Raw genomic sequence first — 461,373 nt, 5'->3', positions numbered from 1 at the left:
CGCGATCCTCGCGCTCATCCAGGATCCACGCTTTTGCGCCTATGCCGTCTGTTCGACCTTCACGGTGGGCGCCTTCTACATTTTTCTGGCAGGCGCGCCGCTGGTTGCGACCACCTCCTTTGGAGTGACCACTGCAGAACTCGGGTTTCTGATCGGCAGCATCACGGTCGGGTTTTCGGCGGGCGGTTTTCTTGCGGGCAAGTTTTCGTCGCGGATTTCGTTGCCGGCAATGATGCTGATCGGCCGGCTGACCGCGTGCACCGGACTCTCGATCGGATTATTGGTCTTTCTTGTCGGCGGATCGTCCCCGTTCGCTTTTTTCGCAGGCACGATTTTCGTCGGCATCGGCAACGGCATCACCATGCCGGGCAGCAACACCGGGGCAATGTCGGTCAGGCCGGATCTTGCCGGGAGCGCCGCCGGGCTCGTCGGCGCTTTGGCGCTGGCCGGCGGTGCAGCGCTGACGAGCCTTGCGGGCATTGCCGTCGGCACCGGCGATCAGCCGGTTACCGTGCTTGCACTAATGCTGGCGAGTTCCGCTGTCGGGCTGGCGGCGGCCTTCGCAGCCCTGCTCCTGGAGCGAAGCGCCGGGACCGGGCCTCAGGCATCGCACTAGTGCAATGCCCGGGCAAGGCGGCTTACCGCCTTGCCCCTTTCTTCTTTTTCCAGAACGGCTCGATATCGCCGGCCATGATGCAGCCGAACGGATCGATGTAGTCCTCGATTTCGGCCAGACCGTATTTCTTGATCTGAGCGACGACCGCGTCCGCCTTTTTGTAGCCGGACGGCAGTTCGGAGACGTCGATCTTCTCCTCGAAGAAGCGGATGTCGAGACCTTCCGTTTCTTCCCTCAGCATCGCTTCCGGCGTCTTGCCGAGCGAACGGCGCTTGTGCTCGGAGCGCGAGAAGTTGCGCCCCGCACCATGCGGGGAGAACCCAAGCGCATGACCGGCATCCTTGCCGCGCACGACCAGAACCGGTTCCGCCATGTTCAGCGGGATCAGCGTCAGGCCGGTCGCGTCGGACGCATATCCGTCCCAGGCGGGCGTTGCCCCCTTGCCGTGGTAGAACAAGCCATCGCGTTCAAACACGAAGTTATGCTCGTTCCAGAAACGGTCCGAGTGGCTCGCACCGCTCGCCTCGACCGTTGCCTGGTGCAGCGCGTTGTGGTTGGCCTTGGTCCACTTGCGGATCAACTGCAGCGCGTCCCAATAGGCCTTCCCTTCCTCGCTCTCCGACGGGATCCAGGCATTCTGCTTCAGCGTCTTCGGCGACAGCTTCCTGCGGTATTTTTCCGCAATGCTCATGCCGATCCTGTAAAGCAGTGCGCCCGGTCCGCGAGATCCGTGATGGGTCACCATCGCGGTCTTGCCGGTCTTCCTGGAGACGCCGACAAACAGGAAATGGTTGCCGTCGCCTTGGGTTCCCAGGTGCTCCTGCGCCGAACGCAGGATCTTCGGGTTATTCAGGAACCGGTTCTCACGGAACTGGTCATAAACGCTCATCGACATGGTGAAACGCTTGCCGTTGGCACGCCCGCCGCCGCCGAAATGGGTCACCGAATGCGCCGCATCCAGAACCGCCTTCGGGTCGGCATCCTCGAACTCGGTCATCATCACCGAGCAGCAGATATCGGCACTGTGCATCCCCGGATGGATCGCACCGCGCGCTGCCACCACACCGCCAACCGGAATGGTTCCAAGCGGACCGGCCGGACAGGCATCCGGCATGATCGCACCCGCTTCAACCGTCGGTGTGCGCATCAGCTCGGTCATGTGATGCTTGACCGCCTTCAGGTTCTCCTCTTCGTCTTCGCCTTCCGCGTCCAGGTTGACGTGAAACGGCTTTGCTCCCGAGGCAGCCAGCGGCAGGACCGGATCCGGCTTGTAGCTTTCCAGCATCTGCCGCACGGTCTCCAGCGACGTGCCTTCGTCAAGCGCGGCCTGGCCGTCCCTGAGGGCGGCACCGAAGGCCTTGCCTTCTTCGTGACCCCATGCACTCAGCATCGCGCTGGTCAGGGTCGTTGTTTCCGTTTCAATCGTCATCGTCTTCTTCCTTCATACCCGCCTGGCGGCAAGCGGCGGCAGGACGCGTTGCATTGAACAACACTTCTGCCGGCATCCGCCAGGCTGTGCGGGGCAAGGTCAGGCAAGATCTTCATTCCGCCACCGGACTGCTCCGGGCCAGACTTGAACTGGCACGGGAAACGCTATCGCGCCTCCCCTCCCGGCCGTGCCGGAAGGCGTCTACCTGTATTCCTGCCGGCATCCCCGATATCGCGGCAGCACCGCGTTCAGTTGCCAATTTTAAATCAGTTGCCGGTTAGGGCGACAACAAGGTGCAAAACGTTCCTGCTCTACCAATTGAGCTACGCTGCCTCACTTGGTTGCAGCGGCGGGACTCGAACCCGCAACCCGGCGATTATGAGTCGATGTAGTTCTGCGGGCATTCGCCCTGACCGTATTTTCCGGTGCGGCGGCGAGAGATGACAGGACACTCATGGTCAAGAATGTAGTCCTGCCGGCATCCGCCGCGATTGATCGTCAATTCGTCCTCTCGTTTTTGCGCCGGTCCGTGTCCGGCTGAAAAAGTCGGCCCGGTCAGGGCGACAAGGTGGGTGCAAAACACTCCTGCTCTATCCGTTGAGCTACGCTGCATCAGTTGGTTGCAGCGGCGGGATTCGAACCCGCAACCTGGCGATTCATAGTCGATGTAGTTCTGCAGGCATTCGCCCTGACCGGTTCAATTCCTTGGTGAGATGCGGCGGCAAGAATGAAGAAACCCCGGGAGTCCCGCTCAAGCCCGAGAGCGCGTGCATCGATCATCCTGCGCTCGAAGGAGCCCAGGCAAACTGATCGTCCCCTTGAGACCGATCAGCTTGCGGAGATTCCATCGGTGCCGATTGAATCTCCGCTGATCCGGAGGGGAGTCGAACCCGCTCGGACGTGTTCCCTTTGTGGAGCAATGTAGTTCCTTCGGCATCCGCCAAGTCTCTTTGCGAGCGCGGCAGACGGTCCGTCCGCCGCGCATCCTGGTGTCAATCGAGATCGATCGCTTCGATCTCGCCAACCCACTGGTCGGCATTCATGGTGCCCTTGGCAAAGGCCGCGATCTGGTCGAACACCGCATCGGAGAAGCCCCCGATGTTGAGGATATCCGGCCGCGACTTGGCCTGGGTCGTCCCGTAAGGCGCGATATCGATGCACACCATCTTTGCGTCCGGGTTACGCCTTTTCAGCGTTTCCCATTCACGCATCACGCCGGTCTGATGGCCCGCCTGGATCCCGGCCCAGGACTGGTTATCCGAAACCAGGATGACCAGATCCGGGGCACGGCACTTGGCGTTCAGGCACGCCAGAGGTGCTGCACAGTTCGTTCCGCCGCCCCACTGCTCGGTGAGCTTTCGGGCGTTGGTCATCACAGTGTCTCGCCCGGTCAGCTTGACCGGCCGCACCTTGACTTCGAACGGCAGGACCGTGGCCCCGCGGTTTCGGCGCAGCACCGCCGCAGCGACCAGGGCAGCGACATCAACGCAGCGCGTTGCGGTCGTCGCACCCTTTCGGTAACCGGTCACCGGCGACGCCATGGAACCGGAGACATCCGGGCACACGACCACTTGGCCCTTCAGGGCCGGGACATTGGCGACCGAGATCTCCATGGCTTCATGCATTGCCTCGCGGATCTCGGCAGGCATTTCGTCCGACAGGGCCTGAAAACCCGTCAACAGCTGATACGGGAAGGCACGTGCCTTCCTGATCCGCTTCGGATCCTTCAGGATATCCGCCACCAGACGCACAGCCGGCGTCTTTTCGAACCGCGCACCGTCAAAGACACCGTGGCGCAGGAAGGTGTTCAGGTTCATCCGCACCATGTTCCAGGTCCCGCGCTCCGCCATCTGCGTCCAGTCTTCCCTGGAAAGAGGCAGATGCGTCAGCATCTGGAACGGGACATCCGGCAGTGCCTGGCCTTTCGGGTTCTCCTTGAACGCCACATAGGCACGGACCTGTTCCGGCAGCCTTTCGACGTCACACGGCTTTCCGATCAGCCATGCGAACAGCGCATCTCGCTCTGCATCACGCGGCTTCGGGTGCACCATCTTGATGACGTCAGCCAGCGACGGATCGTTGCCGATCGAGGCCTGCAGCAGCTGATATACTGTTGCCGCATTCAGCCATCCGCGAACGAGCGCCTTCGGCCGTGTGCCGAGCGACTTTCGTCCGGTCTGCCCGGAACGCATGATCTGAACGAAGTTTCGCAGCATCCTGCCGTCGGTGACCACATGCGGAAACGCCTTGGCAAGCAGGCCCACATCGCGCGATGCCAGCATCGCCAGCAACAGGGCCGGCAGATCTTTCATCCTGCCTTTCTGACGGGCATAGACGGCCGTCCTTGCCAGGAAGTCATCCGGAACCTTATCGGCTGTTTTCAGAACCGCCTCCAGTTCGAGATCGGCGGACTGATAAAACGTATTGCCGATGGATCCTGTCGCTGCCAGTTGAGCCAGCTTGTGACGGTCCTCGTAAGTATAGGCCTTGCCACCCGCCAGGTTCCTGGCGTCGGCTTTGCCGGAAAAGCGCCCGCGCCGAGATGCAAACAGGGATTTGTTCGCCATTTTCTCTCTCCTCAAATCCGCGCCTTTCAAGGCGTTTGGGTTGATGTCTGTGTCGAGACAGAGAATGACCGCACCCGGCGCATCGCAAAACAAAAAAAAAATAGTCATAAGTATCTGAAAAATATAAGTTTTCAAAGATATTGACATTTCTAGGCAGAAATAATCTTATATGAGAGAATAGTGCTTTATACAATTGGATAGGCAAGTTGAAAAAGAACGTCGTTATCGGCTTTCTGGGTACCCAACTGGACGCAGGCAAGAAGCGCCGGTGGCGGCCATCGATCGCCGTGACGCAGCATGGCCGCTTTCCGGTGCATCGCCTGGAGTTGCTGTATGACAGGGCCCATCATCGCCTGGCTCAAAACGTCAAACGCGAGATCGAGGACGCCAGCCCTGCAACCGAAGTGCTGCTGCAACAGGTGGACATGCGCGACCCCTGGGATTTTCAGGAGGTCTATGGTGCCCTGTTCGACTTCGCGCGGGACTACGGTTTCGACGAGGACCGCGAGGACTATTTCGTCCACCTGACGACGGGCACGCACGTTGCCCAGATCTGCTGGTTCCTTCTGACCGAGTCCCGCCACGTTCCGGCCAAGCTGGTGCAGACCTCTCCACCGCGCGGCGAGGACAGCGACATCGCCGGCCAGTACAACATCGTTGATCTGGATCTTTCCCGCTACGACGCCCTTCAGCAGCGCTTTGATCTCGTTGCCGAGGAATACAACGCGCTTTTGAAGGCGGGCATAGAAACACGGAACGCGGCCTTCAACGGCCTGATCGAACGGATCGAACTGGTCGCCACCAACACCGACGCCCCACTTCTGCTGCTCGGCGATACAGGCACGGGCAAAAGCGAACTGGCCGAACGCATTTACGAACTGAAGCTCCAGCGGCGCAGGGTCAAGGGCCGGCTCGTTCACGTGAATTGCGCCACCCTGAAAGGCGAGCGGGCCATGTCCAGTCTCTTTGGTCATCGCCGCGGGTCGATGGGCACCGGCAGCCCGGACCGGCGCGGGCTGCTGCGCGAAGCGGACGGCGGGGTCCTGTTTCTGGACGAAATCAACGAACTTGGCCTCGACGAGCAGGCGATGATCCTGCACGCCGTCGAGACCGGCCGCTTTCTGCCGGTCGGCTCCGATCACGAGATTACCAGCCGCTTCCAGCTGATCGCGGGAACCAACCGCAATCTCGGGCAACTCGTCTCGGAAGGAAGGTTCCGGCCGGATCTATACGCAAGACTGAATCTCTGGACTTTCCGGCTGCCGTCACTGACCGAAAGGCGCGAGGACATCGAACCAAACATAGAGTTTGAACTCGACAGGTCCGAGAAACTGCTCGGCAACCGGGTCGGCTTCAATGCTGACGCACGCTCCCGGTACCTGGATTTTGCCGCGTCCCCGGCAACGCCATGGCCCGGCAATTTCCGCGACCTCGGCGCTTCGGTCCAGCGCTTGTGCACACTGGCACCGCGCGGGCGTATCACGCTGTCGCTTGTGCAGCAGGAGGTCGAGGCGCTGGAGCGCCAGTGGGCAAGCGCCGAAGTGAACCCCGACGACGTTCTGCTGCAGGATCTCGTCGGCGACAGGATCACGGAAATCGACGCCTTCGACAAGGTGCAACTGGCCTACGTCATCCGTGTGTGTCGCAAGAGCCCGACCTTGAGTGCGGCAGGCCGAACGCTGTTCGCGGCCTCGCGCGCAACACGAACCAGCCGCAACGACGCCGACCGCCTCAAGAAATATCTCGACCGGTTCGGCCTGACCTGGGCCGATGTAACAGCACAAGAAAGTTAGAGCCTCAATCATCGCAGAGTGCGTAACGGCGAGATCGCGTCCGCGTGAAAACGCGCGAGCGGACGTTGAAATAAACGTCAGAACGGGGAACACGCAGTTGAATGCAAGTTACCGACGGCCTTCCTAAATCAAGGGCGCAACAAGATCTGTAACCTGGAAGGCTAATGAACATGATGACACTTACTTCTGAAAACAGGTTGGTCGGCGCATTGCCAACCATCAACTTCGCAACGCTCGGACTGATGTTTGTCTCGGGTTTCTTCGCCACGGTCGCATTCGACCTCTGGGGTCAGGTGATCAGCCCGGCACTCGGTTTTGCCAAGCTCTCCCCGCATGGCCTGGCACAGAGCCTGCTCGGCAGCCTCGGGCTCCCCAACAATGCATTCGCCGGATACTTCGTTCACTTCTATGTCGTCGGACTGATCGGCTACCCGATCGGCTGGATGTTCATCTTCGCGCCGCTGTGGCAGCGCGCCGTCGGCAACACCCACTGGTTCATCCCGTCCGCGATCTACGGCTTCGGTCTCTGGGTCTTCGCCATCGGCGGCATCACCTCTCTCGCAGGTCTGCCGTTCTTCCTGAACTTCTCCGGCATCGTCTGGGTTGCCCTGATCGGTCACGTTCTCTACGGCATCGTCATGGTCGCCATGCTGCACCTGATCGAAAAACAACAGAACGCCTGAATAACAAGAAGAGGAAGTCCAACTATAAGGGCGGCCTACGCCCACCTGAAAAGAACGCGCCACCTGGTGGCGCGCTTTTTCGTTTAGGGGCCTGGTTCGAAGTGCCCGTGAAATGCGCGGAAAACGAAGCGATGGGCAACAACTGTTGTTGCAAGGGCTGCGAGGTAAATTCTGGACCTTTCAGGAACCAACGCCTGATCTTTTTCTTGTCATCCCTGCGAAGGCAGGGATCCAGTAACCTCCAGCCTCACCAACGATGTCATTTGCCTGCCACATGGAATACTGGATCCCGGTCTTACCGCTTATGCGGCAAACCGGGACGACAAACTCGGATTACTCGCTGAACTGAACCTCACACTTACAAAATATTCTTATCCCGCAGAGAGCGCCGGTCTCGAAGGATGAAGACTGCACGCCAACAAAACGAGAGATCACCAAAGATCATCCGTTTCTCCACGTCCGCCGTACCCCTCACTCAGGCCAGTCGTTCTGGATCAGTTCCACGCCCCTCTGCCCCGCATCGAGCAAGGCTTGCGCGTTGCTGTCCTCGTCCGCCAGCCGCGCGAGCGTAACGGTTCCCAGCATCAGGGCCAGCGTTGCAACTCCCTGGGCCGGGTCGTCCCCGGGCGTGAGTTGCGTCGCTGTTCTCCGGAGGGCGTCATGTCCTTCGCGGCGGGCGTCAGGAGCCCCTCTGTTCAGGTCCCCTGCCAGCGCTGCCAGGGGACACCCGTCCTTCCTGCTGCCGACGTGGCATAGCGACAGGTAGGTGGCGATGTAGTCGCGCCGGGCGGCCGCCTTCTGCTCCTCACTGTCAGCTGCCTCCATCCCGTTCAAGACATCATCCACCGCCGTCTTGAACGCTGCTGCCACAAGTTCGTCCTTCGACTTGAAATGCCGATAGAACCCGCCATGCGTCAGTCCTGCGGCCTGCATGACGTCGGACACGCTGGTCGTCTCGACACCGCGCTGACGGAAAATCTCGCCAGCCTTCTCCAATATCCTTTTGTGTGACTTACGCTTTTCGGCTTCCGACATTCTCGGCATAGGCGCGGTTCTCCACGGGACTTGACAATATAGATTTCATCTATCATCTATATTTTTAGATTACAATCATCATCTATAAAGGAAGTCTCCTCGTGAAACCGAAGATCCTTGTTACCAGCGCAGCCGGCAAGACCGGGCTCCCAACCGCTCTGCAACTCCGCGAAAAGGGTTATCCGGTCAGGGCATTTGTGAGGAGGCGTGACAGCCGCTCGGCCTTGCTGGAGCGCGCGGGCGCGGATATCTTCGTCGGCAATCAATATTCCCTGTCGGATATGCGCGAGGCGATGGACGGGGTGCAGCGTGCTTACCAGTGTGCACCGACGGCTCCCAACGGATTGCATTTCAATGCAGTTTTCACGGTTGCCGCAAACGAGGCGGGGCTCGAGCATGTGGTCACGCTCGGTCAATGGCTCACCTCCTCCGACCACCCGTCGCTGTTTACACGAGAGGTGTATCTCTCCAACGCCTTGATCCGCCTGTCTCCGCGCATGAGTGTCACCTCGGTCGATCCGGGATGGTTTGCCGACAACTATCTGATGGTCATCGACATGGCGGCCCATCTGGGGCTGTTCACAATGCCGCTCGGACCGGGCAATGAAAAGAAAAACGCACCGCCATCGAACGAGGACATCGCCGCTGTCGCCGTGGCGGCGCTGACCGATCCGGAGGCGCATGCGGGCAGGAGCTATCGCCCGACCGGCCCGGAGCTGCTGTCTCCGAATGACATTGCCGCTGCAATGGGACGCGCACTCGGGCGGCGCGTCAGGTACATGGACATATCAGAGAAGATGATGACCAAAGCGCTGCGCGCCCTGCCGCCGTCAAACTATTCTGAAGCCGCTGTATCGCAACTCGCGATCTATGCGGAGGAATACCGGCGCGGCACTTTCGCAGTCAACGCGCCGACCGGCGACGTCCTGAAGCTGACAGGCGAGGCTCCGGAAAGTTTCGAGAATATCGTGCGCCGGACAGTCGCAACCCGCCCGGACCTCAGGAAAAGTGTCCCGGCCACGGTGCGTGCCTTCACCGGTTTTCTCAAGATCCTTCTGACGCCGGCGCTCGACCTCGAACGCATTCAGTCACAGCGGGACCATGTCCGGCTCATGAACCCGACGTTCAGCCAGGACACGCCTGAGTGGACGGCAACCCATGTGCCGGCGATGCCCGTTTCAGCACCTGCAAAAGTCGCCTGATTTTAGGAAACCGGAGGAACACGGAACCATGACCGACAACACAGCCATACTGGAGCGAAACAACCGCTTCGCGGATCGTTTTGAAGCCGCAGATCTCCCCATCTTGCCGAAGCTCGGCACTTTGATCCTCACCTGTATCGACGCCAGGGTTGACCCGGCCCATGTTCTGGGTCTCGAACTGGGGGACGCCGTTGTCCTGCGCAACAATGGCGGTCGGGTCACACCGGCAGTGATCGATGAAATCGCAACCCTCGCCTTCATGGTTGGCAAAATGACCGGGAACCCGGACCCGGAATTCAATGTTGTGCTGATGCAGCACACCCAATGCGGCGCCCAGAATTTTGCCAATCCGGAGTTCCGCCATGCGCTTCAGGGCAAGCTCGGGATCGACGTATCGAATTCCGCGATCTTCGACCAGGAGACGGACCTTGAACGTGACATCGACAGGCTGGCAGATGCGCCGGGGATCCCCGACGGGCTCAAGGTCTCCGCACTGCTCTATGACGTCGAGACGGGCCGCGCGCGCGAGATTGTTTCACCCCGGAAGCTGGCTGCTTTGCGTACGCGCTGAGAGGGTCGGCAATCAGGGTGGCTTTCATCCGGACGATCTGCGCAAGGCCCGCCAGGCGTCCTACTGGCATCCGCCTTCGGCCCAGATCCGAAGCAACTGCTTGAAGACACCGCCGAACGGATGTTCCTTCGTCAGGGCCCGCGTCTGGTCGTTCATGTAGGTCTGGGCCTGGGTGCACAGGTTCGCCTGCTCCCACTGGTGACAGGATGCACATGTCTTGTCTTTCCAGGCGGCCTCGGGCAACCCCTCGATCGGAGGAAAGCGGGGGCTCGCGGAAATCAGATCGGAAATGCTCCGCGTCGCGAGATCCGGATCACCCGTCCCGAGCGGGGTGTTGAAGGCGACGACGTCCGGGAGCGCGCCGGAAGCATCTCCCGCCGTCACCTCGGGTTCCGGAGCGACCGGAACGACCGGCTCCGATATAGGATCTGTCCGTGGCTCGTTCTGCTCGATCGTCTGAAGTTCCAGGCGCGCGAGTTCGGAAAAATGGCCGTCCGGAAAGGTGTCCAGGTAGTCCTTGTAGGCCTCGGCTGTGCCCGCCTGCCGGGCAGCCTCGATCAGCTCACGTTCCGTATCGCTGGGATCAACGGAAACCGGTGCCTGCGCCGGGACTTCGGGTTCACTGGTTGACGCGGTTTCCTGCATTTCGCTGGAGACGAGATCCTGCAGCAGCGAGCGCGCCTCGCCGGCAAAACGGCTTTCAGGATTGGCGCGCAGGTATAGCATCACCTGGATAGGGTCCTTGCTCAGTTTGACCGTTTCCCAGAGCTGGCGCTCCTGGATTTCCGCGGGCGACGGCATGACGGCCGGCACGAACTGGAAGTTCGCGGTCATCGAGGACGTGTCCCAAGGGGTCTGGACCCCATTGGTTGCTTCCAGGACATCGCGGCGCACATTCTTGAACAGGGTCTCGATAGGAACGCCGGGGGCCGACATCCGGCGCGCAAGCGAACCGGTGAAGGGACTGTTGGCACCCACGCCGTCAAGGGCGACTTCGCCCGGTCCCGTCGAATAGGCCAGGAAGGTGCCGCGCGGCGCTTTCATTTCCGCAAGACCGTTCTCGTTGAGGTCCGGAATGGCTTCGAATGGATTGTCGCGGCAGGCATCGAGGATCACGATGTTGGTCTGGTTCCTTGCCGAGAACATCTGCCGAAGCAACGCCTGTGCCGGCACGGCGACCAGGCTGAGATCGGCAGCGTCGGACAGATTGACATCAACCGGAAGCAGGAAGTTCGCGCCGAAGGACTGCACGCCGTGCCCTGCGTAGTAGAAGAGACCTGTCGCGTCGTCGTCCGCATCGCGCAGTTTTCGTCCGAAGTCGGCAATGGCCCGCGTGAGTTCATCCCGCGAAGCATCCGTTACAAGCATGACGTCGAACCCGACCGCCTCGAGCGATTCAGCCATGAGCACAGCATCGTTCTTCGGATTATCGAGCGGTGTCACATGCGTGTAAGCCGAGTTGCCGACGACCAGCGCCAGACGAGGATCATCGCTGTCGTCGTCGTCCGCCTGCGCCTGGGAAAACAGGAACAGCAGAGGAAGAAGAAAAAGCAGGGCCCAGCGAATTTTGGTCTTATTCGACAACGTTAAACTCGATACGGCGGTTGCGGCGCTTGCCGTCAGGTGTGTCGTTGGAGGCAACCGGTCTGGTTTCGCCATATCCGACGCTGGAAATGCGCAGCGCGGAAACGTTCTTCGCGGAGATATAGTCTTCAACTGCCGCGGCGCGGCGTTCGGACAAACGCTGGTTACCCGCAGAACTGCCGTCGCTATCCGTATGACCGCCGACCTCGATCCTGAGATCAGGGCAACGCTGAATGATATCGACCAGGCTGTCGAGAAGCGGCGCGCTCCTGGCATCAAGCCGGGCACTGCCGCTGGCAAAATAGATATTGTCCGTGCGCGACAGGATCTCGAAACGCCCTTTGCAGGCTTCCTCGTTCAGGTTGCCTTCCGGTTCGATGGCCGTGGCTGCGGCCTCCGTCACCTCAGGTTTCGCTTCTGCCACGACCTGCGCGCCTGCATTCTTGGAGAACAGGAAGTCGAAGGTCACCGTCGCGGACGGGACAATGGCGACATTCGCCGCTTCTTCGAGCTTCTTGATGCCGCCATCCAGATTGAAGTCGGTGGTTGCGATTGAAATGGGCGCAGTCGAAGAAACCGCCACAATGTCCTCGCCCACCAATGTCACCGCCACTTCTGTTTCAAGCGACTTGGTCACGCCATGCAGCTGGAGATCGAAGGTGAGCGGAATGATCTTCCGCCTGAGTTTGGAAAGATCGGCCAGCGCAGCCGGATCGATTGTGGTGGAAATCACAGCTTCCGGAAACTCGAAGGTTTCGAAAAACAGGAAACGCATCCGCACGTTCCTGAGGTCGATCTTGGTATCGACGGAATCCAGGAAGATCCGGATTTCGGCGGCGCCATCCGGATCAATCTTTCCCTGAAACTGAACGAACCCGCTACTCTCGACTTTGGTGAGGTTCTTCACGGACTGAAAGCGAACGGTCGAAGCGTCAGGCTGGAGCGTCCAGCCCGGTTCGAAAATGCTGCCCTGCGCGGTCGCTGTCTGTACAGAGAACGCAAGACAGGCCACACACAGGAATGACAAAACAACCCGCGCAACCGTCATGATCAGGTCCCCTCACTTCAATCTGGCGTCGGCGCTACCCTAAGGGCGTATTCGTTACGTTAGTCTTACAACGCCAAAGGCTCAATGCAATGTTCCGCACAAGTGACCGGCGATCTTATGTGCGGAATTGCGCGAAGAAAGGGGACTTTTCCACGCGCTCTTAGTAAGCGGTCAGACCGTGCCTAGCTGTGCCTTGTCAAAGATCCCGAGTGCACCGTCTTTCGTAAGTTGGACCGGATTGCCACCCGCCGTCGGATCGACGATGGCCATCTCGGCGATCAGGTCGCGCTTGCCGTCGTCGACATTCAGACCAGAAAGCGTGTGCGGCACATCGAGATCATCACGCAGTTTCAGCACGGCATCGAGCACGCCCTGATAACCGCCCGCGATCCCCAGGAATCCGGCAAGCCGTTCGAATTTCTGCTCGATCGCCGGCCTGTTGAACTGCAGCACGTAAGGCATGAAAACCGCGTTGGTCATGCCGTGGTGGGTGTCGTAGAGCGCACCGACCGGATGGGACAGCGAATGGATCGCGCCGAGCCCCTTCTGGAACGCGACGGCGCCCATGGCGGCAGCGCTCATCAGGTGGCCGCGCGCTTCAAGGTCGGAACCGTCTGCGGCAACTTTCGGCAGGTTTTCAAACACGAGCCGCATGCCCTCCAGGGCAATGCCTTCCGACATCGGATGGTACATGGGCGCCGAATAGGCTTCCAGGCAATGCGCCAGCGCATCCATGCCGGTTCCGATGGTGATGAAGCGGGGCATCCCGACGGTAAGTTCCGGATCACAGATGACGATTTCCGGCAACATCTTCGGATGGAAAATCACCTTCTTGGTGTGGGTCGCCTCGTTCGTCACAACGCCCGCCCGGCCGACTTCGGATCCGGTTCCGGCGGTTGTCGGTACCGCGATGATCGGGGCAATCCCGTTGGAATCCGCCCGGGTCCACCAGTCGCCGATATCCTCGAAGTCCCATATCGGTCGCGTCTGGCCGGACATGAACGCGATCAGCTTGCCTGCATCGAGCCCCGAACCGCCGCCGAAGGCAATGACCCCGTCATGCCCACCGGCCTTGAAGGCCGTGACACCGGCGGAGATGTTGCTGTCGACCGGGTTCGGCTTGACGTCGGAGAAGACGGCTGCCGACAGACCCGCGGCCTCAAGACCCGCAATGGCATCGGCGACCATCGGCAGTCTCGCGAGGCCAGGGTCTGTCACAAGCAGGGGATTGGTCATGCCGACAGCCTTTACGGCATCCGGCAACTCCTTGATGCGTCCGACGCCGAAACGGACGGACGTTGGATAGGACCAGTTGACGTTGGGAAGTGTACTCATGGGGATCTCGTGTTTGCGAATTGAATGACGTTCATCAAACCGGCTGTTCGCGCGGTTGCACGGAGCGGTTCCCTTTCCTCCGGTTTGTCATCCCTGCGCAGGCAGGGATCCAGCGTGCTTCGGTCTAAGCCATCGTCGTTGCATGAGCCGTTTCCGGCCACTGGATCCCGGCCGTCCACTGTGGCACGACCGGGAGGGCATTTCGGAGAATTTAAATGTGACTGTATCTTTGCTCTTGCCTCAATGCTCCACGCGGAAATGGAACGACTTCGGCCGTGTCAGATTGTGGAAGCCGATCTCCGAAAGCGCGGCGCCCTTGCCGGTTTCCTTGACGCCGGTCCAGACCAGGGCCGGGTCAAGATAGTCGCAGCGGTTCATGAAAACCGTGCCGGTCTCGATCCTGTCGCCGATCTGCGCGGCAGCGGCAACATCCTCGGTCCAGATCGACGCGGTCAGGCCGTAAGGGCTGTCGTTCATGAACTGCAGCGCTTCCTCGTCGTCCTTCACCTTCATGATGCCGACGACAGGCCCGAAGCTCTCTTCGCGCATGACCGACATCTGGTGGTTCACATCGGTCAGCACCTGCGGTGCCAGATAGGGCGTGCCGTCCTTGTTTTCCGAAAACGCGGTCACGTCGATGTGTGCCTTTGCGCCCTTGCGCAGCGCTTCATCGGTCTGCTCGCGCACCCAGGCCGCGAACCGGGCCTGCGCCATCGGGCCCAGCGTCGTCGCCTCATCCAGCGGGTTGCCGAGCTGATACTGCTTCGTCAGATCGACAAACCCGTCCACGAACCTGTCGAACTGGCTCTCGTGCACGTAAACGCGTTCGATACCGCAGCAGCACTGCCCGGCATTGTAGAATGCGCCGTCGACGAGATTTCCGATGGCATAATCCAGATCGGCGTCGGCGCGCACATAGGCCGGGTCCTTGCCGCCAAGCTCAAGACCAAGCGTTGCGAACGTCCCCGCCAGCGCCTTTTCGATTGCCCGGCCACCGGCAACGGAACCGGTGAAATTGACATGATCGATCAGACCGGACCCGAGCAGTTTTTCGGTGCCTGAATGCGTCAGCACGATATTCTGAAAAACCCCCTTGGGCAGACCCGCCGTTTCAAAGGCCTGTGCAAGGCGCTCACCGACCAGCAGCGTCTGTGCGGCATGCTTGAGCACCACGGCATTTCCTGCCATCAGGGCGGGCATGATCGTGTTGATGGCCGTCATGAACGGATAGTTCCAGGGCGCGATCACCATGACGATGCCGAGCGGCACCCGCCGCAGGTAACGCTTGAAGCCCGGTTTGTCGGTCCGCTCGATATCAGCCAGCGCATCCGCTGCGATGGAGGCGCAATATTCGGTGCGCTCGATCGTGCCGCCGAGTTCACCGCCATAGCGGACGGGCCGGCCCATTTGCCGGGCAAGTTCCGGAACGACCTCGTCGTTCATCGCCTTCAGCGCATCGAGTGCCTTCAAGCACAGGGCAACGCGTTCGGCAATCGGGGTTGCCGCCCAACCGGCCTGAGCGCTTCGGGCAGCCGACACGACCTTTTCAACGGCGACCTCGTCCAGCGCAGGACGCTCTGCATAAACCGACCCGTCAACGGGCGAGACCAGCTTGATCACATCTGACATTGTTGCCTCACTACATCCTCTTTGCGAGGTTTCTCCGATTACGTTGCTTTTGAAAGCGCCCTCATCCCGAGGCGAACCTGCAGGTTCGTCTCGAAGGACGGGTCTCTTGTCCGGACCCTGCCTCCCATCCTTCGAGACAGCGCTTGCGCGCTTCCTCAGGATGAAGGGTGGTAGCGCAGGGCACCCTCCGTATTCCTAGGCCCGTTCGAAACCCCGGGCGATTTCGTAGTCCGTGACGGCCCGGTCGAACTCCTCGATTTCCCATTCCGCCGCGCGCGCATAGTGGTCGATCACTCCATCGGAAAAAGCCTCGCGCAGGAACTTCGACTTGCGCAGCGTTTCGCGCGCATCCCGCAGGGTATGCGGGATCTCCTTGGCCCTGCGGTTCTCGTAGACGTCGCCTGTGGTCGGCGGATCGAGCGGGAGTTTTTCTTCCAGTCCCTTGATACCCGCTGCGATCAGTGCGGCGAGCGCGAGATGGGGATTGAGGTCCGATCCGCCGATCCGGCACTCGACCCGGAGCGCCTTTGTGCCTTCACCGCATAAACGGAAACCGGCCGTCCGGTTGTCCACCGACCAGACTGTCTTGGTCGGCGCGAACGTACCCTTCTGGAACCGCTTGTAACTGTTGATGTAGGGCGCGAGGAAATAGGTGTAATCCGGAGCGTATTTGATCAGGCCTGCAAGATAGTGGCGCATCATGTCCGACATGCCGAGTTCCGCCTTGTCGTCGCAGAAGACATTGTTGCCTTTCTTGTCGAACAGCGAGTGGTGCACGTGAGATGACGAGCCGACCTTGTCGCTGCGCCACTTGGCAAGGAAGGACACGGACCGTCCCTTCGCCCAGGCTATCTCCTTGACCGCATGTTTGGCGATGGTGTGATACTCGGCCGTGTCGAGCGCCGGTGCATATTTGATGTTGAGCTCTTCCTGCCCGGTTTCAGCTTCTCCCTTGGTGTTCTCCACCGGGATTCCCGCGCCGAAGAGACCGTTGCGAACCGGACGCAACACGTCCTCCTCCTTGGTTGTCTGCAGGATGTGATAGTCCTCATTGTAGCCGGAAATCGGCTCGAGATCGCGGAAGCCTTCCTTGCGGATCTCATCGAAACTCTTCTCGAACAGAAAGAATTCCAGCTCGGTTGCCATGATCGGCGTCAGCCCCATGTCGGCAAGCCGGGCAACCTGGGCCTTCAGCATCGCGCGCGGCGAATGCGGCACGTCCTCGTGCGTGTGATGATCCTGGACATCGCACATCACCATGGCGGTGGCTTCGAGCCAGGGAACCCTGCGGATGCTCGACAGGTCCGGCTTCATCACGTAGTCGCCATAGCCGCCCGACCAGCTCGTCGACGCATAGCCCTCGACCGTGTACATCTCGATATCGGTTGCCAGCAGGTAGTTGCAGCAATGTGTCTCGTCATAGGCGGTGTCGACGAAATGCTGGGCGTGGAAGCGCTTGCCCATCAACCGTCCCTGCATGTCGACAATACACGCAAGCACCGTGTCGATCTCGCCGGATGAGACCAGCGTCTTCAGTGCGTCAAAGGTCAGGTTGCCAGGCATGTTTGGTGTTCCGCAAGTTCATGTTTTCAGGTCATCGGCAATGAATTTGACAGTCCCGGGGAACCTATCCCCGGGACTGATCGTTTGGGACCTCAACCGAAGTTGTAAGGAGGTCCAGCCTGGTTGATCACGGAGTTGTATTCCTCAAAGATCGAGATGATCTTGGCCTGCAACTCGCCTTCTGCTGCGATCTCTTTCCAGAAATCCTTCGCGGCGTTTTCAACCTCGGCCCATTCGGCCGCCGGAACGGTGCGAAGTTGCAGCTTGTCACCTGTTGCACGAAGACGGGCTTCACCACCCCAGTACCACTGGTTCCGGTATGTGTGACCGGCTTCGGTGGCTGCCAGCACCAGCTGCTTCAAGTGGTCCGGCAGGTCAGCCCAGCGCTTCTGGTTGACGAACCAGGAACCGATCCAGGCACCGGAAATGTTGTTGGTCAGGAAGTAGTCCGTCACGTCTGCCCAACCGACCGTGTAGTCTTCCGTGATACCGGACCATGCCATCCCGTCGAGTTCGCCGGTCTGGACTGCAACCTCGGCATCCTCATAGGGGATGGAAACCGGCACAACGCCGAACTTGGACAGGAAGCGGCCAGCCGTCGGGAAGGTATAGAGCTTGAGCCCCTCGAGATCCGCGACCGACTTGATTTCCTTCTTGGTGTTGAAGTTGCAGGGATCCTGACCCGCAGCGGAAATCCACGAAACGCCAACCTTTTCGTATTCCGACCGCCAGATGTCGGCGAGACCGTACTGGTTGAACAGCACAGGCACGTCCAGGATGTGCTTCGTCGCGAACGGGAAGTACCCGCCGAATTGACGCAACGGGGTGGGCGATGCCATGGAATCGTCATCGGAGTGAACGGCATCGATGGTGCCGCGCTGGAGGGCCTGGAACAATTCGCCCGTCGGAACGATCTGGTCAGCATAGAACAGTTCGATCTGCAACTCGCCATTGGAGGCGTTGTTGACGTAGTCGACCATTGGCTTCGTCACGTGCTCACCAAGCGCACCGCCCGCATAGGTCTGCAGACGCCACTTGATCGGCTCCTGCGCCAGCACCGCAGGCGCAGCCAGCGTCGTGGCTCCCGCAGCAGCTGCTGTTCCCAAACCTGCATTCTTCAGAAAATTACGTCTGTTAGTCATCTCATGTTCCCCTTTTTGAGTTTACAATCCATGCGGCCGGACCTTTCAGATCCGCTTGATACCGCTGCCAACAATCCGTTTCCTCCGGATCTTATCCTTATTGTCCAGTTTCCCGTTTTCATTTTCCGTAGACCAGGTTTGGCAACCAAAGCGCGATCTGCGGGAAAAGCATGACCAGTGCCAGCGCCAGAACCATCACCAGGACGAATGGAGTGATCGAGCCGTAAATGTCCCGCAGAGTGATATCCTTTGGCGCCATTGCCCGCATCAGGAAGAGATTGTAACCGAACGGCGGTGTCATGTAGGCGATCTGGGTCGTGATCGTGTAGAGCACGCCATACCAGATCAGAATGTCTCCGCGCGGCATGCCGAGATCCAGAGAGCCCACAAGCGGCACATAGAGCGGGGCCACGATGACCAGCATTGCCGTATCGTCCAGGAATGTACCCATGACCAGGAACGACAGCTGCATCAGGATCAGAATCATCCAGGGTGACAGGCCAAGCTGTTCGGTGAACAGGTTCTCGATGGCTTTCACCGCACCGAGCCCGTCGAAGACAGCACCGAACCCGAGCGCTGCCAGGATGATCCACATGAACATGCAGGATATCCCGAGCGTATTCCTCAGGCACAGGATCAGGATATCCCACGTCATCCGCCGTTTGATGATCGACGCGAGCAACGCGGTGAGAGCACCGACCGCCGAAGCTTCAACAAGGCTGGTCTTTCCCATCACGAAGGGCACCATCATGACGGCAAAGATGAAGAGCGGCAAAAGACCGGCAAGCAGAAGGACGTATTTGTTTTCCCCGGACGCGTCGCGTTCTTCTTCCGATATTGCCGGACCGAGCTCCGGCTGGATGCGGCATCTGATCGCGATGTAGATAACAAACAGAGCTGCCATCATCAGTCCGGGCACGGCGCCCGCAAGCCAAAGCTGCCCGACGGGCGCCCTCGCGATCATGGCGTAAAGCACGAGCACGACCGAGGGCGGCACAAGGATCCCCAGCGACGACCCGGCCTGGATCACCCCCGTGACCATGCGCTTGTCGTATTTTCGTTTGAGCAGTTCCGGCAGCGCGATGGTCGCCCCGATAGCCATCCCGGCAACGGACAGACCGTTCATGGCCGAGATCAGCACCATCAGCAAGATCGTCCCGATCGCGAGGCCACCGTTGACCGGTCCCATCCAGACATGGAACATCTTGTAGAGATCGTCGGCGATCTTGGTTTCCGACAGCACGTAGCCCATGAATATGAACATCGGCAGGGTCAGCAGCGGATACCATTTCATCAGCTTCATCGCCGCCGAAAAAGGTATGTCGCCGCCGCCGGTCCCCCACAGGAGGATCGCAGCGATGGAAGCGATTCCACCAATCGCGCCGAACACCCGCTGACCTGTCAGCAGCATCAGCATCATCGACGAGAACATGAGAAGAGCGATCATCTCATACGACATCAGATCGTCTCTCCCTTGATGCGGGCGATATCCTTGAGGAACTCGGCAAACACCTGAAGAAGCATCAGGAAGAACCCGATGATCATGATCAGTTTGACAGGCCAGATATAAGGCCGCCACGCGGTCGGGCTCCGTTCAACGAACCCGAGCACCTCGTTTGCAGCACCGGGGCCGCCCGTCAGGAAAGCCAGGATCAGGTCCTTGTAGAAAGTGAACGGTTCCTGCGTGAAGTGGCCCAGTGAATAGGCAAAGGAATTCAACGCGCCGTAAAGAAGTACACCGAGATAGAACAGCAGAAGCAAAACGGTGAAGGCATCGAACCAGGCTTTTTTCTTGTCGCTCCACTCCGCATACAGGAGATCCATCCGGACATTCGATCCCAGCTGGATCGAATAGGGCCCGCCCAGGACGTAGTAAGCGACCATTGCGAACTGAGCGACTTCCAGGGTCCACAGAGACGGCGAGAAGAAGGTCTTGGACATGGAGGACCAGAGCAGAATTGCGGCCATCACGAAGACGCCCCACATGATGACCTTGCCCAGGCCGCGATTGAACCCGTCGACGATACGGACATAGACGCGCGCCGCCTTAAGCATCGGCGCCTCCCGTTGCAACGCATGCGTCTGCAGGCGCGCCGGCGTGCACCGCCTCGGCCAGCAGAGGCGCCAGGAGATCCGCCCAATGCGTTTCCTCGTCCGGTGTCGTGATCTCATCGTTCCGGATCTCGATCATCAGACAGGGCAGTTGCCGGTCTTCACCATGCCGGTGGATCGTGTAATAGACACCGTCAGAAGGCGCATAGGGCTCGTTGTCACCGACCGTCAGGTCGCCGTGCGTTTCCAGACCGGCCAGAACCGGCTCTGCAAGACTTCTGTCCTTGTCTGAAATCAGCCCGATCTCCCAGGGCCGGGCCTGCCCCTTGTAGACGGGTGTGAAAGAATGGACGGACACCACGGCGGTGGCGAGTCCGCGCTCTCGCCGCGCCCCTATCACCTCGTCGATCGCCTTGTGAAACGGGCGGTGGACAAGATCAAGACGGAAGGACCTTTCGGTTTCCGGCAAATTCCGGTTCCCGGAAATCTCCGTGGTCTCGCTCAAGCTTGGAATGAGGTCATCCCGGTCCTCGTCGCGATTGCAATCAATGATCAGACGCGAAATCGTGGTGTGCACCAGTGGTGAGTCGAGCCTGTCAGACAGCCCTTTCGCAACACCCAGCGCACCCGGATCCCAGGAGATATGTGCGGACTTTTCCGTTTCCGAAACTCCAAGGCACCGGTCGTAGGGAGGTGGGAAATAATTCGAGGCATGGTCGCAAACGAAGACGAACGCGCCTTCGCCTTCGGCGTTTTCAATTGCCACGGCCCCCATATTCACGCCGTTGTCAGGGCTTGCACCCATTCCCCGTTCCCCTTGAAAACCTGCTGATCAGGTTTGTAATGTTTATTACAGGATTGCCGCCTAAACTAATTTCTGTAATATTTGATACGAAGATTGGTGCCGCTGTCAAATGAAAATAACCATAAGCGGACAAAAGCAGGCCAGACCCATGGAACGCCCACTCCTGGAAGACATTCGAGACCGTCTCGACGAATTCACGGCTACCGAAAAAAAGGCGGCGCACGCGCTGATGGCAAACTATCCCGTCCAGGGTCTGGGGACCGTTGCGCAGTTTGCGGAAGCCGCAGGCGTCAGCTCACCGACCATTCTCCGTTTCATCGGCCGTCTCGGATTTCCAGGCTTTTCGGAATTCCAGAAAAAGCTTCGCAGCGAACTGGAAAGCCAGTTGAACTCACCGCTTGCCCGCAGTGCGACGCTTGAAGCTGCGCAAGACGGCGACCCCCATGTTTCTCAGCTCCTTGAGAACGTTCGGGAAACCTTCGAAAATCTCCCCAAGGGTGAACTGGATGGGCTGATCAGGCTTCTGTCGGACGAGAAGCGAACGATCCATCTGATCGGTGGCCGCTTCACCGACGGGCTCGCCCGCTACACGGCTGCACATCTCAGGATCGTGCGCTCAGGCGTCAATCACATTGCCGGCCAACAGGGAAACTGGCTGGATCAGCTGCTGGGTATGGGACCGCGCGACGTGGTCCTGATTTTCGACATTCGCCGCTACCAGACCGGGATCATCCAGTTTGCCGAGGCCGCCGCCAGGCAGGGGGCAACCGTGGCGCTGGTGACCGACAGCTGGATGTCGCCCGTTGGCCGCATCGCCAGCTTCGTACTGCCTGCACGGGTTGCGGTGCCCTCCCCCTGGGACTCCTCGCTTGCGCTGATGGCGATCTCCGAAATCCTGATCGCCGGTGTCACCCGCGAGAACCAACAGCGCGCCCAGGAACGGATGCGCGCACTGGAAACGTTGAGAAACGAGGTCGACCCGACAACGGAGAGCCGGTCGTCGGGGCCCGATATCTGACGCCCGGCGTGGACCGCGGCTTCAGCAAAAGTTGTCACCCGGGAGCGGTTTTTCACAACATTCGATGGGCTGACGCGACCCTTCAGGCGCGATTCACATATACTCGGCCTGCACGCTCGGCGATCAGCGCCGATTGCGGCATCGAACCGCCGCTTCGACGCTCCCGGAACCTCGATGCGGCAAGAGGGGGATGGAGCGATAGCTGCTCAAGACAACCCGAATCACCCCGTTTTCAGACCAGGTATCCGGTCTACGCCGCGGGCCTTTATCCTGAGCGGGCAAAATTTATTGGTTCAGGAAAAACAACACCCTGTGAAAGGAAGGTACTTTACCCTGCCAGGTGGAAAGCAGGAGCCGGGCGAGGATCTCGTCACGGCCCTGAAACGGGAGTGCAGGGAAGAGATCGGGGCGGATGTCTCTGTGTTGAAACTGCTGCATATCGCTGAAATATATCGGGAAAAGTCGGCCGGTGCGGAGCGCCAGCACCAGCTCGACTTCGTGTTCGAATGCAGTGTTCCGGAAGCATATGTTCCCGCACTTGGACCCGCGCCTGATCCGCACCAGATAGCGACGCGCTGGATAACCGATGAGGACGCGCGGCATCTGCGTCCGGTATATGTCACAAAACTGTTTTCACTTGGCTGTACGCGGGACGCCGAAGTCTATCTCGGACCATTCAATGACTAACGTGCCCAAAACCATCCGGGAAAATCTCCATTTTCTGTGCGCGGAGATTGACGGCCAACTGCTACAGCTTGAAGCGTTCTTCAAGACGCCGACCCTCACGCATGCCAGGCGCATTATGGACCGCGCGGGCTATGCGCATAATCTCAAGTCTCGCATCCACGCCGCCTGCATCCAGCATCTGTCGAATACAAAGACGGGCAATCGGAAGCACCTGACGCTTCGCAGCATGGAATTCATAGCGACCGATCTCCAACGCATTGCTAATCTCGCGCGTCTGTCGCTGAGCCACGTGGAACAGATCGATACGTTCGAGACGCTGGTGCCGGAACGTTATCCGGCCATGATCCGGCTTGTCCGCAAGGGTGTCGGCAAGATTGAAGCGGCACTTCTTGGCAATGACAGTGAACAGGCGATCGAGATCGGCGAACTGCAGAAGAAGATCGAGGGCGAATACCGGAAACTGTTCAAGATTTATACGCGGAACATGCGTGATCCCAAGCTCCGGCCTGCGGACATTGCGAACAGCCTTCTGGTCGCCAATGAATTTCAGAGAATGGGCGAGTCATTGAAGTCGATCGGCGAAGCCGTGATTTCCGCCAATATCGGCCAGGCCGTCAATCTTGAACGGTACTTTGCGCTGCAGAGCCTGACGTCTGATCTGAACACCAACGGCAGCGGACTAAAGATCGAAACGATGGCCGAAACCCGGTCGGGCAGCTCCATTTCCGCGATCAAGGACAGGAAAACGGAAGAAGTTGCCGCAGTGTTCAAGGACGGCGAAAAGAGCAAGGTGAAGGAAGAACGCGAAGGCGTCAAAAGCTGGCATGCAATTTACCCGGGGCTGGCGCCGAAGATCCTGTCCTATGAGAAGCGCGACCAATCGGCCGCCTTGTTGATCGAACATCTGCCGGGCATGACCTTTGAGCACATCTTCCTGAACGAGCCGGCCGAACACTGCGAAAGGGCGCTCGCCTGTCTCTCCCGGACATTGAAGGATGTCTGGAAACAGACGAAAACGAACAAGCCGGCCGAACTCGGCAGCATGCAGCAGCTCGGCAAGCGTCTGCCGGCGGTCCACCGGGTACATCCGGAATTCAAGGACACGCCGATCCGGTTTGCCGGGCAGAAACTTCTTTCGCTGGACAGTATCGTCGAAGAAGCCGCTCGGCGGGAAGTTGCGGTTTCCGCGCCCTTTTCCGTCTATATCCACGGCGATTTCAACGTCGACAACATCATCTACGACCAGGGCGAGAACCGTGTCCACTTCATCGACCTGCACCGGTCGCGCTACATGGACTACGTCCAGGACGTCTCGGTGTTCATGGTGTCGAATTACAGGTTGAAGGTCGTCGACCGCGAAACCCGTCATCGGATCATGCAGGCATCGTTGGCATTGTACAAATCGGCGAAGGCCTTTGCCCGCAAGCAGGGTGACGACACGTTCGAGTTTCGCCTTTCGCTCGGGCTGGCACGATCCTTCGCCAGTTCCACCCGTTTCATCTTTGACAAGCAGCACGCGCGGCGCATGTGGCTCAGGGCGCGCTATCTGATCGAACGAACCATCGCATGTCCGCCGGGTGAAGAAGCCAGGTTCCGGCTTCCCGTGAAGGAGATCTTCATTGACTGACCTGAAAATCGGCGTCATCGGGATCCCCGGAAAGTGGTCGACCGAAGTGCTCGCAGATGCACTGGAGGAAAGAACCGGCTTTCGGGCCGTGATCGACATGGGGGATGTTTCGCTCGATCTGGAGACGCGGACCCTGAAGGCTGCAGACCGGAACCTTTGCGATCTCGATGGACTGGTGATCAAGAAGATCAGCCAGGAGTATAGTCCGGCCACCCTCGACCGGATTGAAATGTTGCGCATTGCCGAAAGCGCGGGTGTCAGGGTGTTTTCCAGAACCACTTCGATCCTGAGGCTGGTCAACCGCCTGAGCTGCACCGTCACCCTGGCCAATGCGGGCATCCGGATGCCGGCCACCTGCGTGACGGAAAGCGAAACGGAGGCCTTCGCGGCGGTTCAGCGTTTTGGCAGTGCCGTGTTCAAGCCGCTGTTCTCGACAAAGGCACGCGGCATGACGCTGATGGACGCCGCTTCGGGAGAAGACGCGCTCAAGAGCAGCATCTCGGCTTTCAGGGCCGAAAACCCGGTGATGTATCTCCAGGAAAAGGTCAACCTTTCCGGGCGGGACCTGGGCATGGTGTTCCTGGGCGGGAAATACCTCGGCACCTACGCCCGGGTCGCCCAGACGGATAGCTGGAACACGACAATCCTTCACGGCGGAAAATACGAACCCTTCCACGCGGATGAAGATCTGATCGGCCTCGCCAGGCGTGCCCAGGCTCCTTTCGGGCTCGACTTCACCACAGTCGATATCGGTCTGACGGACAACGGCCCCATCGTCTTCGAGGTCTCCGCGTTCGGCGGCTTCAGGGGCGCGCTTGAAGGTGCATCGATTGATGCAGCAAGCCTTTACGCCGAACACGTGATTGCGAAGGTGCTCCGATGAGCGGGATCTCGGTGCAAGATGTCGTTGATGCGCTCAAGCCCGAGCTTGCGACAAGGGCGTCAGATCCCGTCTGCCTCAGTGTCGGTGGGTTTGTGATCGAAGTCCGGTGTACCTCACCGGCACTTCTGGCTGAACTCCTCAGGTACTTTCAGCACGTCATCACCGAGCCGGCGGATCCGGACCTTACGATCCATGTCCTGAGTGAGGCGGAGCTTCCTTTTGACGTCGAGTTTGCCGACTGGGCGCGCGAGCCCGGCAAGACGGGGCGCAAGGACGCGATTGCCGATCTCGCCGATGGACGCCTGGTCCTCAAAATCCGCACCGGCGTGCAGTTCCTTCAATCGCTCGCCTGGGCGGTCGCTTTCGGGCCGACCGGGGATTATCCCAACCAGGTCATCAACTTCATCAACACCCAGATCCTCAACAGGTTTCAGCGCGAGGACTGGGTTGCCTGTCACGCTGCCGCTGTCCGGACAGCCGGCAAAGGTTTGGCGATTTCGGGCCTGTCCGGCGGCGGCAAGTCGACGACAATGCTGCGGCTGATGGAAGTGGCAGGCACCCAATACGTGACCAATGACCGGCTGCTCGTTCGCAGAGCGGAAACCGGCACCCAGGCGCTCGGCATCCCGAAGCTACCGCGCATCAATCCGGGCACGATCGTCACCAATTCCCGCCTCGCAGGGCTCATCGACGAGGAGCGCGAAGAAGAACTCAGGAACATGGAGCGGGACGAACTCTGGCATCTGGAGGAAAAATACGACCTCTTCATCGATGACATATACGGGCCGGGCCGCATTTCACACGATGCGCGGATCACCGATTTCTGGGTCCTGAACTGGTCGCGCGACAGCCACAAACCGACCGCGGTTGACAAGGTCGACCTCCCGGAGAGAAGGGACCTTCTTTCCGCCATCATGAAGAGCCCGGGACCGTTTTATCAAACGAAGGAAGGCCCGTTCTGGACCGACAAAACGCCTCTGGACGCGAGCGCATACATCGCGGCACTGGACGGTGTCCAGACCTGGGAGATCACCGGACAGATCGATTTCGACGTGCTGTTTGACGCCGGCACAGAGCTTCTGGGCGGTCATAAATGAGCGAACGCTTTGCCATCCTGCTGCGCCACGGCGCCTATCATCAAAAGCCCGGTGCGCCGAGCGCCCTCCAGCCCTATGGCCTGACGGAAACGGGATTGAGGCAGGCAGCGGCAACTGCAAAGGAGCTCGCCGGTTTGGCTGAAGCCGAAGGTTGGCGCTTTGATCCGGTGATTGTTTGCTCGCGCCAGCAACGGGCCTGGCAGACGGCGGCAACTCTGGCGGCCGAACTGGCTGCTGCCGCCGGCCATCCCTTCCAAACTCTTGAAGATGAAACGCTCGCAGAGCGCAGTGTCGGTGCCTTTGCCAACCTGACGGCTTCCGAGATCGAGGACATCCTGGCGCAGGACCCCAGATATGGAAGGCCGCCGGAAAACTGGAAATCCGACAGCCACTACACTCTACCGGCGCAAGGTGCGGAAAGCCTGATGGAGGCTGGGGCTCGCGTTGCCGATTGCCTGTCGTTGCACATGGACAGGTTATCCGAAGCGTCCGGACCGAATGCCCGGATCTTTGTCGGGCACGGTGCATCCCTGCGGCACGCTGCACATCATCTCGGCGTTCTGGAATTTGAGGATATTCGCCGCCTCAGCATGCATCACGCCAGACCCGTTGTGCTGAAACGCACCCAAGAGGGAACCTGGCATCACCACTGCGGCAGCTGGAAACAACGCCAGCTGCTTGATACCGCTCTCGACTGACGTGAACGCTGGACACCAGATATGACCAACAGTCCTCCGATACCGCTCCTCCCGCCGATCGCGCCTGGCACGGCCGTAGATCTCGGCATCCCGGAAAGCTGCATTCCCTGGCCCCTGGATGCCAATCCGGGCCGCGTGGTTGCAGACGGCCGCAATCCTGATCTTGCCAACAGCCTCACGAAGGTGAACGCGCTTGGTCCCTGGGACTGGCCGGACAAGCCGGTCGTGTTCATATCGGACCTGCACGCCGACGCGGAAAGCCTGCTCAGATCCCTTGTCGCCGCGCGCGTGATTTTGCGCAGCGGCCCGAACCTGAATGACTTCAAATTGACGACTTTCGGCAGAAGCTGTCAGATCATCATCGGTGGTGACTGTCTCGACAAGGGGCCGAGCAATCTTGAACTGCTGGACTGCCTTGCAGCGCTGATAAAAGCCGGGCCGGACGTCGTGCTGCTGGCCGGCAATCACGATCTCCGCCTTTACCTCGGGCTGCAATCCCTCACGGTCAAACGGGGTTCGCTCAACGCCCACATGTTCGTGCGCATGGGCAAGAAGGTTCTGCCGCTGTTGCGGGAGGTCTTTGACAGGCATGTCGACTGGGAGAGGCTGGAACCCGGGTTGCCGGACGAGAGGACGTGCCTTCGGCTCATGATCCCGGGCAAGAAGTGGACGAAGAACTTTCCCGCGATGGCCGGTCGCTATCTGAACGAGGCAGCAGTCCGCAAGGAAATGCGCCGCTTGAAGAAAAAGACCGAGAAATTCGCCGACCACGCCGGGGAAGCCGGCCTCTCAATCCGCCAGCTCTACGCTGCCGCCCTGACATGCCGCGATCTTTTCATTGATCCGGCCGGTCCTTACGCCTGGTTTTTTCAGAGCATGAAAGCGGTCCATCAAAGCGGGTCCCTGCTCTTCGTGCACGCCGGGATAGACGACAGCATGGCGGCCCTGATTTCCGGGAAAGGCATCGCGCATGTGAACCGGCGCTTTCGCAGGGAAAGCAGGAAGGATCCGTTTGTTTTCTATTCCGGAACGGTCGCCAACCTGATGCGCACCAAGTACCGGGACATCGATCATCCGCTGACGGAACGGGGTGTTGAGAACCTTCACCTTGCCGGGGTGAAGATGCTGGTCCACGGACACGTCAACCGTCACCGGGGTCAGGAACTCAAGACAAAGCAAGGCCTGCTGCATCTGGAAGCCGACGTTACCCTTGACCGGCATTCAAGAAGGTCAGAAGGTCTGCACGGTATTGGAACGGGAGCAACGATCATTCATCCGGATGGCAACATCATCGGCATCAGCTGTGATTACCCGCATGCCAAGCTTTTCGACCCGCACCGGTTCCTCAAGCAACACGGACTGACCTGATGATGGAACGAAAGGGCCGTTTCCGGCATCAATCCCTGCAGGACAAAAAGTCCATCCTGAAAATGCTGGACGCGCTGAAACGCGGCATTTCCAAGGGCGAGATCGAGTTTGGCGACGATACGGGCGACATCACCCTGGAACCGCACGGCCTGATGAACCTGCGCGTCACCGCCACGAACGAGGACGGTCAGTCCCGGCTGGACATGCGTATAAGCTGGACGAACGACATCCAGGAGAAGAAAGACGGCGGCAAACTCAAGGTGAAGGGCGGGTAGTTGCACCCGCCCGACAATTCTTACCTCAAGGGGCGTTGCCCGAATGAGGGCGTCGAGCGGTCCATACGGTCCAGATTGATGATCGTCGACAGCATGATCCGGTCCTGGCTCCAGTCCGCGGGCTTCTGGATGGATAACGCGGACAGGAACACGATCGCGACCATCGGCAGGACGGCCAGGCAGACCAAACTCCAATGCGGTTGCATCCGGTCCTTTTCCAACAAGGCCTCGACCCGGCGCCGGAGTTTCTGCGCGGGCGATCTGCGCAGGAACCGGTCCTGCACCTCGATCAGCGCAACAGCGGCGACGTTGCCGACCTTGTCCTTGGCCGCAAGGCTCTGACGGCGTCTCAGCCCGGCCTGTGCCGCGCGCAGCAGGCACATGCAGTAGGATCTCAGATCGACACCCGCCGCGTCGGTCACCTTCTGGTCGCAGGCAAGCTCGCGAAGGCGCTCGACCTCCGACTTCCAGATATAGAAGAACGGGTTCCAGAAGAAGAACGGCCTGAGGAATTCCAGTCCGATTTCCCAGGTGACGTCGCCCTGGCGCAGATGCTGAAACTCGTGCTTGAGAACGAATTTCAGGTCATCCGGCTTCGCAAGAAGCTCCGACGGGATCACCACGTAGTGACGTGTCAGACCTCTTGCGGAAAACGGCACGAGCGCATGATCGGACAAGAGCAAGTGCAGGCGGCCGGACCGGCGCCACGAGTGGCACCCGGACAGCATCCGCTTGAGACGCACGACGCTGATGCCCAGACGCGCGCCGAAAAACGCAAAACCCGCCAACAGGAACATACCGACCGCCAACCCGGCACCAGGTGCGAGGGAAACGATGTTTTCCGTTACGCGACTTCGAAGACCGAGCAGCGATTGAAAGTCTTCCGCCGGGATTGCAATGCCGCCGCGCAGGTATTGCGATACGGCATAGTCCGCCAGGTTGAGCGTCCCGGCGACCGGGACGACCTTTGCTACCTGCATGTGTTGATAGACCGCCACCACGAGCGGTGACAGCACCATGACCGCAAACAGGCCATTCAGAATTGCCAGCTGATAGTTGAAGGCCAGTTTTCTGCCGAACCGGTTCAATGCCAACTTTGCGGCGAGCCAGATGATGGCCGTAAGGGCCAGCGTTATGTTCAGATCGACATAAATATCGAATATCTGGTTAAGTAGCGTCATCTGTCCTCCTCCTGTCCAGTAACGCTCTCATTTCCTCCAGATCGTCGTCCGAGAGTTCGTATTCGTCGACCAGCCGGGCCACGAGTGACGCAGGCGTGCCGTCGAACAGTTTTTCAGAAAGATTTCTCAGGGAACGGGACTGGTAGGTGTCCTTGGTCAGCCGGGGGGTATAGATGAATGTTTTGCCTTCTTTCCGGCTGTCCACGAAGCCTTTTTCATCCAGGATCCGCATGATGGTTGCACAGGACGTATAGGCAAGTTGTCTGTCCGAAGGCAGCGACGCGAGAATATCCCGCACGGAGCCTTCGCCGAGCTTCCAGAGTTCGGTCATGAACTCCAGTTCAACTTCGGTCAGAAACTCGTTGCTTTTACGCTTTCTCATTACAGCCCTGTGCCGATTGAGGATTGGATGTGGCTCAGGCCATGCCCCAAAAGATCTTTATGATGATTTGATTGCATGCCCCTGCGCCTATTCATGCACGATTGCTTCGAAATTACTATCGCTTTGGCCGGTCCCGTCCGTTTTCTTCTGCTGGCAGGGGCCGCGCATCCGCTCGCCCGTCAGACTTTCCAGAAACAGAACACCCCCCAGCCAATGCTCAGCGCGAGCGGCCACCACAGTGGGTTGCCCATCAGCCCGAGCCAGGCCAGGAAGATGTAGGCCGTGCCGAGCAGGGTGATGAAGAGACGATCGCCCCGCGTCGTCGTCAGGCCCAGGACACCACGGCGGGCAGCGCCGCCGGGATACTTTATTTCGAGCACGGTCAACAAACCGATTGCGGAAAATATGCCGACGAATAGCAGCGCCGTCGGCCAGGTCCAGGCCATCCAGCCGAGCATCAGACCCTCCCCAGGGCAAAGCCCTTGGCTATGTAGTTGCGAACGAAATAGATGACGATGGCGCCGGGAATGATAGTCAGGGTCCCGGCGGCCGCCAGCAGCCCGAGTTCGTAGCCCGCGGAGGAAGCGGTCCGGGTCATCACGGCGGCAATGGGTTTGGCCTCGACAGCGGTCAGCGTCTTGGACAGCAGCATTTCCACCCACGAGAACATGAAGCAGAAGAAGGCGGCCACACCGACGCCCGACTTGATGGCGGGCAGGAAGATGGTGACGAAGAAACGCGGGAACGAATATCCGTCCACATAGGCTGTCTCGTCCAGTTCCTTCGGCACGCCGCTCATGAAACCCTCGAGGATCCAGACGGCGAGCGGGATATTGAAAAGGCAGTGCGCGAGCGCGACGGCAAGGTGCGTGTCGAACAGACCGACCGCCGAATACAGCTGGAAGAACGGCAACGCGAACACGGCGGCAGGCGCCATCCTGTTCGTCAGCAGCCAGAAGAACAGCTGCTTGTCGCCGACGAACGAATACCGGGAAAAGGCGTAAGCCGCCGGCAGCGCGACCATGACCGAGATCACGGTGTTCAGGGTCACGTAAATGATCGAATTGATGTACCCCCAGTACCATGTCGGATCGGTCAGGATCTCGATGTAGTTGGCAAATGTCCAAGTTTGCGGGAACAGGGAGAACCCGGCAAGGATCTCGTTTGTGGTCTTGAAACTCATCGCGACGAGCCAGTAGATCGGCAGCATCAGGAAGAGAATGTAGAGCGCGGGAACCAGGCTTTTCAGACGCATGATCGGTCTCCTCAGTTCTTGTTATCGTTCAATGTCATCAGCGTGTAGAACAGCCAGGAGACAAACAGCGTGATGGCAAAGTAGATGAGCGACATGGCGGCTGCCGGTCCGAGGTCGAACTGACCGAGAGCAATCTTCACCAGATCGATGGAAAGCAGCGTGGTGGAATTGCCCGGTCCGCCACCGGTCAGGACGAACGGCTCGGTGTAGATGTTGAAGCTGTCCATGAACCGCAAGAGAATCGCGATGGTCAGAACCGTCTTCATCTTTGGCAGCTGAATGAACCGGAACACGGCCCAGTTCGACGCCCCGTCGATTTCCGCGGCCTGATAATAGGCGTTCGGGATCGACACCAGCCCCGCATAGGCGAGCAGCACCACGAGCGACGTCCAGTGCCAGACATCCATGACGATGATGGTGACCCAGGCAGCAAACGGGTCCTGCGTCATGTCGTAGGAAAGACCCAGCGTGTGGTTCATGAAGTAGCCGAGCAGGCCGATATCGGGCAGCGTAAAGATGTTCCACATCGCGCCGACAACGTTCCACGGGATCAGCATGGGCAGAGCCATTGTCACGAGACAGAACGGTACCCATGGCCCTTTTTTCGGCATGGAAAGCGCGATCGCGATGCCGAGTGGAACCTCGATGATCAGGATCAGGAACGTGAACAGGAATTGCCGCCCGAGCGCATTGTGAAAGCGTTCCGAAGTCAGGACCTGTTCAAACCAGTCCAGTCCCTGCCAGAAGAACAGGTTGTCGCCAAAGGTCTCCTGGACGGAATAATTCACCACCGTCATCATCGGAATGAGCGCATTGAACGCGACCAGCAGGAGGACCGGTGTCACGAACCACCATGCGCGTTGATTCTGGGTTTTCACTGGACACCCTCCCCAGGCGTGCTTGCCAGCCATCCGTCTTTGTAAAGCCGGGTCTGGGATTGCTTGAACGCGAGCTTGATCGTATCGCCGGCATTCGGCGCGTCGCCTTCCAGGATCGCGTGAACGCGGCTGTCGCCGGCCATGGCTTCGACCACCTTGTGCCGTCCGATATCGGCGACCTTGCGCACCTTGGCCTCAAGGCCCGTTCCGTTTCCGGATACCGAAACGAATTCCGGACGAATGCCGATTTCGGCCGCGCCCTCGGCGGGTCCTTCCAAAGGACCTTCGAGACTGATCAGCTCATCGCCGAAGAACGCCCCTCCGTCCCGTACGTCGCACGGCAGCACATTCATGCCCGGCGAACCGATGAAATGGCCGACAAATGTGTGTGCGGGGCGCTCGAACAGTTCGACCGGTGTTCCGATCTGCACGATCTCGCCGTCCTGCATGACGACGACCTGATCGGCAAAGGTCAGGGCTTCCGTCTGGTCGTGGGTGACGTAGATCATGGTCGCCTTGACCCGCTGGTGCAGTTCCTTGAGTTTGGACCGCAGCTTCCACTTCAGATGCGGATCAATCACGGTGAGAGGTTCATCGAACATCACGACATTGACGTCCTGGCGCACCAGGCCGCGGCCCATGGAAATCTTCTGCTTGTTGTCGGGAGACAGGTTCGCGGCACGCGTCTTCAGCATGTCGGTGACCTCGAGCATTTCCGCGATCGCGGTCACGCGTTCCTTGACGGTCGCCTCGTCCCGGCCGCGGTTGCGCAGCGGGAATGCCAGATTGTCGTAAACCGTCATCGTGTCGTAGATGACCGGGAACTGGAACACCTGCGCGATGTTGCGCTGTGCCGGCGGCAACGACGTCACGTCCCGATCGTCGAACAGGATCTTGCCTTCGGAAGGCACCAGCAGTCCGGAGATGATGTTGAGGAGCGTGGACTTGCCGCAACCGGATGGTCCGAGCAGTGCGTAGGCTCCGCCGTCATCCCAGGTCAGATCGATTTTTTTCAAGGCATAGTCGGCATCGCCCGATGGATTTGGGTGGTAACTGTGCCGCAGGTTGGAGAGCGTTATTTGTGCCATGACATTCTCTCCTCAGGCGACCAGCGCGCCGTCGGGCGCAAAGAAGAAACAGTGGCTTGGATCCAGGTAGAACGCGTGGATCTCGCCAACGAAGTAGGGATGCACGCCCGGCGACAGCGAGACCCACGACTGGCCTTGAAGATCGAAGTGGGCGCTGCTTTCCGAGCCGCTCAGTTCCGTGACCTGGATGTGTCCTTCAAGGCGGACGGAATGATTGGCGGTTTCCACCGGCATCACGTGGTTCGGCCTGATCGCGAGGGTGTAGGGACCGTCCTGGAGAGCGGCGACATTTGCCGACGCCTGCCAGCGGATGTCTTCCGTCAGGACAACCATGTCGCCCCGCTTGGTGACGGAAGCGGTGTTGATCGGCGGATTAGAAAATACCTTGGCGGCGTCGAGATCTTTGGGCTTGCGGTAGATTTCTGACGTCGGTCCGAACTGGACGACGTTTCCGTCCGTCATCAGGGCCGTCTTGCCGCCGAGCAGCAGGGCTTCTTCGGGCTCGGAGGTCGCATAGACCACGACCGCGCCGCGGCCGGCAAACAGATCAGGCAGTTGGTCGCGTAGTTCCTCGCGCAGCTTGTAATCGAGATTGGCGAGCGGTTCGTCGAGAAACACTGCGTCGCTTGTCTTGACGATGGCGCGCGCAAGCGCCGTGCGCTGTTGCTGACCACCGGAAAGCTCGTGCGGCTTGCGGTTCAGATAGGGTTTCAGCCGGAGCAGATCCGCAGCTTCTTCCACCCTGCCCTGGATCTCCGACTTGGCAACACCGGCCACTTTCAGCGGCGAGGCGATGTTGTCGTAGACCGACATGTGCGGGTAGTTGACGAAGAACTGGTGCACAAGGCTGATATTGCGCTTTTGGGCCGACAGCTTCGAAACGTCCTTGCCGTTCAGAATGATCTGACCGGATGCAAGGCTGTCCAGTCCGGCCATGAGCTTGATGAGCGATGTTTTGCCGGCTCCGGTCTCACCGAGGAGAACGTTGAATTGGCCGGGCTGAAGCGTCAGGCTCGTGTCCTTGATATGGGTGATACCCTGGACCTGCTTGATGACGTTTTTGAGTTCAAGAGACATGTAATCTAGCCCGCGTCCGGACAGGGCAATCCTTGGAAGCGTTGCGCTTCGTGCCCGTCACAGTCGGATCGGTGATGGACCGGGGACGAGCCCCGGCCCAGACGAGTCAAGTGTTACACTTTTGCTTATTGACCCCAGCGGGCAACAAGCTCGTCGTAGTTGACGGTGACACCCTGCGGCTTCTCGTTTTCGAGCTTGGCTTTCGGGGCACCCGGCTTGGACAGCCAGACCTGCGGGTCCTGCGGCTCGTTGAGACGCGGTCCGCAACCGCCGTAGACGTTGGCGCGTTCGTCAGCCTGCTGCATGCGGGCCATAACGATGTCCATTTCCTCGGCGAGACGATCCATCGCTTCCTGCGGCGTGAAGGCGCCGGAGTTCACGTCACCGATCTGCTGCCACCAGATCTGCGCCAGTTTCGGATAGTCCGGAACGTTGACGCCGGTCGGCGACCAGGCCACACGGTCGGGCGAACGGTAGAATTCGACCAGACCACCCAGCTTAGGTGCACGCTCGGTGAAGGATTCGTGGTTGATGGTGCTGTCGCGGATGAACGTCAGACCCACTTGGCTCTTCTTGGTATCGACGGTCTTGGACACGACGAACTGTGCGTAGAGCCAGGCTGCCTTTGCACGATCTTCCGGGGTGGACTTCAGGATGGTCCAGGAACCCACGTCCTGATAACCGACCTTCTGGCCTTCTTCCCAATAGGGACCATGCGGGCTCGGCGCCATGCGCCACAGCGGCGTGCCTTCATCGTCGACCGTGTTGTTGCCTTCCGACTTCGGCTTCACCATGTCGGCTGTGAACGCCGTGTACCAGAAGATCTGCTGGGCAACGTTGCCCTGGCTGAGCGCCGGCAGGGACTGGTAGAAGTCGAAGCTGGCAGCACCTGGAGGCGCGTAGTTGCGCAGCCACTCGTCCCACTTGCGGATCGCGTAGACGGCCGCAGGACCGTTGGCTGCACCACCGCGCGACACGGACGCACCGACCGGATTACAGGTCCCCGCTTCCATGCGGATGCCCCATTCATCGACCGGGATACCGTTCGGCTCACCCTTGTCACCCGCGCCGGCCATGGATAGCCAGGCATCGGTCATGCGCCAGCCGAGGTCGGGAGCACGCTTGCCGTAGTCCATGTGACCATAGATCGTGACGCCGTCGATTTCCTTCACATCCTTGGAGAAGAACTCCGCGATGTCTTCATAGGCCGACCAGTTGACCGGCACACCGAGATCGTAGCCGTACTTGTCCTTGAAGGCCGTCTTGAGGTCTTCGCGGTCGAACCAGTCCTTCCGGAACCAGTAAAGGTTCGCGAACTGCTGGTCGGGCAACTGGTAGAGGTCGCCGTCGGGGCCCGTCGTGAACTGGGTGCCCATGAAGTCCTCGAGGTCGAGGCCCGGGTTGGTCACGTCCTTGCCGTTGCCTGCCATCCAGTCGGTCAGGTTGTAGGCAAGCTGCAGACGGGAGTGCGTTCCGATCAGGTCGGAGTCGTTGACATAGGCGTCATAAAGGTTCCGGCCGGTTTGCATCTGGGTCTGGACGGCCTGGACGACCTCGCCCTCACCAAGGATCTGGTGATTGACCTTGATGCCGGTGATTTCCTCGAATGCCTTTGCGAGAACTTCCGACTCGTACGAGTGTGTCGGAATGCCTTCGGACAGGACGTTGATTTCCATGCCGTCGAACGGTTCAGCCGCCTTGATGAACCACTGCATCTCGGCAAGCTGCTCGTCCTTGGTCAGAACGGACGGCTGGAATTCCTGGTCGATCCACTTCTGTGCCGCTGCTTCATCGGCATAAGCAGATCCTGCTCCCGCAAGTACAGCACCGGCTGCAACTGCGGAGAGTAGATACTTGCGCATCTTCATCTCCTCCCATGTGAGTATGAAAGCCGTTTTAACCGGCTCGTGATACTTGGTCACACCGTTGCCATGATGTCAAACTAAATATTTAGTAGGTATTTTTTTCGGGGATGTAAAAAAATAAGACATTGAATTTAATAATTTATTTTGGGCGGCATTTAGTTCAGAGAGCCAGTTTATGCAGCCATTTCTTGGCGCTCACAAACGTAGTGTGGCACAATTTTGACATTTCACATAGCGCAATTTTCGATTTCGCTTCTTTCGCTTCATCATCGAATTGGCTTCATTCGAGCTTCATTTTGCAGTGCAAACGAAAAAAGGAAACTGAATATCGCAACGCGGCATTCCATTTGAAACAGTGTTTGGCAAAAATGTCCGACGAGATCCCACGGGTCCGTCCCGGTGATCGGCAAGACGAAAACCAGTGCGGCGACACACCGGCCTGCTGACCTGTCAGAGCACGGTCCTGACATGCCAGAGCTCGGGAAAGAGTTCGACCTCGAGCATGCGCTTGAGATAGGAGACGCCGCCAGTCCCCCCGGTTCCGCGTTTGAAGCCGATGACCCGTTCGACGGTTGTCACGTGGTTGAAGCGCCAGCGCCGGAAATAGTCCTCCAGATCAACCAGTTTCTCACCGACCTCATAAAGTCCCCAATACCGGGAGGGATCCCGATAAACCGTTTGCCAAAGGTCCCTGACCGCATCCACAGGGGCATGAGGCGCGGACGAAGACACGCGGATGCATTCCTCCGGCAGCGCGAATCCCTGACGGCAGGCAAACTTCAGAACGACCTGGTAGAGGGTTGGGTTCTCCAGTTCGCTTTCGAGCAGTGCAGTTCCGTCCGGATCGTGGGCATGCGGCCTGGTCATCGCGATGTTGCGATTGCCCAGCACATATTCGATCAGCCTGTACTGGAGCGACTGGAATCCGGATGACTGGCCGAGGGCGTCGCGGAACCGGGTGTAGTCGCTCGGCGTCATGGTGCGCAGCACATCCCAGGCCGAGTTGAGCTGTTCCATGATCCGGCTGACCCTGGCGAGCAGTTTCATCGCTTCCGGCATCCGGTCATTGTCGATCGCATCGCGCGCCGCGTGGAGCTCATGCAGCATGAGCTTCATCCAGAGCTCCGAAGTCTGGTGCTGAATGATGAACAGCAGTTCGTCCGGCGCATCGGAAAGCGCCTTTTGGGCGGTCAGGATTTTCGAAAGGCCGAGATAGTCGCCATAGGACATCTTGTCGGCGAAGGCCATCTCCGCGCCGTCATCCGCCGGATTGTAGGCCTCGTTCGGGTCGGTTTTGTCGGTCATCGGGAGGTCTCACTCAAGACAGCGAAGGGATTTGCGCACCAGCGGGCCGGGCGTTTCCGTTCAAACGCAATTCCGACTCGGATGGAAAACTCATAACGGCAAGAGACCCGTCACGAAAGGGTGCCGGGAACTTCTGACCACGGACATGCCACCGCAACCATATGTCTGAATTGGCAAAGAAACACGTGGTGCGGTGCGTCAAAGTGTGAAACGCTACACCCCGTTTTTCCAGCCAAGGTGATCAGGGTCATCTGATGTCCATAAGAGCAAGTATCTATCATCTCACGCATTACCGATACGACCGGCCGGTTACGCTCGGGCCGCAGATCATCAGGTTGAGACCGGCTCCACACAGCCGGACGCGTGTCCTGTCGCACTCGCTCAAGGTCGCTCCGGGCGGCCATTTCGTCAATCATCAGCAAGATCCCTACGGCAACTGGCTGGCCCGGTTCGTCTTTCCCGAACCGGTACGTGAATTCAAGATCGAGGTCGACCTCACAGCGGACATGTCCGTCTACAATCCCTTCGACTTTTTCGTGGAAGAAACCGCCGAATATTGGCCGTTCGACTACCCGGAAGAGCTCCGCGACGATCTCCGCATCTACCAGGGCGTCGAAACACCGGGACCGCACCTCAAGCGTTTCCTGGATGCCGTTCCGAGGGAAAGACAGAAGACCATCGATTTCATCGTCGCCCTGAACGCGCGCGTTTCCGGCGAAGTCGATTACGTCATCCGCATGGAACCGGGTGTGCAGACACCTGAAGAAACCTTTGAGCGCGGAACCGGTTCCTGCCGCGACTCAAGCTGGCTGCTCGTTCAGGCGTTGCGGCATCTCGGCTTCGCCGCACGTTTCGTGTCGGGCTACCTGATCCAGCTGAAACCGGACCTGGAAGCTCTCGACGGACCTTCGGGCACGGACCACGATTTCACCGATCTGCACGCATGGGCAGAAGTCTATCTTCCCGGTGCGGGCTGGATCGGGCTCGACCCGACCTCGGGGCTCCTGACCGGTGAGAGCCATATTCCGCTGGCAGCGACCCCGCACTACAGCAACGCAGCGCCCATCGTGGGCATGGCCAGTGCGGCCGATATCGACTTCTCCTTCGACATGCAGGTCTCCCGGATTGCGGAGCACCCGCGCATCACCAAGCCGTTTTCCGAAGAGGCCTGGACGGATCTCAACCGTCTCGGAGAGGAGGTCGACCGGATCCTGAAGCAGGAAGACGTCCGGTTGACCATGGGCGGCGAACCCACATTCGTCTCCATTGACGACTTCGAAGCTGACGAATGGAACACCGACGCCGTGGGCCCGACGAAGCGCGATTTTGCCGACAAGCTGATCCGCCGCCTCAGGACGCGTTTCGCGCCAGGCGGCTTCCTGCACTACGGGCAGGGCAAATGGTATCCTGGCGAAACCCTGCCGCGCTGGACCTTTTCGCTCTACTGGCGGCAGGATGAAAAACCGATATGGCGTGATCCGGAGCTGATCGCCGCCGAAGGCTCGGATACGGGTGCAGACGCCGGGCAGGCCGAAGCGCTTCTGCAGAAAATCGCCGACCGTCTGGAACTCGACGCAGACTACGTCGTGCCGGCTTTCGAGGATCCTTCGGTCTGGCTGATCAAGGAAGCCAACCTTCCGGAAAACGTGACACCCGACAATTCGGAACTGGAAGACGCCGAAGCACGGCACCGGATCGCGCGCGTCTTCGATCGTGGCCTGACGAAACCGGCAGGCTACATTTTGCCCGTGCAGCGCTGGCAATCGAAATCAACCGAACAAAGATGGCGGTCGGAGCAATGGAAGGTGCGGCGCGACGCCCTGTTCCTTGTTCCGGGCGACAGCCCGGTCGGGTATCGTCTGCCGCTTGAAGCCCTGCCCCATGTTCCACCTGCGCAGTATCCCTATACCAATATCGCCGACCCGACCGTCCCGCGCGAGCCGCTGCCGGAGTTTTCAGCCGAACCGCGTGCGGAAAGACAGCAGGCCGTTGCCAGCTTCACGGCCGGCGGACCAACACAGGACAGGCGCGAGCAGGGTCAAGGGGAAGGTGAACTCGGCGACGCCACCGTCAGGACGGCCCTGTCCGTCGAACCCCGCGACGGGCGGCTATGCGTGTTCATGCCGCCGGTAGAACGCCTCGAAGACTATCTGGAACTGATTGCCGTTGCCGAGGCGGCTGCAGCGGATTTGAGCCTGCCCATCCATATCGAAGGCTACCCGCCCCCCACCGATCCGCGCATGAACGTCATCCGGGTTGCACCGGACCCCGGTGTCATCGAGGTCAATATTCATCCGGCCGGCAGCTGGAAAGACTGCGCTGAGATCACCGAAGGCGTTTATGAAGAAGCAAGGCAGAGCCGCCTTGGGGCCGACAAGTTCATGATTGACGGCAAGCACACCGGAACCGGTGGCGGCAACCACGTGGTTATCGGCGGCGCGACACCACTCGACAGCCCGTTCCTGAGGCGCCCGGACCTGCTCAGAAGCCTCGTGCTGCACTGGCAGCGCCATCCGAGCCTGTCCTATCTCTTTTCCGGCCTCTTCATCGGGCCGACCTCCCAGGCTCCGCGCGTGGACGAGGCACGGCATGACGGGCTATACGAGCTCGAAGTCGCCCTATCCCAGATCCACCGCCCCGGCGAAGGCGAAGCTCCGTTCCCGTGGATACTTGACCGGCTGTTACGGAACCTCTTGGTCGACGTCACCGGCAACACGCACCGCGCCGAAATCTGCATTGACAAGCTTTACTCCCCGGATGGCCCGACGGGCCGCCTCGGTCTCGTCGAGTTCAGAGGGTTTGAAATGCCCCCGGATCCGCGCATGAGCCTGGCGCAGCAACTGCTCTTGCGCGCGCTTGTCGCCCGGCTCTGGCAACATCCGCTTTCGGGCAACCTCACACGCTGGGGCACCACGCTGCACGACCGGTTCATGCTGCCGCATTTCGTGTGGGCGGATTTCATGGATGTGCTCCGTGATCTTGAGCACCACGGTTTTGCGATGCGTCCGGAATGGTATGAGGCCCAATGCGAATTCCGCTTTCCCTTCTGCGGGGAAATCGAGGTCGAAGGCGTCCAGCTGGAACTTCGTCAGGCCCTCGAGCCCTGGCACGTTCTTGGCGAAACCGGCGCGATCGGGGGCACCGTTCGCTATACGGACAGCTCCACGGAGCGGCTTCAGGTTAAGCTGTCTGCGGGCGATCAGGAACGCTATGCGGTGACCTGCAATCAGAGACTGATCCCCCTGAAGAAAACGGAAACCAACGGCGTTTCTGTTGCCGGTGTCCGCTACAAGGCGTGGCAACCGGCCATGGCGCTCCATCCCGTTCATCCGGTCGATGCGCCGCTGACCTTCGATATTTTCGATCGCTGGAGCGGGCGCGCCATCGGCGGCTGCGTCTATCACGTAGCGCATCCGGGTGGCCGCAGCTACGACACCTTCCCTGTCAACGGCAACGAAGCGGAGGCCCGCCGGCTGTCGCGCTTCGAGCCGCATGGCCACACGCCCGGACTCTACACGCCCCAGACCGAGCACCCGCACCCGGAGTTTCCATTGACCTTGGACCTCAGGCGCCCTGTGGGTGTATAAGGCTCTTTCGGCTTTGAAGGGCCCGGCACGGGAATCATGGAATGAGTTTGGACGAAACGGCAGAAAGCAGCGGTCGGGGATACGGTTTGTTGAAATCCTACCGGCCGTTTCCGGGCGTGTCGGACGAGCTTCTTGATCCAGCCGGCAATGTCCGCCCCGTCTGGCAGCCCTTCCTTGATCACCTCTCGTCGCTGAGCACGGAAGACATCAACGACCGGTTCGCGCGCGGCAACCAGTATCTCAACGACGCCGGCGTCTATTTCCGCCAGTATGGCCAGGACGGCGCGCTTGAGCGGGAATGGCCGCTCAGCCACATTCCCGTCGTCATCGGCGAAAGCGACTGGCAGGCGATCGCGGACGGGTTGGTTCAAAGGGCTGAACTCCTGGAAAAGGTGGTCGGTGACATCTATGGCGAGAACCGCCTCGTGTCCGACGGCTATCTGCCGGCCAGTCTGATTGCGGAAAGCCCCGAATGGCAGCGCCCTCTGGTTGGCGTCACACCGCGGTCTGGCTATTTCCTGCATTTCCTTGCCTTTGAAATCGGCCGTGGGCCCGACGGAACCTGGTGGGTGCTGTCGGACCGCGCGCAGGCGCCTTCAGGTGCAGGCTTCGCCCTTGAGAACCGGGTGGCGACAGGGCGCATCTTCAACGAATTCTTCGCCAAGGCGAACGTGCACAGGCTTGCCGGCTTTTTCCGCCGGTTTCGCGATCACCTGCTTGACCTTCGCGGCGAACAGGACAGCCGCGTCTCAATCCTGACCCCGGGTCCTCTCAACGATACCTATTTCGAGCATGCCTATATCGCCCGCTATCTGGGCTTCATGTTGCTCGAAGGAGAGGATCTGACGGTTGAAAACGGTCGGCTGATGGTCCGGACCGTTGCCGGTCTGAAGCCGATCAGCGTCTTGTGGCGGCGGCTCGATTCAGCCTGGATCGATCCTGTGGAGCTGAACGAGGAATCGCATATCGGCACACCGGGCATGGTGGAAGCGGTTCGCGAGAACACCGTCACCATGATCAACGCGCTCGGCACCGGCATCCTTGAAACCCGGGCTCTGCTCGCCTTCCTGCCGCGCATTTGCGAGCATTTCCTGGGAACCTCCCTGAAACTGCCCAACGTCGCCACCTGGTGGTGCGGCGAGGAGGCGACCCGTTCCTATGTCAAGGACAACGCCGCGGCGATGATGTTCAGTCCGGCCTTGTCGACCGCCCTGCCCTTCACGTCCGGACATACCGATTTCATCGGCAAGGACTCCGAGAAGTTCCACAAAGGCATCCTGGAAAACTGGATCGATACGGAAAAGGGCAAACTGGTTGCGCAGGAAGCCGTCACCCTGTCCACCACGCCGGCCTACCATGAAGGCTCGCTCGTTCCGCGTCCGATGAGCCTGCGTGTCTTTCTCGCGCGCACGCATAATGGCTGGGAAGTCATGTCCGGCGGATTCGCAAGGATCGGCAAGGAACCGAGCGCAAGTGCCATCGCCATGCAGTCGGGCGGCTCGGCGGCTGATGTCTGGATCGTCGGCACGCGCAAGCTGAAGATGGACACCTTGCTGCACCAGAGCGAGTCGCCCTTCTTCAAGTCGCAATCCGGAGCCCTGCCCTCGCGCGCAGCGGACAATCTGTTCTGGCTCGGCCGCTACGTCGAGCGCGCCGAAGGCGCCGTGCGCCTCCTGCGCGCATACCACGCACGGCTTCTCGAAACAGCGGACCCCGAAGCGCCGCTGGTCGCGCGAACTGCGGAATATCTCGACGACATCGGCGTCGCTCCGGAAAGTCCGATTCCCGAGGGGCTCTGTTCCATGCTGCAGTCGGCCGTGAACAGCGCCGGCAAGGTCCGGGACCGGTTTTCCGTAGACGGCTGGCTGGCGCTCAATGACCTTGCGCAGACGGCCAACGGTGCGCGACGTGTCATGAAGGACGATGCGGACGTGCCGCAGGCAATGAGCCTCCTTTTGCGCAAGATCACCGGCTTTTCCGGACTGGTCCACGAAAACATGTACCGCTTCACCGGCTGGCGGTTCCTGAGCATCGGCCGCGCGCTTGAGCGCGCCAACAGGATGGCAGATCTCCTTTCCGTCTTCACCGGCCCGGATGCACCCGACGGTGCCCTGGAACTCCTGCTGGAGGTTGGGGACAGCGCCATGTCCATGAGCCGGCGCTATGCGGTGTCGCTGAGCCACGCAACAGTGCTTGATCTGCTTGCCATGGATCCGAAAAACCCGCGTTCGGTGATGTACCAACTCTCGGACATGAAGGAACATATCGACGTCTTGCCCGGCGCCTCGGAAAACGGCTATCTCTCCGACCTCGCCCGCGCGGTCTTGCAGGTTCACACAAGCCTTGCCGTGGCGACGCCCGAGACCTTGACGCAGGAAGCCCTGGGGGAACTCAGGGACCAGATAGCATTCCTGTCGGTAGAGCTGTCAGATGCCTATATCCGCTAGGACGTGGAACAGCGGGCCAAAACGCAGATGTGAGTATGCACCGTGCTTTACGACGTGAACCTCGAAATCACCTATGACTATGCCAGCCCCGCGAATTCGGGCCGGCATTCACTGCGTCTCGTTCCGGCGTCGATCCACGGCGAGCAAAAGCTTCTGTCGTCAAGCGTCCGGCTGTCTCCGGGACCGACGGAACGGCGCAACAGAACCGACTTTTTCGGCAATGCCGTGACCGATGTGGTTTTCCGCCGCGCTCATAGCGAGCTTGCCTTCAGGCTGACCGCCCGGATCGATCGCACGTCGGTACCGCATGAACTCGACATCTCTCCGCCACTATCTCTCCTGAGAAGGGAACTGGCCGGCATCCAGTCCATGGGACCCGACGAACCTGTTCATTTTCTGACCGCTTCGCCGCGCCTGCCTTTGGCGCCGGCCTTTGCTGTCTACGCACAGGAACACACCACCCCGCAGATGAGCGCGGTGGCAGCCGTCGAGGCAATTGGCAGCGCCTTGCATCAGGACATGGATTTCGATGCGGACGCCACCACTGTCGACACGCCCGCCATCGACGCGTTTGAACGCCGCCACGGCGTCTGCCAGGACTTCTCGCATATCATGATCGCCTGCCTCCGAAGCATCGGTATCCCGGCCGGATATGTCAGCGGTTTCCTGAGGACAATCCCGCCGGAAGGTCAGCAACGCCTCGAAGGGGCGGATGCCATGCACGCATGGGTCCGCGCCTGGTGCGGCATCGAAAGCGGCTGGATCGAATACGATCCCACCAACGCACTGCGCGTCGGCCAGGATCACATCGTCGTCGCCCGCGGCCGGGACTACGGCGACACGGCGCCCGTCAAAGGTGTTCTGCGCACCGCCGGTACCCAGACCACGGACCACAAGGTCGACGTCATTCCAAGATAGGATCGCTTAACAGATCGCGACGCCAGGATCCGGAGTTTTGTCCCGGATTTATTATCCCGGTTTGCCGTGAGGCCAGCGAACAAAGGAAGACGGTGAAACAGAGTTATCTCTGATCAATTTTTCTGGTCATGCCATGGCTTGACCATGGCATCCATGCCGTTGCACCTCCAATTGCACGGCCTTGCATCGCTGAGAAGCAAGGGTATGGATTGCCAGATCAAGTCTGGCAATGACCGCCGATGTAACTCTACGTAGTCGCGAACTCGTTTCCGATCCGGCCTCTTCGTGAGGGAAATCGCCATCTGCCCTAAGTCCCTCGCTGCGCTTCAGCCGGAGTGACAAGTCCATGGACAGGAACGCGCCTCACAAAATCCATTCCGGGTCAGAACCGGACAGCAAGGAGCAAGGCTGGTCACCGGATCGCCTTGTCTTCGCCATCGAAGAAATGCATCCGCGTCTCGTCGAACTTCAGGCCGATCCGCGCGCCTTCCTCGATTGAATCGCTGCCGCTGATCCTGACGAGAATGGTTTCAAGCCCGTCCAGCGCCACATAGAGGAAGATGTCGGCGCCCAGATATTCGGCGACCTCGACCGTTCCGCTGCAATGGCCTTCGCCTTCGCTCACGATCGTCATGTGCTCGGGCCGGATGCCGAGCTTGCGCGGCTTCTGCGGCTGATCCGCATGCGGATAGTGGCCGCCGCCGTGCCCCTGGAGCGAGAACTGGTCCACCTCGACGGAACAGGGCAGCACGTTCATTTTCGGCGACCCGATGAATTGCGCGACAAACAGATTGTCGGGTCGCTCATAAAGCTCACGCGGTGACCCGACCTGCTCGATCTGTCCGGCCTGCAGCACCACGATCTTGTCGGCAAGCGTCATCGCCTCGACCTGGTCATGGGTCACGTAGATCATGGTCGTCCCGAGGCTCTTGTGCAGACGCGCGACCTCGAACCGCATCTCAACGCGGAGCGCCGCATCGAGGTTCGACAAGGGTTCGTCAAACAGGAACGCGCTCGGTTCGCGCACGATCGCACGGCCGATGGCAACGCGCTGGCGCTGGCCGCCAGAGAGCGCTTTCGGCCTGCGGTCCAGATAATCATCCAGCTTGAGCACTTCCGCCGCCGCGTTCACCTTGCTCTCGATTTCCGGCTTGGGAACACCTGCTGTCTTCAGTCCGAACCCGACATTCTCGCGCACAGACATGTGCGGATAAAGCGCATAGGACTGGAACACCATGGACAGCCCGCGTCCGGACGGCGGCAGAGCCGTCACGTCCTTGGCGTCGATCTCGATCGAGCCGCGGCTCGTTTCCTCCAGCCCCGAGATCAAACGCAGCAGGGTCGATTTTCCGCAGCCGGAAGGTCCGACGAAAATGACGAACTCACCGTCCTGAATATCCAGGTCAATGCCCTTGATTACCTGGAGTTCGCCGAACCATTTTTCGACTTTGTTGAGCTGTATTGCTCCCATGTCCTCAGTCCTCCGGCTTTCTACGCTGCTTGTTTCACGTGTGTTGGGGATGCCCAGGTCAGCCAGATGGCTGCGGTCCAGGAGAAGGTGCCACCGCCTGCACCTGCCGCGGTTTCCGGGCTGAAATATTCGGCAAAGCCGCTCGTTTCGACCAGTTGCGCCGTGTCGCTTCTCAGCTTTTCGGCGCGGAGGGCGTCGCCGGCCTCGGCAAAGCCCCGGGCGATCATGTAATTGACCATCGCCCAGACCGGGCCGCGCCAGTATCTGAGCGGTTCGAAACTGGGGTGTTCGGGATCATAAGACGGCATCGTGTAACGCACCTTTGCAGCAATGCGGTCGAAATGGCCTTGCAGCGAACTCAGCGTCGTCTCGTCGGCCAGCCCGGCATAGGGGGCCAGGAACGACATACTCGATATGCCGTCCGTGTGTTTTCCGGATCTGCGATCGAACGCGACATGCGCCTTCAGGTCGCCGTCCCAGAGAGTCTTCGCGCCTTTTTCCATATGCGCGATCCAGCCCCTGATCTCGGCCGCTTCCGCTGTCTTGCCGAGCCTCTCGGCAAGAACGAGAAGGTCCCGCGACGCCCTCAGGAATATGAATGTGACCCCCGGATCAGCGACGAAGAACGGACAGGTCCGGGCGACCTCCGCAGGATCCCAGCCGACGCTCCGGCACGCAGCCATGATGCTGAGATACCGGTCATAGTCTTCCTTGTGCGGACGCATCGCCGGGTCGACATGCGAGGTATCCTTGCGCTCGTAGGGCTCAATGTCCTTGACTTCGACGGCGCGCAGGGCGTCATCCCAGTCGGGAAGATTGTCCCGTCCCGATTCCCAGGGATGGATGATTGCCAGGACACCGACATTGTCCGGGTCCCTGTAGGCCAGGTACCAGCGGTGCCAGTTCATCAGCTGCGGGAACAGCGCGCCGGCGCGTTCAAGCGCCCTTCCGCTCGTATCGGTGTCGACGAGGTCCCGGATCACCGTCGCCGCCACGGGTGGCTGCGAATGGCCCGAACTCGGGATCGGGCCTCCATCTGTTCCCCAGACCTTCGGACCCGGGAAGTAGCTCGGGTCGTCCTTTCTGAAGAGGATGTGGGGAACCATGCCGTCCCGCCATTGGCCCTCGAACAGCATTTCGATCTCACGCCAGGCGCGATCCTGGTCGAAGGTTGCGAAGCCGAGCGCGACAAAAACCGAGTCCCAGTTCCACTGATAGGGATAGAGCCCCTTTGTCGGCACCGTGTACCCACCCTGATCGTTCTCGATCAGGATGGTCCTCGCTGTTTTATCCAAGTCTGCGTTTGACACAGAAGTCTCCTTGGCCATCACGGCCGTTTCAAGCGTTGCCCTAGCCCTTGACGCTGCCGGCCGTCAGGCCTTGCACAAGGAAGCGTTCGAACCAGAGGAAAATGACGAGGACGGGCACGGTCGCAATCACCGCGCCCGCCATGAGATGCTGACGAGGCACCTCGGAGGAATTCAGGGACACGACACCGCGCGACAGCGTGAAGATGTCCGGATTGTCGAGGAACATGAAGGCGAACAGGAACTCGTTCCAGGCGATCATGAAGACATAGAGCGACACCGACGCCAGTGCCGGCAGCGACAGCGGCAGGGTTATCTTCAGGATAACGCCGATGCGCGTCAGCCCGTCCATCAGGCCGGCTTCTTCCAGCTCAGAGGGGATGCCGCGGAAATAGCCCTGAAGCATGTAGAGGGCGACCGGAATTGTCGTTGCCGGATAAACGATCAGAAGACCCGTCAGCGTGTTGCGTAGCCCGAGCTGCGAGAACACGGCATAGAGCGGGATCACCAGCACGATCGCCGGTACCATGTAGATCAGAAGGACCGAGCGTGACAGGAACGCCTGTCCGGGAAAGCGCAGCCGCGAGACCGCATAGGCACCCGGCACCGAGAACAGCAGCGTCAGGATGACGGTCGCGACACTGACATAGGCCGAGACCAGCAGGTAGCGCCCGAAGTTGAACTGGGTGAACAGCTCAACGTAGGAACGGAACAGCCCGTCTAGCCCTTGCGACAGGTCGATGGACAGATCCAGCGGATTTGCCAGAAGCGTCTGCTGGCTCTTCAGCGACGTCATCACCATGACGTAGAACGGCAGTGCCACGATGATCGTGAAGATGACGAAGCCGACGCCCTTGGCAATGCGGATATAGATCACCTCGCGCTCGTAGCGGCTCATCGCGCCCAGCCGGGCACCGTTGAGGCACACGGTGGTTGCCCAGGTCGCACCGAGGACGGTCACGATGAGGGCCAGCCCCTGCCAGACCGGCACGGTGCCGAGCGACAGGTTGAAGGGCGCTGCGAACGACCCGATCATCAAAAGCACGAACATGATGATCGCGGCGAGCGCCCAGGCGGGCAAGCCGCCTTCGGCCTCCGAGGACTGACGCCATACGAAGACGAGCGCACTGACGAGCCCGGCAATGCCGGCGGCGGTTGCCTGCGGCAGGGCCACTTCGCCCGTGATCAGCGTCAGCGTTACGGCGACGACAACGATAGAGGTCACGCCCCAGATCAGGCCGGTGACGGCTGCAAGCAGGATGCTTCCCGGTCTCATAGCCCTTCCTCCTTCGGTGAGAAGCGGATGAACAGGGTGGCGAACGTAACCAGCACGACGAAGACCACGACCGCGACCGCGGCACCGGCTCCGAGATTGGAAAGCGCAAAACCCTGTTCATAGACATCGACGGTGAGCGTCCGCGTCCCGGCATTGCCGCCGGTCAGCAGGAAGATGTCGTCGAACTTGTTGAACGTCCAGATGAACCTGAGCAGGAACAGCACCGACAGGATGCCCATGAGCTGGGGTAGCGACAGGTACCAGAACTGCTGCAGCGGCGTGGCTCCGTCCATCTCCGCGGCTTCGTACATGTCCGTGTTGATGGACTGCATGCGGGCAAGGATGAACAGGAACGAGAGCGGAAAATACCGCCAGGCCTCGAAGGCGATAACAGTCGTCAGCGCCAACGGAAATTCCATCGGAATCCCGAACAGGGAATATTCGATGGCCCGCTGTCCGAAGAAATTGATCGGATCCGACACCACGCCCATTTTCGTCAGGAGCGCATTCACGGTCCCCGAAAACGGATCGAATAGCACAACCCAGGTGAAAGCGACGGCGATCACCGGGGACACATAGGGAAACAGGAATAGCCCGCGCACGATACCGCGCCCTTTGAAGACCGTGTTGAGCAACTGTGCGGCGAAGAGGCCCAGCACCAGCGCGCCGCCCGTTCCGAAGATCGTGTAGTAGAAGGTGATCCGCAGCACCGACCAGAATTCTTCGGCACTGAAGATCCGCCGGAAGTTGTCCAGGGTGAAGTCAAAACTCGTCAGTATGTTGTTTGCGTCGCCCGCAATCACCGGTTTGCTGGCACGTTCCGGCCTGTTGGCCGCTAGAAAAGCATCCGTGACCGTGCCCTCGATCTTGAGCCGTTCGCGCCAGCCCGGCTCCACCGTGCCGATGGTGCAGGTCAGCGCACTCCCGTTGAGGGCACAAACATCCGGCAGAACCGAAACATTGAAGCCGGCCGGGATGGCATCGGTCAGAACGACATCGCGAACTTCCTCTTCCTGCGAGGAATTGCGCAGCCGGTATTCCAGTTCGGCGCTGTCGCCCGCGGCCTCGGGACCTCCGCGCACACGTTCATTGACCAGCACGGTCGGCGGACGAAGATCCGCGAGTTGCACCGGTTTCACACTGATCCAGAAGTTGGCGAGCAGCGGCCCGGCGACGATCATGAGGATAATTGCGAAAGTCGGCGCCAGCATGAGATAGGCGAGCCACATCTCGCGGCGCTGCATGGGTCCGACCCCTTTGGGCGGACCGAGGGCTTCCGGGTTTTGGTTCTGTGCGCTCATGGTTCCAGCTCTGCGTTTCGGCCCTTGGGCAGCGCCCCGAAGAGAGGTGCTGTAGGACAAGCGGTCCCTACCCTCCCGCGGCAGGCGCGGGAAGAAGCGATTGGTGGGGACCGGGCGCGCGGCGTACCTGCGTCCGGTCCGGATGTTCTGGAGGGGTGGGTTCCACCGGTCAGCCGATGGAACCACGTGCGTCAGTCGTTACTGAACTTTTGCCAGTTCTTCGTTGAGCTTTGCGACCGTTGCCGCCGCATCGCGCTCGTCGTCGATATATTCACGCACCAGACGGTTGATCACCTGGCTGTTGATAATCTTGGACGCCAGCGACAGCTGGCCTTCCGTCACGCCCCAGCGGGCGGCGGTGTCGAGACCGGAGACAATCGTGTTGATCGTATCCGCATCATAGAGATCGGTCAGCGGCGCTTTGCGGTCGACGCCAACCGGCAGTTTCGACCAGCCGTCAACGAATGCGGTCGGGTTGTCGGCGTTGCCGCGGCGGATCGGGAACTTGCCTTCCGGCGCGATCGACAGGGTCGACATGTAACCGTCATCCATGGAGAACTCGACGAACTGCATGGCCGATTCCGTATCGGCGTCGTTGGTGATGCCGAAGTAACGCACGTCACCCCAGGCAGCGCCATCCGGGTTGGACGGACCGCTCAAGGTGGTCACGATACCGGTCTTGGACGCCAGTTCCTTGGAGGTCGGGTCATCGGTGAGTGTCGGCGGGGCGCTGTCGCGCAGACCTGCAAGCTCGTCCAGAATGAACGGTGACCAGATGATCATCGCCGCTTTGCCGGCAAAGTAAAGTTCGCGGGACTGCTTCCAGAAAAGATCTCCCGGAGGAGACGCCTTGGCAATCGCCTTGTAGAAATCAAGTGCCTCGATGGTCTTCTTTTCATCAAGTGCCTTGAAGCCTTCTCCGTCAACCGGGGTCACGCCATTGGCCAGAAGCACGTGCTCCAGCACCTGGCTCATGAAGTTTTCGTCGATCTTGGTCGCAGCGACGAACGCGAACATCTCCGGCGGATTATGCAGCTTTTCAACAGCGGCCAGGATGTTTTCGTAGCTGTCCGGTGCCGCAAGTCCGTTCTCGTCGAACAGGTCTTTGCGGTAGACAACCATCTGCGTCCAGCCATCGACCGGAACGGACGCGACACCGCCGTCAACGGCTGCCATTGCTACTGCGCCCGGTGCGAACGTGTCCTTGCCGAGGTTGTCGACCACCTCGGTTGCCGCTTCCGTATCCAGGATACCGGCTTCTGCCCAGGGCAGCGCGTATTGAAGCGTATGATAGATCACATCCGGCAGGTCGCCGGCGGCGAAAGCGGCGGTTGCGCGCGTGCCGAGATCCGATTCCGAAACGGGGATGACTTCCACTTCGATGCCGGTCTTTTCCTTGAAGGCGGCGGCCATTTCTTCCTGCTTCGCCAGACGCTCAGGCTGCTCTTCCGTTGTCCAGAAACGCAGCGTGTCTGCCTGTGCCGTGGTCAGACCGAGTGCGAGTACGCCCGCAATGGTCGAGGCCAGGAATCTACTCCTCCCAAGCATTTCATTCTCCCTTACTGCCGGAAAGTGGCTGTTCGTTCAGCCGGTCACGGAGCACGCCTGCCAGCGCCTCCGACGTCATGGTCGGCGCGCCGTCGGAGGCACGCCGGATGAGTTTTGCCTTGGCCAGCGCCTGCAACTGGTGCGGCGGCTTGCCGTCGAGAACATCAATCAGCATGCGGGCGACCCGTCCGCCTGCTTCCTGTGCGCTCTGTGTGAATGTGGTCAGCGGCGGGTCCACATATTCGCCCGCCGGCAGGCCGTCATATCCGATCACCGTGACATCGGCGCCCGGTTTCAAACCGAGGGTCCTGCAGAACTGCACGGCGCCGATCGCGAGCGCATCCGTCGCACACAAGATGGCCGTCGGCGGCGCCTTGGTGGCCAAGAGAGCCCTCGCACCTGCAATGCCGCCCTTTTCACCGATCGGCTGCAGGGTTTCCAGTTCGCCGTCATGGGCAACCCCAAGCGCTTCGAGACCCTGCCGGTATCCTTCAAGCCGCTGCCGGGCGAAATTCAGTTCCAGCGGCCCGCCAATGAAACCGATGCGCTCGTGACCGAGGCTGTAGAGGTGCCGTGCACCGGTGGCGAAGGTTTCTTCATTGTCGATGTCGAACCAGGCATAGCCGGACGGATCACGGGTACGCCCATGCGCCACAAACGGAAAATTCTGTTCCAGTAGATAGGCGATCCGAGGGTCTTCGACTTCCGTCCGCGTGACGATGAAACCGTCGACCTTGCGGCGCGCGATCAGGCGCTTGAGCGTTGCAATCACGTGATCGCGCGAGTGCGCGGTCGTGACAAGAAGATCGAGCCCCAACTCGTCGAGAGCACGCGCTATACCGTCGATGAATTCGGCGAGAAACGGATCGGCGCCATTGCCATGACCGACGGGAATGATGATCCCGAGCGTATCCTGCCGCCCGCGTTTGAGGTTCCGCGCCGTCGCCGAGGGCTGATAGCCGAGATCCTGCACCGCCTTCAGGATGCGCTTACGGGTATCTTCGGAAATGTCGGTGTAATTGTTGAGGACGCGCGAAACGGTTCCCTTGGCAACGCCGACATGGCGGGCCACGTCGTCAATGGTCACGGAACCACGGAGTCGCGACATCATTCCTCCCACGGGGCACGTGGCCCCAGACTTTCCGCTGCCAATGGGATTAGGCGCAGTTTATTGACGTAAAGTGTTCCAAAACCGGTTTCGGAAGTCAACAAAATCGGTTTCGGAAACGAAAAAGTTTTATTGCGCAATGCGGGAACACGTTGGTGTTAAAGCAAAACACTGCGCTTGAAGGTTTCGGAGAAGTTGTGGCATGCCACGCGTGAACCCTGGGTGATCAGGTGTTCCGGAGCACAAGACCTCCGATTACTGCTCCCTCATCCCGGACCTGATCCGGGATACGGTCCATGTTGCCACAAGACGAAGCGGTAAGTGCTCGGTTTGGGACACAGCAGCGAGCAAATCCAAACAAGCCTCTGGAACCGAGTGGATCCCGGGTCTCCGCTCAGCTGCTTCCGGAACGGCACTGAAATTAGACGACAGTAATGGCAAAGTGTTTAGAAAAACGGCGCGCTCAACCCTTGCCCCCTATCCTTCGAGAAAAGCCTGCAGACTTTTCCCGGATTTGTCATCCCGGTTTGCTGCACTCGCAGCAAGACCGGGAACCAGTAATCCGTGCGCCTGTAGTTTGATTGAATTCGGAGAAGCAAGGGTTTACTAGGTTCCGGCCTTCCGCTGCGCTTCAGCCGGAATGACAATTCTATTGAGAAGCGCATATCTTTCGAGATCTGTTGCGGACGAAACCGGACAGCAGCGGACCCCGTCTGACACTCAAAGGCCTGACGCCGCCGCGTAGAAATCATGCGCAAAGTGGAAGCGAAACGGCATGGATGCCATGGCTTGACCCACTCCTGTCCGGTTTATGACGAAATGGGTCCCGTAGGGCGCGTTTGCGTATGCAGACTTGTCATCCCTGCTGAAGCGCAGCGGAAGGCAGGGAACCAGTAACCCCTTGTTTCTCCCGCTTCTTCTAACCTGAAGTCACACAGCGTACTAGATCCCGGTCTTGCCGCGCACGCGCCAAACCGGGACGACAAATCCGCAAAACAAGTCCTTGTCCCAACTTGGCGCCGGACGGAGCACTGCCGCTTTCTCAATGATATTAGCTCGATAGCAAATTCTAAACCGGAAAGCAGTGGGTCAGGCCATGGCATGACCGGTTGAATTGCGGCGGTCTCTCGATGCGTCTTCGCGTTGGCGGACACGTCATCAACTCATTGAGCCTATCTGATCTCGTATGCGTGCCTTCACCCGCCGTCATTCCAGACAAGGGAGGCATAGCCGAGCGCCGATCTGGAATCCAGACATAAGCTCGCGCCAAAGGCGCGTCATCTCTCAATCCAAGTGTCAGACCGGACTTATTCTTCAGGCAGCTCACCCTCTGGCGGCTGCCAGAGTTCGACCGCATTGCCCTCCGGGTCCAGGAAGCGGAAGAAGCGGCCATATTCCTCGTCATCGTAGCCGAGTTCGGTCACACCATCGGCGCGGAGGCTTGCCATCATGGCGTCGATGTCGTTGACACGGAGGTTGATCATGAACCGGTTTTCGGCAGGTCCGAAATAGGAGGTATCCTCCTTGAACGCAGCGAAGACCGAAGGCCCTGCATTCTGGTGCAGCCAGGTTCCCATATTGATATCGAAATGTTTCTTGTAGAACGCGGCCTGCCGCTCCGGGTCAGCGCTCTTGAAAAACACACCACCGATGCCGTCGACTTTCGCGGACTGACTCATCTGCGATCCTCCACCTGTCCTCACGCCAGGGAGACCAAAGCCTCGCAGAGTGGCGCCGGGTCGTAAAAGGGTGCCGATGTTTCGCTTACGAGGTCAAGCCTGAGAACCGTAATGCCCCTTGCGCTGACCTCCGCGGTCTCGTTTTCAGGTACGCTTTTGTCGACGATCACGAAATTGAGCAGCCTGTACACCGGACAATCCGGACCGGCGTCGGCTTGAAGATAGGTCAGCATTGCATGGACCTTGTCGGCGAGCGTCAGGTCCGCGGTTTCCGGGTCCCGGCCGAGGCTCGGCACGTAGATCTTCGGGACGGTGCGTGACGCGATCGCTTTGCCGACCCCCTTCGGCAGAAGATTGGCGACCAGGCTCGTGTAAAAACTCCCGGGGGCGAAGCAGATCAGGTCGGCGGAATGCACAAGCGTGCGATTGCGATTGGGAAACCGGCTCTCTGCCGTTGCCTTGCCCGCGAGGCCCTGGTTCAGGAACAGATCCCTGATCGGCGACGTCAGTTCCGGGTGCTCCTTGCCTGTCAGGAGATGCTGGCCGATGACGGTGTTTCCATTCGCCAGTTCAGCACCCAGGTGCAGATTGTCGTCGGTAACCGCGCGCACCGTGCCCTGCACGCCCACAAGCTTGGAAACGAGGAAGATGATCGGCTCGAGCTGCTGGTTCTGGTTGAGGTAACCGCCCGCCAGAATGAGATTGCCGATGCTTGCCCCGCGAAGGTCGAAGGATCCGGGGCAAGCGGCGCGGAACATGCCCAGCTGGTTCTGGATAAGAATGCGCATCGGCTGTTCGATGGCCTGGACCAGCGTGTGCGTTCCGGCAATCATGCTTTCCAGTTCACCCTGCAGGTCCGCGTCTCTGGCCGACTTGGCGAAACGGTGGGTAAACAGCCGGAAGACGTCCGGATGACCGAGAACGGTCTCGTCGGCAAGTGCCATCAAACGGCTTCTGAGGTCGCCGATGGCCGGCATATCGAAGGCAACACGTAGACCTTGCGAACTGCCGCCGGAGTCGAACGGCGTGACCAGGTGTATGGAGTTGTGCGTGTAGCGTTTCAGGCATTGCGCAACACCGTTGAGCGCGGAGCCGCCACTGAAAAACAGAAGACGCGGGCCGAGCTTCGGATTGGACAGAAACCGTTCGATGCGGAACGGGTCCGGCATGCGTACGGCACGTGTGATGGTCACCTCGGACATTCCAACCCCCATCGAAAACCCGCTTGGCAATCCGCTATATGTAACCGGACTTGCCAGCAGTCAGGTCACTCCCCGATCCATATCGCACGGAAATCGTTCACATTTGTCAATGTAGGCCCGGTGACGACCTGGTCTCCGATCTTTTCAAAGAAGCTGTGGGCATCATTGTCAGCCAGTGCGCCGGACGCCGAAACACCGAGCGCGTCGGCTTTGGCAAGGGTTTCAGGACCGGTGACCGCGCCGGCTACCTCGGCGGCTCCGTCAACGCCATCCGTGTCGCAGGCGATCGCGTGAATACCCGAAGCTCCTTGCAGCGCGAGCGCCAGGGCCAGCGCATATTCCGCATTCGGTCCGCCGACACCGTTGCCGTTGCGTGTGACGGTAAGTTCGCCGCCCGACAAAAGCAGCAATGGCCGCCCGGAGCCCGCGCGCTGCCTTTGCCGCTCGAGCGCAAGGTCAGCCTGCGAATGCGCAACGTCCCGCGCCTCCCCTTCAAGCGCGTCCCCGAGAATTTCGACATCGCAGCCGAGGCCTTCGGCGAGGTCCTTCGCCGCCTCAAGCGATTGGGAAGGCGCGGCAAAGATCGTGTTGGTCACACGGGAAAGCGTGTCATGGCCTGAAGGCAGGACGCCGGACGTTTCAGACAGAACGGTCTTGACCGAGGCAGGCACGTCGATCTGCCAGCGCTCAAGGATCGCGGCGGCGTTTTCGGAAGAGCTGTCATCGCCAACGGTCGGCCCGGAACCGATTTCGGCGGGATCGTCGCCGGGCACGTCCGACAGCAGCAGCGCCAGCATCCTTGCCGGATGGGCGGCCGCCGCAAGCTGGCCGCCCTTGACCGCACTCAGGTGCTTGCGCACCGTGTTCATCTGTCCGATCGGCGCGCCGGAACTCAAGAGCGCCTGGTTGACCTGTTGTTTTTCCAAAAGCGTGATGTCGCCTGCCGGCGCGGTCAGCAATGCGGACGCTCCGCCCGAGATCAGCGCCAGCACGAAATCGTCTTCGCCCAGGCTTTCGACAAGGTCGAGCATGCGGCGTGTCGCGGCAAGACCTGCTTCATCCGGAACCGGATGGGCTGCCTCGACGATCTCGATCCCCTGGCACGGGCGTCCATACCCGTACCGGGTGATGACAAGGCCGCTGCATGGACCCCACGCCGCTTCAACCGCCTCGGCCATGCGCGCCGAGGCCTTGCCGGCACCGATCACGGTGACCCGCCCTTCCGGTTTCTCCGGCAGGAAGGCCGCGAGGCTTTTCATCGGATCGGCGACCTCGACAGCCCGCTGAAACAGGTTGCGCAGGATCTCTTCCGGCTGTTCACTCATCTCGAATGCACCTCTCAGGTTTCGCAAGGTTAGAGACCTTTTTTGGCGAAATTTTCAAGGCTGAATTCGCGTGAAGTTGTTCCGGCACCTCCCAAACGGGCGTTATTCGTGCATTTTCGCACCGGCCCGTTTCATGAATCGGGATTGCGAAGCCGGATATCCGACCACACCTTTGACCGGAAAGGAGTGCCCACATGTCAGACACATCCATTGCAGCCCTCAGGGATGCACTCAAAAATCCAAACGACCCGAACCACATGATGGTCATCAAGACCACGCCGCGCCGCATGCGCGTTTATGCGGGGGACACCCTGCTTGCCGACAGCTTGAGCGCGCTCAGGGTGATGGAACTGGGCAAGTCGGTTTATGATCCGGTGATTTACTTCCCGGAAGAAGATGTCGTTGCCACCTTGAACGCGGTTGAAAAATCCACCCATTGCCCGATCAAGGGTGATGCCAGCTACATGGCGTTGGCAAACGAGGAAATCGGCTGGGTCTACAAGGACCCGATCCCGATGACCCGGCAGCTCAAGGGGCATCACGCCTTCTGGCCGTCGAAAACCCGGCTTGTCGAGGGAGAGTAGCAGGGTTCGGACTGCCTAGGTGATGGGCCCATAAATGAGGCCGAAGTGGTTTGAGGCGGCTTGCTTCTCGTCAATTCGCGGAAGCGCAGGAAATGCGCCTCATTTTCAAGCCTTTCGCAACGCGGAGGAGAAGCAAGCCGGTCAAATCCGAAGGACATCGAATTGGCTTCACTCCGTGGCGTCAGCGTGCTTGACCGGGCAGGAAGCCCGCTCCGCACACCCCTTCCTAACGGGATTTCACCATTTCGCATGCCATTTCAGTCTCATTTATGGGTCCATCACCTAGGCTTTTCCCACATCCTCGACATAGACCAGAGCCCGGCCCTGGCAAATCCGGGTTCCGTCCGGCGTCGTGCACACGGTCTCAAGATCAACCAGGTGTTTTTCGGGGCGCAGCCGTGAAACCGTCACGGACGCCGTGAGCGCTTGGCCTATGGGGGCCGGTGCAAGAAACTCCAGGCTCTGTTTCAGATAGTTGGTTCCCCGGCCCGGCAGTTCCACGCCAAGCAGGTAGGAAAACAACCCGCCGAGCAGCGGCCCCGGAACCGCCTCCGGGACATTGGCCGTCTCACCTGCCAGCGCAGCGAAATCCCGCATGTCCTCCAGGGTAAAGGTACGGGTGATCTCTTTGCTTTGCCCGATTTCCAGCGTCAAGACCGACCTCCAAGCCTGCAGGTTCCCGAAAGCGTCACGGCACGGTCGGCGGTCCTGCTGATTTCAACAAGCACCAGATCCGGCTGATCCGGATCCTCGGCAAAGGACAATGAAAGCTCTTCGTCAGCGTAGGAAGGATTTGGAAACATCAGAGTCTGAAGATCATGCTGCCTGCCCGGGTAGAGCTGCTCCAGACAGGCATGAACGCGCGTATAGAGAAGCATGCCGTGCGACACCGTGCGGCCAAACCGCGTGCGCGCGGAGAATACCGGGTCGACATGGATCGGATTGTCATCACCGGACAGTCTGGCAAAGGCGTCGAAGTCCTGTTGAGTTGGCGTCCACGTAAAGACGGTTGCAGATGGTCTATTAAAGGCATGACTCATCGCTCACGCATCCTCCTGAACTGATGTTGCTGACAACGCGTCTTTCAGAACGTTTTTTCTGACCTTGCCAGCGGCGGTGCGCGGCAGGTCATCCGTCACGGTGAAACTTTTCGGAATCTTGTAGGGAGCCAACTGCGCCCGGCACCAGTCGGGCAGCCCGGCGACATCAAGAGTTTCGCCCGGGTGCGGCACCAGAAATGCGGCACCGACCTCCCCCCATTTGTCATCGGGAACGCCGATGACGACCGCTTCAAGGATCGCCGGATGGCCGTCAAGAACCTTCTCCACCTCGGCGGGATAGACGTTTTCGCCACCTGAGATGTACATGTCCTTGATCCGGTCGACGATGAAGTAATAGCCGTCCGCATCGCGCCGCGCGATGTCACCCGATTTCAGCCAGCCGTCCGGAGTGAATGTTTCGGAGGTTGCCCGGCTGTTGTCCATGTATCCGGGTGTGATGTTCGGACCACGGAACTGGACCTCGCCCTCCCCTGCGCCGTCCACGATGTTTCCGGCAGGTCTCGCCAGCCGGACATCGGTCAGGATCTGCGGCTTTCCGACCGAACCGATTTTTTCCGCGGCATGCGCCCTGTCCATCAGGAACACGGTGGGCCCGGTTTCCGTCATGCCCATGCCGTTGCAGATTGTGACGCCCCGCGCCTGAAATTCGACAAGCAGATGTTTGGGAACGGGCGCCCCGCCGCATCCCAGAGACCGGACATTGGAAAAGTCTGTCGTATCGATCTTCGAGGACAGCGCCAGCGCCTGATAGATCGCCGGCACACCGAAGAATGCGGTCACCTCCCCACCGTCGATCAGGTCGAGCACCTCATCCGGATCGAATTTGCGCAGGATTGTCGAGCAGCCGCCATTCAGGAAGATCGGCAGCGTCGGCAGGTTGATGCCCGCGGTATGGAAGAGGGGCAGGAAATTGACACCCTTTTCGCCAACGCCGAGCCCGGTTGCCTGGCAGTAGTTGACCATGTTGGCATAGGCCATGCCCGCCGTTTGAATGACCGCCTTTGGCAGACCCGTCGTGCCGGACGTAAAGAGCAGATACCATGGAGCATTCGCCTCGATCCGCCCATTGCCGGCCGGCGACGGGTCGGCCGCAGCCAGAAGGCCATCCAGTGCACGCGTGCTTCCGGTGGCGGCACCCATCGGCAGCAGGTCGATCTCGCTGTCACCTGCAAGCTCAAGGGCCGTTGTCATCTGAGCATCGTCGGCGAACAACACGCGGGCATTCGACGCTGCAAGGATCGGCTTGAGTTCGGCAACCGGTTGCCGCCAGTTCAGCGGCACCATCAGGATCCCGGTCTTCTGGGCCGCAAACAGCAACACGAAGAAATCGGGATGATTGAGACAGAGCACGGCAAAACGGTCGCCTGTCTTCAGTCCCTTTTCCAGCAGGAGATTGCCGAGCCGATTTGCCCGCTCGTTCATGTCATGAAACGAATAGGACCGGCCGCTATCCCGGTCTGAGAAGGCGACGGCATCGGGTGTCAGTTCGGCCCGCTTCGCGGCCATGTCCGTCAGAAACTCCATGTGTCCTCCTGGCACCTGGTGTTCGGAAAAATTGAAAGTCTCATGCACGCTGTTGCAGGAACGCCTTCATGCCGTCGAGCGTTTCCGGCTGGATCACCAGTTCAAGAAATCTGGATTTTTCCTGATCAAGCCGCGCACGCACGGTTGCAAGGCGTTCCGCGTCCCAGACATTCTTTCGCGTAACGCGGTGCGTTGAATGGAACCCGGCCCCCAGCATGCCCAGCCACTGTGCAACGACGTTGTCGAGCTGCGAGCGCGGGCAAACGTGTGTGGCAAGACCGAGCGCGAGCGCTTCCTCGGCACAGATGCGCTCATTGAGATACTGGATCTGGAGCGTCTTTGCGGTTCCGATGCGTTCTGGCATGAGCGCCGTCCACCCGCCGTCGGGCGCGAACCCGACGGCAGAATAGTAAGGCTGAAGGAATGACTGCTCTGCCATCGCGACCATGTCGGCAGCAAGGACGAGCCCGGTTGCCCCGCCGGTGACCGGCCCGTTCACAGCCGCTAGAACGGGTGCAGGAAACGAGAGCAGCTTCAAGATGGCAGCGTGCAGTCCGCCGACGAGCTTTTCGGCATAGCCCAGAAGCGCGTTGGGCGACCCGGCATGCGCGAGAAAGCCGGCAATGTCGCCGCCGGTCGAAAAGCTCGCACCGTTGCCTGTAAGGACAAGCGCGGCAGGTCCCCTTCCGGCAGCATGATCCAGGGCCGCCTCAAGATCGTCGATCAATTCTGGGACAAGTGCATTGTGACGGGTTGGACGATCCAACCGGATCCAGAGCGCACCATCAGTCTCTTCAGTGACGACCTGTCGGGTCCCGGTTGTCACGGCTTGAGCCCGTTGGCGATCAGGTCATAGGCCGTGTCGACGAGGTCGGGAATGGGCGTCCTGTTTCCGAACACGACAATTTGCTCGCCAAGCGCACGCGCAATCCCCATCAGCGCCCAGGCGCGGGTGTCGGCATCACCTTCCGATATCTGACCGGCCTTTGCTGCCTCGCTCAGCCCGCTCCGGTATCCTTCGGCAAACGCCCCGTAGTATTCGCGGTAGGCAGCCGGGTCGACGAACTGGGCTTCCTGGACGATGCGGTAAAGGTCCGGATGGGCCTGAACGAATTCGAGAAAGGCCTTCAGACCGGCCTGCTCCGCTTCGAGCCTGTTGGAAATGGCCTGCGTCGCGTCTGAGATCGTGTGGCGCACAAGCCGGCCCATTTCCAGAACCAGCTCCGAGAAGACCTCTTCCTTGGTCTTGAAATAAATATAGAAAGTGCCTTGGGCGACCCCGGCTTCGCTGGTAATCTGACCAATGGAGGCATCGTTGTAGCCACGCGCGCCGATGACGCGCTCTGCAGCGGATAGAATCGCCTTCTTGGTCGCCTCTCCACGTGCCGTCTTCGGTTGATTGAAAGGCGTCCGCTGGGACATGGCTGCATTGCCGGCCGGATTGTTCACACCCGCGCTCCTGAAAAATGAAACATGAATCAGTATTCATGTTTCGAACTCGAAAGCAACACTCTTCTTGCAAGGCAAGCGGCATCACCGCTGGATTTTTGCTTGGAACGGCCCTGACCCGGAATCGTCGCGCGACCCGACCTGCGGAAGCGACGTTCTATGACTTTTGGACGCATCGCCACTCTTTGACCTTGATCAAGGCGATTTGTCTAATTATGCAGTTTAGAATATCTTAAAGGTACCCGGGAGCGCGACGCGTTGCGGGACCTGACGCTCAACCACCGTGACGCGAAAAACGGCTGGGGTATTTGTACGAGAGGCGCGCGCTGGCCGAAGCGGGCGGAGCAGAGGACCGGTATTATGGACGTGAACGCCTATCTTGAAGAGCGCCTTGGCAAGCTTCATGACAATGGTAACTATCGGGTCTTCGCAGATCTCGAACGTCAATCCGGAAACTTTCCCCGCGCGACGCGGTACCGTGAGGACGGTTCCGTTCAGGACGTTGCAGTCTGGTGTTCCAACGACTATCTCGGCATGGGCCAGCACGCCAAGGTCGTGGACGCGATGCAGGATGTCATCGCCAAATGCGGCGCCGGCGCCGGCGGAACGCGAAACATTTCCGGCACGAACCATTACCATGTCCTTCTGGAGCGGGAGCTTGCAGACCTGCATGCCAAGGAAGCCGCGCTGATCTTCACATCAGGCTACGTTTCCAACTGGGCAGCGCTCGGAACGCTGGCGTCCCAGGTACCGGGCATGATCGTCTATTCCGACTCGCTGAACCATGCCTCGATGATCGAAGGCATCCGCCACGCGCGCTGCGAAAAACGGATTTTCAAGCACAACGACTATGAGGACCTGGAGCGGCTCATGGCGGCCGACGATCCGGACGCACCCAAGATGGTCGCCTTCGAAAGCGTCTATTCCATGGATGGCGATATCGCGCCGATCAGGGAAATCTGCGACGTCGCGGACAAGTTCGGTGCGATCACCTATCTGGATGAGGTTCACGCCGTCGGCATGTACGGCCCGCGCGGCGGTGGTGTCGCCGAGCGCGAAGGCCTGATGGACCGGCTGACCATCATCGAGGGTACGCTTGGCAAGGCATTTGGTGTCATGGGCGGTTACATCACCGGCAGCAGGACAGTTGTCGATTTTGTCCGCTCGTTTGCATCCGGCTTCATCTTCACCACGGCATTGCCGCCCGCACTTGCTGCAGGCGCGACCGCGTCCATCAAGCACCTGAAGGAAAGCCCGTTCGAGCGCAAGGCACACAAGGACCGGGTCGAACAGCTTCGCGCGGCGCTCGACAAGCGCGGCATTCCGCACATGGAAAACCCGAGCCACATCGTTCCGGTGATGGTGGGTGACGCCAAGAAGTGCAAATGGATCTCCGACATTCTCCTGGAGACCTATGGCGTTTACGTGCAACCGATCAACTACCCGACCGTACCGGTCGGCACCGAACGCCTGCGTTTCACGCCGACGCCCCTTCACACGGCCGCCGATATCGAGCATCTCGCCGATTCCATCAACGACCTGTGGTCGCAATGCGCGCTTGCCCGCGCGGTCGCCTGACCGGTTCCTTCTCCTCCCGAAGGTACATCCTGCCCGCCCTTCAAGGGCGGGTTTCTTTTTGCGCGGAGGCAAGCAGCGTCCGATGAACAACAGGCCTGCCGCCTGTTTGGTGCCGCCAATGGTCTTTTTCTTTTCTTGCCGCTGCCCTAGCTTTTAACCGGAGACCTGTTAGGCGGGGAGCGGAAATATGAGAATCGCGTGCATTGTTGTTGCCTGGCTTTTGCTCCTGGTATCACCGTCGGCTTCCGAAGAACTCGACCTTGAACTTGTTCTCCTCGCAGATGCCACCGGTTCGATCGACGAAGCTGAAATCCGCTTTCAGCGCGCCGGTTACGCGGCAGCGGTCACGGATCCGTCGGTTCTCAACGCGATCGCAGGCAATGCCTACGGCAAGATCGTCGTTACCTATGTCGAATGGGCAGACATGTTCTCGCAGGACGTCGTCGTCGACTGGACTGTGATCGACGGCAAAGCCTCGGCAGACGACTTTGCCGCAAGGCTTATGGAAGCACCGCGGCAGGCCTATGGACGCAACGCGATAGGCGCGGCACTGCTCAAAGGCAAGGAACTGATCGACACAAACGCCTATACCGGCCTGCGCCGCGTAATCGATCTTTCGGCGGATAGCGCCAATAACTGGAATGGCCCGCCGATCCGCGAAGCGAGGGACATTGTCGTCGGCTCGGGCATCGTCATCAACGGCCTCGCCGTCCTGTGCCGGCATTGCTCGGGACGTCCGGTCTCCTACGACCTGGAACAAAGATTTTACGATGAGATCATCGGCGGTCCGGCGGCCTTCGTCGTCACCGCCGACAGCGCGGCAACCTTCGCAGACGCTGTCCGCAAGAAACTCATTCTCGAGATTGCCGCCAAGCCGGAGGACGCGGAGCGCATTCTGCTGCGCCTTGCCCGCGCAGAGTAACGCTTGGCGGCAATCAACAGAGCTGCCCCAAAAACCGGCGCCAATCACAATTCTCTCCCAGGGTAAATTCACGATTGCCACACGGCAGTGTCATCTGCTTATGATTTGAATCAGGGAGCAGTCGTCGGCATTTGTATCGCGTGGGCTTTGGGAGAGAGAACGTAATGGCCACCGGTCTTTTGATGCTGGCGATGTTTACGGTCTGCTACACGTTGCTGGCGAAGACACTGTCGAATGGAATTCTTACCGCACCGATCCTCTTTATCGGCTTCGGTTACCTGATGGCCCAGACAGGCCTGATGCCCTTCACCGAGGCGGAACATCTTCTGCATATCGTCGCCGAGCTCGCGTTGATCATTCTGCTGTTCCTGGACGCTGCCCAGATCAATCTGCGTGCGCTTCGCGAACGCCATCAGTGGCCGCTCCGGATGCTGCTGATCGGCCTGCCGCTTGCGGTGGTGATCGGAACAGCTGCAGCGGCACCGTTCATGACAACCTATCCGCTGATTGTTGCCGCGCTTGCAGCGGCGCTGCTTGCGCCGACAGACGCGGCCCTCGGCCAGGCCGTCGTGACCCATGAAGCCGTACCGGAGAGGGTCCGGCGCGCGCTCACGCTTGAAAGCGGTCTGAATGACGGCCTCGCCCTGCCGGTCATACTGCTCTTCGCCAGCCTGACGGCCGAGGTGATGCATCAGGATGCCACCAACTGGCTGGTCTTCGGCGCGAAACAGCTGGTCTTCGGACCGCTTGTCGGCGGCGTCATGGGGCTTGTCGGCGGCTATCTGTTCCTCGCTGCCAAGCGCCGCAAGATGACCTCCGTGACGATCGAGGGCATCGGTGCCATCGCAATGGCGGGCGCCGCCTATCTTGCAGCCAGCCTGGTGGACGGCAACGGCTTTATCTCTGCTTTCGTCGCGGGCCTAGCTTTCGGCAATGTCATCAAGGGCCAGTGCGCGTTCATCTACGAGTTCACCGAAAACGAAGGCCAGATGCTCGCCTGGGGTGCGTTCTTCCTGATCGGCCTTGCCCTGCTGCCAGGTGCCCTCGCGCACCTTGACGGCAGCATGCTGGCGATCATCCTGATCAGTCTGTTTGTCGTCCGCCCGCTCGCGGTCTGGCTGTCGCTGTCGGGAACGGATGCGGCCCCGCTAACAAAACTGTTTTTCGGATGGTTCGGTCCAAGAGGTCTTGCCACCGCCCTGTTCGCGCTGCTCGTGGTCGACCAGATCGATCATGAAATCGGCGAATACCTTTTGAACCTTGCCGTCAACACTGTCTGGATCAGTGCCGTGCTGCACGGCGTCACCGCCGTTCCATTCGCCAGGTGGTACGGTGCCCGAATGTCGGATCAGCAAGGCGCCGCAGAGATGGCCGCGGTTCCGCCGATGCGCCCGGAAGGGGCAGCGGATCACTAGTGAGCCCAACAAACAACCAGAATTTCAGCCAAGGTTTCCAGATCAGTGAGAAGCCGTTAGCCGGGGGAAGAAATGAAAAAACACGCTGTAGCCGCCTTGAGCACCCTGCCGGACCGCGACCCGCAATACGCCCTGGTCGCGGATGTCGACCTTGTGGTCGTCCGCTTCGACGAGGAGGTCTCCGTCTTTTACGGCAGGTGTCTTCACCGCGGTGCGCTGATGTCCGACGGCTACGTGCAGGGAGACAATCTCATCTGCGGCGTGCACTATTGGGATTACCGCGTCGACAGCGGCGTTTCCGAATACAACAATTCCGAAGCCCTGCCCAAGTTCAAAAGCTGGATCGAAGGCGACGAGGTTCTGGTCGATGAGGACGAGATCGCGGCCTGGGCAGAGGAAAACCCGCAGCCGTTCCAGCGCGATCAGTATCTGGGTCTTTATGCCGACACCAGCCACGGCACGGAGGAGGAACCTTACAACGGCCTGATCCAGCAATATGCGCGTGACGGCCTGAGTAAGACCGGTCACCATGGCCGGGTCGACGCGATGGGTGTGCCCCGCACCCAGTTGCCCGACTGGGACGACATCCAGATCCTCACCGCACAGCTGCAGCGGTTCCCGCTTCTGGACGATGATCCGGTCGGCACCGACGTCGTCATCGGCCCGAACGCACAAAAGCCGCTCCGCCTGCAGATCCCGCTCTTCGTATCCGACATGAGCTTCGGCGCGCTCTCTGAGCCGGCGAAGGTGGCGCTTGCCCGTGGTGCGGAGCTTGCCGGCACCGGCATCTGTTCCGGCGAAGGCGGCATGCTGCCGGAAGAACAGGAAGCCAATTCCCGCTATTTCTACGAACTCGCCTCGGCCCGTTTCGGCTTCGACTGGGCAAAGCTCGACCGGGTTCAGGCGTTCCACTTCAAGGGTGGCCAAGGCGCGAAAACGGGGACCGGAGGGCACCTGCCGGGGTCCAAGGTCAAGGGAAAGATCGCTGAGGTGCGCGGGCTGGAGGAAGGCACCGATGCGATTTCACCGCCCCGCTTTCCGGACTGGACCGATAGCGTGCAGATCAAGGAATTCGCCGATGAAGTGCGCACGCGGACGGGCGGGATTCCGATCGGCTACAAACTGTCGGCGCAGCACATCGAGAAGGACATCAATGCAGCGCTGGAAATCGGTGTCGACTACATCATCCTCGACGGGCGCGGCGGCGGCACCGGAGCGGCCCCCATCATATTCCGCGACAACATCTCCGTTCCGACCATCCCTTCCCTTGCCCGGGCGCGGCGCCATCTGGACGCATCCGGCCGGTCTGATGTCAGCCTGGTGATTACCGGCGGTCTGCGCAAACCGGCCGACTTCGTGAAGGCCATGGCACTCGGCGCGGACGCCATCGCTGTTTCCAACGCAGCCATGCAGGCGATTGGCTGCATCGCCATGCGCGCCTGCCACACCAACAACTGCCCGGTCGGTATCGCGACCCAGAAGCCGCATCTGGTCAGCCGGCTCCAGGTCGAAAAATCCGCCCGCCAGCTGACCAATTTCTTCGAGGCGTCGGTGGAACTGATGCAGGTGATGGCGCGCGCCTGCGGCTATTCGCATCTGAACGAATTCAACCCGGACGACCTGACCACCTGGAAGCGGGAAATGTCCGACTTGTCCGGCGTCGCCTATGGTGGTGTTGCCTGATCCGGTCAGAAAGTTATGAGGGAGACGAACATGAACACGCAATCGCTTGACTGGATCAGGGTCGGCCACACCGACGATCTGCCGGAAGGCCGCGTGAAGACCGTGACCGCGCGCACGACCTCGATCTGCCTGTCTCATTTCGACGGCCAGTGGGCAGCAATGGAAAACCACTGCCCGCACCAGCGCGGCCCGCTCGGGGAAGGGTCGATCGAAAAGGGAACCGACGGCAAGTGCTGGATCCGCTGCCCATGGCACGGCTGGGATTTCGATCCGCTCACCGGCAAGCCTCCCGGCGGACACGAGGACAGCGGCCAGCAGATCTACCCGCTCAAGATCGAAAACAACGAGATCTTCGTCGGCCTCGAGCCGGAACCGGAGCACGAACGCACCGCAACCGATGTCATGGCCGAAACCATGGTCAACTGGGGTGTGAAGCGCGTCTTCGGCATGGTCGGTCATTCCAATCTCGGCCTGGCCGATGCGATCCGGCTGCAGGTCAACAAGGGCAATCTCGGCTATGTCGGCATCCGTCATGAAGGCGCTGCCGCGTTTGCCGCCTCGGCCTACGGCAAGCTTACGGGCAAGCCGGCCGGTTGCCTGACGATCGCCGGTCCGGGTGCGACCAATCTCCTGACCGGCCTCTGGGATGCCAAGGTCGATCGTGCGCCGGTGCTGGCGCTCACGGGCCAGGTTCAGACCCAGGTCTTCGGGCCCGGCGCGTTTCAGGACATCGATCTGAAATCGGCCTTCGAGTCGGTCTCCAGGTTCTCCCAGCCTGTCCTGAGCACGTCCAACCACGCCGAACTCATGTCGCTCGCACTCAAGACAGCTATTGTCGAGCGTGATGTCGCCAATCTGATTTTCCCGGACGATGTCCAGACGATCCCGAGCGAAAAGCCTGCCGGACATCCCGAAGGCCGTCTTGGCGGAACGCAGATCTCGTCTTCACCGGACGATCTCGCCAGGGCTGCGGAAATGATCAACGGCGCCGAACGGCCAACGATCGTGCTCGGCTACGGTGCCAAGGATGTCCGCGACAAGGTCATTGCGCTGGCTGAAAAGATCGGCGCGCCGGTATTGACGACCTTCAAGGGCAAGGGATTGATCCCGGACACGCACCCGCTGGCGGCGGGCGTGCTCGGCCGGTCCGGCACGCCGATCGCCAGCTGGTTCATGAACGAGGCGGATCTGATCATTTCGCTCGGTTCGTCGTTTGCCAATCACACCGGGATCGCGCCCTACAAGCCGATTATCCAGGTGGATTTCGAACGCATGCAGCTCGGCAAGTTCCATCCGGTAACGCTGCCGGTCTGGGGCGAAATCGGCTCCTTCTGCGACGCGGTCGCAGGCTCCGTTTCCAAAGCTGCCGATGCCGCCGACCAAAGGGCGGAACTCGTCGAACGATGGACCATCTGGCGCGAGGAAAAGGAAACGCGCCTGTCGGAAGATCATGGCGGCGGCATTCATTCCGCAGCCGTATTCAAGGCACTGACTGAGCTCTGCCCGGACGATGCCATCATCCCCGTCGATGTCGGCAACAACACCTATTCGTTCGGCCGCTATTTCGAACCGCGCGGCCAGCGTATCCTGATGTCCGGCTATCTCGGGTCCATCGGCTTCAGCCTGCCCGCCGCGCTCGGGGCGTGGTGCGCGACACAGGACTTCGAGGAATACCGGGGCCGCAAGGTCATCTCGATTTCCGGTGACGGCGGCTTCGGTCAATACGCGATGGAATTCACCACCGCTGTCAAATACGGAATGAACATCACCCACATCCTGCTCAACAATTCCGAACTTGGAAAAATCTCCAAGGAACAGCGCTCCGGGGAATGGCCCGTCTGGGAGACCAATCTCACCAATCCGTCCTTCGCCGCCTTCGCCCGTCTCTGCGGAGGTCACGGACACCGGGTGACGGAAGCGTCCGAACTTTCCGACGCGATTGCCAAGGCGATTGCCCATGATGGACCCTCGCTCGTGGAAATCATCACCGATGCGGATCTGGTGTGAAGAAGAACCACAGACCTTGTCATCCCTGCGAAGGCAGGGATCCGGCAGACACCGAAAGTGAAGAGTTGCGAAAATCCTGTGTTGAGGAATACTGGCTCCCGGCCTTGCGCTTCGCTCCAGCCGGCACGACAAATGGAAGACCCCGGAGGATAGCCGTTGCAGACCGCAGAACTACTTCTTGACCTGGGCCGCATCTATCTGATCACCGGCGGCATCGTTGCCGCGCTGTTTCTGGTCATCGGCATTGATCGTGTGGAACCGTCCGCACGCGGGTCCTACGCGTTCCGTCCCTTGCTGATACCGGGCATCTGCCTGATCTGGCCGCTGGTCCTGTATCGCTGGATCACCCTTGAAAAACACGGAGAAGACGCCCGGTGAAACGCGCTCATCGCACAGCCCATGCGCGGATCTGGACGATCCTCGGCATCTTGCTGCCACTCGCCTTCTTCACGGTCCTGGCCCTGCGTCAGACGCCGCCTGCTGACCGGCCCGCCATTCTGATCGAAGCACCGGCAGGCGGTGCAAACGGAACGGAGGCCGGGCAATGAGCGTTCAGTACACACCCGTCATCTGGAACCGGAACAAGATCTTCTATGACGCTGTCCTGCTGATCGCGGTCGCGCTCTATCTCTATGTTTACATGCGCGTTGCTCCAGGCTTCGAGGATGTGACCAAGCCGATTGACGGCGCGACCCTGCGCATGCGCGCCTTTGGAAGTTGCGCCTTCCTGATGCTGACGGTGATTCTTTGTATCGGGCCGCTTGCCCGGCTTGATCGACGTTTCCTGCCGCTGCTCTACAACCGCCGGCATTTCGGTGTCATGACCGCCGGGATCGCCGCCGTGCACGCCAATTACGTCCTCGGGTGGTATTACAACTTCTCGCCGACGGACAAATATGTCGCTCTTCTGTCTTCCAACACCAACTACGGACAGATCCTCGGGTTCCCGTTCGAGACATTCGGCATTGCAGCGCTTCTGATCCTGTTCGTGCTTGCAGCGACCAGCCACGATTTCTGGCTGAGTTTCCTGGGTGCGCCCATCTGGAAAGCGCTGCACATGTTCATCTATGCGGCATACGTCTTTGTCGTGCTGCATGTCGCGCTTGGCGCGCTGCAGGGTGCGGGCGATCCGGTCTTCACCAGTGTCGTTGCCGCCAGTGTCGTTCTGGTCTGTGCCCTTCACTTCACCACCGGGCGCATGGAAGCACGCCGCGACCGCGGAGAAGAGACTGCCAAGGCATCTCTGCAGGAAAAGGGCTGGCTGGTCGCCGGTGACCTCGACGAGATCGACGACGACTGTGCCAAGGTTGTGACGCTTTCGGACGATGAGCGCGTTGCCATCTTCAAGTATGACGGCAAGCTGTCGGCCATCACCAATGCCTGCGCGCACCAGAACGGTCCCCTGGGAGAGGGCAAGGTCCTTTGGGGCTGCATCACCTGCCCCTGGCACGGCTATCAGTACAATCTGAGCGACGGGCGTGCCCCGGCACCCTTCACCGAGAAAATTTCCACGTACCGGCTGCAGCTGATCGGGTCGACGATCCTGCTCGACCCGAAGGCGTTGCCACCCGGCACCCATGTTGACCCCGTCGAGATCGGAGAAGCCGCATGAGCTGGAAACAGACAAAAGACGCGCCCTTTTATGTCGGTTATCTCAACGCCGTGCCGAAACCGCTCGTCACCTTTCTGGCAGTCTTCGCAATCTGCTTCACCGCCGGCCTCGGGCTGGCGGCTCTCGCCCTGTCCTCGACGCAGAATGATCCCGGGAGCGGCGGTTTCCAGTGGGGTAACCGCTTTGAGAATGTCGGCATCCTGGAGCTGCGCCCCTATCCGGTCCTGAGGGTCGCGGCGGACGGAGCGACCGAGGCGCGCACCTACATGCTCGCCGGACAGGGCAAACGCGGTGCCTTCAACCAGGCTGAACAACACGGCAGCACGCCGGTGACTTTGCGCGGCGTTCCGGTCAATCGCGGCGATCTGACCATGATCCAGGTCGGCAGGGTTGAAGCTGCGGAAGATGCTGGGACGCCCTTCACTCCGTCCGAGCCGGTGCCGCTCGGTCGCTGGAAGCTGACCGGCGAAATCTGCGATGGCAAATGCTACGCCGGGGCGATGCGGCCGGGCCGCGGTCTTGCGCACAAGGCTTGCGCCGACCTCTGCCTGACCGGGGGCATCCCGCCCGTCTTCGTTTCATCGGGATCGGTCGAAAACCGCAACTTTTTCCTGATGGCGGACAAGGACGGCAATCTGCTCGGCGATGAAATCAAGCCGCTGCTCGCGCTTTATGTCGAGCTTGAGGGAGACGTTGAGCGCCTTGATGACCTGATGGTCTTCAAGGTCGACCTTGCAAAGGCGAGGATCCTGAAATGAGCGAAGACCAAACCCCGAGACCGGCCTGGCAAACGATTTTGATCTCGCTTGTCCTGACGGCTGCCCTGACGGCGATCGCCTACTATGCCTGGATCTACGCCAATATCGGGGCCCGCCAGTGGGATGTGACCAAGAACAGCGTGGCAACAGACCTCCGGTTCTTTGTCGGGCTGCTGGCGGTCTTCGTTGTGCTGACCTTCCTCGACAAGATCATCGAATTCGTGAAATCGAAACTCGGCGGCGGACACTGAGACGCATTCAGACCTGCCCGATCAGGTCCAGCAGCAACGTGTTGAAACGGGCGGCCTCTTCCAGGTGAGGGGCATGACCCGAGCGGTCGAACAGATGCATCTGAAAATCGGGCACATGCTCTTTATGCCAGCGATGAACATGATGCCCGTAGAGCTGGCTCCTGCGCCCTGCCACCATATGAAACGGTACGGGAAAATCTTCTAACAGAGGCCGGAAGTCCTGGGCGGTCAGTGAAGCCCACATCGGTTTCAGGAGGGTAGGATCCGCTTTCGCGATTTCCTGCGCCGCCCGTTCCTTCTGCTCCTGCCCGACGGGCAGACCGTCTGCAAAAAGCCGGCTTGCAATCCGTCCCGGAAGCTTCGGCCAGTCGGGAACAATCGCATCGAGAAACACCTGGTTGAGCTCCGAATTGAGCCCGTTCAACGTTCCGTTCTGCCAGGTGGATGTGTTGAGAACCTTTGGCGTCATGTCGATTGCGACGAAGGCGGACAGCCGGTCCGCGCCAAACCGCTCGATCATCGAATAGGCAACCAGGGCTCCCATGGACCAGCCGCAGACGATGGCATCGGAAATACCCCGTTGCACCAGCGCACAGTGCACGGCCTCTGCGGCGGCCTCGATTGTCAGCGGCAGGCGATTGCCGGTCTGACCGTGACCGGGAAGATCGGGCACGAGGCACCGCGCGTGGGCCTGCAGGCCGTCAATCTGATTCTGAAAGAACTGTCCGGGACAGGACCAGCCGTGAATGAGCACCACGGCGCGCCCTGCCCCGGTGTCGCGAATATAAAGTCCGTTGTTGCTCAAGCACGCCCCACCCGCAGTCTTCCGACAATCCCGCTCGGAAAGAAGTAAACCGAGAGGATAAATAGGACGCCGAGCCAGAGCAGCCAGCGCTCAGGCGCAACGAGTGTGGAGACAAGGGGCACGGCACTTGTCGCCTCTGCCGCAACGCCCATCAGGTTCTGCAGATAGGTCTGCGCGAGAATGAACAGGGTCGCTCCAAGCACGGCCCCGTAGAGCGTGCCCATGCCCCCGATGACGACCATCAGCAGAATGTCGATCATGATCTCCATGGAGAGCGTCGTCGCCGGCCCGGTATAGCGCAGCCAGATCGCCAGCAGCGACCCGGCCAGCGCCGCCATGACGGCGGAGAGAACCGTTGCCGTGGTGCGGTACCAGACGACCTTGTAGCCGATCGCCTCGGCCCGGAACGCATTGTCGCGGACAGCCTTGAGCGTTCGCCCGAACGGCGAGTTCACGACCCTGAGCATGGCCAGGAACAGCGTCAGCGATGCAAAGAAAACGAGGTAGTACGCCAAGAGCTTGCCGTTGATGCGGACCCCAAAGACCTTCTCCTTGACCAGCTTGAAAGCCGGTGTCAGTTCGCGCGGGATCTTGTAGTTGAGCCCGTCCTCGCCGCCCGTCAGCCAGGACATTTGCGAAACGAAAACCGCAAAGGCGCTCGCAACGGCCAGCGTCACCATGGCGAAGAAGATCGCCTTGACGCGCAGCGAAAACAGTCCGATGGCCAGGGCAAAGACGGCGGCGACGAACGCCCCGGCAAGGGTGCCCCAGGCAAGAGACCAGTAGCTCGGACCCGAGGTGCTGAGCGCAAGGGCCGTCCCGTAAGCGCCAATGCCGAAGAACATGGTGTGCGCGAAAGAGACGATCCCCGAGTAACCGAGCAGGAGATCGTAACTTGCCACCAGCACGATGAAGATGCAGATCCGCGCCGCGGTCTCCAGCGACTTCGTCCCCGGGAACAGGAAGGGTGCGAAGGCGAGCGAGATAAGAACCGCCACGAGAAGGAGAGTCAAAAGACCGCTGCGCGGTGTGTCGCCGGATAGGAGTCGGGTGAGCATGCCGCGTTCCTCACTTCGCCTTGACGACGGGATAAAGACCCTGTGGTCGCCACATCAGGATCACCACCATCAGGGCGATCGTCGAGATCAACGCCACTTTCGGCGCGAGAAAGGCCGTGTAGTTGGCAAGCAGACCGACCAGCAGCGCCCCGATGAAGCAGCCCTCAACGGAACCGAGCCCGCCGATAATCACCACGATGAAGACCAGCACCATGATCTCCGATCCCATATGCGCGGTAATCGTCTCCTGATAGAGCCCCCACATCACACCGCCGAGCCCGGCGAGTGCCGAACCGGTCATGAAGACAATCAGGAACAGCCGGCGGATCCTGTAGCCGAGAGCTTCGACCATCTCACCGTTCTCCACCCCGGCCCTGACGAGCAATCCGACCTTCGTGTTTTTCAGGACATGACGCATCGCAAGAAACAGAGCGAGCCCTATGGCGACCGCGACAAGCCTGTATTTCTCGATGGCCGCCTCTCCGAAAACCACCGATCCCTGAAACGCCTCGGGGCGCGAGAGATGCAGTTCATCCGGCCCCCAGACAACGTAGATCATCTGCTGGGCAACGATCAGACCGCCCATCGTGACGAGGATCTGCTTCAGATGCTCGCCGTAGACGGGCATCACGATAACCCGTTCGAAGGCATATCCCAGCAGCCCCGTTACGACCATTGCCGCAAGGATGGCAATCAGAACAGCGGCAAGATTGAGCAGGACGCTCGGCGAGGCCGTCCAGCCGGCGAGCCAGGCCAGCACCGTGAACCCGACGAAGGCACCCACGGCAACAAAGGCCCCCTGGCCGAAATTGATGACGTCCATCAGTCCGAACACCACCGTCAGCCCGGAGGCCATGATGAAGATCATCATACCCATGGCAAGGCCCGCCACCGTGAGCGTCAGCCAGCTCGCCGGATTGCCGATGGCGACCAGTCCCAGCAGCGCGAGCACCGGCACCAGCAGCACGGGCAGTTTCTGAAGCACCTGTTCCCGGAAAGGGATTTTCTCGATGCGCGGCTTGATAGCGGTTTCGCTCATTGATGCGCCTCCAGGCTCAGCCCCATGAGTCTTTCCTGCAAACTCTCATCCTCGACCAGTTCGCTCATATGCCCGGAATGAATGATCCGGCCGTCGTCCATGACGGCCACGGTGTCTCCGATCGCGGACGCCATCGCGAAGTTCTGTTCCACGAGCAGGATCGTTGTGTCGGTCTGCTTCAGTTCGCGCAGGGCTTCGGTCATCGCATTGATGATCGCCGGCGCAAGCCCCTTGGTCGGCTCGTCGATCAGGATCAGCCGGCGAGGCTCGATAATGGCGCGGGCAACGGAGAGCATCTGTTTCTGGCCACCGGAGAGCGTTCCGGCAGACGCGTCCCAGAAGGTACCTATCGGGGGAAACAGTTCCTTGATCCAGGTGAGACGTTTCCCGTCGATGGGACCGCTTGAGGCCGCAAGTGCCATGTTCTCGGCAACCGTCAGATCCGTGAAGATGCCCATGTCTTCCGGTACATAGGCCACCCCGCGGCGGGATATGTCGGGCGTATCCAGCTTGGTGATCAGGTGATCATCGAAGCGGATCTCACCCTGACTGGCGGTCCAAAGCCCCATGATGGTCCTGAGCGTCGTGGTCTTTCCGGCACCGTTGCGCCCGAGGAGAACGGTCACGCCGCCTTCCGGCACGATCAGGTCGACGCCCTGAAGGATGTGATACGGCCCGATCATCGTGTGCACGCCGGAAAGCGAAAGCAGGGTGCCGGACATCAGGCCGCCTCCGGAGCCTTGCCGAGATACGCCTCCTGCACCACAGGCAGCGCGATGACCTCGGCAGGGTCGCCATCCGCAACAAGTTCGCCGTTATGCAGAACAACGATCCGGTCGGCCAGGGACCGGATAACGTCCATCTTGTGTTCCACCAGCAGTATCGTCCGGTCCATATCGGCCTTCAGTTTCCGGATCAGTTCCAAAACGACCGGAACCTCGTCGACGCTCATGCCGGCGGTTGGTTCGTCAAACATCAGAACCTGTGGACCCAGCGCAATCAAAAGCGCGACTTCGAGCTTGCGCTGGTCGCCATGAGGAAGCGCGGAGACGATCTGGTCGGCCTGATCAATGAGCCGCACTTCCGCCAGAACGTGATCTGCGCGCTCCAGAAGTTCCACGTGGCTTTCCGCGATCGAAAACAGGTCAAACCCCTTGCGCGCTTTCGATTGGGCGACCAGACGCACGTTTTCGCGAACGCTCAGGGTGGGAAACAGGTTCGTCAGCTGAAAGGCCCGGCCGATGCCGCGATCGGTGCGCTGGGGGACGGATTGCCTGGTGATGTCTTCACCGTTCAGCGTCACGATCCCGCTCGTTGCCTTCAATTGCCCCGAAATGAGATTGAAATAGGTTGTCTTGCCGGCCCCGTTCGGCCCGACAATGGCTGTCAGCGTTCCGCGGTCAAACCTGCACGAGACGCGGTCAACGGCAACGTGACCGCCAAAACGGATCGTGAGGTCGCGGGTTTCGAGAACGGGATTTTCAGTCGCCACGGGATTGCATCCTGTGATTTCGAAGGCACTGCCGGCGAGGGCCCGGCCGGTCGGCATCCTCATGCGGCCGGGCAACTCTACAGGTTTTCGGAAATGAGCGCGCGGTCGATGGGGTGATACGCGCCGGCTTCCTTACTGATTGCGAACCGGGATGTTCATATCCTCGATCTTCAATTCGCGGACAAGCTCCGGAATGCCCCATTCGACATCGGGATCCACCCTGATTTTGAAGTGGTACATCGGCTGCAATGCCTGATGATCTTCCGCACGGAACATCATCTTGCCCTTCGGCGTCTCGAATTCCATGCCTTCCATTGCGCTGATCAGCTCTTCCGTTTCGGTTGATCCCGCCTTGCGAATGGCCTCGACAATCGCGATCCCTGCGGACATGCCTCCAGCGGTGAAGAAGTCAGGCGGCGCGTCGAAACGCTTCTGATGTTCGGAGACCAGCCAGTCGTTCACCGGGTTCTTCGGGATTTCGTAATAATAGTAGGTAGCGCCTTCCATTCCGGGAAGTTCCTTGTAGGCCTTCATCGCCGCCAGGATGTTGCCGCCCGTCGCGATCTCCACGCCGAACCTGTCCGGCTCCATTGCCTGGATCTTGCTGATCGGATTGCCGCCGCCGGCCCAGATCACGAACAGGAATTTCCGGCCCGGTTCGTCCTTCAGCGCGTCAAAGATTCGCTGCGCATTCGCCGTGAAGTCCTTGGTATCGGTGGGCGCATATTCCTCGAAGACAAGCTTGGCGCCGGTGCCGGCAAGAGCTTCCTTGAACGCGGCGACGCCGTCGCGTCCGAACGCGTAGTCCTGTGCAAGCGTTGCGATCGAAACACCTTCCTGCCCAAGCGCAACGGCGTTGGCGATCGCGTCCTGCGACGAGTTGCGCGACGTGCGGAACACATAACGGTTCCAGTTGCTGCCCGTGATGGAATCTGCCACCGCCGGCTCCACGATCAGCAGTTTTTCATACTCCTCGGCAACCGGCAGCATCGCGAGCGCAACACCGGAAGAAACCGGCCCGACCGCAATATCGACTTCGTCGTCACCGTAAGCTTCGGCAAGGGCCGCCTTGCCGATATCCGGCTTCAGCTGCGTATCCTTTTCGATCACCACGATCTTGCGACCGTCGATTTCCATCGAGCCGTCGGTTGCGTATTCGAGCCCCATCATCAGCCCGGTATGCGACTGTTTCGCATAGGCCTCGAACGGACCGGTCTTGCCATAGACATGTGCGATCTTGATGTCTTCAGCCAGGGCTCCGGCAGCGCCGGCGGCGAGCAGACCGACACTTGCAGCCAGCGTCAGGGACCAGCGGTGAAGGCGTTTGGTCATCATGTTTCCTCCCAGTGCGCGAACGGGCGTTTGAGAACCTTCGAATGTTTGTCTGACACCCGGATGAAACTGAAACATCGCCCGACGCTTGCGCATATATGAAACCTGAATCAGTATTCATGTCAAGAGCAAGCAAGGGCATCTGCCGCCGTGCTGCCTGTCTGACACCGCCTTGTGTGAGCGCGCGCGCAGATACGGACTAGCACCGGCGGTCCGGGCGCCGTGCAATGGAGAGTGGCAAAGCCCCCACCGTCATTCCAGACAAGTGAGGCAAGGCCGAACGCCGATCTGGAATCCAGAGATCAACTCGCGCCGAAGGCGCGTCATCTTTCAGGAAAGAGTTTTCGAGTTCGCTCCGCTCACGCAGACATCTGGTATCCGGATCGGCGCACAGCTTGCGCAGCACTTGTCCGGAAAGACGGGGCCTTACGGTCGGCTGCCGTCCCAAGCCCCAACCTCATCCTGAGGAGCACGGTCGCGTGCATCTCGAAGAATGGGCGGCAGCTTCGGAGCCGAATTGCCCATCCTTCAAGACAGCGCTTTAGCGCTTCCTCGGGATGAAGGTACTCAAGCCCTGCATCGCCCCGGATTTACCGCAGCCGCTGCTCTGTTTCAGGGTCGAAGAAGAACGCCGACGACGGGTCGAACGAAATCTCGACATGCCCTTCCGCGACAGGAGCCTCCTCGCCCTTGGTTTCCACGATGATGCGTTCACCGGTCGGGCAGATCAGGTAGGAATAGGCAACACCGCCGAGTTGCTCGCAGAGATCGACCGTCGCCCCTTCGGTGCTTTCGGCAATCTTCAGATGCTGCGGACGGACACCGACGAGGACCTTTTTGCCTTTTTCCGGGAGCGCAACCGGTGTCGGTACGCTCACACCGCCGAATGCAGGCACCGAAACGGCGCCTTCCTCGGCCACGCCCTCCACGAAGTTCATGCTCGGAGAGCCGATGAAACCCGCAACGAACTTGTTGTCGGGATCCGAATAGAGCTTCATCGGCGAACCGACCTGTTCGATCCTGCCTGCACGCAGAACAACGATCTTGTCCGCCAAGGTCATCGCCTCGACCTGATCGTGCGTCACGTAGATCATGGTCGCGCCGATATCCTTGTGCAGCCGCGCGATCTCCACACGCATGTCGACACGAAGCTCGGCATCAAGGTTGGAGAGCGGTTCGTCGAACAGAAACACTTCCGGTCCGCGAACGATCGCGCGGCCGATGGCAACACGCTGACGCTGACCGCCCGACAGGGCTTTCGGTTTGCGTTTCAGGTATGGGTCAAGTTTGAGAATGCGGCTCGCCTCGCCGACCTTTTCGGCGATCTCCGCCTTTGGGTGGCCGTTCATCTTCAGGCCGAACCCCATGTTCTCCTCGACCGACATGTGCGGGTAGAGCGCATAAGTCTGGAACACCATCGCAACGCCGCGTTCGGACGGGTCGAGCTTGGTCACGTCACGGCCACCGATTTGGATGGTGCCGTCGCTGGTCTCTTCCAGACCCGCGATCATGCGCAGCAAGGTGGACTTGCCGCAGCCGGACGGGCCGACGAACACACAGAATTCGCCGTGTTCGATCTGAAGATCCACACCGTGGATGACTTGCAACTCGGCATATTTCTTGACTGCTTTGGTCAGCGTGACGCCAGACATTTGCTTTCTTCTCCCTGGGAATTTCTTATGCGGGGAACTGCCAGTCTTCAACGGCTGCAGCGATTTCGGAAGCGGTCTTCAAAAGGACAGGCTGTACTTTCGAGAGCTCTTCCAGACCCTTTCGTGTGGTTGACGTTGTGACGGACAGCGCCCCGATCGGGCGCCCCTTCGACGATAGCACCGGGGCAGCGATGCAAACGATACCGGGTTCGTGCTCCTCCCGGTCGAACGCGACGCCCTGCCGCCTGATCTCTTCCAGATCGGCTTTCAGCTCGGCCTCTGAACTGAGCGTTGCCGGCGTATAGCGGTAAAAGGACTGCTTCTTGATGGCCTCTTCAAGCTCGGAGGGTTCCAGAAACGCCAGAAGCGCCTTACCCACACCGGTGCAATATCCGGGCCCGATCTTTCCGGCTTGCGAGTACATATCGATGGGATTGATGGCGTTTCTCTTGTCGACGTAGAGCACCTGGCCGCCGTCGAGTTGCGCAAGATGGACGGTCTCTCCGACCTCCTCAGACAACTTCCGGACGAACGGACGCGCGATCGGCGCAATCGAGCTCTGCCGCCAGGCGGCATGCGCAAGGCGCACAAGGCGTATGCCGAGAGAATAGGTCTGCTGTCCTTCGTCATAGGCCAGCATGCCCTGGCTCACCAGCGTCTGCAGCAAGCGGTACAGCGTCGCTTTCGGATGAACGCTGTCGGAGAGCAGCTCGGTGAAGCGGACCGGACGTCCGACGGCAGCGACCCTGTCGAGCACATCGAGCGCTTTGCCGACAGTTCCGTCGCCAGTGGCCTGCTTGTTCATGTTTTCCTCCATAGGCCCGTTTCTTTTCGCCGGACCTGTTGACAACTTAACCTGATCGCATCAAAGTATCAATATACAAAACTAAGTTTCACATAATGGAACCTAAAGGGAGGACACCATGCGTTCCATGTTGAAGACGTCCGCGGCTGCTTTTGCCATTCTGGCAGGCACGATGGGCGCTGTTTCTGCTGACGGCCTGACTGGCGACCTGAAGATTTTCCTCGACACATCCAACCCGGCGCCGCGGGCCACGATGGAAACGATGATCGAGCAGTTCCAGGCAAAGAACCCCGACCTCAACATCGAGACAACCGTAATCGATCGTGAGGCCTACAAGACCCAGATCCGCAACTTTCTGACCGCGAATGCGCCTGATGTCGCGACCTGGTACGCAGCCAACCGCATGCGCCCCTATGTCGAGGCTGGCCTTTTCGAAGATGTTTCCGATCTGTGGGCAGAGCCCGCAATCGCCGACAATCTGGCGTCGACCAAGGGCGCGATGACCATCGACGGCAAGCAGTGGGGCGTGCCCTATACCTACTACCAGTGGGGCGTTTACTACCGCAAAGACATCTTCGACGAACTCGGACTGAGCGAGCCGACGACGTGGGAAGAAGAAAAGGCAAACTGCCAGAAGATCATCGATGCCGGCAAGAAATGCTACACCATCGGCACCAAGTTCCTCTGGACCGCAGGCGGCTGGTTCGACTACCTGAACATGCGCACCAACGGCTTCGATTTCCACATGGATCTTCTGACCGGCGAGGCGTCCTGGCAGTCTGACGAAGTCCGCAAGACATTCGCCAACTGGCGCGAACTCATCGACATGGGCGCGTTCATCGACAACCACCAGACCTACAGCTGGCAGGAAGCACTGCCGTTCATGGTCCAGGGCGATGCGGCCGCCTACCTCATGGGCAACTTCGCGGTTGCTCCGCTGCGTGACGCCGGCTTGTCCGACGACCAGCTGGACTTCTACCAGTTCGTCGAAATCACGCCGGGCATCGAAAAGGCGGAAGACGCTCCGACCGACACATTCCACATTCCGGCAAATGCCCAGAACAAGGAAGCAGCGCGCGAGTTCCTGCGCTTCATCGTGTCTCCCGACGTTCAGACCGAGATCAACAACGGCAAGAACCTCGGCCAGTTGCCGGTCAACGCCCAGTCTTCGGTTGACGATGACAAGTTCCTCGTCGAGGGCTTCGAGATGCTCTCCACCAACTCTCCTGGTGGCGTTGCCCAGTTCTTCGACCGTGACGCACCAGCTGAAATGGCGAAGGTCGCCATGGAAGGCCTGCAGGAATTCATGGTCAAGCCGGACAACCTGGACAAGATCCTGGCCCGTCTGGATCGCGCCCGTGAGCGCATCTACAAGTAAGTTCCGCGTCTCGGAACCGGACAGGGTGCCTGTGCACCCTGTCCCCTTTCAAAAGGTCCCGATAGCTACATCCTGAAGAGGCAAACATGGCCCAAGAGTCCGTTGCCCAAGACCACCAGAGCTCGTGGTGGCACAGAAACCAGCAGCAGCTGACACCTTGGCTGTTTCTGGCTCCAGGAATCCTGTTCTTCCTGTTTTACGTGATCTTCCCGATCTTCCAGTCCTTCAACCTGTCGCTCTACGAGTGGGACGGGCTCGGCAAGGCGGAATATGTCGGTCTCTACAACTACGAAGAGCTCTATTGGGACGAGGCGTTTTACACGTCCTTGAAAAACAACGTTATCTGGCTGCTGCTCTATCTTCTCGCGATCCCGGCCGGCCTGTTCATTGCCCTGTTCCTCAACCAGACGGTCACCGGAATACGGCTCTACAAATCGCTGTTCTTTTTTCCGTTCGTCATCTCCCAGGTGGTCGTCGGTCTCGTGTTCACATGGTTCTACGATCCGACATTCGGCATTCTCAATGTCCTGCTTGGCTCCGTCGGCCTGCCCCCGGTGAATGTCCTCGGTGACGAGAACTGGGTGACGGTCGGTATTATCGTTGCGGGTCTCTGGCCGCAGACCGCCTATTGCATGATCCTCTACCTCACGGGTTTGAATGCGGTCGATCCGGAGCAGATCGAAGCCGGTCGTCTCGATGGTGCCAAGGGCTGGAAGATGCTCTGGTACATCATCGTGCCGCAGCTGCGCCCCGCCACCTTCATCGCTTTCGTTGTCACCATCATCGGTGCGCTGCGTTCCTTCGACCTGATCTCGGTCATGACCAATGGTGGCCCGTTCGGTGCAAGCCGCGTTCTCAGCTTCTACATGTTCGAAGTCGCCCTTTCCGAATACGGGTTCCGCATGGGCTACGGCGCCGCCATCGCGGTCGTACTGTTCCTGATCATGCTGGCTTTCATCGCCTACTTCCTGTGGTCGATGTACAAAGAAGAAAAGGCGCGCTGAGATGTTTCCGACACCGATCGAACGCACACCGCGCTCCTGGCAGGTCACGTACCAGGCGTTCCTGCCGCTGGCGCTGATCCTTTGGCTGCTGCCCCTCATCGCAGTCGCCATCTTCTCCGTCAAGCCGGACTCCGATTTCGCCAACGCGAACTATTGGGGTTGGCCTTCCGAGTTCAAGGGCTTCACCAATTACTGGCTTGTGTTCACGGCATCCGACATGCCGCAATATCTCCTGAACTCCTTCAAGATCACGATCCCGACGGTGATCGGCGCCGTGGCGCTGTCCTGCATGACCGGCTTCGCACTCGGGATCTACAAGTTCAAGGCGAATATCTGGATCTTCTTCATGTTCGTCGCCGGCAATTTCGTGCCGTTCCAGATCCTCATGGTACCGGTTCGCGACCTGACGCTTCAACTTGGTCTCTACAACACGATCACCGGCCTCGTCCTGTTCCATGTCGCGTTCCAGACCGGGTTCTGCACCTTGTTCATGCGCAACTTCATCCGCGCGCTCCCGTTCGAGCTTATCGAGGCGGCGCGTGTTGAAGGCATCTCGGAGTGGCGGATTTTCTGGTTCGTTGTCCTGCCGCTGATGAAACCGGCGATCGCGGCACTGGCCGTGCTCATGTTCACCTTCATCTGGAACGACTACTTCTGGGCAATCGTGCTGACACAAGGTGTCGAAAGCCAGCCGGTGACTGCAGGGATCACCTCCTTCAACGCGCAGTACCGTGCCGCCTATCACCTGATGAGCGCCGGTTCCATCGTTGCGGCTCTGCCGCCGGTCGCAATGTTCTTTCTGATGCAACGGCACTTCATCGCCGGTCTGACACTCGGGGCTGTGAAATGATCGGCCTTCGAAAGGCCGGTCTGGACACAAGAGAGAGTGCGGGAGTGTTGGGAATGCAGGTGAAGACCTGGCATCTTGGCGATTGTCATCAGAGCCTGGTTCTCGCCAGCTTCGGTGACACTCTGCCCGAAGCGGTTTACTGGGGCCCGCCGCTTCCCGAAACCGAGGACCTGCAGGCGCTTGCGGCGGCCTCGGCCACGGATGTGACCGGTGGCATGGTGGACAGGAACGCTCCGATCAGCCTCAGCCCGGAAGCCTCGCAGACGTTTCCCGGGCAGGTTGGTCTGACCGGACGCGACGCGGATGGCAGGGCACTGTTGCCCAGGTTCCGTTTCGAAAGCGAAGTCTCGTCGGAGCACGGACTGACCCTTGCCTATGCCGACAAGACGCTCGACCTCAGCCTCATTCTCGACTTGTCACTGACACCGGACACATCGCTCCTGCGGATGCAGACGCGCCTTGAAAGTGCGCAGGAGATAACGGTCGACTGGTTTGCCGCGCCCGTTCTCCAGATACCGGCCCATGTCGGTGACATGATCGAGTTCTCGGGCCGCTGGTGCGCGGAGTTCCAGACCCGCAGACTGCCTTTCGCTCCGGGCGCAAGGATGCGCGACAACCGGAACGGCCGCTCGGACCACGCGCATTTCCCAGGGCTGATTGCCTGTTCCGGAGGCACAAACAACACCACAGGCGAAGCCTACGCCTTTCATTATGGCTGGTCGGGCGGGCACCGGATGGTCGCCGAAGAGCTTGCCGACGGCAGGCGTCATGTTCAGTTCGGGCACGCGTCCGCAAGCTTGAAAAAGGGCCGTTCCTTCAGCACCGCGCCTCTCTATGCCACCTATTCCGGGACGGGCTTCAACGGCGCGGCCGTGCGCTTCCAAAGGCATCTGCGCAAGCATGTCGTGACCGGGGCAAAAGAGCCCCGGCCTGTTCACTACAACTGCTGGGAAGCGGTTTACTTCGATCACGATCTGGAAGAACTGAAAGCAATTGCAACCAGGGCGGCGGGCCTGGGGGCCGAGCGTTTTGTGCTGGATGACGGCTGGTTCGGTTTGAGGGACGATGACACGTCTTCCCTCGGTGACTGGGCTATCGACAAACGGAAATACCCGGACGGACTGACGCCGTTGATCGACCATGTCAAAGCGCTCGGCCTCGAATTCGGGATCTGGTTCGAGCCCGAAATGATCAACGAGGACAGCGAACTGTTCCGGACGCGCCCGGACTGGGTTCTCGGATCACTGGACCAGGTCAGGGGACGCCAGCAGCTCGTTCTCGACATGGCGCGGGAAGACGTGCGCTCGTATCTTTATGACTGCATCGCGGCGGTCCTGGCAGAGAACGATATCGAATACATCAAGTGGGACCACAACAGGGTTCTGCCCGTGGTCGACGCGGCCCAGACCGAAGGCGTTTATGCCCTGATCGACCGGCTGCGCGCCGATTTTCCGCATGTGGAGATCGAAAGCTGCGCGTCCGGTGGCGGCCGGATCGATTTCGGCATCCTGGAACGAACCCAGAGGGTCTGGCTTTCGGACAGCAACGACGCACTCGAACGCCAGCGCATTCAGCATGAGGCCGCGCTGTTCCTGCCGGCATTCGTCACAGGTTCGCATGTGGGACCGCGCGTCAGCCATACGTCCGGGCGCACGCTCAACATGGCGCTGCGCGCATGGACGGCGGCACAACGGCACCTGGGCTTCGAGATGGACCCGCGCGAACTCTCCGACGAGGAAATCGCGACTTTGAAGGAAGTCACAAGCTGGTGGAAGGCGAACCGGAACTGGATGATGCGCGCCGATATTCTAAGGCTTGATGCGTCTGACCCGGCCGTGATCGCGGAACAGCAGCTGGCCCAGGATGGCGAGAGATTTGCGGTCTTCGCCGCGCTTTTGCGCACGTCGGACCCGATCCTCCAGCAACCGCTGCGCCTGACAGGTCTCGACGCGCATGCGCGCTACCGGGTCAGCCTTGTCAATCGCGACGATGCGCCCGGGTTGTCCCGCGGCGCACCGCTCCTGAAAGAAAAGGACCTCGTGGCAAGCGGACAGTACCTGATGTCGCACGGTCTCGTTCTGCCCTGGCGGTTCCCGGAAACGATCTGGGTCATCGAAGGACACCGGCAGTAACACGGAAAGACGTCGCCAGATACCGGGATTGGATCTGCCGCGGCACGAAAAGAGGAAGCGTCTGATGCACGCAAACTATCCGGACCTCAAGGGAAGGTCGGTCTTCATTACCGGTGGCGGATCGGGGATCGGTGCTGCGCTTACGAGCGGTTTCCTGGCGCAAGGTGCCCGGGTCGCCTTCGTCCAGCGCTCGGATGCAAGCGAGTTCTGCGCCGAAATGGAACGCCAGCACAGCAACCGTCCCCTTTATCTGCCATGTGACATATCGAGTATCGGCGAGCTGAAGGGCGCCATGGACAAGGCCGCGGAGGCGCACGGCCCGATCACGGTCCTTGTCAACAACGCGGCCAATGACAAGCGCCACGCCACCGAGGAAGTCGATGAGGAGTTCTGGGACTGGTCCCAGTCGATCAATCTCAAGGCGTATTTCTTCGCCTGCCAGCATGTCATTGCAGGCATGCGCGCGGCCGGCGGCGGATCGATCGTCAATTTCACGTCGATTTCATACATGATGGGAAATGCCGGCTACGCGGCCTACACGACCGCCAATTCCGGCATCAACGGCATGACGCGAAGCCTGGCGCGGGAATTCGGCCCGGACAACATCCGTGTCAACGCGATCGCGCCCGGCTGGGTTCTGACACAAAGACAGAAAGATCTCTGGGTCACGCCCGAAGCGCTCGCGGCCCATATTGACCGTCAGTGCCTCAAATTCGAACTGTCGCCGGAAGATATGGTTGACCCGGTGCTGTTCCTTGCGGCAAAGACCAGCCATGGAATGACCGGGCAGTCGCTCGTTGTTGATGGTGGAGTAGTGGTGACGGGATGAGCCCTCAGGCAAAAGCGGACTGGATCGCAGTGGATTGGGGTACAACCAATCTGCGCATCTGGGCGCTTGATTCTCGCGATCAAATTCTGGCCCACCGCACATCCGGCAAAGGCATGAGCAGTCTTGCCCGCGACGAATTCGAACCGACGCTGCTGACGCTTGTCGATGATGTTCTCGCTCCGGGCATCAGAACACCGGTGATCATCTGCGGTATGGCGGGCTCGCGCCAGGGCTGGGCGGAAGCGCCCTACAAATCCACACCCTGCGCGCCTCCGGAACTCAGGGACGCGACTGTTGTGAAGACCGCTGATCGCCGCTTGGACGTCCGCATACTTCCCGGCATCAAGCAGAGCGATCCTGACGACGTCATGAGGGGGGAAGAAACACAGATCGCCGGGTTCCTGGCGGCAAACCCCGGTCACTCGGGAACCCTCTGCCTTCCAGGCACGCACACCAAATGGGTGTCCTTGAAAGACGGCGTCGTCGAGCGTTTCAGAACCTGCATGAGCGGAGAGCTCTTCGGGCTTCTGACCCGGCAATCCGTTCTGCGCCACAGTGTCGGCTCCTCCGAGATGGACGAAACCGCATTTGAAGACGCCATTCAGGAAATCACACAGCACCCGCATATCTTTGCCGCAAGCCTGTTCGGCATTCGTGCATCAGGGCTCGTCTCGGATATGCCGGCCGATACCGCAAGGGGCCGTCTTTCGGGTTTCTTGATCGGCGCGGAAATCGCAGCGGTCAGGGACGATTTTGACCTGGTGTCCGTGTCTCTTCTCGGCAGCGATCACATCGCAAAGGCCTATCACACAGCCCTGGGCAAACTCGGGCACACCGCATTGATGCTGGACGCGGCATCCACGACCCTGAACGGTCTCGCTCTGGCACATTCAAATTACTCAAAGGTTTCAACATGAGCCGTAGCCTGATTGCCATCCTAAGGGGTGTGACCCCGCAGGAGGCCTTGCCCGTCACCGAGTGCCTCATTGAAGCAGGCATCACCCGGATCGAAGTGCCTCTCAACTCACCCGAGCCGCTGAAGAGCATCGAATCCATGGCGAAAACCTTCGCCGGCCGCGCTGAAATTGGCGCAGGCACGGTTCTGTCTCCGGAGCAGGTGCTTCAGGTGAAGGCTGCCGGAGGCACCCTTGTGGTGTCGCCCGACTGCAACCCGGACGTGATCCTGGCAACAAAGGCGGAAGACATGCAGTCTTTCCCTGGCGTCATGACGCCGAGCGAATGCTTCACGGCGCTGCGCAACGGTGCCGACGGATTGAAATTTTTTCCGGCTTCCCTCATCGGGCCTGACGGTTTGAAAGCCATGCTCGCCGTTCTCCCGAAGGGCACCGCAACCTATGCCGTCGGCGGTGCCGGTCCGGACAATTTCGGCTCCTGGCTTGACGCGGGCGCGACCGGTTTCGGCATCGGAACCGCGCTTTACAAACCGGGTCTCACCGTCCCGGAAATCAGGGACCGCGCCGACCGGATCGTCCAGGCCTACGACGCCGCCAAGGGTGCGGATGGATAGATTGACATGAGCAACGTGTTTGATGAGCGCCGCTGTGTCCTTGGTGAAGGGCCGCTCTGGCACCCCGAGCGGCAGCAACTGTTCTGGTTCGACATCCTGAGCAAACAGCTGATGACCCGCGAAAACGGCAACGCCGGAAGCTGGCAATTCGATGAATGTGTTTCGGCCGCAGGCTGGGTCAGCAAGTCCGAAATGATCATCGCAAGCGCGAGCCGGATCTTTCTGTTCAATCTCGACACCGGGGCAAGGACAAAACTCTGCGACCTTGAAGCCGACGACCCTTCAACGCGATCGAATGACGGACGCGCCGACCCCAAGGGCGGTTTCTGGATCGGCACCATGGGTTTCAACGCCGAACCGGGCAAGGGATCGATCTATCGCTTCCATAAGGGCGAGCTGCGGCGGCTTTACAGCGGCATCACGATCTCCAACGCAATCTGCTTTTCTCCGGACGGACAGACGGCCTATTTCGCCGATACCGTGACCAAGTGCATTCAGCAGGTGCCCCTCGATGCTGAAGGCTGGCCAAGCGGTACACCAACGCTTTTTGTCGACTTCTCGAACGAGGATCTCAATCCCGACGGGGCCGTGGTCGACACCGAAGGCTATCTTTGGAACGCGCAATGGGGTGAACACCGGGTTGCCAGATACGCGCCGAACGGCAGCTTTGTCGAGGAGATCAGCTTTACCGCGCAACAGGTGTCCTGTCCGGCTTTCGGCGGGGCGGATCTTGGCACCCTCTTTGCCACCACGGCGGCCGAGGGGCTGGACGGCGGCTTCGAGGGCAAGACCTATTTCGCGCAGACATCCGCTGTCGGTCAGCCGGAACACCGTGTCATTCTTTGAATACATTTGGATGCCAACCAACCGGACAAACCAATCTGCAGTCCGGGTGCAAATCCCAGGCTCGACACATCGGGCAAGACGAGAACGAACATGAAGCGCACGCTTGGAACCTGCTACTACCCGGAACATTGGCCGGAGGAAATGTGGGAAGCGGACGCCCGGCGCATGGTGGATGCTGGCCTGACCTGGGTCCGGATCGGTGAATTCGCCTGGTCGCGGCTGGAACCCTCCCCCGGAGACCTTCGCTTCGAGTGGCTGGACCGCGCAATTGATGTGCTGGGGAAGGCCGGCCTGAAGGTTGTCCTTGGCACGCCGACGGCAACACCGCCGAGATGGGTCGTTGCAAAACACCCCGACATGCTCGCCCTCGATGCGGACGGCAAGGAACGCGGTTTCGGATCCCGGCGCCACTACTGTTTTTCTCATGAGGGGTACCGCGAAGAGAGCGACCGCATCATCGGGCTGTTCGCCGAGCGTTACGGCAAGAACACCCATGTTGGCGCCTGGCAGACCGACAACGAATTCGGGTGTCACGACACGACGCTTTCCTATTCCGCCGCCGCACTTTCCGCTTTCAGGAACTGGCTTGAAAACCGGTATGGCTCGATCGAGGCGCTCAACCGGGCCTGGGGCAATGTCTTCTGGTCCATGGACTACGGCTCGTTTGAGGACATCGGTCTGCCGAACCTGACCGTGACCGAACCGAACCCCTCCCACATGCTCGCCTTCCGGCGGTTTTCTTCCGATCAGGTGGCAAGTTTCAACAGGCGCCAGGTCGAGATCATCCGGGCACATTCCGACGCACCGGTCAGCCACAATTTCATGGGCCGGATTACCGAATTCGACCACTTCAAGGTCGGTGACGACCTGGATATCGCGACCTGGGACAGCTATCCGCTCGGGTTTCTGGAAGATCGCGTCGGCGCGGATGCCGCGCATCAGCGCGCCTATGCGCGCCAGGGAGATCCCGACTTTCAGGCGTTTCACCACGATCTCTACCGGTCAGTCGGCAAGGGGCGCTGGTGGGTGATGGAGCAGCAGCCGGGCCCGGTCAACTGGGCTCCCTACAATCCCGCGCCCCTGCCCGGCATGATGCGTCTCTGGGCCTGGGAGGCCTATGCCCATGGCGCCGAAGCGGTCTGCTATTTCCGCTGGCGGCAGGCACCCTTCGCACAGGAGCAGATGCATGCCGGCATGCTTCGACCGGACAATGCCGACGCGCCCGCTCTCCTGGAGGCCCGCCAGGTTGCAGATGAACTCCGGGGCGCGAGCGATGTCACGATCAAGAAGGCTCCGGTCGCTCTCATCTTCGACTATGACGCGGACTTCGCCTGGGCAACGCAGCCGCATGGAGCAGGGTTGAACTATTTTCAGGTCGTTTTCGATGCCTACCGGGCACTTCGCAAACTGGGGCTCTCGGTCGATATCCTGCGGGCGCAGACGCGCGATTTTTCCGGGTACGAGATCGTCGCCCTACCCGGCATGATCTACGTGCCGCATGACCTGAAACGCGCGCTTGCCGAGGCAGATGCCGAAATCGTGCTCGGACCGCGCACCGCCGCCCGCAATGCAGACATGGTCATTCCCGTACCGCTGCCGCCGGACATGCCGGAACTCGACGTGACCGTCTCGCGCGTTGAAAGCACGCGCCCCGACATGCCGATGCCTCTCAGGGGCGGTGGTCATTTCATCGGCTACCGGGAAGAGCTGGAAGGCTCTGCCGATGTCATGTTCGAACTGGAAGACGGCCAGGCCGCCGTGATGTCTTCAGAAAATCTGACCTATGTCGGCGGCTCGTGCGATGATGCCGCATGGACACGCCTTTTCAAGGAGCTGTGCCGCAAAGCCCGTGTCCCGACGATGGACCTTGCCGGCGGCGTGCGCTGCCGCGAGGCCGGTGATCTCCGGATCTGGACGAACTACGGCGCTGAACCGGCGAACACCCCGGCCGGGCCGATCGAGGCAGCCGGGGTTCTGTTTGAAGAAGTTTGAAACCTGTGCATCTCAGGCCGCCTCTCCTTTTGTAAGCTGCCTGATGATCGCTGCGTAGTTGTCGACGCCCTGAGCCCCCGAGACGAGATGGCGGCGGTCGAAGATGACGGCGGGCACCCCGTGAATGCCGTTCTGCGTCCAGAAGGTTTCCTCCTGGCGCACCTGATCCGCATAACGGCCATCCGCCAGCACCTTCAGCGCTTCGGTACGGTCGAGACCCACGCTATCGGCAACGTCGGCCAGAATGTCATCCTCGTTGAGGTTCTTTCGCTCCTGAAAATAGGCCTCGAACAGCGCCATCTTCAGCACATGTTCGTTGCCTTCTGACGCCGCCCAATGAAGGAGCTGATGCGCCTTGAACGTGTTCACCATGCGCATGTCGTCCGTGAACAGGAATTCGAAACCGAGGCCGGATCCAATCTCGCTCAGGCGCTCGCGCGCTTCCTGGGACTGCTCCCGGCTCGTGCCGTATTTGCGCATGATGTGCTCGCGCAGGTTCTCGCCTTCGTCCGGCATATCCGGATTGAGTTCGAACGGATGCCATTTGACGGCCGCCGACACGCCCGTTTGCGCAATCGCGGCTTCCAGCTGCTTGAAGCCGACAATGCACCAGGGACAGACAACATCGGACACGATGTCGATCTGCAGAACGTTTTCCATGTCGAGATCGGATAGGTCAGCCACGGGTCTCTTCTCCTTCCGGCGTCAGTCCAAGGGTCGCATCGCTCTTCGGAGGCGGGTTCCAGCCCCGTTCCGTGCGTTCGTGGCGTTCCTCGCCACGGTCGACCTTCATGATGTCGAACAGCGTTTCCGCATGCGCGCGCATGGCATCGATATAGGATTTGTCGACCCCGCCGTCATTGTAGTTCTCACGAAGATCATCGAGCATCGCGAAGTCGTGATTGCGGAATTCCTTCGCTTTGGTCTGCGCCCGGAACGGATGGCTCCCAAGCTCCACAAGCGCCTGCTTTCCAAGCGCCAGCGCCCCTTCGAAGACTTCGCGTTCGGCGACATGCGCACCGACATTTTCAAGCTCGTAGACGTGGTGGCGGTCCCGCGCGCGCGCCAGGATCTTCACCTTGGGATAGGTCTTGGCAACATGTTCGACCACGAGCGTCTGCTTGTCGCGGTCATCGATCGCGGCAATGAAGAGATCCGCCTCCCCGACACCTGCCCCGTGAAGAAGATCCGGCCGTGTGGCATCGCCGTAAAACGTCCGAATACCCACCTTGCTGAGATTTTCAACCGTCTGCGGATCGTGATCCAGAATGACGACGTCATAACCGCTCGTCAGCAGGAGCCGCCCGACGATCTGGCCGAAGCGTCCCATGCCGACAATCACCACCCGGCCCTTGCTGTCGACGACGTCCGGCTCGCGGTCCGACCTGGACGCTGCGCGTGGCGCAATCACTTTCTCATAGAGAATGAACAGGGCCGGTGTCAGCAACATCGATATGGCGACGACAAGCGTCATGGTCTGCAGCAGACTTTGCTCAAGCGCGCCGGAGCTGCTTGCGAAACCGAAGAGCACGAACGCGAATTCACCGGCCTGCGCCAGCCCAAGCGCAAACAGCCATCGGTCCGGCCCGTCCAGGCGGAACAGCGTGCCAAGTGCAAACAACAGGGCAAACTTCACCGCCATCAGTCCGAGCGCCAGCCCGAAGATGGTGATGGGAGCCCCGAACAGGAGATTGAAATCGATGCCTGCCCCGACTGTCAGGAAGAAGAGACCGAGGAGCAGTCCCTTGAACGGCTCGATGTCGCTTTCCAGCTCGTGCCGGTAATCACTGTCGGACAGAACCACGCCGGCAAGGAAGGTTCCGAGCGCCGGGGAGAGACCGACGAAATCCATCAGGAGTGCGATCCCGATCACGAGCAGGAGCGCGGTCGCGGTAAAGATTTCGCGCAGATGCGCTTCGGCAATGAACCGGAACACGGGCCGCAGCAGATGCCGGCCGGCGAAGATGATCGCAATGATGACGGCGATGATCACCAGCGCCTGCGCCCAACCTGGCAGAGCAGCGAGCGCTTCACCGCCATGCGCCCCGCCGCCTTCGTGTCCGCCATGTCCGTCCGAATGCGCCGCGCTCCCGCCGGCAGCGTGACCGACGGCAAGAAGCGGCAGGATCGCCAGCATCGGAATGACGGCAATATCCTGGGTCAGAAGCACGGAGAAGGAACTCTGTCCGCCCTGGGTCTTGAGCCAGCCTTTTTCGTTGAGCGTCTGCAACACGATTGCGGTCGAGGACAGAGCGAGGATCATGCCGAGTGCGAGCGCTGCCTGCCAGGCAAGGCCGAAGGCAAGGGCGATCCCCGCAAAGACGGCGGTGGTGCCGACAACCTGCAGGCCGCCGAGACCGATCAACTGCTTGCGCATCTTCCACAGCACGGCGGGCTGCAACTCGAGACCGACCAGGAACAGCATCATCACCACGCCGAACTCGGCAAAATGCTGTACTTCCGTCGTCTCGGAACCGACGATCCCGAGCACCGGTCCGATGACGACACCGGCAATCAGATATCCCAGGACCGAACCGAGACCGAGCCGGTTGGCAATCGGTACCGCGATCACAGCCGCGCAGAGATAGACAAAAGCGTCGCTGAGAAGCTCCATCAGACAGGCTCCCCTTTGAGAACAAAATCGTAAAGGTCTTCGCTCAGCACGTCGGCCCGCGCCGCCTTTTCAAGATCCAGCCGCTCGGCCACGAGCGCTTTCAGCAAGTCGTCATAGGCGTTGCGATGCACATCGAGACGTCCTTCTTCCAGTGCGCGCCCGGCGCCGAACAGAACGAATGGCGCAAGATATCTCATCCGGCAGAGATCGGCGGTCTTTTCAAACGGAGCCAGCAGGCTGCGCAGGTCGGCATGGTTCATGCCCTCTTCCGAGTAGGCCGCCGATTTTGCACCTGTCGTCACCGCATTGAGGAAAACCTTGTCGTCAAGTGCATGCCCGTGCTGACCGTAGGCGAACCCGTATTCCAGGACGAGATCCTGCCATTCCTTCATGATCGAGGGCGCCGAGTACCAGTAGAGCGGGTGCTGAAAAATGACGGCGTCATGAGCGGCGAGCTGCGCCTGCTCGGCATCGACATCGATGTTGAAATCCGGGTACCGGGCATACAGGTCGACAGCAGTCACGCCCTGAACAGCCTTCGCCGTCTCGAACATCGGGTAATTGACCTCCGACCTGTCCGGTCTCGGGTGCGCAAACAGTACCAGTACCTTGGCCAAGAGTTCCCCCGTCCGCCCAATTAAGACCAGGCGGCACTGCCGCCCGGAACCAAAAAATGATCCTCACCCACCGGAGCACCTTTGTGGCTGCCCCGAAGGATGAGGGTCTGATATCTTGCCCGCTCCATCACCGGCCGTTCGGTTCAGGTTAGTGGAGCCGGTCGCTCTTCGAAAGAGGTTAAGCGTCCTTCACGTCACTGGCAAAACGCGCCGCATTTTCCTTTAGAAATTCGGCCTCGTCCGCCTGCCCCCAGAAAGCCGGCTGCGCCTTGGGTATCGTCAGCGCCTTCTGGACCGCTGGTCGGGCATCTATACGGTCGAACCAGGCCTGAAGATGATCGAGCCCCTCGACCGACACCTTTGCCCAGACATAGGCCCGTGCCCAGGGATAGGTCGCCATGTCCGCGATCGTATACTCATCGCCTGCGAGCCATTCGCGGCCCTCAAGCCGGGTGTTCAGCACTTCCAGCAGGCGGCGCGTCTCGTCGACGTAGCGCTTGATCGAGAAAGGTTCTTCCTGCCCATTCGGTGCAGCTATCCTCTGGAAATACATTGCCTGTCCCATCATCGGGCCGATGCCGCCCATCTGGAACATCAGCCATTGAAGCGTTTCGGATTTTGCCTTTGGGTGGTTCGGCAAGAACCGGCCGTACTTCTCGGCAAGGTACCAGAGGATTGCGCCGCTTTCGAAAACCGCGAAGTCATCGTTGCCGCGATCGACGATCGTCGGGATGCGGCCATTCGGATTGAGCTTCATATAGTCCGGCGCTTTCTGCTCCTTCTTGGCAAAGTCGATGAAGGTCAGGTCATAGGGAACTCCGGCTTCCTCCAGGAAGATCACCGGCTTATAGCCGTTCATGGTGGCGGCGGTGTAAAGGTGGATATCAGGCTGCGGCATTCAACTTTCCTTCCGAGAACGGATGGGCTGCTGCCCGTTTATGATCAGAATATTCGTCATGGTGTGCTCAGCCTCCCGGCTTGCCTGCCGCCGCAGCAGCTTCATGTTGATTTCCGCACACAGATGAGAGACAAGGTAACAAAAATCAACCAGTATACTTTTTGTAACTTACAAAAACATTGGAGATCCGTGATGACGGGACGTCTTGCGACTGTCGGCAGGAACAGAATTGTTCTTCAGGCATGCACCGAACCGTGCCCGATCGAACGCGGTATGCGCATTCTCGGCGGCAAATGGACCGGTTCCCTCTTGTGGCACCTGAAAGACGGCCCTGTCCGCTTCAATGACCTGTCGCGAATGCTGGGCGGTGCCAGCAAGAAAATGATCGCCGAGCGCCTGAAACAGCTGGAGGCGCGCCGTCTGGTGACACGAAACGTGCTCCGGACGGCGCCCATATCGGTGGAGTATGAAATTACCGAATTCGGCAGGTCGGCCCTGAAATTTCTGGACGAACTCAGGATCTGGAGCGAGACACTCCCCGAAGATCAGATGGACCGGACCTGAACCCGGTTGCCGGTCTCTCCGCTCTCCGCGATCGCGTGAATGACGGCCTCGAAATGCAGGGCCTCCCTGAAGGACGGCAGCGCGTCCCGGTCCTCGGTGATCGCCCGCAGGAATTCGTGGACTTCGATAACCTTCAGATCGTTGAACCCGAGCTGGTGCCCGGCGGCCGGTACAAATTGTCCGTAGGGCGGATGGGCAGGTCCCGTCAGCAGTGTCTTGAACCCCTGTTCTGAAAGCGGGCCCCGGTTCTGGTAAAGGCGGAGCTCGTTCATCCGTTCCTGGTCGAAGGTGATCATGCCTTCGGTTCCGTGCACTTCGAAACCGATATAGCTCTTGCGCCCCCACGCGCTGCGCGACGTTGAAACAACGCCATGCACACCGTTTTCAAAGGTCAGCAATGCGGACGCGATGTCCTCATTTTCAACGCTACGGCGCTCGCTCGACCCGTCCCCCAACGGCCGCGTGACATGGACGGTCCTGGTTTCGGCAAACAGGCTTTCGACCGGTCCGACCAGACCGGTTGCCAGTGAGATCAGATGACAGCCGAGATCGCCGAGGGTGCCAAGACCTGCATCGGCTTTCGTTGCCCGCCACGTCCAGGCAAGCTCCGGGTCCGCCTGGTAGTCTTCATCGACCGTTCCGCGAAAATGCACGATCTGCCCGATCGCGCCATCCGCAATGAGTTTCTGCGCGTGCCGGAACGCGGGATTCTGCAGATAATTGTAGCCTACGATCGTCCGGGCACCGGTTTCTTCCGCCATCGCCAGCATCGACTTTGCATCGTCGAGCGTGAGCGCCATCGGCTTTTCCAGATGCACATGCTTGCCGGCGGCAAGTGCGGCCATGGCCATGTCCTTGTGCACCTTGTTTGGCGTCGTGATGCAGACAATGTCGACCTTCGGGTCGGCAACGAGATCCTGCCAGTCATCGGTTCCGCGCGCAAAACCGAACTGGTCTGCAAAACTCGCCGCCTTGTCGGCCGGAACATCGCACAGAACTTCCAGGCGGGTCTCGGGAACGTCACCGAAAACGGCGCGTACCGAGCCATAGGCCAAGGCATGACACTTGCCCATGAAGCCCGTGCCGATCAGTCCAATGCCGAGGCTTTCCATTTGCTGCAATCCTTTTTGCGATCCGGGAGATCTGCACATTCATTCCGGGAACGGTCTCGGGTCCTTTCAAAGGACAGAAGGCACACACCGAGGCTCAGATTTCGTCGGCTCCGACAGAGCGGCGTTCAGCCACCGACTTGAGCGCGGCCTCGGCGAGCAGCAGCGCCTTCAAGCCGTCATCGCCGGACGGGTGCGGCGGCGTGTTGTTGTTGATCGCCTTGACGAAAGCCGCAATCTCGGCTGCGTAGGCGTCGATATATCTTGTCATGAAGAAATCATGCAGCGGCGGGCGCACAAAACCCGCCTCCGTGGCGACTTCAATGCCGACCGGCCGTTGGTTTTCCGCAGCGACAGCCCCTTTCGACCCATGCACCTCGATACGCTGATCGTATCCATAGGTGGCCCGGCGTGAATTCGAGATGGAACACTGCTTGCCGGAGGCGGTCGTCAAAACGACCGTCGCGCTGTCATAGTCTCCGAGCTTGCCGATCTCCGGATCGACAAGGACTGACCCCGTCGCGTAGACCGTCGACACTTCTTCACCGAGCAGAAACCGCGCCATGTCGAAATCGTGAATGGTCATGTCCCGGAAGATGCCGCCGGAAACCTGAATATAGGTTCCGGGAGGCGGACCGGGATCGCGTGACGTGATGTGCACCATCTCCACATCGCCGACAAGGCCGTCGTCTATTGCTTCGCGAACCGCCCGGAAATGCGGATCGAAGCGCCGGTTGAAGCCGATCATCAGCGTTGCACCAAGCTCTTCGACAGTCGCCAGGCAGGCTTTGACCCTCTCCACGGAAAGATCGATCGGCTTTTCGCAGAAGACCGCCTTGCCGACCCTGGCAAACTGTTCGATCAGATCGGCATGCGTGTCGGTTGGCGTGCAGATCACCACAGCGTCAATGTCATCCGCCGCGGCGATCTCATCAATCGTATTCACCCGCGCGCCATGAGCGCCGGCGAGCGCTTCTGCGGCTTCCGCGAAAACATCTGCAACGGACACGAGGACCGCCCCTTCGGTGGCGGACAGCGCCTTGGCATGTGCCTTGCCGATACGCCCGGCTCCGAGCAACCCTGTTCTGACAGTCATGTATCTCTCCCGAAGTTCCGGTGCTCGCGCGGCCTCAACCGTCACCTTGCCATTTTAGAATAAAAATTCCAAAATCACTTTCATCGGAAAGTGTCAAGTAAGAAAAGAAGACGGACATGAGTGAGCCAAGCCCCGACCCGGGATCCGCCAACCCTGCACCGGAGTCGATGGACGCCTTTTTCCGGCGTCTTGGAAGCGCCACGGAAAAGCTCCCCAAGCGGTTGAAGCAATTCGCGGAATACATCGCCGCCAACCCGGACAAGGTCGCCGTTTCGACAATCGCCGAACTGGCCGAAGGGGCAGCGGTCCAGCCGTCCGCCGTCATGCGCTTCTGCCAGGAAATGGGTTTTTCCGGTTTCTCCCATATGCAGAAATTGTTCCGGACCGATTATTCCGACAAATGGCCCGACTATGCAACAAGGTTGGAGCAACTCCGCGAACACGGGTCCGATACGCCGTCGGCGCTCCTGGCGGAATTCGTCGATGTCGGCCGGTCTTCGCTGGAAAATCTGATGAACACGGTGGATCCGCGTGCGCTGCAGCAAGCCGTCGACGTATTGGCGCGGGCGGAAACAATCCACCTTGTCGGCTTCCGGCGCGCCTTTCCTGTCACGTCCTATCTTGCTTATGCCTTCGAAAAAATGGAAGTGCCCGCCATTCTGCATTCCGGGCTCGCCAACATGAACATGGACCACCTGATCCGGCCCAACGATGCCGTAATTGCGGCAACCTTCGCACCTTACACGGAACTGACGCTCGACATTGCTGCGAAGGCCCGCGAGACCGGTGCCGACATCGTCGCGATCACCGACGTGGTGACCAGTCCCCTTGCGCGGCTGAAAGCCATACAGCTGCTTGTCGCCGAGCTGGATGTGGGTGCCTTCCGCGCCTTGTCGGCCAGCCTCTGTCTTGCAATCGCACTGGCCGTTTCGGTGGGGGCGCAGCGAAATGGAAAATGAGTTTTCAGAAAAATTCTGTTGCAAACAGAGAAAAACAGAATATTAATTCCAAAAATGAAAATTCGGAACGTGCCGGCTGATAGAACGCAAGAGCCCGTCTAGGATTTCTGGGAGTGTAAGTTCAGATGACCGAAATGGCCGCAATTCGGCGGCAAAGCGCCTTGGGGTGCGGCCGATGACAGCAAGAATCGGCTGCTGCACCTGGATCTTTGGCGACGCCCCGCTTCCCGATATCGCGCAGCGCGTCAGGCGCAGCGGGCTGGATGGGGTCGAGCTGTTTGGCGATGTTGACGAACTCGATCCCGCCAGTGCCCGCAGGATTCTCGACGGCGAGGGACTGGACGTCTTCTCGATCACCCCGGGAGACGCGGATATCTCTCATCCGGATGCTTCCATCCGCAATGCTGGCATCGACTACTATGACAGGCTCATGGACTGGGCCGCCGGTCTGGGAGAACCGTTGATCTCCTGCCATGGCCAGGTCGGCCGGATCAAACCCGTAACGAGCCAGCAGGAAGAGGACGATCTGCTGATCGCCTCCGTGGACCGGATTTGCGCAATGGCAAGGGCGCGTGGCCTGCAAGTCGTGTTCGAGATCCTCAACCGGTATGAGACCCATCAGGTCCGGACGGTGGCGCAAGGACTGTCGCTGCTTGATGCCGTCCGGGCGGACAATCTCAAGCTGCTGCCGGACGCCTACCACATGAATATCGAGGAGGAAGATCCGGTTGCCGCAATAAAGGCGGGTGCCGGCCGGATCGGCCTTTACCACGCTGCCGACAGCAATCGCTGCGGCATCGGTCAGGGACATACCGACTTCGCCGCACAGCTCCGCGCCTTGCGCGATATCGGCTATGGCGGACCGGTCATCCTGGAGACAAACGCGCCTGGGCCAAATCCCTTCACACCGGAAAAAAGCAGCGGTTTCAGGGAGATCGTCGAGGCTCAGCTGTCGGCATCCGGCACCGAAATCAGGAGACTGGCGGCATAGAATTCGGCCAAAGGCCGATAGTAAACCGCGATCCCGCGGTTGGTTTGTTAAAGAAACGCTCGGGAGGAGTGAGTAAATGAAAAATTTTGTAAAAGGTGTGGTCGTTGCCGGTGCGATGGCTCTGACAACCCCCGCATTTGCGACGGACATCATTGTTGTTTCGCATGGTCAGGCGAATGATGCGTTCTGGTCTGTTGTGAAGAACGGCGTTTCCCTTGCGGCCGAGCACACGGGTGCGAATGTGGATTACCGGGCTCCGGAGACCTTCGACATGGTCGCCATGAGCCAGTTGATCGATGCTGCGGTGAACCAGGAGCCGGACGGGCTGGTTGTGTCCATTCCGGACGGGGATGCGCTCGGGCCGTCGATCCAGCGTGCGGTCGAGGCCGGCATTCCGGTGATCTCGATGAACTCCGGGTCCGATGTCGCCCCGGGTCTTGGCGTGACCCTTCACGTTGGCCAGTCCGAGTATGACGCGGGCGAGGCGGCCGGCAAGAAGCTCGCCGAGATGGGCGGCAAGAAGGCCGTGTGCGTGAACCACGAAGTCGGCAACGTCGCCCTTGACCTGCGCTGCGAAGGCTTCACCAAGGGCTTCGGCGGCGAGGTTTCCGTTCTGCCGACCTCCAACGATCCGGCAGAGATCGAAGCCAAGGTGTCTGCGGCCCTGTCGTCCGATGAAGATGTCGACACGGTCATGGCGCTGGGTGCCAGCACTGCCGGCGAGCCGACCGTTGCCGCTGCCAAGGCTTCGGGCCGTGACCTCAACGTGGCCTCCTTCGACCTGTCCGCGAACTTCCTGCAGTCCATCGTCGACGGCGATGCCGCCTTTGCGATCGACCAGCAGCAGTTCCTGCAGGGTTATCTCCCGGTTGTGTTCCTGGCCAACAATGCCGCCTACGGCCTGATGCCGGGCGGCAACGTTCCCTCCGGTCCGAACCTCGTCACCAAGGACAAGGCGGCCCAGGTGATCGATCTGTCCGCCAAGGGCATCCGCTAGGCGCTTGCCGCACGGCCAATAGCACCACCGAACAAGGGGGCGGCGCGCCCGTGCGCCGTCCCTCCATAACAGGGAGGCAACAATGAGCGACGCCGCTCCGACAGATACAGACGAACGGGTCAAGAAGGAATCGTTCTTCTCCAAACTCATGAAGAAGCCGGAACTCGGCGCGATTGCGGGCGTGATCCTCGTCACCCTGTTTTTCCTGGCAACCGCGGACGAGGCCATGTTCAGCCTGTCCGGCATCATGAACTTCATGACGCCTGCCGCCCAGCTCGGCATTCTGGCCATCGGCGCCGCCATGCTGATGATCGGCGGCGAGTTCGACCTGTCCATCGGCTCCATGGTCGCCTTTGCCGGCCTGTTCTTCGCCGCCTGCGTCGTCACCTGGGGGCTGCCCCTGGTTCTGGCCATTCCCCTCACCTTTGTCTTTTCCGCCTGTGTCGGCGCCATCAACGGCACCATCGTGATCCGCTCGGGCCTGCCCTCCTTCATCGTCACCCTGGCCTTCCTGTTCATCCTGCGCGGGCTGTCTCTCGTCGGCCTGAAGTGGGTCACCGGCGGGGCCACCCAGCTGCGCGGTGTCCGCGATGCGGTCGAGGGCGACTGGCTTGCCCCGTTCTTTTCCGGCGACGCCTTCGGCGGCCTCTTCAACTGGCTCGCCACCAACGGCTTCGTCGACACCTTCAAGAGCGGCGCGCCCAAGGTTCCCGGCATTCCGGTCGAGATCCTCTGGTTCATCCTCATCGCGCTGATCGCGACCTATGTTCTTCTGCGCACGCCTGTCGGCAACTGGATCTTCGCTGCCGGCGGCGACAAGACCGCGGCCTCCAATTCCGGTGTTCCGGTGAACCGGGTCAAGATCTCCCTGTTCATGCTGACCGCCTGCTGCGCCGCCATGGTGGCCATCATCACCGTCATGGACGCCGGTTCCACCGACGCCCGCCGCGGCTTCCAGAAGGAGTTCGAGGCCATCATCGCGGCCGTGATCGGCGGCTGTCTCCTGACCGGGGGCTACGGCTCGGCCATCGGCGCCTTCTTCGGCTCCATCATTTTCGGCATGGTCGTCATCGGCCTGACCTACACCGATTTCGACCAGGACTGGTTCCAGGTCTTCCTCGGCTCCATGCTGCTCATCGCCGTTCTATTCAACAACGCGATCCGCAAGCGCGTCACGGGGGAGCGCTGACATGACCCAGGACAGCAAGTTCCATCACGGCGATGCGCCGGAGTTAGAACCCATCATTCACATGGTCGACATCGAGAAGCACTTCGGCAACATCATCGCCCTGGCCGGCGTCAGCTTCGACGTCAGGCCCGGCGAGTGCCACTGCCTGCTCGGCGACAACGGCGCGGGCAAGTCGACCTTCATCAAGACCATGTCCGGCGTGCACCGGCCCACCAAGGGCGAGATCTACTTCGAGGGCAAGCCGCTCAGCTTCGCCACCCCGCGCGATGCCATGGAGGCCGGCATTGCCACCGTGTTCCAGGATCTGGCCATGATCCCGCTGATGAGCGTGACCCGCAACTTCTTCATGGGGCGCGAGCCGACCAAGGGCCGCGGCCTGGCCAAGCGCTTCGACGTCACCCGTGCCAACGAGGTCACCATGGAGGAGATGCGCAAGATGGGCATCAACCTGCGTGGCCCCGACCAGGCGGTCGGAACCCTGTCGGGCGGCGAGCGCCAGACGGTCGCCATCGCCCGCGCGGTTTATTTCGGGGCAAGGGTCCTCATCCTCGACGAGCCAACCTCCGCCCTCGGCGTGCGCCAGACCTCCAACGTGCTGGCCACCATCGACAAGGTCCGCAAGCAGGGCGTCGGCGTCGTCTTCATCAGCCACAACGTCCGCCATGCCCTGGCCGTCGGCGACCGCTTCACCGTCCTCAACCGCGGAAAGACACTCGGGACCGCAAAACGCGGCGAGATAACACCCGAACAGCTCCAGGAACTCATGGCCGGCGGACAGGAAATGGCGCAACTCGAAGGATCCCTCGGAGGAACCGTATAGGAACGCCTCCCGCATCCGTTTCGACAAGGGGCCGCGGCACCGTCCACGGCCCTCCAAAACTGGAAGAGTGACGTGAAAAAGCTCGATGTCATCACCATCGGCCGGTCTTCGGTCGACCTTTACGGCGCACAGGTGGGCGGCCGGCTCGAGGACATGTCGTCCTTCAACAAATACATCGGCGGCTCGCCGACCAACATGGCGACCGGAACCGCGCGCCTTGGATTGAAATCCGCCGTGATCACCCGTGTCGGCGACGAACACATGGGGCGCTTCATACTCGAGGAGCTGGAACGCCACGGTGTGGAGACACGTGGTGTCGTCACCGACAAGGAGCGGCTTACCGCCCTCGTCCTCCTCGGCATTCGTGACCAGGAACAGTTTCCGCTGATTTTCTACCGTGAGAACTGCGCCGACATGGCGCTCAGTGAAGACGATATCGATCCGGACTTCATTGCCACCGCGAAGGCCGTCGTTGCGACCGGAACGCACCTGAGCCATCCGCAGACGGAAGCAGCCGTGATCAAGGCTCTGAAGCTGGCGCGTGCAAATGGCGACCGCACTGCGCTTGATATCGACTACCGTCCCAACCTCTGGGGACTGTCCGGCCACGGCGACGGCGAAAACCGGTTCATCGCATCGGCAAAGGTTACTGAGAAGCTGCAGTCGACCCTGAACCTGTTCGATCTCATCGTCGGAACGGAAGAGGAATTTCATATAGCGGGCGGGTCGACAGACACCGTCGAAGCACTCAGGAATGTGCGCAAGGTGTCCGGCGCAACGCTGGTCTGCAAACGCGGTCCCATGGGCGCATCCGCATTCGAAGGCGAGATCCCCGGCAGTCTTGATGATGGTATCTCCGGTCCGGGCTTCCCGATCGAGGTCTTCAATGTCCTCGGCGCGGGCGACGGTTTCATGTCCGGCCTGCTCAAGGGCTGGATCACCGGTGAGAACTGGGTGACCAGTCTCACCTACGCAAACGCCTGCGGTGCCTTCGCCGTGTCCCGGCACGGGTGCACGCCGGCCTATCCGAGCTGGGAAGAACTCCAGTTTTTCCTCAAGCGCGGCGTCAGGACAAAGGCTTTGCGCAAGGATCCGGAGCTGGAGCAGATCCACTGGTCGACAAACCGTCACTACATCCACGGCGGCGATTGGTCGACGATGCGGGTGTTTGCCTTCGACCACCGCATCCAGCTCGAACAGATGGCCGATGAGGCCGGCGTCACGCATGAGCACATCGGCTTTTTCAAGAACCTGTGCCTCGATGCTGCGCAGAAGGTGGCCGGCGGCAAGTCCGGATACGGCATCCTCTGCGACAGCCGTCTTGGCCAGGACGCGCTGTTTCGGGCGGCCGGAACCGGGCTCTGGATCGGGCATCCGGTTGAGTGGCCCGCCTCGCGCCCGCTGACCCTGGAACCGGAAATCGGTCCGGATTTCGGCGGCCTCGGTGAATGGCCGGCGGAGCATGTGGTCAAGGTGCTGTGTTTCTGCCACCCCGACGATGACGACCACATGAGAGCGCAACAGGAAGACGTCCTGACGCGGCTATTCGCAGCCTGCCGCCGCAACCGCCTGGAACTGCTGCTCGAGGTCATTCCATCCAAGGTCGGCCCGGTCAATGACGACACCACGACCCGGATCATCCGGCGCATCTACGAGATCGGCATCTACCCGGACTGGTGGAAGCTGGAACCGATGACCTCGCAGGAAGCCTGGTCGAAGGCCTGTGATGCCATTTCGGAAAACGATCCTTACACGCGCGGCATCGTGGTTCTTGGTCTTGACGCGCCGGAAGAGCAACTGGCCGGCAGCTTCGCCCAGGCTGCGCAGTTCCCTCTGGTCAAGGGATTTGCCATCGGCCGGACGATTTTTGGCGACGCGGCGCGTGGCTGGCTGTCCGGAAAAATCGGCAATGAAGAAGCGGTTGAAGACATGTCGAGCCGTTTCGAACGCCTGTGCCGGATCTGGGACAATGCCCGCGCAAACGCGCAACACAACGCCCAGCAGGGAGAACCGGCATGAAGACGATCCGCCTCACGGCCGCTCAGGCGTTGGTCCGCTACATCGCGGCCCAGATGAGCGAAGACGGAGAGCGTTTCATTGACGGAGTGTGGGCGATTTTCGGCCATGGCAATGTTGCCGGTCTCGGCGAGGCGCTGGAACAGGCCGGCAATCAGCTGCCGACGTGGCGCGGCCAGAACGAGCAGACCATGGCCCACACGGCCATCGCCTACGCAAAGGCAAAAAAGCGCCGGCGCGCCATGGCGGTGACATCGTCCATCGGTCCGGGCGCCACCAACATGGTGACGGCCGCGGCGCTTGCCCATGTGAACCGCCTGCCCGTACTCCTGATCCCGGGCGATGTCTTTGCCAACCGCGCCCCCGACCCGGTCTTGCAGCAGGTGGAGGATTTCGACGATGGCACTGTCTCGGCGAACGACTGCATCCGGCCGGTGTCGCGCTACTTCGACCGGATTGCCAGGCCCGAGCAACTGCTGACCGCGCTGCCGCGCGCCTTCCGCGTCCTGACCGACCCGGCCGCCTGCGGTCCCGCGACCCTGTCCTTCTGCCAGGACACCCAGGCCGAGGCCTTCGACTACCCGGAAAGCTTTTTCGATCCGAGGGTCTGGCGTATCCGCCGACCCGAACCCGACAGCCGCGACATCACCGATGTTGCTTCGCTGATCAGGTCCTCTACTGCGCCCGTCCTCGTCTGCGGCGGCGGCGTTGTTTATTCCGGGGCGGAGGAAACGCTTGCCGCTTTCGCCACCCGTCACGGCATCCCGATTATCGAAACGCAGGCGGGCAAGTCCGCCCTTGCCCAGGCGCACTCGATGAATTTCGGCGCGGCCGGTGTCGACGGAGCGGAAAGCGCGAACAAGCTGGCGGAAGCCGCCGATCTCGTGATCGGCATCGGCACGCGCTTTCAGGACTTCACCACCGGATCGTGGGCCCTTTTCAAGAATCCGGACCGGAAGCTGGTCTCCATCAACGTTCAGGGCTACGACGCGGACAAGCACGGCGCGATCGGCGTTGTCGGCGACGCAAAGGTGTGCCTGGAGCAACTGTCAGCTTCACTTGAAGACTACCAAGGCGGCGCTTTCGATCCGCAATCCCGCCTTGACTGGCTTGCCAAGGTCGACGCGCATTGCAGCGTCAGAACGGACGCCCCTGAGGGCTATCTGCCGCTTGACGCAGAGGTGATTGGGGCCGTCCAACGCACCGCGACGGACAAGACAATCGCGATGTGCGCAGCCGGCACCATGCCCGGTGCATTGAAACTTCTGTGGCAGGCGCCGCAGGGCGGCTATCACATGGAATACGGCTATTCCTGCATGGGTTACGAAATCGCCGGCGCCATGGGCATCAAGCTTGCCCAGCCGGATCGGGACGTGGTCTGCTTCGTCGGCGACGGCTCCTACATGATGGCCAATTCCGAGCTGGCAACCGCGGTCATGCGGCGCGTTCCCTTCACGGTGGTCCTGACCGACAACCGCGGCTTCGGCTGCATCAACCGGCTGCAGATGGGCACCGGCGGGGCCGAGTTCAACAATCTCTACCGGAGCAGCAATGTCGAGGTCCAGCCGGACATCGACTTCGTCGCCCACGCTGCGGCGATGGGCGCTCATGCGGTCAAGGCGAAGGACATTGCCGGCCTCGAAGCCGAGATCCTGGCGGCGCGCGACCGCGAAATCCCCTCGGTAATCGTGATCGACACCGACCCGATGCATGGTCCGGGCGAGGCCGGAGGCGGCCATTGGTGGGATGTCGCCGTGCCGGAAGTCTCTGCAAGGGAACAGGTGCAGGTTGCCCGCGAGGATTACGTCGCGGCTTTGAAGAACCAACGGGCGGCGGATTGAACGTTCTTGACCCACGGAATGTCCAGCCCGGCAATGACGGGAACAGACCAGACAAGAAAACCTTACAAGGAACGTGACAGGACGAATGCCATGATCCACTTCGGCGCAAACCCCATAGCCTGGGCCAATGACGACGATCAGACGCTCGGGGCGCACATCCCGACCGGACAGATCCTGTCCGAGGCAGCGGAAATCGGCTTTGACGGCATCGAGAACGGTCACCGCTGGCCGGACGATCCGGAGGACCTTAGGCAGCTTCTTGGAAGTCACGGTCTGAAATTCATTTCCGGCTGGTACTCACTCAATCTGCTGGCGCAGCCGGTCGAGGAGGAGAAGAAGGCGATCCAGCCGCATCTCGACAAGCTGAAGCACAACGGCTGCAAGGTCTGCATTGCCTGCGAAACCTCCAACACCATCCAGGGATCGGATGTCGACATCTCCACCAGCCCGGTACTGAGCGACAAAGAGATGAAGGCCTTTGGTGAAAAGGTCGAGGAACTGGCAGTCTTCTGCGCAGATCAGGGCATTGATCTCGTCTATCACCATCACATGGGCACGGTGGTCGAAACGCTCAAAGAAATCGATGCCTTCATGGCGGCGACCGGGCCAGCGACCAAGCTGCTTTTCGACGCCGGGCATTGTTACTTCGGCACCAAAGGTGAAGACCCGGCACCGGTCTTGAGGAAACACATCGGCAGGGTTGGCCACTTTCATGCCAAGAATGTGCGCCCCACCGTGATGAACGACATTCGCACGAACGGAAAATCCTTCATGGATGGTGTCAGGGCCGGTGTCTTCACCGTTCCGGGTGACGAGGAAGGCGGCATCGACTTTGCGCCCCTGCTTCGGATCCTCAAGGATGCGGACTACAAGGGCTGGATCGTCATTGAGGCCGAACAGGACCCTGAAGTCCACAATCCGTTCAAATATCAGAGCATGGGGCTGAAAACGCTCAAGGCTATCGCAAGCGAGTTGGATTTGAGATGAGCGATCTTCTGCGCAAACCGTCGGGAAGCGCCGGCAAGGTTCACGACATCACCGTTGAGAGCGCCAGGGGCCCCAAGTCCCCTGGCTGGGGATATGCCGGCTTTGGTCTTTACCGGCTGCGCGCCGGTGAAAGCGTTTCGGAAGCAACCGGTGATCTCGAAGTCATCCTGGTGATGGTCGAAGGCAAGGCAACTGTCGCCGCCGGTGGCAAGGATTTCGGTGAGCAGGGCGAGCGCATGAACGTGTTCGAGCAATTGCCACCGCACAGCGTCTATGTCCCGAACGGTACGGACTGGACGGCGACGGCAACGACCGACTGTACGATCGGTGTCTGCACGGCTCCCGGCAGAGGAGGGCATGAAGCGCGTGTCCTGCCCGTTCCGGAGAAGGTCACCCGCGGCAAGGGTGCGAACACCCGTTACATTTTCCCGATCGCCATGGAAGAGACGGACGTTGCCGACAGCCTGCTCGTGACGGAAGTGTTCACGCCGCAGGGAAACTGGTCGTCCTATCCGCCGCACCGGCATGACGAGGACAACTTCCCGGACATGACCTATCTGGAAGAGACCTACTATCACCGGCTCAATCCGGATCAGGGCTACGGTCATCAGCGCGTCTTCACCGAGGACGGTTCACTCGATGAGACCATTTCCATGAACAGCCACGACGTGGTTCTCGTCCCCAGGGGACACCATCCCTGCGGCGCGCCCTATGGTTATGAGATGTACTATCTCAACGTCATGGCCGGCCCCTTGCGCAAATGGCGCTTCAGGAACCACCCGGACCACGACTGGATCGCGCAACGGGATGCGTGAACGATTTCGGGCCGGGTGCTTTCCTGCAACGCGGCCCGTATCCGTCGCATTTCACCGCCTGTTGGCGTCACGTCCAACCGAACGCGACCTTGCCGCGGTTTCTCGAACGATCAGGCGGCATCCTCATGTCGGCTTTCCGCGTTCCGGGTCACGTCGCTCAGGAACTTCTCGACTTCTTCGGTAAGCTTGGCGCTCGCCTCCGAAACGAGATCGGACGCGGAGTTCACCGAACTCGCTTCGGCCGAGGTTTTCTGAACGACGCTGGCAACGGACGTCATGCTGGTTTCCGCTTCGCTGGTGCTGTCGCTGGCGGACTTGGCCGAGCGCGCGATTTCCTCGTTGGCGGACCGCTGTTCCTCGATCGCGCTGGCAACCGAATTGGTGAGATCCATGACGTCGGACACCTTGGTCGAGATGTTGCCGATCGCGTTGGCAGCATCCTTGACGGAGGTTTGAATTCCTGAGACCCGCCCCGAAATCTCGTCCGTTGCCTTGGACGTCTGTTCCGCCAGTTGCTTGACCTCCGAGGCGACAACCGCAAACCCCCTGCCAGCTTCCCCTGCCCGGGCAGCCTCGATGGTCGCGTTGAGTGCGAGCAGGTTGGTCTGCTCGGCGATGTCACGGATCAGGTTGACGACACTGCCAATATGTTCGGCTGTTTCGGACAATGTCTGGACATACTGGTTGGTCACCTCCGCCGCTTCCACGGTCTCGGTGACAATCCGGGTGGTGGCTTCCGTCTGGTTTGCTATTTCCTGTACGGATGCGGTCATTTCTTCCGTTGCCGCGGCAACCGCGGCAACATTTTCAGATGCATTCTTTGATGCGCTGCCTGCCGCATGCGTCTCCGTGGAGGCACTGTTGGCCAATCCATCGAGCGTTGTTGCCGACCGCTGCATCAGGTGCATCTGGTCGGACACGGTTGCCAGCCGCTCCGAAATCGCGACCTTGAAGTCGCTGATCAGGCCGTCCAGCAGCACTTGCCGGTCACGTTCTCTCAGTTGGTCTCCCTGTGCCTGCTCCTCAAGCTCGGACCGCTGGATTGCATTTGTCTTGAAAACGGCGACGGCTCTGCTCATGTCGCCGATCTCATCGCTCCGCTCTGCGCCTTCCACATCCACGTTGACGTCTCCTGCAGCCAGACGGTTCATGGATGAGACAAGGCGTTCAATCGGAGACGTGATCATGCGCGCGGCGAAAAATCCGGCAATGGCCGCAATCGCCAGCAGGACCACACCTACCAGCAGCATCCGGTTACGCATGGCAACCACCGGAGCGTTGGCTTCCGCGTAGGATTGCATGGCCAGGAGAATGAAGTCATTGCCCTGATAGTCGAACTTCAGGGCCTCGACGTCCATCAGTTCACCCCGATGCAGGTCGGCATATCCAAACGCACTTCCGGCAGTCTTGGCTTCTTCGACGACCGGCGCCTCGATCCTGGTCGCCAGAATGTCGTTCACCCCCGGGGTGCTGTCAGTGTCATTGCGCATCAGGCCGTCGTCGCCGATAAGCACAAGTTCACCGGTTTCGCCAAGACCGAGATCGTTCTTCATCAACTGGTTGATCTTGTCGACAGGCATCTGGAACGCAAGAACACCGAGCGTGTTGTTTTCTCCGTCGATGACGGGATGGGCCATGAAACTGGCGGGCGCATCAAAACTCGGTCCGTAGGGGGCAAAATCTTCGAACGCAACTTCGCTGTGCGAGGTTATGGCCATCGCCTTGCGATATACCTCTCCAAGATCGGAAGACGCCCATTCACCTCCGCCCGCGCGAAAATTGGTCGCGTAGTCCAGTTCCTTGAAAACCGAATAGATCAGGTTGCCTTCCGTGTCGAATAGGAACACATCGTAGTAGCCCTCATCCTGCTGCAGCTTGTGAAACCAGGGATGGTACTTGCCGTGGACCGCGTCGTATGCCGTACCGGTCTCGGCATGATAGAGCTTGTCCTTTTCACCGGTCGGGTGCGGATTGTCGGTTATGTAGGCTTTCTGGAGACTTGCCTGCATGTCCGCGCCGTCTTGCGCCATCTCCTGCCAGGCATCCGCAAACTCGGAGACGGCTGAAGCCGTTCCAGGGTTCTCGGCTATCAGAACAAGCTGATGCTCGATTGTCTCGAGATAGGCATGAATCTCGTGAGACCCGATTTCCGCAGCCGCCCGAAGGCGCTGTATGGTCAACTCTTCGATGCTGCTCACCGACGTGAAGTAGCTGGCGACCCCGATGCCAATGCCCACAACGGCGGCAGCCCCAACCAGGAGCGCAGGAATTTTCTTCGAAAGACGCATATGGGAGAGCATAAAAACCTCGCAAGGAAACAGAAGCCCACAATACGGTGCGCGCAGCGGCGGAAACTTACAGGTCTGGAGACTTCTTAATTCAATTACCTGAAACTATTATCCGGTGTCAGTTGGAAGGAATGGTTAATGAATTTTTCCGGACACGGCTCAAGCATGACATTTTGCGACAATTTCTTTACAAACTGACCCAAATGAAGTTGGCCATTATACTAAGGTCGAAAAGGAATAAGCGCCGAATCTGCGAATGCAGACTCTCGCTAATCTCGTGAACAACATCGTATTTTGCTTAAGGGAATTCTGAAGACCGGGGAGACAATACTTGCGGAGCGCCCTGGGATGCGTGGTTTTTTCTCAACCGGCACAAACAGGTCGAACCAGTCCGGAAACCGGACTGGTTCGTGTTTGAAAGCTTCGCGGACAGGTATTCCTATCCGCGAAGTCGTGTAGAAATCAGGTGAACTTCTTGATTTCGTTGCTCTTCAGCCGGGACAGGTAGCTTTCCAGCTCCCGCTTGACGATCGGCATGAGCGCGTAGAGCGCCACGATGTTGACAACCGCCATGGCAAAGATCGCCGCGTCGGAGAAGTCAATCACCGGTCCAAGGCTGGCGGCTGCGCCGATCACGACGAAGATGCAGAAGATGACCTTGAAGATCAGTTCCTTGGTCTTGCCCTCGCCGAACAGGAAGGTCCACGCCTTCAGGCCGTAATAGGACCAGCTGATCATCGTGGAGAAGGCAAACAGCACCACCGCGATGGCCAGCACGTACTGGAACCATCCGAACGCCGACGAGAAGGCCGCGGACGTCAGGGCGACACCTGAATTCCCGTCAACCGTCTGGATCGCGGAACCACCCTCGTTGAGCAGGTAGAGTCCGGTTTCCGGATCTGAAACGAGCTGCCCCGTGATGATGATGACAAGCGCGGTCATGGTGCAGATCACGACTGTGTCGATGAACGGCTCCAGAAGCGACACGAAACCTTCTGTGATCGGTTCCTTCGTCCGCACGGCCGAGTGCGCGATCGCGGCTGAACCGACACCGGCCTCGTTGGAGAATGCCGCCCGCTTGAAGCCCTGGATAAGCGCACCGACAAAACCGCCGGCAACTCCGAGACCGGTGAAGGCGCCTTCGAAGATCTGGCCGAAAGCCCAGCCGATCTTGTCCGCATGCATCAGCAGGATGACGAGAGCTGTCAGGACATAAAGAACACCCATGAACGGAACGACCTTTTCCGTGACCGAAGCGATCGATTTCAGACCACCGACGATCACCGCAAACACGATGGCCGCGAAGATGAGACCGGTGATCCAGCCCGGATAGTCGCCGACCACATTGGCGATCTGCGCATGCGCCTGGTTGGCCTGGAACATGTTACCGCCGCCAAGCGCGCCCAGGATGCAGAATATCGCGAACATCACCGCAAGGATCTTGCCGGCGGGCAGCCCGCGCTCCTCGAACCCCTTGGTCATGTAGTACATCGGACCACCGGAAACCGTGCCGTCCGGATATTCGTTCCGGTATTTCACGCCAAGGGTACACTCGGTAAACTTGGAGGCCATGCCCATGAGCCCGGCAAGGATCATCCAGAAGGTCGCGCCCGGTCCGCCGATGCCCACGGCAACCGCCACGCCGGCAATGTTGCCGAGGCCGACGGTACCCGAAAGGGCTGTTGCAAGTGCCTGAAAATGGCTGACCTCACCGGCGTCTTCCGGATCCGAATAGTCACCGCGAACGAGCGCGATGGAATGCGGAAACGCACGAAACTGGATGAAGCCGAAATAGATCGTGAAGACGGTCGCCGCAACGACCAGCCAGCCGACGATCCATGGAAACGACGTTCCCGGAAACGGGCTGAAGATGAAGCTGACGAACCAGCCTGTTGAATTTGCGAACAGCGTGTTGACCTGTTCGTCGATGGATTGCGCCATTGCCGGCACCGTGCAGGCAAGGACAATGGATGCGGCAAGAGCCGCCGAGAAGGATTTTTTCATTTTTCTGAGCCCCTGGAAATCTTATGGAACGATGGTCACCGGCACCGGTGAAGCCTGCGCAAGGCTGCCCGCGACGGATCCAAAGACCCGGGTGGAAAGCTGCGAATGCCCGGTCCGGCCAATCACGATCTGCTCGACACCGTCCGAGTCGGCAATCTTGATCAGCGTTTCGGCGATGTGCCCGTAACGAAGTTCGGATGTGGCTTCCATGCCGTCCTTGGAAAGCTTTTGCATCACGGGATCGAGCACGGCCTTGTGCGCACGCTCAAGCTCTTCGGTCCTGCGCGCGTGCCGCTCTTCGATTTCGTTGGGCGTCAGGAATGTGTAGGGCGACCATTCAAGTACATGTGCAATCACAAGCCCCGCTTGACTGGCCTTTGCCAAGTTGACAGCGAAATCGACCGCGTTGTCCGATGCGCCGCTGCCGTCGTAACCGACGACTATTTTCTTGTTCATATAGGTTCCCCTTTTCAACGGCCCCATGCCGCAGAGGAAACGTTATCCCACGTTGCAAAGGAAAGGTTCTCATTTTTCAATTGAATTCAGAAATTTTCTCAATAATTATCGAAAAATCATAAATTTTTCGGAATTATTACGATGGATAGGCTTGATCAGAAAATACTTTCGATTTTGCAGAAAAACAGCCGCATTTCGATGGCGCGTCTGTCCGAACAGGTCGGGTTGTCCCTGTCGGCGTGCCACCGGCGGGTCAAACTTCTGGAATCGAGCGGGATTATCGAGGCCTATACGGTTCGCCTGGACCGGGCTTCGCTGAACCTGGAAATGCAGGTCTTCATCGAGGTGAAACTGACCAGTCCGCGAAAGGAGGACGCGCTGGCGTTCGAAGACGAGATCGCGCGCATGCCGGAGGTTCTGGAATGTCACCTGATTTCGGGTGAATTCGACTATCTGATACGGCTGATGACCAAGAACACGGCGGCTTACGAGAAGCTCTACAGGGGCCGGCTGTCACAGATTCCGTCCGTCGCGCAGATGAAAACGCTCCTAAGCCTCAGCACGGTCAAGGAATTCGAAGGCCTCAATCTGGAGGAGGTCTCTGTCACCCCGGCAGACACCCCTGCCCACTGACAAGCGTCAGGCCGGTTCGAAGCAGTCCACCAGTGCGCCGCGATTCTGGATCACCGTTCCGGCGAGCCGGGCGCCCGCATCGACGCTTGTCGCGATGTTGCCGCTGACAAGGTACTCTGCCAGAAACGCGGCATTGAAACTGTCCCCGGCAGCGGTCGTGTCGACGATGTTCGCGACCGGCTTGGGTTGAAACGCCTCCCGGTTTTCCCTGGAGGCGCAGATGACTTCTTCCGGGCCGTTCTTGACCACAACCATGTCCGCACCGGCGGCAAGGTAGCGGCCAGCACTCGCGTCTGCCGTCGGATCCCCGAAATGTGCCAGTTCGTCCTCAAAGGATGGCATGACAAAGTCGCACAGACCGGCAGCCTCGGTAACGCAGGCACGCATCGTGTCTTCCGTTTCCCACAGACGCGGACGCAAATTTGGATCGAACGCTGTTTTCGCACCGCGCGCACGGGCCGCTTTCAGGGCACTGAAGAAGGTGTCCCTGTCCCGTTCGGGCAGAATTGCAAGCGTGATGCCGCTGAAATAGATCAGCGCGGCGTCGGCGACGGCCGTCTGCAAGTGATCGATGTCGGCGGCGAGCTGCCGGGCAGCGGCCTGGGACCGCCAATAGGCAAAGCTGCGCTCCCCGTTCTTCAGCTGGATCATGTAAAGTCCGACGGTCCTGTCGTCCAGGCGCCGCACCGGCCCGACATCGATGCCGGACTGCGTCAGGAAATCCAGCATCTGCTCCGAAACCTGGTCGCGGCCAACCGCCGTGCAGTAGCCGACATTCCAGTCCGACGGCAGGCATTTGCGCGCATACCAGGCCGTATTCAGCGTGTCACCGGCAAAACCCATGGAAAACGTGCCTTGACCGGTCGGCGCCATCTCGACCATGCACTCGCCAGCCGCAAGAAATGTTTTGGACACAGGTTTCCTCCCAGAAAACTGCAGGGGACAGCAATGCCAAAAGCCGCTGTTTTCTGCAATTTAAATCCATTTAAATTCGCTTTTAGTTAATAGCATGAATGCTGCGCCCGTCAATCATCCTATCGATTGAATTCGTCAGCTGGCCGGTGGCACCACCCGCATTCAAAACCCGCCTTCGCGCAAAAATTTCCGAAGATCCGGCCGATTGACGCCAGGAATTTCTATTTGATGCCTGCGCGCATGAAGCTCTGGACAAACTGCCTCTGGAACAAAAGAAACGCGATCAGAAGCGGTCCGGAGGTCATCAGCGTCGCCGCGTTGATCACGGACCACTCAATGCCGCTGTCGATGGCCGAGAAGATGCTCAGGCCAACCGTGACGGGTCGGGTCTCGACCGAATTGGTCACGATCAGTGGCCACAGGAAATTGTTCCAGTGGTGGCTGACAGACACCAGCCCATAGGCGAGATAGGTCGGCTTGGCGAGCGGGATGTACACTTTCCAGAGCACACCCAGGACGGAGGCACCTTCAATGCGGGCCGCCTCATCCAGTTCCTTCGGGATCGTCATGAAGGTTTGCCGCAAGAGGAAGATACCGAAACCCGAGGCGACGTAGGGCAAGGCAATCGCGGGAATGGTGTCAACAAGATCGAGGAGCCGCATGGTCTTGTAGTTCTCGACCATCAGGATGTCCGGCATCACCAGCAGCTGAAGCAGCACCAGTGCGAACAGGACGTTGCGTCCCGGAAACTCGAACCGGGCAAACGCAAAGGCCGCCAATGTGCACAGGAAGAACTGTCCCGCCAGGATCATGGTCACCAGAATGAACGTATTCAGAAAGTAGCGGGCAAAGGGTGCCGCATCCCAGGCCTTTGCAAAATTCTCAAGTGTCAGGGGTGCAAACAGTTCAAAACGCGCCTCATATGCCGCCGGATGAAACGCGGTCCAGACCGCATAGGCGAGCGGCAGGACCCAGAGCAGCGCCAGGGCCCAGGCGGCAACCGTGTTGAGCAGGCGGTCGAACATGTCGGAAGGGCCGTTCATTTGTAGTGCACCTTCCGGTCGAAGAAGAAGAACTGGCCGATCGCAAGCAGAGACAACAGGATCAGGAGGGCGACCGTCAGCGTCGCACCGTAAGCCGTCTCCCAGAAGCGGAACGCGACTTCATAAATGTAGAAGAGCAGCAGCGCCGAGGCATTGTCCGGACCGCCATCCGTCAGGATGAAGATATGATCCACAAGCCGGAACGAGTTGATGACGGCATTCACGCAGACAAACAGCGTCGTCGGCATCAGCAGGGGGAACGTGATGCGCCAGAAAATCGTCCAACGCCCTGCCCCTTCGATCTGCGCCGCCTCCTTCAAGGAGACAGGGATCGCCTGCAGGGCCGCCAGATAGAAAATCATGAAGAAGCCGGCTTCCTTCCAAACGGTCACCACGATGATCGCATTGAGCGCTGTTTCGGGATTGCCCAGATAGTTGCTTGCAGGCCATCCGAACAGGAACCCGGTGATCTGGTCGAACAGCCCGAAACCGGGTGTATAGAAGAACAGCCAGATATTGGCGACGGCGATCAGTGGCAGGACAGTTGGGGTGAAATAGGCCATGCGCACGAAGCTGCGCCCCGCCAGCTTGTCGTTGACCCACAGCGCCATGACGATCGCCAGCGCGACGGAAGCCGGGATCGTGCCGAGCGCGAACCAGAGATTGTTCCACAGCACTTTCCAGAACACAGGGTCGTTGATCATGCGGTCGTAATTGTCGAGGCCGATGAATTTCGCCGACCGGCGACCGCGCGGCGTTGAAAAGAAACTGTTGATCAGGGTCGTGACCGCGGGGATGTGGGTGAAGGCGAACAGAAACACCAGCGCCGGCAGCAGCAGCAGCCAGCCATGGATCCAGTCCCGCTTCAGTTTCATGTCCCGCATCGTCGTCCCAGTCCGAACGTTGAAATCAGTCACTTGCTAGCGGAGCGCCTCAGTGAGGTGGCGCTCCGCCTTGAAAGGTTCCTAGCGATACTCGGCCAGAATCTTGTCCGCCTGTTCCTGCGCTTCCTTCAGCGCGGTGGCAGGGTCCTTCTGTCCGGTGATCGCGGATGCCAGGGCGTCGTTGAAAATGCCGGTAATGCGCTGGTTCTGGAAGGTGGACAGTTCCGCCTTCGCAAATTCCAGCTGGTCGCGGGCAACCAGGGCCGGAGCGAAGTCGGCCGTATAGGCTTTCATCGTTTCCGTGTCCCAGGTCTCTGCACGCGGAGCGACATAGCCGGTCGCGATGGTCCACTTCGCGGCCTGTTCCGGCGCAGTGATCCACTTGACGAATTCAACCGCGGCCTTGGACTGCTCATCGGAAGCACCCTTGAACAGGTAGAAGTTTCCGCCGCCCGTCGGTGCGCCGCGGGTTGCCTTGGCCGGCAGCATGGCGACGCCGAAGTCGAACGGTGCGTTGTTGCGCACATTTGTCAGGTTGCCGGTGGACGTCCACATCATGGCCGTCTGACCTTCGAAGAAGGCTTTCGGCGTCGCGCCCCACTCGATGATACCGGGCGCCATGACTTCGTCTTTCGTGCTCAGATCAACCAGGTACTGAAGCGCTTCGACCACTTTCGGATCGTCAAAGTTGGTCTTGTTTCCATCCGCATTGGCCAGGATCGCACCATTCTGGATGGCCAGGCCCTGGAACAGCCAGTACGGAAAACCGGACGAGGGAATGCGGACGCCCCACTGGGTGACCTTGCCGCTGGCGTCCTTCTTGGTCAGCTTCTTGCCGAATTCGACCATTTCGTCCCATGTTTCAGGAGCGACATCCGGATCGAGACCGGCTTCCTTGAAAGCTTCCTTGTTCCAGTAGAGCACCGGCGTGGAGCGCTGGAACGGAATGCCATAGGTCTTGCCACCGGTCTGGCTGTTCTCCATGAAAGCAGGGTAGAAACCCTCGATCCATGTCTTGCCTTCGTCGCCCGAGAGATAGTCGTCGAACGGCACGATCAGGTCTTCGTCGATCAGCGTGAACATGTCGACAGACAGGATCACGGAAAGCTGGGGCGGGTTGCCGCCGCGCGATGCCGTGATCGCCTTGGCAACCGTGTCCTGGTAGGAGCCGGCGTAGACAGCGTCGATGTTCACATCCGGATTCTGAGCGACATATTCATTCGTCAGCTCCTGGATGGTTTCAGCGGCCGTGCCGCCAACGGCGACCGGGAAATAGAACTGCAGGTCAACAGCCTGAGCGGACGCCCAGGTGCTGAACGTAAGAGCCGTTGCCGCAACGGCTTTCAGGAAAGTGGACTTCAACATCTCAATACTTCCTAAGGTTTGAACATCCGCAACATTGCGGCTGATCTACGCAGGCGCGCGCAGTCGGTCAGGAACGCAGCAGCGTTCCGAATTCGGTCACAAGGTCGTCCCGCCGACGGCCTGTATCGGCGTCGAAAACGTGAAGGGCATCGGGTTCAAATCCGAGCTGTATCGATTGCCCCGGTGCAACCCGCCGGTTTGTCGGCAGCCGCACCTGAAAGGAGGTTTCTGCAACGACACAATCCGCCAGAATGTCGGCACCCAGATACTCCACGGCCCGGATATCGGCCGTGACGGGACCATCTTCTGCGAGATGCATCGCTTCGGGCCGGATGCCGAGCTGGAAATCCGGCGCAGTCGACAGTTTCTTGAAGGCGTTGGCCGGGAAAAGGTTCATCGGCGGCGTTCCGATGAACTTGGCGGCGAAAGGGCTTGCCGGCCTCTCGTAGAGCTCACGCGGCTCCGCGGCCTGTTCCAGCTGGCCCTCGTTCAGAAGCACGACCTGGTCGGCCATGGTGATCGCCTCCACCTGATCATGCGTGACATAGACCATGGTGAAACCGAGCTGTTGCTGAAGTGACCTGATCTCAAGACGCATTTCGTGCCTGAGCTTGGCATCAAGGTTGGAAAGCGGCTCATCCATCAGGCAGATCGGTTTCTCGCCGATGATCGCTCGGCCCAGCGCAACACGCTGCTGCTGTCCGCCCGAGAGCTGCCCCGGCTTGCGCTCAAGCAGCAGTGACAGGCCCAGGAGATCGGCGACCCGCTTCAGGCGTTCATCGCGTTCGCCGCGGCTCACACGGCGCACCTTCAGTCCAAAGATAATGTTTTCGGCAACACTGAGATGTGGAAACAGGGCATAGGACTGAAACACCATCGAAAGATCGCGCTTGGAGGACGGCTTCCCGGTCACGTCATCCCCGCCGATCAGGATCCGGCCTGCGCTGACGATTTCCAGGCCTGCGATCATGCGCAGCGTGGTTGACTTGCCGCAGCCCGACGGACCGAGCAATGCCGTGAACGATCCGGCCGGCACCTCGATCGACAAGTCATCGACGGCGACCGACTCTCCCCAGGACCGCGAGACATGTTCAAGCGTGATCGGTTTGCCGGAGATCTCAAGGGCAGGTTTCGCCATCAGTCCGCGCCCTCCTGATCCGCTACATAGACATCCGTCCCGGAACCCCTGAGACTTTCAAGGAAGGCGCCGGGAACAGGACGATCGCAGAAAACGGCGTCGACATCCTTGAGATGTCCGCCCCGGACATGCGCGGTACGCCCGAATTTGCTGTGATCCAGTACCAGGCATGACGTGCGGCAATTCTTCAAAATGGATTGGCGTGCGGCAACTTCGTCTTCGTGAAAATCGAGCAGGGTCCCGTCCTCGTCGACGCCGGCAACACCGAATACGCCGACATCCACCTTGTAGTTGGAAAAGAAGTCCTGCGCCGCCGACCCCAGGATATCGCGGTCGCCATGCCTGAGGCGACCGCCCGCGATGGTCACCTGGAACGACGGATTGCTGGACGCGGTGAAGGCGACATTCAGGTTGTTCGTGAAAACCGCGAGCCCTTCGTGGCCCGCCAGTGCCTGCATCACGATCTCCGGTGTTGTCCCGATGGAAAATGCCAGCGACTGGTGGTTCTTTATCCGGTCTGAAACCAGCCTCGCAATCTGCTGCTTTTCGCGCAGATTGAGGATTTGCCTTGTCGAATAGTGGATGTTGGAGGCTGGGGCGGGCGGTTCGACGCCGCCATGCGTCCGGCGAAGCATACCGAGTTCGCAAAGGCCGTTGACGTCGCGGCGGATGGTCTGCGTTGTCACGTCGAAACGCTCGGCCAACTCCTCCACGGAGGCAAACCCGGCTTTCTGCACGAGATCGGCAATCTCGGCCTGGCGTTTGGAAATGTCTATTTGCCCCAAGGTGTGCATCTGTGTCCGTGCCCATTGCCCAAACCGGCCGGAACCGGCCAGATTTCGTTAGACGTCACTTGAACGGCGGCGAGGTGAACCGTTCCCGAAACATCATACACCATTTTCATATGAACATAATTCGACGTTCATATGAAAATGATATGACAAGAACGATCAGACGTGAAAATCGCGGAAAACGGCGCTCAATGGCAGGGGACGGAAGCGGCGCGGTACCGCAATCCCGTGAAACCAGCCTTCGGTCAGGTCACAGTGTGCCGGCAACAAGCGTGCTTCGGCAGTCTGCGGATCAAGGAAAGATGAACGGGAAATGGCCGGCAAACGGGATTTCCTTCACTGGCCACCATCCCGTGATGCATGCGTGGACGCGGTGCGCGCGCCGCCTGTGACAGACCGAAGCCGGCGCGACAATTTTAGCGGTACAGGAACGATCTGCCTTCGCTGTCGAAAAGGTGCAGCTTTTCCGGTACTGCCGTAAGTCGGATGGTCGTGCCTTTGTCGATCTTGTGAATGCCGGGAAGCTTGGCGATGAGAGCTTCTTCTCCGTTCTGCGACTTGAAATAGAGCACGGTCGTTTCTCCGAGCGCTTCAACAATCTCGACTTGTGCGGAAACGAGATAGTCGTCGCTTTCAGTCACCGTCAGATCCTCGGGGCGCACGCCGAGCTTGACGGCAGTTGCAATGTCGCCGTCTCGCGATTCAATGGGAACATCCGCGTGACCGCCATCGGCCATCTTGACGGAAGTCACCTTGCCGGTTGCCGTTACCTCAGCCGTGATCAGGTTCATGGCCGGCGACCCGATGAACTGTGCCACGAAGGTGTTGGCGGGACGTTCGTAGAGGTCAAGCGGCGCACCGAACTGTTCGACATCGCCGCCGTGCAGCACCACGATCCGGCTTGCAAGCGTCATCGCTTCCACCTGGTCGTGGGTGACGTAGATCATCGTGCTTTCCGGCATGCTTTCCTTGAGCTGCGCGATCTCGATCCTGGTGGCCACCCGCAGTGCCGCATCAAGATTGGAGAGCGGCTCGTCGAACAGGAATACCTTGGGGTCACGCACAATCGAGCGCCCGATGGCAACCCTCTGCCGCTGCCCGCCCGAAAGCGCTTTCGGCAACCGGTCGAGATACTGCGTCAGCTGAAGCGTTTCGGCTGCGCTCTTGACGGCGGCATCGATCTCTTCCTTCGACTTGTGCGCAAGTCTCAGGGCGAAGGCCATGTTGTCGTAGACCGTCATGTGCGGGTAGAGCGCATAGGACTGGAACACCATCGCGATTCCGCGCTGGGCCGGCGGTACGTCATTCACGATCACATCATCAATCTCGAGCGTACCGCCCGTGATCTTCTCAAGCCCGGCGATCATGCGAAGCAGCGTTGATTTTCCGCAGCCGGAGGGTCCGACGAACACGATCAGTTCGCCTTGCTCGATTTCAAGGTCGATGTTCCGCAGAACCTCGACTTCGCCATAAGACTTGCTGACATCTTTCAAGGACAAGGAGGTCATGCCGGCTGCTCCCCAATATGTTTCTTGTTCATGTTACTTGACCGATCCTGCCAGGAGGCCACGGACCAGATACCGTTGCATCGCGAAGAAGACCGCGAGCGGAACGGCGATCGAGACAAAGGCTGCGGTCGCCAGGATTTCCCAGTTGCCGCCGCGCGTGCCGAGCAATTCGACGATCTGGTTGGTCATGACCGTCGTCGAACCCGTTGCGTCGATCAGGAACACCTTGGCGACCAGAAGGTCGTTCCATGTCCACAGGAACTGGAAGATCGCAAAGGACGCGAGCGCCGGAAAACTGAGCGGAAGGATGATCCGGGTAAAGATCTGGAAATCGGTCGCGCCGTCGACCTTGGCGTTCTCGATGATGTCCCGGGGAAGACCGACCATGTAGTTTCGCAAGAGATAGACGGCCAGCGGCATGCCGAAGGCCGTATGCGCAAGCCAGACACCGAGGTATCCCTTGCCGATCCCGATGCCCAGATGAAGCCGCAATAGCGGTATGAGCGCCAGTTGCAACGGAACGACGAGCAACCCGACGACGGCCGCGATCAGCAATGCTCGGCCCGGAAACTCCATCCAGGCAAGCGCGTAGGCCGCAAAAGCCGCCACCACGATCGGTATGATCGTCGCCGGAATCGTTACGGTCAGCGTGTTGAAAAAGGCCTTGGCCATGTTGTCCTGGCCGGAACCAGAGAACAGGATCGTCCGGTAATTGTCGAAAGTGAACTCCGGCGGAACCGTCGCGGTAATGAAGATGCGCTGCCCGCGCCCGGACAACTGCTTGTCGTTGCCGCGCCAGACATAGTTACCATCTGCGTCGAGCGTAACGCTCTCACCGTCCTTCATCTCCGCGGTTTCGCCGGGTTGAAACGCCGAGACGTCTCTGGATGAAATGCCCCAGGCCCGGATTTCGCGCGGCTCGCCTTCGAAGATATTGCCTCTCACCACGAACACGTCACCGTCCGCAACCCGGTTGTCGTCCGGATCGGCGGCGCGGTAGACCTCGTTCTGTTCGGATTCGAACAGCGCGGCCCACCAGCCGGAACTGGAAATCTGGTCCGCAGTCCGGAACGACGACACGAACAGGCCGATCGTCGGAAACAGCCACAGGAGAACAAGGAAGACGACGGAAAGATGGACTGCCCAAACCAGTCCGGATTTTTTGCCGGCGATCGTGGCCATTATCTCATCTCCTTGCGCGCGTTGTAAACGTTCCAGACGAGGATCGGCGTCACCAGCAGCATGATCACAATCGCGCTTGCCGAACCGACCCCCCAGTCGTTGGCGCGAAACAGCTTGTCGTACATGTAATTCGCCAGGACCTGCGTCTCCCACTGACCGTTGGTCATCGCGAAGACGATATCGAAGACCTTGAGAACCGTGAGTGTGATCGTCGTCCAGACGACTACGATCGTCCCCATGATCTGGGGCACCTTGATTTTGAAGAAAATCTGGAACGGGTTGGCCCCGTCGATAATGGCCGCTTCGACGGTTTCTTCCGGAATGCCGCGCAGGGCGGCGCTCAGGATCACCATTGCGAACCCGGTCTGGATCCAGACCAGCACAATCATGAGGAAGAAGTTGTTCCACAGCGGCAAGGTCAGCCATGTCTGCGCTTCGCCGTAGGGCAATTCACCGATCCAGAGGCCGACGAGCGAGCCGACGGACACCCAGATAAGCCACAGGGCGCCACCGGCAACGAGCAGGCGGAGCGGCAGAAGCCAGACGGATTTGTCCTCGCCCTTGGCGATGATGCCGCGCGCGAAAGACCAGGCCACGGAGGCAACGATGACCACGAAACCGATGAGCAGCATCGAGGGTAGCACCTGCAGCATGAGCACCGATCCGATGCCGCCGTCGAACTTCAGCCAGACGGCATTGAGGATACCGATCTGATTCTGATCCTCGGGCCGTGTGTCATAGATCAGCTTGAAGATGACCGACGCGCCGACGAAGGAAATCGCCATCGGCATGAAGATGAGGGACTTTGCGAGATTGCCCCATCTGATCCGGTCGGTAAGCTGCGCCACCAGCAGACCGAATGCCGTTGAGATGGCCGGAACGACGATCAGCCAGAGCATGTTATTGCGCACGGCTTCCCAGAACTTCGGTTCAGCCATCATCTGGCTGTAATTGGCAAATCCGACGAATGCTCCGCCCTGATCCCGGTCCGTCAGCGACAGACGCAGGGTTTCGAAGACGGGATAGGCCAGGTAGAGCAGCAGTGCAAAAAGAGCCGGAAACAGAAACAGCCATGGCCGCACCATATTGGCCCGGTTGATGTTCCGGCCCGCGTTCGGTCCGGATGCCGGAAAGATAACCTTGTCCAGAACTACGTTCGACAAGAAAAAGTAACCGAGGCAGGCACCGACGCCGATAACGATGGTCGCCAACCCGAGGAGTGCCGGGTTATCCGCAAACATGGCCGTTCCATCCCATATGTCATTATGGAGGTTTTCCGGTCGAGCCGGACAACACTTGTGTGTTCAGGCAGTTGCGCCATGCGGGCGTCCGCTCGCCTGAAACATCCGGCCGTCTGCCACGCGGACAGACGGCCGGCAAGGCGTTACTTCAGAGCGTCCCAGCTTTCCTGGATCTCTTTGGTGACTGCGGCAGCGTCCTTACCACCGGTGTAGTCGACCATGCCCGTCCAGAAAGTGCCGGCACCGACACCGCCCGGCATCAGGTCGGACCCGTCGAAGCGGAAGGTCGTCGCATTGACCAGGATCTCGCCCTGGCCCCGCAGCGTGTCATTCAGATACGCGTCGAGATTGACACCCTTGTGCGGCGTCAGGAAGCCGGTCTGGGCCATCATGATTTCATGAGACAGCGGCAGTTGGAAGAATTTCATCAGCTCCGTGGTCGCATCGGACGCCTTGGTAATCGCCATAAGCGTACCGCCGCCCAGCACCGGGTTGCCGAGGTCTTTTTCCGCGTAGGCGGGGAAGTAGAAGAAGTCCACATCCGCGCCGAACTCGACGCCGTCCGGGAAGAAGGCGGGAACGAAGGAGGCCTGGCGGTGCAGGTAACACTGCGGCGGCGAGGAGAACAGGCCCTTCGGGCTGTCGCGGAAGTCGGTTGACGCAACCGCATCGGCACCGCCGGCAACCTTGTCGTCGTCGCGGGCGAACCATCCGAATTCCTCGATGGCCGCGACAACGCGCTCATCGTCGAACGGAATTTCGTTCGTGACCCACTGGTCGTAGACATCAGCCGGCTGCGTGCGCAGCATCATGTCTTCCACCCAGTCGGTCGCCGGCCACCCGGTCGCAGCGCCCGAACCGAGGCCGATGCACCAGGGCGTTTCGCCGTCAGCAACGATCTGCTCTGTCAGCGCCTTCAGGTCCTCCATGGACTCCGGCACTTCGTAACCGGCATCCTCGAAGTTTTCCGGCACGTACCAGACGAGGCTCTTGACGTTGACATTGTAGAAGAAACCGAAAAGCTGGTCGTTGCCATCGCCGTCCTTGTAGGTGCCGAGGTTCACCCAGCTTTCACCAGCGCCGTAATTGTCGCCAACCCAGCTCGCCATACCCTCGGGCATCGGCTGGAGTAGACCTCGGGACGCCATGTCCGATGCAAGACCCGGCTGCGGAAAGACGGCAATATTCGGAGCGGCACCCGCTTCGGCGTCGATCACGATCTGCTGTTCGAAGGAATCGGAACCTGTATAGATGACCTCGGCACCGGTCGCCTCGGTGAAATAGGCCAGCACGCTCCGGAAATAGCCGTCTTCCGGCTGCAGCCAAGGGCCTGCGATCGTCACAGTCTGACCCGAAAGATCAGGCGCGCTTTCCGCCCAGGCATTGTAGCTGTCCCAGTTGAAAGGTCCCTCGCCCGGAGGGAATTTCAGCTCAGCCGAGGCACTTCCAAGTCCCAGCGAAACGCTCAGCGCCAAACCGGCCGCGCAGGCCATCAAACGTGATTTCATGTCAGTCCTCCCAGATTGTCCCTTTGGCGGGACATTCCATCTAAAGTGGCACACCTTACCCGCCGGCAGCAATACCGAGGCTCCTCCCTCATGCAGCAAACCAACCGGAACTCGGCATCCAAACCGCTTTGGATTTGTCCTAAACATGTCGCCACGCTTCGGACTTGTCAAGCGAACAACTCACGAATTAATGTGGTATTTCAATAACAGCCTGATGGGAGGGCGCTTTCAAAGCGTTTTGGGCAAGAATGAGCAAGGGTGTGAATCTGAAGGAATTGTCGAATCGCCTGCAACTTTCGCAGACGACCGTCAGCCGTGCATTGAACGGTTATCCGGAGGTCAGTGCAGAAACGCGGCGCCGGGTTGCCGAAATGGCGGAGAAGCTCGGATACGCACCCAACAGTCAGGCCAGGCGGCTTGCCACGGGACGGTCGATGGCGATCGGCCATGTCATCCCTCGTTCGATCCACGAGATGATGAACCCGATCTTCCTGGAGTTCATCGCCGGGGCGGGCGAAACCTACTCCAAGCACGGCTATGACATGATCATTTCCGTGGTCGAGGACGATCACGAGGAAGACGCCTACCGCCAGATTGCCTCGCGCAAGAAAGCCGACGGCGTGATCATTCATGGCCCGGCGGCAGATGAAAGCCGGCACAGGCTTTTGCGCGAAATAAACCTTCCCTTCGTCGTTCACGGCCGCATACCCGGAGCCGAACAGGAAACCTCCTGGGTCGACATGAACAATCGCCGCGCGTTCGAGCGGGCAACGAACCTGCTTCTCGATCTCGGCCACAAGCGGATCGCGCTTCTCAATGGCCTTGAACACATGGATTTTGCGCGCCGGCGGCGAAAGGGATTCGAAGACGCCCTGGCTGCCAGGGGCCTTGTTCCCGACACCGGGATCATGCGCAGTTCCGACATGACGGAGCCCTACGGTTGCGACAACGCAATGGAGATGCTCAGGTCCGATAACCCGCCAACCGCTTTTCTGGTGTCCTCGATGATTTCAGCCATCGGCGTCGCGCGCGCCATCGGTCAGTGCGGTCTGGAAACCGGAAAGGACGTATCGATTATCACCCATGACGATGCCCTCTCCTTCCTGCCGAACAGCGGTGAAGTGCCGATTTTCACATGCACGCGCTCGTCCGTCCGGTATGCCGGCCAGCGCGCCGCAGAATTGCTTCTGGACCATATCGCCGATCCGGAGCGCGAAGTCTCGTCGCTGCATCTCGACGCGGAATTGATTGTCGGCCAATCGACCGGGCCTGCGCCTGAGCGCTGATGAACCGCTTCAAACGTGCGACAGGCCGCTGTTTGCCAAAAGGTTGTCCATGGTTTTCAGACCGCTGAGGCGGTGCGCATTGGCAAGTTCCGCAGCTCGCTCGGCCTCGCCGGCAACAATCGCGTCGACGATCTTGTAATGCGTGGTATCGCGTGCCGCGGGCGCATTGTTCAGCCGCAGCAGCACGGAATTCGCCCTGAACACCTGGTCCAGAAGGCCACAGATCTCGGAGTGCAGTCTGTCATTGCCGGACAGGCCCGCTACAAGACGGTGAAACGTGTCATCCAGTTGCGCCCAGGCCGAAATGTCCTTGGCCCGAAGCGCCGTTTCACCTTCTTCCAGAACCTGGCGAATATCATGAAGCGGATCGCTTGGAACATCGACGCGGGCGGCCGCATTTGCAGCAAGGCCTTCAAGCACGGCAAGTATCTCGAAAATTTCGCGAAAGTCCTTTTGCGAGATCGCGACCACGCGCGCGCCCCTGCGAGGGATCAGATCGATCAGGCCTTCCGCCTCAAGCCGGATCAGGGCCTCCCGGACCGGCGTCCTGCTCATGCCGAGACGGCTTGCGATATCAGGTTCCGGCGCTTGATATCCGGGCGGCAGAACACCTTGCAGGATCTCGTCTTTCAGACGGTCATAGGCACTGTCGACTCGCGTGGACTTGACTTTCGCTAACATTGCGGAGGCTTTCAGAACACAATTTCGAATAGCACGGCGTGCCCGGACCGCTCACCGGAAGCGACCTCGCCGGGCGTTGAAGTTCTTGCAAACAAACCCATTCAGCATTGATAATAATAACAATAAAATTTTACTCAAAGTGGATCAAAATCGGAAAAGATGCGGCACAATCGCACCTCAACATCACTCAACATGTTGATTGAGCTGAGTAAAAAGCGATGAGCCTCAGAGCTATATCGTAAAAATTACTGATTTTTTCTGGTGCAAATACGATTTCGAACTGCGGATATGAACGAGTGCGCCTGCTCGGGTCTTAACTGTTTATGCATACTCCGCGCCCTGACCAGACCCCTCGCGTCGCGCCTGACATCACGCCCCGGGGTCTGCAACTGGCGCCGGCAGTAACCAATCGTGCCTGCAAAACGAAGGAACGAACCACCTAATTGACTTGCAACACTTGGTATCCGCACTCCTCCCGGCGCGCTGACTTGCTCTTGTGCCGGGCATTGATCCTGCTCTAGATCTAAGGTCAACACTTTCCTTTTCATGCGCGAGGTTCAAGACGGCGAACCGATGCGTTTTCCGGAGCCGCCACTCATGAAGCCAGTTGTTCCCTTCATCCCAGAAGCCCACTCCCATGAGCGGGACGCCTGGCAACAGGAATTGTCGAGATCGCTCAGCGATCTGGCCGAACTCAAGCCGTTCGAATCGCTGAGTGAAGAAGAGCGTCTCGCTGCAAGGGTTGCCATCGTTGCAAATCCGGATCCGGCCAAGGTCGCAGCCTTGCCGAGCCTCGTCTGGGTCCAGAGCCTTTGGGCAGGGGTCGAGCGGCTGATGTCAGAGTTGCCGGAAGACGGTCCTCTCATTGTCAGGCTTGCCGACCCCCAAATGGCTGAAACCATGTCCGAAGCGGTTCTGGCATGGACGCTCTACCTGCATCGCGACATGCCGCGCTACATGCACCAGCAGCGTCAGGGCGTCTGGCAGGAACACTTTCTGAAAACCCCGGCAGAACGGACGGTGGGTGTCCTTGGACTGGGAAATCTCGGCACTGCCTCGGCGCAACGCCTGCGTGCCAACGGCTTCACGGTGACGGGCTGGAGCCGATCGGAAAAAGCCCTCGACGGTGTTCGCTGTTTCCACGGCGCAGAGGGATTGAAACAGCTCCTCGGCGAGGCCGATGTCGTGGTTGTTCTGGTTCCGTTGACTGACGGGACTCGCGGTCTGCTGGGCAAGGACGAATTCAATGCGTGCAAGGAAAACGCCGCGATCATCAATTTCGCGCGCGGCCCGGTGATCGAGACCGGTGCGCTTATCGGCGCGCTCGACGCAGAACATCTCTCCCACGCTGTCCTCGATGTCTTCGACCAGGAACCCCTGCCGACAGACAGTCCACTCTGGCGCCATAAGAAAATAACGGTGCTTCCGCACATATCCGCACCGACAATCATCAGCACGGCTTCAAGGCTGGTCGCGCGCAACCTTGAGACATTCCTGGAAACGGGCACCGTGCCGGACCATGTCGACCGTAAACGGGGATACTGACCTTTCGGTGCCGGGGCGTCGCAATACTGTCAAGGATTGCACCGTATCAGGCAGCTGGTTTCACATCCGATGAAGGACAATCATGCCGACCCTCCCGATCCTGGGCGCAGCGCTCAATGTCAACAGCCTGGAAACCCACCGCAAGCTCATGCTCGAAAAGCCGAGAGACCTTGAACTTCAGGATTTCTGGCCCGGAGAGGTTCTCAACGGAGACTGGATGCCGTTGGTGGAGCGCGCAAAGGCTTTGCTTGACGGCCACGAAGGCCGTCTCGGCATCCATGGGCCCTTCTGGGGCTTCACCATCGATGCCGTCGATGTGGATGTGCGCGCAGTCGTCAAAAAACGGCTCCTGCAAGGTCTTGAAGTCTGTGAAGCGTTCGGCGCGACCCACATGGTCGTGCACAGCCCCTATTCCACGTGGGATCACAACAATCTCGACAATTACGAGGGCGCCCGCGCACGCAAGATCGAACTTTGTCACCTGACCATGAAGGACGCCGTCAAACGCGCTGAGGATATCGGCTGTGAGCTCGTCATCGAAAACATCGAGGACAAGGATCCGCACCTCAGGAAGACACTTGCCGAGAGTTTCGGGTCTCGGTGGGTGAAGGTCTCGATCGACACCGGGCATGCGCACTATGCCCACGGGTCAACGGGCGCTCCGCCGGTCGACTATTACGTGAAAGCGGCCGGGAACGACCTGCGCCACGTTCACCTTCAGGATGCCGATGGTTATGCCGACCGCCACTGGGCACTTGGCGAGGGAACGATCTGCTGGCCTTCGGTCTTTGCGGCACTGTCGAAATTGCAAAGCGATCCGCGCCTCATTATCGAGGTTCGCGATCACGCCGACATTCCCGTTTCGATCGCGAACATGGCTGAGCTCGGCCTGGCACAATGACGCCGGAAACCGGCCCGCAAGCCCGACCCCACAAATTTGTGAAGAGGCGTTAGAGGACAGACCGGCAGCCTTTCCCTACTTACATTGCGGAATCGAGGTGTGCCGCGTCATTCCTCGACCGGAACGAGCTCTTGCAAAGGTGTGCTGGTAAACATGCTTGAACTGCCGCTTGCGTATATTGCCGGTCTTCTGACCCTGATAAACCCTTGTGTTTTGCCGGTTCTGCCGATCGTGCTCGCATCGGCACTCAACGCGGACAAACGCGCACCGATTGCGCTTGCTGCAGGTATGAGCGTTTCCTTCGTCACCGTCGGAATGCTGGTGTCAACGGTCGGATACGCCATCGGCCTGACCGAGGACGTCATGGCAAGGGTCGGGGCGACGCTGATGATTGTCTTCGGCCTCGTGCTGCTGGTGCCGGCGTTCAGCCAGCGATTCGAACTTGCCACGGCCGGCTTCTCCGGTTCGGCCGGACAAAGGCTTCACAGCACCGACACAAGCGGTCTTCGAGGCCAGTTTCTGGGAGGAGCGCTGCTCGGTGCGGTCTGGTCTCCCTGCATAGGCCCGACGCTCGGCGGAGCGATCGCCCTTGCCTCCCAGGGGCAGAGCCTGCTCTGGGCCGCTGCCATCATGTCTTTCTTCGCGCTTGGCGTATCAACGTTCATCGTCGGTCTCGGGCTCGGCGCGGGAGAAACCATCCGCCGCAGGGCCGACAGATTGCGCGGCCTGGCGGAGAAATCCAAACCCCTGATGGGGGTCGTATTCATCGCAGTCGGCGTGCTGCTGCTGCTCAACGTCCACAAGATGTTTGATGCGTGGGCTCTGAGCGTAATGCCGATCTGGCTGCAGGATCTTTCAGTCCGGTTTTGATCTTGAAGGGAAAGGAACGAACATGAACCGCCGTCGCTTTCTTATGACAACTGCAGGCGCCGCACTCACGGCAACCCTGCTGCCCGCAACCGCGTTTGCAAACGGAATGGTCGACTATTCGCCCGGGCTCATCCAGAAGCATCTGGCCGCCGGCAAGACCGTTTTCGTCGACTACGCCGCCTCCTGGTGCAGCACCTGTGCGCGCCAGGAACGGGTGATATCCGCCCTGCGCCAGGCCAACCCGGCCTATGATCAGACGATGGTCTTCGTGCGCGTCGACTGGGATGCCTACGGCGGTCACGAGGTCACCACGTCGCGCAAGATCCCGCGCCGGTCCACATTGCTCGTGCTAAAAGGCGATCAGGAGCTCGGCCGCATCGTTGCCGGAACCAGCGAACAACAGATCAAAGCCTTGCTGGATACCGGTTTGCAGGCCGGCAGCTGACGGCGCCAACACTGAAGCCTCATCCCGAGGACCGCCGGTAGGGCCGTCTCGAAGCGCAGGCGGCATGTACCGTTGCAGGCGGCCCATTATACGAGACAGCGCTGATGCGCTTTTTCCGAATGCGGCCGAAAGTTGGTCCCGACGTTCTTGGTCGCAATGCGATGTTGAAAAAAACCTCCGCGGATAGCCGCGGAGGTTTTTGTTTGTTGATCAGCCCATCGCCCAGGGCCCGTGGTAACCGCCGCCGTCATTGTCGGTGCGCTCGAAGCCGTGCGCGCCGAAGAAGTCCCGCTGGCCCTGCAGCATGTTTGCCGTCGAGCGGGCCGTGCGCATGATGTCGAAATAGGACAGCGCCGCGGACAGGGCCGGAACCGGCAGTCCGTGAAGAGCCGCCTGCGCCACCACCTGCCGCAACTGGGCCTCGGTTTCCTTCAGCTTGGCCGAAAAGAATGGCGCCAGCATCAGGTTGCGTTCGGCATCCTCGGCAAGCGCGGCCGACATGTCGTTGAGCATGGCAGAGCGAATGATACAGCCGTTGCGCCAGATCTTCGCGATTTTCGGCAGGGGCATCGCCCAGCCATATTGACGGGCCGCCTCCAGGATAAGACCGAAGCCTTGCGCGTAACAGACGATCTTGCCGGCCACGAGCGCGGCTTCCAGCGCGTCGATGGCGATCAGATCCTGTCCCAGGGTGGCCGGCGCAGAGCCGAACTCGGCCTCTCCTACCTTCCGTTCGTCAAGACGCGACGACATGTTGCGCACGGCAACCGCGGCCTCGATTGTGCTGGCAGGTGTGCCCAGCATCAGGGCCTCGATGGCCGTCCAGCGGCCGGTCCCCTTCTGCCCTGCGCGGTCAAGGATGATGTCGAGCATCGGCCGGCCGGTTTCCGGATCCGATGCGGTGGCGACCTTTCCCGAGATCTCGATCAGGTAGGACTGAAGAATGCCCCGGTTCCACGTATCGAAAACGCTTCCGATCTCCGCAGCCGGCATTCCAAAGCCGTCACGCATGACACCGTAAACCTCGGCGATCATCTGCATGTCCGCATATTCGATGCCGTTGTGAACCGTCTTGACCAGATGCCCCGCACCGGCTTCGCCGAGATGGGCCGCGCAGGGTTCGCCTTCGTGTTTTGCTGATATGGCTTCAAGAATGTGGCCGACCTGGTCCCAGGCATCACTTGCACCGCCGCCCATGATGGAGGGTCCGAAGCGCGCCCCTTCTTCACCGCCGGAAACGCCGATGCCCATGAAGCGGGGTCCGTTTTCAAGCGACGCGGCGGCGCGGCGGTTGGTATCATGGTAGTTGGCGTTGCCCGCATCGATGATGAGGTCCTGTGCATCCAGCAAGGGGCGCAGCGCCTCGATCTGTGCATCCACGGCCTCCCCGGCCGGCACCATCAGGATGACGGCGCGCGGCGGTTTGATAGAGGCAACAAACTCTTCGAGCGTTTTGGTGGGAACAAGTCTGCCGGCCAGTTCCCCCGCCTTTGCCATGAACTGGTCGGTCTTTTCCGTGGTCCTGTTGTAGACCGCGATCTGGAATCCGTTCTCGGCAATGTTGAGGGCAAGGTTTCCGCCCATCGTGCCCAGGCCGATCAGGCCGATTTCCGCAACAGCGCCGTTTGAACTCATCAAGAAAGCCTTTCTCAGATCGATTTAAGTTGCCGTTACGAGGTGATAGCCGACCCGCCTCCTCCGGGCAATGGCTGCCACGGCGGATTGAGGCGCACTTACACTTCATATCGCCCCGGATCACGCAAAGCTGAAACCGGAATTCAGAAAGTGACCCGGTTCTGCGATTCTCCCTGGCGATCGAAAAAGACTGTCACATAAGCCTGCTAACCACCTGAGCACCCGCATCCTCTCGCGGCTTTGCTCAAAGGATTAGTCAGATGAAGAACATGTTGATCGCAGCCGGCCTTCTGGCCATGGCATCCACGCCAGCTTTCGCAGACGATGTCTCCGGAAAACTGGTACTCTACACATCGCAGCCGAATGCCGATGCACAGGCGACTGTTGACGCGTTCACGGCAAAGCATCCGGGCGTCGAAGTCGAGTGGGTCCGTGACGGCACCACCAAGATGATGGCAAAGCTGCGCGCGGAGTTCGAGGCCGGCGCACCGAAACCGGATGTCCTCCTGATCGCCGACATGGTCACAATGGAAGGTCTCAAGAAGGAAGGCCGCCTGATGGCGCATGAAGGCGCCGATGTCTCCGCCTACGACCCCGCCATCATGGACGGCGACAAGACCTACTTTTCCACCAAGCTGATCACCAGCGGCATCGTTTACAACACCAACGCGCCCATGAAGCCGGCGTCCTACAAGGATCTCCTGAAGGCCGAGGCAAAAGACAAGCTGGCAATGCCGTCGCCGCTCACATCCGGTGCAGCGACCATCCACATGGCGGCCCTGACGTCGAGTCCGGATCTCGGCTGGGCCTACTATGAGGGCCTTGCCGATCAGGGCGCCAACCCGAAAGGCGGCAATGGCGGCACCTACAAGGCCATTGCAGGCGGTGAGAAACTCTACGGTTTCGTTGTTGACTTCCTGCCGATCCGCGAAAAACTGAAAGGCGCACCCGTTGAGTTCGTTTTCCCGGAGGAAGGCGTTTCCGCGGTTACCGAACCGGTTGCGATCCTGTCCACGGCTCAGAACCCGGATGCTGCAAAGGCTTTTGTCGATTTCCTGATTTCCGAGGAAGGCCAGAAGCTTGCCTCGTCGCAGGGCTACCTGCCGGCGCACCCTGCGGTCGCTGCACCGGAAGGCTTCCCGGCACGCGCGGAAATCAAGCTGATGGACTTCGATCCGTCCGAGGCGTTGGAGCAGGATCAGGCGAACAAGATCAAGTTCACTGAAATCTTCGGCGGTTAATTCTCGCCTGCCCGAAAACGCATGCGTCAGTGCGGCCAGAGCCGCGCTGACGTTCTTTCATTCCACGAGACTTCCAGCCAGTCCTTTTGCAAACGTCATCTCCTTCAGAAAAAGCAACCCTGATTGCGCTCGTCGCCGGCGCGACGGTGATCTGCGGCTTGCCGCTGCTCCTGCTTTTCAGAACCGGTCTGACAGGTGACGCCGGGCTCGACCTGACACCCTTGCTTGACGCGATCCAGAACCGCTCGGTGCAACGCGCCCTCTGGAATTCGATCGAAAGCAGTTTCCTGTCGGCACTTGCCGCAACAGTGCTGGGCACCTTGCTTGCACTTCTCGTCGGCCTCACCGACATCCGCTCAAAGGGACTGCTGGTTTTCCTCCTGCTGCTTCCGATGATGATCCCGCCCCACGTGACGGCGATTGCCTGGATCCAGGCGCTCGGACCGGCGAGCCCTGTTCTGCGCTGGCTCGGCCTCGCGCCCGAACTCGGTTCCACGCATCCGCTATATTCGCGTGAGGGCCTCGTGCTTCTGCTTTCGCTCCAGCACAGCCCGCTCGTCTTCCTGCTGGTCCGGGCAGCGCTCAGATCGTTTCCGCGCGAACTGTCGGACGCGGCCCGCATATCCGGCGCCGGAACCTGGACCCTCCTGCGCCGGATCACGCTGCCTCTCCTTGGCCCGTCACTTCTCGCCGGGTTTGCCCTTGCCTTTGTCGCGGCACTCGGAAATTTCGGCATCAACGCGCTCATCGGCATCCCCGCGCGCTACACGACGTTGCCGGTCCTGGTCTGGCGACGTCTGGCAAGCTTCGGCCCGGACATTCTGCCGAATGTCGCGGTGATATCCGTCATCCTCGCGCTCATCGCCTTGGCCGCCATTGCGGTCCAGAGCCTCTTGCAAAGGCGCATGCGCGCCAGCCTGATCGGACTGCCCCAGGATCCGCTCGCCATTTCTCTTGGGACGAAAAGACCATACGTGGAAGTGCTCTTGTGGAGTTTCGTTGCCCTGGTGCTGCTACTGCCGGCGGCGTCCCTGATCGCGACCGCCCTGGTCAAGACTTATGGAGTGCCGCTTGGGCTAGACACGTTGACGCTGGAGAACGTCGTCGAAGTCATCTGGCGTCAGTCGGTCACCTTGAGGGCCTTTGCAAACTCCACGCTGATTGCCGGGATTGCAGCGCTCGTCATCGCCGCAGCAAGCCTGTTGCTCGGCTACTTTCTGACCCACAGAAACGGGACACACCGCCGATGGGCGGGACTTGCGCTGACCCAGTCCGAAATCGCGTTCGCGGTGCCGGGGCTGGTCATGTCGATTGCCTTCATCCTGGCCTTCATCCGCCCTCTGCCGCTTCTCAACATCTCGCTTTACGGCACCCTGTGGATCATCCTGATCGCCTATGTCTCGGTTTTCCTGGCCGTTGGCCTGAAGCCGGTTCTCGCGGCCTTTCTCCAGATGGACGGATCGCTGGAGGACGCGGCACGTGTGTCCGGCGCAGGTTTCTTCACCCGGGTGAGGCGCATATTTGCACCGCTCGCGGCCCCTTCGGCCGCGTCAGGCGCCATTTTGGTCTTCCTGACGGCCTATAATGAAGTCACGGTCTCCGCGCTTCTATGGTCGACGGGAAACGAAACCATCGGAACGACCATCTTCAATTATGAAGACGGCGGATACACCACGCTGGCCGCAGCCATGTCCGTGGTCGTGGTCGCGGCAACGCTGGTGATCATGCTGGCCATGAACGCGCTTTCAAACCGGGTTCCGGCCGGGACGATCCCCTGGAAAGACTGACGGCAGCGCCGTATCGGCACCGGTGCGATGAATTTGAAGTTCGTTCGAAGCCCGCTGAAAAATAGGCCGAACTTCAGAATCAGGTGACTAGCCGGAAAGAACCCAGCTTCGGCTGATGGCGAGGCGCAGGACTTCGCCCTTCTCTGCCTTGTTGTGCAGCGATACAAGAACGGGATTTTCCAGCCCATCGACAGTCACGAAAACGTCCCAGGCTCCACCCCGGTAAACGGTGCGTGCGACCGTCCCCTCAAGATCGGGCCGTTCGGCTTCAGGAATGAGATGCTCCGGGCGGATGAGAAGGGTTGCAGGTCCGGGGCCGGTTCCCGCGATGCAATCCGATATGATTGAGCTGGTCCCGAGCGAAACCTTCGCCTGATCACCCGTTACCTGATCGATCCGGACAGGCACCAGTGTGCTGCGTCCGATAAACCCGGCGACACGCCGCGAGTTTGGACGGCGATAGATCGCGTCTGGCTCGTCGACCTGCAGGATCTCCCCGTCCCACATCACGGCAACCTTGTCGGCGAGCGCCATTGCCTCGCGCTGGTCATGGGTGATGAACAGGGTCGTGGCACCGCTCGCGGCATGAAAGGCCGCAAGTTCCTCCTCCATGACACTGCGCAGGTGCGGATCCAGGTTGGCGAGCGGTTCATCCATCAAGACGGTTTTTGCGCCCTGGGCGAGACAGCGGGCAAGAGCCACCCGTTGACGCTGACCACCGGAAAGCTCTGCGGGCTTTCTGTCGGCGAACGCCGAAAGCGATACGGTATCGAGACACTCCGAAACCCGGGCAGACACCTCACCTCGTTTTTGTCCCGCCGTTTCCAATGGAAAGGCGACATTTCCAGCAACACTCATGTGCGGCCAGAGTGCGTAGGATTGGAACACGACACCAGCGCGCCGATGCTCGGGCGCCATGTGGAACCCGTCAAATGCGACGTCGCTGCCGCCAAGTGAAATACGGCCTGTATCGATCGGTTCCAACCCTGCAATGGCGCGCAAAAGGGTCGACTTGCCGCAGCCCGACGGCCCCAGGACGACAAAGAACGTCCCGCTCTCGATGGACAGGGAAACGCCGTTGAGTGCTTTGTGCGGGCCGAATGACTTTGAAACGGCAGAAACCGAAATGGACATGCCTTGCGTTAGCTCCTGTCCATGACAGGGAGATTACACGGCAAACCTTTGGAGATGCTATTTGCTTCTGAGCCTGAGCAGCAGATCGACTTCTTCTTCCAGCGCACGGCCATAGGCCCGCGCTGCCGGTGCGTTGGTCTGGCCTAGCGTCTCGTGCCGGAACAGGCAATAGGCCGCGAGCCGCCAGTGATATGCGGCCCGCTCCTCCAGGAACCTTTCGGCGGTCTCCCGGTTCGGATAGTGCTTCAGGAACATCTCTTCCGCATAGGCGACCAGGGGGTGCAAGCCGTAAAGCTTCAAAAGGCCCGGCGAAACGAACCCGGCAATGTCCTCGACCGGGTCACCATACCCGGCGAATTGCCAATCGATCATGCGGGCACCGTCAGCGGTCGACTGGATCGTTCCGAGGCAGAAGCTGCGATGAACCAGCACGCGTTCGATTTTTCGTCGGGGTACCGCCTCGTCGCTTGGCCTCAGCCGTTTGAGGTTCACGGCCTTTCGGCTGTCCGGAATCGCGGCGAGCATCGCGTCACCGTTCTCCAGAACGTCATGATACCCGGCCGGCACTTCCTGATGCCCGGGTACGGGTTCCCTGAGTTCCGCGATCCGGCCGATAAGGTCCGCAGCTTCGCCAACATCGATCTGGTCGGCGACCGGCGGCCCGTAACCATAGACCAGAAGCGGCGTCCCGGACGGACTTTGTGTGTAGCTTTCAAGCGCAGGTGCAAGATCGTATCTGGCCAGAAAACTCAGTGCCTCGGCTTCCTGGTCGGGCAATGTCGGGTAAAGCGGATTGACTTCGGCACCGGGAAAGAACTCTTTCACCACGAAGATCCGCTCCGGCGTGTCGAGACGCCAGAAGCGGCTGGTATAGTTGACCGGCAACGGACGCAGCCGCGCGCTGCCCCAGTCCTTGACCGGCAGCAGGCCTTTCAGGAAGGCCAAAAGATCTGAATCGGTGAGCCGTTCGTTCACGCCAGTTGGATCCACATTCGATTTGACTGATCTCTGATCGCTTCGAAGCTGCAATTCGTCAAGCTGAAGTTTCATGAAAGCCTGTTGATGGGTCTTGCCGCCCGCCCGGCATGTCGGAGTTGAAGCAGAGACCGTCGCTCTGAGACTGCCCGCAAAAACAAGGCTCTCCGCTAAAGTCGTCTCATCCTGCGATCTTGCCGGTCAAGCCTCAAGGCGACGCAAGACCTGCAAATCGCGAAACAATGGCGGATCGGATGACAGAGGACCTTGGCACTGTTGCCTTGAATGAAACAGCACCCGCTCGGCGCGGACGGCGCCGCAGGGGAGGAGGGGAAAAGTCAGGACCGGACCTGTTCCCGCAAAAGCCCTTCAAACAGCCGCGGCACATCTTCAAGCCGATCGAAGCCATTTCGGCAGATGAGCTTGAATCGATCCACGATGCCTCCATGCGGGTCCTGGAAGAGATCGGCATGGACTTCCTCCATGAGGAAGCAAAGGCGATGCTCAAGGCGGCCGGAGCCGACGTCAAACCGGGTGAAGACCGCGTGCGGATGGATCGTGCCATGATCGCGGAACTGGTCGCCAAGGCACCTGCCGAATTCACGCTGCGCGCCCGGAACCGGAACCACGATCTTCAGATCGGCGGCGACGCAATCGTGTTCTCATGCGTTGCCAGCACACCCAATGTCGTCGATCGGGACGGCGGCCGCAGGCCCGGCAACAGGGAAGATTTCCAGAAACTCCTGAAGCTCGGCCAGTTCTTCAACATCATCCACGCGCCGCTCGGATATCCGGTCGAACCCGTGGATCTGCACGCCTCCATTCGCCACCTGGACTGCATCGCCGATGCGATCCGCCTGACCGACAAGGCCCTCCATCTTTATTCGCTCGGCAAGGAACGCAATCACGACGGCATCGAACTTGCCCGCATTGCCAATGGGCTGACGCACGAGGAACTGATCGACACCCCGTGCACGCTGACGGTTATCAACACATCGTCGCCGCTGCGCCTCGATACGCCCATGCTTCAGGGCATCATCGAAATGGCCAAGGCGGGACAGGTATCTGTCGTCACGCCGTTCACCCTTGCCGGCGCGATGGCGCCGGTTACTGTCGCCGGGGCGCTGACACTTCAAAACGCGGAAGCGCTTGCAGGCATTGCTTTCGCGCAGCTGGTTCGTCCGGGCGCGCCGGTGGTTTATGGCGGCTTCACTTCGAATGTTGACATGAAGTCCGGCGCACCCGCCTTCGGCACCCCGGAATACATGAAGGCCGCGCTTGTCAGCGGACAATTGGCGAGACGGTACAAGCTCCCCTTCCGGTCTTCGGGCGTCTGCGCGGCGAACACCGTCGACTATCAGGCCGCACTCGAAACCACGCTCTCCGAATGGGGTGCGATCAACGGCGGCGGCAACCTGATCAAGCACGCCGCCGGCTGGCTTGAAGGCGGTCTCAGCGCCGGCTTCGAGAAATTCATTGCCGATATCGACCTTCTGCAGAAGATCGCCGAATACCTCACCCCCCTGGATGTGTCCGAGGCCTCGCTTGCCATCGATGCGATCAAGGATGTGGGACCTGCGGGGCATTTCTTCGGAACCGAACACACGCAGGCCCGCTACAAGGATGCATTCTACCCGCCGATCGTGTCCGATTGGCGCAATTACGAGACGTGGTCCGAAGCCGGCAGCCCGATCGCCTACGACAAGGCCAACATGCTCTACAAGAAAGCCCTTGAGGCCTATGAGCAGCCGGCGCTTGATCCCGCGATCGACGAGGAGATCAGCGCCTTCGTCGACCGGCGCAAGGCCGAAGGCGGTGTCCCCACCGATTTTTAGATCATTCCCTTGAAGACCCCGCCGCACCCAGGCGGTCAGTCCGGAGCAGACGCATGAAAACTCACACTCAGGTCGTTGTCATAGGTGGCGGCGTTGTCGGCTGCAGTGTTCTCTATCACCTCACCAAGCTTGGCTGGAAGGATGTCGTCCTGGTCGAGCGCGACGAGCTGACGTCGGGATCGTCCTGGCACGCGGCCGGCGGCTTTCACACACTTAACGGCGATCCCAACGTCGCGCAGCTGCAAAGCTACACGGTCGATCTCTACAAGGAACTGGAGGAGATCTCAGGCCAGTCCTGCAGCCTGCACCTGACCGGAGGCGTGATGCTGGCAGACACGCCCGAGCGCATGGACTTTCTGCGCCTCGCCCAGGCCAAGGGCCGGTATCTGGGCATGGAACTGGAGCTGATTTCGGTCCTCGAAGCCAAGGCGATGTTCCCGATGCTCGATGAAAAACACTTCATCGGCGCTCTCTGGGACCCGGTCGAAGGCCACCTCGACCCGTCCGGCACGACCCAAGCCTATGCCAAGGCCGCGCGCGTGAACGGTGCCACCGTCTACCGGCACACCAAGGTAGAGGAACTTGTGCAAACCCCCGACGGAACGTGGGATGTCGTCACGAACAAGGGCACCATCCGGGCGGAACATGTCGTCAATGCGGGCGGCCTGTGGGCGCGAGAATGTGGCCGCATGGTCGGTCTCGAACTGCCCGTGCTCGCCATGGAGCACATGTATCTCCTGACCGACGAAATGCCGGAAGTCGTTGCCCACAACGAAGCGACCGGCAAGGAGCTGATCGGCATCCTTGATTTCGGCGGCGAGATCTACACACGTCAGGAAGGCAAGGGCATGCTGCTCGGAACTTACGAGCAGAACTGCCGTCCGTGGAGCCCGCGCGAAACCCCGTGGGACTTCGGCCACGAACTGCTTGCCCCGGATCTCGACCGTATCGCGCCGGAACTGGAAGTCGGCTTCGAGCATTTCCCGGCGCTGCAGACGGCAGGGATCAAGCAGATCATCAACGGCCCCTTCACCTTCGCACCCGACGGCAACCCGCTTGTCGGACCGGTTCGCGGCCTTCAGAACTACTGGGTCGCCTGCGGCGTGATGGCCGGCTTCAGCCAGGGCGGCGGTGTCGGTCTCACGCTTGCGAACTGGATGATCAACGGCGATCCGGGATACGACATCTGGGGCATGGATGTTGCCCGCTACGGCGACTGGGCGACGCTCTCCTATACCAATGCGAAAGTGCAGGAAAACTACCGCCGCCGGTTCCGCATCCGTTTCCCGAACGAGGAACTCCCGGCCGGCAGGCCGCACCAGACAACGCCGCTTTACGACCGCATGCGCGCGCAGGGGGCTGTCATGGGGGACAGCTGGGCGCTTGAAACACCGCTCTGGTTCGCGCCGGAGGGTGTGGAGGCGAAGGACATCTTCTCCTTCCACCGATCCAACGACTTTGAGCACGTCGGTGCCGAATGCCGCGCAGTGCGCGAAAGCGTCGGCATCACGGAAATCGCCAATTTTGCAAAATACGAAATCAGCGGACCGGGGGCAGAAGACTACCTGTCGCTGCTGATGACCAACACCTTGCCGAAGGTCGGCCGGATCGTGCTGACGCCCATGCTCAACGAAAACGGCAAGCTGATCGGCGACTTCACCATCGCACGCGCGTCCAATGAAACGTTCTACATGTTCGGATCCTCGCAGGCCGAGGTCTATCACATGCGCTGGTTCGAAAAGCACCTGCCTAAAGACGGCTCCGTGACCCTGAAGGCGATCAATCTCGGCTGGGTGGGTCTTTCCATCGCCGGTCCCAACGCCCGCAAGGTTTTGCAGAAAGTCACCGGTGAAGACGTGTCGGGCGAGGCGTTCCGCTTCATGGACTTCCGCGAAATGGACGTCGCCAACGCGCCGTGCAAGGTCAACCGGATCACCTATACCGGCGACCTTGGATACGAGATCTGGATGACGCCGGAATATGAACGCCAGGTCTATGAGGCCCTGATGGAGGCCGGAGGCGAATTCGGTATCCGGAATTTCGGCATGCGCGCACTTCTCTCCCTGCGCCTGGAAAAGAACTTTGGCACCTGGTTCCGCGAGTTCAGGCCAATCTACGGGCCCTTCGAGGCCGATCTGGGCCGGTTCGTCAAACTGTCGAAAAACCGCTTCATCGGTCAGGAAGCGGCCCGCACCGAATTCGAACGAGGCCCCAAGAAACGCCGCGTCAGCTTTGCCGTCAGCGCATCCGATGCAGATGTTATGGGCGATGAACCGGTCTGGCACGGCGGCAAGGTCATCGGCTGGATAACCTCCGGCGGCTACGCCCACTGGGTCGAGAAGTCCCTGGCCCAGGGATACATCCCCGCCGAGCTTGCCGACGACACCGGCGATGGTGCGTTCGAAATCGAAATTCTGGGCGAAATGTGCAAGGCGACCATCCTTCCAGATCCGCCGTTCGATCCGAAGGCAGAGCGTATGCGCATGTAACTCACGACAAGGGCCAGCTACACAGGGAGGAGGTGTCAGCGCCATGAACACGGAACATTTTGGCCGCCACAGGCGGAAGATCATGCCGGCCGAGCTGCCGCTTCATCCAGGCGATGCGGCAGGCTACGAGGCCCTTGCCGCCTATGCCAATGAAAAGGCAACGGCACTCAACAGGCATGTCCTTGGATATGGCGACCTCGCCGAAACGGAATGGGCCGCTCTCGGCATGGAAGCCCCCGACCTCGACGCCATGCGCGCCTATCGCCTTGCGCGCATCCGGCAGCAGTTGGAAAGATACGATCTGAGCGCAGCGATCCTGTGCGACCCGCTGAATGTCCGCTACGCGACGGACGCAACCAACATGCAGGTCTGGTCGACGCACAATGCAGTTCGCTACACCTTTGTCGCGTTGGACGGGCCGGTCGTTGCGTTCGACTTCCATCACTGCGAACACCTGTCCGGACACAACCTGCTGGTCGACGAGGTCCGTCACGGCATTCCCTGGTTCTATTTCGAAGCCGGTTCCCGCTCTGCAGAACTGGCGCTGAAATGGGCGGACGAACTCGCAGACCTTGTGAAGACCTATGGCGGAGGCAACCACCGCATCGCCCTGGACAAGGCCCGCCGTGAAGGGGTCGCCGCGTTGCAGGCACATGGCCTGGAGTTTCACGACGGCGAAGAAGTCATGGAACTGGCACGCTCTGTCAAAAGCACTGACGAGATCAAGGCAATGCGCCGCTCGATTGTATCCTGCGAAGCCGCCATGCGGGAAATGGAAGACGCGCTCGTGCCCGGCATGACGGAATGGGATCTTTGGGCACTGCTTCACGCAGGAAACATCAGAAGGGGCGGCGAGTGGATCGAGACCCAGCTCCTTGCGTCTGGCCCGCGCACCAATCCCTGGTTCCAGGAGGCATCGTCCCGCGTGATCGATGATGGTGATCTGGTTGCCTTCGATACGGACCTCGTCGGGCCGTACGGCATGTGCTGCGATATTTCCAGAACATGGCTCTGCGGCGATGGCATGCCGTCCAACGAGCAGCGGAGCCTCTACCAGATGGCCTATGACCAGATCGAGGCCAATATCGGCATGCTTGCGCCCGGGCGCGGCTTCCGTGAACTGTCACACAATGCTTTGAGCCTGCCCGACGATTACCTTGCGAACCGGTATTCCGTGCTCTTTCACGGTGTCGGCCTGTGCGACGAATATCCGGCCGTTCCCTACCCGTCGGACTGGGAAAGCGGTGGCTATGACGGCAGCCTTGAGCCCGGAATGGTCGTTTGCGTGGAGAGCTATGTCGGCCGTCATGGGGGCCACGAGGGCGTGAAGCTCGAAGAACAGCTTCTGATCACCGAAACGGGATACGAGCGCCTCAGCACCTATCCCTGCGACGAACGATTGCTGGGCCGCTGAGAAAAACAGCCCGGCAATCTGATCCGGTTACTTCAGGCGCAGGACCTTCGATCCCAGCCCGCGGACATAATCGTCGCGGGTGAAGACAACGACATTCGTCTCGCGAACTTCGGTCATCTTCAGGTCAAGCGGTGTTTTCCCTTCCGGGTTGACGATCACCTTGCGGGTCGGCGGCAAACCGCGGAAAACCAGCACACCTGCTTCCTTTGTAACGATCGCTCCGTAAGGTTCGTCGTGCACGATCCGGGTCGTGCCGCTTTCGGCAAATGCAGCGGTTGAAACAACCGCAAGAAGACCTGCCGCAGCAACACCTGATTTGAAAACCATTTTCATGACGCACTCACTGTTAACTATTGAGTTACCGAGAATCGTAACGCCTTGTTAACTTTTGCGCCAGCATTTCAGCCGAATTCACCAGAAAAGTGTGTCACCAAAAAAGAACATCGTTAACGAATGTCTTAAAATGACACACTTCAATACTCAGGCTGCGGCTTTTGGGTGCACCTCATCGCCTCGCTCAACGAACCTGGCATTTGCCGACAGGAGATCCGACAGACCCTTTCTGAACTGCGACTTCATCAGCGGAGCCATCAGCCATCCGACCGGCCCGAACTTCGGCGTGAAGGCAATCCGCATCGTCACGCGGCTCTGCTCGGGTGAGAGCGCCTCGAAATCCAGAGTGACGATGGCCTTCTTGAGCGGCAGGTTGGCGTCGAAGATATCGACGACAATATGCTCTTGCGGCTGATACCCGATGATCCTTTCCTTCAGATAGGTTTTCCCGTCGATGTGCTTGCAGACACGTTCCGCTCCCATCCCGGTCGGCGCGCTCTTGGGAAGGAGCGGCGACTGTTTGATGACCGGGTTGAACCTGTAGATCTCGTCGAATTTGTCCCAGCTGCGCCAGAGATCGGCCAGCGGGGCATTCACGTCTTGGCTGACGACAATTTCCGCCATCTTGTCCTCCTTGATTTGGAATGAGATCAGATCCGCCGCAGCCAGTCGGCAATGCCCTGCCCGATGACATGCGGATGATCTTCCTGGAGGAAATGCGATCCGGCTCCGACAAATCGAGATTCGATATTGGGTACGTTCGCCGTCAGGAAATCCGCGACCGGTTTTGGCATCAAGGCCCCCGGTTCCGCATAGAACATCAGTTTGGGTATCTGACTTGACAGGAGCCATTCACCGTTCAGCCTGACCTCTTCGACCACGTCGGCAGGCTTGCCTTCGATCGGCACTTCCCGCGGCCAGGCAAGAACGGGCTTGCGGCTTTCGGGCGTCGGGAACGGTTTGCGGTAGTGATCCATCTCCGCCTCGGACATGGTGCGCACGACACCCATTTGCGGCAACACGAATTCGACGAAGAAATTCTGGTTGAGCACCATGTCGGCACCCTTGTCGCTGTGCATCAGACGAAAGAAATCGGCGAGCGGTCCCGGCATGTCGTCGAACGATGCGACCGGCAGCACGGGTGGCACGATGGCTTCCAGAAAAACCAGACCGGATATGCGCTCCGGGTTCAAACGCGCATAGCGCATCCCGAGCGCAGATCCCCAGTCGTGGACCACCAGGATCGCATCGCTCAGGTCCAGTTGATCCAGAAACGTGTCCAGATACCGAGCATGATCCGCAAAGCTGTACGCACTGTCCGGCTTTCCGCTGTCACCCATGCCAATCAGGTCCGGCGCAATGGCGCGATACCCGTCCGGTACATGCGGAATGATGTTGCGCCACAGGTAGGACGAGGTCGGATTGCCGTGGAGAAAGATCACCGGGCGGCCCTCGCCTTCATCGACATAAGCAATGTTTGAGTCGAGAACCGGCACGTTTTTCTTCTCGAAAGGAAACGCGGAACCGATCTGTACTCCGTAGGGCGCCGCCGGATCGGACCCGAGTGTTTTTTCCGGTTGCTGTGCGCGTGCCGGAACAGCGGGCAACAGCGCCAGCGCCGCCCCGCCGGTTGCCGCGCCTTTCAACAGCGTCCGCCGTCCAATGCTGGTTTTGGGTCCATTAGTCATGCTCGATCCACCTCTCTCAATTGCCGGAAAGCGCGCCTGCAGCGCGTCCGGGTTTGAATGTGGCGGATTGATTTTTAATTGGAATACACCCAAATTCACCGGAGTGGATCAAAAACGATCCGCGACGCAGCAAGTGGGGACGCCGCATGAAACGCGAACTTGACTGGGATCACGTGCGCACCTTTCTCGTGGCAGTGCGCACCGGCAGCTTCAGACAGGCGGCCGAAAAACTCGGCGTCAATCACGGCACCGTCCACAGGGCCGTTTCCGCGCTGGAAACCAGTCTGGGAACACGTGTCTTCGACCGCACGACAAGCGGCCTTCAACTGACGCAATCGGGCGAGGCTCTGCTCGAACCGGCAGAAGAGATGGAAACCCAGGCCAACACGATCACCCGGAGGCTGTCGGGTCTGGATCTGGAACCGACGGGAACCGTTCGCCTCAGCCTGCCTCCTGCGCTGTCTCACGGACTGCTGGCGGACATGCTGTGCGAGTTTTCCGAGCGCTTTCCTGAAATCTCGGTACGCACGATCTCAACCAACCGCGTCTCCGACTTGCAGAGGCTGGAGACCGACATCTCCTTGAGGGTCGCGCGAAACGTGGACGAGGATGTGCTCGGACGAAAGCTGCTGACATTCGTGCAGGCCGTTTACGCCTCGCCCGAATATCTCAAGACACACAAGGATCTGCTCGCCACCAACGGCAAAGGCGCTCACTGGATTGCCTGGAGCGAATTGCAGGACTGGATTGCCGACAGCCCGTTTCCGGACGCGGCAGTCCGCCATGTGCTTCCCGAAGTCTCCATGCAGATCGAGGCAGCAGCAAAACATCTCGGTCTGATCAAGATCCCGGCTTTCACCGGCGACGCCGATCCACGTATCGTGCGCGTGCCGGGCGTGCCGCTGCAGCCGGGCTACCCCGTCTGGCTGCTGTATCACCGGGACTTGCGCCGCGTCGCAAGGGTGCGCGCATTCGTCGACTTTGCGATCGAGTATTTTGCGAAATACGAGCATCTGTTTACCGAGTGACCGGGTGCATGGTCAGGCCAGCTTGGGATACCCGTGCGCGGCAGCGAAGCGCTCCATCTCCAGGACCGGCGCGTAGTCGGCGTCCAACAGGGTCGAAAACCCGCATATCAGGAGGCGCGACCGGTCTTCTGCGAGCGAGGCATCCTCAAAGACGGACTTTACGGCGCGCGCGATCGTTTCGGCATCGGTTTCCTGGAACGCGAGCGATGTCACGAGCGGAAGCCCCGGGACGGATGCCGTGCGCCCGATCGAACGGAGTTTTGAGACAAGGTCCGGCAATTCCTGACAGGCGAGCGCCCAGCAAACGGCATCGACGCTTGCAATGTCGGCCTCGCCGTCTGCGACGGCGCGAAGGGACGCCAGATGGCCGCCGCTCTCTCTCACACTTGAAAAGAACGGCGCACCGCTTGCGATCTTGGCGACTTCATAGCGGAATGCATTCATGCCGGACTGGCTGTCAGGTCCGTTGTAGATGGCGCGTTTGCCGCGCAAATCGGCCAGGGTCGCATGATTGCTGTCCCTCGCCACAACCAGGTGCGAACAATAGTTTCTGCCTTCGCAGCCGTCGGCAGCGTAGCTCGGAACCCCGATGAGCCGGACTTGGCCTTTGAGCGCGTGCGTCAGCGGATAGCCACAGGTCTGGCTCAGAAGCAAACCGGGCCGTAGCCAGTTGACCTCCAGGCCGCGGTCTTCCGGCCACGGCACGAAATCGGAGGGCTGAAGCCCGAGAGCGTTGACAAGCGCGATCTGCAACGCGTTTTCCAGACGCTCGGTCGCGACCCGGACCTCCGGCCAGTCATACATGGGCAGCCGGACAGAATGATAGTCCCGTCCGCTCAAGTGCCGGCCTCATCCGACTGCCGGTGTCTCAACGGGTGCGCCACCGGTTCCTTGACCTTGAAGAGGAAGGCCGCGGCAAGCTGCTGATAATTTGCGAACACGTAACCCTCGTTGCGCTGCTGCCAGTTCTGTTTGTTGGTGCGGTACATCGCCGGCAGGTCAAACCATGCTGCACGCGGATGAGCGTGATGAACAACGTGAAGATTATTGTTCAGGAAGAGCAGAGAAAACAGCGGGCAGAATTCAACGATGATCGACCGGGCTTCGGCACTCGCATGAGCGCGGTGCTCGGCATAGGTCCTCAGCATCAGGAGGCTCATTGCCGGATAGGAAATGCAGCAGACATAGAGCCAGATCGGCATCTTGCCGACAAGGGTGATGAAAAGCACAACCGGAACAGCTCCCGCAAAATGATGCAGCCAGGCGCGCAGAACGACCGTGTCGCCCGACCGTATCATCCGCAGCTCGGAGCCGAGAAAACCGATGACCGATACCAGAGGTCCGATCAGCAGACGTCCAAGCAGGGTATTGTTGACGGTCAGCACCGCCTGGATGAACGCGGGCAGCTTCTGCCAGTCAGACCACGCCATGTAGAAGGTTTCGGGATCATCATAGGGGTCTGTCAGCCGGTCATTGTTGTGGTGGCGCAGATGCAGCGACTTGAAGCGGCGATACGGAATGAAGAGCCCGAGCGAGCAATAGACCAGCGCTTCGTTCACTGCCGGATTGCGTGTCGGGTGGCCGTGCAGAACCTCATGCTGCAGGGACGATTGCAAGGTGACGACCAGGACTGCAAGCGGACATACGATCCATCCACCCAATGCAGCGTAGTTCCCGATCAGCAGCATCCACGCTGTTGCAGCGCCCAGAATCAAGGCCAGCGTCGGCCATTCGCGAAAGCTTGCCCGCGTCACTTGTTACTCCAAATTGTTGAAAGAACCGGCAAATCCGGAGCCCGAGATCAGCATGCCCAAAGACAAGAGCGGCTTCAATTTGAGAGTTTAGAACAAAATCCGCATGATTTCGCAAAGTCAGCATTATGGTGATTAAAATCTAATTTTGTTATTCAAAATCACAATTTGTGCCGTTTTTCATCACGCTTGCCTGTTTCAAGACACTGAATGGCGGATTTTATTCTGGACAAACCATGCGTCATCGCCTGACCTGAAGACAATATCCACATGGGCATGCCCTACGACCGGCCTGGATTGCAACTGAGGCCGCGCCGCCAATTCACATGGGATCACTCTTCACGGCCTTCCGCAAGCCAGACGACCAATGGAAATCGAAAACATGGCAACTGCTTCGACCGACCCGAACATGACACCGCAGACCTATGACGCAATCATCATCGGGGCGGGCGTGATCGGCTGTGCGATCGCTTACAACATGGCGCGGGAGGGACTGAAGACACTGAACGTCGACACGCTTCCCGCGGCCGGCTATGGGTCAACATCCAGCTCAGCGGCCGTGATCCGCACCTATTACTCCACGCTCGACGGCACGGCGATGGCCTATGACGGCTATCACGACTGGAAACACTGGCCGGAAACCCTTGGCGCATCGTCTGACGAAGGTCTGGCAAGGTTTATTCAGACCGGAACGCTGATCATGAAGACGGCGTCCAACAATCTGAACCATGTTCTCCAGCACTCCGACACGCTCGGGATCACTTACGAGATCTGGTCACCGGAACAGATCATCGACAGCATGCCCGGTTACAATCTGGACTGCTTTTCCCCGGTCAAGATAATGGAGGATGAGTCCTTTGGCATGCCGACGGGTGGACGGATCGAGGGTGGCATCTTCTTTCACGCGGGCGGTTACGTTGACGACCCGCAGATCGCGGCAAGAAACCTGAAAGATGCCGCTTCGGCTCTCGGAGCGGAGTTTCGCTTCAACACCCGGGTCAGCCGGATCCCCATGGAGGACAACCGCGTGACCGGGGTGATCTGTGAAGACGGCAGTCTCTTGCGCGCGCCTGTGGTGATCAATGCGGGCGGCCCCCACTCGGGCAAGGTCAACGGCCTGCTGGACGGCGATCCGGGCGTCAGGATCGGTCACAGACCGCTGCGCCAGGAGGTCGTGCAGATCAAGCCGCCCGAAACGCTTCGATACTCGCGCGAAGGCATGCTGATCGCCGACAATGACATAGGCGTCTACATCAAGCCCGGCAGCGGCGGGCAATTGATGATCGGCAGTCTGAACCCGCCCTGCGATGCCCATCTCGAGGAAGACCCGGATGACTTTCGCAGGGATCTGACAGACCGCGCGCTGACCTACGCCTACCGGTTTTCGCAGCGCCTTCCAGCGCTCGGCGTCTCGCAGCATCCTCTTGGTGTCGCGGACCTCTATGACGCAACCGACGACTGGCTGCCGGTCTATGACCGGAGCGACGTCGACGGCTACTATCTTGCCATTGGCACCAGCGGCAACCAGTTCAAGAATGCCATTGTCGCCGGGCGCCTCATGGCCAGGCTGGTCGCCTATTGCGAAGACGGCAACGATCATGATCGCGAGCCGCTCCGGTTCCGCCTGAAGCACATTGATCACACGCTGAATACCGCGACATTCTCCCGCAAACGCGAACTGACGAAGGAAAGCTCGTTCTCGGTTCTTGGCTAGGTGATGGACCGGCGCGCCACCTGCCGACCGGAATTCACACTTGGCGGAATCGGACAAATCGGGTTAAGCAACCGGGTCCGCAATTCTCGGGAGCACATCCGTGGCCTGGTCCCCGCAACAAGACGACGCACTCAACGAAGCTGCCGCCTGGCTCAAGCGCGGCGACCGGCAGGTTTTCCGGCTGTTCGGATACGCCGGGACTGGCAAGACAACCCTGGCGCGGCACCTTGCCGAGGACATCGACGGGGATGTCTGCTTTGGCGCTTTCACCGGCAAGGCCGCCCACGTGCTGCGTCAAAAGGGCTGTGATGATGCCGGTACGATCCATTCACTCATCTATCGTCCACGCTCTGCAAAGGAAGAAGAGGACGTGGACGACGATGAGGAGGACAGCGGCCCGCAATTCGCCATCAAGAGGGACAGCGCCGCTGCGACCGCGAAACTGATCGTCATCGATGAGTGTTCCATGGTCGATGAAGAACTCGGCAAGGACCTCCTGTCATTCGGCACCCCGGTTCTAGTGCTTGGCGACCCTGCTCAGTTGCCGCCTGTGAAGGGAGGCGGGTTTTTCACCGAAGCCGAGCCGGATGTCATGCTGACCGAGGTCCACAGGCAGGCCCAGGACAATCCGATCGTGCGCATGTCGATGACGATCAGGGACGGCGGCAAGCTGGACTACGGCACCTACGGTGAAAGCAAGGTCATCCACCGCACCGAGATCGACAAGGACCAGATCCTTTCCTCCGATCAGGTCCTGGTCGGCACCAACAAGACACGGCGGCTCTATAATGGCCGTATTCGCGAACTGAAGGATTTCAACACGCCGATGCCCGCGGTCGGCGACAAGCTGGTGTGCCTGCGTAACGACAAGACCAAGGGCCTTCTGAACGGGGGTCTCTGGGCGGTCAAGCGGCTTCGTCAGCCGCGCGGCAACACGCTCCGCTTTGATGTTGTGTCCGAAGAGGACATCGCCAGGACAACGGTAAAGGTCAAGGTCCTGCCAGCCATGTTCGAGGACGGCGCAGAAAGCATCCCCTACGCGATCCGGCGCAAAGCCGACGAATTCGATTACGGCTATGCGCTGACGGTGCACAAGGCGCAGGGCTCACAATGGGACGACGTGATCCTGTTTGATGAAAGCTGGGCATTTCGTGAGCACAAGAGCCGCTGGCTCTACACTGCCGTTACACGGGCGGCCGAGCGCATCACTGTCGTAAAGTAGGCAGACTGAACCTGTCGCTGTTGAAAACGGTCTCCGGATCACGGATCGGCAACGCACGCAATCCTGTCTCGACGAAGGTCTTGAGGTCGGGTTCGCTGATGCCGCTCCGCCCCAGCATCGCGATGGCCGAAAACTGGCCGTCAAGAAACGTCGTCGCGCTGTCGATGTCGGCGTCGGGTGCCATTTCGCCGGCAGCGGCTGCCTTCAGGAGACGCTCCCGAATGGCTGTGTATCGGGATTCCCGCAATCCATTCACGACTTCGCGGTGGCGCTCCGCTCCGTAGGTGCAATCGACAATCGCATTGACGAGAAAGCAACCGGAGGGAGTGTTCCTGTCGAGCGTCAGGTCTGCAATCGCCCCCAGGAAATCCCGGAAGTCGTCGATCACATGTTTCCTGGCTTCCTGAAGCCTTGCGAACACCGGACCTCCATAGGTCTCGAAATAGTGGAGCAGTGCTTTTTCGAACAGGGCTTCCTTGTCACCAAAAGCTGCGTACAGCCCGGGTTTCGCCATGCCAGAGGCGTCCGCGAGATCGTTCATGGACGTGCCTGAGTACCCGTTCTGCCAGAACGCGACCATCACGGATTGCAGCGCATCTTTGGCCAGTATCTTTCTAGGCCGTCCACGTGGCATCGTTCTCTTCCCCTTTTCCCGTCCAGCCAGAGGTCGATTGAAACATCAACCCGAAAGCCGTCCATGTCCCCCAGCACACGTCACTACGTTGCACAATCTAAAGTCAATTACGACATTTAGGCAAAAGAATAACGTCAATGAGATCCTGTGGAATACGCATTTTGTTGCAATTCGTTCGGCAAACATCAAAAACCAATCAGCAAGTGTGCCCGGATTGCGCAACTCTTCTAGATTTGGTTCAGGACTGAATAGTATTGGGGAAGGTCTCGGCGCGGGATGATAATGACCGTTCTACTTGTCACAAAATTGCCGGTGGACGGTGAAACCGGATCTCTTTCCCGCCGCATCAAGGCGGAATATCTTGCACCGTCCGAATTCGACCATGCATGAGACCCAGCAACCATGACCAGTATTTCTTCCAGTGGCAGCGCACAAGTGAACGGCGGACAGACAGCGACCGCGGACGTTGCCCTTCGCATCGCTCACCGCATCGCAGACGAGATCGGGTGCAAGGCGGGCCAGGTGACGTCCACCGTCCAGATGCTCGACGAAGGATCAACCGTTCCCTTTATCGCGCGCTACCGCAAGGAAGCGACAGGGGGTCTGGACGATAGCCAGCTCCGCAAGCTGGAGGAGCGGCTGATCTATCTGCGCGAGCTTGAGGACAGGCGCGTCGCGATCACGCGTTCGATCGAGGAACAGGGCAAGCTCACCGGTGAACTCACCGCCGGAATCCAGGCGGCGGAAACCAAGTCCCAGCTGGAAGACATCTATCTGCCCTTCAAGAAGAAGCGTCGGACGAAAGCTCAGATCGCACGAGAGGCCGGACTGGAACCGCTCGCCGATCTGCTGCTCGGTGATCCGGCAAGAACGCCGGAAACCGAAGCTTCTGCCTTCGTTGATGACGCCAAAGGCATCGCCGACACCAAGGCCGCGCTCGACGGCGCCCGCCAGATCCTCATGGAACGTTTCGCCGAAAACGCCGAACTGGTTGGCCGTCTGCGCCGCCATGTGGAAGACAGGGGCGTCGTGCAATCGAAACTGGTTGACGGCATGGCCGAAAAAGGCGCCAAGTTTGCCGACTATTTCGACTATTTCGAGAAATGGTCGAAGATCCCGAGTCACCGGGCGCTGGCACTCTTCAGGGGCCGGAACGAAGGCATTCTTTCTGTTGACCTGACCGTCGATGCCGACGATGTCTCCCCGGTGCTTCCGGCAGTGAAGATGGTTGCCGACACCTACGCGATTGCGGACAGGGGCCGTCCTGCGGACAAGTGGCTCATGGATGTCGCCCGTTTCGCCTGGAAGGTGAAGCTGGCGCTTCATCTTGAACTCGACCTGATGGGTGTCCTGCGCGAAAAAGCGGAGGAAGAAGCAATCCAGGTCTTTGCCAAGAACCTGAAGGATCTGCTCCTGGCGGCGCCTGCGGGCGCAAAATCGACGCTCGGCCTCGACCCGGGCATTCGCACCGGTGTCAAGGTGGCGGTCGTGGACGATACGGGAAAGCTGGTCGACACGGCGACCATCTATCCGTTCCAGCCGCGCAACGACATCTCCGGCTCCCGCGCCGCCCTGCTGGCACTGATCGCAAAACACAAGGTCGGCCTGATCGCCATCGGCAATGGCACGGCGAGCCGCGAGACCGACAAACTGACCGGTGACGTGCTCGCCGACATTCCCGCCGCGCAGCGCCCCATAAAGGTGATCGTCAACGAGGCCGGGGCATCCGTTTACTCGGCATCCGAACTCGCCGCGAAGGAAATGCCAGACATCGACGTCTCGCTGCGCGGTGCCGCCTCCATTGCGCGACGCCTCCAGGATCCGCTCGCCGAACTGGTCAAGATCGAACCGAAATCCATCGGTGTCGGCCAGTATCAGCATGACGTCAACCAGACGCGGCTTGCCCGCGCATTGGACGCCGTTGTCGAGGATGCGGTGAACGCGGTTGGTGTCGATCTCAACACCGCTTCGCCCGCCCTGCTTTCCAGAATCTCCGGCCTTTCGGACAGTCTGGCAAAAGCCGTTGTCGACCATCGCGACGCCATCGGACGTTTTGACAAGCGATCGCAATTGAAAGACGTTCCGCGACTTGGAGCCAAGGCCTATGAGTTATGCGCCGGTTTCCTGCGCATCACCGGCGGCAAGGAGCCGCTTGACGCCTCCTCGGTGCATCCGGAGGCCTATCCGCTTGCAAAGAGGATCGTGAAAGCCTGTGGCCGGGACGTGCGTCAACTCATGGGCGATGGATCTGTACTGAAGGCACTCGACCCGTCGGATTTCACCGACGAAAAATTCGGCCTGCCCACCGTGCGGGACATTCTCGCCGAACTTGAAAAACCCGGCCGCGACCCCCGCCCCGAGTTCAAGACGGCGGCGCTTCAGGACGGCGTTGAGGAAATCTCCGACCTGAAGCCCGGCATGAAGCTGGAAGGCACGGTTACCAATGTCACCAATTTCGGCGCTTTCGTCGACGTGGGTGTTCATCAGGACGGCCTGGTTCACGTCTCGCAGCTTGCCGACCGATTCGTCGACGATCCGCACCAGGTGGTCAAGGCCGGTGACATCGTCAAGGTGACGATCCTCGACGTGGACGTTCCACGCAAACGGATTTCCATGACCATGAAATCCCAGGCCGACTATCAGGGCCAGCGGGACCGTTCGGACCGGGATCGGTCCGCGCCGGGCAATCGGAACCAGGGTCAGCGCAATCAGAACCATCGCGGCCCGGGCGGACAGGGCCCCGGAGGCGGCGGTGGTGGTCCGCGTGGCGGCGGCGGCAAAGGCGGCACGCAGAAGGATCCTGGTAGCGGCGGCGGCGGCAACAACGCGATGGCTGCTGCTCTGGCAGCCGCGATGAACAAGAAACGGAAGTAAGTCTCAGGCGAAGACGTCCGCTTCTGCGACGGGCGACTCGCCGCGTTCTTCAAGGTCCTTCAGATAGGCCCTGCAGACAATGACTGAGAAAACGGCAAGGCTGTAGCCGGATACCAACTTGGCGAGCAACAATACAACTCCCCCTGGGACGTTTGGTGACCCCTGAGCTGTGATCGCGTTGGAGCCGATGCCGACATTTTCAGAGAAGATCAGGATGAACATGCCGAGGCCAGTCAAGGCTCCCGACCCGAACAGAAGCCTTGGCAGAAGGTATGCGGCTTGGCGGAATGACCTGACAACAGCTGCTCCAATCCCCGTACCGACACGCCTCAAATGCGCGGGAAAAACCGTCCCAAACAAGAACGTGGTCATAAAGGCAACAGCACCGGCAGCCAGAACCGTAACGGCAAGGACGCCCCCCTGACCCTGCGAGTCGGCAGGAGACACGGACATGGCGCTGAAAACAACGAGCAGCGAGATCACGAGAACCGGCAGATAGAGCAGCATTATGTAGCGAAACATGAAACCGCCGTACTTCTTGTTGATTTCCTTGTCCTTCAGATCGAGCCCCATCATGCTCGCGCACAGGTAAAAGACGATGCCGGACTCCACGAGCGCCCGCCCGATTGTCAGCGCAGTTCCGAGATCGTAGAGAATGGCCACGGTTTCAAGCACCCAGATCGCCGCAACAAAGCCGAAAAAATATCTCCAGCTCTCTGTAATTGCCGCAAATGCTTGCATGAAAATATTCAGCTCAGGTTTCAAGACACACCTTTAAATTGTGAAACACGGCTCCTTCAAACCACAGACTGGAAGCAACTTCAACGCTGATAACCGTTGCCATTGTCGCGTCATGTCCAATCTACGGACAGAATCTCAAACACGCTTGTCTTTTCGACAATCAACAGCCTGTCATAAACTGCAACCCCAAATTGGCGCTGCGGATAGAGCCGGCAGGGCTGCACTTCAACAACATCGGTTTCAGCACGCCGCCTTCGCCCGCATCAAGCCACCCGCATGTCAATTTGTTTCAATCCCGGCAATCGAAAATCACTCGGCCTTGGATACATCGAAACCGTCCAGCAGGTCCGCGACTTCGGCCATGAACGCTGGAAGGTCGGAGGGAAAGTCCTCCGGGATGGTGCTCACCATGTAAACGAAGTCCCCGCGCTGCCACTCGCACTTTATGTAAGTCTGGTATCTTGTGCAGGGTTCCGCGGGTGCGTCGCCGCCATTGCCGTCGTTGAAATCCACGGCTTTCCCGATCGTGATCAAACGATCACGGGTCCTGTAGCGAGGCTCAAGGCCCGGAAAGGAAACGCTGACCCAGAACAGCTTGCCGCCCGGCGCGTTGCTGCCGTTGTAAGGTGCGTAGGTCCAGGGAATTTGGTGCCGCGTGTCACCCAGCCAGTAGGTCTCACGATAGGTCCCCTCAACGCGCGGCAAAAACGGCAGAACCGTCGCTAACACCAGCAAGACCAGACCGATGACATAAAACCGGTCGGCGAGCGGCCGGCGCCAAAGCCAAAAAAGAAACATCGAGACCGCGATCGGGATCGGTGCGAGGAGAGCAGTTTCCTTGACCAGCCGCAGCATGTCGCCCTTTGCCGACATGGGGTGGTAAGCCGCGCTCAAGGAAACATTGAAAAACATCCAGCCATTCCAGATGGCGGAGAAAAAGGCGGCAAACCAGAACAGGGTGGAATAGCGCGGCATGGCACTCGCTCCAGTAGACGGGGATCTGCGAGATGCAGCGCCCTCGAAAGGCGGAGTCTGCGCAACTCGGCTCGGCAAGGCGCGTTCGATCCCGCCTCGCGAATTTACACTAAGGCGTCATTCCAGTTAAAACATCCCAGTATTCAGGTTTGTTGTAGCCCTTGTGGTAGGGCAACATGGAACAGAAATGGACGCGGGCCACACCGTAAGCCTTCGTATCGGGCGGCCAGTAGTAGGCAAAAACAAGCGTTGCTTCGCGGTCACGAAATGGCCAGCCGGCACTGCCGCCATCGTCATTGACGTAGACGATTGAGACAGTATCGCTTTCAACGCCCTTAAACGCGCGCAATACCTTGAACTCAAGGACACGATCCATGTCGTCTCGGGCACCGCCCGCACCACGTATCGGATAGCCATAGAAAACCAGATCAGAATCATTGAGGTGCTCGACCGCAGAGCGACGTTCGCAACTGGCGGCTTCTGCGTCGGTCCCATATGGCAAAGCGGCACCCGCAAACAAAATGCTGACCGAGACAAGCAACAGTAGTGTTTTCTTGACCGTTGAAATCATTTGCTACCCACATTCTCGTATCGCCCAAACCCAAGGCGTGTCTGAATTCAGCGCTTCGATAGGTCTGTTATCTCCCGTATTTGATGATTGTTCGCGGTGATACAACCGTGCGCATTCCACAAACGCGCACGCCTTGCCAGCCCTCGACCAGCGAAAACTTTGGGTCTAAGCTTTCCGTCCAAAGCGTGATGCGAGGGTTACGGCATGCCGGGGGAGCCGAAGGAAGATGCCGGGAAGGACTGGCCGAAGCAGGACATTGAGTCCGGCACCATCGGTGCGCTTGCCCATCTTTACCGGGCCGAGGTTTTCCGCAGCACCCATTGGCGCACGCGTCTCGACAACACCACCAACTGGGCCGTCGTCACGACAGGCATTGCCCTCTCCGCGACCTTTGCCAATCGCGAGGCGTCCCCCCTGCCGATGGTTCTCGTCGGCCTGCTGGTGACCGTCTTCCTGATTTTCGAGGCGCGGCGCTATCGCTACTACAACATGTTCCGTGCCCGCGCGCGGCTGATGGAGTCCGACTTCTATGCCCCGATACTTTACGGCCGAAAGGTTCCGTGGAATGGCGAATGGGCAAAGCTTCTCGCAGACGACTACGAAACACCGCACTATCACATCAGCCTTGTCCGCGCCGCCGGCAGACGGCTGCGCAGCAACTACTCCTGGATCCTTGCCATCCAGGCGGTTGCTTATTTCGGCAAGCTCGCAATTCACCCCGTGCCCCTGACCGAGCTTTCCGAAGCCTTCGAGCGCGCCGCCATCGGGCCCCTGCCCGGCTATCTCGTCTTTCTTGCCGGGGTGGTCTTCCACACCAGCTGGATCGTCTTTGCCATCGTCACGCTGCGCCTCGACAAGCGCTACCGCAAGAAGCGCAAGTCGCCCATGCAGGCGATCTGACTGGGCGCGGACATCATATCCAACGATGCTCAGAAGTTGACGCGGCTCGGGTGACCGGTTGAAACTGGAGCGGACCGGTCAGTTTGGTGGCGGACGAATGAGCTACGTCGAAATTGCATTTGCAGACGAAAAGGAAAAATCGGCAATCGCGGCAACTGTCGAAGACCGATTGCTTCACGCACTGGCCGAGGAAAACGAGCAGTCGGACAACGACGCGTTCGTGCTCAAGGCAACCGATGACCAGGGCAAGCTTCTTGGCGGACTGACTGCGAGCACATCCTATCACTGGCTCCTGATCAAGACGCTCTGGGTGGATGAGGGCGTCCGCGGCGCCGGACTGGGCGCCCGTCTCGTGGAGCTTGCCGAACATGAAGCGCGGCGGCTTGGCTGTCATGCCGCCTGGCTTGATACCTCGAACGAAGCCGCACACCGGTTCTATCTGAAGCTCGGCTACGAGGATTTCGGTCTCTTGGGCAACCTGCGCGGTCAGCCACTGCCCGATCACAGGCGCTGGTTCATGAAAAAGGATCTGTGATCCACCGCGGCGTCACGGGCGGACTGTTTCTGCTCCGGTCCTCTTTTCCGGGGTCAACAGCCAGGAAAACAGGGCAAGCGCCAGAGCGGCCCCGACGAACTCTGCAACGATGAATCCCGGAAGATCGATGGGGCGAATTCCTGCGAACGTGTCGGTAAACGCGCGTGAGATCGCGACGGCCGGATTGGCGAAGGAGGTCGACGCGGTAAACCAGTAGGCCGCCGTGATGTAGAGCCCGACAAGCCAGGGCACCGCCGCTTCACGGAAACGGATACCGGCCAAAATGCTGGCGAGCAGCCCGAACGTCGCGACGATTTCAGCCACCCACTGCGCAGGCCCGGTTCGGGCCGTGGTGGAAGCCTGAAGCACCGCTTCTTCGAACATCACGTGGGCGATCAGCGTGCCGCAAATTCCACCGACGATCTGGGCCGCGATGTAACTCAGGCCGGTTGTCAGGCTCAGGTTGCGCTTCAGCCAGAAGACGAAGGTCACGGCCGGATTGAAATGGGCACCCGAAATCGGCCCGAGGATCGTGATCAGCACCACCAGAATAGCGCCCGTGGGAATGGTATTCCCGAGAAGGGAAACAGCAACATCGTCGGAGAGCCGGTCGGCCATGATCCCCGAACCGACAACCGTGCCGACGAGCATCGCGGTGCCAAGCGCCTCGGCGGTCAGGCGCCGGTTCAAACTGAATTCTGACATGAAGGAAACCCCGTTTAGTCGGATATGGCGCCGATTGACGCCAGTCTGCTCTTGCCGTCCTCGGCCTCAAAGACATCGTCGCCGAGGGCAAGCATGTCGTTGATCCGCCGCTCAAGTCTCTCGTAAGCCCGATCGAACGCCGCACCACGCGCATCAGCGTCGCCTTCCACCGAGGCAGGATCGGGGATACCCCAATGAACGACCATCGGATGACCGGGCCAGACCGGACAGGCCTCGCCCGCCGCGTTGTCACAAACGGTGATGATCAGATCCATCTTCGGCGCGTCGGCGCCTGCAAATTCTTCCCAGCTCTTGGATCGGAATCCTTCTGAGGAAAGCCCGTGCCTTTCGAGACAGGTGAGCGCATCGGGATTGACCGTGCCGCGTGGTGTCGAGCCGGCCGAGAAAGTCGCGAACCTGCCCTTCCCGAGATGACGCAGCAAGGCCTCGCCCAGAACCGAGCGGGCGGAGTTCGCCGTACATAAAATCAAAGCATTGCGCATTGTCGGATTGCCCGCCTGGAACTTGGCTTCAGAGACGCTCTGGTTCTGAGCACGAAACGGATGTGAACAGATTGGCGATCGGCGCACATAGATCCGGGTTTCCGCCGCAGCAGTCCTGCAGAAGATACGTCACCAGATGCTGCATGGTTGCCAGGTCCGCACTGTAGTGAATGGAACGCCCTTCGCGTTCAGCCCGCACAAGAGCGGAACGCGACAGGGCGCCGAGATGGGTCGACAGGGTGTTGGGACGAACGTTGAGTGCGTCTGAAATGGCGCCGGCGCTCATGCCGTCTTTTCCCGCCTTCACCAACAGGCGAAAAACGTCGAGGCGTGTTTCCTGACCAAGGGCGGCCAGCGCATTCAGGGCGTCTTCTTTTTCCATAATTCGAGAATACTCGAATTAACGAATTAATCAATTGATTTTTCCCGATAACGCCTGTTACACGCTGCTGTTGTCAGACCTTTCTGTAGGCGAACACCGCGTAGACAAATGCAAGAGCAACCAGCGCCGCAGCAAGTCCCAGCACAGCCTGGTAGCCGCCCAGCGCAAACGCGGCACTGGAGGCAGACAGCCCCACCGTGCCGCCGATCATCTGCGAGGCCATCGCGATACCGCCGCCCTGTCCATGTTTGTATTCCGGGAGCGAGCCCATGATGGCGGCCCGGCTCGGCAGAAAGAGAAACGGAAAGGCGACCCCTGCAACAAGCAGTCCCGGCGCGAACAAAAGCGTGTTCTTCATGGGCTCTGTGAAAAACAGCCAGAGCAGGCAGGCAAGCAGAAGCAGGTGACCGACAAAGGCGAGTTTGCGTGGATGCGTCTTGCCGACGAGCCGGCCGCAATAAGCGGCAACGAATGGCTGCGGGATCGGAGTCAGCATGACAAGCAATCCGGCTGCGAGTGCGCTGAGCTTCAGCTCCGTCTGCGCATAAAGCGCAACGAAAACAAAGATCGGCATCTTGGCGTATTGCGCCATGAACAGGTTCACATTACTCGCCGAAAACACAGGGTTGGTGAAAAGATCCACCTCGATGAGCGGCGCTTCTTGTTGTGTTTCGAACCAGCAGAACACACCCATCATGGCAGCGCCACACAAGAGCAGAAACCAGATCAGCGGGCTTTCCCAACCCAAGTCATCGGCCTCCATGAGTGCGAACACGATGCAGAACATGCCGCCCGCGATCAGCACCAATCCGGTCCAGTCGATGCGCCGTCCGGGCGGCCGGTCCACATCGCGCCAGCTGAGCGTCACGACGATCGCGATCCCGATCACCAGGAACGGATTGATCCAGAAGATCCATCGCCAGCTCAAGAACTCGGTGAACGCGCCACCAACCAGCGGGCCAAGGGAGAGGAAAATGGTCCCGACAGACCCGGTGACCGCCAGGGCCATCCCGTGCTGTTCCTTCGGGAAGGTCATGGTCACCATGGCCATGAACAGCGGGAACATCACCGCGGACCCGAGCCCCTGAAAGGCACGCGCAATGATCAGCACCTCGCCGGACGGCGCGAAGCCGCAGACGATCGAGAAGATGCCGAACATTGCGAGCCCGAGAAGAAACATGCGCAGGATGCCGAACAGATCCCCGAGCTTGCCGCCGACGGCGACGAAACAGGCAAGGGTCAGCAGATAGGCATTGACGATCCAGTGCGCGGCATTGCTGGAGAGCGAAAACGTTTCCTGGATAGACGGCAGCGCGATTCCGACGACGGTCTCGTCCAGCAGCACCAGGCCGAGTACGCAGCTGACGGCCCCGAGCAGCCACCACTTCCGATTCGACTCATCGATCAACTGCATGGCGCCCCACACCACCCCGTTCGCACAGGGGTCGTCCTCCGTGAACAAGGCTGAAGGGTGGCGGAAAAGTCGTGAGGAAACAAGGAAGAAGGTTGGGCGGACCCGTCGGGGCAGTCACCCTCGGAAAAAGGCCCCCGCCTCGACGGGAGCCCTTGTATGATCAATCAGCGCTTGTTCGGGTGCGCGTGACCGCGTCCTGCCACCCGGCCAGAAGCCGGGACCGGTCGGCCTCCGGCAACTTGGGTTCAAAACGCCGCTCAAGCTGCCACTGCGCGGAAAACGCTTCCTCGCCAGGCCAGATACCCGCCTTCGAACCGGCCAGCCAGGCGGACCCGAGCGCCGTCGTTTCGGCGACCGTCGGACGGTCGACTGGCGCACCCAGAATGTCGGCAAGGAACTGCATGGTCCAGTCGGATGCCGTCATGCCGCCATCCACGCGCAGTACCGGCTTTTCCGCATCCGACCAGTCGGCCCGCATGGCATCGACCAGGTCACTGGTCTGGTATCCGACACTTTGCAGGACCGCGCGCGCGATTTCCTTGGGGCCCGTGTTGCGCGTCAGGCCGAACATCGCACCGCGCGCATCCGCATCCCAGTAAGGTGCGCCCAGTCCGACGAATGCCGGCACAAGGAAGACATCATGGTTCGGGTCTGCCTGCTCGGCAAGTGACTGTGTCTGCTCCGCGCTGTTGATCAGACCGAGCCCGTCGCGCAACCATTGCACCGCCGCGCCTGCAACGAAGATCGACCCTTCAAGAGCGTAGGTTGTCTTGCCGTTCAGCCGGTAGGCGATCGTCGTCAGCATCCGGTTGTTGGAACGGACCGCTGTCTCACCCGTGTTCATCAGTGCAAAACAGCCCGTGCCGTAGGTCGATTTCACCATGCCCGGCTTGAAACACGCCTGTCCGACCGTCGCGGCCTGCTGATCGCCGGCGACCCCGAGGATCGGGATCGGTCTGCCGAACAACTCGGCATCGGTCGCACCGAACTCGTCGGCGCTGTCCTTGACTTCGGGCAACAGGCTCATCGGGATGTTGAGCACCTTGCAAAGGTCCTCATCCCAACGGTTCTCGTGAATGTTGTAAATCAGCGTGCGCGCCGCGTTGGTCGCGTCGGTCACATGCACAGTGCCGCCGGTCAACTGCCAGATCAGCCAGGTGTCGACGGTTCCGAAGGCAAGTTCGCCCCGTTCGGCGCGGGCTCGAACCCCATCGACATTGTCGAGCAGCCAGGCGATCTTCGTCCCGGAGAAATAGGGATCCAGCAGCAGGCCGGTCTTGGCGGTAAACGTTTCCTCAAGCCCCTGTTCCCGCAAACTCGCGCAGAATTCTGAGGTCCGGCGGTCCTGCCATACAATGGCATTGTAGACCGGTTCGCCGGTCGACCTGTCCCAGATCAGCGTCGTTTCGCGCTGGTTGGTGATCCCGATCGCCTCGACACCCGCGCCCTGGTCCGGAGCCTTTTCCATGGCTTCCCGGCAGACCCGCAGCGTGCTGGTCCAGATATCGGAGGGAGAGTGTTCCACCCATCCGGACTTCGGAAAATGCTGCGGAAACTCCTGCTGTCCCACACTGATGGGGCTGAAGCCGTCATCGAAGACGATCGCACGGCTTGACGTTGTGCCCTGGTCTATCGCCAAAACACATCCGGTCATGGCGCACCTCCCACTTTTTTGCTTGTTTAAAAGAACTGCCGGCGCGCCCGGCAGCCTGATGTCTTTCCGACTATGCAGCAGCCCCGGTCCGGTCTGCAAGATGGCCGGACATGTAGGCATCAAGCGCGTCCGCTTCCTGCTTGCCGAGGCGCAGCCCGAGTTTCGTTCGCCGCCACAGGACGTCCTCTGCCGTTCGCGCCCACTCCCGTTCCATCAGCCATTTGACTTCCGCCTCATAGAGATTGAAACCGAAGGCCTTGCCCAGATCGTTCAGCGATGCCGCCTCACCTAGGATCCGCCGCCCATCCGTGCCGTAGAGCCGGACCAGCCGTGTCGCAAAACCGGTCTCGAGGAACGGATAGTCACGCTCCAGTGCGGCAACTTCAGCATCAAACGCATCGACCTGGAAATTGCCTCCGGGGAGTGGTTTCTTGTCCGTCCAGACCCCGCTCTTGAACGGAACGAAATCCTCGAGCTTGGCCAGCACTTGCTCGGCCAGTTTCCGATAGGTCGTGATCTTGCCACCAAAGACGGACAGAACAACCGGCCGTTCGCGGTCTCCGTCCACTTCAAGAACGTAGTCGCGGGTCGCTGCTTTCGCGTCCTTGGCACCGTCGTCGTAGAGCGGCCGGACGCCGGAATAGGTGTGCACCACGTCTTCAGGCGTGATCTTCTTGTCCAGATATTCACTCGCAGCGGCGCATAGGTAAGACACTTCGTCCTCCGAGATGCGCACATCGCTGAGATCGTCCTGGTAGTCGACATCCGTTGTCCCGATCAGGGTGAAATCCTGCTCATAGGGAATCGCAAAGACAATCCGACCGTCGCCGTTCTGGAAAATGAAACAGCGGTCGTGATCGAACTGGCGCGGCACGATGATGTGGCTTCCCTTGACCAGACGGATGCCGGAAGTGTCGTTTTCACCGACGACGCCATGAAGAAAATCGGCAACCCAAGGACCGGCAGCATTGACCAGCGTGCCGGCGGTCACCGTTCGCTCGTTTCCGGTTGCAAGGTCCTTTAAGGTGACAGTCCATTTGTCGCCGTCGCGGCGCGCACTGACGCATTTTGTCCGTGTCAGGATCTCCGCGCCCCGATCAGCCGCGTCGCGCGCATTCAGCATGACGAGACGGGCATCGTCGACCCAGCAATCGGAGTATTCAAAACCCTTGTGGAACAGCTTCTTCAGGCCTTGCGAAAAAGGCGCCTGATCCAGCCGCACCGTCTTGGTCGCGGGCAGACGCTTGCGTCCGCCCAGATGGTCATACATGAACAGCCCGAGGCGCAGCAGCCAGGCCGGGCGAAGGTCCTTGTGATGCGGCAGGATGAACCGCAGCGGCCAGGCGATATGCGGCGCGATCCCCCAGAGGACCTCGCGTTCCTTCAGGGCTTTGCGAACCAGGTCGAACTCGTAATACTCCAGGTAGCGCAATCCGCCGTGGATCAGCTTGGTCGATGCCGAAGACGTTGCTCCGGCGAGGTCCCCCATTTCGGCCAGAAGGACGGACGCCCCCCGTCCAACCGCGTCCCGGGCGATCCCGGTTCCGTTAATGCCACCCCCGATAACCAACAGGTCGTAGTCAGCCGTCATAGCCTCGTCTCCGGCTCGAATTGATATGCGCAATCATCCTGAAACGAAAATAAAGCGAAACTTTGCGAAATTCAATCAACAATCAGAATTTCTTCTGCACCGATCCGAACGGGCGTCCGCTAGGCACGGTCTAGGTGATAGATCCATAAATGAAACTGTAATGGGAACATCGACGATCTCGGTCACGCGAGCGCTCGCGCACGCAAACCGTTGCTGACAAAGAGATCAGCGCAGGCCGATCATTCCCGCCGGGATGTCGGATTTAAGAATGCGGCTCCTCAACGCCCATCTTCTTCCGGCGGCGCATCGTCGGTCGGCTCGGGTGTCTTGCCTTTTTTCTTGCCGCTTGCTTTCGGAAGCGCGTCTTCGGCCGCGAAGGGCGGCGTCGCGGCATGATAGGTCACCTGCGGGAACGGGATTTCGATGTTCCGCTCGTCGAACACCTGCTTGATGTATTCGTTGTAGGCCCGCCCTATGCTCCACTGGTCACCCGGTGTTGTCTTGATACGGGCCCGGATATCGATCGAACTTGCGCCGAACATGGTCACGCCATGCATTTCCAGATCGCCGAAGATCTTGGACTTGAAATCGGTCTCCTGCAGGCGCTTGAACGCCTCGACCATCGCCTCCTTGGCATAGGCGATGTCGGTGTCGTAGGACACACCGATAAGCGCGACGTGATAGGAAAAACCGCGCATGAAGTTGGACACCATGTCGACCGAGGAGAACGGAATGATGTGCGTCGTACCGTCCAGATCCCGGATGCGGACCGAGCGGATGGTGATGCCTTCCACCGTACCGGTGATGCCGGCAACGGTCACCACGTCACCCTCATTGATGGCATTTTCGATCTGGATGAAGGCGCCGGTGATGATGTCCTTCACCAGCGTCTGCGCACCGAAGGAAATCGCCAGACCGACCACACCGGCACCGGCGATCAGCGGTCCGATATTAACTCCGATTTCCGACAGCGCCAGAAGCGCGGCCATCACCATGATGATGATCGTGAATGCGTTGCGGAACAGCTGGAACAGGGTCCGTTCGCGCGCGCTGACGATGTAACCTGCCCGCGATTGCAGGCGAAGATCCACCCAGGACATCACCGCAAGCCAGATCAGGAAGGCCACCAGCAGCACCATGATCGCCGCCCCGTAGCTGCTTACGAGCGCGGACCCGGTCTCGCTGTAGAACCAGTCGATGACCGCCAGAAGACCCCAGATGTCGAGCAGCAGCAGGATCGTTCCGAGGAACACCACGAAGCGGATGATCTTCAGCAGGCGCGGCACGAAGGCGTTGAGCCTGTATTGCAGCGCGGGAAGTTTCTGGTGCAGGTCGTCCGGCAGCCGGATGCCGCCCTTGATGGCCCGCGTCATCACCAGCGACAGCAGCATGCCGGCCATGATGGTCACGATGGAAAGCGCGGTGGCGCGCAGGATGATCGTTGTCGCATCGAAGGGGCGTGTGACCCAGACAAGAAACACCGCAATGATGTAGCCGTATGCACCCACGTGCCAGAGGTTGCCCAGATTGGCGAGCGCCCTTTGCGCAAGGGTGGTGTGGATGGTTTCTGCATAGGCTTTCGCGCCTTCGCGGACGCTGACCCGGTTCCGCTTGATCAGAACCATCAGATAGATCATGCCGGTGAGTACGATGATGAACCGGAGCGCGTTGCCTAGGACGAACGAAACGGCGAGATTCGCGGCCGGCACCGCCAGAAAGACACCGAAGTTGTTCCAGTACATGTAGATCCGCAGACGCGAGTACCAGTAATCCGCGCCGACGTCGGAAAACGGCAGCAGGCGCAATTCGGGCCGCTTGGGCGCGAATACGAAGCGCAAGGCGACATTCGACATGCCGGTAATGAAGAAGGCGTTGAGCGCAAGGCTCTCCTGGATCGTCACACCGGTATCAAGTCCGCCGAACCCCGTCAGGGCGACCAGGTAGCCGACGCCGAGCCCGATCGCCACGGTTATGGCATCGATTGTGGTGGTGACCATCAGGATGCCGGCGCGCATCAACCCGCCGCCATAGCGAGCGCGTACCGACATTTTCGGATAGATCAGCCGTGCCACGAACTGTGCAGCCAGGAATGCCGCATAGGCTGCCACCAGCACGATGGCGACCTGCAGAAGAACCTCCTGCACCCGGTCCCACTTGATCGGGATATCGCCTCGCAGAACGAGCAACAACCCTCTGAGGGAATGACGCGATCGATCCAGAACGACACCGATTTCATCGGCAAGGGCGCGCGTATATTCGCCGACGCGAATGACGAAACTCTGCCCGGCCGACACCGCGTCGCCGGCGCTCGCATCCGGGGGCGGTGCCGGACTGCCTTCATCTGTGCCCGTCCCGGACCCGGCCTGTTCGGGTCCTGCGTTCTTCTTGAGAAGCTCGATCAACTCGTCGCGGCTCTTCGGATCGTTGAGGATCTCGATGAGAGCCTCGCTCGCCTGCTTGACATCAGGCGCATCGGTTGAAGCATTCCCTTCGGCGGAGGCCGCACCTTCGCTCTGTCCGGCGACAGGAACCGCCGACAACAGAAAGAACCCGAATAACACAGCAAGGCACAGGCGCATGATTTTCATGTCGAATTCGCTTTGTTGACGCGCAAGGTGCGCATTCTTTCATGTCCGAACAATAGAAAGGAACCCTCCAAAAAGGAAAGCCATTTGCCTTTACATTCAACGGTTTTCGAAGATCAAGAATTTGAAACCGGGGCTTTTCGGCAGATTCTTTTGTCTGTTCAAACAATTGGGGCACTATTCGTTCTTTTCGACGCCTCGTTGAAGACTGCTCATGCAAACTACTGCCGTCTCACTTTTCGGTAACGTAAAAATAACAATATTGACTCATCATTCCCCCTACGGAGGAAAGATGCCCAGATCACTCATCAGGCTTGCTGAAGATGAGACTGCAGAGGCGAGGCAGAAACTGTTTGCCGAGGTCAGCAGGCTTGTCGCGACGGATCTGGAAGACAGGTCCGACTCCGAGCTTGAGCTCTTCGCTGAAGTGATGCTGAAGCTCTATGGCAGCAGCGCGACCGACGACCGGCTGCAACTGGCCCAGAAGCTCGCTCCCAGTACGCAAAGCCCCGCCGACCTGCTCCGCAGGATCGCTCGGGATGAAGTGAAAATCGCAATGCCTGTCTTGGCTGAAAGCCAGACGCTGACAAGACAGGACCTCCTGGATCTTATCGATCAGGTTGGCGAAGAGCACATTCTGGTGCTGGCACGCCGCAAGGATTTGCCGGTCGAGGTTTCCGACGCTCTTGCCGCGAAAGGCAGTGCAGCCGTGCTCCGGATACTGGCTGCCAACAAGAACATAAAGCTGTCGCGCGAGACCATGAGTGGTCTGGTGAAACTTGCCGCAGAAGACAGCACGCTGCGGGACGGACTTGCAATGCGAGACGACCTGACGCCTGCCGCTTGCCAGGAATTGCTTCCTCTTGTCGATGATGAGGCAAAGAAGCGGCTGCGGACTGCCATCGAGGGATCGCTGTCCAAGGAACAGCTAGACCAGATTGCCCGGCTCAAGGTGCTGCGCAAGACATTCGGTGAAGCACTGGGAAACCAGGATACCGGTGGCCTTTGGCGCGAAGCCGAGCGCTCGGCAGTGACGCTGGACGAACTCATGATCCTGCTTTTGCAGGATGGGCGATTTCATCACGCGATCGAACTTTTGGGTGCAAGAGGCAGGATCGCCCAGTCCGCCCTCAAGGACGCCATGTTCAACGGCAAACGCGACGTTGTCATACGAACGGCAGCCAAGGCCGGGCTGGACGTTCCGGCGTTTGCGCTGCTTGCCAAAGCCCGTTGCGCGCACCTCAAGCTCCCGGCGGCGCAGGGCGGCGAGTGGACGACGGCCTACGCCAAGCAGATCGCGGATGCCGCAAAGGCAAGGGAAGGCCGCTGCGACGATTTTCAGGCCCGGCGGCGCGAAAAGACCTGAACTGGCACCTCAACTCCAGCTGACTGATATCCTCTCTTCTATAACCGCTTGCACAGGCTCGCTGCCGCGGCCGTCGTGAGGGTTGCGCCCGCGTAGAACCACAGACCGGGCAAAATTGTCGCCGCAGCCAATCCACTTGTCTTTGCCGCGAACAGAACCAGCGCGACGAGCATCACATCCAGCATCGACCACTTGCCGACCGTGGAAAGCAGCGCAAGGGAACGGGACGACCCCCCGGTAAATGCGGCTACGTGGATAAGCCCGATCTTCACGGCTGGAAAGCCGACCGAGAACAACCCGACAACGGACGCAAGCGCAACGTCTCCTTGCTTCCAAAGTTCCAGGATCAGCTCAATAAGACTGGGGCGCTCTTCAAGAAAATAGAGCTTTTCAAACCGCATGAGCGGCTGGGTCAGCCCGAGAGCAAACGAAAATGTGGACAATGGCAGCAACAGGGCCAGAAACAGTTTCATCGGACAAGCGCACTCCGTGGCATGCGTAAAATCTCAATCACTGACAATTGTCCACGCAGTGCCGGGATTGCAACGCGCAACGCCGCTAAAACCCTGATAAGATGAGATTTGTACGACAAATGGGCGATCGCGAAGCATGCGATCAGCACCTGGGCACGAGTGCCGCCGGGCACGATCGAGACGCCCGGCCTGGGGAGGAAAGACTGCGCGTGTTACCGCAGGCGCGCTCTGGCTGCGACTTCGTCGAGCTGTTCCTGCTCGGCCATTTCCTGGGCCGTGCGCTCGCGCTGATGGTCGCGTTCTTCCAACTGTTCGAACTTCTTCAACTCTTCGATCGCGGCGCTCAACTCGTCCTGCGCACGCTGTAGCTGATCGTCGAGCTCATGCGCGGAGTTGCGCAGATTATCGCGCCGGTCGGCTGCGGCCTTGGCAAAGGTCGGATAGGCAAAATGTGTGACATCCGTGATGCCGACACGTTCCTGCTCGGTCCGGATCTGATCGTCCAGTTCATCTGCCATGCGATTAAACTCGGCAATCATGCTCTCGATCTGAGCGAGTTGGCGCCGTTTTTCATCAACATGAAACCGCTTCAAACGGATCAAACTGTCGCGGGTTTTCATAACTCAATACTCCCCTAACATGGGCAGTCTACCCCGGAGTCATTTCCAAAAGGTTGGCAAGATGCAAATAACCTTCAGAAAGTGACGTCGCCTCATCCTTTCCCTGATTCAGGAAGTCGTCAATCAGCTCGAACCTGTGGATCGCCTCGTCGACCGTGGGGTCGGATCCCTTCCGGTAGGCGCCCAGACGAATGAGCTCTTCCATATCCGTGTAAGTCGATAGCAACTGCCTCGCCTTTCGCAGAACGGGCTGGTGTTCGGGCGGCACGCAACGCGGCATTGTCCGGGAAACGGATTTCAACACGTTAATTGCGGGATAGCGGCCTCGCTCGGCGATCGCGCGCTCCATGACGATATGGCCGTCGAGGATTCCGCGCACCGCATCGGCAACCGGTTCATTGAGGTTGTCGCCTTCCACAAGTACCGTGAAAAGACCCGTGATCGACCCCGTGCCCGCCTTACCCGGACCGGCCCGTTCCAGGAGGCGTGGCAATTCGGTGAACACGGTCGGCGTATACCCCTTGGATGTCGGCGGCTCACCGACGGACAGGCCGATTTCTCGCTGTGCCATGGCGAAGCGGGTGACGGAATCCATCATGCACAGGACGTTTTTGCCTTCGTCGCGAAAATGTTCGCTGACGGTCATGGCAAGGTAGGCTGCCTGACGGCGCATCAGCACGCTTTCATCCGATGTCGCGACGACAACAACGGACCGCGCCAGGCCATCCTCGCCCAGGTCGTCTTCTATGAATTCCTGAACCTCGCGGCCGCGCTCTCCGATCAGACCGATGACGGCAACATCGCAGTCGGTGTTGCGCGCCAGCATCGACATCAGAACCGACTTGCCGACGCCGGAGCCGGCGAAAATGCCCATGCGCTGCCCTTCGCAGCAGGTAACGAAGGTGTTCAATGCCCGGACGCCGAGATCGACGGGTGCGCCCACCCTCTGCCGTTCGGACGCCGGAGGCGGTGCACTTCGCAGCTTTCGGGGCACCGCACCGTTGGAGATCGCGCCCTTGCCGTCAATAGGTTCACCTTGGGCGTTGACGACACGGCCGAGCCAGGCGTCTCCCGGGTGAACGACGCTCTCGCGGGAGTTGATCACCGCCCGGCATCCCATGCGCACACCCTCGAGCCCGGAAAACGGCATGCATAGCGCCTTGTCTTCCCGGAAACCGACAACTTCGGCCGGAACTTTCGGATTGTCCTCACCGTTGTCGATCAGGAGACGCGAACCGACGCTCATTTCGTGGATCGGGCCGGCGATTTCCACCAGCAGGCCCTGAACCGCCGTGACCCGACCGTAAATTTCGGTCGGCAAAAGCGAATCAATCTCGGCAAAAAGCGCCTTCAAACGAAATTCCTTTCACTGTTAACCGTTTTGGTAACCGATCGTTTACGAGTCTGGTTAATCTTAACCTTTGGAAGGCTGACAAGCGATAGCCATTTCGAAGTCAGACCGGCGTTGTCGAAAGGAATCTGAACGGAATCGGTTAGATCTGTTTCTTAATGTTCAACATTAAGCTTTGTGAATTCGTGTTTTTTTTGGGGATTCAACAAGTTGTCCGTTGTTCACAGATTCATTTCTTCGGAGCTTGCCGCTGCGAATCATATTTTGTTAACCATTAACCGGTAGCTTTGAGTCGGGGTTAACAACAGTCCTTCGTAGCGTACCGACAGAGCCGTTGCGACTTGCCCAGGAAAGGCAGAACAAGGGGATTGGCATGCGTGTATTGTTGATTGAGGATGATAGCGCCACAGCGCAGAGCATCGAGTTGATGCTGAAGTCCGAGAACTTCAACGTCTACACGACAGATCTTGGCGAGGAAGGCATCGACCTCGGCAAACTGTACGATTACGACATTATCATGTTGGATTTGAACTTGCCGGACATGTCCGGATATGAAGTTCTCCGGACACTTCGCGTGTCGAAGGTCAAGACACCGATCTTGATCCTGTCCGGAAATGCCGGCATCGAAGACAAGGTTCGCGGTCTGGGCTTCGGCGCTGACGATTATATGACCAAGCCGTTCCACAAGGATGAGCTGGTTGCCCGCATTCATGCGATCGTTCGCCGCTCCAAGGGTCATGCACAGTCGGTCATCGTCACCGGCGACCTGAAGGTGAACCTGGACACGAAGACGGTTGAAGTCGGTGGACAGCGTGTTCACCTGACCGGAAAAGAATACCAGATGCTGGAGCTTCTTTCGCTCCGCAAGGGTACGACGCTCACCAAGGAAATGTTCCTGAACCATCTCTACGGCGGGATGGATGAGCCGGAATTGAAGATCATCGACGTGTTCATCTGTAAGCTGCGCAAGAAGCTCGCGTCGGCAACATCGGGAAAGAACTACATCGAAACGGTCTGGGGCCGCGGATACGTTCTGCGCGAACCGGAAGTCGAAGCGGCGGCGTAACCGTCAACACCGAACTGAATTTCAGCAAGAAGCCCCGGATGGATCATCCGGGGCTTTTTTTGTTCGGGCATGCATCGCACGCCGTTTGAAAAGGCCGGTGGGGCCGGCCCTTCCGTGAAACGCGGCGTCTCAGAGATGCATCTGGTAGGAAGCCGGAACGTAGCGGTAACCGCTGCCGTCCACGGCGACGTAACCAACCGCCGGGAACGGCATGTGGTAGCCGACGAAAGGAATCCGGTCAGCAGCAAGCATGTCCAGAACGGACCTGCGGGTTGCCGCGGCCGCTTCCTTGTCCATGTCGAAGCGCACTTCCCATTCCGGACGCGCAAGCGACCAGACATAGTGGTTGGCAAGGTCAGCTGCCAGGAGGAGCTGGGCTCCGCCGCTTTCAAGCATGTAGACCGTGTGCCCTGGTGTATGGCCATGGGCATCCATGGCGGTGATGCCGGATGCGACGGACCCACCGCCGTTGAGGAACGTCATCTTTTCCGCAAGCGGTTTCACATTCTTTGTCATCAGCTTGGTCACGCCATTGGCTTCCGGGTCCATCGCGGCCCAGAAGTCGTATTCCTTTTGCGCAATCACGTAACGCGCATTTGGGAACGCGGGTGCGCCGCCTTCCATGAGGCCACCGATATGGTCCGGGTGCATGTGGGTGATGACAACCACATCGACCTGCTCAGGCGTGTAGCCGGCGCTTTCCAGTGCCGCGCGCATATTGCCGCGCGCGGGGCGGCCGCCTTCACCGACGCCTGTATCGAACAGAACGAGTTCGCTGCCCGTGTTTACCAGTGTCGGGGTGAAATAGGCCCTGAATGTATCTGAGGGAATGAAGTTGTCGTCGGAATGGGCGACAAACGCATCCGGTTCGACATTCATCCCGAAGGTTTTCTGCGGTTCGCCGACAGTGACCGCTCCATCCAGGAGCGTGTTCACTTCGAAGTCACCGACACTGTATCGGGCAACAGGAGCCGTCATTGCGCCCTGCTTCTCTGCTGCGGCATGTGCAATACCGGTTGTCGTCAGGCTTGCGCCGGCGATCGCTCCGCCGGCTCCCAAAAGAGCGGCGCGGCGCGTCAGTTCAACTTTCAGTCCCATTTCAGTTTCTCCGGCAGCCTCGACAATTTCAACCTGGACGACCGAAAAGACACAACCCGAGGCCAGTTCAAATTCAGGATCGTGTCTTGCGATGCGCGTCGCCCCTGCGGTCAAATTGGCGCAATAAGGCCGAAAGGAAACCCGCTTCTTCTTCAAAGACTTGTTATTTCGCGACTTCTTTAACTGACATGAGATTCTAAATGTTTTATATTTTTCAATGATATATGCGAAACGAAATTCATGCTTCTTGAATGACGCGACGATTTCGCCATACTTCGGCACCCGAAATAAGAAGTCGTTTCATGAACCGAACCTATACAATTCAGGCTTTCTGTCTGGCTCTGGCATCAGCATGGTTGCTGGCGTCGACACAGATCCAGCGTCCGGACAACTGGCCACTCGCAGGGCTTTATCTTTATTGGAGCGTCCGCATATTGCTGGAAGCGGGCCTGTTTGTCGCCTTCCTTGAATTGTTCGCAAGGTTGCCTGGTGCCTGGGGGCAGATCCGGTGGTCGGTGGTTCTGGCTGCCCTGGTCAGCCTTGTGCCGTTTGCGCTCGCGGTGACCGCTCTCGATCTCATCCTTGGACTTCCCGAACTCAACGAACTTGTCAGAACCAGTGCATCCGGAGCGGCGGCGGGAAGCGCGCAACCAGGCGGTCAGACCCATATCGGTTCTTTCCTGCTGGAAATCGTCTATCTCTCCGACAACCATCTTGTCCTCTGCGCCCTGTTGTCGATCCCGCTGTTTTTTCAATCGATGAAACTGGGCGCCAGAGACACGGCCCCGGAGACCGCGCCACTCGTTGATGTCCTGGAACAGGTCGATCCCGTGCCCACTGAAAAGCATGATCGCGAAAGCGGGTATCAACGCCATCTCGAACCGCCTCTGGCCAACCCGGTTCTGCGCGCCGAAGCGCAGGAACACTACGTCCGTCTGACCACAGCCACGGAAAACCGGATGGTTCTCTACCGCTTCAACGACATCGTGGCGGAACTGCCCGGCGATACCGGAATGCAGGTGCACCGAAGTCATTGGGTGGCGTTTGAAACCATGGCCCGCCTGGTCAGGGAAGATGGACGTCTCTGGCTGGAGCTTACGGACGGTGAACGAATCCCGGTCAGCCGGAAATATGCAGAAGACGTGCGTGCGAAGGTCGATACCCTGCCGCAGGAAGGAAAAAGGGCGGCCAACTGACCGCCTCTTGTTCTTTATCTCCGGAAACCGGCACCGCCACCGACCGCCAGTCTTGGCCCGGCCGGGGTTCCGGTCGCTGCCTGAAACGCCTGTTTCTTCTGGAAGAGACCGCGTTTTCCGGGAACCGGCTTGAAGGCGTCCGTAAGTCCGACCACGGTTTCCGCGGCCCCGAGAACGAGATAACCGTCATCCGGAAGCGTCTTGGAAAGCCGGCCGAGGATCTCGGACTTGGTCGTCTGATCGAAATAGATAAGGACGTTGCGGCAGAACACGATGTCGAATTCGCCGAGATGGGTGAAGTTCTCAAGCAGGTTCAACTGTTTCCATTCGATCATCGCGCGCATTGCGGCATTGATCTGCCACATGTCGCCCTTCTGGTCGAAATACTTCAAAAGCATCTGGATCGGCAGGCCGCGCTGGACCTCGAACTGGCTGTACAGACCCGTCTTGGCCTTTTCGAGCACTTCCTGGGAAAGGTCTGTTCCCAGCACACGCGTCCGCCATCCGGGCATCTTTGCTGCCTCTTCCTTGAGGCAGATCCCTAGCGAGTAGGGTTCCTGGCCGGTCGAAGCAGCCGCGCACCAGACCTTGATCTGCCTGCGTGTGCTGCGCGCCTCCAGGAGGGCTGGCAACATCGTCTCCTTGAAGTGGTCAAACGGTGTCTTGTCCCGAAAGAAAAAAGACTCGTTCGTCGTCATCGCTTCGATGACTTCCGTTTCAAGCGCTCTGTTGCCACCGCGCTGCAAGGTCTGAATGACCGCACTCAGTGTCTCAAGCTTCGAACTTCTGGCGATTGGCTGCAACCGGCTTTCGACCAGATACTGCTTGTCGTTGGACAACACCAGGCCGGAACGCGTCTTGAGAAACGTCTTGAGGAAATCGAACTCACCGGGAGTCATCGTGTATTCCCCTTCAATACGCGTGAAACCTTCGGGCCGATCTGGTTCAAAGGCAGAATTTCGCAGCACATTCCTGTCGCGGCGGCAGCGCCCGGCATTCCCCATACGACACTTGTCGCTTCGTCCTGCGTGATGATGCTGCCCCCGCCAGACGCGATGGTTTTCACGCCGTCCGCGCCGTCATGCCCCATCCCTGTCAGGATCACGGCAAGGCTCGCAGATCCGTAAACCTTGGCGACGCTGTCGAAGAGCGGATCAACCGCCGGCTTGCAGAAGTTCACCGGGGGACCGTCCGTCAGGCGGATCTTGACTGCACCTGCATCCTTTTCAAGGATCATGTGTTTGCCGCCCGGGGCGACATAGACGTTGCCCGGCTTGAGGATCTCACCGTCTTCGCCCTCCTTGGACGGGCGAAGAGCGGCTTTGCTGAGATGTTCCGCAAGGATCGAGGTAAAGGTCGGCGGCATGTGCTGGGTGATGACGACGGGAACGTCGTTCATCGCGGTGCCGACTTCCTTCATCATTTCTTGAAGCGCCTGCGGACCGCCGGTCGACGACCCGATCGCCAGAATGCGAGGTCGCGCGGAAGAATAAGGTCTTGTCTTGAACTTCGGCGCAGCAGCGGCGGCAGCCGGTTGCGAAGCTCCGCGGAAGCTGGCCCGTGTGTCGGTAGCGGGACGGGCGGAGACAGGTCTGACCGGCTGAGTGGTCTTCCCGGCGCGTGTTTCAGCCCGCATCGTCCTTGCCGGACCGCGCATGCGGATCGCGCGCGCACCAAGTGCCTTGACCTTCTCGATCAGTTCGCGACGGAAGTCGACCGAAGTGGTGACTTCGGAATTCGATTCAGGCTTGGGAACGTAGTCCGCAGCACCGAGCGACAGGGCCTTCAGGCTGATCTCGGCATTCCGCCTTGTAAGCGTCGAAGCCATGATGACGACGAGGTCGCGCTTCTTCGCCAGCATGAGCGGCAGCGCGGTCATGCCGTCCATCTCCGGCATTTCAATGTCCAGAACGACAACGTCCGGATTGCTTTTTTCAATGTCGTCAACGGCAAGCTTGCCGTTCCGGTGAGAACTGACGACTTTCAGACCCTTGTCGTCACCGAGCCATCGGGTCAGAAGACCGCGAATGACGACAGCATCGTCGACGACCATGACTTTGATAGGGTCACTGCCGGGGTTAGCGCCCACAGGAGCACTTCTCTGCGCTAATGCCATAAAGACTGCCCAAACTCAAAACTAGATAAGACCGACTTCCTGAAACTTGGCTTCGACAATTTCCCTGTCGAACGGCTTCATGATGTACTCGTTTGCCCCTGCGCGAATTGCGCGGGCAATATGTGCGACGTCATTTTCGGTTGTGCAGAAAACGACCACCGGGCTTTCGCCACCCTCTTCGGTCCGAAGACTGGTCAGGAACTCCAGCCCGTCCATGACAGGCATGTTCCAGTCCAGAAGAATGGCGTCCGGCATAGTCTTACGGCAGGCGTCGAGCGCTTGTTGCCCGTCTTCCGCTTCTTCGATTTCGAAGTTCATGTCTTCGAGAATCCGGCGGGCCACTTTACGGATGACACTCGAGTCATCAACGACGAGGCACTGTTTCATCACCTGTTACTCCACTCGTGGGCCGTCGGCCCGTTACGCTGCTGCCATCGGTTCGGTAAACATTGCTCCAAGCAGTCGGTCGACATCCAGAATGACCATCAACTGACCATCGAGACGGTGAACGCCGCCAGAGATTTCCGCCCACCGGCGATCGAGGTTCGACGGGTTCGACTCCGCCGACGCCGCCGGGAGGTTCAGGACTTCTCCGACCGTATCGATCACGAGGCCGTAGCTTTCCTGCTTGTACTCGATGCCGACCGCCATCATCTGCTCGTCTTCAAGCGGGGGCAGATGAAGCCGGCGGCGCATGTTGATTGCGGTGACAATCCGTCCGCGCAGGTTCAGAACGCCCTGCACTTCCGGGGCCGACATGGGAACGCGCGTCACGCTCTCGGGCACGAAGACGTCGTGCACCTGGGAGATCGGCAACCCGAACAGTTGCCCGCCGATAACCACGGTCACATACTGGATCATGTCGCTTGCGGCGTTCGCATCCGTATCCGCATTGAGTTTGTGTTCCAGCACACTCATGCTGCTACTCCCAATTCATTGGAGAAGACATCTTTCAGCGCGGCGATCAGGCCTGGCCGGTCGAATTTCGCGACATAGTCATCGAACCCGGCCTGGCGGCCGCGCTCGATCGAGGCCGGTGTCACCAGCGACGACAGGGCGAGCATCGGGATGTCGCGGAACCGCGGATCACGCCGCAGGGACTCGCAGAACTCGAAGCCGTTGATTTCGGGCATCTCGATATCGCTGACGATCGCGTGGAACTTGTCACCGTTTTCAAGAAGCTCGAACGCCTGCTGTGGCCCGTTGCAGGTTGTCACGTCGTATCCGGCCGCTTTGAGAACCGGTGTGAGCATGTTGCGGAAGAAGGAGCTGTCGTCCACGAAGAGCACTTTCTTCGTCAACGCCTCGATGTCCATCTCCTTGCGCATGAACCAGTCTTCGAAGGCCTGCGGCAGGTAGTAGCCCAGGTCGATGATCTCGGTCGCACGTTCCTTCACGACCGCCGATCCGAGGATACCGGGGCGTTCCGATCCGACCTCGATGTTCATGCGGTCTTCGACGATGTCGACGATCTCGTCGACAACCAGGCCCATGGACCTGCCTGCATCGGAGAACACCAGCATCGGCTGCGTTCCTTCCGTCTTGTGGCAGTCGCCGTCATTGACATAAACCAGCGGCATCAGCGCACCGCGGTACTGCACGAGGTCGCGGCCATTGGAACGCTCGATCTTCGAGACCTCGAACTCTTCCAGCCGCGTGACCAGCGACAGCGGAACCGCCTTGGGCTCCGGAGCCCCCGCACGGAACAGGAGCAGCGAAATCGAATTCTGTCCCGTCATCGCCTTGCTGCGCAGGTCGTCCCGCTCCTCTTCTTCGGACTCGGCAACCGAGCTCGACGCGTGGCTTGCCATCGCACCGGCGATGCCGTTCGGATCGATGATCATGATCACGGATCCATCGCCCAGTATCGTGTTTCCGGAGAACATGTTGAGGTTGCGGAGCATGGTCGACATCGGCTTGACGACGATTTCCTCCGTATGGAAGACCCCGTCCACGACCACGCCGAATGTCTGACTGCCGACCTGCATGACGACGATGAAGCCATTGTCCTCGTCGATCGCCTTGTCGACGTCCTCGCCTTCATAGATGCCGAGAAGCTGAGACAGATGCACCAGCGGCAGCAGCTTGTTGCGCAAGCGAAGGACGGGTGTGTCCTTGATCCGCTCTATCCGGTGCTCCGAATTGGTCTGGACACGCACGAGTTCCACGACCGAGAGCTGCGGGATGGCAAATCGGTCACCGCCCGCCTCGACGATCAGCGTGGAGACGATCGCGAGCGTCAGCGGGATCTTGATGATGAAGCTGGAGCCCTTGCCGGTCGCCGACCGCAGATCGACGGTACCACCGATCAGTTCGATGTTGTTGCGCACCACATCCATGCCGACACCGCGTCCGGAAACGCTGGTGACTTCGGCTGCGGTGGAGAAGCCTGCATGGAAGATGAACTTGTGGATCTGGGAGTCCGTCATCTTTTCGACTTCGGATTCCGAGGCCAGGCCCCGCTCCAGAACCTTGGCTTTCACGCGATCAACGTCGATGCCCTTGCCGTCGTCGCGGACTTCGATGATGATATGCCCGCCTTCATGATAGGCGGCCAGCGTGATGATGCCCTTCTCGGGTTTGCCGGCTGCGCGGCGTTCCTCGGGACGCTCAAGACCGTGGTCAGCCGAGTTGCGAACCATGTGGGTCAGGGGATCCTTGATCATTTCAAGGACCTGACGGTCAAGTTCGGTGTCGGCACCGATCATTTCAAGATCGATCGGTTTTTCCAGTTCCTGGCTCAGATCGCGGACAATGCGCGGCAGTTTCTGCCAGGCGTTGCCGATCGGCTGCATCCGTGTCGCCATGACACCTTCCTGCAGCTCGGCGGTTACGTTGGACAAGCGCTGCAGCGGAACCTTGAATTCACTGTCTTCGTGCCGGCGCACGATTTCAAGAAGCTGGTTACGGGTCAACACGAGTTCCGAGACCATCGTCATCAGATGCTCGAGCGTATCGACCGCAACGCGGATGCTCTGGTTGGAGACCCCGCCGCCGGCAGCTTTTTTCTCGCCGGCTTCGCCACCGGCCTTTTTCGCGGCAGCTGCCTTTTTCGGTTGTTCCTTGGATTCAGCCTTCGCGGCGACAGGGGCAGGAGCAGGCTCTTCTGCCTCTTCCTCGACCTCAACGACTTCCGCATCGGCAACCTCAACCTCGATCTCGGTTTCCTGGAAAGCACGTTCCAGTTCGTCGAGAGAGACTTCACCAGGCCTCAGCGGGCGTTCAAGTGTCTGATCGGAAGAATCTTCTGCAGCCGGCTCCTCAGCTTCTGCTTCCGCCGGCGCCGCTTCGGCTTCCTCTACGGTTTCGCCAGCCATGGCGGTATCCGCCTTGGCCGACATGTCCTCAAGATTGCCGATGAGTTCGCTGTCGTCGCCTTCCGGCTCCTCGCCCTCGGCGGCCTCCAGCTCACCGAGTATGTCCTTGATCTGGTCAATCGAGATCAGGATCAGCGAAACGGCTTCCTGCGTAACCGGCGCGCCGTCGCGAAACTTGCCCATGAGCGTTTCTGCCGCATGCGCAATACCTTCAAGCCGGGGAAGGCCCAGAAATCCGCAAGTGCCCTTGATGGTATGCACCAGACGGAAAATGTTATCCAAAATAGTCGCGTTGTTCGGTTCCTGCTCGAACTTAACGAGCTCTACGTCAACAACATCGAGACTCTCGTTCGTCTCGGTAATAAATTCCCTGAGGAGGTCGTCCATGGCCTGCTCTCACCCGACTTGTTACTGGTTCCGCATCCTTAAACGGATGTCTGGACCGAAAAGTCCATGAGAGTAGGTTGACGGCAAAGAGTTAAGATACGCTGAAACGGGCGGACACTTTTGTCGATGTGGATCAGACCTTTGGCAGGGCCGTGATTTTTACCAATTCTTCTTGTTTATCTATTGTTAATACCATTTTGGATTCACGCGCCAGAAGCAAAGTGTAGATAGGCTGCACCGAATGCGCGTCGATCCGTTCCGGCTCTTCTCCGTCAAGTGTTTCCTTCATTCCCAGCGGAATACGCGGATTGAGTCCACTGGCATGCAACGTGAAGGACGGCGATTGCGGATCGCCCTCCATTTCAACCTTGATCTCACCCCCGCGCGGGACGCACTGATTGGCGATAAGAATAAGGTTAAGCAGAAGCTTGACGTAATTTTTCGGCATCAGGTGCCGGGAAACTTGCCAAACTAGATCGGATTTTTCGTTTTCCATAAAGCCTGTGGCAACGACTTGGGCATCACCCAGGTCGATCTCGGCACCGGCGGAACCGGCCGCGCCGAAAGCAAGGCGCGCGAATTGCAGTTTTGCCGAAGCCTGACGCGCGCTCTTTCGAATGAGATCCATCGCAAAATCGCGCATGTCTTCGGAGCCTTCTTCATCGAGGACTTCGAGACCGTTCGTTATCGCGCCCACCGGGCTGATGATGTCGTGACAGACGCGGCTGGCGACCAAAGCGGCTAGGTCCAGAGAGGAAAGCTCTTTAAGTGCTGACATGACGTTGTAAGGCTCTTCTGAAAGGGTCTAAGCGAAAGTCTGATTCGCGTTGCTTTGCGTAAGCGTTACACATCCGCAAAGCCGCTGCCAAGGCAACGCCGTTGCGCAATCCCGATCATCCAGATGAAAGTTGTTCGTTTCCCGGATTTCGGCGGAAAAACCCGCTCAGAAAGCCCGTCAGCTCCCCTCATTGACCTGGTGCGGTGAGTTTGAAGTTCGCATCCTTGTTTCTGCAGTCTTCGAACGAACTTCAGCTTCAGGTGACTAGGTGATGGACCCATAAATGAGACTGAAATGGCATCCGTATTGGCGAAATCCCGTAAGCAAGGGTGTGCGGAGCGGGCTTTTTGCCCGGTCAAGCACGCTGATGCCACGGGGTGAAGTCATTTCTGCCGCCAAATCCGCTTCATTTATGGGACCGTACCCTAAAGCACGGGCACGCAGCCCGCGCTGCGCGCGTTGGATTGCGCGTCCTTGGCCAACTGGGCACCGTTGATCACAAACAGGAAGCGATTTACGACGGAATGGAAAAAGACGAGACGCCCTTCCACCATTGCGTAAATGAAGGGATTTCCCGCAGTGGCAAAACCCTCGGACAGTGCATAGCCGCCGCAGCCTGCAAACATGGGCGCATAGGTTTCCGGATTGCGTTCAAATGCGGCCATGTTGCCCTCGTTGACGAAGACCCATTCCGCGCCTCCCCAGGCGATTTCGTTGCGCCTGTCACCCTTTCGGGGCCGCCCGTCAACAAAGTAACTGACCGGATCATGGCCTCCGATGGCGTATCCCGAGATCGGATCGGGAACGAAAAGCTGGGGACGCGCGGCAACTTCATACACAAAAGCACCCAGAAGAGCGCTCATCGAAATGGAAAGACATATCCATGTCTTTTTTTCAGGCCAGCTTTTCATCGATTCGGCTATGTAGGGTACCGAGGCTTGCGCGAATCAGTTTGATTCTATTGCGATCCAGCGTACGGGCTGAGGCACGTGAAAACAATGCGCCTCATCCGGCAGATGATGAGGAGTCCCAATTAATGGCAAAAAGATACCGGCAAGTGGCATCCCTGTTGAAGGCTGCGTTTTTGTGCTTTTGCCTGATTGCCGCACCGACCTTCGCCATGGCCCAAACGTCGGGTGCGGAACCGATCGACAGCGCCCAGACCTACGATGAAGACGAGATCCTGAAAACCGGCCACGAGTTCTTCGGTTCCGTTTCGGGTGGCCTTGCTTCCGTCATTGAGCGCGCCTTTTCCAGGTACGGCGAACCGAACGGATACATTCTGGGTGAAGAAGGCTCCGGTGCTTTCGTGGCAGGTGCCCGCTATGGCGAAGGGCACCTCTATACGCGCAACGCCGGCAACCACAAGATCTTCTGGCAGGGTCCCTCCGTCGGCTGGGATTTCGGTGCTGACGGCGCGCGGGTAATGATGCTTGTCTACAAACTGCCAACGGTCAACTCGATTTACGACCGCTTTGCAGGTGTCAACGGGTCGGCCTATCTCGTCGGCGGCGCGGGAATGACCGTGCTCCTGAGAAATGAGACGATCCTTGTTCCGGTGAAAGCTGGGGTCGGCGCACGCCTCGGACTCAATATGGGTTATCTGAAATTTACACCCAAGCCGACCTGGAATCCGTTCTGACCGGCAGGCCCCGTTGGCATACACAGGGCGGGCTTTGGTCTTGCCAACATCCGTCTGCTCTTGGCGAAACGGCTTGTGTCGTCTAATGATTAGATATGAAAACGGGAGAACCACCGGGAACCCGATGTGATTGAAGCGGTTATGTATATTGCACTGGGGTTTTGTGCGGCCGGCCTGATCGGTCTTGCGATACTTCCTGCCTTCTATCGAAGGGCCGCTCGATTGACCGAGGAAGCGCTGCGTGCCGTCAATCCTTCCAGCTACGCGGAAGTCCGGGCAGCACAGGATCAGGCCAGGGCAAGGCATGCCATCGAACTGCGGCGCGTCGAACGCCAGCATGACGATGAACGCACGAAAGCGGCCAAACATCACCTGGAGGTTTCGCGGCTGCGAACGGAAATCGAAGCGCTGAACCGGGGGCACAAGGCCCAGGTGTCCGGGCTGGAAACCAAGCTGGGTGCCCTGCATGGCGACCAGAAGGCCGTTGATCTCCTGTCCTCCGAAGTAACCGCACTCAAGGAGAAACTTGCAGAAGCGGAAACCGCGCTCGCCGAAAGCTGGAAGACACCGGCACAGGGGGATGCGTCGCAAAAACCGGAAGACAATCCGCAAGACAACAGCGACTGGCTGCCGGCGGCTGACACAATGACACTCGCCAAGATCACGGGTCTGGAAGCAGAAGTCGCAACGCTGAAATCACGTTTGTCGAAACATGAGCCGGTCGAGGACATGCCGCCTGTAACAGCACAGAGGGATCCGGCAATCTCGAAGCTCGCGGAGATGGAGGCACAACTCGTCGACACGGAATCAAAATACGTGACTGCGCAGGCGGAAGTGGCGAGGCTGTCGCTGCTTCTGGATGCCGGTACCGGCATTGAGGCACGTGACGAGCAGCAGCATGACGACCGGGCGTCCGAAGCGCTCGACGAGCTGAAACGTGAAAACGTCCAGCAGAAAGCCGAACTCATTGCCAAGAACCGCACCCTGGACAGGATGAACGGTCAGCTGGAAAAACTGCGGAGCGATCTATTGCAGGCGCCCGGCCTGATAGAGCTCAGGCAGGAATTCAAGGCACTCGCTGCGAAACTCGCCGGAACCGGGAAGCCGGCGGCTGCCGGCGCTGTGCAACGGGACATACCGGGCGAAAACGCAGCTGCAACCGACGCTGCGGAGAAACCCAAGACACGACAGGTGGTCGTGCCTGGCGGCAAGTCTGCCAAACCGCAATCGATCAAGGTCAGAGCGACAAAAATTACGCACAAGAAGGAAGAGGCCGAAGCCTCGGCCAAATCCTCCGAGATTGCGACGGCCGCCGAAGCGCTTGTGAGCAGGATCGTTGCGTCCAACCGCAAGAACGGACCGGAAGAAGAGACCGCGGTCGCCGGCGCGCAGGCAGACGCCGACAACAAAGCCGATGCCGCGCCGGAAACCGATCCGGAAGACAAACCTACCAAGCAAAACAAGAAAGACGTTGCCTGACCCTCGCGAGCGCGGGGTTGCGCGGCGCTCCGATCCTTCCTCTGAAAGCCTTCCTTGAATGCTGATTGAACGTCACAATGCAATCCTTGAACTTGCGCGGCAGATGGGGCGCGTGAGTGTTGACGATCTGGCACAACGGTTCGACGTCAGCCCCCAAACCATTCGCAAGGACCTGAACGAACTCTGCGAACGGCGCCTGCTTGCCAGAACGCATGGCGGCGCGCTTCTGTCCTCTGGCATCGAAAATGTCGGCTATGAAGCCAGAAGGATCATTTCCAGCAAGGAAAAGGCGGATATTGGAGAAAGCGTCGCCGCGCTCATCCCGGACAACACGTCCATCTTCATCAATATCGGCACGACCACGGAAGCCGTCGCCCAGGCCCTGCTGCAACACCGCGGGCTGATGGTGATCACGAACAACATCAATGTTGCCAGTCTGATGCGCGGCTATTCCCAGATCGAAGTGGTCATTGCGGGCGGTGTGCTGCGCCATTCGGACGGCGGCATCGTCGGTGAGGCGGCGGTCGACTTCATGCGCCAGTTCAAGGTCGATTTTGCGGTTATCGGCGCATCGGCCGTCGATCCGGACGGATCTCTGCTCGACTACGATTACCGCGAGGTCAAGGTCACCAAGATCATCATGGACAACGCGCGCCACGTGATTCTCGCAGCCGACAGCACAAAATTCGAGCGGACGGCCCCGGTGCGTGTCGGGCATCTTTCTCAGGTCACGACGTTCGTGACCGACTATTGCCCGGATCCGAATTTCGCTAGGATCGCGCGCGACGCCGAAGTCAAGCTGATCGAAACGGGACAACAGCCTCCGCAGACGTGACGCTTGCCGGGCGATTGAAATCGCGGCGCTTCGTGTCGGCTTGAGCGGGCGGCAAAGTAGAAACTGTCGGAGGAAACGCTGACCCAGGAAGACAACCCTTCGGTACATGCAGCCTCGGCTGCCGGCCAAATCGTTTTCCTGCTGTCGCCGGTCGGCATGTCCGGATCCAACTACATTCGCAACCTTATCGTCTCGGCCGGGCTATGTGTTCCCCCGGCGCATCCCGTCCTAAGACGGGAAGACTGGTTTCTTCACGGATCCGACCATCTTCAAAGCTACGTATCATCGCTTGCGCACCACTGGACGAACGCAAGTGACGGTTCCCAATCAGGAGAGATAGATGCAACCAAGGCCGAAATTCTTCGGGGGTTCGGCGAGGCTCTCGCCCGGCTCGTGGCGACCGGGGACGACAAGCCAACCATTCTAAAAACGCCCAGCACGGAGAACCTTGAAAATCTCGAAATCATGTTTCCCGGCGCGAAAGTAATCTTTCTCATCCGCGACGGCAGGGACACGTGTTTTTCAAGGATCAGGGCCGGCTATGACAGGCACCTGGAAGAAAGCGCCCGCCTCTGGGCCGCAAGAACAAGGCATATGCTGCATCACTGCGACCGGCTCCAGAAACGCGGCGGCGCGAGCGAACGCTTCTGGGTCCGCTACGAGGATGCCGTTAAATCACCGGACAGCGAATTGGACCGGATCTCCGCCTATCTGGAAACGCGACGCGACGCCTCCATTGATGTGGATGCATCAAGCCTGCCGGTATTTGGGTCATCCGAGTTCGGACACGGCGAAACCGGTGGCTTCACCAAGGTAACCATTGCGCGTCCGGACAACTTCAATCCCGTCGGCCGCTGGCGCAGGTGGCCGAGGGTGACCCGTGAAATGTTTCATGAAATCGCGGGACGTGAGCTGATCGAACTGGGCTATGAAACCGGCAGTTCCTGGTGCACCGCACCAGACGGATGAAACTGCTCCTGGGGAAGAAAGTGGCACGCCCAACGGGACTCGAACCCGTGTTTCCGCCGTGAAAGGGCGGCGTCCTAGACCGCTAGACGATGGGCGCGCAATGGCTCGAAACGTGTCTGCATCAAACCAAGGTCCGTGCGTATAAGGCGGTGCGTCCAAAGACGCAACCCCTTTTTTCGCTTTGCTGTTGCACGTCCCGGTTTTTCCGGCATTCGCCATGAATGACGATCACCCTGCCTTTGCTTTCGGTTGTTTATCGCGCGACAAAGTCCGTGCGGCCGATCTGTTTGCCGCTCACCGGATCCATGCGAAGCAGCGCCGTTTTGCTTCCCTCGCGGATCAGAACGAAGATGACACCGTCGGAAACCGTTGCCTGAAGCACGTCTGCGTCCGGACCAACAACGATCGTCGACGCGAACGGATCTTGCGAAATATCGGTCTCGTCGGTGTTGATCTTGTAGAGAATTGCTGCAAAGACAGCGAACAAGCCAGCGAACATGATCAGGGACGAACCGAAAAGCAAACGCTTCAGTCTTGCCTGGATGCGTTCAGCAGCCGGATCGAGTGGCGGTTCATTCTGGTCCTCGTCCCGAAAATCAGGGTGTGACATGACAGATGTTTCCCATGAAGATCCGGTCGATCCCGACACGGATTTCAGATTGACAGTAGATGCAGCCGATGCCGGGGGACGGCTGGATGCGGTTCTGGCAGCGCATCTTGACGCGCTAAGCCGCAACAGGATCCAGTCCCTCATCAAATCCGGAGACGTCACCGTCGGCGGCGCGAAAGTAGTGGAACCGAAATTCCGGGTCAATGAAGGAGATGCGCTCGCATTGACGCTCCCCGAACCAGAAGATCCCGAACCGAAGGGCGAGAACATTCCCATTAGTGTCGTCCATGAGGACGAACATCTGATTGTCGTCGACAAACCGGCAGGGCTTGTCGTCCATCCGGGCGCAGGAAACTGGACCGGCACGCTCGTAAACGCCCTGATCCATCATTGCGGCGACAGCCTGTCCGGCATTGGAGGTGTCAGGCGCCCGGGGATCGTGCACCGGATCGACAAGGACACCTCCGGTCTGCTGGTCGTGGCGAAAACCGATCAGGCCCATCAGGGGCTGGCAGCCCAGTTCGCGGATCATGGCCGCAGCGGACCGCTCGAACGTGCCTATTCCGCGATTGTCTGGGGAGCCCCCTCCAGCCTGAAAGGCACGATCGACGCCAATCTCGCCCGCTCTCAGAGTAACCGGCAGAAAATGGCGGTCGTCAAGACCAGCGGCCGGCATGCGGTCACGCACTGGCAGGTCAGGGAACGTTTTGGTCCGGCGGAACAGGCGGATCTGGCGTCGTTGATGGAATGCCGCCTGGAAACCGGCCGAACGCATCAGATCCGCGTTCACATGGCCCATATCGGACATCCCCTTATCGGGGACGAGGATTACGGCTCAGGCTTCAAAACAAAGATAAATCGCCTGCAGGACCCTCTCAAATCCGTCGTATCCGGGTTCGGCAGGCAGGCGCTTCATGCCGGTTTGCTGGCATTCGAGCATCCTGCAAGCGGCGCTACGCTGCGCTTCGAAAGCAAGTATCCTGCTGATTTTGAAAAGCTTTTATCTTCGTTACAAAAATTTTAGGACGCATTTGCGCAAACTTGCCATGCAATCGGCAATTTCCAACCTATATTAGAATCTCTTGTGTGCCTTTAACGGACACGATTCCGCGTCCGCCTTTCCTCTGACATGGAGTGCTTGCGTAAACCGGAGCAGCGGGAGGAGGGGAGGATGCGACATGACGAAAGGGGGTGCATGATATGGCCCAGAACGTACCTACTCTCACAGCCGGGGAAGGTGGCCTCAGCCGCTACCTGGATGAGATTCGTAAGTTTCCCATGCTGCAGCCGCAGGAAGAGTACATGCTCGCCAAGCGCTACAAGGAGCATGAAGACCCCGCAGCTGCAGAACGCCTCGTAAATTCCCACCTTCGACTGGTCGCGAAGATAGCCATGGGCTATCGCGGCTATGGCTTGCCGATCGGCGAAGTCGTGTCGGAAGGCAATGTCGGCCTGATGCAGGCAGTCAAGCGTTTCGAACCCGACAAAGGGTTCCGCCTGGCAACTTACGCCATGTGGTGGATCAAGGCAGCCATCCAGGAATACATCCTGAGATCGTGGTCGCTGGTCAAGATGGGTACGACAGCCAACCAGAAGCGCCTGTTCTTCAACCTGCGCCGGCTGAAAGGCAAGATCCAGGCTCTCGATGAAGGCGATCTGAAGCCGGATCAGGTCAAGGAGATCGCAACCCGCCTTGGTGTATCCGAGGAAGAAGTGGTGTCCATGAACCGCCGACTTGGCGGCGATGCCAGCCTCAACGCGCCTGTTCGCGCTGAAGCAGACGCCGGCGAGTGGCAGGACTGGCTCGTTGACGAAAGCGACAGTCAGGAGACCCTGCTGGCCAACCAGGAAGAACTGGACATGCGCCGCAAGCTTCTGAGCGACGCAATGGACGTGCTCAACGAGCGCGAACGCCGCATCTTCGAAGCCCGCCGCCTGGCGGAAGACCCGATGACGCTGGAAGATCTTTCCGGTGAATTTGGTGTCAGCCGCGAACGCGTGCGCCAGATCGAGGTCCGCGCCTTCGAAAAGGTTCAAAAGGCGGTGCGCAACAACGCGCGGGCGCAGGAACACCAACAGCCCGTCGCCTGACGGAGCGAATAGCTGAACTGACAAAAAACGCCGGGGCAGAGCTCCGGCGTTTTTGCTTTTTACGAGCGGTCCGGTTGGGGACTGAACCGGTCCCGCTTTCTTGCTATCTGATCTCGACGGCGTAAGTCTCGACCGGAACCACCTTGCTGATCAGCCCGGCCTCCGCCATGAATTCCGCAAAGCGCTGATACCGCCCTTCGTCAAGACTTGCAGGACGCTTGGCAAAACGCGGCAGCGTGTCTGCCCAGGCCCGTTTGTTCAGTTCGTCATTCAGCTCCGGATAGGCCTCGATAAAGGCATCCCAGGCATCATCGGGATGATTGGTGAGATAGACGGTGGCCGCCTCGATGGCTGCCAGGAACCTCGCGAAACGCGGATCGCCCGTCTTGTCCTTGTTCACGACATAGATGAGTTCATCAAAAATCGGCACGCCGTTTTCTTCGGGATAGAAGGCAATGCCCTTCTTGCCCTCGATTTCAAGCTGCGTGAGCTCGAAATTGCGGTAGGCGCCGATAACCGCATCCACCTGGCCTGACATGAGCGCGGGTGACAACGAGAAATTCACGTTGATCAACTCGACATCATCAACGCCCAGACCAACGGATTTCAGCATTTGCCCGAGCATGGCGTCCTCGAACCCTGAAACCGAATACCCGATCGTTTTTCCTTTCAGGTCTTCGAGCTTCTTGATCGGCCCGTCCTCCAGCACGATCAGGGAATTGAGGGGTGTTTCCACCAGTGTCCCGATCCAGGCGACCGGGAGGCCTTCCTCGATCTGCGCATGCAGTGTGGGCTGATAGGAAATCGCGATATCGCCCTGCCCGGCCGCAACCAATTTGGGCGGCATGGCCGGGTCTGCCGGTTCGATCAACTCGACCTCAAGGCCTTCTGCTTCAAAAAAGCCCTTCGTTTGCGCGGTGATCACCGGCGCGTGGTCCGGATTGGTGAACCAGTCGAGCAGGACGGTCAATTTGTCCGCGGCCTGGACCGGTGCGCTTGCAAGCAGACCGGCTGCAAGAGCCAATGACAGGACTTTGTTTTTCATTCATTCCTCCATCCAGGAAAAGGCAGTCAATTTTCGACCTGCCATGGGACAATCATTCGGGCAAACGCATCGGCCGCGGCCCGCAGGAGCAAAACCATCACGGCCAGCAGAATGAGGGCTGCGAAGGTTTCATCGGTCTTCACGCGCGCATTGCTGTGCAGCATGACAAACGCCAACCCTCCCTTTGCGCCGACCCATTCGCCGACAATCGCGCCGATCGGCGCGAACACCGCCGCGATGCGAATGCCTGAGGCAAGCGCGGGCAGGGCCGCGGGAAGGCGCAACATCCAAAGCTCGGAAAATCGGGGCAAGCGGTAAAGGCGGGCAAGATCGACCAGGCCCGGATCCATCCTGCGCAGACCGTCATACATGGTTGACGTCACCGCGAAGAAGATGACGAGAACTGCCATCACGATCTTCGAGGCCAGGCCCCATCCAAGCCAAAGCACGAGGATCGGTGCGATCGCGAACACCGGCAGAGACTGCGTCACCAGGATCAGCGGCAGGAGCGCGGGCCGTGTGACGGGAAATGTCCATAAAAGGATCGCACTCGACGCGCCGGCAAGGACACCGAGTACGAGGCCCAGCACCGTCTCATAGGCGGTGATACCGGCGTGGTGCAGAAAGAAACCGGGCTTTGACGCAAAGGCCGTCCAGACCCTTTCCGGGCCGGGCAGCATATAGGGCTCTATGTCCAGCGCCCGGACAAGCATCGCCCATAGCAAGACGCAGACGATCAAGCCGATTGCAGCCTTGCCGCTCTTGAACAGGACAGCCTTCACGCGCATGCTCCTCGTGAGAGAGCTCTTGCGGTGGCGGCAGTATCAACAGCACGGCACTGACAAAAAGCCAGATCTGAACACATCAAAGGATCTCCCGTCTCGGAACCGGCACCTCTCGCAACCCACGTGGCACGAGACGTTCCTGTCCCTGAGCGGTGTCAGGCAGGCAACAGATCTGATGCGATCATGCGTCTGCCGACACAGCCGAAACTGACATTGGAGATCCGGGAATAGGCTAAGGATTCCGTCCCTTCGCCGGCATGACCCGGATCAGGTTCTAAGGGTTCGGCGCTAGACCATCTCAGTTCCGGAAACCGGAACACCCCTCGGACCAAGACGGAACATGCCTTGCCGGATTGGAAAAGGCAAGCCGTCAATACAGCTTTTGTGGAGGCAGACCCTACCCCGCCTGCCAGGCGGCGACGGCCCGTTCAACGGCGTCCGAACCATCTGAGCCCTTTTCAAGGGTCAGAATGCCGCGCTTGCCGTTTTCGTAGAGCATGGGGATATCGATCCAGCCGCGCTCACGCAGCAGGTTCAGATTGCGCAGCTGCTCGTTTGGCAGGTTCGACAAGGCAATCCAGAAAAAGCCCGGCTGAACCTTGACGGATGCACCAATCAGGGCGTCGCCCCGCGCTTCCTCCGTCGGCTTCATGACGAGACCTGGAACATTCACGACGTCACCGGCGGCAAAGCTCTCCGGGAAATCATACTTGATTTCCACGAGATGACTCGCAGGAAGCGACGTGTCTTCATTCGGCTTGATGCGAATGTCGACTTTCACATCCCGCTCGGGAATATCGATCGATGCGGTCAGAACGGATTGCTGCTGTCCGTCGAGATCCGTCTCTTCGGCCACGCCCCAGACCACGGCACCCTGAGAAGCGGTTCCTGCGCCGCCTGCATCTTCGCCTTCTTCGTAGAGGATCGAACGCTGCGCGCCATCGCCGGCCGGAGACGCCTGCTGTTGCGAATCGACCGCCGCAACATCGCTCTGTTGGGCAGCTTGCGGAGCCTCGGTTCCCGGGCTGGCAGGCGCTGCGGCTTCCGGCTGCACGGGAACGGGTTGGACAAGTGCCGGAACCTGCTGGTTACCAGCGGTTATCGCCGGTTCGGCCGGCGCGGGCACGGGTTCGTTGGATTCTGGATTGATTGTCGTCGTCGTTACCGTTCTGGCATCGGGTGCAATAACTTCATCGTCGCCGGCGTCAAACAGTCGATCGGTGTTCTTGGCCGCCGAATCCGCATCTGAATTCGTTGCCGGAGCCGGTTCGGAAGATGCAGCGTCGGTCTGTGACGCGTCGGTTGATTGCGCTTCGCTCGGGCTGGCCTGCTCCCGGTTGGCCGAAATCAGGTTGTCGAGCGGCAGGAAGAAATATGCGCCGGCTCCCAGAAGGACAATCAATGCAACAACCGCGAGCGATATCGGCATAATGCGGCTGGACGACGAACCACCCTTCAAGGCGTCAGATGCACGGGGACGTTCGCGTTTTGCGCGGGCCTTGGGTTCCGGCGCCGCATCCGGCTCATCGGCATAGAGCGGCGGTTCGTCGGAGTTCACAGCGTCAGCGGCGTTTTCGGACGGCACCTTCTCTGCTGGTGGCTCATCCGCAAAAACCGGCTCCTGTCGCGGCTCGGGAGCGGGCGGCGCTGCGCTTGCCTCCGTCGTCTCGACGGCTTCCTTCGCGTTCTGGACAGCCTGATTGGCGGCGGAGCCGAGGGATTCGGCTTCCGACAATGTCTCCTTCAGGGGAGAGGGGATGTCTTCCGCATCAGCCCTGTCTGCCGCGGGCTTGTGATCGCCGGTTTCCGGCTCGGGCCGCATCTCGGCTTCCGCTTCTGCGGGTGCAGGCGGTTCGACTTCCACCGGCGCAGGTTCAGCGGGCGCGTTCTCGGGCGTTTCGACAGGAGGCGGCGGCGGTGTCGCTGGAGTAGCGGCGACGGCCGCGGGCGTCAGGCCGAGGCTTTCCCGTGCGGCTTCCGCTTCAACTTTACGGATCGCTTCTTCCAGCCGGAGTTGTTCGGCCGTGATCTCGGATGGTGACAGGGGTGGTTCGTAGGCTTTAAGCTGATTGACGATAGCATTGCGTGCCCGGCTGTAAACACTCCGGCGCGCGGCACCGTTGCTTTCCGGCAAAGACGCGATCGTTTTCTTCAGTATTGAATAGTAATCAGCCATCTTCCTGCCTACAGGCCACTTGCATGATTCATTTCCGCTGGCCCATTCACTTCAGGCTTATAGCAAGTTTTTGAAGACCAATGCCAATTCTTCATACTTGCACGAACTGAAAACCATGCTCGGCTTTATTCTATCACAGTCTGCAGGACGCATTTTGACGATGCGTCCGGGCACTCATTTGTTGCGAACGGTGATTCGCAGTTTTGTTTCAGCCAATTGATATTGACCGCGTTCAGCCACAGATCTCAATCCTGGAAAGGATTCTGCACAAGAATTGTGTCATCTCTCTCAGGGCTGGTGGACAGCAAGGCGACCGGTGCACCGATCAGTTCCTCGACGTGTCGTACATACTTGATCGCCTGTGCCGGCAACTCACCCCATGTCCTGGCACCTTCCGTGGATTCTTTCCAGCCCGGCAGCGATTCGTAAATCGGAACGACCCTTTCCTGTGCGCCCTGCGAAGCGGGCAGATAGTCGATCCGTTCGCCGTCAAGCTCATAGCCGATGCAGATCTTGATCTCATCAAGTCCGTCAAGAACGTCAAGTTTCGTCAGGGCGATGCCATTGATGCCGGACGTGCACACGGTCTGTCGGACGAGAACCGCGTCGAACCAGCCGCACCGGCGGCGGCGGCCGGTCACGGTCCCGAATTCATGGCCCCGGGTCCCGAGAAACTCGCCGACCTCGTTCTCCTGTTCCGTCGGGAAAGGACCCTCACCAACACGCGTCGTATACGCCTTGGTGATCCCGAGCACAAAGTCGACGGAACCCGGCCCGAGGCCGCAGCCGGTCGCGGCCTGGCCCGCGACGGTGTTTGAAGACGTGACAAAGGGATACGTGCCGTGATCAATGTCCAGCAGCGCTCCCTGCGCTCCTTCAAACAGGATACGCTTCCCTTTGCGGCGCAGGTCGTCAAGCAGATACCAGACCTTGTCCATATAGGGCAGGACCTTGTCTGCCACGCTCGCAAGTTCATCGTATATCGCCTGGGCCGAGACTTCGTCCTGACCAAGCCCGCGGCGCAGCGCGTTGTGATGGGTCAAGAGACGGTCGATTTTCGCCGGCAGCGTCGTCAAATTCTTCAGATCCATCAGCCGGATCGCGCGGCGTCCAACCTTGTCCTCGTAGGCGGGACCGATCCCGCGCTTGGTCGTTCCGATCCGGGTGCCGGTGTTGGAGTTTTCTCGCAGCGCGTCCAGCTCCCTGTGGAGCGACAAAATGAGTGTCGCGTTTTCAGCAACCCGCAGAGTTTCGGGCGTCACGACAACACCCTGACCGGCCAGTCGTTCGACTTCTTCGGCAAGCGCATGCGGATCCAGCACGACACCGTTTCCAATGACGGACAGTTTGTCGGGCCGCGCAACACCTGATGGCAACAGCGACAGCTTGTAGCTCACGCCGTCAATGACGAGCGTGTGCCCGGCATTGTGTCCGCCCTGGAACCTTACGATGACATCAGCCTGCTCCGACAGCCAGTCGACAATCTTGCCTTTGCCTTCATCACCCCATTGCGAACCGACAACAACCACATTCGCCATCTATTTTTTGCTCTCCTGAAAGCAGATTTTTTACCACCGGAGCCTGTCCGGCGTGCCAACACGACAAGCCCCGGCAAACAGACCGGGGCAAACGGCGCGGACTATAGACAGGTTTGTTCGCGCATGCGAGTCCGCGCAGGCAGTTTCTACCGTGCCAACGTGTATTCAAACATCGCTTATAAACGCATCTTTGGCGTTATTTGGGCGCAGACCCGTTTTCGTCGGGCTTTTCGCCCCGTGCAAGCCTGTTCATCATCGGCGACGTTCTGAGCAACCACACGAAACGGCGCCTTTGATCGGCGGGGACTGCATCACGGCTGAACATGCGGACAATGACAAAAAGAACCAGCATGAGATGCAGTGTCGCGGTGTAGACGAAAAAGGATGCCGGACCGAACGCTCCCATGAGCAGGGAGGCTACAAAAGGTCCGATCATCGCCCCTGTGCCGAAGGCGAGCATGATCCCGGCGGCAACATCGATGAACTGACCGGGCTTCGCGTGATCGTTACCGTGCGCAGCCGAAAGCGAGTAGAGCGGCAGCGCAAATCCGCCGAAGAAAAAGACGCCGATGAACAGCTCGGTTTGGGTCATTGACCGCGCGATGAAGAGACAGGCGGCACCTGCACCGATCGTGAAGGCGATCAGAACGAACCTGCGGTCAACCCGGTCCGACACCCAACCGGCCGGATACTGAAAGATTGCGCCCGCAAAGACCCAGATTGCGATGAAGGCCGCGACTGTCTCGAGCCCGAGACCGATACTTTCAGCGTAGATCGGTCCGATCATGCGGAAAGCGCCGTTTGTGAGGCCGATGGTGAAGATGCCGACGATGGCAACCGGCGAGACCCTCCACAGCATCAACGGGTTGACGAGCCTTGCAGGCGGCGCAGGCGGATTGCCGCCGCGCGCAAGCGAAATCGGCACAACAGCAAAACAGAACAGGACGGCGAGCACCATCAGGATGTCCGGACCGGTTGCCCCGAACACAGGAAGTATGAATTGCCCGCCCATGACCGCACCCAGATCCACGATCCTGTAGATTGACAGAATTCGTCCGCGCGACGTATTCGACGCGATCGAGTTGAGCCAGCTTTCCAGCACCATGGCCGTGCCGCAGAAGGCAGCCCCGCTGACGAACCTCGCGATCATCCATGGCCAGCCGGCAGGTGCGAAGGCAAGCGCAAGCACGGCAATTGCGCTGATGGATGCAAGGGCGGCGAAAACCCGGATGTGGCCCGCCCGGGCAATCAGGAACGGGGCAAGAAGAACGCCGGAAATGAGCCCTGCAAAATAGAGCGATCCCAGAAGACCGATGCTTGTGTCCGGAAGCCCTTCGACACGGGCACGTACGGCAATCATCGTCATCGACAGACCGTTGGCCCCCAAAAGGCAGGCTGCCGCGATCAGCAATGGATAAAGCCGCCCGGCTTGGGGCGGGGTATCGGTGGGTGTGTCGGTCTGCGTCATCGGAAAGATCGTTCCTGAGGCTGCCGGATACGGCAGAAGACATCTGCCTACATTGCCGAACTGGAACCGTGGCGCAAGCCACTCAGCTGCGAACCGCTCGTTTTTCGGGTGTTTGTCGGCGCACCGCCGTGATAACCGGTCTGCAATGCAAGAGGGAACGATAGATCAATGTCACTTCGAAACTGGATCATGCTGGCAGTGCTGGGCGCCATCTGGGGCGGATCTTTCCTCTTCGCGAAAGTTGCCGTCGCTGAAATTCCGCCATTTGTTCTTGTTTTCCTGCGCGTTTCCAGCGCGTGTGCCGTGCTGCTCATCGTCCTCTGGCATCAGAAGCTGCTCGGCCAGTTGAAACCGGGACTTGCCCTGCCCTTCCTTGTCATGGGCCTCCTCAACAATGCCGTGCCCTTTTCGCTTCTATTTCTGGGACAGACGGAAATCGGCGCAGGGCTTGCCTCGATCCTGAACGCAACCACCCCCATCTTCACGGTGATCGTCGCCGGGCTCCTCACCGGGCAGGAAAGCCTGCAGATGAACAAGATCGCCGGTGTTCTTCTCGGTGTCGCAGGCGTCGCGATCATGTTGTCCAGCAGCCTGTCCGGTGTTGCGAACGATCCTGTCTGGGCACAGCTCAGCTGTCTCGGCGCTGCCGTGTCCTACGCCTGCGCAGCCACATACGCACGCCGCTTCAAAGGCGTCCGCCCCCAGGTTTCGGCAACCGGACAGTTGCTCGGATCAAGCCTGATCATGTTGCCAATCGCGCTTTACTCTGGAACCGGCTGGAGTGTTTCCGGAACAAGCATGACCGCCTGGGCGAATGTCGCAGCTCTCGGCATCATCGCAACGGCTCTCGCCTACCTGATCTATTTCCAGCTTTTGGCGGATGCCGGCGCTACCAACGCCTCGCTGGTCACCCTGATCGTGCCGGCCAGTGCCCTCCTGTTCGGATGGCTGATCCTGGGGGAAAACCTCAGCGCGCTGCAACTGGCCGGCTTCGCGGTCCTTCTGATTGGCCTCGTCGCACTGGACGGAAGAGTTTTCCGGCGAACGAACCCGGCATCCGCCAAGGGAGAGCGGACCTAGAGTGTCCTCCACGCGTGCCGTCCGTCACTGGCCGGCAACACGCACCGCAAAACCAGAAGCGACAAGGCCCGGACCCGGGCCTTGTCATCGTCTGCAGCGTGTAAACGCAGTCAGTGCTTAGAACCTGAGATCTTTCACCTGCTTGACGTGGGAGACCGCCTCCAGGCGTTTCATCACCCCGGCGTCAACCTTTCCATCCACTTCCACAAGGCAGATGGCGTCAGCGCCCGGGGCCTGTCTGCCGAGATTGAAGGTGGCGATGTTGACGCCGCTGTTTCCGAGTTCCATGCCGAGTTGGCCGATGAAGCCCGGCTTGTCCTCATTGGTGATGTAAAGCATGTGTTCGCCGAGTTCAGCTTCCATGTTGATGCCTTTCACCTGGATAATGCGCGGTTTTCCGTCTGCGAAAACGGTTCCGGCCACCGAGCGTTCCTGCCGTTCGGTGATGACCGTCAGGCGGATATAGGTCTCGTAGGCGCCCTGCTTGTCCCTGCGGATCTCTTCAACCTTGATGCCGCGGTCCTTTGCCAGGATCGGAGCCGAGACCATGTTCACCGTCTGTAGCAGCGGTGTCAGAAGACCGGTGATTGCCGCAGCCGTCAGCGCCTGGACATTCATCTCGCCAACCGCCCCTGCGTACTCGATCTTGACGCCTTCGATACCGGTTTCGGTCAACTGCCCTGCAAAGGAACCGAGCTGTTCGGCAAGGCGCACGAAAGGCGCAAGCTTGGGTGCTTCCTCTGCGCTGATCGAGGGCATGTTGAGCGCGTTGCGCACGGCCCCGTCCACCAGGTAGTCGCACATCTGCTCGGCAACCTGCAGCGCCACGTTTTCCTGTGCTTCTGACGTGGACGCGCCAAGATGCGGGGTCGAAACGAAATTCGGCGCCCCGAACAGGATGTTTTCGCGCGCGGGCTCATCCACGAAAACATCGAAAGCGGCGCCGGCCAGCTTACCTTCGTCCAGTGCCTGTCTGACAGCCGTTTCATCCGCCAGACCGCCGCGGGCGCAGTTGATCAGGTAGGCTCCGGTGCGCATCTTCGAAATCGCACCGGCATCGATGATGTTCCGCGTCTTGTCGGTGAGCGGCGTATGCAGCGTGATGAAGTCGGAACGGGCGAAGAGATCATCCAGCTCCACTTTTTCCACTCCGAGAGAAACGGCCCGTTCCGGCGTCAGGAACGGATCGTAGGCCACGACCTTCATTCTCAGGCCGATCGCCCGGTCCGCAACGATCGAACCGATATTGCCACAGCCGACGAGACCAAGCGTCTTGCCCGTTAGTTCGCGCCCCATGAAGCGCGACTTTTCCCACTTTCCAGCCTGTGTGGATGCATCGGCTGCAGGGATCTGGCGGGCCACGGCCATCATCATCGAGATCGCATGTTCGGCCGTCGTGATCGCGTTGCCGAACGGCGTGTTCATCACGATAATGCCGCGCGCCGTTGCCTTGGGTATGTCGACATTGTCGACGCCGATACCGGCGCGGCCGATGACCTTGAGGTTGTCCGCAGCTGCGATGATCTTTTCGGTCACCTTGGTCGCGGAGCGGATCGCCAGTCCGTCATACTGTCCGATGATCTCGAGCAGCTTTTCCTTGTCCTTACCAACGTCCGGCAGGAAATCGACATCCAGGCCGCGATCCTTGAAGATCTGTACGGCAGCGGGCGAGAGCTTGTCTGAAATAAGTACCTTGGGAGCCATGTTGACGTCTCCTTGAATGCAAGTAACGGCCGGGCAGCTTGCCGCCCGGAGGTGGGTGTCATGTACGGAGACGTGTTCAGGCGGCCTGTGACAGGTTCGCTTTTTCGCTGGCATGGGCCCAGTCGAGCCATGCAGTCAGCGCTTTCAGATCAGTGGCTTCGATCGTCGCGCCAGCCCAGATCCTGAGGCCCGACGGGGCATCGCGATACGCACCGATATCAAACGCGACTCCTTCCCGGTCGAGACAGGCCGCAACCGCCTTTGCAAACGCGGCTTGCCCGGCATCGTCAAGGGCAAGGATGTCGGGATCGGTTATCTTCAGACAGACCGAGGTGTTCGAAAGTGTGGCCGGATCGGAAGCCAGGAAGTCGGCCCAGCCGGACGTTTCCACCCAGTCGGCGATAACCCGAAGATTGGCGTCCGCGCGTGCTTTCAAGCCGGCGAGGCCACCGATCCGTCCGGCCCAGTTCAATGCATCGATGTAATCCTCGACGCAGAGCATGGACGGCGTGTTGATCGTCTCGCCCCTGAATACGCCCTCGATCAGCTTTCCGCCTTTTGTCAGGCGGAAGATTTTCGGCAACGGCCAGGCAGGCGTGTAGGTTTCAAGACGTTCCACGGCCTTCGGGCTCAGGATCAGCACGCCATGCGCCGCTTCCCCGCCGAGTACCTTCTGCCAGGAGAAGGTCACCACATCGAGCTTGTCGAAGGGCAGATCCTGGGCGAAGGCGGCGGAGGTGGCATCACATATTGTCAGGCCTTGCCTGTCGGCAGGGATCCAGTCGCCGCTCGGAACGCGAACGCCCGAGGTCGTCCCGTTCCAGGTGAACACGACATCCTTGGAGAAGTCGACGGTCGCAAGGTCGGGCAGTTCGCCATAGGCAGCCTCCAGAACCCTTGCGTCTTCAAGTCTCAGCTGTTTCACCACATCCGTGACCCAGCCCTTGCCGAAGCTTTCCCAGGCCAGCATCTCGACGCCTCGCGCGCCGAGCATCGACCAGAGCGCCATTTCGACCGCGCCCGTGTCGGATGCAGGCACGATGCCGATCCTGTAGTCTTCTGGAACCTCGAGCACCTTCCTGGTGAGGTCGATCGCCTCGGCCAGTTTTGCCTTGCCGGGCTTCGCACGGTGCGAACGGCCCAGTGGCGCATCAGCAAGACCCTCCAGCGACCAGCCGGGTCGTTTGGAGCAGGGTCCGGATGAAAAATGGGGATTGGCCGGACGCACGTCCGGCTTTGCGGCAAGCTCAGTCATATCTGTCTACCCTCGCAGATAGTTGCCCCTCGTTGGGGAGGGGTGTCCCACCTGCGGGAATAGAACGTTAAGGCGTCCGGGTCAATTCACTTCCCGGTAAAACGCAAAATGGCCGGTCATTGAGACCGGCCATTGGAAGTTCGATGCAACCCTGATCAGAAGTTGCTGCTGATCGGAGCCTTGTCGTAATAGACCGGTGCCGCTGCATGCGTCGAGTTGAAGGTATAGCGCACACCGAGGCGGAGTTCGTGAGCGGTGAGGTCATCCCATTCAATCCGGGTCTCGCCTGTCCCGGCATCATGCAACACGACAGTTTTGGCATCGCCAAGGTCGCGATACTGGTAGCCGGCATCGATGGCCCAGTTGTCGGTGATCGCGTAGGACGCGCCGGCCATCAGCGCCCATGCAAAGTTCCACTCGCTGTTCTGACCGTCATAGTTCGACCGGCCGGTTCCGCCCGGGTTGATGGAATAGGTGCTGTCTGTCCGCACGTATGCCGCACCGATACCCGCGCCAACATATGGCGTGATCCTGTTCCACGTTCCCAGGTCGACATAACCGTTGACCATGAACGTCCAGACATCGATATCGGTGAATTCTTCCGAGAAACCGCCTGTACAGGTGCCGCAGACGGCATAGCCTTTGACGCTTGCCGGTGTCTCGTAGTCGATGGTCAGGTCTGTCCGCAGATACCGGTTCCACTTGTAACCGACACCGGCGCCGATCATCCAGGCATCGTCCATCGACTCGCGCTGGAAGCGCAGGTCGCCAATGACAGGGTCGTTGAAGCTGCCATTCGGAGAATTGTAGAATTTGTAGCCGATATCGCCGCGCAGGTACCAGCCACCGACAGCAGGCACTTCCGGGATATGCTCGATGACCGGGGTCGGCAGATCCGCGGCAAAGCCCGTTGTGGAAAGCGCGACTGCAAAGCCGGTCAAAGACAACCGTTTGAAAAATGATTTCATGTCCTCGTCCTCTTCCAGTGAGCGTCCGCTTTATGATTGCCGGACACATCAAACTTGAAAGCATACTGACGTGAATTCATTAAGGGTGGCTTAACTCTGTTCTTTAACCGTGTTTTTTTACCTTAACAAAGTCTTAACGCCAAAAGACAACACGATTGCACGCTGCGAAGTTCGGGATCGCAATCGTGGATCAACTTGAAAAGACTGGAGTTTTATCTTCAGGCAGCGACGGTCGCGACAACGCCCGCAATGTCATTTACGACCTGTTTCACAAGCTCAGCGTCGTCCCCTTCCGCCATGACACGGATAAGAGGTTCCGTTCCCGAGGCACGGATCACGAGACGGCCCGAGGTGCCGAGCCGTGCTTCGCCATCCTCAATGGCCGTACGGACACGTTCCTGCTCCAGAGGCTTGCCGCTGCTGTAGCGGACGTTTTTGAGGATCTGCGGAACAGGTTCGAAACGGCGGCATACCTGGGAGACGGGTTTGTCCTGATCCTTGACGCAGGCCAGCACCTGAAGCGCAGCAATCAGGCCGTCGCCCGTGGTTGCGAAATCCGAAAGGACAATGTGACCAGACTGTTCGCCGCCGACGTTGAAGCCGTTGGCACGCATGTGTTCGACAACGTATCTGTCACCGACCCTGGTGCGCGCAAGGTCAAGGCCAATGCTTCCCAGGTACCGTTCCAGTCCGAGATTGGACATCACCGTGGCGACGATTCCCGAACCGGACAGCCGCTCATTGGCCTGCCAGGATTGCGCAACGACCGCCATAAGCTGATCGCCATCCACTTCCTGACCGTTTTCATCAACGATGATGACACGGTCCGCGTCACCGTCGAGCGCAATGCCGATATCGGCACGCACCTCGTGAACCTTCTTTGAAAGCGCGTCGGTGGACGTGGAGCCGCACTCCTTGTTGATGTTGAACCCATCCGGTGTCACGCCCATGGAAATGACATCGGCACCAAGTTCCCACAAGGCTTCAGGCGCCACCTTGTAAGCTGCCCCGTTGGCACAGTCGATCACGACCCGAAGACCCTCAAGACTCATTTCCCGAGGCAGGGTTCTCTTGGCAAATTCGATATAGCGCTGCTGCGCGCCGTCGATCCGTCTTGCCCGCCCGAGTTCACCCGGACCGGCGAGGACCGACGTGAGATCGCCTTCGATGAGGTCTTCGATCTTCCGTTCTATCGCGTCACTCAGCTTGAAGCCGTCCGGACCGAAAAACTTGATCCCGTTGTCATGGTAAGCATTGTGCGACGCGGAGATCATCACTCCGAGGTCGGTGCGGAGCGACCGGGTCAGCATTGCAACGGCTGGCGTCGGCATCGGGCCCAGCAGGAAGACATCCATGCCAACCGATGTGAAACCGGCAACCAGGGCGGTTTCGAGCATATATCCGGACAGGCGGGTATCCTTGCCGATGACAACCCGGTGCCGGTGGCGTCCGTTCTTGAACACAAGTCCTGCGGCCATGCCGACCTTGAGAGCCATTTCGGCGGTCATGGGGTAGGAGTTGGCTTGTCCGCGAATGCCGTCGGTACCGAAAAACTTGCGCATCTATCATGCCTATCTGAAATCGTCGTCTGCGCCCTTGTATCGCAATTATACCGGGGCGTTCTTCAAAATATGTGAGCAATTATTACTATTCACTGACGATCCACAAGCGTTCCCGAAACAAAACTGCCCGGCAGAGCCGGGCAGTCTCAGACAATGCTTGTGAAGCCGAACGTCCTCAGGAAGGCTGAGGCTCCATGCCGCCGCTCGGTTCGTCGCCGCCGCGCTTCGCCCCAGCGGTCGGAACCGCCGAGGAGCGGCCGATCGGTTGGTCGTCATCCGTGTCGCGGACCGGCGGCTTTCCGTCGAGAAGATCCTTGATCTCATCGCCGGACAGCGTCTCATATTCCAGGAGGCCCTTGGCGATCGTGTGAAGCTGGTCTTCATGATCCCGCAGGATCTTGTTCGCGGTTTCATAGCCCTGGTTGACGAAGGACTTGATCTCCGCGTCAACGATCTTCTGGGTCTCGTCGGACACGTTCTGGTTCTTGGCGACGGAATGTCCGAGGAAGACTTCTTCCTGGTTTTCGCCGTAGAGCAGCGGCCCGAGCTTGTCCGACATCCCGAACTGGGTAGCCATGGCGCGGGCGAGCTTGGTCGCCATCTGGATATCGCCCGAGGCGCCGGATGTAACCTTTTCGTAGCCGAAGATCATTTCTTCAGCGACGCGTCCGCCCATTGCCACGGCAAGATCGGCCTTGCACTTCGCACGTGTCAGAGAAACCTGATCCTTTTCAGGCAACCGCATCACCATGCCGAGCGCACGTCCGCGCGGAATAATGGTCGCCTTGTGGATCGGGTCCGATGCTTCCTGGTGCAGCGCGACCAGAGCATGGCCTGCCTCGTGGTAGGCTGTCAGCTTCTTCTCTTCCTCCGTCATGACGAGCGTGCGGCGTTCGGCACCCATCATTACCTTGTCCTTGGCATCTTCGAACTCCGCCATGGTCACAAGGCGTTTGGAGCGGCGGGCGGCCAGAAGTGCGGCCTCGTTCACCAGGTTCATGAGATCCGCGCCTGAGAAGCCGGGCGTACCGCGCGCAAGCGTCCTGACGTCAACATCGGGTGCAAGCGGAACCTTGCGCATGTGGACCTTGAGGATCTTCTCGCGGCCCGTGATATCCGGGTTCGGAACGACAATCTGACGGTCGAAGCGGCCCGGGCGCAGCAGGGCCGGGTCGAGAACGTCCGGACGGTTGGTCGCCGCGATGATGATGATGCCTTCGTTCGGCTCGAAGCCGTCCATTTCGACCAGCAACTGGTTGAGCGTCTGTTCGCGCTCATCGTTGCCGCCGCCAAGTCCGGCGCCACGATGGCGTCCGACCGCATCAATTTCGTCGATGAAGATGATGCATGGCGCGTTTTTCTTCGCCTGCTCGAACATGTCGCGCACACGCGATGCACCGACACCGACGAACATTTCGACGAAGTCAGAACCCGAGATCGTGAAGAACGGAACGTTTGCCTCACCTGCCACGGCACGCGCGGTCAGGGTCTTACCGGTTCCCGGAGGACCGACAAGCAGCACACCACGCGGGATACGGCCGCCAAGGCGCTGAAATTTCTGCGGGTCGCGCAGAAACTCGACGATCTCCTGCAGGTCTTCCTTGGCCTCGTCAATGCCCGCAACGTCTTCGAAAGTGACACGCCCGTGCGCTTCGGTCAGGAGCTTGGCCTTGGATTTGCCGAAACCCATCGCCTTGCCGCCGGAGCCCTGCATCTGGCGCATGACAAAAATCCAGATGCCGAGGATGATCAGCATTGGTAGCCACGAGAACAGGGCGCTGAGAAGCGGTGAATTCTCTGAAGGCGGGTTGGCCTTGATCAGAACGCCTTTGCCGCGCAGCTCGTCCACGTACTGCGCGCCGTCAGGCGCATAGGTCTGGAACGCACCACCGCTGTTATACAGTCCGGTGATTTTCTGTTCCTGGATCGTCACCGACCTGACTTCGCCGTTATCGACCTGCCTCATGAAGTCGGAATAAGCGATGTCGTTCGTTGCACCCTGCTGCGCAGGGCTTTGAAACAGCTGGAACAATGCGATCAACAAAAGGGCAATGATGACCCAAAGAGCAAAGTTGCGAAAATGTGCGTTCATTTCGTTCCCTTAACCGCCCAACGCGACTTACTGCACGCGGTTACATTTCTCTTAGAGCGAAGATAGGTCGCCCAAGGCCCGCTGCCAAGGCGGTGCGCCATAATGCGCATATGCGCTGACTAATTTGTTAAGCTCGGACCTCTATCAGAAGTTCGCGAAGAGGAAAACCGCAGAATCCCTTCAAACGTCCCCTTCATCGTCCCTGCCGTCCAATAATTTACCCCGGATCGGGACACGCTCCAAATCCAAGCTGCAGCTATGGTTATTTTCGCCAGTAGCCGTTTTTAGGCAGACCGGGTGTGCCAGGACCTGTCCTTGCGCATTCCATACGGCGGGCGAACACTCGAAGGCGGGTTTAGGCCATCCCTGTGGCCAGATAATGTCTTTTGACGTCACCGGCGCATGCATCAGCGGTCCGAGCCGCAATCCCTTGCCGCGCACATCCAAGAGACAGGGATCAGGCGCGTTGTAGCGATATCGATGATCCCACACCCCGGTACCGTCGACGTCCGACAGCGTTTCCGGCGGGAACCGCCCGGATTCGCGCCAGCACCACACAAACGTGCCGCCTGCCTCAAACACCGCACCGCACAGCGTCTGACGACCCGGCAAAGGCGAACAAAAGAGAGCGTCAAGGGCTTCGATCTGCTTGAGGCGTGGCTCCGGCCGGCGGCCGGTCACGGCCTGAACCATGTGGTTGAGCAGCCGCAGGCGCAGATCTTCCGGTACTTCCCGGTAGGAGCCGCGGTTCATGCGCGACGGGCCCGCAGGATGATTTTCCAGGACTCTGGCGGAAATGTCGTGCACCACGGCATCAAGCGCCTCACGGGACCGGCGCATCCGGCGTGCCGTTTCCGAAAGACGCTCTGCCGTCAGGCCTTCTTCCGCAAGCAGACCCATGATCCGCCGCAGTCTGCTTCTCTTGTATTTGGCGTCGTCGTTGGATGGGTCCTGGTACCAGCGGAGGCCGCGTTCACGTAAACTGGCTTCAAGCCGGTTCTTGCGCACGCCGAGAAACGGCCGCTGCAAACGCAGTCCCTCGGGTCCGCGGGTTTCGTCGGCCGACATGGCGCTCAGTCCGCTCACGCCGCTGCCGCGTGTCAGCCGATCCAGGAAGGTTTCGGCCTGATCGTCCAAGTGATGCGCAAGAACAAGTGCCTGTGCGCCGGTTTCGGCGATCCGCTCCGCCATGAGCCTGTAGCGCGCGCGCCGCGCTTCGTCTTGTATGTTGCTGTCCGGCTTGTTTCCCTCCCAGGACAGCGCCCTTGCGGCGAGGCCATGCTCATGGGCCATGCCGCAGACAAACCTGGCTTCCGCTGCACTTTCAGGACGCAGACCGTGATCGACCACGAGAACTTCCACGCTGCCGTCCCAGCAACTGCGCTGACGCCACTCGCTGAAGAGAACCAGCAGACAAAGGGAATCCGATCCGCCGGAGACAGCCAGCGAGAGATTTGAAAACGAATTCAGTCTTGAAAAAAGCGCATCGACCTCGTCAGCGGAAAGACCGCCGCCGTCACTGCCGATGTCAGGAACATTGTGCACGGACGCGTTCATCCCGTGCCTGAGACAGAACAGCCGGTGCCGCGTTGGGAAACTTGTTCAACAGTTCCGAAAAGGTCGCGCAGGCTGCATCGGACTCGCCAAGACCGCGCAGCGAAACACCGAGCTTCAGCAGGCTGTCCGGGCTTTTGTCATTGCCGGGGTAATCCGTGTAGGTCTTGAGGAAGGCATCGGCAGCGCCGCGATAATCCTGCTGCGCGAGGAGACTTTCGCCAAGCCAGTACTGTGCGTTCGCGACAAGGCCGCTGTCCGGATAGGTCTCGAGAAAAGTCCGAAACCCACGCTCTGCGCCCACATAGTCACCATTGACTGCCATGGAATAGGCTGCGTCATAATCGGAATTCGGATCACCGCTTCCGATAATACTGGCAATCGAGTCGTCTTCCGTTCCGATCGAGGGACCGGGAACGAGCTCTTGTCCGGTTCCCGGGATCGTTTCCAATCCGTTGGCGAGCGCGGACAGATCGATCGGTCCGTCGGTCGGCAGCCCGGGCTCCTCCTGATAACCTCCGCTCTGATCCCACGAGCCGTCGCCGGACCCGTTGGCGGGCAGCGTTGCAACACCGCCATTCGGGGCAACCAGTGTACCGGTCTGCGGTGTTCCGTCGGCTGCCAGACCGGGCGCAGTGCTGCCAGGCGCACCCGTTGGCGAGAACTCGGACCGCTTGCCGGGTGTCCCCCCTTCCAGTTGCTGGAAACGGTACTCGTTGTCTTCCTGCATGCGCCGCATCTGGTCCTGCATCTCGCGCATCTGGAAGGACAATTGTTCAATTTGTCCGGTCAGCGTGCGGATACGCTCTTCCAGTTGGCCGATCCTTACCGAGGAATCGTCCTTCTTCCGTCCGAACAGCTGGGCTTCAGACGGGCTCGCCGAGACAACCAGGGCAAGCATCACGAACATGCCTGCCAGTGCCTTGAATTTCTGCATTCGGTCCTCCGGGTCACAGATGCATCGATAAAGACTTGGCTTTGCCGCAGGTTTCGATCCCACGATCAAGCAACAGTCTCGCACAACCAAGTCTTAGCCATGCCCGGCTCTGCACTCAAGGGACAGAGCGCCCGGACTTCGGCCAAATTTTGACGATATGCGGTCTGAGCCGCAGAAAGCGGCGATTTGCCCACCGGAAAGCAAAGGGGCCGGCTGTGAATGCCGGCCCCCATCATAACTCTTTGCGGTGCGCGTATCAGTTGGTGGCGTTGTTGAGCACCGTGACTGCGCGCCGGTTCTGCGACCAGCAGCTGCTGTCGTTGCACACGGCGACCGGACGTTCCTTGCCGTACGAAATCGTCTTGATGCGCGACGCGCTCACGCCCTGTGCAACGAGATAATCACGTGCCGCCTGTGCGCGGCGCGCACCCAGGGCGATGTTGTACTGGCGGGTTCCGCGCTCGTCCGCGTGCCCTTCGACCGTGATCGTGTACTGCGAGTACTTGTTGAGCCACTTGGCCTGGCCCGAAAGGGTCGACTGGCCCTGGGCATTCAGCACCGACTGGTCTTCTTCAAAGAAAACCCGGTCACCGACATTGACGACGAAGTCCTGGCCCGTACCCGGCTTCACGTTACTGGAAAGCCCATCCGGCTTTGTCTGGGTACATGCTGCCGCAAACAGGAGCGCAAAGCAGACGACAAGCCATCTTGCTCCCTGGCCGGCATATTCTCTATTCAACATTCCCGTCTCCTACATCCCCAGCCCGCCAACCCGACTTCGATTCCATCCGGTTTTAGGTAAACGCTTTCTAGCGAAACCTGGTTAAGGGCGTCTTTTCAAACATGGTTAACAGAACATGACGCACGCTTTTCTGCGCGGATGTCATGGCTTGATTTCAGTTGATCAGCGGCGACCAGGACGGATCCGACGCAAAGGCCGGGGTGTCCACGCGCTGCTCGTTGTATCCCGTGAGGTCGACCGTCCAGACCTGCGGCCCGCCGTTAGCGCCGGGCGTATCGCGGAAAAACACCAGAACCCGGCCATTGGGAGACCAGGCTGGCCCTTCGTTGTGATAGCCCTCGGTCAGGATCCGCTCACCCTTGCCGTCCGGTTTCATCACGCCGATCATGAAGCGCCCCTGATGCTGCTTGGTAAAGGCGATCAAATCTCCGCGAGGCGACCAGACCGGTGTCGAGTAGCGCCCCGGCCCAAAGGAAATGCGCCGTGCTTCGCCGCCGCCCGCATTCATGACGTAGAGCTGCTGGGTCCCGCCACGGTCCGATTCAAACACGATCTGGCGTCCGTCGGGTGAAAAGGACGGACTCGTGTCGATGGCGGCGGTGTTGGTCAGGCGGGTTGTCCTGCGCGACCTGAGGTCCATCATGAAGATGTTTGCATTTCCGCCTTGCTGAAGACTCATCACAACGCTCTGGCCGTCAGGCGAGAAACGGGGTGCGAAGGTCATGCCCGGAAAGTTGCCGACGATTTCCCTTTGCCCGGTTTCGATGTTGAGCAGATAGACACTCGGATCGGCACCCCCATAGGACATGTAGGTGATTTCCTGGCTTGTCGGCGAAAAGCGCGGCGTCAGCACGAGATCATCGCCCCGTGTCAGATAACGCACATTGGCGCCGTCCTGGTCCATGATCGCAAGCCTCTTGACCCGCTTGTCCTTGGTTCCGGTCTCGTCGACAAAGACGATACGCGTGTCGAAGTAGCCCTTTTCACCGGTCAGGCGCTCGTAGATGGCGTCCGATATGATATGTGCCAGACGCCGCCAGTTCTCCGGCGTCGTGTAGAACTGCTGACCAAGCATCTGCTCCTGCGCAAAGACATCCCACAGGCGGAATTCCGCCCGCAGGCGGCCGTCGGGCTGCTTGATCACGGTGCCGGTCACCAGCGCCTGTGCGCTGATCTGACGCCAGTCGCCAAAGCGCGGTGTCGAATTCACGCTCATGTTTTTCTGAATGAAGCTTGCCGGGTCCAGCGGGTTGAAAAGGCCGGAGCGCTTGAGATCCGCGGCAATCACGCCGGTCATGTCGGCCGCCAGTTTGCTGTCGCCGCCTTCTGCGGAAAAATCGGGAAGCGCGATCGGCAGCGGTTCGATGTTCCCGCCGCGGATGTCGATTTCCACGAGTGCATGGGCCGATTGAAGCGCGAGCAGAACGATGCCCAGAGCAATGGCGAGGGTCCTTGATGCCGCAATCATTCTTGCACCAATTCGATCAAAGCTGTTGGTCTTCATAGTCAAGCCTGGCCTCCTGCCAATCAAGCGCGTTCCGTGCCACATGCGCGTCCTATGGTACGATCTCATGAATGAGGCCGTACTCTAGCCATTTGGATACAATGTTGGCTGCATTGTGTTCCAACCGTTCGGTCCGTCGTATTTTTCGCGCGGAAGAATTTCGAAGCCGCCTTCCGCATCGACCCTGTAGACCGCTCTGAGCGCCGCCGATGCAAGCGCCTGGAATCGCGGGTCGGGATGAGAATTTTCGACCGTCGGCGCACCGGACAGCTTTCCTTGCGGCGACAGTTTGAACCGGACGATCACCTTCAGGTCCGACGGATACTGGTCCGGCAGACGGCTCCACTTCTCGCGGATCATCTGTGCAATCACGTCCTTTTCGTTCGCCGACAGCCCGGAATGCTGAACGCCGTTGCGTGTCCCCGCCGATGCCGGTGCCTGGGAAGTGGAGGTGTTCTCAAGCGCCTGGTTGACCTTGTTCAGAAGATCCGGATTGTCGGCGACCTGGATTTCTTCAGGCTTGTCTTCGGTCCGAGTCGGCGGCGCGGGTTTGGATCGCGGAACCGCGCTTGTCACGATCGGCTGTGGCTCGGGTGGTGCCAGCGGCTCTTCCGCGGGCTCGGGTTCGGGTACGGGTTCTGCAACAGGAGCCGGTGCCGGCTCAGGTTCGGGATCGGGCGCGGTGACGGGTTCCGGTGCCGGTGCCGGTGCGGGAGCCGGTGTTGGCGGTGGCGGCGTGGCCGCGACTGGCGCAGGCTCAGGCGCAACGGTTTCAGCAGGTTCGGGTGGCTCGGGCTGCGGATTCTCTACGGGCTTGGGCGCCGGAGCGGCTTCGATATCGCCGTCGGTTTCGCCGATCTGGATTTCCGTCAGTTCGCTGAGCGACACGAGTTCAACCGGCAGGGCATCGACAACCGGTTCCGGAAAGCTCTCCGCGCCCGGCAAGGCCACCAGGCCCCAGACCAAAATAACCGTATGACCGGTTAATGACGCGATGAGACCTGCGCGCATGACGCGTTACGAGTCCCGTTCTTCCAGAGTGACAAGGCCCAAGCGTTTGAAACCGGCCGCATTGATGCGGCCCATGAGTTTCATCACTGTTCCGTAATCGGCATCCTGGTCACCGCGCACATAGATACGCTCCTCGTATCCATTGGCCGCGATGGCCTCGAGTTTCGGCACCACCTCGTCGATGACGATTGGTGTGTCCTGAATGAAAATCTCTCCGGCGGAATTCACGGAGATGGTTATCGGTTCCGTGTCCCCCTCAAGTGCCTTGGCCTGCGTTTCGGGCAGGTCGATCGGCACGCCGACCGTCAGCAGCGGTGCCGCCACCATGAAAATGATCAGAAGCACCAGCATGACGTCCACGAAGGGCGTCACGTTGATTTCTGTCATCAGAACCGCTCGTCTGCGGCGGCGTCCTCGACGCCCGCCTCCAGCCTGCCCGCTACCGACCTGCATGGCCATCCATCAGCCCCTTTCGTCGATTTGTCTGGACAGGATTGCGGAGAACTCGTCCGCGAATCCTTCCATGCGGGCGACGGCCTTGCCGACATCTGAAGCGAACTTATTGTAGGCAATAACGGCAGGGATCGCCGCCAGGAGCCCCAGCGCGGTTGCAAACAGCGCTTCGGCGATGCCCGGGGCGACAACGGCAAGGTTCGTGCTATCCGAAGCAGCGATCGCCTGAAACGCGGTCATGATGCCCCAGACCGTTCCGAACAGGCCGATGAAGGGCGCGGCGGACCCGACGGTTGCGAGGATCAGCAGACGGCTCTCCAGCCGCTCCGCCTCGCGCTGGATGGTCACGTCCATGACCCGGTCGATGCGCTGCTGCAAGGACCCGATCGCCGGCTTGGCGCCCTCGTGACTGCGTTTCCACTCGCGCATCGCAGCAACGAACAGCGCAGCCATGGAGTGGTTTACCCGGTTGTGAAGTGTCCCGTAGAGCTCTTCAAGGGACTGGCCCGACCAGAACACTGTTTCGAACCGCGTCATTTGTCGCCGTGTGCGGCCCATCAGCAGGACCTTGTCGACGATGATCGCCCAGCACCAGACGGATGCCGCCAGGAGGCCGATCATCACGACCTTGACGACGAAATGCGCCTGCCAGAACAGCGAGAAAAAAGAAAGATCGCCTTCCGGCGTTGCCAATGTCGATTGGACAAGTGTTTCCATAAATTCAATGACCCCTTGGCCGTCTGACGTTGTCTTTTCCTAGGTCTCCGGGCTCTGCCGCAACAGGCCGGACTCAAAACGCCAGCATTCGATCGCCAGCCGCCTCTGTGACGTTTGAATTTGTCAAAACTGGGACTTTGCCGCGTAAAGCGCGCCCTTCTTAAAAGGAATCAATTAAGGTTACTGCAAGATTAACGCGGCGATCTGTTTTACAACATTTTACCGAGATCTTTTGACCGGCAGGCCGTAACTCTCGGCGAAATCATTCATTCTTCGGGAAAATCGCTGGGAGCGTGCGCAGCCAGTTTTTCCGACAGCGACACGGGCAAGCGGGTTGGCCGTCCCTCGCCGGTGATCACGGCGACTGTCACCGCGGCGGAAACCAGAAGTTCCTCACCCCGATAGGCCAGCTGATCCAGCTTGATTCTCGCCCCTCTGTACTCCGAGAGGCTGGTGTGGATTTCCAGCATATCGTCGATGCGGGCCGGTTTTTGAAAGTCGAGCGTCATTCCGCGGACGGCAAAGGCAAGCGCGGGACCGTGCTTTCCGTCGGCGAGCGCCTTGTGATGGATCCCGATGAGGCGCAGGAAATCCGAACGCGCTCTCTCGAAAAAGCGGACATAGGCGCCGTGATAGACAATCCCGGTGAAATCGGTGTCTTCGTAATAGACACGAACGGGAAGCACGTGACCGCCGTCTTCAAGGCGTCCAGACAAGTCCGGCCATTGCATTGCGTCGCTGTCCTCTTGTTCAAACAGGCAAAGGCCGCCCGGTCGGAGAACCGGGCGGCCTCACGTTACCTAGGAACTGTTCTATGCCGCTGCAACCTCGGAAAGGAATTTCTCGACCGAGGCGCGCAGGTGCTCCGCCTGCTGCTTCATTTCGATCGTGGCCTGCAGCATATCGCCCACGGCGGCCGAGTTCTCCGCAACGCCCTGGTTGAGGGAGACAACGGTCGTGGCGACGCTGCGCGTTCCGTCTGCCGCCTCTGCGACGTTTCGGGAAATCTCGCCCGTCGCTGAGCCCTGCTGCTGCACGGCATCCGAAATCGTCGTGGTGTAGGAGTTGACCTCCTCGACCGATTCCGAGACACGGGCAATCTCCTCGACCGCTTCCGACGTCGACGCCTGGATCGCGGAGATCTGAGCGGAAATTTCTTCCGTCGCCTTGGCCGTCTGGCCGGCAAGAGACTTCACCTCGGACGCGACAACGGCAAAGCCCTTGCCCGCATCGCCCGCCCGCGCCGCCTCGATGGTCGCATTCAGCGCAAGCAGGTTGGTCTGTTCCGCAATTTCGGAGATGAGCGAAAGCACGTCGCCGATCTTGTTGGCAGCTTCCGCGAGACCGGAAATCTTGGAGTTCGAGCTTTGCGCCGCCATTGTCGTCTGCTCGACGATCGACGCCGTGGTCTCGACTTGCCGTGAGATCTCCGAAATGGAGGCGTTCAGTTCTTCTGTTGCCGAGGCAACCGCCTGAACGTTCGAAGACGCGTTTTCCGACGTTGTGACGGCCGTCTCCCCCTGCTCGGACGCTGAGGCGGAACGTTCATTGAGTGCGGAAGACACGTCCTCGACACGCGCGATGTTGGTTTCCACCAGTTCCAGCACGGACTGCGATTCGGCGCGGAAATCCGCGATCAGGGAATCGATCAGATTCTCGCGCTTCTCCCGGGCGATATGACCCACCTTGCGCTCGGCCGCAAGACGCTCCCGTTCGAGGGAATTGTCCTTGAAGACATCGATACAGCGTGCCATCCGGCCGATCTCGTCCTGCCGTTCCGTCGCCTCGACAGCGACCTCAAGATCGCCGTCGGCAATCTTGCTCGCTGCCACCGCAAGGTTCTCAAGCGGTGCGAACATCCGCCTCGTGACCCACCAGATCAGGCCGACGATCGGCACAAGGCACAGGAAGCCGGAGATCACGGCACCAAAGGTGATCCGGTCTGCCGCGGCCGAAAGCTCCGTTTGCTTGACCGCCTGGACAACGCCGTAAGGCGTGTTTTCAAAGGTGTTGGCGGCTTCGGCGAAGCGGTAATCGCTGCCATCCAGACTGATCAGGCGATCGCCCGAAGAAATATCCCCCATATTGTGAACAATGGCAGCGTTTCCTGCGCCATCGAGCTTGACCAGTTTGCCGAAGGCATCGACCAGGAAAATCTGTTCGCTCTCGCCGATACCGGTCGGTTCGTTCAGGAGCGCGGCCAGCTTTTGCATGTCGGCAGTGAACGCGACAGCGCCGAAGAAACGGTCGAGATAAAAGACCGGCGCGGCAAGGACGAGTGATACCGACCCGTCGGCACCGGCAACAAAGCCCGAAGAATAGATTTGCCCGGCTGCGAGGGTCTCCGCCTTGGCCGCCGCGTAAAGGCTGCCCATTGCCAGTTGGACCGGGCTGTCCTTTATGTCTGCATCATCGACATGGAAGGCGAACTCGGGACCCTTCTTGTAGGTGTAGGTGATAAAGCCGTCCGGGTTGGCGAGCGCCGCATCGGAAAACAGACCCTGGGAGATGACGTCCTGGTACACCGGGTGAACAACCTTGTGGTTGTTCACATAGTAATTGGACTCCGCCGGTTCGGTCAGAAGGTGGCGTTCGTGGGGAGGATGCGGATTGTCTGCCACGAAGATCTTGCGGAGCGTCTCTTTCTGCCCCTCTTTCAGGTTCTTCCAGCCGACCATTGTCTTCATGAGGCTGTCCTTGGCCTCTTCAAGCGAGACAAAGAACTTGGCACTGTAGAGAATCTGGTCGAGCGCCAGTTCGAGAACTTTCTGTTTGGCCTTGGTCGCACTCTGCAGGCTGTTGTCTGCCTGCCCGTTCGCGACATCCCGCGACAAGGTGGATGTCACCGTTACGATCGCCACACACATGGTGAGCGCACCGGCCAAGAACATGAGAGCCAGTTTTGATGAAAGGCGTTTGCGCATCGTGTCCCCCGAATAATTACGAGGATAATTAGAATAAATTCGCCAACAAATGCTTAACCATACTACTTATCCGAGTGACCTAACGGCAGGATAAGGCGATTGGTTTAGGTGGACCGGTCACTCCGGATCAGTGAAGAGACCGAACTGAGAAACCTCGGATCTCTCCGGTGCGGCAAGACCGAGATGCGCAAACGCCATAGGCGTCAGCAGACGCCCCCTTGGAGAGCGTTGAAGGAACCCGTTCTGAATGAGATAGGGTTCAACGATTTCCTCGATCGCGTCCCGCGGTTCTGAGAGCGCGGCCGCGATTGTTTCGATCCCGACCGGGCCTCCGCCAAAATTGACGGCGATTTGTTTGAGGTATCTGCGGTCCAGCCCGTCCAGGCCGGCGCTGTCGACTTCGAGCTGCAGAAGCGCCCGGTCCGCAAGCGCCATGTCGACGCGCTCGATGCCCTCCACGACGGCGAAATCCCGCACCCTGCGCAGCAGCCGCCCCGCAATGCGCGGTGTCCCGCGCGAGCGCTTCGCGATCTCGCGCGCGCCGTCCTCGGCAATGCCGATACCCAGGATCGAAGCCCCCCGCTTGACGATGTGTTCCAGTTCCTCGACGGTGTAGAACTGGAGACGAACCGGTATCCCGAAGCGGTCGCGCAACGGCGTGGTGAGCAGTCCGAGACGTGTGGTCGCCGCGACCAGGGTGAACTTGGCGAGATCAATCTTGACCGAGCGCGCCGCCGGCCCCTCGCCGATAATCAGATCGAGCTGGTAATCCTCCATCGCCGGATAGAGAACCTCCTCGACCGCCGGGTTGAGGCGATGGATTTCATCGATGAAGAGCACGTCCCGTTCTTCCAGGTTGGTCAGCAATGCGGCCAGGTCCCCGGCCTTGGCAATGACGGGACCGGATGTCGCCCGGAAATTGACGCCGAGTTCCCGCGCCATGATCTGGGCGAGCGTCGTTTTGCCAAGACCGGGAGGACCGACAAACAGCACATGGTCGAGCGCCTCGCCCCGCGCCTTGGCCGCCCCGATGAACACCTTGAGATTTGCGCGCGCCTGCGCCTGCCCGACAAAATCATCAAGCACCTGCGGACGCATGGTGCTGTCAATTTCGTCGCCGCGAATTTCGGGCGTGACGATCCGGGTTTCATCCGACATGGCTAACCACAACAAACAGGAGCACGATGAGCAGGATCGACCAAGCGACCCTGAGTGCGTAGAATTTCCGGAACTGGCTGCGCACAAAGGGATCGTCTGTTTCGATGCGCCGCCCCTTGATCGCAAATTGCCGGTCCCCGACCGTCTGGGAAAACTTGTGGTCGAGATACATGATCCCGCCGATGCCGAGAACGACGAAGACAACCGCAATCACGGCATAGGCAAGAGCGATCATCCGGCAAGCTCCTTCAAGCCGAGGCGGATCAGCGTTTCCGTCGGGGCCTCCTCCCCTGCAGATTGCATGGCCTTGGCAACAGCGGCACTCGCCTGCGCCTGAGCGTAGCCAAGGTTGACCAGCGCCGACACGGCTTCGGCCACCGGACGGGCAGCGACGTTGTCTGAAACGCTCTGCGAGACCGCGATCGTGCCCTGGTCGACGCTCGCAAGTGCGGGCGCCTTGTCCTTGAGTTCACTCAAGATACGTTCGGCAACACGTTTGCCGACACCTGGCGCCCGTGAAATGGTCGCCTTGTCGCCAAGCGCGATTGCGTTGGCCACTTCACTTGCCTTTAGGATACCCAGGATACCGAGCGCGACCTTCGCGCCAACGCCCTGCACGGTCATCAGGATACGGAACCATTCCCGCTCCGCCTCGTGACCGAAACCGAAGAGGCGGATCATGTCTTCGCGCACGATCGTCTCGATGAACAGCACGGCTGCTTCACCCGGCCTCGGCAGCCCCTGCAGGATGCGCGAAGGGCAATGGACCTGGTAGCCGACGCCATGAACATCGAGAATGACGTGGTCTTCGCCGTAGCTGTCAATCGTGCCCTTCAGTTTGCCGATCATGCTGCCCCCTGTGCCATCAGGCGCGCCGAACCACTGCCGCGATGCTGTGCATGGCAAATGGCAATGGCCAGCGCATCGGCGGCATCGTCGGAATTGAAGGTTGCCTTGGGCATGAGGATCTTCACCATGGCACGGATCTGTTCCTTTTCCGCGTGGCCCGTGCCGACGACGGTTTTCTTGACAAGGTTCGGTGCATATTCGGCGACCGGCAGGCCTGCGAGTGAAGGCACGAGCAGCGCGATGCCGCGCGCCTGCCCGAGTTTCAGCGTCGCCCCTGCATCCTTGTTGACGAATGTATGTTCCACGGCCGCTTCCATCGGATCGTGCTGGCTGACAATGCACGACAGTCCGTCATGCAGTTCAACGAGGCGCTCTGCCAGACTTTTCCTGTTGTCGGACGTAACCGTTCCGGACGCTATGAAAGACAACCGGTTTCCGGATGTTTCGATCATGCCCCAGCCGGTGCGCCGCAATCCCGGATCAATGCCGAGCAATCGAATCGCATGTGTCATGGAACAAAGCGGTAACAAAACTTGAGCACCGACGCCAGCGAAAGCGGGCGGGACGATCTGAAAGACTGTCCAAAACCGGCCGGGCCGCGACCGATCGGCAGACTTTCTCCGGAATTGGTCGCAATCGTGTGAAAAGCGATCAATGATGGTGTGGTCATCACGTTGATTCCGATCCCCTGTGAGCCTTGATGTCCGCACTGTTCGACGCGTTTCCCCCAGATCTGCTTCTGTTCCTTGCGCTGGTGCTGTTTGTGGCCGGTTGCGTGCGCGGTTTTACCGGGTTCGGTGCCGGCATGATATTCATCCCGCTCGCGACCAGCGTCATACCACCGTCCGTTGCCGCAGCAACCTTTCTGTTCATCGACAGTATCGTCACGCTGCCGCTGCTGGTTCGTGCGGTTAAGAACTGCATCTGGCAGACAGTTCTGCCCGCCGTTCTTGGTGCGATCCTTTTCGTTCATCTCGGTGCATGGCTGCTCGCGACCGCGAATGTTCTGGTCTTGCGCTGGACCATCTTCGCGATCGTGGTGTGCCTTCTCGCGTTGCTCATGTCCGGCTGGCGGTATCAGCATCCGCCTCATCCGGCGGTGTCGTTTGCAACGGGCGGCGTATCAGGCGTTTTGGGGGGCATCTCTCAGGTTTCCGCGCCGCCTGTTGTCGCCATGTGGCTGTCGAGTTCGAGCGATCCGCAGGTTGTCAGGGCCAACCTGATCGTCTTCTTCGCCCTTGCGAGCATCGGAACAATCGCCGCCTATGCGCTGCACGGCTTTTTCACGGCCGACGTGGCGCGTCTGCTTGTCATCGCCGTTCCGGTCTATGGATTGGCGATCTTCCTCGGGGCCAGGGGCTTCGGCAAGGCAAGACCGGGTTTCTATAGAAAGGCTGCCTATGTCCTGATCGCGCTGGCCGCATTGACCAGCATGCCGGCCCTCGACAGCCTGTTACGATGACGCCTTCTGGCTCTCGACCTTTTTGCTCCATTTCGCGCATTTGAGCATCATGAGCCTGTCGAGTTCGGCTTCGAACTCCTCCCGGCTGGCGGAAGCGTGCGCCAGAAGGCTCAGCGAAACGATCGCGGCATCAACGGCTTCCTCGCGCACATCGGCAAGCGAATGCTTCTTGTAGGCACTTCCAGGTGCCTTGGTCACCGACAGGACCGCTTGCGCCAGTTCTCCCGCCTCTTCCGACAGTTTCAGCGCGCGCTCCTGAAGCGATTTCGGGTCGGCCATTGTCAGATCGTAGATGTCGTACATGGACTTACCTTAAGAGTTCTTCCTTGCTGTTGGCAGCACGCAGCCGAAAGTGCCGCGCATGGTCACAAAAAAACCCCGGCGGAGCCGGGGCTTTCAAACCGGAAACAACCGCCCTCAGGAGGCAAGCGCTGCCATGGTTTCCTCGTCGACATCGAAATTCGAATAGACGTTCTGCACGTCGTCATCGTCTTCGAGCATGTCGATCAGCTTCATCAGGGTCTGTGCCTTGTCCGCATCGACCGGTGTCAGGTTCTGCGGCTTCCAGATGATCTTCGTGGAGTCAGCTTCACCGAGTGCTTCTTCAAGCGCCTTGGCGACATCGTTAAGATCTTCAAAAGCGGCATAGATCGTGTGACCGCCTTCGTCGGACTGGACATCTTCCGCACCGGCCTCGATGGCGGCTTCAAGCACGGCTTCAGCCTCTCCCGCCTCGGGCTTGTAGATGACCTCGCCTACGCGGTCGAACATGAAGGAAACGGAACCGGTTTCGCCGAGCGAACCGCCGCACTTGGTGAAATAGGACCGGATATTCGAAGCAGAACGGTTGCGATTGTCGGTCAGCGCTTCCACGACAACGGCAACGCCCGCAGGCCCGTAGCCCTCGTAGCGGATCTCTTCGTAACTGTCTCCGTCGCCGGACTGGGACTTGTTGATCGCCCGCTGAATGTTGTCCTTGGGCATGGACTGTGCCTTGGCGTTCTGTACGGCCAGGCGCAGGCGCGGATTCGAATCCGGGTCCGGATCGCCCATTTTCGCGGCGACTGTGATTTCCTTGGAAAGCTTGGAGAACATCTTGGACCGTGCCGCGTCCTGGCGGCCCTTGCGGTGCATGATGTTCTTGAATTTTGAATGGCCTGCCATGGCTCTTCCCGGCTCTTTGGATCTGATCTTGACGAAAACTGCGCCGCTTATAGGCAAATTGGCGCTGAAAATCCAGCACCCACGCGCTAACCGGATCGTTCAGCTTGCGCCCGTCCAGAAATCTGGCAGCACCGGCTCCAGAAGACCGCCGATGCGCACCGGCGCAATCCGTTCCGCGAGCCCGGTCCGTTCATCGGTCTCGATCGCCACGCCGCAAACCGTGGCAACCCCTGACGCGGGCGCGAAACGCGAGCCCGGGATCTTGCGCTGGAACCGGTTGACCGGCTCTTCCTTTTCCATTCCCAGCACACTGTCATAGGACCCGCACATGCCCGCATCAGACATATAGGCGGTGCCGTGTTCCAGGATCTGGTGATCGGCCGTCGGAACGTGGGTATGAGTGCCGACAACGAGGCTGACACGGCCATCCAGAAAATGCCCCATGGCCTGTTTTTCGCTGGTCGCCTCGGCATGCATGTCAATAATGATCGCATCGGCGACATCGCCAAGCGGACAGTCGTTCACCACCCTGTCAATCGCGGCGAAAGGGTCGTCCATAGCATCCATGAAGACCCGCCCCATGACGTTCGCAACCATCACCTGGGCCCCGTTGCGCGCAGTGAAAAGATGCGCGCCCCGTCCGGGTGTGCCGTTGGGGTAATTGACCGGTCGCAGCAACCTGTCGTGGCGCTCGATATAGACGAGCGTATCGCGCTGGTCCCAGACGTGATTGCCGGTGGTGACGACATCGGCACCCGCATCGAGAACATCCCTCAGGATCGCTTCGGTGATGCCGAACCCCGCAGCCGCGTTTTCACCGTTGACGATCACGAAATCGAGCTGATTGTCTTCGACCAGACCGGGCAGGCAATCGATGGCCGCGGCACGGCCGGTCCGGCCGACCAAATCGCCAAGAAACAAAATACGCATAAAACCTCGCCAGATCAGCCGAACGGCCGGTAGCCCCGCTCGGTCAGAATTCCGTTCAAAGGCTTGTCATGCGCTTCCGCGGGCACGCGGTCAACCTCCTGAATCGAAAACGCGACGCCGATGCACAGCACGGGACCGGATTTCTCAAGCGCAGCAATGGCCGTGTCATAAAACGCCCTGCCGTAGCCGATGCGGTTTCCATGGCCATCGAACCCGGCCAGCGGCATCAGCAGAACGTCCGGCCTCACTTCTTCCGCCGCCTCGCTCGGCTCGCGGCACCCGAAGCCGGCTTCGACCAGCTCCGTCTCCCGTTCCAGGTGTCTGAATATCAGGCCAGGTCCACTCATCACCGGCAAGCTCAGCTTGTGGCCCTTCTGGCGCAGCAGATCCAACAGGGGCCTGGGGTCTATTTCGTCGCGTATGGGCCAGAAACCGGCAACGACGGCGCCTGCAGGCAACGGGAGGGCATGGCCGTGATCGACCAATTGAAGGCTTTTTTCGATCCGCTCCAGCGCATCCATGTTTTTTCGCCGGGACAGAACCTCTTTTCTGAGGCCCGCCTTTGCGGCTTCGGGAATTGAAACGTCGTTCATGCGCCTTACGGGATCCCGGTATTCAAAAGAGTCTGGAGTCAAATTGGATTGAGCGCAGCCGTCCGACCGTTGGAAGTGCGATCCCGGGAAACCTACAATGTAGGTGGGCGCCGTGTGCAACGGACCACGGCCCGGAGCAGGGACAGCTCCCGAGGGAATGCGTAAGGCCCCGGGGAAAATTTCCTGACGTATCGGGCAGCCGCAGTTACCGCATATAGCCCCGCTCCGGTGCAATTACCAGTGCAGCTTCAACTTCAGTAAGAGGAATGTGACTTTGCCGCGAACACTGTCCGCATCAGGAAGGTTCCTGCGGCCGCAGACTGTTGGTCAGGCCTTCAGCAAGGCTTTCGATGCGTGCGGCGGCGGTATTGACCGCGCGGGAAAGCTCTTCTTCGTTCTGGCTCATGTTGTCGAGCGCGGCGACCTGCTGCTGCCGCGCTTCGGCAAGCTGTGTTTCAAGGTCTGCCAGTTTGCGTTCGAGCTCGGACAACTGATCCGTTGCCATGATGCCCGCCATCACCGTCAGCCGCTGATCGCCGATTTCTCCGAAGGCGCCCTTGAGTTCATTGATCCAGCCATCGAAGCGGGCGGCCAGTCCCATCAGCCGGTCTTCCTCGCCGTCGTCGCAAGCCATCCGGAACGACTTGCCGTTGATCGTGACCGTTATCTGCGCCATTCGTTGTCGGTCTCCCGTGGGTCAGCCCCCGTGCGCATCCAGCACGCTGCGGATTGTTTCCATGGCGGATACAAGCCGTCTGGACACATCCTTGTTGGCTTCCTCGAGCCGCGAGGCCCTTGCTTCACTCTCGTCCAGCGACGCGGCCAGCTGGGACCTGTCTTCACCCAGCCTCTGCAGATCGTCCTGAAGCGAATTGAGGGATCTGTCGGCATCCATGCGTCGTTGAACAGCTGTTTCCAAATGTCCAACGGCCGCATCAAGCCGCTTTACCGCATCGGCCAGGCTGGTTTTTTCAACGCAGTCGATTTCCGCCATTATTTTAAGCCGTCCTGATCTTTTTTTTGCGGCGGCCCGCTTAAATTTCCCCGTCCTTTTTTAAGGAGTTTTGATGTTTTCACCTCAGTCAGCGATCACCTGCCCAGACCCGCGCTGCCCGGCGCGTCAGAGCTCGCATGCCATGACGAAAAAGCAAATCCTTGTCAGATTGTCGAGATTAGGCAACCAGACTTGTCCCAGTCAATGGCACCATTGGCAGAATCCTCAACTCAGTATGACCTGACATCCCGTTTTCATAACTGCGTGTGTGTTCCGCGGCTTTATTGACTCGGTGCGCGTTCCTGATATTTGTCTGGCGCCTGAACGGAACTGGCAGCTGCCGTTTCCGTTTGCACGTCAATTTACCGCGCCCGGCGGCAGCCTGGCGCCGGAGGCTTCACAGCAGCAACGGGATAGTGATGACCGATCTTGAAAAACACCATCGCATGGCAAACGCGATCCGCTTTCTTGCAATTGATGCGGTGGAACAGGCGAAATCCGGTCACCCCGGACTGCCCATGGGTGCGGCGGATATCGCGACGGTGCTGTTTACCGAATTCCTGAAGTTCGACCCGACAACCCCGGACTGGATCGATCGTGACCGGTTCGTTCTGTCCGCCGGGCACGGTTCGATGCTGCTATACAGCCTGCTCTATCTCCTCGGATATGAAGATTTCACGCTGGACGAACTGAAGAATTTCCGCCAGCTCGGCTCGCGCACGGCCGGGCACCCTGAATATGGCCACGGCGCCGGCATCGAAACCACCACCGGTCCGCTCGGCCAGGGTTTCGGCAATGCTGTCGGCATGGCGATCGCGGAGCGGCTCCAGGCTGACCGGTTCGGAAAATCGCTTGTCGATCACTACACTTATGTGCTTGCCGGTGACGGCTGCCTGATGGAAGGCATCAGCCAGGAAGCCTTGACGCTTGCCGGTCATCTGAAGCTGAACAAGCTGATCGTCTTCTGGGACGACAACGGCATTTCGATCGACGGCAAGGTCGAAATCACCGACAGCACCAATCAGTTGGAGCGGTTTGAAGCCTCCGGATGGAATACCCTGAGCGTCGACGGTCATGATCCGGAAGCAATCGCGGCCGTCATCCGGCAGGCGCAGGAAAGCGACAGCCCGACCCTGATTGCCGCCAAGACGACGATCGGTTTCGGTGCTCCCAACAAGGCAGGCACCGCAAAAGCGCACGGCGCGCCGCTCGGCGCCGACGAAATCGCACTGACGCGCGAAGCGCTCAACTGGCCGCACGAGCCCTTCGAGGTTCCCAGCGACATTCTGGACGCCTGGCGCATTGCCGGTCTGAGGTCGGCCCATGCGCACAAGGATTGGCAGAAGCGGTTTGCGGAAGCCGACACGGAGGCCCGGGCCGAATTCGAACGCCGCAACCGCGGTGACCTGCCGTCCACGTTCACCCAGACCGTGCTCGACTACAAGAAGCAGCTTGCCGCCGACCAGCCGACCATGGCCACCCGCAAGGCGTCCGAAGCCGTTCTGACCGTCATCAACGAAGTGGTGCCCGAGACGATCGGCGGCTCCGCTGACCTGACAGGCTCCAACAACACCAAGACGCCGCAGACCGAGCCGGTGACGCCCGACGATTTCTCGGGCCGCTATATTCACTACGGCATCCGCGAACACGGCATGGCCGCCGCCATGAATGGCATGGCACTTCACGGCGGGCTTATCCCCTATTCCGGCGGCTTCCTGATTTTCTCCGACTACTGCCGACCGTCCATCCGCCTCGCCGCCCTGATGAAACAGCGCGTCATTCATGTCATGACCCACGATTCCATCGGCCTGGGTGAAGACGGACCGACGCACCAGCCGGTCGAGCATTTCGCGGCGCTGCGCGCGATCCCGGACCTCAAGCTGTACCGGCCCGCAGACATTACAGAAACTTTGGAGTGCTGGCAGCTCGCGCTTGAAGACCGGGACGGACCGTCCGTTCTGGCGCTTACACGCCAGAACCTGCCATCCGTCCGCAAGACCTACGAGGAAAGCAACCTGTGCACAAAGGGCGCCTACGTGCTCGTGGACACGGACGACGACGCCGCAGTGACCCTCTTCGCCTCCGGGTCCGAAGTGGAAATCGCCGTTGACGCACAGAAGGAACTTGCCGAGGCCGGCATCGCGGCGAGGGTTGTTTCCGTACCCTCCTTCGAACTGTTCGAGGCCCAGTCCGACGACTACAAGGCAGACGTGATCGGCAACAGCGCCGTCAAGGTCGCCGTCGAAGCGGGCATCCGCATGGGCTGGGACCGCTTCATCGGCAACGACGGTATCTTCGTCGGCATGACCGGCTTCGGTGCAAGCGGTCCCTACAAGGCCCTATACGAGCACTTCGGCATCACCTCCGACGCGGTGGTCGCCTCGGTCAAGGAAAAGCTCGAAGCCTGAGTGAATTCAATGCCCGGTGGCTTTTCCTCCATTAGATGCCGGGACCTGAGCACGTGAGTGCTCTCAATCACAATCACCTCCGGGTGGTTCACCAATCGGCGTTCGGACCCTTGAAGGACGCTCAAGATTGCGGGAGTGGAAAATGGTAACCAAGGTAGCAATCAACGGCTTTGGCCGCATCGGCCGGAATGTTCTGCGGGCCATCGTGGAAAGCGGCCGCACCGATATTGAAGTTGTCGGCATCAACGATCTGGGACCCGTCGAAACCAATGCGCACCTGCTGCGTTATGATTCGGTACATGGCCGCTTCCCGGCCGAGGTCGTGGTCGACGGCGAAACCATTGCGGTCGGCGGTGGCAAGCCGATCAAGGTCACTGCGATCCGCGACCCGAAAGAGCTGCCATGGGGCGAGCTCGGCATCGAAGTTGCCCTGGAATGCACCGGCATCTTCACTGCCAAGGAAAAAGCATCGTTGCATCTGGAAGCCGGCGCCAAGCGCGTCCTGGTATCCGCTCCGGCCGCTGGTGCCGATAAGACCATCGTCTACGGTGTCAACGACAACGCCCTGACAGCAGACGACCTGGTTGTTTCAAACGCGTCCTGCACCACCAACTGCCTGTCTCCGGTCGCTTATGTGCTCAACGAGGCCGTCGGCATTGAGCACGGTTTCATGACCACGATCCACTCCTACACCGGCGACCAGCCGACACTGGACACCATGCACAAGGATCTCTACCGCGCACGCGCTGCGGCCATGTCCATGATCCCGACATCGACCGGTGCGGCCAAGGCGGTCGGTCTGGTGCTGCCGGAACTCAACGGCAAGCTGGACGGCGTCGCGATCCGTGTTCCGACCCCGAACGTCTCCGTTGTCGATCTCAACTTCATCGCCTCGCGCGCGACGACAGTCGAGGAAATCAACGGCGCGATCCGTGAAGCGGCCGACGGCAAGCTGAAGGGCATCCTCGGCTACACGGACGACAAGCTGGTCTCGATGGACTTCAACCATGACAGCCACTCCTCGGTCTTCCACATGGACCAGACCAAGGTTCTTGACGGCACCTTCGTCCGCATCCTGTCCTGGTACGACAACGAGTGGGGCTTCTCCAACCGCATGGCCGACACGGCCATCGCCATGGCGAAGCTGATCTGAGCCGCAGAGCGGATGGCTCAGTATTCGAAATAGCGCTGACGGCGGATGCGGATCGACCGCATCCGCCTTTTTTGTCCGTCCCGCGCCCGACCCCAGGAAAAACTGATGGCTTTCAAAACTCTCGATGACCTGTCCGACATCACCGGCAAACGTGTGCTCGTGCGTGTCGATCTGAACGTTCCGATGGATGGCAGCCGTGTCACCGACACAACGCGCATCGAACGTGTACTGCCGACCATTCGCGAACTTTCCGATAAAGGCGCAAAGGTCATCTTGCTGGCCCATTTCGGCCGCCCGAAGGGCGAGCGCGTTGCGGACATGTCACTCGCGCCTGTTGCCCCGGCTGTCGCGGACCTGCTCGGAAAGCCGGTCGCCTTTGCCGACGATTGCATTGGCGATCCGGCCGCCGCCGCTGTTGCGTCAATGGCGGGTGGCGATGTGTTGCTGCTCGAAAACACCCGCTACCACAAGGGCGAGGAAAAGAACGATCCGGAGTTTGCCAGTGCGCTCGCTGCAAACGGCGACATTTATGTCAACGATGCCTTTTCCGCCGCTCACCGCGCGCATGGGTCGACCGAAGGCATTGCAAGGTTGCTTCCAGCCTATGCCGGCCGCACCATGCAGGCCGAACTCGAAGCCCTCGGCTCCGCGCTCGGTGAACCGGTCCGCCCGGTGCTGGCCGTTGTCGGCGGCGCGAAGGTTTCCTCCAAGATCGATCTTCTGGAAAACCTTGTGTCCAGGGTCGACATGCTGGTGATCGGTGGCGGCATGGCCAACACCTTTCTGGCGGCCAAGGGCACCGATGTCGGTAAGTCGCTGTGCGAACACGATCTTGCGGACACGGCGAAGAAGATCATGGCCGCAGCCGATGCTGCCAATTGCGAAATCGTTCTGCCTGACGATGCCGTCGTCGCCAGGGAATTCAAGGCCGGCGCGGACAATGAAACGGTTACGCTCGACGCCATACCCGCCGACGCCATGATCCTGGATGTCGGTGCGGCCTCCATGAAAACTGTCGCATCGAAGATCGATGCGGCAAAGACTCTCGTTTGGAACGGCCCCCTCGGCGCATTCGAGATCGAACCGTTCGACAAGGCAACGGTGGCAGCAGCGCGGCATGCGGCCGAAAACACCAGGGCCGGGAAACTGAACTCAGTGGCCGGTGGCGGCGATACGGTCGCAGCGCTCAATCATGCTGGCGCGGCGGCAAGTTTCTCCTATGTTTCCACCGCGGGCGGTGCATTTCTGGAATGGCTGGAAGGCAAGGAACTGCCGGGAGTCAAGGCTCTGGAAGCCTGAGAGATCGAGCGGAGGAAAAGATGCAGCGTTGTTTTGCAAACATTCTGACAGAGGAAGTCGCGGCAACCGCGGCCTTCTACGAGACGCTGCTCGGCATGACGCCGAAATTCTCTTCCGACTGGTTCGTCAATCTTGCGGACCCGGACAACGAAGCCATCGAACTCGGCGTTTTGAAACAGACCAGCGAGATCGTTCCGGCCAGGGCCCAGAAGGCACCGGCCGGGATCATGCTGACATTCGTCGTGGACGATTGCGACGCCGTCTATGAGAAGGCACGGGCGGCCAAAGCCGTGATCGTCGAGCCGCCCCGCGAAATGCCCTACGGGCAGCGCCGCATGATCTTGAGAGATCCCGCGGGCACGTTCGTCGACATCAGTTCGCTCGCGTGATGCCGCGTTGTTCGAAGGTCGTACGCCTGAAATTAATTCGTGAGCCGAATTAATTGTGCTCGCAAATTTTTACCATGCGCTTGTATTTAAATTGATTTAAGCGGTCGCGCGGCTCTTTCCAAGCTTGAGAATCTTGCTAGAACGACCACAGATTGACGCGCTGCCGCTATATATTTCAGACTTCCATTGTCCGCGGCAGGCGGGACACCGACATCGGGAGACAATTGATGGCTCGAATTACCCTTCGCCAGTTGCTTGATCACGCTGCTGAAAATGACTACGGCGTTCCCGCATTCAACATCAACAACATGGAGCAGGCGCTTGCGATCATGGCGGCGGCAGATGAGACAGATTCGCCCGTCATCATCCAGGCATCCCGCGGCGCACGTGCCTACGCCCACGACGTGATGCTGAAGCACATGATGGACGCGGTTGTCGAGATCTACCCGCACATTCCGGTCTGTGTCCACCTGGACCACGGCAACGCGCCGCAGACCTGCATGACCGCCATTCAGGCCGGTTTCACATCGGTGATGATGGACGGCTCCCTGGAAGCGGACGGCAAGACCCCGGCCAACTGGGATTACAATGTCGGCGTCACCAAGACGGTCACCGACATGGCCCATCTCGGCGGCATCTCCGTCGAAGGCGAACTCGGCGTGCTCGGATCGCTGGAGACCGGCATGGGTGACAAGGAAGACGGACACGGCGCCGAGGGCAAGCTCAGCCATGACCAGCTGCTGACCGATCCGGCCGAAGCCGTCAAGTTTGTCCAGGAAACCAAGGTGGATGCACTGGCGATCGCCATGGGCACCAGCCACGGTGCCTACAAGTTCACGCGCCAGCCGGACGGCGAGATCCTGGCCATGCATGTGATCGAGGAAATTCACCGACGCCTGCCGGATACCCATCTCGTGATGCACGGCTCTTCGTCCGTGCCGCAGGATCTTCAGGACATCATCAACCGGTATGGCGGCGAAATGCCCCAGACCTGGGGCGTGCCGGTCGAAGAAATCCAGCGCGGCATCAAAAACGGTGTCCGCAAGATCAACATCGACACCGACAACCGCATGGCGCTGACCGGCCAGATTCGCCGCGTCCTGAGCGAAAATCCTGGAGAGTTCGACCCGCGCAAATATCTGAAGCCGGCCCGCGAAGCCATGCAGAAGCTCTGCGTGGAACGTCTGGAAGCCTTCAACACGGCCGGGCAGGCTTCCAAGATCACCAAGATCGTCACGCTCTCCGAGATGGCAGCACGCTACGCGGACGGAAGTCTCGACCCGAAAATCGGATAACGCACCGGTTTTCGCCACTGAGATCAGTGTTTTCTTGAAAGAGGGGCCTTGCGTCCCTCTTTCGCCGTCTTTAGGGACAAGAACCCGAATGACAAGAACCGTTCCTTCAGGATCCGACACGTGAACCGACCGCGCCTTTTTCTCGTAACGCCACCCCAGTTCGATGCCGACGACATGGCATCGAAGATCGAACAGGCGTTTACCGGCGGCGATGTCGCATGCGTCCTGATCTATATGCCTGGCGCAAGCACCAAGGCCGTGCAGGACACGGCGGATAAGCTGGTTCCGGTCATACAGGCAGGCGGTGCTGCCGCCCTCGTCTATCGGGACACCCAGGCCGCCGGGCGCAGCAATGCAGACGGCGTTCACGTCGACGCTTCCCTGGAAGACGTCAAGCTTGCGGTGGAGAGTTTCCAGCCGGAGCGGATCGTCGGCACGGGGGGCACCAAGCTCAAGCATGACGCCATGGAATGGGCGGAGACCGGCGTCGACTACCTGTTTTTCGGCAAGCTCGATCTGGACGAACGCGTCAAGGCGCACGAGAAAACCATCGCCGGTGCCGCCTGGTGGGCCGAGCTGTTCGAAACGCCTTGTGTCGCCATGGCGGGCAATGCGCTCGACACCTTGCCGGAAGTTGCCGCGACCGGCGCGGATTTTGTCGCACTGAAGGATGCCGTCTGGACATCGGAAACGGCCATATCCGAGGTTGTCGCCAAGGCCAATGACATTCTGGAAGCGCACCCGTTCCCGGAGGTGCAATAGACGGCGCGCCGCCGTCTGCTGAACACGGAGTTGCAACGATGCTGAAGGAAAGCGCCCGTCCCTGCCGTATTCAGATGGCCAGGTCCGCGCTCGCAGGAGCGCTCCTGCCCTTGGTTCTTGTCACGTATTCCCAGGCTCAGGAAAAAAGCCCGGAGGCGGAACAGGAACTGATCGTTGTCACCGAACCCGCCGTCATAGACATCACCACACGCGAAAAGACGCTCTTCGGCATCATTGACGCCGGACCGCCCGAACTCGACGATACGACCGAGGTCACCGCCGAAATGGCCTATTCCGCCTTTCAGCGTGGATGGTTTCTGACCGCGCTCGGGCTGGCAACGCCGCTTGCCGAGCAAGGGGACAAGGCGGCGCAGGCGCTCCTGGGCGTTCTTCACGAAAAAGGGCTTGGCATCAGGCTGGACAAATCCAAGGCGGCAGACTGGTACTCGCTGGCTGCCGCTGCCGGGGACAATGGGTCCGCGTTGCAACTGGCGCAGTTCTATCTCCTTGGAACAGGGGTTGAGGCCGACAAGGCGAGGGCGGCAGACCTGTTCGAACAGGCGGCGGATGCCGGGAACGCCTCGGCGCTCTACAATCTGGCTGTCCTCTACCAGGAGGGCGAAGGACGGCCCTTTAACGAGGACAAGGCCCGTGAACTGCTCGAGGAAGCGGCCCGCAAGAACGATCCGGAAGCGCAATATGCGCTCGGCTTGTCGTATCTGGAATCACAAACGGGTTTGAATGATCCGGGCCAGGGAGCGTTTTGGCTCGGACGCGCGGCCCGCCGGGGGCATACGTCCGCGCAGGTCTACTATGGAATTCTCAGGCATCAGGGCAAGGGTGTCGATCCGAATGAAGAGGAAGCTGCCGACTGGTTCGAAAGAGCCGCCATCGCCGGCAATCCCGTTGCGATGAACCGTCTGGCCAGGATATATGCCTACGGCCGCGGACGGGAACAGGATTTCACGGCAGCTGCAGGCTGGCATCTGGCGGCGCGCTCGAACGGCGTGCCCGATTTCAATCTGGACAGGATCGTCGAAACGCTCGATGAAAAGACGATCGAAGGTGCGCGCGTTCTTGCTGAACAGCACACGACGACGCTGCTTGCGCCGAGCGAAGATCCGGCGGCGGAATCCCCCTAAAATCGTCCCAGAGTGGGTCAAACCTAGGAGAAATTGCCTTTTTTCCTTGAATCCTCACCGCTTTTGTGGTGGACAGTCGCGAGCATTTTCTGGCACTCCGGCGCTCGGTCGGAGACAGCACAGCTCCAGATCCTACCAATTCATAAAATCGGTCGTTCCATGAAAATCAACGGTAACGAAATCAAGCCCGGCAATGTGCTTCAGCATCAGGACACGCTTTGGGCGGTCGTCAAGGTCCAGCACGTGAAACCGGGCAAGGGCGGTGCCTTCGCACAGGTTGAGATGAAAAACCTGATCGACGGTCGCAAACTCAACGAACGCTTCCGCTCGGAAGACAAGGTCGAACGCGTACGTCTGGAGCAAAAGGACTTTCAGTACCTTTACACACAGGACGACATGCTGATCTTCATGGACACCGAGACCTACGAACAGCTGGAACTGCAGTCGGAGTTCGTCGGTGATCGCGCCGCCTTTCTGCAGGACGGCATGATGGTCACGGTTGAGCTGCACGAGGAGCGCCCGATCGGGATCACTCTGCCGCAGCACGTAACGCTCGAGATCAGCGAAGCCGACGCTGTCGTGAAAGGCCAGACCCAGTCTTCATCCTACAAGCCCGCGCTGATGGAAAACGGCGTTCGCGTCATGGTTCCCCCCTTCATCACCGCAGGTGAGAAAATCATAGTCGACACGGGCACGCTGGAATACGTTCGCCGCGCCGAGTAGGCGCACGACGCGCACTTTTTGCAAACACCAATTCTGGCGCGCCCGGGCGTATTCGGGCGCGGCCCAACAACAAGTGACAATCCATGGCCCGCACAGCAATCCTCAACGTGATGGTACAAGCCGCAATCAAGGCCGGACGCAGTCTGGTCCGTGACTTCGGCGAAGTCGAAAACCTCCAGGTGTCACGCAAGGGACCCGGGGATTTCGTGTCCGCCGCCGACCGCCGCGCGGAGGAGATCCTGCGGGGAGAGCTGACCAAGGCACGCCCGACTTATGGTCTCGTGATGGAAGAGAGCGGTATCGTGGAAGGCACCGACGGACAGCATCGCTGGCACATCGACCCTCTTGACGGCACCACGAATTTTCTCCACGGCATTCCGATCTTCTCGGTGTCGATTGCCCTGGAACGCGCAGGGGAGATTGTCGCCGGCGTCATCTTCAATCCGGTCATGGACGAGCTCTACACCGCGGAACGCGGACGCGGTGCTTTTCTCAACGACCGGCGCCTCAGGGTGGCCGGACGTACGGAACTGCCGGAAATGCTGATCGGCATGGGCCTTCCCTTCATCGGCAAGGGCGACCATGGCCGCGCCCTGCGTGAGCTGCGCCACGTCATGCCGGAGGTTTCCGGTGTCCGACGCGCCGGCGCAGCCTCGCTCGATCTCGCCTGGACCGCATCCGGACGGCTCGACGCCTATTGGGAACACAATCTGAATTCCTGGGACATCGCCGCCGGCATCCTCATGGTGCGCGAGGCAGGTGGATTCGTGAGTGACCTTCAGGGCAAGAACAAGATGCTGGAAACCGGCGACGTCCTGGTCGGCAACGAATATGCCCACCGTCTTCTGCTCCGCCTCCTGAAGCAGGCGGAAACCCCGGACTAGCGCGTGTTGCAGAGGCAGTCCGGCGGCTCTCGCTTTCAACCTTAGGTCAGATCGCACTTAGCGGGTATTGACCTGAAAAGCCGTGGCGCCATCCGCATGCACAACGCCCTTCGCCTTAGGGTACGGTCTCATAAATGAAGCCGATTTGGTTTGGATCGTTTTGACCAACTGCGAGAAGCGAAAGCGCAAGAAATGTCCCACATTTTCAAGCCTTTTGCAACGCCGAGGAGAAGCAACCCGGTCAAATCCGAAGGACATGGAAATGGCGTCACCCCGTGGCGTCAGCGTGCTTGACCGGGCAAAAAGCCCGCTCCGCACACCCTTCCTGACGGGATTTCGCCATTTCGCATGCCATTTCAGCCTCATTTAGGGGTCCATCCCCAGACTTCGTGGAGCGCTTTTATGCCTCCTAATGTATCAGAGCCCCTTAAGGCAAAGCTTCAAGGCAGGCTTTCAGGCAGTCTTCACTGCCATGGTCGAGCATCGGCATATGAGTGTGTCCGGAACGCACATCGTGACCAGATCGCAGCAGACGAGCCGCGCCGCCGAGTTTGGAAAGGTCTGACACCCAGTCGTTCCAAATTTGCTGTCGTTCCCGCCAATGTGGGTCAATGTCCAGGTGGTCGCCGGCGAAAATCACTGTTGGAACGGCTGCAGCGGTTTTTGGGTCGTTCAGCCGCGTCGACGGTTCGATCCCGACAAGGCCGGCGAACAGGTCGGGAACTTGGCGCATGGCGTCCATGGCAATCTCCCCACCCTGGCTGTGGCAGACGACAATGGCCGGACCAACGCGTTTGAGCACGGCAACCAGCGCCGCGACGTGGAGAGGTGTTGTCGTCAGCCAGCGCGGCACCAGCATGCGGCTGAACGTGTCGAAATGTTCCGTTGGAAATTGTCCGTCAGGAAATGGTGTGCGGGTCGCGAAGCCGTCTCTGGGACCGATCCTGAAGAGAGCCCAAGCCTCTTGCTGGGACCGGCCAATTGGATCCCCCTCCCAAATGTCGATGGCAAATCCGGACCGGCCGCGTTCGACATTGTCCAGCACGTGCGTCTCGTATCCGAGGCGAACCAGATGGTTCAGCCATCCGGGGCGCCCATCCGGTGTCGATTCCCATGTGCTTCCATGCATGCCGCCACCGTGAACCAGTACCACTGGAGGGGTGTCGTTGCGGTTTGCCGGCACAAAATACTGGACGTAGGCATGTTCAACCGGGAAGTGGCCCTTCGGATCGTAGACATAGCTTGCAGACCGGGTGAAGTTGATGCGCGACGGTTCACCCGTCGTCACCTCGTGAACGCGGCCTGCAACGGTATAGCTGCCGAAGTCCGACAGTGCGTAACTCAATTGTTTGGCTCCTCCGAATTCCGGGGTGCGTCCGTCAGCGCTGCCGGGCCCGGTCTCTGCGGCCGAACCCGGCTGCAGCATGACTTTAGTTCAGATCGGACAGGTTCTGGTACTCGTTGTAGTTCGCCGAATAGGCGCGGTAGCTGTCGATTACTTTCTTGAACGTCTCATCTTCCGCTGACTTTTCGGCGTAAACCTCGTCCGCCGCTACGCGCAAGGCATCCATGACGCTGTCTGGGAAACGCTTGACTTCGACACCGTTCGCTCTGAATTCCTCAAGAATGGGGCTTTGCGCACCTGCTGCGACACCCATTGCGTAGAGATTAGCATCTGCACAGGAGACCTCGATTGCCGTGCGCTGGGCGTCGGTCAGCCCGTCCCACTTGTCCTTGTTCATGTAGAATTCGATGAATCCGGCAGGTTGGTGCCAACCCGGGAAATAGTAGTTCTTGGCCACCTTGTCGAAACCGAGCAGCTTGTCGACCAGCGGAAAGCTGAGCTCGGTTGCATCCAGGCGTCCGGTTTCCAGCGAGGTTGAGATTTCTCCGGCGGGAAGCGACATGGCATTGGCGCCGAGTTTGGCCAGGATTGCTCCGCCAAGGCCGCCGATACGGATGTTCAGCCCCTGCAGATCCTCAGGACTTTCGATTGGTTTGGTATACCAACCACCAGCTTCGGAGAGGATCACGCCGCAAGCCATGGGAACCAGGTTATAGGGTTCGTAAATGTCCCGCCAAAGCTCGATCCCGCCACCATGATGCAGCCAGGAGATGTAGGACAGCGGGTCTCCGCCGAAGGGAACGGACCCGAACAGGGCTGCAGCGGGCTCCTTGCCGGAGGCATAGGCTGCGTATGACCAGGCCGCATCGATGGCACCGACACTGACATTGTCGAAGATCTCGAAAGGAGGCGAAAGCTCTCCTGCCAGCAGGTAGTCGAATTCCACTTCGCCGCCGGTCAGGGTTTTGACGTTACCGACAAAGCGCTCGGCTGCGGGGTTCAGAACCGGCAGAGCCCCAAAGGCGCTTTGTAGCGTGAAGGTTTCGGCTTGTGTACCTGATGCGGTGGCCGCAAACAGCGCGGCGGCAAACATCACTCGTTTCATGACTATTCCTCCCTTGGTTAAGTCAACCCGGTGATCAGTCCGGGAAACAGGATCAAAAGCGCCAGCACAAGAAGCTGCAGTGCAATGAAGGGGACGACGCCGCCATAGATCTCCGGCGTCGACAGACGGTCGCCGACTGCACCGCGCAGATAAAACAGCGAGAAGCCGAACGGTGGCGTCAGAAAAGATGTCTGCAGATTGACCGCGACCAGAATTCCGAACCAGATCAGCAACGCGTCGCCGGACAGACCGTTTCCGAAGTCGAGACCGGAAATCACGGGTGCGAAAATCGGCATGAGGATCAGTGTGATCTCAAGCCAATCCAGAACGAAGCCGAGCAGGAAAATTGAGATCATGACAACGGCGAGAACGATGTAGGGCCCGTCACCGAACGCCATGATGCCTGCCTCGACCAGATCATCCCCGCCAACCGCCTTGAAAACAGCCGAGAAGCAAGTCGCACCGATCATCAGGAAGAGTACGGTGGAGGTTGTGACGACCGTCTTGCGGGCCGCCTCCATCAGTGTGGCAAGGCTGAACCGGCCATATAGGGCCGTCATCAGCACCGCGCCGAAGGCACCCAGGCCGCTGGCCTCAGTTGGTGTGGCAATCCCCGCGATGATAGAGCCGAGAACAGCGATCACCAGTCCGATGAGCGGGCCGAGATCCAGCAGAATTTTTAGGGGAGCGGCGCGTTCGTATCCTGTGATCCTCGGAAGCCCTCGCGAGCGCCAGATCACGAAGGCCGCGTAGACCAGGACCAGCAGCAGACCCGGGCCGATCGCGCCGGCAAACATTGACGGGACAGGGGTTTGCAGCTGGTCACCGAGGATGATCAGCATCACCGACGGCGGGATCAGGATCGCGAGTGTACCGGATGCGGTTACCAGGCCTGCGGATGTCGGTTTATCGTAGCCGGCCTCCAACAGGCGCGGCAGTGCCAAAAGGGACAGAAGAACGACGGATGCACCTACTATCCCTGACGATGCGGCCAGCATCACACCGACCACCAGCACTGAAACGCCCATTCCGGCGGCACTGCCGCCGAGCGCCTTCTGGGCGGCGCGCAGCGAACGTTCAGCAACACCCGAGACTTCCAGGATCAGGCCCATGAAAATGAACATGGGGATAGCAACCAGAAGCCAGTTGGAGAGGACGTTAGCGTAGATACGGCTGGTCAGAAGATTGAAAAATGCGATGGGCAGATCGGAAATGAGAATGAACAGGGCCGCAGATCCGGCGAGTACCATGCCAACCCGATACCCCAGCAAGATTGCGCCGAGCGTGAGGCCAGCCATGGCCAGAGGCAGGATGGTCTCGCTCATCTTGCGGCCCTTATCAGCCGAATGGATTCGATCAGAACCGCAAGCGCCAGCAAAAGAAGCCCGAGCGGCAGAACCGACTTGATCAGCCAAAGATCATTGAGGCCGCCATTGCGCGAGGCTTCGCCCGAGTTCCAGGCGCGCAACATGAAATTGACAGCCGCCGGGATCATGAGGACGAAGAAGGGAGCGGCAAACAGGAGATTGCCGACAAGGTCAATACGTGCTTTCCAGCGGGAGGGCATCGGGTTGTAGAGAAAATCCACCCTGACATGCGTGCCCGTCAGCCAGACGATCCCAGCCGGCAGAAGCCCGATGATGACCAGAAGGTGCCACTGAAAGTCCAGCAGGGAATTCAAGGTCACAGCCTTGCCGAGGAAAGGCAGTGCCGCGGGAAATGAGGCCAGAGGATTAATATCCAGGGCGCTGCAGATGACCTGAAGGACGATCGCGCCCATCAGCACGACAACCCCGATAGCCAGCACCTTTAGGCTCGCTTCCTTGACGGCTTTCACTGTGTCCTCCCTTTAGCTCCAAATGGAACTATATATTTCCATCTGGAGCAATCTTTATTTTCCGATTATCGTAATGGCCATGAAACTCCTTGGCATTCTCGACGCGACAAAAATCCCGATCGGGTATCGGATCTCCTTTCTCACGAATTTCTGGCGAGAGCCGCTGTTGCGATGGATGGAGCGCGAGACCGGGCTCATCAGGCCCGAACTGACGGTGCTGATGTGCCTCAGTTTCCAGAAGGATCTGAACGCGCGCGATATTTGCGAGATCACGGAACAGCCTTCCAACACGGTCAGTCGTGCGGTGACGTCGCTGACGGAAAAGGGATTGATCTCGCGCGTGCCGGACCAGGTGGATACACGGCGGCGGGTTCTCAACATCACGCCGGAGGGGCAAGCTGTTCATGACCGTTTGCTGACGCGATTTTGCGAAGCGGAGAAGGTCATGCTTGAAACGCTGACCCCCGAAGAGGTCAACACGCTCGAAGCGCTTCTCGACAAGCTTGCCCGCGACGTTCCGCGATGGCGAGGGCTATCGGACTAGGCTTCCTGTCACTTTGTCTGCATGCCTGCGATCATTTTCAGGACCTGCCGGCGCGGCATGAGCGGCGTTATCCAGTTCAGCATGAGAGACAGCCGCGGTTCGTTGACGGCAATCAGGTCGCCTTTCATCATTGCATCATAACCGCACTTGGCAACGGAAGCCGGGGTCGCGCCCTTCTGCTTCGAAAGACCGGTGCCGTCCAGATCCGCCGTGGCGACGAACTCCGTGTTGACCAGTCCGGGACAAAGTGCGGTGGACGTAATCCCGTCCCTGCGCATTTCCTGATCGATCGCCTGACTGAAGGACGTCACGAAGGCTTTGGTTGCGAAATAGACCGCCTGATAGGGGCCGGGAATGAAGCTGGCCGTCGAGGAAACATGCAGCATGCGACCGCCGTTCCGGCTTTTCATGTCATTGCCGAAATGATGGCTGAGCGTGACCAGCGCTGAAATGTTCAGATCGATCATGGCCTGATCCCTGGCAAGGTCACGGTCAAGAAAGGCGCCATGCCCGCCAAACCCTGCATTGTTGATCAGGATGTCAACGTCGATGCCCTGCGCTTTCACCGCCTCGTAAAGCGCGGTTGCCTGCGCCGGCGACCCGACGTCTTGCGCAATCACCGTGACCTTTACGCCGCGAGCGCTTTCAAGCTCGCTCTTCAGGGCCTCCAGCGGATCCTGCCGTCTTGCAACGATAACAAGATCTCCGCCGCGTTTGGCGTGGTAACGCGCAAATTCCATCCCGATGCCGGAAGACGCTCCCGTAATCAATGCAGTTTTCGACATGACGTGCTCCTTAAAAAGTCAACAACTGTTGACGAGACAAATAAGGCAAGGAAAAAGAAAAGTCAACACTTGTTGACAAAAAAGCGTTTCCCCTCTAGTTGAGACCCATGAGCAAATCCGGTTCCACAAAGGAAAAACTCGTCGCCTCTGCCCGGGAGCTGTTCTGGACACGCGGTTATTCGAACGTCTCGGTCCGCGACATCACGGGCAGCGCCGGCGTGGACGCAGCACTTGTGTCCCGCTACTTCGGCGGCAAGCAGGGACTCTTCGAAGCGACCCTGGCCGAGATCCCGCCCTGGGACGCTCTGACGGCGGAACCGGGTGAGCTTCTGAAAAAGGCTGCCGAGAGCTTTGCGCACCCGTTTGATCCCGAGGCCGATGTCACGAACGTTTTCACGATGCTTCTCACCAACGTCATCGATCCGGAAATGGGCGGCATGATCCGCGAGTTGGTGCAGACGGAACTGGCCGACCCTTTGACCGGGAAGATCGACGGACCCGAAGCGCGAGAGCGTGCTGCCCTGCTGCTTGCCGTGCTGTTTGGTGTTGCGTTGATGCGAAAGAACTTCCGGCTCGAAGGTCTCGCCGACAAGTCTCCGGAACAGCTGCAGGCGGAGATCATCCGGCTCGGTCGTGTCGCGCTCGAAATCAGGGATCAGCGTTGATATTGAAGGGCGGGGTCCTCGCCGGTCATGCCGCCTTTTTTGCGAGCGCCAGCAGTTTCTTTGAGAATTTCGCGGTCTTTCCGCCACCGGGCAAGGACGCAAGACAGGCCAGCGTTTCCGGACGGTCGGGAGATGTTCCCGTATCGACATGAAGCTCGTAGTAGAGTTCCAGCATGCCCCCGAGATCCCGCGGACACAATTCGGGTTCGAAATCAAGGATCAGACCGATCGCTTGTCGGACATGAACCGCCGCACCGGACTCGGCCATGGACGCAAATCCCTTTGTCCAGCGGGCGGTCGGCAAGGCTCCGGAGAGCAGGAACGACTTTACGGCAGCTGCGAAATCGCTTGTCGCCAGGCGTCCGTTCAACAGGGACACTGCTGCAGCTTCTGCCGCAAGCAACGTCACTGACTTGTCCTCAACCGCCATGTAGTAGGCCAGAACACCAGCACCGAGCGGACTGACATCGGGACCCGGACGGAAAAACGGTTCGAGATAGGCGCGCGTATGATTGTCGGTGAGCTTCTGCCAGACATCCTGATGGAGAAGCGCATGCCTGAATAAGAGATCAGGCGCACTTGGCCGGCAGAGGGACGCCCAGGCAACATCTGAAAAAGTGCTGCCACAGTGACGAAGCATGTAGGGCGTTTTGCTGTCGTTTCGGGAAAGGAGCGACCGCCAACCGCCGTCTTCTCCATCAATCTCCGGCGTGATTGGAACCGCCACGTCCACCCAGTAGTAAGCGCCGCACTTGCTGTCCTTGCGAATGACATCAAGCGTCATCTTTGCCGGGACACCACACTCCGGAAAGGCTTTTCCGAAAAGAATGGCAATGCGGCTGTCGTCGCGGACCGGCCGGCGTGCACGCCACGCTGCCGCCCATAGTTCTGGCGTCGGCCCGACTTCCACTTCCCGGCCCATGGCATAAGCGAACGCCCGTTCAGCCTCCGAGCCCTGGGACAGGTTTTCGCTCCGAACCGGCGTTTCCGGATTGAGGCGCATGAGCGCAAGACAAAGGTCGTCCGCCCCTAGAGAACGTCCCTCAGCCGCATAGCATTGCAATCTTTCAGAAAGGTCTTCACCCGTAATCATGCCGCTGCTGTCGCTCGGCAGCGACAGCAGCGGGAGCGACGCACCGGTCAGAACCCGGTCGAGCATGTCGCTGTTTCGCGCAAGATGAAGAGACTGCAGTCTGTCGTCACTGGAATGGAACCCGCTGCTCGCTTCGCTCTCGTCTCCTGCCACCGCTTTGACTGACTTGCCTTCGCACAAGCCGCGCCCGGTCAGTGCAAGAACGGCCCGGACCCCGACATCACCCGGTCTCGCAAGGACCTGTCCCGCCCGTTTCTTCAACGGTGAAAGGGTGGTCTCGTTCCGTCGTAATTCGGCCCCGAACCGCGAAATTCCGTCGATGGCACGCTCGACGTCGAACGGGTCCCGTGGCGTTTCAAGCACCGAAAGATAAAGCGATAGTGCTTCATCCGGGGTTTCAACCGGCGACATCGCCACCGCTTTCATCGGCTCGGCAGATACGGCGTCCACTTCAGCGCTTGGCTGAGCGGCGCTTCCGGTCATCTCGGCGATCCGGCTGCGAAGGGACGGTACGACAAGATCGACGTAATCGGAGAGAATCGAGCGCACGTCGTTCACGTCGCCTCCGCCCAGCTTGTCGATGAGATCAAGCGCAGCTTTCTGAACGCTCGCATCTTCCGACACAAGCGCCTCCGTGACCGCTTTCACAGCCGCTGAGCGAACCCGTTCGTCGCGCGCGGCCGCCCGATCAACGAGCTTGAGTGCGGCAAGAACCGATCCCTTGGATCGCGACTGAAGGGCCGGTTCCAGGCCGGCAATCAGCTTCACACCGTCCAGCGGAGACGACTTGTCCGCAGCCTGAACGAACTTCAGCGCGAAGGAGACAGTCGGCGGAATGGAGGAGGAGAGAAGTCCGAGGTAGCGGTCGGCCCGCGCTTCAATTTCCGTTTTCGTTGGAGAAAGCGCTGCGTGAAAGCGGGAATACCAGCCGGCACGATACTGGCCGAAATCACGATCGAGGGCATCGAGCGAAGCGTCAAGGAGCTTCTGACGGTCAAGCTTGCCTTCCTCCGCATACCCGATCAGCCGGTCGGACCAGGTCGGCGTCCCCTGTTTGGCGAACTTGTCGTGATTGGCAAGACTGAACTCACCCCCGCCTTCGACTTCAAAGAAGCGCCAGACATCTCTGGAAAGAAGAACCTCTTCATCGACGCCCCACCGCTCGTGCCAGATCCCGTAATAGCCGAGAATGATGCCATCGCTTTCCGGTCTGCTGGCCAGTCCGTCCTGCCAGAGCGGGGCCGCGTTGCCGATGGCATGCGGGTTGTGGTCCACGAGATGGTCGACAAGACCCTGCGCGAAATCCAGGTTGAGCACCCTGAAGACATCCTGGATCGGCACCGATGCCGGCATGGGAACGAAGCCGAGTTTCTTCAGTTCCGAAAGCGTCGCCGTTGCGTAGAGCCCGACAATGACAGCATCGCGGTCGCGCGGTCTTGTGGATTTGTCGCCACGCTGCTCGAACCCGAACAGAACATGGTCTGAATAGAGCTTCGCGACAGCTTTTGCATGCGGACGCCTGTCGGCCTGCGGGATCGCGGCAAGGGCCTCAAGCGCGGAGCGCGCTTTCTTTTTCGTGATGATCGAAATCAGTTTTTCTTCGCTCACGCCGACCTCTCAAGATGCAGTTCAACCGCCAGGATATGCTTGCAAGGCCCTCGTTGGCGGCCATGCCTGGAAAACCACGGGCAGGTGCAGCGCCAGCCCTGTCCGTCCCGCTCAACCGTGTGAACCACGTCCCTGCTCGAAACCGCCGCTCCGGAAGCTGTCAGCTTGACCGCACCGTTGTCGCAAAGCTCTTGCGCTGCTTTCAGCCGCGGATTGAGGCCATCCAGCGGCGCAAGATCAAACGGGAGTACCCGGTGGAAATAGCCGTCCTGGCCGAGATCGAAACCGACAAGGCCTCTGGCGGCAAGGTCGGCAAGCGCGCCCTCGACCACGCACGGTTCCAGGCTGGTCGCCGCCGCCAGCGTTCCGACATCGATCCTGTCCTGCCAGTTGAGCTGCGCGCGGACGGCAGCAACCGTGTCGCCGGAAGACGACGCCATGCCCGACAAAGTACCGCCATCACCCGAAAAACCGCGCCAGGGTTCTGCGTTCAGCACCAGCCAGAAACGCTGATCGCCGAAATCAAGCGACCAGGCACTTGCACCGGTCGCCTCCGCGCTGAAGACATCCATGCCATTGGCGCGGCCAACCATCGCTTCCAGGATGCGCAGCCGGTGACTGCCGCGCAAAAAAACGGCGCCGTCGACCGGGCGCGACGACAGTCTGGCGACACCACCGCGCACGCTCACCCACTTGGAACTGTCGTCCTTTCCGCGCGGCAAGGCACGAAGGAAACGGTGTGCTGCAACACGCGGCAGGTGAAAGGCAGGCTTCATCTGCGCCTGGATTACCTGCACTTCGGCAAATCCCTTGATCCAGCGCAGAGGCAGCGGCACCTTCCTCTCAATGACGGTCTTGTCGTCACGCGTGATACCGACGGCATTTTCTTCAACGTCGAGATGGAACTCCGCATCCTTGCCGACATTCGCCAGCGCGCCACGAAGCTCAGCCCCGAAATCGACATTCGTGGTTCCGTTCCGGCTCAATGAAATCTCAAGCGCCTCCGGCCTCAGGTCCATCCGCGCATAGGCACTGCAGCATTCCGAGAAACCCTCGAAGCGAACCGCGCCGGGACTGACGGTCACCACCGGATCGGCCTCGCGCAGGATCTTTGCCAACATCGCAGGGGGAACGTAATAGCGTGCGGCAACCGTTTCGGAGACTGCGCGCAGCCCCTTGGCGGTGATGTCTGGACAAAGTGCCCGGGCACTCAAGAGTTTCCCGGAGTTCGACGGTGACGCCGCGCGGTCAGCGGCAAGGAAAAGCCGGGTTCTCTCCGCATTCGCCTGAAATCCGGAAGCCGTCGCGTATCGATAGGTCTTGTCGGTCGCGGGCAATAGAGGGAATCCCGTCAAACAAAAACAGTTCGCGGTCTTGTGGCGCATTTCAATTAAAACGGGATGAAAATAAATCCTAACAATTGTCACAATTTCCGATGCCGTTCGCGCAAACGACCCCTTTCGAAGGTCCTGGATCCCCGTTTGCGGCTCCGTATTTCTTCGAAGGCCCAGATCGGGCCTGCAGCCAAATGACTGCGCTCCTGGCCAAGACGGCCGAGATTTCTCTTAACTTTCAGATGGCTTTCGATAAGCTTGCCGGAACGGCGTTATTGCTGCAGTGCGCGAGCAAGCCAACGACACAAAGGTTGCCGTCGATCGGGCCGTTCTTCTGACACGGCAGGCGTTTCGGTGCGCAGCAACACTTGCGGGGAAGCGTTTGATGGGTTGGGTTCGCTCTCTTGTGACGGGATTGTCGGTTCCCTGCCTCATGCTCGGGCTTCTGTTCTTTGCGGCTTCGCTGACCCCGTCCCTGATACCGCGCGGTCCGCTGGTCCAGGGCATTCTCGGTGGTATCGTCATCGCGCTCGGGTACCTGCTCGGGAGGATCGTCGATTTGATCTGGCGGGCAGCGGATCTGCCCCGCCTGCGCGGCAAGGCCGCACTGACCGCCAATCTCGTGCTGGCCGCCGCCACACTTTTGTTCATTTTCTGGACCGCAACCTCCAGTCTGAAGTGGCAGAACGAACTGCGGGTGAAGATGGGCCTTGAACCCGCGGAAGCGCAGCACCTCGTCACCATCCTGATCAGCGCAACGCTTACCTTTGTCGTCGCTTATCTGATCGGGGCTCTTGTAGTTGCCCTGTTCCACTGGATCCGGTCGCGCTTCTATCGCTTCATGCCGGCACGGAGAGCCAACGTACTCGGTGTCGTGGCGGTGATCCTGATCCTGTTCGTGGTGACGCGCGACGGCATTCTCGATCGCGTCGTGACCGGGCTCGACGAGAGCTACGAGACGGCACAGCAGCTCTTCGATGCCGCCCCGCCGTCGCCGGACGATCCACGTCAGTCGGGATCTGCAGAATCGCTCATAGACTGGGCCGCGATGGGCAAGCCTGGCCGCGATTTCGTGCAGTCCGGACCGGACAGGGAAGCGATCTCCGCCTTCACCGGCAGGCCTGCCCTCGATCCGATCCGGGTCTATGTCGGCCGGGCCAACGGGGAAACACCTGAGGATCGGGCAAAGCTTGCACTTGAGGAACTCAAGCGCCTGAACGCGTTCGAACGCGACGTTCTGATCGTCACCAGCCCGACAGGAACCGGCTGGATGGACCCGGGCTCGCATGATCCGCTCGAATACATGCACAACGGCAATATCGCGACGGTCAGCGCCCAGTATTCCTATCTACAATCCCCTCTTGCCCTGATCCTGGAAACGCGCACCGGGCTCGACCAGGCAACCGCACTTCTGGAGGTCGTTCACGACCATTGGAAAACCTTGCCGAAGGACAGCCGCCCGAAACTTTACGCCCATGGGCTCAGTCTCGGTGCCTGGTCATCCATGTACGGCACAAACCTGTTCCGCATGGTTGGTGATCCGATCAACGGTGCATTCTGGGCGGGTCCCCCGTTTCCGTCCGATCTTTGGAACTACGTTCAAAACGCCCGCAATCCGGGTAGCCCGTGGGTCCTGCCGAAGATCGGAGACGGCTCGCTCGTGCGCTACGCGTCACACTACGCCGATGCGTCGGAAGCGCCGGCCGACTGGGGCGGAATGCGCATCGTCTTCCTGCAGTATTCAAGCGATCCGATTGTCTTCTATGATCCCCTCTCCCTCTGGCGGGCGCCACCCTGGATGAACGATCCGCCGGCCCCGGACGCGTCGGAACACCTGACCTTCATACCGGTCGTCACCCAGTTCCAGCTCGCGCTCGACATGGCGCTTGCGTTCGGCGCTCCACCGGGACACGGCCACGCCTACTACGCCCAGGATTACATCGAACCCTGGGTCCAGGTGACTGCTCCAGAAGGCTGGACCGATGCAGACACGGATCGGCTCAAGGCCCATTGCGACCTGGGATTCCAGAACGGCTGTTCCAACTGATCCTTCGCTGAGGCCTCTGCGCAAAGTTTCGATTCGAACATCGGTGGCCCTCCCCGGCAGGCGGCAGGTCCTCGCGCCGAAAGCGAGCTATTCCAAGCTTTCCAGACATTATTGCCCTTCGACCGCGATAAGAGGTTTCCAAGGTGTTAAAAATCACGCTATCAATTAGTTACCTTCGAAACAGGCGATTGATTGCGCAATATGGCCCGTGAATTTGATCCGTACAGTCTGTCCAGCCCGAGGGCATATCTGACCTTCATGATCATCTTCCTGGTGATCGTCGCTTTCATCGCCTTCATCCTGTTTCCGCAGATTTCCGTCGCCTTCATGAGCAATCCGGGCCTCAACGGGCTGATCGTGCTGGTGGGCGTGTTCGGCGTGTTGCTTCTGTTCGGCAGGGTCATCCGGCTGTTTCCGGAAATCTCCTGGGTGAACAGCTTCAGGATGGGCGATCCTGCGCTCGACACCCGTTCGCCTGTGCTGCTCGCACCAATGGCGGCTCTCCTCGGCAACAAGGCCGGAGACATGGCTCTGACGCCGACGACGGCGCGCTCGATCCTCGATTCCATCGGCATGCGCCTGGAGGAATCCCGTGAGATGTCGAGGTACCTGACGGGCCTGCTCGTCTTCCTTGGCCTGCTTGGCACCTTCTGGGGCCTGCTCCAGACCGTGAGTTCGGTTGGCGCCACCATCCAGTCGCTTGATGTCGGTTCGGGCGACGCCAACGTGATCTTCGAGGATCTCAAGGCCGGACTGGAAGCGCCTCTCTCCGGCATGGGCACCGCATTTTCATCCTCGCTCTTCGGCCTCACCGGCTCGCTCGTTCTGGGTTTTCTCGACCTGCAGGCTGGGCAGGCCCAGAACCGCTTCTACAACGAGTTGGAAGACTGGCTCTCGACCGTCACGGATATCGACCCGGAGGACGGTCTCTTCAATGCACCGGATGCACCGGGCGTCGAGCAGATACAGGCCTCGATTCAGTCGCTTCAGAAAAGCGTCGACGACGGTGGCGGCAAAAATGCCTCGCAAGCAATGGCCAATCTCGCCGAAGGCATCCAGGGACTGGTGAAGCATGTCCGGTCCGAGCAACAGATGATGCGGGACTGGGCGGAAGCGCAGGGCGAACAGCAAAAACGCATCGAAGGGCTGCTGACTTCTATCTCGGCAGCGTTCGATCGCGCGAAGGAGTAGCACCCGATGGCCGCAGGACTGCGCGCCCGGCGACGCGCCCAGACAACAGACTACTGGCCCGGGTTCGTCGACGCGATGGCGACACTCCTGCTTGTCATCATCTTCCTCCTGTCGATATTCATGATTGCGCAGTTCTTCCTGTCGCAGCAGCTGTCCGGGCGCGACACGGTGCTCAACAGGCTGAATGCCCAGATCAGCGAACTGACGGAATTGCTCGCAATGGAGCGGGCTGCCTCCGGCGAATTGGAAGACACGATCCTCGGTCTGCAGGCGAGCCTTTCCGATGCCGAGTCGGAGCAAAGCCGGTTGCTGGGACTTCTGGAAAGCAGTTCCGGTGCCGCCGATGCCGCCGGCGGTCGCGCAGCACAGCTCGAAAACCTTCTCGACGACGAACGCCAGGTCAGCCAGGAAGCCCTTGCCCAAGTCGAATTGCTCAACCAGCAGATCGCCGCGCTGCGGCGCCAGATCGCTGCCGCCAATGCGGCCCTCGAAGCATCCGAAGCCAAGGAGGCGGACAGCCAGGCCAAGATCGCAAGTCTCGGGCGCCGGCTGAACGCTGCGCTTGTCCAGCGCGTGCAGGAACTGTCACGCTACCGGTCGGACTTCTTCGGACGTCTGCGCGAAATCCTGTCGCAACGATCCGACATCTCCGTGGTCGGTGACCGCTTCGTGTTCCAGTCAGAGGTTCTGTTCGATTCCGGGTCCGAGGACATCAATCCTGCCGGTGAACAGGAACTGGAAAAGCTGGCCGAAGCCATTCAGGAACTCAGCGCCCAGATCCCCGACGAAATCAACTGGGTGCTCAGGGTCGACGGGCACACCGACGCACGCCCGCTCTCCGGCACCGGACGCCTGCGCAACAACTGGGAACTGTCAGCAGCGCGCGCGATTTCCGTCGTGCGCTATCTCATTGAAAAAGGCGTCGACCCGGAGCGTCTGGTTGCCGCCGGGTTCGGGGAATTCCAGCCCCTGGAAGAGGGCGAAGCGCCCGAGGTCCTCGCGCGGAACCGCCGCATTGAGCTGAAACTCACCGAGCGCTGATCACACCCCTCACCGATGCGTCGGCGTCCATTTGTCCAGCGCTTCGAGCATCTTTTCATGCTCACCCTCGCGCATGCCGATGGTCGTCTGTCTGTAGGGAAAATTCCGGGCTGCGACTTCAGCGTGGAACTGGCCGAGCGCCGCCACACGTTCTTCATGGATCTGTTTGTGCAATCGCCCGACATTGCCAAATGCGTGCGCATGCTTCGGCGGCGTCTCCTCTTCGCTGGCCTCGCCGCAGATGTCGGCAACAAAGGAAAAGATGGCATCGCCCGCCTTTCCCGACCCGAGCGAAAAGGTGACGACCGACGTCTTGTTGTTGATCGCGGCCAGAACCTCTTCCGCGATGCACTCCGCTTCCACGGCAAAGACACCGGCGTCTTCCATGCGCTTGAGCGTTTCGAAGATCTTCATGGCCTCGTCCGCCGTCCGGCCCCAGGCGCGCAAACCGCCACAGTGATGACTGAAGGTCGGGATCAGTCCGATATGGCTTTGCACGGGGATGCCATCGCGCGCCATCCGCTCCATCACGTCGAAGGAGCGAAGCGTATAATACATGTCCGCACCGTTTCGCATGGTCTCGTAGGCATGGGCGATGATCTCGTCATCCGAGCCGAACTGTGCCCAGGTGGATCCGGCACCGGTGAAGTGATGCGGCGCAATGCGCCGGACATCCTCCATCTGGTCGGCACCGACCACGAACAGATCGATGCCTGCCTCGACGCAGGCCTTCAGTTCATCAGTGTTCGCCGGGTTGGCCATCGACAGCGTGCGTCCGGAACCCTTCAGCGCCCGCAGGTCGGCGACGGTGTAGTTTCGCTTCGCCGGGTTCCGGCTGAAGTCATAGATCCGCTTCATGTGGTCGGGTCCTTTCCGGGCCGGTCAGGCGCTCGAAAGCTTTCCCGGCAGTCCGGTGATTTCATTTTCGCGGATCACGGCAGGGTCATAGGCCTTGCGGGAAAAGACCTCGCGCACCATCGGCTCAAACGTCTCGAGCGGTTCGCTCACATAGTCCGGGTCGAAGCTGGACTGGTCCCAGTGCTCACAGAATGCAGCGCAAGTGTCGAACAGCGGGTGATCGCGATAGCGGTCGCGGGCATTCCTGTCCCAGCCGTAGTGATGACCGAAATAGAGCGTCTGGAAGATGCCGTGATGCTCAACCGTCCAGGCGACTTCCCACCTGACGAACGGGCGGATCACTTCCGCGGACATCTTGTCGTGGTTCTGAGGCGCGAGCCCGTCACCGACATCGTGCAGCAAGGCTCCGACGACCCAGTCAATGTCCGCACCGTCCCGGAGCGCCCGCGTCCCCGACTGCAGGCCATGTTCGAGGCGGGTGATCTTGTAGCCCTCAAGCGTCGCCTCTCCCGCCCGGTGCAGCTCGTCCAGCACACGATCAGCCGTCAGGGCCAGAAACGGTTTCTCCAGTTCTTCCAGAAGCTCGTAATCTTCCTTCGTGCCGTCTTTCATGGCCGTGAAACTGACGGTCTGGCTCATGAGGCTTCTCCTCCTTGTAAATACAACTCGACGGTTTGTTCAGCCCCTGCGGAAAGGGTATCAGCCTGGCCGGCGAGAATCCGATCATAAAGCGCAAGGTCCGCAGGATGAAAGAGCCCGCGCGGACCGGCAATGCAGTCCCAGCCGCCCCGGGGTGTTTCACCAAGCACAGGCATGGCCCAGTCGCGCCCTGGCGCATGGTTGCGCACGGCGGGCGTCACATAGCGGATGGCCAGCCCGATCCGCCGGTCATTGCTGTTGTTGGCACCCGATGCATGAAAACAGCGTCCGTGATGCAGCGACATTTCACCAGGCCGCAAGGGGCCGTGCACGGCAACGGCCTCATCGACACCCGCGATCGATTGCCCGCGCGACAGTAGATTGTCTGCGTCGAACGTGTCTTCGTGATCTGCGATACGGCCCTTGTGGCTGCCCGGAATAAACCGCATGCAGCCGGCCTCAACGGAGACGTCCGACAGCGCGACCCAGGCCGTCACCTCGTCATCTGTTTCACCCATGCCCCAATAGGTGATGTCCTGATGCCAGGAAACGGTTTTCCTGCTGCCCGGCTCCTTGATGAAGAGTTCCACCGACCAGGCAAGCAGATCCGGTCCGAGCACGCTCTCGACCGCATCGAGAATGGCGGGCGTGCGTGCGGCTTCGGCAAGCATCGGAATAACAACGTGTCCGTTAACCCGGAAAAACTGCGCAAGATCATGCCCGCCGGCGCCCTCTGAGTGATCGGCCTCGAGCGCTTCGATCCGCTGGCGCAACCGCGCAACTTCTGAGGCCGAAAAAACCGGACGGCCGGCCACAAACCCGTTCTGGCGATAATCACTGAGATGACTTGGTGTGAAATCAAGCATCATGGTCTCCTCCATCTCGCCTGAAGCTACAGCGTCCATTCACATTGAGAAGACAGATCTCTTGCCCATCAGGATAAGCTCAGCTTATGCTGTCACATGATCAAGCGAATTCCCTCGTTGAACTGGCTGCGGGTGTTCGAGGCCGCCGCGCGCTCGGGCAGTTTTGCACGCGCTGCCGAGAGCCTTGCCATGTCGCCGCCGGCAGTAAGCCAGCAGATCCGCGCCCTTGAGGCGCATCTGGGCCGCCCCCTTTTTGAACGGGCAGCAGCGGGCGTCTCGCTGACCGAAGCCGGACGCAGCCTTCTGGGTGTTGTCGGTGATGCGCTTGGACGGATGGAAATGGCTGCAGCTTCTCTTGCCGCCCCTGGCGGACCACCGCTGGTCGTCGGCGTCTCGATGGCGTTTTCCGTCGGCTGGCTGATCCCGCGCCTGCCCGGCTTCAACTCGGCACACCCGAACGTGACGCTCGAGCTCTATTCCCTGCTCGGCCGGCCGGAAACACCACCCAGAACTGCAACACTCTGGATCGCTTTTGGACCTCCTCCGCCGGGGACAGAGGGAGCGGCCCTTTTTGGCGAACGGCTCGAACCGGTTGCCCATCCGGATGTTGCCGCAAAAATCCGCACGCTTGAAGATGCCCTCGCGCATCCCCTGATCGAAGTTGCCGATCACCGGCGCAACTGGGCGCAGATCTTTGGTGGCGACGTGCTCCCAAGTGGTGCGCGCGTCACCTATGTCGACACCACGCTCAACGCACTCGCACTTGCAGGGGCCAACGGCGGCATCGCACTCGCCCGCCCGCCGGCAAGCGACGACCTCGTCGCGAGATATGGCCTTGTGCCCTGTCTGCCGGGCTTCGACCTGCGCGGGGTCGAGGAGTATCATATCCTGTATCTGTCCGGTGCTCTGCTAGATCCCCAGGCGAAGGCGTTCCTGTCGTGGATTTGCGACGAAGCCGCAAAAACGCGGCAGACATTTGATCTGTAGAGACCCTCCGTTGCCGGCCATGTGGATCTGCGCGGTGCGACACATGGCGAAAAAAGCTAAAACGACGGCCAGAAATGTTTGATGCCGCGATAGTGCAGCAGGCAAGCTGAAGGTGAGCATTTGGGAGGGAAACGGCGTGTCCGAGACAACAGAAATCGCATCCGGTTACGACTCCGATCCGTCACGCTCCAGTTCACTGCAAGCCGCGGCATACGTGGAACCGGACTGGTACAGATCCGACTTGAACACAATCATCGCCAGAACATGGCAATGGGTGTGCCATGTCGAGAAGACGCGGGAACCGGGTTCCTACGTAACCGTTGAAATCGCAGGCCACCCGATTGCGGTCGTGCGTGCAAAAGACGGTGTTCTGCGCGCCTTCTACAATGTCTGCAAGCACCGGGCGCATGAACTGTTGTCCGGCGAAGGCACCACGACGCGCATCATGTGTCCCTACCATGCCTGGGTCTACAGGCTTGACGGGCAGCTTGCCCGGGCGCCGCACACGGAGTCACTGCAGGACTTCAACACGGCAGACATCTGCCTCGACGAAGTCAGGGTCGAGGAGTTTTGCGGCTTCGTTTTCGTCAACCTGGACCGGCAGGCAGCCTCCCTTTCCGAATTGTCGGGCGATCTGGAAACCGAGATAACGCACTGGGCTCCGGACATCGACCAGCTGACATTCGCCCATCGTCTCACCTACGATATCAGGTCGAACTGGAAGAACGTCGTCGACAATTTCCTTGAGTGCTACCACTGCCCGACGGCTCACAAGGACTTCTGCGATCTTGTCGACATGGATACCTACAAGGTAACGACGCACGGCATCTATTCCAGTCACATGGCAGATGCCGGCAATGCCGCCAACAGCGCTTATGATGTCTCCAATGCCAGTGTCAGGACACATGCCGTCTGGTGGCTGTGGCCGACTACGTGCCTGATGCGCTATCCGGGCCGCTCCAGCATGATCGTGCTCAATATCATCCCGGTCGGGCCGGACCGCACGCTGGAGACATATGACTTCTTCCTGGAAACGCCCGAGCCCGACGACATGGAACGCGACGCAATCCGCTATCTCGACGAGGTCCTGCAGGTGGAGGATATCGCGCTCGTTGAAAGTGTCCAGCGCGGCATGAACACACCGGCTTTCACGCAGGGCCGCATCGTTCACGACCCCGACGGGTCGGGCAAATCCGAACACGCGGTCCACCATTTTCATGGCCTGGTTCTGGACGCCTATGCAAGAGGCACCGCGTGACGCCGCCCAACATCGTGGTGGTGATGGCGGACCAGCTTGCACCGCATTTCACCGGCGCCTACGGGCATCCCGTGGCGAAAACGCCGCACCTTGATGCGCTTTCAGAACGCGGCATGCGCTTTGATGCCGCCTACTGCAATTCACCGCTTTGCGCACCCTCGCGCTTTGCCTTCATGTCCGGTCAGCTCATCAGCCGTATCGCCGCATACGACAACGCATCGGAGTTCAGGGCCTCCATCCCGACTTTCGCTCATTATCTGAAGGCGCTGGGGTACCGGACCTGCCTGTCCGGCAAGATGCACTTCGTCGGGCCGGACCAGATGCACGGCTTCCAGGATCGGGTGACAACCGACATCTACCCGTCCGATTTTGCCTGGACCCCGGACTGGGAAGCGGCCGACGAGCGGATCGACAAGTGGTATCACAACATGCAGACCGTAAAGGAAAGCGGTGTTGCGAAAGCCACCTTCCAGATCGACTATGACGACGAGGTCGGTTTCGCCGCCCGTCGCTGGCTGTTCGACCGGGCGCGCGACAGGACACTCGGGGAAACATCAGCCTTCGCGCTGGTCGCAAGCTTCATTCACCCCCACGATCCCTATGTTGCCCGTCCGGAATGGTGGGACCTCTATGAAGATGGGGAGATCCCGCTTCCTGCCGACATTCCGCATCTAGAAGACCAGGACCCGTTCTCGCGCAGGCTTATGAACGGGATCGAAGCCTCCTATATCCCCCTGAACGAGGAGGAAGTCCGCAGAGCGCGCCACGCCTATTTCGCAAATGTCAGCTATTTCGACAGCAAGATCGGTGAGATCGTGAACACCCTCGATGAGATCAACGAGCTGGACAACACGATCGTGATCGTGACGGCCGATCACGGCGACATGCTTGGCGAGCGTGGTCTCTGGTACAAGATGAACTTCTTCGAGTATTCCGCGCGGGTGCCGCTTGTCATGGCAGGACCCGACATCGCCAAGGGAGACGCTGCGAACGCCTGCTCGCTGATCGATCTGCTGCCAACTTTCCTGGAAATTGCGGGCGGCACGCCGGACATGCTTGGCGAGCCCGTCGATGGCCGCAGCCTGCTGCCGCTTGCCCGCGGTGAGCATGATCCGGTCGACGAGGCGATCGGCGAATACTGTGCGGAAATGACGGCCCACCCGGTAATCATGATCCGCCGCGGTACCTTGAAGTACATTCACTGCGACAGCGATCCGCCGCAGCTTTACGATCTTGAGCGCGATCCCGAAGAAAGAACAAACCTCGCGAGCGACCCGCAATTCAGGGATGTTGCTGCGCGTTTTGCGGATGAAGTTGCCCTCCGCTGGGACGAAACGGAGCTGCGCCACAAGGTCATCGCCACCCAGAAATCACGCCGCGCGCTGCATGCAGCCATGGAAGCCGGTGCAGGTGAAGCCTGGGACTACAACCCGCCGTCCGATGCCAGTCAGCAATATGTCCGGAACCACATGGACTGGACGGCCGCCGCCAACCGGTACCGCTATCCGCCACTTAAGGAACACGAAGAATGATGCTTGATGGCAAGGTTGCCCTCGTGACGGGCGCAAGGGGCGGTATCGGCCGCGCGATCGTGACGCGCTTCCTGAAGGAAGGCGCAAAGGTCTTTGCTGCCGATCTCAGCCCAGAGGGCTCCCTCAACATTCCTGAAGACGATGGCAGCCGGTTTCTCAATCTGGACGTGACCAGCGAAGCCGATGCGATTGCTGCGATGGCGCACGTCAGGGAGAAAGACGGCAAGCTCGATATTCTCGTCAATGCCGCCGGCATCGAGATCGAAAAGACGATTGAAGAGACGTCCCTTGAAGAGTGGAACCGGTCGTTCGCGGTCAATGTGACCGGCACCTTCCTGACATCGAAATATGCGCTTCCGCTCCTGCGCCGCGCCGCCCAAGCGGGCGCAAGCGCCAGCCTGATCAATTTCGGGTCCTACGACGGCTTCATTGCCGATCCCGGACTTGCCGCCTATTGCGCAACCAAGGGTGCGGTGCATGCTCTGACCCGGGCCATGGCCTGCGACCACGGCCCGGAAGGCATCCGCGTCAATGCGATCTGCCCAGGTTACATCGATACGCCCATGCTGCAGAGCTTCTTCAACGGCGACGGCTCGGGCGGCGGTGGCGGCAACATCGAGACCCTGCAGCAGGCGGTCCGGGACGTCCATCCTATGCGGACCTACGGCACGCCTGAGGACATCGCCAATCTGGTCAACTGGCTCGCATCGGACGAAGCGCGCTATGCCTCCGGACAGCTCTGGGTCCTTGATGGCGGTTTGTCTGCCCAAGTTCAGCAAATGAGGCTCTGATGACCCGATCCGTTATCATCACCTGCGCACCGACCGGCGGCATTCACACACCGTCCATGTCGCCTCACCTGCCCGTCACACCTGCGGAAATCGCAACTGCCAGTATCGAGGCCGCGGAAGCAGGGGCGTCCATCATCCACCTTCATGCGCGCGATCCGGAGACCGGCAAACCCGATCCGAGGCCGGAAACGTTCAACCGGTTTCTTCCAGTGATCAAGCAATCGACAGACGCGGTCATCAATGTCTCGACCGGTGGCGGTCTTGGCATGACGATGGACGAACGGCTTCTGGCCGCGACCAAGGCCAGCCCGGAAATGGCCTCCCTCAACATGGGCTCGATGAATTTCGGCATCTTTCCGATGCTGCAGAAATACACCGAGTTCAAGCATGACTGGGAACGTCCGTTCCTGGAAATGACGGAGGACTTCATTTTTCCCAACACCTTCCGCACGATCCGCTACGCGATCGAAAAACTCGGAGGTGACCACGGAACCAAGTTCGAGTTCGAATGCTACGACCTCGGCCACCTCTACAACGTCAAATGGTTTGTCGACCAGGGCCTGATCAAGCCTCCGTTCTTCATTCAGCTGGTCTTCGGCATCCTCGGTGGAATGGGTGCGGACGCGGACAACCTTCTGCATCTTCACAAGAAGGCGGACGAACTCTTCGGCCCGGAAAACTACGAATGGTCTGTGCTCGCCGCAGGGCGGCACCAGATGTCGTTTGCGACCCAAAGCGCAATGCTCGGCGGCAACCTGCGTGTTGGTTTGGAAGACAGTCTTTTCATCGGCAAGGGCGAGCTTGCGACTTCCAACGCACAGCAGGTCTCCCGCATTCGCAGCATTTTGGAAAATCTCGGACTGACCATTGCGACACCGGCGGAAGCCCGTCAAAGGCTGGCCCTCAAGGGTGGCGACAAGGTCGGTTTCTAGGGTCAGGACCCATTGGACGACACGGAGGATCGGATATGCACACGCGCATGTTGATAAACGGCGAACTGGTCGAGGGGACCGGCGAAGGGCTCACGGTCCTGAACCCCGCCGATGAAACGACCATCGCCGTTGTGAAGGAAGCAGGCGAAGACCAGATCGACGCGGCGGTGCGCGGTGCTGCCGAAGCCTTCGAAATGTTTTCGGCAACAACGCCCGCCGAACGCTCAGCGCTCCTTCTGCAGATCGCCGACGTGATTGAAAAGAACAGCCATGAACTGGCCGAGCTGGAGAGCCTCGATGTCGGCAAGCCCTGGCCCTCCGCCCATGACGACGAGATGCCGCTGACGATCGATGTGTTCCGGTTTTTTGCAGGTGCTGCCCGGACGATGACCGGATCGGCGGCGGGTGAGTACATCGCCGGGCACACGTCGATGATCCGGCGCGACCCGGTCGGACCGGTCGCCGCGATTGCCCCGTGGAACTATCCGCTGATGATGGCGAGCTGGAAGCTGGCCGCCCCGATAGCGGCCGGCTGCTCCGTGGTTCTGAAGCCGTCCGAACTCACGCCCCTGTCGACGCTGAAGCTCGGCGAACTGCTGCAGGACGTGGTGCCGAAAGGCGTCGTGAACATCATCCATGGACGCGGACCAACCATCGGCAGCACGCTGATGAACAGCCCTGAGATGGAAGCGATCAGTGTCACGGGGTCACCCGCGACGGGCATGGCCGCGATGCGGGCAGCATCCAGTCGGATCCGGCACGTTCATCTGGAACTCGGCGGAAAGGCCCCGGTCATCGTCTTTGACGATGCGGATCTGGACGCAGTGGCGGAAACCATCCGCTATGGCAGCTATTTCAACGCCGGTCAGGATTGCGCCCAGCCCTGCCGCGTACTGGTTGCCGACAAAGCCTATGACCGCCTCGTCGCCGCGATCACCGATCAGGTCGGCCAGATCAGGATTGGTGCTCCGAAGGGAGAGGGAACCGAAATGGGCCCGCTCGTATCAGCGGCACAAAGGGACAGGGTTGCGGGTTTCGTTGATCGCGCCGGATCAAGCGCCGAGATTGTGCTGGGCGGCAACGCGGGCAGTGGGCCGGGTTTCTTCTTCGACCCGACTGTTATTACCAATGTCGACAATGCATCCGAGGTCGCCTGCAACGAGGTCTTCGGCCCGGTCGTCACCGTCTCGCGGTTTTCCGATGCGGAGGAAGCACTGAGGATCGCCAACGCCGGATCTTATGGCCTGGCGTCTTCCGTCTGGACCCGCGATGTCGGCCTTGCCATGCGCATGACCTCAAAACTGCGCTACGGCTTCACCTGGGTGAACACCCACGGCATGGCAACACCGGAAATGCCCTGGGCGGCGATGAAGGGATCGGGCACCGGGTGTGACATGTCCGTCTTTGCGCTCGACGCGTATACGTCTATCCGCCACGTCATGGTTGCCCACTGATGCGCCTTTCCGGAAAGAGAGCCTTCGTGACCGGTGGCCGGCAAGGCATCGGCAAGGGCATCGTCGACGCGTTTCTTGAAGAAGGCGCCCTTGTCACCGCCTGCGGCCGGGGCGAAAGGCCCGCTGGATACCCGGCAGAATGGCTGACCCTGGATGTTGCGGACCCTGAGGCTGTCACGGCTGCGGCCGCATCCATCGAAACGCTCGATATCCTGGTCAACAATGCCGGTGTGCAGGTGGAGAAAACCGTGGTCGAAAGCACCGACGCGGACTGGAACCACGTGATGGACACCAATGCGCGCGGCGTGTTCAACGCCTGCCGCGCCTTCATTCCGCTGATGCGCGATGGCGGATCGATCATCAATATCGGATCGATATCAGGAACCGTCGCCGACCCGTCGATGGCGCTCTACAATGCGTCGAAGGCATTCGTCCATGGGCTGACACGATCCATCGCAATCGATCACGGCCCCGGGATCCGCTGCAATGCGATTTGTCCAGGCTGGATCGAAACGGGAATGCTCGACGCGGGCTTCGACCTCGCTCGCGAACCGGCAAAGGCGAAGGCGGATGCGCTTCAGCGTCATGCGGTGCGGCGCTTCGGTCAACCGCGCGACATTGCCGCCATGGCGGTCTGGCTCGCCTCCGACGAGGCCGGCTTCGCCACGGGTCAACTCTTTACGGTCGACGGCGGTATGACCGCTGCCTCGCCGCTTAATCCGGGACTGTTCTGATGGGCGAAATATCACGTGTTGCGGTTCTGGGGGCCGGTGTCATCGGCGCAAGCTGGACTGCCTTGTTCCTTGCCTCCGGGCGCGACGTCGCTGTCTATGATCCGGCGCCGGATGCCGAGACCAAGGTGAGAAACTACATCGAGGCCGCCTGGCCGTCTCTCAGGGCGCTCGGCCTTACGGGAAGCACCGCGCCCGGCGAGGTTTCGTTTGAAAAAACCGCCGCGGAGGCGTCGTCACAAGCGGACTTCATCCAGGAGAACGTTCCTGAACGGTTGCCGATCAAACACGCAATCTACGGCGAAATCGAACCGGTGCTTTCAAAGACCGCAATTGTATCCAGTTCCACATCCGGCCTGACGCTGGAAGCGTTGCAGGAAGGGTGGCAGAACCCGGCAAATTTCGTTCTGGGACATCCGTTCAACCCGCCACATCTCATCCCGCTGGTCGAGATGACGGCCAACGAAAGGACTGACCCGGCGGCGCTTGATGCGACGGAAGCCTTCTACGAGGCAATCGGCAAGATCACGATCCGCATCAAAAAAGGCATGCCTGGACACGTCGCCAATCGACTGCAGGCCGCTGTCTGGCGTGAAGCGGTCTTCATGGCCATCGAAGGCGTTGCAAGCGTCGAGGATATCGACAAGGCGATGTGGGCCGGACCGGGTCTCAGATGGGCGGCGATGGGGCCGACGATGCTGTTTCATCTGGGTGCGGGCGATGGCGGCCTTCAGGCCTTTTGCGACCATTTCAAGGACACGTTCAACGGCTGGTGGGACGGCCTCGGCGACCCGCGCCTGGACGAGGCCGTAATCGGTAAACTGGTTGCCGGGATGAACGAGCAGGCACGCGGCCGCAGCCCCCGGGAACTTTCTGATGAGAGGGACCGGATGCTCGTCGCCCTCCAGGCTGCGGCCCGGTCCGTCCGGGACCAGGACGTGGATTGACGAGTGCCGGTAATCTGGCCGGCCTTCTTTGCGGGCCTCGTGGCGATGCTGCCTGGCTAAATGACCTGCGGATAGAGAGCCGCGACGATCATCCCGGCAAGCATCGCCCAGATGACACTCCGGGAAAGGGCAGCAACCAAAATAGCGCCACAGGTTGCCGCAAATGCCTTCAGGTCCAACGAGACCAGAGATGATGCCACCAGGGCTGCGATGACTGAAACCGACATTCCCTGAAGGAATTTTTCGACGCGCGGCGTTGGCGTGACCCAGGCCATCAGAACGGCGCCGGACAGCCGCGTGCCAAGCGCCACCAGTGTAAGCACAGCAACGGCAGTGATGTAGGACAAGTCACTCAGCATGACGCACCGCGGCAACGCTGCCGCCAACCAGTGCGGCCAGAAAGATGTTCCAGCCATTTGGAAGATAGGGCAGCGTAACCACCGAAGCACAGATTGCGGCAAAGACAGGCAACAGGAGGGATGGCGTTGCGCGCACCATCCCAAACGCTGTCGCGGCAAAGAAACAGAGCATCACGACGCCGAACCCTAAGGCGTCCGTATCGCCGATCAGATCTCCCCCGAACGCTCCGGCAGCCGTGCTGCCGACCCATGTGATCCAGAGCATCAGACCGCCGCCGAAAAGCGGTCCCAAATCTGTTTCACCGCGATGCAATAGGGTTTGCGTGTCAGCAAAATTTGCGTCGCTCAGAAACATCAGCGTCAGGAAACGCTTGCCCGCAGGAAGCCGGTTCACCCATTGGGCCAGAGCGGCTCCCATGATCAGGTGCCGGCCGCTCAGCGCCAGTGCAACCAGACCGAGAGACAGGTAGGCAACAGGATCCTGGAGGAAGTCCAGCGCAGCAAACTGCGCCGTTGCCGTAAAAACCAGGGCACTCATCGCCGTGGCCTGAAACGCGCCGATCCCGCCGTCTGTCGCGGCAATACCAAAAGCCATGCCGAACGGAGCGACAAAAAGGCAAATCGGCAGCAGCCGCGTCATTCCGCGCACTGCGCCGGCAAACGAGACTGTTACGTCTTGGGATCTTCTAACCATAACAAGGGTTAGATAACTTTGCAGCTTGCCTGTCAACCGGTGCAGGGGTTAGAAAATGACATGAGCTATTCTGAGGGACATCCCGTTCGGCCTGTCGGCGGACGCCTGGTACTTGATTTTGTCAACACGGCCGATTGGACGTCGACTGATCATGTGGCGCACGAAAAACTGAAAAGCCCGGATGACTTGGACGTGTGGCTGCGAACACTGGAAATAAAGGCTCACTGTGCCGGCACGTTCGACCAGCTCAAGCTTCTCAGGTCCGATCTTCGGTCCATGCTGCTGGAGACGAAAGTCTCCGGCACCTTGAATGCGGTCAGAGAGTTGGAATTTGGCGCAAAAGAGGGGGCTCCGCCGGTGCTGGAAGGACTGTTGGCCGCGTCTGCAATCTCGATCCTGGCCGATCCCAGAGAGCGCGGCCGCCTCAAGATGTGTCCTGGTGACAACTGTGGCTGGCTGTTCATTGATGAAACCAAAAACAGCAGGCGAACCTGGTGCAGCATGGAAAGCTGCGGCAACAGGGCAAAGGCCGCGCGGCATTATCAGCGCAACAGGAAGGCTGCCGATCCCCGGTAGTGCGCGACGTAAGCATCACCCTTCGCTTCGCACCACTTCGGAGATCGCCTTTTTGCGGGCTATTCCGGTTTAGGGTACGGCCCGGGGCTATACATCGGCCAGGCCCGGAACTCGAAGGGCACACGGCCTTCGATCCGGTCGCTCCCCGGCGACAGCCCGAAACGCTCCTTGTAGGACCGGCTGAAATGAACCTGGCTGTTGAAACCGGATGCTGCCGCGATTTCGCTGAGCTTCATTTCCGTTTGCGTCACCAGCCCACGCGCCCGGTCGAGCCGGATATCTCGGTAATATTCGACCGGTGACCGGCGGACATAGTGTCCGAAGAGGCGGCTGAGCTGGCGCTGAGATACACCAAGCTGAGAACAGATGTCCGGAATGGAAAGCGGGTCCTCGAGGTTCTGCTCCATCAGATCGACCGCGCGCCTTACAGCACCCGGGGTCGCGTGCCCGGAGGGTTCTGCTCCCTTCGGGTTTTGCGAGTGTCCTTCGCCCCTGATGCGATGATGAAACAGGTATCGCGACGCGGCGTTTGCAACGCTGGCGCCAGCATAGCTTTGAAGGAAGTGCAGGGCGACATCGGTTGACGCCGAGCCGCCGCAACAGGTGAAGACCCTGTCATCGATGACGAAGAGGTCCTCCGAAACGCCGGTATCCGGGGCGACTTCGATCAGCGCGTCTATGTGTTCGTAGTGCACGGTGGCGGCCTTGCCCGTAAGCAGTCCGGCCTTTGCGAGCACGAAAGCTCCGGTGTCGAGACCGCCAGTAACCGCACCTCCCCGCGCCCATTTCTTCAACGGTCCCAGAATCAGATCCGTGTAATGGCGTTCGGGGGTCCAACTCGTGCTGACAAGGACCAGGTCCGGCTTTTCGCCCTTCAGATCAGCAATGGCTTTGGTGTCGACACTCAAGCCGCTGCTCGAAGGAACCGATCCGCCCCGCTCGGATACAACGATCCACGAAAACCGGGCAGTTCCCGTCAGATAGTTTGCGACACGAAAGGGATCGATAAACGAGGTCGTCGCCGATACGTTGAAGTGCGGCGTCACGAGGATGACAATCCGGACGGGGTCGGTCTGGTCAATGGACATGGCCAATTCTGCATATAAAGGGCCAGAAAAATCAATCCGCTCCGACGCGGGCTTGAACGTACCCGCGTGACATACCGCGCCTCATTCCTGCTAAGGTGCGCGCGAGGGCGATGCGAAGGACAGGGACCCGTAATGCACACGCGCTTAACATCCGGTCCCGCTTCCCATCACAGGAACAGGAGAGATCATGTCAGGCTCCGACTCTGAAATCCCCGATCCGAAGATAGCAGAAGAGCGCTGGGAACGGACCATTGAACGCGATACGGTCCTTCTGCGGCGCGGGTTGGATCTGCACGAACATCTCTGCAAGGCGGCGGACACGCAGGAGGCCGAGCGCGAGTTGGCCGAAAAGGAAGCCGCCGCGCGCGGCGAGAAACAGCCCTTTGTCGAGACGGAAGAAGAAAAGGCATGGGACGCCTATCATGATCGCGCCCTGACCGGGATTGCGATCGACAACCGGCATGTGCTGGAGCAACTTGGGCTTGACCCGAGAAAATCCGTTCTTTTCGAACCATTTCCTGAGCTGCTCACCCAGGCGTGCAACCCGCAGACCCCGATCCTCTACGATCCGTCGATCCGCCGCTTCGGACTCAAGGAGACTTGGGGGCCCGCCATGCGCACCATCAGTCATTGTCCCTGGAGCGGCCGGAAACTGCCGGCCGATCTCGCGGACAAATGGTTTGACTTGATAGAGGAGTTGATGGGGACAGACGACTGGTCAACCGATGAAGCCCGCGAACGTCTCAGTGGCGACTATTTCGACGAGACCTGGTGGATCGAACGCGGACTGTGACTTCCCGTCTCCGTTTCACGGAAGCGGCCGGCAGATACCGCGAAACCGGTGCTCTTGACTTATCGCCTTGCCCAGGTCCAATCACACCCATGCAGCTTCTCAAAGGCCACTGGCAACTCATTGCGATCACGGGTGTGCTGTTCCTGTTGTGGAACACGCCGGTCGTCATCCCGCTGAAAATCCTCATCGTGTTTCTGCATGAACTGGCCCATGCAATCGCCACCGTGCTGACCGGCGGATCGGTAGTTGACCTCTCCGTGTCACCCAACCAGGGCGGACATGTGATTTCCCGGGGCGGCAATCGCTTCATCACCCTGTCGGCAGGCTATCTCGGGTCGCTTGTGATCGGCATCGTGCTGCTGGTTATCGCCCTTCGTACGCATGCCGACCGCGCCGTCCTGGCGATCTTCGGTTGCCTGACCCTTCTTGTGACCGTTCTTTACGTTCGCGACTGGTTCGCACTTTTGTTCTGCGGAGCGACCGGCATTGGCATTCTCGCGATCGCGCGCTATCTGAGCCGGCCGGTCAATGACATGGTGCTGCGCGTGATCGGGCTGTCGAGCATCATCTACGTACCCTACGATATTTTCGACGACACGATCCGCCGCTCCGGTGCGCGCTCCGATGCCTACATGCTCGCCGAGGAGTTCGGCGGAACGACCCTGTTCTGGGGCGGGCTCTGGCTTCTGTTGAGCCTTGCTGCGATCTTCTGCTGCATCCGCTACGGGCTCGGATCCGAGAGCAATCTCTCGTTCCGCGAAAACAAGAGATCCTGACCCCTGTGATTCATGTCTCTGGTGAGGCTTTCATGAAACCAGCGGATCGGGTTTTCCGCGCCGGGGCCACGAGACAGCGGTCCGAACTCGAAGCCGGGCATCTCCAGACCACGTTGGGTCTTTTCGCAGATCCAGATGTCCTCGGTCTGAAAGTCACCGGTTTCCAGCGCCGGCTTTGTCCAGTTGTCGGAGGAAATGACACCCGTTTTCTTGTCGTAGCCGGGAATGGAGCCGCGTTCGTCCGACCATTGCCACGGGCCGATCCACTGACGGATTTCCAGCCGCGTTCTCGTCGGAGCACAGGGCTTCATCGAAGTGATCGAAAAGCCATAGGGTGTCGGCACGATCAGGGTGAGGGGAAAGAGAAAATAGACGCCACCGTAACCCGGTTCGGATGCGCTTGCGATGAGGCCTGATAAACCCGCCTCCTCGCGGATTTTCTGGGGCAAGCGGTGCTGCACTCCGTTCTCGTTCGCATACCAGATCATGTGATCGCCCGCGCGCTCCCAGACATTCTTGTCCGGCGTCGGCCCGCCGAGCGTGTTTTCGTGAAGATAGGCCAGGTGAAACCCGTCAACGGCGTTTTCGGCAAAGACCTTCCAGTTGCACTTGAGATCATAGACCAGCGGAACCGCCTCCTTGACATCACGGGCAAAAAGATCGTGCGGCCAGGCAAGGTCGCTGATCGGGCCGATCCAGTCGTCGAAAAGCGCGTCGGGATCCGGATTGACGAAAACAAGGTCCTTGAAAACACCCACCGCCGCCGATTTCAGACCAAACTTTGTCCGCTCGAGATCAGCGAAACAGGTCCGCATGTCGGGGACGCCGCGCAAGGCGCCATCAAGACCATAGGTCCAACGATGATACGGGCACACGATCGTACCGCCGACATTCCCTGTCGGATCGTCCAGCAAGGTCGAACCGCGGTGACGGCAAAAGTTTTGAAAGGCGTTGAGGCGGCCGGTCTTGTCCAGAACGACGATGAGCGTGGACGCCCCGACTTCTGTAAGCCGGTAGTCTCCGGGCTCCTTGAGGTCCCGGGTCGTTCCGGCAAACGCCCAGGCATCGCAAAACAGCGTCTTGCGTTCGAGCGTGAACCGCTCCTGGCTGAAATAGGCGTCGGGACGCAGACGCTCGGTATCAGTCATTGCGGGTCTCCAATACAGACAACAGCAGCTTAGCGGCAGCTTTGGAAGAGGCGGTGAACCGTGCGTTGATCCCGATCGGGTAAAGCGCTTCGACGTTGAAATAGATACCGGACAGCCCTACAGCGACGGCTTCTATCCTGTCGGCAGGTGCGCGCGGAAAGCTGCGCTGGACCTCAGCCTCCAGATGCTCGATAAAGTCGGTAAGCCACTGCTGCAACTGTTTTGCGAGCGCCGGATCACCTGGAGCTGCTGCGCTCAATGCGTTGAAGACCAGAACAAGCTGCGGGTTCGCACCACGCGGTTCGAACAGGACATCCAGAAGCGCATCGAGCCGGTTCTCTGCCGGAAGCGATGATACCAGCTCCTCCATGGCCGTTTTGCTGCGCAGCAGGAACCTTTGCACAAGGGCGTCCTGAAGGTCTTCCTTGTTGCCGACATTGTGCCGGATGAGCGGCCTTGCAAGACCGGCGCACTCGGCCGTCTTGCCCAGCGTCGCCCCTTCCAGACCATAGCGCGCGACACACTGTTCGAATGCATCCAGGATCTGTTCCCGGCGATCGTCCTTGATCTCAGGTCGCGCCAATGCACATCTCCAATTAAATTATCAACCTTGATAATCAATTAAACTCCGCTTGATTAATTGTCAAGATTGATAACTTTGAGAACGATCACGCCCGCATCCCGGCGGCAGTCAAAACAAAACCGCCGGCTGTCTCCAGCCGGCGGTTTCAGGTCTGGTCAAGGTCCTTAGTGCCTTACTTGGCTTCCTCTTCGCCGGAAACCTCCGCTTCGGAAGCTGCTTCGGCAGCATCAGCATCAGCATCATCGTCGCCCTTCAGCGAGTTCAGCTTGGCAAAGACGGCGTCCGCGTCGATTTCCTCTTCTTCTTCGCGCCGGACCGGCTGGCTCGCATCGAGCGAGAAGGCGGCGGCGATCGCGTCTTCGCTGGTGCTGTCTTCAACCGGCATCAGCGTTTCGACGGGCTCGCCGGCGACGGGCTGCGGTGCATTCTTCGCGGCCTTTTCCACTTCCATGTCCAGCTCGAGCTGGCTGCACAGACCGAGAGTGACCGGATCCGATGGTGTCAGGTTGGCCGAGTTCCAGTGGGTCCGGTCGCGGATGGCCGCAATCGTCGGCTTGGTGGTGCCGACAAGACGCATGATCTGCGCGTCCTTCATTTCCGGATGATTGCGCACGAGCCAGAGGATCGCGTTCGGGCGGTCCTGGCGGCGCGACACCGGTGTGTAGCGCGGTCCCTTGCGCTTGGACTCAGGCACGACAACCTTCGATCCCTGAAGCTTGAGCTGATACTTGGGATCATTCTGTGCCTTTTCGACTTCTTCACGCGTCAACTGGCCGGTCAGGATCGGATCCAGACCCTTGATACCCTGGGCCGCTTCACCATCGGCAATCGCCTTGACTTCAAGCGGGTGCAGTTTGCAGAAAGTCGCGATCTGCGTGAAGCTCAGGGCCGTGTTGTCCACGAGCCAGACGGCGGTGGCCTTCGGCATTAGCGGCGTGTTCGCCATCGGATAAATTCCTCTCGTGTGCTCCCCCGCCCGGCAGGGCGAAAAAGCGGTATTCTGGTTCTATTTCATGGAAAGTGGCGCGAATATATGCCGAACGTCGCGGAAACGCAAATGGGTTCCGCGACGGGCCTTTTCAAGGTGCCGACACCCCGGTTCACACATCGACCGTCAGGACGATTTTGCCAATATGTCCAGAGCTTTCCATCCGCCGATGCGCATCTGATGCCTGCTCGAGCGGGAACGTGGAATCCATAACCGGCTTCACTTTTCCGGCCTCGATCAAAGGCCATACCCTTGATTCCAGGCTTTCAGCTATCGCGGTCTTGAAGGCGTCGCTGCGCGGGCGCAGCGTGGAACCGGTATGCGTCAACCGCTTCACCATGAGCCGCGAGAAATTGACGCTTTCGGCGACACCATTGAGCGTCGCGATCTGGCAGATGCGGCCCTCGACCGCAGCGGCCTTCCAGTTCCGCTCGACATAATCACCGCCGACCATGTCGAGTATGACGTTGACGCCCTCGCCTCCCGTGATTTCCAGGATGACCTTTTCGAACGCTGCATCACGGTAGTTGATCACATGATCGGCACCGAGTGCCCGCACGGCCTCCGCCTTTTCTTCGGACCCGACTGTCGTGAAAACCTCGGCGCCGAATGCCTTTGCCAGTTGGATCGCCGTGGTGCCGATGCCGGATGTGCCGCCATGAACCAGAAACCGCTCGCCCGAAACAAGACCGCACCGATCAAACACATTCGTCCAGACCGTGAAGAAGGTCTCGGGAAGGGCCGCGGCCTCGATCATATCCATGCCGTTCGGGATGGGAAGCGCATGACCGGCATTCACCCTGCAATAGGCTGCATACCCGCCTCCGGGTGCCAGTGCAGTCACACGATCTCCGACATTGAAGCGCGTGACGTCCGCACCGCTGGCAACGATCTCACCGGCGACTTCGAGCCCCGGGAGGTCGGAAGCACCTTTCGGAGGAGGATAAGCGCCCTTGCGCTGGAGGACATCCGGACGATTGACGCCTGCGGCGTGCACCTTGATGAGGATGTCGCCGGGACCGGGTTCCGGCAACGGGCGCTTTTCCAAAATCAGAACATCCGCGTCTCCGGGTTCCGAAATTGCAATGGCTTTCATTTCGTCCGGCAAATTCTGCATCGAAACCATTCCTGTTGGTTCATTTTGGGACTGGCGGGCGGTTACGTGTGTAGCCTATGGTAAATATGCCGTCAGCCCGCTGAAAGAAAAGACGGTTCAAAAAATCCGGATGCGGTTTGTTGTGCGGAACGGTTCGAGGAACGAAGCGATGGGCCTTTTTGACGAAGATATCCCCAAAAAGCCGCAGAGCGGCAAGATTACGGTTGGGGAGGATTTGGCGCGATTGTCGGAGGATGAGCTCTCCGAGCGCATAACAGCACTTACTGAAGAAATTAACCGTACACAGCAGGAATTGGAACAACGCAGCACTATTCGCGATGCTGCCGACTCTGTATTTCGCTGACTAGCTCGATAATTTTGGCAATAAATTCGAATTAAATCCGCTCTTTGCCGCATTTCTGGTAAATGAGCTAGGTAAATTTTTACGCGTTTACCACTCATTAATCTTTCCAAAGTATAAAAAAAGCCATCCAGTCATCTGGATTTGAGTGGCTCCTGTCCACTCTGTTTGACGCCTCCCTGTTAAAGACTCAGAGCCGCAACCGTGCGGCTCTTTTTTTTGCTCCGCACGCATAGTATCCTCAAACGGTTCTGGTTAACCGCTGATCCTGCAGCAGTCTGGCATGGCGCTTGCTCGGTAGACGGCAAGACGGCGCGTTCCGTTCCGATACGGGACATCTTAGGCAAGATGTTTCGACCCGGGACAGACAAGGCGGATGCGCTTGGAACCGGAAGAGTAGATGAGGCGAAGTAATCCCATGACGGAAGACAAGAAAAAAGCCGAAGGTCCTGCAAGTGCGGTGCACATTGCCCACCACCTGGCCAATTCGGACAACTTCCAGAACCTGTTTCAGGAAGGCATGTCTCTCGTCGAGGAGACCGCCATGTATCTCGACGGCGAGGGCCGGGAAGAAGCCAAGCAGCTGCCCCGCCCCGCATCTCTTGCTTATGCGACCGAGTCCATGCGCCTGACGACGCGCCTTATGCAGCTCGCGTCCTGGCTTCTGCTCCAGCGTGCGGTGAATGAAGGCGAGATGTCCCATGAGCAGGCCGGGAGCGAAAAGAACAAGGTTCGCCTCGACAAACTCAGCAGCGCAACCGGCGGCCCCTCCTGGGACGAACTCCCGCATACCCTGCGCGACCTGATCGAACGCTCCACACGTTTGCAGGAGCGCGTGGTCCATCTCGACAAGATGCTTTACCGCAAGGGTGAGGAAGAAATGGCTGAAGAGAAAGCCATCAACGACAATCCGGTTGCTTCTCAGCTTAATCAGCTCCACGCGGCATTCGCCAAGCTGGGGTGATACGCTCTTCCGTTCGAATGCGTCAAAAGCCGCCGCCAGGCGGCTTTTTTCATGTTCACGGACACTGCCGGCAGCCGGGTGGCAGCGCGCAACAAAAAACCCGGCCGCTGGCCGGGTTTTCGCGTTCAAGGCAGTTGCTGCGGAACTTAGGAACCGAGGAAACCTGCAAACTTGTTCTTGAAGCGGGACACGCGGCCGCCGCGGTCCATCAGCTGACGGTCACCGCCAGTCCATGCCGGATGGGACGTCGGGTCGATGTCGAGCTGAAGCGTGTCGCCTTCCGCGCCATAGGTGGAGCGGGTGGTAAATTCGGTACCATCGGTCATGACGACCTTGATGGTGTGATAGTCGGGATGAATATCCGCTTTCATGACCGGTCCTTTCAGGCGCCCGGGTCGGCTTCTCATGGAAAGCTTCACCTTGCGGCGCAAAACGAGATAAAGGGCCGCCGATCCGGATGCGGACGCCGCCCTCAGAAACTGAGGCGGGGATATACCCCAAGGCGGCGGGCAAGACAAGGGGCAAATTCCTGCAATCGGGCTTTGGCATCGATCAAGGCAAGCCGTTCGGTTTTGCGGCAAATTGCGCGGCGAACATCAATGCAACAGGCATTGTGCGCGCGAAAGAACATGATAAAGACGAGTATGGCCGGGCCGGATGGCGCGGACAAGGAGGAGAGCCCGGTTGGCGGACGCGATTGCATCAGAGCTTGAAGACAACGAGAAAAGAACGCGGCGCTCGCTGAAACCGCTTACGCGCCTCTTGCCCTATCTCACCAAGCATCGGGGAATGGTGTCGGCAGCCATTGCGGCACTCTTCTCGGCTGCCGTGATCACGCTCGTCCTGCCTGCAGCCGTGCGCCGGATGATCGACTACGGTTTCGGGGCGGACGATCCTGCCCTGGTCAACTCCTACTTTGCCGTCCTGATCGGAGTGGTCTGCGCGCTGGCGATGGCCAGTTCGATCCGGTATTTTCTGGTCATGTGGCTCGGCGAGCGTGTCGTTGCCGAAGTCAGGTCGGACGTCTTCGACCACATGACTCGCCTCAGCCCGTCCTTTTACGACAGCGCAAAGTCCGGCGAAATCCTGTCGCGGCTGACGGCGGACACGACCCAGATCAAGGCCGCCTTCGGATCGAGCGCATCGCTTGCCATGCGCAACCTGATCATGTTTGCCGGTGCGTCGGTCATGATGGTGGTCACCAGCCCGCGCCTTTCGATTTTTGTTCTGGCCGCCATACCCGTCATTCTGGTTCCCGTGCTCGGATTCGGCAGAAAGGTGCGCAAAAGGTCCCGCTTCGCCCAGGACACACTCGCCGACGCGTCGGCCTATGCCAGTGAAATGCTTGGCTCCGTTCGCACGATACAAGCCTTCACCCACGAACAGCGCAGCGCTAACCGGTATACGTCCGCCATCGAAGCGGCCTTCACCGCAGCGCGACAGGCGATCGTGGCGCGGGCTGCTCTCACCGGTTTTGCCATCTTCGTCATCGGCTCCAGCATCGTTGCCGTGTTGTGGATCGGCGCCAGCGATGTCTTTGCCGGCCGGATCACAGGTGGCGAACTCAGCCAGTTCCTGCTGTACTCCATCCTGGCCGCAGGCTCACTTGCCGCCCTTTCCGAAGTCTGGGGGGAACTGTCCCAGGCGGCAGGCGCAGCGGAAAGACTTTCCGAACTGCTTGAAATCGAACCCGAGATTAAGGCGCCGCCGGTGCCGGTAAAACTGCCGGAAACCAAACGGGGCGCCATCGCCTTCCAGGACGTCTCCTTTGCCTATCGCAGCAGCGAGACCATGCCCGTGGTCCGGGATCTCACCCTTGAGGTCACACCGGGAGAAACCGTTGCGGTCGTCGGCCCCTCCGGCGCCGGCAAATCGACCCTCTTCAGCCTGCTCATGCGGTATTACGATCCGACATCGGGCGTCATTCGCCTGAACGGCGTCGAACTCAAGGAACTGGATCCGGTCGACCTGCGCAGCCACATCGCGCTCGTTCCGCAGGACACCGCGATCTTCGGCGCGTCAGTTGCTGAAAACATCGCCTATGGCCGCCCGGACGCCTCCCGCGACGAGATCGTCGCCGCTGCCGAAGCCGCACTGGCCGCCCCGTTCATCGACAACATGACCGACGGCTACGACACGCTTGTCGGTGAGCGCGGGATCACGCTGTCCGGCGGTCAGCGTCAGCGGATCGCCATCGCCCGCGCCGTACTCAGGAATGCTCCGGTGCTGCTGCTGGACGAGGCAACCAGCGCACTTGATGCCGAGAGCGAGAGCCTCGTTCAAAAGGCCCTCGAACGGTTGATGGAAGGCCGCACGACACTCGTTATTGCCCACCGTCTGGCCACGGTGTTGAAGGCAGACCGGATTGTGGTCATGGAAGACGGACGGATCGTGGAATCGGGCACCCATGCGGAACTGAGTGCCGCCGGCGGACTTTACGCCAAGCTCGCACGCCTCCAGTTTGGTGCGGAAACGCAAAAGCAACCGGCCTGAGATCCGTTTTCGGTCAGAGCCAGCATCAGGATTCCCAGACCGGGGGCCGGCCGATTTTCTCGATCAGGAAGTCGATGAAGACGCGGACCTTGGCGGTCAGCACGTTCGAGCGCGGGTAGACCAGCCAGATGGCCGAGCCGTCCCGGACTTCGTAGTCCGGCAGAACACGAACTAGGTTACCCTTCTTGATATCGTGGTGGACGCTCCAGAATGAATTCATGGAGATGCCGGCCCCGTTCACCGTCGCAACCCGCATACAGGTGCCGTCGTCGAAAACCAGCCGGTTTTCAGAACCCGCCGGGGGGAACATCGCCGTAGCGGCGGTCCCCTGCGTCTCGAGCTTTCTGGGGGGACCATCCCTGAAGACCAGCAGCCGGTGGCTGCGCAGGTCTGCAGGCGCTGCCACCGGCGCATGATGAGAAAGATAGTCCGGAGACGCGCAAAGGATACGCCTGTCGTCGGCCAGCTTGCGCGCTCTCAGGCTGCTGTCCTCGATCGCGTAGTTGCGCAGTGCGAGGTCAAACGCCCCCTCGATCAGGTCCATCTGCGTGTCGGATAGCCTGAGCTGAAGGTCGATCTTCGGATGGCGGTCGAGAAACTCGCCCAGAACCGGCGCAATGAAGAGTTGCGCGAATGAACTCGGTGCCGCAAAGCGCAAGGTCCCCTTGACCTCCTTGGCGTGATGTCCCTGGGCAGCAAGGAAGGCGTCTTCCTGAGCCAGAATTTCACGGGCAAAGGGAAGAAACTCCGCCCCTTCCAGCGACAGGGACACCTTGCGCGTCGAGCGGTGCAGCAAATCGGAACCGACCTGCTTTTCCAGCTTGGACAAGCGGGCACTTGCCACCGCCTGCGCGAGCCCGAGCTCACGCCCTGCCGCACTGATGTTCAGCATGTCGGCCGCCAGGACGAAAAGCCTTATGCAATCCGTATCCATCAGTTCGGCTTCCTTTCGATTTGGTTGGGCGGTTCCCAAAGGCATCTTCCCGAGAACCCGGTGAATGAAGCAGGCGTCTGCGTCCCGTTACCCGGGTTGGGCCTGTTTGCTGTGGCCAGCATGTGCCTCACCAGGATCACTCAGTGCCCTATTCATAGCAAAACCGGATTTCTGAAACCAGATATTGCCGGATTAAATACAAATCCAGATTGAATTACCTGTTGCTGTGTGAAGCGCCAAGCCTCCCCGGCGCTGAGCCGTCCTGGATCAGACTGCCGGGAACGAACCCAAGCATCGCTTTTTGGACAAGGAACGTCTCGATGAAATACGACAATTTCACAACCTTCGACGTGAAGGTGGAAGATGCAATCGCAACGGTAACCTTCGATTTCGGCACCGTGAACGTTCAGGGTCAGGAAATGCTGGCCGACCTGAACAGCCTGGCCATGCGGCTCGAACGGGACCGGGAAACCAAGGTCGTCGTCTTCCAGTCGGCCAACCCCGAGATCTGGGTCTGCCACTACGACACGGAGCTCCTGAAGGACATGTCCACCGAAGCGGTTTCCCGCGATGAGGCCGTGCTTCTCGACCTTCAGGCGGTCTGCGAACGCATCAGCAAGGTTCCGCAGGCGACGATCGCGAAGCTGGAAGGCTTCGCGCGTGGCGGCGGTCATGAGCTGGCGCTTGCCCTGGACATGCGCTTTGCCGCGCGCGGCAAGTTCAAGTTCATGCAGATGGAAGTCGGCATGGGGATCCTGCCCTGCGGCGGCGGAGCGTCACGCATGGCCCGCCAGACCGGCCTCGGCCGGGCCCTGGAAATCATCCTCAGCGCCCGTGACTTCGACGCCGACGAAGCGGAAGCCATGGGAACGATCAACAAGGCGCTGGAGCCCGACGAGATCGGTGCATATGTCGACAACCTGGCAAAGCGCATTGCCCAGTTCCCGGCCGAGTCCATCAATGCCTGCAAGCAGATGGTCTACGAATCAATCGACCGGCCGATCCAGGATGCGCTCAAGGCGGAGGCCTATTGGCTCTACCAGGCAACCAGCAAGACACCCGCCGTCAAGCGGTTCACGATCGCCGACGAACAGGGTCTCGAACACGACATTGAGAACCAGCGAATCTGGCCCGAACTGGTCATGAAGGTCCAGGAAATCAACTGACCGGTCGGGTGAGGTCCGAAACGGGCCCCTGAAAATGAAGATGGCCGCAGGCAGTCGCCGGCGGCCATCGTCCGGTCACCTGTGCAATTTCAAAGGCGAATGTTACCCATCAGTCCTCGTCAGGAACCGCAACGGTATAATTGAGCGGCATCCTGCCGCCGTCGGCCATGATCGTCTGGCCGGTGACATAACTCGCATCCCGCGACGCGAGAAACGCGGCAACCCCGGCAATTTCGGAAGGTTCGCCGATGCGCTGGAGCGGTGTTCGTGACATCACGCGTTTCTTCGCGGCCGGATCACTGTTCACCGCCGCAAGCATGTCCGTCATGATCGACCCCGGTCCGATGGCATTGACGCGGATGCCATGGGGCGCCAGCGCCAGCGCGGTTACCTTGGTCAGCTGTGACACCCCGCCCTTGGAAACGCAGTACGGAATCTGGTTTGGAATCGCGAGCACCGAGTTGATGGACGACATGTTGATGATGCAGCCGGGTTCGCCGCCATTTTCAACCTTTTCAACCATATGCCGGGCGACGGCCTGCGAACAAAGGAATGCGCCTTTCAGATTGACCGAAAGGATCCGGTCGAAGTCTTCTTCCTCCAGTTCCAGAAAGTCGGCTCCGCCGACAATGCCGGCGTTGTTGACCAGGATGTCGATATCGCCATAGCCGTTGAGCGTTTCCGCCACCATGTTGCGAACATCAAGACGCTCGCCGACATTGCAGTGGATGTATGTCGCATCGCCAAGGCTGCCGAGATCTTCGACCGCTTCCTCTCCCACCGCGTCGTCGATATCCGCGACAACCACCTTGGCCCCGTCGCTCACAAAGCGTTTGGCGATGGCGAAACCGATCCCTCTGGCTCCTCCGGTAACGATCGCAACCTTATTTTCCAAAGACACGAAAAACCTCACGGTTTACTGACCAAAAAGTGGCGCCGAAACACGCGCACGCCGGCCCGACCATAAGTCTCAAAGCCGGCGCTGTCGATGCCCGATCCGTTGCTCCAGTAACGGAAGTTTCGTGTTTCAGGCGGAAATCCCGTGTGATTTCAATGCGTCAGTGATCTCATCAAGGATCGCCGGATCATCGATCGTCGCCGGCATCTTGTAGCTTTCGCCATCAGCAATCTGACGCATGGTTCCGCGCAGGATCTTGCCCGACCGCGTCTTCGGCAACCTTTCAACCGTTATAGCGATCTTGAAGGCTGCAACCGGGCCGATTTTTTCGCGCACCAGTTTGACCAGTTCACGCTCGATGTCGGCATGATCCCGGTCGACTCCCGATTTCAGAACCACGAAACCGCAAGGCAACTGCCCTTTGAGTTTGTCCGCAATCCCGATAACCGCGCATTCGGCAACATCGGGATGCGTCGCCAGAACCTCTTCCATTCCGCCGGTAGACAGACGGTGTCCGGCAACATTGATGATGTCATCGGTCCGCGCCATGATCGAGAGGTAGCCGTCCTCGTCGATAATGCCGGCATCGGACGTCTTGTAGAAGCCGGGGAACTCGGCAAGGTAGGCATCGAAGAAGCGCTGGTCTGCATTCCAGAGCGTCGGCAGCACGCTCGGCGGGAGCGGCAGTTTTACCACGATGTTGCCCAGCGTGTTCGCCCCCAGCGGATGACCGGCATCGTCGAGCACCTGGACATCGTAGCCGGGCATCGGCACCGTTGGGGATCCCGGTTTGACCGGTAGTTGACCGAGGCCGAGCGGATTGCCGACGATGCACCATCCGGTTTCGGTCTGCCACCAGTGGTCGATCACCGGGATCTGCAGCTGATCGATCGCCCAGTTGACCGTTTCCGGGTCGGCGCGCTCACCTGCAAGAAACAGCGATCTGTACTGCGAAAGATCGTATTTCTTAATGAGCTCTCCTTCGGGATCTTCCTTGCGGATTGCGCGGAAGGCGGTGGGTGCGGTGAAGAGCGACACCACGTTGTGTTCGGATATGACGCGCCAGAAGACACCTGCGTCCGGCGTGCCTACGGGTTTGCCTTCGAACAGAACCGTCGTGCAGCCGTGAAGCAGCGGTGCATAACAGATGTAGGAGTGGCCGACGACCCAGCCCACATCCGACGCCGCCCAGAACACCTCGCCCGGCTGGATGTCGTAGAGATTGTTCATGGACCACTTCAGGGCGACCATGTGTCCGCCATTGTCGCGGACAACACCCTTCGGCTGCCCCGTCGTTCCGGATGTATAGAGGATGTAAAGCGGGTCCGTCGCCTTGACGGGCACCGGAGCGACGCTCCGCCCTGCCGCCCTGGCTTCATCCATCAGCTGTCCGAGATTATGGTCGCGGCCTTCGGTCATTTCTGCTTCCAGTTCCTCGCGCTGGAACACGAAACAGGATTCCGGCTTGTGCGCGGACAGCTCGATCGCCTGGTCGACAAGCGGCTTGTAGGCGATAACGCGCCCGGGTTCGATGCCGCACGAGGCTGCGATTATCGCCTTGGGCGAGGCGTCATCGATCCGGGTCGCCAGTTCGTTGGCCGCAAACCCTCCGAAAACGACGGAATGAATGACGCCGAGACGCGCACACGCAAGCATGGCCATCACCGCTTGGGGGATCATGGGCATGTAGATGATCGCCCGGTCGCCCTTCGTGAGCCCCTTGTCGGCGAGGACAGCCGCAAAGGCCTCGACCTCATCGAGCAGTTCCTCGAAAGTGTAGGTCGCCTGTCTGCCGGTGATCGGACTGTCGTAGATCAGCGCAGGCTGACCCGGGCGTCCGCGTTCCACGTGCCTGTCGAGACAATTGTAACAGGTGTTGCACTCCCAATCCGGATACCAGCGGCCGTATTGCCCCTGGTCCGGATCGAACACCGTGTCTGTCGTCGATATCCAGTCGATTTCGGCTGCCGCCGCCTTCCAGAAACCCTGGGGATCGTCTTTCCAGCCCTGGTAGACCTCGTGATACCGGCTTGCCATGTCAAATCCTCCCAAACAGCCGCCTCGGCAATTTGTGACTACACTGCTGTAAGACAAGACGGAAATGCAAGTGGGCTGGCGTAAGCAATTAGGTGGTCGGGTCTTTACGTAATCTCTCTGGAGTGCTTATTTCCGGCCTCCGATCCAGTCACCGAGACCAGTCCTTGCCGGTGTGCGGCTGATCAGGGTCATCAACGCGGAAACCTTCTACAAGCTCATTTACGTCTTCATGGGCCTGATCGGTGCCAAACTCACCTATGACGGTCTCACGAACCTGCTTGCCTGGTGAGGTGAATTTGAAGTTCGCATCATTGCTTCTGCAGTCTCTGAAGCGAACTTCAAGTTCACCGCACTAGGGTCAGATTCGCACGGGCGATTGCGCGGGACGGCGTTTCCGGATTTGATATTCAGAACAGGGCAATAACTGGGAGGAAAGTTATGGATGCCGGTCTCAGCCCCTTTGAACAGGGGCTCGACAAGAACACCGCAAACTTCGCCGCTCTGAGTCCGCTCAGCTTTCTGGCGCGGGCGGCCGACGTCTTTCCGGAAAAGATCGCCATCGTTCATGGCAGGCAGCGGACGGATTACCGGAACTTCTACCGCCGCTCCCGCCAGCTTGCCTCGGCTCTGACGGGGCTCGGCATCGGCAAGAACGACACGGTCAGCGTGATGCTTTCCAACGTCCCGCCAATGCTCGAGGCCCATTACGGCGTTCCGATGACCAAGGCGGTTCTGCATTCAATGAACACGCGTCTGGATGCCGCCATCATCGCGTTTCAGCTCGACCATGCAGATTGCAAGGTTCTGATCACGGACCGGGAATATGCTCCCGTCATGCAGGAAGCCCTGTCGATCGCCTCGGTCAAGCCAGTCATCATCGACTATTCCGATCCGGAATTTCCGCAGGACGGCGAACGCCTCGGATCGATCGACTATGAAGACTTTGTGCAATCGGGAGATCCGGGTTTCAGCTGGTCGCTGCCGGACGATGAATGGGACGCGATCACCCTGAACTATACCTCCGGAACGACCGGCAATCCGAAAGGTGTCGTGTATCACCACAGGGGTGCCTATCTGCTCGCGCAGGCCAACGTGATCACGGCGTCGATGGCGAAACACCCCGTCTATCTGTGGACGCTGCCGATGTTTCATTGCAACGGCTGGTGCTTTCCCTGGTCAATCTCCATCGTTGCCGGAACACATGTCTGCCTGCGCTGGGTCCGACCGCAGGCTATGTGGGACCTGATCGCCGATGAAAACGTCACCCATCTGTGCGGTGCGCCGATCATCATGTCCACGCTCCTGAACGCTTCGCCGGACCAGAAGCGGGATCTGGAACGCGAGGTGGAGTTCTTCACCGCTGCCGCGCCACCTCCCGAAAGCGTGCTTGCGGCCATGAAGACGGCCGGATTCAACGTCACGCACCTTTACGGACTGACCGAGGTCTACGGTCCGGCTGTCGTCAATGACTGGAAGTCCGACTGGGACGCCCTGCCGCTCGAGCAGCAGGCTCAGAAAAAGGCCCGTCAGGGGGTCCGCTATGTCGCGCTGGAGGACCTGAGGGTTCTTGACCCGGAAACGCTTGCGCCTGTTCCAGCAGACGGCACAACACTCGGCGAGGTGATGTTCCGCGGCAATGTGGTCATGAAAGGCTATCTGAAAAACCCGGATGCCACTTCAAGTGCATTTGAGGGCGGCTGGTTTCATTCCGGGGATCTCGGCGTCATGCACCCCGATGGTTATATCCAGCTCAAGGACCGGTCCAAGGACATCATCATTTCCGGCGGTGAGAACATCTCGTCCATCGAGGTTGAAGATGTGCTCTACAAGCACCCGGCTGTGCAGGCCGCAGCAGTTGTCGCCCGGCCCGACGAGAAATGGGGCGAAACGCCCTGCGCTTTTGTCGAACTGGCGGCGGGATCTACCGTTTCGGAAACGGACCTGATCGCGTTCTGCCGGGAACACATGGCAAATTTCAAGGCACCAAGGACGGTCGTCTTTTGCGAGTTGCCCAAAACATCCACCGGCAAGATCCAGAAATTTGCCCTGCGCGAACAGGCGAAACAACTCTGACATAAAACAAAATCGCCGCACATGGTGCGGCGATCCAAATCTTCCAAACAGTTATAAACTGTCTAGTGAAGCGTCTTGTCATGCCTTATTCGCTCAATCTCGTCCTTGATCTTGAGCTTTTGTCTTTTCATGTCGGCCAATTCCAGTGAGTCTGTACTCGGGTGCATCAGAGCGTCTTCGATTTTGCGCTTCATTTCCGCGTGACGGCGCTCAAGTTCTTCGAGATGCGACTGCATTGACATGGATAAACCTCCTGTCTGTTGGCTCAACATTACCATCGTGCCACATGAAATCTGGATTTGTCGATTGCAGATTCCGCATATCTGGACCATTTCGCCGACGAAATACGCATTCATGCAGCTATCCTTAGAAAACCCTAAAGAACGCCCATCGATTAACTGTCTAATATCGCACGATTTTTGCGTCTGTTTTCTTCGCCGGCTGAAGAAATCACGCTGTGAACAATTATTGGACAATTGCGGAGCTTTCCCGATCTGCATCGAACGCAAAGGCAGGTAGGCGACCGCGAAAGATGCCATCTTGCCCGCGACGGGCAAAATGGACTAGGACTTGATTCCTGGGCGTTGGGGAATAGAGGGCCACATGGACACGGATGCTTTGCGAATGGAGCTTGCGCAGCTTCGTCAGGAACACAGGGACCTGGACGTCGCCGTGCAGGCGCTTGCGGCAACATCGAACCATGACGTCCTGCAGCTTCAGCGCCTGAAGAAGAAAAAACTGCTGATCAAGGATCGCATCTCGGCACTCGAAGATCAGCTTTTTCCGGATATCATCGCCTAGTGCGGCCTTCCTGAAACGGCTGCGGGCGTTTTTGTCGGTATCCGCGGCTTTCCGGGGTTGCGATGCTGGACGCTCTGCCTATACTCCGCGCCTTTCTGAGCCCCGGGCATGTGGAGCAAGCAATGGCAAATGCGGATGTCGCGATCATTATGGGAAGCCAGTCGGACTGGCCGACGATGAAACACGCGGCGGACACGCTGGACCAGCTTGGTGTGAGCTACGAGGCCCGCATCGTCTCGGCACATCGCACGCCTCAACGCATGTATGATTTCGCGAGAGGTGCGAAGGCCGAGGGTTTCAAGGTGATCATTGCCGGGGCTGGCGGCGCTGCTCATCTTCCAGGCATGACCGCCGCGCTGACTCCGCTGCCCGTGTTCGGCGTCCCGGTTGAAAGCCGCACGCTGTCAGGCGAAGACAGTCTGCTTTCGATCGTGCAGATGCCAGGCGGCATTCCGGTCGGCACGCTTGCAATTGGCAAGGCCGGAGCCACAAATGCCGGACTTCTCGCCGCCGCGGTCCTCGCCCTCGGCGACCCCGCAATCGAGACCGCGCTTGACACCTACCGTGCTGAACGCACGGCCGCCGTGGCCGAGTTTCCGGCAGACGACAACTGAAACCAGGAACGCGAGACTTAGAAGATGAGCGACAAACGGCTTAGCCCGGGCGACACGGTTGGCATTCTTGGCGGAGGCCAGCTTGGCCGCATGCTTGCCCAGTCCGCCGCCAGTCTCGGTCTGAAGACACACATCTTCTGCCCTGATCCGCACAGCCCCGCCTTCGATGTCAGCGCAACCTTCACCATTGCGCCCTATGAGGACATTGATGCGCTGAACCGGTTCGCGGACGCCGTTTCGGTTGTCACCTATGAATTCGAGAACGTGCCCGGGCCAACCGCCGCGCATCTGGATGCGAAGGTTCCCGTGCGTCCGGGCGTGCGCGCGCTGGAAGTGTCCCAGGACCGCCTCTATGAAAAACGGTTCCTGTCGGAGACCGGCATTGCAATTGCCGGTTTCGCGGACATCAGTTCGCAGCAGGACCTGGAAAGTGCCCTGAAGGAGTTCGGCGGCAAGGGCGTTCTGAAAACCCGTCGTTTCGGCTATGACGGCAAGGGCCAGCTGATGATCCGCGAGCCCGGAGACGCTGACGGTGCCTTTGACCGGATCGGTGCAGTGCCTGCCGTCCTGGAAGCCCTGATCCCCTTCGAGTGCGAGGTCTCGGTCATCGTTGCCCGTGATCTTGACGGCACGTCCCGCAGCTTCGACATTGCGCGCAATCACCACGAAAACCACATCCTCAAGACCTCCACGGTGCCGGCTGGCGTGTCCGCCGCGACCGCCGAGAATGCCCGTGTCATGGCCGAGCAGATTGTTCACGGCCTGGATTACGTCGGTGTCATGGGTGTCGAGATGTTCCTCGTCAGGGACGAAACCGGAGAAAAACTGCTCGTCAACGAAGTCGCGCCGCGGGTTCACAATTCCGGCCACTGGACGCAGGATGCCTGCCTTGCCTCGCAATTCGACCAGCATGTCCGCGCCGTGGCGGGCTGGCCGCTCGGCTCGGCGGAACGGCACTCGGATGCTGTCATGGAAAACCTGATCGGATATGGTGTTGACGCATGGTCCGACGTCTTGAAGGACCCGGCCGCGCGGCTGCACCTTTACGGCAAGTCCGACACCCGCGAAGGGCGCAAGATGGGCCACGTCAATCGCATCACTCCAATCGCGGATTGATGCTCAGATCCGGACCAGACCAAGCTCTTCCCGGCGCGCAAATCGGAGATTGGCGAGAAGGGCGACGCTCGCCAGACCCCCGGCAAGTCCGAGCCACACACCGACGCCGCCCCACCCGGCCAGGAAGCCGAGCCCCAGCGACAGGCTGATGCCGACGACCCAGTAGCCGAAAAGCGCGTAGAACAACGGGATGGTTGTGTCGCCGAGACCGCGCAGATTGTTGACACCGATGATCTGCCCGCCGTCGGCAAGCTGAAACAGCGCCGCGACCAGCAGGAAAGAAACGCCGTAGGCAAGAACGTCGAGCGCTTCCGGATCTGCGAAATCGAGATAAAGTCCGATCAGTGTCTCGGGGATCGTCCAGAAAACGATCGCGAAGCACACCATGAAGAATGTGGTGACCCAGAGCGATGTCCACCCGGCCCGTCCGATGCCGGCCCGGTCACCGCGGCCTGCCGCAAGGCTGACACGCGTCATCGCCGCCATCGAAAGCCCGACGGGGACCATGAAAGTAATCGATGCGATCTGAAGCGCGATACCGTGCGCAGCCAGAGGCACCGTGCCAAGCCAGCCGATCATGATGGCCGAGGCGGTGAAAAGCGATCCTTCCGCCACGATCGTCAGCCCGATCGGTGTGCCGAGACGCAGGATCTGGAAAAAGACCGGCCAGTCGGACCGCCAGATACGGCCGAGCAGATTGTAGCGGCGAAGTTTCGGATGAAGCAGCGCGTAACCGAGCAGGAACAGGAAGGTGGTGGTCGCACTCAAGACAGACGCGAAACCTGCACCGACAAGCTCCATCCTAGGAAATCCGAAATGCCCGAAGATGAGCAGGTAATCCAGGATGGCATTGGCCACCGCGCCGGCGATCGTTGCCCAAAGCACGACCTGGGTACGCTCCATGACAGTCAGGAACCCGCGGATGGCCATGATCAGCAGGGCCGGCAGCATGGTCCATTGCAGAACCCGCATGTAAATGCCGGCAAGCCGCGCCAGCTCCGGTTCCTGGCCGAGCAGCAGAAGAATCGATTCGGTGAAGAACAGGATGATCCAGACCGGAACACAGAAAATCACGGAGATCCAGAACCCCATCCGCACAGCGCGCCTGAGGTCCCGTGGCCTGCGTTGACCGCGCGCCCTCGCGGCGAGCGGAATGACCGCCTGGAGGATCCCCATGCCAAAGAACCACAGGAGCATGTAGAAATTGAACGCGAGCACGGAGGCCGCAAGTTCCACGGCACCGAGACGGCCGATCATCAGGACATCGGTCGTGTTGATCGCGATCTGCGCCAGTTGCGCGCCGGCTAGCGGCATGCCGAGCGAAAGCGTCGGCAGGATGTCACTCTGCCACAACGACTTTGACTGCGCCGAATCGGGCTCCCTTGACGCGTGATGCGCCATTGCTTCCTCCAACAAACGGGGCGATGAACCGCCTTCTTGAATGAGGCATTTGGGTTCTGGTGAGAAAATCACCTCTAGTCTTCAATCGTCCTCCTGTCCATCATTCTTCTGCGCCGGCACGTGTTGTGAGCTCCGAATTCGCCCTTATTATTTGCGAATGGCTGTGGACAGGTGGTGCGCCCTCTGGTATGTACCGCCCTCATGTGAGCGACGCGTCAGCGGCGATCAGGTCTCTGTACACAAGTGAATGCATGGCAGCCCGTCGCTGCATCGGCGCTTCACGATGTGATTTCGGAACGATCGATTGAAGGGCTGGCAAGGCGTCTTTAATCAAGGTTTTAATTTGTCCGCGGGTTGGCCGCAGGGCATCGAGAACAGGAAAAAACGCGTGCAGGTTTTGGTTCGCGACAACAATGTCGATCAGGCGCTCAAGGCGCTGAAGAAAAAGATGCAACGCGAAGGCATCTTCCGTGAAATGAAACTTCGCGGCCACTTCGAAAAGCCGTCCGAGAAAAAAGCCCGTGAAAAGGCCGAAGCCGTGCGCCGTGCGCGCAAGCTGGCCCGCAAGCGTGCTCAGCGCGAAGGTCTGCTGCCGGGCAAGTCCGCTCGCCGCTGATAGCGGCTCGAGCGCACTTGGCTGAAAGGCCTCTTCTTTTCTGCAGATCTGCCGTAAAGCCGACCGGGTTCACGGTCGGCTTTTGGCGTTTTACAAAGAATTTGACGGGCGGAAACACCGTATGAAAACGGCAGCCACATTCCCGCCCTATTGGAGGTCGATGAACGGCATGTCCAAACGCTTGATTGTCAGAGAGCATATGTGCCGCATGCGCAAATTCCTGCCACACGCGACCCTGTTCGCCTTCGCAACGCTCTTGGCCGCGTGCAACACTGCCGGCGTTTATGACGGCGTGCCTGTCAACAAGTCTGCCGGCTCCTCGACCAACATCGCTTCGCTGACCGCGGTGATTGAGTCGAACCCTTCTGACGCAACAGCTTACAGCACGCGCGGCATCGCCTATGGCCAGGCCGGCAAGCTCGATCAGGCGATCGAAGACTTCGACCGCGCCCTGCAGCTCAATCCGCAATCCTACCAGACATATGCCAACAGGGCGCTCGTCTACCGCCGCCAGGGCAAGAACGATCTTGCCGTGTCCGACTACACGCGCGCCATTAATATCAAGCCCGACTACGACGTCGCCTATGTCGGCCGCGGCAACATCTATCGCCAGCAGGGCAATTACAACGCAGCCCTTGCCGACTTCAATTCCGTGATTGCCCGCGACAGCAGCGATGCGCGCGCGTTCTACAACCGGGGCCTGATCTACCAGGCACAAAAGCAGGACAGCCTCGCCATCGAGGATTTCGCAACCGCGATCGGCCTGAACCCCAAGGCGAGCGCGCCCTATATCGCGAGGGGCATTTCCTATCTCGCCGTCAACGACCCGAATGCAGCGTTCGAGGATCTGTCCATGGCGGTGAACCTCGACAGGGAATCGGCTGTTGCCTGGGCAAATCGCGGCCTTGCGCTGGAACTTCTCGGCAAGCCGAAAGACGCCCGCCGCAACTACTCCCGCGCCATGTCGCTGGACAATTCCAACAAGATTGCGCGCGAAGGCCTCGGCCGCGTCGGTCAGGGCTGACGATCGCTTCAAACGCGCAGCGTACCTGATCCAGATCAACGCGAAATCGTGCCCTCACGCTATCATTGAGACCTGCCTGCATCCGTTCTGAAACCGATGGAAGGTCCCATGAAAACCATCCTGATACTGGACGGCCATCCGGATCCGGACGACGGACATTTATGTCATGCGCTCGCGAAGGCATATGCGACCGGCGCGGATCGGGCCGGACACAGCTCGAACCTCGTCCGCATCGCGGATCTCGATTTTCCTCTTCTGCGCAAACCATCGGATTTCACCGACCGGCCGAGCCCGGAAACCGTCAGACCGGTGCGTGACACCCTGCTTGCAGCGGATCACCTCGTGCTGATCTATCCCCTGTGGCTGGGAACTCTGCCGGCCCATACCAAGGGCTTTCTGGAACAGCTTCTCCACTATGACACCGCGTTCGAACGCTCTCCGGACGACCGGTGGCCGAAGGGCAAGATGCGCGGAAAGTCGGCAAGGATCGTCCTGACAGCCGGGATGCCGGCCCTCGCCTACAGGATCTGGTACGGCGCACATAGCCTGAAGAGCCTGAAGCGGAACATCCTCGGCTTCGTCGGATTCAGTCCGGTCAGATCAACGGTCTTCGGCATGGTGGAACACGCCGAACCTGCCAAGGTCGGTTGCTGGCTGAAGAAGATGGAAATCTTGGGGCAGAAAGCCGTCTAGAACGGACACGGCGAGTGGAACGTGACCCGTTCGCCGCCGGTCGGGTGATGAAGCTCCAGGCTCTCCGCATGAAGCGCCAGGCGGCCTGATGCGGTCAGCGCATCTCCCTCGGCATAAAAGCGGTCGCCCAGGATCGGATGCCCGAGCGCCAGCATATGCACCCTCAATTGATGCGAGCGGCCGGTGTGGGGGAAGAGCCGGACGCGTGTGGTCCTGTCGGACCGGTCGATAACCTGCCATTTCGTGAGCGCCGCCTTGCCGTTTTCATGGCACACCATCTGTTTCGGGCGATTGGGCCAGTCGCAGATCAGTGGCAAGTCAACCTCACCAGTGTCTGTGTCCAGTTGCCCCCAGACGTCGGCGATGTAGGTCTTGCGGGTCTTGCGCCGCTCGAACTGCAGCCCGAGATGGCGGTGTGCAGCCGGGTTCATCGCCAGCACCATGACACCGGACGTATCCATGTCGAGGCGATGCACGATGCGGGAATTGGCGTGAACACCGCGGCACCGGCTTTCCACGCAGTCCGCGTGTTCGGGTGCCTTGCCCGGCACACTCAAAAGGCCGCTCGGCTTGTCGACGACGAGAAGGTCAGCATCCGCATGGATCACTGACAGGAAAGGATCCAAGGGAGGTTTGTAGTCGAAGAATTGAGGCATCGCGGTCGTCATGGCCGTTTTGCGCGCTTTCCCGATACACGAAAGGCGCAGTTCCGAACTGCGCCTTTGCAAAAAGTGGGCGTCGAGACGCCCGGAATTCGAAGCCCGTTCAGACCGTAAGGATCGCCAGGACAATCGTGAGAACGGTCACGGCGGTCGGCGGGATCCAGCCGGAATCGCCAAGGGCGAGACCGATGGCGGAAGCGACCATAGTGGCAATCAGCATCAGCCATCCGAACACGACGGCAGTGGTACCGCCGAAGCCGAACATGATAAGGCAAATGACGATGTTGATGACGGCGATGGTGCCAACTTTGGAAAAGTTGATGAAGCCTTCGTAAGTCCGCTCGTGCTCGTCATAGTCCATCGCGGGTGCGTTATCGTCAGACATTCTGATCCCCAAGAAAAACAACAGTTGGAAGACTTCTTACAATAAAGACTTCCCGGTCCGCAATGTCGGTGAACACATAATCCGACGGGTTTGACGCGACTTTTTGGCCTAGGCGTCACAAACGGGCGCGCCGAGGTAGGTTATGGCCCCGGCATACGGGTCAGGCGGCGTTCGAAGTTCCAGCGAGGCCAGCCGCGCGCAGCACGTCATCCTGACGCCGCCGCACCTTTGCCGCCTCGAACCCTTCGATTTGCTCATTGAACAGCTGGAAGAAGTTCAGCTGGGCACGCAGATGCAGGAAAACGCCACCAAGCCCGATTGCCGCGCGATCCATGAAGACGAACTCTTGCGGCACCGTGACCGGGCCGAGCTCCTTGAGCGCTGAATGCACCTTGAACGCTTCTTTGCGGCCGTACTCGGCGGCGGAGACACCGTCCGCGATCGAGCGCACGCGGTCGCTCAACAGCGGGCCGTAGATGAATCGAGCCCAGATATTCAGAACCTCGATGACGTCTTTCTTGAGGTTCTTGAAACCCCAGCGCTCATAGGCCGACACGACCCGGTCGTTGTCTTCCTCAAGCAGGCCGAGATAGAGATTCACCACGCCTTCGACAAAGGATTCCGGAAACACGCGGATACATCCGTAATCGAGCAGGTTGATGCCGGCTGGACGTCCTTCCTGTTCGAAAACGGTGTAATTGCCAAGATGCGGGTCGCCATGGATGACGCCATAATGGCTGAAAGGGTGCCACCACGCGTGGAACATGGTTTTCGCAAGGAGATTTCGGTCTTCCTGATCGTGTTCCTTGTAATCCAGGAGCGGCTTGCCCGTCAGCCAGCCCATGGTCAGGAGACGTCGCGTTGACAATTCGTCGACAACGGAGGGAACGCGCACCCTTTCGTAATCTGACAGGATCTCCTGATACATCGCGATATGCGCCGCCTCGCGCGCGTAGTCGAGTTCCTCACGAACCCTTGCGCTGATTTCCTTGGCGATTTCGCGCGTGTCGATCGCAGGGCTCATGCGCCTGTGCAGCGAAAACAGCATTTGCAGCTGCGAAAGGTCGGCTTCGACGGCAGAGGCCATATCCGGATACTGGAGCTTGCAGGCCAGCACGCGCCCGTCATGGGCGGTGGCCCTGTGCACCTGTCCAAGCGACGCCGCCGCCGCGGGCTCGCGGCCGAATTCGGCAAACCGGCTTTGCCAGTCCGCACCGAGTTCCGCGCGCATCCGGCGCTTGACAAAGGCCCATCCCATCGGCGGCGCACTCGCCTGGAGCTTCGCCAGTTCGGTTGTGTATTCGGGCGGCAAGGCGTCGGGGATCGTGGACAGGAGCTGGGCCACTTTCATCAGGGGGCCCTTGAGCCCGCCCAGCGCCTCGGCAAGTTCAGCCGCATTCTTGGCGTTGTCGAGATTCATCCCGAAGAACCGAGCCCCGGCGAATTTCGCGGCGATGCCGCTCATGTTCGTGCCGACCTTCGCATAGCGCCCCATGCGGGCAGTGAACCGGTTGCTCTCGCGGTCTTTTGACTGTGCCATTCGGCAAGCTACTCCCTACGGCTGATCTGATTTGCGCCATTCGGCCGGAAATCGATAGTCCAACACATATGACCTACGGCAAAGAAATCCAGCTGGACCAGTCGATGGAACGCCGCCTCTGAAACTTACATGCGCTCAAGCGTCTCGGCAATTTCGTCGCGGGCCCTGATCATTCCCTTGTAGTCGAGCTGGTCCGCTGTCAGGTCCATCAGCTGGGATCTGAGGTCCGATGCGATGCGTTTGCGATCCTCCTGCTCTGCCAGTTTCGCCAGAGGGTCATGATGGATCCGGATCGTGAAAACGATATCTCCGCTCTTGGGAAGCCTGCGCAACGTCTGACGCTCGACCCTTAGAAACAGCCTCGCCAGTGATTCTTCCGTGACCGCGAACGCAATGCCTTCCGGTATCGGGTGATGGAGGTTGTCATCCGGATAGATGGACCAGTTGAATCGGCACACCAGCTGGTCCGTCGCAAGGTTTTCAAACAGCCGCCCGACGACCTGTCCCATGCGCGCACCGTTGAAGTCCGGCACACCCTCATGGATCCCGGACATGGAGCGTCCGATTTTTTCCGAAAGCCGCCATGACGAGGGAAAACAGACCGACGCAGCGACGAGCCTGTATCCGTCCGGTCCTTCGCGCATGATCACCAGGTCTTCCTGGACGAGTTTGGACGCCGTCAGAAGTGCCGGCTCCTGCCCAAATGCAATCCTGCGCCCGGTCCCGATGACCGTCGCCGAACCTGCCTCGACCCGGTGCGTCAGGGGATGAAACCGCATCAGGTTGTCGGTGACAAGATCCAGCACTTCGCGCTGAGCTGCACACGTGTCCTCTTCGGCGCGGAACACGGCCCGCAGGTCTTGCGCAAAAAGCCTTTCCTTTTCCGCCAGATGCGCATCCAGGAACTGATCCGGTTCCAGCCAGGTCTCTTCTCCGATGGGCTTCAGACCGACGGTGAAGGGCCGGGTTGACCCGTCATAGGGACGATGCTGGAACGGTGGCTCTGGCGGCATTGGCATCGGGCGCGCGGTCCGTCTGCCTCAACTCTTGTCCAGCTCTTCCAGCTCATCGATGATCCGTTCGATGACGGAAAGGCCCTTTTTCCAGAAGTCGGGATCCGTGGCACTGAGGCCGAACGGTGCAAGAAGCTCGGAATGGTGCTTGGTGCCGCCCGCCTTCAGAAGCTCGAAATACTTCTCCTGAAATCCTGTTTCGGCATCTTCGTAAACCGCAAAAAGCGAGTTCACGAGGCAGTCGCCGAACGCGTATGCATAGACATAGAACGGCGAGTGGATGAAATGCGGAATATAGGTCCAGAAGGTTTCATAACCCTCGTTCAGCTTGATCGCCGGTCCGAGACTCTCACCCTGAACGGACATCCACAATTCACCGATCTTGTCCGCGGTGAGCTCTCCGTTGCGCCGCTCCGTATGGACCTTGCGCTCGAAGCTGTAGAAGGCGATCTGCCTGACCACCGTGTTGATCATGTCCTCGGCCTTGGACGCCAGCATGATCTTGCGGGTCTGTGGATTGTCCGCCTTTGCCAGCAGTGACTTGAAGGTCAGCATTTCGCCGAAGACACTGGCTGTCTCCGCAAGCGTCAGGGGCGTCGGTGCCATCAGCGGCCCGTTATGCCCGGCCAGAACCTGATGCACACCATGTCCAAGCTCATGTGCGAGTGTCATCACGTCGCGGATCTTGCCCTGGTAGTTGACCAGGACATAGGGATGGGCGCTCGGAACGGTCGGATGGGCAAAAGCACCCGGAGCTTTGCCCGACCGGGCCGGTGCGTCGATCCAGCCCTTGTCGAAGAACCTGCCGGCAATTTCCGACATCTGAGGCGAGAAGGCGTCATAGGCGGACAGCACCGTCTGCCGCGCTTCATCCCACGGGATCACCCTGGTGTCCGCTTCCGGAAGCGGCGCGTTCCGGTCCCAGCTGTTGAGTTGATCCGTCCCGAGCCAGCCTGCCTTCAGCTTGTAGTACCGGTGGGAAAGCCGCGGATAGGCATCGCGGACGGCGGCGACAAGCGCGTCAACGACATCCCGCTCCACCCGGTTGGCCAGGTGCCGGCTGTCGGCAATATCCTTGAAGTTTCTCCAGCGGTCGGAGATTTCCTTGTCCTTCGCCAGCGTGTTCGTGATCAGCGCAAAGGTTCGAAGGTTTCCCGAAAAGGTCTCGTTCAACGCCTGAAAGGCCTGACGGCGTTTGTCTGCCGACGGGTCGACCAGAAGATTCAACGTCGGTTCGATCGCAAGTTTTTCGCCTTCGACATTGAAGGTGAGCGCGGCCATCGTCTCATCAAACAGCCGGTTCCAGGCGTTGCTTCCCGTCACCGACTTTTCGTGAAACAGCTGTTCGACACGATCTTCCAGCTGATACGGTTTGCCCTTGCGCAGATCCTCGATCCAGGGCCGGTAGTGTTCAAGCTGGCTGTCACCGAGTGCGGCATCTACGGCCGCGTCGTCGACGGTGTTCAGTTCAAGACCGAAGAACAGAAGATGGGAACTGGCCGTGGTAATCTGCTCCTGCACGTCGCCATAAAATTTCTGCGCTGCCGGATCGATGGTGTTGCCGGCATAAACCAGGCCCGCGAAAGAGATTAGCCGCCCCATGAGGTCTTCCAGGTCCTCATACGCGCGGATCGCCGTCACGAGAGCCGGCACGTTGTCCTTCGCCAGTTCCGCCAGGCGGCCCTTGTAGGAGGCCTCGAACGTCTTGGCGCGTTCAAGGCTTTCCTTGAGGTCACGCTCGATCTCAGGGGCATCCATGGCGGCATAGAGATCTGTCAGATCCCACTCCGGCAAGGCACCAAGATCGGAGGAACCTGCGGACTGAGGAGCATGGACAGGGTGCGGAAGAGGCATGTTGAACTCCGGTGAGAACCTGCCCGAATGGGCAGCTGGCACGTGGTTTCCCGATATGTAGGACGGCCAAGCATCGCCGTGCAATTCAGAAAACCGAAATTTTTCATTTGTCAGGGACGATTTATTTACCCGATTGCGACCACAATGGATCGAAACGAGACAATTTCAAGTGAACTGAACCGGCCCATGCAAGCAACCAGTGGTAAAATTCTCATTGTCGACGACGACCCGATCCAACGCCGGCTTCTTGAAGAAGCGGTGAAGAAATTCGGCTATCGCTCGAAAACGGCGGAAAACGGCGTCGAGGCGATGCAGATCATGAACGGTCCGGAGGCGAGCGAGATCGACCTCATCATCCTGGACATGGTCATGCCGGAACTGGATGGCATGGGCGTTCTGGAACAGTTGCGCGGCAACAAGAATGCGACACCGGTTATCGTTCAGACAGGTCACGGCGGTATAGACACCGTCGTCAGCGTCATGAATGCGGGTGCGCAGGACTTCGTTGTCAAACCCGTCGCGCCCGAACGGCTGAATGTCTCGATCCGGAACCTTCTGAAAACGTCCGCGCTTGAAGACGAGATCACGCGCTTCAGGAAACAGGCATCCGGCACGCTGACCTTTGCGGATATCATCACGCACTCTGCGGCCATGGAACGCGTTATCAGCCTCGGAAAGCGCGCTGCCGCCTCCAACATTCCGATCCTGATCGAAGGCGAGAGCGGTGTCGGCAAGGAGATGATCGCGAGCGCGATCCAGGGATCCAGCGACCGCAGGTCCAAGCCTCTCATCGCCGTCAATTGCGGCGCCATTGCCGAAAACCTCGTGGAATCGATCCTGTTCGGGCACGAAAAGGGTGCCTTCACAGGTGCCGTCGACAAACATGTCGGCAAGTTCCAGGAAGCCCATGGCGGCACCCTGTTTCTGGACGAGGTCGGTGAACTGCCGCAGGATGTGCAGGTCAAACTCTTGCGCGCGTTGCAGGAAAACGAAATCGACCCGATCGGCGCGCGCCGGCCGGTCAAGGTGGATTTCCGCCTGATTTCGGCGACCAATCGCCGCCTGATCGATCAGGTCAAGGAAGGGGTCTTCCGCGAGGACCTTTACTACCGGCTGAATGTGTTCCCGATCTGGATTCCGCCGCTGCGCGACCGGCGCGAGGACATCCCGGCACTGACCCGTCATTTCCTGGCGCGTTTTGCTGCCGAGGAGGGCAAACCGCACGTCGCCGCAGTGAGAAGCGACACCGTGGCAATGCTGCAGGACTACCACTGGCCCGGCAACATCCGCCAGTTGGAGAACGCAGTGTTCAGGGCTGTTGTCCTGTGCGACGGCGCGCAGCTTACCATCAACGATTTTCCGCAGGTCGCGGCCGCCATCGACCAGCCCGTAACAGAACCGGTGGCGCCGCCGCAATCCGCAGCCGTTGTGAGCGGCCAGGTCCCAGGTCATGCAGCGGTAAACCTACCACCGGAACCTCATCCGGCCGAGACCCCGGGGGCGGCGGCCTCTCCTGCCGGGTTCGAGTTCGCGGCTCCTTTCGGCTTCATGCGCAATCTTGACCACGAGGGTCATGTCAGAAAGCTCGCCGACATTGAGGAAGAGTTGATTCGCGCCGCCATAAATCACTATTCCGGCCGCATGACCGAAGTGGCCAAACGCCTTGGAATTGGCCGGTCCACACTTTATCGAAAGCTGAAGGAATACGGTCTGGAGGACGACGACAAGAATGCCGCAGCCTGAATCGGGTCACGATTCAGGCACCATCCGTCAAATGGACGATTTTTTGACGCATTCTGCCCTTATCCAGCCTTGTTGCAGGGTTTTTTCCGGTTTGCGGGCATGTCGTTGCATTTGTGCTACGATTTCAAGGCAAGCGAATTTAGGGTAAAAACTTCTTAACTTGCAGCGGATAGTATTTGGCTCCTGCTGGGGAGCAAGGGATGGGCGCGAGCCCTCAAAAAACGGCGAGATAGAGATTGCGTAACCGATTTTTTGATTTCGGCGCCGTCGATTGGCTGATGCGAGCAGCGGGGGTTGCAGTTGCATGCGTGATCACGCTTGCCTGCATCACGACAATTGCACACGCGCAGACCCGTACGCTGAAGCTTTACAACACCCATACCAAGGAGCGTGTCTCGATCACGTTCAAGAAGAACGGTCGCTACATTCCGGGCGGCTTGCGCGAGATCAACCGCTTTCTGCGCGACTGGCGCCGCAACGAGATCACTAAGATCGACCCGGAGCTTCTCGACCTGATCTGGGAAGTGTACCGCGAAGTCCGCGCCAGGGATCACATCTACGTCGTCTCCAGCTATCGTTCGCCAGCGACCAACAACATGTTGCGCAAGCGCTCAAGGGGTGTCGCGAAAAACAGCCAGCACACGCTCGGCAAGGCCATGGATTTCTATATCCCGGGCGTAAACCTTGCAAAGCTGCGCGCAGCCGGACTGCGCAAGGAGGTCGGCGGTGTCGGTTACTATCCGCGCTCCGGCTCTCCCTTCGTGCATATGGATACCGGCCGCGTCCGCCACTGGCCGAAGATGAGCAGGTCGCAACTGGCGAAAGTCTTCCCGAATGGCAAGACGCTTCATATTCCCTCGGACGGCAAACCCATGAAGGGCTACAAGCTGGCGCTCGCGGAATCCAAGTCTGGAAAACGCCGGTCAATCACCAAGCCGACCATCGTCGCTTCCAGCCGAAACGAAAATGCGAACAATCGCGGCCTCAATACGCGCGATCAGAACCTGACAGCTCCCGGCAAACCGATACAGACGGCTGCTTCAGGCAGCAACGAAAAGCCGGCAAATGCGGAAAGCAGCGGCGGCAGCCTCTTTGCGGGCCTCTTCAGGGGCGGTTCCAGAAACGAGGATGAGGCGAACCGGGGCGGTACGACCAGCAACCGGACCACCACCGCGCGTGTTTCGCCGGTTATCAAGAATCCGCCGGTCCCGGCACCCAAGTTCCGGGCAACACCTCCAGCGGACGCGGCTCCGGAAGTTGTTCTTGCCAGCGCGTCGCCCGGAGCCAAGCCGGCGCCCGCAGGCCCGGTCCCGCCGCAATCAATCGGCACACCCCCTGCACCGAACACGCTGGACGCGCAACGATTTGCGCTTGAGAGCGGGCAGACAGTTGCCGCCAACGAGGCGATCGATTCCAGGTTCCAGGTCGCTGCCCTGCCCGGCCAGAAACCTGACAGGGGTCTGAGCGAAGCAGCGAAGATAGCCGCGGCACAACTTGGCATAGACGAGGGAGCGGCGCCGACCGCAGCGCCACAGACAGACGATCCCGTTGCCGCAATCGCTGCCGCCACCGGAACCGCGGCACCATTCCCGGCGCCCGCGCCACGCCCGGAGGCAACGCTTGCCTATGCATCTGCAACCGCCACGCCGCCTGTCCTGAACAGGTCGCTTCGCGCAAATCCGGGATTGCAGCGGCAGGCTGACGCCACTCAGCCTGAAGCGGCAACGGCGGGCGATCGCCCGGCCCGGGCCCAGCCGTCACTTTCGGGCCGCATCCCCCGAAGCCAGATCGTCGATCCGATGGCCGGTTTTGCAAGCTTGCCGGACAAATCCGAACCGGCCCTCTTGTCGGGAGCAGGAACCACGAGGCACCAGAAATTCGCGCTGCTCAGCCATCCGAACCAGCGCCAGCTGAAGAACGTGATGACGCCGGGCAACCGCTTTGTTTCGGCAAGCTTCGAACAGGCACCCTACGGGGCGCTTCGTACCGACAGGTTCGACGGTCCGGCAATCGTGGTCCTGCCGGTGCGCTACGCGCGATAGCCGGCTCCAAAATCGCTGTTTCAATAAAAAAAGAGCGGTTCGAGACCGCTCTTTTGTTTTTCGGAGTGCCGTTTTGGCCGGTAAGGCTCAGCTCTCCGGTTCCGCTGTACCGGCCATGCCGAGAGCGTGCATGTAGAGATCGAGAACGGCCTCTTCCTCTTCGCGCTCATGCGGTTGCTTCTTGCGCAGCGACACCACTTTGCGCAGGATCTTCACGTCGTAGCCGTTGCCCTTCGCTTCCGCGTAAACATCCTTGATGTCGTCGGCGATGACCTTCTTTTCTTCTTCCAAACGCTCGATGCGCTCAACAAATGCCCGCAGCTGATCAGCTGCAACACCACCCGGATCGGACATGTATTCTGGTCTCCTTTTTCATTCTTCTTGATGGCTCAACGAGCCCGTTCCGGGCGAAACTGCCCACCCGGATAACTTGATAAATGCGGTCGCAACGCACCGCTGCAGTCAGACACTCAAAGCATGACCATTCAGTGCTGCGGCTTGTTCTTGTCGAATGCCGCTTGCTGGTCTGCCGTCGCCTCGGTCTGGTACTTGTCTTTCCACTCGCCATACGGCATGCCGTAGACAATTTCACGGGCGTCCGCCTTCTCCAGCGAAATGCCTTTTTCCTGCGCCGCGTCCTGGTACCAGTTCGACAGGCAATTGCGGCAGAAGCCGGCAAGGTTCATCATGTCGATGTTCTGGACATCGGTCCGGTTCCGCAGGTGGTCCACAAGACGCTGGAAAACCGCGGCCTCCAATTCCTGTTTCGTTTGATCGTCCATCGCAACGGGTTCCTTCGCTGTGAGTCTCTGACAGTCAGTGCGCGTCGCTTCGGGAACTGAAGTGCCTGATTTCCCTGCATGCACTCCGGTTCGCAATGTCGCGCAGGATCGGCGCCAGCCGTCCGGCCCATTCCATCTGGCCGGCGTGATCCTCAATCAGGTCCTGCCTCAGTTCCAGCAGAACATGAGCCAATCCGCGACACGTACCATGCCGGTACATCGTGTCGTTCTTGAGAGCGCCGTCATAGGGCTCGTTGTCGCCGATGACAAGATCGTCCTGCGCTCTCAAACCGGTCAACATGGGTTCGACGGCGCGCGCGTCCAGGTCCCAAAGGACGGTTGCGTGCCAGGGCCTGGGTGCGCCCCGCCAGATCGGCGTAAAGCTGTGGATGGATACGATGACGGGGGGCGCTGCGACGTCGATCATCGCATCCAGGGTCTGGTCGATCAGATCGTGATACGGCTTGTGGAACTGTTCGATGCGGAACGCACGCTCGGCTTGGTCCACACGGGCATTGCCGGGCACGACGGCGCCATCGGACAGGCGCATGATCAGCGTCGGGTCGTCCTCGCCCCTGTTCGGATCGATCAGCAACCGGGAGAAGGTCGAAAGGCAGGCCGGTGCGCTCAGCTGCTTTGCAAGTTCGAGCGTGACCGCACGCGCGCCGATATCGTAGCCGATGTGGCGCTCGAACTGCTCCGGCGCCACGCCGAGATTTCCGTAGCCTGGCGGCACGGCGTTGCGGGCGTGGTCGCACAGAAGCAGGAGTCCGGACTTCAGGTCGCCAGTCACATATTCCGTCGGCCGAAAAATCTCACTCGCTATCGCTGCTGTCTGTGTCATGTCTCGCTACGTGGAAAATTGGTGAGCGCAGAATGCGGTCGACGACAGCTTTACGTCAAACCGGGGGAAGAACCAAGTCAGAATCCGCAAAAGCCAGAAGATCCTTCCGTCCCTTTGCCACCTGTGCCCGATTTCATGCAAACTTTGGAAAACTCTGTGAATTCACGGCGCTTTCGCAGCGCCGAAGCGCATTTGTATACGCTTTATTGACGGCTAACATCTATCAGCGGGGAAACCGCCATGTTCCCGCCCCATTTCTGGCCACATAGGTGTCCTTATCGTTCCCGCGGGCAGATTTTGTTGAACGGTTTCTGTAAACACGGTTGGGTGGGTGCCTGCACATTAACCTGTTAACGACGTTGACAAGACCCTGTTGTCGACGCAAAAAGCGAATGTCAGTAAAGCAGCAAAGTGAACGACTGCATATGTATGAGGTTGGGGAACGATACCAAGGATGGTCTCGGGCGCGCGTCAACGCGCCTTTGAGGGCAGTCATGGTCGCTGTCTTTACATTGCTGTTTTTCTCAATATCCAGTGACGACGCACATGCCGATTTGCGGCTCTGCAACAAGACGGACAGTCAGGTTGGCGTGGCGATCGGCTACAAGGACAAGAGCGACTGGGTCACCGAAGGTTGGTGGAACCTCGCCTCGAATTCTTGCGAGACGCTGGTACCGGGCTCCCTGGTGTCACGATACTATTACATCTACGCAGTTGATTACGACCAGTTCGGCGAATGGGGCGGCCGTGCATTCATGTGCACCCGCGAAAAGGAATTCACCATTCGCGGAATTGAAGACTGTGTGGCTCGTGGCTTTGAGCGGACAGGCTTTTTTGAAATCGACACGGGTGAGCAAAGCAGTTGGACGGTCCAACTGACCGAACCCGTGCAACAAGGAACAGGTGGGCGATGAGGCGAAACCGGCGAGTGAAAATACTAGCAACTCTCGGCCCCTCTTCCTCAGAACAAGACATCATAGAAAACCTGTATCGCTCTGGAGCGGACGTGTTCCGTATCAACATGAGCCATACAAACCATGATCGTTTGGCACTGCTCGTTGAGCGAATCCGTTCTGCTGAGGAAAAGATTGGGAGACCGATCGGCATTCTGGCCGATCTGCAAGGTCCGAAACTGCGTGTCGGCACGTTTTCCGACGGCCCCGTGATGTTGGAAAACGGGGCAGCCTTCACGCTTGATGCTGACTCATCGGGCGGGGACATCAACCGCGTGCATCTTCCGCATCCGGAAATCCTGGAAGCACTGGAACCCGGTCACCGGCTGCTGCTGGACGACGGAAAGATCCAGCTGAACGTGAAAGAGGCCAGCGCGACGAAAGCTGTGACCGAAGTGGTCGTTGGCGGAAAGCTGTCCGACCGCAAGGGCGTGAGCGTCCCGGACTCCGAAATCGCGACAAGCGCGATGACGGAAAAGGATCACAAGGACCTGATCGCGGCGCTCGACCAGAAGGTCGATTGGGTCGCGCTTTCGTTCGTGCAGCGGCCTGACGATCTCGCCGAAGTCCGCAAGATAACGCGCGGACGCGCCGGCGTTCTGGCCAAGATCGAGAAACCGCAGGCCATCGGCCGCCTGGACGAGATCATCGAACTGTCGGACGCGATTATGGTTGCACGCGGTGACCTTGGGGTCGAAATGCCGCTGGAACAGGTTCCAGGTCTGCAGAAACGGATCACGCGCGCCTGCAGACGCGCCGGCAAGCCGGTCGTGATCGCAACGCAGATGCTTGAATCCATGATTTCGTCACCGGTTCCCACCCGAGCCGAAGTCTCGGATGTTGCGACCGCGGTCTTTGAAGGCGCGGATGCCGTGATGCTGTCGGCAGAATCGGCCGCCGGGGACTTCCCGGTCGAGGCTGTCTCGACCATGGACAAGATCGCGCATCAGGTCGAACAGGACAACAATTACCGCACGATCATCGATGCTCAGCGGGCGGAACCTGAAGCAACAGGAGCGGATGCGATTTCCGCAGCGGCCAGGCAGATCGCGGAAACGCTCAATCTCGCGGCGGTCGTCTGCTACACGACATCCGGCGCCACCGGGCTGCGGGCGTCACGCGAGCGCCCATCCTCGCCTGTAATCGTTCTGTCCCCCGTCCTGGCGACGGCTCGCCGCCTGTCTCTCGGCTGGGGCCTTCATTGCGTTGTCAGCGAAGACGCCTCCAACGAAGAGGACATGATCGACCGTGCCTGCCGCATCTCCTATTCCGAAGGATTCGCCAAACCGGGCCAGCGCCTGATCGTGACCGCAGGTGTCCCGTTCGGCACGCCCGGTTCCACCAACATGCTGCGGATCGCCTTTGTCGGCAACGACGGCCAGGGCGGAATTTGACACATTAATTGTTTGAAACGGATACCGGGCGGCTTCTTGCTGCCCGTTCAGACGTGGCTGCCGATATCGCCTCTGGCATTCCCCGGCACCGCCGCCTCTCCTTTGCCTTCGACCCTGCGAACGAGTTTCAAAAGGGCTTTGGCAATGTCATCGGTATGTGTGTGGTGGGGCATGTGACCGGCCTGGTCCAGCATCAGCAGCTGCGCGTTCGGCAAATCCCGCAAGAGGCCTTCGCAATGGATCGAAGGCCAAACCACCGTATCCTCAGTTCCGCTGACGACAAGCGTGGGCTGCTGCAGCTTGGAATAAGACCGGGACTGACGGATGAGTGCCGGCTTGAGCAAAGCGATCTGGCGCGAATTGGCGCGGAAGGATGCCGGCCTGAACAAGAGCGGCAGCCTGATCCCGGCGAAGTAATCCTGCGGTGCGCGGTCGGGAAGAAACACGTTCGTCATGGCGCTCGGCACGAGCAGACCGCCAACGGGAAGCGTCAGGGTCCAGCTGAATAGTGCACCGATCACGGGCAAGGCGGCCAGGTTGTAGTACCAGTTCACACCGCCGGGCCATTCATGGCTGACGGGTGCGAGAAACGCCAGGCCCTTCACCCTCTCGGGCGCGGCAAGACCAAGCGCTGCCGTCACGGCGCTGCCGAGGGAATGCCCCACGACGATCGCCGTTTTGATCTCCAGCGCCTCCAACAGCCGTCCAAGGGCGGAAGCTTGTCCGTCCGGCAGGTCCGAACCGCTCTTGGAACTGACGGAAAAACCGAGGCCGGGCCTGTCAACGAACAATAGCGAATGATGGCCTTTGAGTGCCTCCAGGAACGCCAGCTTCATGTCATAGGCATTGCCGCTCGCGCCATGCAGGAAAACCAGCACAGGAGCCGTTTCGTCCTGTCCCGGATGCCGGTAAAAATGGTAGTGGAGTTTGTTGCTGTCAGCTTCGAAGAAGCTGCCATCAGGCTGATAGCGGCGCTTGATAACCCTGACCTGCAACAGCGTGTAGAGGAAGGCGCCCAGGAACAGGGCAGCGACGAATAGAAATGCGATCAAGACCATGGCGGGAACATAGTTTGCGCCGCTGTCCGATCAAGGGCTGCTGCACATGAGGCCTATGCCGGAGCGCCCTCTGCTTTCTTTTCAAGGTCCTCGATTGCTTCAACAGCGTTCTCAAGCCCGGGATTGACCTCGAGCGCCCGCTTGAATGTCACGAGCGCGTCGTCGTCGAAGCCCAGCCGGCGCTGAATGATCGCGAGCCCGGACAGGGCGCCCCAGTGGCGCGGTTCAAGCGCAAGTGTCCGCTCGATGTCGACCAGCGACTTTCCGAAGTCTTCGCGCATGTAATGCACGGTAGCCCGCCGGTTCCACCCTTCTGCAAACGACGGCTTCAGGACAACAACAACGTCCAGAAGGTCGAGCGCAAGCGCGTGATCATCCGCCTGGATTGCCTTTCCCGCCCGCGACATCAGGATATCGACCGTGTCGCTGCCCGATTCCATCCAGATCATCTGGATCTCACGTGCGGCGCGCTCCGTATCGGACGACTCATCGGACCGGGCAAGGTCATCGAACAATTGGTCCAGCCGGGATGTCTCCTCTTCCGGATCCGTTTCTTCGACAACAACCTGACCGCCGCTTTCAGGCAGATCTTCCGGAAGTGGATTGAAGTCTTCGGCAGAGGGCGGGTCGACCTCGGGTCCGAGATCGGGAACAGGCTGCGCTCCCGCGAGGAAGGGCATCATTGAAAACAGGCATGTAAACACAAAAATCCGCATCCAACGATTATGGGTCGTTGAATGCGGCGGTCAATCCGGGAATTTGACACTTCTTCGTGCGCGCCGCTGTCTCGATGCCGGAAGCGATTATCGCAAGGCGAATAAACGCTTCGCACATCAGGAGTTTTCGAAACTCCCGGGACGCGCCCGAAAAACGGGACTTAGCCCTGACGCGCCTTGAAGCGCGGATTTTTCTTGTTGATGATGTATACGCGGCCTTTGCGGCGCACCATGCGGTTGTCCCGATGGCGGGTCATCAACGCCTTGAGCGAGTTCTTGATCTTCATGTCACTGTCCCCTTTCGGGGTCCCGTTACTTTAAACCAAATGAGCGCCCGCGGCGCTCACGTTCTGTTCGGTTGCCTTCGAGCGAGCTGCAAACACTGCGCCGATCTCCAGATCAACCCGCGCATCCTGAAACCCTCAATCAGCGCAATAATGGTGGGCGTGACAGGGATTGAACCTGTGACCCCTTCGATGTCAACGAAGTGCTCTCCCGCTGAGCTACACGCCCGAATGTCTCGGTAGTCCGGCGCCAAGCGCCTTAGTGGGGTGCGATATAACGGGGATCGGCAGTCAGCGCAACCCTGTTCTTCATCGAACCGTCAAATTTTCCCTATCCCGATTGCCCGCCCGAAACGCGATGCATCAGGCGGCCAGCATGCGTTCCACTTCCTGCACAAGATCCTTTAGATGGAATGGCTTGGAAAGGACTTTTGCATCCTTTGGCGCATCGGATTCGGGATTGAGCGCGACCGCGGCGAACCCCGTGATAAACATGACTTTGAGGTCGGGATCCAGTTCGGTCGCCCGACGCGCCAGTTCGATACCGTCCATCTCCGGCATGACGATATCTGTCAGCAGCAGGGAAAACGGCTCTTCGCGCAATCGTTCATATGCGCTCCTGCCGTTATCGAAAGAAACGACATCATGCCCGGCGTTTTCCAGCGCTTTCGCAAGAAACCGGCGCATATCGTTATCATCTTCAGCAAGCAGGATACGCGACATTGTAAACAACCATCGTTTTATTTTCGGTTTGGCGGCAGTGGGATCTCACCTTTTGCCGGTTATAGCCCGAATTCCACAGAATGATAGGGAGAAATAGTTCTTCAAAGCTTTTGATCAGCCGACTGTGGACTGTGTGTTGATTCCTTGGCACCATAGACAGCGGCGACCGGCAGCGACTGCACAGGCCTCGCCCAAAAGAGAAACGGTAGGACGGACAATTTGACGGACGACACAAAGCCCTCGTTCAATACGCCATTCGCAGCCGACTTCAACGGCTTGCCAGCATTTGATGTTCTTTGTCCCGCTGACCAGCGGATTCCGTTCGTTTTCAACTCACCGCACTCCGGCAGGCAGTATTCCCGTCAATTTCTGGAGTCCTCCAGATTGGATGAAAGCGCGATACGGCGCTCGGAAGACGCTTTCGTGGATGATCTGTTCGCGCATGTCGTCCCGCTCGGCGCACCGCTGCTGCGTGCGCATTTTCCGCGCGCCTACCTGGATGTGAACCGGGAACCCTATGAACTTGATCCCAAGATGTTCGACGGCAGATTGCCATCCTATGCCAATGTCCGTTCAATCCGGGTCGCCGGCGGGCTGGGAACGGTCGCCCGCATTGTCAGCGAGAACCACGAAATCTACCGGCACAGGCTGCCGGTCGAAGAGGCCCTGAGCCGAATTGAAGAGATCTACAAACCGTATCACTCAACGTTGCGCCGGTTGCTCGCCCAGACACATGTCACATTCGGATACGCGGTACTGATCGACTGCCACTCGATGCCCTCGAGCGTCAAATGCCAGACCACCGACGCGCGCCCCGATTTCATCCTCGGAGACCGCTACGGAACAAGCTGCAACAGTGAACTCACGGAGTTTGCCTGCTCAATCCTGCGCGACATGGGTTACAGCGTCAGCCGGAACAAACCCTATGCCGGCGGTTTCATCACGGAGCACTACGGCCGTCCCGCCAGCGGGCTGCATGCGCTGCAGGTTGAAATCAACCGTGGCCTATACATGAACGAGGCCACACATGAGCACTCCTCCGGCTTCGACGACCTCTTTCACAATCTGAAGCAATTCGCGCAGGAACTGATTTCGATGCCGGATGCCGCACTGCCTGCGGACCCGATTGCAGCCGAATAGCTGTTCCCAACCCCCAAAAAAAGAGGCCGCACTCAAAAGAGGCGGCCCGAGTCTAGGGAGGAAACGCCCAAGGAGGGCGATGCGATAAAAGATATCGCACTGCAATAAAATCGCATTGCAGTGCACAAAGGTCAAGTCGAAAATAGGTAGTATCCTGTACAAACTATAGGCAAAATACCCTATTTTTGAGATTCAATTTTCAGCACAAGAGATTATACAAGCGGCAAATCGAGTGATATTCGGTGTGTGCGCACACGTTGCATCAGGACATTTGAATGACCGAACCCGCCCCAAGCATGAATCGGTTTGCCCCTTTTCTGGAAGACCTGGCAGACGCCTCGGCTGCGGCGATCATGCCGTTTTTCCGCCAAAGCTTTACGGTCGACAACAAACTCGACGCGGGTTTTGATCCCGTCACCATCGCGGACCGGAATGGCGAGACCGCAATGCGCGCCCTTATCAATTCCTCCTATCCGGATCACGGTATCCTGGGTGAGGAGCACGGGCCGGAAAAACTGGATGCGGAACATGTCTGGGTGCTTGACCCGATCGATGGCACCCGCGCCTTTATCACCGGCCTGCCGACATGGGGCACGCTGATCGGGCTTCGGACCGCCGGCACGCCAAGTCTCGGCATGATGGTTCAGCCGTTCATCGGCGAGCGCTTCGCCGGAGACCGCCAAAAAGCCTGGTATCGCGGTCCCCAGGGAACAAAGACGCTGAACGCCAGGCAGTGCAGCCGTCTGGAAGACGCGGCTATCTTCACGACAACGCCGGCGCTCTTCGGTGAAACCGAACGCTCGGCCTTCGACAGAGTGGAAGCGTCGGCGCGCCTGTCGAGATATGGAACGGATTGCTATGCCTATTGCATGGTTGCGGCCGGCCAGGGCGATGCCGTGATCGAATCCGGCCTTCAGGCTTATGACATCGTGGCGCTTGTCCCGATCATTGAGGGTGCCGGCGGCGTCGTGACGACCTGGACAGGCGGGTCACCCTCCGAAGGCGGCCAGATTCTCGCCACCGGAGACCCCCGTCTCCACGAGAGGCTCCTTGGAGAGCTTTCTAGAGCTGACTGACATCGGCAAGACCCGGCTTGCCGGCATCACGCACGACTGTGGCAGTTGATTTCAGCCGCGCTTCGGCCAATTCCTGCTCCGCTTCGAAACCGGGGATGAAGGCATCGAATGCCGCCCAGAACTGGTCGCGGTAGACATCGCGCTCCATCATGATCTCATGAGCAGCGCCCGGGATTTCGACATAGGCAGCCGAGCGCGTGCGGGAGACGAAATCCTCGACCGCGGGTGTCGAGACGATTCGGTCTTCACCGGCCCCGAGCATCAGGCAGGGCAGCTTGATACCAGGGCCTGCGGTGCGCTTGCGAAGCGGCATCATGGTACGCGCGGCGGCGTTCAGCCATCCGAACGTCGCCGACCCGATCCCAAGTTCGGGCGCCTTGTCCAGCACCTTTTTGCACCGCTCGAAACGCGTCTTGTCCGATGTCTGGCGGTTGTTTTCGAACAGCACCATCAGCTTGCTGTTTCCCCCCGGCACGTAGAGCCGGCCCAGACCGATGATCGACATAAGGCGCGCAAGCGGATACCCGACCTTCTCCACGATGGCCGATGTTTTCGGCGCGCTCGCACGCAGGGGCGGTTTGCCCAGAAGTCCAGAGGTGAGCATTCTCAAGAACCGGCGGCGCGCATCGCCGATCCCCAGAGCATGACTGCCTGATGGCAGACCAAGCAGAGGGCTTGTGATGACCGCGCGGTCCAGCATCGTTCGAAGGCGTGCCGTATCGCTCAAAAGGACAAGGCCGCCGGTGGAATGCGCAAGCGCAAAATGCGGACCCGCATAGTGAGCGAGCGAGATTTCCTTCAGGATGGTGCGCAGGTCAATGCGGAACTTGCGGAAGTTGGAAATGTGGCCGCGCCGCAGACTGCGCGTCACGCGCTGGGAACCGCCCTGCCCGCGCCAGTCGAAGGCAACCACGTCGAACCCGCGCCTGCGCAGATCTTCGACCACCTCGAAATACTTCTCGATGAACTCGGCACGTCCCTGCAGCAATGTCACTGTTCCGCGCCTGTGCTGGCCTGTTCCGGCCCAGTGGGCAAAGCGGATGCGCAATCCGTCGGATGTGGTTACAAATCCGGCTTTTGCCCCGTCCGGCACGGGATTGTCGGGATGATCGATCAGGTCCATGGTTCTTTTTGATACCCGCCTTCGGGCAGCCCGACAACAGACTTCAGGCCGGCGCTGCAGCGCACCGGCCTGAAGTCGCAATTATGCTTGGCAATTCTTACCAGCGGTATTGCCAGTGGACGCCATGGCCGGCCGGGCGGCTGCGCACGATATGCGCATTGCGCGAATCAACCACAAGTCTCATCGGCATGCCGCGCCAGCCGACCGCCTTGACGATATACATAGGTCCGCGGCGGTCGATGATCCGGATCCGGTGAAATCCGCGATGACGCAGGCTGCGGCGGATCTGGCGCGGTCCGAGGGAATAGTGCCCCCGGCCATACCCGCCCTGCCAGCCGTGGCCTCTTCCGTTGCGCTTGCCATACCCCTTTTTCTTGTGGTGGATCTGGATGACGGGTGCATCCTGCGACGCCTGGACCGGCTTGACGGCCGACAGGGGGGACGCAGCTGCTGCAGGTGCAAAGCCGATGCTTGCCAGCAAGATGGCTCCGGCGATCGGAGCGGAAAGTTTTGAAGCAATGGATGACATTTCAATTCTCCTGGTCTGATCGCCAGCGATTTGCTGACGTTGACCGGAAGATGCCCGATCCGGCTTGAACCAAACCGGAAGGCGTCATTCATCGGGCGTTCATGTCGCATGTTGGCTGCCCATCCACGGTCTTGAAATCGAACCGGGCAATTCCCACCTCAACCGTGCAGGCGCCAAACGGGTCTGCAATCACCTCCCGTCCCGCCATCATGGGGGACAGGAAAACATGAAAATCAGTGAAGTATCTGTTGCTCAAAGGAGGACACTTTAATGCGTCACTTGGACTTCTCCCCCCTTTACCGCTCCACAGTCGGCTTTGACCGGCTTTTCTCGATGCTGGATACCGCCGGCAACGACACCCCGAGCTACCCGCCCTACAACATCGAACGCACCGGTGAGAACGCTTACCGGATCACGATGGCCGTGGCCGGCTTTACCGACGCTGAACTTTCCGTCGAAGCCAAGGAACACGTCCTGACGATCAAGGGTGAAAAAGCGGACGAGGATTCCGACAAGGAAATCCTGTATCGCGGCATCGCCTCGCGCACATTCGAGCGCCGTTTCCAGATCGCCGAGCATGTCCGTGTCGATGGCGCAAGCCTCGAAAACGGTCTGCTCCATGTCGATCTCGTGCGCGAGATCCCCGAAGCCATGAAACCGCGCAAGATCGAGATCGCATCCGGCGCGTCGAAGCAGATCGAAGCCAAGACCCACTAATCCTCGGGTCCGCTTCGAGCGGCTCAATGATGTTGGGCGCCTGGGAAACCGGGCGCCCTCGTTTCATTTCCGCTGTTACGTCAGCCTCTTCAGACCGTCCCGGCGAGCGTTTCCAGGAATGTTTTCACGTGCTCATCTGTTGTGGCAAAGCTCGTCACCATCCTGAAACACACCTCGTCTTCTGCCGGGGCCACGTTGTCCGAAAGGTCATTGGCCGGCCACTCGTAGATATTTGCTCCGGCCTTTGTGAGCGTTTCGAACTGGGTCCGCCTGACGATCGGAAACAGCTCGTTGGCTTCAACAGCCCACGCCGTCCGTGCGCCGAGTGACCTGATGCCCTCCGCCAGCCTCAGCGCCATGGCATTGGCGTGCCGCGCCGTCCCCAGCCAGCTGTCATTTTCGAAAAAACCATCAAACTGGGCCGCCACGAACCGGCTCTTGGAAAAGAGATGTCCGGCGCGCTTGCGGAAATATTCAAACTCTTTCGCCTGTTCCGGGTCGAAGAAGACAACAGCCTCGGCGCACCAGCACCCGTTCTTCGTGCCGCCGAATGACAGGACGTCGACGCCGGCCTTCCAGGTCATCTCCGCCGGCGTGCATCCAAGCGTGACCAGGGCGTTGGTGAACCGTGCACCGTCCATGTGCAATGGCAGCGACCGGGAGCGGGCAGCTTCCGCAATCGCCTCGATCTCTCCTACGGAGTAAACCGTGCCGCTCTCGGTCGCCTGGCTGATGGAAACCGACGCGGCCTGGCCATGCATCACCACCCCGTCCGGGAACCTGGACATCGCCGCACGCAGATCGTCGGGCGAAATCTTGCAACCGCCGCCGGGAATGCCGACGAGCTTGTTGCCGCTTGTCATGAATTCCGGGCAGTTGCACTCGTCGATATTGATATGACTGTAGCGATGACAGAAGACGGCACCACCCGGCTTTCCGAACGTGGTGAGCGCCAGCGCGTTTGCAGCCGTCCCCGTCGCCACGAAGAAGACCGCGACCTCTCGCTCGAAAATGTCGTTGAAAGACCGGCTGACGCTTGCCGTCAGCGGGTCCGCACCATACCCGGGTGCGAACCCGGAACTGTGGCGGGTGAGCGCCGACATCACCGCCGGAGCCGCACCCGCCCAATTGTCACTTGCAAAATTCATGTGCCGGTTTAAGCAGCTCGCCCTTCAACCGGCAACAGGATTTTGTCAGTAGTACATTTCCCGCTTGCGATACATGCGCCCGAACAGCCAGTCGAGTGAGATCACGCCGGGCCCCTTCAGCGTCGGAACCAGAAGCAGGAAGATCCAGAGCAGGCGGTCATCGGCAATCTTCGAATAGGGATCGCCGTCGAACATCGCACCGATCGTGGCGGCATCGACACCGTGCCCGTTGATGTCCACGTAGGTCATGACGATGATGAAGACGATCATGCCGAGGCTGGCAGCTCTCGTGAAGAGACCGACCACGACGAGCGCAGGCAGGATGAATTCCGCCCAGGTGCCCAAGAGGACAATCAGTCCGTAGGGAAAGAAGGCGATACCGCTGGAGTCGTACCCGGCAGCTTCGAACACGGTCGGCAAGATCTGGATATAGGCACCGTCGGTCGGGACAAACAGGTTGGTGAGGCTCCAGTCGTCACCGCCGATCTTTGTCATCGCGGATTTCCAGAAGAACAGCAAAAGCACCGAAGCAAAGGCCAGACGCGCCGCCAGTCCCAGCAGCCAGCCATTGGTAATGCGTTCAATTCCGCCGAACACGGCAGTGTACAATCTGACAAAAAATCCGATGAGAGCGCCCATAAAGTCCCCCTTCCCTTTCCATGCGACAACCTCAGGCTCTTGTTGTGTTTAAGCCTTTACGAGAGTTGTGAAAACACCATTTGCAAGACAATCCGACAGAGTGTCGGACAGTGAAAACTCTTCGAATTGCCCGCTCGCCGCTCCAGCGGCTTCCGCAAGCGTTGCCCCATCGAAAAGAGAGGTCACGAATACATCGCCGCCGGGGCGAAGCAGCAGCAGCTGAACGTCGAATTCCGGACGTGTGATCAGGACGGATTGCGGCTGCTCAAGATCTATTGCGATGTCCGCCTGCGGATCGAACCTGTTTGCACGCGCAAGATCCCAGACCGGCCAGGCAGATCGAAAAACTCGGGAAGCCGGGTGACTTTTAAACCGGAGATTGCCGACGTCATCAGGCGCGACAGCGCCGATCCCGGCCGGATCGAGCGGCACGGCGTCTGCAGCATGATACGCCTCGAGCCAGGCCCATTCGACCCGCGCCACATCCGCAAGATAGGGATAGGCCTGCAGCGGCGGAAACTTCTCGATGAAATCGCCGAACTCCGCGCCGTACCACATCAGCACCGGAGAGCCTGGCGGGTGCGCAGCCACAAAGGCGCGTGCGAGCGCCTTGAAATAGTCTTCGCCAAGAAGGGTCTCGACTGCCGGAAACGACTGTTCAAGAGCTTCGCACAGACTGGCAATGACATTGTTGCGATAGACGTTGAAACGCCTGGGTGCGGTCTTGCCGTCCGGACCGACAAGGCCGGCGGGCGTCTCCGCGGACGGATCCCAGAGCGCTTCGCCGAATGCGCCGGCGCTCACTTTGGGAGGAAACTCGGGAGCATTCATTTCAGACCGCACGTTGCAGGGCCGTTGCCTGTGCGCTGGAGAGGATTGTCTCGGCTGCCCGAGCCTCAGCCTGAAGCACGTCCCACGCGGGAACATCATTATCCCATTCGATCAGTGTGGGGATCGGTCCGTTTTGGCGTATGACCGTCTCGTAAAGGGCCCAGACAGCGTCATCCACTTCACGGTCATGCGCGTCGATCAGCAGTGGCCGCCCCGCATCATCAATATCCGGAGCATGGCCTCCCAGATGAATCTCACCGACGTCGCCGACGGGAAACGCCGCCAGATAGTCCTCAGCCGATCTTTCGTGGTTGGTACAGGAGACATGGACGTTATTGACGTCAAGCAGCAAACCGCAGCCGGTCCGGCGCGTGATTTCCTTGAGGAACTCAAGCTCGCTCATCGTACTTTGCTCAAAGGCAACATAAGTGGACGGATTTTCCAGAAGCATCTTTCGCCCGACCGCCGTCTGCACTTCGTCGATGTGTTCACAGACACGATCCAGTGTTGCCTGGTCATAGGGAACTGGCAGAAGGTCGTTGAAATAGGTGGTGTCGTGGGTCGACCACGCGAGATGCTCGGAAAACAGACCGGGCTCATATCTCCTGTTGAGAAGCGCAAGCCGCTGCAGATGATCCTTGTCGAGAGGTGTTTCGCCGCCGATCGAGAGACCGACACCGTGCAGCGAAAGGGGGTATCTTTCGCGGATCATCTCGAGCTGGCGGTGCGGCATTCCGCCTTCGCCCATGTAGTTTTCCGCGTGGACCTCGAAAAACCCGATATCGGCGTTTGCATGGAGAATGTCGTTGACATGTTCCGCCTTCAGTCCCGCGCCGGCCCGCGCCGGAATGGCTGCGTCTATGCGGTGTGGACGTGTGTGCTCGGCGAACATGTCTGGCTCCGGGGGGAGAAAAAACGGTCAGGCAGACGGCTCTGATCCGCCTGCCCGAAGAGGCGGCCGGTTATCCGGCCGCAGACTGATCGGAAATCAGGCTTCCGGAAGATCGCGGTCAAGCTCGGTGAGTGAACCCTTGCGGCCATCCGGCAGTTCCATGGAAACACATGTGCCTTTCGGAACGAGCGTCCAGGCATTGCCCTGGTAGTCCACGGTGGATGTGCCTGCGCATGTCGTTCCGGCACCGGCCTTGCAGTCATTCTGGCCTTTGAGCGAAATACCGTAGCACTTTTCCTTGGCCTGCGCATGCGCAGGGGCAGTAGCGGAAAGACCGGCGACGGCAGTTGCAACGGCACCGGCAAGGATTGCTGCGGACATAGCCTTGTTTTTCATTTCGAACTCCTCTGGTCGAACCAAATTCCAATTGGGGCCAACGCGCTCCTCGTGTGGCGCAGGCGCAAGACAGAAATGAGCCTATCTCCGATAAATAGGAAATCAAACGCGTGTGACCGCTTTGAGAGCACCTCGAGACGAGATTTTCACAGACGAAATATTCTTGCCCAAACTCTGGCAAAAATGACCTTTCGAGACAATTGGAACTTTTTCGATGAAACAATTATAATGCCGCCCCACAGAAACACACTTGCTCCCGGCAGTGAAATCTGTCATGTTCCGCGCGCCTAGAATAGGACAGGTATGCTGTCCCAATTAATGCGACGCTGGCGGCACATGCCGGATGGCGGGAAATAAGCAGCAAGTAGGCTGACCAGTCGACGGATCCGGGGAGGATTCGCGGCAAGACGAAACGGGATGTTTCGGCAGCGGCATAGCCGCTGCGTCAATGCGACGGTTTGTTTTGACAGGCCGGCGCGGTAATACATCGACAGAGCCGGGGCATTGAGGCCAGGGTTCGCCGAGCCGCATTCTTGATGGGATGCGACCCGAACGGAACCGGACGCTTCAAACCACGGCAGCACTGGGGTTAACAGTGAGGGCGCACATGACGAGAACAGAGCTGACGACCAGCACAGCCATGCAAGCAGGCAACGCGGAAATGAAATCCGCCACAGCCGCGACACTTGCCGAACGACTGGGCACGGCCGCCGACAAAGGGCTCTACGATCCGTCGCGCGAACACGATGCCTGCGGTGTCGGTTTCATTGCCCACATGAAGGGCGCGAAATCCCACAAGATCATTTCCGATGGACTCCAGGTTCTGGAAAACCTGACGCACCGTGGCGCTGTCGGCGCAGATCCGCTCATGGGCGACGGTGCCGGTATGCTCGTCCAGATCCCGCATGCCTTCTTTGCCGAAGAAATGGAAAAGGCAGGGACACCACTTCCCGAGGCAGGCCACTACGGTGTCGGTTTCATATTCATGCCGCAGGACGATGCGTTGCGCGCAACCTGCGAGGAAATCGTCGAGCGGGTCATTGCTGCCGAAGGCGAAGATCTGGTCGGCTGGCGCGACGTGCCTGTCGACAACGCATCGCTCTCCAAGGCGCCCGACATCGCGGCGACGGAACCGGTCTCCCGCCAGGTCTTCATCAGGCGCGAGCGCAGCGAGGACCAGGACGCCTTCGAACGCCGTCTTTACGTGCTGCGCAAGGTGATCTCCAACACCGTGCGTGCGGAAACCGATGCTGTCAGCAAGGGTTTCTACATCGTTTCCCTGTCGAGCCGGACAATCGTTTACAAGGGCATGTTCCTGGCTTACCAGCTCGGCGCCTACTATGCCGATCTGAAGGACGAACGTTTCACATCGGCGCTGGCCCTCGTTCACCAGCGTTTTTCGACCAATACGTTCCCCTCCTGGGACCTGTCGCATCCCTATCGGATGGTCGCCCACAACGGCGAAATCAACACCCTGCGCGGCAACGTCAACTGGATGGCCGCCCGTCAGGCGTCTGTTTCATCTGCACTGCTGGGCGACGACATTTCCAAGCTCTGGCCGATTTCCTATGAAGGTCAGTCCGACACGGCGTGTTTCGACAATGCACTGGAATTCCTCGTCATGGGCGGGTACTCGCTCGCGCATGCGGCGATGATGCTGATCCCGGAAGCCTGGGCCGGCAATCCGCTGATGGACGACAACCGCCGTGCGTTCTACGAATATCATGCCGCCCTTATGGAGCCATGGGACGGCCCCGCCGCCGTTGCATTTACCGATGGCCAGCAAATCGGCGCGACACTGGACCGCAACGGCCTGCGTCCGGCGCGCTACATCGTGACCGACGACGACTACGTGATAATGTCTTCCGAAGTGGGTGTTCTGCCGGTCGAAGAAGAACGGATCGTCCAGAAGTGGCGCCTGCAGCCGGGCAAGATGCTGCTGATCGATCTCGACGAGGGCCGCATCGTCTCGGACGACGAGATCAAGCGCGAACTGTCGACGGCAAATCCCTACAAGGACTGGCTCCACCGGACCCAGATCGTTCTTGAGGACCTGCCGGGCGTTCGCCAGCGCGCGCCTGTCGCCGGCGAAAGCCTGCTCGATCGCCAGCAGGCCTTCGGATACACCCAGGAAGACATCAAGCTTCTGATGACCCCGATGGCCACCGTCGGCCAGGAAGCCATCGGCTCCATGGGAACCGACACACCGATCTCAGCGCTCTCCGACAAGTCGAAGCTGCTTTACACCTATTTCAAACAGAACTTCGCACAGGTCACCAACCCGCCGATCGATCCGATCCGCGAGGAACTGGTGATGAGCCTGGTCTCCTTCATCGGACCGCGTCCCAACATCTTCGATCTGAAGGGGCTGTCCTCGTCCAAGCGCCTCGAAGTGCGTCAGCCGATCCTGACCAACGAAGACCTTGAGAAGATCCGCGCCATCGGCGACATCGCCGACAACCAGTTCTCCGCCAAGACACTCGACATAACCTATAATGCCGAGAAGGGCGCGAGCGGCATGGAGGGTGCGCTGGATGAACTGTGCCAGCGTGCGGAAAAAGCGGTGCGCGACGGCTACAACATCATCATCCTGTCCGACCGCCTGATCAGCCGGTCCCGCATCGCCATTCCGGCGCTGCTTGCGACCGCTGCGGTCCACCATCACCTGATCCGCAAGGGCCTGCGCACATCCGTCGGTCTCGTGGTGGAGACCGGCGAAGCGCGCGAAGTTCATCACTTCTGCGTTCTTGCCGGCTTTGGCGCCGAGGCGATCAATCCCTATCTCGCTTTCGAGACGCTTCTTTCCATGCATATGGAAATGGACTTCCCGGAAGAGGTGGACCAGTTCGAGGTCGTTGAACGCTACATCAAGTCGATCGACAAGGGCATCCTGAAGGTCATGTCCAAGATGGGCATCTCGACGTATCAGTCCTATTGCGGCGCCCAGATCTTCGACGCCGTCGGCCTCGGGTCGGCTTTCGTTGAAAAGTATTTCTTCGGCACGGCGACCATGATCGAAGGCATCGGTCTCGGCGAGGTGGCCGAGGAAACCGTCCTGCGCCACTCGGAAGCCTTTGGCGATGTTGCAATCCTGCGCCGTTCGCTGGATATCGGCGGTGAATACGCCTACCGCACACGCGGCGAAAACCACATGTGGACGCCCGAATCGATCGCGCAGCTTCAACATGCCGTGCGGTCAAAGCTTCCCGACATGTACCGGGCCTTTGCGCAGGAAGTGAATGAAAAGAGCGGGCGCTACGCGATCCGTGGCCTCTTCCGCATCAAGGGCGCCGACGAGATCGGCCGTTCCGGGATCGACATCAATCAGGTGGAATCCGCGGAGAGCATCGTCAAGCGTTTCGTCACCGGCGCCATGTCGTTCGGGTCCATTTCGCGCGAGGCTCATACGACCCTTGCCATCGCCATGAACCAGATCGGCGGCAAGTCGAACACCGGTGAAGGCGGCGAGGAACCCGAGCGCTTCAATCCGCTTCCGGACGGGTCGAGCAACCCGCGCCGGTCTGCGATCAAGCAGGTTGCTTCCGGCCGCTTCGGCGTGACCACCGAATACCTGGTCAATTCCGACATGATCCAGATTAAGGTCGCCCAGGGCGCGAAGCCCGGCGAAGGCGGCCAGTTGCCCGGGCACAAGGTCGACGCGGTAATTGCAAAGGTCCGTCACTCCACCCCGGGTGTCGGCCTGATCTCGCCGCCACCGCACCACGACATCTATTCGATCGAGGATCTGGCGCAACTCATCTACGACCTGAAAAACGTCAACCCGGAGGCGGACATTTCCGTCAAGCTGGTATCGGAAGTCGGTGTCGGAACGGTTGCGGCGGGCGTTGCCAAGGCACGCGCGGACCACATCACCATTTCCGGGTTCGACGGCGGCACCGGTGCCTCCCCGCTTACCTCTATCAAACATGCCGGCAGCCCCTGGGAAATCGGCCTGGCCGAAACCCAGCAGACACTCGTTCTGAACGGTCTGCGCTCACGCGTTGCGCTCCAGGTGGACGGCGGTCTGCGCACCGGGCGCGACGTGATCGTCGGCGCGCTTCTCGGCGCGGACGAGTTCGGCTTCTCGACGGCACCGCTGATTGCGGCCGGCTGCCTGATGATGCGCAAGTGTCATCTCAACACCTGCCCGGTCGGCATCGCAACCCAGGATCCGGTGCTGCGCAAGCGCTTCAAGGGAACGCCGGAGCACGTGATCAATTACTTCTTCTACGTTGCCGAGGAAGTGCGCGAGATCATGGCCGGGCTCGGCATCAGCAAGCTTGACGACCTGATCGGCCGATCGGACTTCCTGGACAAGAATGCAGCGATCGAGCACTGGAAAGCCCAGGGCCTCGATTTCTCCCGCATATTCTTCCAGCCGGACGCCGAACCGGAAGAAACCCGTTGGACGCAGACCCAGGAACACCCGATCGTCGACATTCTCGACCGCCGCCTGATTGCTGCGGCCCAGCCCGCGCTGGAAAGCAAGGAACCGACGGTCATCAGCGAGACCATCTGCTCGGTCGACCGGTCGGTCGGAGCGATGCTGTCCGGCGAGATCGCCAAGAGGTACGGCAACAAGGGGCTCAAGAAACCCGATACGCTCAGGATCAACCTGAAAGGGACCGCCGGACAGGCGTTCGGAGCGTTTGTCGCAAGGGGCGTCACCATTGATCTGGTCGGCGACGCCAACGATTATGTCGGCAAGGGCCTGGCCGGAGGCAAGCTGATCGTGCGCCCACCGGAGAACACGCGCATTGTCGCGGAGAACAGCATCATCGTCGGCAACACCGTTCTTTACGGTGCCACCGAGGGCGAGTGCTATTTCCGCGGCGTGGCCGGTGAGCGCTTCGCGGTCCGCAACTCCGGTGCGATCGCCGTTGTCGAAGGTGTCGGAGACCATGGCTGCGAATACATGACCGGTGGCGTTGTTGTCGTGATCGGCCAGACCGGCCGCAACTTTGCAGCCGGCATGTCGGGCGGAATTGCCTACGTTCTCGATGAGGACGGGTCATTCGGAACCCGTTGCAACCTGGCGATGGTCGATCTGGAGCCGGTCACGGAAGAAGATGATCTTCTGGAGAAACTGCACCATCATGGCGGCGACATCGAACACAAGGGCCGTGTCGACCTGTCATCCGACATGAGTCGGCACGATGACGAGCGCCTGCGCCAGATGCTGACCAAACATGTCGAGCTGACCGGCTCGGCAAAGGCATCGGCGATCCTCGACGACTGGGCGACCTACCGGCCGAAATTCGTCAAAGTCATGCCGGTAGAATACCGCCGGGCGCTGCGCGAAATGGAAGAACAGCGCCTCGGCATGGTTGCTGCAGAGTAATCAGTAAACAGAAAGAAATGGCTCTCGGCCGCAGTCAGCGGCCGATAGAAGCCACTTTGGGAAGAAGCAAATTTGAGGAGGTTACCTTGGGCAAGGTTACCGGTTTTATGGAAATCGACCGTCAGGAGCAGAAGTACCAGCCGGCTTCTGACCGCATCCGCCATTTCCGCGAGTTCACGATCCCGCTGAACGACCAGGAAGTCGCCAGCCAGGCGGCTCGCTGCATGGATTGCGGCATCCCTTTCTGTCATGGTCCCGACGGCTGTCCGGTCAACAACCAGATCCCGGACTGGAACGACCTCGTCTACCAGGGTGACTGGGACATTGCCCTGCGCAACCTGCATTCGACCAACAACTTCCCCGAATTCACCGGACGCATCTGCCCGGCCCCGTGCGAGGAAGCCTGCACGCTGAACCTCGAAGACATTCCGGTCAATATCAAGACCGTCGAACAGGCGATTGCCGACAAGGGGTGGGAAGAAGGCTGGATCGTACCCGAACCCGCTGCCCGCAAGACCGGCAAGGCTGTTGCGATCATTGGTTCCGGACCTGCCGGGATGGCGGCCGCACAGCAGCTCGCCCGCGCCGGACACACGGTCCACATTTACGAGCGTGAGCCCAGCGCGGGCGGCTTGCTGCGCTACGGCATCCCCGACTTCAAGATGGAAAAGCACTATATCGACCGCCGCGTCGAGCAGATGGAAGGCGAAGGGGTCACGTTCCACTACGGTGTGAATGTCGGCGTCGACACCGCGCTGGAAGAACTTGCCGAACGGCACGATGCTGTCATCCTGTGCGCCGGCGCGGAACGCCCGCGCGATCCGGGCGTCTCCGGAATGGAACTGGAAGGCTGCCACTGGGCGATGAAGTATCTCGTGCAGCAGAACCGCCGGGTCGGCGGTGAGCCGGAAGGTGACGAACTGCCGATCTGGGCTGGCGGCAAGCACGTCGTCGTCATCGGTGGCGGCGATACCGCTTCGGACTGCGTCGGCACGGCCTTCCGCCAGGGTGCGCTTTCCGTCACGCAGCTCGACATCCGCCCGATCCCGCCGCTGAAGGAAGACAAGATGACGGTCTGGCCCTATTGGCCGACCAAGTTCCGTACCTCGTCCTCGCAGGCCGAAGGGGCCGAGCGTGAATTCTCCGCCGCGACGCTCGCGCTTGTCGGCGAAGACGGAGTGGTGACCGGCGTGAAATGTGCCCGCGTGGATGAAAAGCGCCACCCGATCGAGGGCACGGAATTCATCCTGCGCGCGGACCTCGTTTTGGCAGCCATCGGCTTTTCCGGCCCCTTGCTGGACACCTATATTGCCGAAGCGGGCGAGCAACTGGAACTCGATGGCCGCACCAACGTCAAGGCCAACACCGAAGACTACAAAACCAGCATGGACAAGGTCTTTGCCGCCGGGGATGTGCGCAAGGGTCAGTCTCTCGTGGTCTGGGCCATCCGTGAAGGCCGCCAGGCCGCACGGGCCGTCGACGAGTTCCTGACCGGCTCTTCTGATCTTCCGAGGTAATCAGGCGGCATCTGGCAGACAGAACGCCATGCCGCAGCAGAACCGGGTCGCCGGGGTATAAGCTATGAGCCGCTTGGAACCGCGTCTTCCAGAACGGACGTGCCTTCAACGGCCATGCGCGGGTCGTCTACGCGTCCGGGCATGGGCGGCAGCGGATCGCCCTTGACGAAGAAACGGAAGGCGGCACTGTCCCTGTCCACCGCGCCCTCGTCGTCTTCACCTCCCAGCAGAAGCGCTTCGGGCGAGGTTGTCCGCCCGGTCAGGACGATGAAGTTCGGATCGTCCTCAATGCCCTCGAACGCGAGCCCCCCGTAGCCGCCGAGCAGCCGCAGCAGCTCGCGATCGACGAAAAAGGCGACCTTCTGATACCCGGGCCACGTGAAGCCGATCCGGTCCCTTGTGCGCAGCCGGGCGTTCTTGCCGTCTACGTCGGGACCGAATGAAGAGTAGCTGCCGTCCTCGGCCAGGAATATGTCCCAGATGTCCACGTACCGGACCCGGCGGTCTTCGGTCAGCGACTGGAAAATCGAGTTCAGCTGCGTGAAATCCGCGTTGACGGTTTCCGTATTCGTGGGCGGCAGCCCGGCCCAGACGATAGGTTTCTTTTCCTGGCGTACGACACGCACAAACCCTTCGACCTTGTTGCGGTAGGCGTCGATCCATTCCTGGGTCATGAATTCGACCGGAACGTCTCCTGGGAAGGGTTTTCCGAGGTCCTGACGGCCGATCATGACCACAACGGCCTTGACGTCGTCTCCCCGGATCTTTGCAAGCGCCCTGGTACTCCAGTCAGGCGCGCCTTCCCCCGCAAAACCCGACTTGTCATCCGTGATCCGCTCGACGCGAATCTGCGGTTTTTCGGCAAAAATGAAATCAAGCCCATCGGCAACACCGCGCGCCATTCGGTCGCCGACAACAAGGATCACGCCTGCGTTCTCGTCCTTTGCCGCGGGTTCGAATTTGGGCGGTGTGCCGGCTGCCCGCGCTGGCGCCGAGCGCTTCTTGGTCTGCTGCTGGGGCTGCGGGCTCCGGCGCCGCTCCTTGTTGCCAAAGAGTTTTTGCAGAGGCGAAAACGGATTGAAGCCGCGCAAAAGACCGCTTTGCGCAACGACGATCTCTTTGTCTTCAGCTTGCTGTGCAAAGGCGTCCGGGGATGGTCCGAATGACAGGCACAGCGCGGCCACCAATGCAATCCTGAAAAGATGCATCACCGCTTTCGTGCTGAGCTTTGCCGTTCCGGCCATCAATGCCACCGCTAACTCGTGTCGGTCTTTCTAAGGTCAGGACTCATAATATCGGATGGATCCTGACCCTAACACAGATAAACCCAACAGCGCCGCAGGGGAAGCCACCAGATGCTTGTCGATTTGTGCGAGGCGGCTATCAGCCGCCCTGCTTGACCTGCCTCAGCAACATCACCGAGGCGTACCCGTCGGGCACGAGGCCGCGCGATTGCTGGAAGGCGCGGATGCCCCGTCGCGTTGCCGGCCCGACCTTGCCGTCCGCGGTGCCAACGGAAAACCCGCGGCTGTTCAGGAGGTTCTGCAGCTCGGCGGTTTCCGAACGGCTGAGCGGTTTGTGATCCCGCGACCAGTCACCCGCAAGCGGTCCGCCGCCGATCAACCGGTCCGCCAGGTGGCCGACCGCAAGCGCGTAGGCCGTCGCGTTGTTGTACCGCTTGATGACATAGAAATTGCGCAGCATCAGGAAGGCCGGTCCGCTCGCACCGGCCGGAAGCACCAGAACCGCCTTGTCGGACGGCCGGGGAAAGGCCCTGCCGTTGGACCGGCCGATGCCATATTTGCTCCACTCGCCGATCGTCAGCGTCTTCTCGCCATCGGCCAGGTGATAGTCGAAGCCGGACGGCAACTTGACTTCGTAGCCCCAGGTCTTTCCGGTCTGCCATCCGTGTTTCTTGAGGTAGTTGGCAGTGGAGGCGAGCGCATCGGGAATGGATGTCCAGATGTCGCGGCGGCCATCGCCGTCATAGTCCGAGGCGTAGGCCTTCCAGCTTGACGGCATGAACTGCGTGTGGCCCATCGCACCGGCCCAGGAACCTTCCATGTCCTGAAACCGGACGTGACCCGCCTGAACGATGGCGAGCGCCGTCACGAGTTCCTTGTTCCAGAAGCTTTTCCGGCGCGGCGCGGCGTAGGCAAGCGTGGCGAGCGCCTGGATCACGTTATGACGGCCCATGAAGCCGCCATAGTTGGTCTCCATGCCCCAGATGGCCAGAACCGCTTCCCGGTCGACGCCATATCTGCCCTCGATCTGCTGCAGGACAATCGCGTACTCCTCCAGGAGTTCGCGTCCCTTTTCAACACGCGTATCGGAAACGGCACTGTCCAGGTAATCCCAGATCGGCTTCACGAACTCCGACTGTTTGCCCATCAGGCGAATCGTGTCGTCGTCGGGCTTCATCCCGGTGAAGACCGAATTGTAGGTCTGTGAGGAAATCCCGGCGGCCTTCGCCGTCGGCCAGAAATCACGCACGAAACGGTCGAAACCCGGATCCGCCTGCGCAGGCGCACTCAACGCCGCGAGACCGGTTGCCAGGACGGCACAGCCGGCCAGCCGCCGAAGTCGGGATGTCACGAAAGTCAATCCGTGCATCAAAGCCGCCACGCTCGCAGTTCGCCAATCAAAGCTCCGCATCAGGGCCTCCTTAAGCCCAAGGGTCCGCAACCCTCATTCGTGTTCGCTTCTGCCCCCGCCCCATGAATGATCTTCGAGTGGTTACTGTACCGTTAATGACGGAACCTGACCCCGGCTTCGATTGCATTTTCCGTATAGTCGCTGCCGTCCTCGGAACTGTCGAACCTGCGGTGCGTATAGTCGACGATCAGGGCCGTGTTGCGCGTCAGCGCAAACGTCACGCCTCCAAATCCGGTCAGTGTCTTTTCTTCAATCGAAACGCCTTCGTACGTTCTGTAACTGTATCCGACACCTGTTTCCGCAACCAACCGGTCACTGAAAGCGTGCGCCACCCTCAAATCCCCCGAGTAAATGATCGAGCCGCTGGAAGTGTCAATATCCGTTGCGACAAAGTTCGTTCCCAGCCCGGCCGTAACGGTCGTCAGGCGGGACGGAGACCAGACCAGAGACCCGTCGACGACAAGGCCCGAAAGATCGTCCAGCCGATCATCCTCGATATCCTCGATCCGCCAACCGACGCCGATGTTCCCGGTCACTTTCGGCCCCGAGGCGATGCTGAGTCCGCCGCGCAGCTGATAGCCGTTGGCATCGCGCTTTTCACACAGACTGTCGCTGCAGGCTTCGTCGAAGCGGCGCAGCAGCAAAGACCCTTCAACGAACGGCGTGAACACGCTTCCCGTGTCCATGTCGAGCCTGAGATTGGCAGAATAAAGAGTGTTGTCGCGCCCGCTGTCGATGTCGTCATCAGAGGTGTAGACGCTGCGGTCGAGCCCGCCGAAGACGGTCGCCGCAACAAGACCGACGGCGCGCGTGGCGCCGAGATCAGCGGTAAATGTCTGGACGTGATCGGCCCCGGAAGCCGTTGATTCGGCACTCCCGTCTTCTTCCCGGGTATAGGTGTAGGACGCCCCCGTATCGATCCGGGTAACGTCGTTGAGATCGAGCCTCAGGTCGGCTGCGGCCGATACATTGCCGTCATTGTCGTCGGTGTTTTCCGGATATCCGGTATAGCTTCCGCGAAGGGATGCGCCGAATTCATGCCGTGACCAGTTCGAGGTAAGCGCAAAGTCCGGAGAAATCCGGTAGAGCGCGCCTGCCGTGCCGGAAGACGAGCGGGCGGTGTTGTCGGTCCAGCCGGTTGCAAGGGTAATCTGCGGCGTGAAGGTGAACGAACCGAGGCGAATTCCGCTCGGCCGGTCAAAAGTCGTGTCGCCGCCGAAGACGCTGTCGTCAACGAGACTGTCGGACAACGGCACCGAGCGGTCCACCGATGCGATCCGGTCCGAAAATGGCCGCACCGGCGCAACCTGGCCGTTCGTGCCGAGGCCGCTCGAGCCGTCTTCCGCTTCCGCACCATTGAGCGTGCGGCGCAAGGCATAGACTTCGGACTGGGCAGGGTTGGCCTGCGCGTTCACTTCGGCCGGGTCGGCCGCGCCTTCACGGCCGCCGGGAACATCGGTCCCGCGCAGATCAGGAGGCGCCGTTTGCGCATGGGACGGCGCCGCCGCAAAAACGGTCAAAGTGGCAAACAGGGGCAGTAGGCGGCGCATTCAGCTAAAAACCGGTCGATGTCGTGATCGGATTCAAACTGACGAAAGTTGGTTAATCCTTCGTTTCTTTTTTGCAAAATGACAAAGTGCAAACGCCCTGCAGTCACAGCTTTCACACAGAAACCGTCCGCATGCGCAAAACGTCCCCAAAACCAGGTTGCGAACCGGTCAAATGCGCTCTTTTTCATAGATTTGGCGCAATCTGGACCGACAGAGTGTGAAAGACGGGATTCCCGAGCAATTTCGCGGTCGCTTCTTCTTGATCCGAGCGAACGAGTATCCTAGTGCTACTCAACCTTGAAAAAGAAAGATCATATGGCAAATCCATCTCCCGATTCCCCTTCTGATCAGGCCGCCGACCTCCTCGCCCAAAGTGTCGTGTCAGCGGAACGGACCCTGGAGACAGAAATCGCTGGATTGAGCGCTGTCCGCGCCGCCTTGAAAAACGGACTGTCAGGTCCGTTTCAACGCACGTTTGAACTGATCAGCAAAAGCGCCGGCCGCGTCATTGTCACGGGTATTGGCAAAAGCGGGCACATCGGCACGAAAATCGCCGCCAGTCTTGCGTCAACGGGAACGCCGTCGTTCTTCGTTCATGCATCGGAAGCAAGCCACGGCGACCTGGGCATGATTGGCAACGGGGATGTGGTCCTGGCCCTGTCCTGGTCCGGGGAGACGCAGGAACTTGCCAGCATCGTGAATTACACCCGGCGCTTCAAGGTGCCGCTGGTCGGCATCACGTCCCGCGAAGACAGCGCACTCGGGCGGGCATCGGACATCGTTCTGAAGCTGCCGAGCGTTGCAGAAGCCTGTCCGCACGGATTGGCGCCGACGACTTCCGCCCTTATCCAGCTCGCCATCGGAGATGCCCTTGCTGTCGCGCTCCTGGAAGGGCGCGGGTTCACCGCGCAGGATTTCCGCGTCTTTCATCCCGGTGGCCGGCTCGGTGCCAGCCTGAAAACGGCCAGGGACATCATGCATTCCGGGGAAAGACTGCCGCTGGTGTCCGCAGGCATGTCCATGAGCGAAGGCATCGTGCTGATGACCCAGCGCGGTTTCGGGGTTCTGGGCGTAACGGACGAGTTGAACCAGTTGATCGGCATCATCACCGACGGTGACTTGCGGCGGCATGTTGCCACGAACCTCCTGGAAAAATCCGCAGGCGATATCATGACGCCGTCACCGAAAACGGTTGCCCCGGACACCTTGTCCGCCTCGATCCTTGAACTGGTGAACAGCCTGTCGATCACGTCCGTGTTCGTGATTGAAGACGGCCGGCCCGTCGGTATCGTGCACCTTCATGATCTGCTGCGGATCGGCGCCGCCTGATTTTTTGCCGGAGATGCACCGGCAGCGACCGGTCACAAATCCGTCAGCAGAGCCAAAAAAACTCGTATTCCATGCACTTCGTCGAAGCGCATTAGGATTTGATTAGCCATAACGGTCTTAGACTGCTCCCAAGTTTAACTGGCTTTGATGCCATAGACCTTGGTGTGTGATCAGAATGGATCTGGCGACCCTTATCGGAATCCTGGGTGCGTTTGGCATCGTGTTGACCGCTATTTTCCTTGGCGGCAGCTTCACGCAGTTTGTCGACGTACCCTCGATGCTGATCGTGATCGGTGGCGGCCTGGCCGCCACCCTTGTCCGGTTTCAGCTGTCGGATATCGCGGCCGCGTTCGTGACCGGATTCAAGGTCGCTCTTTCAGGCAAGGGCAACAGCCCGCGCGATTTGATCTCGGAGATCACAAATCTCGGCGAAATCGTCCGCAAGTCCGGCCCGCTGGGGCTGGAAAACGTCGACGTCTCGGATCCGGTCCTGGCAAAGGGTGTCCAATACATCGCCGACGGTTATGAGCTTGAGTTCATCAAGGAAGCGATGGAGCGCGAGCGGGACTTGCAGCTGTCGCGTCTGTCCGAAGGCAAACGTGTCATGAAAGCGCTCGGCGATTCCGCGCCGGCCTTCGGTATGATCGGAACGCTGGTCGGTCTCGTCCAGATGCTTGCCAACATGGACGATCCGGCCGCGATCGGTCCCTCGATGGCCGTCGCCCTTCTGACGACGCTTTACGGCGCCCTTATCTCGAACATCATCTGCCTGCCGCTCGTCGACAAGCTCGATGCGAAATTCGACGTGGACGAACTCAACCAGACACTGATCATCGACGGTGTCTGCCAGATCCGCGAATCCAAGAGCCCTGCGCTCATCAAGGAAATGCTGGTGGCGTACCTGCCGGAGAAAATTCGCGCCGAACTGGCAGAGGCGGCTTAACAGGCTAACCGGACGGGCAGGAGCACATGGCAAGGAAAAAGCAGCAAGGTGGTGGCGGCGCTCCGGACTGGCTGGTCACCTTTGCCGACCTTATGTCGCTGCTGGTGTGTTTCTTCGTTCTGATCATCTCTTTTTCCATTCAGGACAAGGAGAAACTTCAGGTCGTCGCCGGGTCGATGCGCGAAGCTTTCGGTGTCAAGGAAACCTCGCGCCGCACGGGCATTATCGAGGTCGAAGGCATTCCCATCCGGGAATACATGAAGGACATCAGCCAGGTCGAACAGGAAAACGATTCGGACTTCTCACAGGAGCGGCACGAGAAGCGCCGCAAGCAGGGCCCGGAAGCCAATACCCACGACACGCTGGAAGCCGATATCGAGAAGCCGCGCCAATTCGCGACCGCGGCCGCCTCCTTGCGCCAGGCCTGGCAGGAAATGCCGGAAATCACGGAAGTCTCGAGCAACATCATTCTCGAAGAATCCGAAGAAGGCCTCAACATCATGCTGGTCGACCAGGATGGCCGGTCGATGTTCCGCGAGGGCTCCAAGTACCCTTATGAGACAACAAGGCGGCTGATCGCGAAGATGGCACCGGTACTGGCGCGCATGCCCAATCGCGTCGAGATCACCGGCCATACGACGGCGGGCCAGCAGACCAACGATCCGAGTTACACCGGTTGGGATCTGTCAAGCGAACGCGCAAACGTCGCGCGCCAGATCCTTGCGGAGTACGGCGTCCCCGAGGACCAGTTCTTCGCCGTTGTCGGAAAAGCGGACACCGAACCGCTGTTTCCGAACGACCCGTATCTTGCTGCGAACAGGCGCATCGGCATCCTTCTGAAAGCCGAAGAACCCCCGGTCCCGCCAGGTCACAAACTCTGAAGTTCCTGAGGCTTTTCCGGACAAGCGCAGCTGATCCGGAATAAGGGAACTTCAAGTCTTCATAATCCGGGCCGTGCGCGAGCCGGGATCGGGGAGGCACGGTGCTAAAGGTTCCCGGATGCCATATGGACAGACCCAGCCTCACCGTCCCCGAATCTCACGCGTTCATCAGGACTATGCTCACTCCGATGCTCCGCTTCATCCTGAGGAGCACGCTTGCGTGCGTCTCGAAGGATCGGCCAAGTACTTTGCCATCTGGCCCATCCTTCGAGACAGGCCTGCGGCCTTCCTCAGGATGAGGTTTTTTACGTTGCGGACGTCTTTCAGGGTCAGCCTGATCGCAGCAACCGCACAACACAATCAGTCAAACATGGCTATCCAAATCCTCGGCCTCATCCTGAGGAGCACGCTTGCGTGCGTCTCGAAAGAGGGGGATTTGCGTCATGCCCTGAACCGGTCGCCGGCCCAGTCACCTCTCCCGGTGGGAGAGGTCGGCCTGAAAGGCCGGGTGAGGGATCAGAACTGTCAATTCTCCACGGACGTTTATCCCCTCACCCTGACCCTCTCCCCCAAGGGAGCGGGAAACAGGGAGAGTGCGGACACTGTCTTCACGCCTACGCAGAGCCCTGGGTCAAGACCAATTGTCCGCGCCGTCCCGGACCTGATCCGGGACCAGAGCAACCCCATGCAGGAGGCCCCGGCCCAGGGCGGCGGCCGCTGGATCACCCTCTGGATCGCAATCACTCAACCTGGGAAACCACCAGCCTGGCCCCGTCGATCGCATCAACCCGCACCTTTGTTCCCGCCGGAAGGTCCGGGCCGGTGATTCGCCAGATCGTGTCGTCGACGGAAAGATTTCCCGAGCCTTCGCTGAGTGGTTTCTGCAAGGTGAATTCCCGTCCGATGTAACGGCTGCCGCGCTGATTGAGACCGGGATCTCCGGTTTCGGATGCCAATCTGCGCATCATCCGCCGGCCGACCAGAAGGCTGACGATCGACAGAACTAGGAACAGGCTGACAAGCACCTGCCAGCTCGGATCGAAGATGAGGGCAACGACACCGACGGCGAGCGCAGACAGCCCGAACCAGAGGAAGATGCTGCCCGGAGCAACGATCTCCAGGCCGAGCAGAAGCAGTCCCAGCACGAACCAGGTCCAGGGCCCAAGTGCACTGATCGTGTTTTCAATGAGCGTCAAGTGGGGTCTCCTTCGGGACGGCCGGTATTCGGAACACGCGACGATGTGCGGTCTTCCTGCGTCTTGTCCCCGAAGGCTTCCTTGGCAATCTCGCCGATCCCGCTCAGGGAGCCGAGGAGCGAGGTCGCTTCCATGGGCAGGATCAGCGTTTTCTGGTTGCGGGACGTCGCCAGCGCCTTGAACGCCTCGACATACTTGTTCGCGACGAAATAGTTGATCGCCTGGACATCACCGGAAGCAATCGCGGCACTGACCATCTGCGTTGCCTTGGCCTCCGCTTCCGCTTCTCTCTCGCGCGCCTCCGCATCCCGGAAAGCCGATTCGCGCCGGCCTTCGGCCTCCAGGATGAGCGACTGCTTTTCACCTTCCGCCTGCAGGATTTCAGACTGCCGCTTGCCTTCCGCTTCGAGAATGGAGGCACGCTTGTCTCGCTCGGCCTTCATCTGGCGCGCCATGGCGTCGACCAGATCCCGCGGCGGGTTGATGTCCTTGATTTCGATACGCGTGATCTTGACGCCCCAGGGCTCGGCTGCAGCATCAACGACGCGCAGCACCTTTGCGTTGATTTCGTCACGGTTGGACAAGAGGCTGTCGAGATCCATCGATCCCATGACCGAGCGGATATTCGTCATCGTCAGGTTAAGGATCGCGTTCTGCAGCCCGAGGACCTCGTAGGCGGCACGTGCAGCATCGAGCACCTGGTAGAATGTGACACCATCGGCGGTCACAGTCGCATTGTCCCGCGTGATCACCTCCTGGGACGGAACATCGAGAACCTGTTCCATCATGTTCAGCTTGTGGCCGACCGTATCGATGAACGGAATGATGAAATTCAGGCCCGGCAACAGTGTCTTGCGGTACTTGCCGAACCGTTCGATCGTGTAGTTGTAGCCTTGGGGAACGGTCTTGACCCCGGCGAAGAACACCAGGATGACCAGGACCACGAGAGCGATCAGGACAATACTGGCTCCATCGATATCGATTGGCATGAATGTCTCCTGTAGACGTCTGAATTTCCGCGGCCACTATGCTCTTTTTGCGTGAGTCGTTCCAGCGCATTTACAGGTTCGGCACGGCAGGACCACCGCGCTTCCCACCCCTTTTTCAAGAGGTGTGTGAAAAACAGAACCAACGCTGCCGGCAAACCGGCAGCGTTGGTTTCAAAAGGGTCTGCAGAAGGAGACGGATCGCGTCAGAGCCAGCCGCCGAGTTCGCGCCTGACAATGTGTTCTATCACGTCCATGCCCAGTCCAGTGTCGTTGAGGCAGGGAATATGCGTGAAATTTTCACCACCGGCTTCCTCGAAGATTTCGCCGACTTCCCCTGCGATTTCCTCGAGCGTCTCCAGGCAATCAGCCACAAACCCCGGGTTCATGACCGCGACCTTGGAAACGCCGTCCTTGGCGAGTTGTTCAACGGTCTTGTCCGTATAGGGCTGCAGCCATTCCTCGGGCCCGAACCGGGATTGGAACGTCACCCGAAGTTTCTGGTCGTCCCATCCAAGCACTTCTCGCATCAGCCGTGTCGTCTTCATGCAGTGGCAGTGATACGGGTCTCCGCGCTTGAAATAGGATTGCGGAATGCCGTGGTAGGACGTCAGGATGACGTCGGGTTCGAAATCGAGCGTGGCAAGGTGTTCCTTGACAGAGTTCGCGAGCGCGGTCACGTAGACCGGGTCGTCATGGTAGGGCGGCACGGTGCGGATGGCAGGCTGCCAGCGCATGTCGATCAGCGTCTTGCAGACGACATCGTTCACCGTTGCCGTGGTCGTTGCCGAATACTGCGGATAGAGCGGGAACACCAGGATCCTGTCGCAGCCTTCGTCCTTGAGCGCTTTCAGTTTGTCGGGGATCGACGGCTGCCCGTAGCGCATCGCCCAGTCCACCTTCAGCCGGTCGCCTTCTGTCCCCAGGACCTCGGCCAGCTTGTCGGACTGGCTGCGCGTGATGGTTCTGAGCGGAGACTCGTCTTTCTCGTGGTTCCAGATCTCGTCATAGGCCTTGCCGGACTTTCCCGGCCGGGTCATCAGCACAATGCCGTAGAGGATAGGATACCAGATTGCCCGCGGCCATTCGATCACGCGTTTGTCGGACAGGAACTCGCGCAGGTATCGGCGCATCGGCCAGTAGTCCGTCGCATCGGGAGTGCCAAGATTGACCAGCAACACGCCGACCTTGCCGCTCTTGACGGGCGGATGATCTCCCGGCAGGTGCAGTTTGCGGAATTCGGCCGCTTTGTCAGCCCCCTCGTCGGCGGTCAGCGGGGTGGTCGGTTGAACGTTCATCGGCTCGGCAAGTCCCTCAGCGGCGTATCCTCTCATGCCATACATAGGCCAACCTTCGGTCAAGGCCAATGCGGCATAGCGCTTACGTGAGAGAATCGCGCCGGATCACATGCAAAGAACAGTCCGATACGTCTTGGATGCCGTTTCGTCTGTGTAAGGAGGGCGTCGCGGCTTGACGAAGCAGAGCGGCACGGATTGCCAGATCAAGTCTGGCAAGGACGGACAGAGAGGTTATTGCGTGAACATACCCGTGTGTAAGCGCGCCCGTGGCGAGGGAATGTTGCTGGATTGCAAGATCAGCGTTCGGCCTCGTCTCATTTCTCTCGAATGACGTTTTCATGCGCATCGACCTCTCCTTCGTCACCCCGGGCGGACGAAGTAAGACCCGGGGCCGGAGAGCCCGGCATGCCGGGAGGCATGGTGCCTGACAGACCGGCCGTCGCGCGACTCTCACACACTCCGGGTCATGCCATGGCTCGACCATGGCATCCATTCCGTTTCGTCTCCTTAAGAAGCGCGTCGCTGCTTGACGAAGAAAAGCGGCATGGATTGCCAGATCAAGTCTGGCAATGACCGACAGAGACGTTATTGCGTGACCATGGCATCCAATCCGTCTCGTTTGTGCAAGTTCTGAGGTTCCGGGAAACTCCCTCAGCCGTATTCGCGCTCGTCGGCGATGACCTTGCCGTCGTTGGGCAGGGCGCCCGGCGGAACGATTTCAACGTCACCCTTCAGCCGTGTCACTTCCTTGAGCGTCACGGCAACCCGGTCCGTCAGGCCATCAGCGCTTATGTCCGTTTCCACCGACAGGGTCATCGTGTCGCTTTCGCCCGCTCGGCTGACGGCGAGGCGGGCCTTGCTGACCTCCGGATGCGCCGCAACGATCTGAGCAATCTGCGCGGGGTCGACAAACATGCCCTTGACCTTTGTGCGCTGGTCCGCACGGCCCATCCAGCCGGCAAGCTGCATGTTCGTGCGTCCGCATGCCGACCGCCCCGGAATCACCTTGGACAGATCACCGGTTCCGAACCGGATCAAGGGATAGAGCGTGTTGAAATTGGTCACGACCAGTTCGCCGACTTCCCCGTCTTCCACCGGTTCGCCGGTTCCCGGACGCACGATCTCGACAATGAAATCCTCGTTGACGACCATGCCGGTCCGGGCTTCGGTTTCGTAGGCGATGACGCCGAGGTCGGCGGTCGCGTAACACTGGGCGACCTGAATGCCCTGATCCTCGTATTCCTGCCTCAGGGACGGGAACAGGGCGCCGCCGGAGACAAGCGCCTTTTTGATGGAGGAAACATCACGGCCCTGTTCCCGTCCCCGGTCGAGCAGCACCTTCAGGTAGTCGGGTGTGCCGACAAAACCCGATGGCTGCAGAACTTCGATAGCCTCGACCTGTGTGTCCGTATTCCCGACACCGGCCGGAAACACCGTGCATCCGAGGGCAATCGCACCCTGATCGAGAATGAAGCCCCCCGGCGTCAGGTGATAGGAGAACGCATTCAGCACCGTATCGCCCTTGCGGAAGCCGGCAGCGAACAGGCTGCGTGCGCCATTCCAGGGATCGACGCCCGGCGCCTGTGGCTCCCAGATCGGTCCGGGAGACATAAAGACGCGCGCGGCTTCGGACAGTTCGCCCGCCAGAAATCCGCCGAACGGCGGATTGGCTTTCTGCCGTTCCATCAGGTCAGACTTGCGAAGGATCGGAAGGGCGGCCAGCGATATGCGGTCGACGATGCCCGCAAGATCGTACCCTTCCAGATGCTCGGCCCAACTGGGCGCACGGCGCATGGCATGTGCCATGAGTTCCGGCAATCGGACAAAGAGATCCCGTTCGCGCAGAGCGGGGTCCTGCCGCTCGCGCGCATCAAACTGTTGGTCGCTCATGGTCGTCTCCGCGTCTATGGCTTCAAGGTCACTCACCCTTTAGGCCAGCCAGCGCTTCCTTCGCTTGTAATGTTTGACATTCCGGAACGAGCGGCGTCCCTCGCCGCCAACGCCCAGGTAGAATTCCTTCACATCCTCGTTTTCCCGAAGTGCCTTTGCATCTCCGTCGAGCACGATACGACCGGATTCCAGGATGTATCCGTACGTCGCGTATTTCAGCGCGACATTGGTGTTCTGTTCCGCCAGCAGGAAGGACACGCCTTCGTTTTCGTTGAGCTGCCGGACGATCTCGAAAATCTCTTCCACGAGTTGGGGCGCAAGACCCATGCTGGGCTCGTCCAGCAGGATCATCTTCGGCCGGCTCATCAGCGCGCGTCCGATTGCGCACATCTGCTGTTCGCCCCCGGAGGTGTAGCCTGCCTGGCTCTGGCGGCGCTCTCTCAGCCGCGGGAAATAGTTATAGACCATCTCAAGGTCGGCCTTGACCGCGGCATGCCCGTCCTTGCGGGTGTAAGCGCCGGTCAAAAGGTTCTCCTCGATGGACAGGTGGCCGAAACAGTGGCGCCCCTCCATGACCTGGATACAGCCGCGCCGGACGAGTTCGTTCGGCGACAGGGCCTGAACCTCGTCCTGATCGAACAGGATGGATCCCTTTGTGACTTCGCCGCGTTCGGCGCTCAGGAGATTGGAGATCGCCTTCAGGGTCGTTGTCTTGCCCGCACCATTCGCGCCCAGAAGCGCCACGATGCCCCCTTTTGGAACTGTCAGCGACACGCCTTTCAGGACAAGGATCACGTGGTCATAGATGACCTCGATATTGTTGACCGAAAGGATCGTCTCCGCAGCGTCCGCCGCCCCATCCGAACCGTTCTGTTCTACATCCAGCAATGCCATTCCACTCTCTCCTGGGATGTTCCGCCGCGCCTGGTGCGCGGCGGAACGGACTGCCTTATCAGTTCGGGCAGGGCTCGGTGCGCTCCGGCCACGGCGCATTCTTTTGCGCGTATTCGGCAGCAGCTGCTTCAAGAAGCGGGCGAACAATGTCGGTCATCGGCTCGATCCAGCCGGATGCCTGACGCCATTGCTGGCCGTCCCACTCCTGAATGAAGACCGGATGGCTGCCGGCGTGGTCGTCACAGGTGACTTTCATCGGATGCGCGAAACCGGCAAGACCGAGTTCCTTCAGACGGGCTTCGTCGAGATCGAGCGCTTCCAGTCCCATCCGCATGTCCGCACCGGTGATGACTTTCTTGCCGGTCAGTTCCTGTGCCGTGCGGATACCCTCCGCGATGATGACCGAGTTCAGGACACCGCGGTTATAGAGTGTGCCGCCGATCGAGCTGGCATCGGTCGAGCTGAGGCCTGCATCGATCACGTGCTTCTTGATGTCATCAAGAGCCGGGAAATCACTGCCGACACCGGAGAAGTTCATGGCCTTGTAGCCCTTGGCGCCTTCGCCGCCCGCAGCGGCGTCATCATCGCCTGCGGACCACCAGACACCGATGAACTTGTCCATCGGGAAGCGGATCTTCACGGCTTCCTTGATGGCGGTCGGGTTCATCGCACCCCAGCCCCACATGACCATGTAGTCGGGACGGTCACGGCGCACGTTCAGCCACTGTGATGACTGGTTCTGCATTTCCTTGACGCCGACCGGGTACTGCAGCAGCTCGAAGCCGTACTTCTCGGCCAACTGCTCCAGAAGCGGAATCGGCTCGCGGCCGTAGCCAGCATCCAGGAAGATGTAACCGATCTTCTTGCCCTTGAGGTTGTCGAGACCGCCTTCCTGCTCGCCAATATACTTGATGACGACGGACGCACCGTCCCAGTAGGTATCCGGCACGTTGAAGACCCACGGGAACGTGGAGCCGTCCGCGGCGGCGGACAGGCCGTAACCCATCGACAGGACCGGGATCTTGTCCACGCCCGCTTTCGGGATCAGCTGCAGCGTGATGCCTGTGGAATACGGATTGTAGACCAGCGCACCCTTGCCCTTCGTCGCCTCGTAGCACTCGACGCCCTTCTGGGCGTTGTAGCCGGTCTCGCATTCCTCGAGCTCCAGCTTCACGCCGCCGATACCGCCGTCGCGCTCGTTCAGCATTTTCAGGTAGTCGTGCATGCCGTTGGCAATGTGAATGCCGGAAGCGGCAAACGGACCGGTGCGGTAGGTCAGCAGCGGCACGTAGTTGCTGTCTTCAGCCTGGGCGACCGTCGGTGTGGCCAGGCCGGAAATTCCGACCCCGAGCGCAACAGCGGTTCCCAGCGCAATTTGCTTGATGCGTTTCATGTTTCTCCTCCCATGCGGCTCCGGACCATCCGGCACCGCCAGACCTGTTGCGCCATTCCTCTCCGGACCGGTCCAAATCCGGATGACGTTCAAAATGACTGGCCTCCTAGTAGGGGAAGGGCCAGACCCTGAGCTTCTGCTTCGCGATCTGCCAGAGCCGGGCAAACCCGTGCGGCTCCACGATCAGGAAGAAGATGATGAGGGCGCCGACGATCATGAACGTGACATGTTCGACCGTTTCGGCAGCCAGGTTGATCCCGATGGTACCGGGAATGAATTTCAGGAACACAGGCAGGATCCAGATGAACGCCGCCCCCATGAACGATCCGCTCAGGCTGCCGAGGCCGCCAAGGATCACCATGAACAGGATCTGGAAGGACAGCGCGATCGAATAGGATGACGGTTCCGCGGCGTTCAGCCAGAAGAAAACCATCATCGCGCCGGCAACGCCGCAGATATAGGACGACACGGCAAACGCCATGAGTTTGGTCTGCAGCGGGCGGATGCCCATCAGTTCGGCGGCAATGTCCATGTCGCGGATCATCATCCAGGAGCGCCCGATCCGTCCGCGCAGCACGTTTGCCATCAGGTAGGCGATCAGCGCGGTGATGCTGAGCACGATGAAGTACCGCACGATCGGGGTTGCCTCCGCGCCGGAGACCACCAGGCCGAAGGCTTCACGATGCGGGATCTCGATCGCTCCGGAGGCGTTGTCGTTGTAGAGCCACCGGATCCGGATGAAGCACCACTCCAGGAAGAACTGCGCCGCAAGCGTCGTCACCGCGAGGTATAGCCCCTTGATGCGCAGGCTCGGCAATCCGAACACCGCACCGATTGCCGCCGAGAACACGCCTGAAAGCAGCACCATCAGGATAACGTTGGCGTCCGGGAAAATCGTCGTGAGCTTGTAGGCCGCATAAGCGCCGACGCCCATGAAGGCACCGGTCCCCAGGGAAAGCTGCCCGCAGAAACCCGTCAGCACGTTCAGCCCGATTGCCGCCAGCGAAAACACCAGGAACGGAATCATGATCGACGTCAGGAAGAAGTCGTTGGCAAAGACCGGTATCACTACAAAGGCGATGGCCAGGATGACCATGAGACCGACCCGGTCCTGCAGGATCGGCATGAGCGCCTGGTCCGCCTTGTAGCTCGTCTTGAATTGGCCTGCTTCGCGATAGAACATTCTTTATACCCGCTCGATGATGCGTTCGCCGAAGAGACCTTGCGGCCGGAACAGCAGGAAAATCAGGGCGATGATGTAGGCCAGCCAGGACTCGATGCCCCCGCCGACGAGACCGCCCCAGTAGAGCTCTCCGATCTTCTCGCCGAACCCGATGATCAGGCCGCCGACAATCGCGCCGGGAATGGAGGTGAAGCCGCCGAGGATGAGCACCGGCAACGCCTTGAAGGCGACGATTTCAAGCGCGAACGAGACATCGGAACGCGCGCCCCACATGATCCCGGTCGCAAGGGCCACGAGCCCGGCCGCAAACCAGACGATCGCCCAGATCTGGTTGAGCGAGATGCCGACCGATAGCGCGGCCTGGTGATCATCGGCAACAGCCCGGAGTGCCCGGCCGATCCGCGTCTTGTTGAAGAAGATGCCGAGCGCCGCCACCATCAGCACCGCGATCACTGCGGCCGCGATATCGATATGCTGCAGGATGATCAGGCCGCGTTCCCCGAATTCGATGGCTGTCGAGCCGGTCGGAAGTCCGAGTTCCTCGGTGATCATCTGCTTCGGCTCGCCACCAAAGACGAACTCGCCGAACCCGATCAGGAAATAGGTCAGCCCGATGGTCGCCATGAGCAGGATGATGTCGGGCTGGTTGACCAGCGGCCGCATGACCACGCGTTCCACGCCGTAGGCGAGAATACCCATGGCGCCGATCGTCAGGGCAAGGGCTAGGTAGGCGGGAACGCCGTTCTCGTTGAGGCCGACCAGGGTCAGCCCGGCGAACACCACCATGATGCCCTGCGCGAAGTTGAAAACGCCCGATGCCTTGAAGATCAGCACGAAACCGAGCGCGATCAGCGCGTAGAGGATCCCCGCCACGAAACCTTCCCAGAGCACCTGAAGGAAGAAATCCGGCATGTCGTACATCTGCACGAAGGGATCGATGAAAATGTCGTAGAGCATCGTTTCACTTTCCCCTAGTGACTTACGCCGAGATAGGCGTCGATGACGTTCTGGTCGGCCTGCACTTCTTCGGGCGGGCCGTCGGCGATTTTCTTGCCGTAGTCGAGAACGACCACCCGGTCGGACAGGTCCATGACCACGCCCATGTCATGCTCGATAAGCGCGATCGTGGTACCGAATTCCTGGTTGACGTCGAGGATGAAGCGGCTCATGTCTTCTTTCTCTTCCAGGTTCATCCCGGCCATCGGTTCGTCCAGCAGGAGCAGGTCCGGTTCCATCGCCAGGGCACGGCCAAGCTCGACCCGCTTCTGCAGGCCGTAGGGCAGGCGCCCGACAGGCGTCTTGCGGATTGCCTGGATCTCCAGGAAGTCAATGATGTCCTCGACTTTCCGGCGGTGTTCGATCTCTTCGCGTTCCGCCGGTCCGCGCCAGATCACCTGCCAGAAGAAATTGCGGTTCATCTTCAAGGAACGCCCGGACATGATGTTGTCGAGCGTGGTCATGCCCTTGAAGAGCGCCACGTTCTGGAACGTGCGCGCAATCCCCTGGCTGGCGGCTTCGTACGGCTTCATCTTGCGCCGCTCCTTGCCCTGCCAGGTGATCGTGCCTTCCTGCGGATGATAAAATCCGTTGATGACATTGAGCATCGAGGTCTTGCCGGCCCCGTTCGGACCGATGATCGCCCTGATCTCACCTTTCAGGATATCGAAGGAAATGTCCGTGATGGCCTTCACGCCGCCGAAGGAAAGCGACACGTTGTCGACCCGCAGCAATTCCTCGCGCGCCGACGTTTCGGCAGCTCCGGCCGGAGCCGTTGCCATGTCCGTTGCAAAGGCATTCATTCGGCGGCCTCCTGATAGCCCTTGCCGGGATCATGTGTTTCCATGTCGCGGATCTCGACGGTCGCTTCGATCGCCCCCTTGCGGCCATCCTCGAAGGTGACTTCCGTGCGGATATGCTTGGAGGTTGAGCCGTCGTAGAGCGCCTCGATCAACGGTGCATACCGTTCCGCGATGAAGCTCCGCCGCACTTTCTGGGTCCGTGTCAGCTCCCCGTCGTCGGCATCCAGTTCCTTGTGCAGGATCAGGAAGCGCTTGATCTGGGCACCCGCCATCATCGGTTCGCGCGAAAGGTCCCGGTTGACCTGGTCGACATGGCTTTCAACCATCGCGTAGACGTCCGAATGGGCCGCGAGTTCCTGATAGGAGGCGTAGTTGACGTTGTTGCGTTCCGCCCAGGATCCGACGGCAGTCAGATCGATGTTGAGGAACACCGCGACCATGTCGCGTTCGTGGCCAAAGGCAACTGCTTCCTTGATGTTCGGAAAGAACTTCAGCTTGTTCTCGACGTATTTGGGAGCAAACAGGGCACCGTCATTGAGCTTGCCGACATCCTTGGCCCGGTCGATGATTTTCAGGTGCCCGTTTTCGGCAATGATGCCCGCATCACCCGTATGCACCCAGCCGTCCGGCGTCTTGGTCTTTTCCGTTGCCTCGTCATTCTTGAAATAACCGACAAACACGCCCGGGGACCGGTACATGACCTCGCCGTTGTCGGCGATTTTCAGCTCGACATCGGGCGCCGGTTTGCCGACCGTGTCGCCGAAGATCTCGCCGTCCGGCTGCAGGGTGATGTAAACGCTGGCTTCCGTCTGCCCGTAGAGCTGCTTCAGGTTGAGGCCGAGCGAACGGTAGAACTGGAAGATCTCGGGTCCGATGGCTTCACCGGCGGTGTAGCCGACCTTCATCCGCGTCAGCCCCATCCGGTTCTTCAAGGGCCCGTAGACGAAAAACTCACCGAGCCGGTAAAGCAGCCGGTCCTTGAACCCGACGGTTTCGCCGTTGAGGATCTTCTCACCGGACTTGCGCGCAACATCCATGAAGTAGGTGAACATGGAACGCTTGGTTTTGCCGGCATCCTCCATGCGCACCATGATCTCTGTCAGCAGGGTTTCAAACACCCTTGGTGGCGCAAAGAAGTAAGTCGGTGCGATTTCCCGGCGATCGACATCGATCGTGTCCATGCCTTCCGGGCAGTTGACGCAATAGGCGGCCGTGAAAGCCTGCGCCAGCGAGAACACGTGGTCGCCGATCCAGGCCATCGGCAGGTAGGCGAGCACTTCCTCGGTTTCATCGAGATGATCGAAAACATTCGCGTTCCGGGCCGAAATCGCCAGATTGTCGAAAGACAGCATCACACCTTTGGGACGTCCGGTCGTTCCGGACGTATAGAGCATCACGGCAATGTCCGATCCTTTGCCCCCGGCAAATCCCTGCTCCCAATCGCCGGCAAGCGCTGCGTTCTCCGCCTGCAGGGCGCGGCCCTTGTCCTGCACGGTTTCATAGGCGTGCAAATGCGTGTGATCGTAGTCGCGCAGGCCGCGGATCTCGTCGTAGATCACATCCTTGAGGGTGGGAACTTCGTCGGACATCGACAGCAGCTTGTCGACCTGCTCCTGGTCTTCGACGACCGCGAACTTTACCTCCGCATGACCCAGAACATAAGCCATCTCTTCGGCAACGGAATCGGAATAGACGGGCACCGGTACGGCACCAAGCGCCTGGGCTGCGACCATGGACCAGTAAAGCCTCGGACGGTTCGCACCGACAATGGCGATCTTGTCGCCCTTTTCCAGTCCAAGTGATTTTAGCCCGATTGAAAGAGCGCGGATTTCCTCGCATACCTGTGACCACGTCCAGCTCTGCCAGATCCCGTAGTCCTTCTCCCGGAACGCCGTCCGGTTTCCAAACTCCCGTGCGTTGCGCAAGAGAATTTTCGGAAAGGTATCTTCCCCGCTCGGCGACGCGCCGCTCGACCCTGCCATTATTCGTTTCTTCCCCTTGGACCGCCTTGCCCGGACTTGTCTGCACACGTCCTTCGCCGATCCGTTCTTGTTCAACCGGCGGCACTATGAGCGAAACCACCGGTCTGGAAGGCGCCCCGGTTCCGGGGTCATTCTTTCAACGACTATGAAACAGCCTGCTGTCCCAACCTTCAACCTGTATTTTGTCGAAGACGGACAGGCATCGTGTCCCGTCGCCTGCATGGGGACGCTAGACCGGCTGATTTGCAGCAATATGATCCAATTGTTTCCAATTGTTGCAATTGCGCTGCGGCTGCGAAGACCGCGCTGGTCGAAGCCGTCATGCGAAGGGCATCGCTGGCCGAGGGTTCAAGGGCCCGGGCAGACAAGCTGTGGATCTTGAGGTCAGTCGATCTCGACAATGATGGAATGCGATGCGGTTTCCGCCAGCGCCCACGCCGCGCGCTCGACAACCTGTGCGTCCGCCTGCACGCGCCCGGCGGGCACCAGCATTCCGAACTGTTGCCGGCCACTGCGCCGGGCCTGGCCGCCCGCCCAGTTCGTGAAAGTCAGTTTCGCACCGGATTGCCATTGCGCACGCCCATCGACGGTCTCAAGACCAATTGTCGGGCCATAGTCATTGAACAGCCCACGAGTTCCGCGCGTCCACAGTTTGCGATCAAACCGCACCATCTCGACCACGAACGCGTGTTCTTCTGCCGAATTGATTTCGACGAGCTTGCCGTCAAACCGGTCGAGCAGTTGCTCGATATCCGGTCTTCCGAAAGTCGATCCCATGTAGATGGCCGCGTAGAGCCTCCCCTGGAAATAGCCGTAGATCATCTCGCGGCCGGGGACGGCACCGATCAGCTTGTGCAGCCTGGGATCCGTTTCCAGGAGGCGCGTTGAGGCTTCGTCAATGAGACGCGCGGTGGCACCGGACGTCGCAAAGACGTCGACGTAGTCCAGACTTTCATCAAGGACACCTAGGGCGGATACGGTCGCACGCCCGAGATAGCCGGTATCGGGAAGGCCGTTATAGCGCTGGAAAACGCGCAGGGCGTTGAGCGTTCTGCTTCCGGCCTGTCCGTCCACCGTGCCGACGTCATTGCCGCGCGTGGCAAGCGCTGTCTGAACAGCCTTGACCTTGTCTTGCGGCAACCGGATCATGTCCAGCGCCACGCGGCGCATGTCACCGCTGATCTCCGTCCCTTCCAGGGGTGTGCGGTATCGTCCGAAAACACGATACCTCACTTCTGACTGCAAGGCTTCTTCTTCCAGCGTCTCGGCGCTTTTCGAAAGCGATCCTTCGGGATAAGACCGGAAATAGAGCGCCCAGGACCTCGGTGTATTCAGCTTGTCCGCCGCACCGTACAAAGCCAGCTCGTCATGAAGAGAATTTGGCGCAATCGCTGCCTGTTGAACAGGTTCCGCACGTTCCGCGACCGGTTCAGGTGCCTTCAAAATGACTGATCCGATCAGGGAAGAATTGTCCCATGGCACCTGCCGTCCGTCCGTTTCCTGGATAACGTCCTGACGGACACGGCGCATGACAACGCCGATATCTTCGCCGGGCGTCTCGATATGCCGGACGAGCGCCCCGGTAAAGGGGCTGTTTTCACCCGCACCGTCCAGCGCGACATTTCCAGGCTGGGTGGAATAGGCAATCAGTGTGCCGATGCCCGTCTCGACGGCTGCAAGTCCTTGCCCGACACTTGCCGAACGTGAGCCCATCGTCGCCGCAAGGTTACGCAGCAGCGGATTGTTGCGGCATGCATCGAGGATGACCAGATTTGTCCGCGGCTCTCGGTTCATCTGCCTGAGGACAACCTGCAATCCGATTGCCTCGAACTCGAGATCGGCTTCGTCAAGCAGCCGGGTTTCGATCGGGGCAAGATAGTTTTTCCCGGCAACCTGCAAGCCGTGACCGGCAAAATAAAACAGGGCGATGTCGGCCCCGCGAATAGCGCGAGCGAACTGTCTGATCTTCGCCTCGAATTCCAGGCGCGTCAGATCGATGCCTTCAATCACCTCGAAATCGAGACGCCTCAAAACCGTTGCAACCGCGGTTGCGTCGTTCTCGGGATTTGCAAGCAAGGGGGCGTACTCATACGCACCATTGCCAACCACCAGCGCGACGCGTTTCGCCATCGCCGGATGGCTGAAGACGACAAGGAAAACAAGTGCAAGCACGCAAACGATCTGTCTCATACGCAGCCCCACTCGATCCTGTACCTGTCTCCTTAGTCATAAAGACTAGACCGCAAATCCAAGCAAAATCAACAGATCGGCGCGGGGAGGTCGACCAGTGCCGCCGCACCAGCGATCAAAAGGCGTGTCGCAACTCCTGTCGCCAAGCCAAAACTTACGTAGGGTAATTGCGCCACCTCACGTTCGCGCCTATACTCGGTAGACGTACATGAAAAAATAATACAACCTATTTGCAACCAGACATATTCATGAGGGGGAGACAACATGGCCAAGCGTTCTGCCAAGCCGAAACAGGGCAAGAAAACAAAATCCCGGGCGGCGAAAAAGAAGGCACCCGCGGTCAAGGCGTCGCAACCTGTCGCCGGCCCCTCTCTTGGCCAACGTGTCTTGAATGTTCCGCGGGATGCGACCGACCTGCGCGACCGCATGTACGAGCCTTCTCTTCTTGGCCTTGCTCTTTCGATGCAGTCTCCTGCTCCGAAACTGAGCCCGATCCGCGACCAGGGAGGCGAAGGGTCGTGCACCGGCTTTGCACTTTCCAGCGCAATCACGTTGCTCAACCGCACGCGGCACAGCCGGTTTTCAGACCCGGAGGAGATATCTCCCGCGAGTGCGCGCATGCTCTACGAAATGGCGAAACTGAACGACGAATGGCCGGGCGAAGACTACGAAGGATCGAGCATAAGGGCGGCTCTCAAGGGGTTCTTCAACAATGGCGTCTGCAGCGAGGACCTGGCACCTTACGTTGAGGGAGAGCGGAACTGGTATCTGAAAAAACACCAGGCCGAGGATGCCAGAATGGTCGGCCTGGGTGCCTATTACCGCCTGCGCCCCCAGATCATTGACTACCATGCGGCCCTGAATGAAACAGGCGTCATATACGCCTCCGCGATGGTTCACCGCGGCTGGCAGCGTCCGCGCCGCGGAGACATCGCGCCCTCGAACGTGACGGAGGGCGGTCATGCGTTCATCATCGTCGGATATGACGACAAGGGCTTCCTGATTCAGAACTCCTGGGGAGAAGGCTGGGGCGGTTTCGACGGAAATCCCGGGATCGCGCGCTGGCGTTACGAGGACTGGTCGGCAAACATCATGGATGCCTGGGTCCTGCGCCTGAATGTCCCGACACCCGACTCGTTCGATCTCACGGTTCGGTCACAGGAAGACACCAGTCGCAATCTCCTGGATTCGCCAACCGCGCGCGGTCCCCGTCACGAGGAGATCGTCGGGCACATCATCCATCTCGACGACGGCAATCTCGTTGAGACCGGCAAATACCCGACCCCTGTTTCCAGCCTCCAGGAAACCGCGAACTTCCTCGCAGATGAAGAGGCGACCGCAGGACGCGACTACAAACACCTCCTCTTTTACGCCCATGGCGGCCTGAACAACCAGAACGCCTCGGCGAACCGCGTCCGCAAAATGAAGGAAGTGTTCAAGCGCAACGGCATCTATCCGATACACTTCATGTGGGAGACGGGGTTCTTCGAGACGCTTGGAGACATCATCTTTGCATCGAACGCCAAGGCGGCCGCACGTGTCGGCAGCGTATCGGACTTTTTCGATCGCGTTTTCGAAACGGCAGTGCGCCTTCCCGGAAGGGCCATCTGGCGCGACATGAAACGCGATGCCGGCCAGTCCTTCCTGGCGTCAGGCGGCGGAAGCAAGGCGCTCAACATACTGCTCAAGGGCAATGCCAAGCGCCAGCAGCCGCTCAAGATCCATCTGGTCGGGCACAGTGCCGGCGGGATTTTTCTGGGTCATCTGCTTGACCGGCTCAACTCCGTCAACCCGCTCTCCGAACCGGTTCAGTCCTGTTCGCTGATGGCACCAGCCTGCACGATCGATTTCTTCAACAAGTTCTATCACCCCCGGATTGGCGGAAAGAATGCCGCATCCGATATCGCGCAGCTGGTTCAGTACAATCTGATCGACCAGCGCGAACAGGACGATTCCGTCGGCCCCTACAGGAAGTCACTTCTTTACCTCGTGTCCAACGCCTTTGAAGACAAGCGCAAGATGCCGCTTCTGGGTATGGAAAACTTCAGCAAGGACCTCGCCCTGAAACCCGCGCACAAACTCCATTATGCAGGACGCGGCGACACGATCACGGACAGCAAGGTCCATGGCGGCTTCGACAACGACCGGGCGACAATGAACAACATTCTGAAGAGCATTCTCGGCAAGAAACCGTCTCCAGCCCAGGGCTTCCAGCCGGAAGACATGACTGGGTACTAGGTGATGGAGCCGTTCAGCCTTTCTGAGAAGGCGCCGCAGTGCTTTTTCTCGCAACGAGCCAGGGCTTCAGCTGAATGTTGCCCTGTTCGGGCGGCGCGCCTTCAAGAAGGTCGAGCAGCAGCCTTGCTGCCTGTTCCCCGACCGCCCTGCGCGGCTGATGGACCGTTGTGAGAGGCGGCACGAAATGGCCGGCAATGTCGATGTCATCGAACCCTACGACCGAGACGTCCCGGGGAACCCGCACACCGGCTTCGTTCAGGGCACATATGAAGCCGAAGGCCATTCGGTCGGCGGCGCAGAAGACCGCCGTCGGGCGGTCCTTCATCCGGAGCCACTGTTCGGCTGCCTTTTCGCCGGCATCCAGCGTGTAATCGCCCTCGAATAGCCAGTTCTTCTCCGGATCAAGCCCGACGCTGGCCAACGTCGACAGGTACCCGTCGAGCCGGTCCCTGCCCGGCTTGTGGGTCAGCGACCCGGTAACATGCCCGATTTTCGTGTGCCCGCATTCCAGAAGATGGGAGACCGCCAGGCGCGCACCGAGCAGATTGTCCACCACGGCGATCGGCACGGCCGGGTCATCGCTCCATTCCCCGCAGGCCACGATCGGCGGCAGCTTCGGGTTCATCGCGCGGATATCGGAAATCGAGAAATGTCCGTCGAGGATGACGATCCCGTCGCAATTGTTCTTGCTGAAGAAATCACTGACGGTTGAACGCGACATGGACGGCTTGCGCGTATCGGCAATCAGAACCTTCAGGTTCTTTGCCGCACATACTGTCTCTATCCCTTGAAGGATGTTGGAAAAATGAGAGTTTCCAATATCGGGAACCAGCGCCACGATAGTGCCCGTATCGCGCCGGCGGAGGTTTCTGGCGGCGTGATTGAGAACATATCCCGTCTCCTCAACCGCCTTGGCCACCTTGTCGCGTGTCTTGACCGACACGCGCTCGGGCGCGGAAAGCGCGCGGCTGACGGTTGCCGTGGAGACCTTGGCCGCACGCGCGACGTCCTGCACGGTTGGATTGGCTTTTCTGACGTTCGACTCGCTCATTCCTTCGTTCTTAACCGACAAAAATCTGATCTGGCGATTTATTCTTCAAATATCGGCCCGGAAAGGCAATGCTTGCACATGGATTGGCGATCTCAGGAGCGACTTATGCCCGACGAACGACTGACGGACGTATCGTCCGACGAACCTCCCGCGGATTTCACGCCTCCGCAAAAGGCGCTTTGGTGGCTCAGGAAAGGTGAGCTGGGCCTCGGTCCGGAATGGGAACGGGCGCACATGATCTGCCAGGACGCGGAAGGCGAAAAGATCCATGACTGGATCCATGCACTCTGCCACCTGATCGAAGGCGATCTGGGAAACGCGGCTTACTGGTTCAAACGTGCGGAAAAACCGTCCGGCGCAACCGATCCGAAGGAGGTTTGGGAACAGATTGCCGCCGCGAACGGATAGCGGCCGCAAAAGAACTACTCCGCGACCCCCAGATACTGTTCGATCTGCTTGACCCCGCGCTGCATGTGGGCGTCGATTTCCTTGAGCATGAGATCCAGCCGTTCACCGAGCGCGAGCTGCAGATAGCGTTCATGTGCATCCTCGATCGGACCCTTGCGGCCATGCGCCCTCTGGTGCTCCGCAAGATAAAGCTGCAGCCGCCCGGCGATCCGGCGCCAGCTTTCCAGGAGCAGCTTGTGCCCGCTCATCTCGTAGACGAGCGAATGAAACCGCACTTCCGCCTCGCTTGATGCCACGTGATCATCAAGTTCCAGCGTTGCCAGAAGATCCTTGTGGCGCGCTTCCAGTTCGCATGCGAAGGCGTCGTTCCGGCGGTCCCAAACCTCACGGAAGGCGAGTGTTTCAAGCGCTGTCCTGAGAGAATAGATCTCCCTGACATCCTCGGGTGAGAGCTTGAGAACGCGCGTGCCCGTGTAGGGAATGGTCTCGATCAGACCTTCAGCCGCGACCTGCCCCATGGCTTCGCGCAGAGGCCCCCGGCTCACCCCGAACCTGGCGGCGAGATCCGATTCGGTGATCTGGCTGCCGGATTCGATCTCACCGCTGATGATCGCCCGGCGCAGATTGCCCGCAATCTGGTTGCTGAACGTCTCACGCTTGACGGGTTTGACCCGGTTTTGCGACATCAGTTGCGGTTTGTTCATGGTCCCGTGCACTTGTTCGTATTCGGCTGGCTTTTCGCCGCTGGTAGCGTTCCCAACGTTCTAGCGCAAGACCCAATCCTTGTAAGCCTTTTCAGCTTCCAACGTCACCGGTCCCGGCACTCCGGGCCCGATGGTGCGTCCATCGATGCGCACGACAGGAGTTACACCCCCAAGTGTTCCGGTGATGAAAGCCTCGTCGGCCGAATAGGTTTCTGCAAGCGTGAAGTCTTTTTCACGGACAACGTTGCCTTTGCTTAGCCAGCTATCGATCACCGCTTTTTGCGTCAATCCCTTGAAGGAAAATGCTCCTGTGGACGTCCAGAGTTCCCGGCCCCGGACAATGAAGAAGTTCGTCGAATTGCAGCTGGCGACAAAGCCGCGCGGATCCAGCATCAGCGCCTCGTCCGCACCTGCATTGATCGCCTGGATCAGCGCCTGGATCAGGTTGAGCCGGCTGTGGGAATTGAGACGCAGATCGAAAACATCGGGCCCGCTGGTGCGGAACGTGGAGGTGAACAGCCCAAGCCCCTTCGTCTTCGTGTCGGACCGCGGTGACTTGTATTCGGCTACGATCACGACGGTTGCGTTGCCGATGACGAATCTCGGATCCTGGTTCGGTGTACTCTTGAGCCCGCGCGACACCATCAGCCGGATGTGAACCCCGTCGGTCATGCCATTGGCATCAAGCGTCCGGCGAATGGCGGTCTTGAGATCGTCCCGGGTCACACCGACATCGAGCGCGATGGAATTTGCGCCTTCGAACATGCGGTCGAGATGCGCATCCAACTGGAGAATGCGCCCGTCCACGACCCGCAACCCCTCCCAGACGCCGTCTCCCAGAACGAACCCGCTGTCAAAGACAGAGACAACAGCCTCCCGTCGTGGAACCAGTTGTCCATCAACGTAGACCAGGACGGTTTCGTTCCGCGGATCCGCGACATAACCTTGCGCGCTTGCAGACGTGTTCATCGAAGTATGCTCTCCAGAAAAGGTCTAAAACTGAAATCGCCGGTGTTCTGCGAGGAATTGCTGCGTCAGTGGGCGTTTCGGGTTTTTCAATACGTCGTCGGGCGTCCCGCTCTCGTAGATGCCGCCTTCGGCCAGGTACAGGACCCGTGTGGCGAAGTGATAGGCAAATCCGATTTCGTGCGTCACCAGAAGCATGGTGCGCCCCTCGGTCGCCAGCTGTTCGATAACGCCGAGCACCTCGCCGACCAGCGCCGGATCAAGCGCGGATGTCGGCTCGTCGAAGAGCAGGATCTCCGGGTCCATCGCGAGCGCACGTGCAATCGCGACCCGCTGCTTCTGCCCGCCGGACAGCCGTGACGGGAATGTGTCCGCCTTGTCCGCAAGGCCGACGCGCTCAAGTTCTGTGACCGCCCTTTCCAGGGCCTTTTGTGCCGGAACGCCGCACACTGTCTTCAATCCTTCGGCGACATTGCCGGCGACCGTCATGTGCGGAAAGAGATTGAACTGCTGAAACACCATGCCGACGCGCTGGCGCAAGGCGCACAGTTCGCGCTCCGAAAAGCGCATGTCTCCGGATTTCGAAGGTTGCCCCACCGTGTCTCCATCCAGTTCGAGGCGTCCCTCGCTCGGTGTTTCCAAGACGTTGATGCAACGAAGCAGCGTGCTTTTTCCGGAACCCGACGCGCCCAGAATGGCAATCCGGTCGCCTGGCATGACGTCAAGATCGATGTCTGAAAAGACGCGCAGCGACCCGAAATGTTTGCCGAAACCGGACAATCTGAGAACAGGTGCGTTCACGTTCAGTCACTCCGTGCAAGATGGCGTTCGAGCGCATAGGTCAGGCGCACGATCGGGTAGAGAATGATGAGGAAAATCGCCGCGATCACGGTGTAGACCTCAAGCGGATTGAAGCTGAGCGAAGCGATCAGCTTGCCCTGCTGCAGCAACTCCACATAGGCGACAACCGACGCCAGGGTGGTCATCTTGAAGATTTCGACGCCCCGGTTGGTCAGAGCGGGAATGATGCGCCGGATCGCCTGCGGCAGGATCACGCGCCGCAAGGTCTGCAGCCCGTTCATGCCGATGGCACGCGCGGCCTCCCATTGCCCCGGTTCAATGGACTGGATGCCTCCCCGGTAGATTTCCGCTGAATACGCAGCCGAATTCAGCGAAATCCCGAGAATTGCCGCCAGAAACGGGCCGATCTCGATTGGCACGATGATCGGCAGCGCGTAGTAGAACCAGAGGATCTGGACGAGCACAGGCGTATTTCTGAAGAACTCGACGAATGCGGTCGAGAGCCAGCGGATCGGCCGGTTTTTCGAGCGTTTGCCGAGAGCGATGATCAGCCCCAGTCCCATGCCGAGCACGAGACAGACAACGAACAGCCGCAGCGTTCCGGCCGCGCCGATGGCAAGCGCATACCAGTTGTCGAAAACATCCTGAAAGTTCCAGATGTAGGTCATGGCGTGATCTCACCACTCCTGGCGAAGCGGCGCTCCATGCGCGATGCGACAAAGCTGATGAAGGAGATCGACACGAAATAGATCAGCGCGACGACCGTGAAGACTTCCAGCGGTCGGAAGGTTTTCTGCGCCAGCTCGTTGGCCTGGAACAGGAGATCTGCATAAGACACCGTGGCCACCAGCGTCGTGGTTTTCATCAGTTCGATGGACCGTTCCATCATCGACGGAAACATTCGCTTGACGGCCTGGGGCAGGATAATCCTGCCCATGCATTGATTGTGGGTCATGCCGATCGCCTTGGCGGCCTCCCATTGCCCGCGCTCGATCGACACGATGCCCGCGCGGAAAATTTCAGCGAAGAAGGCACCGCTCTGAATCATGAAAGTCAGCGAGGCGGCAAGGAACGGTGTCATCTCAATCGACAACACGATCGGCAGGCCGAAATAGAACCAGAACAGCTGCACGAGTGGAGGCGTTGTCCGGAACACCTCGATGATCACTCCCGCCGGCACGTTGAGCCAGCGCCTGTGGGACAGGCGCGCAAACGCCAGCAGGAGACCGACGACCAGCCCGCCCGAGAGCGCTGTCGCTGTCAGGAGCAGCGTGTTGCGGAAGCCGACGAGGAGAAAGCCGCCTTCCGCAAGTACCGGTGAAAAGTCCCACTCGTACATGGTCGGTCCGCGCGGTTCAGAGCAGTTCCTTGATGATTGGTGGAGCGGATTTCGGATCGAGCCCGAAGCCGCTCAGGAATTCCTCGTACCAGGTCTGGATCTGACCCGACTGGTAATAATCAGCCAATTGGGCATCCACAAAGGTGACGAAGTCGGTATCACCCTTGCGTACGGCCGCACTGGTCGGGTTCGACTTGACCGGCGATGGCACGACGATCTTGCCGCGACCAAGCTTCTGTCGCGCCGCGATCAGCGGCGGGTGAAACAGACAGACCGCGTCAACACGTCCGGACTGGAACGCTGCGATCGCTTCCGTGTTGCCCGGAAACCGCTGGATATCCGCATTGCCGACATTTTCCGACAGGAACTTGTCCATGCTGGTCGCCTGCGGCACGGCAATCTTGATCTCCGGCTTGTTGAGATCTTCCCAGGACGTGACCGGAACATCGTCCTTGGCCAGCACTGCAAGCGAATAATAAAGCAGCGGGTTGTCCGGGAAGCTTGCGGCCTTCTTCCGTTCTTCCGTCGCATCCAAAACAAACATGACGTCGATCTTGTTGCTCTGCAGCGCGGCAACCGCTGTTCCCCAGGTAACTTCGACGGGTTCGAATTCGACACCGAGCGCTTCCGCCATGGCCTTGCCGGCGGACACTCCGACGCCCGAAGACCACTCGCCTGTCGCCGGGTCCTTCGAATACCAGGGCGGCGCCTGGGTCACGCCCACGCGGAGCTTGCCGCGTTCCTTGATGTCATCCAGGGATCCGGCGGCGAGCGCCGGCATTCCGCTTGCGACCAGCGCCGAAGCCACCGTGGCTCCCGTGAGGGTCAGAACTGTTCGACGGTTCAGTTTCATCTCGTGGTTCCCCTTTTTGCGATCGGCGCCGCTTGAAAAGCGCTCGTCTGACATCATAAAAGCGCCTCTATGGTAGATTGTCAACAATCTACCATTATGATCGCACCTCTGATTGCCGAGCGGCAACCTTCCTGTCCAAGTCAACCGCATTTGAACCGCGGGCGTTATGAAACGAGCGAATGAGAATGCGCGCGAGTGTCTCGCAATCCTGCCTAATCCTGAGGTGCGCAGCAAAGCGAAGCCTCGAAGGATAGGCCACGCATTCGGGCCTTGCCGCCCATCCTTCGGGATTGAGCTCACGCGCTTCCTCAGCATGAGGTTGAGGACTAGCGAGGTTGCGAAAACCGCTTCGTCATGCTGGCAGCAAATGCAAGAGCTCCTCCTTCGTCACCCCGGGCGAGCGAAGTGAGACCCGGGGCCGGGGTGCCACAGTCGACCGGAACATCCACCGCAAGGACCCTCAGACCATTGCCTCCCCGATCCCGGCTCGCGCTGCGCTTGGCCGCGATGACGGTAATAGGAGAGACCCTCATCGTGAGAAAGGACACCAGCGCTGCCTCGAAGATTTGGGACGAGTTTGAGGATTAGAAAGGCCTCAAAATCAGCTGCGGCATGCTGGCAGTAAATGCAAGAGCTCCTCCTTCGTCACCCCGGGCGAACGAAGTAAGACCCGGGGCCGGGGTGCCACAGTCGACCGGAACATCCACCGCAAGAACCCTCAAACCATTGCCTCCCCGATCCCGGCGCGCGCTGCGCTTGGCCGGGATGACGGTAGTGAGCGAGATCCTCATCGTGAGAAAGAATACCAGCGCTCTCTCGAAGGATTGGGACGAGGCTGAGGATTGGCGAGGCCTCAAAATCAACTTCGCCATGCTGGCAACAAATGCACAGGTTCCTCCTTCGTCACCCCGGGCGAACGAAGTGAGACCCGGGGCCGGGGTGCCACAGTCGAGCGGAACGGCCACCGCAAGAACCCTCAGACCATTGCCTCCCCGATCCCGGCGCGCGCTGCGCTTGGCCGGGATGACGGTAGTGAGCGAGATCCTCATCGTGAGAAAGAACACCAGCGCTATCTCGGAGGGTTGGGACGCCTTCGGTGTTGTCTTGCGCATTTGTCACCCGGCCGCCCGTGGCGCTGCGGCAGGAACGACAAGCCCATCAGCGGGAAATCATCCCGCACCGTTCGTTTCAGCCAGAATCGGGCGAAGGCTCATGGCCTGTCCGTCGCAAGAGCGTTCAGAACATCGGTTTCTGTCATCTGAAACCTGTCGGTCTGATCACGGTCATGATGTACGCCATCGATCCAGACATAGTCCTCGAAGGTTTCCGCGTTCTGGACCCAGAACTCATGATAGAGCTTCGGGGCATATCTCCAGGCACCCCTATGGGCAATATCGTCACGCCAGTTCTTCAGGTCGTCGCGCGTCTGGAACCGGATTATGCCGATCTGATCGCCGTCTTCCGCCTTGTAGAACTTGATGGAGATGAAGCCTGGCATTCCGGCGACGGCATGCGCCATGTCGTCGTTCAGCTTCTTGTGCAGATCCCGATCGATATCGTCACGATACCGCACGCCGAAAATGCAAATGATCATGTCGATCTCCGAACCCACACCCCTGCTACGGACCAGCATAACACCCAGGATTGGAAGCCTGCGAGAAGGATTGACGGAAAAACGGAATGTTGATCGACCTGTTGGTTAAGATCACAAAAGGAACCAGCAAAATCAACGCGCAAGATCTGAAAAAGAAAAATGAGGCGCACTTAATATTTATATAAAAAAAGCTTAAAGTTAACTGTAGATTAAACAATGCTTTTACTTAATTTTATTTAAAACATAAGAATGCTTCAAACAACAAGGGAAGCATTCGATGGCACGATCACAATCAAAACACTATCAATGGTATTCGTGGGGTCGTCACGATGATGACGATCGGGAAGACAACCATGGCTCCCGCTCTGATGGCTCAGGGTCGAAGGGCTCCGGTACGGGTTCGAAGGGTTCAGGTACCGCTTCAAAAGGATCCGGCACGGGATCAAAAGGTTCGGGAACCGGCTCGAAAGGTACAGGCACGAAGGGCTCAGGCTCCGGGTCGAAAGGCTCAGGCTCAGGTTCCGGATCTAAGGGCTCAGGCTCAGGTTCCGGATCTAAGGGCTCAGGCTCAGGCTCCGGGTCGAAGGGCTCAGGCTCAGGTTCCGGATCTAAGGGCTCAGGCTCTGGCTCAGGATCGAAGGGCTCAGGCTCTGGCTCAGGATCGAAGGGCTCAGGCTCTGGCTCCGGGTCGAAAGGCTCAGGCTCCGGCTCAGGATCGAAAGGCTCAGGCTCCGGCTCCGGGTCGAAGGGCTCAGGCTCCGGTTCCGGATCGAAGGGCTCAGGCTCAGGCTCCGGGTCGAAGGGCTCAGGCTCGGGCTCTGGATCGAAGGGCTCAGGCTCTGGCTCCGGATCGAAGGGCTCAGGCTCTGGCTCCGGATCGAAGGGCTCAGGCTCTGGCTCCGGATCGAAGGGCTCAGGCTCTGGCTCCGGGTCGAAAGGCTCAGGCTCCGGCTCCGGGTCGAAAGGCTCAGGCTCCGGCTCCGGGTCGAAGGGCTCAGGCTCTGGCTCCGGGTCGAAAGGCTCAGGCTCGGGTTCCGGATCGAAGGGCTCAGGCTCAGGCTCCGGATCGGGGGGCAGCGGATCAAAAGGCTCCGGCGGCGGGTCCAATGACCACGGCTCCTATCACGATAGCCACAAACACTATGACCATGGCGGTTGGCACGGAGGTGGCGGCGATCATGGCGGCCACGATGACGGTGACTACTCCTAGTTGGCCAGTCGAGTAGGTCTATTACCAAAAAAGGTCCTCGCCGGACGTCGGCGGGGACCAGGACTTTAGGGTCAGGACCCGTCTCGGAAGAAGATCAGTCAGGGGAAAGTGATTTCGTGTTCAAGGATCTGAAAATAAGCGGAACTTACTTCCCGTACATGCGCTGGATGCTCGTTTTTTCAGTTGCGACCAACATCCTGTTGCTGGCGCTTCCACTGCACATTCTGCAAGTCTATAGCCGCGTCCTGAAATCAGGCAGCATATCGACGCTTGTTTTCCTGACGCTGATTGTCGTGACCATGCTCGCGGTCAGCGCGTTTGCAGACTATTCACGCCGCAGGATCGCCCGCCGATTGGCGAACAGATACCTCATGGACCATCATGAAAAGCTCGTGCAATGCATGGTGCGCACCGGCGATGAAACCCTGAGCACATCCAGAACGATCAGCAAACTGCGCACGGTGGCAAACTTCCTGAACAGCCGGCTGTTTATCGGACTTCACGACCTGCCATTTTCTCTATTGTTCCTCGTCGCGCTGTTTTTGCTCAACGTCTGGCTCGGGCTCGTCGCGACCGTCGGTCTCGCCGCGATGGTCAGCCTCGCGGTTCTCAGCAACCGGTCCGTTTCGGCAGCTCAGTCAGCTGCGGAGAACCGGGAAGCGGACGCCTTTGATTTCGCATCAGCAACGCTGCGCGGCACCGACGAAGTGCGCGCCATGGGAATGACTGGAAAACTTCAAAACAGGTGGAGAAAGAAGCTGCGGTCAAATTCGGAGGCCGCCGACGATCTCTCCCAGATCACCGCCGGTTATGCGGCAGCCGGCACATTCCTGAAACAGATCATTCAGGTCATGATCGTCTCCGTCGGAGCATTGATCGTCTTGTCTTCATCAATGCCGAGTGTCGTGATTTTCGCGGCAATCCTGATCACGAACAGAATGCTGTCTCCAGTGGATCTGACGATCGGCGGTTGGTCAGCGATCACAAGAAGCTATGACGCCCACCTCAGCCTCGGCAATCTGATGGAAACCGCTGAGAGCGCGCCCGCAGAACAGGCCGCCCGCACATCCGGCAACCGTGTCAGCGCGGACAACATCCACTATTGCAGCACAAGCCGGCAACCGCATGTTCGCGTACTGGACGGCGTGTCACTGGCGATCAATTCCGGCACCCTGACTGTCGTGACCGGGCAGCCAGGCAGCGGCAAAACCACTTTGGCACGCATTATGTGCGGAGCGATCGATCCGCAGGCCGGCTTCCTGAAGATGAATGATCTTCCGCGCCAGAACTGGAGCGACGAGGAATGGGGTCAGACTGTTGGCTACGTCGCCCAGGACATAAAGTTCTTTCCGGTAACGATTTCGGAGAACATTACCCGTCTCTCAAGACGTGACGTTTCCGATCGTCTTGTCCGCGCGGCGAAAATCGCCAATGCGCACGAGATGATCCAGTCGTTTCCCGAGGGCTATGCGACGGTTCTGGAGCGCGGAATGACAAGACTCACCGACCGGCAAAAGATTAAACTCGCGCTCGCCCGGGCGTGCTTCGGAAGACCGCGGTTTCTCGTTCTCGATGAGCCCGATGCCGAACTCGACCGGGACGGCCAGAAGGAGCTCATCGCTGCGCTTGAAAAGCTGAAAGACGCCGGCATGGCAATACTGGTCATATCGCGCCGCTCAAGGATGCAGGCGGCCGCAGATAGGGTGTTTGAACTCGCCTCCGGTCAGCTCCGCGCGATCAAGGACAAAAGGTCCGGCGCGTTTTCCGCTTCGAACAAGCCGCTGGAAAGCAAGCCGGTCCAGCCGGCTCCTTCGAAAGACACCGCCGGCGCGGCGACCGCACTTGCCGAGATCCGCAACATCAGACGCCGGGACATTGCCGGTAGATTGGAGAAGGACACCCGGATCGTCATAAAGAAGCTTGATGCGGATCTGGAAACTCCTTCACGGCAATCGCGGGTGATGTGACGATGAACGGTGCTCAAGAAAAATCCCGCCGGAAGTCGGGTGACATGTCGCACACGGAGATTGACGGGATCGTCTCCCGGGGCAAGAAAATCGTCTACACGTTTCTCGCCGTCTTTCTGGCATGGGGCCTGTTCGTTCCACTTCAATCGTCGATCGTCGCAGAAGGCGTGATAGCGGCTGCAGGCAGAAACAAGCTCCTGCAACACGAAGAGGGCGGGCGCATCAGATCCATCGAAGTCGTCGAAGGCACGAAGGTCGCTGAAGGCGAACTGATCATGATCCTCGACACGGAGCTCAAACGCGCCGAGTTGTCGGAATTGCAGGCGCGGCAGGCGGTTCTGCTCGCCACCAAGACACATCTTGAATCGCTGCGGACCGGTGCCGGTTTCCAGCACGTTACAGAAGCCGGATGGGTGCTGCGCACGCAAACATTCGAGGTCGAGGCGCGTACCGCCCCGCATTTCGTTTCTGCAGAGCCTGCTCCAGACCGCGAACATGACCCTATCAAGGCGATATTCGCCAGTCAGCAGCTTGAGCAGCAATTCGCAGACCGCGCTGTCGATGCAGAAATTGAGGCTCTTCGCAACCGGAGCAACAGTCTGACCCACGAGCGGTCAGGTCTTGTTGCCCGGCGAACCGGTCTCACCGACAAGCTCCGCTTCTTGAGGAAGGAAATCGCCGCGATCCAGCCGCTGGTTCGCGATGGTTACGTGTCGAAGGCCCGGGCCTGGAAAAACGAGCGCGAAGAAAGTGAGCTGGTAGCGGAGATCGCGTTTCTGAACAGCGAAATCGCCCGCATTGACGAGCGACAGAACGAGGCAAGCAACCGCGTCGAAGCCTATGTGTCGGGCCAGCGCCAGAGGGTTGCCGGGGAAATGACGAAGGTTCTGGGTGAACTTGCGGAAATCCGGGATCGCCTGATTTCGGCCGAGCGCGCTCTGTCCAATACCGAAATCAGGGCGCCGGTAAGCGGAACGCTCGTTTCGTTTTCCGCGAACACGGTTGGAGGTGTTGTTCTCGCAGGCGACGTTATTGGCGAAATCGTGCCGGACGAGGCACCGTTGACGATCCAGGCACGGGTCCGCCCGCAGGACATTGCGGACGTCCGTCAGCGTCAATCGACAACGGTCGTGATCACCGCGCTCGACAGCCGCAAATATGCGCCGCTGGCCGCCGTTCTGACTTACGTTTCCGCTGATGCAGTCAGGCAGTCACCGACAGCCGAGCCTTACTACGTCGTCCACGCGCGGCCGGAAGACGTTGCGTCGAATGCGGCAATCACCGGCATGTTGAGGCCCGGAATGATTGTCAACGCACATATCAATGCCGGCAAGCAACCCTTCCTGGTGTACCTGCTCAGTCCGCTGCTTCTGGGTTTTGACAGGGCATTTGCCGAACCATGAACCGTGACGATCCGGTACATTGCCTGGTTTCAAACACCGGTATCGGGCATTTCTTCGCCGCGGCGGCGCAGCGGGATCGAAAGCTCGCCAAGGTGCCGGTGGGTCATCATCCGCCGCCCGCAGTCCCTTCAAGACGGGTAGCGGAAAAGAGACCTTGATCGGCGATCACGATCAAAAAAGACACTGGTAATAAGGACAAGGATATTCAGATGGCCAAAAGCAAGTCTTCCGACGCGAGTTCTTTCCTGAAAACGGCCCGTCGCGAGGAAATCGAGATTCTCTGCAAACGGGCCTTCGGACGCATTCCGACGCGCGTCGCGTTTCCCGGCGGACGGTCACGATCCGCATTCATGGCCGAAATCGGTGACGAGCGGTTCGTTCTGGCCAAACGCGACTCTGCGGGCGATGCCGCGATCGAGGGCATCGTCATGAAGGCTCTTTCCCAGACCGGCCTTGTGCCGCGCGTGGTCAGGGTCGTCGACGAATGGGTTGTTCAGGAACTCGTTGACGGAATTCGGCTTCCGGTCTTTTTGGATGGCCTTCAGGATATCGGCGAGCGGGAAGCAATTCTTGACAAGTCCCTGTCGGCATTGGCGGACCTGCAGGAATTCGCGCATGCGGAAAACCTGCATCACCGCGTCCCCCGGGTTGGACCCGACCGGGACTGGTCGGACGGCAACCTCATGCGCCCCAGAAAAATTGCCGAAATCGTTGACATCGCACCGCCGTTGCTCGACTACGGCAGACTTGAATCCCTGTTCAAGCTCAACCCGCGCGATTTCGTCAAGGCCGACGCCCGGCCCGGCAACGCTCTTGTCTGCGACGACCGGATCGTGTGGTTTGACTGGGAAGGCTGTGGCCGGCGGCATGCCCTGGACGATCTGGCTTTCGTGCTGTCGGACGAATGGACCGCAATTGATCCTGAAACGGAAGACCGCCTGATTGAAAGGCATCTTGCCAGGTTCAGCCGAAGCCGGTCTCAAGTGGAGGCGTTTGACTATCTCATGGCTTTCAGCGTCTTCCACATGATGGCCCGGATGCACCGTGCGATACGCTATCGCTATCGGGACGGCGAGTGGTGGAGCCGGGAAAAATGCCTGCACAATGACAAGATCGGCGTCACTCCGACGGAAGTCGGGCTGATGTGCGATCGTGCGCGCCGCTGGTCGCTCCGGTTTGCACCGCTGCACACGCTGGCACCCTGGTGCGAGAATCTGATGGAAAAACTGGACCTCGCTCTGCCGGACCAGGGAGCGGCGTCACAACGCAAGGCCGGGTGAGCGCGGAAGACTTGGGGTCAGGACCCTAGTGCGGTGAATTTGAAGTTCGCATCATTGCTTCTGCAGACTCCGAAGCGAACTTCAAATTCGTAAACCGCATTAGAAACATAGACTTGCTAGTCACCTTCTTGAATCTGAAGTTCGTTCGAAGACCGCTGCAAAATGAGTCGAACTTCAGATTCAGGTGACTAGATGATGGACAGTCCATCATCTACGCAATCAGAGGCAGCAGCTGCCGGCAGGCGCTGGAAGCCGCACCTATCCGGTTTCCCTCGATCATGTCGATGGTCTTGCGCATTGCATCCCCCACGCGGCATGGGTCCAGCTGCGAGACATCGCAGGCACTGCGGCGGACGATTTCAACATTCGACAGAACATGTTCCGCCGCCCCGTAGCTGATTTTGTAAGCTTCGTTGCCGTGGCAGAAGTCGTATGTCCTCATGCCGTTGCCGATCGCCCATTTGATCGCATCGGTGTGGAGCAACAGGCCGATATTCGGTTCAGATGCAGACTCGTCACGGCCGGAGACGATGAAATACAGATACTTCTCATCCTGGTCGACAATGCAGCATATTGCCCCGAGGCGTCTCTCACCTTCCCAAAGCGTGCTGAGCCGGATCGCACCGATCCGGTTACTCAAGTCCAGAAATTCCCGGTACTTTGCCGCAACCCGGAGAGCGGATTTTTCTCCACGCTCCGGCATCCAGCGCACCAGCCACATTTCGAGAAGTGCATCAAGATCCGAAGCAAACGTGTCGCTCGTGCTGTCGACAATGCGAAGGTCTTCACTCCGCTCATAGCGGCGCCAGAACCGCCGCATCTTCTGCCGCGTTTTCGAACTGAGTTGTGACTGGACGTAGGTGTCGAAGTCATCCGGAAGGCTGAGCCTCGGACAGACAAGGTTATCGACCGACCCGTCATTGATGAGCATCGAGCGGAAACTGACCCGGTAGGATTGCGGATCGGAAAACGCCCGGAGCAGGAATTCGAGCCTTCGTCGGCAGCCGTCGTGCTTGAAGCTGATCCGTGCCCACGGTGTGGCGGACAGATACGCGGCGACCTCGCCGATAGCCTCTTCTTCCACGGCCGGATCGCAGACGAACCCGGTATATTGGGCCCACGCCAGTTTACCCGCCGGTTTGAGCTCCGTCTTGAAACGCTGGCCGCTTTCGCTCCAATGTGTGTGGTGGCTAAGGGGCAGGAAACATGTGTACTCTTTTCCAGGTCCCCCTCCCCTGATCGCAAGAACCTTCCAGCGTCCGGGGTTGGACCGGAACACCTGGGCGAACCAACGCCAGGACAGGAAGTATCCCGCTTCGGGGTCAAGTTCATGAACGCGCTCCCAGTCATTGCGCAGTCCAACAAAGCCTTCAAGGTCCTGGACGATTTCTACCGTCATCGGGTTTTCGCTCCCTTGTCTTGATCGGTCCGGGCAGAACCGGTCATCGCCGCATGACCTGTGCCAGAACCTCATCGATCCGTTCAAGCACCGACAGCTCCAGATCGACACCGGATGCCCCGCAATTTGTTTCGATCTGCTCCGGCCGGCTTGCGCCGATAATCGCGGAACTGATCAAGTCCCCCCTGAGAACCCACGCAAGCGACAGCTGCGGCAAGGTCAGCGACAGATCGCTCGCGATCGGCTTCAGTTTCTCAATGGCCCGCAAAACCGGCGGTTTGAAAAAACGGCCGAGGCTCTTTCGTTCACTGCGAGACCCGGGCGGCGGTGCCATGCCCGGTTTGTACTTCCCGGTCAGGATGCCCTGTGCGAGCGGCGACCAGACGATCTGGCCAATGCCAAGCTCCCGGCAAAGCGGAAAGATCCGGCGCTCGTTCTTGCGATACAGCATGGAATAACGGGGCTGGCTGGAAACGAATGGAACCACGCCGTCAAGATCGCGCGCGTGCTTGATCCCGGAGACCGGCCATTCACTGAAGCCGACGTAACGCGCCTTGCCGGCGCGGACGACATCCGTCAGCGCCTCCATGGTTTCCTCCAGTGGCGTGTCCGAGTCAAAACGATGACACTGATAGAGGTCGACATGATCGACCCCTAGCCGCGTGAGAGACGCGTCGATCTGCTTGAACACCTGCGTGCGGGACAGTCCCCGGTCGGTTTCCGACATCGGGTAAAAGAGCTTCGTCGCAAGCACGTAGTCATCCCGCCGATAGGCACTCAGCAGATCGCCAAGCAGCTGTTCCGCAGCCCCCTTCCCGTACATGTTCGCCGTGTCGAAGAAATTGATGCCGCAATCGAACGCCTTGCGAACGCATCGCGCAGCCGTCTCGGTGTCGACCGCTGTTCCAATCGTCCGCCATGAGCCGAGCGAGATTTCCGAAACAGTGAGAGAACTGGCCCCCAGTTGCCGATATCGCATGTCAGGCCTCAGACAATTTCTTGACCAACCCGTTTTGTTTCGGCGGGCCTCATGCTGCAACCGGTGAAAGCAGAGATGGGTAAACGGACCCGTCGAAGTCCTGGCAAATCGGCGCGGACGGCCGGCGATGCCAGTAATTGACCAGCAGCGTGAGCCGTTTTTCCTGCGGCTCTTCGCCCGTTATGGCATCTGTGTGCGAGATCGCAGGATCCGGCACGACGCCATGATAAAGATTTCCCGGAAAGACAACGTAGTTATTCCGGATCGCGGCGACCGCAAGTGTCAGATTGGGTTCAGCAGGCATTTTCGACTTGCCATCCGGACCTGGCACCTGATCGGTCAGAACCGTCGGGCTTGACGGATAATCGTTCAGATAAAAGACGCTTCCGAGCAGGGGAAAGACGCTCTCTCCGGTTTCGCGGCTGAGCACCAGGTCGCGATCAAAATGGAAGTTCAGTTTCTTGCGATACCTGAGCCGCCCCAGCCACCATTCGGTACCGATGCAATTTTGCGGCAATTCGACCTTTTGCATCAGTGCGGCAATCGCCTCTTCCGCGACGTTTGCCGGTGCGGTGTCTCGCGGGTACCAGAACGTGGTCGAATAACTCGACTTGCCGCGCTCCTTCTCTCTGAAGGCAGACCGGACGGCTCCGTCAACTTTCTGGAACAGTGTTTCTGGGAGCGCTGATTCGCACAGACGAACTCCGGAAATCGGTGTGCTTGAGCTGGACAAGATTTTCGCCTCCTTTTCCTCAGCAAGCTAACGCGAATATTTTAAGATTGGATTGAATTCTGGAATTTAAACTTGACTATACGTTACTATATTGAATCTAATGAGATTTCAGATTATTTTCCACACAACGGTCAAATAAAAGCTGCTACTTTTACTGATACAACGCACGCAAACAGTGCCGAGCATTAGGGGTCCATCCAGCCTGCGCGGTGTGAAAAGCGGAATAGGCAGACTTAACAATCGCACAACGCGTTGGATCTATGCTGATTCTGAATGGGAGAATGACCCCATGGGGCGGCTGCAAGGCACCGCTTATCTCTTCCTCATAACGGTCAACGGAAAATGGGCTCGATACAGAGCCCGGGACAATTTGAGGATAAGCGATGCAGAACCAAGCCCTTCAGAATTCTGAAACCCGTGTCAGAGAATCCGCGGAACCATGCCGCAACAGGAGGCAGTTTCTTGCCTTGCTCGGCGGCCTGGCCACCAGTGCCGTTCTGGCACCTCACAGTGCCGAAGCACAGCAGGGTTTCTTTCAACCGCTCCAGAACGGGATGTATCTTGGCTACTGGAAAGACGGACGCGCGATGATGGACCGCGTCGAGGTCAGCGGCAACCAGATCTACAAGACGCGAGTGGCCGGTGGCGATGTTCAGGGGAGGACGGCGGTCTTTATACGAAGCGGTCAGAACACATACAATACGCCGTCCGGACACCAGATCTTCATTACAGGCCCGCGCTCCTTCACCTGGACCAACAGGCACGGCCGGAACGGCCTTTCTTACGCAAAACAGTAGTTTGTGGAACCGCGCCGCAAACTTGAACTCAGCACGCTCGTGGACCTCCCGGCCGTCGTTTCCTTCGATCGGCTGGGGTCTCCGTGTGCGGCATGTCTGATCAAAGGGATCAAATCATCGTTGATCGTGGATAGGTGAACTTGCGCGGAACACGTTTCTTGTGATCTTTGGGCGCGACACGCTGAGCACTCGCAAAACTGGACAGGAAACACGATGCCGGATTTCGCCATATACCCAAGCCTGAAAAACAAGAGTGTGGTCGTTTCCGGCGGGGCGCAGGGGATCGGTGCTGAAATGGTCAAGGCCTTCGCCGAACAGGGCGCCCGGGTCGGATTTCTTGATCTTGATGAGGCGGCAAGTGCCGCATTGGCCGGCACGGCAGACAACATCGAGTACGAGGTCTGCGACCTCCGGGACATCTCCGCGATGCAGGCTGCCCTCGCGAAACTGACCGGACGGATCGGATCCTGCCAGGTTCTGGTGAACAATGCCGCCCGTGACGACCGTCACGACTGGAAAGACGTGACGCCCGAATACTGGGACGAACGCCAGGCCACCAACATCCGCCACATGTTCTTTGCGATCCAGGCCATTGCACCGGACATGATCGCGAATGGTGGCGGCTCGATCATCAACATGGGTTCTAATTCCTGGTGGGAGGCCGGCGGCGGTTTCCCCGCCTATACGACGGCCAAGGCTGCCGTTCACGGGTTGACGCGCACCATGGCACGGGACCTTGGAGACCACCGCATCCGGGTCAACACAGTCGTGCCCGGCTGGATCATGACGGACCGCCAGAAGGAACTTTGGGCGACCCCCGAAGCGCTGGAAGCGCACCGCAGGCGTCAATGCCTTCCGGATTTGATCGACCCTGTCTATGTCGCACGAATGGTTCTCTTTCTGGCCTCCGACGATGCCGCCATGTGTTCGGCCAACAACTACATGGTCGAGGCCGGCTCGATCTGATCTGCTGCCGGAGGACCGGCCCGCACGCGGTTCCGGACCATGATCAATCACCTAGACAGTCAACGTTGCGCCCGTCTTTTCTTCCGAAACCTCCCACAGGTCCTTCGCCTGCTGCGGATCGAGAACAAATGCCTTCAGCGGACAGGCGCCGACTGGGCCGACCATCTCAAAACGAGTCGGACCGTAATAGGTCGCGAGTTCCAGTCCTTCTTCAGTCGCGCACATGACTTCTGGCCACGCGCCCCGCTCGGCAGACTGCGCCAGAGGTGAAAGCATCACGGCCAGAAGCCGTGTAACGATGCCTGCGGTGTCGCGGATCAGACCCGTTCGCGATGCGCCCGGATGACAGACATGGACCTCCACGCTCCTGCCCGCTGCCCGCACCCGGCGCTGCAGTTCGTAGCCAAACACCATCTGCGCCAGCTTGCTCTGGGCATAGGCGTTCCAAGCAGAATAGTTCTGATCATAGTTCAGGTCTTCGAACCGGATCCGGTTGTCGCCCATCTTGTAGCCGTTGCTGCCGACCATGACGATGCGGCCCGAAGACGCCTCGATCCGCTCGAAGAGCAGGGCTGACAGCAGGAAGTGGCCGAAGTGGTTGACGCCGAGCTGGCTTTCAAAGCCGTCCACGGTGAACTGTTGTGTTGCGACCTGCGCGATCGCGGCATTGCAGATGAGCGCATCTATGCGGGGTTCGCTCTCCAGAAGGTCCGCCGCGGCTTCACGGACGCTGGCCATCTCGGCAAGGTCCATCCGCACGAAGCTCACATTGGTGTCCGGTCCGAACTCCTTTTTGAGCGTTTCAACGGCGGCGGTTGATCTCTCGGCGCTGCGGTTCATCATCACCACCCGTGCGCCTTTGGAAATAAGGATCCGTGCAGCTTCGAAACCAGCGCCCCCATTAGCGCCCGTGATGATATATGTCTTGCCCGTCAGGTCGCCGATACGCGCAGGCATCCATCCTTCCGGGCCGAAAGGGGTTTTGTTGGACATGATTGTCTCCTGGGTCGATGTTGCAAAAGTAAAATTGTAAGTTTACATTTAAGCAGCCTTGCAAAAATGTAAACATAAAATTTTACTTTTGAGAGAAAAAGCGACAAAAAGCCGTGAAACTAACTGAAAAGAAAAGAGAAAATATTATCGAGGCGGCGATCGCAGAATTTCGCGAACAGGGCTTTCTTGGCGCGAACACGACGCGGATTGCCAAGCGCGCCGGCGTTTCGAGCCGCACGCTCTACAATCATTTCGAAAGCAAGGAAGAACTTTTTGATGCGATCACGGACATCATGCTCGCCCGGAATTGCGCGATGGCACCGGTCGACTACGATCCGGATCGTCCGCTGGCGGATCAGCTGACTGTGGCGCTGGAGCGCTACGTGACTGTGATCACGGACCGGGAGGCAATCGGGGTAAACCGCATGATCATATCCGAGTTCCTCCGCGACCTTGACCGCTCACGTGCGTTTCTGGCGGAGGCAGCCGCGCATGATTATCCGGTCACGAAGCTGATCGCCGATGCGATGGAAGCAGGTGCCTTGAGAAAGGCGGATCCGGCTTTCGCCGCCAGCCAGCTTCTTGCTCTGGTGAAGAATTTCTTCTTCTGGCCGGAATTCCTGATGGGCGAAAAAACCGAAACGGAAGGCATCATGAAAGACTGCGTGGCGATGTTCCTGTCGCACTACAGCGCGACCAGCGAACATCCACCCGCCTAGGCGCACCTTTCCAGCCCGGCAGGTCGGCACCGGCATACGCCGCCCTCAAGGACAACAATCTGTGCGTTGTCCTTCAGGAGAGCCAGCGAACCTGCCGTGGCATCATCTAGTAGGAGATAGCGACCGCGCCCGATCTGGGTTTGATTGAGGCGCCATTGATGACTCCGGCCTGAACCATCTTGCCGAAAGACGCTTTCGCAAGTCCGGCGGACGCGTCCATGGCTGCCTCACCACCATACTTCGCAACGACCAGGCCGGTTCCGTCGCCAAAGTCCACGATATCGATGAAAAGTGCACCGGCTGCTGCCAGGTCACTCCGCAAGTCCTCGGCTGCAACCATGGCTGCAGGCATGTCCGGCGATGAAAACTCAGTAATCCGATAGACAGCCATTCTTCTTTCCCCCTGTTTTTGTTTTGCTCAATCAGAATATGACGCGAGGGCACTTATGCAATATCAATCCGGGTCATAGACAGGCCTTAAGACAACTCCGAAGAATATTTGCTCAGTATTTTCTACCGCAGGACATAAGAAAGCCACTCAACAATCACGCCGTGCTGGATACTTTTGACGGGTAAATCGTATGACTGGCCACACAAGGACTATTGTCCTGCGCCGCCCGACCACGCTTCAATGTCCGGAGCCCATCGGCACAAGGACGCAAACATAGCCGCTGAAGAGGAAGACGATGTGCGGTTTGCTCTGTCCAAAAAGGTTGCGGCATCCCGTCCGTGAAATACCGGGATATGTCCCGGAATTCATACTTTCAGCTCGCTTGCTTTGTAATGTTATACAGTTACTAATGAACAGGAGCCTGATTGCAGGAATGCAAAAAGGGCATGCCGCGTGAAACGCACACGTGGACAACTTTCGTTTTCGGGGCAGTCCCGCTCGTGCGAAAGCATCGCGGCGTGCTGCTCAGCACATGAGTTCAAGGCAACGAGTTAAGGGAGACCTGAATGAAAACACGTGCCGCCATCGCCTGGGCGCCGAATCAGCCCCTCGAGATCGAGGAGATTGATCTGGAGGGTCCGAAAGAGGGCGAAGTCCTCGTCCGGATCGTCACGACAAGTCTTTGCCACACGGACGTCTTCACCCTTTCCGGCGAAGATCCGGAAGGCCTGTTCCCTTGTATTCTCGGCCATGAGGGCTGCGGCATTGTCGAGGAAGTCGGCAAGGGCGTCACATCGGTTGCTCCGGGCGATCACGTGATCCCGCTCTATATCCCGGAAGATCCCGACTGCCCCTATATCAAGTCGGGCAAAACCAACCTCTGCCAGACCATCCGCAAGACCCAGGGCGCCGGACTGATGCCGGATGGCACGTCCCGCTTTTCCTACAAGGGCAAGCAGATCCTCCACTACATGGGCACGAGCACGTTCAGCGAATACACCGTGCTGCCGGAAATCTCCGTGGCCAAGATCACCAAGGACGCACCTCTTTCCAAAGCCTCGGTCATGGGCTGCGCGGTTCCGACCGGCATCGGCGCCGTGCGCAACACCGCCAAGGTCGAGCCCGGGTCAACGGTTGGCGTGTTCGGTCTCGGCGCTGTCGGCATGGCCGTCATTCAGGGCGCGGTCCTGCAAGGTGCTTCTAGGATTATCGGGATCGACATCAACACGTCGAAATTCCCGCTCGCCAAGGCGCTTGGTGCAACGGAATGCATCAACCCGAAGGATTTTGACGGTCCGATTCAGGACGTTCTGGTCGAGATGACCAACGGTGGACTGGATTACACGTTCGAGGCGGTCGGGAATGTGGACCTGATGCGCTCCGCGCTCGAGGCCTGCCACAAGGGCTGGGGAGAATGCACGGTGATCGGAGTTGCCGGTGCCGGACAGGAAATCGCGACGCGGCCTTTCCAGCTTGTGACCGGTCGTGTCTGGCGCGGAACTGCATTCGGCGGCGTCCTCGGCCGCAGCCAGTTGCCGGGAATGGTCGACGAATGGTTGCGCGGCGACTTCAGCGTCGATCCCTATATCACGCATCACATGAACCATGAGCAGATCAACACCGCGTTCGATCTTCTGAAGGCGGGCGAGTCGATCCGCTCGGTCATCCACTTCCAGCCAAGCGAAACGCTCACGGTCAACTCGCTTCCGGGAAAAATTGTCACCGGGTAAGGCAGCCCATAGCGGCTGACGAAAGACGGTGGAAGGGCAGCGAGCTTGGTTTTTGTAACCGCTCGCTGCCCGACCTTTACCGGCTAATGCTTTACACCCGCAGCTTCCGCGACACGCGCCCGCGTCACCTCGACCATCCTTGTGTGGACCCGCAGCGTTACAATGGGTTTGCCCGGTTCGAGCACGCCGATCACCGTTTCGATATCAGGACACCCCTCATCCCGGCACGCCAGTTCGGCAACGGTTACCGGGGTATCATCGGGCAGGCTCATCACGTCCCGGGTCCAGGTCTTTATCTCTGATGACTTGGCCTTCAATCTGCCGAACCGTGGCGCGAGCGGATTGGTGAACCTGGTCATTCCGCAGCAACACCCTGCGGATAGACGCAGCTCCGGAAGCCCGCTTCGATCGTGTCGCGTGGCAGGTCGCGCCCGATGAACACAATCCGTGTCGTGCGCCGCTCGTCCGGTTTCCATGGACGCTGATGATCGCCTTCCAGCAGCATGTGGACGCCTTGCATCACGAAGCGGTCGTCGTCATCCGCAAAAGCGATGATCCCTTTCATCCGCAACATGTCCGGACCAAAGTCCTGCGCGATGGTCTGCATCCACGGAAAGAAACGTTGCGGATCGAGTGGCGCATCGCTCAGCAGCGAGAAACTTGTGACGTGGTCATCATGGTCGTGGTCATGGAAGTGTTTCAGGAACTCCGGTTCGATCTCGAGCACCCGATCAAGGTCAAAGGCGTTGCGCCCGAGAATGGTCTCAAGATCGACCTGGCAACGTTCGCTGTGGTGAATGACCGCGGTCGGGTTGATCCTCCGGATCCTCTTTTCGACTTCGGCGCGTTGCTGTTCGCTCACAAGATCGACTTTGTTCAACAGCACGATATCCGCAAAGGCGAGCTGCTCCTGGGCTTCATGCGCCCTGTCTATCTCCTCAAGCAGGTGCCTGGCATCGACGACGGTGACGATCGCGTCCAGCTTGGTCTTCGACTGGACGTCTTCGTCAACGAAGAATGTCTGGGCAACCGGGGCCGGGTCAGCGAGACCTGTCGTTTCAATCAGGATCGCATCAAAGTGGTTTTGCCGTTTCATCAGCCCTTCGATGATCCGGATCAGATCGCCCCGCACCGTGCAGCAGATGCACCCGTTGTTCATTTCGAAGACTTCTTCGTCAGCATCGACAACGAGATCGTTGTCGATGCTGACATCTCCGAATTCATTGACGATCACGGCGTATCGCTTGCCGTGGTTTTCCGAGAGAATGCGGTTGAGCAGCGTGGTTTTTCCAGCGCCCAGATAGCCGGTCAGAACGGTGACCGGTGTCCTCTGCAAATCATTCATTGTGACCTCCGAGACAGACGGGTGAGGTTTGAAAAAATGCGGAAGATTGACCCTGCGAGGGCCTCTCCCGCGATTCTGAGTGACCCTTTAAGAGAAAACGGTGCGGCGTCGATCACGGCCGCGAACAGCGCACGCACCGGTTCGGGATCGACATCGTTCGTGATGAACACGAGCCGCGTTCGCCGATCATCATCGGGCCATGCGGAAAGCTGGACAGGATCGGAAACACTGTGCTGCACCGCATGCACAATCAGCGGTTCTTCGGGTCGTTCTTGGCTCGCGACGATCCCCTTGACCCGCAGCAGCCGCTGCCCGGCGGATTTCTGGAGAAGATCGAGGAACCGGTTGAAGCGTTCCACAGACAAAGGCGTGTCGTGCACGATGCTGAACGTGCGAATGCCGGCACCGTGCCTGAGCGGTCCTCCGCCGCCGGCTGGCCGACCATTATGGCGGCCTTCGAGAGCCAGCGCGGTTTCAAGCGCCAACCAGCCGGCGACATCCTCTCCACGGTCGACGGCCGTATAGGGGCGTGGTGCAAACAGAGATGAGAAATCGACCGCTTGCCGATCGACAATGTCGGCACTTGCGTTGAGTTCCCGCAGGTCCTCCGACAACAGACTGATATCGCGCGGCTCTTCCGGGCTCTGCTGAATATCCGTTTTCGTAAGAACGATGCGATCCGCGAAGGCAATCTGTTTCAGCGCCTCGAAATGGTTCTCGACGGACCTGGCTCCCTCAATCGTATCGAACAGGGTCACCACGCCGGCCAGGTAAAAAGGCGGTTCCCCGGCGCTGGCTGTGTGTTGCCCCGTTCCGGTCTCGCTCACGGCCAGAGCGTTGACCAACGGGGCCGGGTCACCGAGCCCGCTCATCTCGACAATCACGCGCGTGAATCTGCCGGTCAGCCCTTCCCGCGCGGCGCTTTGAAGACCGTGGAGTATCTCTTTGATGTCGGTCGTGTCTGAGCAGCACAGACAACCGGTGGAAACCTGGCTCACAGTCGTTTCGCCGCGCCGGACGAGCAGGTGATCGACGGGCACATCCCCGAATTCGTTGATGATCACTGCTGTGTCCCGGACATCGGGATCGTTGAGAAACGCATTCAAAAGGGTCGACTTTCCGCAGCCCAGAAAGCCACTCAACAGGAAGACGGGTATGCGGTCCGGGGAACCCATGACTGACGGATTACTCTCTCTTTGCTGCCTGACAGGGGTTTGATGTTTCATGCGGCTTCACACACAGCGTGAAGAATGATGCCCGGTGATCATCCAGCGGGAGCCGATCTCCTCGAGAGTGAACAGGAAGCGGGCCGGAACGGTCTCCGCACCCGTCGGCCTTCGAAAGCGAAACGCGTAGATGCCGGCAACCGTCGACGTTCCGAGCTTTCTGTCTGTGCGGCTGACGACACTCTTGAGCGTGCAATCCGGGCCGCCATCGGACAGAAAGAACTCGAAGTATTTGCGGCGGCCATCCGCGGTAACGGCAATCTCGTTAGACAGCGTCGGCACAAGGATCGCATCCGGCGCATACAGTTCAAGGATCGCTTCGATCCGGCCTGAGGCAACCGCTTCTGTCCATCGTGTGAGCGTCGCACGAGCGGCGCCATCTGGATGCGCTTCAAACCTGTGTGTGTGTTCAGCCAGACTGTGTTCCAATGTCTGCTCCGATCCCGTCCTGTTTTCGGCTTGCGAAGTTCAGCATCGGCTACACGGTCTCCAACTCGGACACGCGTCAGCCGACAATCTTTTCAAATCCATTTCGATCTTGATTTGTTATGTTATATCGTATCATGTCCAAATCAAGGACGTCGGGTTTTGTTTTTCAGACAGGCGAACGGCGTCGCGAACCGGAACGGATTGTTGACGCACAGATCGGCCGCCGTGTTCGAAGTGCAGGCAATCAAACCGTCCGGGGGCCCGTGCAATGACCATGCATTTCCGCTTGAAAATCAACGACAGAGGTTTCGAATAGTATGACTTATGCTGCGAGTGTTGCGGCCATGGCAGAGTATCGCAAGGAACACGGGTTGCGGCCTTCCCGCGAGGACGCCGAGGCGGCCGTCCGTGTTCTGCTGGAATGGAGCGGCGATGACCCCGATCGCGAAGGGCTCGTTGACACACCTGCCCGCGTTGCGCGCGCCTACGAGGAATTTTTTGAAGGATACGGCATCGACCCCTCGGAGCTGCTCGCCCGCACATTCGAGGAAACGAATGACTATGACGATCTGATCGTGCTGCGGAACATGCGGCTGGAGTCCCACTGCGAACATCACATCGTGCCGATTATCGGCAAGGTCAATGTGGCCTATCTTCCTGAAAATCGCGTTGTCGGTATAAGCAAGCTCGCGCGTTTGGTGGACGTCTATGCCCGGCGCCTCCAGATCCAGGAAACGCTAACATCCCAGATCGCCAACACGATTCAAGACGTGCTTCAGCCCCGGGGCGTCGCCGTTGTCATTGAAGCCTCGCACATGTGCATGACCACCAGGGGCATAAGGAAGCCGGGCGTCTCCATGTTGACACGGAAGCTTCTCGGTGAGTTTCAGACGGACACGGAACTCAGAAGAGACTTCCTGTCCTCGCTCGATGTCTCAAAAGAAGGATTTGCATGATGGCTAACCGGAAACCTTTTGCACTCCGTGAGACTGTTGAACAGGTTGAAGAGGGCAAGTTGCTCGCGCCGAAATTCGACACAAATGGCCTCCTGCCGGTGGTGACGACAGATGCGGAAACCGGCGACGTGCTGATGATGGGCGTGATGAACGAAGAAGCCCTGCTGCGGACAATCGAGACGGGCGAGGCCCACTACTGGAGCCGAAGCCGCAAATGCCTGTGGCACAAGGGTGCGACCAGCGGGCTCATCCAGAAAGTCGTCGAAATGCGGATCGACGACGATCAGGACGCTGTCTGGCTGCGTGTTGCCGTTACTGGAGGGGCAAGTTGCCACGTCGGCTACCGCTCCTGCTTTTATCGCGCGGTTCCCTTAGGCGCGAAAGATGGCCGGATCGAACTCAGCTTCACCGAAAGCGAAAAGGCGTTTGACCCGGTCGAGATCTACGGTGACGCGCCGAACCCGACGCAACTCTGACGCGGGACGTCTTTGAAGACGGGCACGCATTTACCCAACGCGTGTCCATCTCCCGGCCCACGCGGCTCAAAAACCGGCGTATTCGCACCAAAGCAGGGTATCAGACGATATCCACCGGTCCGTGATCATCACAATGACCATCATGTGGATGGTGCAGGCGGCCATCCACCAGATAGCAGATGTGATCACCATGCGGGACGGCTTCATGTCCGCAGCCAGGTCCGTGGACGTGATCCGGATCGTGGCCGAGCACATGTGCATCGACAGGAACGCAGCCTCCGGGGTTCTTTGACGAAACCTCGAGCACGTGTTCCTCGATGCGCTCGCCTTCCTGGTGATGCAAGTGGCCATCATGAAGATAGTCGACATGATCTCCATGGCGGATCGCTGTATGGCCGCAATTGGGTCCGTGAACGTGACTGTGTTTCGGGTCGTTGGTATCGCTGCTCACGCAATCTCTCCTTCGTTTTCCGGATGGGTTGTGCCGTCTTCTGCGGCGTGTTCAAGAATGTCCCGCAACAGACCGGCCACGTGATGGTCTGCAAGTGCGTAGTAGATGTGTTTGGCCTCCCGGCGCCGTTTCACGAGCCGGGCGGAATGAAGAAGCTTGAGACGCGCGGAAACCGTCGCGACCTTTTCCCCCTCCTCGTCCGAAAGCTCGGTGACACACCGTTCGCCGCCGGCCAGCAACAGCAGAATGCGCAGGCGCGCCGCGTCTCCGGCTGCACGCAGCATCAAGGCCGCGCTTTCAATGGTCGCTTCAGCCGGAAGGGGATGACGTGGGCAGTCCCCGTGACTGTCGGTGTTGCAACCGGGTAGATCGGCATGATCCGTCATCATATCATTCTTTCATTCAATGGATTGATAGAATGATAGGAGTAGTCGCGTCTGGCAAGCCAAAATGAAACGACAACGCGCCCTGCCTGATTGCGGCAAAACGCCGGTAACCCGATAAGGCAGGTTCTAAATTGCAATGGTTGGTATACTCTCGCCCCATGGAGGAGACACAACACTTGAAGGCGCAGCTGGATCTGATGCAGGCTGCACTCGATCACATCAATCAGGGTTTCACCGTGTTTGACAGCGACCTCAGGCTGGTCGCCTGGAACCGCGGACTTTCCGACATGCTCGACATGCCGGAGAACATCATCCAGCGCGGATCGCATCTGGAAGCTTTCATCCGGGTGAACGCGGAGCGCGGCGAATACGGGCCCGGTAATATCGAGGGCAAGATCGCGCGCCGGATCGAACGCGCCAAGCTGTTCGAACCGCACTATTTCGAGCGCGTGCGCCCCAACGGCCAGATCATTGCCGTCTCCGGCACCCCGCTTCCCCAGGGAGGGTTTGTCACGATCTACTCCGACGTGACCGAAGAACGGCGGAGGCAGGAAAAGCTGGAGCGGACAGTCGAGGAACGCACGCGGGCGCTTCAGCAAAGTGAAGACTGGCTGCGTCTGGTCACCGACAACATCCCGGCCCTGATCGCCTATTTGTCTCCCGGCCCGGTATTCCGCTTCGCCAACCGCCGCTATGCGGACTGGTTTGGACACTCGGTCGCATCGATCGCCGGCCGCGCTGCCGCCGATGTCGTGGGGACCGACCTCTTTGCCGAGCTCGAGCCGCATATCGACCACGCCTTCAAGGGGAACGCGGTCAGCTACGAGTACGAGCGCAAGCGGCCCGACGGAACCAGGGCCTATATGCGGTCCACGCTCATTCCCGATATGACCGCGGATGGACGCACGCTCGGTATTTTTGTCCTGTCGCTGGACGCGACGGATCAGAAGCAGGCGGAAGCCACTTTGGTTCAGTCCCAGCGCATGGATGCGGTCGGCAAGCTGACGGGCGGCCTTGCTCACGACTTCAACAACCTGCTGGCAATTCTTATGGGCAATCTGCTCTCCATCAGCCGCATGGAAGCCCCGCTGGACAAGAGGGACCTCGACCGGAAGCTCGAACCGGTGCTGGAAGCCACAAAGCGGGGCTCAGACCTCATCCAGCGGCTCCTCGCTTTCAGCCGTGGCAAGGCGGTCGACCCGCAGGCAGTGTCCCTGGCCACGCTTGTGCGCAATACCGAAAGCCTTCTTACGGGCTCCCTGCCCTCCTCCATCCGGCTGGAGACTGAAGTGGCCGACCGGAGCATCGGGGCCTGCATCGACCCGACTCAGATGGAAACCGCCCTGATAAATCTGGCTTTCAACGCCCGCGATGCCATGCCGGATGGCGGAACGCTGCGCATCGCCCTCAGCGAGATTTCCATCGAAAAGCGGGAGGCGGACGACCTCGGTGTTCCCTCCGGACGCTTCTCTAAAATCACCGTCGCGGACACCGGCTGCGGCATGGACGAAGAAACCCGCCTCAAGGTGTTCGAACCCTTTTTCACGACGAAGACTTTCGGCACCGGCAGCGGCCTGGGCCTTTCCATGGTCTATGGCTTCATTCGCCAGTCCGGAGGCGCCGTCACGGTCGACAGCAAACCGGGCAGCGGCACGTGCCTGACGTTCTACCTGCCCTACCGCCGGGTTGCCTTGTCCGCCGATAGAAATGGCGCTACATGCGACGGCACCGATCTGAAACGGGGTCGCGGTGAGCTTTTGCTGCTGGTTGAGGACGACCCGGATGTCGCCAACGCCGTCACCGATCAGTTGCAAAGCCTGGGCTACGCCGTTCTGCGGGCCGAAAGTGCGGACGACGCCCGCTCCCTGGCGCTTGATCTGCCGGAACTCAGGGGTGTCCTCAGCGATATCATCATGCCCGGTCAGATGAACGGCCTCATGCTTGCCAGGGAAATCCGGCGGGCGCGCAAGGATCTCGGAATTGCCCTTATGTCGGGCTATGCAGACTGGTCAGATCTTGCCGGCAACGAGCGGGACTGCCAGTTCCCCGTCCTTGCGAAACCCTTCACCGACGATCAACTGGCGCAAACGCTCCAGAAGATCCTCCAGAGTTCAACAGCCAGTCAATCGGGACCGATTGACCGGCCAGAAGTTGATCGGATCTGATCCGGTCGAGCAAGTGAGTGATTGCCTTGCAGAAGAGCTTCGCACCATCGGCGAAACTGACCGTCTTCATCGTTGATGACGAACCGGAGATCGGTCAGCTCTTGCGCGAAGCCATGTCGCATTTCGATATGACCGGCGAAACATTTTCCACCGGCACCTCCATGCTGGCAGCACTTGCCAACGAAAGTCCGGACGCCTGCATAGTCGACCTCGGACTGCCGGACATGGAGGGCATGGCCCTGATCAACGAGATCCGCAGGATATCCTCGGTGCCGATCATTGTGCTGTCCGCGCGGGGCCATTCGACGGACCGGGTCATGGGTCTTGAACTGGGCGCGGATGACTATGTCGTCAAACCGTTTGACCCGCGCGAGGTCGTCGCACGCATTCGCTCGATCCTCAGAAGATCCTCGGACCGGACGCCGGCTCACGGCGAAGTGGATCTGGCCAGATTCGAGGACTGGTCATACCGCCCTTCCTCCCATTGCCTGACCTCACCGGAGGGGGAAGAAACCTTCCTGTCGACCGGGGAAGCCACCTTGCTCGAAGCGCTGCTGCGCGCTCCAAAACGGGTTCTCACCCGTGACTACCTGCTCGAACACGGCGGACGGGACGAGAGTCTCGACCGGTCGATCGATGTCCGCATTTCACGGCTCCGCAAGAAACTGAACCGCAAGAACGAAGCCGCTCATATCAGGACGATCTACGGCTCGGGCTACATGTTCGCAACGGCGGTGACATGGAGTTGAGGTTACGTCCAGCTTAGCCGGACCGGAACTTCGTCTCGAATTCCTCACCTGTCATCTTCCGCGTTTCGTTTGAAAACGAGTAACAGGCCGGTTTCTGTTCAATGAAGAATTCAGCCTTGAACGGCAGTTCCGATTGATCGTCAAACAGACCCAGCGGAATGCCGTGAAGATCGCTGCCTTTCGGATGGAAGAAGAGACTGGAGCCGCATTCGGAACAAAAACCACGTTCGAACCCATCGGATGACTGGTAGCGTTTGACCGGACCTTCAAAAACTGCACCGGTGCAAGGCACAGCCATGAATGGACCGCCCACCCATTTCCGGCACATCGAACAGTGACAAGCCTGCAGGCGCGGTAGAGCGTCGGCCGAGAGGGTCACGCTTCCGCATAAACAGCTGCCGGTCCGGGTCATGTCTGCCACCTTTCGCTTTTGCCGCTTGAGGATCGCGACCTGCCTGGAACGGTAGATCTTCTGAAACGCAAAATCAAAAAAGGCGGGAAGATCGCTCCCCCCGCCTTTTTCAATTCAAACCCGGCCTTCCTTAGAAGCTCAGGGACACGTCCCTGTGGCTGGACAGGCATGCCGCAACGTCCAGGGCCATATGGGTCGGCAGTCTTTCCTGCTGCCTCAGACCGATATTGTTGACGACCGCGGCATCATATTCCTGCAGCGCCGGCAGCAGTTCCTGTGCGGCTCTTTCGCGCCACGCAAGATCGGCCTGGAGCGCCGCGATCGACTTGTCGATCTCGGCCACGGCCTCTTCGGCATTCGGTTCGCGGCTGCGCATGATCTTGCGCGCTTCGGTCAGGCCCTTGCGGATATCGCTTGTGCCCTCTGCTTCACCCACTTTCGAGCGCATGGCGGCAATGGCCTCGACAGCTGCCTCCGGCTCAAGCTGCGGAACCTGCGCCTTGAGCTCTTCAAGCTCCGGACCGAAGGCCGCGACCGTATCCGCGTCCGCAAGAATGGCCTTCACCTCCAGGATCGGCTCGTAGGCCTGATCAACCGTGCGGCGGTACATCTGCCGCGCGGTGGTCTCCGCTTTCTGGATCTTTGAAAACTCCCCGTAGACCTCTTCCCAGTTGTCCGGGATCTTGGCGAGGATCGCATCGTGTTCCTGTTGGAGCGCATCAATCTGCGACTGCGCGCGCTCGCCCTGCGCCGTGGAGTAGACCGCACCGTCGCCGGACCGGTTGACAATCACCTTAAGTTCTTCGATACGCGCGTCGATCCGGCGGGCATCACGCTCCAGGGCCCTGACTTCCGTGTGGATGGGTTTGAAATCACCCGAAGCCTCTGCGACAGCGTCTTCCGCGTCGCGGATCGCCGTCATCATGGGCAATGCTTCCTTCGCCTTTTCAAAACCCTCGGCAAGATCGTCCTGCAGGTCTTCCGGCAGATAGCTCATGTCGACGCCTTCGACCTTGTCGATCGCGGCCAGGATGCTGTCGCCGTTTTGACGGAAATCCTCGTAGACGAGCGTTTCCATGCAGTATTGCAGGCGCGGGTTCTTGGGCGGCGGCGCCGTCTCGGACAGCAGCGAAGACCGGTTTGGCAGGTAATTCACCAGCTGCGGATAGAACCCGACGATGCCGAGTGCGAACAGCTGCAGCGCAATGAACGCGATCACGCCCTTGTACATGTCGATGGTCTTGACCACCGCAGGTGCCACACCGCGCAGGTAGAACAGCGCGAACCCGAAGGGCGGCGTCAGGAACGAAGTCTGGATGTTCAGGCCGATCATGACACCGAGCCAGACGGCAGTGACATTCGCTCCGGGATCGGAAAGCAGGATCGGCGCCACGATCGGCACGACAACCACCGCGATCTCGATGAAATCGAGGAAGAACCCGAGGATGAAGATCACCAGCATGACGATCAGGAACTGGGCCCAGAAACCGCCGGGCAGGCCCTGCAGGAATTCCTTGACGAGGTGCTCGCCACCAAATGCGCGGAACGCCGAGGTCAGCATCGCCGCGCCGAGCAGGATGATGAAAACCAGCGACGTGGTCTTGGCCGTTTCGACCATGACGCCGCGCAGTGTATCGTCCAGCTTCAGCGTCCGCCAGCCCGACCAGAAGATCGCCAAAAGCACGAGTGACACCGCGATCAGCGCCAGGATCAGGCTCAGCACATCCTGCGAATTATCGATGCGCTTGATATTCACTTCGCCGAAGAAACTGATCACGACCGCGAGACCGAGCAGTGCGAGGATTGCGAGAATAGCAGGCGAATAGGCCCCCTTTTCGCCTTCCTTGAGGCGGTAGCCCGCCATGACCATCGCTCCGACCGCACCGATTGCGCCCGCCTGGTTGACCGTTGCAATGCCGCCGATGATCGAACCCAGCACGAGGAAAATCAGGGCCAGGGGCGGTACCAGCGTGATCACGACCTTGACCGCGAACTTGCGCGTGAAGGTGCCCTCTTCGTGGACGGCCGGCGCGGCCTTGGGGTTCATCAGCGCGAAGCCGAGAATGAACAGCATGTAGAGACCAACAAGGACAAGGCCCGGCAGGAAGGCTCCCAGGAACATCTCTCCGGCGCTGGTCGAGACCACGGAAAAATCCGACGGCATGGAGAGTTCGCCCGTGCTGTCCTTGAACAGCGTCTGACGGAGCGAGCCCGCCTGATCGACGGCACTAGCAAGCTGGTCGGCAAGAATGATGAGAACGATGGAGGGCGGGATGATCTGGCCGAGCGTGCCGGACGCGGCAATCGTTCCAGTCGCGAGCGGAACCGAATAATTGTTGCGAAGCATCGCCGGCAGCGAGATCAGACCCATTGCCACAACGGTTGCACCGACAATTCCGGTTGTCGCGGCCAAAAGAGCGCCCACGAACACGACGGAGATGCCGAGACCGCCGGGGACCGGACCGAAAAGACGGGCCATTGTTACCAGGAGGTCTTCGGCGATCTTCGACCGCTGAAGCATGATGCCCATGAAGACGAACAGCGGGATTGCGATCAGCGTATCGCGTTCGGCTTCCCAGTAGATGCCCCGGAAATTGGTAACACCCGCGCTCAGCCATTGCCCGGGCCCGCCGGAATCAAAGAAGGCATCGGTGCCGGTCGAAAACAGGTAGCCGGCGCCGGCCGCAAGTCCGATTGTCAGGATCGCCGCTCCCGGAAGGGCGAACGCGACCGGGAAACCGGATCCCAGTGCAAACGCCATCAGGACAACGAGAAGAGCTAGAAAGAAAAGTTCCATGTCAGAAGATCTCGTCAGGCGTTAGTTGACTGGATGGTTTTCATGGTCCCGGCCGCCCGGCTCACCACGAATGTCCGCAATCGCGTCCAGGAAATAGGACACGAACTGGATCATCATGGTGACGGCGAACACGCCCAGGAACCCTGCCATGAGGTATTTGACATAGAGCCCGAACCCGGCCTGCGTTGTCTCGTAGGACAGGATCGGCGCGTTGATCACGTTCTGCTTCCCTGCCATGCCGATGAGGATGATGACGGCGCACAGGGACATCCCCAGGATGACGGAGCCGACGGCGTTCACGTAGCCCTTGGTCTTGGCGGACATTCCGGCATAGAAGACGTCGACCCTCACGTGCCCTTCTTCAAGCAGGGTATAGGCACTCGCGAACAGGAACAGCGCCGCGTACCAGAACCGGACGAGGTCGGCCATGAAGGCCTGCTCGTAGGAAAGGATGAACCGGCCCACCACGATCAGCAATTCGGCAACGACCACCAGCAGCGCCAACCAGATGAACCCGAGCGTGCGCGTAAAGGCGGCGATCACGAATGACAGTCCGATGAGCGGCATGTGCACGTATCCGCCGCGGAACTGGGACCGGCCGAGACTGGCGGCCATGTCCGGGCCGACCACAGCCTCAAGCAGGCCTTCGACGCGCAGGAAGGAAATCACGGCATCCACGAGGCCGACGATCAGAACGGCAAAAAACATCGCCCTGATCAAATAGGCGTTGATATCACTGATTTTTTTGCTGTCTTCGCGCAGCGACCTGTCCTTGGTGCGCTGAACCAGCAGCACTGCCCAGATGATCGCACCGCCGTAAATTGCCAGTTGCGCCCAGGACCAGGCGATCGACATCGATCCGTTCGCCGGCCCGCCGAAAATCGGGGCAATTCCGGGAAGGTCCTGCCAGAAGGTCAGATAGTTGTTGATCAGAAACGCTGCCATGATCATGAGGATCAGCCAGCCGAATGTCCTGTATGATACCGCGCTCTGGTGTTTCCCTGCAGGAATGTCCCCACCTGCCGACACGTCGTCTCCAACCCCGCCTACAGCCGCCATGGCGAATGTGCCCTATTTTTTTGTCAAACAAGAAAACGGGGGCGGGACTTCTCCCGCCCCCCCTTAGCTTTGCCGAAGGACTTAAACTTCGATGCCGAGCACGCGGTTGCGCTGCTGCGTATAGCCTGTGTCGGCGAGCAGCATCCAGCGACCGATTTCGGACCGTGCTTTCGCGAAGCTTTCATGGGTCCGCGCTGCCAGGTCGGAGTGAGAAATCGTTTCCTCGAAGACCTCTTCGGCAGCTTCACCGAACGCGTCGTAAACCTCGTCGTTGAACTGTTTCAGCTCAACACCGTGCTCGTTGATGAGCCGGTCGAGATAGACACCGTTGTTAGCATTGGTTTCAGCCATCTGGCGGGCGTTTTCTTCGTTACAAGCCGCCTGGATGATGGCCTGGTCTGTCGGCGACAGCTGGCTCCACCAGGACTTGTTCATGCCGAAGGCGAGCTGGGAACCCGGCTCGTGCATGCCCGGATAGTAGTAGTACTTGGCTGCTTCGTAGAACTTCATGAAGTAGTCGTTGTACGGGCCAACCCACTCGGTCGCGTCGACAGCACCGGAAACAAGGTTTTCGTAGATCTGGCCGCCCGGCAGGGAAACAGGAGACGCGCCCAGTTTCGCCATGACGTCGCCGCCGAGGCCCGGAATACGCATCTTCAGACCCTTGAGGTCGTCCGCGGTTTCGATTTCCTTGTTGAACCAGCCGCCCATCTGAACGCCGGTGTTACCGCATGCGAAGTTTTTCAGGCCGAACTCGTCACCGACTTCGTCCCAAAGCTCCTGGCCGCCGCCATACTTGATCCAGGCATCGATCTCGGCATAGGTCAGGCCGAACGGAACAGCCGTGAAGTAAGCCCAGGCCGGGTGCTTGCCCTTCCAGTAGTAGTCGGCAGCGATGTAAGCCTGCGCGTTGCCGGATGCGACTTCGTCGAAAGAGTCGAAAGCCCCGACGCGTTCGCCGGCCGCGAAGTACTGAACATTGATGCGGCCATCGGTCAATTCGCCGATGCGGGCTGCCAGGCGCTGAGCCGAAATCCCGAGACCCGGGAAGTCACGCGGCCATGTGGACACGATCACCAGATCGGTGGTGCCCTGCGCAATCGCCGGTGCGGCGAGAGCGGAACCAGCGGCGATACCACCGGCGCCAAGACCAGCTTTTTTGATAAACGAACGACGATCCATTAGTTTCCTCCCTAATCGGACCAAATAATTCCGGATCGGTCTGCAACCTTGCACCGATCTCGCCGTATGTCTAGTTGACGTGACGGACGGAAAGCTATTCGTGGTTCTGCGCACTTTCTCAGTAGTACTACCGAGAATTTCGCAATAGATGATGGCTTAATGGACACCTGCCTAATGGGAAAGCAACTTTCGTGACCTTCAAGACTAAATTGCTACTTATCACGATCCTGCCGCTCATCGCGGTATCCGTTCTGATCGGCGGCACCACCTACTACCAGTCGCGAAAGCTCATTGACGCGGAAACACAATCCGTCGAGCAAAGGATCCTTGCGGCGAAACGGCAGGAGATCCGCAACTATGTAAGCCTGGCGCTCACATCGATCGAACAGCTCTACAAGAAAGAGCCGGGCGGACGGAAAGCCGCCCAGGAAGAGGTGAAGGAAATTCTGACCAACCTCACCTTCGATCATGACGGCTACTTCTTCGTTTACACGCTTGATGGCACCAATGTCGTTCACCCCAAACTGCCGCATCTTGTCGGCGAAAACTGGTGGGACCTGCAGGACGACAATGGCGACTACGTGATCCGGAACCTGATCACCCAGGCCAAGTCCGGCGGAGGGTTCCACCAATATGTCTGGCACAAGCCCTCCACCGGATCGGTCGAGGAAAAACTCGGCTACGCCATTTTGCTGAACAAGTGGGGCTGGATGCTCGGCACCGGCCTTTACACCGACGATATTCAAAAGGAAGTCGCCACGATAAGGGCCGAATTTGCGCAGAACATCCGCCAGACGCTGCTTGTGACCTTCCTGATTACGCTGGCGGGCATCGCCGTTGCAGGAACGCTGATCGCAGGCGTCCGCTTTTCAGAGCAACGGTTTGCCGACAGCAAGCTGAAGGAACTGACGAACCGGATTTTCCAGGTCCAGGAACAGGAACGCAAACGCGTCTCGACCGAGCTGCACGACAGTATATCCCAGCTTCTCGTTTCCGTTCGCTACGGCATCGAGATGATCCACAGCGAGGCCACCCGCGATCTCGATCTTCAGGTCCAGGCGGCGAAGTGCCTCAAGACCCTGGACGGAACCATCGCCGAAGTCCGCCGAATTTCGCGGGACCTCAGGCCGAGTGTCCTGGATGACATGGGCCTGGCGGCAGCGCTGGGAAGCCTCGGCAACGAGATCCAGAGCCAGTCGGGCATATCGGTCAACGTCGATGCGCAGCAGTGCCACAGCCGGTTGTCGGACGGTGCCAAGACAGCGCTTTACCGGGTTGTCCAGGAATGCATGACCAATGTTGCAAGACACTCTCACGCGAGCAAGGTCAACATCGATCTGAAAGTCGGTGTCCACGACCTGACATTGTGTGTGGAGGACAACGGCGTCGGCCTGCCAAGGCCGCTGCCCAAGACCGGAGGTCTCGGGTTTCGAAACATGCGCGAGCGGATCGAGACCTATGGCGGCAAGTTGATTTTGAGCCGGCGGTCCTCCGGGGGGACAAGGATCAAGGTGCAGATGCCGCTCGATAACATGGCGGCAAAGGCCGCGTGATTTGAACATGACATCGAGTTCCAAGTCTTCCCCGTCACTTGAAAGACCCATTCGCGTCCTGCTCGCCGACGACCATGAACTCGTCCGCGACGGTATTCGGGCGCGGCTTCAAAAGGTCCCGGAGCTGGAGATCGTCGGCGAGGCCACCAACGGACGCGAGGCCGTGCGGATGACCCGCAGCCTGAAGCCCGATGTGCTTCTGATGGACGTTTCCATGCCGGTCATGAACGGTCTGGAGGCGGCAATGGAAATCCGCAGAACCGAACCCTCCGTCGGCGTGTTGATCCTGTCGGTCTACGACAATCCCGAATATGTGCGCGGCGTCGTCCAGGCCGGTGCGCGCGGATACATCCTGAAGGACATCTCGGCACAGGAGATGATCACCGCGATCACCAGCGTTGCCTCCGGCGGATATTTCTTCTCGTCCGCCATCGGCCCAACCCTCGTGGGCGCAAGCGCATCCGCTCCCGTTGAAGATCCCTATGGTCTGACCGAGCGTGAACGGCAGGTGCTGACCGCGATCGCAAAAGGGCAGCCGAACAAGGAAGTCGCCAAGGCGCTCGGGATCAGCGTTCGCACGGTGGAATCGCACCGGCTCAACCTTCGCGAAAAAGTGGGCACGCGTAACGCGGCCCAGCTTTACAAGGTCGCGCAGGAATTGGGATTGCTGGACTAGGTGTCTTTCAGCTACATCTGCGCATGGGGCCACCCCCGCGCGCATTCCGTTTCCCTGCAAGGTTCAAAATGACAAAACCGCTTGTCCTGGTAACAGCCGACGTTAAGCCCATCGACGGATTCAACTGGCACGCCGTCAACGCAACTTATCTTCATGCCGTCCTGAAAGGGTCCGACGCGATTCCGATGATCCTGCCGTCTCTCGGCCCGGAACTGGATCTGGATGCAGCCCTTGATCAGGTCGACGGCGTGGTCGCGACCGGATCGCGTTCAAACGTGAATCCCGTGCTTTACGGTCAGGAACCGACGGAAGCCAACGGCCCTTACGACCCCGACCGGGATGCGACGACCTTGCCCTTGTTGAAAAGAGCCGTGGAACGCGGCATCCCCGTGTTCGCCATATGCCGCGGCATGCAGGAACTCAACGTGGCCATGGGCGGCACGCTCCTGACAGAGGTACAGGAACTCAGCGGCCGGAAGGATCACAGGGCCCCGGTCTCCGAACAGCAGGATGAACGCTTCCGGATCGCGCACCCCGTTGATGTCGCCGAAGGCGGTACGCTCGAAGACGTGATCGGTTCGGAACCATTCGACGTCAATTCGCTGCACCGCCAGGCCGTGGGCGATCTCGGCAGCGGTCTTGTGATGGAGGCACGCGCAGAGGACGGAACGATCGAGGCCATGTCCGTGAAGGACAGCGCAGGATACGTCCTCGCCACTCAATGGCATCCCGAGTACTGGGTCTCCACGGATGGCCCCTCGCAAAAACTGTTTTCTGCATTCGGGGACGCAGTTCGCGCTTATCGGGAAAAACGGCTCGGGCTCTAGGTTCCGGCATTGCCGCGAAAAATCAGCCCCAGCCGAGCGCGGCAATCAGAAGCGTTATTCCGAGCAGGAACACAATTGCGGCGCCAAAAATCTCGATCGACCGGTGCACACGGATCGCCATCGGACTGCCTTCCCCAAAGAGGCGCACGGCAAGATCCTTTGCACCGACGGCAAGGGCGGCCAGCAGCGAAACCGTGATGCCGGTGCCGACAGCCATTGCCAGTGTTGAGGCCACCCCGGCGACGATCATGCCTTGCGACAGCGCAAACACCAGAACCACCAGGGCCCCGGTGCAAGGCCGAAGACCGACTGCCAGTACAATGGATATGGCGCGGCCGAATGTTATCTCCCCCTGAACCATCTCTGGCGTCGGCGCGTGCGCGTGACCGCAGGTGGTGCACACGCCGTCAGCTCCGAATTCATGATGGTGGTGGTGGTGGTGATGCCCGTGATCGTGTCCATGATGATGGTGAGCGTGATCATGCCCGTGCGCGCCGGCGAGGGCGAGATTGCCCCCGGAAAGACGGTCGGCAATGCTCAACGCAAGCGGCTTTCCGGCCTTTTGCCAGAGCAGCCATGCGCCCAGCCCCGTGATCAGGATGTAGGATCCGATTTCAAACCAGCGCGCCGTATCCTGGATTGCCAGGCTCGTCAGATTGAAGACAACCGCAAGGCCCCCGACAAGCACGATCGCAGTGACGGCCTGCGCGAACGCGGACGCGAATGACAGCAGGACCCCCTTTTTCAAGGTCTCATTGTTGGCAACGACATAAGAGGTGATGATCGCTTTGCCATGACCCGGCCCGGCGGCATGAAACACGCCATAGGCAAAGGACAGACCGATCAGCAACCAGCCGGCGCCCGGATTGTTGCGGAACGCGCGCAGACTGGCCACCAGCCGCTGATAGAACTCCTTCTGCTTGATCGCGATCGTGCCAAAGAAGCGATCAAGAACACCGATGCCGACAACAGCCGCTTCCGGGCTATTGATGACGGCGACCTGTGTCGAGGCAACCACCTCGTCCGAGCGAGCGGAGGCGAGCGGCTCAGTACCGCTTTCCGGAAGCGCTTCGTTTGCCCCGCCGGTACCGGCATCAGGATCGAGCGATGCGGTCTGCGCTTCGGTCTGCCCGCTCACGCCGGACGCCGAAATTCCGGCAGCTGCGCTCGCGCAGTTGACGATCATCTGGTTGATCTGCGTGGCGGCCGCAGACTGCAGTTCAGGTGGCAAATCGCGCTGGTCCGGTCCGATCTGCGCCAGCGCGTAAGCGGTTGCGGCGTCGAGAGGCGGCGGCTCCTTGCGCGTCACCTGGCATGTTCCGGGCGCATTGACCGTGCCGACCGCGTCCGCCTCCTGTCCGAACCTGAAATCCACGTAGTAGGTCGGGTCATAGACATCGAGCGTTATCGGCGCCGTCGCATCGCTGGGATCCTTGAGCGGCAGCACAAAATGAAGCTCAAGGAGATCCACTTCCTCGATCGCCGTGCCGCCATTCAAACGGATATCCTCTTCGATCGCCTCGAAATCCTCCGGCTTCATCATCCAGTAGTCGTCGACGGGAAGTGTTGCGACCTCGAGCCAGTAGTCCGTCGGAGCGGCAAAATCGAGCTCGACGCGCGTGTTGTCGCCAAACGTGAAATAGCCAAAATCCGCCATGCTCTCGACATTGACCTTGGCGAGTTCGGCAAGCTCTTCACGCGAATAGACACCGTCCTGATTCGTGTCGAAACCCTGGATCGCGAAGGCGGAAAAAGCATCATCGAAGCGGAAGATATGCTCGACCGCAACGGCATTGCCCTCGTCGTCGAAGATGAGTTTGGATCTGGCTTCGACAAACACATGAGGATGCGCCACGGCGCCTGTCACGCTGACAATCGCGAGGATCAATACTGCTGCAAAACAGCTGGAGACCAGACGGCAGGCCTCTCGCAAGCAGTTGGAAAAACAGCGCAACGGGTCACCTATTTTGACGAACGGACGTACTCACATGGCACGATTTGTCCTCTGTGAACACAGAACACGGCAGCATAATGACTGAACATGTTGCCGCAGCGCAAAACCAAGATGAAAATATTTTCACAAGATCACCTGAAATAAAGAACGTGTGTTTCGCTTCGATGGCAAAGATTGGAAGAAAAGAGACAAAATTCTTCGGTTTTCAACTAAATTATTTGTAAAGACAACGACATGTAGAGCCAATCATGAACGCTTTGAACCCTTCCATCCCGCACAGCGCCGTGTTCGACCATCCGGAAATGGGCGAACACGAAAACATTGTTTTCGTCAGGGACCGTGACAGCGGACTGAACGCAATCATCGCAGTCCACGACACCACGCTCGGCCCAGCGCTGGGAGGCTGCCGTGTCTGGCCGTACGAGAAGCCGGCCGATGCGCTTACGGATGCGCTGCGGCTATCACGCGGCATGACTTACAAGAACGCCCTTGCGGGACTGAATCTGGGAGGTGGCAAGGCCGTCATCATTGCCTGTCCCAGGAAGGACAAGTCACAAGACATGATGGAGGCTTTCGGCAGTCATGTCGAACGGCTGTCGGGCACCTACATAACGGCCGAAGATGTCGGCGTCTCACCTGAGGACATGGAAGCCGTTTCCCGCCGCACCGATCACGTGCGCGGCATCCGCGCAACCGGGCTGGGCGATCCGTCTCCTTATACGGCGCTCGGGGTATTCGAAGGGATCAGGGCTTCGGCCAGGCATGTTTTCGGAAGCGCCGATCTGGAAGGCAGGACGGTATCGGTGCAGGGACTTGGCCATGTCGGTTTCGACGTTGCCCGACAACTCGCTGAGGCCGGTGCGAACCTGATTGTCTCCGATATTCATGCACCCGCTGTCGACAGGGCGCTTGATGCGTTCGGCGCAGCGTCCGTTCAGGCCGATCAGGCGCATTGCGTGGAGGCAGACATTTTCGTTCCCTGCGCGCTTGGGGCTGGATTGAATGCCCGCACGATCCCCCAGATCGGGGCGCGCATCGTCGCTGGCGCGGCAAACAACCAGCTTCAAACGCCTGCCGACGGTGTCGCTCTCAAGAAGCGCGGCATTCTCTACGCACCCGACTACGCGATCAACGCCGGTGGCGTGATCTCGATTGCCCTGGCGAAACCAGGCGAAGACGATGGCAGGGTCCGGGCGAAAACGCTGGCGATCGGCGAAACGCTCACACGTATCTTCGAACGCGCCGCACGCGAGGAAACCACACCCGAAAGGGTCGCTGACATGATCGCCGAGGAGAGACTGGCACAATAAGGCAGCGGACACAGACCGCGCCTGGTGCAGCCCGGCGGCGCACGCCGCCGGAGGGCCCGCCTCGCGGGGAAATCATGATGTCAGGTCAGGAGTACCGTTTTTCGGAGGCCGACTTGAAAATGAGCCGCACCTGATGTTTGGCGTCTTCGACAGCACGCTCGCCCATCTCCGCATAGCAGGCGGTGACGCCTTCATGCAGCAGATAGAGCGTTGACGCGAATTGGTCGTCTCCGCTCAGGACACCAAAAAATTCAAGCAATTCGCCCTTGTGCCGTGTAACCGTGTCCTTGATCTGCGAACTGTCCGGGTTGGCGGCAAGGGCCTGGCGGAAAAAACACTCCTTGCCCTGGGTCACACGCATCCATCCGCCCAGCTTGTCGAACAATTGTTCTGCCGCCGCCAGTCCGGGTTCACTCACCCCCTCGCGCACATAGGCGAGATACCTCTGGTGACGAAACTCCAGCGCACCCAGGATCATGGCTTCCCGCGAGGGGAAATACCGGTAGAGCGTACGCATGCTCACGCCGACACCCGCACGCAGCTCCGGAACGCTGGGGTCTGCAAATCCACGACTCCAGAAAACCTTTTCCAGGCCGGCTGCAATCTGTTTTTGAGCATCGTTCATGAAAGCAGACTGAAACGTGCACGTTGCATTTGCAACAAAAATCTGTCCTCTACCGGATCACGTTTCTCCCGGCGTGAACCGCTCTAGCAACCCGGGGCTTTCGAAGACCAGTCCACCAGGAAATCCACGAACGCCCGGACCTTCGCGCTGAGATGACGCCGATGCGGGTATACCGCGTAGATACCGCGCTCCGGCTCTTCGTACTCCTCCAGGACAACCACGAGATTACCTTCGCTCACATCCTTGGAGACAAAGAAAAGCGGCGTCCGCAGGAAACCCAGATTGGCCAGTGCGGCTTCGCGGGCGGCAGTGGCACTGTTGACTTCAAGTGGCCCATTCACGGTAACGGACAAGCGCTCGCCGTTCGACTGGAATGCCCAGTTCTGCTTGTAGCGGTAATTCGTGTCGATGATGCAGGGCCGGGTCGCGAGATCCGACGGAACTTTCGGTGCACCGTGTTTCTCGAACACATCGGCTGTTGCGCACACAACGGTGCGGAAGGGAGCAATTTTCCTGGCAATCAGGCTTGAGTCTTCCAGCTGTGTCACGCGGATCGCAAGATCGAAACCTTCCTCGACAAGATCCACGAACCTGTCTTCCAGGCGCAGATCAAGCCGGATGTCGGGATACTGGGCAAGAAACTGCAGCATTGGCCTGTTGAGCATGTCGTCACCCATCGACCGGGGTGCCGACACGCGCAAACGGCCGCGCACCTCCTGGTGAGAGGACTGCACGGACGCCTGGAGATCGTCGATGCGTTGCAGGATTTCCGCCGCTTCCTTGTAATACGCCTCTCCCACCTCTGTCAGGGAGACCTGCCGCGTCGTGCGGTTCAGCAATCGGACGCCGAGTTCGTCTTCAAGCTCTCCGACATATTTCGAGACAAGCGCCTTGGACCGGCCCATCTCCCGGGCTGCGGCGGAAAAACCATTCGAGTCGACCACTTGAATGAAGCAGCGCATCCGCGTGATTGCGTCCATTCGGCATCCTTCCAGCTAGGGCAACGCATTGAGACGTGATTACCCGATTTGTCCCGCAACGGTCAAAGCCAACGGTCCAACGGGAACGTCCATCACCTAGCGTTGAGAGGCCGTTTTCCGGCGGCCGAGCCGCGCGAGACCCGCTAGCAGTCTTAAGAGCAGGAAACCCGCCAGTGCGCCGATACCCGCACTGAGAAATCCGGCAGCCGTTACCGGAATGGCCGGCTCGTAGTCTTCCGCCGTTGCCTGTGCAAGCTGGGGATCAAATCCCCGCGCAACCACGAACATGCGCCCGACCGGTCCGGCTGTTTCAAGTGCGGCCCGCTGCCGTTTGAGCCCCTCAAGCCGCATGTCCGCTATCGCCATGCTGTCGCCACGTGCCCTGACAAAGGGATCGTCAGAAGACTTTTGTCGCTCAATCGCTTCAGGAACGGTCAGACCGAATGCCGACGCGTCGCGTCTGAAATCGGCAAGGATGCCCTCAAGCGCATCGATCGCCCCTCCGAGGCGCTGCCGATACTGCTGCGAAAACTCAGGAAGCTGTGACGTCGCCGTTCCGCTCACCAGCATGACAAACACAATCAGGATCCTGAACATCACGGTCTCCGCGCCCGGTCTGCCGGACGGCAGTCAGTCCTGCAGGCTGATGATGCCTGCTTCGCCGGTTTCGGTTCCGAAGACCAGCCGCGCGCCGTCCGAATCCCAGTCCATCGCAGAAACCGGGCTTTTTCCGGGCCGGCGCAATTGCACCTCTGCCTTGTCTTCGAACCTGCACATTGACACCGAGCCGTCCTGGTACCCGATGGCAACAACATCCTCCTTGGGATGACAGGCCACGGCAGACACCAGAAGTTCGGTCCGGGCACCCAATTGAAGCGGTGTCTGCCCCATGGGGCCGGTTTTCCCGTGAAAGGGCCACAGGATCGCCGCGTTGGCACCCGACGTTGCCAGGTACCTGCCCTTGAAGGACCAGCTGAACGATTTGACCTTGGCCGGATAACCGGACATGCGCATGTCCTGGGCGTCCGACAGCCGCCAGCCGTGCAGGGCATTTTCCTGCATTGCCGTGACAAGGAATCGTCCGTCGGGTGAAAAGCTGATCCCCAGATGCGCACCTTTCCAGGAAAGCTCGGTCGGTGGTCCGTCGGTTCCGGCCCACCACAAAGAAGCGCCGTCGTACCGCGAAACGGCCAGGCGCGTACCTTTCGGCGCAAACGCCAGCCCGCCGACCGCGCGTTCATGCGCGAACTCCTTTTCGCGCCCGTCACTGAGACACACCCAGGCAACACGCCCGCTCGCAAAGGCGATCGCCCCGGATGGACCTGTCGCGATCAAGTCGATCCACTTGCGCGGCCGCTCAGCCACAAGCTCGGTGGTGGCATCGGAGCCGCAACGGTAGATACATCCGTCATCCCCGGACGTGAGCAGGCCGGTCCCGTCCTTGAAAGGTTCGGCCGCCAGCAGACCGGCCTTGTGGGGCCGCAGCTTTTTCAAACCCTCGCCGGAAAGGGTGACGTCGCCCTCTCCGGAAGCGAAGAAGGCGGATGATTTCAAAAATCCGGCGCGGACCACGAAGCCGTCCACGTCCACAGGTGCAATTGTCGGCACGCGTTCGTTCTTCCTTGTTATGCCGCGCAGGCCTGGAAACTCTGCTTCAGGACGTCCCAGTTGAGATCCCGTCCGATGAAGACGAGCCGGCTTTCGCGCGGCTCACCCTCTTTCCAGTCGCGCTGATGATCGCCTTCGACGATCATGTGAACACCCTGGATGACATATCGCTGGGGATCGTCCTTGAACGCCAGAATGCCCTTGAGGCGCAGGATGTTCGGGCCCTGCACCTGCGTGACCTGGCTGATCCAGGGAAAGAACATATCGGGATCGAGATCACCGGCGGTGAGCGAAATGCTCTTCACCGAATGGGGCGCCTCGTCGTGATGGTGATGGTGATGGTGATGGTGATGATCGTGGCCGTGATCATGGTGGTGGTGATCATGGTCGTGATCGTGATCGCAGTCCGGACCGCATTCATGGGCGGCATGGCCGTGCTCCAGAAAATGGGGATCCAGCGACAGGATCCGATCCAGATCAAACGCGCCCCGGTCCAGGACCTTGGCAATCTCGATGCCGCATCGCTCGCTCCGGTGCAGCACAGCGTAGGGATTAATTGAACGGATGCGCGCCTCGACCGTTGCCAGCTCTTCGGGCGTGACGAGATCGGTCTTGTTGATCAGGATCACGTCGGCGAAGGCGACCTGGTCCTCGGCTTCCTCGGTATCTTCCAGCCGCTGCAGAACGTGGCGCGCATCGACGACGGCAACAACCGCATCGAGTCTCGCGGAGGCGCGCACATCGTCATCCATGAAGAAGGTTTGGGCAACGGGTGCCGGGTCGGCCACGCCCGTTGTCTCCACGATGATGGCGTCGAAGGCTCCTTTCCGTTTCATCAGGTTCTGAACAGTCCGGATCAGATCACCGCGCACGGTGCAGCAGATACAGCCGTTATTCATCTCGAAGATTTCTTCGTCGGATTCGACCAGCAGATCGTTGTCGATGCCGACCTCGCCGAATTCGTTGACGATCACGGCGTATTTCTGCCCGTGGTTTTCGGTAAGTATCCGGTTGAGGAGCGTGGTTTTTCCGGCGCCGAGATATCCGGTCAGAACGGTGACCGGAATCTGTGCCTGGGCGTCCTGGGTCGCGGTCATTGCGAGGGTTCCTGGCCTTGTTGATTTGCTCTGCCTGTCGGGAAACAGGTGCGTTGGCCGCGAATATAAGCACATCGCGCGGCAATTTGGAGAGACTGCGGGAAAATTCCTGTAATCGTTAGGGGCAGACCTTGCAACAGCGAACGCCTCTGCGGCGTTCCGGGCTTTTCACGCAGCGGACCGGACGCTAGGTTGACGCAAAAATCAACGGCCTGAGAAGACGAACGAAAGCGAGCAGCGGATGTTGAAAACAATCAGCGGATTTGACCGCATCGGCGAGGAAAACGCATTCGCCGTTCTCGCGCGCGCGACTGAACTGGCCGGCCAGGGCCGCGACATCATCAATCTCGGCATCGGCCAACCTGATTTCAGAACGCCGGAACACATCGTCGAAGCAGCAATCAAGGCGCTCAGGGATGGCCAGCACGGCTATACCCCCGCCACCGGAATTGCACCCTTAAGAGAGGCCGTTTCGGCAGACCTTCTCAAGCGCCACGGCGTTGAAACCGACCCCCGCAATGTGCTCATCGTACCGGGCGGCAAGGTGACCATGTTCATGGCGATCCTGATGTTCGGCGAACCGGGAACCGAGATTCTCTACCCCGACCCCGGTTTTCCGATCTACCGGTCGATGATCGAGTTTACCGGGGCACAGCCGGTTCCCGTCCCGATACGCGAGGAAAACGACTTTGCGTTTTCCGCCGAGGAGACGCTGTCGCTGATCACGGACAAGACCCGTCTGCTCATTCTCAATTCACCCGCGAACCCCACTGGCGGCGTGACGCCGAGGTCCGAAATCGAAGCGCTGGTCAAGGGGCTCGAGGACCATCCGGATGTCGCGGTGATGTCAGACGAGATCTATTCGCAGATGACCTATGACGGCATGGAGCACGTGTCGCTTCTCGGCTTCGAGTCAATCCGGGACCGTTTGATCCTGTTGGACGGCTGGTCAAAGACCTACGCCATGACCGGCTGGCGCATGGGTTTTTCCCTCTGGCCGGACAGCCTTGCGGACAAGGCGCGCAAACTTGCCGTAAACGCCTGGTCCTGCGTCAACGCACCGGCCCAGTTCGCCGGCCTCGCCGCACTGACGGGTCCGCAGACGGCGGTTGAAGCGATGGTCGCGGAATTCGACGCCCGCAGGCGCGTGATCGTCGACGGGCTCAACGCGCTTTCCGGCATCTCCTGCCGCACGCCGCTCGGGGCCTTCTACGCGTTTCCGAACATCAAGGACACAGGCTGGAAGGCCAAGGAACTTGCCTCAGCCCTGTTGGAAGAAACCGGTGTTGCAACTATCGGAGGGCCCGACTTCGGGATTCTAGGGGAAGGATACATCCGTCTTTCTTATGCGAACTCCACAGAAAACATTATTTCCGCACTTGATCGGATCGGCGCGTTTCTGGATCAATAGAAAAAAACCAGCGATTACTGCAATTTAGGAAAATTGGCGGTATTTTACTATTAAAAACACTCAAAACTGGCTGAAATAACAAATGAATGTACCGATTTTATTAAGTCTTTCCCTGTCAAAAATTACGTAAGGGCATCAACGAGTGCCGGGATGACGGGAGGAAGTCCGGTGGAAAATGTCACACTCGATCTGCAGCAGTCTTTCGGCGGATTGAACGAGGCTGTTCTGGTCACGAATCCGGACAGGATCATTGTGTTCGCAAACGCCGCCATGGAAAAGCTCCTGCGCGTCAGCCACGACGATCTGATCGGCAATACGACAAAGCCTTTCTTCGCCGACCCGGCGCAGTTCGACCGGATGGCAGAGCTTTATCAAAGACCCTCGGACCAGAAGAACCGCAGGATGTATGCCATCGAAGCGGTTCTCGGCGATGGCTCCCGCAAACAGCTGGAAGTGGTCAGTGCACCGCTGTTCGACGCCTCCCAGAATCTGGCTGGTCTCCTGTTCATCTCGCGGGATGTCAGCGACCGCAAACAGCTCGAATCCCGGTTGAGTGACCTTGCGCTCACGCTGGAGGACGCCCTTGATGCGATCTTCGAAGGCTTCGCGATCTATGATGCCGAAGACAGGCTGATCATCTGCAACGACATGTACCGCGAAATCTATGCCGAATCGGCTCCGGCAATGTTCCCCGGAAACCGATTTGAGGACATCCTTCGCTTCGGGCTGCGAAAGGCTCAGTACAACACCGGCGGTCTGGATGACGAAACCTGGCTCGCCAACAGGCTGCAACAGCACCATGCAGCCGACGGGTCGGTGATTGAGCAGCAGCTTGAGACGGGCCGCTGGCTCCGGATTTCCGAAACCCGGACGAGCACCGGCGGGATTGTCGGCATCCGGGCGGACATCACGGAACTGAAAGACGCCAAGGCGCTGGCGGAGAAAGCTTATCGCAATCTCCATCTCATGGCGGACAGCATGTCCGCCTGCGTCGGCGAAGTCGATCTTGAAGGCAAGTGCCTGTTCCTGAACAAGACAGGCTGTGCCTGGTTCAACGGAACTCCACAGGAGCTTTTGGGAACCCGTCTTAGAGAACGGCTGCCCTGGAAGGAACGCGACAGCGTCCGGTCCCTGTTCATGGAAGCGATGAACGGCGAGAAAGCCTCCGCCGAGATCGGCATGCATTTTCCCGATGGCGTCAACCGCGAGTGCCTGATGGACTGCAATCCGCGTTTCAACGACGAGGGTGAGGTTGACGGTCTTGTGGTCGTGATCTCGGACATCACGGACCGCAAGAAAACGGAAAGGACGCTTGCGGAACTCTACGCCATCACGTCGACGAGGGAACTGGGTCACGAGGACAAGATCGCCGAAATTCTCCGGCTCGGGTGCGACCACTTCGATCTGCCGATCGGCATCATCAGTCATGTGATAGGCGAAAACTACACGATCACCCACGCCCAGAGCCCGGGCAACACGGTCCAGCCCGGCCAGTCATTCGAATTGAAGGATACCTTCTGCACCCTAACGCTGCAGGCGGACGAACCCGTCGCGACGGGTCACGCGGGGCAATCGGAATTCGCCGGTCATCCCTGTTACCGGCTGTTCGACATCGAAACCTATATCGGTGCCCCCCTGCTGGTGGACGGGATCATCCACGGAACGATAAACTTCACGGGCAGGGATATCCGCAAGCGGTCGTTCACGTCCGCGGACATACAGATCATTCGTCAGTTCGCCGACTGGATCGGCCACGAAATCGCGCGCCAGCGCGACCACCAGGCCCTGATGGATGCGAAGATCCGCATGGAGCGTATTGCGAGCATTGACGATCTGACACAGATCCTCAACCGGCGCGCCTTTCTTGAAAAAGCAAATACCGAGATCCAGAGGTTCCGCCGGACGAAGCAGGTATTCACCGCCGTCATGATGGATATCGACCACTTCAAGAGTATCAACGATCAGCATGGCCACGCAGCCGGCGACGATATCCTGAAGCTGTTCACACGCACGATCAGCAAGGAATTGCGATCCGTCGACATATTCGGGCGGGTCGGTGGAGAGGAATTCTGCCTGATCCTTAGCGGCACGGGTCTGGAAGACGCGTTCACGGTCTGCGAGCGTTTGCGCAAGAAAATCGCCCGGTCCTGTCAGGACCCGAGGCTTTCCCAGGTGGTGACCTGCAGCATGGGACTGGCGGTCTCCGGGCGCGAGGATGTCGAGTTTTCCTCGCTCATGCAGAAGGCTGATACGGCGCTCTACCAGGCAAAATCAACCGGACGCAACAAGTGTGTCATGCACGACACGTCACCCGATTCAATCGCCGTCTAGTGCGGTGAATTTGAAGTTCGCATCATTGCTTCTGCAGACTGCGAAGCGAACTTCAAATTCGTAAACCGCACTCGAAACATAGACTTGCTAGTCACCTTCTTGAATCTGAAGTTCGTTCGAAACACGCTGCAAAATGAGTCGAACTTCAGATTCAGCTGACTAGAGCTTGATCTAATCGGCGAGCCGCTGTGCCAGGCGCACACCCGGCGGAGGTGAACTCTCGCGAATTCGGAGTTCCGGTTCTATCACGATCGGTTTGTTGGGAACCCGGTCGCCTGCGATCTGCCGCAGCAGCGTCAGCGCGGCGAGCCGGCCGATTTTCTCCGGCTGGTTTGCAACGGTTGTAAGCGCCGGCGTTCTTGCATCGGCGCCGTCGATATCGTCATAGCCGGTAATGGCCATGTCGGGACCCGGCTCTACGCCGGCCCGGCGCAGCGTTGTCATCATGCCGAACGCGACAAGGTCATTGAAGCCGACAATTGCCGTCGGCCTTTCCTCCGCTTCGAGAATCCGTGGAACCGCAGACCGTCCGTCCGCCTGCGTCATCAGCTCCGGCAGATCGACCTGGCCGGCCGGATCGATCCCCGCCTCCTCCAGGGCTTTTTTCCACCCCTCGTGACGGAGCTTGCCGGTGGAGCTGTCCCTGCGTCCGCCGACCATGCCGATCTTGCTATGTCCCTGTGTCAGCAGGTGCTTGGTGATCTGGTAGGTCCCGGCAACATCGTCCCCGCGCACGCACGGCGCCCACACTCCGGGTACTTCGCGCGCGACCAGCGTGACCGGAATACCCTGGTCGACAAGCCGGTTGATTTCTTCCGCCGTCGTGCCGACCGAGGGACACAGGATCAGACCATCCGCGCGGTGCTGCAGCAGCGTGTTGACGAAACCACGCTGTCTTTTGGCGTCATCGCGGTGATTGCAGATGAAGATCATTTGTCCCTGCTCTTCGAGCACATCCTCAAGAGCGGAAAACACCTCGGCGAAATACGGATTCAGGATATCATGCACGGCAACGCCGACGATCTGACTGCGCGAGGTGCGCAGGGAAGCCGCGGACCGGTTGTAGATGTAGCCGATCTCTTCAGCGGTCTGTTTGACCTTCTCCCGGGTATCCTCGGCCACGAGCGGACTGTCCCGCAGGGCGAGCGAAACGGTCGCGGTCGAAATGCCGAGCGCGTCGGCAATATGACCGAGCGTTAGTCGTTTGCCTGGCTTGGGCGGAAGGTCTCCGGAGGAGGGCTTGGCGTCTTTGTCTTCGGACATTCAGTGGTCTCTATTCCCGCATCAGCGGCGTCAACGAGCGATAACGCCCCCGGCCGCTGCGGTAAACAGAACAATAGTAGCGACCCGTCAACGAAACCTTGAGGCCGTCCCGCCTTGCAAAATAGGAAGGACGTCCTGCAAGTGCGTCGCGTCAACGTGCCTGCGGCGCCGATTCGTCAAACTCTTCTCTCAGGTTCACGACAACGCGCCTGTTTTGAGACTGACACTCGATCGAGGAGCAGTCCGTCACCGGCCGCTCGACACCATAGCCCTTGGACCACACACGTTTCGGGCTCACGCCAAGACTGACCAATTCCGCCATGACGGCATCGGCTCTCTGGGCGGACAGCGTTTTCTGGGCCGCCTCGCTGCCCGGATCATCGGCGTGCCCCTGCACTTTCACCAGCCACTTGTTGTTTTGTTTCAACCAGTCGGCCTGGTTCTTGATTGTCATCTTGGCTTCTTCGGTCACGACCGCAGAACCCCTGTCGAAATAGACACGGCGTCCGACATTGATGATGAATTCTTCTTCGGAACCGGTGGAGATCTGACCGAACCCGGCTGCCGGTGCATTCGTGACGTTCGGCGACGAAATGCCCCCTGCGGAATTACAGGCGGCAAGCCCCGCTCCGCAAAAAACAATGATCATGAAACTCCGGCCCCATTGGCCAAACCAATTAAACAAGAACGCCCCCCAAGACTAACCTATTCCCCAAACGTGCCGGCGTTAGCCGGCACTTGCACCAAGATGTTCCAGAACCAGCACACCCGTGCCTTTCGGACATCTCTGGTAAAGATCGATGATGTCTTCCGGCAGCATGCGGATGCAACCACTGGAGACGTCATGCCCGATACTCCACGGTTCCAGGGTACCGTGCAGCCGGTAGCCGGTGTCGCTGCCGTTGTTGTAGAGATAGAGCGCCCGCGGACCGAGCGGATTGTTCGGCGCACCGCCCTCCACTCTGCGCGGCAATTCCGGCTGACGCTTGAGCATTTCGGGCGGCGGCACCCAGCGCGGCCAGAGCGCCTTGCGGTCGATCCGCGCGCGGCCGTACCATTTAAAGCCTTCGCGCCCGACGCCCACGCCGTATCTCAGTGCCGTGTTGTTTTCCCAGACCCAGTAGAGAAAGTGGTTCTGGGTATCGACCACGACCGTTCCCGGAGGTTCGTCGCTGAAATACTTGACCATCTGGCGGCGCCAGACCGGGTCGATCCGGTTAAGGTTCGTCCGGCGGTACTGAAAGCCGTTGTCCTGCTCATAACCGTTGAAATAAGCATTGGCGGCAGCGTTGGCCTGCGCCAGCTGCGGCAGTGCGAAGGTTCCCGCAACAGCTGCGGCACCTCCTAGAAAAGTTCGGCGATCCATTGCCATCCCATTCCTCCTAAACAGGTTGGTGACCAGTTGTCACCCGGGGTCCACGCCAGTGGCCATTAAGACGGAAACTCACGCGACCCGTCAACCGCCTAGCAAACATTGTCCGCATCCACGGGGACGGCGAAACACACCTATCGGCAATTATGACGACCCCGTTCAGATACCGCGTACGCTCTCCTGACATAGACTGTAGAGCCGGGAGCCGGCAACAATCATCGTTCCGGCGACAGTGCTGTTCTGTAACTTACAAACCGGGAGTGTGAATATTCGTCCAAAAGCCTGTCGCTTTCGGCACGCGTTTTGTGAGAACGTGAGGCCGACAAAATTGGGTGAAGCGGGAAACGGGATGCCGGTAACGGAAATTGAGACCTGGCTTGGAAGAATGTCCATCTGCGAAAGCCAGGAGGCCATTACCGAGGTGCACTGGAACGGCCCCGCGGGCCAGGATGAAACGCCACTGCTTCGCGAGGCGGCAGCGCAGGTGAACGCCTATCTGGACGGAAAACTTGAGACATTCGACCTGCCGCTGGCTCCGAAAGGCGGTGACCTGCACCAGACCGTTTTCCAGGCGATGCTTGCCATCCCCTATGGACGCACCCGCACCTATGGCGATGTTGCAAAGGAACTCGGAACCTATGGTCAGCCGGTCGGTCAGGCCTGCGGCGCCAATCCGATCCCGATCATCATTCCCTGTCACCCCATATTGTCCGCCAACGGTCTCGGCGGTTACTCCGGCGCGGGCGGGCTCGACACCAAGATCGCGTTGTTGAAGCTTGAGGGCGGATATCCTTTTCTGGTCTGAGGGCAAACGCGCACCTTGTGGACGTTTTTCGCGACCGTGTTGAGAATATTTTCAATGCCTGAGACTATACCGCGATTGAATTTCCGGCGGGACGCAGCCGCCCTGAAACGCATTGTTGCTGTCGCGCAGTCAGACTATCGTCGCGTCGAGCAGATCATACCGGCCCGGGAGCAGCCATGAGCGGACTACTTGCCTTACTCGATGATGTCGCGGCCATTGCGAAAGTTGCAGCCGCCTCGCTCGATGACGTGATCGGGCAGGCCGCCAAGGCAGGTTCCAAGGCCGCAGGCGCAGTGATCGACGACGCTGCGGTAACACCGAAATACGTGACCGGTTTCAAACCCGCACGCGAATTGCCGATTGTCTGGCGCATTGCCAAGGGTTCGCTCAAGAACAAACTGCTCTTCCTCCTGCCGGTCGGTCTAGCGCTGAACGAGTTTGCCCCCTGGACGATCACGCCCCTGCTCATGCTTGGCGGAGCTTATCTGTGTTTCGAGGGGGCGGAGAAGATCCATCACCTTTTCTCGCACAAGGAAAGCCACGCGGACCTTCCTCTGGAGGAAGCCGTTGATGCGGTCCACCTTGAGGAACAGAAAGTATCCGGCGCGATCAAGACCGACTTCATTCTGTCCGCCGAAATCATGACGATCGCCCTGTCGGAAATTCCGGAAAGCAATATCTGGATGGAGGCCGCGACGCTTGCGGTTGTCGCCATCGGCATAACGGTGATGGTCTATGGATCCGTTGCGCTGATCGTCAAGGCCGACGATGTCGGCCTGATGATGTCCAACAAGGGACGGCTGTCGCTCGTGCGTGCGATGGGCCGGGGCATCGTCAAGGCGATGCCCGGCTTCCTGAAAGTCCTGATGGTCGTCGGCACTGCCGCGATGCTTTGGGTCGGCGGCTCCATCGTCATCCACGGCCTGAAAGAGCTTGGGGTCAAGGGCATCCACAACACGATCCATGACATCGCTCATGCAGTCGCCCACTCGGTTGGTCAGTTCGAGGGCTTCGTCGCCTGGGCGATGACCGCCACCCTCGACGGAATTCTGGGCCTGATCCTCGGGCTGATCCTGATCCCGATCGTCGCCAGGATCATCCTGCCGGTATGGAACGCCGTCCGGAAAAAGCCGGAAGAAGCCGGCGAACACTGATTGCAGGGCCAAACCGGAAAACCGTTTGTATCAGCCGGTCAACCGATTGCGGGCCGCAGAAACCAGGATTGTTCCTGACCGGAACACCGGTCTGCCAACGACCCGTATATGTCGACGCTCGATAGCGGGTTGATCTCGAAGTCGTCATCGTAGAGCGCACGAATATCGGTTTCGGGAACGGCAAACGGGGGCCCTTCCATGTGCGTCTGGTCATAGTCATAGGTGACGAGCAGTTGCGGCAGGCCACCGCACAGCCGGCGCAGGTGTTCGGCGTAGCCGGCACGCATGCTGGGCGGCATTGCGACCAACGCCGCGCGATCATAGACAGCATCGGCCGGACCAAGGTCTAGGGTACGGAGCTCGAAAAAATCGCCCTGCCACAGGGCCAGCCCCGGACCGGAGTATCGGCGAAGACCGCGCACCTGCTCTATGTTCGGAGTGATCCCCAGCCGCTCGAACACGGCTTCGATTGCTCCTGCATTCAGCTCGCTCCCGCTGACGCGGCAGCCCTGCGCGAGCAGCCAGTCGATATCCACGGTCTTGCCGCAGAGTGGCAGAAACACATGTGCGCCCCGCGCGAGTTTCAGGACAGGAAAATGCCGCTCCAGATGCAGATTGACGTCGCCTTCGTGAAACGCGGTCTTGCCCTCGCGCCAGCGGCTTTCCCAGAAAGTCGGTTCCATCTGTCCACCCGTTCGATTCACCTTTCAGCGGAGGCTTGTCAAAATACATGAGCGCCGAAGATACGCCAGAAATAGACAAGCGACAGCAGTCCGCCGAAACCGACGACCAGGATGCGCAGAAAGCGCTGGTTCACGGACCGCGCCCATTGTCCTCCGGCATACCCGCCAACGGTGCTGCCCGCCATCATCGTGATTGCCGCGGTCCAGTCGATCAGTCCGCCAATCCCGAAAATGACGATACTGATAATCGTAAAGTTCGTCGCGAGCAGGTTTTTCATGCTGTTGGCTGCGTGGAAGTCCGAATGCCCGATGATCTGCGCAATGGCAAGCAGGATGATCCCGAGACCGGCACCAAAATAGCCGCCATAGATCGAAACCAGAAAAAGCACGCCATATACGGCAATGGAAGTCTGTGATTCTCCCGCCAGTCGGACAAATGCCCGGCGCATCGGCTCTCCGAGCGCGAACAGCAAGGTCGCTGCCAGAAGCAGGAACGGAACCAGGAAGAGAAAGGTCTGCGGGTCGGAGACAAGCAACAAGACCGAGCCGGTCGCCGCACCCGCGCCCGAGACAATGCTCAGTTTGACGAGCAAGGCGCCACCGTTGCGAAGCTCTTCTCTGTAGGCCATCAGAGCGGCCGCATTGGAAGGAAGCAGCCCGAGAAAGTTCGTGGCGTTGGCAACCACCGGCGGCAGTCCGGGGACCATGAGCGCCGGAAACGTGAACAAGGTGGCACCACCCGCAATCGCGTTCCACGCACCCCCGACAAGTCCGACGCCTAGCAATATTGCAAGATCCGTGAAATCCATGTCCCAGCCTCATCAATTGACAGCAAGGCTAGGCGAGCTATTTTCATAAATAAAATGAATTGAATTAAAGCTAACTATGAAAAAAATCGAACAGCTTTCCTTGAACAGCGACCTCTTGCGCGCTTTCGTGACGATTGCCGAGCAAGGGCATCTGACACTTGCGTCCGAACGATTGAACCGGACGCAGTCGGCCTTGAGCGTACAGCTCAAGAAACTTGAAACCGGGCTGAACGCAAAACTCTTCGAGCGTCGTCCCAAGGGCATGAAACTGACACCGGACGGCGAGAAGCTCCTGCCGATCGCGCAAAGTGTTCTGGCTGATCTTTTCCGCGCCCAGTCGTTGTTCGAACACCCATTGCGGGGCAAGGTGCGCGTCGGCATCCCCGACCACTATGACGACATGATCTTTGAAACCGTTCTTTCGGACTTCGGCCGATCCTACCCGCTTCTGGACATATTCGTGCAGTCGGGCTGTTCCGCCGGCTTTCCCGCCGCGATTGAGGGCGGCCAGCTTGATGTTGCCGTCGTCGCCACACCAGAGCCGGGTGCAAGCGAGCTTCTCGAGATAGAGGCAAATCTCTGGGTGGAGAGTGACACCTTCGACCACGATCCGGGGGAACCGGTTCCGCTCGCGGTTCTCGACAGGGGCTGTTGGTGGAGCAGATTGCCTGTTGCTCTCCTGTCGAAGCAGGAGCGTGCCTTCAACGTCAAGTTCAAGAGCGAGAGCTTTTCAAACCTGCGCTGTGCCATCCGCGCGGGGCTCGCAATCGGTGTGTTGCCTGCGCGCGCGGTTCAATCGGGAATGCGTGTTGCACGACCTGAGCGGGATCTCCCGCAACTGCCCGCAATGACCCAGTCCCTGATGGTGTCACCAGACGCTCCGCCCGAGATCACCGGGGCAATTGCCACCGCGCTCAGGCAGGGTCTCGTTCAAGGCGGCGGAGGAGCCTGACGGCACCCCTCCACCAATTCATGCGGTTCAGAACAGCATGAACCCGAAGAAGACGATCACGGCGGCCATCGTGATCCAGATCAAGAACGCGTTGAAATACTCCCGGCGCGAACCGAAACCGCTTTTCAAAGCATCAAATTTCACGGGCCCGAACCCGGACATACGGCCTGAACGTCCCGAGGCCTTTTGAAAACGGCGACGCAAATCCGCCGCCTTCCGGGCCCCCCTTTCCTCGTTGATCGTCTGATAGGTCATGGTTACTCCGATCTCTTCAAAGACCAATTCTGCTTGACCATTGAAATGGGTTGAAGGCCGGATCATTGCAAATGAGCGTTTTGTAATCTCCCGGTGAACAGCGGTGTACTTGCGGCTGTCACACAGACCTCGTAGGAACTGGAAGCCCTGACCAAGTTGATTGCAGAATGCGCACGAACCCCTCCTCCGACTCTTCCACTGGCAACACCAGCGCTCTGACTGCGGGTGCGGGTCCGACACTTTCGGAAATCACTTCGGTTTCGCTCAAGGTCGGCCTGCTCTCGTTCGGCGGCCCGGCGGCGCAGATTTCCGTCATGCACCAGGAATTCGTCGAGAACCGTAAATGGCTCTCCGAGGAACGCTTTCTGCATGCACTCAACTACTGCATGCTGTTGCCCGGACCTGAGGCGCAGCAGCTCGCGACCTATTGCGGCTGGCTGAGCGGACGCATGCTCGGGGGCCTGATCTCCGGAGTGCTGTTCATTCTTCCCGGTGCCATCGCAATGGCGATTGTCAGCTACATTTACGCAGCATTTGGCGAGATTTCGTTCATTTCGGCGCTGTTCTACGGGATCAAGGCAGGTGTGCTTGCCATCGTCCTTCAGGCCCTGATGAAGATCGGAAAAAAGGCATTGAAGACCCGTCTGTCCTGGTTCCTCTGCGCCGCATCCTTCTGCGCGCTGTTCTTCGCCGCCATTCCCTTCCCTTTCGTAATCCTCGGCGCCGCGGCCATTGGTCTTCTGCTTGGCCGCGAAACCGATGAGCCGCCTGAAAGCGATCCTGGCGTCGCCACGACGACGCTTCTCAAGACGGCAAGAACGGTCCTGGTCGGGGTGCTGATCTGGATTGTGCCACCAATTGCCGCGATGATGTTTCTTGCCCCGGGAAATGTTTTCCTGGAGATCGCGGAATTTTTCTCGCTGCTCGCGGTGGTCAGTTTCGGAGGTGCCTACGCGCTCTTGAGCTACATGGCGCAGGTTGCCGTAGAGACGAAATCCTGGATCACGGCAGGCGAAATGCTCGACGGCCTCGGCCTCGCCGAAACGACGCCCGGCCCGCTCATTCTGGTCACGCAATTTGTCGGTTTTCTCGGCGGCTGGCGCGACCCTGCTCCCTTTTCACCTCTCGCGGGCGCCCTGCTGGCTGCCGCGATGACCACATGGGTCACGTTCGCGCCGAGTTTTCTGTTCGTGCTTGCAGGGGCGCCCTGGATGGAAAAACTGCGCGGTAACAGAAAGCTTGCACGGGCATTGTCGGCGATCACGGCAGCGGTCGCGGGCACGATCCTGAATCTTGCGGTCTGGTTCGCCTTGAACGTCCTGTTTTCTGAAACCGGAACCCGGGTAGTCGGCCCTTTCGAAATGACCTGGCCTGACCCCGGCTCTCTCGACCCGGTCCTTGCAGGAATTGCCCTGATCGCTGCGTGTCTCGTCTTTCTTCTGAAGAGGGGCATTGCCACGGTTCTGGCCGTCACCGCGATGATGGGCCTTCTGGCAAGACTGGTTTTTGCCTGACGGGGCTTTCACCAGAACCATCATGGCATCGCCGGTGCGGAGCCGCTTTCTGAAGATCAGGCGCCCGAACTCAGGCGGCGGTCAGCGCCTTACCCTTGCCGGAACCCGCCTTCTTTTCGGCCTCCGGCGTTTCCTCGCCATCCGTGTCGAAGTCGTTCTCGTGCTCAGGATCATCGTCGACGGCGATCGAAAGATTCTTTTCCACCTGGCGAAGCAGTTTCCGCAACTTCTTCCGGTCCTTGTCATCCAGACCCGACATCGCTTCCCGTTCAAGGCGTTTCCAGGCCTTGTCGACCGAGGCGACCAGTTCCCGGCCTTCGTCCGTCAGAAAGACCCGCGCCAGGCGGCCGTCTGTATCGGACACTTGCCTGCGCACATAACCTTGCGCGGACAGGCGGGTCACCATCTTGGTAACGGTCGGCGGCTGAACGCCCAGTGCCAGTGCCAGCTGGCTCATGGTGCGTCCGTCGGCGTCAGCCAGGACTTTCAGGACAAGCTCCTGTCCCGGGTGCAGTCCGATACGCATGAGATGTGCTCCGGATCTGGCTCTTTGGGCTTTTGCCGCCTGGACCAGCCGAAACGTGATGCTCTTTTTGTAGTTGAAGGCCATTGCCTGTCCCCATTCCAAGATCAGCCCGAATCAATCGACGCTGCAACGCGGCAGAAACCTAGCCGGAGAATTTAACCGTCGAATGACATTATCAAGATGGAGAAATTTTTTTCAAAGCCGCCACAACAGATGTTCTCTCGCCGGCTAAACAAATCAGGCATCCGCTATCAAGGATCCGGCCAGGAACGGGATCGCGAGTGTCAGAACGGCCACGACGGCGAAAGAAGCGCCGAGGGAAAAGATCTGTCCGATGAACCCGAGGATCGGCGGACCGAACAGAAACGCGCCGTATCCGAGCGTTGCAACCGAGGCCAGTGCCTGTCCCTTCGAGATCTGCCTGTCGGCCGCCGCACGTGACATGGCAAGCGGAAACAGCACCGCGTAGCCGATCCCCATGATGAAACATCCCGCCCAGACGACTCCGATGTTCCATCCGGACACCAGCAGGAGACCGCCGATGAAAGCGACAAAGCCGCTGACACGTGCGACCGGCACGGGGCCGTAGCGCGCAATGACCCGGTCCCCGGCAAGTCTCATGATCACCATCGCGATCGAGAAGACGGTGAATGCCGTGGGCGCAATTGCTTCCGAATACCCGAGATCGGTGATCTGGTAGAGCGCAGCCCAGTCGGTCACCGCCGCCTCGCCCAGCGCGGCGATCAATGCAATCAGCCCCGCAAGGAGCAGCGCGCCCCTCGGGATTGCAAACAGCGGTGCTTTGCCCCGCTCTTCCGCCGGACCGGGCTGCTGCGGCCAGCCTTGACGCAGGCCCCAGAAAAGAATGGGGATCGAAAGCACCGCCCAAAAACAAAAGTGCTGGGCAACGCTCAACTCCAGCTGGATGGCAAGTCCTCCTGCCGCCGCGGCGGCGCCCGCTCCCAGACTGAACAGGCCATGAAATGACGACATCACAGGCCTGCCGAGCACCGTCTCGACTTCCGCGCCCCACCCGTTCATCGACACGTCAAGAGAACCAAAGGCAAAACCTGCCAGGAAGAGGGCCAACGCCAGCAACGTGACGGAAGGTGAGACGCCGACAAGCGTGAAGGTGACAACCGTTGCAACAGCCGAAACCTTGGTGACGGCCGCGGGTCCCTTCTTGTCGATGAACGCACCTGCGATCGGAAACGCGGCAAATGCCCCAAGCGCCAGGACCAGCAGGAGCACACCGAACCAGCCCTCGCTCAAGCCCGTCGCCGCCTTGATATCGGGAATACGGGACGCCCAAAGACCGATGAAGGTTCCACACATGAAAAAGACCGCCGAGACAACCCGGCGCGCTGCGACCGCCTGCATGATGTGACCTGATACCCGGGACCTGAAATGTCTCGAAAAGAAAGTGCCGTCTGTCGGCTCTATCCTTTCCCGACAGACCTTTCAACGCAAATCGAAGCGGGAGGACGGCTCAGGCCACGAGGGACGCCAGCAGAGCCTCGGCGTCACTCGCTCTTTGAAGCGCGGACTGATAGGCCGAGGCAGCTTCACGGCCACGCGCATCCGCACTTGACGGATCGTTGCCGGATCTGTTGGAGGGCGCACCATCACCACCTGAGTTTGCTTCTGAACCGCTCGCACGTGCTGTCTCGCCGCCTCCGTCAGTGCCCTGGAGTTCTTCCGCTTTCGCCTGGCGGGCTTCCGCCTGCGCTTCTGACAATTGGGACCGTGCCAGCTGCGCTACTTTAAGGTCCTGTGATGACGGCTCTGCAGGGGCAAGGGCTGCACGGATCACGATCTGCATCTTGCGGATCGTCTCCTGGGGTGTCTTTTCCTTGCCGGTATCGATCTGCACCTCACCGCCGATCGCATAGCGCTTTCCGTCCGGTCCCTGCTGGAAGGTGTAGCTCGGCGCCCCGGCATAGGGTCCGCCGACGCGGGCGTGCGCCTGTTCATGCGCCCGCACCTCGCGGTCCCGCTGGGCAAGTTCCTGAACCTGCTTTTCTTCGGCCTCGTTCAGCCCGTCTCCGTCCGGATCATCTTTCTCACCGGTTCCGCCCTGACCCTGCGCAGGATTTGCACCACCTTGCGCTGAAGCGGCGGTGCCGGTACCACCCGCCGCAGTCTGTTGACCGGTAGAACTGTTTGCCGCGTCTTCGTCAGCTTCCGCTTCGGACGATGTGGCTCCACGATTTTGGCCGTCGGTCTGCTCTGTGCTTTGCAAGGCAAGAACCGCCTGCGACGAAAGGATCGGTCCGGAATTGCGCCGGGCGGATTGGACGGAAGCACTCGCCAGGCTGTCGCGCACATTTTCCCGTTCCCGGCCGGAAACACCTGTCCCCAGACCAGGCTCAAGTTCGCCTGCGACACCATTGCCTCTCAAAAGGTTCGCCGGCGTGTTGGACAACAAGGCGCCGATCATGGGCACGATGTTCGCAAAGAGGAGTCAGCAAATTCTAAACGGGGGTTAAGTTACCTCGATCATTTGTTCGTGAACGCTTAACGGATTGTTGTCCCTTTCGGCCCGCACTTGCCTGGCGCGGCGCGCTGTGCAAATGAGACATCAGACACACCAAAGGCAGGACATCTACATGCAACCCCCGCGCCACTGGCACCACATGACAACGGAGGACTTCAACACGCCTTCCCGCGACACATGGATCGCGGTCCTGCCGATTGCCGCGATTGAACAGCATGGCCCGCACCTGCCGCTTGTCACCGACACGGCGATCGCAGAAGGGCAAATAAGGCGCGTCCTCGAACTCTTGCCTGACAACCTGCCGGCCACCTTCCTTCCGGTCCAGACCATCGGCAAGTCGGACGAGCACATTTCGTCGCCGGGGACGCTGACACTCTCCTGGGAAACAGTGACGAAATGCTGGATGGAAATTGGCGAAAGCGTCGCCCGGGCGGGTGTACGCAAACTGGTCCTGATCAACTCGCACGGCGGCAACGTGCCGATCATGGATATCGTTGCCCGTGAATTGCGCGTGAAACACGACATGTTCGTCACCGCGACCAACTGGTTGCGCTTCGGCCAGCCGGAGGGTCTGTTCCCGGAGGCTGAATTCACTTACGGAATTCATGGCGGCGACATTGAAACGTCCCTGATGCTGCATTTGCATCCGGACCTGGTGCGCATGGAGAGGGCGCAGGACTTCACCTCCCAACAGCAGTCCTACCTGAACGAGTTCAAGCACCTTCGCGGACACGGCAAGGCGCAGTACGGCTGGAAGGTCCAGGATCTCAATCCTCTTGGCGCCCTCGGCAACGCGCGTGCGGCAACCGCTGAAAAGGGACGGCTGGCCCTTGATCATGCGGCAATTGGGTTCGTCGAGCTGCTGCAGGACGTCGATGCGTTCGACCTTGCAAGGCTCTGGAACAGCGAAACCTGACCCTACGTCCGCCCTGCTGCATCCGCCAAGACAAAGCCGGCACAGTCACAACAACCTCAAAACACTTAAAAGTTGAATAGTCGCAGAACTAAGTTTTTCAGAAAAAACGCCCTGAACAAATGGGGTTATACATGTCAAATTGGCAGGTGCCTGGCGGCGACAGTTGACCTTCTCGCCTTGGGCGACACATTATTCAGATGATCATCAAAGGGGCGTTTTTCGAGCATCAATGAACCTGTCGATCCGGCAATTGGCGACCTTTCGAGAGGTCATGCGGAGTGGTTCCATTTCGGAAGCGGCCCGCACGCTTGGCCGGACGCAGCCCGCTGTCAGCTCGACAATCGCAGGTCTCGAAACCGAGCTTGAACTCAAGCTTTTCATGCGCGAGCAGGGTCGCCTCGTACCGACGCCCGAGGCGGAATTTTTCCTCGAGGAAGCCGAAGCCATCCTGAAGCGGCTGGAGACCTCCAAGCGGACACTGCGCGGTCTCGCCAACAAGGAACATGGCCAGCTGCGGATCGCCGGCATACCCGAAGCGGTTGCAGACTTTCTTCCCAACAGCCTCTCGAAATTCGTTGCCGACAAGCCCAGCGTGAAAGTTGCGCTTGCAAGCCGGTCGTCGTCTGAAATCGAGGAACTCATCGCTGCGCAGCAATTCGACATCGGCTTTTCCGAAACACCGCGGGCGCGGAATTCCTTCGATCAGATCGATTTCGACCTTGAATGCATGTGCGCTGTCCCTGCGACCGATCCCCTTGCGGCGAGAGAAGTGATCACTCCGGAAGAACTCGACGGGTATCCCTTGGCGCTTCTTCACTCCGAGCACAGGAGCCACAAGCAGACGCTTGCCAGGTTCCGCGATGCCGGCGTTCGCTTCAACCAGCGTTTCGAGCTGCAGACGGCCTTGCCCGGATTGCGGTTCGTGGAGACGGGACTGTGCGCGCTCATTTGCGACATGCTGACAGCCTACAAGGCCCAGGAGGAAGGGCGGAACGGGCTGGGCCCGCCGATGATCGTGTTCCGTCCGTTCCGGCCCCGTATCCAGAATGGCCTGTCCATTCTCACCCCGACGCACAGGCCGATATCGATCGTGGCGAAGGATTTTTGTGATTTCCTGAGTGCCGAAATGTCCAAGATGCGCACTGCGATGGTCAAGAAAAGCAACTGACCGCACCATCTGTGCGCGGTATCGAGGCGGCATGGCGTGTTGATCATTTTCTTGAAATTCAATCAGCTTTTGATGGTGCAAGCCGTCTGGCGCTTGCGCTCCGGGACCGGCATAGTCTGACGGTCACAATCAATGGGACCAACAAGCCGTGTCAGAAACACTCTTCGCGCCGAAAGGCGGTCACCCCGGACAGGATACCCTTCTGACGGACCGCGCCGTTTTCACAGATGCCTATGCCGTCATTCCCAGGGGAACGATGCGCGATATCGTCACCAGCTATCTTCCATTCTGGGACGAAACCAGGCTCTGGGTGCTGTCCCGGCCCCTGTCCGGCTTTGCCGAAACCTTCTCGCAATACATCATGGAAGTTGCCCCGGGCGGTGGCTCAGAAAAACCGGAAACCGACAGCGCCGCGGAGAGCGTTCTCTTTGTTGTTGAAGGCGAAGCGGCCTTGACCGTGAACGGCCAGGCATTCGAGCTTCGCGCTGGAAGCTACGTTTTCCTTCCACCGGCGACGGACTGGACATTCCGGAACAACAGCTCGGAAAACGTATGCTTTCACTGGATCCGCAAGGCCTACGAACCTGTTGAAGGTCTCGACGCGCCCGAGTTTTTTGTAACCCATGAAAGCGACAACGCTCCCGTGGCGATGCCCGGAACCGAAGGCAAATGGTCAACCACGCGTTTCGTGGAACCCACCGATCTTCGCCACGACATGCATGTCAACATCGTTACCTTCGAACCCGGAGCCGTCATCCCGTTTGCCGAAACCCATGTTATGGAGCATGGTCTCTACGTTCTTCAGGGCAAGGCCGTCTACCGTCTCAACCAGGACTGGGTCGAAGTCGAAGCGGGCGACTACATGTGGCTGCGTGCCTTTTGCCCGCAGGCCTGCTACGCGGGCGGACCGGGCCTCTTCCGGTATCTTCTTTACAAGGACGTCAACCGGCACATGCCCCTCCGACCCGCCGGCCGCTTTGATGCCGGCCGGTGACAAATGCAATTGTCCCTAGGGACAATATAAATGAGATCAATAGCTTAAAGCATGATACGCAGTCTTTCGGGATGCCGGATATCCGATGGCATCCCGGCTATGGAGAACATCAAGACAGGTCGTCATCATGCGGATTGTCATCAACGGGTTCGGCCGGATCGGCCGGACCGTCTTGCGTCAGATCCTGACCCAGCCCGACCGTTTGGGCGTTACCGTCGCTGCGATCAACGATATCGCTCCGCTTGAAACTTGCGCTTATCTTTTCAAGTACGACAGCGTCTTCGGTCCCTACCCGGGCCCTGTCGACGCCGGTGAAGCCTCGCTGACAGTCGGCGATCTGGAAATTCCGTTTACGCAGGAACCGGACCTGTCGACACGGGACCTTGAGGGCGTCGACGTGGTGATGGAGTGCACCGGCAAGGCGGATACGGACGAGATCGCCCGCCGCGGGCTTGAGGCCGGGGCGAGAAACATTCTGATCTCCGGCCCCTCGCGCGCCGCTGAGAGAACGCTTGTTCTGGGCGCCAACGAAGAAGATCTCGGCGAGCATCGGATTATCTCCAACGGCTCGTGCACGACCAACGCCCTCGCCCCGTTGCTGCGCGGCCTGGATGATGCGATCGGCATTGAATCCGGACACATGACCACGATCCATTGCTACACAGGCAGCCAGCCGATGGTGGACGCACCGCGTGGTCCGTTGGAGCGGAGCCGCGCCGGCGGCGTCTCGATGGTCCCGACCACCACGAGTGCAACGAAGCTTGTCGGAAAGGTCGTGCCCCAGATAGACGGGCGCATCACAGGCGCAGCCGTGAGGGTGCCAACCATCAGCGTGTCGGCCGTCGATTTGACCGTTACCTGGAAAAGAGCGGTCAGCGATGCGGTCAACGACCTGCTGCAGCAGATCTTTGCCGGCAGTCCCGTCATCGGCTTTACCGGAGATCGCGTCGTGTCGACCGATATGCGCACGCGGCCGGAATCGCTCGTGATCGCACTGCCCGAAACCCTGTCGGCCAGTGACCGGCAGGCCCGCATTTTCGGCTGGTACGACAATGAATGGGGTTTTTCGCGCCGGATGATCGACATGGCGCGGCTCATGTCCGAGCGCTGAAACACCTTGACGTCAACCCGGTTGCGCGCGCCTCTCAGCTCTCAATCGTTTCCACGACATGAGGCGCCGGAAACCAGAACTCCTCCAGGTTGTCGCCGTCTCCGATCCGGTCGACCACCACGAACCGCCCCGGTTTTCCAAGGGGCGCCAGCACGCCATGCCATGTTCCCCGGTGAAGATTAATGGATTGCCCCGGCTGGCTCACGAATGCCTTCAGATTGACCGGCTGACCGGCTTGGTCTTCTGCCACGACAACCAGCATCGGCACTCCGTCCACCGGCACGAACGCCTGACTGCCATCCGGGTGCCGCTCGACCATGTCCACGGTGTAAGGCAATGTTCTCGCCTTGGCGTCGAACAGGCTTATCCCGGCGCGGCCCGATCCGAAATCCAGGCGGGCGAGATCGTGGAACCGGCCGCACATGCCCTGATTGATGATCTTGTCGGGCGACCCATCAGGCTCGATCACGTCCCCGAACGGCGCGAATGCCTCTGCCGTCAGGACCCTTGCGGTGATTGTCGTGGCGCTCACGAGAACAGATCCTTGAGGCGATGGCGGGCGATGCGTTCAACCTGCCGGCAGGCCTCGGCGAACTCCGTCTTCCCGTCATGGTCGATGCGCTGCTGGAACGCTGCCAGGATCGTCGCCTTGTCGTGATCCCGAACCGCGATGATGAAGGGAAACCCGTGCTTGTCGACATAGGCGGCGTTCAAACCCGTGAAGGTGACCCGTTCTTCGTCAGTCAGGAGATCCAAACCCGCACTTGCCTGTTCCGATGTGCTCTCAGCCGTGAGACGCCCGGCTTGCGCCAGTTTTCCGGCAAGATCCGGATGCGCTTTCAGCACACCAAGACGCTCGTCGCTGCTGGCGGACCGGAACATGCGGCAAAGCGCATTGTGAATACCCGCTGCGCAGTCATGCGCCGGTCCGAGTTCCAGATCGAATGCCCGCTCCGCAATCCACGGGGAATGCTCGAAGATGCCGCCGAATCGGCCGATGAATTCGTCACGTTGCATGCGGCTCGGCCGCATTGCCTGCTGTGGCGGCTGGTGCTTTGCCCAGTGCTCGGCAATCTCGATCCGGCGCGGGCACCAGACACCTTCACGGGACTGGATGTGGTCGATGAATTTCCGGAGCGCCATGATCTTTCCGGGCCGCCCCGCCAGGCGGCAGTGCAGGCCGATCGACATCATTTTCGGCGTATCCGTCTCGCCCTCGGCATAAAGCGCGTCAAACGCGTTTTTCAGGTAGTTGAAGAAATCATCACCATCGCTCCATCCCGGTGACACGGAAAAGCGCATGTCGTTGGCCTCGAGCGTATAGGGGATGATCAGCTGGTTGCGTCCGGCAATCTCCAGCCAGTAGGGCAAATCATCGTCATAGGTATCGGAGATGTAATCGAACCCGCCTTCTTCGGCGACCAGCCGGACGGTGTTCTCCGAACAGCGGCCCGTGTACCAGCCGCGCGGACGCTCGCCCACGACTTCCGTGTGCAGCCGGATCGCCTCGGCGATCGCAGCCCGTTCCTCTTCGTCCGGCATGTCCTTGTGTTCGATCCACTTGAGACCGTGGCTAGCGATTTCCCAGCCGGCCTCCTTCATGGCTTCAACCTGTTCGGGATTGCGCGCTAGCGCAGAGGCCACGCCATAGATCGTCAGCGGGATCCCGGTGCGGGTGAACAGGCGGTGCAGGCGCCAGAACCCGGCGCGTGCGCCATACTCATACATGGATTCCATGTTCCAATGCCGCTGCCCGGGCCACTGCGCCGCCCCGGGAATGTCGGAGAGGAACGCTTCGGAGGCGGCATCGCCGTGCAATACGTTGTTCTCCCCGCCCTCTTCGTAGTTCAGGACGAACTGAACGGCGACCCTGGCGTTTCCGGGCCATTGGGGATGGGGCGGAAAGGGGCCATAGCCCCTTAGATTGCGCGCGTAGCGGTTCAAGACATGCCTCCTGTTTTCAAGACGTTATAGAATAGAAGACCGGCAATGGCTTTCCGGAATTTATTGAAAGTGTTCTCAAGAATGGCCCGTGGACGGACATATTTCATCCGATAGACGCCTGGATATGCCCGACCATGAAGTCAAGAAACAGCCGCACCTTCGGGTCCTGATGCTTTCGGTGCGGATAGAGGCAGCCCATCTGCACCGGCAGCGGTGGCTCATGATCAAGCACCGCGACGAGCCTTCCCGATGCAAGGTGATCGGCAATCTCGAACCTGGGTTTCAAGATGATCCCGTGCCCGGCCAGCGCCCATTCGGTCAGGACATCGCCATGGTCGGACTCGAACGGGCCACGCACCGCGACTCTTTTCAGCCCGGCCTTTGTCTGAAGCGGCCACTGGAATTCCGGTGCGCCGGGATAGCGCATGTTCAGGCAGTCATGCTCACCGGATTGAAGCTGCTCGAAGCCGTGCGGCACCCCCTTTTGAGCAAGATAATCAGGCGCGGCACACAACACGCGCTCGCAATCTGCAATCTTGCGCATCTTCAGCGTTGAATCCTCCGGCAAGCCGAGAAAGAAGGCGGCGTCGAGACCTTCGCCGGTCAGATCAACCTTCCGGTCAGACAACCGAAGGCGGATCTCGATCAGCGGGTTCGCCGACTTGAACGCAGGGATGGCCGGTGCAATCAACCGCTGGCCCATCCCGATCGGAGCCGCAATGAAGAGTGTGCCCCGAGGCGACCGCGTCACATTGCTGATCTCCGCCTCGGCTTCCTCGACGGCTTCGACGATCTTGGTGGCCCCGCGATAGAACAGGTTGCCGTGTTCGGTCGGGCTGAGCGCCCGGGTCGTGCGCTGGAACAGGCGGACATTCAGGTGATCTTCGAGCTGCGAAACCCGGGAGGACGCGACGGCAGAGGAAATCCTGAGATCGCGCGCAGCGGCGGACATGTTCCCAAGCTCGTAGACGCGCAGGAAAGTCCGAATATTCTCCAGGTAGGCCACGCCCCGATTTATCCGTTTTTTTTGAAACTGATCGGAATTATGTCGAGATACCAGAAAATATCAAGTTAGAGTAGGTTACGGGCTCATAAATGAGGCTGCCTGAAAGGGGCTGGAGGGACAGCATGCTGGATATCGCCATCATCTGGGAATGGCTCGCATTCGCCGTCAGGTGGCTGCACGTCGTGACGGCCATCGCCTGGATCGGCTCTTCCTTCTATTTCATCGCCTTGGATCTGGGCCTGCGCAAGTCGCCGCACTTACCTGCAGGTGCCTTCGGCGAGGAATGGCAGGTCCATGGCGGCGGTTTCTACCACATCCAGAAGTACCTCGTCGCGCCGGAAAACATGCCGGAACATCTGACCTGGTTCAAATGGGAAAGCTATGCCACCTGGCTGTCCGGTGCCGCTCTCCTGATGATCGTCTACTGGGTCGGCGGCGAGCTTTACCTGATCGATCCGGAAAAGGCGGATCTTGCCCTCTGGCAGGGCGTCCTGATCTCAGCGGCATCTCTTTCGATCGGATGGCTTGTCTATGATTTTCTCTGCAAGTCGCCGCTGGGGAATCATCCGACGATCCTCATGATCCTGCTGTTCATCCTGCTGGTCGCGATGGGCTGGGGCTATGACCAGATCTTCACCGGACGCGCCACATTGCTGCATCTCGGCGCCTTTACGGCGACGATCATGACCGCGAATGTGTTCTTCATCATCATCCCGAACCAGAAGATCGTGGTGGCCGACCTGAAAGCAGGGCGCACCCCGGATGCCAAATACGGCAAGATCGCCAAGCTGCGGTCGATGCACAACAACTACCTGACGCTGCCGGTGGTCTTCCTCATGCTGAGCAATCATTACCCGCTCGCATTTGCGTCTGAATATAACTGGGTGATCGCCGCACTGGTGTTCCTGATGGGCGTCACAATCCGTCACTATTTCAACACCAAGCATGCGGGTGGCAAGGCCCCCATGTGGACCTGGCTCGCGACGGCGATCCTCTTCATCTTTATCATTCACCTGAGCATGGCGCCCTTGTGGAAGGACGGCAGCTACGAGGCCTCCGAAACCCGCCCCCTCACGAAAACAGAACAGGTCTTTGCAAGCGCGCCGGGCTTTGACGAGATCAGATCCATCGTTCCGGGCCGCTGCGCCATGTGCCATGCACGCGAACCCGTCTACGAGGGCATTCACTGGGCCCCGAAAGGCGTCGTTCTGGAAACGGATGCCGATATCCTGCGCACCGCACGCGAAATCTATCTGCAGTCCGGCGTCACCAATGCCATGCCGCCGGCCAATGTCTCCTACATGGAAGAGGACGAACGCCGCAAGATCGTGGACTGGTACCGCGCCGCGCGCGAAAAAGCACCCTTCGGCGTCGCGGTTCGATAACCTTATCGGAACTGTTTTGCGCGCCTGTTCTCGGCTGCAAGGCGGGCGGTTTCGTCAATCCGCTTTTGCCTTTTTGGTGGTCACGAGCCAGATGGGTCTGGAGGATGCGTGATTTTCCGTCAGCCAGCGCCCCAACTGAGAGCAGCTCTGAACCTCCACGCTCGAATGATCGTGGTCGTTTGCCACGTCGCCTCTCTCCAAAGCCTTTCGTCCGACTAAGCGGACCATCATACTTCACCCTATCTGCGGCACGGGATTTGAAGGGCAAGCGCCATGGAGAAACGCGGTGATGCATGGTATCCATCAAATCGGAACCAGCTCGAACCGGCGCTTCTCTACAAAAATGTTCACCGTTCTGGCCAATCGCACATACCGGCATCTTTTCACCGCCCAGGTGATCGCCCTGTTCGGCACGGGTCTGATGACGGTTGCGCTGGCGCTTCTGGCTTATGACCTTGCGGGTTCAGAAGCAGGTGCCGTGCTTGGGACCGCGCTTGCGATCAAGATGATCGTCTACGTGACCCTGTCCCCGCTCGCTGCAGGGTTCGCATCCCGCTTTCCGCGCCGGGCGTTGCTGGTGAGCCTTGATCTGGTGCGCGCGGGAACGGCCATCGCACTGCCCTTCGTGGATGCGGTCTGGCAGATCTATGTCCTGATCGCTGTTCTTCAGTCCGCGTCTGCGGCCTTCACCCCGGCTTTTCAGGCCACGATCCCGGACATTCTCAAGGACGAGCGGGACTATACCAACGCCTTGTCCCTGTCACGCATGGCCTATGACCTTGAAAACCTTCTCAGCCCCGCCGTCGCGGCCGTACTGATCGGCCTGGTCGGATATCATTGGCTTTTCAGCGGCACCGTTGCCGGGTTTCTGATCTCTGCGGCGCTTATCCTGACCGTCACGCTGCCAAGCCTGACCGCCACCGGCGGCACATCCCCCTGGCAGCGGATCTCGCAGGGCATGCGCATCTACCTGCAGACACCGCGGCTACAGGGCCTGCTCGCGCTCAATCTGACGGTTGCCGCAGCAGGTGCTATCGTGATCGTGAACTCCGTGGTCATTGTCAAGGGCCTGCTCGGCGGCAGCGATGCGGATCTCGCTCTCGTCATGGCGGCATTTGGCGGCGGCTCGATGGTCGCAGCAATTGCCCTTCCGCGCCTGCTGCTCAGAGTGAGCGACAGGCGCGTCATGCTGTCAGGCGCCTTTGTCCTGACGTGCGCCCTGCTCGCATTTGCCGCCGTTTCGATGCGTTTGCAAACGCAAGACCTGTGGCCCTTTCTGTTCGGGACCTGGTTCATCATGGGGGTCGCAAGTTCGGCAATCATGGTGCCCTCTGGCCGTTTGCTGCGGAACTCGGCGCATACCGAGGACAGGCCCATGGTGTTCGCTGCGCAGTTCGCCCTCTCTCATGGCTGCTGGCTCATCACCTATCCGCTTGCAGGCTGGCTCGGCACCAGCGCCGGCCTTCCGGCGACCATGATCGCGCATGCTGTTCTCGCAAGCTTCGGGGTGCTGGTGGCGTTGAAGCTGTGGCCATCGACAGACAGCACGATCCTGATGCACGAACATCCCGAGCTTCCGGCAGATCATCCGCATTTGCGCGACGCCTCCGGAAAGCGCCATGCTCATACCTTTGTCATCGACAGCCTTCACGCCAACTGGCCAACGGAACGCGGCTGACGAAGATCAGCCTCTTGTCCACCTGATTGTTGACATCAGCGGTCCAGTATCGGATCGAGATAAATGCCCGGTACGAACCCCGTCATTCCATAGTGGTCGATCCGGCACCAGACGCCCCCGAGCATTTCTCGCTTGGCTTCAGAACTTGCATCTTCAAAATCGAGCGGCACGATCTCGGGGAAACAGTTCAGCACGAGGACGTCGCTGGCGGACCGTGTCAGGCTCCCCACCGTTGCCGCGCTGCGATCGCCTGACGCACGAACGACAAGACGCATGCCTTCCGGGACATTGCGAAGCCGGTAGGCGGGTCCCCAGACACCGAAACCCGGCAGGTCGGCGGTTTCGGCGGGATCGGAGGCATCGGCCTGGGCGGAAACCGGCGGGACTTCCAAGCCAATCAGCAACAGGCAGACAAGCAGAAGAGGAAACTTTGCAAACGGTTTGGTCATCAGTCGGTTCACTGCAGATTGTTATCGAACCAGGCCGGTCTGGCGAGCATCGGCCAATGCATTCCGGCAGACTTGCGCTGCGCCCGGGTCCAGCGTCTCGACACGGTGTTTTTTCAGTATGGCGGCGAAACCGTCGATATCGGAGGCAAAGCCGAGTCGTATCGTGACGATCATCGCGTTTCCAAGTTCAATGCATGGATTGCCCGCAACCGGACCCGCGCTTCCGGGAGTTCCGGTCGGAGGGTTTTGAACACCTTGGCCTTCCGGATTGAACTCAGGAATGAAATCGCTCGGATCAATCCCGATTTCGCGTCCCCCGGCGATCATCGTCGCCGGATCCTCGCCTTGCTGGATAGCCGGAACCGCTCCTTGTTGCGCGAGCGTCGCCCTGGGGCGGTTGTCGTTGGCGATCAGTCCGGCTGCGATCAGTTCTGCCATGACGAAAGCGCACTGCCGCGGCCGCGCCGACGCAACGCTGACGATGCCCTGAACCGCCAGTATCCTCAAAACGGTGGAACGGGTCTCGCGCGAAGCTCCGCGCAGCAGGGGACTGACCGCGGGCTGCAGGATCACGCAGGCCTCGTCGAGCAGAGCACCCTGTGCGGTGCCGCCGATGCCCGAACCGCTGGCCCCTGCACCTGAAGATGGTGCGATGACCTTTGCGGATTGGGAACCGGAGGCAGACGGTGCTTCCTTCGGGCTTGGCCGGGGCACCGGCACGCCTGCGCCGGCATTCGCTGCGGTACTGCCTGCGCCACCACTTTCGGCAAGCTTCCAGAGACCTTCATTCTGGGCAATCAGATCCAGCGCTCTCCTGCAAGCAGCGGTATCCCCCGTCGCCTCTGTACTCTTCACACCCGCAATGACATAGATACCACGCAGATCCTGAACCTGCCGGGTGCCGGCCTGACGGTTGATGATTTCGGTGATCCGCGCAAGTTCCACGCAAGGATTGCCGCCACCGGCAACAGAAGGCTGCGGGGCAGGAACCGGACCGGGGCCAGATGCCGAAGGCTTCGGCCCTGACGGCAGGGTCTGGGCAGCTAGGTTCAGGCTGATCTCCATGGATGCAATCTGGTTTTGCCCCACCAGGACAAGGCTCGCCGTCTGTCTGCCGAGCCCATCGAAACGAACAGAGACGTTCATGGGCATCCCGCCCCAGCTGCCGAAACCTCCCGTCCAGGGGCCCGAGCCGCTTCCCGACAGGGCAATCGGTGCATCGGTGACTTCGCGCGGCAGAATCAGGGTGGCCGACGTCGGAGATGACTTTTCGAGCCTGACGGTCCCGGACGCGTCAACAGGCGTTGGTTGGGTCACCCCGGCAGCCGTCACCTTGCCGCTGCCTCCGGTCACGCCATAAATGTAGGTCCCGAGCACGTCCGCCGATGTCATGAGCCCCGGTGCCTGAACCGGGCTGTTGGATATGTGCCGCATGTCCACCCAGCCGTTGAGACCGGGAAACGCAATGACGCACATGGTGCCTTCGCACTGGTTGGTCACGTTTATGCCGCAGGTTCCGACCCCGATGCCACCCAGAACCGGTCCGTTCGTTGTCGGCGCATCATAGACCCGCAGGGAGTTTCCGCTGGGAGCCGACGCGACACAGGTCTCCGGCGAAGCAAACGCCGCGGAAACAGACGCCAGCAAAATGGCGGCGGAAAGGAAAACCTGCTTCATCCGATCATGTCCTTTCGGTTTGAGATGGCACAGCCAGTTGCAGATCTTCGATCGAAGGATCCTGGGCCACACGTTTCATCTCCGCCTCGTCCAGCTTGAACATGTCTGAAGGTTTCAGCCCGTTGATGCCGGCGACGAAGTTCCAGGGAATGGAGGCGACCCGCGTGTTGTAGGCCTGGACATTGCCATTGTAGATCCGCCGCGCGGCCGCAACCTGATCCTCGGTTTCCTCCAACTGCTTTTGCAACAGGGCGAGGTTCTCGTTTGCCGTGATCTCCGGATTGTCTTCTGTATAGGCAAACAGCTGCCCGAGCGCCTGGCCCAGTCCGGCCTCGGCTTTTGCGATGTCGTCGTGACGGTCTGTTGCCATTGCTTCGAGAGCAGCGGTCCTCGCAGAGACGATCTTGTCGACGATTGCCTGTTCGTGACCAAGGGCCGTCCGGGCCGCCTGAACGATGTTGGGCACAAGCGCGTGCCGCCGCTTGAGCTGGACGGTGATGCCCGACCAGGCTTCATCCACGCGAAAGCTCGCCGCCATCAGCGAATTGTAGCAAAGCACATAGGTCCCGACGACAACGGCCACCAGAAGTATCAAGATCAGGACAAACGTCATGGTGAGATCACTCCGCGTAGTGCTTGAAGGAAACGGACGCTTCGGAAAAATCGCAGACGGCCTCCTGCACGAAGCCGCGCAAGGTCGCATCGTCCAGGGTTTGCAGGTTCCGGAAACCCGCAAAGAAAACGCTGTCCCTGTCGATGATGACCCGCGCCGCATACCTGTCCGCAAGATCCAGAAGGCTCGTCTGCAGTGCGGGTGTGAGGATCTGGAGCGTTTCGACCGAAATCCGGTCGAGCCTGCCCCGGTCTTCGCGTTCCGTCACCCGGATATTGAAGGCGTTGTTGAAGGCAATGCTTTCGGTTTTCAGATCCCGGTCAAGCGGTCCGACTGCACTCAGGTTTTCGGGCATCAGGACGAGCCGGACCGACGTGTCGCGATCCAGCCGGTACGCGGCGACCATCATCAGGACATTGCCCTGTGCACCCGCGCCCGGCGAAACGGTGTTCTGTTTCGGTCCTCCGAACAACGCGGTTGAAGAATGCGCTCCGAGGCCGACCCACAAGGGAGTCCCGTTCTCTGCCGTGCCCCACATCTCGCTTTCGATCACGAGCGGGATCGATCCCCCGACCCGCAACTTGAACACTTCAGGAATCTGCTGCCGGATCTTCTGCATCCGGATGTCCGGAATCTTCGCCCGGAACCGGAACCCGAGTCCTTCGGCGGCAGCGTGAAGACGGCTCAGCCTGTCCCTGGACGCACCCGTCAGATGATCGACGGCAAATCCGCCTGCCATTCCGATCGTCACGAGAACGAACCCGAGGGGCCGCAGGCTGTCACTGAAAATGGCGAGCAGGAACCCCGGAACCGACAGCAGGAAAAGCGGGACCTCAAGCTTCTTGAACAACGCCGGCAGCACGGGCTTTCCACGCTCCAGCCGGGCCTCGATGGCGGGCTGAATACGGGCTTCAAACGGATCCCAGAACGTGTTCTGGGCCCTCATGGAAAAACCAGTTCGATCGTCTGATCCGCGGCCGGTGCGACATCGACCACGTCGACGATTGGATCCCGTTTGCTCTTGTCCCACGCCTCCACACGCACGGCGTATCGGCCCGGCAGCAGCAGGATCGGATCACCGCCGATCCGCATGGCAACAAATTCGTCGTTGTCCTCGGTGCTTTCCCCCTTGTAGATCTGAAATCTGACGTCGAATGTCATCAACTCACTGCCGTCCCGGTTGAGGGCGCGAAACAGAACTTTCGAGGTTGCTGCAATGATCTCGGCCTGAACGGTTTGTCCGGTCACGACGTCGATCTCGACACTGCCGGGTGACATCTTGTCGAGCCGCGTGATGACAAGGCTTGCCCGGTACTGGCCACTGGGAACGACCTTGACGAGGTTTTGCGTATAGGCGGAAAATGTCTCGCCCGTGACCCAGTTTTCGATGTCCCAGCGATAATCCACATCGGACAGCTTGATGTCCTGGTTCGCCATGATCGCCGCGAGGTCGAGCTGTCCTGCCCCCAGAACAAGATTGACCTCCGTCAGCTCGGTGTCGGAAACGGTTATGCGTTCTGTCGCAGAACTGCCCCTGTCGGTGCGCGCCGTCAGCAGGTAGGAACCCGGTTCCAGCCGTGCACTGAAGCGCGGCAGTGCGAGCAGATTGATTTCCTCGCCGCCGCCCTCCGGCGCGGCACTCCAGAAAACCCGGACACCGTCGGCTTCGGTGAGCGCCGGCGCACCGTCGTCCAGGCTGAGCGAAACAGAAAGGTTCTTGTCGAGTGAGGCGGCCGGCGGTGCCGGTGCGGCGACCGGAGCGAGCGCAACAGTCTGTTGAAGCGCCTCCCCGAGGCTTGCCGCGTCGTCGGCGTTCAGGAACAGTCCCCCGGTGTTTTCGGCAAGACAGGCGACCTGGCCGCTTTCTTCGGCGGTGAGGCCGAAACCGATGACATGCGCTGTGAAATCGATCCCCAGCGCTTCCAGCTCCGATGCAACGGCGCAGGGATCGGCCTCGCAGGTTTCAATACCGTCGGTGATCAGGATCACCGTCGCCTTGTCTTCCTGATAACGCAACGCGTCTGCTGCGCGCCTGACGGCCCTTGTCAGCGGGGTCTTGCCTTTTGGGTTGAGCGACTGCACGGACGAAACCAGCGCGCCTGATCGGGTCGCAGCCGGCCCGATCGGCACAAGCGTCTCGATGTCGTTGCAGTCGCCCTTGCGGTTGTGGCCATAGGCAACAAGGCCAACTTCAAGGTCCGGAGGCAATTGTGTCGCAACACGTGCGAGCGTCTCGCGAGCGGTAACGATCTTGGCCTGCCCGTCTATCTGCCCCCACATGGACCCCGACCCGTCGAAAACGAACATCGCCCGCCCGGGTGATTGCTCCTGGGCGTTCAGCGGCGTCAGGGCGCAAGACGTTAAAAAACATAGAAAAAACAGCTTGGGAAAAAGCGCATACATCCACAATCATCCTTGGATCGGCCAATATCCAAGGAAAGCACGAGGTCGTGTGCAAAGACACCTATCGATTTCATTAGGTCGGGGCTCAGGCGGTGCTGTCGAGATACCTGACCCAGTCCTTCCAGTGACTGAATGGCAGGCTGTGCCCCGCGTTTTCCACCAGTGAAACGCGCGCATCCAACCGTTCGGCAAAGGCCAGGATGCGCTCCGGGCGAATGGACCTGTTCTGTGTTCCGTGTACGAAATGAACAGGAACATTTGCCGGCTGCAACGTGCGTTCCCAGTCAGATGCCACGAACCGGCAATCGTTGATGAAGCTGTCGGACCCGGTTTCCACGTGGAACAGGTGACCCTGCCAGAAGAGGTCCAGAGTGTGCGGATCCTGACACGCATCCAGATCCGCGGGCGCGCCCCCGAAAACCGTTTGCGCAAAGCCTCCCGGCCCGTCCCGCTTGAGACGCTTGTCGCCGATCTTCGCCATGTAGCTCAACAAGGACACCGAAACGCGTGGCAGGATCGCAAACAGTTTCTGTTGCGGAGGTGCGCTGGCAAAGTCCTGGAACGACCGCATCGGCGGCTGCGCCGAAACGCACAAGAGCTCCGACACCCGGTCTTCCAGCTGCGGCAGACACAGGAGCGCGAAAATGCTGCCCACATCAAAGGCGACCAGGGACACCTTGTCCACGTTGAGCTGATCGAGAAGCTCACGCAGGTCATGAGCGTATCGCTTCGGATCCAGAAGCAGGATGTCATGGCCGTCGCTTTGCCCGTGCCAGGGACGCGCCGGAGACAGAAAGCGAATGCCATTTTGCGCAAAATGGCGCGCCGCGGAATTCGGCATGCGATTGCCGCAAAGACATCCGTGCAGGAAAAGAACTGTTCGGCCTTCGGACGCGCCCTGCTCGAGGTAGTCCAGCTTTCGCCCGTCAGCAAGCTGCAGTTGATACCGCGCGGAACTCGCGGCGTTTTGCACACCCGAGGATCGTCTGTTCGATGACGCCGCGACGGCTTTCGCAAGGTCGGTCAGTTCACCGGTGCCACGCGACCGCGTCTTCATGATCATCGACTTGATCTGCTGGCGGACCGTCTCGACCGACCGGCTCCGCGCCTCGGCAATTTCCAACGGCGCATGCCCGCCGACCAGGAGTGACAGGACATCCGTTTCAGAAGGGGTCAGTCCGTAGAGGCTCTGCATGGCAAGACTTGCGCCCGGCCGCCAGAGGCTTTCAACACCGGAAAGGTTCCATTGCGTATCGGAGGACCTCGTTTCGGTCATTGTCAGAGCCAACAGAACGTGCTTCCCGGTCTCCCGCTTCGGAATGCGGACGACGGGCCAGTCGGACAAACGGCCGGCAACAGCATCGCGAAGCAGTTGCAGTGCGTCATCATCAATCTGGAGATCTTCAAGCGATGCGCCTGAGACGACTCCCAAAACGCTCTCGGCAAGATCGTTTGCTTTTATGACTTTCAAATCCGGGCCGATGGCCAGCTCCGGACGATCAGCCTCGACGACCGGTTTGGGCAGGTTCGAAAGCAATTGTTCCGCTGTTTCGAAATGCGCTTCAATGTCACGCTTGCGGCGAAGAAGTTCCTTGCGCGCACTTGGATCCGATAGGCTGCCTTCGGCGAGGTAAATCAATTCATCAAATTTGTCCTGATCGAGTATTGCGCCGTACGCATGCGCAATCATGTCATCGAGCCGTGCCGGATTCGGTCCTTTTTCTGTTTCGCTCAAGCTGCGTCGATGCCCCTTGTCTTCATAAATTGACGATGAAAATTTCCCCAATAGCCATGTCGAATGTAGCGCCCGGGCAGCTGCAATCAACGCCATACCCAAAATTGGTCATGCCTTTGGGGAAGCGTCCTGCTAGCGATAACGGGCTATGCAGATCGGGCGATGCGGGAGAGACTGAAAGTGTTCGACGTTGACACAGTTGATTTTGAACCGGAACACCTCACCCTCCGCGAGGTCCAGTGCCTGAAGCAGCTTGCGGTCGGTGAGCGGCCTCAGAGGATCGCGGCGATCCTCGGCATTGCGCCCATCACGGTCGAGTTTCACATCCGCAACGCGAGACGAAAGCTTGGTGCAAAGACAAGAGAACACGCGATTGCGATCGTTGTTTCCAGAGGGCTCTTGTCCAAGGCAGTTCCGGACGAGGACGGAGGGTCACCGACGTTGCCGCTGAAAGCCGTCGCCTCGATCTGAACCCCGCACCAGACATCCAGGACCACACATCCCGGACCGGGCGCATGATCGCGCTTCCGAACACCTGCCCCACCGAACCTGCCGCTTAGCAGCAAGACGAAACGACAATTTTTCGACGTTCTGACTTGACAAATTGGAACGTTCCAAGTTTTATGCTGAAAACAAATTGGAACGTTCCAAATCTAGTCTCTCGGGAGGTATGTATGCGTTGGGCCCTGATCGGTGCGAGCCGAATTGCATCCGGATATGTCATCGATGCGATCCGGACCCAGGACGGGGCCGAGGTCAGCTCGGTTCTGAGCTCGAACGCGGAAAGAGGCGCCTCCTTCGCACGGGAAAACGAAATACCCGAAAGCTTCACCGATCTGGACGCTCAGCTTGCGGACGACACGATCGACGCCGTCTACATCTCAACGACCAATGAGAAACATCACCCGCAGGCATTGGCCGCGATTGCGGCGGGCAAGCATGTCCTGTGCGAAAAACCCCTGGCGATGACGCTTGAAGATGCGGTCGAGATGGTGAAAGCAGCGCGCGACCGGGGCGTTGTGTTCGCAACCAACCATCACCTGCGCAATGCCGGCTCGCACCTGGCCATAAGGGATCTCATTTCTTCCGGCCGGATCGGCAAGGTTCTGAGCGCCCGCGTCTTTCATGCGGTCAATCTGCCCGAGCACCTGCGCGGCTGGCGCATCAATGATGCAGCTGCCGGCGGTGGCGTCATTCCTGACATCGTTGTGCATGATGCCGACACCATCCGTTTCCACCTCTCCGAGGACCCGGTGGATGTGGTGGCCAAAGCCGGCACATCCGGAATGGGCGACGGGGTCGAAGACAGCGTCATGTCGGTCTGGTCGATGCCGTCCGGCACCATGGTGCAGACCCACGAAAGCTTCACCCACGCCTTCGCAGGCACCGGCATCGAGTTTCACGGTACGCAAGGGTCGATTTTTGCCCGCAATGTCATGACCCAGCAGCCGGTTGGTGAAATCAGGCTCGTCGGCGACAGCGGCGAAAGCGAAATCTCCTTCCAGACCCACAATCTCTATCACCGCGCTCTCGGCCTCTTCACAAATGCCGTCCGCGGAAACGGCGCGCCGTCCGCCGACGGTGTCGATGGCATCAAGTCCCTGGCCGTTGCCCATGCTGTTCGCCTCGCCGCGCAAAGCGGCAAAACCGAACGCGTCGACTACGGAGGGTTCTGATCCATGTCTTCCAAGATTGTCTCTGTTGAAGCAGCTGTCGCGAAAATCTCTGACAATGCCGTGGTCACGGTTTCCTCTTCCTCCGGCCTCGGGTGCCCCGACAAGGTTCTTCAAGCCATCGGCGAGAGGTTCGACACGGAAGGGCACCCGAGGAACCTCACCACGATCCATCCGATCGCGGCCGGTGACATGTACGGGATCAAGGGGATCGATCACATTGCCAAGGACGGCCTCCTGTCGACGATCATCGCGGGCTCCTATCCTTCCGGCCCGTCTTCGCTGCCCATGCCGGACATCTGGCAAATGCTGGTCGACAACCGGGTCGCCGCATACAACGTCCCCTCCGGCATTCTCTTCGACATGCACCGGGACGTCGCAGCGCGCCGTCCGGGTGTCATGACAAAGGTCGGTCTGGACACATTCGTCGACCCTGTCCGCCAGGGCTGCGCCATGAATGACGTTGCGGCCGGAAAACCGATTGTCTCCAGAATTGAACTCGGCAGTGAGACCTGGCTGCACTTTCCCAACATCGTTCCGGATGTCGCCATCATCCGGGCGACCACATCCGACGAGCGCGGCAACCTGACTTACGAGCACGAAGGGGCGTATCTCGGCGGACTGGAGCAGGCGATTGCCGTGCGCAACCATGGCGGCCTTGTCATTGCCCAGGTCAAGCGTGTGACCGCGTCCGGTTCCCTGCGCCCTCACGACGTCCGCGTGCCCGGACACCTCGTTGATCTGGTGGTCGTGGACCCGGATCAGCGCCAGACCACCGAGACCGACTACGATCCGGCAATCTCCGGCGAGATCATGCGCCCCTGGTCGAGTTTTTCCCTCGCTGAACACGGCATTGAGAAGGTCGTTGCAAGGCGTGCCGCGATGGAGCTCGCCAGAGGTCAGACAGCCAATCTCGGCTTTGGCATTTCCGCGATGGTCCCGCGTGTTCTTCTCGAAGCCGGACAGGAGCAGGCGGTTACCTGGGCGATCGAGCAGGGCGCCACGGGCGGCATGCCCCTGACGGGTTTCGCCTTCGGCTGCGCCTCCAACGCAGACGCCTACATGCCTTCGCCGCAGCAGTTCACCTATTTCCAGGGCGGCGGCTTCGACGTCTCGTTCCTGTCCTTCCTGGAAATCGATCTTGAAGGCAACGTCAACGTCTCCAAGCTCGGAAAGAAGCCTTACCTGACAGCCGGATGCGGCGGTTTTGTCGACATAACCGCAAATGCCGGAAAGATCGTTTTCTCCGGCCTCTTCGAAGCCGGCGCCGACCTCGACCTTTCCGATGAAGGCCTAACGGTGAAGTCACCGGGCAAATTCACAAAGATGGTGGACGAAGTTGAACACGTCACTTTCTCCGGCCGGCGCGCGCGGGAACTCGGGCAAGAGGTGCTCTACATCACCGAACGCTGCGTCATCCAGCTGACAGAGAGCGGGCTGCTTGCGACCGAGATCATGCCCGGCATCGACGCGCAGCGCGACATCGTCGACGCCTCTGCGGGCCGGGTGCGGCTTGCAAACGACCTGAAGCAAATGCCGAAGGCGCTCCTTCGGCGTGAAGCGATGGAGCTGCATCTGTGAGCGCGCTTCATCTCATCATTGACGGCCCGATCGCCGAACTGAGGCTCGACAATCCAGCGAAGCTCAACGCCTTCACGACGGACATGCTGGCGGCAATCGAACCTCATTGCGCAGCCATCGAGAAAGATCCCGCCATTCGCGCCGTCGTCATCAGCGCCGAAGATGCGAAAGCGTTTTGCGCGGGCGCGGATATCATTGCCTGGTCGGAACTCGGCCCCTGGGACTTCGCCCGGCACTGGGTACGGGAAGGCCACCGGCTGTTCGACCGTGTCGCGCGCCTCTCCAAGCCGACGGTCGCTGCCATCGGCGGTCATGCCTTTGGTGGCGGTCTGGAATTCGCCGCGACCGCGGACATCCGCGTCATGGCCTCGAATGCAACCCTTGCCCTGCCTGAAGCATCGGTCGGTATTGTCCCGGGATGGTCGGGAACACAGCGCCTGATCCGGCTTTTGGGCGAGCCGGTCGTGAAGGAAATGGCCTTGTTCGGCCGCAGGATTTCCGCCGAGCGCGCCCATTCTCTGGGCTTTGCCGCCGAGCTGGCCGATGACCCGCGCGCCAAGGCCTTTGAACTGGCGGAAGGCCTCGCCGGCAAGTCGCCCTGTTCGATCGAAGTTGCCAAATACATGATCCACGCGGCTGCCGGAGAAGACCGCAGCGCCATGATCGAAGCGCTCGGTGCCGGCATGATCGGCCCGACGGCTGACCGCGAAGAGGGTGTCACCGCCTTCCGCGAAAAACGCAAACCGGAATTTCCTGGAAGCTAGATATGAGTGATCTGAACGTTGTCTCCATCAGCGAAGCAAAGATACCAGCTGAGCCTTTCGTCGCCCGCCACCTGATCGATGGCGCGTGGCGCGTCAGCGCGGACGCGGCGACCTTCGAAAGGACATCGCCGTCGCACGGATCCGTCGTGACAATTGCCAGCAGGGGCGGTAAGGTCGACGCGGACGCCGCGATCGCCGCTGCCAGAACGGCATTCGACAAGGGACGCTGGTCACGCACAAGCGGCAAGGACCGCGCCACGCTTTTGCTCAAGGTTGCCGATCTGATCGATCGTGAGAGAGAGCGGATCGCTCTCATGGAAACACTGGAATCCGGCAAGCCGATCAGCCAGGCCAAAGCCGAGATCGAAGGGGCCGCCGACATCTGGCGCTTTGCCGCCTCGCTCGCACGGACCATGCACGGCGAAAGCCACAACTCGCTCGGAAGCGATTTTCTCGGCCTTGTGCTCAAGGAGCCGATCGGTGTCGTTTCCATCATCACACCGTGGAACTTTCCGTTCCTGATCGTGTCCCAGAAGCTTCCATTCGCGCTCGCCGCCGGCTGTACGGCGGTCATCAAACCCTCCGAGATGACACCCGCTACAACGTTCATCATGGGCGAATTGCTGATTGAAGCCGGCATTCCCGCAGGCGTGGTGAACATCGTTCTGGGCTTCGGCGATCCGGTCGGAACAGCCATGACCCAGGACAAGCGTGTCGACATGGTGACCTTCACCGGATCGACAGGGGTCGGCAAGGCGATCGTCAAGGCGGCTGCAGGCACGCTCAAGAAGGTATCGCTCGAACTGGGTGGCAAGAACCCTCAGGTGATCTTTCCCGACGCCGATCTTGAAAATGCTGCCGACGCAGTCGCGTTCGGCGTCTATTTCAATGCCGGCGAATGCTGCAATTCCGGTTCCCGCATCATCGTGCACGAGGATATTGCCGACGAGTTCGTCGCGCGGACAATCGCCCTGTCTCGCAAGGTTCCGTTCGGCGATCCCCTGGATCCGGCGACCAAGGTCGGCGCGATCATTACGCCCGAGCATCAGCAAAAGATCGACACATACGTTCAGGACGCCAGGGCCGCCGGCGCCGATGTACCGCTCGGCGGAGGCGCGCTCGATGTTCCGGGGCTGAACGGCCAGTTCTACCAGCCGACGGTTGTCACCAAGGTAGCCGGTACCATGGCAATCGCGCGCGAGGAAGTGTTCGGCCCGGTTCTCTCGGTTCTGACCTTCAGGACGCTGGATGAAGCCATCGACCTCGTGAACGATGCCGACTATGGCCTGTCGGCAGGTGTCTGGAGCGAAAACGTTCACACGTGTCTTGAGTTTGCCCGCCGCGCCAATGCCGGCACCGTGTGGACGAACACGTGGATGGATGGTTTCGCGGAACTTCCCTTCGGTGGCTACAAGGAGAGCGGACAGGGACGCGAGCTTGGCAAATATGGCCTGGACGAGTTCCTGGAGGCAAAGACGGTCACCATGAAAATCGGCAGGTCGCGCGATCCGTGGGTGCCTCAATGACGGCTTTATCTCGAAATCGAGAAAGGTCCTTCGGGCTGCAGCAGAACCTGCAGGTCTTCGACTGGCGCACCGGAAATCCGGCCAAGCAGCACCTTGGCCATCGCCCGGCCCGTCGCGCGCAGATCCTCGTCAATCGTCTCGATGCGCGGCCGGAAATGGTTGGATATCGGCGACGCCCGTTTGGCGACAACGTCGACATCCTGTCCTTCCGCCAATCCCATGTCGTTGAGAAACGCAAGCGTGATCAGCGCGCTGACCTCGCCAACACAGACATAACCGTCCGGCGCGTCCGGGGCGGTATGCAGGCTGCGCAGCGTCGCGGCAATGTCGTCGGGCTCACTGTCCAGGTCGACCTCGGTCGGGATCGTCAGCTTCATGCCGTGATCGGTGGCCGCCTGCCGCGCGCCAAAGCGCAAATGCTGCCCGAACGTGTATTTCTCGTTCGGCATGACGATGCAGATATGCTTGCGCCCCTTCTCGACGAGGTGCGCGATCGCCATGCGCACGAAGGCTTCGTTGTCGAAATCGACAAAGGGATGCGGCGTCATGAAATCGGTCCGTCCGTGCGTGACGAACGGAAAATCGTGTTCAAGAAGGTAGCGCGCGCGGTCGTCGAAACACTCGGTTCTGGTGAAAACGATCGCATCGGCCAGCGAGTGCCGGCGGATGTTTCGGATGGTCTCGAGCCGGTCATCGCCAAGGCTGTCCGCCGTGATGTTGATCGAGTAGCCCGTTCCGTTGAGCCCCTCATACATGCCGCCGAGAAACTCGGAGGTGAAGCTCAGGAACTCGTGCCTCGGATTGAGCAAAAGGCTGATGACCTTGGTGCGCCCCGTGCGCAATCTCTGCGCGGCCCGGTTTGGCACATACCCGAGTTTGTCTGCAATTTGCGAGATGCGTTTCCGGGTGGCCTCGGCAATCCTGGGATCATCCGCGAGCGCACGCGACACGGTGGTCACGGCAACGCCTGCTTCGGCCGCAACCGTGCGCAACGTCGGGCGCGTGCGCGCGTCGGCAGCACCGTCCATCGTTGTTCCAGCGTTTTTCTGCGACATGCCCGTTCCCCTCAACCAGAGGCTTGTAGCTCATACGGTTCGCCAAGTCTAATCAGGGAATTTAAAACGTTGCAACAAAGAAAGATGTTGCAACGCAAAATCTCAGACAATCAATTAACTGCATGTAAAAAAACAAATAATTCATTCCAAAGCCGAAAAGAATTAAAGATTGACATTCCAGGGGTTTGCAACGTTACAATAGACGTTGCGTGACGAGCGAGCGCGAATGTTCGGCGCTCTTGACGACGACAGGCACGCAAAGGGAGGAAATCCATGCGTAAATTGACGATGATGACGGCGGCAGCCGCTCTTATGGCAGCAAGCACCGTCGTGAAAGCAGAAGACGTTGAAGTTCTGCACTGGTGGACATCCGGCGGTGAAGCCGCCGCACTGAACGTCCTGAAGCAGGACCTTGAAGGTCAGGGCATCGGCTGGCAGGACATGCCGGTCGCCGGCGGCGGCGGCTCCCAGGCCATGACCGTGCTGCGCGCCCGCGTGACATCCGGCAACCCGCCGACCGCGGTCCAGATGCTCGGCTTCGACATTCTCGACTGGGCCAACGAAGGCGCTCTTGCAGACCTGAACATCCAGGCCGGCCTCGAAGGCTGGGACGACGTTGTTCCCGAAGCCCTGCAGCAGTTCGCCAAGCATGACGGCAAATGGGTGTCCGCACCGGTGAACGTTCACTCCACCAACTGGGTGTGGGCAAACAAGGCCGTTCTCGACGAACTCGGCATCGCGGTTCCGACCACATGGGACGAGTTCGTGGCTGCGCTTGAGAAGGTGAAGGCCTCCGGCAAGACCGCGATCGCACATGGCGGACAGCCGTGGCAGGACGCGACCGTTTTTGACGCCGTTGCAATGTCGACCGGCGGTCCGGACTTCTACAAGAAGGCATTCATCGACCTTGACGAGGAAACCCTCGGCTCCGACACGATGAAGGAAACCTTCGACCGCATGGCCGTGATCCGGTCCTATGTCGACGACAACTTCTCCGGCCGCGACTGGAACCTGGCGACCGCGATGGTCATCAATGGCGACGCTGCCTTCCAGATGATGGGTGACTGGGCGAAGGGTGAATTCCTGAACGCCGGCAAACAGCCTGATGCGGATTTCCTGTGCTTCCGTTTCCCGGGCACGCAGGACCAGGTCACGTTCAACGCCGACCAGTTCGCAATGTTCGCCCAGGGTTCTGAAGTCGGCAAGGAACAGGCTGCGCTTGCAACCGCGATCCTGTCGCCGAGCTTCCAGTCCGCGTTTAATGTGGTCAAGGGCTCTGTGCCGGCCCGTACGGACGTGTCTAACGAAGCCTTCGACGCCTGCGGCAAGAAAGGCATGGCCGACCTGAAAAAGGCTGCCGACAGCGGCAACCTCTACGGCTCCATGGCCCACGGCCACGCCAACCCGGCTGCGGTCAAGAACGCCATGTATGATGTGATCACGGCGCATTTCAACGGCGAGTATGACAGCGCAGCCGCTGTCGATGAACTCGTGACCGCCGTTCAAATCAACAAGTAAAATACCCAACGGAAAGCGGTGCACCCGCACTGCTTTCCGGCAACTGGGGGCCTGAGATGTCTATTTCTGAAGCGGCGAACCCGCGGGGTTCCGTTGTTGACAGACTGCGTGACGCTGTACCAAAAATCGTGTTGAGCCCGACCGTCGCCATTGTCGCGATCTTCGTCTACGGCTTCATCCTGTTCACGCTGTACCTGTCCTTTACCGACAGCCGGATCCTGCCCACCTTCGGATGGGTCGGTTGGAAGAACTACGAGAACCTGTTCCGCATCAGGGCGTGGGACACGGCCGTCACGAACCTTGTCATTTTCGGCGTCCTCTACATCGTCATCTGCTGCGCGCTCGGATTGCTGCTGGCGATCCTGCTCGATCAGCGTATCCGCGCGGAGGGTTTCATCCGCACGGTTTATCTCTACCCGATGGCGCTCAGTTTCATCGTGACCGGCGTTGCCTGGAAATGGTTCCTCGATCCTGGAATCGGGGTGGAGGCCGTCGTGCGCGGCTGGGGCTGGACAACCTTCGAGTTCAACTGGATCAAGGACAGCGACATGGCGATCTATACGATTGTCATAGCAGCTGTCTGGCAGACATCCGGCTTCGTCATGGCCATGTTCCTGGCGGGTCTTCGCGGGATCGACAGCGAAATGATGAAGGCGGCACAGATCGACGGCGCATCCACTTTAGCCCTTTACCGCCGCATCGTGATCCCGCAGTTGCGCCCGGCCTTCATGTCGGCCTTCGTTGTGCTCGCACACATGGCGATCAAGTCCTACGACCTTGTCATCGCCCTGACCGGCGGTGGTCCGGGAACGGCAACCGAATTGCCCGCGACCTTCATGTATTCCTACACCTTCACGCGAAACCAGATGGGGATCGGTGCGGCTTCAGCCGTGATCATGCTCATGACGATCGCCGCGATCATCGTGCCGTATCTGTGGTCCGAACTGAGGGAGAAGAAGTAATGGCCTCTGCTTCCGCAAAAAGCTCCTTCAACCTCGGCCGGTTCATTCTCTACACGCTGCTGGTTGTCTTCTGCATCTACTATCTGCTGCCGCTTTACGTGATGGTGGTCAACTCGCTGAAACCCCTGGCGGAGATCACCGCAGGCGGCATGATGGCGCTGCCCCAGGAGTGGACGCTCGCACCCTGGCTCAGCGCCTGGTCGAGCGCCCAGGTCGGCGTCGAGGCAACGGGCCTGAAGCCCTATTTCCTCAACTCCATCATCATGGTCGTTCCGGCTGTTGCCCTGTCGACCATGGTCGGCGCGCTTAACGGTTACGTCCTGACGAAATGGACATTCCCAGGCGCCACGATCCTGTTCGGTCTGCTGCTCTTCGGATGCTTCATCCCCTTCCAGATGGTGCTTATCCCGATGGCGCGCATGCTCGGGCTGATGGGCCTCGCCGGCTCTGTTCCGGGCCTGATCTTCGTGCACTTCGTCTACGGCATCGGCTTCTCGACGCTCTATTTCCGGAACTACTATGCCGCCTTCCCGACCGAGCTGGTGCGCGCGGCACAGATCGACGGCGCCGGGTTCTTCCGCATCTTCTGGCGCATCCTGCTGCCGTCGTCCGGACCGATCGCGGTGGTCTGCATCATCTGGCAGTTCACCAACATCTGGAACGACTTCCTGTTCGGCGCGTCCTTCTCCGACTTCGACAGCCAGCCGATGACCGTTGCATTGAACAACCTCGTTCAGTCATCTACCGGGGTTAAGGAATACAACGTCCATTTTGCAGGCGCGATCATGGCCGCGCTGCCAACTCTCTTCGTCTACATCGTCGCGGGCCGGTACTTCGTCCGTGGCCTGATGGCCGGCTCAGTTAAAGGATAAGACAATGGGCTTTCTCGACATCAAACAGGCGACCAAGTCTTACGGAGCGGTGCAGGTTCTGCAAGAAACCGACATCTCGATCGAAGAGGGCGAGTTCCTCGTCCTGGTCGGACCATCCGGCTGCGGCAAGTCCACCCTGCTGAACATGATCGCAGGTCTCGAAGACATCACGTCGGGAGAGATCGCCATTCGCGGCAAGAGCATGAACGGCGTGAAACCCGCCGACCGCAACATTGCAATGGTGTTCCAGTCCTACGCCCTTTACCCGAACATGACGGTGAGCGGAAACATCTCCTTCGGCATGGAAATGCACGGCATCGAGAAGTCGGAGCGCGCGAAGCGCATCGCGCAAGTCTCCGATCTTCTGCAGATCAAGCATCTGCTCGACCGCAAGCCCGGCCAGCTTTCCGGTGGTCAGCGCCAGCGCGTCGCGATGGGACGCGCCCTCGTGCGCGAACCCGACGTGTTCCTGTTTGATGAACCGCTTTCGAACCTGGATGCGAAACTGCGCGTCGACATGCGCACGGAAATCAAAAAGCTGCACCAGAAGCTCGGCACGACCATTGTCTACGTGACCCACGACCAGATCGAAGCACTGACATTGTCAACGCGCATTGCAGTCATGTTCGGCGGCTACGTGCAGCAGCTCGGCACGCCCAAGGAAATCTACGACAATCCTGCCAACATGTTCGTTGCCGGCTTCATGGGCTCGCCGTCCATGAACCTCTTTCCGGCCAAAGTGGTTTCGGAAAACGGTCAGCCTGCCGCAGAAGTCTCGCTCGCGGACGGCACCAGGGCGTCCATCCCGTTTGCGACGGACAAGCTGGCCTCGGATGTCGGGCGTGACATCATTCTCGGCATCCGCCCGGAGGCGATCACCGACAGGGACGGTGCCGACAGGAACTCGCAGGCTGTTCACATCCTTGACGCACCGGTTGAAGTCACCGAGCCGGCCGGTTCGGATACGTTTGTCGTCAGCCAGATCGGCGGCAAGGACGTGACCGGCCGTTTCCGCGCCGATGTTGCCGTCAATGCCGGCGAAACGTTCCCGTTTGCCTTCAACATGGAAAAGGCCGTCGCCTTCGATCCGCAAAGCGAAAACAGGATCGCCTGACGCGATGAGCAACGCGCCGGACATTGTCATTGTCGGCAGCGGCATGGGCGGAGCAACCCTTGCGGCAGGTCTTGCGCCGTCCGGTGCCAGGATCACGATCCTGGAACGCGGGCATCGCATTCCCGACGATGCACCGGCACGCGATCCATGGCGCATCTACACCAACAGCGCCTTTCGCTCACCCGAGACCTGGCTTGACGAGAAGGACAATCCATTCGAACCGGGGAACTATTACAACGTTGGTGGAAACTCGAAGCTCTACGGTGCGGTTCTGATCCGGTATCGCGCGCAGGACTTTGACGAGATGGAGCACTACGAGGGTGTATCTCCGGCATGGCCGTATCGATATGAAGACATTGCGCCATGGTACGAAGCAGCCGAGAAGCTTTATCAGGTCCGCGGCGACGTTGACGGCGACGCGACCGAACCGGACCACGAGGGGCCGTATCCGTTTCCGCCTGTGGCTGACGAATCCGCAATCCGGATCGCCCGCGACAGGCTTGTGAAAGCCGGCGTCAAACCGTTTTCACTGCCGCTCGGGGTGGATATCGAGAAATGGCTCGCTGCCGGAAAAACCGGCTGGGACGGGTATCCGGACCTCAGATGCGGCAAAATGGACGCCGAAACCTGCGGCCTTGCCGAAGCCCTCGCCCATGACAACGTGAAACTGATCACCGGCGCGGAAGTCACAAGCCTCAAGGCCGACCCGGAAACAGGGAAGATCAGTTCCGTGACCTTCCTGAAAGAGGGTGAGGAAACCACCCTGACGCCTGCCATCGTTGCCGTTTGCGCCGGCGCGGTCCAGACGGCGGCCCTTCTGCTCAGGTCCGGCGTTGCCAACAGTTCCGATCATGTCGGCCGCTGCTTCATGAATCACAATGCAACGGCCATGATCGCCATAGATCCCAGGTTCCACAACGATGCCGTCTATCAGAAGACCTTCGGCATCAACGACTGGTACCTCTCGGACGGCGACGAGAACAAACCGCTCGGCAATGTGCAACTGCTCGGACGGGTGACGCCCGATATCCTGAAAATCCAGGTTCCCCAGCTCCCCTCCTTTGCCGCCAGGTGGATCTCCGGCCACGCGCTCGATCTTTACCTGATCTCGGAGGACCTTCCCGATCCCGAAAGCCGGGTTGTTCTAAAGGACGGCAAGATCCAGCTGATCTGGCGCAGATCCAACATGAAGGCGCACAGGAAGCTGGTGGACCGCACAAAGACAACGCTGCGCAAGGCTGGATTTCCGGTGTTGCTGTCGAGGCTTTTTGACGGTCGCGTGCCATCACATCAATGCGGCACGGCGCAGCTCGGCAACGATCCGAAAACAAGTGTTCTTGATCCCGACTGCCGCTCCTGGGACCATCCGAACCTCTTTGTGACCGATGCGGCGGCACTCCCGACATCCGCGGCTGTCAATCCTGCACTTACGGTCGCCGCCCTTGCGCTGAGAACCGCCAAAACGATCAGACGGGAGCTGGCAGCATGAGCAAGGTTGCCCTGATTACCGGAGGACAGCGCGGTATCGGCCTTGCGGTCTCAGCGGCACTCGTCGAGGCAGGCTACAAGGTGGCCTTGCTTGCACAATGCGATCCCGGCGACAGCGAGGTCGCGGCCGCCCTGGAGCCGCTCGGACCGAATGCCGCGTTCTATTCCCATGATCTTCTGAATGTTGACGGCCACGGCGGCGTCGTCGGTCAGGTGGAAGCAGACCTCGGCCCGATCACCACATTCGTTTCCAACGCCGGTGTGCCGGCAAAGGTTCGCGGCGACATGCTGGACATCACGACGGAAAGCTTCGATTTCGTCTTGGGCGTCAATCTGAAAGGGGCGTTTTTCCTCGCCCAGGAAGTTGCCCGGCGCATGCTGGACCGGACCAGCGAAGACTACCGGTCGATGTCTTTCATCACCTCTGTCAGCGCCGAGATGATCTCCATCGAGCGCGCGGAATATTGCGTGTCCAAGGCGGGCGCATCGATGATGGCGCAACTTTTCGCGGTCCGCCTGGCACCGCATGATATCGGTGTCTTCGAGATCCGCCCGGGCGTCATCGAAACCGCGCTTACCGCAGGCGTCAAGGACAAGTACACGGCCCGGATCAAGGACGGTCTCGTCCCGTCGGCCCGCTGGGGTTACCCCGCCGATATCGCCTCGACCATTCTCCCGCTTGTCGAGGGCCGTATGGCCTTTGCCACCGGCTCCGTCATCAACGTGGATGGCGGGCTCTCCATTCCACGCCTTTGAGAGACCATCATGGAAAAAGGCTACGATTTCATCATCATCGGCGGCGGCAGTGCAGGTTCCGTTCTGGCCGCACGGCTGACGGAAAATCCGGACGTCAGTGTTCTGCTCTTGGAGGCGGGAGGCCGCGACTGGCATCCGTTCTTTCACGTCCCGGCCGGCTTCGCGAAAATGACCAAGGGCATCGGCTCCTGGGGCTGGCACACCGTCCCACAGCGTCACATGCAGGACCGGGTGTTCCGCTACACCCAGGCCAAGGTGATCGGCGGCGGGTCGGCCATCAATGCCCAGATCTATACACGCGGCAACGCCCTGGACTACGACGAGTGGCGTCAGATGGGCTGCGAAGGCTGGGGCTACGAAGACGTCCTGCCCTATTACCGCAAGGCCGAGGACAACGACACGTACGACAACCGCTATCACGGCAAGGGCGGTCCTCTCGGCGTTTCAAAGCCGTGCGCACCGCTGCCGATCTGCGAAGCCTATTTCGAGGCGGCGGCCGAACTCGGCATCCCGCGCAACGAAGATGTCACCGGTGAGAAACAGGACGGTGCCGCCTATTACCAGCTGACACAGCGAAATGCCCGCAGGTCGTCAGCGGCCATGGCCTATCTCGCACCCAACCGGCACCGCCCGAACCTTCACATCAGGACGGACACCCAGGTGCGCCGCATCGTCGTGGAGAACGGCATCGCCACGGGCGTGGATCTTGTTGACGGAACGTTCCTGAAGGCCGGCAACGAGGTGATCCTGTCCTCCGGATCGATCGGATCACCGAGGCTGCTGCAGCTGTCCGGCATCGGGCCAGCGGATCATCTGAAAAGCCTCGGCATCGATGTCGTCTGCGATCAACCCGAAGTCGGCGCCAATCTTCAGGACCATCTCGATCTCTATTGCATCTGTGAAGTAAGCGGTCCCCACACATATGATCGCTACGCAAAGCTGCACTGGTCGGCGATTGCCGGCCTGCAATATCTCTTCACCAAACGCGGACCGGTCTCCTCCAGCCTGTTTGAAACAGGCGGGTTCTGGTACGCGGACCCCGAAGCCAGATCGCCGGACCTGCAGTTCCACCTCGGCCTTGGCACGGGCATTGAATCCGGCGTCGCGGCGATGCCGGACGGTGGCGTGACGCTGAATTCCTGTTATCTCAGGCCCCGATCGCGCGGAAGCGTCCGCCTGCAGAGCGACAATCCGAACGACGCGCCACTGATCGATCCGAACTACCTGGGAGACCCGCAGGACCGGGAAATGTCCATCCGCGGGCTGAAACTGACCCAGGAGATTCTCGCCCAGGGACCGCTCAGGAAATACATCAAGGCGGAGCGCCTGCCCGGTCCAGGCGTCAGGACGGACGAGGACTATTTCAACTTCATCTGCGAGCACTCCAAGACCTCCCACCACCCGGCAGGAACCTGCCGGATGGGATCGGACGAAAAGGCCGTGCTCGATCCAAGACTTCGTTTCAACGGGATCGACCGGCTGCGCGTCATTGATGCGTCCGTGATGCCGACCGTCGTTTCTTCCAATACCAACGCTGCAGCCATCATGATCGGCGAAAAAGGAGCCGACATGATCAAGCAGGACCACGGGTAACCTCTCATGATCACACACATCGTCCTTATCAAGTTTCAGCCGACTGTCAGCGAAGACACCATTCGCGATCTTTTCCAGGAACTGCGCACGATCCGGGACCAGGTGCCCGGCATTGTCGACATCACGTCGGGCCGAAGCGAAAGCCCGGAAAAGATCGAGCGTGGCTACATGCACGGCTTCGTTGTCGACTTCGAGGACTGGGATGCGCTGGAGCGCTACCAGACCCATCCGGATCACAAGGCGCTCGGCGCCAAGCTGGTTGCACATGCAATCGGCGGTCTGGACGGCATCCTCGTTCTCGACATCCCCACTGCGGCCTGACCACCGGCGGCCAACGTTTCAGGAGTAGCCGATGCTGACCCTCCCCACGCTCGATAACCGTTTGGAAGACTATGCGCTCAAGGGCGATCCCCTGATCCCGCGCGCACCGGCCGTGCCCCTGACCAGGATCGCATTCGCCGCCGCACATGTCGTCTCCTCGCCGCTCGCCGAACGCAATCCGTGGGTCGGATCACCCGCCGTCGACTGGGACAACACGCTTAGGTTCCGGCACTGGCTCTGGGATCAGGGTCTCGGCCTTGCCGAGGCGATGGACACCGCGCAGCGCGGGATGGGTGTCGACTGGCCGACGGCAAAGGAACTGATCGAAAAGACGATGCAGGAAGCAAAGTCGCATCCCATGAAACCACGTGTCGCCTGCGGAGCCGGAACGGATCAGAAACCACGTGAATCGTACCGGACAACGGACGATATCCTCGCGGCCTACACGGAACAAATGGAGGCAATCGAGGCGGCCGGCGGCCAGGTTATCCTCATGGCCTCCCAGGCCTTCCCGGCTATCAATGCGGGAGCGGATGACTACAAAACTGTTTACGGAACACTGCTGCGGCAGGCCGCGTCGCCCGTCATACTTCACTGGCTCGGCGACATGTTCGATCCGAAACTGACCGGCTATTGGGGATCCAGCGACGTGGCAACGGCGATGCAGACCGTTCTGGACATCATCAACGCCCACAAGGACAAGGTTGACGGCATCAAGATCTCGCTGCTCGAAAAGTCCTACGAGGAGGACCTCAGGGCCCGTCTTCCCGAAGGCGTCCATCTATACACCGGTGACGATTTCAACTATGCGGAACTGATCGAGGGAGACGGAACCCGCTATTCGCATGCTCTGCTCGGTGCCTTCGCCGCAATCGCCCCGGCGGCAAGCCAGGCGCTTGAGGCTCTGGCCCGCAATGACGCGAAAACCTATCACGGTCTGCTTGAACCGACGGTCCCGCTCAGCCGCGAGATCTTCAAGGCGCCAACCCAGTTCTACAAGGCCGGGATCGCCTTTCTCGCCTGGCTGAACGATGCGCAAAGCCACTTCATCATGCCCGGCGGCTTCCAGTCCTCACGCGAAATAACCCACTATGCGGAGGTCTTCAGGCTTGCGGATCAGGCCCGTTTGCTGTCAAAGCCTGACAAGGCGGTCGAACGCATGAAGCTCCTGTTGAGGCTTCACGGCGTCGACTAGACGGGGGAAACCGGGCGCGCATGAAGAAAAGACCGACAATTCTGGATGTCGCGCAAGAGGCCGGGGTGTCGAAATCGACCGTGTCTCTGGTTCTTCAGAACTCACCGCTTGTCAAACCGGCAACACGCAGCGCAGTCGATGCGGCTATCACGAAGCTCGGATATGTCTATAACCGGTCTGCTGCCGGCCTCCGGGGCGCCGCGTCCGGACTGATCGGCCTGATCATCAACGACCTGCGCAACCCGTTCTTCACCGAATTCGCCGCAAGCGCCCAGATGGAGTTCGCCCGGAAGGGCTATTCGACAGTCGTTGCCAACACGGATGAAGATCCTGCCATCCAGGCGCAGGTGATCGCATCCATGATCGAACATGACGTCTCCGCCTTCGTGATTTCGCCGGCCTATGGCGGTGACGAAGACGCTTTCGCGCGGATCGAACGCGCGGGCATTCCCACGATGCAGGTGCTCCGGCAACTCGATGACCGCACCGATATCTTTCCATTTGCCACGCACAATTATTCCGCCGGGGGAGAGCTGGCCACGCGGCATCTGTTTGACCTTGGTTGCCGCAACATCGCGTTTGTCGGCGGTCTGGAGGATCGTCCCATCACCGAAGAGCGCATGTCCGGCTACAGATGTTTCATGCAGGCGCAGGGTCTGCCGCCACGAACATTTCACGGGCGGCCCTCAAGGGCTTTCGGCCGGGATCTGGCGCTTCAAATCGCCAGGCAACATCCAGGAATCGAGGCGGCAGTCTGTTTCAGCGATCTTGTCGCGCTCGGGATGATTTCAGGCTTTGCCGAAGCAGGTGTGCGCGTCGGCAAGGACATACGCCTGATCGGATTCGACGACATTGAAGAAAGCTCGCTGGTCTATCCACGCCTGAGTTCCATCAGGTGCGACACCAAACATTTCGGCCAGAGTTCCGCGCAATCGATGCTGGCCTGGATCGTGGACGGCAAGCGCCCACCCGATGTCAGACATTATGACGTTGAGCTGATCGAACGCCAGTCGAGCATCGGATTCGATGGATGACGGACGCGCAGTACCCGTCTTCCGGGACCAGCCAAGCCGGCCATGCGCCAGTTCCCGCACGGCAAACGGACGTTGAAGGGCTGGTAAGCGAGGCCCATGCCCTGATTTTCGACTGCGACGGCACGCTTTTGAAAACGCCGGACCTTTACGCGACCGCGTGGCAATCGGCCTTTGCAAATGCAGGTCTTCAGATGGACCTCGGCTGGTATCATGAGCGGGCCGGCATGTCCGAGCACGTGTTGCTGGATGCATTCGAAGGGGAAAAAGGCGTCCTCGTCGACCGGGGGCGCGCCGTTCGCGATCTGAGGCACTTCATTCTGACGAATATTGGTTCTGTTGAGGAAATACCCGAGATCGCCACAATCGCCCGCGCCAACCACACCCGAATACCCATGGCGGTCGCATCCGGCGGCTCGCGCGAAATCGTGCTTGCCTCTCTTCAGGCGTCCGGCCTCCTGCATCTGTTCGATGCAGTTGTCACCATCGACGACGCGGGCAAGGCAAAGCCCGCACCCGACCTCTTCCTGGAAGCTGCGGCACGTCTCCAAACGAAACCGCAGCAATGCCTTGTCTTCGAAGACAGTCCCCAGGGCATCGAAGCCGCGAAAGCCGCTGATATGAAATGGATTGACGTCAATTTGCTGGTTTAGAACGAGACGGCCCCGGGCCTGCAATATACCCGGTGCGCGGCCGGATTTTTCGTGGGTTGCGTGAACGGAAATTGATGTTTTTTGCCCCTCTGCACGGGCTGGAGCCCTTCAGGATGGGAGTTTCCCATGGCACCGGTACACACCACACCGCGTTTTACGTCATGACTGTCTTGTGCCGACCCGGTCGAACCAGCTCCGGGCATACGCCAGATACGAGGGATTCGGCTCGCAAACGGCGTGTTTGTCTGGTTGTTCCACGGGGTTTTTCAGAGTGTCCGAGACGAGCAGGGCGGCGCCAAGGCCGGTGCCGGTTGTCGAGACTTTCGAGCCTTGGGCAATCCGCCCGGTCGCTGCCTCGAGCATTCTCATGAAAAGACCATTCCTTGCAAATGGGCCTTCGACGATTGTGGGCCCGTCGGCACCGATCAGGTCCAGGCACTGGCTCGTCACCAGAGCAAGGTAGAAGGAGGCGGCTGCATAGCGTTCTCCGTCAGACAGCGTGGTTTCATCCACGCTCCAGCCCGCCCGCTTGCCCTGAAACGGCCCCGATAGCGGGTCAAGTGCCGGGTAAAGCTGGATCTGGTTCGACAGAACGCGGGAGACATCCTCCACGGAGGCGTGACGCTCCCCCTCCTTCATCACCATGTCGAACTCTCTGCCGCCCATGAACCGTGCCGACGGGACGGGGTCTCCGAATGCATTCACATTCAGAAGGGTATCGCGTTCCGGAGACAGGGTCGTCTTTTGCCCGCCGACGGCAAACGAAATCACCCATGTGCCGGTCGACACGACCGAAAAAGCACTTTTGAGCGCGAGAAGGTACGGATAGAGCGACGCATTGGAGTCGTGAATGCCGCTGGCAACCGGTATTCCCGCCTGCAGGCCGGTAAGAGCGGCGATCTCCGGTTTCAGTTGATTGATGCATTTTGCCGCGACTTGTGCGGGCGCCATCTTGTCCGCGATGCCCAACCGCCCGACCAGAGACGAGAAGCGGCGCGCCTGCGGGTTCCACAGATCCGTATGGGCACCGAGTGACGTCACTTCCGTATGCGTTGCTCCCGTCAGCCTGAAGGACCAGTACTGGGGATACGTGACAACGCTGGCGACCCGGTCAAGCAGTCTGGCATCCCGGCGAAGTTGCCAATGGATCTGAGCGCCCACATTCAGGCCGAGCGAGAGACGGGGTGACCCCGTTTCCTGAAAATCCGGGCGCATGGCATCATAATCTGCCGACAGGTCATCGGGTCCGGCAAACTCGTAATCCAGCATGGGTGCTGCCAGGTTTCCGTCCCCATCCAGGAGAACGATGCTGGCGCCGTGCGTCGCGATCGATATCGCATCGATACCGTATGTCCCGTTTTGCCTGGCAAGAGCACCGGCGATGAAGCTCCAGAGCCCTTCAATATCATAGTGCGGATAGGGCGGTTCCGCGAGTACGGCATTCGGCTGCGTCGCCATGTCGATTTCGGTGCCCAGGACCGCGTCGACCACGCCGACCTTGGCGTTGGTTTTGCCGATGTCTATGACTGCGATGTGTCTCACTCGCGATATTCCCTGTCGAACCGGCGCCTTCCCGCGCGTCCTTCGAGCCTGTCACACTCCCGATTTCATCTCAACGCATGCCTCCCGCCGGGAGACGCTTGTTCACGCCGGCAAAGCAATCGCCTCCAATTCTGTGCCAGGAGGCTGCGAATTCACAAGGATGCGGCAATCAGTCGACAAACACTCTTGTCCGGGTTTCGAGTGAAAGGTAGCATGTTAGTATACCAACGAGCGAAATGACGGCGAAAGAAATGGAGACCTCCGGCACCGTTCGGCTGACACCTTTGTCAGAATACGAAGGCAGTCTGTCGTCTCGCGTTTACATGAGCCTGAAAGACGCGATTCTGACCCTGACTTACGAGCCCGGAGAAGTCCTGCGCAAAGCTGAGATCTGCGATCAGCTGGGCATCTCCCGGAGCCCCGTTTCCGAAGCCGTGGCCCGGCTCGCCTCGGAGGGATTGCTCAGGGTCATGCCGCAGTCGGGAACATACGTGGCTCAACTGTCAATGGACGAGGTTCGCGAAGGGGCGTTTATAAGGGAGGCTTTTGAGCTGGCTGCTGTGGAATATGTGGCCCAGATCATAACCGACGACCAGATCACGCTCTTGCGGCGAAACCTGAAGGTACAGCAAGGACTTGTGGAGGATCAGGATATTCAGGGATTTTACAAGTCCGACACCGCGATGCACAATCTGATCATGGGCTTCACGCGCTTCAAACGCCTGGCATCCATCGCCGAGACCAGTTGGCTGCATGTCAACCGCGCCCGCCAACTCGTCTTGCCCAACCCGAGACGGGTTTCAGACACGCTCGAAGAACATACCGCAATCGTCGATGCGCTTGCAGCGCGGGACCCACTCGCCGCCAGAGCCGCAACGGAGTCTCACCTGGGCCAGCTCATCCGCCACCTTGAGGCGGTAGAACGCGATCGGCCGGAGCTTTTTTCACGACCATGACACGTCCCAATCGTCCCCGCTACGCGGCCCGCCTGAATGCCTTCAAACAACTCTCGCCAGGGTCCGACGTGCTCGACTGGATCGCCGCTGCCGGACAGGTGGAGGGCCTTGGCGCCGCGGACCTGAACTATCCGGATCATTTTTCCAAACACGGCGAAGACAGCGTCGCAAGCGTGTTGAGCAAGGCGGAACTGGATCTGAACGGCGTTGCCATGCGCTACTATTCGGAACCGGCGTTTAAACTCGGGGCCTTTACCAATCCTGACCCGGCGGTCCGCCAGACCGCCATCGACATCACCAAAAGAGGACTGGATGCTTGTGCCCGTATGGGAGGCAGGGTCGTTACGCTCTGGATGGGACAGGACGGGTTCGACTACGCATTTCAGATGGACTATGCCGAAGCCTGGGATCACACGGTACATGCGATCCAGGAGGTTTGTGCTCACAATCCCGCGCTTGATATCGCCATAGAGTACAAGCCGAACGAGCCGCGGGCGTTTGCCCTGATGCCGGACATCGGCACGACGTTGCTCGCCTGCAGGGAAGTGAATGCCGCCAATCTTGGCGTGACGCTCGATTTCGCGCATGTCCTTTATGCCGATGAAATGCCGGCCTGTTCGGCCGCTCTGATCGCGCGCCATTCCCGGATGATCGGCCTGCACCTGAACGACGGCTACGGCAAGCGCGATGACGGCCTGATGGTGGGGTCCGTACACGCCATCCAGACGGTCGAACTTCTGATCGCGACGCTGCGCGCGAACCAGACGGATGTGATCTACTTCGATACGTTTCCCGACATGGGCGGGCTGAACCCGATCGAGGAGGCGCGCACCAATATTATCATGACCGATCGGCTCCTGGACGTGGCCGAGAGCCTGTCGGACGATCCTGAACTCGCCGGAGCGATCAGCCGCCAGGACGCCGCGATCTCTCAGAGGATCGTTGCCCGCAAGTTGTACGGGTCATGACGATCCTGGTCACAGGCGCCTTGCACTGGGATGTCGTGGTGCAGGCACCCAGGCTGCCGTATATCGATGAAACCTTGCGCGGTTCTTCCGTCGCCTATCAATTCGGCGGCAAGGGCGGAAACCAGGCCGTCGCGGCGGCTCTTGCAGGGGCAGATGTCGCCTTCGCAGGGCGGATCGGATCGGATCAGGCCGGCATCGAAATGAAACGCCGATTGACTGATGCCGGGATCGACGTCTCAGCCCTGCAGGTTGGGCCGGACGCTTCGGGCATGAGCGCCGCCATTGTCGACGCTGACGGCAACTACGGCGCCGTTATCGTTTCTGCGGAGAACCACAAGTTCGATACCGGCTTGTTGAACATCCCAGGCACTTGCCGGATGGTGCTCATGCAGAACGAGCTGACGCATAACGCGCTGCTTGAGATCAAGCAAAAGGCGCATCAGGCCGGTATTCCGGTCGTGCTCAACGCGGCGCCCGCCCTCGGGCTCACCGTCGCGGACCTTCAGAGCGTGAATGTGCTGATCGTGAACCGCGTGGAGGCATCAGATCTGCTGGGCCGGGATCCGGCGGATCTCGATCCGGCCGAGAGTGTTCAAACGCTTCAGGGTCTCGTCCCCGGATCGGATATCATGGTGACGCTCGGAGGCGACGGCGTGTGCTACGCACGCAGCGGTGAGACACCGCGCCATCAGCCCGCCAGGAAAACGGCTGTCCGTTCCACCCACGGTGCCGGTGACGTCTTTGTCGGCACATTTGCCGCGGCATGTGTAGACGGCGCACCTTTCGATACAGCCATCGAAAGCGCACAGCTAGCAGCAGCCGATCACGTGTCCGGAAACCGGTAGAACCGGTCAGCTGTGCTGGCGGACATCCTTGTGTGCGATCATGGGGCGTCCTCCCGCACAAGACCCACAGTCTTCAGATCGGTCCAGAGAGCTTCGGGGATGTCAGCGTTTTCTGCGCGAATATTGCTTTCCATTTCGGCAACGCCCTGCCCTCCCGGAATGACCGAAACAACCGATGGGTGACGGAGTGGAAACTGGAACGCGGCATCCACCATGCGAACACCGTGCCGGTCACAGATGTCCTGGATCGCGCGCACTCTCTCGAGCACGTCTTCGGGAGCCGGCTCGTAGTTGTAGAAAGCGCCCGGTTTGGGACCTGTTGCCAGGATGCCGGAGTTATAGGGACCACCGATGACGACGCCGATATCGCGCGCCTCGCAGAGCGGCAGGAAACTGTTGAGGGCCTCCTGCTCGAGCAGTGTGTATCTGCCCGCCAGAAGAAAGATGTCAAAGTCGCCGCGTTCGGCCATCCATTGGCAGGGTTGCCATTCGTTCACTCCGGCACCGAATGCCTTGATCGTACCCTGATCCCTCAACGAGAGCAGCGCCTTGTATCCGCCATTCATGAACTCGCTCAGCTTGGCGTCGAGTGCGTCTTGCGTGCCGTGATTGAAAAGATCCAGATCATGGGCAAACAGGATGTCGATCCGGTCAATTCCCAGCCGTTCCAGACTGAATTCGATTGAGCGCAGCACTCCATCGTAGGTGTAGTCGTAGACCTCGCGCCTTGCGGGCACGTCGAACCACTTTCCGAACCCGTCACGCTGGTCGGGATGTGTCACCTGCAGGATTCTGCCGATCTTTGTCGACAGGACATAACTGTCCCGGTCCTTGCCGCGCAAGAGTGGATTGAGCCGGGTCTCCGAGAGACCAAGTCCATAGAGGGGAGCGGTATCGAAGTAGCGCACACCGGCGTCCCAGGAAGCCGTCAGGATCTTCTGGGCATCCTCGTCCGGGACTGCCCGGTACAGATTTCCGAGCGGCGCGGTTCCGAAACCAAGTTTCGTAACGGTAACGCCGCCGTTCCCGAGCCTGTCCCAATGTCGTGTCTGTAACGCCATACCATGCCTCCTTTTAACTGACATGCTAGTATCAAATGAGTTAGACTGCACCTTCAATTTTGTTGACAGGAATGCGTGGAGGAAACCTGGTGGCGAATTTCGAAACTGTTTTTGGAACCCCCAAACCCGTTATCGCCATGGTTCATTTCGGGGCGTTGCCCGGAACGCCGCTCTATGACACGGAACGCGGCCTGTCCGGTCTCTTGAGCGACGCCGAAGCTGACCTTCGCGCCCTGCAGGCGGCGGGCGTCGACGCGGTAATGTTCGGAAATGAAAATGACCGCCCCTATGAGTTCGCTGTGGACCCGGCAAGCACGGCCACGATGGCTTATGTAATTGGCCGACTGCGCGACCAGATCACGGTCCCGTTCGGGGTCAACGTTCTGTGGGATCCAAAGAGTACGATTGCGCTCGCTGCCGCCTGTGGCGCAACATTCTGCCGTGAGATCTTCACCGGCGCCTATGCCAGCGACATGGGACACTGGGCACCTGACGCCGGTGAGGCCCTGCGCTATCGAAAGCGCCTGGAAAAAAACGACCTTCTGATGCTCTATAACGTTTGCGCGGAGTTTGCCGACAGTCTCGATCGGCGGCCGCTTGCCGATCGCGCCCGATCCGCAGTGTTTTCCTCAATCCCGGACGCCATTCTCGTATCAGGCCAGATCACAGGTGAAGCGGCGTGCATGGAAGATCTCGAAGCCGTGAAGGCTACTCTCCCCGATACGCCCGTTCTGGCCAACACGGGTGTGAAGCTTCACACGGTTGCCGATGTTCTGCGCATTTCAGACGGATGCGTTGTCGGCTCAAGCCTGAAAGTGGACGGCAACACGTGGAACCCGGTCGACCCGGATCGCGCCAAGCAGTTCATGGATCGTGCGAGGGCCGCCCGATGATCGGCGAAGACCTGCAGGCGCTCGTCATGATCCCGGGGCTTTCCGGACATGAAGACCGCGTCGCAAGCGAGATCGCCGCAAGAATGCCGGTCCCGTGCAGAACGGACCGTCTCGGTAACCTGATTGCGACGTTCCCCGGAACCGGGCCTTCGGTGATGCTTTTCACGCATATGGACCAGTTGGGGTTTGTGGTCAGGAAGGTCGACGAGACCGGCCTGATCAGGGTTCAAAGGCTGGGCGGCGTGCCCGAGCGCGCCCTTCTGTCGCAAGCCGTCGTCATATCCGCCAGGACCGGCAGGGACATTCCAGGCGTCATTGCAAACAAGAGCCACCACGCAACCCAACCCGATGAAAAATACGTCGTTCCCAAGGCCGCCGACCTTTACATCGATGCCGGCTACACCAGCAAGGCGTCCGCGGAGGCCGACGGTATCCAGATCGGGACACCGGTTACCTACGCACCCAATTTCATGCATCTTGCCGAGGGTCGCGTTGCCGGCACGGCAATAGACGACAGGGCCGGATGCGCCGTGCTTCTGGACGTCGCCAGGTCACTCGCCACGCGGCAGGACGGTCCGACCGTCCATGTCGTGTTTTCCACGCAGGAAGAATTCAATCTGCGCGGCGCGGTGGTCGCCGCCCAGAGCCTGAAACCCGATATCGCCATACAGATCGATCTCATGCTGGCGTGTGACACTCCGGACATGTCCGATGCGGGCGAGATGCGCCTTGGTGGCGGACCCGGTATCAGTCTCTACAGTTTTCACGGACGCGGAACGCTCAACGGCGTCCTGCCGCACCCCGCGCTCGTTACCCTTTTTGAAACCGCCGCCGCTAAACTTCAAATGCCGCTGCAACGATCTGCGCAGGTCGGCGTCCTGACCGACCTCAGTTACGTGCAGCTGGTCGGAGAAGGCGTCGCGTCGATCGATGTCGGCTTTCCCATGCGATACAGCCACTCCTCGCTGGAAGTGTGCCAGATCAGCGACCTTGAGGACCTCGCCGCACTTCTTTGCGCCGCGCTCGGGCACGTAACACCGGAAATCAAGTTGGAGCGCGGCTCATGAGCTACACCCTTGGCGTTGACATCGGCACTTATGAAACCAAAGGCGTTCTGGTCGACGCGACGGGTAACGTCGCTGCCACCGCGCGCCACGCCCATGAAATGACCGTGCCGCAGCCGGGATGGGCGGAGCACCGGCCGGAGGAAGACTGGTGGGGGGACTTCGTCACGGTGACAAGGGACCTTATCCGGCAGTCCGGCATCACCGGTGATGAGATCAAATGCGTTGCCTGTTCGGCGATCGGCCCCTGCATGCTCCCGGTCGACGGGGACGGCTCCCCTCTGATGAACGGTGTGCTTTACGGGGTCGACACCAGAGCCATGAGCGAAGTCTCGGAACTCACCGACCGGATCGGCAACGATGTTCTGCTTCAGCGTTGCGGCAACGCGCTCACATCCCAGTCGGTCGGCCCAAAGATCCTGTGGCTGAAAAACAATCGCCCGGAGATCTATGAGCAGGCGCACAAGATCCTGACCTCGACCAGCTTCATCGTTCACCGGCTGACCGGCGAATACGTGATCGATCACTACACGGCGGCGAATTTATCCCCCCTCTATGATGTGACCACGCAAGACTGGTGCTTCGATCTGGCCCCGGAGATCCTGCAGGCGGACAAGTTGCCGCGATTGCTGTGGTCGTCCGAGATCGCCGGCCACGTGACAGCCGAAGCTGCCGCAAAAACAGGTCTTGCCGAAGGCACGCCTGTCACATCGGGAACAATAGACGCAGCCGCGGAGGCACTCAGCGTGGGCGTCCGGTCAAACGGCGATATGATGATGATGTACGGATCGACCATTTTCATCATCACGCTGACCGAAGACCGCGTTCAGGACGGGCGGCTCTGGTACGCACCCTGGCTGCTTCCGGGTCAGCACGCGTCCATGGCGGGCCTCGCGACCTCCGGTACGCTGACCCACTGGTTTCGCGATCAGTTCGCCCGCGAACTGCCGAAGGAAACCGCGTTTGCGACCCTCGCCCAGGAAGCCGAGTCAATTCCACCCGGTGCGGACGGACTGCTCTTCCTGCCCTATTTCTCTGGCGAGCGGACACCCTTGCATGACCCGCAGGCGAAAGGGACCTTTTTCGGGCTGAACCTGACTCACACGCGCGGACACATGTACAGGGCGCTCCTTGAGGGGATCACGTTCGGCACGGCCCATGTTGTCGAGACGTATCGCGAGGCCGGTGTCGAACCGGCACGTATCCTCGCAGTCGGTGGCGGGACAAAAAACACCGTGTGGCTGCAGGGCACATCGGACACGTCCGGACTGAGCCAGATCGTCTGTCAGAAGACGGTCGGTGCGAGCTATGGTGACGCGTTTCTGGCCCGGTTGGCGATCGGCGAAGCGCAGATTGACGACATAGCCACGTGGAACTCTGCCGCACAGACGGTCCATCCGAACGATATTGCAGCTTACCGCAAGGCCTATCCGCTCTTCCGCAGGCTCTACGAGCAGACCAAGGATATTGCCGCCGAACTCGGATAGAAGCTCACGCGGTGCGTTCTGACGCTGCCGATCATTTCACCGCGCCGGCAGCCATGCCCTTGATGATGAAACGCTCCAGCGCGATCCCGATGATGATCAACGGGAGAATGGCCGCAAAACTGAGGGCCGCCATCGACCACCAGCTGATGCCCTGTGATCCGGTCTGACTGGCGACCATCACCGGCAAGGTGGTGGCGTGGCTTGAAGTCAACAGAGCGGCGAAGAAATACTCGTTCCAGGTCAGAACGAGCGACAGGATAAACGAGGCGACCATACCGGGTGCCGCAATCGGCAGAATGATGGTCAGGAACGCCCCCCAGATCGAGAGGCCGTCGACGAGCGCTGCCTCTTCAAGCTCGGTTGGAATGGAGCCGAACTGATCCCGCATGATCCAGATCACGATGGGCAGAACGGTCAGCGTATAGAGCAGAATGAGGCCTATCCGCGTATCCAGCATTGCGAGCGACTTGTAGAGGACCAGAAAGGGAAGCGCGAGCACGACCGGCGGCAAAATGAGCTGGCTCAGGAAGAAGAACGAAATATCCGGGTTCCGCATGAAACCGAAACGGTAGTTGAACCGGGACAGGCCATACGCCGTCATGCTGCCCAGCATGACGGCGAGCGTGGAGGCAGAGACCGCAACAACGGTCGAGTTCCAGAACCTTTTCAGGAATTCTTCGCGAACCGTGCTCTCGTTCGCGATGGTGTCGGGCGATAGTCCGAGCGAGCGCCATCCAAGCCATTTCGGGATGTAATCCCACCACGGCACCATGTTCCCCTTCATGACATCGGGCGCCATCTTGAAGCTTGTCGTGATCGTCCAGTAGATCGGAAAGATCGAAATGAACGCCCAGACGATCAGGATACCGTAGATCAGGATTCGTCCCGATATCCGTTTCGCCCTGAAGGTCCGGTCCGCCTCTGTGTCGTGGAAAATCTGGGTCGTCATCTCAGTACCTCGGGCGCATCCAACGGTCGGCCGCCTTGATCAGAAGGGTCATGGCGATGACGATGATGACCAGATAGACAATGGCAAGAAGTGTTCCGTAGCCGACATTTGACCGGTCGCGATATTCCCGGAAAATGAAACTCGTCACGCTGTCCGTCGCCCCGCCGGGCCCACCGGACGTGACGTTGATGATGATGTCCGCGAGCTTCAGCTTGAAGATGATCCGGATCAGGATCGCGGTTATGGAGACCGGGAGCATGAGCGGGAAAGTGACTTCCCAAAACTGCGTCCACGCGCCCGCGCCGTCAACGCGCGCGGCTTCGTTGAGCTCACGCGGGATCGCCTGCAGGCCTGCCAGTATCATGATCATCATGAAGGGAATATATGTCCAGGCATCCATCAGCATGATCATCAGCTGGGCGATTTCGGGCGACGAAAAGAAGGAAGGATTTTCCACCCCCAGTTCCCGCAACAATCTGGCCACCGGACCGAACCGGTTTTCCAGCATGGATTTCCCGATCATCCAGGAAACCGCGACAGGCGACAGCATGAGCGGCAACAGGAATGCCACCCGAAAGAATTTACGCGCCCTGATTTCCGCGTTGAGCAGCAGGGCGAGACCGAACGCGATGGCATATTCCACGATGATCGCGAGCGTATACCAGACCATGTTGCGCAGCGCGTTCCAGTAGAACGGGTCGCTCCACATTTGCAGCAGATTGTCTATGCCGTTGAATTTTCGCCCGTCGGGAGACGCGAGGTTCCAGTCGGAGAAGGCAATGACCAATCCGAAAAGAAGCGGAAACACGACCATCGAGACCACGAACAACGTGGCTGGAAGCACGAACAGCGTTCGCTTGCCATGCTCTCCGCGCGTGATCACTTGCGACGCGCACAGGCAAATGCCCCAAAAAATGTAGGCATAGAGTGTCGGCCGCCAGTTCGCGAACCCCAGGTCGATCCAGCCGCCTTGATCAGCCACCTGGAGAATTGCGATAAGTGCCAGCAGGCCCGCTGACCCCCAGACCAGGATCTTGCCGAAACGCTTGCGCTGTTCGGAGATATCGTCGGCGGTTACAACATGAAGCCGATCACCTTCGGAACTCATTCCAGTCTTGCCCCGCCTTCCCCAGGTTTGCGGGCAGGCACGAAGCGCCTGCCCGCAGGTTCAAATCACAGTCCAAGCGAAGCCTTGTAAAGCTTGATCTGGTTCTCCCGGCCGATCTGGTCGGTGATCTTCTCCCAGGCAGCGGCGATCGCGTCGCCGATTTCCTGAGCCGATCCGTACTGTCCGGCATAGCCTTTGGCCAGCTCGTCCTCTGCCACCGAATAGTACTGGAAGATACCCGGGATCCGGGGCTCGATGGCCGCATTCGGATGATTGTAGCTATCCGCGTTCGAGCCCAGATAATCTTCGATATAGGCACGATCATACCCGGCAGCTTCCCATTCATCGAACTGGAAGTGGGAGTTGCGGTAAGGCTGGAAACCGGACGGATAGGCCGACATCCAGAGGCTGATGTCCTTGCCGCCAAGATGCGCCGCAGCGCTCCAGGCTGCCTTGCGCTTCTTCTCGTCACCTGAGACCCGCTTGGTCACATAGATGCCCCAGCCGAGATAGGCCATGTTCGGCGCTTCATTGTAGGTCTCTTCCCAGGCACCTGACTTGCTGTTGTAGACGCGATCGGAGCCGGGATTGATGCCGAAGCCGACAACGTCGCCGACAACAGAAGTGTCGGATGTGCGCGCGCTTGAGCCGATATCGCCCCACCACATCAGCATGGACCCCGTTCCTGCGAGGAACTGCTGGAAGCCGGTTGTGCCCGGATCAGCGTTGATCTGGTCAGCCGGGTAGGCGCCGGCCTCAATCAGGTCGAGCACGTCCTGGATCGCCTGCACCCAGGCCGGGTTGTTGACGCGCGGCTTCATTGTGTCCGGATCGAACAGCCAGGCCGGATCATCGGGATGCTTGGCATAGACCGCAGCCCGGTTTTCGAGGAAGTAGAACCCGAAGCCGCCCCAGCCCTTGAGCGGGTCGAGATACCCGTGTGCCGGCAGGCCGGTCAGCGGGTCTTCCTTGCCGATCAGCGCCTTGGTGACGGTGTTCACGTCCTGCCAGGTTCTGGGAACGGATGCACCGCCGATCGCACCGTCGCCGAAGTAGTCGGTCCGGTAGGCGAAGGTGTGACAGTCACCGTCGATGGTGACCCGGTACTTCTTGCCATCCCACGTGCCAACCGGCGGCTTGAGATAACTCACGAGATCTTCTGCATCAATCTGCTCTTCGACCCAGTCCGGCATCTCGTCGAGAAGACCCTTGCCGGCCGTGTCACCCTCGAAAGGCGCACCCATCTCGATGATGTCGAAGTCGACGGTTCCGGTCGCGATAGCCTGTTGCAGACGCGGATTGTAGTCGGCCTGGGCAAGGTCAACCCAGTTGATCTTCGCACCGGTATAGGCTTCCCAAGGTTTCAGGAAACCGCGAAACAGGAAATTGTGGAGGTTCTGGTTGTTCAGCCCCATGAAGGTCAGCTCAACGCCTTCGAACTCACCTTCCGCGACGCGCTCCTTTGTCGGGCCGAGGCACATTTCGCCGACTTTCTGCCAGTCGGCGTCCGTTGGCGACCCTTGACCGACGCCCGGGATTTTCAGAATTTCGGCGCGCAGATCCGACTGCGCCCTGGCCGAACTGAAAGGGATACCGGTCGCAACCGAGCTCACGGCGGCAATCGCGCCTACGCTCGCAGCGCCCTTGAGCAAACCGCGCCGGCTTAGCTGACGATGCATTATCGTATTGTAATCGCTAACTTTCACGTCAATTCCTCCCATTACACGTCAAGTTGGCCAACCCCTGCAAAGACACCCTTTTTGACGGGTGTTCTCCTCCAAAGCAGAGAGATCTTATCCAATCGGAGCAGACTTCCGACGGGTAACGTCCCAATTCGCGTACGTGCTGTCAAGTAGCTAACATGTTAGTAGGGTCAGAGGTGGACAAATTCTTACCAATAAGCTACCCGGTGAAGGGGGTAGGAACGGCTTTGTGAGGCTCAATGGCTGAAGTTGCTGTCAAGCAAGTGCGCAAAAGTTATGGCGACACCGAAGTAATTCACGGTATCGACGTGGACATTACGGACGGCGAGTTCGTGGTTCTGGTTGGGCCGTCAGGATGCGGGAAATCGACCCTCCTGCGCATGATCGCGGGCCTTGAGGAAATTACATCCGGTGACATTAACATCGGGGAACGCCGGGTCAATCATTTGCCGCCTAACGAACGCGACATTGCGATGGTGTTTCAGTCCTACGCCCTTTACCCGCACAAGACGGTCGAGGCGAACATGGGGTTCTCGCTGAAGCTGAAAAAGATGGACAAGGCGGCGATCAAGAAACGCGTGGCGGACGCGGCGGAAATCCTTGGTCTGACACCCTATCTCGGGCGTTATCCACGTGCCCTTTCGGGAGGACAGCGCCAGCGGGTTGCAATGGGCCGCGCGATCGTCCGTGACCCGCAGGTCTTTCTCTTCGACGAACCGCTGTCGAACCTGGACGCAAAGCTGCGCGTGCAGATGCGCACGGAGATCAGGGAACTGCATCAGCGTTTGCAGACCACCACCATCTATGTCACCCACGACCAGATTGAAGCCATGACGATGGCAGACAAGATCGTGGTACTGAATGGCGGGAATGTCGAGCAGATTGGAAGCCCGCTCGATTTGTACGACCGGCCCAAAAACAGTTTTGTTGCCAGCTTCATCGGATCACCGTCAATGAATCTCATCGACGGAAAGATCGAAGGGGCCGGGGCGGACAGCGTTCAGATTTCAGTTGGCGGAACCGTGCTTGACTTGCCCGGATTCGGTGGTCTGGAACCTGGCCGCGATGTCAGACTGGGTGTGCGTCCGGAGCACTTGCAACTGTCGGACAAGGGTCTGCCCGCAACGGTCCGGGTCGTCGAGCCGACCGGTCCGGAAATCCACGTCGTGTTCCAGTTCGGCGACGGGGAAATGACCGCGGTTTTCAGGGAACGGCACGCCCTGTCCACGGGAGATCAGGTCCATCTCGGGATAGACACAGACCACTTCCACCTGTTCGGGGCCGATGACGGATTGCGGATCGAGCCGTGACGAAAGGTCGACTCCGGACCAGACGATGGTTCAGACTTAATCCGCGAAGCTGCGGAAGTCGGTATCTGCAGAGAGGAGCCAAGAATGCTGAAAGGGATTGATCCGAGACTGAACGCCGATGTCTTGCACTGTCTGCGGGCCATGGGTCATGGAGACGCGATCGTCATCTCCGACACGAATTTCCCGTCAGACAGCGTTGCCAGAAGCACCGTCTGCGGATCGCTGTTGCGGATGGAAAATCTCACTGCCGCTGAAGCGATCGAGGCGATCCTGTCGGTGCTCCCGCTCGACACCTTTGTCGACGACTTCGCGATGCGGATGGAAATTGTCGGCACACCGGACGAGATCCCGGACGTGCAGCGCGAAGTCCAGGAAAAGATTGACACGGCCGAGGGTGGTTCCCGTCCCATGATCGGGGTCGAACGCTTCGCGTTCTATGATCTGGCGCGCCAGAGCTACGCCGTGATCCAGACCGGGGAACGGCGCTTTTACGGGTGTTTTGTGCTTCGCAAAGGTGTCATAGGACCGGAACAATGAGTTTGGACATCGTCATTCTGGGTGTCTTTGTCGCGGACACCGCATATCGCGCGTCGCGGCCACCGAAGATGGGTGAGACCATCCTGGGGAAATCCTTTGCGCTGGGACCGGGTGGGAAGGGGTCCAACCAGGCGGTTGCGGCCGGCATGGCCGGCGCCAGGGTCGGCATGCTGACCAAACTCGGGATGGATCCTTTCGCCGACATGGCCCTGTCAACCTGGTCGAAGGCCGGGGTAACGTCGCTGGCTTCGCAGCACGCGGAAGGATACACAGGGGCCGCCTATATCTTTATCGACGATGCCACCGGCGATAATGCCATCATCGTGTGCCCCGGCATTGCCGCCAGTCTGGGCCCGTCCGACATTGATGCCCGGCAGGATGCTCTCAAGACCTGCAAGGTTTTCCTCACGCAGCTCGAACAACCGCTTGAGACCGCCGAATATGCCCTGGACGTGGCCAGGAATGCCGGGGCGACAACGATCCTGAACCCGGCTCCGGCCGCCGAACTTCCCGATTCCATGCTCGCGCTTTGCGACTATGTCACGCCCAACGAATCGGAGACCGAAGCCATTACCGGGCTGAGCGTACGCACCGTCGAAGACGCCACGAAGGCCGCCGAAGAGCTGATCAGGCGCGGCGCAAGGGCCGCGATCATCACGCTCGGCGAAAACGGGTGCCTGTTTCACGACGGCGCCGAAGCAAAACATGTTCCCGCCATGTCCGCCGGGCCCATCCTTGAGACCACCGGTGCCGGCGATGCATTCAACGGCGGCTTCGCAGCCGGCCTTGCGCAGGGCATGCCGCCAATCGAGGCGATCCGGTTCGCAACGGCAACGGCGTCCATATCCGTCACACGGCAGGGGACGGCCCCGTCGATGCCCGCCCGGTCGGAAATTGAGGACCTGCTCCGGCAAAACCCCGGCTGACCGAACCCGGCCTGAAGGACACCGGCGGATTTCCGGGGCTTCGTCCGTTGCAAGTGCCGGGCCCCGGGCGAGCGCCGAAGGACGCTGCCCATACACCGGCTTGCGTCCTTCGTTGTCTTCTACTCCGTAAACGTCCTTGCAAGTCTGTTGCTGAGCGGTTGGGCCAGGTAACTCAGCACGGTGCGCTCACCGGTCGTTATGAACAGGTCGGCCGGCATTCCCGGAACCAGATCCAGCCCGGCCACCTCGGAGGGCTGCTGTTCGTCGAGTCTGACCCTGGCGACATAGTAGGCGTTGCCGGTTTTCTCATCGGTCACCGCGTCGGCTGAAACATCGAAAACCTTTCCATTCGCTTCCGGCACATCCTCCAGATCAAACGCGCTCAGCCTGACCCTGGACGGCTGTCCAATCCAAAGCTTCTCGACATCGGAGGTGTTGATGCGAGCCTCGATGATCAGTTCCTCACTTTTCGGAACGAGTTCCAGGATGTCCTCGCCGGGACGAACGACGCCGCCAAGCGTGTGCAGTGCCATATTGACCACCGTGCCACTCACGGGTGCGTTCACGACCACGCGTTTTTGACGCTCCGCAGCACCCTTGAACTGAGGTTCGACCGCGGCGATCTGTGCCTCCACGGCAGCAAGATTTTCCGAAACAGACTCCAGCCTCTGCTGCTTTGCACTGAAATCATCGAGCTCCAACTCACCGATTTCGTTTCTGGCGCGAGCCTGGTCCGTCCTGAGACCGGCATCCAGTCCGACAAGACGCTCGATATCAAGGCGGATGGAATTCATCCTGATCGCCGTCACCAGGCCCTTGTCGAAAAGCGGCCGCAGCGTTTCCAGTTCCCCATTGGAGATCTCGATCTGCCGCGCATTGGATTGGCGCTGCTCTTCAAGGCCCCGGATCTGGTCTTCCAGAGCGGTAAGCCGGCGCTCGAGTACCCTCTTCTCGCTGGCCCGCGCTCTGGCTTCAGATTCAAAAACACGCTTTTGCGTCAGGTATGCGTTTTCCCAGAGCACCTCCGGAATGCGTCCCCCGATCAGAGCCGCGACATCGCTTTTGCGAAAGGCGGTTGCCTGATTGATCTGGGCAAACAGCCTTGCGCGCCGTGCGGACAGTTCGCCGATCTGACTGCTGAGCACCGTCAGGTCGACATCGGCTTCAGTGCTGTCGAAAGCAACAAGCGGCTGTCCGGCTTCGACGAAATCACCATCCTTGACCAGAAGATCGCGAACAATGCCGCCGTCCAGATGTTGAACGGTCTTGCGGTTTCCGTCGACGACGAAAGACGCCTGGGCAACCACGGCGCCATCAAGCTTTGCCCGGTGTGCCCAATAGGCTGTGCCGCCGAAAAAGGCCGCCATGACCAAGACGCCGAACAAGACAAGTGCCCCGATCCTTGGTTCTGCGGAGTACAGCTTGGGGCTTTCCGCATGCCCGAGGGGGGAGACGGCGCGGCTTTGGGGTGAAAGTGTCAGGTCTTTCATTGGACGGCCCTTTCCTGGGTATCTTCGCTGATTTCATTCCGTTTCTGCCGGCTTACAGGCAGTACGTTCCGCTTCATGTCGCGCAGAACTTCATCCCTGGCTCCAAATGCGGTCTGGACGCCCTGATTGAGTACGAGCACCTTGTCGACAACCTGCAGACTGCTTGGGCGATGGGTCATCATCACCACCACCCCGCCGCGTTCCTGGGTGGTGCGCACTGCTTTTTGCAGCGCTGCCTCTCCGGTAGAATCGAGGTCTGAGTTGGGCTCGTCGAGCACCAGGAGAAACGGATTGCCGTAAAGAGCCCGGGCGAGAGCGATCCGCTGCCGTTGCCCGCCGGACAAGAAATAGCCGTTGCCAATGCGGGTCTCGTAGCCGTCCGGCAGACTGGAGACGAGGTCATGCACGTCGGCTGCAAGGGCCGCCTCCAGCACGAGAGCATCGTCGATATTCGCTGCAAACCGGGCGATGTTCTCCCTGACCGTTCCATCGAACAAGGCAATTTCCTGGGGCAAATAGCCAATATTGGCACCAAGCTCTTCCGGGTCCCACTTGGCTGTCGGGTTGCCGTCGAGCCGGATCGAACCGCGCTGCGGTGTCCAGACACCGGCAATCATCTTGGCGAGTGTGGTTTTGCCCGACGCGCTCGGTCCGATCACCGCAACCGCATCCCCCGCCTGAAGGTTCATCCGGATGTCCGACAGGGTCGCGGTCTGCGCAGCCGGAGGCCCCGCCCTCTGGATCGCCACGCTCACGGAGACCTGCGGTTTGGGCAATTGCAGACGTTTCTGGTCAGCCGGATACGCATGCACGAGTTTCCGGAGCTTGGCGTAGGATCCGCTCGCTGCCAGAAAGCTGCGCCACTGGCCGATCAACTGATCGATCGGTGCAAGCGCCCTCCCGAGCACGATCGTCGCCGCGATCATGACACCGGCTGTGCTTTCACCGGAAATGGCAAGCGCTCCACCGAGGCCGAGAATGCCGGACTGGAGTGCCGCCCGAATCGTCTTGGAGAAAACGGAAAAGGTTGAAAGACGATCGTTGACCCTGGTTTTCAACTGATGGGCCTCGACCTGAAGGTCATGCCATCTGAGGGCAAGATCGCCGCGCATGCCCATGGCATGGACGATTTCGGCATTCGCCTCGCCTGCCCGGTACAGCGTGTCGCTTCTCCTGCGGGCTTCGGCAGCCTCGGTCATTGTATCATGACTGCGCGCATTGTTGATCAGGGCAAGCACGGTGAGGACGATCGCGCCTGCCAGACCCAGATGCCCCAGATACGGGTGAAGAAGGTAAAGCACACAGATATAGACCGGGATCCAGGGAGCATCGAAAAACGCCAGCAGCGCGCTTCCGGAGACGAAGTCCCTGAATCCGTTGACATCTTCAACGGTGTTGTCACCTGCCGACCGGTCGCCATGGACCTTCCCGCGCATCGCCGCGTTCAATACGGGGATACCGACCTTGAGTTCAAATCTTGCACCTAACCGGTTCAGCATCCGCTGCCGTATCCAGTCGAGCAGGCCCGTGACAACGAGGACACCACCGAGCAGCAACGTGAGTGCGATGAGAGTATCCATGTTCTGGCTGGTCAGAACGCGGTCATAGACCTGAAGCATGTAAAGCGGGGCTGCGAGCGCCAGAATGTTGAGCGCCATGCTGAAAAGCGCAATTGCAACGAAACCGGCGCGGAGCGAAGACCAGGCGTGCCGGACAGGAGAGACTTTGCGGAACATTTGCTTGCTCCATAACTAGGGGGTTCGGGTCCGATCATTTGGAAAGACACAGGGTGGCGACAGCGGTCACCGCCACCCTGAGCAACCGGCTTAGACGACGAAGTCGTCTTCGCTCAGTTGCGACGCGTCAACGTTGACCAGGCGCAGCGTGCTGTCCGACCCGAAGGACAGGACTGCATCCGAGCCATCTTGGACCGCGCCGGTTAGAACCTCGGCGACATCGAAATCAGGTGCGAAATCGCCACCTGAAATCAGATCCGAGCCAAGTTCGAAGTCACTGACGGTGTCGGCGCCCAGGCTGGCAACAAAGATGTCGGAGCCATCGCCACCCTCAAGCAGGTCGTCACCACCGGCACCGTTCAGGACATTGTCGAAATTGCTCCCGGTGATGACATCGCCATCGTTGGACCCGATGACGTTTTCGATCGAGTTGAGCACATCGGTCTCAACACGGTTTTCGATGACGTCCTCGCCGACGACGCCGGTATTGGTGACCTCTGCCGCTACATCGAGCGTTGCTCCGGCATCCACAAGCGTGTCCTGGACCACCGGACCGTTTTGACCGGCAGGTGCGTTGTGCAAATGGATGGCGGACACAACGCCGGGGATCGGCGTCTGCAGGTCGGCTTCGTTGAGGCCGGACACGTCAAGCACGCTCGAATAGATGACCTCGCCTGTGACCAGATTCTGAACAATGGTCACACTCGCCTCGCCGGTTGCCTCGCTATCCGATAGCGGTCCCGGCTCCTGAGCGGCGTCAAGCCCCCCTGAGAGCTCGATCGTGCGGATGCCCTGCTCGGTGACGTCGCTGTCGACGAGCAACTGCCCCCTGATCTCACCGCCGGGGAAGTCCGATGTGTGGATGTTGTAGTAGAGGTTGCCGTCAACGGCCTGATCAACGAACGCCGCGCCATCGGCAATCGCAGACCCGAACTGGGTGGGAGCTGCAACAACGGCGTTGTCGACGCGGACGGTAAAGCCGGTATCCCGGGTTGCGGTTCCGTTGCCGTTTGCGCCGAGATTTACATTGACCGCGACATCCAGGTCCGAGAAGTCTGCCGTGTCGGTGCCTTCCCCGCCGTCCAGGAAATCGTTGCCGAGACCGCCGACAAGGATGTTGTCACCCTCACCCGCAATCAGCACGTCGCGGCCGGCTCCGCCGTCGAGAACGCCGTCCACGAGGCCGAGGTCGACGAAAATGTCATCGCCGTTCCCGAGCAGGACATTGCCGTCGATAACACCGCCATCGTTGACGATTGTGACGTCGCCTGCCTCGCGGGCATCGATCGCGTTGATCTTGCCCGAGATTTCTCCTTCGTTGATGATCGCACCCAAGATATCCAGGCCTCCGTCGATCCGGATACCGGCAGCTGCGTCTGAACTTTCGGAACCGGCGATGACGCCTTCGTTTTCAACGAGGCCGGCAAACCCGGCATCTTCCACGTTGGAGAAGAGGCGCAGGCCGTCGCCAACCGTGTTTCCGTCCGTCGCATCTCCGCCGCCGAGGATGGCACCCTGGTTGATGACCGATGCCGAGACGATATCCCCGTCGACATCACCTGTCTGGAGCGAAACGCCCGAGGCGTTGTTGCCGTTTGCGTCGACCGTTCCCTGGTTCGTGAAAGTGTAGTTGTCGGCGGTGCCGTCTGCGTAGACGGTGCCGTTGCGCTGCGCGCCGGTCGCCAGGATTGCGCCCTGGTTGACAACGTCGAGACCGTCGCCGTCGATGTTCAACGCCCGGCTGTCGGATGACACGGTTCCCTGGTTGACGAAGGAACCGCCGGAATGGTCACCGGTTCCGAAATAGACGCCGTTTTGTGCGCCGGCAAAAACACCGCCCGCCTCGTTCACCAGGGCACCCTGGAAATTCACGCCGTTGACCGAGCGGAATGCACCGACGGTCCCCTGCTGGCTTTCCGCGATGACCTCCCCGGAGTTGGTGATTGCACCGGTGAAGAGTGCAGCGGCAAAACCGCCTTCGTTCAGCCGAACCCCTTCCAGCCGGATACCGTCACCGGCCGTTCCTGCAGCGGCAGAAGCCTGGCCGCGGCCGTTGATCGTTCCGGCGTTTTCGATTTCAACATCGCCATTGCCGTTTTCTGCAAGCGACAGCGAGATGCCGGCTCCGTCATTGTGTTCGCCGGCGTCAATGACACCGGTCGGCAGGTTGGTGATCGAAAAGTCGCGCGCGGTGTCGTCGGCGTAGATCGTGCCGTTGCGCTGATCGCCTGTACCGAGAATATCGCCGCCGTTGATGAGATCGACGCCGGAACCATCGATGTTGACCGCCCGGCTCCCGGACTGGATCGTGCCGAAATTCTGAACGCTGAGATCATGCTCGGCATCCCCGATGTAGAGCCCGTTGCGCGGGCCTTCGATCGTGCCTGTACTGGAGTTGAAAATACGGCCCTCGGCCGCAACGCCATCGGCAATCCGAATGCCGGCCGTCGTGCCCTGGCTGCTTTCCGTGCTGATGAGACCGCTGTTGAAGATATCGGTCTCAAGGACGGCACCCTCCGCGCCATCGTCAATCCGGATACCGTCGCCAGCAAGCGGGATGTTGGAGGCTGCTGCGTCGCCACGGCCCTGGATGACGGCGCCGAAGCCGTTGAAGATCGTGCCCTGAACGACATCGTTCAGCACGTCCCCAACCTGGAGCGAGATACCGGCGCCCTGATTGCCTTCACCGGCATCGATGGTGCCGCCCGTGAAGTTGCTGATCGAAAAGTCTTCCGCGGTGCTGTTGGTGTAGATGGTGCCGTTGCGCTGGTCGCCCGTGCCGACGATATCTCCGAAGTTGCGGACACTGACACCCTCACCCTGGATATCGACCGCGCGGCTGTCGGAGGAAATCACGCCGCCGCGGAAATTGTCCAGCCGGCCGGAAGACTGTGCGCCGGCGAATTGAACGCCGTTGAAGTCACCGTCAACGATGCCGAAGTTCCGTATGTCGGCGCTGCCGCTGACCTGGATACCGGCCGCAAGCGCGTCAGGACCGCTATTTGCTTCAATGCGCGCATTGCGGAAATTGAAGACCTGCGCGTCTTCACCGCCGACCGAAACCGCAGCGGCAGCATTGTTGGTCGTGACCTTGCCGAAATTCAGTAAGCGTGCGAAGTCGTTGTCGAGAACGAAGGCTGGCGTGTTGTCAACGACAACGTTGTTGAACACGCCATTCGTCAGCGACTGGCCGTCGCGGACGGTTTCTTGAGCCAGTGTGGACGTCGTGAGCAATCGCGCCCGAAGACCGGCAAGCATCCCAGATAGCATTTGGAAATCTCCATGAGTTTTGTGGCCCGGGTACGCCCTCTGCATGACGGCGCCCGGCACTCATGGATCTGTTGTGAACGCCTCCGTTGTTGAAATTCAAATTGCCAATACAGGCCATAATCTTTTGAAATAATCACGGCTTGTTTTATCAAATTAATTTAGCTTTCCTGCATTGTTTCAGATACTTGCGCGCGTTCACCTTGGACCTGGAAAACTATTCTTTCACTCCGGATGGAAAAAACGTGATCGAAAAGAGGATGTTTGTCCTCATTTGCATCTGACGTGTGAAAGGGGTGGTTGATCACCACTTCCTCGAACATTTCCAACAATTTGTGAAGAGACTTGTATTTCGCCGTCGCCGGTTCGCGCCTAGATTTGCCGATGCCAGCAACAGGTATCAGAGTTTCGGATGAACCTCCGCGATTTACAGTATGTCGTCGCCGTCGCACGGCACAAAAACTTTACGCATGCAGCACGTGCGTCAAACGTCAGCCAACCCGCGCTTTCAAATCAGGTCAAGAAACTGGAGCTGGAGCTTGGCGTCACGATCTTCAAGCGGACAAAAAACGAAGTATTGCTGACGGAGTTTGGTGAGCACATCGTCGCATGTGCTACCAAGATCAATACCATCGTCGACCATATCTCCAATACCGCTCAGAACTACCGGAAACTGGATGCCACGCCCTTCAGACTTGGCATGACACCGACGCTGGCCGCCTACCTGTCCGGCTATTTTCTCGATATGCTGAGCAGCATCCACAGTGGCCTTCGTCTGGTAATCGTCGAGGAAAAACCCAGAGCACTGTCGCAAATGGTAGGCGAGATGCAACTCGACGCCGCTTTGATTTCCCGCAACAGCTACGACATGATTTTCGGCGGCGAAACCATTGACCTTCCCACCTTCACACCGCTCTGGCTGGAGCCGCTTTTTCTTGGTATGCGGCACGGGCATGTGTTGTCGCAAAGAAATGAAATAAAGGCATCTGAGGTCCCGGCCGAGTTCATCGTCCGCTTCGACACACCATTCGGATATGATCTGGAAAAGGAGCTGCCGGATTCGTCCTCCGGAGCGGCCGAGCGGCTTGGCATCGATGTGAGGTCCGTCCGCTTCGAAACCTTGTGCCGCCACCTGGCCCATAGTGACGCCTGCACGATCGTGAACGGCATCGCGGCCGAGCAGTTCAAAAGGGACAACCTGGGACTGACATTCATCCCGTTCGGCGGGAATGGCAGCTTGCGCGAACTGGGAGCGATATCGAGAAAAGACTATTCGCGTTTTGGCGTCATCGACTCGATCCGATCCTGCATCGAAGCAAAACCACCAAGGGGAACGGTGAACCTTTCACGCGAAACAATGTGCTGACCTTTGCCGTCCTTGAAGGGCCCCCGTCAGTTTTAAATCGGCGCCCCCTAACCTACAAAAAAGCCGCCCGAGTTGGGCGGCTGTTTTTGTTGGTTGCGGGAGCAGGATTTGGTGTTTTTTTGCCCTTGTGCGTCGGGCTTAGCCCTCCTTGAAGGGGCCGGGGGAGGTTCTCGCCTGTATCCCCCACCCGAATACGACAACAGCCCCACCCCTTACGGGATGAGGCTGTTGTCGAATTTGGTTGCGGGAGCAGGATTTGAACCTGCGACCTTCAGGTTATGAGCCTGACGAGCTACCGGACTGCTCCATCCCGCGTGAAGGTCGAGGATCGGTTGAAGAGATTTCACTGCGTTTAGCAGGCCTGGCGGCGACCTACTCTCCCACACCTTAAGATGCAGTACCATTGGCGCTGGGGAGTTTCACGGCCGAGTTCGGGATGGGATCGGGTGGGGGCTCCCCGCTGAGGCCACCAGGCCGGCGAAGCGCAGTTTTGTCGTGAACTGGTTGGATCTGTCCTCACGGTTGATCGGGCTTCGCCCTAACCTCCGGACGGGGCGCGCAAACGTGCGCGGCGGCCGGTCGGCCTTGCGAACCTGACGGTTCGGGCTCTTTTCCCTTGCGGGATCGGAACCTGAGGCCTTCATGAGAACTGGTCTTTTCTTAATTATCGGTTTTCAGATTGGTTTCGTCTTCTCTTCCAGAGCGTTGCCAGGGACATGACGAGGAAGCTTCAGCTTCCAAGCCCACGACCGTGGGCCGCCAATCGTTTGGCGCCCCGTCTGGAGCGCAGTCCGAAGGACGTACGCGCGTGAGGACATAAAAACCAGTCTTTCCAAAGCGCCAAGGCGCTTTGGCAAAGATGAGCATTGATTAATGAGAGCGATCAAGCCGAACGAGCTATTAGTAAAGCTAAGCTTCATGTGTTGCCACACTTCCACACGCTTCCTATCGACGTGGTGGTCTTCCACGGCTCTTCAGGGAGAACTGGTTTTGAGGTGGGTTTCCCGCTTAGATGCTTTCAGCGGTTATCCCTTCCGTACATAGCTACCCTGCAATGCGGCTGGCGCCACAACAGGTCCACCAGAGGTACGTCCATCCCGGTCCTCTCGTACTAGGGACAGATCCTCTCAATTCTCCTACACCCACGGCAGATAGGGACCGAACTGTCTCGCGACGTTCTGAACCCAACTCACGTACCACTTTAATTGGCGAACAGCCAAACCCTTGGGACCTGCTCCAGCCCCAGGATGTGATGAGTCGACATCGAGGTGCCAAACAATGCCGTCGATATGGACTCTTGGGCATCATCAGCCTGTTATCCCCGGCGTACCTTTTATCCGTTGAGCGATGGCCCTTCCACGAGGGACCACCGGATCACTATGGCCGACTTTCGTCTCTGCTCGACTTGTCAGTCTCGCAGTCAGGCAGGCTTATGCCATTGCACTCAACGAGCGATTTCCGACCGCTCTGAGCCCACCTTCGCGCGCCTCCGTTACCATTTGGGAGGCGACCGCCCCAGTCAAACTACCCGCCACACACGGTCCCGGATATTGTTGTACCGCGGTTAGATATCCATGACGACAAGGGTGGTATTTCAAGGGTGACTCCACCTCAGCTGGCGCCAAGGCTTCAACGTCTACCACCTATCCTACACATGTCGTGACGAATACCAGTGTGAAGCTGTAGTAAAGGTGCACGGGGTCTTTCCGTCTGACCGCAGGAACCCCGCATCTTCACGGGGAATTCAATTTCACTGAGTCTATGCTGGAGACAGCGGGGAAGTCGTTACGCCATTCGTGCAGGTCGGAACTTACCCGACAAGGAATTTCGCTACCTTAGGACCGTTATAGTTACGGCCGCCGTTTACTGGGGCTTCAATTCGGTGCTCTCACACCTCCTCTTAACCTTCCAGCACCGGGCAGGCGTCAGACCCTATACGTCGCCTTGCGGCTTCGCAGAGCCCTGTGTTTTTGATAAACAGTCGCCACCCCCTGGTCTGTGCCACCCCCTCGTGGTTGCCCACAAAGAGGTCTCCCTTCTCGCGAACTTACGGGAGCATTTTGCCGAGTTCCTTCAGCATAGTTCTCTCAAGCGCCTTGGTATTCTCTACCAGTCCACCTGTGTCGGTTTCGGGTACGGTTTATAAGGTGGAGCTATTTCCTGGAACACATTCGCTGCACCCCCAATCCAATAAGGAGATACAACACACTGCATCCGTCACTACCACCAAGCTGCAGAATATTAACTGCATTCCCATCGACTACGCCTTTCGGCCTCGCCTTAGGGGCCGGCTAACCCTGCGCCGATTAGCGTTGCGCAGGAACCCTTGGACTTTCGGCGAGCGGGTCTCTCACCCGCTTTATCGTTACTCATGTCAGCATTCGCACTTCTGATATCTCCAGGACCCCTCACAGGTATCCCTTCGCAGACTTACAGAACGCTCCGCTACCGCGTGCTTACGCACACCCGCAGTTTCGGTGTATGGCTTGAGCCCCGGTACATTTTCGGCGCGGGACCCCTTATTTAGACCAGTGAGCTGTTACGCTTTCTTTAAATGATGGCTGCTTCTAAGCCAACATCCTGGTTGTTTTGGGAGTCCTACATCCTTTCCCACTTAGCCATAACTTAGGGACCTTAACTGGCGGTCAGGGTTGTTTCCCTCTCCACAATGGACGTTAGCACCCACTGTGTGTCTGCCGGATAGTACTTCTCGGTATTCGGAGTTTGGTTAGGATCAGTAAGGCGGTAAGCCCCCATAGCCCATCCAGTGCTCTACCCCCGAGAGTATTCATCCGACGCTCTACCTAAATAGATTTCGCGGAGAACCAGCTATTTCCGAGTTTGATTGGCCTTTCACCCCTAGCCACAGCTCATCCCCGACTTTTTCAACAGGCGTGGGTTCGGTCCTCCAGTGCGTGTTACCGCACCTTCAACCTGGCCATGGCTAGATCACTCGGTTTCGGGTCTAATCCAACGAACTCATCGCCCTATTCAGACTCGCTTTCGCTGCGCCTACACCTATCGGCTTAAGCTTGCTCGTTAAATTAAGTCGCTGACCCATTATACAAAAGGTACGCTGTCAGGCACAAAGCCCTCCAACTGTTTGTAGGCATCCGGTTTC

At 59.7% G+C, this 461,373-nt stretch carries 413 protein-coding genes, 3 tRNA genes, 2 rRNA genes, 1 other RNA gene and 1 riboswitch (2 of these 420 running past the window's edge); of the genes, 177 read left to right on the top strand and 242 right to left on the bottom strand.

The features are described 5' to 3' along the window. A protein-coding gene (locus RDA78_RS12625) for a multidrug effflux MFS transporter (RefSeq protein ID WP_434055656.1) crosses the window boundary here: on the top strand, positions 1-616 show its 3' portion. It extends 587 nt beyond the left edge of the window; 616 of the gene's 1,203 nt are visible here — the last part of the coding sequence; its start codon lies beyond the left edge, outside the window; the stop codon is at positions 614-616. A 22-nt stretch (positions 617-638) separates the two neighbouring features. Here RDA78_RS12625 and RDA78_RS12620 read toward each other — a convergent pair whose 3' ends face one another. Continuing rightward, entirely contained in the window at positions 639-2,045 is a 1,407-nt protein-coding gene (locus tag RDA78_RS12620; protein ID WP_434055655.1) for an RtcB family protein, read from the bottom strand. Between the two features lie 992 nt (positions 2,046-3,037). Continuing rightward, a complete protein-coding gene (locus RDA78_RS12615) occupies positions 3,038-4,612 on the bottom strand; it encodes a vWA domain-containing protein (RefSeq protein ID WP_434055654.1) in 1,575 nt (524 codons plus the stop codon). A gap of 206 nt (positions 4,613-4,818) precedes the next feature. Here RDA78_RS12615 and rtcR point away from each other — a divergent pair, with 206 nt between their 5' ends. Both rtcR and RDA78_RS12605 read left to right on the top strand, forming a co-directional pair. Then, a complete protein-coding gene (rtcR, locus tag RDA78_RS12610; protein ID WP_434055653.1) occupies positions 4,819-6,405 on the top strand; it encodes an RNA repair transcriptional activator RtcR in 1,587 nt (528 codons plus the stop codon). 170 nt (positions 6,406-6,575) lie between these two features. Continuing rightward, positions 6,576-7,088 (top strand): hypothetical protein, encoded by a 513-nt coding sequence (locus RDA78_RS12605; protein WP_434055652.1) that lies wholly within the window; start codon positions 6,576-6,578, stop codon positions 7,086-7,088. A gap of 471 nt (positions 7,089-7,559) precedes the next feature. On the opposite strand, the gene RDA78_RS12600 is transcribed toward RDA78_RS12605, so the two are convergent. Beyond that, a complete protein-coding gene (locus RDA78_RS12600) occupies positions 7,560-8,132 on the bottom strand; it encodes a TetR/AcrR family transcriptional regulator (RefSeq protein ID WP_434055651.1) in 573 nt (190 codons plus the stop codon). 92 nt (positions 8,133-8,224) lie between these two features. Between RDA78_RS12600 and RDA78_RS12595 the strand changes: the two genes are divergently transcribed. Both RDA78_RS12595 and RDA78_RS12590 read left to right on the top strand, forming a co-directional pair. Then, positions 8,225-9,325 carry an NmrA family NAD(P)-binding protein gene (locus tag RDA78_RS12595; RefSeq protein WP_434055650.1) on the top strand — a complete coding sequence of 367 codons (1,101 nt, stop codon included), beginning with the start codon at positions 8,225-8,227 and terminating at the stop codon, positions 9,323-9,325. 28 nt (positions 9,326-9,353) lie between these two features. Beyond that, on the top strand, positions 9,354-9,896 hold the full coding sequence (locus RDA78_RS12590) for a carbonic anhydrase (RefSeq protein ID WP_434055649.1): 543 nt from the start codon (positions 9,354-9,356) through the stop codon (positions 9,894-9,896). 60 nt (positions 9,897-9,956) lie between these two features. On the opposite strand, the gene RDA78_RS12585 is transcribed toward RDA78_RS12590, so the two are convergent. From RDA78_RS12585 to RDA78_RS12545, 9 genes are all read right to left on the bottom strand, one after another. Continuing rightward, complete coding sequence (locus RDA78_RS12585) at positions 9,957-11,480, bottom strand: caspase family protein (protein WP_434055648.1); 1,524 nt, start codon at positions 11,478-11,480, stop codon at positions 9,957-9,959. Next, the gene (locus tag RDA78_RS12580) at positions 11,470-12,528 is read right to left on the bottom strand and encodes an OmpA family protein (protein ID WP_434055647.1); all 1,059 of its coding nucleotides are present in this window, start codon (positions 12,526-12,528) and stop codon (positions 11,470-11,472) included. The genes RDA78_RS12585 and RDA78_RS12580 overlap by 11 nt, the downstream gene beginning before the upstream one ends. Positions 12,529-12,699: 171 nt before the next feature. Then, positions 12,700-13,863: an iron-containing alcohol dehydrogenase gene (locus tag RDA78_RS12575; protein ID WP_434055646.1), complete on the bottom strand. Its 1,164-nt coding sequence runs from the start codon at positions 13,861-13,863 to the stop codon at positions 12,700-12,702. A 240-nt stretch (positions 13,864-14,103) separates the two neighbouring features. Continuing rightward, complete coding sequence (locus tag RDA78_RS12570; protein ID WP_434055645.1) at positions 14,104-15,492, bottom strand: aldehyde dehydrogenase family protein; 1,389 nt, start codon at positions 15,490-15,492, stop codon at positions 14,104-14,106. A 195-nt stretch (positions 15,493-15,687) separates the two neighbouring features. Beyond that, positions 15,688-17,055, bottom strand: coding sequence for a glutamine synthetase family protein (locus RDA78_RS12565; RefSeq protein WP_434055644.1), 1,368 nt, complete (start codon positions 17,053-17,055; stop codon positions 15,688-15,690). Positions 17,056-17,147: 92 nt separating this feature from the next. Beyond that, positions 17,148-18,197 (bottom strand): TRAP transporter substrate-binding protein, encoded by a 1,050-nt coding sequence (locus tag RDA78_RS12560; RefSeq protein WP_434055643.1) that lies wholly within the window; start codon positions 18,195-18,197, stop codon positions 17,148-17,150. A gap of 118 nt (positions 18,198-18,315) precedes the next feature. After that, a complete protein-coding gene (locus tag RDA78_RS12555; RefSeq protein WP_434055642.1) occupies positions 18,316-19,656 on the bottom strand; it encodes a TRAP transporter large permease in 1,341 nt (446 codons plus the stop codon). Then, positions 19,656-20,252: a TRAP transporter small permease subunit gene (locus RDA78_RS12550; RefSeq protein ID WP_434055641.1), complete on the bottom strand. Its 597-nt coding sequence runs from the start codon at positions 20,250-20,252 to the stop codon at positions 19,656-19,658. Before RDA78_RS12550 ends, RDA78_RS12555 begins: the two co-directional genes overlap by 1 nt. Continuing rightward, the gene (locus tag RDA78_RS12545; RefSeq protein WP_434055640.1) at positions 20,245-21,054 is read right to left on the bottom strand and encodes an N-formylglutamate amidohydrolase; all 810 of its coding nucleotides are present in this window, start codon (positions 21,052-21,054) and stop codon (positions 20,245-20,247) included. Before RDA78_RS12545 ends, RDA78_RS12550 begins: the two co-directional genes overlap by 8 nt. Before the next feature lie 148 nt (positions 21,055-21,202). On the opposite strand from RDA78_RS12545, the gene RDA78_RS12540 reads away from it, so the two are divergent. From RDA78_RS12540 to RDA78_RS12505, 8 genes are all read left to right on the top strand, one after another. After that, positions 21,203-22,072 (top strand): MurR/RpiR family transcriptional regulator, encoded by an 870-nt coding sequence (locus RDA78_RS12540; protein ID WP_434055639.1) that lies wholly within the window; start codon positions 21,203-21,205, stop codon positions 22,070-22,072. Between the two features lie 312 nt (positions 22,073-22,384). Then, positions 22,385-22,759 carry an NUDIX domain-containing protein gene (locus RDA78_RS12535; protein WP_434055638.1) on the top strand — a complete coding sequence of 125 codons (375 nt, stop codon included), beginning with the start codon at positions 22,385-22,387 and terminating at the stop codon, positions 22,757-22,759. Next, a complete protein-coding gene (locus tag RDA78_RS12530) occupies positions 22,752-24,386 on the top strand; it encodes a phosphotransferase (protein ID WP_434055637.1) in 1,635 nt (544 codons plus the stop codon). Before RDA78_RS12535 ends, RDA78_RS12530 begins: the two co-directional genes overlap by 8 nt. Beyond that, a complete protein-coding gene (locus tag RDA78_RS12525; RefSeq protein WP_434055636.1) occupies positions 24,379-25,269 on the top strand; it encodes a GAK system ATP-grasp enzyme in 891 nt (296 codons plus the stop codon). The genes RDA78_RS12530 and RDA78_RS12525 overlap by 8 nt, the downstream gene beginning before the upstream one ends. Continuing rightward, on the top strand, positions 25,266-26,366 hold the full coding sequence (locus RDA78_RS12520; protein WP_434055635.1) for an HprK-related kinase B: 1,101 nt from the start codon (positions 25,266-25,268) through the stop codon (positions 26,364-26,366). The genes RDA78_RS12525 and RDA78_RS12520 overlap by 4 nt, the downstream gene beginning before the upstream one ends. Further along, positions 26,363-27,064: a histidine phosphatase family protein gene (locus tag RDA78_RS12515; protein WP_434055634.1), complete on the top strand. Its 702-nt coding sequence runs from the start codon at positions 26,363-26,365 to the stop codon at positions 27,062-27,064. Before RDA78_RS12520 ends, RDA78_RS12515 begins: the two co-directional genes overlap by 4 nt. Before the next feature lie 21 nt (positions 27,065-27,085). Further along, the gene (locus RDA78_RS12510) at positions 27,086-28,432 is read left to right on the top strand and encodes a metallophosphoesterase (RefSeq protein WP_434055633.1); all 1,347 of its coding nucleotides are present in this window, start codon (positions 27,086-27,088) and stop codon (positions 28,430-28,432) included. Then, positions 28,432-28,707, top strand: coding sequence for an amphi-Trp domain-containing protein (locus RDA78_RS12505; RefSeq protein ID WP_434055632.1), 276 nt, complete (start codon positions 28,432-28,434; stop codon positions 28,705-28,707). Before RDA78_RS12510 ends, RDA78_RS12505 begins: the two co-directional genes overlap by 1 nt. A gap of 20 nt (positions 28,708-28,727) precedes the next feature. On the opposite strand, the gene RDA78_RS12500 is transcribed toward RDA78_RS12505, so the two are convergent. From RDA78_RS12500 to kynA, 9 genes are all read right to left on the bottom strand, one after another. Beyond that, complete coding sequence (locus tag RDA78_RS12500; protein WP_434055631.1) at positions 28,728-29,888, bottom strand: M56 family metallopeptidase; 1,161 nt, start codon at positions 29,886-29,888, stop codon at positions 28,728-28,730. Continuing rightward, a complete protein-coding gene (locus RDA78_RS12495; RefSeq protein WP_434055630.1) occupies positions 29,875-30,270 on the bottom strand; it encodes a BlaI/MecI/CopY family transcriptional regulator in 396 nt (131 codons plus the stop codon). The genes RDA78_RS12500 and RDA78_RS12495 overlap by 14 nt, the downstream gene beginning before the upstream one ends. Positions 30,271-30,449: 179 nt before the next feature. Further along, entirely contained in the window at positions 30,450-30,728 is a 279-nt protein-coding gene (locus RDA78_RS12490) for a DUF2160 domain-containing protein (protein WP_434055629.1), read from the bottom strand. Continuing rightward, a complete protein-coding gene (locus tag RDA78_RS12485) occupies positions 30,728-31,525 on the bottom strand; it encodes a carbohydrate ABC transporter permease (protein ID WP_353993269.1) in 798 nt (265 codons plus the stop codon). Before RDA78_RS12485 ends, RDA78_RS12490 begins: the two co-directional genes overlap by 1 nt. A gap of 11 nt (positions 31,526-31,536) precedes the next feature. Then, on the bottom strand, positions 31,537-32,436 hold the full coding sequence (locus RDA78_RS12480; RefSeq protein ID WP_422036913.1) for a carbohydrate ABC transporter permease: 900 nt from the start codon (positions 32,434-32,436) through the stop codon (positions 31,537-31,539). Next, complete coding sequence (locus tag RDA78_RS12475; RefSeq protein WP_434055628.1) at positions 32,400-33,491, bottom strand: ABC transporter ATP-binding protein; 1,092 nt, start codon at positions 33,489-33,491, stop codon at positions 32,400-32,402. Before RDA78_RS12475 ends, RDA78_RS12480 begins: the two co-directional genes overlap by 37 nt. Before the next feature lie 12 nt (positions 33,492-33,503). Then, entirely contained in the window at positions 33,504-34,568 is a 1,065-nt protein-coding gene (locus RDA78_RS12470; RefSeq protein WP_434055627.1) for an ABC transporter ATP-binding protein, read from the bottom strand. Positions 34,569-34,693: 125 nt separating this feature from the next. Continuing rightward, positions 34,694-36,430: an ABC transporter substrate-binding protein gene (locus RDA78_RS12465; RefSeq protein ID WP_434055626.1), complete on the bottom strand. Its 1,737-nt coding sequence runs from the start codon at positions 36,428-36,430 to the stop codon at positions 34,694-34,696. A gap of 453 nt (positions 36,431-36,883) precedes the next feature. Beyond that, entirely contained in the window at positions 36,884-37,738 is an 855-nt protein-coding gene (gene kynA, locus RDA78_RS12460) for a tryptophan 2,3-dioxygenase (protein ID WP_434055625.1), read from the bottom strand. 254 nt (positions 37,739-37,992) lie between these two features. Between kynA and RDA78_RS12455 the strand changes: the two genes are divergently transcribed. Genes RDA78_RS12455 through RDA78_RS12445 form a run of 3 tightly spaced genes read left to right on the top strand, consistent with a single transcriptional unit; the run spans position 37,993 to position 44,690 of the window. Beyond that, on the top strand, positions 37,993-41,325 hold the full coding sequence (locus RDA78_RS12455; RefSeq protein WP_434055624.1) for a DUF2126 domain-containing protein: 3,333 nt from the start codon (positions 37,993-37,995) through the stop codon (positions 41,323-41,325). Between the two features lie 41 nt (positions 41,326-41,366). After that, complete coding sequence (locus RDA78_RS12450) at positions 41,367-43,772, top strand: circularly permuted type 2 ATP-grasp protein (RefSeq protein ID WP_434055623.1); 2,406 nt, start codon at positions 41,367-41,369, stop codon at positions 43,770-43,772. Between the two features lie 42 nt (positions 43,773-43,814). Next, positions 43,815-44,690, top strand: a complete 876-nt coding sequence (locus RDA78_RS12445; protein ID WP_434055622.1) for a transglutaminase family protein — start codon at positions 43,815-43,817, stop codon at positions 44,688-44,690. A gap of 412 nt (positions 44,691-45,102) precedes the next feature. Here RDA78_RS12445 and RDA78_RS12440 read toward each other — a convergent pair whose 3' ends face one another. The 9 genes from RDA78_RS12440 to RDA78_RS12400 all read right to left on the bottom strand — a co-directional run bounded on the left by RDA78_RS12440 (position 45,103) and on the right by RDA78_RS12400 (position 56,907). Beyond that, positions 45,103-46,161, bottom strand: coding sequence for an ABC transporter ATP-binding protein (locus RDA78_RS12440; protein ID WP_434055621.1), 1,059 nt, complete (start codon positions 46,159-46,161; stop codon positions 45,103-45,105). Between the two features lie 20 nt (positions 46,162-46,181). Further along, positions 46,182-47,471, bottom strand: a complete 1,290-nt coding sequence (locus RDA78_RS12435; protein ID WP_434055620.1) for an MGH1-like glycoside hydrolase domain-containing protein — start codon at positions 47,469-47,471, stop codon at positions 46,182-46,184. Positions 47,472-47,511: 40 nt separating this feature from the next. Beyond that, positions 47,512-48,744, bottom strand: coding sequence for a carbohydrate ABC transporter permease (locus tag RDA78_RS12430; protein ID WP_434055619.1), 1,233 nt, complete (start codon positions 48,742-48,744; stop codon positions 47,512-47,514). Continuing rightward, positions 48,741-50,045, bottom strand: a complete 1,305-nt coding sequence (locus RDA78_RS12425) for an ABC transporter permease subunit (protein ID WP_434055618.1) — start codon at positions 50,043-50,045, stop codon at positions 48,741-48,743. The genes RDA78_RS12430 and RDA78_RS12425 overlap by 4 nt, the downstream gene beginning before the upstream one ends. Positions 50,046-50,243: 198 nt before the next feature. Next, the gene (locus RDA78_RS12420; protein ID WP_434055617.1) at positions 50,244-51,593 is read right to left on the bottom strand and encodes an ABC transporter substrate-binding protein; all 1,350 of its coding nucleotides are present in this window, start codon (positions 51,591-51,593) and stop codon (positions 50,244-50,246) included. 1 nt (position 51,594) lies between these two features. Further along, a complete protein-coding gene (locus RDA78_RS12415) occupies positions 51,595-52,701 on the bottom strand; it encodes a LacI family DNA-binding transcriptional regulator (protein WP_434055616.1) in 1,107 nt (368 codons plus the stop codon). 1,307 nt (positions 52,702-54,008) lie between these two features. Further along, positions 54,009-54,380, bottom strand: coding sequence for a VOC family protein (locus RDA78_RS12410; protein WP_434055615.1), 372 nt, complete (start codon positions 54,378-54,380; stop codon positions 54,009-54,011). Positions 54,381-54,400: 20 nt separating this feature from the next. Next, a complete protein-coding gene (locus RDA78_RS12405) occupies positions 54,401-55,582 on the bottom strand; it encodes a GAK system CofD-like protein (RefSeq protein ID WP_434055614.1) in 1,182 nt (393 codons plus the stop codon). 65 nt (positions 55,583-55,647) lie between these two features. Further along, on the bottom strand, positions 55,648-56,907 hold the full coding sequence (locus RDA78_RS12400; RefSeq protein ID WP_434055613.1) for a glycerate kinase type-2 family protein: 1,260 nt from the start codon (positions 56,905-56,907) through the stop codon (positions 55,648-55,650). 194 nt (positions 56,908-57,101) lie between these two features. Between RDA78_RS12400 and RDA78_RS12395 the strand changes: the two genes are divergently transcribed. Continuing rightward, entirely contained in the window at positions 57,102-57,491 is a 390-nt protein-coding gene (locus RDA78_RS12395) for a DUF427 domain-containing protein (RefSeq protein WP_434055612.1), read from the top strand. A gap of 282 nt (positions 57,492-57,773) precedes the next feature. Here the strand turns inward: RDA78_RS12395 and RDA78_RS12390 are convergent, their stop codons facing one another. Genes RDA78_RS12390 through RDA78_RS12370 form a run of 5 tightly spaced genes read right to left on the bottom strand, consistent with a single transcriptional unit; the run spans position 57,774 to position 61,525 of the window. Then, positions 57,774-58,145, bottom strand: a complete 372-nt coding sequence (locus tag RDA78_RS12390; RefSeq protein WP_434055611.1) for a phosphate acetyltransferase — start codon at positions 58,143-58,145, stop codon at positions 57,774-57,776. After that, entirely contained in the window at positions 58,142-58,531 is a 390-nt protein-coding gene (locus tag RDA78_RS12385) for a MaoC/PaaZ C-terminal domain-containing protein (protein WP_434055610.1), read from the bottom strand. The genes RDA78_RS12390 and RDA78_RS12385 overlap by 4 nt, the downstream gene beginning before the upstream one ends. Positions 58,532-58,534: 3 nt before the next feature. Beyond that, the gene (locus RDA78_RS12380; protein WP_434055609.1) at positions 58,535-60,076 is read right to left on the bottom strand and encodes an AMP-binding protein; all 1,542 of its coding nucleotides are present in this window, start codon (positions 60,074-60,076) and stop codon (positions 58,535-58,537) included. Positions 60,077-60,116: 40 nt separating this feature from the next. Then, positions 60,117-60,902: an enoyl-CoA hydratase/isomerase family protein gene (locus RDA78_RS12375; RefSeq protein WP_434055608.1), complete on the bottom strand. Its 786-nt coding sequence runs from the start codon at positions 60,900-60,902 to the stop codon at positions 60,117-60,119. After that, positions 60,899-61,525, bottom strand: coding sequence for a TetR/AcrR family transcriptional regulator (locus tag RDA78_RS12370; RefSeq protein ID WP_434055607.1), 627 nt, complete (start codon positions 61,523-61,525; stop codon positions 60,899-60,901). Before RDA78_RS12370 ends, RDA78_RS12375 begins: the two co-directional genes overlap by 4 nt. Positions 61,526-61,885: 360 nt before the next feature. Between RDA78_RS12370 and hemA the strand changes: the two genes are divergently transcribed. The 10 genes from hemA to RDA78_RS12320 all read left to right on the top strand — a co-directional run bounded on the left by hemA (position 61,886) and on the right by RDA78_RS12320 (position 71,751). Beyond that, a complete protein-coding gene (gene hemA, locus RDA78_RS12365) occupies positions 61,886-63,103 on the top strand; it encodes a 5-aminolevulinate synthase (RefSeq protein ID WP_434055606.1) in 1,218 nt (405 codons plus the stop codon). Positions 63,104-63,290: 187 nt separating this feature from the next. Beyond that, positions 63,291-64,025 carry a DUF1194 domain-containing protein gene (locus RDA78_RS12360; RefSeq protein ID WP_434055605.1) on the top strand — a complete coding sequence of 245 codons (735 nt, stop codon included), beginning with the start codon at positions 63,291-63,293 and terminating at the stop codon, positions 64,023-64,025. A 164-nt stretch (positions 64,026-64,189) separates the two neighbouring features. Further along, on the top strand, positions 64,190-65,440 hold the full coding sequence (locus RDA78_RS12355) for a cation:proton antiporter domain-containing protein (protein ID WP_434055604.1): 1,251 nt from the start codon (positions 64,190-64,192) through the stop codon (positions 65,438-65,440). Positions 65,441-65,512: 72 nt separating this feature from the next. Then, on the top strand, positions 65,513-67,123 hold the full coding sequence (locus tag RDA78_RS12350; RefSeq protein WP_434055603.1) for a glutamate synthase-related protein: 1,611 nt from the start codon (positions 65,513-65,515) through the stop codon (positions 67,121-67,123). A 30-nt stretch (positions 67,124-67,153) separates the two neighbouring features. Continuing rightward, entirely contained in the window at positions 67,154-69,130 is a 1,977-nt protein-coding gene (locus tag RDA78_RS12345; protein WP_434055602.1) for a thiamine pyrophosphate-dependent enzyme, read from the top strand. A 156-nt stretch (positions 69,131-69,286) separates the two neighbouring features. Beyond that, entirely contained in the window at positions 69,287-69,508 is a 222-nt protein-coding gene (locus RDA78_RS12340) for a hypothetical protein (protein WP_319383985.1), read from the top strand. After that, positions 69,505-69,678, top strand: a complete 174-nt coding sequence (locus RDA78_RS12335) for a hypothetical protein (RefSeq protein ID WP_434055601.1) — start codon at positions 69,505-69,507, stop codon at positions 69,676-69,678. Before RDA78_RS12340 ends, RDA78_RS12335 begins: the two co-directional genes overlap by 4 nt. After that, positions 69,675-70,742, top strand: a complete 1,068-nt coding sequence (locus tag RDA78_RS12330) for a Rieske 2Fe-2S domain-containing protein (RefSeq protein ID WP_434055600.1) — start codon at positions 69,675-69,677, stop codon at positions 70,740-70,742. The genes RDA78_RS12335 and RDA78_RS12330 overlap by 4 nt, the downstream gene beginning before the upstream one ends. Beyond that, on the top strand, positions 70,739-71,500 hold the full coding sequence (locus tag RDA78_RS12325) for a hypothetical protein (protein WP_434055599.1): 762 nt from the start codon (positions 70,739-70,741) through the stop codon (positions 71,498-71,500). The genes RDA78_RS12330 and RDA78_RS12325 overlap by 4 nt, the downstream gene beginning before the upstream one ends. Beyond that, a complete protein-coding gene (locus RDA78_RS12320) occupies positions 71,497-71,751 on the top strand; it encodes a hypothetical protein (protein WP_434055598.1) in 255 nt (84 codons plus the stop codon). Before RDA78_RS12325 ends, RDA78_RS12320 begins: the two co-directional genes overlap by 4 nt. A gap of 7 nt (positions 71,752-71,758) precedes the next feature. Here RDA78_RS12320 and RDA78_RS12315 read toward each other — a convergent pair whose 3' ends face one another. From RDA78_RS12315 to RDA78_RS12280, 8 genes are all read right to left on the bottom strand, one after another. Continuing rightward, positions 71,759-72,556 carry an alpha/beta fold hydrolase gene (locus RDA78_RS12315; protein ID WP_434055597.1) on the bottom strand — a complete coding sequence of 266 codons (798 nt, stop codon included), beginning with the start codon at positions 72,554-72,556 and terminating at the stop codon, positions 71,759-71,761. Then, entirely contained in the window at positions 72,553-73,614 is a 1,062-nt protein-coding gene (locus RDA78_RS12310) for a branched-chain amino acid ABC transporter permease (protein WP_434055596.1), read from the bottom strand. Before RDA78_RS12310 ends, RDA78_RS12315 begins: the two co-directional genes overlap by 4 nt. Before the next feature lie 10 nt (positions 73,615-73,624). Next, positions 73,625-74,653 carry a branched-chain amino acid ABC transporter permease gene (locus RDA78_RS12305; protein WP_434055595.1) on the bottom strand — a complete coding sequence of 343 codons (1,029 nt, stop codon included), beginning with the start codon at positions 74,651-74,653 and terminating at the stop codon, positions 73,625-73,627. Then, a complete protein-coding gene (locus RDA78_RS12300; RefSeq protein ID WP_434055594.1) occupies positions 74,650-75,375 on the bottom strand; it encodes an ABC transporter ATP-binding protein in 726 nt (241 codons plus the stop codon). Before RDA78_RS12300 ends, RDA78_RS12305 begins: the two co-directional genes overlap by 4 nt. Continuing rightward, positions 75,375-76,145 carry an ABC transporter ATP-binding protein gene (locus RDA78_RS12295; protein ID WP_434055593.1) on the bottom strand — a complete coding sequence of 257 codons (771 nt, stop codon included), beginning with the start codon at positions 76,143-76,145 and terminating at the stop codon, positions 75,375-75,377. Before RDA78_RS12295 ends, RDA78_RS12300 begins: the two co-directional genes overlap by 1 nt. A 132-nt stretch (positions 76,146-76,277) precedes the next feature. Further along, on the bottom strand, positions 76,278-77,477 hold the full coding sequence (locus RDA78_RS12290) for a substrate-binding domain-containing protein (RefSeq protein ID WP_434055592.1): 1,200 nt from the start codon (positions 77,475-77,477) through the stop codon (positions 76,278-76,280). A 590-nt stretch (positions 77,478-78,067) separates the two neighbouring features. Next, positions 78,068-79,129, bottom strand: a complete 1,062-nt coding sequence (locus RDA78_RS12285) for an ABC transporter ATP-binding protein (protein ID WP_434055591.1) — start codon at positions 79,127-79,129, stop codon at positions 78,068-78,070. A 25-nt stretch (positions 79,130-79,154) separates the two neighbouring features. After that, complete coding sequence (locus tag RDA78_RS12280; protein WP_434055590.1) at positions 79,155-79,934, bottom strand: IclR family transcriptional regulator; 780 nt, start codon at positions 79,932-79,934, stop codon at positions 79,155-79,157. Positions 79,935-80,052: 118 nt separating this feature from the next. On the opposite strand from RDA78_RS12280, the gene RDA78_RS12275 reads away from it, so the two are divergent. From RDA78_RS12275 to RDA78_RS12235, 9 genes are all read left to right on the top strand, one after another. Then, positions 80,053-81,312: an ABC transporter substrate-binding protein gene (locus RDA78_RS12275; RefSeq protein ID WP_434055589.1), complete on the top strand. Its 1,260-nt coding sequence runs from the start codon at positions 80,053-80,055 to the stop codon at positions 81,310-81,312. Positions 81,313-81,398: 86 nt separating this feature from the next. Further along, positions 81,399-82,316 carry a carbohydrate ABC transporter permease gene (locus tag RDA78_RS12270; RefSeq protein ID WP_434055588.1) on the top strand — a complete coding sequence of 306 codons (918 nt, stop codon included), beginning with the start codon at positions 81,399-81,401 and terminating at the stop codon, positions 82,314-82,316. 1 nt (position 82,317) lies between these two features. Then, positions 82,318-83,166 carry a carbohydrate ABC transporter permease gene (locus RDA78_RS12265; RefSeq protein WP_306146291.1) on the top strand — a complete coding sequence of 283 codons (849 nt, stop codon included), beginning with the start codon at positions 82,318-82,320 and terminating at the stop codon, positions 83,164-83,166. Between the two features lie 53 nt (positions 83,167-83,219). Next, positions 83,220-85,298: an alpha-galactosidase gene (locus RDA78_RS12260; protein ID WP_434055587.1), complete on the top strand. Its 2,079-nt coding sequence runs from the start codon at positions 83,220-83,222 to the stop codon at positions 85,296-85,298. Between the two features lie 64 nt (positions 85,299-85,362). Beyond that, the gene (locus RDA78_RS12255) at positions 85,363-86,127 is read left to right on the top strand and encodes an SDR family NAD(P)-dependent oxidoreductase (RefSeq protein ID WP_434055586.1); all 765 of its coding nucleotides are present in this window, start codon (positions 85,363-85,365) and stop codon (positions 86,125-86,127) included. Further along, on the top strand, positions 86,124-87,044 hold the full coding sequence (locus RDA78_RS12250) for a 2-dehydro-3-deoxygalactonokinase (RefSeq protein ID WP_434055585.1): 921 nt from the start codon (positions 86,124-86,126) through the stop codon (positions 87,042-87,044). The genes RDA78_RS12255 and RDA78_RS12250 overlap by 4 nt, the downstream gene beginning before the upstream one ends. Beyond that, positions 87,041-87,655 carry a 2-dehydro-3-deoxy-6-phosphogalactonate aldolase gene (locus RDA78_RS12245; RefSeq protein WP_434055584.1) on the top strand — a complete coding sequence of 205 codons (615 nt, stop codon included), beginning with the start codon at positions 87,041-87,043 and terminating at the stop codon, positions 87,653-87,655. The genes RDA78_RS12250 and RDA78_RS12245 overlap by 4 nt, the downstream gene beginning before the upstream one ends. A 6-nt stretch (positions 87,656-87,661) precedes the next feature. Next, positions 87,662-88,501 carry an SMP-30/gluconolactonase/LRE family protein gene (locus tag RDA78_RS12240; protein ID WP_434055583.1) on the top strand — a complete coding sequence of 280 codons (840 nt, stop codon included), beginning with the start codon at positions 87,662-87,664 and terminating at the stop codon, positions 88,499-88,501. A 90-nt stretch (positions 88,502-88,591) separates the two neighbouring features. Further along, the gene (locus RDA78_RS12235; RefSeq protein WP_434055582.1) at positions 88,592-90,493 is read left to right on the top strand and encodes a beta-galactosidase; all 1,902 of its coding nucleotides are present in this window, start codon (positions 88,592-88,594) and stop codon (positions 90,491-90,493) included. A gap of 12 nt (positions 90,494-90,505) precedes the next feature. Here RDA78_RS12235 and RDA78_RS12230 read toward each other — a convergent pair whose 3' ends face one another. From RDA78_RS12230 to RDA78_RS12215, 4 genes are all read right to left on the bottom strand, one after another. After that, a complete protein-coding gene (locus RDA78_RS12230; RefSeq protein WP_434055581.1) occupies positions 90,506-91,177 on the bottom strand; it encodes a DsbA family oxidoreductase in 672 nt (223 codons plus the stop codon). Next, a complete protein-coding gene (locus RDA78_RS12225) occupies positions 91,170-93,107 on the bottom strand; it encodes a monovalent cation:proton antiporter-2 (CPA2) family protein (protein ID WP_434055580.1) in 1,938 nt (645 codons plus the stop codon). The genes RDA78_RS12230 and RDA78_RS12225 overlap by 8 nt, the downstream gene beginning before the upstream one ends. After that, positions 93,107-93,724, bottom strand: a complete 618-nt coding sequence (locus RDA78_RS12220; protein ID WP_434055579.1) for an NAD(P)H-dependent oxidoreductase — start codon at positions 93,722-93,724, stop codon at positions 93,107-93,109. The genes RDA78_RS12225 and RDA78_RS12220 overlap by 1 nt, the downstream gene beginning before the upstream one ends. A 178-nt stretch (positions 93,725-93,902) precedes the next feature. Further along, complete coding sequence (locus RDA78_RS12215; protein ID WP_434055578.1) at positions 93,903-94,622, bottom strand: glutathione S-transferase family protein; 720 nt, start codon at positions 94,620-94,622, stop codon at positions 93,903-93,905. 192 nt (positions 94,623-94,814) lie between these two features. Here RDA78_RS12215 and RDA78_RS12210 point away from each other — a divergent pair, with 192 nt between their 5' ends. Beyond that, positions 94,815-95,186 carry a winged helix-turn-helix transcriptional regulator gene (locus RDA78_RS12210; RefSeq protein ID WP_434055577.1) on the top strand — a complete coding sequence of 124 codons (372 nt, stop codon included), beginning with the start codon at positions 94,815-94,817 and terminating at the stop codon, positions 95,184-95,186. Here RDA78_RS12210 and RDA78_RS12205 read toward each other — a convergent pair. After that, positions 95,168-96,298 (bottom strand): Gfo/Idh/MocA family protein, encoded by a 1,131-nt coding sequence (locus RDA78_RS12205; protein ID WP_434055576.1) that lies wholly within the window; start codon positions 96,296-96,298, stop codon positions 95,168-95,170. The two genes, RDA78_RS12210 and RDA78_RS12205, sit on opposite strands and share 19 nt — an antisense overlap. 94 nt (positions 96,299-96,392) lie before the next feature. Beyond that, positions 96,393-97,391 carry an inositol 2-dehydrogenase gene (gene iolG, locus RDA78_RS12200; RefSeq protein WP_434055575.1) on the bottom strand — a complete coding sequence of 333 codons (999 nt, stop codon included), beginning with the start codon at positions 97,389-97,391 and terminating at the stop codon, positions 96,393-96,395. 116 nt (positions 97,392-97,507) lie between these two features. Here iolG and RDA78_RS12195 point away from each other — a divergent pair, with 116 nt between their 5' ends. The 9 genes from RDA78_RS12195 (at position 97,508) to iolB (ending at position 108,006) form a co-directional block, all read left to right on the top strand. After that, entirely contained in the window at positions 97,508-98,350 is an 843-nt protein-coding gene (locus RDA78_RS12195; protein ID WP_434055574.1) for a MurR/RpiR family transcriptional regulator, read from the top strand. Positions 98,351-98,525: 175 nt separating this feature from the next. Then, on the top strand, positions 98,526-99,341 hold the full coding sequence (locus RDA78_RS12190; RefSeq protein ID WP_434055573.1) for a sugar phosphate isomerase/epimerase family protein: 816 nt from the start codon (positions 98,526-98,528) through the stop codon (positions 99,339-99,341). Between the two features lie 76 nt (positions 99,342-99,417). Further along, a complete protein-coding gene (locus tag RDA78_RS12185) occupies positions 99,418-100,338 on the top strand; it encodes a sugar ABC transporter substrate-binding protein (protein ID WP_434055572.1) in 921 nt (306 codons plus the stop codon). Between the two features lie 82 nt (positions 100,339-100,420). Then, positions 100,421-101,527, top strand: a complete 1,107-nt coding sequence (locus tag RDA78_RS12180) for an ABC transporter permease (RefSeq protein ID WP_434055571.1) — start codon at positions 100,421-100,423, stop codon at positions 101,525-101,527. Positions 101,528-101,588: 61 nt separating this feature from the next. Next, entirely contained in the window at positions 101,589-102,347 is a 759-nt protein-coding gene (locus tag RDA78_RS12175) for an ATP-binding cassette domain-containing protein (protein ID WP_434056141.1), read from the top strand. Between the two features lie 72 nt (positions 102,348-102,419). Then, a complete protein-coding gene (locus RDA78_RS12170) occupies positions 102,420-104,366 on the top strand; it encodes a bifunctional 5-dehydro-2-deoxygluconokinase/5-dehydro-2-deoxyphosphogluconate aldolase (protein ID WP_434055570.1) in 1,947 nt (648 codons plus the stop codon). Then, positions 104,363-106,204: a 3D-(3,5/4)-trihydroxycyclohexane-1,2-dione acylhydrolase (decyclizing) gene (gene iolD / locus RDA78_RS12165; protein ID WP_434055569.1), complete on the top strand. Its 1,842-nt coding sequence runs from the start codon at positions 104,363-104,365 to the stop codon at positions 106,202-106,204. The genes RDA78_RS12170 and iolD overlap by 4 nt, the downstream gene beginning before the upstream one ends. Before the next feature lie 90 nt (positions 106,205-106,294). Continuing rightward, entirely contained in the window at positions 106,295-107,191 is an 897-nt protein-coding gene (iolE, locus tag RDA78_RS12160; protein WP_434056140.1) for a myo-inosose-2 dehydratase, read from the top strand. After that, the gene (iolB, locus tag RDA78_RS12155; RefSeq protein WP_434055568.1) at positions 107,188-108,006 is read left to right on the top strand and encodes a 5-deoxy-glucuronate isomerase; all 819 of its coding nucleotides are present in this window, start codon (positions 107,188-107,190) and stop codon (positions 108,004-108,006) included. Before iolE ends, iolB begins: the two co-directional genes overlap by 4 nt. Before the next feature lie 110 nt (positions 108,007-108,116). Here the strand turns inward: iolB and RDA78_RS12150 are convergent, their stop codons facing one another. The 3 genes from RDA78_RS12150 to RDA78_RS12140 all read right to left on the bottom strand — a co-directional run bounded on the left by RDA78_RS12150 (position 108,117) and on the right by RDA78_RS12140 (position 112,754). Beyond that, positions 108,117-110,306 carry a methyl-accepting chemotaxis protein gene (locus RDA78_RS12150; RefSeq protein ID WP_434055567.1) on the bottom strand — a complete coding sequence of 730 codons (2,190 nt, stop codon included), beginning with the start codon at positions 110,304-110,306 and terminating at the stop codon, positions 108,117-108,119. A gap of 450 nt (positions 110,307-110,756) precedes the next feature. Beyond that, positions 110,757-112,298 carry an alanine/glycine:cation symporter family protein gene (locus RDA78_RS12145; protein ID WP_434055566.1) on the bottom strand — a complete coding sequence of 514 codons (1,542 nt, stop codon included), beginning with the start codon at positions 112,296-112,298 and terminating at the stop codon, positions 110,757-110,759. Between the two features lie 21 nt (positions 112,299-112,319). Continuing rightward, positions 112,320-112,754, bottom strand: a complete 435-nt coding sequence (locus RDA78_RS12140) for a universal stress protein (RefSeq protein WP_434055565.1) — start codon at positions 112,752-112,754, stop codon at positions 112,320-112,322. Positions 112,755-112,895: 141 nt separating this feature from the next. Here RDA78_RS12140 and RDA78_RS12135 point away from each other — a divergent pair, with 141 nt between their 5' ends. Further along, entirely contained in the window at positions 112,896-113,387 is a 492-nt protein-coding gene (locus tag RDA78_RS12135) for an Lrp/AsnC family transcriptional regulator (protein WP_434055564.1), read from the top strand. A gap of 6 nt (positions 113,388-113,393) precedes the next feature. On the opposite strand, the gene RDA78_RS12130 is transcribed toward RDA78_RS12135, so the two are convergent. From RDA78_RS12130 to RDA78_RS12085, 10 genes are all read right to left on the bottom strand, one after another. Continuing rightward, entirely contained in the window at positions 113,394-114,302 is a 909-nt protein-coding gene (locus RDA78_RS12130) for a sugar kinase (RefSeq protein WP_434055563.1), read from the bottom strand. 221 nt (positions 114,303-114,523) lie between these two features. Continuing rightward, positions 114,524-115,345, bottom strand: a complete 822-nt coding sequence (locus RDA78_RS12125; protein WP_434055562.1) for a carbohydrate ABC transporter permease — start codon at positions 115,343-115,345, stop codon at positions 114,524-114,526. Next, the gene (locus RDA78_RS12120; protein ID WP_434055561.1) at positions 115,342-116,229 is read right to left on the bottom strand and encodes a carbohydrate ABC transporter permease; all 888 of its coding nucleotides are present in this window, start codon (positions 116,227-116,229) and stop codon (positions 115,342-115,344) included. Before RDA78_RS12120 ends, RDA78_RS12125 begins: the two co-directional genes overlap by 4 nt. Before the next feature lie 81 nt (positions 116,230-116,310). Beyond that, on the bottom strand, positions 116,311-117,594 hold the full coding sequence (locus RDA78_RS12115; RefSeq protein WP_434055560.1) for an ABC transporter substrate-binding protein: 1,284 nt from the start codon (positions 117,592-117,594) through the stop codon (positions 116,311-116,313). Between the two features lie 67 nt (positions 117,595-117,661). After that, positions 117,662-118,732 carry an ABC transporter ATP-binding protein gene (locus tag RDA78_RS12110; protein ID WP_434055559.1) on the bottom strand — a complete coding sequence of 357 codons (1,071 nt, stop codon included), beginning with the start codon at positions 118,730-118,732 and terminating at the stop codon, positions 117,662-117,664. After that, the gene (locus RDA78_RS12105) at positions 118,732-119,526 is read right to left on the bottom strand and encodes a DeoR/GlpR family DNA-binding transcription regulator (RefSeq protein WP_434055558.1); all 795 of its coding nucleotides are present in this window, start codon (positions 119,524-119,526) and stop codon (positions 118,732-118,734) included. The genes RDA78_RS12110 and RDA78_RS12105 overlap by 1 nt, the downstream gene beginning before the upstream one ends. Positions 119,527-119,939: 413 nt before the next feature. Next, positions 119,940-121,031 (bottom strand): ABC transporter ATP-binding protein, encoded by a 1,092-nt coding sequence (locus tag RDA78_RS12100; RefSeq protein ID WP_434055557.1) that lies wholly within the window; start codon positions 121,029-121,031, stop codon positions 119,940-119,942. 33 nt (positions 121,032-121,064) lie between these two features. Further along, positions 121,065-122,213, bottom strand: a complete 1,149-nt coding sequence (locus RDA78_RS12095) for a carbohydrate ABC transporter permease (protein ID WP_434055556.1) — start codon at positions 122,211-122,213, stop codon at positions 121,065-121,067. After that, the gene (locus RDA78_RS12090) at positions 122,213-123,454 is read right to left on the bottom strand and encodes a carbohydrate ABC transporter permease (protein WP_434055555.1); all 1,242 of its coding nucleotides are present in this window, start codon (positions 123,452-123,454) and stop codon (positions 122,213-122,215) included. Before RDA78_RS12090 ends, RDA78_RS12095 begins: the two co-directional genes overlap by 1 nt. Positions 123,455-123,597: 143 nt before the next feature. Further along, complete coding sequence (locus tag RDA78_RS12085; protein WP_434055554.1) at positions 123,598-124,962, bottom strand: ABC transporter substrate-binding protein; 1,365 nt, start codon at positions 124,960-124,962, stop codon at positions 123,598-123,600. Between the two features lie 248 nt (positions 124,963-125,210). Here RDA78_RS12085 and RDA78_RS12080 point away from each other — a divergent pair, with 248 nt between their 5' ends. Further along, a complete protein-coding gene (locus tag RDA78_RS12080) occupies positions 125,211-126,248 on the top strand; it encodes a LacI family DNA-binding transcriptional regulator (RefSeq protein WP_434055553.1) in 1,038 nt (345 codons plus the stop codon). Between the two features lie 9 nt (positions 126,249-126,257). Here RDA78_RS12080 and RDA78_RS12075 read toward each other — a convergent pair whose 3' ends face one another. Beyond that, positions 126,258-126,929, bottom strand: a complete 672-nt coding sequence (locus RDA78_RS12075) for a GntR family transcriptional regulator (RefSeq protein ID WP_434055552.1) — start codon at positions 126,927-126,929, stop codon at positions 126,258-126,260. Positions 126,930-127,526: 597 nt separating this feature from the next. Here RDA78_RS12075 and RDA78_RS12070 point away from each other — a divergent pair. The 4 genes from RDA78_RS12070 (at position 127,527) to RDA78_RS12055 (ending at position 130,690) form a co-directional block, all read left to right on the top strand. Continuing rightward, on the top strand, positions 127,527-128,474 hold the full coding sequence (locus RDA78_RS12070; RefSeq protein WP_434055551.1) for a 2-hydroxyacid dehydrogenase: 948 nt from the start codon (positions 127,527-127,529) through the stop codon (positions 128,472-128,474). A gap of 82 nt (positions 128,475-128,556) precedes the next feature. Then, entirely contained in the window at positions 128,557-129,375 is an 819-nt protein-coding gene (locus tag RDA78_RS12065; protein ID WP_434055550.1) for a sugar phosphate isomerase/epimerase family protein, read from the top strand. 153 nt (positions 129,376-129,528) lie between these two features. Further along, positions 129,529-130,245, top strand: coding sequence for a cytochrome c biogenesis CcdA family protein (locus RDA78_RS12060; protein ID WP_434055549.1), 717 nt, complete (start codon positions 129,529-129,531; stop codon positions 130,243-130,245). A gap of 22 nt (positions 130,246-130,267) precedes the next feature. Beyond that, positions 130,268-130,690, top strand: coding sequence for a thioredoxin family protein (locus RDA78_RS12055; RefSeq protein WP_434055548.1), 423 nt, complete (start codon positions 130,268-130,270; stop codon positions 130,688-130,690). 210 nt (positions 130,691-130,900) lie between these two features. Here the strand turns inward: RDA78_RS12055 and gndA are convergent, their stop codons facing one another. After that, positions 130,901-132,325, bottom strand: a complete 1,425-nt coding sequence (gene gndA, locus RDA78_RS12050; RefSeq protein WP_434055547.1) for an NADP-dependent phosphogluconate dehydrogenase — start codon at positions 132,323-132,325, stop codon at positions 130,901-130,903. Positions 132,326-132,585: 260 nt separating this feature from the next. On the opposite strand from gndA, the gene RDA78_RS12045 reads away from it, so the two are divergent. Both RDA78_RS12045 and RDA78_RS12040 read left to right on the top strand, forming a co-directional pair. Continuing rightward, positions 132,586-133,566: an extracellular solute-binding protein gene (locus RDA78_RS12045; protein ID WP_434055546.1), complete on the top strand. Its 981-nt coding sequence runs from the start codon at positions 132,586-132,588 to the stop codon at positions 133,564-133,566. A gap of 86 nt (positions 133,567-133,652) precedes the next feature. Beyond that, entirely contained in the window at positions 133,653-135,353 is a 1,701-nt protein-coding gene (locus RDA78_RS12040) for an ABC transporter permease (protein ID WP_434055545.1), read from the top strand. Between the two features lie 87 nt (positions 135,354-135,440). On the opposite strand, the gene RDA78_RS12035 is transcribed toward RDA78_RS12040, so the two are convergent. Together RDA78_RS12035 and RDA78_RS12030 are read right to left on the bottom strand one after the other, a co-directional pair. Next, entirely contained in the window at positions 135,441-136,487 is a 1,047-nt protein-coding gene (locus RDA78_RS12035) for an ABC transporter ATP-binding protein (protein WP_434055544.1), read from the bottom strand. A gap of 57 nt (positions 136,488-136,544) precedes the next feature. Further along, positions 136,545-137,537, bottom strand: coding sequence for a phosphotransferase (locus RDA78_RS12030; RefSeq protein WP_434055543.1), 993 nt, complete (start codon positions 137,535-137,537; stop codon positions 136,545-136,547). Between the two features lie 179 nt (positions 137,538-137,716). Here RDA78_RS12030 and RDA78_RS12025 point away from each other — a divergent pair, with 179 nt between their 5' ends. Genes RDA78_RS12025 through RDA78_RS12015 form a run of 3 tightly spaced genes read left to right on the top strand, consistent with a single transcriptional unit; the run spans position 137,717 to position 143,200 of the window. Beyond that, entirely contained in the window at positions 137,717-139,297 is a 1,581-nt protein-coding gene (locus tag RDA78_RS12025; protein WP_434055542.1) for a trimethylamine methyltransferase family protein, read from the top strand. 53 nt (positions 139,298-139,350) lie between these two features. Next, positions 139,351-141,786: a GcvT family protein gene (locus RDA78_RS12020; RefSeq protein WP_434055541.1), complete on the top strand. Its 2,436-nt coding sequence runs from the start codon at positions 139,351-139,353 to the stop codon at positions 141,784-141,786. 43 nt (positions 141,787-141,829) lie between these two features. Further along, complete coding sequence (locus RDA78_RS12015; protein ID WP_434055540.1) at positions 141,830-143,200, top strand: M24 family metallopeptidase; 1,371 nt, start codon at positions 141,830-141,832, stop codon at positions 143,198-143,200. A gap of 27 nt (positions 143,201-143,227) precedes the next feature. Here the strand turns inward: RDA78_RS12015 and RDA78_RS12010 are convergent, their stop codons facing one another. From RDA78_RS12010 to RDA78_RS12000, 3 genes are all read right to left on the bottom strand, one after another. Continuing rightward, positions 143,228-143,533, bottom strand: coding sequence for a hypothetical protein (locus tag RDA78_RS12010; protein WP_434055539.1), 306 nt, complete (start codon positions 143,531-143,533; stop codon positions 143,228-143,230). A gap of 147 nt (positions 143,534-143,680) precedes the next feature. Beyond that, positions 143,681-144,157: an SRPBCC family protein gene (locus RDA78_RS12005; protein WP_434055538.1), complete on the bottom strand. Its 477-nt coding sequence runs from the start codon at positions 144,155-144,157 to the stop codon at positions 143,681-143,683. A 26-nt stretch (positions 144,158-144,183) separates the two neighbouring features. Next, positions 144,184-145,221 carry a haloalkane dehalogenase gene (locus RDA78_RS12000; RefSeq protein ID WP_434055537.1) on the bottom strand — a complete coding sequence of 346 codons (1,038 nt, stop codon included), beginning with the start codon at positions 145,219-145,221 and terminating at the stop codon, positions 144,184-144,186. Between the two features lie 146 nt (positions 145,222-145,367). On the opposite strand from RDA78_RS12000, the gene RDA78_RS11995 reads away from it, so the two are divergent. Then, positions 145,368-146,249: a LysR family transcriptional regulator gene (locus RDA78_RS11995; RefSeq protein WP_434055536.1), complete on the top strand. Its 882-nt coding sequence runs from the start codon at positions 145,368-145,370 to the stop codon at positions 146,247-146,249. Positions 146,250-146,261: 12 nt separating this feature from the next. On the opposite strand, the gene RDA78_RS11990 is transcribed toward RDA78_RS11995, so the two are convergent. Together RDA78_RS11990 and RDA78_RS11985 are read right to left on the bottom strand one after the other, a co-directional pair. Continuing rightward, positions 146,262-147,089: a phosphate/phosphite/phosphonate ABC transporter substrate-binding protein gene (locus RDA78_RS11990; RefSeq protein WP_434055535.1), complete on the bottom strand. Its 828-nt coding sequence runs from the start codon at positions 147,087-147,089 to the stop codon at positions 146,262-146,264. After that, a complete protein-coding gene (locus RDA78_RS11985) occupies positions 147,086-148,003 on the bottom strand; it encodes a fatty acid desaturase (RefSeq protein ID WP_434055534.1) in 918 nt (305 codons plus the stop codon). The genes RDA78_RS11990 and RDA78_RS11985 overlap by 4 nt, the downstream gene beginning before the upstream one ends. A 379-nt stretch (positions 148,004-148,382) precedes the next feature. On the opposite strand from RDA78_RS11985, the gene RDA78_RS11980 reads away from it, so the two are divergent. Together RDA78_RS11980 and RDA78_RS11975 are read left to right on the top strand one after the other, a co-directional pair. Continuing rightward, complete coding sequence (locus RDA78_RS11980) at positions 148,383-149,714, top strand: NAD(P)/FAD-dependent oxidoreductase (protein ID WP_434055533.1); 1,332 nt, start codon at positions 148,383-148,385, stop codon at positions 149,712-149,714. A gap of 100 nt (positions 149,715-149,814) precedes the next feature. Further along, positions 149,815-150,936: an ATP-dependent DNA helicase gene (locus RDA78_RS11975; RefSeq protein ID WP_434055532.1), complete on the top strand. Its 1,122-nt coding sequence runs from the start codon at positions 149,815-149,817 to the stop codon at positions 150,934-150,936. On the opposite strand, the gene RDA78_RS11970 is transcribed toward RDA78_RS11975, so the two are convergent. Beyond that, positions 150,920-151,570, bottom strand: coding sequence for a TetR/AcrR family transcriptional regulator (locus RDA78_RS11970; RefSeq protein ID WP_434055531.1), 651 nt, complete (start codon positions 151,568-151,570; stop codon positions 150,920-150,922). The genes RDA78_RS11975 and RDA78_RS11970 overlap by 17 nt on opposite strands. 402 nt (positions 151,571-151,972) lie before the next feature. Between RDA78_RS11970 and RDA78_RS11965 the strand changes: the two genes are divergently transcribed. Beyond that, on the top strand, positions 151,973-154,444 hold the full coding sequence (locus RDA78_RS11965; RefSeq protein ID WP_434055530.1) for a Tex family protein: 2,472 nt from the start codon (positions 151,973-151,975) through the stop codon (positions 154,442-154,444). 3 nt (positions 154,445-154,447) lie between these two features. On the opposite strand, the gene RDA78_RS11960 is transcribed toward RDA78_RS11965, so the two are convergent. From RDA78_RS11960 to RDA78_RS11950, 3 genes are all read right to left on the bottom strand, one after another. Further along, positions 154,448-155,185 (bottom strand): hypothetical protein, encoded by a 738-nt coding sequence (locus RDA78_RS11960; RefSeq protein WP_434055529.1) that lies wholly within the window; start codon positions 155,183-155,185, stop codon positions 154,448-154,450. Between the two features lie 309 nt (positions 155,186-155,494). After that, positions 155,495-156,160: a hypothetical protein gene (locus tag RDA78_RS11955; RefSeq protein WP_434055528.1), complete on the bottom strand. Its 666-nt coding sequence runs from the start codon at positions 156,158-156,160 to the stop codon at positions 155,495-155,497. A 109-nt stretch (positions 156,161-156,269) separates the two neighbouring features. Further along, positions 156,270-156,731: a hypothetical protein gene (locus RDA78_RS11950; protein WP_434055527.1), complete on the bottom strand. Its 462-nt coding sequence runs from the start codon at positions 156,729-156,731 to the stop codon at positions 156,270-156,272. A 204-nt stretch (positions 156,732-156,935) separates the two neighbouring features. Here RDA78_RS11950 and RDA78_RS11945 point away from each other — a divergent pair, with 204 nt between their 5' ends. Both RDA78_RS11945 and RDA78_RS11940 read left to right on the top strand, forming a co-directional pair. Continuing rightward, complete coding sequence (locus RDA78_RS11945; RefSeq protein WP_434055526.1) at positions 156,936-157,631, top strand: DUF2270 domain-containing protein; 696 nt, start codon at positions 156,936-156,938, stop codon at positions 157,629-157,631. 97 nt (positions 157,632-157,728) lie between these two features. Continuing rightward, on the top strand, positions 157,729-158,166 hold the full coding sequence (locus RDA78_RS11940) for a GNAT family N-acetyltransferase (protein WP_434055525.1): 438 nt from the start codon (positions 157,729-157,731) through the stop codon (positions 158,164-158,166). A 12-nt stretch (positions 158,167-158,178) separates the two neighbouring features. On the opposite strand, the gene RDA78_RS11935 is transcribed toward RDA78_RS11940, so the two are convergent. The 7 genes from RDA78_RS11935 to RDA78_RS11905 form a co-directional block, all read right to left on the bottom strand. After that, positions 158,179-158,871, bottom strand: a complete 693-nt coding sequence (locus RDA78_RS11935) for an aquaporin (protein ID WP_434055524.1) — start codon at positions 158,869-158,871, stop codon at positions 158,179-158,181. 14 nt (positions 158,872-158,885) lie between these two features. After that, positions 158,886-159,374 carry an arsenate reductase ArsC gene (locus tag RDA78_RS11930; RefSeq protein ID WP_434055523.1) on the bottom strand — a complete coding sequence of 163 codons (489 nt, stop codon included), beginning with the start codon at positions 159,372-159,374 and terminating at the stop codon, positions 158,886-158,888. Positions 159,375-159,402: 28 nt separating this feature from the next. Continuing rightward, entirely contained in the window at positions 159,403-159,756 is a 354-nt protein-coding gene (locus tag RDA78_RS11925) for an ArsR/SmtB family transcription factor (RefSeq protein WP_434055522.1), read from the bottom strand. A gap of 73 nt (positions 159,757-159,829) precedes the next feature. Continuing rightward, entirely contained in the window at positions 159,830-161,170 is a 1,341-nt protein-coding gene (locus RDA78_RS11920) for an MFS transporter (RefSeq protein WP_434055521.1), read from the bottom strand. 160 nt (positions 161,171-161,330) lie between these two features. Beyond that, positions 161,331-162,824 carry a glycerol kinase GlpK gene (gene glpK / locus RDA78_RS11915; protein WP_434055520.1) on the bottom strand — a complete coding sequence of 498 codons (1,494 nt, stop codon included), beginning with the start codon at positions 162,822-162,824 and terminating at the stop codon, positions 161,331-161,333. Positions 162,825-162,894: 70 nt separating this feature from the next. Next, on the bottom strand, positions 162,895-164,415 hold the full coding sequence (glpD, locus tag RDA78_RS11910; RefSeq protein ID WP_434055519.1) for a glycerol-3-phosphate dehydrogenase: 1,521 nt from the start codon (positions 164,413-164,415) through the stop codon (positions 162,895-162,897). A 278-nt stretch (positions 164,416-164,693) separates the two neighbouring features. Continuing rightward, a complete protein-coding gene (locus tag RDA78_RS11905) occupies positions 164,694-167,003 on the bottom strand; it encodes a mechanosensitive ion channel domain-containing protein (protein ID WP_434055518.1) in 2,310 nt (769 codons plus the stop codon). A 289-nt stretch (positions 167,004-167,292) separates the two neighbouring features. Between RDA78_RS11905 and RDA78_RS11900 the strand changes: the two genes are divergently transcribed. Next, positions 167,293-168,366 carry a DUF2336 domain-containing protein gene (locus RDA78_RS11900; protein WP_434055517.1) on the top strand — a complete coding sequence of 358 codons (1,074 nt, stop codon included), beginning with the start codon at positions 167,293-167,295 and terminating at the stop codon, positions 168,364-168,366. A gap of 38 nt (positions 168,367-168,404) precedes the next feature. Here the strand turns inward: RDA78_RS11900 and RDA78_RS11895 are convergent, their stop codons facing one another. From RDA78_RS11895 to fliI, 3 genes are all read right to left on the bottom strand, one after another. Next, on the bottom strand, positions 168,405-168,839 hold the full coding sequence (locus RDA78_RS11895; RefSeq protein WP_434055516.1) for a paraquat-inducible protein A: 435 nt from the start codon (positions 168,837-168,839) through the stop codon (positions 168,405-168,407). Between the two features lie 212 nt (positions 168,840-169,051). Continuing rightward, positions 169,052-169,459, bottom strand: coding sequence for a flagellar export protein FliJ (gene fliJ / locus RDA78_RS11890; RefSeq protein WP_434055515.1), 408 nt, complete (start codon positions 169,457-169,459; stop codon positions 169,052-169,054). Positions 169,460-169,487: 28 nt separating this feature from the next. After that, a complete protein-coding gene (fliI, locus tag RDA78_RS11885) occupies positions 169,488-170,813 on the bottom strand; it encodes a flagellar protein export ATPase FliI (RefSeq protein ID WP_434055514.1) in 1,326 nt (441 codons plus the stop codon). 370 nt (positions 170,814-171,183) lie between these two features. Here fliI and ctrA point away from each other — a divergent pair, with 370 nt between their 5' ends. After that, positions 171,184-171,876, top strand: coding sequence for a response regulator transcription factor CtrA (gene ctrA / locus RDA78_RS11880; protein WP_029064643.1), 693 nt, complete (start codon positions 171,184-171,186; stop codon positions 171,874-171,876). Positions 171,877-172,005: 129 nt separating this feature from the next. Here ctrA and RDA78_RS11875 read toward each other — a convergent pair whose 3' ends face one another. Next, the gene (locus RDA78_RS11875; RefSeq protein WP_434055513.1) at positions 172,006-172,974 is read right to left on the bottom strand and encodes an MBL fold metallo-hydrolase; all 969 of its coding nucleotides are present in this window, start codon (positions 172,972-172,974) and stop codon (positions 172,006-172,008) included. A gap of 302 nt (positions 172,975-173,276) precedes the next feature. Here RDA78_RS11875 and RDA78_RS11870 point away from each other — a divergent pair, with 302 nt between their 5' ends. Continuing rightward, positions 173,277-174,170, top strand: coding sequence for a LytTR family DNA-binding domain-containing protein (locus RDA78_RS11870; RefSeq protein WP_434055512.1), 894 nt, complete (start codon positions 173,277-173,279; stop codon positions 174,168-174,170). A 14-nt stretch (positions 174,171-174,184) separates the two neighbouring features. Here RDA78_RS11870 and RDA78_RS11865 read toward each other — a convergent pair whose 3' ends face one another. The 7 genes from RDA78_RS11865 to RDA78_RS11835 all read right to left on the bottom strand — a co-directional run bounded on the left by RDA78_RS11865 (position 174,185) and on the right by RDA78_RS11835 (position 181,631). Beyond that, positions 174,185-175,069, bottom strand: a complete 885-nt coding sequence (locus RDA78_RS11865; RefSeq protein WP_434055511.1) for a CheR family methyltransferase — start codon at positions 175,067-175,069, stop codon at positions 174,185-174,187. Continuing rightward, the gene (locus RDA78_RS11860) at positions 175,066-176,286 is read right to left on the bottom strand and encodes a protein-glutamate methylesterase/protein-glutamine glutaminase (protein WP_434055510.1); all 1,221 of its coding nucleotides are present in this window, start codon (positions 176,284-176,286) and stop codon (positions 175,066-175,068) included. The genes RDA78_RS11865 and RDA78_RS11860 overlap by 4 nt, the downstream gene beginning before the upstream one ends. Positions 176,287-176,307: 21 nt before the next feature. Beyond that, positions 176,308-176,673 (bottom strand): response regulator, encoded by a 366-nt coding sequence (locus RDA78_RS11855; protein WP_434055509.1) that lies wholly within the window; start codon positions 176,671-176,673, stop codon positions 176,308-176,310. A gap of 33 nt (positions 176,674-176,706) precedes the next feature. Beyond that, positions 176,707-177,204 carry a chemotaxis protein CheW gene (locus RDA78_RS11850; RefSeq protein WP_434055508.1) on the bottom strand — a complete coding sequence of 166 codons (498 nt, stop codon included), beginning with the start codon at positions 177,202-177,204 and terminating at the stop codon, positions 176,707-176,709. After that, positions 177,201-179,990, bottom strand: coding sequence for a hybrid sensor histidine kinase/response regulator (locus tag RDA78_RS11845; RefSeq protein WP_434055507.1), 2,790 nt, complete (start codon positions 179,988-179,990; stop codon positions 177,201-177,203). The genes RDA78_RS11850 and RDA78_RS11845 overlap by 4 nt, the downstream gene beginning before the upstream one ends. Before the next feature lie 133 nt (positions 179,991-180,123). Continuing rightward, a complete protein-coding gene (gene chpT / locus RDA78_RS11840; RefSeq protein ID WP_434055506.1) occupies positions 180,124-180,768 on the bottom strand; it encodes a histidine phosphotransferase ChpT in 645 nt (214 codons plus the stop codon). Positions 180,769-181,193: 425 nt separating this feature from the next. Beyond that, positions 181,194-181,631, bottom strand: a complete 438-nt coding sequence (locus RDA78_RS11835) for a YHS domain-containing (seleno)protein (RefSeq protein WP_434055505.1) — start codon at positions 181,629-181,631, stop codon at positions 181,194-181,196. Positions 181,632-181,804: 173 nt separating this feature from the next. Between RDA78_RS11835 and RDA78_RS11830 the strand changes: the two genes are divergently transcribed. From RDA78_RS11830 to RDA78_RS11815, 4 genes are all read left to right on the top strand, one after another. Continuing rightward, positions 181,805-182,410 (top strand): DUF1134 domain-containing protein, encoded by a 606-nt coding sequence (locus tag RDA78_RS11830; RefSeq protein WP_434055504.1) that lies wholly within the window; start codon positions 181,805-181,807, stop codon positions 182,408-182,410. A gap of 141 nt (positions 182,411-182,551) precedes the next feature. Then, entirely contained in the window at positions 182,552-183,889 is a 1,338-nt protein-coding gene (locus RDA78_RS11825; RefSeq protein WP_434055503.1) for a hypothetical protein, read from the top strand. Positions 183,890-183,947: 58 nt separating this feature from the next. After that, on the top strand, positions 183,948-184,724 hold the full coding sequence (locus RDA78_RS11820) for a DeoR/GlpR family DNA-binding transcription regulator (protein ID WP_434055502.1): 777 nt from the start codon (positions 183,948-183,950) through the stop codon (positions 184,722-184,724). 156 nt (positions 184,725-184,880) lie between these two features. After that, entirely contained in the window at positions 184,881-185,693 is an 813-nt protein-coding gene (locus RDA78_RS11815) for a sulfotransferase family protein (RefSeq protein WP_434055501.1), read from the top strand. Positions 185,694-185,714: 21 nt separating this feature from the next. On the opposite strand, the gene RDA78_RS11810 is transcribed toward RDA78_RS11815, so the two are convergent. Together RDA78_RS11810 and RDA78_RS11805 are read right to left on the bottom strand one after the other, a co-directional pair. Continuing rightward, positions 185,715-185,790 (bottom strand) — tRNA-Glu (locus RDA78_RS11810). Positions 185,791-185,946: 156 nt separating this feature from the next. After that, a complete protein-coding gene (locus RDA78_RS11805; RefSeq protein WP_434055500.1) occupies positions 185,947-186,303 on the bottom strand; it encodes a hypothetical protein in 357 nt (118 codons plus the stop codon). On the opposite strand from RDA78_RS11805, the gene RDA78_RS11800 reads away from it, so the two are divergent. Further along, the gene (locus RDA78_RS11800) at positions 186,302-187,327 is read left to right on the top strand and encodes an RluA family pseudouridine synthase (RefSeq protein ID WP_434055499.1); all 1,026 of its coding nucleotides are present in this window, start codon (positions 186,302-186,304) and stop codon (positions 187,325-187,327) included. The genes RDA78_RS11805 and RDA78_RS11800 overlap by 2 nt on opposite strands. 176 nt (positions 187,328-187,503) lie before the next feature. After that, positions 187,504-188,394, top strand: coding sequence for an RNA polymerase sigma factor RpoH (gene rpoH / locus RDA78_RS11795; protein ID WP_434055498.1), 891 nt, complete (start codon positions 187,504-187,506; stop codon positions 188,392-188,394). 103 nt (positions 188,395-188,497) lie between these two features. Here rpoH and RDA78_RS11790 read toward each other — a convergent pair whose 3' ends face one another. From RDA78_RS11790 to RDA78_RS11770, 5 genes are all read right to left on the bottom strand, one after another. Next, positions 188,498-189,439: an ABC transporter substrate-binding protein gene (locus tag RDA78_RS11790; protein WP_434055497.1), complete on the bottom strand. Its 942-nt coding sequence runs from the start codon at positions 189,437-189,439 to the stop codon at positions 188,498-188,500. Positions 189,440-189,465: 26 nt separating this feature from the next. Continuing rightward, entirely contained in the window at positions 189,466-190,227 is a 762-nt protein-coding gene (locus tag RDA78_RS11785; RefSeq protein WP_434055496.1) for an ABC transporter permease, read from the bottom strand. A gap of 224 nt (positions 190,228-190,451) precedes the next feature. Continuing rightward, positions 190,452-190,558: riboswitch (TPP riboswitch) on the bottom strand. A 63-nt stretch (positions 190,559-190,621) separates the two neighbouring features. Further along, the gene (locus RDA78_RS11780) at positions 190,622-192,400 is read right to left on the bottom strand and encodes a hypothetical protein (protein ID WP_434055495.1); all 1,779 of its coding nucleotides are present in this window, start codon (positions 192,398-192,400) and stop codon (positions 190,622-190,624) included. A gap of 245 nt (positions 192,401-192,645) precedes the next feature. Next, positions 192,646-193,938, bottom strand: a complete 1,293-nt coding sequence (locus RDA78_RS11775; protein ID WP_434055494.1) for an adenylosuccinate synthase — start codon at positions 193,936-193,938, stop codon at positions 192,646-192,648. Between the two features lie 196 nt (positions 193,939-194,134). Further along, positions 194,135-195,406 (bottom strand): MFS transporter, encoded by a 1,272-nt coding sequence (locus RDA78_RS11770; RefSeq protein WP_434055493.1) that lies wholly within the window; start codon positions 195,404-195,406, stop codon positions 194,135-194,137. A 168-nt stretch (positions 195,407-195,574) separates the two neighbouring features. Between RDA78_RS11770 and RDA78_RS11765 the strand changes: the two genes are divergently transcribed. Beyond that, on the top strand, positions 195,575-196,486 hold the full coding sequence (locus RDA78_RS11765) for a DMT family transporter (RefSeq protein ID WP_434055492.1): 912 nt from the start codon (positions 195,575-195,577) through the stop codon (positions 196,484-196,486). Between the two features lie 117 nt (positions 196,487-196,603). Here the strand turns inward: RDA78_RS11765 and serA are convergent, their stop codons facing one another. From serA to ruvC, 18 genes are all read right to left on the bottom strand, one after another. After that, entirely contained in the window at positions 196,604-198,190 is a 1,587-nt protein-coding gene (gene serA / locus RDA78_RS11760; RefSeq protein WP_434055491.1) for a phosphoglycerate dehydrogenase, read from the bottom strand. Between the two features lie 76 nt (positions 198,191-198,266). After that, positions 198,267-199,445, bottom strand: a complete 1,179-nt coding sequence (locus tag RDA78_RS11755; RefSeq protein ID WP_434055490.1) for a phosphoserine transaminase — start codon at positions 199,443-199,445, stop codon at positions 198,267-198,269. 155 nt (positions 199,446-199,600) lie between these two features. Further along, positions 199,601-200,413: an outer membrane protein gene (locus tag RDA78_RS11750; protein ID WP_434055489.1), complete on the bottom strand. Its 813-nt coding sequence runs from the start codon at positions 200,411-200,413 to the stop codon at positions 199,601-199,603. Between the two features lie 218 nt (positions 200,414-200,631). After that, positions 200,632-201,975 carry a phosphoglucosamine mutase gene (glmM, locus tag RDA78_RS11745; RefSeq protein WP_434055488.1) on the bottom strand — a complete coding sequence of 448 codons (1,344 nt, stop codon included), beginning with the start codon at positions 201,973-201,975 and terminating at the stop codon, positions 200,632-200,634. Positions 201,976-202,150: 175 nt separating this feature from the next. Beyond that, on the bottom strand, positions 202,151-204,067 hold the full coding sequence (gene ftsH / locus RDA78_RS11740; RefSeq protein WP_434055487.1) for an ATP-dependent zinc metalloprotease FtsH: 1,917 nt from the start codon (positions 204,065-204,067) through the stop codon (positions 202,151-202,153). A 180-nt stretch (positions 204,068-204,247) separates the two neighbouring features. Then, the gene (gene tilS, locus RDA78_RS11735) at positions 204,248-205,612 is read right to left on the bottom strand and encodes a tRNA lysidine(34) synthetase TilS (RefSeq protein ID WP_434055486.1); all 1,365 of its coding nucleotides are present in this window, start codon (positions 205,610-205,612) and stop codon (positions 204,248-204,250) included. Next, positions 205,596-206,558, bottom strand: coding sequence for a tol-pal system protein YbgF (gene ybgF / locus RDA78_RS11730; RefSeq protein ID WP_434055485.1), 963 nt, complete (start codon positions 206,556-206,558; stop codon positions 205,596-205,598). The genes tilS and ybgF overlap by 17 nt, the downstream gene beginning before the upstream one ends. Positions 206,559-206,814: 256 nt before the next feature. Further along, positions 206,815-207,300 carry a peptidoglycan-associated lipoprotein Pal gene (pal, locus tag RDA78_RS11725; RefSeq protein WP_434055484.1) on the bottom strand — a complete coding sequence of 162 codons (486 nt, stop codon included), beginning with the start codon at positions 207,298-207,300 and terminating at the stop codon, positions 206,815-206,817. 154 nt (positions 207,301-207,454) lie between these two features. Beyond that, positions 207,455-208,768 carry a Tol-Pal system beta propeller repeat protein TolB gene (gene tolB / locus RDA78_RS11720; RefSeq protein ID WP_434056139.1) on the bottom strand — a complete coding sequence of 438 codons (1,314 nt, stop codon included), beginning with the start codon at positions 208,766-208,768 and terminating at the stop codon, positions 207,455-207,457. 120 nt (positions 208,769-208,888) lie between these two features. Further along, the gene (locus tag RDA78_RS11715) at positions 208,889-209,815 is read right to left on the bottom strand and encodes a cell envelope biogenesis protein TolA (protein ID WP_434055483.1); all 927 of its coding nucleotides are present in this window, start codon (positions 209,813-209,815) and stop codon (positions 208,889-208,891) included. 6 nt (positions 209,816-209,821) lie between these two features. Beyond that, positions 209,822-210,274: a protein TolR gene (gene tolR, locus RDA78_RS11710; protein ID WP_434055482.1), complete on the bottom strand. Its 453-nt coding sequence runs from the start codon at positions 210,272-210,274 to the stop codon at positions 209,822-209,824. Positions 210,275-210,277: 3 nt separating this feature from the next. Beyond that, entirely contained in the window at positions 210,278-210,985 is a 708-nt protein-coding gene (gene tolQ / locus RDA78_RS11705) for a protein TolQ (RefSeq protein WP_434055481.1), read from the bottom strand. A gap of 266 nt (positions 210,986-211,251) precedes the next feature. Continuing rightward, positions 211,252-211,716: a tol-pal system-associated acyl-CoA thioesterase gene (gene ybgC, locus RDA78_RS11700; protein ID WP_434055480.1), complete on the bottom strand. Its 465-nt coding sequence runs from the start codon at positions 211,714-211,716 to the stop codon at positions 211,252-211,254. 81 nt (positions 211,717-211,797) lie between these two features. Beyond that, complete coding sequence (locus RDA78_RS11695) at positions 211,798-213,909, bottom strand: methyl-accepting chemotaxis protein (protein WP_434055479.1); 2,112 nt, start codon at positions 213,907-213,909, stop codon at positions 211,798-211,800. Positions 213,910-214,026: 117 nt separating this feature from the next. Further along, entirely contained in the window at positions 214,027-215,067 is a 1,041-nt protein-coding gene (gene ruvB, locus RDA78_RS11690) for a Holliday junction branch migration DNA helicase RuvB (RefSeq protein ID WP_434055478.1), read from the bottom strand. Next, positions 215,057-215,302 carry an endonuclease gene (locus RDA78_RS11685; RefSeq protein ID WP_434055477.1) on the bottom strand — a complete coding sequence of 82 codons (246 nt, stop codon included), beginning with the start codon at positions 215,300-215,302 and terminating at the stop codon, positions 215,057-215,059. The genes ruvB and RDA78_RS11685 overlap by 11 nt, the downstream gene beginning before the upstream one ends. After that, positions 215,299-215,916: a Holliday junction branch migration protein RuvA gene (gene ruvA / locus RDA78_RS11680; RefSeq protein WP_434055476.1), complete on the bottom strand. Its 618-nt coding sequence runs from the start codon at positions 215,914-215,916 to the stop codon at positions 215,299-215,301. Before ruvA ends, RDA78_RS11685 begins: the two co-directional genes overlap by 4 nt. Next, on the bottom strand, positions 215,913-216,428 hold the full coding sequence (ruvC, locus tag RDA78_RS11675; protein WP_434055475.1) for a crossover junction endodeoxyribonuclease RuvC: 516 nt from the start codon (positions 216,426-216,428) through the stop codon (positions 215,913-215,915). The genes ruvA and ruvC overlap by 4 nt, the downstream gene beginning before the upstream one ends. A gap of 188 nt (positions 216,429-216,616) precedes the next feature. Here ruvC and RDA78_RS11670 point away from each other — a divergent pair, with 188 nt between their 5' ends. Then, positions 216,617-217,378 carry a sulfite exporter TauE/SafE family protein gene (locus tag RDA78_RS11670; protein WP_434055474.1) on the top strand — a complete coding sequence of 254 codons (762 nt, stop codon included), beginning with the start codon at positions 216,617-216,619 and terminating at the stop codon, positions 217,376-217,378. Here the strand turns inward: RDA78_RS11670 and RDA78_RS11665 are convergent. From RDA78_RS11665 to RDA78_RS11635, 7 genes are all read right to left on the bottom strand, one after another. Further along, the gene (locus RDA78_RS11665) at positions 217,370-217,681 is read right to left on the bottom strand and encodes a MazG-like family protein (protein ID WP_434055473.1); all 312 of its coding nucleotides are present in this window, start codon (positions 217,679-217,681) and stop codon (positions 217,370-217,372) included. The genes RDA78_RS11670 and RDA78_RS11665 overlap by 9 nt on opposite strands. A 114-nt stretch (positions 217,682-217,795) precedes the next feature. Continuing rightward, entirely contained in the window at positions 217,796-218,542 is a 747-nt protein-coding gene (locus RDA78_RS11660; RefSeq protein ID WP_434055472.1) for a YebC/PmpR family DNA-binding transcriptional regulator, read from the bottom strand. Positions 218,543-218,641: 99 nt separating this feature from the next. Then, positions 218,642-219,472 (bottom strand): TIGR00282 family metallophosphoesterase, encoded by an 831-nt coding sequence (locus RDA78_RS11655; protein WP_434055471.1) that lies wholly within the window; start codon positions 219,470-219,472, stop codon positions 218,642-218,644. A gap of 14 nt (positions 219,473-219,486) precedes the next feature. Further along, positions 219,487-220,065 (bottom strand): 5-formyltetrahydrofolate cyclo-ligase, encoded by a 579-nt coding sequence (locus RDA78_RS11650; protein WP_434055470.1) that lies wholly within the window; start codon positions 220,063-220,065, stop codon positions 219,487-219,489. Between the two features lie 51 nt (positions 220,066-220,116). After that, positions 220,117-220,270, bottom strand: a non-coding RNA gene (gene ssrS / locus RDA78_RS11645) — 6S RNA. Positions 220,271-220,360: 90 nt separating this feature from the next. Then, complete coding sequence (locus RDA78_RS11640) at positions 220,361-220,741, bottom strand: cell division protein ZapA (RefSeq protein ID WP_434055469.1); 381 nt, start codon at positions 220,739-220,741, stop codon at positions 220,361-220,363. A gap of 21 nt (positions 220,742-220,762) precedes the next feature. Beyond that, the gene (locus tag RDA78_RS11635; RefSeq protein WP_306144243.1) at positions 220,763-221,059 is read right to left on the bottom strand and encodes a DUF4164 domain-containing protein; all 297 of its coding nucleotides are present in this window, start codon (positions 221,057-221,059) and stop codon (positions 220,763-220,765) included. 419 nt (positions 221,060-221,478) lie between these two features. Between RDA78_RS11635 and tkt the strand changes: the two genes are divergently transcribed. From tkt to RDA78_RS11590, 9 genes are all read left to right on the top strand, one after another. Beyond that, complete coding sequence (tkt, locus tag RDA78_RS11630) at positions 221,479-223,467, top strand: transketolase (RefSeq protein WP_434055468.1); 1,989 nt, start codon at positions 221,479-221,481, stop codon at positions 223,465-223,467. Positions 223,468-223,609: 142 nt separating this feature from the next. After that, positions 223,610-224,620, top strand: coding sequence for a type I glyceraldehyde-3-phosphate dehydrogenase (gap, locus tag RDA78_RS11625; protein WP_434055467.1), 1,011 nt, complete (start codon positions 223,610-223,612; stop codon positions 224,618-224,620). Positions 224,621-224,725: 105 nt separating this feature from the next. Further along, on the top strand, positions 224,726-225,919 hold the full coding sequence (locus tag RDA78_RS11620) for a phosphoglycerate kinase (RefSeq protein WP_434055466.1): 1,194 nt from the start codon (positions 224,726-224,728) through the stop codon (positions 225,917-225,919). A 20-nt stretch (positions 225,920-225,939) separates the two neighbouring features. Beyond that, entirely contained in the window at positions 225,940-226,308 is a 369-nt protein-coding gene (locus RDA78_RS11615) for a VOC family protein (protein ID WP_434055465.1), read from the top strand. 227 nt (positions 226,309-226,535) lie between these two features. Then, a complete protein-coding gene (gene fba / locus RDA78_RS11610; protein WP_434055464.1) occupies positions 226,536-227,603 on the top strand; it encodes a class II fructose-bisphosphate aldolase in 1,068 nt (355 codons plus the stop codon). A 120-nt stretch (positions 227,604-227,723) separates the two neighbouring features. Next, the gene (locus RDA78_RS11605; RefSeq protein ID WP_434055463.1) at positions 227,724-228,365 is read left to right on the top strand and encodes a thiamine phosphate synthase; all 642 of its coding nucleotides are present in this window, start codon (positions 227,724-227,726) and stop codon (positions 228,363-228,365) included. Between the two features lie 38 nt (positions 228,366-228,403). Next, positions 228,404-229,507: a tetratricopeptide repeat protein gene (locus tag RDA78_RS11600; protein WP_434055462.1), complete on the top strand. Its 1,104-nt coding sequence runs from the start codon at positions 228,404-228,406 to the stop codon at positions 229,505-229,507. A gap of 159 nt (positions 229,508-229,666) precedes the next feature. Next, positions 229,667-230,230, top strand: coding sequence for an elongation factor P (gene efp / locus RDA78_RS11595; protein ID WP_306144251.1), 564 nt, complete (start codon positions 229,667-229,669; stop codon positions 230,228-230,230). Positions 230,231-230,313: 83 nt separating this feature from the next. After that, positions 230,314-231,114, top strand: a complete 801-nt coding sequence (locus RDA78_RS11590; RefSeq protein ID WP_434055461.1) for an inositol monophosphatase family protein — start codon at positions 230,314-230,316, stop codon at positions 231,112-231,114. A 427-nt stretch (positions 231,115-231,541) separates the two neighbouring features. Here RDA78_RS11590 and RDA78_RS11585 read toward each other — a convergent pair whose 3' ends face one another. The 4 genes from RDA78_RS11585 to RDA78_RS11570 all read right to left on the bottom strand — a co-directional run bounded on the left by RDA78_RS11585 (position 231,542) and on the right by RDA78_RS11570 (position 235,401). Next, the gene (locus RDA78_RS11585; RefSeq protein WP_434055460.1) at positions 231,542-232,459 is read right to left on the bottom strand and encodes an alpha/beta fold hydrolase; all 918 of its coding nucleotides are present in this window, start codon (positions 232,457-232,459) and stop codon (positions 231,542-231,544) included. Positions 232,460-232,544: 85 nt separating this feature from the next. Then, entirely contained in the window at positions 232,545-233,564 is a 1,020-nt protein-coding gene (locus RDA78_RS11580) for a TRAP transporter substrate-binding protein (RefSeq protein ID WP_434055459.1), read from the bottom strand. A 17-nt stretch (positions 233,565-233,581) separates the two neighbouring features. Next, positions 233,582-234,889 (bottom strand): TRAP transporter large permease, encoded by a 1,308-nt coding sequence (locus RDA78_RS11575; protein ID WP_434055458.1) that lies wholly within the window; start codon positions 234,887-234,889, stop codon positions 233,582-233,584. Then, the gene (locus tag RDA78_RS11570; protein ID WP_434055457.1) at positions 234,886-235,401 is read right to left on the bottom strand and encodes a TRAP transporter small permease subunit; all 516 of its coding nucleotides are present in this window, start codon (positions 235,399-235,401) and stop codon (positions 234,886-234,888) included. The genes RDA78_RS11575 and RDA78_RS11570 overlap by 4 nt, the downstream gene beginning before the upstream one ends. 73 nt (positions 235,402-235,474) lie before the next feature. On the opposite strand from RDA78_RS11570, the gene RDA78_RS11565 reads away from it, so the two are divergent. Then, entirely contained in the window at positions 235,475-235,945 is a 471-nt protein-coding gene (locus RDA78_RS11565; RefSeq protein WP_434055456.1) for a MarR family winged helix-turn-helix transcriptional regulator, read from the top strand. A gap of 8 nt (positions 235,946-235,953) precedes the next feature. Here the strand turns inward: RDA78_RS11565 and RDA78_RS11560 are convergent, their stop codons facing one another. Next, a complete protein-coding gene (locus tag RDA78_RS11560; protein WP_434055455.1) occupies positions 235,954-236,730 on the bottom strand; it encodes an SDR family NAD(P)-dependent oxidoreductase in 777 nt (258 codons plus the stop codon). 107 nt (positions 236,731-236,837) lie between these two features. On the opposite strand from RDA78_RS11560, the gene RDA78_RS11555 reads away from it, so the two are divergent. Beyond that, positions 236,838-237,395 carry a TetR family transcriptional regulator gene (locus tag RDA78_RS11555; RefSeq protein ID WP_434055454.1) on the top strand — a complete coding sequence of 186 codons (558 nt, stop codon included), beginning with the start codon at positions 236,838-236,840 and terminating at the stop codon, positions 237,393-237,395. Between the two features lie 25 nt (positions 237,396-237,420). On the opposite strand, the gene RDA78_RS11550 is transcribed toward RDA78_RS11555, so the two are convergent. Further along, the gene (locus RDA78_RS11550) at positions 237,421-240,096 is read right to left on the bottom strand and encodes a DUF6493 family protein (RefSeq protein ID WP_434055453.1); all 2,676 of its coding nucleotides are present in this window, start codon (positions 240,094-240,096) and stop codon (positions 237,421-237,423) included. Then, a complete protein-coding gene (locus RDA78_RS11545; RefSeq protein WP_434055452.1) occupies positions 240,093-241,433 on the bottom strand; it encodes an SWIM zinc finger family protein in 1,341 nt (446 codons plus the stop codon). Before RDA78_RS11545 ends, RDA78_RS11550 begins: the two co-directional genes overlap by 4 nt. Before the next feature lie 382 nt (positions 241,434-241,815). On the opposite strand from RDA78_RS11545, the gene RDA78_RS11540 reads away from it, so the two are divergent. The 3 genes from RDA78_RS11540 (at position 241,816) to RDA78_RS11530 (ending at position 245,709) form a co-directional block, all read left to right on the top strand. Further along, positions 241,816-243,477, top strand: coding sequence for an alpha/beta hydrolase (locus RDA78_RS11540; RefSeq protein ID WP_434055451.1), 1,662 nt, complete (start codon positions 241,816-241,818; stop codon positions 243,475-243,477). A gap of 201 nt (positions 243,478-243,678) precedes the next feature. Beyond that, positions 243,679-244,668: a flagellar motor protein MotA gene (locus tag RDA78_RS11535; RefSeq protein ID WP_434055450.1), complete on the top strand. Its 990-nt coding sequence runs from the start codon at positions 243,679-243,681 to the stop codon at positions 244,666-244,668. A 6-nt stretch (positions 244,669-244,674) separates the two neighbouring features. Then, complete coding sequence (locus tag RDA78_RS11530) at positions 244,675-245,709, top strand: peptidoglycan -binding protein (RefSeq protein WP_434055449.1); 1,035 nt, start codon at positions 244,675-244,677, stop codon at positions 245,707-245,709. Positions 245,710-245,718: 9 nt separating this feature from the next. Here the strand turns inward: RDA78_RS11530 and RDA78_RS11525 are convergent, their stop codons facing one another. The 3 genes from RDA78_RS11525 to RDA78_RS11515 are packed head-to-tail and all read right to left on the bottom strand — an operon-like array spanning position 245,719 to position 248,075. Then, positions 245,719-246,567, bottom strand: a complete 849-nt coding sequence (locus RDA78_RS11525) for a 3-methyl-2-oxobutanoate hydroxymethyltransferase (RefSeq protein WP_434055448.1) — start codon at positions 246,565-246,567, stop codon at positions 245,719-245,721. Positions 246,568-246,591: 24 nt separating this feature from the next. Next, the gene (locus RDA78_RS11520; protein ID WP_434055447.1) at positions 246,592-247,206 is read right to left on the bottom strand and encodes an HD domain-containing protein; all 615 of its coding nucleotides are present in this window, start codon (positions 247,204-247,206) and stop codon (positions 246,592-246,594) included. Next, complete coding sequence (locus RDA78_RS11515) at positions 247,203-248,075, bottom strand: phytanoyl-CoA dioxygenase family protein (protein ID WP_434055446.1); 873 nt, start codon at positions 248,073-248,075, stop codon at positions 247,203-247,205. Before RDA78_RS11515 ends, RDA78_RS11520 begins: the two co-directional genes overlap by 4 nt. 93 nt (positions 248,076-248,168) lie before the next feature. Between RDA78_RS11515 and RDA78_RS11510 the strand changes: the two genes are divergently transcribed. The 8 genes from RDA78_RS11510 (at position 248,169) to RDA78_RS11475 (ending at position 256,704) form a co-directional block, all read left to right on the top strand. After that, positions 248,169-249,059: a LysR family transcriptional regulator gene (locus tag RDA78_RS11510; RefSeq protein ID WP_434055445.1), complete on the top strand. Its 891-nt coding sequence runs from the start codon at positions 248,169-248,171 to the stop codon at positions 249,057-249,059. 136 nt (positions 249,060-249,195) lie between these two features. Then, positions 249,196-250,317 (top strand): aromatic ring-hydroxylating oxygenase subunit alpha, encoded by a 1,122-nt coding sequence (locus RDA78_RS11505; protein WP_434055444.1) that lies wholly within the window; start codon positions 249,196-249,198, stop codon positions 250,315-250,317. Next, the gene (gene betC, locus RDA78_RS11500) at positions 250,314-251,849 is read left to right on the top strand and encodes a choline-sulfatase (protein WP_434055443.1); all 1,536 of its coding nucleotides are present in this window, start codon (positions 250,314-250,316) and stop codon (positions 251,847-251,849) included. The genes RDA78_RS11505 and betC overlap by 4 nt, the downstream gene beginning before the upstream one ends. Continuing rightward, entirely contained in the window at positions 251,846-252,640 is a 795-nt protein-coding gene (locus RDA78_RS11495) for an SDR family NAD(P)-dependent oxidoreductase (protein ID WP_434055442.1), read from the top strand. The genes betC and RDA78_RS11495 overlap by 4 nt, the downstream gene beginning before the upstream one ends. Beyond that, positions 252,640-253,572 (top strand): 3-keto-5-aminohexanoate cleavage protein, encoded by a 933-nt coding sequence (locus RDA78_RS11490; protein WP_434055441.1) that lies wholly within the window; start codon positions 252,640-252,642, stop codon positions 253,570-253,572. The genes RDA78_RS11495 and RDA78_RS11490 overlap by 1 nt, the downstream gene beginning before the upstream one ends. Positions 253,573-253,607: 35 nt before the next feature. Further along, positions 253,608-255,026 (top strand): aminobutyraldehyde dehydrogenase, encoded by a 1,419-nt coding sequence (locus RDA78_RS11485; RefSeq protein WP_434055440.1) that lies wholly within the window; start codon positions 253,608-253,610, stop codon positions 255,024-255,026. Further along, positions 255,026-255,760 carry an SDR family NAD(P)-dependent oxidoreductase gene (locus tag RDA78_RS11480; RefSeq protein WP_434055439.1) on the top strand — a complete coding sequence of 245 codons (735 nt, stop codon included), beginning with the start codon at positions 255,026-255,028 and terminating at the stop codon, positions 255,758-255,760. Before RDA78_RS11485 ends, RDA78_RS11480 begins: the two co-directional genes overlap by 1 nt. Further along, a complete protein-coding gene (locus RDA78_RS11475; RefSeq protein WP_434055438.1) occupies positions 255,760-256,704 on the top strand; it encodes a 3-hydroxyacyl-CoA dehydrogenase NAD-binding domain-containing protein in 945 nt (314 codons plus the stop codon). Before RDA78_RS11480 ends, RDA78_RS11475 begins: the two co-directional genes overlap by 1 nt. A gap of 56 nt (positions 256,705-256,760) precedes the next feature. On the opposite strand, the gene RDA78_RS11470 is transcribed toward RDA78_RS11475, so the two are convergent. Together RDA78_RS11470 and RDA78_RS11465 are read right to left on the bottom strand one after the other, a co-directional pair. After that, a complete protein-coding gene (locus tag RDA78_RS11470) occupies positions 256,761-257,051 on the bottom strand; it encodes an AzlD domain-containing protein (protein ID WP_434055437.1) in 291 nt (96 codons plus the stop codon). 1 nt (position 257,052) lies between these two features. Continuing rightward, on the bottom strand, positions 257,053-257,703 hold the full coding sequence (locus tag RDA78_RS11465; RefSeq protein WP_434055436.1) for an AzlC family ABC transporter permease: 651 nt from the start codon (positions 257,701-257,703) through the stop codon (positions 257,053-257,055). Positions 257,704-257,817: 114 nt separating this feature from the next. Between RDA78_RS11465 and RDA78_RS11460 the strand changes: the two genes are divergently transcribed. Beyond that, positions 257,818-258,333, top strand: a complete 516-nt coding sequence (locus RDA78_RS11460) for a CGNR zinc finger domain-containing protein (protein ID WP_434055435.1) — start codon at positions 257,818-257,820, stop codon at positions 258,331-258,333. A 59-nt stretch (positions 258,334-258,392) separates the two neighbouring features. Here RDA78_RS11460 and RDA78_RS11455 read toward each other — a convergent pair whose 3' ends face one another. Continuing rightward, complete coding sequence (locus tag RDA78_RS11455) at positions 258,393-259,421, bottom strand: GlxA family transcriptional regulator (protein ID WP_434055434.1); 1,029 nt, start codon at positions 259,419-259,421, stop codon at positions 258,393-258,395. Positions 259,422-259,608: 187 nt separating this feature from the next. On the opposite strand from RDA78_RS11455, the gene RDA78_RS11450 reads away from it, so the two are divergent. Further along, positions 259,609-260,214 carry a DUF6980 family protein gene (locus RDA78_RS11450; RefSeq protein WP_434055433.1) on the top strand — a complete coding sequence of 202 codons (606 nt, stop codon included), beginning with the start codon at positions 259,609-259,611 and terminating at the stop codon, positions 260,212-260,214. 89 nt (positions 260,215-260,303) lie between these two features. Further along, positions 260,304-260,990, top strand: a complete 687-nt coding sequence (locus tag RDA78_RS11445; protein ID WP_434055432.1) for a M50 family metallopeptidase — start codon at positions 260,304-260,306, stop codon at positions 260,988-260,990. On the opposite strand, the gene RDA78_RS11440 is transcribed toward RDA78_RS11445, so the two are convergent. The 4 genes from RDA78_RS11440 to RDA78_RS11425 all read right to left on the bottom strand — a co-directional run bounded on the left by RDA78_RS11440 (position 260,936) and on the right by RDA78_RS11425 (position 264,826). Then, entirely contained in the window at positions 260,936-262,138 is a 1,203-nt protein-coding gene (locus tag RDA78_RS11440; protein WP_434055431.1) for an aromatic ring-hydroxylating oxygenase subunit alpha, read from the bottom strand. The genes RDA78_RS11445 and RDA78_RS11440 overlap by 55 nt on opposite strands. Then, positions 262,131-262,721, bottom strand: coding sequence for a TetR/AcrR family transcriptional regulator (locus RDA78_RS11435; RefSeq protein WP_434055430.1), 591 nt, complete (start codon positions 262,719-262,721; stop codon positions 262,131-262,133). The genes RDA78_RS11440 and RDA78_RS11435 overlap by 8 nt, the downstream gene beginning before the upstream one ends. Before the next feature lie 172 nt (positions 262,722-262,893). Further along, positions 262,894-263,667 carry a DUF1013 domain-containing protein gene (locus tag RDA78_RS11430; protein ID WP_434055429.1) on the bottom strand — a complete coding sequence of 258 codons (774 nt, stop codon included), beginning with the start codon at positions 263,665-263,667 and terminating at the stop codon, positions 262,894-262,896. 154 nt (positions 263,668-263,821) lie between these two features. Next, complete coding sequence (locus RDA78_RS11425; protein ID WP_434055428.1) at positions 263,822-264,826, bottom strand: NAD(P)H-quinone oxidoreductase; 1,005 nt, start codon at positions 264,824-264,826, stop codon at positions 263,822-263,824. Here RDA78_RS11425 and RDA78_RS11420 point away from each other — a divergent pair. After that, entirely contained in the window at positions 264,795-265,169 is a 375-nt protein-coding gene (locus tag RDA78_RS11420) for a DUF1192 domain-containing protein (protein WP_434055427.1), read from the top strand. The two genes, RDA78_RS11425 and RDA78_RS11420, sit on opposite strands and share 32 nt — an antisense overlap. Before the next feature lie 415 nt (positions 265,170-265,584). Beyond that, complete coding sequence (locus tag RDA78_RS11415; RefSeq protein WP_434056138.1) at positions 265,585-266,130, top strand: DUF1465 family protein; 546 nt, start codon at positions 265,585-265,587, stop codon at positions 266,128-266,130. A 146-nt stretch (positions 266,131-266,276) separates the two neighbouring features. Here RDA78_RS11415 and rpmE read toward each other — a convergent pair whose 3' ends face one another. Continuing rightward, entirely contained in the window at positions 266,277-266,501 is a 225-nt protein-coding gene (gene rpmE, locus RDA78_RS11410; RefSeq protein ID WP_008196026.1) for a 50S ribosomal protein L31, read from the bottom strand. Positions 266,502-266,787: 286 nt separating this feature from the next. Here rpmE and RDA78_RS11405 point away from each other — a divergent pair, with 286 nt between their 5' ends. Then, on the top strand, positions 266,788-268,623 hold the full coding sequence (locus tag RDA78_RS11405) for an ABC transporter transmembrane domain-containing protein (RefSeq protein ID WP_434055426.1): 1,836 nt from the start codon (positions 266,788-266,790) through the stop codon (positions 268,621-268,623). A 25-nt stretch (positions 268,624-268,648) separates the two neighbouring features. Here the strand turns inward: RDA78_RS11405 and RDA78_RS11400 are convergent, their stop codons facing one another. Then, complete coding sequence (locus RDA78_RS11400) at positions 268,649-269,557, bottom strand: LysR family transcriptional regulator (RefSeq protein ID WP_434055425.1); 909 nt, start codon at positions 269,555-269,557, stop codon at positions 268,649-268,651. Between the two features lie 320 nt (positions 269,558-269,877). On the opposite strand from RDA78_RS11400, the gene RDA78_RS11395 reads away from it, so the two are divergent. Next, the gene (locus tag RDA78_RS11395; RefSeq protein WP_434055424.1) at positions 269,878-270,723 is read left to right on the top strand and encodes an enoyl-CoA hydratase/isomerase family protein; all 846 of its coding nucleotides are present in this window, start codon (positions 269,878-269,880) and stop codon (positions 270,721-270,723) included. Positions 270,724-270,832: 109 nt separating this feature from the next. On the opposite strand, the gene RDA78_RS11390 is transcribed toward RDA78_RS11395, so the two are convergent. Next, on the bottom strand, positions 270,833-271,624 hold the full coding sequence (locus tag RDA78_RS11390; RefSeq protein WP_434055423.1) for an SDR family NAD(P)-dependent oxidoreductase: 792 nt from the start codon (positions 271,622-271,624) through the stop codon (positions 270,833-270,835). A gap of 126 nt (positions 271,625-271,750) precedes the next feature. Beyond that, positions 271,751-273,658: a propionyl-CoA synthetase gene (locus tag RDA78_RS11385; RefSeq protein ID WP_434055422.1), complete on the bottom strand. Its 1,908-nt coding sequence runs from the start codon at positions 273,656-273,658 to the stop codon at positions 271,751-271,753. 438 nt (positions 273,659-274,096) lie between these two features. On the opposite strand from RDA78_RS11385, the gene RDA78_RS11380 reads away from it, so the two are divergent. Further along, positions 274,097-275,731 carry an acyl-CoA synthetase gene (locus RDA78_RS11380; protein ID WP_434055421.1) on the top strand — a complete coding sequence of 545 codons (1,635 nt, stop codon included), beginning with the start codon at positions 274,097-274,099 and terminating at the stop codon, positions 275,729-275,731. 62 nt (positions 275,732-275,793) lie between these two features. Here RDA78_RS11380 and RDA78_RS11375 read toward each other — a convergent pair whose 3' ends face one another. Further along, positions 275,794-275,973 (bottom strand): YdcH family protein, encoded by a 180-nt coding sequence (locus tag RDA78_RS11375; protein WP_306144297.1) that lies wholly within the window; start codon positions 275,971-275,973, stop codon positions 275,794-275,796. Positions 275,974-276,334: 361 nt separating this feature from the next. Here RDA78_RS11375 and RDA78_RS11370 point away from each other — a divergent pair, with 361 nt between their 5' ends. The 3 genes from RDA78_RS11370 (at position 276,335) to RDA78_RS11360 (ending at position 278,262) form a co-directional block, all read left to right on the top strand. Continuing rightward, a complete protein-coding gene (locus tag RDA78_RS11370; RefSeq protein ID WP_434055420.1) occupies positions 276,335-276,532 on the top strand; it encodes a YdcH family protein in 198 nt (65 codons plus the stop codon). A 122-nt stretch (positions 276,533-276,654) separates the two neighbouring features. After that, positions 276,655-277,146, top strand: a complete 492-nt coding sequence (gene purE, locus RDA78_RS11365; RefSeq protein WP_434055419.1) for a 5-(carboxyamino)imidazole ribonucleotide mutase — start codon at positions 276,655-276,657, stop codon at positions 277,144-277,146. A 24-nt stretch (positions 277,147-277,170) separates the two neighbouring features. Beyond that, entirely contained in the window at positions 277,171-278,262 is a 1,092-nt protein-coding gene (locus RDA78_RS11360) for a 5-(carboxyamino)imidazole ribonucleotide synthase (protein WP_434055418.1), read from the top strand. Positions 278,263-278,265: 3 nt separating this feature from the next. On the opposite strand, the gene RDA78_RS11355 is transcribed toward RDA78_RS11360, so the two are convergent. Then, a complete protein-coding gene (locus RDA78_RS11355; RefSeq protein ID WP_434055417.1) occupies positions 278,266-279,663 on the bottom strand; it encodes an MATE family efflux transporter in 1,398 nt (465 codons plus the stop codon). Between the two features lie 388 nt (positions 279,664-280,051). On the opposite strand from RDA78_RS11355, the gene rpsU reads away from it, so the two are divergent. From rpsU to RDA78_RS11340, 3 genes are all read left to right on the top strand, one after another. Continuing rightward, on the top strand, positions 280,052-280,279 hold the full coding sequence (gene rpsU / locus RDA78_RS11350; RefSeq protein WP_306144344.1) for a 30S ribosomal protein S21: 228 nt from the start codon (positions 280,052-280,054) through the stop codon (positions 280,277-280,279). Positions 280,280-280,400: 121 nt separating this feature from the next. Beyond that, positions 280,401-281,303 (top strand): tetratricopeptide repeat protein, encoded by a 903-nt coding sequence (locus RDA78_RS11345; RefSeq protein WP_434055416.1) that lies wholly within the window; start codon positions 280,401-280,403, stop codon positions 281,301-281,303. A 108-nt stretch (positions 281,304-281,411) separates the two neighbouring features. Beyond that, a complete protein-coding gene (locus RDA78_RS11340; RefSeq protein WP_434055415.1) occupies positions 281,412-281,996 on the top strand; it encodes an NAD(P)H-dependent oxidoreductase in 585 nt (194 codons plus the stop codon). Here the strand turns inward: RDA78_RS11340 and RDA78_RS11335 are convergent. From RDA78_RS11335 to RDA78_RS11315, 5 genes are all read right to left on the bottom strand, one after another. Continuing rightward, a complete protein-coding gene (locus tag RDA78_RS11335) occupies positions 281,993-282,664 on the bottom strand; it encodes an RluA family pseudouridine synthase (protein WP_434055414.1) in 672 nt (223 codons plus the stop codon). The two genes, RDA78_RS11340 and RDA78_RS11335, sit on opposite strands and share 4 nt — an antisense overlap. A 97-nt stretch (positions 282,665-282,761) precedes the next feature. Then, positions 282,762-283,043, bottom strand: coding sequence for an aa3-type cytochrome c oxidase subunit IV (locus RDA78_RS11330; RefSeq protein WP_434055413.1), 282 nt, complete (start codon positions 283,041-283,043; stop codon positions 282,762-282,764). A gap of 160 nt (positions 283,044-283,203) precedes the next feature. Continuing rightward, the gene (locus RDA78_RS11325) at positions 283,204-284,583 is read right to left on the bottom strand and encodes an ABC1 kinase family protein (RefSeq protein WP_434055412.1); all 1,380 of its coding nucleotides are present in this window, start codon (positions 284,581-284,583) and stop codon (positions 283,204-283,206) included. A 125-nt stretch (positions 284,584-284,708) separates the two neighbouring features. Continuing rightward, entirely contained in the window at positions 284,709-285,602 is an 894-nt protein-coding gene (locus RDA78_RS11320) for a heme-dependent oxidative N-demethylase family protein (protein ID WP_434055411.1), read from the bottom strand. 21 nt (positions 285,603-285,623) lie between these two features. Continuing rightward, the gene (locus tag RDA78_RS11315) at positions 285,624-287,450 is read right to left on the bottom strand and encodes a M3 family oligoendopeptidase (RefSeq protein WP_434055410.1); all 1,827 of its coding nucleotides are present in this window, start codon (positions 287,448-287,450) and stop codon (positions 285,624-285,626) included. Between the two features lie 186 nt (positions 287,451-287,636). Between RDA78_RS11315 and RDA78_RS11310 the strand changes: the two genes are divergently transcribed. Both RDA78_RS11310 and RDA78_RS11305 read left to right on the top strand, forming a co-directional pair. After that, the gene (locus RDA78_RS11310) at positions 287,637-289,193 is read left to right on the top strand and encodes a sigma-54-dependent transcriptional regulator (protein ID WP_434055409.1); all 1,557 of its coding nucleotides are present in this window, start codon (positions 287,637-287,639) and stop codon (positions 289,191-289,193) included. Positions 289,194-289,471: 278 nt separating this feature from the next. Beyond that, entirely contained in the window at positions 289,472-291,235 is a 1,764-nt protein-coding gene (locus RDA78_RS11305; RefSeq protein WP_434056137.1) for a DUF882 domain-containing protein, read from the top strand. A gap of 87 nt (positions 291,236-291,322) precedes the next feature. Here RDA78_RS11305 and RDA78_RS11300 read toward each other — a convergent pair whose 3' ends face one another. The 3 genes from RDA78_RS11300 to RDA78_RS11290 form a co-directional block, all read right to left on the bottom strand. After that, positions 291,323-291,589, bottom strand: coding sequence for a DUF2312 domain-containing protein (locus RDA78_RS11300; RefSeq protein ID WP_434055408.1), 267 nt, complete (start codon positions 291,587-291,589; stop codon positions 291,323-291,325). A 131-nt stretch (positions 291,590-291,720) separates the two neighbouring features. Beyond that, positions 291,721-292,017, bottom strand: coding sequence for a DUF1244 domain-containing protein (locus RDA78_RS11295; protein ID WP_434055407.1), 297 nt, complete (start codon positions 292,015-292,017; stop codon positions 291,721-291,723). A 34-nt stretch (positions 292,018-292,051) separates the two neighbouring features. Then, positions 292,052-292,861, bottom strand: a complete 810-nt coding sequence (locus tag RDA78_RS11290; protein WP_434055406.1) for an N-formylglutamate amidohydrolase — start codon at positions 292,859-292,861, stop codon at positions 292,052-292,054. 494 nt (positions 292,862-293,355) lie between these two features. Here RDA78_RS11290 and RDA78_RS11285 point away from each other — a divergent pair, with 494 nt between their 5' ends. Both RDA78_RS11285 and pyk read left to right on the top strand, forming a co-directional pair. Further along, entirely contained in the window at positions 293,356-293,775 is a 420-nt protein-coding gene (locus RDA78_RS11285) for a DUF1036 domain-containing protein (RefSeq protein WP_434056136.1), read from the top strand. After that, positions 293,772-295,208 (top strand): pyruvate kinase, encoded by a 1,437-nt coding sequence (pyk, locus tag RDA78_RS11280; protein WP_434055405.1) that lies wholly within the window; start codon positions 293,772-293,774, stop codon positions 295,206-295,208. Before RDA78_RS11285 ends, pyk begins: the two co-directional genes overlap by 4 nt. 47 nt (positions 295,209-295,255) lie before the next feature. Here the strand turns inward: pyk and RDA78_RS11275 are convergent, their stop codons facing one another. The 5 genes from RDA78_RS11275 to cpdR form a co-directional block, all read right to left on the bottom strand. After that, positions 295,256-296,266, bottom strand: coding sequence for an alpha/beta fold hydrolase (locus RDA78_RS11275; protein ID WP_434055404.1), 1,011 nt, complete (start codon positions 296,264-296,266; stop codon positions 295,256-295,258). 53 nt (positions 296,267-296,319) lie between these two features. Continuing rightward, complete coding sequence (locus RDA78_RS11270) at positions 296,320-296,949, bottom strand: tetratricopeptide repeat protein (protein ID WP_434055403.1); 630 nt, start codon at positions 296,947-296,949, stop codon at positions 296,320-296,322. A gap of 194 nt (positions 296,950-297,143) precedes the next feature. Beyond that, positions 297,144-297,269, bottom strand: a complete 126-nt coding sequence (gene ykgO, locus RDA78_RS11265) for a type B 50S ribosomal protein L36 (protein ID WP_006932207.1) — start codon at positions 297,267-297,269, stop codon at positions 297,144-297,146. A gap of 151 nt (positions 297,270-297,420) precedes the next feature. Further along, positions 297,421-297,495: transfer RNA gene (locus RDA78_RS11260), tRNA-Val, on the bottom strand. A gap of 134 nt (positions 297,496-297,629) precedes the next feature. After that, positions 297,630-297,989, bottom strand: a complete 360-nt coding sequence (cpdR, locus tag RDA78_RS11255) for a cell cycle two-component system response regulator CpdR (RefSeq protein WP_029060655.1) — start codon at positions 297,987-297,989, stop codon at positions 297,630-297,632. 276 nt (positions 297,990-298,265) lie between these two features. Here cpdR and RDA78_RS11250 point away from each other — a divergent pair, with 276 nt between their 5' ends. Both RDA78_RS11250 and hisN read left to right on the top strand, forming a co-directional pair. Beyond that, positions 298,266-299,129 carry an N-formylglutamate amidohydrolase gene (locus RDA78_RS11250; RefSeq protein WP_434056135.1) on the top strand — a complete coding sequence of 288 codons (864 nt, stop codon included), beginning with the start codon at positions 298,266-298,268 and terminating at the stop codon, positions 299,127-299,129. A 275-nt stretch (positions 299,130-299,404) separates the two neighbouring features. Beyond that, the gene (gene hisN / locus RDA78_RS11245; RefSeq protein WP_434055402.1) at positions 299,405-300,205 is read left to right on the top strand and encodes a histidinol-phosphatase; all 801 of its coding nucleotides are present in this window, start codon (positions 299,405-299,407) and stop codon (positions 300,203-300,205) included. On the opposite strand, the gene RDA78_RS11240 is transcribed toward hisN, so the two are convergent. Both RDA78_RS11240 and RDA78_RS11235 read right to left on the bottom strand, forming a co-directional pair. After that, positions 300,192-301,328 (bottom strand): alpha/beta fold hydrolase, encoded by a 1,137-nt coding sequence (locus RDA78_RS11240; RefSeq protein ID WP_434055401.1) that lies wholly within the window; start codon positions 301,326-301,328, stop codon positions 300,192-300,194. The two genes, hisN and RDA78_RS11240, sit on opposite strands and share 14 nt — an antisense overlap. A gap of 97 nt (positions 301,329-301,425) precedes the next feature. Then, on the bottom strand, positions 301,426-301,857 hold the full coding sequence (locus RDA78_RS11235; RefSeq protein ID WP_434055400.1) for a hypothetical protein: 432 nt from the start codon (positions 301,855-301,857) through the stop codon (positions 301,426-301,428). 270 nt (positions 301,858-302,127) lie between these two features. Here RDA78_RS11235 and RDA78_RS11230 point away from each other — a divergent pair, with 270 nt between their 5' ends. Continuing rightward, positions 302,128-302,574 carry an Hsp20 family protein gene (locus RDA78_RS11230; RefSeq protein ID WP_434055399.1) on the top strand — a complete coding sequence of 149 codons (447 nt, stop codon included), beginning with the start codon at positions 302,128-302,130 and terminating at the stop codon, positions 302,572-302,574. Between the two features lie 89 nt (positions 302,575-302,663). On the opposite strand, the gene RDA78_RS11225 is transcribed toward RDA78_RS11230, so the two are convergent. The 5 genes from RDA78_RS11225 to RDA78_RS11205 all read right to left on the bottom strand — a co-directional run bounded on the left by RDA78_RS11225 (position 302,664) and on the right by RDA78_RS11205 (position 306,480). Continuing rightward, positions 302,664-303,722, bottom strand: coding sequence for a threonine aldolase family protein (locus tag RDA78_RS11225; protein WP_434055398.1), 1,059 nt, complete (start codon positions 303,720-303,722; stop codon positions 302,664-302,666). Positions 303,723-303,767: 45 nt separating this feature from the next. Next, complete coding sequence (locus tag RDA78_RS11220) at positions 303,768-304,361, bottom strand: DoxX family protein (RefSeq protein WP_434055397.1); 594 nt, start codon at positions 304,359-304,361, stop codon at positions 303,768-303,770. A gap of 48 nt (positions 304,362-304,409) precedes the next feature. Beyond that, entirely contained in the window at positions 304,410-305,192 is a 783-nt protein-coding gene (locus RDA78_RS11215) for an HvfC/BufC N-terminal domain-containing protein (protein WP_434055396.1), read from the bottom strand. 1 nt (position 305,193) lies between these two features. Next, positions 305,194-306,084 carry an MNIO family bufferin maturase gene (gene bufB / locus RDA78_RS11210; RefSeq protein WP_434055395.1) on the bottom strand — a complete coding sequence of 297 codons (891 nt, stop codon included), beginning with the start codon at positions 306,082-306,084 and terminating at the stop codon, positions 305,194-305,196. Positions 306,085-306,180: 96 nt separating this feature from the next. Beyond that, a complete protein-coding gene (locus tag RDA78_RS11205; RefSeq protein ID WP_434055394.1) occupies positions 306,181-306,480 on the bottom strand; it encodes a BufA1 family periplasmic bufferin-type metallophore in 300 nt (99 codons plus the stop codon). Positions 306,481-307,087: 607 nt separating this feature from the next. Here RDA78_RS11205 and gltB point away from each other — a divergent pair. Next, complete coding sequence (gene gltB / locus RDA78_RS11200; RefSeq protein WP_434055393.1) at positions 307,088-311,821, top strand: glutamate synthase large subunit; 4,734 nt, start codon at positions 307,088-307,090, stop codon at positions 311,819-311,821. Between the two features lie 86 nt (positions 311,822-311,907). Then, the gene (locus RDA78_RS11195; RefSeq protein WP_434055392.1) at positions 311,908-313,338 is read left to right on the top strand and encodes a glutamate synthase subunit beta; all 1,431 of its coding nucleotides are present in this window, start codon (positions 311,908-311,910) and stop codon (positions 313,336-313,338) included. A gap of 62 nt (positions 313,339-313,400) precedes the next feature. On the opposite strand, the gene RDA78_RS11190 is transcribed toward RDA78_RS11195, so the two are convergent. From RDA78_RS11190 to RDA78_RS11180, 3 genes are all read right to left on the bottom strand, one after another. Further along, positions 313,401-314,582 carry an SGNH/GDSL hydrolase family protein gene (locus RDA78_RS11190; RefSeq protein ID WP_434055391.1) on the bottom strand — a complete coding sequence of 394 codons (1,182 nt, stop codon included), beginning with the start codon at positions 314,580-314,582 and terminating at the stop codon, positions 313,401-313,403. A 139-nt stretch (positions 314,583-314,721) separates the two neighbouring features. After that, positions 314,722-315,993, bottom strand: coding sequence for a lytic murein transglycosylase (locus RDA78_RS11185; protein WP_434055390.1), 1,272 nt, complete (start codon positions 315,991-315,993; stop codon positions 314,722-314,724). A 92-nt stretch (positions 315,994-316,085) separates the two neighbouring features. Continuing rightward, positions 316,086-317,543: an outer membrane beta-barrel protein gene (locus RDA78_RS11180; protein WP_434055389.1), complete on the bottom strand. Its 1,458-nt coding sequence runs from the start codon at positions 317,541-317,543 to the stop codon at positions 316,086-316,088. Positions 317,544-317,858: 315 nt separating this feature from the next. Between RDA78_RS11180 and RDA78_RS11175 the strand changes: the two genes are divergently transcribed. From RDA78_RS11175 to RDA78_RS11165, 3 genes are all read left to right on the top strand, one after another. After that, positions 317,859-318,872, top strand: coding sequence for a KpsF/GutQ family sugar-phosphate isomerase (locus RDA78_RS11175; RefSeq protein WP_434055388.1), 1,014 nt, complete (start codon positions 317,859-317,861; stop codon positions 318,870-318,872). A 175-nt stretch (positions 318,873-319,047) separates the two neighbouring features. Continuing rightward, positions 319,048-319,815: a motility protein A gene (locus RDA78_RS11170; protein WP_434055387.1), complete on the top strand. Its 768-nt coding sequence runs from the start codon at positions 319,048-319,050 to the stop codon at positions 319,813-319,815. Positions 319,816-319,841: 26 nt separating this feature from the next. Continuing rightward, positions 319,842-320,696 carry a flagellar motor protein MotB gene (locus tag RDA78_RS11165; RefSeq protein ID WP_434055386.1) on the top strand — a complete coding sequence of 285 codons (855 nt, stop codon included), beginning with the start codon at positions 319,842-319,844 and terminating at the stop codon, positions 320,694-320,696. A 740-nt stretch (positions 320,697-321,436) separates the two neighbouring features. On the opposite strand, the gene RDA78_RS11160 is transcribed toward RDA78_RS11165, so the two are convergent. The 11 genes from RDA78_RS11160 to RDA78_RS11110 all read right to left on the bottom strand — a co-directional run bounded on the left by RDA78_RS11160 (position 321,437) and on the right by RDA78_RS11110 (position 335,507). Beyond that, complete coding sequence (locus tag RDA78_RS11160) at positions 321,437-321,892, bottom strand: NfeD family protein (RefSeq protein WP_434055385.1); 456 nt, start codon at positions 321,890-321,892, stop codon at positions 321,437-321,439. Further along, positions 321,889-322,881: an SPFH domain-containing protein gene (locus RDA78_RS11155; protein WP_434055384.1), complete on the bottom strand. Its 993-nt coding sequence runs from the start codon at positions 322,879-322,881 to the stop codon at positions 321,889-321,891. Before RDA78_RS11155 ends, RDA78_RS11160 begins: the two co-directional genes overlap by 4 nt. 203 nt (positions 322,882-323,084) lie before the next feature. After that, positions 323,085-324,176 carry a ferrochelatase gene (gene hemH, locus RDA78_RS11150; RefSeq protein WP_434056134.1) on the bottom strand — a complete coding sequence of 364 codons (1,092 nt, stop codon included), beginning with the start codon at positions 324,174-324,176 and terminating at the stop codon, positions 323,085-323,087. A 651-nt stretch (positions 324,177-324,827) separates the two neighbouring features. Then, positions 324,828-326,066, bottom strand: coding sequence for a phenylacetate--CoA ligase family protein (locus tag RDA78_RS11145; RefSeq protein ID WP_434055383.1), 1,239 nt, complete (start codon positions 326,064-326,066; stop codon positions 324,828-324,830). Positions 326,067-326,105: 39 nt separating this feature from the next. Beyond that, positions 326,106-326,960 carry an ABC transporter ATP-binding protein gene (locus RDA78_RS11140; protein WP_434055382.1) on the bottom strand — a complete coding sequence of 285 codons (855 nt, stop codon included), beginning with the start codon at positions 326,958-326,960 and terminating at the stop codon, positions 326,106-326,108. 58 nt (positions 326,961-327,018) lie between these two features. Continuing rightward, positions 327,019-328,353, bottom strand: a complete 1,335-nt coding sequence (locus RDA78_RS11135) for an ABC transporter substrate-binding protein (RefSeq protein ID WP_434055381.1) — start codon at positions 328,351-328,353, stop codon at positions 327,019-327,021. A gap of 106 nt (positions 328,354-328,459) precedes the next feature. Continuing rightward, positions 328,460-329,536 (bottom strand): branched-chain amino acid ABC transporter permease, encoded by a 1,077-nt coding sequence (locus tag RDA78_RS11130; protein ID WP_434055380.1) that lies wholly within the window; start codon positions 329,534-329,536, stop codon positions 328,460-328,462. A 3-nt stretch (positions 329,537-329,539) separates the two neighbouring features. Beyond that, on the bottom strand, positions 329,540-330,493 hold the full coding sequence (locus tag RDA78_RS11125) for a branched-chain amino acid ABC transporter permease (protein ID WP_434055379.1): 954 nt from the start codon (positions 330,491-330,493) through the stop codon (positions 329,540-329,542). A 14-nt stretch (positions 330,494-330,507) separates the two neighbouring features. Further along, entirely contained in the window at positions 330,508-331,314 is an 807-nt protein-coding gene (locus tag RDA78_RS11120) for an ABC transporter ATP-binding protein (protein WP_434056133.1), read from the bottom strand. A gap of 17 nt (positions 331,315-331,331) precedes the next feature. Continuing rightward, a complete protein-coding gene (locus RDA78_RS11115) occupies positions 331,332-333,317 on the bottom strand; it encodes an AMP-dependent synthetase/ligase (protein ID WP_434055378.1) in 1,986 nt (661 codons plus the stop codon). A 384-nt stretch (positions 333,318-333,701) separates the two neighbouring features. Further along, positions 333,702-335,507: a caspase family protein gene (locus tag RDA78_RS11110; protein ID WP_434055377.1), complete on the bottom strand. Its 1,806-nt coding sequence runs from the start codon at positions 335,505-335,507 to the stop codon at positions 333,702-333,704. A gap of 264 nt (positions 335,508-335,771) precedes the next feature. On the opposite strand from RDA78_RS11110, the gene RDA78_RS11105 reads away from it, so the two are divergent. Further along, positions 335,772-337,745 carry a C1 family peptidase gene (locus RDA78_RS11105; RefSeq protein WP_434055376.1) on the top strand — a complete coding sequence of 658 codons (1,974 nt, stop codon included), beginning with the start codon at positions 335,772-335,774 and terminating at the stop codon, positions 337,743-337,745. 13 nt (positions 337,746-337,758) lie between these two features. Here RDA78_RS11105 and RDA78_RS11100 read toward each other — a convergent pair whose 3' ends face one another. Next, positions 337,759-338,796 carry a LacI family DNA-binding transcriptional regulator gene (locus RDA78_RS11100; protein WP_434055375.1) on the bottom strand — a complete coding sequence of 346 codons (1,038 nt, stop codon included), beginning with the start codon at positions 338,794-338,796 and terminating at the stop codon, positions 337,759-337,761. A 105-nt stretch (positions 338,797-338,901) separates the two neighbouring features. Between RDA78_RS11100 and RDA78_RS11095 the strand changes: the two genes are divergently transcribed. Then, positions 338,902-339,204 carry a hypothetical protein gene (locus tag RDA78_RS11095; RefSeq protein WP_434055374.1) on the top strand — a complete coding sequence of 101 codons (303 nt, stop codon included), beginning with the start codon at positions 338,902-338,904 and terminating at the stop codon, positions 339,202-339,204. Between the two features lie 14 nt (positions 339,205-339,218). Here RDA78_RS11095 and RDA78_RS11090 read toward each other — a convergent pair whose 3' ends face one another. From RDA78_RS11090 to RDA78_RS11055, 8 genes are all read right to left on the bottom strand, one after another. Continuing rightward, complete coding sequence (locus tag RDA78_RS11090) at positions 339,219-339,908, bottom strand: GntR family transcriptional regulator (protein ID WP_434055373.1); 690 nt, start codon at positions 339,906-339,908, stop codon at positions 339,219-339,221. Between the two features lie 60 nt (positions 339,909-339,968). Then, a complete protein-coding gene (locus RDA78_RS11085) occupies positions 339,969-340,877 on the bottom strand; it encodes an aminotransferase class IV (RefSeq protein ID WP_434055372.1) in 909 nt (302 codons plus the stop codon). Between the two features lie 24 nt (positions 340,878-340,901). Next, positions 340,902-341,675: an amino acid ABC transporter ATP-binding protein gene (locus tag RDA78_RS11080; RefSeq protein ID WP_434055371.1), complete on the bottom strand. Its 774-nt coding sequence runs from the start codon at positions 341,673-341,675 to the stop codon at positions 340,902-340,904. Positions 341,676-341,677: 2 nt separating this feature from the next. After that, positions 341,678-342,343, bottom strand: a complete 666-nt coding sequence (locus RDA78_RS11075; protein ID WP_434055370.1) for an amino acid ABC transporter permease — start codon at positions 342,341-342,343, stop codon at positions 341,678-341,680. Next, positions 342,340-343,014, bottom strand: a complete 675-nt coding sequence (locus RDA78_RS11070; protein WP_434055369.1) for an amino acid ABC transporter permease — start codon at positions 343,012-343,014, stop codon at positions 342,340-342,342. Before RDA78_RS11070 ends, RDA78_RS11075 begins: the two co-directional genes overlap by 4 nt. Positions 343,015-343,030: 16 nt before the next feature. Next, positions 343,031-343,867: a transporter substrate-binding domain-containing protein gene (locus RDA78_RS11065; RefSeq protein ID WP_434055368.1), complete on the bottom strand. Its 837-nt coding sequence runs from the start codon at positions 343,865-343,867 to the stop codon at positions 343,031-343,033. 1,210 nt (positions 343,868-345,077) lie between these two features. Beyond that, a complete protein-coding gene (locus RDA78_RS11060; protein WP_434055367.1) occupies positions 345,078-345,461 on the bottom strand; it encodes an antibiotic biosynthesis monooxygenase family protein in 384 nt (127 codons plus the stop codon). Positions 345,462-345,785: 324 nt separating this feature from the next. Continuing rightward, the gene (locus RDA78_RS11055) at positions 345,786-346,568 is read right to left on the bottom strand and encodes a hypothetical protein (protein WP_434055366.1); all 783 of its coding nucleotides are present in this window, start codon (positions 346,566-346,568) and stop codon (positions 345,786-345,788) included. A gap of 219 nt (positions 346,569-346,787) precedes the next feature. On the opposite strand from RDA78_RS11055, the gene RDA78_RS11050 reads away from it, so the two are divergent. From RDA78_RS11050 to RDA78_RS11040, 3 genes are all read left to right on the top strand, one after another. Beyond that, positions 346,788-348,638 (top strand): ATP-binding cassette domain-containing protein, encoded by a 1,851-nt coding sequence (locus tag RDA78_RS11050; protein ID WP_434055365.1) that lies wholly within the window; start codon positions 346,788-346,790, stop codon positions 348,636-348,638. 2 nt (positions 348,639-348,640) lie between these two features. After that, entirely contained in the window at positions 348,641-350,041 is a 1,401-nt protein-coding gene (locus RDA78_RS11045; RefSeq protein ID WP_434055364.1) for an HlyD family type I secretion periplasmic adaptor subunit, read from the top strand. Positions 350,042-350,250: 209 nt separating this feature from the next. Next, the gene (locus RDA78_RS11040; RefSeq protein WP_434055363.1) at positions 350,251-351,321 is read left to right on the top strand and encodes a hypothetical protein; all 1,071 of its coding nucleotides are present in this window, start codon (positions 350,251-350,253) and stop codon (positions 351,319-351,321) included. A gap of 211 nt (positions 351,322-351,532) precedes the next feature. Here RDA78_RS11040 and RDA78_RS11035 read toward each other — a convergent pair whose 3' ends face one another. The 3 genes from RDA78_RS11035 to RDA78_RS11025 are packed head-to-tail and all read right to left on the bottom strand — an operon-like array spanning position 351,533 to position 354,432. After that, the gene (locus RDA78_RS11035) at positions 351,533-352,720 is read right to left on the bottom strand and encodes a GNAT family N-acetyltransferase (protein WP_434055362.1); all 1,188 of its coding nucleotides are present in this window, start codon (positions 352,718-352,720) and stop codon (positions 351,533-351,535) included. Between the two features lie 43 nt (positions 352,721-352,763). Then, positions 352,764-353,699 (bottom strand): aldo/keto reductase family protein, encoded by a 936-nt coding sequence (locus RDA78_RS11030; RefSeq protein WP_434055361.1) that lies wholly within the window; start codon positions 353,697-353,699, stop codon positions 352,764-352,766. A 49-nt stretch (positions 353,700-353,748) separates the two neighbouring features. Continuing rightward, positions 353,749-354,432, bottom strand: coding sequence for a hypothetical protein (locus tag RDA78_RS11025; RefSeq protein ID WP_434055360.1), 684 nt, complete (start codon positions 354,430-354,432; stop codon positions 353,749-353,751). Positions 354,433-354,815: 383 nt separating this feature from the next. Between RDA78_RS11025 and RDA78_RS11020 the strand changes: the two genes are divergently transcribed. Together RDA78_RS11020 and RDA78_RS11015 are read left to right on the top strand one after the other, a co-directional pair. Next, positions 354,816-355,229, top strand: a complete 414-nt coding sequence (locus RDA78_RS11020) for a hypothetical protein (protein WP_434055359.1) — start codon at positions 354,816-354,818, stop codon at positions 355,227-355,229. Between the two features lie 213 nt (positions 355,230-355,442). Then, the gene (locus tag RDA78_RS11015; protein WP_434055358.1) at positions 355,443-356,195 is read left to right on the top strand and encodes an SDR family NAD(P)-dependent oxidoreductase; all 753 of its coding nucleotides are present in this window, start codon (positions 355,443-355,445) and stop codon (positions 356,193-356,195) included. Between the two features lie 51 nt (positions 356,196-356,246). Here RDA78_RS11015 and RDA78_RS11010 read toward each other — a convergent pair whose 3' ends face one another. Next, positions 356,247-357,188, bottom strand: a complete 942-nt coding sequence (locus RDA78_RS11010) for an SDR family oxidoreductase (protein WP_434055357.1) — start codon at positions 357,186-357,188, stop codon at positions 356,247-356,249. Between the two features lie 113 nt (positions 357,189-357,301). On the opposite strand from RDA78_RS11010, the gene RDA78_RS11005 reads away from it, so the two are divergent. Next, on the top strand, positions 357,302-357,907 hold the full coding sequence (locus RDA78_RS11005) for a TetR/AcrR family transcriptional regulator (RefSeq protein ID WP_434055356.1): 606 nt from the start codon (positions 357,302-357,304) through the stop codon (positions 357,905-357,907). A 106-nt stretch (positions 357,908-358,013) separates the two neighbouring features. On the opposite strand, the gene RDA78_RS11000 is transcribed toward RDA78_RS11005, so the two are convergent. After that, positions 358,014-358,298, bottom strand: coding sequence for a hypothetical protein (locus tag RDA78_RS11000; protein WP_434055355.1), 285 nt, complete (start codon positions 358,296-358,298; stop codon positions 358,014-358,016). 566 nt (positions 358,299-358,864) lie between these two features. On the opposite strand from RDA78_RS11000, the gene RDA78_RS10995 reads away from it, so the two are divergent. Beyond that, positions 358,865-360,028, top strand: coding sequence for an S-(hydroxymethyl)glutathione dehydrogenase/class III alcohol dehydrogenase (locus RDA78_RS10995; RefSeq protein ID WP_434055354.1), 1,164 nt, complete (start codon positions 358,865-358,867; stop codon positions 360,026-360,028). Between the two features lie 83 nt (positions 360,029-360,111). On the opposite strand, the gene RDA78_RS10990 is transcribed toward RDA78_RS10995, so the two are convergent. Genes RDA78_RS10990 through RDA78_RS10975 form a run of 4 tightly spaced genes read right to left on the bottom strand, consistent with a single transcriptional unit; the run spans position 360,112 to position 363,028 of the window. Next, positions 360,112-360,387, bottom strand: a complete 276-nt coding sequence (locus RDA78_RS10990; protein WP_434055353.1) for a nitrate reductase — start codon at positions 360,385-360,387, stop codon at positions 360,112-360,114. Beyond that, entirely contained in the window at positions 360,384-361,373 is a 990-nt protein-coding gene (locus RDA78_RS10985) for a CobW family GTP-binding protein (protein WP_434055352.1), read from the bottom strand. Before RDA78_RS10985 ends, RDA78_RS10990 begins: the two co-directional genes overlap by 4 nt. Continuing rightward, on the bottom strand, positions 361,370-362,599 hold the full coding sequence (locus tag RDA78_RS10980; protein ID WP_434055351.1) for a CobW family GTP-binding protein: 1,230 nt from the start codon (positions 362,597-362,599) through the stop codon (positions 361,370-361,372). The genes RDA78_RS10985 and RDA78_RS10980 overlap by 4 nt, the downstream gene beginning before the upstream one ends. Before the next feature lie 6 nt (positions 362,600-362,605). After that, complete coding sequence (locus RDA78_RS10975; RefSeq protein ID WP_434055350.1) at positions 362,606-363,028, bottom strand: nuclear transport factor 2 family protein; 423 nt, start codon at positions 363,026-363,028, stop codon at positions 362,606-362,608. A 317-nt stretch (positions 363,029-363,345) separates the two neighbouring features. Between RDA78_RS10975 and folE the strand changes: the two genes are divergently transcribed. Together folE and hisI are read left to right on the top strand one after the other, a co-directional pair. Beyond that, positions 363,346-363,984 carry a GTP cyclohydrolase I FolE gene (folE, locus tag RDA78_RS10970; protein WP_434055349.1) on the top strand — a complete coding sequence of 213 codons (639 nt, stop codon included), beginning with the start codon at positions 363,346-363,348 and terminating at the stop codon, positions 363,982-363,984. Further along, the gene (hisI, locus tag RDA78_RS10965) at positions 363,984-364,460 is read left to right on the top strand and encodes a phosphoribosyl-AMP cyclohydrolase (RefSeq protein ID WP_434055348.1); all 477 of its coding nucleotides are present in this window, start codon (positions 363,984-363,986) and stop codon (positions 364,458-364,460) included. The genes folE and hisI overlap by 1 nt, the downstream gene beginning before the upstream one ends. 100 nt (positions 364,461-364,560) lie before the next feature. On the opposite strand, the gene RDA78_RS10960 is transcribed toward hisI, so the two are convergent. Next, the gene (locus RDA78_RS10960) at positions 364,561-364,911 is read right to left on the bottom strand and encodes a hypothetical protein (protein ID WP_434055347.1); all 351 of its coding nucleotides are present in this window, start codon (positions 364,909-364,911) and stop codon (positions 364,561-364,563) included. Then, on the bottom strand, positions 364,908-365,300 hold the full coding sequence (locus RDA78_RS10955; RefSeq protein WP_434055346.1) for an ArsR/SmtB family transcription factor: 393 nt from the start codon (positions 365,298-365,300) through the stop codon (positions 364,908-364,910). Before RDA78_RS10955 ends, RDA78_RS10960 begins: the two co-directional genes overlap by 4 nt. A gap of 173 nt (positions 365,301-365,473) precedes the next feature. On the opposite strand from RDA78_RS10955, the gene RDA78_RS10950 reads away from it, so the two are divergent. Further along, positions 365,474-367,462, top strand: coding sequence for a PAS-domain containing protein (locus RDA78_RS10950; RefSeq protein WP_434055345.1), 1,989 nt, complete (start codon positions 365,474-365,476; stop codon positions 367,460-367,462). Positions 367,463-367,488: 26 nt separating this feature from the next. Beyond that, entirely contained in the window at positions 367,489-368,211 is a 723-nt protein-coding gene (locus tag RDA78_RS10945; RefSeq protein ID WP_434055344.1) for a response regulator transcription factor, read from the top strand. 13 nt (positions 368,212-368,224) lie between these two features. Here the strand turns inward: RDA78_RS10945 and RDA78_RS10940 are convergent, their stop codons facing one another. The 4 genes from RDA78_RS10940 to RDA78_RS10925 all read right to left on the bottom strand — a co-directional run bounded on the left by RDA78_RS10940 (position 368,225) and on the right by RDA78_RS10925 (position 373,661). Beyond that, positions 368,225-368,623 carry a GFA family protein gene (locus RDA78_RS10940; protein ID WP_434055343.1) on the bottom strand — a complete coding sequence of 133 codons (399 nt, stop codon included), beginning with the start codon at positions 368,621-368,623 and terminating at the stop codon, positions 368,225-368,227. A 130-nt stretch (positions 368,624-368,753) separates the two neighbouring features. Continuing rightward, a complete protein-coding gene (locus tag RDA78_RS10935; RefSeq protein WP_434055342.1) occupies positions 368,754-371,420 on the bottom strand; it encodes a TRAP transporter large permease subunit in 2,667 nt (888 codons plus the stop codon). Positions 371,421-371,441: 21 nt separating this feature from the next. Beyond that, on the bottom strand, positions 371,442-372,479 hold the full coding sequence (locus RDA78_RS10930; RefSeq protein ID WP_434055341.1) for a TRAP transporter small permease subunit: 1,038 nt from the start codon (positions 372,477-372,479) through the stop codon (positions 371,442-371,444). A gap of 81 nt (positions 372,480-372,560) precedes the next feature. Beyond that, on the bottom strand, positions 372,561-373,661 hold the full coding sequence (locus RDA78_RS10925; RefSeq protein ID WP_319384237.1) for a TRAP transporter substrate-binding protein: 1,101 nt from the start codon (positions 373,659-373,661) through the stop codon (positions 372,561-372,563). A 191-nt stretch (positions 373,662-373,852) separates the two neighbouring features. Between RDA78_RS10925 and RDA78_RS10920 the strand changes: the two genes are divergently transcribed. From RDA78_RS10920 to RDA78_RS10910, 3 genes are all read left to right on the top strand, one after another. Next, positions 373,853-375,214: a cache domain-containing protein gene (locus RDA78_RS10920; RefSeq protein WP_434055340.1), complete on the top strand. Its 1,362-nt coding sequence runs from the start codon at positions 373,853-373,855 to the stop codon at positions 375,212-375,214. A gap of 7 nt (positions 375,215-375,221) precedes the next feature. Then, positions 375,222-375,890 carry a response regulator gene (locus tag RDA78_RS10915; RefSeq protein WP_434055339.1) on the top strand — a complete coding sequence of 223 codons (669 nt, stop codon included), beginning with the start codon at positions 375,222-375,224 and terminating at the stop codon, positions 375,888-375,890. A gap of 68 nt (positions 375,891-375,958) precedes the next feature. Beyond that, positions 375,959-376,717: a gamma-glutamyl-gamma-aminobutyrate hydrolase family protein gene (locus tag RDA78_RS10910; protein ID WP_434055338.1), complete on the top strand. Its 759-nt coding sequence runs from the start codon at positions 375,959-375,961 to the stop codon at positions 376,715-376,717. A gap of 22 nt (positions 376,718-376,739) precedes the next feature. Here the strand turns inward: RDA78_RS10910 and RDA78_RS10905 are convergent, their stop codons facing one another. Then, on the bottom strand, positions 376,740-378,605 hold the full coding sequence (locus RDA78_RS10905) for a DUF1007 family protein (RefSeq protein ID WP_434055337.1): 1,866 nt from the start codon (positions 378,603-378,605) through the stop codon (positions 376,740-376,742). Between the two features lie 314 nt (positions 378,606-378,919). Here RDA78_RS10905 and RDA78_RS10900 point away from each other — a divergent pair, with 314 nt between their 5' ends. After that, positions 378,920-379,981 carry a Glu/Leu/Phe/Val dehydrogenase dimerization domain-containing protein gene (locus RDA78_RS10900; RefSeq protein ID WP_434055336.1) on the top strand — a complete coding sequence of 354 codons (1,062 nt, stop codon included), beginning with the start codon at positions 378,920-378,922 and terminating at the stop codon, positions 379,979-379,981. Between the two features lie 85 nt (positions 379,982-380,066). On the opposite strand, the gene RDA78_RS10895 is transcribed toward RDA78_RS10900, so the two are convergent. The 5 genes from RDA78_RS10895 to RDA78_RS10875 all read right to left on the bottom strand — a co-directional run bounded on the left by RDA78_RS10895 (position 380,067) and on the right by RDA78_RS10875 (position 384,291). Beyond that, complete coding sequence (locus RDA78_RS10895; RefSeq protein ID WP_434055335.1) at positions 380,067-380,606, bottom strand: TetR/AcrR family transcriptional regulator; 540 nt, start codon at positions 380,604-380,606, stop codon at positions 380,067-380,069. 83 nt (positions 380,607-380,689) lie between these two features. After that, the gene (locus RDA78_RS10890) at positions 380,690-381,586 is read right to left on the bottom strand and encodes a LysR family transcriptional regulator (protein WP_434055334.1); all 897 of its coding nucleotides are present in this window, start codon (positions 381,584-381,586) and stop codon (positions 380,690-380,692) included. A 96-nt stretch (positions 381,587-381,682) separates the two neighbouring features. Next, complete coding sequence (locus tag RDA78_RS10885; protein WP_434055333.1) at positions 381,683-382,183, bottom strand: DUF2937 family protein; 501 nt, start codon at positions 382,181-382,183, stop codon at positions 381,683-381,685. 33 nt (positions 382,184-382,216) lie between these two features. Then, entirely contained in the window at positions 382,217-383,194 is a 978-nt protein-coding gene (locus RDA78_RS10880) for a WD40 repeat domain-containing protein (RefSeq protein WP_434055332.1), read from the bottom strand. A gap of 17 nt (positions 383,195-383,211) precedes the next feature. Further along, a complete protein-coding gene (locus RDA78_RS10875) occupies positions 383,212-384,291 on the bottom strand; it encodes a CobW family GTP-binding protein (RefSeq protein WP_434055331.1) in 1,080 nt (359 codons plus the stop codon). A gap of 241 nt (positions 384,292-384,532) precedes the next feature. On the opposite strand from RDA78_RS10875, the gene RDA78_RS10870 reads away from it, so the two are divergent. Together RDA78_RS10870 and RDA78_RS10865 are read left to right on the top strand one after the other, a co-directional pair. Further along, complete coding sequence (locus RDA78_RS10870) at positions 384,533-385,702, top strand: pyridoxal phosphate-dependent aminotransferase (RefSeq protein WP_434055330.1); 1,170 nt, start codon at positions 384,533-384,535, stop codon at positions 385,700-385,702. A 168-nt stretch (positions 385,703-385,870) separates the two neighbouring features. Then, the gene (locus tag RDA78_RS10865) at positions 385,871-388,033 is read left to right on the top strand and encodes a diguanylate cyclase (RefSeq protein ID WP_434055329.1); all 2,163 of its coding nucleotides are present in this window, start codon (positions 385,871-385,873) and stop codon (positions 388,031-388,033) included. Positions 388,034-388,204: 171 nt separating this feature from the next. On the opposite strand, the gene RDA78_RS10860 is transcribed toward RDA78_RS10865, so the two are convergent. From RDA78_RS10860 to RDA78_RS10850, 3 genes are all read right to left on the bottom strand, one after another. Further along, positions 388,205-389,296, bottom strand: coding sequence for a LacI family DNA-binding transcriptional regulator (locus RDA78_RS10860; protein ID WP_434055328.1), 1,092 nt, complete (start codon positions 389,294-389,296; stop codon positions 388,205-388,207). A 151-nt stretch (positions 389,297-389,447) separates the two neighbouring features. Next, positions 389,448-389,945, bottom strand: coding sequence for an OmpA family protein (locus RDA78_RS10855; protein ID WP_434055327.1), 498 nt, complete (start codon positions 389,943-389,945; stop codon positions 389,448-389,450). 78 nt (positions 389,946-390,023) lie between these two features. After that, on the bottom strand, positions 390,024-390,668 hold the full coding sequence (locus RDA78_RS10850; protein WP_434055326.1) for a L,D-transpeptidase: 645 nt from the start codon (positions 390,666-390,668) through the stop codon (positions 390,024-390,026). Between the two features lie 349 nt (positions 390,669-391,017). Between RDA78_RS10850 and RDA78_RS10845 the strand changes: the two genes are divergently transcribed. Beyond that, the gene (locus RDA78_RS10845) at positions 391,018-391,473 is read left to right on the top strand and encodes a methylated-DNA--[protein]-cysteine S-methyltransferase (protein WP_434055325.1); all 456 of its coding nucleotides are present in this window, start codon (positions 391,018-391,020) and stop codon (positions 391,471-391,473) included. A gap of 176 nt (positions 391,474-391,649) precedes the next feature. Further along, positions 391,650-392,627, top strand: a complete 978-nt coding sequence (locus tag RDA78_RS10840) for a DUF808 domain-containing protein (protein WP_434055324.1) — start codon at positions 391,650-391,652, stop codon at positions 392,625-392,627. A 38-nt stretch (positions 392,628-392,665) separates the two neighbouring features. On the opposite strand, the gene tmpT is transcribed toward RDA78_RS10840, so the two are convergent. Both tmpT and RDA78_RS10830 read right to left on the bottom strand, forming a co-directional pair. Further along, positions 392,666-393,310 carry a thiopurine S-methyltransferase gene (gene tmpT, locus RDA78_RS10835; RefSeq protein WP_434055323.1) on the bottom strand — a complete coding sequence of 215 codons (645 nt, stop codon included), beginning with the start codon at positions 393,308-393,310 and terminating at the stop codon, positions 392,666-392,668. Between the two features lie 38 nt (positions 393,311-393,348). After that, a complete protein-coding gene (locus RDA78_RS10830; protein ID WP_434055322.1) occupies positions 393,349-394,119 on the bottom strand; it encodes a sulfite exporter TauE/SafE family protein in 771 nt (256 codons plus the stop codon). Positions 394,120-394,195: 76 nt separating this feature from the next. On the opposite strand from RDA78_RS10830, the gene RDA78_RS10825 reads away from it, so the two are divergent. Then, on the top strand, positions 394,196-395,071 hold the full coding sequence (locus RDA78_RS10825) for a LysR family transcriptional regulator (protein ID WP_434055321.1): 876 nt from the start codon (positions 394,196-394,198) through the stop codon (positions 395,069-395,071). Between the two features lie 27 nt (positions 395,072-395,098). Here the strand turns inward: RDA78_RS10825 and RDA78_RS10820 are convergent, their stop codons facing one another. Further along, on the bottom strand, positions 395,099-395,326 hold the full coding sequence (locus RDA78_RS10820) for a hypothetical protein (protein ID WP_434055320.1): 228 nt from the start codon (positions 395,324-395,326) through the stop codon (positions 395,099-395,101). Positions 395,327-395,493: 167 nt separating this feature from the next. Here RDA78_RS10820 and chrA point away from each other — a divergent pair, with 167 nt between their 5' ends. Then, positions 395,494-396,840: a chromate efflux transporter gene (chrA, locus tag RDA78_RS10815; protein WP_434055319.1), complete on the top strand. Its 1,347-nt coding sequence runs from the start codon at positions 395,494-395,496 to the stop codon at positions 396,838-396,840. A gap of 70 nt (positions 396,841-396,910) precedes the next feature. Here the strand turns inward: chrA and RDA78_RS10810 are convergent, their stop codons facing one another. The 3 genes from RDA78_RS10810 to RDA78_RS10800 form a co-directional block, all read right to left on the bottom strand. After that, a complete protein-coding gene (locus RDA78_RS10810; protein ID WP_434055318.1) occupies positions 396,911-397,450 on the bottom strand; it encodes a MarR family winged helix-turn-helix transcriptional regulator in 540 nt (179 codons plus the stop codon). Positions 397,451-397,603: 153 nt separating this feature from the next. Beyond that, positions 397,604-398,746: an MFS transporter gene (locus tag RDA78_RS10805; protein ID WP_434055317.1), complete on the bottom strand. Its 1,143-nt coding sequence runs from the start codon at positions 398,744-398,746 to the stop codon at positions 397,604-397,606. A gap of 109 nt (positions 398,747-398,855) precedes the next feature. Next, positions 398,856-399,806, bottom strand: coding sequence for a putative metalloprotease CJM1_0395 family protein (locus tag RDA78_RS10800; RefSeq protein WP_434055316.1), 951 nt, complete (start codon positions 399,804-399,806; stop codon positions 398,856-398,858). 169 nt (positions 399,807-399,975) lie between these two features. Here RDA78_RS10800 and RDA78_RS10795 point away from each other — a divergent pair, with 169 nt between their 5' ends. From RDA78_RS10795 to RDA78_RS10780, 4 genes are all read left to right on the top strand, one after another. Next, positions 399,976-400,779, top strand: a complete 804-nt coding sequence (locus RDA78_RS10795) for a creatininase family protein (RefSeq protein ID WP_434055315.1) — start codon at positions 399,976-399,978, stop codon at positions 400,777-400,779. Positions 400,780-401,008: 229 nt separating this feature from the next. Beyond that, complete coding sequence (locus RDA78_RS10790; protein WP_434055314.1) at positions 401,009-401,947, top strand: LysR substrate-binding domain-containing protein; 939 nt, start codon at positions 401,009-401,011, stop codon at positions 401,945-401,947. A 148-nt stretch (positions 401,948-402,095) separates the two neighbouring features. Next, entirely contained in the window at positions 402,096-402,941 is an 846-nt protein-coding gene (locus RDA78_RS10785) for a bifunctional allantoicase/(S)-ureidoglycine aminohydrolase (RefSeq protein ID WP_434055313.1), read from the top strand. A 127-nt stretch (positions 402,942-403,068) separates the two neighbouring features. After that, positions 403,069-404,052: a type I glyceraldehyde-3-phosphate dehydrogenase gene (locus RDA78_RS10780; protein WP_434055312.1), complete on the top strand. Its 984-nt coding sequence runs from the start codon at positions 403,069-403,071 to the stop codon at positions 404,050-404,052. A gap of 34 nt (positions 404,053-404,086) precedes the next feature. On the opposite strand, the gene RDA78_RS10775 is transcribed toward RDA78_RS10780, so the two are convergent. From RDA78_RS10775 to RDA78_RS10765, 3 genes are all read right to left on the bottom strand, one after another. Continuing rightward, positions 404,087-404,584 carry an ureidoglycolate lyase gene (locus RDA78_RS10775; protein ID WP_434055311.1) on the bottom strand — a complete coding sequence of 166 codons (498 nt, stop codon included), beginning with the start codon at positions 404,582-404,584 and terminating at the stop codon, positions 404,087-404,089. Next, positions 404,581-405,996: an allantoinase PuuE gene (gene puuE / locus RDA78_RS10770; protein WP_434055310.1), complete on the bottom strand. Its 1,416-nt coding sequence runs from the start codon at positions 405,994-405,996 to the stop codon at positions 404,581-404,583. The genes RDA78_RS10775 and puuE overlap by 4 nt, the downstream gene beginning before the upstream one ends. Before the next feature lie 103 nt (positions 405,997-406,099). Continuing rightward, entirely contained in the window at positions 406,100-407,002 is a 903-nt protein-coding gene (locus tag RDA78_RS10765) for a LysR family transcriptional regulator (RefSeq protein WP_434055309.1), read from the bottom strand. Positions 407,003-407,124: 122 nt separating this feature from the next. On the opposite strand from RDA78_RS10765, the gene RDA78_RS10760 reads away from it, so the two are divergent. Both RDA78_RS10760 and RDA78_RS10755 read left to right on the top strand, forming a co-directional pair. Continuing rightward, the gene (locus RDA78_RS10760) at positions 407,125-408,387 is read left to right on the top strand and encodes a urate hydroxylase PuuD (protein ID WP_434055308.1); all 1,263 of its coding nucleotides are present in this window, start codon (positions 407,125-407,127) and stop codon (positions 408,385-408,387) included. A 343-nt stretch (positions 408,388-408,730) separates the two neighbouring features. Beyond that, positions 408,731-410,065, top strand: coding sequence for an MFS transporter (locus tag RDA78_RS10755; protein ID WP_434056132.1), 1,335 nt, complete (start codon positions 408,731-408,733; stop codon positions 410,063-410,065). A 35-nt stretch (positions 410,066-410,100) separates the two neighbouring features. Here the strand turns inward: RDA78_RS10755 and RDA78_RS10750 are convergent, their stop codons facing one another. The 6 genes from RDA78_RS10750 to RDA78_RS10725 all read right to left on the bottom strand — a co-directional run bounded on the left by RDA78_RS10750 (position 410,101) and on the right by RDA78_RS10725 (position 416,942). Then, entirely contained in the window at positions 410,101-410,514 is a 414-nt protein-coding gene (locus RDA78_RS10750) for a hypothetical protein (RefSeq protein WP_434055307.1), read from the bottom strand. A gap of 21 nt (positions 410,515-410,535) precedes the next feature. Beyond that, on the bottom strand, positions 410,536-412,191 hold the full coding sequence (locus tag RDA78_RS10745) for a hypothetical protein (RefSeq protein ID WP_434055306.1): 1,656 nt from the start codon (positions 412,189-412,191) through the stop codon (positions 410,536-410,538). 4 nt (positions 412,192-412,195) lie between these two features. Beyond that, positions 412,196-412,804: a LemA family protein gene (locus RDA78_RS10740; RefSeq protein ID WP_434055305.1), complete on the bottom strand. Its 609-nt coding sequence runs from the start codon at positions 412,802-412,804 to the stop codon at positions 412,196-412,198. A gap of 7 nt (positions 412,805-412,811) precedes the next feature. Then, positions 412,812-413,750 carry a hypothetical protein gene (locus RDA78_RS10735; RefSeq protein WP_434055304.1) on the bottom strand — a complete coding sequence of 313 codons (939 nt, stop codon included), beginning with the start codon at positions 413,748-413,750 and terminating at the stop codon, positions 412,812-412,814. Further along, positions 413,747-415,111 (bottom strand): vWA domain-containing protein, encoded by a 1,365-nt coding sequence (locus RDA78_RS10730; protein WP_434055303.1) that lies wholly within the window; start codon positions 415,109-415,111, stop codon positions 413,747-413,749. Before RDA78_RS10730 ends, RDA78_RS10735 begins: the two co-directional genes overlap by 4 nt. 181 nt (positions 415,112-415,292) lie before the next feature. Continuing rightward, complete coding sequence (locus RDA78_RS10725) at positions 415,293-416,942, bottom strand: alpha/beta fold hydrolase (RefSeq protein ID WP_434055302.1); 1,650 nt, start codon at positions 416,940-416,942, stop codon at positions 415,293-415,295. A 180-nt stretch (positions 416,943-417,122) separates the two neighbouring features. Between RDA78_RS10725 and RDA78_RS10720 the strand changes: the two genes are divergently transcribed. The 5 genes from RDA78_RS10720 (at position 417,123) to RDA78_RS10700 (ending at position 422,486) form a co-directional block, all read left to right on the top strand. Then, positions 417,123-417,413 carry a helix-turn-helix domain-containing protein gene (locus tag RDA78_RS10720; RefSeq protein WP_434055301.1) on the top strand — a complete coding sequence of 97 codons (291 nt, stop codon included), beginning with the start codon at positions 417,123-417,125 and terminating at the stop codon, positions 417,411-417,413. Between the two features lie 203 nt (positions 417,414-417,616). After that, complete coding sequence (locus RDA78_RS10715) at positions 417,617-418,618, top strand: Gfo/Idh/MocA family protein (RefSeq protein WP_434055300.1); 1,002 nt, start codon at positions 417,617-417,619, stop codon at positions 418,616-418,618. A gap of 3 nt (positions 418,619-418,621) precedes the next feature. After that, positions 418,622-420,196: an acyl CoA:acetate/3-ketoacid CoA transferase gene (locus tag RDA78_RS10710; protein WP_434055299.1), complete on the top strand. Its 1,575-nt coding sequence runs from the start codon at positions 418,622-418,624 to the stop codon at positions 420,194-420,196. Further along, complete coding sequence (locus RDA78_RS10705; protein ID WP_434055298.1) at positions 420,193-420,960, top strand: enoyl-CoA hydratase/isomerase family protein; 768 nt, start codon at positions 420,193-420,195, stop codon at positions 420,958-420,960. The genes RDA78_RS10710 and RDA78_RS10705 overlap by 4 nt, the downstream gene beginning before the upstream one ends. 2 nt (positions 420,961-420,962) lie before the next feature. Then, on the top strand, positions 420,963-422,486 hold the full coding sequence (locus RDA78_RS10700; protein ID WP_434055297.1) for an aldehyde dehydrogenase family protein: 1,524 nt from the start codon (positions 420,963-420,965) through the stop codon (positions 422,484-422,486). Positions 422,487-422,491: 5 nt separating this feature from the next. On the opposite strand, the gene RDA78_RS10695 is transcribed toward RDA78_RS10700, so the two are convergent. Further along, positions 422,492-423,541, bottom strand: coding sequence for a LacI family DNA-binding transcriptional regulator (locus RDA78_RS10695; protein ID WP_434055296.1), 1,050 nt, complete (start codon positions 423,539-423,541; stop codon positions 422,492-422,494). Between the two features lie 273 nt (positions 423,542-423,814). Between RDA78_RS10695 and RDA78_RS10690 the strand changes: the two genes are divergently transcribed. Genes RDA78_RS10690 through RDA78_RS10640 form a run of 11 tightly spaced genes read left to right on the top strand, consistent with a single transcriptional unit; the run spans position 423,815 to position 435,044 of the window. After that, the gene (locus tag RDA78_RS10690; RefSeq protein WP_434055295.1) at positions 423,815-425,059 is read left to right on the top strand and encodes an ABC transporter substrate-binding protein; all 1,245 of its coding nucleotides are present in this window, start codon (positions 423,815-423,817) and stop codon (positions 425,057-425,059) included. 56 nt (positions 425,060-425,115) lie between these two features. Continuing rightward, a complete protein-coding gene (locus RDA78_RS10685) occupies positions 425,116-426,021 on the top strand; it encodes a carbohydrate ABC transporter permease (RefSeq protein ID WP_434055294.1) in 906 nt (301 codons plus the stop codon). Beyond that, positions 426,021-426,893, top strand: coding sequence for a carbohydrate ABC transporter permease (locus RDA78_RS10680; protein ID WP_434055293.1), 873 nt, complete (start codon positions 426,021-426,023; stop codon positions 426,891-426,893). Before RDA78_RS10685 ends, RDA78_RS10680 begins: the two co-directional genes overlap by 1 nt. A gap of 4 nt (positions 426,894-426,897) precedes the next feature. Further along, complete coding sequence (locus RDA78_RS10675) at positions 426,898-428,007, top strand: ABC transporter ATP-binding protein (protein ID WP_434055292.1); 1,110 nt, start codon at positions 426,898-426,900, stop codon at positions 428,005-428,007. A 4-nt stretch (positions 428,008-428,011) separates the two neighbouring features. Next, positions 428,012-429,496, top strand: coding sequence for a GMC oxidoreductase (locus RDA78_RS10670; protein ID WP_434055291.1), 1,485 nt, complete (start codon positions 428,012-428,014; stop codon positions 429,494-429,496). Continuing rightward, the gene (locus RDA78_RS10665) at positions 429,493-430,251 is read left to right on the top strand and encodes a 3-ketoacyl-ACP reductase (protein WP_434055290.1); all 759 of its coding nucleotides are present in this window, start codon (positions 429,493-429,495) and stop codon (positions 430,249-430,251) included. The genes RDA78_RS10670 and RDA78_RS10665 overlap by 4 nt, the downstream gene beginning before the upstream one ends. A 9-nt stretch (positions 430,252-430,260) precedes the next feature. After that, entirely contained in the window at positions 430,261-431,844 is a 1,584-nt protein-coding gene (locus RDA78_RS10660; protein WP_434055289.1) for a GMC family oxidoreductase, read from the top strand. Between the two features lie 6 nt (positions 431,845-431,850). After that, positions 431,851-432,165 carry a Dabb family protein gene (locus RDA78_RS10655; RefSeq protein ID WP_434055288.1) on the top strand — a complete coding sequence of 105 codons (315 nt, stop codon included), beginning with the start codon at positions 431,851-431,853 and terminating at the stop codon, positions 432,163-432,165. A gap of 31 nt (positions 432,166-432,196) precedes the next feature. Further along, a complete protein-coding gene (locus RDA78_RS10650; RefSeq protein WP_434055287.1) occupies positions 432,197-433,360 on the top strand; it encodes a dihydrodipicolinate synthase family protein in 1,164 nt (387 codons plus the stop codon). Between the two features lie 20 nt (positions 433,361-433,380). Beyond that, positions 433,381-434,394: a LacI family DNA-binding transcriptional regulator gene (locus tag RDA78_RS10645; RefSeq protein WP_434055286.1), complete on the top strand. Its 1,014-nt coding sequence runs from the start codon at positions 433,381-433,383 to the stop codon at positions 434,392-434,394. Continuing rightward, positions 434,391-435,044, top strand: coding sequence for an HAD family hydrolase (locus RDA78_RS10640; protein WP_434055285.1), 654 nt, complete (start codon positions 434,391-434,393; stop codon positions 435,042-435,044). The genes RDA78_RS10645 and RDA78_RS10640 overlap by 4 nt, the downstream gene beginning before the upstream one ends. Before the next feature lie 159 nt (positions 435,045-435,203). On the opposite strand, the gene RDA78_RS10635 is transcribed toward RDA78_RS10640, so the two are convergent. Then, positions 435,204-436,586, bottom strand: a complete 1,383-nt coding sequence (locus tag RDA78_RS10635) for an FGGY-family carbohydrate kinase (protein WP_434055284.1) — start codon at positions 436,584-436,586, stop codon at positions 435,204-435,206. 236 nt (positions 436,587-436,822) lie between these two features. On the opposite strand from RDA78_RS10635, the gene RDA78_RS10630 reads away from it, so the two are divergent. From RDA78_RS10630 to RDA78_RS10620, 3 genes are read left to right on the top strand one after another with little or no spacing between them, the layout of a single operon-like run. Then, entirely contained in the window at positions 436,823-437,542 is a 720-nt protein-coding gene (locus RDA78_RS10630) for a GntR family transcriptional regulator (protein ID WP_434055283.1), read from the top strand. Beyond that, positions 437,539-438,510, top strand: coding sequence for a sugar phosphate isomerase/epimerase family protein (locus RDA78_RS10625; protein ID WP_434055282.1), 972 nt, complete (start codon positions 437,539-437,541; stop codon positions 438,508-438,510). The genes RDA78_RS10630 and RDA78_RS10625 overlap by 4 nt, the downstream gene beginning before the upstream one ends. Then, positions 438,507-439,355, top strand: coding sequence for a PfkB family carbohydrate kinase (locus RDA78_RS10620; protein WP_434055281.1), 849 nt, complete (start codon positions 438,507-438,509; stop codon positions 439,353-439,355). Before RDA78_RS10625 ends, RDA78_RS10620 begins: the two co-directional genes overlap by 4 nt. 38 nt (positions 439,356-439,393) lie before the next feature. Here the strand turns inward: RDA78_RS10620 and RDA78_RS10615 are convergent, their stop codons facing one another. Continuing rightward, complete coding sequence (locus RDA78_RS10615; RefSeq protein ID WP_434055280.1) at positions 439,394-440,416, bottom strand: aldo/keto reductase; 1,023 nt, start codon at positions 440,414-440,416, stop codon at positions 439,394-439,396. A gap of 71 nt (positions 440,417-440,487) precedes the next feature. On the opposite strand from RDA78_RS10615, the gene RDA78_RS10610 reads away from it, so the two are divergent. Genes RDA78_RS10610 through RDA78_RS10600 form a run of 3 tightly spaced genes read left to right on the top strand, consistent with a single transcriptional unit; the run spans position 440,488 to position 443,860 of the window. Further along, positions 440,488-441,309: a BtpA/SgcQ family protein gene (locus RDA78_RS10610; protein ID WP_434055279.1), complete on the top strand. Its 822-nt coding sequence runs from the start codon at positions 440,488-440,490 to the stop codon at positions 441,307-441,309. Then, on the top strand, positions 441,306-442,376 hold the full coding sequence (locus RDA78_RS10605) for a M42 family metallopeptidase (RefSeq protein ID WP_434055278.1): 1,071 nt from the start codon (positions 441,306-441,308) through the stop codon (positions 442,374-442,376). Before RDA78_RS10610 ends, RDA78_RS10605 begins: the two co-directional genes overlap by 4 nt. Continuing rightward, positions 442,373-443,860, top strand: a complete 1,488-nt coding sequence (locus RDA78_RS10600) for an FGGY-family carbohydrate kinase (protein WP_434055277.1) — start codon at positions 442,373-442,375, stop codon at positions 443,858-443,860. Before RDA78_RS10605 ends, RDA78_RS10600 begins: the two co-directional genes overlap by 4 nt. Before the next feature lie 31 nt (positions 443,861-443,891). Here the strand turns inward: RDA78_RS10600 and RDA78_RS10595 are convergent, their stop codons facing one another. From RDA78_RS10595 to RDA78_RS10585, 3 genes are all read right to left on the bottom strand, one after another. Continuing rightward, positions 443,892-444,809, bottom strand: a complete 918-nt coding sequence (locus RDA78_RS10595) for a carbohydrate ABC transporter permease (RefSeq protein ID WP_422037315.1) — start codon at positions 444,807-444,809, stop codon at positions 443,892-443,894. A 1-nt stretch (position 444,810) separates the two neighbouring features. Beyond that, entirely contained in the window at positions 444,811-445,917 is a 1,107-nt protein-coding gene (locus tag RDA78_RS10590) for a carbohydrate ABC transporter permease (RefSeq protein WP_434055276.1), read from the bottom strand. A 65-nt stretch (positions 445,918-445,982) separates the two neighbouring features. Then, positions 445,983-447,638, bottom strand: coding sequence for an extracellular solute-binding protein (locus tag RDA78_RS10585; RefSeq protein ID WP_434055275.1), 1,656 nt, complete (start codon positions 447,636-447,638; stop codon positions 445,983-445,985). Positions 447,639-447,859: 221 nt separating this feature from the next. On the opposite strand from RDA78_RS10585, the gene RDA78_RS10580 reads away from it, so the two are divergent. The 3 genes from RDA78_RS10580 (at position 447,860) to rbsK (ending at position 450,393) form a co-directional block, all read left to right on the top strand. Further along, positions 447,860-448,930 carry an ABC transporter ATP-binding protein gene (locus RDA78_RS10580; protein WP_434055274.1) on the top strand — a complete coding sequence of 357 codons (1,071 nt, stop codon included), beginning with the start codon at positions 447,860-447,862 and terminating at the stop codon, positions 448,928-448,930. An 84-nt stretch (positions 448,931-449,014) separates the two neighbouring features. Continuing rightward, positions 449,015-449,467 carry an RbsD/FucU family protein gene (locus tag RDA78_RS10575; RefSeq protein ID WP_434055273.1) on the top strand — a complete coding sequence of 151 codons (453 nt, stop codon included), beginning with the start codon at positions 449,015-449,017 and terminating at the stop codon, positions 449,465-449,467. Then, positions 449,464-450,393, top strand: coding sequence for a ribokinase (rbsK, locus tag RDA78_RS10570; RefSeq protein ID WP_434055272.1), 930 nt, complete (start codon positions 449,464-449,466; stop codon positions 450,391-450,393). The genes RDA78_RS10575 and rbsK overlap by 4 nt, the downstream gene beginning before the upstream one ends. A gap of 119 nt (positions 450,394-450,512) precedes the next feature. On the opposite strand, the gene RDA78_RS10565 is transcribed toward rbsK, so the two are convergent. The 3 genes from RDA78_RS10565 to RDA78_RS10555 all read right to left on the bottom strand — a co-directional run bounded on the left by RDA78_RS10565 (position 450,513) and on the right by RDA78_RS10555 (position 456,889). Further along, positions 450,513-451,883, bottom strand: a complete 1,371-nt coding sequence (locus tag RDA78_RS10565) for an HlyD family type I secretion periplasmic adaptor subunit (RefSeq protein ID WP_434055271.1) — start codon at positions 451,881-451,883, stop codon at positions 450,513-450,515. Continuing rightward, positions 451,880-453,619 (bottom strand): type I secretion system permease/ATPase, encoded by a 1,740-nt coding sequence (locus tag RDA78_RS10560; protein WP_434055270.1) that lies wholly within the window; start codon positions 453,617-453,619, stop codon positions 451,880-451,882. Before RDA78_RS10560 ends, RDA78_RS10565 begins: the two co-directional genes overlap by 4 nt. 90 nt (positions 453,620-453,709) lie before the next feature. After that, positions 453,710-456,889, bottom strand: a complete 3,180-nt coding sequence (locus RDA78_RS10555) for a beta strand repeat-containing protein (protein ID WP_434055269.1) — start codon at positions 456,887-456,889, stop codon at positions 453,710-453,712. A gap of 409 nt (positions 456,890-457,298) precedes the next feature. Here RDA78_RS10555 and RDA78_RS10550 point away from each other — a divergent pair, with 409 nt between their 5' ends. After that, positions 457,299-458,252: a LysR family transcriptional regulator gene (locus RDA78_RS10550; RefSeq protein WP_434055268.1), complete on the top strand. Its 954-nt coding sequence runs from the start codon at positions 457,299-457,301 to the stop codon at positions 458,250-458,252. A gap of 238 nt (positions 458,253-458,490) precedes the next feature. Here the strand turns inward: RDA78_RS10550 and RDA78_RS10545 are convergent. From RDA78_RS10545 to RDA78_RS10535, 3 genes are all read right to left on the bottom strand, one after another. After that, positions 458,491-458,567: transfer RNA gene (locus tag RDA78_RS10545), tRNA-Met, on the bottom strand. 44 nt (positions 458,568-458,611) lie between these two features. Further along, positions 458,612-458,726: ribosomal RNA gene (gene rrf, locus RDA78_RS10540) — 5S ribosomal RNA — on the bottom strand. A 405-nt stretch (positions 458,727-459,131) separates the two neighbouring features. Continuing rightward, a 23S ribosomal RNA gene (locus RDA78_RS10535) occupies positions 459,132-461,373 on the bottom strand; it runs 481 nt beyond the window's last position.

It is taken from the genome of Roseibium sp., assembly GCF_051016195.1.
Classification (GTDB): Bacteria; Pseudomonadota; Alphaproteobacteria; order Rhizobiales; family Stappiaceae; genus Roseibium.
Note: the sequence above shows the minus strand (reverse complement) of the source record. Positions and strands in the feature narration are given on the sequence as shown.

Coding starts and splice junctions, on each gene's coding strand:
- RDA78_RS12620 (WP_434055655.1), bottom strand. CDS start 2,045: ATGACGATTGAAACGGAAACAACGACCCTGACCAGCGCGATGCTGAGT.
- RDA78_RS12615 (WP_434055654.1), bottom strand. CDS start 4,612: ATGGCGAACAAATCCCTGTTTGCATCTCGGCGCGGGCGCTTTTCCGGC.
- RDA78_RS12605 (WP_434055652.1), top strand. CDS start 6,576: ATGATGACACTTACTTCTGAAAACAGGTTGGTCGGCGCATTGCCAACC.
- RDA78_RS12600 (WP_434055651.1), bottom strand. CDS start 8,132: ATGCCGAGAATGTCGGAAGCCGAAAAGCGTAAGTCACACAAAAGGATA.
- RDA78_RS12590 (WP_434055649.1), top strand. CDS start 9,354: ATGACCGACAACACAGCCATACTGGAGCGAAACAACCGCTTCGCGGAT.
- RDA78_RS12580 (WP_434055647.1), bottom strand. CDS start 12,528: ATGACGGTTGCGCGGGTTGTTTTGTCATTCCTGTGTGTGGCCTGTCTT.
- RDA78_RS12575 (WP_434055646.1), bottom strand. CDS start 13,863: ATGAGTACACTTCCCAACGTCAACTGGTCCTATCCAACGTCCGTCCGT.
- RDA78_RS12570 (WP_434055645.1), bottom strand. CDS start 15,492: ATGTCAGATGTGATCAAGCTGGTCTCGCCCGTTGACGGGTCGGTTTAT.
- RDA78_RS12565 (WP_434055644.1), bottom strand. CDS start 17,055: ATGCCTGGCAACCTGACCTTTGACGCACTGAAGACGCTGGTCTCATCC.
- RDA78_RS12560 (WP_434055643.1), bottom strand. CDS start 18,197: ATGACTAACAGACGTAATTTTCTGAAGAATGCAGGTTTGGGAACAGCA.
- RDA78_RS12555 (WP_434055642.1), bottom strand. CDS start 19,656: ATGTCGTATGAGATGATCGCTCTTCTCATGTTCTCGTCGATGATGCTG.
- RDA78_RS12550 (WP_434055641.1), bottom strand. CDS start 20,252: ATGCTTAAGGCGGCGCGCGTCTATGTCCGTATCGTCGACGGGTTCAAT.
- RDA78_RS12545 (WP_434055640.1), bottom strand. CDS start 21,054: ATGGGTGCAAGCCCTGACAACGGCGTGAATATGGGGGCCGTGGCAATT.
- RDA78_RS12540 (WP_434055639.1), top strand. CDS start 21,203: ATGGAACGCCCACTCCTGGAAGACATTCGAGACCGTCTCGACGAATTC.
- RDA78_RS12530 (WP_434055637.1), top strand. CDS start 22,752: ATGACTAACGTGCCCAAAACCATCCGGGAAAATCTCCATTTTCTGTGC.
- RDA78_RS12520 (WP_434055635.1), top strand. CDS start 25,266: ATGAGCGGGATCTCGGTGCAAGATGTCGTTGATGCGCTCAAGCCCGAG.
- RDA78_RS12515 (WP_434055634.1), top strand. CDS start 26,363: ATGAGCGAACGCTTTGCCATCCTGCTGCGCCACGGCGCCTATCATCAA.
- RDA78_RS12510 (WP_434055633.1), top strand. CDS start 27,086: ATGACCAACAGTCCTCCGATACCGCTCCTCCCGCCGATCGCGCCTGGC.
- RDA78_RS12505 (WP_434055632.1), top strand. CDS start 28,432: ATGATGGAACGAAAGGGCCGTTTCCGGCATCAATCCCTGCAGGACAAA.
- RDA78_RS12500 (WP_434055631.1), bottom strand. CDS start 29,888: ATGACGCTACTTAACCAGATATTCGATATTTATGTCGATCTGAACATA.
- RDA78_RS12495 (WP_434055630.1), bottom strand. CDS start 30,270: ATGAGAAAGCGTAAAAGCAACGAGTTTCTGACCGAAGTTGAACTGGAG.
- RDA78_RS12490 (WP_434055629.1), bottom strand. CDS start 30,728: ATGCTCGGCTGGATGGCCTGGACCTGGCCGACGGCGCTGCTATTCGTC.
- RDA78_RS12485 (WP_353993269.1), bottom strand. CDS start 31,525: ATGCGTCTGAAAAGCCTGGTTCCCGCGCTCTACATTCTCTTCCTGATG.
- RDA78_RS12480 (WP_422036913.1), bottom strand. CDS start 32,436: ATGGCTGGCAAGCACGCCTGGGGAGGGTGTCCAGTGAAAACCCAGAAT.
- RDA78_RS12475 (WP_434055628.1), bottom strand. CDS start 33,491: ATGGCACAAATAACGCTCTCCAACCTGCGGCACAGTTACCACCCAAAT.
- RDA78_RS12470 (WP_434055627.1), bottom strand. CDS start 34,568: ATGTCTCTTGAACTCAAAAACGTCATCAAGCAGGTCCAGGGTATCACC.
- RDA78_RS12465 (WP_434055626.1), bottom strand. CDS start 36,430: ATGCGCAAGTATCTACTCTCCGCAGTTGCAGCCGGTGCTGTACTTGCG.
- kynA (WP_434055625.1), bottom strand. CDS start 37,738: ATGACCGACAAAACCGACCCGAACGAGGCCTACAATCCGGCGGATGAC.
- RDA78_RS12455 (WP_434055624.1), top strand. CDS start 37,993: ATGTCCATAAGAGCAAGTATCTATCATCTCACGCATTACCGATACGAC.
- RDA78_RS12450 (WP_434055623.1), top strand. CDS start 41,367: ATGAGTTTGGACGAAACGGCAGAAAGCAGCGGTCGGGGATACGGTTTG.
- RDA78_RS12440 (WP_434055621.1), bottom strand. CDS start 46,161: ATGGGAGCAATACAGCTCAACAAAGTCGAAAAATGGTTCGGCGAACTC.
- RDA78_RS12430 (WP_434055619.1), bottom strand. CDS start 48,744: ATGAGACCGGGAAGCATCCTGCTTGCAGCCGTCACCGGCCTGATCTGG.
- RDA78_RS12425 (WP_434055618.1), bottom strand. CDS start 50,045: ATGAGCGCACAGAACCAAAACCCGGAAGCCCTCGGTCCGCCCAAAGGG.
- RDA78_RS12420 (WP_434055617.1), bottom strand. CDS start 51,593: ATGCTTGGGAGGAGTAGATTCCTGGCCTCGACCATTGCGGGCGTACTC.
- RDA78_RS12415 (WP_434055616.1), bottom strand. CDS start 52,701: ATGTCGCGACTCCGTGGTTCCGTGACCATTGACGACGTGGCCCGCCAT.
- RDA78_RS12410 (WP_434055615.1), bottom strand. CDS start 54,380: ATGAGTCAGTCCGCGAAAGTCGACGGCATCGGTGGTGTGTTTTTCAAG.
- RDA78_RS12405 (WP_434055614.1), bottom strand. CDS start 55,582: ATGTCCGAGGTGACCATCACACGTGCCGTACGCATGCCGGACCCGTTC.
- RDA78_RS12400 (WP_434055613.1), bottom strand. CDS start 56,907: ATGAGTGAACAGCCGGAAGAGATCCTGCGCAACCTGTTTCAGCGGGCT.
- RDA78_RS12395 (WP_434055612.1), top strand. CDS start 57,102: ATGTCAGACACATCCATTGCAGCCCTCAGGGATGCACTCAAAAATCCA.
- RDA78_RS12385 (WP_434055610.1), bottom strand. CDS start 58,531: ATGAGTCATGCCTTTAATAGACCATCTGCAACCGTCTTTACGTGGACG.
- RDA78_RS12380 (WP_434055609.1), bottom strand. CDS start 60,076: ATGGAGTTTCTGACGGACATGGCCGCGAAGCGGGCCGAACTGACACCC.
- hemA (WP_434055606.1), top strand. CDS start 61,886: ATGGACGTGAACGCCTATCTTGAAGAGCGCCTTGGCAAGCTTCATGAC.
- RDA78_RS12360 (WP_434055605.1), top strand. CDS start 63,291: ATGAGAATCGCGTGCATTGTTGTTGCCTGGCTTTTGCTCCTGGTATCA.
- RDA78_RS12355 (WP_434055604.1), top strand. CDS start 64,190: ATGGCCACCGGTCTTTTGATGCTGGCGATGTTTACGGTCTGCTACACG.
- RDA78_RS12350 (WP_434055603.1), top strand. CDS start 65,513: ATGAAAAAACACGCTGTAGCCGCCTTGAGCACCCTGCCGGACCGCGAC.
- RDA78_RS12345 (WP_434055602.1), top strand. CDS start 67,154: ATGAACACGCAATCGCTTGACTGGATCAGGGTCGGCCACACCGACGAT.
- RDA78_RS12330 (WP_434055600.1), top strand. CDS start 69,675: ATGAGCGTTCAGTACACACCCGTCATCTGGAACCGGAACAAGATCTTC.
- RDA78_RS12325 (WP_434055599.1), top strand. CDS start 70,739: ATGAGCTGGAAACAGACAAAAGACGCGCCCTTTTATGTCGGTTATCTC.
- RDA78_RS12320 (WP_434055598.1), top strand. CDS start 71,497: ATGAGCGAAGACCAAACCCCGAGACCGGCCTGGCAAACGATTTTGATC.
- RDA78_RS12310 (WP_434055596.1), bottom strand. CDS start 73,614: ATGCTCACCCGACTCCTATCCGGCGACACACCGCGCAGCGGTCTTTTG.
- RDA78_RS12305 (WP_434055595.1), bottom strand. CDS start 74,653: ATGAGCGAAACCGCTATCAAGCCGCGCATCGAGAAAATCCCTTTCCGG.
- RDA78_RS12300 (WP_434055594.1), bottom strand. CDS start 75,375: ATGTCCGGCACCCTGCTTTCGCTTTCCGGCGTGCACACGATGATCGGG.
- RDA78_RS12290 (WP_434055592.1), bottom strand. CDS start 77,477: ATGACCAAACGCCTTCACCGCTGGTCCCTGACGCTGGCTGCAAGTGTC.
- RDA78_RS12285 (WP_434055591.1), bottom strand. CDS start 79,129: ATGTCTGGCGTCACGCTGACCAAAGCAGTCAAGAAATATGCCGAGTTG.
- RDA78_RS12280 (WP_434055590.1), bottom strand. CDS start 79,934: ATGAACAAGCAGGCCACTGGCGACGGAACTGTCGGCAAAGCGCTCGAT.
- RDA78_RS12275 (WP_434055589.1), top strand. CDS start 80,053: ATGCGTTCCATGTTGAAGACGTCCGCGGCTGCTTTTGCCATTCTGGCA.
- RDA78_RS12270 (WP_434055588.1), top strand. CDS start 81,399: ATGGCCCAAGAGTCCGTTGCCCAAGACCACCAGAGCTCGTGGTGGCAC.
- RDA78_RS12265 (WP_306146291.1), top strand. CDS start 82,318: ATGTTTCCGACACCGATCGAACGCACACCGCGCTCCTGGCAGGTCACG.
- RDA78_RS12260 (WP_434055587.1), top strand. CDS start 83,220: ATGCAGGTGAAGACCTGGCATCTTGGCGATTGTCATCAGAGCCTGGTT.
- RDA78_RS12255 (WP_434055586.1), top strand. CDS start 85,363: ATGCACGCAAACTATCCGGACCTCAAGGGAAGGTCGGTCTTCATTACC.
- RDA78_RS12250 (WP_434055585.1), top strand. CDS start 86,124: ATGAGCCCTCAGGCAAAAGCGGACTGGATCGCAGTGGATTGGGGTACA.
- RDA78_RS12245 (WP_434055584.1), top strand. CDS start 87,041: ATGAGCCGTAGCCTGATTGCCATCCTAAGGGGTGTGACCCCGCAGGAG.
- RDA78_RS12240 (WP_434055583.1), top strand. CDS start 87,662: ATGAGCAACGTGTTTGATGAGCGCCGCTGTGTCCTTGGTGAAGGGCCG.
- RDA78_RS12235 (WP_434055582.1), top strand. CDS start 88,592: ATGAAGCGCACGCTTGGAACCTGCTACTACCCGGAACATTGGCCGGAG.
- RDA78_RS12225 (WP_434055580.1), bottom strand. CDS start 93,107: ATGGAGCTTCTCAGCGACGCTTTTGTCTATCTCTGCGCGGCTGTGATC.
- RDA78_RS12215 (WP_434055578.1), bottom strand. CDS start 94,622: ATGCCGCAGCCTGATATCCACCTTTACACCGCCGCCACCATGAACGGC.
- RDA78_RS12210 (WP_434055577.1), top strand. CDS start 94,815: ATGACGGGACGTCTTGCGACTGTCGGCAGGAACAGAATTGTTCTTCAG.
- RDA78_RS12205 (WP_434055576.1), bottom strand. CDS start 96,298: ATGGAAAGCCTCGGCATTGGACTGATCGGCACGGGCTTCATGGGCAAG.
- iolG (WP_434055575.1), bottom strand. CDS start 97,391: ATGACTGTCAGAACAGGGTTGCTCGGAGCCGGGCGTATCGGCAAGGCA.
- RDA78_RS12195 (WP_434055574.1), top strand. CDS start 97,508: ATGAGTGAGCCAAGCCCCGACCCGGGATCCGCCAACCCTGCACCGGAG.
- RDA78_RS12190 (WP_434055573.1), top strand. CDS start 98,526: ATGACAGCAAGAATCGGCTGCTGCACCTGGATCTTTGGCGACGCCCCG.
- RDA78_RS12185 (WP_434055572.1), top strand. CDS start 99,418: ATGAAAAATTTTGTAAAAGGTGTGGTCGTTGCCGGTGCGATGGCTCTG.
- RDA78_RS12180 (WP_434055571.1), top strand. CDS start 100,421: ATGAGCGACGCCGCTCCGACAGATACAGACGAACGGGTCAAGAAGGAA.
- RDA78_RS12175 (WP_434056141.1), top strand. CDS start 101,589: ATGGTCGACATCGAGAAGCACTTCGGCAACATCATCGCCCTGGCCGGC.
- iolD (WP_434055569.1), top strand. CDS start 104,363: ATGAAGACGATCCGCCTCACGGCCGCTCAGGCGTTGGTCCGCTACATC.
- iolE (WP_434056140.1), top strand. CDS start 106,295: ATGATCCACTTCGGCGCAAACCCCATAGCCTGGGCCAATGACGACGAT.
- iolB (WP_434055568.1), top strand. CDS start 107,188: ATGAGCGATCTTCTGCGCAAACCGTCGGGAAGCGCCGGCAAGGTTCAC.
- RDA78_RS12150 (WP_434055567.1), bottom strand. CDS start 110,306: ATGCTCTCCCATATGCGTCTTTCGAAGAAAATTCCTGCGCTCCTGGTT.
- RDA78_RS12145 (WP_434055566.1), bottom strand. CDS start 112,298: ATGAAAAAATCCTTCTCGGCGGCTCTTGCCGCATCCATTGTCCTTGCC.
- RDA78_RS12140 (WP_434055565.1), bottom strand. CDS start 112,754: ATGAACAAGAAAATAGTCGTCGGTTACGACGGCAGCGGCGCATCGGAC.
- RDA78_RS12135 (WP_434055564.1), top strand. CDS start 112,896: ATGGATAGGCTTGATCAGAAAATACTTTCGATTTTGCAGAAAAACAGC.
- RDA78_RS12125 (WP_434055562.1), bottom strand. CDS start 115,345: ATGAACGGCCCTTCCGACATGTTCGACCGCCTGCTCAACACGGTTGCC.
- RDA78_RS12120 (WP_434055561.1), bottom strand. CDS start 116,229: ATGCGGGACATGAAACTGAAGCGGGACTGGATCCATGGCTGGCTGCTG.
- RDA78_RS12115 (WP_434055560.1), bottom strand. CDS start 117,594: ATGTTGAAGTCCACTTTCCTGAAAGCCGTTGCGGCAACGGCTCTTACG.
- RDA78_RS12110 (WP_434055559.1), bottom strand. CDS start 118,732: ATGGCGAAACCTGCCCTTGAGATCTCCGGCAAACCGATCACGCTTGAA.
- RDA78_RS12105 (WP_434055558.1), bottom strand. CDS start 119,526: ATGCACACCTTGGGGCAAATAGACATTTCCAAACGCCAGGCCGAGATT.
- RDA78_RS12100 (WP_434055557.1), bottom strand. CDS start 121,031: ATGACCTCCTTGTCCTTGAAAGATGTCAGCAAGTCTTATGGCGAAGTC.
- RDA78_RS12095 (WP_434055556.1), bottom strand. CDS start 122,213: ATGGCCACGATCGCCGGCAAAAAATCCGGACTGGTTTGGGCAGTCCAT.
- RDA78_RS12090 (WP_434055555.1), bottom strand. CDS start 123,454: ATGTTTGCGGATAACCCGGCACTCCTCGGGTTGGCGACCATCGTTATC.
- RDA78_RS12085 (WP_434055554.1), bottom strand. CDS start 124,962: ATGAAATCACGTTTGATGGCCTGCGCGGCCGGTTTGGCGCTGAGCGTT.
- RDA78_RS12080 (WP_434055553.1), top strand. CDS start 125,211: ATGAGCAAGGGTGTGAATCTGAAGGAATTGTCGAATCGCCTGCAACTT.
- RDA78_RS12075 (WP_434055552.1), bottom strand. CDS start 126,929: ATGTTAGCGAAAGTCAAGTCCACGCGAGTCGACAGTGCCTATGACCGT.
- RDA78_RS12070 (WP_434055551.1), top strand. CDS start 127,527: ATGAAGCCAGTTGTTCCCTTCATCCCAGAAGCCCACTCCCATGAGCGG.
- RDA78_RS12065 (WP_434055550.1), top strand. CDS start 128,557: ATGCCGACCCTCCCGATCCTGGGCGCAGCGCTCAATGTCAACAGCCTG.
- RDA78_RS12060 (WP_434055549.1), top strand. CDS start 129,529: ATGCTTGAACTGCCGCTTGCGTATATTGCCGGTCTTCTGACCCTGATA.
- RDA78_RS12055 (WP_434055548.1), top strand. CDS start 130,268: ATGAACCGCCGTCGCTTTCTTATGACAACTGCAGGCGCCGCACTCACG.
- gndA (WP_434055547.1), bottom strand. CDS start 132,325: ATGAGTTCAAACGGCGCTGTTGCGGAAATCGGCCTGATCGGCCTGGGC.
- RDA78_RS12045 (WP_434055546.1), top strand. CDS start 132,586: ATGAAGAACATGTTGATCGCAGCCGGCCTTCTGGCCATGGCATCCACG.
- RDA78_RS12035 (WP_434055544.1), bottom strand. CDS start 136,487: ATGTCCATTTCGGTTTCTGCCGTTTCAAAGTCATTCGGCCCGCACAAA.
- RDA78_RS12030 (WP_434055543.1), bottom strand. CDS start 137,537: ATGAAACTTCAGCTTGACGAATTGCAGCTTCGAAGCGATCAGAGATCA.
- RDA78_RS12025 (WP_434055542.1), top strand. CDS start 137,717: ATGACAGAGGACCTTGGCACTGTTGCCTTGAATGAAACAGCACCCGCT.
- RDA78_RS12020 (WP_434055541.1), top strand. CDS start 139,351: ATGAAAACTCACACTCAGGTCGTTGTCATAGGTGGCGGCGTTGTCGGC.
- RDA78_RS12015 (WP_434055540.1), top strand. CDS start 141,830: ATGAACACGGAACATTTTGGCCGCCACAGGCGGAAGATCATGCCGGCC.
- RDA78_RS12010 (WP_434055539.1), bottom strand. CDS start 143,533: ATGAAAATGGTTTTCAAATCAGGTGTTGCTGCGGCAGGTCTTCTTGCG.
- RDA78_RS12005 (WP_434055538.1), bottom strand. CDS start 144,157: ATGGCGGAAATTGTCGTCAGCCAAGACGTGAATGCCCCGCTGGCCGAT.
- RDA78_RS12000 (WP_434055537.1), bottom strand. CDS start 145,221: ATGACTAATGGACCCAAAACCAGCATTGGACGGCGGACGCTGTTGAAA.
- RDA78_RS11995 (WP_434055536.1), top strand. CDS start 145,368: ATGAAACGCGAACTTGACTGGGATCACGTGCGCACCTTTCTCGTGGCA.
- RDA78_RS11980 (WP_434055533.1), top strand. CDS start 148,383: ATGGCAACTGCTTCGACCGACCCGAACATGACACCGCAGACCTATGAC.
- RDA78_RS11970 (WP_434055531.1), bottom strand. CDS start 151,570: ATGCCACGTGGACGGCCTAGAAAGATACTGGCCAAAGATGCGCTGCAA.
- RDA78_RS11965 (WP_434055530.1), top strand. CDS start 151,973: ATGACCAGTATTTCTTCCAGTGGCAGCGCACAAGTGAACGGCGGACAG.
- RDA78_RS11960 (WP_434055529.1), bottom strand. CDS start 155,185: ATGCAAGCATTTGCGGCAATTACAGAGAGCTGGAGATATTTTTTCGGC.
- RDA78_RS11955 (WP_434055528.1), bottom strand. CDS start 156,160: ATGCCGCGCTATTCCACCCTGTTCTGGTTTGCCGCCTTTTTCTCCGCC.
- RDA78_RS11950 (WP_434055527.1), bottom strand. CDS start 156,731: ATGATTTCAACGGTCAAGAAAACACTACTGTTGCTTGTCTCGGTCAGC.
- RDA78_RS11945 (WP_434055526.1), top strand. CDS start 156,936: ATGCCGGGGGAGCCGAAGGAAGATGCCGGGAAGGACTGGCCGAAGCAG.
- RDA78_RS11940 (WP_434055525.1), top strand. CDS start 157,729: ATGAGCTACGTCGAAATTGCATTTGCAGACGAAAAGGAAAAATCGGCA.
- RDA78_RS11935 (WP_434055524.1), bottom strand. CDS start 158,871: ATGTCAGAATTCAGTTTGAACCGGCGCCTGACCGCCGAGGCGCTTGGC.
- RDA78_RS11930 (WP_434055523.1), bottom strand. CDS start 159,374: ATGCGCAATGCTTTGATTTTATGTACGGCGAACTCCGCCCGCTCGGTT.
- RDA78_RS11925 (WP_434055522.1), bottom strand. CDS start 159,756: ATGGAAAAAGAAGACGCCCTGAATGCGCTGGCCGCCCTTGGTCAGGAA.
- RDA78_RS11920 (WP_434055521.1), bottom strand. CDS start 161,170: ATGCAGTTGATCGATGAGTCGAATCGGAAGTGGTGGCTGCTCGGGGCC.
- glpK (WP_434055520.1), bottom strand. CDS start 162,824: ATGACCGGATGTGTTTTGGCGATAGACCAGGGCACAACGTCAAGCCGT.
- glpD (WP_434055519.1), bottom strand. CDS start 164,415: ATGACGGCTGACTACGACCTGTTGGTTATCGGGGGTGGCATTAACGGA.
- RDA78_RS11905 (WP_434055518.1), bottom strand. CDS start 167,003: ATGAAAATCATGCGCCTGTGCCTTGCTGTGTTATTCGGGTTCTTTCTG.
- RDA78_RS11900 (WP_434055517.1), top strand. CDS start 167,293: ATGCCCAGATCACTCATCAGGCTTGCTGAAGATGAGACTGCAGAGGCG.
- RDA78_RS11895 (WP_434055516.1), bottom strand. CDS start 168,839: ATGAAACTGTTTCTGGCCCTGTTGCTGCCATTGTCCACATTTTCGTTT.
- fliJ (WP_434055515.1), bottom strand. CDS start 169,459: ATGAAAACCCGCGACAGTTTGATCCGTTTGAAGCGGTTTCATGTTGAT.
- ctrA (WP_029064643.1), top strand. CDS start 171,184: ATGCGTGTATTGTTGATTGAGGATGATAGCGCCACAGCGCAGAGCATC.
- RDA78_RS11875 (WP_434055513.1), bottom strand. CDS start 172,974: ATGGGACTGAAAGTTGAACTGACGCGCCGCGCCGCTCTTTTGGGAGCC.
- RDA78_RS11870 (WP_434055512.1), top strand. CDS start 173,277: ATGAACCGAACCTATACAATTCAGGCTTTCTGTCTGGCTCTGGCATCA.
- RDA78_RS11865 (WP_434055511.1), bottom strand. CDS start 175,069: ATGACTCCCGGTGAGTTCGATTTCCTCAAGACGTTTCTCAAGACGCGT.
- RDA78_RS11860 (WP_434055510.1), bottom strand. CDS start 176,286: ATGGCATTAGCGCAGAGAAGTGCTCCTGTGGGCGCTAACCCCGGCAGT.
- RDA78_RS11855 (WP_434055509.1), bottom strand. CDS start 176,673: ATGAAACAGTGCCTCGTCGTTGATGACTCGAGTGTCATCCGTAAAGTG.
- RDA78_RS11850 (WP_434055508.1), bottom strand. CDS start 177,204: ATGAGTGTGCTGGAACACAAACTCAATGCGGATACGGATGCGAACGCC.
- RDA78_RS11845 (WP_434055507.1), bottom strand. CDS start 179,990: ATGGACGACCTCCTCAGGGAATTTATTACCGAGACGAACGAGAGTCTC.
- chpT (WP_434055506.1), bottom strand. CDS start 180,768: ATGTCAGCACTTAAAGAGCTTTCCTCTCTGGACCTAGCCGCTTTGGTC.
- RDA78_RS11835 (WP_434055505.1), bottom strand. CDS start 181,631: ATGAGCGCTCTTCTGGGTGCTTTTGTGTATGAAGTTGCCGCGCGTCCC.
- RDA78_RS11830 (WP_434055504.1), top strand. CDS start 181,805: ATGGCAAAAAGATACCGGCAAGTGGCATCCCTGTTGAAGGCTGCGTTT.
- RDA78_RS11825 (WP_434055503.1), top strand. CDS start 182,552: ATGTATATTGCACTGGGGTTTTGTGCGGCCGGCCTGATCGGTCTTGCG.
- RDA78_RS11820 (WP_434055502.1), top strand. CDS start 183,948: ATGCTGATTGAACGTCACAATGCAATCCTTGAACTTGCGCGGCAGATG.
- RDA78_RS11815 (WP_434055501.1), top strand. CDS start 184,881: ATGTCCGGATCCAACTACATTCGCAACCTTATCGTCTCGGCCGGGCTA.
- RDA78_RS11800 (WP_434055499.1), top strand. CDS start 186,302: ATGACAGATGTTTCCCATGAAGATCCGGTCGATCCCGACACGGATTTC.
- RDA78_RS11805 (WP_434055500.1), bottom strand. CDS start 186,303: ATGTCACACCCTGATTTTCGGGACGAGGACCAGAATGAACCGCCACTC.
- rpoH (WP_434055498.1), top strand. CDS start 187,504: ATGGCCCAGAACGTACCTACTCTCACAGCCGGGGAAGGTGGCCTCAGC.
- RDA78_RS11790 (WP_434055497.1), bottom strand. CDS start 189,439: ATGAAAAACAAAGTCCTGTCATTGGCTCTTGCAGCCGGTCTGCTTGCA.
- RDA78_RS11785 (WP_434055496.1), bottom strand. CDS start 190,227: ATGCGCGTGAAGGCTGTCCTGTTCAAGAGCGGCAAGGCTGCAATCGGC.
- RDA78_RS11780 (WP_434055495.1), bottom strand. CDS start 192,400: ATGGCTGATTACTATTCAATACTGAAGAAAACGATCGCGTCTTTGCCG.
- RDA78_RS11775 (WP_434055494.1), bottom strand. CDS start 193,938: ATGGCGAATGTGGTTGTTGTCGGTTCGCAATGGGGTGATGAAGGCAAA.
- RDA78_RS11770 (WP_434055493.1), bottom strand. CDS start 195,406: ATGACGCAGACCGACACACCCACCGATACCCCGCCCCAAGCCGGGCGG.
- RDA78_RS11765 (WP_434055492.1), top strand. CDS start 195,575: ATGTCACTTCGAAACTGGATCATGCTGGCAGTGCTGGGCGCCATCTGG.
- serA (WP_434055491.1), bottom strand. CDS start 198,190: ATGGCTCCCAAGGTACTTATTTCAGACAAGCTCTCGCCCGCTGCCGTA.
- RDA78_RS11755 (WP_434055490.1), bottom strand. CDS start 199,445: ATGACTGAGCTTGCCGCAAAGCCGGACGTGCGTCCGGCCAATCCCCAT.
- RDA78_RS11750 (WP_434055489.1), bottom strand. CDS start 200,413: ATGAAATCATTTTTCAAACGGTTGTCTTTGACCGGCTTTGCAGTCGCG.
- glmM (WP_434055488.1), bottom strand. CDS start 201,975: ATGCGCAAGTTTTTCGGTACCGACGGCATTCGCGGACAAGCCAACTCC.
- ftsH (WP_434055487.1), bottom strand. CDS start 204,067: ATGAACGCACATTTTCGCAACTTTGCTCTTTGGGTCATCATTGCCCTT.
- ybgF (WP_434055485.1), bottom strand. CDS start 206,558: ATGCAGAAATTCAAGGCACTGGCAGGCATGTTCGTGATGCTTGCCCTG.
- pal (WP_434055484.1), bottom strand. CDS start 207,300: ATGTTGAATAGAGAATATGCCGGCCAGGGAGCAAGATGGCTTGTCGTC.
- tolB (WP_434056139.1), bottom strand. CDS start 208,768: ATGATTGCGGCATCAAGGACCCTCGCCATTGCTCTGGGCATCGTTCTG.
- RDA78_RS11715 (WP_434055483.1), bottom strand. CDS start 209,815: ATGCGCGCAGGTCTCATCGCGTCATTAACCGGTCATACGGTTATTTTG.
- tolR (WP_434055482.1), bottom strand. CDS start 210,274: ATGGCCATGCAGGTCGGTAGCGGGCAGGCTGGAGGCGGGCGTCGAGGA.
- tolQ (WP_434055481.1), bottom strand. CDS start 210,985: ATGGAAACACTTGTCCAATCGACATTGGCAACGCCGGAAGGCGATCTT.
- ybgC (WP_434055480.1), bottom strand. CDS start 211,716: ATGCAATGGCCGGACTTGTCTGGACGCCTTGAAGACGGCGGTCACGTG.
- RDA78_RS11695 (WP_434055479.1), bottom strand. CDS start 213,909: ATGCGCAAACGCCTTTCATCAAAACTGGCTCTCATGTTCTTGGCCGGT.
- ruvB (WP_434055478.1), bottom strand. CDS start 215,067: ATGTCGGATGAAACCCGGATCGTCACGCCCGAAATTCGCGGCGACGAA.
- RDA78_RS11685 (WP_434055477.1), bottom strand. CDS start 215,302: ATGATCGCTCTTGCCTATGCCGTGATTGCGGTTGTCTTCGTCGTTCTC.
- ruvA (WP_434055476.1), bottom strand. CDS start 215,916: ATGATCGGCAAACTGAAGGGCACGATTGACAGCTACGGCGAAGACCAC.
- ruvC (WP_434055475.1), bottom strand. CDS start 216,428: ATGACACATGCGATTCGATTGCTCGGCATTGATCCGGGATTGCGGCGC.
- RDA78_RS11670 (WP_434055474.1), top strand. CDS start 216,617: ATGTCCGCACTGTTCGACGCGTTTCCCCCAGATCTGCTTCTGTTCCTT.
- RDA78_RS11665 (WP_434055473.1), bottom strand. CDS start 217,681: ATGTACGACATCTACGATCTGACAATGGCCGACCCGAAATCGCTTCAG.
- RDA78_RS11660 (WP_434055472.1), bottom strand. CDS start 218,542: ATGGCAGGCCATTCAAAATTCAAGAACATCATGCACCGCAAGGGCCGC.
- RDA78_RS11655 (WP_434055471.1), bottom strand. CDS start 219,472: ATGCGTATTTTGTTTCTTGGCGATTTGGTCGGCCGGACCGGCCGTGCC.
- RDA78_RS11650 (WP_434055470.1), bottom strand. CDS start 220,065: ATGAACGACGTTTCAATTCCCGAAGCCGCAAAGGCGGGCCTCAGAAAA.
- RDA78_RS11640 (WP_434055469.1), bottom strand. CDS start 220,741: ATGGCGCAGATAACGGTCACGATCAACGGCAAGTCGTTCCGGATGGCT.
- RDA78_RS11635 (WP_306144243.1), bottom strand. CDS start 221,059: ATGGCGGAAATCGACTGCGTTGAAAAAACCAGCCTGGCCGATGCGGTA.
- tkt (WP_434055468.1), top strand. CDS start 221,479: ATGACCGATCTTGAAAAACACCATCGCATGGCAAACGCGATCCGCTTT.
- gap (WP_434055467.1), top strand. CDS start 223,610: ATGGTAACCAAGGTAGCAATCAACGGCTTTGGCCGCATCGGCCGGAAT.
- RDA78_RS11620 (WP_434055466.1), top strand. CDS start 224,726: ATGGCTTTCAAAACTCTCGATGACCTGTCCGACATCACCGGCAAACGT.
- RDA78_RS11615 (WP_434055465.1), top strand. CDS start 225,940: ATGCAGCGTTGTTTTGCAAACATTCTGACAGAGGAAGTCGCGGCAACC.
- fba (WP_434055464.1), top strand. CDS start 226,536: ATGGCTCGAATTACCCTTCGCCAGTTGCTTGATCACGCTGCTGAAAAT.
- RDA78_RS11600 (WP_434055462.1), top strand. CDS start 228,404: ATGCTGAAGGAAAGCGCCCGTCCCTGCCGTATTCAGATGGCCAGGTCC.
- efp (WP_306144251.1), top strand. CDS start 229,667: ATGAAAATCAACGGTAACGAAATCAAGCCCGGCAATGTGCTTCAGCAT.
- RDA78_RS11590 (WP_434055461.1), top strand. CDS start 230,314: ATGGCCCGCACAGCAATCCTCAACGTGATGGTACAAGCCGCAATCAAG.
- RDA78_RS11580 (WP_434055459.1), bottom strand. CDS start 233,564: ATGAAACGAGTGATGTTTGCCGCCGCGCTGTTTGCGGCCACCGCATCA.
- RDA78_RS11575 (WP_434055458.1), bottom strand. CDS start 234,889: ATGAGCGAGACCATCCTGCCTCTGGCCATGGCTGGCCTCACGCTCGGC.
- RDA78_RS11565 (WP_434055456.1), top strand. CDS start 235,475: ATGGCCATGAAACTCCTTGGCATTCTCGACGCGACAAAAATCCCGATC.
- RDA78_RS11560 (WP_434055455.1), bottom strand. CDS start 236,730: ATGTCGAAAACTGCATTGATTACGGGAGCGTCTTCCGGCATCGGGATG.
- RDA78_RS11555 (WP_434055454.1), top strand. CDS start 236,838: ATGAGCAAATCCGGTTCCACAAAGGAAAAACTCGTCGCCTCTGCCCGG.
- RDA78_RS11540 (WP_434055451.1), top strand. CDS start 241,816: ATGGGTTGGGTTCGCTCTCTTGTGACGGGATTGTCGGTTCCCTGCCTC.
- RDA78_RS11535 (WP_434055450.1), top strand. CDS start 243,679: ATGGCCCGTGAATTTGATCCGTACAGTCTGTCCAGCCCGAGGGCATAT.
- RDA78_RS11530 (WP_434055449.1), top strand. CDS start 244,675: ATGGCCGCAGGACTGCGCGCCCGGCGACGCGCCCAGACAACAGACTAC.
- RDA78_RS11525 (WP_434055448.1), bottom strand. CDS start 246,567: ATGAAGCGGATCTATGACTTCAGCCGGAACCCGGCGAAGCGAAACTAC.
- RDA78_RS11520 (WP_434055447.1), bottom strand. CDS start 247,206: ATGAGCCAGACCGTCAGTTTCACGGCCATGAAAGACGGCACGAAGGAA.
- RDA78_RS11515 (WP_434055446.1), bottom strand. CDS start 248,075: ATGATGCTTGATTTCACACCAAGTCATCTCAGTGATTATCGCCAGAAC.
- RDA78_RS11510 (WP_434055445.1), top strand. CDS start 248,169: ATGATCAAGCGAATTCCCTCGTTGAACTGGCTGCGGGTGTTCGAGGCC.
- RDA78_RS11495 (WP_434055442.1), top strand. CDS start 251,846: ATGATGCTTGATGGCAAGGTTGCCCTCGTGACGGGCGCAAGGGGCGGT.
- RDA78_RS11490 (WP_434055441.1), top strand. CDS start 252,640: ATGACCCGATCCGTTATCATCACCTGCGCACCGACCGGCGGCATTCAC.
- RDA78_RS11485 (WP_434055440.1), top strand. CDS start 253,608: ATGCACACGCGCATGTTGATAAACGGCGAACTGGTCGAGGGGACCGGC.
- RDA78_RS11480 (WP_434055439.1), top strand. CDS start 255,026: ATGCGCCTTTCCGGAAAGAGAGCCTTCGTGACCGGTGGCCGGCAAGGC.
- RDA78_RS11475 (WP_434055438.1), top strand. CDS start 255,760: ATGGGCGAAATATCACGTGTTGCGGTTCTGGGGGCCGGTGTCATCGGC.
- RDA78_RS11465 (WP_434055436.1), bottom strand. CDS start 257,703: ATGACGCGGCTGCTGCCGATTTGCCTTTTTGTCGCTCCGTTCGGCATG.
- RDA78_RS11460 (WP_434055435.1), top strand. CDS start 257,818: ATGAGCTATTCTGAGGGACATCCCGTTCGGCCTGTCGGCGGACGCCTG.
- RDA78_RS11455 (WP_434055434.1), bottom strand. CDS start 259,421: ATGTCCATTGACCAGACCGACCCCGTCCGGATTGTCATCCTCGTGACG.
- RDA78_RS11450 (WP_434055433.1), top strand. CDS start 259,609: ATGTCAGGCTCCGACTCTGAAATCCCCGATCCGAAGATAGCAGAAGAG.
- RDA78_RS11445 (WP_434055432.1), top strand. CDS start 260,304: ATGCAGCTTCTCAAAGGCCACTGGCAACTCATTGCGATCACGGGTGTG.
- RDA78_RS11440 (WP_434055431.1), bottom strand. CDS start 262,138: ATGACTGATACCGAGCGTCTGCGTCCCGACGCCTATTTCAGCCAGGAG.
- RDA78_RS11430 (WP_434055429.1), bottom strand. CDS start 263,667: ATGGCGAACACGCCGCTAATGCCGAAGGCCACCGCCGTCTGGCTCGTG.
- RDA78_RS11420 (WP_434055427.1), top strand. CDS start 264,795: ATGGCTTTCATTTCGTCCGGCAAATTCTGCATCGAAACCATTCCTGTT.
- RDA78_RS11425 (WP_434055428.1), bottom strand. CDS start 264,826: ATGCAGAATTTGCCGGACGAAATGAAAGCCATTGCAATTTCGGAACCC.
- RDA78_RS11415 (WP_434056138.1), top strand. CDS start 265,585: ATGACGGAAGACAAGAAAAAAGCCGAAGGTCCTGCAAGTGCGGTGCAC.
- rpmE (WP_008196026.1), bottom strand. CDS start 266,501: ATGAAAGCGGATATTCATCCCGACTATCACACCATCAAGGTCGTCATG.
- RDA78_RS11405 (WP_434055426.1), top strand. CDS start 266,788: ATGGCGCGGACAAGGAGGAGAGCCCGGTTGGCGGACGCGATTGCATCA.
- RDA78_RS11400 (WP_434055425.1), bottom strand. CDS start 269,557: ATGGATACGGATTGCATAAGGCTTTTCGTCCTGGCGGCCGACATGCTG.
- RDA78_RS11395 (WP_434055424.1), top strand. CDS start 269,878: ATGAAATACGACAATTTCACAACCTTCGACGTGAAGGTGGAAGATGCA.
- RDA78_RS11385 (WP_434055422.1), bottom strand. CDS start 273,658: ATGGCAAGCCGGTATCACGAGGTCTACCAGGGCTGGAAAGACGATCCC.
- RDA78_RS11380 (WP_434055421.1), top strand. CDS start 274,097: ATGGATGCCGGTCTCAGCCCCTTTGAACAGGGGCTCGACAAGAACACC.
- RDA78_RS11375 (WP_306144297.1), bottom strand. CDS start 275,973: ATGTCAATGCAGTCGCATCTCGAAGAACTTGAGCGCCGTCACGCGGAA.
- RDA78_RS11370 (WP_434055420.1), top strand. CDS start 276,335: ATGGACACGGATGCTTTGCGAATGGAGCTTGCGCAGCTTCGTCAGGAA.
- purE (WP_434055419.1), top strand. CDS start 276,655: ATGGCAAATGCGGATGTCGCGATCATTATGGGAAGCCAGTCGGACTGG.
- RDA78_RS11360 (WP_434055418.1), top strand. CDS start 277,171: ATGAGCGACAAACGGCTTAGCCCGGGCGACACGGTTGGCATTCTTGGC.
- RDA78_RS11355 (WP_434055417.1), bottom strand. CDS start 279,663: ATGGCGCATCACGCGTCAAGGGAGCCCGATTCGGCGCAGTCAAAGTCG.
- RDA78_RS11345 (WP_434055416.1), top strand. CDS start 280,401: ATGAAAACGGCAGCCACATTCCCGCCCTATTGGAGGTCGATGAACGGC.
- RDA78_RS11340 (WP_434055415.1), top strand. CDS start 281,412: ATGAAAACCATCCTGATACTGGACGGCCATCCGGATCCGGACGACGGA.
- RDA78_RS11335 (WP_434055414.1), bottom strand. CDS start 282,664: ATGACGACCGCGATGCCTCAATTCTTCGACTACAAACCTCCCTTGGAT.
- RDA78_RS11330 (WP_434055413.1), bottom strand. CDS start 283,043: ATGTCTGACGATAACGCACCCGCGATGGACTATGACGAGCACGAGCGG.
- RDA78_RS11325 (WP_434055412.1), bottom strand. CDS start 284,583: ATGGCACAGTCAAAAGACCGCGAGAGCAACCGGTTCACTGCCCGCATG.
- RDA78_RS11320 (WP_434055411.1), bottom strand. CDS start 285,602: ATGCCAATGCCGCCAGAGCCACCGTTCCAGCATCGTCCCTATGACGGG.
- RDA78_RS11315 (WP_434055410.1), bottom strand. CDS start 287,450: ATGCCTCTTCCGCACCCTGTCCATGCTCCTCAGTCCGCAGGTTCCTCC.
- RDA78_RS11310 (WP_434055409.1), top strand. CDS start 287,637: ATGCAAGCAACCAGTGGTAAAATTCTCATTGTCGACGACGACCCGATC.
- RDA78_RS11305 (WP_434056137.1), top strand. CDS start 289,472: ATGCGAGCAGCGGGGGTTGCAGTTGCATGCGTGATCACGCTTGCCTGC.
- RDA78_RS11300 (WP_434055408.1), bottom strand. CDS start 291,589: ATGTCCGATCCGGGTGGTGTTGCAGCTGATCAGCTGCGGGCATTTGTT.
- RDA78_RS11295 (WP_434055407.1), bottom strand. CDS start 292,017: ATGGACGATCAAACGAAACAGGAATTGGAGGCCGCGGTTTTCCAGCGT.
- RDA78_RS11290 (WP_434055406.1), bottom strand. CDS start 292,861: ATGACACAGACAGCAGCGATAGCGAGTGAGATTTTTCGGCCGACGGAA.
- RDA78_RS11285 (WP_434056136.1), top strand. CDS start 293,356: ATGGTCGCTGTCTTTACATTGCTGTTTTTCTCAATATCCAGTGACGAC.
- pyk (WP_434055405.1), top strand. CDS start 293,772: ATGAGGCGAAACCGGCGAGTGAAAATACTAGCAACTCTCGGCCCCTCT.
- RDA78_RS11275 (WP_434055404.1), bottom strand. CDS start 296,266: ATGGTCTTGATCGCATTTCTATTCGTCGCTGCCCTGTTCCTGGGCGCC.
- RDA78_RS11270 (WP_434055403.1), bottom strand. CDS start 296,949: ATGATGCCCTTCCTCGCGGGAGCGCAGCCTGTTCCCGATCTCGGACCC.
- ykgO (WP_006932207.1), bottom strand. CDS start 297,269: ATGAAGATCAAGAACTCGCTCAAGGCGTTGATGACCCGCCATCGGGAC.
- cpdR (WP_029060655.1), bottom strand. CDS start 297,989: ATGTCGCGTATCCTGCTTGCTGAAGATGATAACGATATGCGCCGGTTT.
- hisN (WP_434055402.1), top strand. CDS start 299,405: ATGACCGAACCCGCCCCAAGCATGAATCGGTTTGCCCCTTTTCTGGAA.
- RDA78_RS11240 (WP_434055401.1), bottom strand. CDS start 301,328: ATGGACCTGATCGATCATCCCGACAATCCCGTGCCGGACGGGGCAAAA.
- RDA78_RS11235 (WP_434055400.1), bottom strand. CDS start 301,857: ATGTCATCCATTGCTTCAAAACTTTCCGCTCCGATCGCCGGAGCCATC.
- RDA78_RS11230 (WP_434055399.1), top strand. CDS start 302,128: ATGCGTCACTTGGACTTCTCCCCCCTTTACCGCTCCACAGTCGGCTTT.
- RDA78_RS11225 (WP_434055398.1), bottom strand. CDS start 303,722: ATGAATTTTGCAAGTGACAATTGGGCGGGTGCGGCTCCGGCGGTGATG.
- RDA78_RS11220 (WP_434055397.1), bottom strand. CDS start 304,361: ATGGGCGCTCTCATCGGATTTTTTGTCAGATTGTACACTGCCGTGTTC.
- RDA78_RS11215 (WP_434055396.1), bottom strand. CDS start 305,192: ATGAATGCTCCCGAGTTTCCTCCCAAAGTGAGCGCCGGCGCATTCGGC.
- bufB (WP_434055395.1), bottom strand. CDS start 306,084: ATGTTCGCCGAGCACACACGTCCACACCGCATAGACGCAGCCATTCCG.
- RDA78_RS11205 (WP_434055394.1), bottom strand. CDS start 306,480: ATGAAAAACAAGGCTATGTCCGCAGCAATCCTTGCCGGTGCCGTTGCA.
- gltB (WP_434055393.1), top strand. CDS start 307,088: ATGACGAGAACAGAGCTGACGACCAGCACAGCCATGCAAGCAGGCAAC.
- RDA78_RS11190 (WP_434055391.1), bottom strand. CDS start 314,582: ATGGCCGGAACGGCAAAGCTCAGCACGAAAGCGGTGATGCATCTTTTC.
- RDA78_RS11185 (WP_434055390.1), bottom strand. CDS start 315,993: ATGCGGAGCTTTGATTGGCGAACTGCGAGCGTGGCGGCTTTGATGCAC.
- RDA78_RS11180 (WP_434055389.1), bottom strand. CDS start 317,543: ATGCGCCGCCTACTGCCCCTGTTTGCCACTTTGACCGTTTTTGCGGCG.
- RDA78_RS11175 (WP_434055388.1), top strand. CDS start 317,859: ATGGCAAATCCATCTCCCGATTCCCCTTCTGATCAGGCCGCCGACCTC.
- RDA78_RS11170 (WP_434055387.1), top strand. CDS start 319,048: ATGGATCTGGCGACCCTTATCGGAATCCTGGGTGCGTTTGGCATCGTG.
- RDA78_RS11165 (WP_434055386.1), top strand. CDS start 319,842: ATGGCAAGGAAAAAGCAGCAAGGTGGTGGCGGCGCTCCGGACTGGCTG.
- RDA78_RS11155 (WP_434055384.1), bottom strand. CDS start 322,881: ATGCCAATCGATATCGATGGAGCCAGTATTGTCCTGATCGCTCTCGTG.
- hemH (WP_434056134.1), bottom strand. CDS start 324,176: ATGAACGTTCAACCGACCACCCCGCTGACCGCCGACGAGGGGGCTGAC.
- RDA78_RS11145 (WP_434055383.1), bottom strand. CDS start 326,066: ATGAGCGACCAACAGTTTGATGCGCGCGAGCGGCAGGACCCCGCTCTG.
- RDA78_RS11140 (WP_434055382.1), bottom strand. CDS start 326,960: ATGGCATTGCTGGATGTAGAACAGAACGGTTCGGATGGGGCGGCGGAC.
- RDA78_RS11135 (WP_434055381.1), bottom strand. CDS start 328,353: ATGAAACGCATCAAGCAAATTGCGCTGGGAACCGCTGTTGCGCTCGGG.
- RDA78_RS11130 (WP_434055380.1), bottom strand. CDS start 329,536: ATGTTCTATCGCGAAGCAGGCCAATTCAAGACGAGCTACAAGGCGGAC.
- RDA78_RS11125 (WP_434055379.1), bottom strand. CDS start 330,493: ATGCTCTACGACATTTTCATCGATCCCTTCGTGCAGATGTACGACATG.
- RDA78_RS11120 (WP_434056133.1), bottom strand. CDS start 331,314: ATGGCAACGGCTCCGGCCGGAGCTGCCGAAACGTCGGCGCGCGAGGAA.
- RDA78_RS11115 (WP_434055378.1), bottom strand. CDS start 333,317: ATGGCAGGGTCGAGCGGCGCGTCGCCGAGCGGGGAAGATACCTTTCCG.
- RDA78_RS11110 (WP_434055377.1), bottom strand. CDS start 335,507: ATGAGACAGATCGTTTGCGTGCTTGCACTTGTTTTCCTTGTCGTCTTC.
- RDA78_RS11105 (WP_434055376.1), top strand. CDS start 335,772: ATGGCCAAGCGTTCTGCCAAGCCGAAACAGGGCAAGAAAACAAAATCC.
- RDA78_RS11100 (WP_434055375.1), bottom strand. CDS start 338,796: ATGAGCGAGTCGAACGTCAGAAAAGCCAATCCAACCGTGCAGGACGTC.
- RDA78_RS11095 (WP_434055374.1), top strand. CDS start 338,902: ATGCCCGACGAACGACTGACGGACGTATCGTCCGACGAACCTCCCGCG.
- RDA78_RS11090 (WP_434055373.1), bottom strand. CDS start 339,908: ATGAACAAACCGCAACTGATGTCGCAAAACCGGGTCAAACCCGTCAAG.
- RDA78_RS11085 (WP_434055372.1), bottom strand. CDS start 340,877: ATGAACACGTCTGCAAGCGCGCAAGGTTATGTCGCGGATCCGCGGAAC.
- RDA78_RS11075 (WP_434055370.1), bottom strand. CDS start 342,343: ATGACCTACATCTGGAACTTTCAGGATGTTTTCGACAACTGGTATGCG.
- RDA78_RS11070 (WP_434055369.1), bottom strand. CDS start 343,014: ATGTACGAGTGGGACTTTTCACCGGTACTTGCGGAAGGCGGCTTTCTC.
- RDA78_RS11065 (WP_434055368.1), bottom strand. CDS start 343,867: ATGAAACTGAACCGTCGAACAGTTCTGACCCTCACGGGAGCCACGGTG.
- RDA78_RS11060 (WP_434055367.1), bottom strand. CDS start 345,461: ATGATCATTTGCATTTTCGGCGTGCGGTATCGTGACGATATCGATCGG.
- RDA78_RS11045 (WP_434055364.1), top strand. CDS start 348,641: ATGAACGGTGCTCAAGAAAAATCCCGCCGGAAGTCGGGTGACATGTCG.
- RDA78_RS11040 (WP_434055363.1), top strand. CDS start 350,251: ATGGCCAAAAGCAAGTCTTCCGACGCGAGTTCTTTCCTGAAAACGGCC.
- RDA78_RS11035 (WP_434055362.1), bottom strand. CDS start 352,720: ATGACGGTAGAAATCGTCCAGGACCTTGAAGGCTTTGTTGGACTGCGC.
- RDA78_RS11030 (WP_434055361.1), bottom strand. CDS start 353,699: ATGCGATATCGGCAACTGGGGGCCAGTTCTCTCACTGTTTCGGAAATC.
- RDA78_RS11020 (WP_434055359.1), top strand. CDS start 354,816: ATGCAGAACCAAGCCCTTCAGAATTCTGAAACCCGTGTCAGAGAATCC.
- RDA78_RS11015 (WP_434055358.1), top strand. CDS start 355,443: ATGCCGGATTTCGCCATATACCCAAGCCTGAAAAACAAGAGTGTGGTC.
- RDA78_RS11010 (WP_434055357.1), bottom strand. CDS start 357,188: ATGTCCAACAAAACCCCTTTCGGCCCGGAAGGATGGATGCCTGCGCGT.
- RDA78_RS11000 (WP_434055355.1), bottom strand. CDS start 358,298: ATGGCTGTCTATCGGATTACTGAGTTTTCATCGCCGGACATGCCTGCA.
- RDA78_RS10995 (WP_434055354.1), top strand. CDS start 358,865: ATGAAAACACGTGCCGCCATCGCCTGGGCGCCGAATCAGCCCCTCGAG.
- RDA78_RS10990 (WP_434055353.1), bottom strand. CDS start 360,387: ATGACCAGGTTCACCAATCCGCTCGCGCCACGGTTCGGCAGATTGAAG.
- RDA78_RS10985 (WP_434055352.1), bottom strand. CDS start 361,373: ATGAATGATTTGCAGAGGACACCGGTCACCGTTCTGACCGGCTATCTG.
- RDA78_RS10980 (WP_434055351.1), bottom strand. CDS start 362,599: ATGAAACATCAAACCCCTGTCAGGCAGCAAAGAGAGAGTAATCCGTCA.
- folE (WP_434055349.1), top strand. CDS start 363,346: ATGACTTATGCTGCGAGTGTTGCGGCCATGGCAGAGTATCGCAAGGAA.
- hisI (WP_434055348.1), top strand. CDS start 363,984: ATGGCTAACCGGAAACCTTTTGCACTCCGTGAGACTGTTGAACAGGTT.
- RDA78_RS10955 (WP_434055346.1), bottom strand. CDS start 365,300: ATGATGACGGATCATGCCGATCTACCCGGTTGCAACACCGACAGTCAC.
- RDA78_RS10940 (WP_434055343.1), bottom strand. CDS start 368,623: ATGACCCGGACCGGCAGCTGTTTATGCGGAAGCGTGACCCTCTCGGCC.
- RDA78_RS10935 (WP_434055342.1), bottom strand. CDS start 371,420: ATGGAACTTTTCTTTCTAGCTCTTCTCGTTGTCCTGATGGCGTTTGCA.
- RDA78_RS10930 (WP_434055341.1), bottom strand. CDS start 372,479: ATGGCGGCTGTAGGCGGGGTTGGAGACGACGTGTCGGCAGGTGGGGAC.
- RDA78_RS10925 (WP_319384237.1), bottom strand. CDS start 373,661: ATGGATCGTCGTTCGTTTATCAAAAAAGCTGGTCTTGGCGCCGGTGGT.
- RDA78_RS10915 (WP_434055339.1), top strand. CDS start 375,222: ATGACATCGAGTTCCAAGTCTTCCCCGTCACTTGAAAGACCCATTCGC.
- RDA78_RS10910 (WP_434055338.1), top strand. CDS start 375,959: ATGACAAAACCGCTTGTCCTGGTAACAGCCGACGTTAAGCCCATCGAC.
- RDA78_RS10900 (WP_434055336.1), top strand. CDS start 378,920: ATGAACGCTTTGAACCCTTCCATCCCGCACAGCGCCGTGTTCGACCAT.
- RDA78_RS10895 (WP_434055335.1), bottom strand. CDS start 380,606: ATGAACGATGCTCAAAAACAGATTGCAGCCGGCCTGGAAAAGGTTTTC.
- RDA78_RS10890 (WP_434055334.1), bottom strand. CDS start 381,586: ATGGACGCAATCACGCGGATGCGCTGCTTCATTCAAGTGGTCGACTCG.
- RDA78_RS10885 (WP_434055333.1), bottom strand. CDS start 382,183: ATGTTCAGGATCCTGATTGTGTTTGTCATGCTGGTGAGCGGAACGGCG.
- RDA78_RS10875 (WP_434055331.1), bottom strand. CDS start 384,291: ATGACCGCGACCCAGGACGCCCAGGCACAGATTCCGGTCACCGTTCTG.
- RDA78_RS10870 (WP_434055330.1), top strand. CDS start 384,533: ATGTTGAAAACAATCAGCGGATTTGACCGCATCGGCGAGGAAAACGCA.
- RDA78_RS10860 (WP_434055328.1), bottom strand. CDS start 389,296: ATGTCCGAAGACAAAGACGCCAAGCCCTCCTCCGGAGACCTTCCGCCC.
- RDA78_RS10855 (WP_434055327.1), bottom strand. CDS start 389,945: ATGATCATTGTTTTTTGCGGAGCGGGGCTTGCCGCCTGTAATTCCGCA.
- RDA78_RS10850 (WP_434055326.1), bottom strand. CDS start 390,668: ATGGCAATGGATCGCCGAACTTTTCTAGGAGGTGCCGCAGCTGTTGCG.
- RDA78_RS10845 (WP_434055325.1), top strand. CDS start 391,018: ATGCCGGTAACGGAAATTGAGACCTGGCTTGGAAGAATGTCCATCTGC.
- RDA78_RS10840 (WP_434055324.1), top strand. CDS start 391,650: ATGAGCGGACTACTTGCCTTACTCGATGATGTCGCGGCCATTGCGAAA.
- tmpT (WP_434055323.1), bottom strand. CDS start 393,310: ATGGAACCGACTTTCTGGGAAAGCCGCTGGCGCGAGGGCAAGACCGCG.
- RDA78_RS10830 (WP_434055322.1), bottom strand. CDS start 394,119: ATGGATTTCACGGATCTTGCAATATTGCTAGGCGTCGGACTTGTCGGG.
- RDA78_RS10825 (WP_434055321.1), top strand. CDS start 394,196: ATGAAAAAAATCGAACAGCTTTCCTTGAACAGCGACCTCTTGCGCGCT.
- RDA78_RS10820 (WP_434055320.1), bottom strand. CDS start 395,326: ATGACCTATCAGACGATCAACGAGGAAAGGGGGGCCCGGAAGGCGGCG.
- chrA (WP_434055319.1), top strand. CDS start 395,494: ATGCGCACGAACCCCTCCTCCGACTCTTCCACTGGCAACACCAGCGCT.
- RDA78_RS10810 (WP_434055318.1), bottom strand. CDS start 397,450: ATGGCCTTCAACTACAAAAAGAGCATCACGTTTCGGCTGGTCCAGGCG.
- RDA78_RS10805 (WP_434055317.1), bottom strand. CDS start 398,746: ATGCAGGCGGTCGCAGCGCGCCGGGTTGTCTCGGCGGTCTTTTTCATG.
- RDA78_RS10800 (WP_434055316.1), bottom strand. CDS start 399,806: ATGATCGGCGCCTTGTTGTCCAACACGCCGGCGAACCTTTTGAGAGGC.
- RDA78_RS10795 (WP_434055315.1), top strand. CDS start 399,976: ATGCAACCCCCGCGCCACTGGCACCACATGACAACGGAGGACTTCAAC.
- RDA78_RS10790 (WP_434055314.1), top strand. CDS start 401,009: ATGAACCTGTCGATCCGGCAATTGGCGACCTTTCGAGAGGTCATGCGG.
- RDA78_RS10780 (WP_434055312.1), top strand. CDS start 403,069: ATGCGGATTGTCATCAACGGGTTCGGCCGGATCGGCCGGACCGTCTTG.
- RDA78_RS10760 (WP_434055308.1), top strand. CDS start 407,125: ATGCTGGATATCGCCATCATCTGGGAATGGCTCGCATTCGCCGTCAGG.
- RDA78_RS10755 (WP_434056132.1), top strand. CDS start 408,731: ATGTTCACCGTTCTGGCCAATCGCACATACCGGCATCTTTTCACCGCC.
- RDA78_RS10750 (WP_434055307.1), bottom strand. CDS start 410,514: ATGACCAAACCGTTTGCAAAGTTTCCTCTTCTGCTTGTCTGCCTGTTG.
- RDA78_RS10745 (WP_434055306.1), bottom strand. CDS start 412,191: ATGAAGCAGGTTTTCCTTTCCGCCGCCATTTTGCTGGCGTCTGTTTCC.
- RDA78_RS10740 (WP_434055305.1), bottom strand. CDS start 412,804: ATGACGTTTGTCCTGATCTTGATACTTCTGGTGGCCGTTGTCGTCGGG.
- RDA78_RS10735 (WP_434055304.1), bottom strand. CDS start 413,750: ATGAGGGCCCAGAACACGTTCTGGGATCCGTTTGAAGCCCGTATTCAG.
- RDA78_RS10730 (WP_434055303.1), bottom strand. CDS start 415,111: ATGTTCGTTTTCGACGGGTCGGGGTCCATGTGGGGGCAGATAGACGGG.
- RDA78_RS10715 (WP_434055300.1), top strand. CDS start 417,617: ATGCGTTGGGCCCTGATCGGTGCGAGCCGAATTGCATCCGGATATGTC.
- RDA78_RS10710 (WP_434055299.1), top strand. CDS start 418,622: ATGTCTTCCAAGATTGTCTCTGTTGAAGCAGCTGTCGCGAAAATCTCT.
- RDA78_RS10700 (WP_434055297.1), top strand. CDS start 420,963: ATGAGTGATCTGAACGTTGTCTCCATCAGCGAAGCAAAGATACCAGCT.
- RDA78_RS10695 (WP_434055296.1), bottom strand. CDS start 423,541: ATGTCGCAGAAAAACGCTGGAACAACGATGGACGGTGCTGCCGACGCG.
- RDA78_RS10690 (WP_434055295.1), top strand. CDS start 423,815: ATGCGTAAATTGACGATGATGACGGCGGCAGCCGCTCTTATGGCAGCA.
- RDA78_RS10685 (WP_434055294.1), top strand. CDS start 425,116: ATGTCTATTTCTGAAGCGGCGAACCCGCGGGGTTCCGTTGTTGACAGA.
- RDA78_RS10680 (WP_434055293.1), top strand. CDS start 426,021: ATGGCCTCTGCTTCCGCAAAAAGCTCCTTCAACCTCGGCCGGTTCATT.
- RDA78_RS10675 (WP_434055292.1), top strand. CDS start 426,898: ATGGGCTTTCTCGACATCAAACAGGCGACCAAGTCTTACGGAGCGGTG.
- RDA78_RS10670 (WP_434055291.1), top strand. CDS start 428,012: ATGAGCAACGCGCCGGACATTGTCATTGTCGGCAGCGGCATGGGCGGA.
- RDA78_RS10665 (WP_434055290.1), top strand. CDS start 429,493: ATGAGCAAGGTTGCCCTGATTACCGGAGGACAGCGCGGTATCGGCCTT.
- RDA78_RS10660 (WP_434055289.1), top strand. CDS start 430,261: ATGGAAAAAGGCTACGATTTCATCATCATCGGCGGCGGCAGTGCAGGT.
- RDA78_RS10655 (WP_434055288.1), top strand. CDS start 431,851: ATGATCACACACATCGTCCTTATCAAGTTTCAGCCGACTGTCAGCGAA.
- RDA78_RS10650 (WP_434055287.1), top strand. CDS start 432,197: ATGCTGACCCTCCCCACGCTCGATAACCGTTTGGAAGACTATGCGCTC.
- RDA78_RS10645 (WP_434055286.1), top strand. CDS start 433,381: ATGAAGAAAAGACCGACAATTCTGGATGTCGCGCAAGAGGCCGGGGTG.
- RDA78_RS10640 (WP_434055285.1), top strand. CDS start 434,391: ATGACGGACGCGCAGTACCCGTCTTCCGGGACCAGCCAAGCCGGCCAT.
- RDA78_RS10630 (WP_434055283.1), top strand. CDS start 436,823: ATGACGGCGAAAGAAATGGAGACCTCCGGCACCGTTCGGCTGACACCT.
- RDA78_RS10625 (WP_434055282.1), top strand. CDS start 437,539: ATGACACGTCCCAATCGTCCCCGCTACGCGGCCCGCCTGAATGCCTTC.
- RDA78_RS10620 (WP_434055281.1), top strand. CDS start 438,507: ATGACGATCCTGGTCACAGGCGCCTTGCACTGGGATGTCGTGGTGCAG.
- RDA78_RS10615 (WP_434055280.1), bottom strand. CDS start 440,416: ATGGCGTTACAGACACGACATTGGGACAGGCTCGGGAACGGCGGCGTT.
- RDA78_RS10610 (WP_434055279.1), top strand. CDS start 440,488: ATGCGTGGAGGAAACCTGGTGGCGAATTTCGAAACTGTTTTTGGAACC.
- RDA78_RS10605 (WP_434055278.1), top strand. CDS start 441,306: ATGATCGGCGAAGACCTGCAGGCGCTCGTCATGATCCCGGGGCTTTCC.
- RDA78_RS10600 (WP_434055277.1), top strand. CDS start 442,373: ATGAGCTACACCCTTGGCGTTGACATCGGCACTTATGAAACCAAAGGC.
- RDA78_RS10595 (WP_422037315.1), bottom strand. CDS start 444,809: ATGACGACCCAGATTTTCCACGACACAGAGGCGGACCGGACCTTCAGG.
- RDA78_RS10590 (WP_434055276.1), bottom strand. CDS start 445,917: ATGAGTTCCGAAGGTGATCGGCTTCATGTTGTAACCGCCGACGATATC.
- RDA78_RS10585 (WP_434055275.1), bottom strand. CDS start 447,638: ATGGGAGGAATTGACGTGAAAGTTAGCGATTACAATACGATAATGCAT.
- RDA78_RS10580 (WP_434055274.1), top strand. CDS start 447,860: ATGGCTGAAGTTGCTGTCAAGCAAGTGCGCAAAAGTTATGGCGACACC.
- RDA78_RS10575 (WP_434055273.1), top strand. CDS start 449,015: ATGCTGAAAGGGATTGATCCGAGACTGAACGCCGATGTCTTGCACTGT.
- rbsK (WP_434055272.1), top strand. CDS start 449,464: ATGAGTTTGGACATCGTCATTCTGGGTGTCTTTGTCGCGGACACCGCA.
- RDA78_RS10565 (WP_434055271.1), bottom strand. CDS start 451,883: ATGAAAGACCTGACACTTTCACCCCAAAGCCGCGCCGTCTCCCCCCTC.
- RDA78_RS10560 (WP_434055270.1), bottom strand. CDS start 453,619: ATGTTCCGCAAAGTCTCTCCTGTCCGGCACGCCTGGTCTTCGCTCCGC.
- RDA78_RS10555 (WP_434055269.1), bottom strand. CDS start 456,889: ATGCTATCTGGGATGCTTGCCGGTCTTCGGGCGCGATTGCTCACGACG.
- RDA78_RS10550 (WP_434055268.1), top strand. CDS start 457,299: ATGAACCTCCGCGATTTACAGTATGTCGTCGCCGTCGCACGGCACAAA.